Genomic DNA, 461373 nt, shown 5'->3' with positions numbered 1-461373 from the left:
TGCCGCCATCTTGCTGCGGATTTCAGCGCGCAATTCGTCGATCAGCTTCAGGCCCTTCTTGGTCTCGATGTGCCAGAAGGTCCAGCCGTTGCAGGCCTCCGAGCCTTGCGCGACGGCGCCGATGCGGTGGATCGAGCCGACCTTGTCGCCGAGCGCGATCGCACCATCGGCGCGCACCAGCGCACCATGGCGTTTCTTGGCATCGACGAGCTTCGTGCCCGGCAGGATCATGCCGCGGTCGATCAGCTCGGAGAACGCCACGCGCGGTGCGCCACGCGCGGTCATGAACGGCGCCAACGTATCCTCGGGCAATGGTTCCACGGCGGCGATGCGGGCTTCGGCTGCCTTGGCATAGGCGTGCTCGCGCTCGAAGCCGATGTAGTTGCGGCGCAGGCGCTTGGCGACGGCGCCGGTGGTGCCGGTGCCGTTGAATGGGTCGAGCACGACGTCGCCGGGCTTCGACGATGACAACAGCACGCGCGCGAGCAGGCCTTCTGGCTTCTGCGTCGGGTGAACCTTCTTGCCGTCGCTCCCCTTGAGGCGCTCCTCGCCGGTGCAGAGCGGGATCAGCCAGTCGGAACGCATCTGCACGTCCTCGTTGGCTGCCTTCAGCGCTTCGTAGTTGAACGTGTAGCCCTTCGCGTTCTCGTCGCGCGCAGCCCAGATCATGGTCTCGTGCGCGTTGGTGAAGCGGCGGCCACGGAAGTTCGGCATCGGATTCGACTTGCGCCAGACGATGTCGTTCAGGATCCAGAAGCCGAGATCCTGCATCATCGCGCCGACGCGGAAGATGTTGTGATAGGAGCCGATCACCCAGATCGTCGCTGACGGCTTCATGATGCGGCGGCAGGCGAGCAGCCATGCGCGCGTGAAGTCGTCATAGGCGGCGAACGATGAGAACTTGTCCCAATCGTCGTTGACCGCATCGACATGCGACTCGTCGGGGCGTTTCAGATCGCCCTTGAGCTGCAGGTTATACGGCGGATCGGCGAACACCAGATCGACCGATCCGGGTTGCATCCTCGCCATTTCGGCGACGCAATCGCCCACGATGATGTGCGATTGCAACTGAGATTCCAAAGAGAAGCGGGGCGTCTTAAGAGACGCCCCGCGACGCGACACACCCATGACTCAAACTCTGACTCAGGCGACGCAGCCGGCGACGCGGGACTAACTAAAACCGACTGGTGTGATCCTGACCGAGCTAGGTAAAAATCGACTTAATTGCGAGCGGTTTGGCGCTAGGCAATTTTTGCCGAGCGCGCTATGGATGGGTGAGAGGAATTTTCGCTGGTATCGTCGTGTGATAGCGCGGCGCCGAAGCGGGGTCGCAACGTGGAAATGAAGGAGAGCCGCCATGCGCTACGATGACTTTCGTCGCAGCGACAACATTGACGACCGGCGCGACGACAGCGGCGGGTTTGGCGGTGGCGGCGGCGGTTTCGGTATCCCGATTGGCGGTGGCGGCGGGCTCGGCATCGGCACGATCCTGGTGCTCGGCCTGATCGGCTGGGCGGTCGGCATCGATCCGCGCATCCTGATAGGCGGTGCCGAAATCTTGTCGGGTGGGGGTGGCGCGCCGTCCATTCAGATGGATCGTCCGTCGCAGACGAGCGCCAAGCGCGGCGTTCCGCAAGACGAGATGGGCAGCTTCATCTCCGGTGTGCTCGGCGAAATCGATGATCGCTGGACGGAGATCTTCCAGGCGGCCGGCCAGCAGTATACCGGCCCGCGCGTCGTGCTGTTCCGCAACGCGACCAACGGTGGCCGCTGCGGCATGGCGCAGAGCGCGATGGGGCCGTTCTATTGTCCTCCGGATCAGCAGATATTCCTCGACACCAATTTCTTCCGTGAGGTCGAGACGCGTTTCCGCGGCTGCTCGGGCAAGGCTTGCCAGTTCACCGCCGCCTACATCATCGCGCATGAGGCGGGACACCACGTTCAGAACAAGCTCGGCATCCTCTCGCGCGTGCAGCGCCTGCAGCAGCAGGCCGGCAGCCGGGCGGAGGCGAACGCGCTGCAGGTGCGTGTCGAACTGCAGGCGGATTGCCTGTCCGGTGTCTGGGTCAACAAGGAGAAGCAGAAGCGGCCGAACTTCCTCGAGGAAGGTGACATCGATGCTGCGCTGCAGACTGCGTCGGCGATCGGCGACGATACCTTGCAGCGCAAGGCGCAAGGACGCGTGGTGCCGGACTCGTTCACTCACGGTTCGGCGGAGCAGCGCCGCCGCTGGTTCATGATCGGCTATCAGCAGGGCTCGGTGCAGGCCTGCAACACCTTCGCGCCCGGCGTGAACCTATAGCGTGTTCTCCCGATCGGGGCGGCCGCGTCGGCGCCAAGCAAGGATGCGGAGTTCCGATCAAGATCATGCTCGATAACCACGTCAGTCCTTATTTGGCGGCCCAAATGATGTCAGCAGATCAGGCCCGTGCGTTCGTTCCGCTCAACATCGCGGTGTTGACCGTCTCCGACACCCGGGCATTGGACGATGACAAGTCGGGTAGCACGCTGGCGGAGCGGCTGACGGCAGCGGGGCATCGTCTCGCCACCCGCAACATCGTGCCGGACGACGTCGAACGCATCCGCAGCCAAGTCCAGATCTGGATCGCCGATCCGAACATCGACGTGGTGATTACCACCGGCGGCACTGGCTTCACCGGTCGCGATGTCACGCCGGAGGCCATCGAGCCTTTGTTCGAAAAGCGGATGGACGGCTTCTCCATAGCCTTCCACATGCTGAGCCACGCCAAGATCGGCACCTCGACGATTCAGAGCCGGGCAACCGCGGGCGTCGCGGGCTCGACCTACATCTTCTGTCTGCCGGGTTCGCCTGGTGCCTGCCGTGACGGCTGGGACGGCATTCTCGCCGCCCAACTCGATTACCGCACGCGGCCCTGCAACTTCGTCGAGATCATGCCGCGGCTGGACGAGCACCTGCGCCGCGACAAGGCGAAGGGTGCCACGCTCTAACGGCGGATTGATCGTCGCATCCCGCCGAGTCACGGCATGCGCCATACGCAAGCCGACTAGCGTCGAAGCCGACTGGGATGCGTCCCGGAGCGGTGGCGCTGGCGATCACCGAAGGAGCGCGCGGCGCGGGCAATCCACCGCCATAACCGCTGCCATGCGTCGCGATAGGCCGCGCAGCGCAGGCGGCGGGCATTGGCGCGATGGAAGGCAAGGAGCGCGGCGCTGATGCGCGGCGGCTCGCTGCCCGCGCCGCTCACAGCGCGAGCGTCCAGGTTTCGCCGACGAGATCGGCACCGAAACTATGGTGCGGCTTCGTCTCGACCAGGCGGAAGCCTGCGTCCTGGTAGATGCGGCGGGCGGGGATCAGGATGCTCTGGGTCCACAGCGTCACCGACTTGTAGCCTGCTTGCCTGGCGAAGCGCAGGCATTCGCCGACCAGCGCCTTGCCGACGCCGGTGCCGCGGGCACTCGGCTCCACCAGCAGCAGCCGCAGCTTGGCTGTGGTCTTGGTGCCTTTCACCAGCGTCACCGTGCCGGCGCGCTCGCCGTCGATCTCGGCGATCCAGCAGCGTTCCCGTTCCGGATCGTAGGTCTTGACGAACTGCGCGGCGATCTCGGCGACGAGCGCCTCGAAGTCGATGCTCCAGCCGAATTCCTCCGCGTAGAGCGCGCCATGCCGGGAGATGATCCAGCCGACGTCGCCGGCGCGATGGGTGCGCAGCACGATCGGAGATTTGAGCGCTTCGTTCGTCTTCAGCGCGCGCTCGATGTTGTCCATCGCCCGGACGACACGGCCTCGGCGTTCCGGCGCCAGCCCTTGCAGGAAGGTGGTGACGAATTCCTGTGTCCGCTTGTCGAGATCAGCGAACGTTGCGCGGCCCTTCGCGCTGAGCGCGATCTCGACCTGACGCCGGTCGAACGTGGAAGGCTTGCGTGAGAGCAACTGGCGCTGCTGCAGGCTTTGCAACATGCGCGAAAGCTGGCCGGGATCGATCCCGAGGTCGTCCGCCAGTGTCTTTGGCGACAGCGGCTGGCGATGCGCGAGTTCATACAAAATGCGCGCCTCAGGCAACGAGACGCTGGTGTGCAGGTGCTTCGGCTCGATCAAGCCGATCTGGCGTGTGTAGAAGCGGTTGAAACGGCGGACGGCGGCAACATCGGCCTGCAGTCCGTCTAAATCCTGCTCGCCGCGCGTCCTGGTTGCTTGCTGCTTCGCCATGTGGCACCTCGCTACTATTTGACTTTATCAACAAAATTGTGGAGTAAGTCAATTATAGAGGCGCGGCGGCTCCGCGCCGGGCGTCGCGACAAATGGACCGTCAGGTGCCGGCGACGATGCGGCTGCGCAGGATGATGCGGTGCTTGCGACTGAGCTTGGCGAGCAGCTTCTTCTCGGCGCGTTCGGAGCTTGTGTCGTGTCCGCCGAGGTGTTGATAGTGCTGCCGCGCGATCAAGAGGCCCTGGTCGGGCGAAGGGCCGAGCAGCCAGCGCCCGGCGCTCTTCAGCGCGTCGCGCATGCGCGCTTCCGCATAGGGCGACCGGGCGTGGCGGAAGATCGCGGCGCGGGTCTTGGCCGCCAGGCTCGCGTTTTCCATGAATTGGCCGAGCTCGTCGATCCAGTTTCCTTCGAGGATCGCGCCGGCCCGCAGAAACAACAGCCAGTTCGAGCGGGCGGTTTCGGCGCCCTTGCTGAGCCTCGCGCCTGCCGACCCTTGCTGGACCAGATAGTGGCAGCCGGCCACGTCGGCGACACGCTCCATTGCGGCGCTCGATTCCCGATCGACCAGCAGCACGTCCCGGATCAGGCCCGCTGCGGCGCCCGGCACGAGCGCTGCAAGCGTCATGACGACGCTGCGCTCGTCGCCGTCAGCCAATACGATGACACTTAACATGGGCGGTCCGTCACGTCATGGAACTGTCAAGGACCGCACTGTTATCACCTGTCGGAACCGAAATCTGCCTCGATTGCAGGCAGTCGGCGGTGCCGCGTCCGGACCGCGTCAGTCGCGGCTGATTCGGCGCGGGCCTGCCATCGCGTTGTTCGGATTCGAACGTTGCGCGACGCGCGGGTTCAGCACGCAGGATCCGCCGACGCCGCGCACGAAAGCCTGACATTGCTGGAGCGTCGCAAAGCTGCAACTGCCGTCGGTGCCCCATCCGCCGCTGGTGCAATAGGGATATTCGGTTTCGGCTGTCGCCGGGGTGCCGGCCAGAAGCGCGCCGGCTGTCAGGGCTGCTGCCAGTATGAATGAACGCATGACTTGTTCTCCTCGCAATGACGGAAGGCCGCAAAGCCGTCCGGATGTCGGCCTTGAGCTGGTCATTGCGCGGTTCCCCCGAAAGGCTCGCGGTTGCGCCCGCCATCACAAGGCTGCGAGCATTTCATCGATCCTCGCATGGGGCTCTGGCGCAATTGCTTATGTTCTTGTTATGTTCTCATTCTGTGATATGGTGAGTTCAGGCCCGGAGGCTGCCGGCAAAGTGGTGCAGGGCGCCTCGGAGGGCTGCTGGCCCTTATCAATGAGAGGGGCGCGGCTCGCGCCGCGGTCCTGGTCCCATGAGCAAGTCGGTATCATCGTTGCGGCGGAAGAAAGCGGCGGGAGCGGAAACGGTCGTTCCGCAGCATGAGGCTGCAGTCGAGAGCGAACGTCGGCGTGGCCGGGGCGCGCAGTCGAATGCGAGTGGCCGTTACGAGGCGGAGGCGCGGGTCGCTTTCGACGACGGCTGGCAGAGTATCGAGGATCTGCCGCCCTTCAAGACCACGGTCGGCGCCGACAGCGCGCGCAAGGTGATTACCCGCAACGACTCGCCGGACATTGGCTTCGATCGTTCGATCAATCCCTACCGCGGTTGCGAGCACGGCTGCGTCTATTGTTTCGCGCGGCCGACCCACGCTTATCTCGGTCTGTCACCGGGGCTCGACTTCGAATCCAAGCTGTTCGCCAAACATGACGCACCAGCGCTGTTGGAGAAGGAGCTCGCGCATCCTGACTACCAGCCGAAGATGATCGCGATCGGCACCAACACCGATCCCTATCAGCCGATCGAGCGCGACCTGAAGATCATGCGCGGCATCCTCGAGGTGCTGGATCGCGTATCGCATCCGGTCGGCATCGTCACGAAGTCGGCGCTGGTGGTGCGCGACCTCGATATCCTGGAGCGGATGGCCAAGCGCAATCTGGTGAAGGTCGGCCTCTCGGTGACGACGCTGGATTCCAAACTCGCGCGGGCGATGGAGCCGCGCGCCTCGACGCCGACGCGGCGGCTGGAAGCGCTGAAACGGCTGGCCGAGGCGGGCGTGCCGGCGAAGGTGATGGTGTCGCCGATCATTCCGGCGCTGAACGATGCGGAGATGGAACGCATCCTCGACTCGGCGGCGCATATCGGCGTCAAGGAGGCGAGCTATATCCTGCTGCGTCTGCCGTTGGAGGTGCGCGACCTGTTCCGCGAGTGGCTGCTCGCCAACTATCCCGACAAATACCGGCACGTCTTCACGATGATCCGCGATGTCCGTGGTGGCAAAGACTATGACTCGCAGTGGGGCGTGCGGATGAAGGGAACCGGTCCGATGGCCTGGATGATCGGCCGCCGCTTCGAGATCGCCTGCGGCAAGCTCGGGCTGAACAAGAAGCCGGCGCGGCTGACGACGGAGCACTTCGTTCGGCCGCAGAACGGCGGCGGTCAGCTCAGTCTGTTCTGAGGTTCCCGGCACTGTCTGGACCGGGAGAGACAGGCATCGCCGCCCCGGTGGCGAGAATTGCGGCGATAACCCCAGGTCCGGCCCAAGACACGGGTTGCGATTGACGGCAGGCCTCGCCACCATCGCCGCATGATTCGAGCAGCAGCAAAGTTGGCGGCGGACGCAGGCGAGGCGACGAGCCCCGCCGGCAAGGCGAGAATGCGCGCCGCCAAGAGGGCCGACGCCGAAGGCGCCGACGCCAAGAGCAAGGGCGTGAAAGGCCCTAGTGCGAAGCGGGCGCAGGCGCCGACCTTCCGCCGTGAACGCGCGCTACTGACCAAGGGGCTTCGCATCGTCGCCGGCTGCGATGAGGCGGGCCGCGGGCCGCTCGCGGGGCCGGTGGTGGCTGCTGCCGTTGTGCTTGATCCCGCCTGCGTGCCGAAGGGCCTCGACGATTCGAAGAAGCTGACGCGCGAACGCCGCGAAGAACTGTTCGAGGAGATTTGCCGCACCGCCGCTGTTTCGGTGACGGTTGCTTCGGTTGCTCGCATCGAACGCGACAACATTCTGCGAGCGTCGTTGTGGGCGCTGGCGCAGTCGGTGCAGGCGCTGCCCGAGAAGCCGGAGCATGTGTTCGTCGATGGCCGCGACACAATCGATGTAGCCTGCGCGTGTGAGGCGGTGATCGGCGGCGATGCGATCGTTGCTTCGATCGCCGCTGCGTCGATCGTCGCCAAGGTGACCCGCGATCGGCTGATGTGCCGTCTCGCCGTCGATCATCCGGGTTACGGTTTCGAAAGCCATATGGGCTACGGCGTGCCAGCGCATCTGGAAGCGTTGCGCCGCCTCGGACCCACCGCGCATCACCGCCGTCTATTTGCTCCGGTGGCCGCGCTGCTGCAGGGCGCGGACGACTTCGCCTCCGTTTGACGGTTCGGTGCGGTATCGGCCCGCCGGTCGTCCGGTGGATGTCGCTGGCCTGTTCTGTTGCTGCGACGCGCCTGCGCTTTACAGACAACATGGATGGGGCATGATCGAACCGGAACGGCCGCGTTGGTGCGACGTGGAAACCGGGCTTTCCGAAAGGATCGCGCTCAGGCAAACAGATAAGATCATGGGGCGACTCAACGGGCTCGTCCCATGAGCAGATCCCACCATTTCGGCCTGCCATGCGTTTCACCTCCCTGATCGTCGAACTGATCCGTGTGCGGCCCGTGCTGATGTTCTGGGTCGCGGTGCTGGCGCAGGCGATGCTGTGGCTGATCATCCCGTCCTTGCTTTACGCGAGTCCGCCCGGCGACCTGGCTATGAGTTTGGCCTATGGCCGGGAATACATGATGGGCGTCGGTAACGAGCCGCCGCTGGCCTATTGGCTCGCGGACATCGTCTTCCGTCTCGCCGGAAACCATGTGTTCGGTCTCTATCTCCTGTCGCAGGTCTGTTTCGCCGTCGCGTTCCTGGCGGTCTTCCGCCTCGGCAGCGCGATCGTCGGCCCGCAGCAGGCCGTGGTCGCGGTGCTGCTGACGGCCACGGTCCTGACCTTCTCCTTTCCGCAGGTCGAGTTCAGGCCGGAGATTTTGGCCCAGCCGTTATGGGGGCTGACGCTGCTGGGGGCCTGGCGGGTGCTGGAAGGCCTCAGGAGGGCATGGTTCTCGCTGTCGATCGCCGCGGGGTTGTTGTTGCTCACCACCAATGCGGCAGTTCCGCTGCTGGTGCTGTTGATCACTTTTGCGCTGGGGACCGCGCGTGGCCGGCGCGCGCTCGCCTCGGCCGATGCGGCGCTGGCGGCCGTGGTCGTGCTGGTACTGGTGCTGCCTTATGCGGTTTACGTGTGGCGCACGGGAACGAGTTCGCCGTTTGCGCTGTCCGATGTATCGGCGCCGGAAGGATGGCTCTGGCGCTGGGCGATGTTCGCGGGTTATCTGCTGCTGGCGCTCGCCGGCATTGCGCTGCTGGGGATCGTCAATGCGCGCCGATTCAATAGCGCCGAAACGCGTGCGCCGGTGATTTACCGTCCGCCGATCGATCCGTTGGCGCGGCCGTTCGTCTACGGTTTTGCGGTTGTGCCGGCGCTGCTGTTCAGCTTGGCGTCGGCGCTGCTCGGCTGGCCGCATCTGCTCGGCGGCGGCGGCACGCTGTTGCTGCTGTCGGGTCTCGCGGCGGTGGTCGCCGCCGGTGATCTGATCGCGTTCCGCCGGCAGCGCCTGTTGCGCACGCTCTGGCTCTGGATCGTTGCCGCGCCAGCGCTGTACCTTCTCGGGATGACGCTGGTGCAGCCACTGGTTGCCGCAACCGACATCAAGACGATGTTTCCCGCGCGCGCCATCGGTACGTTCTTCGGCGATAGCTTCCAGCGCCGCACCGGTCAGCCGCTGCGCGCGGTCGCGGGCGATCCGGAGCTTGCCGCACTAATCAGCGTGACCGCGCCGGGCCGGCCGCGTTTGCTGCTCGATGCGACGCCGGAAAAGACGCCGTGGCTCACGCTCGAGACTTTCCGGCAGAGCGGCGGCGTGGTGGTCTGGCGTGCGGCCGATACCGCGGGTACGCCGCCGGAGGATATCGCTCGTCGTTTTCCCGGCCTGGTGCCGGAAGTGCCGCGCACGTTCTCGCGTTATCTGAACGGCCGTCAGCCCATGTTGCGGATCGGTTGGGCAATCATCCGGCCGCAGCAGCAGGTCGGCGCAGCAAAATAGAGCCTCTCTCCAGTGGAAAACCGCCCACGTGGCTCGCGCCCGGTGGCAGCGGCTCTATGCTTCACAGCAGCGGCTGCGAGGGCAATATGGAACAGAAGACCGGTTTTCTCGAACGCCAGTTCGGGCTGAGCGCGCACGGCACGTCAGTTCGCACCGAATTCATCGCTGGTCTCACCACGTTCCTGACGATGGTCTACATCGTCTTCGTCAACCCGACGATCCTCGGTGCTGCGGGGTTGGACAAGGGCGCGGTTTTCGTCGCCACCTGCATCGCCGCCGCGGTGTCGACCCTGGTGATGGCATTCTACGCCAACTATCCGATCGGGTTGGCGCCCGGCATGGGGCTGAACGCGTTCTTCGCCTTCACGGTCGTCCTCGGCTATAAATATACCTGGCAGCAGGCGCTTGCAGCCGTCTTCCTCTCGGGTGTGCTGTTTTTCTTGCTCTCGATCTTTCGCGTCCGCGAGTATGTGATCAACGCGATCCCCCGCAACCTCAAGTTCGCGATTTCCGCGGGCGTCGGCTTATTCCTTGGCATCATCGCATTGGAGCAGGCCAAGATCGTCGTCGCCCATCCGGTGACGCTGGTGACGCTCGGACCGCTCACGGGCTTCGATCACCTGCCCGCGGTCCTCTCTCTGCTCGGTTTCGTGCTGATCGTCGCGTTGAATGCGCGCCATGTCGTCGGCGGTACGCTGCTCGGCATCCTGGCCGTGTCGCTGCTCGGCCTGCCGTTTGGGCTCGCGAGCTTTGGCGGCGTCGTGTCGCTGCCGCCGTCGCTGGCACCGACATTGCTGCAACTCGATTTCTCGCGTGCGTTCGAACTGACGTTCATCATCGTCGTGTTCTCGTTCCTGTTCATCGACGTGTTCGACAATGCCGGCACGTTGATCGGCGTGACCCATCGTGCCGGCCTGACAGATCAGGATGGCAATCTGCCGCGTATGAAGCAGGCGTTGATCGCCGACAGCTTCGCCGCGATGTTCGGTTCGCTGATCGGTACCTCGACCACGACGAGCTATATCGAGAGCGCATCCGGTGTCGCTGCCGGCGGCCGCACCGGTCTGACGGCGGTGTTCGTCGCGCTGTTCTTTCTCCTGGCCCTGTTCTTCGCGCCACTCGCAGGCATGGTGCCGGCCTATGCCTCGTCGGCGGCTCTGCTCTATGTCGCCTGCGTGATGGCGCGCGGACTCGCCGAGATGAACTGGGACGATGTTACCGAATACGCGCCGGCGGTGGTGGCTGCGATCGCGATGCCGTTGACCTATTCGATCGCCACTGGAATCGGCCTCGGCTTCATCACCTATGCGCTGGCGAAGCTCATCTCGGGCAAGATTGCGGAGGCGAAGCCTGCGGTGCTGGTGCTGGCGCTGCTGTTTGCGGGCAAGTTTGCGATCGGCTGATGTGGTTCAGTCGACCGAACGTGGATGCATGACGGCCGGGCTCTCTCATCGATCACCCCCGCCGATGCCTTGCTGTGCGCTCCGCAAAACGTTGATGCCCGGCACGAGGCCGGGCATCACGCAAGACGTCCTCTGTGATCCAGTAGTTACCGCCAGCGCAGCAGGCGATTTTCCAGCGAAGTCATCCCCCAGCTGATCGCCACGCCAATCAGCGACAACAGGAAGATGATGCCGAACACGCCATTAGTCTTGAAGCTCGCCGCCAGCACCGACAGCGTCTGGCCGAGGCCGTGCTCGGAGGCGAGGATCTCCGCGCCGATCACGCCGAGCAACGCGAACACGAGGCCGAGACGCAGCCCGTTGAAGATCACCGGCACCGCGCTCGGCAGCACGAACTTGCGGAAGATCTGCGACTCGCTTGCGCCGAGCGTGCGCGCCAGCGTGACATGATCCGGATTGACGCCCCGGCCTCCGGCCACCGTACTGGTCAGCACGATGAAGAAGGTGAGGCTAAATCCAACGGCGACTTTGGATCCGAGGCCGAGGCCGAACCAGATGATGAACAACGGCGCCAGCGCAATGCGTGGCATCGCGTTCAGTGCGGTCAGCATCGGGTTGAACACCGCCTCCGTCGAGGGCGAGGTGACGAACAGCATGCCGACCAGGATGCCGGCGACGCTGCCAAGCAGGAATGCCAGCACCGTGCCGCCCATCGACCAGTAGAAATCGCTCAGCAGGCTGCGGGTGACGAACAGCTCGTCCCAGAGATACTGCGCGATGCCGCTCGGCTTGCCGATCAGGATCGGGTCGATCAGTTTGGCATCGGCTACCCATTCCCACAGCGCGAAGAATGCCGCCAGGAAAACGATGCGCGCGACCCAGATCATCGGGCCGCTCAACCGCCGTTGATCGTTCATTGGCTCAATCCTTCTTCCAGCTTGCTCCAGACCTGCGAGTACAGCTCGTGGTAATGCGGATCCTTCTGCAGGGCTCGCACCGAGCGGGGCCGGCCGAGAGTGATCGGCACGTCGGCGATGATACGACCTGGCCGCGAACTCATGACGATCACGCGGTCGGACATTGATACGGCCTCGGAAAGGTCGTGGGTGATGAAGATCACCGTGCGGCGTTCGCGCTGCCATAGCGACAGCAGCACGTCCTCGAGTTGCAGCTTGGTCTGCGCATCGAGGGCGCCGAACGGCTCGTCCATCAAAAGGATCGGCGAATCGAGCGAGAAGGTGCGGGCGAGCGCAACACGCTGGCGCATGCCTTGCGACAGCGCCTTCGGGTAGGCATTCTCGAAGCCTTTCAGGCCAACCTTTTCCAAGAGGTCGAGCGCGCGGGCACGGCGTTGCTCGGCGGGCACGCCGCGGACCTCGGTGCCGAGCTCGGCGTTGCCGAGTGCGGTCCGCCAGGGCGCGAGCGCGTCCCGGGCCAGCATGTAGGCGAGGTCGTGGGTGCCGGTGACCGGAGGCTTGCCGTTGACCAGCAGCCGGCCACGGCCGGCGCCGGGCGGCAGCAGACCTGCCGCGTAGTTCAACAGCGTGGTCTTGCCGCAGCCGCTCGGGCCGACGATCGAGACGAACTCGCCCGGCGCGATGTCGAGCGAGAATTCCGAGACGGCGGTGAGGTTCGCCGCTTCGAACACCACCGACACCTTGTCGAAGATCACCGAGCCGGGTGCGGGATGGCTTGAGGGAACGGCGCCGCTTTGAGCCTGCGCCGGTTGCGTGGCCATGTTCATGATACGAGCTTTCGTGTTGTCCGGGATCAGGGTGTCTGAGGAGCCTTGTCCCAGAGAACCTTCTTCGCATCGACCTTCACGTCGATGATCTTGTTCTCGTAGCTGAAGTCCATGATCTCCTGCAGCGCGGAGACCTTGACCTTCAGGTCCTTGCTGTAGGCCGGGATCACGCTCTTGATCCAGGCCCGCCGCATATCGTCGGCCCCCGCCATGTCGCCGAACGAGATGATCGGCGTGTAGATCTTGACCAGCTCTTCGAAATTCTTCGGATCGTTGAACCAGTCCGCGGCGTCCTTCATGGCGGCATAGAAGGCCTCCATCAGCTTCGGGTTGCTCTCCGCCATTTCGCGGCGCGCGGCGAAGATGACGTTGGCGCCGATGGTCGCTGCCAGCGACTTCGGTCCTTCGCCGACCGTCATGTCGATCACGGTTTCGCAGGTCTTGTTGAACTGGCAGAGCTGCGTCAGCGGCTGATACATAATGATGGCGTCGATCTGCTTGCCGATCGCGAGTGCCGTATAGCCGGTGTTCGGAGCGCCGATCGCGACATAGGTGACGTCTTCGGGCTTGAGGCCGCCATCCTTCAGCATGGCGTTGAAGTACTTTTCGCTCGACGTGCCGCGTGCGGCGACGCCGATGCGCTTGCCTTTGAAGTCCTGCATGATCGCCGGATAGCCCTTCGGCCGGTTCGGCAGCGGCACGTCGTTGCGGACGCTGACCGAGAGCACATTGGCCGGCAGGCTGGTGCCGACGATCACCACGTCGGCGCCGGCGACGACCGCTGCGCCGACCAGGTCAGCCCCGCCTTGGGTGAAGTCGATGGTCTTGCCGACCAGCGCCTGCAGACCGAGCGAGGTCGAGTTGATGGTCTTGATCTCGCATTTGAAATTGTACTTCTCGCAGAAGCCTTTTTCCTTGGCGACGATCGCGTGCATGTTGCCGGTGGTGGAGGCGTAGTTCTGGATACCGACGGTTTCTCCGTTGGCGCGCGGCGTCTGCGCCATCGCGGGTGCGCTCATGCTCGTGATTGCCAGCGCCGCAGCGATCAAAGCGCTTTGGCGCAGGGTAGCATGGCGCAAGATAGCCGGTATCATCGGTCGTTCTCCCCTTGGACTGATATTCTTGTTTGGATTGAGATTCTTATGATTGATTGGGTGGAATACTGGACCCAGCCCTTTTGCAAGGCAACGGAAATCACGCGCCGCTGGCGTACCTCAACGTAACGTGTGCGGCCCGCGACACATGTCTGCATAGAGGCATGCACATTTCTATAGCGACGGCGTGTTGGGCCGGTCCGATCACATTTTCGAAATGCCGAGCTTTGCAGCTTGCCAAATGCAGGAAAGCCTTCTCGCCAGCGCATTTCAAATGCGAGTACCGGCCATCCGGCCGATCGCCTAGAATGTATTCCGCATTGCGAAAACGATACGTGCAAAACGACAAGAGAGGGACGAGACGCGCATGAACGAAGCCGTCAGAAACGCTGCGCCAGCGGCCGGGCCTGCCTTCAATCCGCTATCGCCGGATTTCATCCGTAACCCTTACCCGTTTTACGAGTATCTGCGGACCCACGCGCCGATGATGAAGACGCCAATCGGCGCCTATCTCGTCAGCCGGAATGCGGATGTCGCACAGGTTCTGCGCGATCGCCGCTTCGGCAAAGATTTCGCCGGCCGCACGGTTGCACGCTACGGCGAAGGCATCCTCGACGAGCCGGTGTTCCGATCGATGAGCCACTGGATGTTGACGCAGGATCCGCCGGACCACACCCGTCTGCGCGGGCTGGTGGTGAAGGCATTCACCGCGCGGCGGGTCGAAGACATGCGGCCGCGCATCCAGGCGATCGTTGACGATTCGATCGACCGGGTGGAAAGGGCCGGCCGCATGGACCTGATCGCCGATTTCGCCTTTCGCCTGCCGGTGATCGTCATCTGCGACATGCTTGGGATTCCGGAGGAAGACCGCGAATTGTTCTTTATGCGCGAGCGCACGGGCGGGCGGCTGCTCGATCCGGTTCCGCTGACGCGCGCGGAGATCGATGAAGCCAACCAGAACCATCAGAACTCGCTGGATTACTTCCTGAAGCTGTTCGAGCTGCGCCGTCGCCAGCCTGGTGACGACCTGACGACCCAGCTCGTGCAGGCGGAGGATGATGGCAACAAGCTCACCAACGAGGAGCTTTGCGGCAATATCATTCTCCTGTTCGGCGCCGGTCACGAAACCACCGTCAACCTGATCGGCAACGGCCTGTTGGCGCTGCATCGCAATCCGGACCAGCTTGAGCTGCTGAAGAGCCGGCCGGAGCTGACGCCCAATGCGATCGAGGAGTTCCTGCGTTACGATTCGTCGGTGCAGGTCACGGGACGCGTCGCGCTGGAGGACATGGGCGAGATCGGCGGGCAGGAGATCAAGAAGGGCGATTCCGTGATGTGCATGCTCGGCTCGGCCAATCGCGATCCGCAGGCCTATGCCGAGCCCGACAAGCTCGACGTGGCCCGAAAGAACATTCGCCCGCACTCGTTCGGCGGCGGCATCCATCACTGCCTCGGGGCGCAGCTTGCGCGCATCGAGGCCGAGGTTGCGATCGCGACGCTGCTGCGGCGGTTGCCCACCCTGAGAATCGATGACGTCGAGAACCCCGAGTGGCGGCCGACCTTCGTGCTGCGCGGGCTGAAGCGGTTGCCGGCGAGCTGGTGAGGAAAGCGCCATTGGCGAGGCATCTTAAGCTTGCGTGTGTCGCCGGCTTAGCTCGGAGTTTCTGGATCGGCGCTCTATCATGCCGCTGCGGCCACTACGCCGCCGTGGCGGCGCGGCGTTTCGCTATGGTACTGGCTGCAAGAAACAGAAGGGCGAGGGCGACCAGCGGCAGCACCACGATGTTGACCGCGTCCCAACCATAGCTCGACAGCAGCTGGCCACTCGACAGCGAGCCGAGCGCCATCATTCCGAACACCAGGAAGTCGTTGAAGGCTTGAGTCTTGTTGCGCTCCTCGGGCCGGTGCGTCTCGACCACCAGGGCGGTCGCCGCGACGAACGAGAAGTTCCAACCGAGCCCCAGCACGATCAGCACCGCCCAGAAATGCATCGCACTGATTCCGGACAGGCCGATGCAGGCGGCTGCGGCTTCCAGGAGGAGGCCAACCGCGACCATGGTCGTGGTGCCGAAGCGCGCGATCAGCATCCCGGTGAAGAAGCTCGGCCCGAACATCGAAACGATGTGCCACTGCAGGCCGAAATTGGAATCGCTGACGGTCAATCCGCACAGCTTCATCGCGAGCGGCGCCGAAGTCATCACCAGATTCATCATCGTATAGGAGACGACGCCGCAGACGGCGGCGGCGATGAAGCGGGGCTGGCGGATGATGTCGAGCAGCGGCCGGCCGGCGGCGAGTTCGGCCGGCGGCGGTGGCGGTGCATTCACGCCGGACAGCACGATCATCGCGATCAGGGCGACGATCGCCTGCGCCGCGAAGCTCGCCGCGAACAGGTATTGCGGCCAGTAGCCCATGGTCCATTCGACCAGCTGCGGGCCGAGCACGCCGGCGAAAACGCCACCCGCCATCACCCAGGAGATTGCCTTTGGCCGGTACGTGGCGCTCGCGCCGTCGGAGGCGGCGAAGCGATAGGAGTGGGCGACGGCGCCGTAAAGCCCGCCGAGGAACGCGGCCATGCAGAACAGCGCGAACGAACCCATGACGATGGCGGTGGCCGCGAGCAGGCCACACAGGGCACCGCAGCCAGAGCCGATGATGAAGGCGACGCGGCGACCGAAGCGTCGCGAGATGGCGCCGGTCGGCAGCGTACCCGCGGCAAGGCCGATGACGTAGGTCGAGATCGGCAGCGTCGCCAAAGCCATGCTGGGCGCAAGCGTCGCGCCGACGATCGAGCCGGTCGCGAAGATCACCGCCGCATTGGCGCCGGCCAGCGCCTGGGCGAGGGCGAGACGAAACACGTTGGCGCGGGCGTGGGCATCGCCTGCAGCGTCGTCAGCAGTTGTTGTGGTCATCGTCCCGGCACCCTCGTTTACGCTATGTTTCTTCGTTCTTGGCGCCTCGTCGCCCCTGCCCCACGTAAAACGCATCTGGAGCACGGTCCCCTGAGTCGGTATCCTCTTGAGACAAGAGCATACGCAAACTGCATCTGGACTGCTTTGTAGCATACAGTGCTAAGTTATGACATCAAGTCGGTATATTTATTCTCCTGGAACGGACAATGCCCATCATTGAGCGGATCACGAAGTATCAGGATGAACTCGTCGCCATCCGTCACGATATCCACGCCCATCCTGAACTCGGCTTCGAGGAGGTCCGCACCTCCGGCATCGTTGCGGCGCTGCTGGAGCAATGGGGGATCACGGTCCATCGCGGCCTCGGTGGCACCGGCGTCGTCGGTGAACTGAAGGGCAAGCACGATGGCAATCGTCGGATTGGCCTGCGCGCGGACATGGACGCGCTGCCGATCCAGGAGGCGACCGGCTTGCCGTACGCCTCGACGATCCCCGGCAAGATGCATGCCTGCGGACACGATGGTCATACGACGATGCTTCTCGGGGCCGCGCGCTACCTCGCCGAGACGCGTGATTTCGCGGGCACCGCGGTCTTCGTCTTTCAGCCCGCCGAGGAAGGGCTCGGCGGCGCAAGAGCGATGCTGAAGGACGGGCTGTTCGACAAGTTCCCCTGCGACGAAATCTACGGTCTGCACAATTCACCGAACCGCAAGCCGGGTCGAGTCTCGGTGTTTCCGGGCGCAGCGATGGCGGGGGCCGATTTCTTCGACTTCAAAATCAAGGGGCGAGGCAGCCACGGCGCACGGCCGCAGGAGTCGCGCGATCCGATCATGGCCGCCGTGGCAGTGGCGCAGGCGGTTCAGACCATCGTCAGTCGCAACAACCACCCGCGGACACCGTTGGTGGTGTCGGTGACGCAGATCCATGCGGGGGCCGCCTACAACGTCATTCCGGGTGAGGCGGTCGTCTCCGGCACCGTGCGCGCCTTCTCCGACGATGCGCGGGCGCTGGTGCGCAAGCGCATGCAGGAGATCGCCGTTGGCGTTGCTGCCACCTATGCGGTGGAGATCGACTTCGACTCGCGCGACATCTTCACGGTGCTGGAGAACCATCCCGAGCAGACGGAGGCTTATGCGGAGGTCGCGCGCGAGATTGTCGGCGCCGAAAACCTCTCCACCGCGGTCGAGCCGGTGATGGGCAGTGAGGATTTCGCCGACATGCTGCGCGCAAGGCCCGGTGCGTATTGCTGGGTCGGGCACTCCGGCGGCGTACCGGTGCACAATCCGCAGTACACGTTCGACGATGCGATCATTCCGGTCGGCGCCAGCCTGATGGCGCGTATCGTTGAACGTCGCTTGAGTCCGAACCGATAATCTGCGCAATTCAGAAGTAGCCGGCCTGCGATCGCAAGGCTGGAATCAACATGTGGGAGAAGACGATGGGACAGGTTGAGGGCAAGGTCGCGCTGGTCACCGGCGGCGCGTCCGGCATCGGTGCGGCATGCGCGATGACGCTGGCGCGGGAAGGCGCGAAGGTCGTCGTCACCGACATCGACGATCGCGGCGGCGACAGCGTGGTCAAGGCGATCGCGGGTGCCGGCGGCGAGGCGATCTACCTCCGCCAGGACGTCACCGACGAGGCCCGCTGGGCTGAAATCGTCGCCGAGATCGAGAAGCGCTTCAAGCGTCTCGACGTGCTCGTCTCAAACGCAGGCATTGGCATCGGCGCTCCAACCATTCTCGAGATGACGCTGGCGGACTGGCGGCGGCAAACCGCGATCAACCTCGACGGTGTATTCCTCTCGGTGAAATATTGCATCCCGGCGATGCGCCGCGCTGGCGGCGGCTCGATCGTGATGATGTCGTCGGTGGCGGGTCTGCGTGGTTCCCCGACGCTGGCAGGCTACTGTGCCACCAAGGGTGGCGTGCGGCTGTTCGCCAAGTCGATCGCGATGGAATGCGCCGGCGCCAATGACGGCATCCGCGTCAACTCGGTGCATCCGGGGATCATCGACACGCCGATCTGGGGCAAGATCCCGCGCGAGGCCGCCGGCATGGGTCACAATGCGCCGATGCGGGCGGAGGAGCTTGCCAAGGCCGGTGTGCCGCTTGGCTTCGCCGGCGAGGCGCAGGACATTGCCAATGGCGTCCTGTTCCTGGCCTCCGATGCCTCGCGTTACGTCACCGGCTCGGAGTTGGTGATCGACGGCGGCATCACCTCAGGCAGCGTGCGCCGCGCTCCGCCTCCGCAATAACCAGTGGCGATCATTGAGCGCAGGTGTCAGAGGCGGTCTCATATCAAGCAAACCAGGTCCGCCGGGCGCGAGCGCTACCGCCCGGCGGACCTGACATTTCGCGGGGTGCGCAGGCGTGCCCGCGACCAAGGGTCGCGAATGACGTGTCTGGGCGGTACGCGCACTTGCGCGAAGCGGCCTGAACGACTTTGATCCGCGCCGCATTAGCGAAGAACGGGCCAACCGTCACGCCTCAACGTAGGCATTTCAGTACAAACGGAAGGAAACAGAAGCATGTCTTTGGACGTGACCCGACGGCGTTTGCTTGTCACGGGCGCAGCAGCAGCGGCGTTGCCGATCATCGGTGGAGGGGCGAGAGCGCAGGCGGGCTGGCCGAACAAGCCGATCCGGATCGTCGTGCCGTATCCGGTCGGCGGGCAGACCGATATGATCGCCCGCGCATATGGCGAATACATTGGCCGCCAGCTCGGCCAGACGGTGATCGTCGAGAACAAGTCGGGAGCCGGCGGTATCGTTGGCGCGACGGAGGTCAAGCGCGCAGCGCCGGACGGCTATACGCTGATGCTGTCGATCGGCTCGCCGCTGATCAACAACCGCGTGTTGTTCAAGGAACTGCCCTATGATCCGGACAAGGACTTCATCCTGATTTCCGCGATCACCAGCCAGGGCGTTCCGCTCGTCGCCAGCGAGAAAACCAAAGCGACCAATCTCAAGGAATTCATCGACTACGCCAAGAAAAGCGACAAGATCAGCGTCGGAACTTATGGGGCCGGCACCACCGCGCATATGGCGATCGCCGAGCTCAACACGGAATACGGCACCAACATCGAGGCGGTGCATTATCGTGGTGAGGCGCCGATGTGGGCCGATGTCGCAAGCCAGTCGATCGAGGGTGGCATCGGCAGCTACGTCGCCGCGCTGCCGGTGCTGCAGGCCGGACGCGGCAAGGTGGTTGGCGCGATCGGACGGTCCATCAGCATGGCGCCGGACGTGAAAACGTTCAAGGAACAGGGGGCGACCTCGAAGCTCTTCACCTTGCGCGGGTTCAGCGGCGTGCTGTCGGCGCCGGCGGGGACGTCGATGGAGATCGTGAAGAAGCTCTCTGACTTGATGGTCGCGGCCGGAAAGGACGAGAAGACCCAGACGGCCCTCTCGAATTTCGCCATCGACAAGCCGGTCGGTTACGAGGAGACGCAGACTATCTACAAGGAAGAGGCGCCGCTGACGCTGAAGTTCCTGTCCGCCCTCAACCTGACCCCACAATGATGAATAGACAAGGGCGGATTAGCGATCGACGGCGGGCCGTGAGCCCGCCGTTTTCGTATCCTCTTCGTTTTGTAAGCTTGCGCAATCCTTCGGCCTGAACTCTGATCCTCCATCTTGAGCCGCAGGCGGCCCACGTTGCCCGGCAGGAGCAGTCAGGAAAGGGCGGATCAACCGCCATGTGCCTCAACGAAGGTGCTCAGAAAGGGAAGGGAACAGGACATGTCTTTCGATTGGACGCGCCGCGGTTTGCTCGGCGCGGGCGCCGCACTGGCTGCGGTGCCGCTTCTTGGCTCGCAGGCCAAGGCGCAAACGGGTTGGCCGAGCAAGCCGATCAAGATCATCGTGCCGTATCCGGTCGGCGGCCAGACCGACATGATCGCGCGTGCCTATGGCGAATATATCGGCAAGCAGCTCGGTCAGCCGGTGGTGGTCGAGAACAAGTCGGGTGCGGGCGGTATCGTTGGCGCGACCGAGGTGAAGCGCTCGGCGCCGGACGGCTACACCTTCATGCTGTCGATAGGCTCAGCGCTCATCAACAACCGTGTGTTGTTCAAGGATCTGCCATATGATCCGGATAAGGATTTCGTGCTGGTCGCCGGCATCATCTCCGAGGGCGTTCCGATCGTCGTGAGTGCGAAATGCGGCGCGACCAACCTCAAGGAATTCATCGACTACGCAAAGAAGAGCGACAAGGTCAGCATCGGTACGTTCGGCGCAGGGACGACCGGTCACACCGCCGCGGTCGAGCTCAACAAGCAGTTCGGCACCAACATCGAGCCGGTGCATTACCGCGGCGAAGCGCCGATGTGGGCGGATCTGGCGAGCCAGTCGATCGATGCGGCGGCCGGCAGCTACGTCGCCGCGCTGCCGGTGCTGCAGGCCGGGCGCGGCAAGATCATCGGCACGTCTGGTCTGCCGATCCGGGCGTTGCCGGATGTGAAGCCCTTGCAGGATCAGGGTGCGACCTCGCCGCTGTTCGGCCTGCGCGGCTTTGCCGGGCTGTTGTCGGCGCCGGCGGGGCTGCCCGACGAGATCGTGCGGAAGCTGTCGGCGCTGATGGTCGCCGCGGGTCAGGACGAGAAGACCCAGACGGCGCTGTCCAGTTTCGCGATCCACAAGCCCATCGGTTACGAGGAAACGCGGAAGATCTACACCGAGGAGTCGCCGCAGCTCCTGAAGATTCTGGCCAGCCTCAACTTGACGCCGCAGTAACGGCGGTCGAGGGACTATCGATCAGGCATCGGCGGGCGCAAGCTCGCCGTGCCATATCGCCTCTTCAATTTGCCGCTTGCCGGGCTCGTTTCGCTCAGGTGATCTATGGTGACGGCGTGCGATGGTCCTTCGCACGGCGACAATGAAAAAAGGGGAGGCGTTGTCATGAAGGTCGGATTTATCGGCGTCGGCGCGATGGGCGGACCGATGTCGCGGAACATCGTCGCCAAGTCGAACCACGAGGTTACGGTGTTCGATCTCGATGCGAAGGCGATCGAGGCCTGCATCAAGGCCGGGGCCAAGCGTGGCGCGAGCGTGGCCGACATCGCCTCCTCCAGCGAGGTGGTAATGATGTCGTTGCCGACACCGAAGCATGTGGAGGCGGTGGTGGCCGGTCCCGGTGGTATCGCCGAGCATGCAAAGGCGGGAACGACGGTGATCGACCTCTCCACCAACGCGCCCTCGGTGATCAAGCGCCTCGGCGAATTGTTGGCGGCGAAAGGCGTCACGTTGATCGAGGCGCCCGTGACCGGCGGCGTCATCAAGGCGACCGATGGCACGCTCACCATCATCTGCGGCGGCGATGAAGCGGCGGTGGATCGCCAGCGGCCGTTACTGTCGTCGATCGGCGCGCTGGTCGTACATACCGGACCGCACGGCTCGGCATCGGTCGCCAAGCTGATCAACAACATGCTGGCGCTGTGCAACTCGGCGGTCGCTGCCGAAGGCATGATGATGGCGAAGATGGCCGGTGCCGATCTCGGCAAGATCGTCGAGGTGATCTCGAACGGCTCCGGCAATTCCAGCGCCTTTCGCGGCGTGACGACACGGGCCATGCAGGGCAAGTTCGAGCCGAGCTTCGCGCTGGACCTCGCCTATAAGGATCTTGGTCTCGCGGTCGATCTCGCCACCGAACATGGCGTGCCGGGCATGGTGGCGCCGCAGGTGCTGAACCTGATGCGGCTCGCGCGCGGCATGGGATTCGGCCAGGACGACTCCACCTCCGTCATCAAGGTGTATGAGAACGCGCTCGGCAAGCAGGCGCGGCTGTAGCTCACGCGCCGTCCAGAACCTCGACGAGGCGGAACCGCTCGCACATGAGTATCATGGTTTCGCTGAAGCGTCCCTGGCGGCTGAAGTCATTGCGATGCCCGTCTCGCCAGGGGTCGAGGCTGCGGTCGCCTTCTTCGTAGGCGAACTGGCCATCGAGGTCGCAATCGCGGCGGTAGATGATCTCAATCGTTTCGATGATGCACCGCGGCCGCCCTCGACCGTCGAGGACGATCCACTGTTCCCCCGGCGCAGACGTGTTCGGTTCGTCCTCGGTGCTGCAGGTCGCAGTTTTGCGGCCGCGCAGGACCAGGTCGAGCAGTTCGTCGGCGAGATCCGGACTGTCGCCGAATGCGAAGGAGCGGAGGCCTTGGCAATGGGGAGGGATGGTCGTCATCGCCAGGCCGCGGCGTGATCGGGCTGTCAGGATGTGGCCGCCGCCAGTGCCTTTCTGATGGCCCGCAGGTCCTGCCAGGCCAGGCGCTTGTAGGCGGGCGAACGCAGCAGATAGGCCGGATGGAAGGTCGGCATCGCCTGGATCGTGCGGGTGCCGGTGTCATAGTCGCGCCAGCGGCCGCGTGTGCGCATGATGCCTTCGCGGGTGTTGAGGATACCCTGGCTCGATGGATTGCCGAGGCAGACCAGCACGTCCGGGTTCACCAGCTCGATCTGACGACGGATGAACGGCAGACAAATCTGCGTTTCCTGCGGCGTCGGCGTGCGGTTGCCGGGCGGACGCCAGGGAATGATGTTGGCGATGTAGACGCTGGTGCGGTCGAGGCCGATCGCCGCCAGCATCCGGTCGAGCAGCTTGCCGGACCGGCCGACGAACGGTAGGCCGGCGATATCCTCGTCGCGGCCCGGCGCTTCGCCGACCAGCATCAGCCGGGCCTGCGGATTGCCGTCGGCAAACACCAGCCGTGAGGCGGTGAACTTCAGCGCGCAGCCGTCGAAGGCATCAAGCAAGGCCCGCAACTCGTCGAGGGTGGCGGCGGTGCCGGCTGCCTCACGCGCAGCCATGATCGCGGCGTCAGGCGGTGTTGCCGCCGCCGCAGCCGCAGGGACGGTCCGTGCAGACGCAGGCACTGGCGGCAAGGTCCGCTCCGGCAGGCTCCGCTCGCTTGTCAACGTCGGTTGCGGCGGGGAGACCACCTCGTCGGCGAGGCGATTGACCGGTGTTTCTTCCAGCGCGCAATCGACCCCCGCCTCCACGTAGAAGGCCAGCAGTTCCTGCAGGGTGGGAAGGCGCTCGGGCATCATGACCCTCGTCTTATGAGACAGGCATGTGGCCGCAGCAAGGAGCGAGTCTGTGGACAGCGGGGCTGGATTACGTGTGCCGGCATGGCAGTCCTGCCGATGCGGGAATGGCGGGAAGGCTGTGCTCCAGTAGTGTTGCGGACAAGAAAATTCGTATCGGGCGGGGATGGGGTGGGGCTTTCCGGAAGATCATTGATCGTCGCCATGTGCATCGGCCAGATCGGCAACCTGCTGCCGCATGTGGTCGTGCCGGCCATTATGGCGCAGCATCTAATGCCGCTATGGAAGCTCTCCGGAAGTGAGGCCGGGCTGATGGCGAGCGGCTATGCGTTCGGCTATATGCTCGCTGTTCCCGTACTGACGACGCTGACCGACCGTATCGACGGACGGCTCGTCCTGTTGTGCGGGTCGCTTCTGAGTGCGCTGGCGACGATTGCCTTTGGCCTGTTCGCTGACGGGCTTGTCTCTGCAACTGCGCTGTGGGCGCTTGCCGGCATCGGCTTTGCCGGCGCCTACATGCCGGGGCTGAAGGCGCTCACCGACCGCCTGCCGCCGGGAGACAGTTCGCGCGCGGTGACCTTCTACACGTCGAGCTTCTCGTTCGGTGTCGGGCTCTCGTTTCTGGTCGCGCAACTGGTCGCGGACGGGCTCGGCTGGCGCGCCGCGTTCCTCGTCACCGGCCTCGGGCCGCTGGCAATGATCGTCACCTGCATCCTGATGGCGCCGCACCGGCCCGCGCTGGTGAACGCAAAACTGCTCGACTTCTCGCCGGTATTCCGCAATCGCACCGCGCTCGGTTACATCCTCGGCTACGGTTCGCATTGCTTTGAACTGTACGGCATCCGCACCTGGATCGTCGGCTTCTGGACTTTCGTCGCTGCACAGAATGCAGACAACGCGCTGCTGGGCCCGATCGCGGTCAGCGTATTGTTCACGGCGCTGGCGATGCCCGCCAGCATTCTCGGCAACGAGGCGGCGCTGCGATTTGGCCGGCATCGGGCGATCAGCGTGGCGATGCTGGCTTCAGCGCTAATCGCGGTGGCGATCGGACTTTTCGCGGGCGCGTCGCCGCTGCTGCTGCTGGTGCTGATCCTGCTCTATGCGATGACGGTTCCGGCGGATTCGGGCGCACTAACCGCCGGCATGACCGGCGCCGCCGATCCGGCCTTCCGCGGTGCGACCATGGCGCTGCACTCCACCGTCGGTTTCGGCCTGTCGGCGTTGGGCGCGTGGGGCGTCGGCGTCGCACTGGACGCAGCAGGCGGCCCGATGAGCGCATCGGGCTGGCTTGCGGCGTTCTGCGTGCTGGCCGTGGGTATCGCGGTGGGCCCGTTGGCACTGGCCTGGTCGCGCGCCCGCACAGCTTGAGCGGACTCGCGAAAATCGCGGAAGCAGGCCTACGTTTCGGTGGACGAAACAGCTCTGGCCGCCTTGCGGAATGCCCCTCCTGCATTTCCGAGGTTGTGATTGCTGCAAAAATCGTCAAAAACGGGGGGCAGGTTTTAGAACTGTTCGAGGAAACGATGAGCACGGAAGAGTTGCCGCCCCGGGAATCCATGGAGTTCGACGTGGTGATCGTCGGAGCGGGCCCGTCGGGTCTTTCCGCTGCGATCCGCCTCAAGCAGATCAACCCCGAGCTGTCGGTGGTGATCGTCGAAAAGGGTTCCGAAGTCGGCGCACATATCCTGTCGGGTGCGGTGATCGATCCCGTCTCGCTGGACAAGCTGATCCCGGATTGGCGGGAGGATCCCGACTGCCCGCTGAAGACCCAGGTCAAGGATGACCACTTCTACTGGATGATGAAGGGCAGCGCGATCCGTCTGCCGAATTTCATGATGCCGCCGCTGATGAACAATCATCACTGCTACATCGGCTCGCTCGGCATGGTCTGCCGCTGGCTCGGCGCGAAGGCCGAAGCGCTCGGCGTGGAAATCTATCCGGGCTTCGCTGCGGCTGAGGTCATCTACGGCGACAATGGCGAAGTGCGCGGCATCGCCACCGGCGACATGGGCATCGGCCGTGACGGCAAGCACAAGGATTCCTATACCCGCGGCATGGAGCTACTCGGCAAGTACACTCTGTTCGCCGAGGGCGCGCGCGGCAGTCTGACCAAGCAACTGATCAAGAAGTTCTCGCTCGACGCCAACAGCGAGCCTCCGAAGTTCGGCATCGGCCTCAAGGAGGTCTGGCAGATCGATCCAGCCAAGCACAAGAAGGGCCTGATCCAGCACTCGTTCGGCTGGCCGCTGAACATGTCCACCGGCGGTGGTTCGTTCCTCTACCACTACGACGACGATTTGATCGCGGTCGGTTTCGTCGTGCATCTAAACTACACCGATCCGTATCTGTCGCCATTCGAGGAATTCCAGCGCTTCAAGACCCACCCGTCGGTTGCGCCGATCTTCGAGGGCGCCGAGCGCCTGGCCTACGGCTCGCGCGCGATCACCGAAGGCGGCTACCAGTCGGTGCCGCGCCTGACCTTCAAGGGCGGCGCCCTGATCGGCTGCGCTGGCGGCTTCGTCAACGTCCCGCGCATCAAGGGTGTGCACAACGCCATGGGCACCGGCATGCAGGGCGCCGAGCATGTGGCGGCGGCGCTCGCGGCTGGTCGCGCCAATGACGAACTGGTCGAGTATGAGAACGGCTGGCGCGGTTCGGCGGTCGGCAAGGACCTGTTCAAGGTCCGCAACGTCAAGCCGCTTTGGTCGAAGTTCGGCACGATCCTCGGCGTCGGTCTCGGCGGTTTCGACATGTGGATGAACACGCTGTTCGGCTTCTCGCTGTTCGGTACGCTCGGTCACGGCAAGCTTGACCGCGACACGCTGGTCCCGGCCAAGGACTCGGCGCCGATCGCCCCGCCGAAGTTCGACGGCAAGACTACCTTCGACCGGCTCTCCTCGGTGTTCCTGTCGAACACCAACCATGAGGAGGATCAGCCGATCCACCTGCGCGTCGCCGATCTCGATCTGCAGAAGCGCTCCGAACTCAACGTATTCGCCGGCCCCTCGAATCGGTATTGCCCGGCGGGCGTCTATGAGTGGGTCGAGGAGGGGGCGGACAAGAAGTTCGTCATCAACGCCCAGAACTGCGTCCACTGCAAAACCTGCGACATCAAGGACCCGAACGGCAACATCACCTGGGTTCCGCCGGAAGGCGGTGGCGGACCTAACTATCAAGCGATGTAGCTTCGCACCGGGACGACACCGTGCCCACGCAAACGTGCGTGGGTGCGACGTTCCGGCCACGATGCCGCCACACTCGGTTGGCGCTAAGATGCTATAGGGTGCGTTTGAGAATTCTCTCGAGCGGCGCCCCGAACGCTTGCGGGGAGCGGTCGAAAAGCCCATTGTCGCGGCTCAACACGCGTCTTTTGGTTCATTTTTCGCCGATTTGACGCAACGCCGGACCACGCCTCTTTAGCACTGCAACTCTGGAGCCAGGGCGAATCGTGATGTCATCTTCCCCCCGCCGCGCTGCTGTCCTCGCCTCATTGGCCGCGCTGGTCCTCCCGGCCCAGGCGTTCGCCCAGCATCCGAAGGCTGCTCCCAAGACGGAAACCATCCGCTCCGGCGCCGTCGAATTCGCACCGATCGACCGCAACGAGAAGCCGACCACCGCCGGCAGCTACCTGGCCGCCCGGCATGCGAGCGTCGAGCGCGATGCAGGGGCTGCGGCGTCCTATTATCGGTCGGCGTTGCGCAGCGACCCGAAGAATACCGAGCTGCTCGACCGCGCCTTCATCTCCACGCTCGCCAATGGCGATATCGACGAGGCGGTGAAGCTTGCCGAACGCGTGCTGCAGACCGACAAGGCCAACCGCGTGGCGCGGCTGGTGGTCGGGGTGCGGGCTTTGAAGCAGAAGCAGTACACGCTCGCCCAGCAGAACATCAATCAATCGGTGCGCGGTCCGATCACGGATCTGGTCGCGGCGCTGCTGTCGGGCTGGGCCGCGACCGGTGCGGGCGACGTGCGGGGCGCCGCCGCCAGCGTCGACCGGCTTGCGGGGCCGGAATGGTATCCGATCTTCAAGGACCTGCATGTCGGGCTGATGTACGACGTGGCCAACCGCCCCAAGGAGGCCGGTGTCCGGCTCGAGCGCGCCTACAAGCTCGACGACTCCGCGCTGCGGGTGGTGGATGCCTACGGGCGCTGGCTGTCGCGCAACAAGTCCGGCGCGGCTGCCTCCGAGGTCTATGAGGCCTTCGACAAGAAGCTGTCGCGCCATCCGCTGGTGCTGGACGGCATTGCCGACGGCAAGGCTGGAAAGAAGATGCCGCCGATGGTCGATTCGCCGCAGGCCGGTGCCGCGGAGGTGCTGTACGGCATCGGCGCCTCGCTGACCCGCCGTGGTGCCGAGGACCTGGCGCTGGTCTACCTCCAACTCGCGTTGTACCTCGCGCCCAGCCACTCGCTTGCGCTGCTGTCGCTTGGTGATCTGTACGAAACCTTGAAGCGTCCGCAACTTGCGATCGGTGCTTATGAGCGGGTGCCGGCGAACTCGCTGTTGAAGCGCAATGCGCAGATTCAGCTCGCGACCAATCTCGACGCGGTCGAGCGGTCTGACGAGGCGATCAAGATCCTGAAAGGTCTGACGGACGAAAATCCCAAGGATATCGAGGCGATCATGGCGCTCGGCAATATCGAGCGCGGCAAGAAGAAGTTCGCCGAATGCGCCAACACCTATTCGCTCGGCATCGATGCTATGCCCGAAGCGAGTGACCAGAACTGGGTGTTCTATTATTTCCGCGGCATTTGCTACGAGCGCTCCAAGCAGTGGCCGAAGTCGGAGGCGGATCTGAAGAAGGCGCTCGAATTGAAGCCGGAGCAGCCGCATGTGCTGAATTATCTCGGCTACTCGTGGATCGATCAGGGCATCAACCTCGATGAGGGCATGAAGATGATCCGCCGCGCGGTCGATCAGCGCCCCGATGACGGCTACATCGTCGACTCGCTTGGCTGGGCCTATTACCGGATCGGCAACTACGAGGAAGCCACCAAACATCTGGAGCGAGCGATCGACCTCAAGCCCGAGGACCCGACCATCAACGATCACTTGGGCGATGCCTACTGGCGCGTCGGCCGCAAGCTCGAGGCCCGCTTCCAGTGGGCGCATGCGCGGGACTTGAAGCCGGAGCCGGAAGAGCTGCCGAAGATCGAGGCGAAGCTGCGCGACGGCCTGCCGGACGACAAGGAGCCGACCGCTGCCGCCAATGAGGTCAAGAAGGACGATCGCGGCGGCTGATCGGCCTCTGCCTTTCATCGGGGCTTTTCGGGGTAGCGGGGCGTCGCCGGATAGGCTGTGGAAGGGTTCCCCTGCGTGATATGTCAGGTGCTCTCTTGATCGTTTCGCCGCGATAGTGAAGAGAACATCTGATTACACACGAGGGCAGGTCGTCGTCCATGTCAGAGCTGAAGGATCGCGCGCGCGCCAAGGTCAACTTGACGCTGCATGTGCTTGGACGGCGTGCCGACGGCTACCATGATCTTGAAAGTTTGGTGGCGTTTGCCGACTGCGCGGATGGGCTGACGCTGCAGCCGGGATCGGCCTTCGCGCTGCAGGTGACTGGCCCGCGCGCCGACGCCTGCGGTGATCTGACGGACAATCTGGTCGCCAAGGCGGCCCGGGCGCTCACCGAGCGGGTGCCGCAGGCGAGGTCGGGTACTTTCCTGCTCGACAAGCATCTGCCCGCGGCCGCGGGCATTGGTGGCGGTTCGGCGGATGCGGCGGCGGCGCTGCGGCTGCTCGCACGGGCCAATGCGCTCGCTGCGGGCGATCCGCGCCTGGTCGCGGCGGCGCAGGCGGTGGGGGCCGATGTACCGGTGTGCCTCCTGTCGTCCGGCTGCATGATGCGCGGCGCGGGCGAGCGGGTGACGCCGATGCGGTTGCCGCGTTTTCCGTGTGTGCTGGTCAATCCGGGTGTGCCGGTGCCGACCAAGGATGTGTTCACGGCGATCGGCCTGAAGGCCGGTGAGAGCTACACCCCGCCAGGCAAGCCTGCGGATGTGGCGTGGCCTGTGGCGTCGGCGACTGCGGATACCTGGCTTGCTGCGATTGGCGCGGGCCGTAACGATCTCGAGCCGGTTGCGGTGAAGATCCAGCCGGTGATCGCGGATGTGCTGTCGCTGTTGCGACAATCGAACGGCTGCACGCTGGCGCGCATGTCAGGCTCGGGCGCCACCTGCTTCGGACTGTTTGCAGATGATGCGTCCGCAGCCGCAGCCGTTGCGGCGCTGCGGACGAAGCACCCGCATTGGTGGGTCGAGGCCAGCGCGCTGAGTTGACGCACAAGCGATGTCGTCTTGAGCTTTCTCTCGGCAATGCGATGAGCGGCGATAGGGGAAAAGAAAAACGCCGGAGCGGGGTGCGCTCCGGCGTTCGTTGCTAGCATCGGGACGGCATTACGCGGCGTTGAAACCTGCGATCGCCTTGGCCTCGAGATACTCCTCGAGGCCGAATTTACCCCATTCGCGGCCGTTGCCGGACTGCTTGTAGCCGCCGAAGGGGGCGGCGCGCTCGTTCGGAACGCCGTTGAGGTTGACGTTGCCCGCGCGGATCTGACGACCGACGCGCTTGGCGCTCTCCACGGTACCGGCCGAGACGTAACCCGCGAGACCGTATGGCGTGTCGTTGGCGATCTGCACCGCCTCCGCTTCGTCCTTGGCGCCAAGGATCGTGATCACCGGGCCGAAGATTTCTTCGCGGGCGATGGTCATGTCGTTGGTCACGTCGGCGAACACGGTCGGACGCACGTAGAAGCCCTTGTTCACGCCCTCAGGAAGACCCGGGCCACCGGCGACCAGCGTCGCGCCTTCGTCGATGCCCTTCTTGATCAGCGCCTGGATCTTGTCCCACTGGGTGCGGTTGACGACCGGGCCGATGGTGGTGCCTTCAGCGCGCGGATCGCCAGCCTTGGTCTTCTCGGCGACCGCCTTGGCGATGGCCGCCACTTCTTTCATCTTCGAGGCCGGCACGATCATCCGGGTCGGCGCGTTGCAGGACTGGCCCGAGTTGTTGAACACATGGGCCACGCCACCGGCGACGGCCTTGTTGAAGTCCGCATCCTCCAGGATGACGTTCGGCGACTTGCCGCCGAGCTCCTGGCTGACGCGCTTGACCGTGTTGGCCGCACGCTTGGCGACATCGATACCGGCGCGGGTCGAGCCCGTGAACGAGATCATGTCGATGCCCGGGTGCTCGCTCATGGCGACGCCGACATCGGGGCCGAGGCCGTTGACCAGGTTGAACACGCCCTTCGGCACGCCGGCTTCATGCATCACTTCCGCGAACAGCAGCGCGGAGGTCGGCGTGAATTCGGACGGCTTCAGGATCATGGTGCAGCCGGCGGCGATCGCGGGCGCGACCTTACAGGCGACCTGGTTCATCGGCCAGTTCCAGGGCGTGATCATGCCGACGACGCCAACCGGTTCGCGCACGACCACCGCCGAGCCGATCGTCTCCTCGAACTCGTAGCTCTTCAGCACGTCGAGCGTCGACATCAGGTGACCGAGGCCGGCGCCGGCCTGAGCGCGTTCGGACAGCGGCAGCGGCGCACCCATCTCGTCGGTAATCGACGAGGCGATGTCTTTCATCTTGGCCTTGTAGACTTCGATGATCTTGGTGAGCAGCGCGATGCGCTCCTCGCGGCTGGTGACGGAGAAGGTCTCGAAAGCCTTGCGGGCGGCGGCGACCGCCTTGTCCACGTCCGCCTTCGAGCCGGCCGCGATCTCGTACAGGGTTTCCTCGGTCGCCGGATTGACGACGGGAATTGTTTTCTTGACGACGGGATCGACCCACGCGCCGTCAATGTAGAATTGCAATCTGTTGACCATCACAAGACCTCTCGACTTGATAGCTTCCTCGGGCGGCACATGCAGAATTCCCGGCAATCGGTCCGGCTTTCCGCAGGTGATTGTTCAGGCTCGCGGCCACCATCCGCAGCGCGGACGGCATATGGGAAACGCCCCCTCGGGCGCGGCGGGATATTGGGTCTTTCCTCGGCGGAATGCAATCCAAACCGACAAGGGGCAGGATTGCGGCTCCAAGCGCTTGCGCTTTGCGCCATGCGGCCTGCAGGATCACTGATGGCGAGCGCGGCTGAATTGTCGCAGCGGCATGCTGGTTGTCATCGGGGGAAGGCGCCGCGGCGGGTGGGCACCCTTGACCTCGTCCCCCCGAAGAATACGTGCTCAGCACCGGACCGTTCCAGGGGCATTATTCGATGAGCAAACGTCAATTGAAACTTGGCGCCTTTATGCGCCCGATCAGCATCCACACCGGGGCCTGGCGTTATCCAGGAGCCTATCCCGATGCCAATTTCAACTTTTCGCATATCAAACGTTTCATTCAGAAGCTGGAATATGGAAAATTCGACGCCTTCTTCATGGCCGATCACCTGGCCGTGTTGAATATGCCGGTCAATGCGTTGAAGCGCAGCCATACGGTCACGTCGTTCGAACCCTTCACCTTGCTGTCGGCTTTGGCAGGGGCGACCGAGCGGATCGGCCTTATTGCAACGGCATCAACGACGTTTGATGAGCCCTATCACATCGCTCGCCGCTTCGCCTCGCTCGACCATATCAGCGGCGGCCGCGCCGGCTGGAACATCGTTACCACCTCCAACCCGGATGCCGCGCTGAACTTTGGCCTCGACGATCACATGAGCCACGACGAACGCTATGTGCGCGCGCGCGAGTTCTACGACGTGGTGACGGGGCTGTGGGACTCGTTCGCTGATGATGCATTCGTGCGGGACGTGGAGTCCGGACTCTACGTCGATCCTGAGCGCATCCATGTGCTCAATCACAAGGGCAAATACCTGTCGGTGCGCGGGCCGTTGAACATTGCGCGCCCCGTGCAGGGCTGGCCGGTGATCGTGCAGGCCGGCGCTTCCGAGCCGGGCAAGCAGCTCGCGGCGGAAACGGCCGAGATGGTATTCGCGGCGGGCGGCAACCTCCAGACAGCCAAGGCGTTTTATGCGGACGTGAAGGGCCGCCTCGACAAGCTGGGGCGCGACCGCGATCACCTGAAGATCCTGCCCGGCGCATTCGTCGTGGTCGGCGAGAGCGAAGACGAGGCGAAGGAGAAACTCGCGCTGCTCGATAGCCGCGTACATTACGACAGCGGTATCGCCTCATTGTCCATCGCGCTCGGGCACGACGCCTCCGGCTTCGATCCCGACGCGCCGTTGCCAGAGATTGCAGAGACCAATGCGAGCAAGAGCGCTCAGCAGCGTGTGCTGGAGGTTGCGCGTCGCGACAACCTGACGGTGCGCCAGCTTGCCCAGCGGCTCGGCGGCTATTCGGGGTTGAAGTTCGTGGGTACAGCAAAGACGATCGCTGAGCAGATGGAGCAATGGCTGGTGGAAGAGGGTTCTGACGGCTTCAACGTCATGTTCCCGTTCCTGCCTGCCGGTCTGGACGATTTCGTCGACAAGGTGGTGCCGGAGCTGCAGCGGCGCGGCATCTTCCGCAAAGAATACGAAGGACCGACATTGCGCGACAATCTCGGTCTGCCGCGGCCGGAAAACCGATTCTTCCCGAAGCAGCAGGCGGCCGCCGAATAACGCGAGGCAGCTATAAGATCGACGGTTGTTCCGGACTTGCGTGTCATGCATCGCACAAGCCTGGAACCGCTGGTATTCGTGGCCCGGATGATCAGACGTCCTGCGTCTTCCGCGACAGGAATGCGGTCGGTGTCTCGCCGGTCACGTCGCGGAAGGCATGGCTGAAGGCGGCGGTCGAGGAGAAGCCGAGCTTTGCGGCGATCTGCTTGATCGAGATGCCCGGTTGGCCGAGTTGCTCGATCGCGGCGATGATGCGGGCGCGCTGCTTCCAGGATTTCAGCGTCAGCTTGGTCTGCTCCGGAAACAGCCGCGTCAGCGTCCGTCCCGAAATGCCGACCGTTGCCGCCAGCGTCGGCAGATCGTGCGTGCCAGCCGGATCGCTCAGGATCAGGTTCGCCACCTGCCGCGCTTTCGGATCGAGCGGCATCGGCATGAAGGTCGAGGCATCGCCGGCGTCGCGCAGGTCCATGATGATGAGCCGCGCCAGCGTCAATTTGCGCGCAAGCGAGCCGTGCGGTTCGAACATCGCCAGGATCGCTTCGCGCATCAGGCTGCCGACGCGTACGACGAACTCGTCGGTGAGGCTCGCCTCGGCGGTCTGCTCCTGGAGCCAGTCCGGCTGAAAATAAAGCGTCCGCATCTCGATATCGGACAGCACGTCGATCGCGTGCTCGAGCAGCGGCGGCACCCACACGGCGCGTTCCGGCGGCACCAGCCAGACGCCGCGCGGTGTCTGCACCTGCATCACGCCCTTGGCGGCGAACACCAGTTGGGCTTCGCGATGCATATGCAGATCAAGCCGCGTGCCTCCGGTATAGGCGCGCGCAAGCGTTTCGACCCCATGCTTGAACGGGGCTGGATCAGGCGAAAGTCGGGCTGGCGCCTTTTCGATGCTCATTGGCAATACGTCGATGATCCGCCAATGTATAGTCGATTTTGCTGATTTTGGAAGCAGAATTGACCAGGACTAACCTTATGAACCGGCCACAGACCGTTATCACCTACATCAACGTCGCCCATTTCATCGATCACTACGCGATGCTGATCTTCGCTGCCGCCGTCATTTTGATGGGGCCGGCCTTCAACCTCGGCTATGCCGAGATGCTGCCCTACGCGACACCAGGCTTCATCGCCTTCGGCGCGGGCTCGCTCGCGACCGGCTGGCTCGGCGATCGCTGGAGCCGCCGCCACATGATGGTGATCTTCTTCATCGGCATCGGGCTCAGCATGGTCAGCGTCGGCTTCGTGCAGACGCCGCTGCAACTCGGCGTCGCGCTGTTCGCGGTCGGCCTGTTCGCCTCGATCTATCATCCGGTCGGCACGGCGATGATCGTCTCCTATGCCGAGCAACTTGGCCGCGAGGTCGGCATCAACGGGGTGTGGGGCAACCTCGGCGTGGCTCTGTCGGCGCTGGTGACAGGCATCCTCGCGCAATATCTCGGTTGGCGCTGGGCTTTCGTCTTGCCGGGTGTGCTGACGGTTGCGATCGGCATCGCCTTCATGCGTGCGGTCCATCACGAGGTGCGGACCGGGCACAAGACCGAGCAGCCGACTGCTCGCGTCGCCAAGAACGATATGTGGCGCGTGTTTGCTTCACTCCTGATCGCAGTGGTTGCGTCCTCGACCACCTTCAATGCGGTGACGGTAGCATTGCCGAAGCTGTTCGCCGAGCGGCTGACGGAGCTGACCACGAGCCCTGCGCTTCTGGGCGTGATGACCGCGGGCGTCTATATGTTCGGTGCGCTGACGCAGTTCAATGTCGGCAAGATGTTGGACAAGCATTCGCTCAAGCACATCTTCCTCGTGCTTGCGCTGCTGCCGGCGCCGCTGCTGTACGGTGCTGCGGTGCTCGACAACGTGCCGCTGCTGTTGGCTTCGATCGGCCTGGTGATGGGTATGTTCGGCATCGTCACCGTGAATGACGCGATGGTCGGCAAATATACGGCCGACGAGTGGCGAGCTCGCGCTTACGCGGTGCGCTACTTCATCGGCTTCACCGCCGCCGCCGCCGCCGTCGGCATGATCGCGTGGCTGCACGAACTGGGCGGGTTTGCGCTGACGCTGAAGGTGTTCGCCGCGCTGTGCGTGCTGATCGTCGTCTCGGCGTTGATGTTCCCGGCTGACCGGCGGGCAGCATCGCTGGCGGCGCAACCTGCCGAGTGAGGGAGACAGCCCTCCTTTTCATCACACGCACCGTAACATATGCCGGGGTGGCGAATTTATCCCGTCACCACCGGCAGCCCCTTGGCAGCCCCGAGACGGATCGGTTAGCGTTGCCGGATGATGGATCGATGGACTTCTGGTGTTCGCTCTCGCGCGTTGCTCGTTGCGGGAGTGTTTGTCCTGGCGGCGCTCAGCACTCCGGTTGCGGCGATCGACTTGCGGCCTGAAGTGGCCAAGCTTTACGAAAGCGTGTCGGTCTACCCGCCGAACGGTAATTCGATGACGGTGTGCTACGGTTTCGTCTGCCGTCGCCGCGAACTGTTCGACTTTACCGCCGCGGACAAGAAGACGCTGGCCGCGATCCTTGCCGCCGGCAAGGCCGGTCCCGCCGCGGAGCGGGCGGCAATTCAGAAGGCCGTGGTCTGGTTCGACAAGCGGCTTGGCCCGATCATCGGCACGACCAAGCGTATCGCGCGGGCGGACTTCCGTTATAACGCTGACAAGAGCAACTACGATTGCTGGGACACCACCCGCAACATTACCGGATTGCTGGTGCTGCTGCAGGATTGGGGATACCTGCGGCATCATACGGTGAGTGATCCGCGTTACAGAGGCAACGTGCTCGTTCTGCAGACACCGCACAATACGCCGGTGATTAAAGAGAAGGCAGCCGGCAGCGAGTGGGCGGTCGATATGTGGACCGTCGGCTATGCGCAGCCGCCCCAGGTGATCACAATCGCGCAATGGATGACCGAACAGTGATCGGCAGCCTGGATTCAACGTCGTTCTGACATCAAATCATCATACGGTTTTGCCAGGTGAGGTGTCTTCCTCCTCGCAATTGGGGAGGTACCGCTGACAGTTTGTTAAGAGAAGTCCGGCCACGTTTCCTCCCATGACGATCTTCCAGTTGAAAGAGCTCGCTTCGCGAACCCTGCACGGTGCGCCGCCCGGGGTTCGTTGGAATTACGACCGAACAGAGATCCTTGCGGACGGGGTGGTCCACGCGATCGGTGTCGGACTAGGCCTCATCGCTGCGGTCGTCCTCGTCGCAGTCGCCTGCTATTTCGCCGGGCCGGCCGACATCGTCGCAGTCTCGATCTATGCCGTTGGCCTGATCGCCATGCTCGGCTTTTCGGCGACCTACAATCTGTTTCCGATCTCGCGCTGGAAATGGATTCTGCGTCGCTTCGATCACTCGGCGATCTACATCCTGATCGCCGCAACCTATACGCCGTTTCTGGCGCAGATGCCGGTCAGCACCATTTCGGTCGCGCTGATGGTCGGCGTCTGGTCGGTGGCTGTCATCGGCGTGGTACTGAAGCTGTTCTTTCCGGGTCGGTTCGACCGGCTGTCGATCGGCCTCTATCTGGCGATGGGTTGGAGCGGCGTGGTGGCCTATGATGCCATTGTTCAGACCTTGCCGAACTTGACGCTCTGGCTGCTCGCGGCGGGTGGTCTGCTCTATACGGCCGGCGTGATCTTTCATGTCTGGGAGCGGCTGCGCTTCCAGAATGCGATCTGGCATGGTTTCGTGCTGCTCGCGGCTTCCTGTCACTATGCGGCGGTGCTCGATCTGGTGCTCGTCTAGAGTCTGATCTCGCGCCGTCGCATCGGACGTGGCGCAGGTGACGTGCCACACGCCCTGAGCGTGAATGCGACCTCGTCGGAGCCTGTTCTATCCTTCGCGCGCCGCGCCGGCATTGAGTTCTGCCCAATCGAGTTCTTCGACCAGCAGATTGTAGGCGTCGTCGCCGATCACATCGTCACTGCGGAGTTTGAAGGCGCGCTGGCGTGCCGCCGCGATTGCCTGCCGCCGTAAGGGGCCGCCCGGCAGTTCCGCGGTGGTGCCGTTCTGTTCGCCGCTTTCGTTCAGGGTGATGGCGGCGTCATACTCCTTGCGCAGGATGTGCCCGTGCAGCGTATCGTCGTGCTTGATGGAGTCGATCGCCGCGCGATAAACGTGGACGCGGGCATTTCTGAGTTCGCGTCCGACCGGATCATCGTCGGTCAGGCCGATCTTGCGGATCAGCGGCCTCAGCGTGAGGCCTTGAACGACCAGCGTGCCGAACACGACAGTAAACGCCGTCAGCAGGATGAGATCGCGATAGGGAAAGGGCGAGCCGTCGCGCAACGTCTCGGGGATCGCGAAGGCGGCGGCGAGCGTGACGATCCCACGCATGCCAGCCCAGGAGATGACGATGCCGCTGCCGACGGTCGGCCGCGTCATTGGCCGCGGCGGGTGAAAGCCATAACGCTCGATCCGCATGCGGGAGATCTTGTTGTAACTCATCACCCAGACGAAGCGCGCAACGATCGTCACGGCCAGCACCGTGAGCGCAGTCATCACATAGCTGAAACTGGTTCCCGCTGTCTCGAGGCGCACCCAGATTGGTCTGAGCTGCATGCCGATCAGCACGAAGGCGAAGGCATTGAGAATGAACACCGCCGTTTCCCACACGGCGAACACCGGAACGCGCATCCGCGCCGGCATCCGCATGCTGCCGCGCCGCGCCACCATCATCGCGTACGCGACGATCGTGAGAATGCCGGAGAGGTTCGCGCGCTCGGCGGCGATCCAGATGCCAAACGTGAGGGCGAACTGCAGGATCAGCGCAGTTGGAACGTCGCGAATCCGACCCATCAGAGGTTGCGTCACCAGCGCGAGGATGACGCCTGCCGCGAGGCTGCCGACGACCGTCAGCAACAGCACCGGAGCGAAGCTCGTGAATGAAAGACTGCCACCGACCGCCGCCATGATCGCGAGCCGGTAGATCAACAGCGCGCTGGCGTCGTTGAGCAGGCTTTCGCCCTCAAGAATTTTCAAGAGCCGGTGCGGTAGCTTCACCTGCCGCATTACTGTGGTTGCTGCCGCTGCATCCGGCGGGGATACGATCGCGCCGAGCGCGATTGCCACCGCCCATGGCATGTCCGGCACCAGTGCGCGTGCGGTCAACGTGACGGCCAGCGTGGTGGTGCCGACGGCGGCAAGGACGAGCCCGGTTACCGGTCCCCAGTTGTCACGCAGATCCCGCAACGATGTATCGTAGGCAGCATCGACCAGGATCGGCGCGACGAAGAGCGTCAGCGCAAGATGCGGATCGAGCGTCCATTGCGGGCTGTTTGGCACGAAGGCGATCAGAATGCCGCCCAACGCAAGAAAGGTCGGGTAGGGCGCTCCCAACCGCCGGGCCAGCGCCGCGAGAAGGGCGGCGCCGAGCAGCAGGATGATGATCCACTCGAAGATTTCCATAAGCCTGCTGTCGTTGTGGCTGTCATCTCTCTGTGGGCTCCGACCACCGGCAGGTCGGAAAGACACGTTGGCAACGTATAGCCTGCGGATGTTTCAGCAGATTTTTGTGGCCTCGGCCACCGGTTGAGGCAATTCGAGAGCATCCGGGGTAACTTCGTTGCGCCGGGCCGGATGCAGTAGATACCGCCTTTCATCCGGCGGCGGAGTTCGCGTAACCTTGCATGATGAAGCCGCGTGAAAGCTGGCTCGGTCGGCGCCTGGCGTGCCGTAAGGAGGAACGAGAGATGAAGTTGTATGATTCTGTGGGGCCAAATCCGCATGTCGTGCGGATGTTCATTGCCGAGAAGGGTCTGTCGATCCCGAAGGAAACAGTCGATCTCAGGACCGGCGACAATCGCAAGGAGCCGCACCTGTCGCGCAACCCGCACGGGCAGATGCCGACGCTCGGTCTCGACGACGGCACATATCTATCGGAAATCATTCCGATCTGCGAATATCTTGAAGAGAAGCATCCGTCACCGCCATTGATCGGAACGACGGCCGAGGAGCGCGGCGAATGCCGCATGTGGACGCGGCGCATCGACCTCAACATCTGCGAGCCCGGTGTGAACGGTTTCCGCTTCGCCGAAGGACTGAAGCTATTCGAGCCGCGCATCGTGACGGTGCCGGAAGCCGCGCCAGGGCTGAAGAAGATTTCCGCGAACCGCATTGCCTGGCTGAACGGCCAGATGGAAGGCAAGGAGTTCGTCTGCGGCAAGCGTTTCACGCTCGCGGACATTCTGCTGTTCTGTATGTTGAACTTCTTCAACAATGTCGGGCAGCCGCTCGATCCGGCCAATCAGGCGATCGCTGCGTGGTTCGCGCGCGTGAAGGCGCGCCCCTCTGCAGCCGCCTGATTGACGTTTCGTCAAAGCCTGATTGATGTTTGATCAACGCGTGAACGCGTCGCTGCTGTTGCGTCGCTTCCGCGTTGATTGTACGGATTGAGCGTGCACGCGGATCGGGGACAACGGGATCGCGAGAGGGAAACACCCAGCACAGCGCCGTGGAAGCGGTATGGTCGACAATCAAGAAGCGGTTCGCGCTCGGGGAGGAGCTGCCAGGCATGCATGTTAAGAGTTCCAAGGACTTTGCCGCGGGGCTGATGTTTCTCGCGATCGGCATCGGCGCCTACTACATCGGCGCAAGTTACAACATGGGCATTCCGCAGCGACCGGGGACCGGCGTACTGCCGCGCATCCTTGCCTGGTGCTTGATGGGGAGCGGCGTGCTGCTCTGCATTCAGGCGCTTCTTGCCGAAGGGCCGAAGCTCGATGCCTGGGCGTGGCGGCCGCTGATCATGATCACGCTCGCGACCATCGCCTTCGCGCTGCTTGTCGATCCCGCAGGCCTCGTCGTGGCGATGATCGTATCGATGACACTTGCTGCGCTCGGCACGCCGGACACCCGCTGGGGTGAGTTTGCGCTGTTCATGGTGCTGATGCTGGCGATCGGCGTCGGTCTCTTCATCTATGGCCTCGGTATGCCGATCAAGGTGCTGCCATGGATGTGAGCGGTCTGTTCAGCAATCTCGCGCTCGGCATCTCCGTCGCGGTTTCGCTCAAGAATCTCTTCTGGTGTCTGTGTGGTGCGATGATCGGCACCGCGATCGGCGTCCTCCCCGGCGTTGGTCCGGTCGCGACCCTCGCACTGCTGTTGCCGGTGACCTATCACCTGACGCCGGAAGGCGCGCTGATCATGCTCGCGGGCATTTACTACGGCGCTCAATACGGCGGATCGACGACCGCGGTGCTCGTCAACCTTCCCGGCGAGTCGAGTTCGGTGGTCACCTGCATCGACGGCTACCAGATGGCGCGGCAAGGACGGGCGGGGCCTGCGCTCGCGATCGCTGCGATCGGTTCGTTCTTCGCCGGCTGCGTGGCGACGATCGTCATCGCTCTTGCGGCGCCGCCGCTGACCAAGGTCGCGCAGCAGTTCGCGGCCGCCGATTATTTCTCGCTGATGGTTCTCGGCCTCGTGTTCGCCATCGTGCTGGCCCGCGGGTCAGTGATCAAAGCCGTGGGCATGATCTTCCTCGGCATGCTGCTCGGGCTTGTCGGCACCGACGTCAACACCGGCAACACACGGTTCACCTTCGAGATATCGTCGCTGTTCGACGGCATCGGTTTCGTGCCGCTGGCGATGGGTGTGTTCGGCATCGCCGAGATCATGCACAATCTGACCAACACCGAGCGGCGCGATCTCGTCAGCGCCAAGGTCTCCGGCCTCATGCCGACGCGTGAGGATCTCAAGCGTTCGGCGGGCCCGATCCTGCGTGGTACGATCCTCGGCAGCTTCCTCGGCCTGTTGCCGGGCGGCGGCGCGGTGCTGTCGTCGTTCTCGGCCTATACGCTGGAGAAGAAGCTCTCGCGCACGCCGGAGCGGTTCGGCAAGGGAGCGATCGAAGGTGTGGCGGCGCCCGAAAGCGCCAACAACGCCGCAGCGCAGACCTCGTTCATCCCGATGCTGACGCTCGGCATTCCCTCCAACCCGGTGATGGCGCTGATGATCGGCGGCATGATGATCCACGGCATCATCCCGGGGCCGCAGGTGATGGAGCAGCGGCCGGGCCTCGTCTGGGGCCTGATCGTGTCGATGTGGCTCGGCAACCTGATGTTGATTGTCCTCAACCTGCCGTTGATCAGCATCTGGGTTCGCATGCTGCTCGTGCCGTACCGCCTGTTGGCGATCGCAATTCTGTTCTTCTGCTGCATCGGCACCTATAGCCTCAACAATGCTGCGGAAGAGGTGCTGCTGATCGCCTTCTTCGGCTTCTTCGGCTATCTGTTCATGAAGCTCGAATGTGAGCCGGCGCCGCTGCTGCTCGGCTTCATCCTCGGGCCGCTGATGGAAGTCTACATGCGGCGGGCGATGTTGCTGTCGCGCGGCGACCCGATGGTCTTCGTCGACCGTCCGTTGTCGCTCACGTTCCTGATCATGGCGGCGATCCTGCTCTTGATCGTGATCGCGCCCAACGTGCGCAAGAAGCGCGAGGAGGCGTTTCAGGAATAGGCCTGCGCGTTCCGGCCCGGCAGGTGCAGGCTTTCCGGACCGGAGCAGATGGTCGTGCTCGGTCACTCGTGGCATCGAACGGGCGCTTGCCAGGGACTTGCAACTTTTTGCACTATCAGTTGCGACATTCCCGGCGCGCCATCATTTGCAGTGCTGCCGAGGTCGCAGGCGGGCCCAGATTGCGCGCAGGTCAAGGCGCTGTCCGGTTCGTGACGCGACTGATCGATGAATGAAGTCATGAAATGACGGTGCGGTTTGCTCCGCACCTTAAAACCAGGATACGCATCTCCCAAGGAGGACAACAAGAATGCGCCGTCGTGATTTTCTGACCTTTTCGGCAGGAGCCCTCGCGGGCGCCACCGTCAGCCGTAAGGCATCTGCGCAAGCCGCATCGTGGCCGAACCGGCCGGTGAAGCTGATCATTCCCTATGCGCCGGGAGGGGCCAGCGACATCATCGGCCGTCCGTGGGCGGATGCGCTCAGCCAGGCTTTCGGTCAGTCGTTCGTGATCGAGAACCGCGGCGGTGCCGCCGGTATGATCGGTTGCGAAGCGGCGGCGAAATCGGCGCCCGACGGCTACACCTTCCTGATGACGCCATCGGCGGCGCTCAGCATTCTGCCGCTGCTGCGGCAGACGCCCTATGATACCCAGAAGAGCTTCATGCCGGTCGCGCGCATCGGCGACAGCGTCGCCGGCTTCACGCTGCATCCGTCGGTCGGACCGAAGACGTTGCAGGAGACGGTGGCTTACGCGAAGAAGAATCCCGGCAAGCTCGCCTACGGCTCGGCCGGTCTCGGCAGCATCCAGCACATGCGCATCGAGATGCTGAAGTACCGCGCCGGCGTTGATATCCTGCATGTGCCGTATCGTGGCGCCGCTGACGCGCTGAACGATCTACTGCCGGGCAACATCCAGATGATGTGTGAGATCAATACGCTGCCGCACGCCAAGGCTGGGCGCCTGATCCAGCTCTGCTTCAACTCCGAGGACCGCTCGCCGGAGATGCCGGAGATTCCGACCCTCACCGAATGCGGTTATCCGAACTCGGATCTGCCCAGTTGGTATGCGATCTGGGCGCCTGCGGGAACGCCCAAGGAGATTGTCGAAAAGTTCCACGCCAAGGTCACCGAGATCACCGCCACCCCAGAGATGCAAACCAAGCTCCGTCAAGTCAGCGCAGCGCCGCGCAGCCAGACGATTGCGCAGATGACGGAGTTCCTGATCAACGATATGAAGAACAACGCCGAGCTCATCAAGGCAGCCAACATCAAACTGGAATGACCGCGTGGATTGCGCGGTCCAACGAGAGCAAACAATGAACGCCACCGTCTCGCATTCCCACGACTTTCGCCTCGTCAGCTACCCGGTCCGCGTTTACAGCGGCCAGGATGCGCTGGAGAACTTGCCAGCGGAGGTCGGGCGGCATCGGGCGAAGCGGGCGTTCATCATTTGCGGCCGGTCGGTTTCGCGTAAGACGAACCTCGTAACGCGTGTGCGCGAACTGCTCGGCGAGCAGTTCGCCGGCATGTACGACGAGATCGGCAAGGATACGCCCTACGAGGACGTGGTCGCAGCCCGCGACAAGGCGCGCGAGGTCAATGCCGATATTCTGATCGCCATCGGCGCCGGCAGTGTCATTCAGGGGGCGCGGGTGACGGCCATCCTGCTCGCCGAGAAGGAGCCGGTCGAGAAGCTGATTACCCAGTATCCGCCGGGGATGCCGGCGATCAGCCCGAAGCTGATGGCGCCGAAGCTGCCGATCATCAACATCGTGACGGTTGGCTCCTCGGCGCAGAACCGGGCTGGCTCGCCGGTGAAGGCGGATGCCGGCCGCCGCATGGAGTTCTTCGATCCGAAGACCCGGCCGGTGGCGCTGTTCTGGGACAACGATGCGCTCCTGACCGCGCCGGTGTCGATGGTCTGTGCCAGTGGCGGCGCGATCTATTGGCGTGCGATCATGAACATGGGCTACACGCGCGCCACCCCGCTTGCTGATTTCAACCGGCGGCAAGTGTTCGATATCGTCAGCAACGCGCTGCCGCGGTTGCAGGACCCGCGCGATGTCGCGGCCCGCAACGATCTCTGTGTCGCAACCTTCCTGCAGAACCGCGAGGTTGATGACGGCGGTGCGCCGGTCCGCCACTGGGTCAGCCGTGTTGTCTATGCCTATGCGGCCGCACTGTTCAATCTGCACGAGCATGTGTCGCAGGGGGCTGCGCATTGCGCGATGACGCCGGTGGTGATGCGCAGGCTCGGCCCGCGCGATCCGAAAGAAATGTGCGCGATCGCCAAGGCACTTGGTGTTTGGAAGGACGGTGATCCGGTTGCGGATGCGCCGTTCCGCGCCGCGGACCAGCTCGAAAAGGTGTTTGCCTCGGTGGGGATGCCGTCAAACCTGACCCAGCTCGACATCCCGCGCTCCAGCGCCGAGAAGATCCTCGAAGCATCGTTGAAGAACTTCAATGCAGACCCGAAGCAGGAGTTCGTCAAGGAGAGGGAGCTGCTGAGCGAGGTTCTGGACGCAACCTGGTAGTTCGCTCCGTCACGTGTTGCGAGAAGGATATGATCCGGCAGCGTGTGAACGTTGCCGGATCATTGCTTATGGCGCACGTAGAGTTGCTAGAGCACGATGATGCACGTCCGCCGCACGAACGTCGCATGGGTGGTTGCTTGGTTGCTTGCTTCAGAAACGCGCGGAAAATCACATCCGTTCTGAGCCGCGACACGTGATGCCATTGACACGCAACAGGGTTGGTGGTCGCATCGCTCACAACAACAAGGCGGATAATCGCCGCTGGTGAGTAGGGGAGGAATAAGGGATGAAGCGTCGCGCATTCTTGAAGCTTGCGGGGGCTACCGCGCTCGGCGGTCTGTCCGCCTCGCACGTCTCTGCGCAAACGGCCTGGCCCAATAAGCCGGTCAAACTGATCCTGCCCTATGCGCCGGGCGGCGCAACCGATCTGATCGGCCGGCCGTGGGCAGACAAGCTGAGCCAAGCGTTCGGCCAGACCTTCGTCATCGAAAACCGCGGCGGCGCCGGCGGGATGATCGGCACCGAGGCGGTCGCCAAGTCGGCGCCGGACGGCTACACCTTCCTGCTGACGCCGTCCGCACCGCTGAACATTCTGCCGATCCTGCGTCAGGTGCCGTATGATCCGATGACGAGCTTTACGCCGGTGGCGCGCGTCGGCGATCTGATCTCCGGTTTCGTGATCCACCCGTCGGTGGGCGTGAAGACATTCAACGAGATGCTGGACTACGCGCGAAAGAATCCCGGCAAGCTGTCGTATGGCTCAGCCGGGCTCGGCACCTCGACGCATATGCGTATCGAGATGCTGAAGTATCGCACCGGCCTCGACATCCTGCATGTGCCCTATCGTGGCAGTGCGGATTCACTCAACGATCTGCTTGCCGGCAGCGTGCACATGATGAACGAGATTAACCCGCTGCCTCATGTGAAGGCTGGCCGGCTGATCCTGCTCAACATCAATGCGCCGAAGCGTTCGCCGGAGTTTCCCGACGCGCCGACGCTGACCGAGCTCGGTTATCCGAACTCCGATGTGCCGAGCTGGTATTCGATTCAGGCGCCGGCCGGCACGCCGGCCGATATCGTGCAGAAGTTCAACGCCAAGGTCACTGAGATCGGCAAGACCGCCGACATGCAAACGACGATGGCGAAGCTCAGCGTCGATCTGCCTTCGCAGACACCGGCCGAGATGGCTGATTTTCTAAAGGCCGATATCAAGAACAACGTCGAGGTCATCAAGGCGGCGAACATCAAACTGGAATGACGCGAACGCGTCCAATGACAAGAGCGGATTAATCCGCCGGTCAGATCCAACATCAGGGGTGGAAACGATGAAGCGTCGTGAGTTTCTGACGATGGCGGGCGCTGCTGCAATGAGTGGCCTCGCGGCACCTTACGTATCCGCGCAGGAGGCCAGCTGGCCGAATAAACCGGTCAAGATCATCGTTCCCTATGCGCCGGGCGGCGCAAGTGACATGGTCGCGCGGCCATGGGCCGACAAGCTCAGCCAGGCGTTCGGCCAGCCATTTGTGATCGACAATCGCGGTGGTGCGGGCGGCATGATCGGCACTGAGGCGGTGGCGAAGTCGGCGCCGGACGGCTACACCTTCCTGATGACGCCGAACGGGCCGTTGACGATCATCCCGAGCCTGCGGCAGGCGCCCTATGATGCGACGAGCGATCTCATTCCCGTCGGCCGCCTCGGTGATCTCGTCTGCGGCTTCGTCATCCATCCCTCAGTCGGACCGAAGACGTTCGCCGAGATGATCGATCATGCGAAGAAGAATCCCGGCAAGCTGAACTATGGTTCGGCGGGGCTGGCGACCGGGACGCACATGCGTCTGGAGATGCTGAAGTACAAGACCGGCGTCGATATCATCCATGTGCCGTATCGCGGCAGTGCCGATGCGCTGAACGACCTGCTGCCTGGCAATATCCAGATGATGAACGAGATCAACGTGCTGCCGCATGTGAAGGCCGGCAAGTTGCTGCTGCTCAACATCAACTATCCAAAACGGTCGCCGGACTTTCCAGACGTGCCGACGTTGACGGAGCTGGGTGTCACGGGCGCGGACGAGCCGCTGTGGTACTGCACCTTCGCCCCGAAGGGGACGCCGGCGAGCATCATCAACAAGATGAACGCGAAGATGCTGGAGATCACCGCGACCGACGACATGAAGCAGCGGATGCGGGAGATCAGCGCCGACGTTCCGCCGCAGAGGCCGGAGGAGATCGCCGCCTTCATGAAGAACGACTTCGCGACCAATGCCGAGTTGATCAAGATCGCGAAAGTCAAACTGGAATGAGCAGACCGCCTCGTCAGAACGGCGGATGAACGAAAGGGAGAAGAAACGATGAAACGCCGCGAATTTCTGAAACTCTCGGGAGCCGCCGCCATGGGCGGCTTCTCCATAACCAAGGCCTCCGCGCAAGCCGTATCGTGGCCGAACAAGCCTGTCAGGATCATCGTTCCCTATGCGCCGGGCGGCGCGAGCGACCTGATCGCGCGCCCCTGGGCCGATGCGCTGTCGCAGGCGTTCGGTCAGCCATTCGTGATCGACAATCGCGGCGGTGCCGGCGGCATGATCGGCACTGAGGTCGTCGCGAAGTCGGCACCGGACGGCTACACGTTCCTGCTCACGCCGAATGGGCCGCTCACGGTGCTGCCGAGCCTGCGGCAGATGCCCTATAACGCCGAGAAGGACTTCATGCCGGTCGGCCGGGTCGGCGATCTCGTTTGCGGCTTCGTGATACATCCGAATGTCGGCGTGCGGACGTTCAAGGAAATGGTCGAGTATGCCAAGAAGAATCCCGGCAAGCTGAACTATGGTTCGGCGGGTCTCGGTAGCGGCGCGCATTTGCGTATCGAGATGCTGAAGTACAAGGCGGGCATCGACATCACCCATGTCCCGTACCGCGGCAGCGCCGATGCGTTGAACGATCTCCTGCCCGGCAACGTGCAGATGATGAACGAGATCAACGTGCTGCCGCATGTGAAGGCGGGCAAGCTGATCCTGCTGAACATCAACTATCCGACCCGTTCGCCGGATTTCCCCGACACGCCGACCTTGACCGAGCTCGGGCTCTCTGGTGCCGACGAGCCAATCTGGTACTGCGTGTGGGCGCCGGCCGGAACGTCGTCGGAGATTGTCGACAAGTTCAATGCCAAGATTCGGGAGATCGCCGCGACCGACGAGATGAAGAAGAAGATGCGGGAGATCAGCGTGGCAATGCCGATCCAGACGCCGGCGCAAATCGCGGAGTTCAAGAGAGCCGACATCGCGGCCAACGCCGAGGTGATCAAGGCGGCAAACGTCAAGCTCGAGTGACTTTATTCGCCACGGCATGATACATATGATCGATGCGCTGGCGGCGTTGGGCTGCCGGCGCCCGTGCGGCTCGTCGGAGCCCGCAAGCCCCCACGACGAGGAGCGACGATGGACACGGTTTACCGGCTGGACGGCTCGTGCGTCACCACCGGGCCGATGGCGGGCGGCCCATGGGACAAGACGATGCAGCACGGTTCAGCGCCCTCGGCCCTGATCGTCGCGATGGCCGAGGCGGTGCCGACGGCGGTGCCGATGCGGATCGCGCGCCTGACGGTCGATCTGATGCGTCCGGTACCGGTTGCCCCTTTGGAGGCGAAGACCGAAGTCCTGCGCGAGGGCCGCAAGATTCAGCTCTGCAACATCGATCTGATCGCGGATGGAAAGCTCGCCGTTCGTGGCACGGTGCTGAGGATCCGGAGGGCCGCGTATGATCTCGGTGACGCCCAGGCGCGCGAGTCGGTGACGCTGCCGGGCCCGGAGCAGGGGCACATCGCGCAAGGCAAGATCACGGACAACCCCTTCATGGCCTGCCTGAGCATGAGCGTCGTGAAGGGGGGCTTCAATAAGCCAGGGCCCGGTGCGGCGTGGTTTCGCGTCACGCGGCCGATCGTTGCCGGGCAGGACAACTCGGCGGCCATGCGGGCAGTGATCGCCGCCGATTTCTGCAACGGGCTATCGTCCGTGCTGGATTTCCGATCCTGGACGTTTCTCAACGGCGACCTGCAGGTGACGCTCGCGCGCGATCCGGTTGGCGATTGGGTGTTGCTCGATGCCGAAACCTGGCTTGGGCCCGACGGCAGCGGCATCGCTAGCGGTAAACTGGCCGATGCGGGTGGCTATTTCGGACGGGCGGCCCAGAGCATCCTGATCGAACCGCGTTCGCGCTAACGAGGGGTTCAGCGTTTGGCGAGGCTGCAGCTGCGGCTCGATGAACGCGAAATGTCCGATCCGCTGCACGCGATCCAACGAGATGCATGGTTTCGCGCCCGCTCCACGCAGGCCGCTATCTGCAAAAAAGCAGGCCTCGCCCCTTGAAAAATGCCGCTCCACGCGGCAAATCAGCGTCCGAAATTCCCCAACAGGTATCGGATTGCAATGGGCTTTAGAGACCCGAAGTTTGACGAGCGCCAGCGCGCTGCGCAGGACGCAAAGAAGGCGCTGCTGGAGAAATTCAAGGCAAAACCGGGTCCCGGCCATCCCGAATACGAAGCCCGCGAGCGGGAGCGGCAGGCGGTCATTGCCGCGCGCGCCGAGCGGCAGGCCAAGAAGGAAGCCGAGGAGCGGGAGCGGGAGCGGCTCGCCGAAATCGAGCGCCAGGAGGCTGCAAGGCGGCTTCAGGAGGAACTCGACCGCAAGGATCGCGAACGAATCGAGCGCGAGGAGCGGGAAAAGGAAGAAGAAGCCCAGAAGAAGGCCGAGCGCGATGCGCGCTATGCTGCCCGCAAGGCGCGCGCCAAGAAGCGCTGAGAGGCTCGCTTCAATCAGGACGTGTCTTCGATACGTCATCAAGGGCGTCCGGATGGGCGCCCTTTTGCTTTGTGATCCGACTGGTGCTCAAGGCCTCACGCGGTCGGGTCGGATTTCGCGGAATCGGTGGCTGTCGGGACTGAGAGTTCCAGTCTGAGCCGTGGCAGGAGGCGACCGGGAATGCTGCCGGACGCAACAGTGCCGTCGTCCACCGCACCCATTCGCCGATAGAATGCCGCGGCATCCGGGTCGGCCTCGATCCACAGCCGCTGTGCCCCCTGCCGGCGGGCCTCGCGGGCCGCCCAATCGAATAAGGTCCGTCCGGCCCCTGTGCGCAGCGCTGAAGGCTCCACGAACAGTTTGGCGAGATCGGCCTCGCGGCCATCGATCACCACCTGAGCGACGCCGACGAGATCGTTGCCTGCACATGCGACCTGCAGCGAGAAGCGTTCCAGATCATCCGGCGTGATGGTCAGTTCGGCGCGACACGCCGTCATGAAGGCCTCGTCGTAACCCCAGACGGCCTTGGAGCGCAGGCAGAGTTCTGTCAGTGCGGCAGTTTCGTCAGGGCGTGCGGAGCGAAGCCGGAGCATCGTCTGACTTTATCCGGCCTCGGCACGGAGTGAAACGGTCATGCTGCCGCAGCAGTTCATGCAGCGGATTTCCCTTGACGAAGTGCATGATGATCATCATGCTAAAAGAAAATCCCCAGAGGAGACGCCATGGCTGCCGATCGAGGAGCAACCGCCGCCATCATCGGGGCTGGCGACTACATCGGCGGCGCGATCGCCAAAAAGTTCGCCGCCGAAGGTTTCACCGTCTACGCAGGCCGTCGCCATGGCGAGAAGCTGGCACCGCTCGTGGCCGAGATCGAGGCTGCCGGCGGCAAGGCCGTCGGCCGTTCGCTCGATGGCCGCAAGGAGGAGGAGGTCGCCGCCTTCCTGAAGGATGCGGACGCGCACGCACCGCTTGAAGTCTGCATCTTCAATGTCGGTGCGAACGTGAATTTCCCTTTCACGGAAACCACCGAGCGTGTGTTCCGGAAGGTCTGGGAGATGGCTTGCTACGGTGGCTTTCTTGCCGGCCGGGAAGCCGCGCGACTGATGGTGCCGCGCGGCAGGGGCGCGATCTTCTTCACCGGCGCCACCGCCAGCCTGCGCGGCGGCGTCGGCTATGCCGCGTTCGCCAGCGCGAAGTTCGGTCTGCGCGCCCTGGCCCAGAGCGCTGCGCGGGAGCTTGGGCCGAAGAACATCCATGTCGCACATCTGATCATCGATTCCGGCGTCGACACGGCTTTCGTACGCGAGCGGATCAAGGCGCGGGAAGGCGAGGCGGCGTTGGACAACCTGCCGCCCGACCGCTTGATGCGGCCGGAGGCGATCGCTGGCGCGTATTGGCATCTCTACACGCAGCCCCGCGACGCCTGGAGCTTCGAGCACGAAATCCGTCCTTTCGCAGAGAAGTGGTGAACCCATGTCCAAGGTCGAGTTCCATTTCGATTTCGGCTCGCCGAATGCCTATCTCTCGCATCTCGTCATCCCGGAGATCGAAAAGCGGACGGGTGCGACGTTCGAATACGTCCCGGTGCTGCTCGGGGGCGTCTTCAAGGCCACCAACAACCGCTCTCCGGCCGAGAGCAACGCCGGCATCAAGAACAAGGGAGAATACGGCAAGATCGAGATGCAGCGTTTCATCAAGCGCCACAACATCACGGCGTTCAAGATGAACCCGCACTTTCCAGTCAACACGCTGATGATGATGCGCGGTGCGATCGCGGCTCAGCATCTCGGCATTTTCCCGCGGTATGTGGATCAGATGTATCGCTTCATGTGGGCGGAAGGGCGCAAGATGGACGATCCGGCCATTGTCGCCGCGTCCTGGAAGGAGAGCGGCTTCGATGTGGATAAGCTCGCAACGCTGATCCAGGATCAGGCCATCAAGGACAAACTGGTCGCCAACACCCAGGCATCGGTGGAGCGTGGCTGCTTCGGCTCGCCGACATTCTTCGTCGGCGACGAAATCTTCTTCGGTAAGGATCGTCTTCGCGATGTCGAGGAGATGATTATCGAGAGCAAGGCGGCGTAAGCGCAACGCTGCCTTCCCCGCCTGTGCTTGACACGCGCGAGCGGTGCCGGAACCATGGCCGCAGATGCATTCCGGCGAACGTTCCATTCCCTTCGCGAGCAGCGGCTCCTATCCCGTGCGGGCCGGCAACGCCGTGCGGCCGTTGATCGACGGCGAGCCTGCCTTTCGTCGAATTTGCGAGGCCGTGGAAGCGGCCCGCCACAGCGTCTGGGTCACGGTGGCGTGGATCTGGGAGGCATTTCGGATGCCGGATGGGCGTGGCTCGCTGTTCGACGTGCTGGATGCGGCGGCGGCCCGTGGCATCGACGTGCGGGTGATCTTCTATCGGCACACGGCCGAAGGACCGTTCCCGCGGCAGATCATCTTTTCCGGTACGGCGGAGCAGCGCCTCTGGCTCGAGAATCGCGGTTCGCGATTCTATGCGCGCTGGGATTCGACGCCGGTCTGGTCGTTCCATCACCAGAAGAGCTGGATCATCGATGCGGGCCACGAGACCGAAGTCGCCTTCGTCGGCGGCATGAATATGCGGCCTTCGACGGTCGCGCCGCGCGGGCATGTCAGCCTCGACGGCAAGTCGCAGGACCATGATGCCTACATCGAAATCGCGGGACCATCGGCGACCGATGTGCATCACAACTTCGTCCAGCGCTGGAACGAGGCGAGCGAGCGGCACCAGGATGACGGCGTCTTCGGCCATCTGCGCGACGACATGCTGCCGCTGCCGACGAGGCTTTCGCCGTCGCGCGGATCGGTGGTTGCGCAGATCCAGCGCACGATCCCGAATGGCCATTATGCCGAGGGGGCCTGGGCGCTGAGCGAGGTGGCCTACGATATCGCCGCTGGTGAATTCTCGGTCGCTGAGCAGTATGGCCACGCGATCGACGCCGCGCGACGGACGATCTACATCGAGAATCAAGCCTTCAGTTCCATTGCGATGCTTGAGCGTTTGAAGCGGGCCCTGGAGCGTGGTGTGCAGGTCGCGGCTGTTGTTCCGGTGCAGGGCGAGCACCACATGCGACGCTTTCGCGAGTTGTCCGAGCATCGGCCGTTGTTCGACCTGATCGCAGCGTGCGGTTCGCATGACAACTTTACACTTGCGGGATTGGCCGGGCCGATGCCGGATGGCTCGCGTGGAAATGTATACATCCACGGCAAGCTGATGCTGGTCGATGACGTCTTCGCGACGATCGGTTCGACCAATTTTGCCGATCGATCGTTCCTGAGCCAGACAGAGATGAACGTAAGCTTTCAGGATGCCGCCGAGGTCCGAGCGTTGCGTTGCGACCTGTTCGCTGAGCATACGGGCTATGATACGGCGGGCATGGGGGATGCGGAGGCGTTGCGGTTGTTCGCCGTCACCGCCCGCGCCAATGCCGCCCGCCGCGCTGCAGGCGAAACGAGCTGGCAAGGCATCGTTTTTGCGCTGGATCCGGCGACGTATGCAAGTTGAGGCTGCTCATCGCATTCGATGACATTGCACTGCGGCAAGACGGGTATTCCTGCGGCCATTCGTTGACGCGCAGCCGGTTCGCGCTCATCATCGCGAGCAATGTGCAGTGGCTGTAAGAGCAGAACCATGGCGATCGAATTCATCGGGTTCATCGGTAACAATGCCTCATCGGAGACGACGCCGCGCACCGGGCCGTTACTCGACGTCACCTACATCGAGACCTTGGCGAAGGCTCATGAGAACGCCGGGTTCGATCGCGCCTTGCTGGCGTTTCATTCGACCCTGCCGGATTGTCTGCAGGTCGGTCAGCACGTTGCCTCGGTCACGGGGCGCTTGAATGTCTTCATCGCACAGCGGCCGGGCTTTACGGCACCGACGCTGTTCGCACGGCAGTTTGCGACGTTGGACCATCTGACCAAGGGGCGGATTTCGCTCAACGTCATCACTGGCGGCGATTCCAGCGAGTTGGCGCAGGACGGCAACACGATCCATGACAAGGATGAGCGCTATGCCCGCACCAGCGAGTTCCTCGATATCGTCCGCGCCGAATGGACCAGCGCGAAACCGTTCGACTACGACGGCAAGTATTATCAGGTGAAGGGCGGGTTCTCGCAGCTCAAGCCTTATCAGCCCAATGGTATCCCGGTGTTCATCGCCGGCGCGTCCGATGCCGCGATCGAGGTGGCGGGCAAGCATGCGGATGTGTTCGCGTTGTGGGGCGAGACCTATGACGAGGTGCGCAACGTCATCGCGCGGGTGCGCGCGGCGTGCGCCAAGAACGGTCGCGCGGCCCCGCGCTTCAGCCTGTCGTTCCGTCCCATTCTGGCCGACACCGAGGAGGCAGCCTGGGCCAAAGCGGATGCGCTGTTGGAACGCGCCAAGGCCGTGCAGAACCAAACCGGATACATCCGCAAGCCCGCCGGACCACCCAATGAAGGCTCCAAACGTTTGCTCGCGCTGGCCGCGCAAGGCGAGCGGCTCGACCAACGGCTGTGGACCGGCATGGCTAATCTCACGGGTGCGCGGGGCAACTCCACCTCCCTGGTCGGCACGCCGCAGCAGGTGGCGGAATCGCTGCTCGGCTATTACGATTTGGGCGTCGAGATTTTCCTGATCCGCGGCTTTGATCCGTTGATCGACTGCATTGAATACGGCCGCGAATTGATCCCGCTCACCCGTAGATTGGTGGCCGAGCGTATCAAGGCGCGCGGGGTGGCTGCCGAATAGGCACAAAAACGCCCGGCACTTCGGCCGGGCTTCTGTCTCAGGTGTTTTGCGACCTCACCAGGACGCTTGTGCCTTCATGCAGGCGGCGCCGGCCGGGTTGGTGGTCCAGAGCTCGAAGCCATCGGCGGTCGGCTGGGCGTTGACGGCCATCGGCCCTGCGAACATCGGATTGACGCCGCGATGCACGAACCGCTTCGGCGCAACGCCGCCTTTCAGTTTGATCGCATATTCCAGCAGCAGCGCCGCCTGCAGCGGGCCATGCACGATCAGTCCGGGATAGCCCTCGACGCCCGTCACATAAGGCTGATCGTAGTGGATGCGGTGGCCGTTGAAGGTGACCGCCGAATAGCGGAACAGCAGTACCGGGTCGGCATTGATGCTTTCCGAATGCTGCGCCTTTGGCGCGGCGGGTGGCGGAGGCGGGGCTTTGCCGTCGGCCGGAGGCAGATCGCGATAGACGATGTTCTGGCGCTCCTTCAGCGCGACGCCGCGCGGGGTCGAGAAGGTGTGGTCGATGGTGAGAAAGCAGAGCGTGCCGGTGGAGCCCTGCTTTACCTCGACGTCTTTGATCTCGGACTGTTTGGTGACGACGTCGCCGACCCGGATCGGATCGACGAAATCGGTCTGGCCGCCGGCCCACATGCGGCGCGGCAGCGGCACCGGCGGCAAGAAGCCGCCCCGCGCCGGGTGACCGTCCGGGCCGATTTCAGGCGCTGCGACGATCGCCGGCGACAGGCACCAGTGGGTCGTCAGCGGTACGGCATCGCCGTTCTTGGGCTGGCCGATGTCGAGGAACAGGCAGGCGCGCAGCTCCTGTGCCATGCGGGCGGTGACGAGATCGGAGGTCTGGTCGACTTTGCCGATCCACTTGCGGAGATGGTCGAGATCGAGCGCGGGGGTTGTGCTCATGACGTGCTGGCTGCCTTCTTCATGATGGTTTCGGTATCCGAGCCCAGAGCGGGAACGGCACCATAGCTGCGGTTCTCGCCAAGGACGATCGCTGCCGGTGCTGGCACCGAGATGCGTCCGTTCGGGGTGTCGATAGCGATCCGCCGCAGATGCGGATGGCTTGCGAGATCGATGGCGGAGTTGACCTCGCCGTAGGCGATGTCGGCCTTGTCGAGGCGGGCGATCAACTGGTCGCGGGTGAGCGAAGCGAACACGTCCGCGACGGCCTTGTCGGTCTCGGCGCGGTTCGTCACGCGAGCGACCATGCTGGAAAACAGCGGGTTCTCCGGCAATTTCGGCTGCTCCATCACGATCGCGCAGAACACTTTCCACTCGCGCTCGCTCTGGATCGAGATCAGGATGTCCTTGCCGTCCTTCGAGGTGAATGCGCCATAGGGCGCGATCGAGGGATGCGACAGGCCCATGCGCGGCGGCGGCTTGCCGGCTTCGGAGTTGATCAGCGGTACCGCCATCCAGTCCGCCATCACGTCGAACATCGATACGCGGATGTCGGCACCCTGGCCGGTGCGGGTGCGGGCAAACAAGGCTTCGAGGATCGCCGCATGCGCGGTCGCGCCGGTGGAAATATCGACCACCGAGATGCCTACGCGGGAGGCGGCCTCAGCGCCGCCGGTGACCGAGCACAGTCCGCTCTCCGCCTGGATCAGCAGGTCGTACGCCTTGCGCTGGGCGTAGGGGCCGCTGTCGCCGTAGCCGCTGATGGAGCAGAGGATCAGCTTCGGATAATCCTTGCGCAACCGCTCACGCGCGAAGCCGAGCTTGTCGAGCGCGCCGGGTTTGAGGTTCTGTAGGAACACGTCCGCACTGGCGATCAGTGCCTCCAGCTCCTTGCGTCCTTCGTCGCTGGCGATGTCGATGATGACCGACTTCTTGCCGCGGTTGAGCCAGACGAAGTAGCTGCTCTGGCCTTTGATGTTGGCGTCGTAGGCGCGAGCGAAGTCGCCCTCAGGGCGCTCCACCTTGATGACGGTGGCGCCGGCGTCGGCGAGGCGGGTCGAGCAGAACGGCGCTGCGACCGCCTGCTCGACGGCGACGACGGTGATGCCTTCGAGGGGCAGCATCGGCTGGGCCTCAGTACGAACGCGGCATGCCGAGGACGTGCTCGGCAACGAACGACAGAACGAGGTTGGTCGAGATCGGCGCCACCTGATAGAGCCGCGTCTCGCGGAACTTGCGTTCCACATCGTACTCCTCGGCGAAGGCGAAGCCGCCATGGGTCTGCACGCAGGCATTGGCCGCCTCCCAGGCCGCGTCCGCCGCCAGCATCTTCGCCATGTTGGCCTCGGCGCCGCAGTCCAATCCCGCTTCATAAAGCCGCACGGCTTCCCGCACCATCAATTCGGCGGCACGCATCGCCGCATAGGCCTTGGCGATCGGGAATTGGATGCCTTGATTCTGGCCGATCGGCCGGCCGAACACCACCCGCTGGCTGGCGTAGTCGGTGGCCTTCTTGATGAACCACTTCGCGTCACCGATTGATTCCGACGCAATCAGGATGCGCTCGGCGTTCATGCCGGACAGGATGTAACGGAAGCCCTTGCCTTCATCGCCAATCAGGTTTTCGGCCGGCACCCGCATGTTGTCGAAGAACACCTCCGTCGTGGAGTGGTTCATCATGGTGCGGATCGGGCGGATGGTCAGCCCGTTGCCGAGCGCCGCCTTCATGTCGACGATGAACACTGAAAGACCATCGGTGCGTTTGGCAGCCTGGTCCTTCGGTGTCGTCCGTGCCAGCAGGATCATCAGGTCGGAATGTTCGGCACGGCTGGTCCAGATCTTCTGGCCGTTGACGACATAGTGGTCGCCCTCGCGTTTGGCCGTTGTCTTCAGCGACGAGGTATCGGTGCCGCTGGTCGGTTCGGTGACGCCGAATGCCTGCAGCCGCAATTCGCCGGTGGCGATGCGCGGCAGAAACTGCTTCTTCTGCGCGTCGTTGCCGTGCCGCAGCACGGTGCCCATGGTGTACATCTGCGCGTGGCAAGCGCCGGCATTGCAGCCCGCGCGATGAATTTCCTCAAGGATTGCCGCGCCTGCACCAAGCTTGAGGCCGGCGCCGCCATACTCTTCGGGGATCAGCACGGACAGGTAGCCGGAATCCGTCAGCGCTTTGACGAACTCGGTCGGATAAGCCATCTCGCGGTCGAGCTTGCGCCAGTATTCGCCGGGAAAGCTCTCGCAGAGCTTGGCGACGGCGTCGCGGATGTCCTGGTGACTGTCGTATCCGGTGGCTGCCTCGGCACTTACGGCAACGTTCATGGCGTATCCAACCCTTAAGCTATGTCTGAGAGCTATGTCTGAAACGTGCATAGCCCGGCCTTTGGGGCCGGGCTACAGCGAAAAAGCAGAGGTTGCCGAACGGCTCTAATGATTTGGTATAGCGATATTACGCCGCAATGCGCACCGGCATGTGCTCGTAGCCCTTGATGAAGCTGGAGTAGACGCGCTTCGGTTCCTCCACCAGTTCGATCCGGTCGAAGCGCTTGAGGATCTCTTCCCAGACGATCCTGAGCTGCAGTTCCGCCAGCCGCAGGCCGACGCAGCGATGGATGCCAAAACCGAACGACAGGTGCGTGCGCGGGCGCTTGCGGTCGATGATGAACGCGTCAGGATTCTCGATGACATCCTCGTCGCGATTGCCCGAGACATACCACATCACCACCTTGTCGCCTTTCTTGATCTGCTTGCCGGCAAGGTCGATGTCGGCGAGCGCGGTGCGGCGCATGTGTGCCAACGGGGTCTGCCAGCGCACCACTTCGGGGACGAAGCTTTCAACCAGCGCCGGATTATCCTTCAGCTTCTGATATTGGTCGGGAAACTTGTTCAGCGCATACACGGCTCCAGAGAGCGAATTGCGGGTGGTGTCGTTGCCGCCGATGATCAGCAGGATCAGATTGCCGAGGAAGTTGCGCTCGTCCATGTTCCGCGTGGCCTCGCTATGGGCCATCATCGACAGCAGATCATGCTTCGGCGGCTGGTTGATCCGTTCGTTCCAGAGTTTCTTGAAATACTCGCCACACTCTCCAAGGATGACCTGCTTCTCCTCGATCGTATCGATCATGCCCGCACCGGGGACGGCGGTGGCGATATCGGACCAGTAGGTCAGCTTGCGGCGTTCCTCCCATGGAAAATCGAACAAGGTCGCCAGCATCTGCGTGGTCAACTCGACCGATACCTTGTCGACCCAGTCGAACGTCTCGTTGCGCGGCAGGTTATCGAGGATCAGGCAAGCGCGCTCACGGATCGTGATCGCGAGGTTGTCGAGGTGCGTAGGGGTGAACATCGGCGCAACGGTCTTGCGCTGAGGCCCGTGCTTGGGCTGATCCATCGAGATGAAGCTCGGACGCCGGAGATCCGGCCGTGCGTCACGGATGGTGATGCCGCCGAGACTGGAATCGGACGAAAACACCTGGTGGTTGGTCTCGACCTCCATGATGTCGTTGTATTTGGTGACCGACCAATAAGGCCCGAACTCGCTGTCGCGGCAGTAGTGAACCGGGTCTTCCTTGCGCAGCCGTTCGAAATACGGCCAGTGGCTATCGGTGGCGTAAAGCTCCGGATCGCCGACGTGGAAGTCTTCGAGGGGGATCGAATAGGCCCGTTCTCGGGCGTCGCCGGGTTTGACCGTTCCGTGCATGGGGGTTCGTCCCTTATCGATCATCCGGCAGCGTGGCCCCGGATGATTGCGTTATCATTCGCGCAAAGGTGCCACGTCTCAGCGATTATGGGCGTGCTCCGGCGGTCAGGGCAAGCGCCGGTTGTGGCTGTCCCTCGGACTATTCCCGCATAATCGGCTGCGAATTGTCGAGTTTTTACAAGGTTTTTTCGCCAAAGGCAGCGCGATACCGTTCGCGTAAAAGTTGATTAAAATTTTCAGGGCACAACCGATGGGTTCACTGGAAGGACATACAGAATGTTCGGATCTTCTCGGGAATCGCAGGCCAAATTGGAAGCCTTGACCAAGTCGCAGGCCGTGATCGAATTTAACCTCGACGGCACGGTCATCACCGCCAACGATAATTTCCTGAACGCTGTCGGCTATCGGCTCGATGAGATTCAGGGCAAGCACCACAGCCTCTTCGTGGAGCCGGACTATCGTGACTCCCGGGAGTACCGCGAATTCTGGGAGCGCCTCGGCCGGGGCGAGTATCAGGCTGCCGAGTACAAGCGCCTGACCAAGAGCGGTCGGCCGATCTGGATTCAGGCCTCCTACAATCCGTTGTTCGGCCGGAACGGAAAGCCGTTCAAGGTGGTGAAGTTCGCAACCGACATCACGGCTGAGAAAACCCGCAGCGCGAACTATGAAGGCCAGATCAAGGCGATCCATAAATCACAGGCGGTGATCGAGTTCGATTTGGATGGCACGATCGTCAGCGCCAACGCAAATTTCTTGAGAGCCGTCGGCTACACGCTCGGAGAGATCGAGCGGAAACATCACAGCATGTTCGTGCCTCCGGTCCTGCGCGAGAGTGGCGAATACCGTCATTTCTGGGAGCAGCTTCGCCAGGGCGAGTATCAGGCGGGCGAATTCGAACGTGTCGGCAAGGGCGACAAGCGGATCTGGCTGCAAGCCTCCTACAATCCGATCGTGGATGCCGAGGGCAAGCTCTGCAAGGTGGTGAAGTTCGCAAGCGACATCACCGAGCAGGTCGAGCGCCGCCTGCAGCGGGCCGAGGCACAGAAGACCATCGATGCCGATCTCGGCAAGATCACCGATGCGGTTTCCTCGACCAACAGCCAGGCGACGTCTGCGGCTGCGGCGTCGACCCAGACCGCTACCAACATGCAGGCCGTCGCATCGGGCGCCGAAGAACTTGCCGCCTCGGTCGGCGAGATCAGCCGTCAGGCCGCAGATGCACTGACGATTTCGACTAAGGCGGTCGAGCAGGCGAACGAAACCAATGCGATCGTTTCGGGATTGGCTCAGGCGGCACAGAAGATCGGCGATGTGGTCAAGCTCATCAACAATATTGCCGATCAGACCAATCTCTTGGCCTTGAATGCGACGATCGAAGCTGCCCGGGCTGGCGAGGCCGGGCGCGGTTTTGCGGTGGTGGCCTCCGAGGTGAAGAGCCTGGCGACACAGACCTCGAAGGCGACCGATGAAATCAGCGGTCAGATCGCCGAGGTGCAGAACTCGACGACCAATGCGGTCAACGTTATCGAAGCGATCACCCAGACGATCTCGCGCATCAACGAAATATCGGCGGCGATCGCGGCCTCCGTCGAAGAGCAGTCGTCCGTGACGCAGAACATCTCGGAGAACATGCAGACGGCAGCGCGAGGCGTTGCCGACATCAACGCCAGCATGAACGAGATTGCCTCTGCGGCGCAGTCGGTCGACACCGCCACGCGCAAGGTCAAGGAAGCCTCGCGCGCGATCGTCTGACGGCGCAAATAGTCTAATATTCAGAACGGCGTGGAACGTGCAGCCGGCATTTGCCGGCCGCACTTCTTTCTCTTCTTGCGCCGTGCCATGGTGGGCCGGTTTCGCGCAGCGCATGGCGCGATCAGGGAGAGACGGACCGATGGATTTCAGGCTGACGGATCAACAGCAGCGCATGGTTTCGACCGTGCGTGACCTCGTCGAAGGCGAATTCAAGCCGAATGCGATGAAGTACATGGACGGCACATTTCCATGGCCGAACATGAAGAAGCTGGCGGACATCGGCGTTCTCGGCATGTCGGTCCCGGAGGAGTATGGCGGTCTTGGACTGTCGATCTTCGAAACAGCGTTGATTCTCGAGGAAATCGCCAAGGGGTGTTACGTCACCGCGATGGCGACGCTCGGTGAGGCCGGCGTGCAGACCCGGGTGATCTCCACCTACGCGCCGAACTCGATCAAGCGGCGCATCCTGCCGCAAGTGGTCAGCGGCGACTGCATCCTGGCCGTCTGCATGACGGAGCCGCATGCCGGCACGGACGTCGCCAATTACCGGACCAACGTCGATATCAAGGGGGACCGGATCATCCTCAACGGCGTGAAGACCCTGATCAGCCGTGCCGAGGAAGCCGGCATGTTCGTGGTCTTCACCCGGGTCGACCGCAAGCCCGGCCGTGATGGTATCGGTTGCGTGCTGCTCGAGCGTGGCACGCCGGGCTTCGAGGTGACCGGCACCTATCATACCATGGGCGGCGAGAACCTGCACGAGATCCAGTTCAACAACTGCGAGCTGCCGCTGGAGAACCTGGTCATCCGCGAGAACGGCTTCCGCAAGCTGCTCAGCGCCTTCAACACCCAGCGCTGCCTCAATCCATCCATCTCCCTGGGCCTCGCGGAAGGCGCCTTCGCTGAGGCGACGAAATACGCCAAGGATCGCGAGATTTTCGGCAAGCGGATCGGCGAATTCCAGGGCATCCGCTGGAAGCTCGCCGATATGTACAAGGACATCGAGACCGGCCGCAGTATCCTGTATCGGGCCTGCATGACCGCCAACCCGTTCCCGGACCCGTTCATGGCGGCGGTAGCCAAGGTGTTCTGCAACGAGATGGCGCTGCGCGTCACCAACGACGCGGTGCAGCTGCATGGCGGCTTCGGCTTCACCGACGAGTACGCGGTGTCTCGGCTTTATCGCGGCGCGCGCTACGGAACACTGGGGGGCGGCACGTCCGAGACCTTGCGCGATTTGATCGGCAAGCGGATCATGGCGGACGACGCAGAAGACCTCCTGGCCTATGACATGCTGACGGAGATCGATCTCGTCGCCTGAAGTCTGACGACGGAGACTTATATGATCGCCAACTCGTTGCGCGCGTTCAATTTCGATCTGGGTGAGACGGCGGATGCGATCCGCGAGACGGTCTGGAATTTCGCCTCGAACGAGATCGCTCCGCGCGCTGCGGAGATCGACAAGACCAATACCTTTCCGCGGGATCTCTGGCCCAGGATCGGTGCGCTTGGGCTGCACGGGATCACCGTCGAGGAGGAGTATGGCGGGGCAGGCCTCGGCTATCTCGAACACTGCGTGGCGATGGAGGAGATTTCGCGTGCCTCCGCCGCTGTCGGCTTGTCCTATGGCGCCCATTCCAACCTCTGCGTCAACCAGATCCGACGCAACGGCACCGAGGCCCAGAAGCGGAAATACCTGCCGAAGCTGATTTCAGGCGAACATGTCGGCGCGCTGGCGATGTCGGAGCCGGGGGCGGGCTCCGACGTGGTGTCGATGCGCACCCGAGCCGACAAGAAGGGCGACCGCTACGTTCTCAATGGCGGTAAGATGTGGATCACCAATGGCCCCGTGGCCGAGACGCTGGTGGTCTACGCCAAGACCGATCCCGATGCCGGCCCACGCGGCATCACCGCTTTCCTGATCGAGAAGGGAATGCAGGGCTTCTCCACGGCGCAGAAGCTCGACAAGCTCGGCATGCGTGGCTCCGACACTTGCGAGCTGGTGTTCCAGGATTGCGAGGTGCCGGAAGAGAACGTGCTCGGCGAGGTCGGCAAAGGCGTCAATGTGTTGATGTCCGGCCTCGACTACGAGCGCGCGGTGCTGGCGGCGGGGCCACTCGGCATTATGCAGGCCTGCATGGATGTAGTGATGCCCTACGTGCAGGAGCGCAAGCAGTTCGGCCAGCCGATCGGCACGTTCCAGCTGGTCCAGGGCAAGATCGCCGACATATATGTCACCATGAACGCCGCCCGGGCCTACGTTTATGCGGTGGCCAAGGCCTGCGATCGCGGCGAAACCACCCGCGAGGATGCGGCGGGCGCCATCCTCTACGCGGCGGAGCGGGCGACCCAGTGCGCGCTGGATGCGATCCAGCTTCTAGGCGGCAATGGTTACATCAACGATTACGCCACCGGTCGGCTGCTGCGCGATGCCAAGCTGTACGAGATCGGCGCGGGCACTAGCGAAATCCGCCGAATGCTGATCGGTCGCGAGCTTTTCGACAAATTAGGATAATCTGCCGTATCGAACCCGCGTCTGGGGTCTCGCGACTAAAGATCTAGTGATTCGATTCCGACATTTGCATCCCATTGCGGCGGCGACGCTTGCAAATGTTGGAATCAAAGAACCACTAGCAAACATAGTAGCTTGGTGAGCTTCGGGTTTGACATTCGCCTTCCGAGCCCGCAGCGCAGTGAAATGCGAATGTCAAATCCGCTCCACGAGAATGGGGACGCAAAACGATTGGGCAGTCTATGGACCAGATGACCACCGCGCCGCTTCCGCCGGAGCGCACACAGGCCCAGGCGGCATTCACGGGTGATCGCGGCAGCTTCCTCAGCCTGATCGCCCGCGGCGCGGGGCTGGAATTGATGACCGTCGGCTTTTACCGCTTCTGGCTGACAACCGATATCCGCCGCCATCTCTGGTCGCATACGGTCGTCGATGGCGACGGCGCCGAATACACCGGCCGCGGCAAGGAATTGTTGATCGGATTCCTGATCGCGATGGCGATCCTCGTGCCGGTCTACCTCGCCTATTTCATCGTGGGTTTGGAAGCGGAACGGCTGCAAGCCTTCGCCAGCGTGCCGCTGGTGATCTTCTTCTACGTCTTCACCCAGTTCGCGATCTATCGAGCGCGCCGCTACCGCATGACACGCACCGTCTGGCGCGGCGTCCGCTTCTGGATGACGGGTTCGGGCTGGAACTATGCCTTGCGTGCGTCGCTTTGGAGCTTGGCTGTGGTGCTGACGCTTGGCATCGCGCTGCCCTGGCGGGACGCGGCGCTCGAGCGCTACAAGATGCAGAACACCCATTATGGTGATCTGCAGGGCAGCTTCGCAGGCCGTGGCTGGGACTTCTTCAAACGCGGCTGGTGGCTCTGGCTGCTGACCCCGTTTGCGCTGTATGTCTTTGTCGCAACTCCGTTCGTCTATGCGGCGTTCAAGGCGGTGCAGATGCGCTGGTGGTTGAGCGGCCTGCGTCTCGGCGGCATCAGCCTCGAATCGAACCTGCGCAAGGGGCAGCTCATCGGACTGTACTGGAAGACGATCGGATGGGTGCTCTTGTTGCTGGCCGTGCTCGCCGTCTATCTCGCCGTCGCGGTGGTGATCGTGGCGACCATGACGGCGCAGCCGATCGACGATACGTTGTTCTCCAACATCGATCTGCTCACCAGCATTCCGTTCATTGCGCTGGCCGTGGTCGGCTATCTGGTCTGGGCGATGATGCTGAACGTGGTCATCCGTCTATATCTGGTCCGCGATCTTTGGCAGCGTGCGGTCTCATCCGTCACCGTGCACGGTATCGAGGCAGCCGCCAATGTTGCCGCAAAGGGAGAACTCGCCAACGCCATCGGCGAAGGATTTTCCGATGGCCTGGACGTTGGAGGACTGTGAGACTTGTCTGAGACGGAAGGCGATTCCGCTACGGACGGTGCCGCTGCCAAAACCGATATGGCCGCGCTCGCTCCAGTGACATGGCTCGACGGGACGTCCAATCGCCGACGAAACGTGACGTTGCATTTCGATGAGCAGTGCCGGATTCAGGAGGCCGGAGACACCGTCGCATCCTGGCGCTACGCCGATATTCGCCGCGCCGACGGTCCTGCGGGCGTGTTGCGGGTGATGTGTGTCTCGGCGCCGTCGTTATCGCGTCTCGAGATCCGTGATCCGGCGCTGGCTGCAGAGCTCGCCACTCGTTGCCCGTCGCTAGACGCGGACATGCCCGGCGCCCGAGGCGTCGCCGCGATCGTCGGCTGGTCGGCCGCAGCGCTCGCATCGATTGGGCTGATGGTTTTGTATGTGGTGCCGATCGCCGCAAACCGGCTGACGCCGCTCATTCCTTACTCGGTGGAGAAGCGGCTCGGCGATGTCGCCGACAAGCAGGTGAAGGTGATTTTCGACGGAAAGTCCTGTCAGAACCCGGCCGGACGCGCCGCATTTGACAAGCTGCTCCAGACATTGCGGATCGCCGGCGGGATCGATGCGACGGCGGACGCGGCTGTGATCGCCAATCCGATCGCCAATGCCATCGCCCTTCCGGGCGGCAAGATCTACGTGTTCGAAGGACTGTTGGACAAGGCTGAGAACGCCGATGAGCTTGCCGGCGTCTTGGCGCACGAGCTCGGCCATGTGAAGAATCGCGATGGTCTCCGCAACATGATCTATAATGGCGGCACCTCGTTTCTGATCGGTTTGCTGTTCGGGGATATCACTGGCTCCAGCGCGATTATTTTTGCCAGCCGTGAGCTTTTCCAGGCTTCACACTCGCGCGAATCCGAGCGCAGCGCCGACGCCTCGACCATCGAGATCATGCACAAGCTCGGCCGCTCCCCGAAGCCGATGGGCGAATTTCTGCTGCGCATCACCGGCAAGGAGAAGGGTAAGGGCCTGTCGCTGATGTCGAGTCATCCATTTTCGGAAGATCGCCTGGCGCGGATGACCGAGGAGGACCGCAAGCCGAGCGAGCCTCCGCTTCTCACGCCGGCCGAGTGGGCTGCGCTGAAAGCGATCTGCAAGACACCGAAGACGTGATCGGGTGCGGCAGGCTCAGTTGGCGAGCCCGTTGATCTTGCCGACCCAGGCCCGCACCTGCGGTAGAATTTGTGGCAGGAGAGCCTTGACCTCCTCCACCGACATGCCCGGCTTCACTGCCGGATGGTAGAGGATGTTGAGCAGGTACTGATCGTAGATGCCGAAGTGATCCATGCTGACGTCGTCGTTGAAGGTCGTCCAGGGCACGGCGTCGGTATCGTTGATCGGACCGAGCGCTTGCAGCAACTCCTCATAGGCACAATCGGCGAAGACGAAGCGGCCAGCATCGACCGCTAGGATCACATTCGAATGGATGATCGCAAAACTGTCGTCCTTGGTGAAACTCGAGAGGCATTGCGGGTTGATCGCCCTGCGGATCTCCTTGGCGCGATCGCTGCCGTAGAACGACGTGATGGTCTTGTGCAGGTCACGATCGCGGACCAGGGTGACGATGATGTCGGCTGTCTCACGAACGTCCGTCGCCGCGATGTCGAGATGTTCGATCCGATGCGCGATATCGGCGATGATATCGCGCAGTCGGCTGCGGCGGTCGGGGCTTGCTCGGTTGTCGATGAAGACGCGGACCGGCTTGTCGTACTTGCGGATGCGGTCCACACGGCCGGCGAGATGGAATTCGGCGCCGAATGCGACGCGGAAAAAGCCGTCGGCGATTTCGGCGTCGGTGAAGGTCTTCTTCTCTTGCTGTGAGGAGATGATCCGCTGCGCATGGGCAGCCCGTTCGAGGGATAATGCGGCGATGGCCGTCCCGACAGCAAGAGGGAAGACGATGCAGAATGCGGCACGGGTGAAGCAGCGGATCATCGTCCATCCCTGGTAGGCGGGGTCCGAAAGATCGAATATCTGTTTTTCACAAGAGGGCAGGCTCGGATCAAGTACCGAAACTAGGCGATCGTTGGGGCGCCGAGAATCATGCAAGAAACGCTCAAGAAAGGGGCCCGAGGGAATAGCTGAAAAGAACGGCCCAAGAAAAAAGCCGGCACGAGGCCGGCCTTTCTCATTCATGCAGCCGCAGGCTGCGATCAGTTCTTGACGATGACCGTCGCACCGACCTGCACGCGGTTATAGAGATCGATGACATCGGCATTGGTCATGCGGAAGCAGCCGGATGAGACCGCCTGGCCGATGGTTTCCGGTTCATTGGAGCCGTGGATGCGATACAGGGTCGAACCGAGATACATCGCGCGCGCGCCGAGCGGGTTGTCCTCGCCGCCCTTCATGTGCCGCGGCAGATCGGGACGACGGCGCAGCATCTGCGCCGGCGGTGTCCACGATGGCCATTCCTTTTTCGCGGTCACCCGATGCACCCCGCCCCAGCGGAAGCCATCGCGGCCGACGCCGATGCCGTAGCGGATTGCCTGGCCGTTGCCGAGCATGAAGTAGAGACGGCGTTCGGCGGTGTTCACCAGAATGCTGCCAGGCTTGTAGTTGCCGGCGACGTTGACCGTGGTGCGCTGCACCGGTCCCTGCGAGCTGCTGCCGCCGCCGAAGAACTGGTAACGCTTGCTGAGCGGGGAGCCGCCGGTCAGGAAGTCAGGATCGTCAACTTGCGCTTTGGCCGGTGCCAGGCCGAAAGCCATTGCGATCACCATGAAAGCCAGCAGCCGTCTCATTCCTGTCCTCATCTGCAATTCAAACGATGCATTCTACGAACATATGATTGTCGTCGCTATGACGGAGAAAGGCCACAATTCGCGAGATTCCGCAAGCTGCGCCAGGGTGCGTCGAGCCGGCGCTACGCTTGGCCGCGCGACATGCGGTCCCTCGCTTTCTTCGTCAGAAGGGCGGCAAATCAAGCGCTTGAGCCGCTCGGGTAAAGTGTTTGACGGGGCTGGCGAAGGATGATTTTTTCGTGATCGGAGCCATCCGATATAACAATGAAAGCAATGGTGCAGCCATGAATGGTGCAGAAAGCCTGGTGAGGACGCTGGTTGCGGGCAAAGTGGACGTCTGTTTCACCAATCCCGGGACATCCGAAATGCACTTCGTCTCGGCGCTCGACCGGGTCGATGGAATGCGGTGCGTGCTCGGCCTGTTCGAAGGCGTCGTGACCGGCGCAGCCGATGGATATTACCGGATGAAAGGCACGCCGGCTTCGACCCTGCTGCATCTCGGTCCTGGCCTCGGCAACGGTATCGCCAATCTCCATAACGCCAAGAAAGCGTCATCCGGCATCGTCAACATCGTCGGCCAGCACGCGACCTATCATATCGAACACAACGCACCGTTGACCTCCGATATCGAGGGTTTGGCGCGTCCGGTGTCGGCCTGGGTGCGAACCTCGCCGAATGCCAAGTCCGTGGCGCGGGATGGGGCTGCCGCGATCGCCGCCGCCAGTGCTGCGCCTGGTCAGATCGCCACGCTGATCCTGCCTGCGGATACGGCGTGGAACGAAGCCGATGGCTTCGCCGAAGTCGGCGAGATTTCCCAACGCGCCGCGCTCTCGGGCACGGCCGTCGACAACGCGGCGAAGATCCTGAAGAGTGGCGAGCCGACGCTGATCCTGATGTCGCACCGCGCCTTGCGTGAGGATGGGCTGGCGCTGGCCGCGCAGATCTCCGGCAAGACCGGAGCCAAGGTGATGGCGCAGGGCTCGAATCCTCGCATGGCCCGCGGTGCAGGCCGCTACTCGATCGATCGTGTACCGTACGTGGTTGATCTCGCTGTCAACACGCTGAAGGATTTCCGCCACATCATCCTGGTCGAAGCGGTGGAGCCGGTGGCGTTCTTTGCCTATCCGGACAAGCCGAGCCTGCTCAAGGCCGATGGCGCGAAGGTGCACTCGCTCTGCGAGATCGGGGGTGATTGTATCGGCAGCCTGCAAGCACTTGCAGATGCCGTCGGCGCCAAGCCGTCCGACGCCAAGCCACAGCAGCATGCGGAGATCGTCAAGCCGACCGGCGCGCTGACGCATGCATCGATCGCAGCAGCGATCGCTGCGGCGATCCCGGAGAATGCGATCGTCGTCGATGAGGCGGTCACCACCGGCCGTGCGTTCTTCGCGCCCACCGCCGGTGCGAAGCCGCATGACTGGCTACAGAACATGGGCGGTTCGATCGGCTACGGCACGCCGGTTGCGACGGGGGCTGCCGTTGCCTGTCCGGATCGCCGCGTGATCGCGCTCGAAGGTGACGGCAGCGCGATGTACACGCTGCAGTCGCTGTGGACCCAGGCGCGTGAGCAGCTGGACATCACGACGGTCATCTTCGCCAATCGCACCTACGAGATTCTGAAGGGCGAGTTCACCAACGTACAGGCCGGCTCGCCGGGCAAGAAAGCGGTGGACATGCTCAACCTCGACCGTCCGGCGCTCGACTGGGTTTCGCTAGCCAAGGGCATGGGCGTGCCGGGCGTTTCGGTCTCCAATGCCGAGGACTTCCACAAGGAGCTGGCCAACTCGGTGAAGACCCCGGGACCGCGACTGATCGAAGTCCTCATGTGACGCCGAGGGCGGCGACCGTCATCGGTTCGAAGGCCGCAGCTCCTGTGCTGCGGCCTTTTTGCATACCAACCGGGTTCTCGTGAAAAGCGGAGCTTTGCGCGTTCCAGCCATGCGGGCATTGAGTGGGCATCGGTTAAGGCGACAATTCCCCGAATTGTCCGCAGTGTTCGGGAGGCTTTCGGCGTCGGATTTGTCGTTTAGTGGGTCGGTGCGGGGAAAAGCCTTGAAAACAGAGGCTTTTGATGGTGGGCGCTATAGGGATTGAACCTATGACCTCTCCCGTGTGAAGGGAACGCTCTCCCGCTGAGCTAAGCGCCCGGTCTTGAGCGGCCGATTTACGAAGCGCAGGGGTAGGGTGTCAAGGGAAGACACCGGAAATCTCTGCGTCTCGCGATTGATCTGGAAGCCGGTGGCCTCCGCGCCGACTCTATTGTGCCTGCTGGGTCCGGGAGACCTGGTTCTGCAGGGCGCGAATGCGGTCAGCCAGTGTGCCGCCCTTCGTTCCAGCCTTGGCCGTCGGAGCATCAGGCGTAGAGGGCGCCGGAGCCGGCTTGTTGGCGTTGGCGGCATTCGGTACGCCCGCCGGCCTCTCGTCCGTCTGCTTGCCTTCGGCGTGGACCTGTTCGGGGCGCGCCTCCACCGCGAGGATCGCCTCGATCGGAGAATCCGGTCCCTCCAGCGTGATCGCAAGCTTGGCGACTTCCGCGGCGATGTCATTGATGCGTTCACGCAGAACGGCATTCTCCATCCGTTCGGTCGCCCACGCGGTCTCGGTCTGGGCCTTGATGCTGTTCAGTTCGCGCATCACGGCGCTGCGTTCGTCGCGTGCGGTCGCCAGTTCCTGCTCAAGCCGGGTCTTTTCGGCGCGAAGCGCCTCAAGTGCCGACGATTCGACTGTATCGCTCGCGCCGGGTGTGGCTGATGGAGATTGGCCTTCGAGCTGCTGGCGAAGCTGATGGTTCTCGATGCCGCGTTCGGCCAGCAGTTTGCCTTGGGTCGCGAGGCGATTCTCGAGATCGGCTGCGCGCGCGCCGAGCGCTTCGGCCTCCTTGGTCTGAGCGGTGAGTTGCGTTTCCAGCTCGCCGACTCGCGACGCGAGGCTCTCCAGCCGTCCGCGAGCGGCATCGAGGTCGCGTGAGGCGACGCTGGATTCGTCGCGTTGCTGAGCAAGTTTCTGCTGCGCCTCGGTGAACTCCCGCTCGGCGTCGTTGACGCGCTGCTGCAGGGCGATGACCTGGGTGCCGACGGTCGCCAGCTCCACCTGCCGCGCCTCTGCGGCCTGCGAGCGATCGGTCAACGCGACGCCGAGCTTCGCCAGCTCGGCTTGCTTTTCGGCCAAGGTCGCTTCTGCGGCATGCAGCGCGTTGGTCTTGGTGGCGAATTCCTGCTCGGTGGCCTGCAACTGCTCCTTGATGGCTTTCTCGCGCGCCTCGAGCTGGAAGATCGTTGCATTCTTCTCGCCGAGCTCGAACTTCATGCGGTTGATCGCATCGGACTTCTTGCCCAGTTCCGCGAGCTGACTGGTGGTCTTGGCCTTGAGCTGCTCGACGCTCATTTCAAGCCGTCGTGCGGACATTGCGAACTCGGCCCGGAGCTGATCCTTGTCCGCCTGGATTTCGGCCATCGAAATCGGCGTAGCCGCTTCCAGACGCTTCGTGGTCAACCGCACGGCGCGGTTATGAACCAGCGGCACGATCGCGAGCCCCAGAAGGGTCGAGACCAGAAAACCGATCGCGAAATAGATGATCGGTTCGACCATGGCGAACTCCGACAAATTAACGATTTGATTACCATGCCATGGACCGCCCGAACGACGCCAGCAGCACAGCGCGTTAACCTGAATCGGGCGGGTGCGATAGCCGGGTTGTGGACGGCTGGCCGTTTTCGATGCGCACCAGCTAGGCTCGACCGCGTCCTGCCCGGATGGCTTAGACCCCGGGGCAGGCGCGCTGCAGGACTCAGGAAGTTCGAGTGGCTGCCCCGATCAGAACGGGTTCCAGGTGGCGTTCGGCGTAAACTTCAGGTAGCCGACATTGGCTCCAAGCCTCAGGCCGACACCGGAGCGGATTGGCACGACGACGATGTTATTGGACGTCAGTGCCGTCATCCCGAAGCCGCCGACCAGATAGGCCGAGCCGTTGACGCCGGCGAAGCGCTGATAGATCGCGCCGGTCGCGGGTAGGTTGTAGACCAGCATCATGGTACGGGCGCCGTCGCCACCCCAGTCGAAGCCGACCGAGGGGCCCTGCCAATAGACCCGCAGGTCACCGGCATTCTTCGTGTAGAGCGTGCCTTCGCCATAGCGTAGGCCGGCAACGAAGGCGCCGCTGCCTTCTTCGCCAAGGATATAGCCGTTCGGTTGGCCCCAATTGCTGAATGCGCGTTCGATGACCGAAGCGAGACCGCGCGAGACATTACCGAAGAACCGATGACCGGCATTGACGATTTCGTCCGGTGAGAACGTATGTGGGCTCTGGTTGGCGCGCGGCCCGCCCTGGGCGCGTGCTGGCAGCGTCCCGGCGATCATTGCGACAAGCAACACCGCGGCAAGGCGCATAACAAGTTTCATTCTTGGGGTCCCTCGTTTACGAATCCAAGCAGGCCAGCCAACGCTTAACCGGATGCTGACGCAACCCATCTAGACTGCAGAAACGTCCCGAATCGAGCTTTTATCAGCGGCAACTATGACGTTACGGCGGCAGGAAAGGAAAGAGTCGGGGAATTGGGGCGTCTGGTGGACCGTTCTTTGGGCCGCTACGGTCTCTGCATCCGCAGTTCAAGCGCAAGCGACGACCGAGCGCATCGTGATCAACCGGCTGACCGGACTTGCGATCTCGGGCTTCGATCCGGTGGCCTATTTTACGGAAACCAAAGCCATGCCGGGCGATGGGCGATACGAAGCCGTGCAGGACGGGGCGATCTGGCGGTTTCGCAATGAAGGCAATCGGGCAGCCTTCGTCAGCCACCCACAAGTCTATGGCCCCCAGTTCGGCGGCTATGATCCGGTCGATGTGGCGCGGGGCAAGATCGTCGAGGGCCTGCCGCAGATCTGGATGATCCATGCGCAGCGGCTATTTCTGTTCTCAAGCGACATCAGCCGGACCGCCTTTGCTGCCGATCCGTCGGGTTTCCTGAAGGCGGCGCAACGCCAGTGGCCAAGCTTGCGCGAGAGCCTCTCGCGCTAGATTGCTGCTAGCGCGCTTGCGCGGCATCTCCCCAGGCGATGAATTCCGGTACGGCAAATTCGCCCTTGCGCTGGCCGAAACGGATCGGCTGTCCTCGGCTGTCGGTGACGACACCACCTGCCGCTTCCAGGATCGCATGGCCGGCGGCGATGTCCCATTCCGAGATCGCCGACAGGCGGGGATAGATATCGACGGCGCCTTCAGCGACCCGGCAGAACTTCAGCGCCGATCCGATCGGCACCCGGCCGGCGCCGCCACGGCTATCGATAAAGGCGTCGGTGCGCGGGTCGCCGTGTGATCGGCTGACGGCGGCCAGCCACGGCCCCCTGGGCCACGGTCGGGGCCGTATCGTCGCCAGGCTTGCTGCACGTTTCGCCGGATCGGCAGAGAGCTCCATCCGCTCGGCGCCGGAGCCGACGACGCCGCGCCACAATAGACCAAGTGCTGGCGCGCTGATCACCCCGAGCAGCGGTCGTCCGTTCGTGACCAGGGCGACATTGACCGTATAGTCATCATGTCCGGCAATGAACTCGCGGGTCCCGTCGAGCGGGTCGACAATGAAAAAGCTCGCCAGATAAGGGCCGGTCGAACGATCGACGCGCTCCTCGGAAACGACCGGCACCGCCGGCATCAACCGCGTCAGCCCGTCGACGATAATGCGGTCGGCTGCGAGATCGGCTTCCGTCACCGGTGAGCCGTCCTGTTTGCTCTCGGCGGAGACCTCGCGACGCGCCACCTCGAGAATTGCCGCCGATGCCGCCACCACCAGGTCGGTGAGCGGTTCGAGCAGCGAAGGCGCCATGGTCTGGTCGATGATTGGCTGCGTCGGAACGGGGGGGGTCATGAGATGAGGTCTTGCCGTGCGAGAGCCGCCTTGCCGGCGGTTGTGCTTGCCTGCTTGTCGCATGGCCGATGGCGCACGTCACGCGTCGTCAAGGCCGGTCGGAAGTGGTTGGAAAACCTCATCTATCTTGCACCGTTTCTGAGTGCCTGGCTGTCCTGCTATGTATCGGTCCAAGATGCCCTGATTCGCTGCGCCGGCTCCCCGTGACGCATTTGACAAGGACCGCCCTGCATGACCGCTTCGCCTTCGACCGCCGCCGTGGCCGCCGACACTGCCGCACCGCCCACTCCGGATGCGCTCGATCTGGCGGCGCTGCTGTGCTCGCGCGTTTGCCACGACCTGATCAGTCCGGTCGGCGCGATCGTCAACGGACTCGAGGTGCTCGATGACGCCAAGAATGCCGACGATCGCGATTTCGCTCTCGACCTGATCCGCAAGAGCGCGCGCAGTGCATCGGCGCGGCTGCAATTCTGCAGGCTGGCCTTCGGTGCTGCGGGCTCGGCCGGCGCGCAGATCGATACTGGCGACGCCGAGAACATGACTCGCGGCTTTCTCGAAGACGACAGGACCAAGGTCATCTGGAATCTGCCACGCGCGTTGCAGCCGAAGAATCGCGTCAAGCTTCTCCTGAACATGCTGGTGATCGCGCAACAGACCATTCCGCGCGGCGGCATGTTGACCGTCGATGCGCTTGGCGCCGGCGATACGGGTGGCTTTCGCGTTCGCGCGGCCGGCCTGAACGCGCGATTGCCGCAGAACATCGCCGATCAGCTGGCCGGCGTGCAGAAGGCTACGGTCGATGCGCATGCGGTGCAGCCGTACTACACACGGTTGCTCGCGCAGGCTTGCGGTCTCAACGCGCAGCTTGCGTTGGATGGCGATGCCGTGGCCGTGACAGCGACCTGATCACAGCCACGCGCAGAGGTTAACTTAAATCTTGATTAATCGGCTGGGACGCGCCGGTTTGTCGTTGCGTGTCGGCTTGATCGCGCGTCATTTTCGCGATTAAGGATCGATCAACTCAACCAAAAATAAAGGCTTTGCCCACACACTGGCCAACTGTTGAAGGCCGCGTTAGCGGCTGCGTTCGCGTTTCTGGGGCCAGTGTTTCATGGATGATCTTCTTCGTGAATTTCTCACCGAGACCACCGAAAGTCTCGATCTTGTTGACGTTCAACTGGTCAAATTCGAGCAAGACCCCAACAACGCGAAAATTCTCGATAACATCTTCCGCCTTGTTCACACCATCAAGGGGACCTGTGGCTTCCTCGGCCTGCCGCGCCTCGAAGCTTTGGCGCACGCCGCTGAAACGCTGATGGGGAAATTCCGGGACGGCAAGGCCGTGACCGGCGAGGCGGTGACCCTGATCCTGTCGACGATCGATCGGCTGAAGGACATCCTGGCGCAACTCGAGCAGACCGAAGCGGAGCCCGAGGGCGCCGACCGCGACCTGATCGACGAACTCGAGCGTATGGTGGAGCAGAGCGATGCGGCGCCCGCGCCGGCTGCGGTTGCGGCCGTGACCCAGGGCACGCTGGTCTCGCAGACACTGGAACGGCCGCTTCGGCCGGGCGAAGTCTCGCTCGACGAACTTGAGCGGGCCTTTCGCGAGACCGAAGCAGAAATTATTCCGCTTGCGCCGGTCGCCCCCCAAGCCGAAACGCCGCAAGCCGTTGCGAAGCCGGCCGCCAGGAAATCCGTCGTCGAGATGGATGCGCCGCAGAGCGATGCCGACAAAATCGCCAATCAATCAATTCGCGTCAACGTCGATACGCTCGAACATCTCATGACGATGGTGTCGGAGCTGGTGCTGACGCGTAACCAGCTGCTTGAAATCGTCCGTCGCCACGAGGATTCGGAGTTCAAGGTGCCGCTGCAGCGGCTGTCGAACGTCACCGCGGAGCTGCAGGAAGGCGTGATGAAGACGCGCATGCAGCCGATCGGCAATGCTTGGCAGAAGCTGCCGCGCATCGTGCGCGATCTCTCCACCGAGCTTGGCAAGCAGATCGAACTCGAAATGCATGGTGCCGACACCGAGCTCGACCGCCAGGTGCTCGATCTGATCAAGGATCCGCTGACGCACATGGTGCGCAACTCGGCCGATCACGGTCTCGAGATGCCGACGGCGCGCGCGAGCGCCGGCAAGCCGGAGCAGGGTACGATCCGTCTGTCGGCGTATCATGAAGGCGGCCACATCATCATCTGCATCGCCGACGATGGCCGCGGCTTGAATACCGATGCGATCAAGGCCAAGGCGCTCGCCAACGGCATCGTCACCGAAGCCGAACTGGAGAAGATGACCGAGGCGCAGATCCACAAGTTCATCTTTGCGCCGGGCTTCTCGACCGCGGCGAAGGTGACGAATGTCTCCGGCCGCGGCGTCGGCATGGACGTGGTGCGCACCAACATCGATCAGATCGGCGGCACCATCGAAGTGAAGTCGGTGCCGGGCGAGGGCTCGAGCTTCATCATCAAGATCCCGCTGACGCTCGCTATCGTCTCGGCGTTGATCGTCGAGGCAGCGGGCGACCGTTTCGCGATTCCGCAGCTTTCGGTGGTGGAGTTGGTGCGCGCGCGTGCGAATTCCGAGTATCGCATCGAGCGCATCAAGGATACGCCGGTTCTGCGCCTGCGTAACAAACTGCTGCCGCTCATCCATTTGAAGAGGCTGCTCAAGATCGACGACGGTGCTGAGATCGATCACGAGAACGGCTTCATCGTCGTGACCCAGGTTGGCGGGCAGACCTTTGGCATCGTGGTCGATGGCGTCTTCCATACGGAAGAAATCGTGGTCAAGCCGATGTCGAGCAAGCTGCGCCACATCACCATGTTCTCCGGCAATACCATTCTTGGCGACGGCTCGGTGATCATGATCATCGATCCGAACGGCATCGTGCAGTCGATCGGGACTTCGGTCGCAGCCGCAACGCGCGACATGGCGGAGGAGCAGGAGGCGGCGCGCGGCAGCGCGGGCGAGCAGATGACCTCACTGCTTGTATTCCGTGCCGGTTCGATGCAGCCGAAGGCTGTGCCGCTGGCGCTGATTACGCGTCTCGAGGAGATCGAGGTTGCCAAGATCGAGCTTTCGAACGGCCGCTACATGGTACAGTACCGCGATCAACTGATGCCGCTGGTCGAGATGGATGGCGTCAGCGTTCGCAAGGAAGGCGCGCAGCCGATTCTGGTGTTTGCGGATGACGGCCGCTCGATGGGGTTGGTGGTCGATGAGATCGTCGATATCGTCGAAGAGCGCCTCAATATCGAGGTCGCCAGTGGCCGGGACGGCATTCTGGGGTCCGCGGTCATCAAGGGGCAGGCGACCGAGGTGATCGACGTCGGCCATTTCCTGCCGATGGCGTTTGCCGATTGGTTCAGCCGCAAGGAGATGCGGGCGTCCGCGCATGGGCATTCCGTGCTGCTGGTCGACGATTCAGCCTTCTTCCGCAACATGCTGGCGCCGGTTCTGAAGGCGGCAGGCTATCGCGTTTCACTCGCGACCAACGGTCGGGAAGGCCTTGGCGTGCTGCGTGCAGGCCAGCCGTTCGACGCGGTGCTGACGGATATCGAGATGCCGGATATGAATGGCTACGAATTTGCCGAAGCGATCCGGGCCGACCAGCGTCTCGGGCAGATGCCGATCATCGCGCTGTCGTCGGTGATTTCGCCGGCGGCCATCGAGCGGGGCCGGCAGGCCGGATTCCACGATTACGTCGCGAAGTTCGACCGGCCGGGTCTGATCGCCGCGCTGAAAGAGCAGACCACAGAACTTCATCGCGCCGCATAAGGACTGAACGATGACTGCAAAAGATAACGCGGGCCCGGCTGCCATCACCGAATACGTGACCGCGATGATCGGTGGCCAGCTGTTTGGGCTGCCGATCGCGCGCGTCCAGGACGTGTTCATGCCGGAGCGCCTGACGCGTGTGCCGCTCGCATCGGCGGATGTGGCGGGGGTGCTCAATCTGCGCGGACGCATCGTCACGGCGATCGACATGCGGGCGCGGCTCGGTCTGCCCAAGCGCGACGATGGCGCATCGTCGATGGCGGTTGGCGTCGATATGCGCGGCGAATCCTACGGCCTGCTGATCGATACCATCGGCGAGGTGCTCAAGCTCGCGGATGGCGGTTGCGAGGTGAATCCCGTCAACATGGACCCGCGCATGGCCAAGATGAGCTCGGGCGTGCACCGGCTGGATGGTCACCTGATGGTGGTCCTGGACGTGGACAGAATTCTCGACATGCCGTCCGACGCGATGGCGGCATGACCGAAGCCGGGCGCGCAATGAGCTGAGCGCGAGTGCTCGGGCGGGGCCGGAGGGCGCTGGGAGAAGTGAGGCAGTGCGATGAAGACATGTCTGATTGTCGATGACTCGAGTGTGATCAGGAAGGTTGCCCGCCGGATTCTCGAAGGCTTGGATTTCCAGATCACCGAGGCTGAGAATGGCGAAAAGGCGCTCGACGTTTGCCGCCAAGCTCTGCCGGATGCCGTCCTGCTCGACTGGAATATGCCGGTGATGGACGGATACGATTTTCTGCGCAATCTGCGGCAGATGCCGGGCGGCGATAAGCCGAAGGTGGTGTTCTGCACGACCGAGAACGATGTCGCGCATATTGCACGGGCGCTCCATGCCGGGGCGAACGAATACATCATGAAGCCGTTCGACAAGGATATCGTGACGGCCAAGTTTCACGAAGTTGGATTGATCTAACGGCGGCCTTCTTGGGCCCCGTCGGCTCGGCGTGACGTCTGTAGAGTTGGGTGGTGATGAGTGCGACGTTTGTAACGCCGGGCAGTACCGTCGAAAGCCGAAGTCAGGCGCTTCGCGTGATGGTGGTCGACGATTCGGCCGTCATTCGCGGCTTGATCTCGCGTTGGATCGAAGCCGAGACGGATATGACGGTTGTGGCATCTTTGCGCACCGGGCGCGAGGCAGTCGATCATGTCGAGCGGTTCGATCCGCATGTCGCCGTACTCGATATCGAGATGCCGGATCTCGACGGCATTTCGGCGCTGCCATTGCTGCTTGCCAAGAAACGCGATCTGGTCGTCGTCATGGCCTCGACGCTGACCCGCCGCAACGCCGAGATCAGCTTCAGGGCGCTGTCGCTCGGCGCCGCCGATTACATTCCGAAGCCGGAGAGCGCCCGCGAAGTGGCCGCCGCCGAGACCTTCCGGCGCGACCTGATTCAAAAAATTCGCCATCTGGGTGCGCGACGCATTGGCATGCGGAGCCCGGTGCAGAGCCCGTCTCTGGTTCCGGCCCAGAGCCCGGTGCCGGCACCGGCGTCGAACGCGCTGCCGAAAGCCCTGCAGCATGCTGTCGCCGCGCCGTTGAGGCTGCGCCCGTTCACGGCGGCGGTGCCGAGGGTCTTGACGATCGGATCGTCCACGGGCGGGCCGCAGGCGCTGATGACGTTGGTCGCCGAGATTGGTCCGGTGATCGATCGCTTCCCGGTGTTGATCACCCAGCATATGCCGCCGACCTTTACGACGATCCTTGCGGAGCACCTGACGCGGGCCAGCAAACGTCCCGCACAGGAGGCAGTTGACGGCGAGGCGGTGAGGGCCGGTCGCATCTATGTGGCGCCTGGCGGCAAGCATATGCTGGTCGCGCGGCGCGGGACCGAGATCGTGATCGTGCTCGACGACGGACCGCAGGTGAATTTCTGCAAGCCCGCGGTTGATCCCTTGTTTCAGTCCGCCGTCGGCGTCTGGCAGAACGGCGTGATCGCCACCGTGCTGACCGGCATGGGGGCCGACGGCATGCGCGGCGGCAAGGATGTCGTGGCCGCCGGCGGCAACGTCATAGCGCAGGATGAGGCGACGAGCGTGGTGTGGGGGATGCCCGGGGCCGCTGCGCATGCGGGGATTTGCGCGGCGATCCTGCCCTTGGCTCAGATTGGTCCAAAGCTCGTGCGTTTGTTTGCAGGAGACCGGCGGTGATCGCGTCCGAATACGAGTACCTGCAGAAACTCCTGAAGGAACGGTCGGGGCTGGTTCTGTCCGCGGACAAGCAGTACCTGGTCGAGAGCCGCCTGATTCCGCTGGCGCGCCGTTGCAATCTGGGCGGCCTCAGCGAGCTTGTGCAGAAGATGCGGTTCGGCGACGAGGCGCTGATCGTTGCCGTCGTCGAAGCGATGACCACGAACGAGACGTTCTTCTTCCGCGATAAGGTGCCGTTCGATCATTTCCGCGACACCATCATGCCGACGTTGCTGAGCGCCCGGAAGAACCGCCGGAGCATTCGCATCTGGTGCGCTGCCAGTTCCACCGGGCAGGAGCCTTATTCGCTGGCAATGATGCTGAAGGAGATGGGCGCTTCATTGAACGGCTGGCGCGTCGAGATCGTCGCCACGGACCTGTCGCAGGAGGTGTTGGAGAAATCCAAGGCCGGCATCTTCAGCCAGTTCGAGGTGCAGCGCGGTCTGCCGATCCAGATGCTGGTCAAGCACTTCACCCAGGTCAACGAGATGTGGCAGATCTCGCCCGAAATCCGCGCGATGGTGCAGTTCAGGCAGCTCAACCTGCTGCATGATTTCTCCAAGCTCGGCGTCTTCGATGTGATCTTCTGCCGCAACGTCCTGATCTATTTCGATCAGGAGACTAAGGTGAATGTCTTCAATCGCCTCGCCAAGGTGATCGAGACGGATGGCTTCCTGTTGCTGGGCGCTGCTGAAACCGTGGTCGGATTGAACGCCGGGTTCAATCCGTATCCGGAACGGCGCGGTCTCTATCATCCGACGCCAGCGACCGCGTCGCCGTCGATCGTGCCTGCCTTAGGCGCGCGGACGATCCAGGCGGTCCGCTGAACGCGTTGCCGCTGCTTGTCAGAGGAGGAGCGCGCGTGTGACGATGCGGCGTCGAAGGCCGACGCTTCAAAACAAAANCCCCGCCGTTCGCGGCGGGGTTCCAATCTGGGAGAGTGTCCCAACAAAGCTGATCAGGCGGGAATGCGCTCTTCCTCGTCGTGCGGCTCGCGCAGCACGTAGCCGCGGCCCCAGACGGTCTCGATGAAGTTGCGGCCTTCGGAGGCATTCGCCAGCTTCTTGCGCAGCTTGCAGATAAACACGTCGATGATCTTGAGTTCGGGCTCGTCCATGCCGCCGTAGAGATGATTGAGGAACATCTCCTTGGTGAGGGTGGTTCCCTTGCGAAGCGAGAGCAGCTCCAGCATCTGATATTCCTTGCCGGTCAGGTGCACGCGCTGGCCGCCGACTTCCACCGTCTTGGTGTCGAGGTTGACGACGAGGTCGCCGGTCTGGATGACCGACTGGGCGTGTCCCTTGGAACGGCGCACGATCGCGTGGATGCGGGCGACCAGCTCGTCCTTGTGGAAGGGCTTGGTCATGTAGTCGTCGGCGCCGACGCCGAGGCCCTTGACCTTGTCCTCGATGCCGGCGAGGCCGGAGAGGATCAGAATGGGAGTCTTGATCTTGGAGACGCGCAGTTGCTTGAGCACGTCGTAACCGGACATGTCCGGCAGGTTCAGGTCGAGAAGGATGATGTCGTAATCGTACAGTTTCCCGAGATCGACGCCTTCTTCGCCCAGGTCCGTCGTGTAGACGTTGAAGCTTTCCGATTTGAGCATCAGCTCAATCGACTGCGCGGTCGCGCTATCATCTTCAATCAGCAAAACGCGCATGCCAGTCCCCTCTATCCGCCGCTCCGGGCGTCAGGTCGGCGCGCTAACGCAGCGCCGTGGAATAACGCCTTCAACAACTGATTCGGACCCTGACCCGAGATGGTTAACAAATCCTGATTCTGATCCGCAAGAGTCTTCAGTGTAATTTTTGTCGAATCGCACTAAGATATTGCGGTAAACCAGTTTTTCTTATCCGCTCGCGTTCAGACTCCACTTTAAGAGTCGATCTCAACCGACTCGTACGACTCGCACCTTTGTTCTGAAAGCGCAGGTCTTCAGTCATCAAAGACAGTGACGCAATGATTAACGATGCGGGTAAACACGAAGTTAAAGTTAAGGGGTTGGCCGCAATTCGCGGAGATTTAAGGTTTTCGCAATGAAGGCGCTCGCCGAGCAGATCGCTGACATCGACGCCGTGGACATCTATGGCCGCGTCGTTGGCGTGCGCGGCCTGATGGTCGAGGTCGCAGGGCCGATCCATGCGATGTCGGTCGGCGCGCGGGTGGTGATCGAAACCAGCCCCAGCCGTTCCATTCCCTGCGAAGTGATCGGGTTTGCCGGCGCCAACGCCGTGCTGATGCCCTTCGGCGGCCTGGACGGAGTACGGCGCGGCTGCCGCGCCGTCATTGCCAATGCTGCCGCTCTGGTCAGACCGTCAGCCGCCTGGCTCGGCCGGGTGGTCAACGCGATGGGGGAGCCGATTGACGGCAAGGGCCCGCTGCCGGCCGGGGCAAGTCCGGTTCCATGCCGCAATTCGCCGCCGCCCGCCCATGCCCGCAGGCGTGTGGGTGAACCGCTGGATCTCGGCGTCCGCACCATCAACACCTTCCTGACCTGCTGCCGCGGGCAGCGGCTCGGCATCTTCGCCGGTTCCGGCGTCGGCAAGTCGGTGCTGCTGTCGATGCTGGCGCGCAACGTCGATGCCGACGTATCGGTGATCGGCCTGGTCGGCGAGCGCGGTCGTGAGGTGCAGGAATTCCTGCAGGACGACCTTGGCGAAGAGGGCCTCGCGCGCTCGGTCGTGGTGGTGGCGACCTCGGACGAGCCGGCCTTGATGCGGCGGCAGGCCGCTTATCTGACGCTCGCGATCGCTGAATACTTTCGTGATGAAGGCAAGGATGTGCTGTGCCTGATGGATTCGGTGACGCGGTTTGCGATGGCGCAGCGTGAAATCGGCTTATCGGCCGGCGAGCCGCCGACTGCGAAAGGCTATACGCCTACGGTTTTCACCGAACTGCCGAAGCTGTTGGAGCGCGCTGGTCCCGGCGTGGACGAAGGGACGATTACGGGCATCTTCACCGTGCTGGTCGACGGCGATGATCATAACGAACCGGTGGCCGACGCCGTGCGCGGTATCCTCGACGGCCATATCGTCATGCAGCGGTCGATCGCGGAGCGCGGTCGTTACCCGGCGATCAATGTGTTGAAGTCGGTCTCGCGCACCATGCCGCGCTCGGCGCACCCGGATTACCTGCCGCTGATCACCCGAGCGCGACAGATCATGGCGACTTATGCCGACATGGAGGAGTTGATCCGGCTTGGCGCCTACCGGGCAGGCTCCAGCGCGGAGGTGGACGAAGCAATCAGCCTGCATAAGCCGCTGGAGGACTTCCTGCGTCAGGGCAAGGGCGAGGCATCGGGGTTAATGGAGGGTTATCAGCGGCTTGCTCAAATCCTCGGTGATTTGGAAACGGAACGCTAACTTTGTCGGGCCATCATCCTCCGCCATGGTTAAGTCGTGCTGGCGGGGCCTTGCTCGGGGCGCTGGCGCAGTCCCGTTCTTCGAGGGGACTTCGGGGGAGTAAGAGTCGATGAAGTCAAGAGAGACGTTGATCCGTCTGAAGAAGTTTCAGGTCGATGAGAAGCGTCGGCGGGTTGCCCAGATCGAAGGGATGATCGCCGATTTCCAGCGCATGACCGCCGAGCTCGAGCGCGAAATCCAGATCGAGCAGGAGCGCGCCGGCATCAGCGATCCCTCGCATTTCGCCTATCCGACTTATGCCAAGGCCGCGATCCAGCGTCGGGAAAACCTGTCGCGGTCGGCCGAGGAGCTGAAGGTCCAGTTGGAAGATGCCAAGGCACAACTCGGCGAAGCCTTCGAGGAATTGAAGAAGGTGGAGCTGCTGGACGAGCGCGATCAGGCGCGCGAGCGGGCCGAGGAGAGCGCCCGCGAGCAGGCAGAGATGGACAATATCGGTCTGATGCGGTCGCGGATGACGGCCCTGGCCTGATCTGCCGATTTCCACCGTTTCAAGTCGGACACAGCCCGGGCCAAAAAGCCCGGGCTCATTGTTTCTGGCGATGGACTCGGCGTGGTGGCGCGGTATGCTGCGGAAAATCCAAAGTTTTCGCGTGGATAGCCTTGAGGCGAAGCTCAAAACAGGGCTCAATTGGGGCCGGGTCTTCCAAGGCTCGAAATGGTACAGGGCTGGCGGTCAGGCGACCGTGGGCGAAGGGGTGGTAGTCTGGCAATGCTGACGTCGGCCGAATTGGTCTGGCTGATCGCCGCCGTGGCGAAGGGTGACGAGGTTGCATTCGAGCGTCTCTACGCCGCAACGCGAGCGAAACTTTACGGCGTGGTGCTGCGTATCTTGCGCAGACAGGATCTCGCCGAAGAAGTGATCCAGGAATGTTACATCAAGATTTGGAGCAATGCCGGGCAGTTCGATCCGAGCGTTTCGTCTCCAATCACCTGGATGGTGTCGATCGCGCGCAATCGGGCGATCGATCTGATGCGCAAGCGGAGCGAGGCCTCGCTCGAGGAGGAGCCGGAGGCCATGGAGGTGGCATCCGATACGCCGGATCCGCTGGCGCGCCGCGAAATGACCGACGAGTTGAAACGGTTGCTCGGCTGCGTGGGCAAGTTGGAGCCTGAGCGGCAGCGGTTGGTGCTGCTGGCCTATTACAACGGCTGGAGCCGCGAGCAGCTGGCAGAGAAGTTCGACACCCCCGTCAATACGGTGAAGACGTGGCTGCGGAGGAGCCTGTTGGAGATTCGCGAGTGTCTGGGGCTGACCTGATGAGCTACGACGAAGACCATATCGCAATGGCGGCCGAGTACGTCCTTGGCACGTTGGACGGCGAGGAGCGGTCTCAGGTCGAGACCATGATGGGCGTCGATCCTGAATTCAAGGCGCTGGTGGAGCAGTGGGAGCGGCGGCTCGGCGAGCTGCATGCGATGGTCGGTGTGGTGGAGCCCGCCGATGAGGTCTGGGTCCGCATCAGAACAGCGGTTGCAGCGATTGCACCGGCCGCAGCCATGCGCCTGCCGGAGATCACGACGCCGGCGGCTGCTCCTCCCGCGCCGGTGGTGCAAGACATCGCGCCGGACAACGCGACGCCAGCACCCGCCGCCGACAACGTTCGGGGCTGGCGGACGTTCGCTTACGCGGCCTCTGCGCTCGCGGCATGTCTGGCGGCGTTCATTGCCGTGCAAGCCTCTCGGCCGGACATCCTGCCCGCGGCGTTGCAGCCGAAGGGCAAGGTGGAGACCGTCCAGGCGCCTGCGCCGGCTCAATACGCGGCCGTGTTGCAGCGTGACGGCGGTTCGCCGGCCTTCGTCATGACCATCGATACGAACACGAAGGCGTTCACGGTGCGCAAGGCTGGTCCGGATGCACCGCCGGGCCGGAGCTACGAATTGTGGATGGTGTCGGACCGCTTCACGCAGCCCCGCTCGCTCGGCGTGATCGGCGCCACCGATTTCACGACGAAGTCCGACCTTGCATCGTTCGACAACAATACGATCCGCTCGGCCATCTACGCAGTGACGGTCGAGCAGGAGGGCGGCTCGCCGAGTGGCGCGCCGACTGTTGCGCCGATCTATGCGGGCAAGCCGCTCGAGATCGTGCCTGCCGCATCGGTTCCGGCGCCGGCGAAATCGCGTTAAACGCCGCGATAGCTGGGCTTGCGCTTCTCGACGAAGGCATTGAGCCCTTCCTGGCTGTCCTGCGTCGTGGTGATGAGGGCGAAGCTGTCGGCCGTGTGTTCGATGGCGCGGCGGTAGTCGGCATCCACCGCGCGCATGAAGGCGTCGCGTCCAATCTTCATGACAATCGGTGACTTCTCGGCAAAGCGCCGGGCGATGGCCCGCGCTTTCTCCAGTGCGCTGCCCTTTGGCACGACCTCGCTGACCAGGCCCATGCGAAACGCGGCGGCTGCATCGAAGGGATCGCCGAGGAACAGCGGACCGAATGCTTGATGCTTGCCGACCAGGCGCGTGAGCTGCACGAAGTGCAGCGCCGGAATGAGGCCGACATCGATCTCGGGATAACCAAAGGTCGAGGCGTCGCCGGCCACGATCATGTCGCAGGAGATCGCGATGGTCATGCCGCCCGCCCGCACAGGGCCATCGATCGCGGCGATGCTCGGCTTGCCGAGCCGATACTGCACATCGTTGAGCGCGAAATAGAGCCGTTCGAGAAACGCCTTGGCTTCAACGCCGCGCTTGCCCCGCGTGATGTCGAGATCGAGGCCGGCGCAAAAGACCTTGTGCGCGCTGGAAATGATCACGGCACGAACGGACGTGTCGTTCTTCGCCTGCTCCAGAGCGGCCAGCAGCTCGTCGATCAGCGGCATGTTCAGCGCATTGACCGGCGCGCGGTCGAGGGTCACTTCGGCGATGGCATCGGTGACGGTGTAACGAACGAATTCAGATGACATGAGCGCGTGAACTCCGATGACGTGCGAAACGGGCCGTCAGCGTGTCACGCGGCGGATGGGCGCTCAAGGCTCCGCACCGCATGCGGCCTGGGGAGCCCCGCGATGGATGCAACGCTCGACCGGCCGTTGCTTTGATTGCATCCGCGATCGCATGCCCACAAAAAGAAAACGCCCCTGGGGGCGGGGGCGTTTTCCGTAGAGTCACTTGGGGGTCGTCTACTTACTTTCTAGGCGTGGGGGCGCCTAACCACCCGAGGCAACTGTTGGGGGCGGATGCCTCGGGAATTCCTGAATTCGTATCTCCTCAATCAGCGAACAACTGACTGGTCTGTCTTTGTCACCATCACCGGCTTGCCGGCCTTGATGACCTGAATGCGGTCGGTCTGCGCGTAGGTGTCACCGCCGTTGATGCGCGCGGTAATCCCGACGCCTGCGATTGCGGTCGCGGCAACGAGAGCAACCACCACGATCTTCAGGTGGGTCGCCCGATCTGCGCTGTAGAACGAGTGGTTCATCCGAGCCTCCGCTGCTTGACGCTGCGTTGGTGTTTGGTCGGTGCAGCATCCAGCAGGTTCAACGCCTGTGTTAGCAGAACTTAGGAGCGGCTTTTCGGTTCCAAAGGGGAGCTCACAAGCTCGTGATCTTTCGTGAATTTGGCTGATCGTCATTTGCATGTGACTTTTTAGCAACGTTTTCGTCGGAAAAAGGCAAATGAATTGAACAGCTTAGCGTCTCGCCCAATAGAGCACGACGGCGAGAAGGACGAGGACGATTCCCATAACCAGACGCTGCTTGCGGCTCATTGATTAAACGCTCCCGACCGTCTTTAGACGCGCGCGTGGGTGGATTTCGGACTGTGACATCACGGATGTTTGAGCGCGGAACCGCTCCACGAGTGATCGGACAAACGGGCGGATCGCGGCTGAGGTCACCAGAACCGGCGCCTCGCCCTCCCGCGCCGCCTGCTCGAACCGGTCGCGCACGAGGGTGATGAACTCGGACAGTTTCGAGGGTTGCATCGCGAGGCTGCGCTCGTCGCCGGTGCCGATGATCGATTCAGCGAAAGCCTGTTCCCACTTGGCCGACAGGGCGATCAGCGGCAGGTAGCCGTTCATCGAGGTGTGCTGGGCGCAGATCTGCCGGGCAAGACGGGCGCGGACATGTTCGACGATCGTAGCCGGGTTCCGCGAGAAGGCCACGGCGTCGGCGATGCCTTCCAGGATGGTGGAGAGATCGCGGATCGAGATGCGCTCGGCGAGCAGCAGCTGCAGGACGCGCTGGATGCCCGAGACGGTGATCTGGGTCGGCACGATATCCTTGACGAGTTCGGCCTGCTCTTTCGGTAGCTCCTTGAGCAGCTTCTGCACCTCGCCGTAGGAGAGCAGGTCGGCGACGTTGTTCTTCAGAAGCTCGGTGAGATGCGTCGACAGCACGGTCGCGGCATCGACGACGGTGTAGCCCTTGAGCGAGGCCTCCTCCTTCAGCGCGGCGTCGACCCAAGTGGCGGGCAGGCCGAAGGTCGGCTCGGTGGTGTGGATGCCGGGGACGCTGACCTGACCACCGGCCGGATCCATCACCATATAGTTGGCGGGCCAAATGCGGCCTTGGCCAGCATCGACCTCCTTGATCTTGATGATGTACGTGTTCGCCTCGAGTTGGACGTTGTCGAGGATGCGCACCGATGGCATCACGAACCCCATCTCCATCGCGAGCGAGCGGCGCAGCGCCTTGATCTGCTCGGTCAGGCGATCGGTGCCGTCCGGAGCGTTGACGAGCGGCAGAAGCGCGTAACCGAGCTCGATCTTCAGATCGTCGATCTTCAGCGCTGCGGCGATCGGCTCTTCAGCCGCGGCCTGGGCGGCTGCCGCGGCTGCGGCCGGCGCTGCGGCGGCCGCTTTCGCTTCGGCCACGGCCTTGGCGGCGTTGCGCTTGTTCGAAGTCCAGGCGAGATAGCCGGCACCGCCGCCGAGCAGCAGGAACGGCAGCATCGGAATGCCGGGCAGGGCGGCGAGGATCAGCATTACGCCGGCCGACATGCCGAGCGCGCGCGGATAGCCCGAGAGCTGACCGATCAGCGCCTTGTCCGCGGCGCCGGTGATGCCGGCCTTGGAGACGAGCAGGCCCGCCGCGGTGGAGACGATCAGCGCGGGGATTTGCGTGACGAGGCCGTCGCCGACGGTCAGCAGCGTATACGTGCGCGCGGCATCGGCGAAGCTCATGTTCTGCTGGGCAATGCCAATGATCATGCCGCCGATGACGTTGATGAACACCACCAGCAGGCCGGCGATGGCGTCACCGCGCACGAACTTCGATGCACCGTCCATCGCGCCGAAGAAGCCGCTCTCGTCCTCCAGCTCCTTGCGGCGGGTCTTGGCGGTCTTCTCGTCGATCAGGCCCGCGGAGAGATCGGCATCGATCGCCATCTGCTTGCCGGGCATCGAGTCGAGATGGAAGCGGGCCGCGACTTCGGCGATACGCCCCGAACCCTTGGTGATGACCACGAAGTTGACGATTACCAGGATGATGAAGACGATCAGGCCGATGATGAAATTGCCGCCCATCACGAAATTGCCGAACGCCTCGATGACATGTCCGGCGGCGGCGGTGCCTTCGTGGCCGTGCGCCAGGATCAGCCGGGTGGACGCCAGGTTCAGCGCCAGCCGCAGCATGGTCGAGATCAGCAGCACGGTGGGAAAAGACGAGAATTCCAGCGGCGCCTGGATGAACAGCGACGTCATCAGGATCAGGATCGACAGAATGATCGAAACCGCCAGCAGCATGTCGAGAACGACGGGAGGCAGCGGCAGGATCAGCACCACCAGGATCGTCAGGATGCCGATCGCCAGCGCGATGTCGCCACGCCTGAGCAGGTCGCCAATATCCTTGATGCTGAGGCCGTTGCCCGTTGCGGTCGTGCCTTGTCCTGCCGTTAGATCGACCATCGTCGCCACGCCTTCCCGCGCCTGGCGCGCCCGCGCCCCAAAGATGTGTGCGGCGGCTTGCGGGCCGCCGGACCGAAGATGAGGCACCGCGCTGGCGTCCACGGGAGCTCCCCGTTTCAGTTGCCGACGACACTCGACTTCACTCGGCAAAATTTGCCCGGTGTATGGTTAGCAAAGGGTTAAGGAAGGTTCCCGTGGAGCCGCTTCAAACCAGCGCGGGTTGTTGAAGAGAATATTATTCTAAGGCTGCTTGACCCAGCTGGGATCCAGGCAGAAGGTTCGCTCCTTATGCCGATTAACGATTCTCTTCCATCTCAGACGTCCTTCGTGCCTGACTCGGCGGCCGCGTGGCGGCGGCTGGGCCTTGCGCTGCTGATCGGTACGCTCGGCAGCGTCGGCATGTGGTCGGTGGTGGTGGTGCTGCCGGTGGTGCAGGCGGAGTTCGGCGCTACTCGCGCCGATGCCTCGCTCGCGTTCACCATGGCGATGCTCGGCTTCGGCATCGGCGGGGTCGCCACCGGGCGGCTTGCCGACAGGCTCGGCATCCTGCCGGCGATTACCTTGGGCATCGGCGCGCTGCTGCTCGGCTATGTCGGAGCCGGGCTTTCGACCGTTCTTTGGCAGTTCACGATCGTCCATTTCGCGATCGGTCTTGGTGCCTCCGCCACCTTCGCGCCGCTGATGGCCGAGGCCTCGCACTGGTTCGTGCGCCGGCGTGGCATCGCGGTGACGATCGCGGCAAGCGGAAACTACCTGGCGGGGGCGATCTGGCCGCCGATCGTCGAGCGCGGAACGGCGTTCTATGGCTGGCGCGCGACGCATATCGCCATCGGCATCTTCTGTTCCGTGGTGATGGCCCTGCTGCTTGTGGTGCTGCGGGCGAGCATGCGCGGGACAGAACGCCAGTCGCAGGCCGCCGCGGCACCGAGTGTCGATCTCGGCATCGGCACCAATGCCCTTACAGCTATTCTTGGCCTTGCGGCCTTCTCCTGCTGTGTGGCGATGGCGATGCCACAGGTGCATATCGTCGCCTATTGCGGCGATCTTGGTTACGGCGTCGCCCGTGGCGCCGAGATGCTGGCCTTGATGCTTGCCTTTGGCATTATCAGCCGGATCGCCTCCGGTGTCTTCGCCGACCGCTTCGGCGGGCTCGCCACGTTGCTGTTGGGGTCGGTGGCGCAGGCCGTTGCGCTGATCCTCTATCTGTTCTTCGATGGTCTGACGTCGCTCTATATCGTCTCCGCCCTGTTCGGGTTGTTCCAGGGTGGTCTCGTGCCGAGCTACGCCTTGATCGTGCGGGAAACCATGCCGGCGAACGAGGCCGCAACCCGCGTCGGCATCGTGATCATGGTCTCGGTGCTCGGCATGTCGTTCGGCGGCTGGGTATCCGGCTTGATCTTCGATGCGACGGGCTCCTATCGCGCGGCGTTCCTCAACGGCATCGGTTGGAACGCTTTCAATCTCGGTATTGCGATCCTGCTGTTGTTGCGCGCACGAAGGCGGCCCGCATTCGCATAAGTCGTCGGGTCTGTCGGCTCCTGTGCGGGATAAACGCACAGGCCGCCGTGCCGGATTGCCCGAGGGCGATCAGCATTGTAAGGGAGGGACCTGGCCGCGAGGTGGCGCGGCAAACCCAGGTCCTAGAACCCTTGGGTCCGATAATCTCGGGTCCGATAATCCTAGTGGCTTTTAACCCTGGGGGCCTGTAGCTCAATGGTTAGAGCCGGCCGCTCATAACGGTCTGGTTGCAGGTTCGAGTCCTGCCGGGCCCACCAGCGATCCTGTGCGCGTCTGAACGACTTGGCCTGGGCGTGCATTGGATCGCGCAAGGCGCTCTCGGGAACGGGGATCGATACGAAGGACTTGATACGAAGAAGTCACTCGCTCAAGCGCAGGGATGGGGCTGGATGACCACGCGGTTCAAGGTCGGCGATCATGTGAGCTGGAATTCTGAGGCCGGACATGTGTCGGGAACGATCATCCGCATTCATACGGCGGATTTCATGTACAAGGGCCATCGCCATCGGGCGTCGGGCAGCGATCCCCAGTACGAGATCAAGAGCGACAAGACCGATCATATCGCCGCACATCGGGGAAACGTTCTCAAGCGGATACCCAAATAGACCGGTTGACACCAAGAGGACCGCCTTGATCCGTCTCTGGCGTTCAAACGCGCATGTTCGCAAGGGCTAAGGCGCTTGCCTCAACTGCAAGCGGATATCGGTGCTGGCGAGCGTGCGATGGGGCTGTAGGACGATGATATCGGTAAACGCCAATGAGTTGGGCCGATCGTAAACGTAGCGAAGATGCGAGGGGCCATTCAGATTGGGCGTGACGACAAAGTCGCCCGAGTACAGCGACATCGTGACCAGCTTCGACAAGAGCCGGTGATCGGTCGACAAGTTCAAGAGCGCATCGATGATGGTTGCCAGCGTCGCTCCTTCGGTGAGCATCACGCGAGCGATATCGTCGTTGTAAACGCGTCTCAGGGCATTGACGATTGCTGCCACGCCGTTTGAATCGTTGAGCCAACATGCCATGTGGCAATGCTGGCTCAGCTTCAACCCGTTGAGAACCCGGGAACTTCGGTTATCCACCTGCAGCGGGTGCAGCGTGTCCTTGCTGGGAGCTCCCGGTGAGGCGGGCGGCGCGGTCAATCGGCTTGCACGCCAGCCTTTTCCACCACCTTGCCCCAACGATCGTAGTCTGCGTGAATCGTTTGGGCGAAGGCTTCCGGCGTCGATGTCGTGACGGTCAGGCCCTGCGTGCCAAGGCGCTCCTGCACGTCGGGAAGCTTGCCGATGCGGACCACTTCCGTGTTCAGGCGCTCGATGATGGATTTGGGCGTCGCGGCGGGAACAACAAGGCCGAACCAGGAGTCGACCACGAAGTCCTGCAAGCCGGCTTCGGCGGCTGTTGGAACGTCGGGCGCTTGCGGCGATCGCTCGCGGCTCGTGACTGCGAGCCCCTTGATTTTGCCCTCGCGGACTTGCGGCGCGAGCACGGTCAAAGTGTCGAAGGCGAGGTTCACATGATCGCCGAGCAATGCGTTGACTGCGGGCGCGCTGCCCTTGAACGGCACATGGAGCAGGTCCGTCCCGGTCAGGCTTTTGAACAGCTCTCCGCTCAGGTGGCACAGCGTTCCGGGGCCGCACGATGAGAACGTAAGCTTGCCAGGCTGCTCCTTTGCGACAGAGATCAGCTCCTTGAGGCTCGACACCGGAGCCTTCGGGCTCGCGGCAACGATGTAGGGGACCGAAGCGAGCGGCGAGACCGGCGCGAAGCTCTTGAAGGGATCGTAACCGATGGACTTGTTGATGTGCGGTAGGATCGTGAGCTGTCCTGCCGGTGCAAGCGACAGCGTGTAGCCGTCGGGATCGGCCTTGGCGACGAATTCCGCTGCAATGGCGGTGCCTGCACCCGCCTTGTTCTCGACCACGATGGATTGTTTGAGAGCTTCGCCGAGTTTGTCGGCATAAATCCGCGCTACGGTATCAGCGGCGCCGCCGGCCGGAAACGGAACGATGAGTTTGATCGTTCTGCTCGGCCAAGTATCGGCATGTGACACGGTGTTGACGCAGACGAGCAAACCTGCTGCGGCAATTGCTGCAGATATGTAGCGGAAGGTTCGCAAAGAACGCATCGTAGACTTCCCTCGATTTCTTAGACGCTTGCCGCGTCCACGCGCGTCCGAGTTTTCCGGTTGACGTGTGTCGACCGGATCGGAGCGTCGGTGAATTGAGTGATCGTTTACCCGCTGTTTTTCAGCGTTGCCGGAGATGCCGAAAGCGGCCGCCAGCACTCCAATAGATGCCCCTGAACTGTCGGCACCGCAATGAAATGCTATTACGAAGCTCGGGTGGCTGGTGGTGCAATCGTCTCGTGCATCGTTCGGATTGAGAAAATCGTTCTTGTTGGTCTGAAAATGCGGCGCTGGCGCCGATATCCTGCGACGGCACGGAAAGAGATTTGCAAGCCGCCATCGCGTCAGCGTGCGTTAGTAGCGCAGGACCATTCCGGCAAAGATGCGATCGCCGTTGAGGCGAGGGTTGATCTCGACCTCCCGCCGGCTCCACTCCAAGAAGCCATAGGCCTCGGGCAGGAATTCGTTGAAGGCCGCGACGTTGAACCGCGCGCCGACGCCGTAGTTTTTGGCGACAAGCCGTCGGAACTCAAGAATGGTTGGGTTCTCAAGGGTGCGTTCGCCAAAGGCGCTGAAGATGTACGGCGTCACGACCAGTGCGTTGAAGGGCGCGAAAGCGCGTCCGAACTCGCCGCGAACCACCCAGGCACGGTCGCCTGGAAGCGCGCCCGAAGTGAAGCCCGACAGCGCTCTCGCGCCGGTGATGTCGAACTGCTCTGATGTCAGCATCGGCTTGTTGAAACCGGTCTGACCGGAGATCGCGAGCGACCAGAAGAAGTCTTCCGGCAAACTATGCAGCACTTCGGCGTGCCCATCGAGCTTGGTGAAAACGGCATCGGCACCAAACCGCGACAACGGCAGCAGCGCGTTCGCCCGGTCGGCGGTACGAGCGCCGAAAGCGTCGAGTCCCTGCGAGATGTTGCCGCCATAGGTGAACGTGAGGCCGGCTTCGCGCCAGCGCCACAAGCCTTCGAAGCCTCCGCGGAGGACGCGGGTACGGTCGAGGCTGATCGGCAGCGCCGGGTTCAATGCGAGCGTGTCGATACGCTCGTCCGTGGCATCAAATCGCGCGCTGAAGGCCAGCAAGGTATCACGGCGCTTCACCGCATCGAACGCCAGCTTTGCATAGGCTCTGTCCAGCAGACCTTGCGTAGCCAGGATCGGTTCGACATGCGGCGTGGTCCGCGCATTGGTGGCGCCGAGTTCGGCTTTCAATCCGTCGATGCCGATCGGAAAGGCGAGGGTGGTGCTGAGATAACGGCGTGTCGGATGCGCAGTGAAATAGTCTTCGTTCGGATATCCAGCCGCCGACACCGACACTTGCTCACCCTGGCCCAGCAGGTTGTTGAACGAGAAGGAGGTGACAGCCTGCCAGCTGCGAAAGCTCTGGGGCAGCGCGTTGTCTATATAGAGTGTCGCTGAGATGGGACGGTAGCGGCCGGTAAGGATCAGGAGCGAGCCGCCGATCTCCTTGCCCGCGCCGAAGGTCGCGTTCAGCACCAACCCAGGTGTATCGCCTGCAAGCAGCAATTGCCGTTCGAGGTCTTGCTGGGTCAGGTGCGGCTTACGCAGCAACGGTGCCAGCAGGGCCCGCACACGGTCGCGCGCTGTCGGCGGCAAGGCCTCGAGATCCATGCGCTCGACGAAACCATCGATCACCCTCAGTTTGACACGCGCTTGTTTGCCGATCTCCTGCGGCAGCGTCACAATCCGGGCGAGCGGATAACCGGCGTTGATGTAAGCCTGCTGTAGTTTTTCCGCGAATCCGAACAGGTCGGCCACACTGATGCGCTTGCCGATCAGCGCTGCGGCCAATTGCGTGCGTATGGTGACGAGCTCGGGAAACTCACCCTCAAGGTCGAAACCGTTGAGGGTGAAGAACAGCGTTTTCGCCTGGTGGGGTGTGGCGGCACCTGCCGGAACCTGCGGCAGCGAAATGCGCGGTGCGATCGCGGGAGCCGCGATCACCGGCGGCCCAACCTGGCTCGGCGCGGGCGCTGCCGATTGAGCGAGGGCATGCGTCATTGAGCAGCCCAGTGCTGCCGCCGCAATTCCCCAACGCATCGGTTTCACTGCTTACCCCCAACCGCCGTCGGTCCCCCGAACGTGATCGGTAACCAACCGGTAAGATCCATTATGACTCTTCTCGTTTTTCGTCAATATGTGTATTAAGAGAAGTATTATTGAATCGATTGTGCTGCAAAGCGGCATGAAAACGTGGATTTCGAGAGTTCCGGGAGTGCGGTCGATGGAGCCTTTATCCAGGCCAGCCGGTCTTTCAGTGTCGTCGGTCGTGATGATCCGTTCGCTGTTGCGGACGGCCAGCGTGGTGGCGATCGTCGCAAGTACGCCTTCGCAGGCACAAACGCTGCCAACTGGCGGTTCGGTCGCCGCGGGGACCGCGACGATCGCGACGCCGTCGCCTGGCACCTTGACTATCAACCAGACGACCAATCAGGCGATCGTCAATTGGCAGTCGTTCTCGGTCGGACAGGGCAACATCGTCAATTTCAATCAGCCGAGCGCGGTATCGGCCACGCTCAATCGCGTCACGGGTGCGACGTCGTCGAGGGTCGCAGGCACGATCAATGCGCCCGGCACGGTGCTGCTGGTCAATCCAAACGGCATCGCCATCACGCCGACCGGCGTCGTCAACACAGGGTCGTTCGCCGCATCCACGCTCGACATCAAGAACGAGGATTTCCTCGCCGGAAAATACAAATTCACCGGCAACGGTGCGTCTGCGGTCGTCACCAACGCCGGTCGTATCAATGTCTCTGACGGAGGCTTTGCGGCTTTGCTGGGCGGCCGCGTCGCCAATGACGGGATCATCAGCGCACGCCTCGGCAAGGTCGGTCTCGGCAGCGGCGAGATGATCACGCTCGACATGTCGGGCGATGGCTTCCTGTCGGTGGCGGTGCCGTCGAACCAACTCGGTAACCTGCGGGATGGCACGGGCCGGGCGCTGGTGTCCAATCGCGGCAAGGTCCACGCGGACGGCGGCGCCGTTTATTTGAGTGCGGCGACCGCGAGCAACATCTTACGGGACGCGGTGAATGTGCCGGGCTCTATCCGGGCGAATTCGGTCGGCACGCGCAACGGCCGCATCGTCATCGGTGGCGGCCTGGGCGGACGGGTGACGATCTCTGGTCGCCTTTCGGCTAGCGGCACACCGAGGCGGCATGCCGGCCGTCCGACCACGGGCAAGGGCGGGCAGATCGATATCAGCGGAGCCAATATCGCACTGACCGGCGCGCGCCTTACTGTGTCCGGCGCAACCGGCGGCGGCACCGTACGCATCGGCGGAGATGCGCTGGGCAAGGGCGCTTTCCAGCGCGCGCAGTCGGTCGCTATTGATCACACGACGACGATCCGCGCCGACGCGACGGAGAGCGGCAACGGCGGCAGCATCACGATCTGGTCCGATGGGCATACGGCGGCTACGGGCCAGCTCAGCGCGCGCGGCGGCGCGTTCGGCGGCAATGGCGGCATCGTCGAAACATCCGGGCATACGGTCGATTTCGCCGGCGTTCGTGTCGATGCATCGGCTCCGCATGGCAAATCTGGCGTGTGGCTGATCGATCCGGTCGATCTCACCGTCGATGCTGCGGCCGCAGCGACGATCGCCAGCAATCTCGCCACTGCAAACGTCACACTGCTGACGACGAGCACGACCGCCAGCGGTCCCGGCGTTCAGACCGCGGGCAACGGCGACATCTTCGTCAATTCGGCGATCAGCTGGACCAGCGCCAACGCGCTGACGTTGTCCTCCTATCGCGACATTCGCATCAACGCGAGCATCACTGGCGGAGCGGGATCGAGCGTCACGCTGCGGGCCGACAACACGGCGACCGGTGTCGGCGTTGTCGGGTTCGACAGTGCCGCAACCAAGATTACCGCGACCGGCGGTGTTTCCATCACCTACAATCCGGCGAATTACACGGCGGCGACAGACTTCGGTCCGAACGCAGGCGCTGGCACGACCATCAGCAGCTACTTCCTCGTCAACACGCTGGATCAACTGCAGTCGATCCCGTCGGCGGGAAATTATGTCCTCACCCGCGATATCGACGCGAGCGCGACGGCGAACTGGAATGGCGGGGCGGGCTTCGCTCCGATCGCCTTCTCCGGCTATTTCAATGGTCAGGGTCATACGATCTGGAATCCGACCATCAACCGTCCGACCTCGGGCAACATCGGTCTGTTCGCCAGCAACAGCGGCACGATCAGCAACATCAACCTGTCGGGCGGAACCATTCGTGGTGGCGGTCCGACCGGCGGTCTCGTCGGCTTGAACAACGGCACGATCACGGGATCGAGCACCAATCTCTCCGTGTTCGGCGGCAATGGCTATACGGGTGGTCTCGTCGGAACCAATCGCCGTATCATCGATGCGTCCTACGCCTCCGGTCCGGTCTCGGGCGGCACCACCGGCGGTCTCGTCGGCTACAACGACGGCTATTCGATCGGCAACGGAGCACTCGCGCAGATCACGCAATCGTACGCGACCGGATCGGTCTACGGTACGGGGTCTGTCGGCGGTCTTGTCGGCTATAACGACGCATCGGGGTCGCTCAACCGGATCGGCTACATTGCCGACAGTTTTGCGACCGGCACCGTCATCGGCATCAATACCAGTGTCGTCGGCGGGCTGGTCGGCTACAACTGGGGCAACATCTACAACAGTTTCGCTGCGGGCGGCGTCGGTGGCGGTCAGTTCAACGGCGGCGTCATCGGCCGCAACATCGGCACGCTCAACCCGAACTGCATGAGCAACAGCTGCTCGCTGCGCGCAGGCATCGTTTCCAATACGTACTGGAATACGGGCGCATTCGGTGGCGGCGGCATCGGCTGGTGGAGCAATCCGGCGAGCGGCATTCCCGGTGCGAACATCATCGTGCAGACGACGGGCCTGTCGCGCGGCCAATTGCAGGCGAGCCTGCCATCGGGGTTCTCGACCGGCATCTGGGCGATCCTGCCGAACGTGAGCTATCCTTACCAACGGGCGATCTTTCCCACCGCGCCGTTGATCGTTGCGGGCTATGCGGCCATCGACAACGGTCCGCAGCCGTATCGTTCGCAGAGCCTCGTGGTGAACGTCGATGGCTATTCGACCTGGGCTTCGTCAGGCTCCGATGGCTATTACTACACGCTGATCAACAAGCCACCCGCCGGGCAGCATCAGGTCATCGTCAACACGCTCGGTGACGCCGGCGGCGTGCGTTACGATCAGGCATGGACCGGCCAGATCACCGGATTCGACATCTGGGGCGGCTACGTTCGCGCCCGTACGTCGGACACGACGTTCTCGGCGATGGCCAACACGATTTCGACCGCGTTGACCAATGCAGGGGCCGTCAAGAACTCGATCGACGATTATCGCAGCCTCGAGATCACCAGCACCGCGACCAACTTCCTGCTCGATCGCTCGCTCAGCGTGAATGGTCTCGTCGTCGGCAGCGCCGGCATGGTTACGTCGCCGACGACGTATGGCCTCTCTGCGAATCAGTTCGCGATTAGCAGCGGAGCTTTCCTCCGCACCGCCGGTGGGACCGGCACCAGTTCCGATCCCTATCTCCTCACGGATATCTACGGTCTGCAGGGCGCCGGCAGTTCGCTTGCGCTGTTGAGCGCGAACTACAGGATCATCAACAACATCGACGCGAGCAGTACTGCGACCTGGAACAATGGCGCAGGCTTCGTGCCGATCGGTATGCTCGGCACCTTCACCGGCTCGCTGACCGGTTCATTCGACGCGTGGAGCAACGGCACCCCAACCACGATCTCGTTCCTGAATATTTACCGACCGTCCAACGACTATGTGGGGCTGTTCAGGCAAATCAATTCGGTCGGAGGCGTCTCGAATCTCGCCTTTCTGATGCCGACGATCTACGGGCACAATTATGTCGGAACGATCGCCGGGCAGAACCTTGCAAGTGTGAGCCAGGTGTCCGTCACCCAGGGCGTGGTCTCGGGAGCGAGCTACGTCGGCGGGCTTTCAGGCGTTTCGCAATTTTCGGGCTCGCCTCTGCCCTTGGCGATTGCTTCCTTCAGCGGCTCGGTCAGGGGGACGGGAGACTATGTCGGTGGTCTGGTCGGCTCCACCAATCAGGGCATCAACAAGTCGTGGAGTTCTGGCACCGTCCAGGGCAACAATTTCGTTGGTGGCCTCGTTGGTCTCGTCAACACCGGTACAAATTCAACGGGTAGTGTCAGGTCGCTGGTGAACAGCTATTCCACCAGCAATGTGACAGGGGCAGCTTACGTCGGCGGTCTGATCGGCTCGAATGGCCTGTACTCCGCGCACACGCTCGGTCTCAACGTCGCCTCGTCGTTCGCGACAGGCAACATCAATGCAACCAACTCACCGGCCGGTGGGCTGATTGGTTACAACGCCGGCACCGTCAGCCAGACTTTTGCCACCGGCAACGTGACCGTCTGGGACTCGCAAACTGGCGCCGGCGGTTTGATCGGCTACAATCTCAACAATGTCACGCAATCCTACGCGACCGGCAATGTGACAGCGACCAGCGGCGGCATGGCCGGCGGTCTCGTCGGCCAGCAGGGCGCGTCAGGTGCGGGCGACGTCGTCGGTGGAGCAAACGCCGGCATCACCTATTCCTATGCGACCGGCAACACGTACGGCAGCATGTCGGGCGGCCTGATCGGTATCCTGCAACTGCCGAACCCCAACGGCATCAACGACAACTGGTCGAGCGGACGTTCGACGCGCAGCGGCACCGGTGGCGGCGGCTTCCTCGGATTGAACGCGGGCTATACCAGTTCGTTGGCAACGAATTATTGGGATATGGAGAGCAGCGGTCTCACCGTCCCATGGGTGCAGAGCGTCGTTACGGTTACCGCGCCGGGCGGTTTGACGACGGCGCAGGCGCTGAACCCGGCGTCGTACGCGGGTTGGAATTTCGGTAGCACCTGGATGACGATCGGCACCTCGCGGCCGTTCCTGCAAACGGAGTTCTTCCGGCCGTTAGGCGCGACGGATGTCTTCCTGGTCGGCAGCTCGCATCAGCTCGCCTACATCGGCATGAACAACCAGACCCTCTGGGGTAACTACCGGATGGTCAGCGATATCCGTGCGAACGAGTTCACCAATGCCGGCATGTTCGGGTCTGCCGGCTGGCGCCCGATCGGCATTGCCGATCCGAACAACCGTTTCCTCGGTACATTCAATGGCGATGGTCACGTCATCGACGGCCTGCGCATCAATCTGCCTTACAGCGATAACGTCGGTCTGTTCGGTTTTGCAAACATCACCAGCACCATCACCAACCTCGGCATCACCAACGCGTCGGTGGTTGGACACATGAACGTCGGCATTCTCGCCGGCTCGAATGTCGGCGCCATCAGCGCGACCTATGCGGCCGGAACCGCCGCCGGCTACGACAACATCGGCGGTCTCGTCGGCTACAACGTCGGCAACGACACGCAGAACGGCGGCGGTTGGGGGACCATCCGGCAGTCCTATTCGAACGCAACTGTCTCGTTCAACAGCTGGGACGGTAATCCGAAGCCGTTCTTTTCATACGGTCTGCTGGTTGGACGAAACGGCGATAGTGGTGGTAACGATGCACTGATCGCCGACAGCTATACGCTCGGCGGCCTCACCACCAATGTCGGCATCAGCACGACCGGAGCGATTGCGGGGACGAACTACGGCCGGATCGAAACGAGCTACGCCACCGGCGGCAACGGCATGGGCAATTCCCACGGCCTCGTCGACAATCCGATGGCCGGCAGCTCGGTGTATGCGTCCTATTACAACGGCGAGAAGATTATCGCGTCCAGTTGGCACGAAGGTACGGCGCGCACGATCGCGCAGATGTATGATCTCGACAACATCGAGACCAACTACGCGGGCTTCGATTTCGCGACCATCTGGGCGCCGCCGAACCAGGTCGGGCAAGGCGGTGGTATTGCCACTGCACACCTTCCTGGACTCTACGCCCTCGATCACGTCCTCTTCGTCAATCTCGCCGGTGCGAGCATGACCTACGGCGATGCGCAGCCGGTCTTCAACAGCGGCGTATCGAGTTTGCGCGACAGGGATGCCGCTGCTCCGGTATCGCTTATTCGCGATCTCGGCTACGGGTGGAATGCGAATTCGACGACGCCCGCCGGCAGCGCGTTTTCGGTCTCGGCCTGCTGCGGCCGCGCGACCAGTCTCGATGGTTCGGACTATCGTTTCGTCTACGTGAATGCGACCGGTACGGTGGCGCAGCGTGCGATTACGGTTACGGCCAATAACCAGAGCAAGGTGTACGGCAACGCCGATCCGACGCTGACCTATCAGATCACCTCGGGCAATCTCGTCAACAACGACCAGATGTCCGGAGCGCTGGCTCGTACCGCCGGCAGCAACGTCGGTGCCTACGGCATCACCCAAGGATCGCTGGCCGCCAGCAGCAACTACATCCTCACCTATGCCGGCGGCACGCTCAACATCACCCCTGCAACGCTGACTTACACAGCGGATGCGACGAGCCGACCCTACGGTGACAGCAATTCGCCGTTCACCGGCGCCGTTACCGGTTTCGTCAATGGCGATACGCTAACGAGCGCAACCACCGGGGCACTTGCCTTCAACAGTCCGGCAACGGCGACGAGTTCGATCGGCCAGTATGGGATTAACGGCTCCGGCTTGAGTGCAAACTTCGGCAATTACATTTTCCAGCAGGCCACGAGCAATGCGACAGCGCTGACGATCAATCGCCGAGCCGTAACGGTGACGGCGGATGACAAGAGCCGCATCTATGGCGAGGCGAATCCGGCGTTGACCTACACCACATCCAATCTCGGGGCTGGCATTGCGATCGCGGGCGCGTTGACCGTCGGGGCCACCGCCGCGACTGGCGTCGGGGCGTATACGATCGGCCAGGGTACGATCACCAATGCTACCAACGCGAACTACGCTATCACTTATATCGACGACAACTTGACGATAAACCCGGCGGCGCTGGTGTTCACCGCGAGTGCGGTATCGCGAACATATGGTGCGGCAAATCCGGCGTTGGGCGGGCAGATTTCCGGTTTCCGGAACAACGAGACGGCCCAGACGTTCGGCGGCGACGTCTGGTCGACATCAGTCGATACCAGAACCGGCGTCGGCCGGTACGCGATCGCCGGCGGCTTTACCAATGCGTCGCCGAACTACACGATCACTCAGGATGCGGGCAATGCTACGGCTCTGACGATTAATCCTGCCAATGTGGTGGTGACGGCGAATGGTGGAACATCCGTCTATGGTTCATCGCCGACCAATCCGGGGCTTTCGGCGAGCGGTCTGCAGAACGGCGAGAGCATCGATGCGCTCACGGGGCTGTCCAATAGTTTCGGCATGACGGCGACCACCGGCGTTGCCGGCGGTCCCTATACGCTCAGCGTGCAGGGGGTGCTGAGCAACCCGAATTATCACGTTGCGTCGCTCAACACCGGCATCTGGACGATCACACCGGCGCCGGTGGCAGTGACGGCGAACGGAGGGACATCGGTTTACGGTACATCGCCGATCAATCCGGGTCTTTCGGCGAGCGGTCTGCAGAACGGCGAGGGCGTCGATGCGCTCACGGGGCTATTCAACAGCTTCGGCATCACCGCGACCACCGGTGTTGCCGGCGGGCCGTATACGTTGAGCGTACAGGGAGCGCTGAGCAACCCGAATTATCAGATCGCCTCGCTCAATACTGGCGCCTGGACGGTGACGCCGGCGCCGGTGGCGGTGACGGCGAACGGAGGGACATCGGTCTATGGCGCCTCGCCGGGCAATCCCGGCCTGTCGGCGAGCGGCCTGCAGAACGGCGAGGGCGTCAATGCGCTCACGGGGCTATTCAACAGCTTCGGCATCATCGCGACCACCGGCGTCGCCGGTGGGCCGTATACGCTGAGCGTTCAGGGGACGCTGAGCAATCCAAACTATCAGATCGCCTCGCTCAACACCGGCCTCTGGACAGTAACGCCGGCACCGGTGGCAGTGACGGCGAACGGCGGGACATCGGTCTATGGCGCCTCGCCGGGCAAATCCGGGCCTGTCGGCAAGCGGGCTGCAGAACGGCGAGGGCGTCAATGCGCTCACGGGGCTATTCAACAGCTTCGGCATCATCGCGACCACCGGCGTCGCCGGTGGGTCCTATACGCTGAGCGTTCAGGGGACGCTGAGCAATCCAAATTATCAGATCGCCTTGCTCAATACTGGCGCCTGGACGGTGACGCCGGCGCCGGTGGCGGTGACGGCGAACGGAGGGACATCGGTCTATGGCGCCTCGCCGGGTAATCCCGGCCTCTCGGCGAGCGGTCTGCAGAACGGCGAGGGCGTCGATGCGCTCACGGGGCTGTTCAACAGCTTCGGCGTCACCGCGACCACCGGCGTTGCCGGCGGTCCCTATACGCTCAGCGTGCAGGGGGTGCTGAGCAACCCGAATTATCACGTTGCGTCGCTCAACACCGGCCTCTGGACGGTGAAGCCGGCGCCGATCGCTGTTACGGCAGACACACAAAGCCGTCTGTTCAGCGAGATCGATCCCGCGTTCACCTACCGCATCACGTCGGGACAGCTCTTCAACGGAGATGCCTTCTCCGGCGCGCTGGCGCGGCAGCCCGGCAGCGCCATCGGCGTCTACGCGATCGGCCAAGGCACGCTTGCGCTGTCGCCGAATTACGCGTTGTCCTTCGTCGGCTCGTCTCTGGAGATCAAGGCGCTGCCGTCCGATCCGTCGAGCCAGTTCTCGCCACCTGCAACCGGTCGCGTCGGTCGACCCGACGCGGTGACGGGCGGCCAGACCTCTATCTCGTTCCAACTGAATCCCGCGCTGCCGGTGAGCATCGACACGAATGGCAGTGGCGAGCATTCGCACCGCCGCGAAGAGGCCACCGAGCCTGCCCCGACTGTGACTGCCAGCATCGATGCCGTTCCCCATGGGGACGCGCCCGTTGCCGGTGCGGCACATGGTCTGGTGTTCGCGCCGATCAGCCAATATGATCCGCGCGAATACGCGGCCGGTGTGCTTCCCGGTTTCGAAGCGAGGGCAGGACAGGCTGCTGTCCTGACGATGATCGCCCGAGCGGTTGCACGAGAGACGGACCGTGCGATCTTCATCGATACATTCTGGAACGCGTCCGAGGTCGATAAGGCTAGTCAGGTTGATGCCGCGCCGCTTGCAGGGCGCGTGATGTTCGCCGACGGCGCCGGCAAACCGGTTGACCCTGCAGTTGCCGATGCCCTGAACCCGACGGCGGCGGTCGCGGTCGGCGAACGTCTGCAAAGCGCCCCGGTCATGCTCGCTAGCGCGCCGGATCAGCATGGCACGCGGGCCTGGATGTTGGCGCTCAGGTTGTCAGACGATGGCAGAGGGATCGTCGCCAATGACCCGGCCACGGGTAAACAGGTGATGCTCGGCTATGATAGCGAAAGCGGGGCGATCGGTGGTGTCACCCGTGTTTTCAATCTGCGGACGCGTGCGTGGGTTGCTTTGACGGACGCCGAAGCCATGCGGGTGGTCGGACTTGATGATCTGACCGCCGGCGTTGTGACAATGCTCCAGGACTTCCGCCCGGCGGGCTATCTCACGGTCGTCATTCCGTAAGAGGTGCGGTGATGGTCTAGGTCGCTTGCCTGCGAGACGCATGCAGTGGGGCGCCACGAACGCCACGTGCCCCACCCGCCGCTGCTGGGATGTGTCGTCAGTGAGCTCGGAATGTCCGAAACAGCGCGGTGATGCATTCCGTGCCTTCAGTCATCAGATCGAAGGACTGGCCAAAGCGGAGCCAATCGGCCCATAGGCCGCGTATCATTGCGTCGAAGGTCTTTGCCGCAGTCGCTGCCGTCCAGCCTGCTGCGAGAGAGTTGTCCTTGTGCGCCATCGCGAACATGCGCAGTAGGTTCGCGCGCATCAGCTTGTCAGCATCGTGCTGACGTTTGAGCGCATCGGCCATTTCTCCCACATACTCGCAGCGGAAGAGCAGGATCGCGGAAATGCGCTGGCGGCGGATGTCGGTCGCCAGGATCTTCAGGCAGTCCAGCGAGATTTGTTCGATGAACCCCAGCGGATCGGGATGCCCGTCGACGGCGGCCTGCTCGACGATATCCTCCTGCGGCAAACGGGCGCGCTCGTGCAGCGCCTTGAAGAGATCCACCTTGTCCTTGAAGTGAAAATAGACGGCCCCGCGCGTAACCCCTGCGGCATCAGCCACTTGCTGCAGGGATGTCTGTGCGACGCCGTGCTCGAAGAACATCACTTCGGCCGCGTCCAGGATTGCAAGCCGCGTCTCTTCTGCCTCGGCCTTGGTCTTTCGCGCCATGGTCTTGCCATTAATTTAAGATACATACGTGAACGTATATATAGCAAAAGAGCTTCCGAATAGGAAGACCTTCCACCAGAAGGTGTGTGAAGTGACGAGAACGGCTCGAATTTTCTTCGCGGCTGCGATGATCGCTGTCGTAGCGGGTGTACTGGCAGGCTGCGGCGACCAGGCAAGCAAGGCATCGGCGCCACCGCCGCCGAGCGTCACGGTCGTTGCGGTTGAGGCCAAGCCGGTCCCCCTCCGTTATGATTATGCAGGCCGGATCGCCGCATTCAGGGAAGTCGAGATTCGCGCACGCGTCTCGGGCATCCTCATCGAAAAATCCTTCGTCGAGGGCTCGACGGTCAAGGCCGGCGATGTTCTTTTCCGGATCGATCCGGCTCCGTTCGAGGCGGAACTCGCGCGCGCACGCGCCCAACTGATGGAGGCGCAAGCGCAGGTCGCGCGCACAGAACGCGATGCTGCCCGCGCCACCACGCTTTTCGAACGCCAGACGGGGAGCGAGAAGGCGCGCGATGACGCGGTGGCGGCCCATGCGCTGGCGAAGGCGAGCCTCGCTGGCGCCGAAGCGCAGGTCCGTACTGCGGAGATCAATCTGGGCTATACGACGATCCGCGCACCGATTTCCGGTGTCACGTCCGTTCGCATGCTCCCGGAAGGGAGCCTCGTCGGGACGAGCGGTAGCGACAGCTTGCTGACCCGCATCAGCCAGCTCGATCCGGTCTACGTCAACTTTTCGTTCGCCGATTCCGAAGCCAACGAGATTCGCCGATTGCTCGAAAGCGGGCAGGGCAAGGGCCCTGCCAGCGGCAAGCTGCAGGCGCGGATCAGCTTCGGTGACGGGACGAAGTACGAGCGCATCGGATACGTCGATTTCACCGACAGTTCCATCGATCTGCAAACTGGCACGGTGCGCGCCCGCGCCATCGTTCCCAATCCCGAAACGCGGCTTCGTCCCGGTGAGTTCGTCCGCGTGTCGATCGAAGGTGTGATCCGTAACGAAACCGTTGTGGTGCCGCAGGCTGCCGTCATGCAGGGACCGCAGGGACAATTCGTCTATACCGTCGATGCAGAGAACAAGGCTTTGGTTCGCCCGGTGACGATCGGCCGGGAAGTGGATGACGGCTGGATTGTCGAGAAGGGGCTGAAGGGTGGCGATCGCATCGTCACCGTGGGCGTCATCAAGGTCCGGCCGGGCTCGCCTGTGTCGGTTGCGACGGCTGAGACCAAGGCTACTGGGACGGTCCGGCGATGATGAAGGCGAATCCGTTCATCGAGCGGCCCGTATTTGCCGCGGTCATCTCGATCGTCTTCCTCCTCGCCGGCCTTGTCGCCATGCGAGCACTGCCGATCGAGCAGTATCCGCAGATCGTCCCACCTCAGGTCGTCGTTCAGGCCACCTATCCAGGCGCGAGCGCGGAGACCGTCGCACAGACGGTGGCTGCTCCCTTGGAGCAGCAGATCAACGGCGTCGAGAACATGCTCTACATGCAATCGACCAATTCCAGCTCGGGCACGATGCGCCTGACGGTGACGTTCCAGATCGGCACCAACCCGGATCAGGCGACGATCAACGTCAACAACCGGGTTCAGCGCGCTGTCTCCACGTTGCCGGCGGAGGTCACTCGCCAGGGCCTGATCGTCAACAAGCAGTCGAGCTCGATTCTCGCTCTGGTGACGATGTCGTCGAGCGACCCGCGCTATGACGCGATCTATCTCAGCAACTACGCGCTGTTGAACGTGATCGACGAATTGAAGCGCATTCCGGGCGTCGGCGACGCGTCGCTATTCGGTGCCAAGAACTACTCAATGCGCGTCTGGCTGCGGCCAGACAAACTTGCGCAATACAATCTAACCCCTAGCGATGTGGCGACAGCCATTCGCGAGCAGAATGCGCAGTTCGCTGCAGGCCGCTTCGGCGAAGAGCCGACCAAGAACGATCTGGCATTCACCTATTCGGTGAATACGGAGGGGCGGCTGCCGGACGCCAAGGCCTTCGAGGACATCATCATTCGCGCTGACGTTAATGCCGCGGCACTGCGCCTGCGCGACGTGGCGAGGATCGAGCTCGGGGCGCAGAACTATGCCTTCATCGCCAGTCATAACGACACGCCGACCGTACCGATCGGCATCTATCTGCAGCCGGGGGCCAATGCGCTTGGAACGCTCGATGCGGTCCGCGCGCGTATGGATGAGATGAAGCTCAACTTCCCGCAAGGAATCTCGCACAGCATCCCGTTCGACACCACAAAGTTCGTCCAGGTGTCGATCCATGAGGTGATCAAGACCTTCGCGGAAGCGATGGTGCTCGTGATTATCGTGGTGTTTATCTTCCTGCAGAATTGGCGGGCCACTCTGATTCCGGTCCTCGCGGTGCCCGTGTCGATTATCGGCACATTCGCAGGCATGTACGCGCTCGGGTTCTCGATCAACCTGCTCACATTGTTCGGTCTGGTGCTGGCCATCGGCATCGTCGTCGACGATGCGATCGTCGTGCTCGAAAACGTGGAGCGTATCATGACGACCGAGCATCTGTCGCCGCGCGAGGCTGCCACCAAGGCCATGCAGGAGGTCTCCGGTCCGGTGATTGCGATCGTGCTGGTGCTTTGTGCGGTGTTCGTACCGGTCGCTTTCATGGGCGGCCTTGCCGGTGAGATGTACCGGCAGTTCGCCGTTACGATCGCGGTATCGGTGACGATTTCGGGCATCGTGGCGCTGACGCTAAGCCCTGCGCTGTGCGCACTGATCCTCAAGCCAGGCCACAGCGAGCCGTGGGCGCCGTTCCGCTGGTTCAACCGCATGTTCGACCGGGCGACATCGGGCTACACAACCGGTGTGCGATTTCTGCTGCGCCGCGCGGCCTTGGGAATGATGTTGTTCGCCGTGATGATCGCGGTCACGGGATACCTGTTCATGCGAATTCCCGGCTCGCTCGTTCCGGAGGAGGATCAGGGCAGTGTATTCGTAGCAGCGATGCTGCCGCCGGCCGCATCGCTGACACGCACGCAGGAGGTCATGGCAGCCGTCAACCGGGACATCCTGAGCCGACCGCAGGTCGCGGACGTCATCAGCTTTTCGGGATTCGATCTCCTGGCCAGCGCGCAAAAGCCGAGCGCGGGCGCTTCCTTCGTCCAGCTCAAGGATTGGAGCGAGCGGACCGCCGCAGGCGAGAGTGCTGCCGATATCGCACGCTCGATCATGATCTCGAACTCGTCGATTCAGGAGGCAATAGTGCTTGCCTTCACGCCGCCGCCGATCATGGGCATGAGCAACACCGGCGGCTTTGAGGGGTTTGTGCAGGATCGGTCCGGCGCGGGCATTCAGAAGCTGATGGAGGCGACCGATGCGCTGGTGGCGGCCGCCGCCAAGCGACCCGAACTCGAAGGAGTTCGCACCACGATGGTCGGCAACGTGCCGCAATACAAGGTTCGGATCGACCGCGACAAGGTCAAGGCGCTCAATGTCCCGATCTCGGCGATCTTCGAAACGATGCAGAGCACATTCGGAAGCCTTTACGTCAACGATTTCACCCTGTTCGGCCGGAATTTCCAGGTCAACCTGTCGGCGGAAGCGAATTTCCGCGAACGGCCGGACGATCTGAAGCAGGTCTTCGTGAAGTCGGCTGGAGGCGCGATGATTCCCATCGACGCGCTTCTGACGGTGGAGCGTATTGTCGGGCCGGATCAGATCGATCGCTTCAATGCGTTTGCTGCGGCGAAGGTGATGGGCAATCCGGCGCCGGGCTATTCGTCGGGGCAAGCGATTGAAGCCATGCGCGCGGCCGCACGCGAAGCTCTCCCCGAAGGCTATCAGATCGCCTGGTCCGGTCAGGCATTCCAGGAAATCGCCACCGGTGGCGCCGGAAACCAGGCGATCCTGTTCGGCTTGATCATGGTGTTTCTTATCCTGGCCGCGCAATACGAGCGCTGGTCGCTGCCGATTGCCGTGGTCATGGCCGTGCCATTCGCGTTGTTCGGTGCGCTCATTGCAATCTGGCTGCGCGGCCTCAGCAACGACGTGTATTTCCAGATCGGTCTCGTCACGCTGATCGGCCTTGCGTCGAAGAACGCGATTCTGATCGTCGAGTTCGCGGCGATGAAGCGGCGCGAGGGGCTGAATGTCGTGGACGCAGCCATCGAGGCCGCAAAGCTGCGCTTTCGCCCGATCGTCATGACGTCGTTGGCCTTTATTCTTGGTTGCGTGCCGTTGGCGATCTCCTCGGGCGCAGGTGCCGCCAGCCGCCACTCGATTGGTACAGGCGTTATCGGTGGCATGCTGGCGGCTACATTTCTCGCGGTGTTCTTCATCCCGTTGTTCTATCGGTTGGTCTCGGGACGGCGTGCCGAGGCGGAGAGCATTCAGGCGGACACCGGTCGAGCGAACACGGCCGATGCGCAACCGCATCCGTAAAGAGGGCAGGCGAACAAGGGCTGGGACGCGAGACGAGCCCGAGGACTGGCGACGGGCTGCGTGGGCGGCTTACGTCGTCTCTCAAGCTCGACACGGGGCCGAGCCGCAGGCGCGCTCCCAGCGCTATTCTCGCATTGGTGACAATCGGTTGCGGCTCCGGAACCAAACGGCAAGGCTCTGCATTATCCCCGCCGGACCTATGCGTCCGGTCTACTGAGGAAGATGAAGATTACCCCAGCATGCCTAAATTGCGTGTAGCCGTTGCTGCCGTGGCTTCGGCGATATTGATTTCCGGAGTCCGTGCCGACGAAGTGCAACTGGTCCGTCTGTCGGACGACGTGGTCAGCCACCTGACGACTTTTCAGGGAGCTCGCGGCGCTTCGATTGGTCGCAAGGTCAATCTGAGCGGATGGCTCGTCCTGAACGGTGCTACATTCCTTCGCGAGGAGTTTCCGGCCCTCGCTCGCCATCTGGATTTCGATAGTTATCGTCAAGGGCTTGAGATCGATCCCAATTCGGAGTTCGTGACGCTGCCCGATTATCCCTACGAGATGGTCGATGGCCAGATCGTGGAGGGGATGGCGATTTGCCCCGTATCCGAGTGTCGGGTCGGCAAACAACTTCCATTCCGCATCGAGATTGAGAGCACCGATCCCGAGTAGGCTCGCCCGACTCGCGGGCCTCGGTCGATCCGACCTGAGGGCTCATTTGGTTAAGTCGGGCGGGCCGCCTGATCGGAAACGGGCTCGATATAGGTGCAATGGAGAATCGATTTCGTAACGTTACCGTCGAGCAGGACATAGTATCCGGCGCCCCGGGTCTTGCCGACGATTACGCCCGTCTTGCTGATCGTCTTTTTGCTCCGCTCCTCGCCGAGGGAGCTCAATCTCACACGCGTTCCGTTCGGTAACCGCTCGGTCATCGCTTTTTCCTGTCCGCGGTGGCAAACCGCGCGTCACCTCAACTACGCGGCTGCGGTGCGATCGCGCATCACCTGAACAGGTGATTTCGTGAGCGGAGACGCGAGACCCCGCTTCCAGTTGACGCAGGCAGGGCGGCCGCGCAATTTGGCTGGCAGCAGAGGAGAGGCAATGGCAGGCAAGGGGCGAAGCCAGACCGCGCCGGCGCGGACACGAAAGGCACGGGGACTCGGATACGAACGGCCGGATGAAATCCTTGCAGCCGCGAAGGATATGTTCCTGCACGAGGGCTATCATGCCGTTACGACGCGTCGCTTGGCGGAGCGTGTCGGCCTGTCTCAGGCCGGTCTCTACGTTTATTTCAAGAGCAAGGACGAGATCTTGGATGCACTTTGCCAGAAGACGTATGAGGCAACGCTGCAGCGCTATCGCGAGATCGACGAGACGTATGACGATGACTTGGATCGGTTGCGCGCGATCATCCGATCCGACATCGAGGCGGGCCTCGATCATCCCGACGAGTACCAGATCATCTATATGACCCGCCGATCCTTGTTGCACGGCAAGGATATCCAGCGGCCGTTCGAGCAGCAGAGCCGCGGCGTGCAGGTGGTGATGTGGCAATCACGTCTGGTCGAGCGGCTGATCAAGAGAGGCGTGTTTAGGCGGATGTCGTTGAAGGTCGCCTCGCAGATCGTCCTTGCGATGCCGCATGGCTTGACCGCGAAGCTGATCGCATGGCCTGACTTTCCATGGGCGGACCGGAAGACGCTGATCGCGGCAACGACCGAGACGCTGATCGCGGGATTATTGGCTCCGGGGGCCAGTGGCAAGACGATTCGGAAAGCCGGGTAGCCGCCCTTCCGAAAGGGATCAACTCACGAGCTAAGGCAAGATCGGGACTTCTTCGAATTTCATCGCGGCTAGCTGCTATGCGGGTCGCAATTACCACGATCCGATCGTTAGACGGTCAGCACGGCTTTCCCAGCGAAGCCACGTTGCATTAGTCTTTCAGCGACATCGGCGACCTCGCTCAGGCGACCTGTCACAGAAATATGCGGGTGCAGTTTTCCTGTGGCCACGAGCGCGACAAGCTCCGTAAGCCCAATTCCGGGTGGCTCGCGCTGGAATTCATAGCCCATGACGAGCCCGTAGAGCGACGTCCCGCCGACACGAAACTTGGCCGCGTCAAAACTCGTCTGCGAGCCCGCCGATGCGCCAAGGAGAACGCAGATCCCGCCGGGAGCCAGCATGCCGAGAGCGGACGCCAGCGAGGGACCGCCGACCGACTCGAGGATGAGATCGTAGGGGGCGTAGGGCTGGGCTCCGGCGAGATCGTCGCCGACCCCTACTTCGTCAGCGCCGAGCTGATGCGCCAGCTCCGCGTGAGCGTTGGTGCGAAGCGCGGCAACGACCTGAGCTTCTTGTAAACGCGCTAACTGCAGGGCGAAGGTGCCGACACCACCAGATGCGCCGCTGACAAGAACCTTCGTTCCCTGGAGTGGGGTACCCAACTGCAATCCCCGCCGTGCGGTCAGGCCCGCGACCGGCAGCGCAGCCGCCTGCTCGAACGATACGGCGTCCGGAATCAGCGCCGCCGCGGCCGGCGCAATCGCGACGTACTCCGCCCAACCAGCTGATCCGCTCGAACAGACCACCCGTGATCCGACCGGCGGTCCAGACGTGGCGGCTGCTGCTCTCTCGACGATCCCGGCAACATCCCATCCAGGCCGCCATCCATCGGTGGCTTGCTCGAGCGCGGTGCGGATTTCACCGCGGTTGAGCGAAACGGCATGGACCTTAACCAGCATTTCCGTCGGTTTCGGCTCCGGTCGTGGCACTTCCTTGATGACCAGGCGTTGCCGCGTGCGCGTATCGACGACCACAGCCTGCATCGTGGATCGTGTCGCCGCCGGTGCGCTCATGACCGTATCCTCCCTCCCACTTCCTAAGTGATCACCGATCACTGATCAATAATCATTTATCCGAAGTGAACGTTCATGACAAGGCGGGCCAAACGCTGGGGCAGGTTGGACGAGGCGTGCAGGCAGTTACGTCAGGGCATGCTTTCATTGGGCAGCCTCGTGGCATGGGATGCTGCAAGAGTAACGCTGTCTGGTATTTTTCTTCCGCATTTCCGTGTGCTCACTTGGAGTTGACACGCTTTCGATGCGGGGTCACTTGTGCGTCTTCTCCTCGATCCTAGATCGCATCGCTACGGAAGGTTCACACGCGCCGCGCCGCGCCGCTCGAAATTCATCCCAAAACAAAACTGAAATCGAAAGGATGCTCGTTGATGCCCACCTTGTTTGATCCCGTCAGAATCGGCGCGTTGGAATTACCGAATCGGATCGTCATGGCGCCGCTGACGCGCATGCGAGCCTTCGAAGAGCGCGCACCCGGGCCGCTCAATCTCGAGCATTACGTTCAGCGCGCCAGCGCTGGACTCATCCTGACCGAAGCGACCTCGGTGACGCCGCATGGGGTCGGCTATCCCAATACGCCGGGACTATGGTCGGAGCTGCAGGTGCAGCGGTGGACGCAGATTACCGCCGCCGTGCATCGCGCAGGAGGTCGGATCGTGTCACAGCTCTGGCACGTGGGTCGCATTTCCGATCCGATCTATCTCGATGGCCAGCTTCCGGTCGCTCCAAGCGCGATCGCGCCCGAGGGCCATGTGAGCGTGATCCGTCCGAAGAAGTCGTACGAAGTGCCGCGTGCTTTGGAGACGGAAGAAATCCCGACGATCGTCGCAGCGTTCCGCAAGGCCGCTGAGAATGCCAAGCGCGCCGGCTTCGATGGCGTCGAGCTTCATGCCGCCAACGGCTATTTGTTCGATCAATTCCTGCACGATGGATCGAACAAGAGGACCGATCGTTACGGCGGACCGATCGCCAATCGTGCGCGTTTCCTGCTTGAGGCGGTCGAAGCGCTGCTGACCGTCTGGCCGGCGGACCGCATCGGCATACATTTGAATCTGATGTCCAGCTCGCATTCGATGCAGGATTCCGATCCGACAGCCTTGTTCGGTTATGTGGCCGAGCAGTTGAACGAACGCCAGCTCGCGTTCATTTTCGGCCGCGAAGCGCTCGAGGGTGATCGGCCGCGGCTGGCTCCCTTGGTTCGTGAGAAGTTCAAAGGCGCGTTCATTGCCAACGAGGGCCTGACCAAGGAAACCGCCGAGCGGCTGATCGAAAGCGGTCAGGCTGATGCTGCATCGTTCGGCCGGCTGTACATCGCCAACCCCGATCTGGTCGAGCGTTTCCGCCGCAATGCTCCGCTCAACCCATTGAACAGCGAGACGATCTATACCAGCGATGCAACCGGGTATAACGACTATCCGGCGCTCGAAGCACAAGGTTGAGATTTACGAGAATTCGAGATGTCTCGGGAGAACGGGTCGGCTAGGATGGCGCTGTTCTCCCGACGTGAGTGCAACAGATTGTGCTTGGGCGGAAAGAGGCCGCTTGCGATAGTGTTCCCGCAGGGCGCGACAATTTAATGTTTGCCCACGCGTGGAAATGCGCGGAAACTACGGTCGGCCTCAAATTTTGGCCGAGGTCGCTCCAACCGGGAAAGTGGAGCATAACCATGACAGACGATCCACGCGCCTACATCGCCGAGCTGGAAACGAAGGCAGCAGAGATCAAGATCGTTGCCGAATTGGCCACCGATCCTGCGGTCAGATTGCAAAACAAGAGACTTGCGCTCGAAATGGAGCGACTGGCCGATCGCGAGCGTCAGAAACTCAAGTCGTGTGATGCCGCATAACGCGCCAAAGACGCCCAAGGATATCGCCGCGCGGATGGCGCGGGGCGCGGACGGCTACCTGCGTCAGACATTCACATTGAAGCGTGCGGATGCGCGCAAGCAAGCCGAGGCTATGCTGAAGCGCTATCCGAAGGCAGCCTATGGAACGGTGGTGGAAGCCTGGCGCGAGCTGCCGGGCGACCGGATCGAATTCACCATGAGGCGACTGCCGAGCGCCGATTAATCGGCGGGATTGTTTGTGCTCCGCAATGGATGTGTCTCAGTGCGTTGCCCCATGCACGGCGGATTTGGCGATCATACAGTGGACGCCTTTAGATCCATTGACGGTCTGGGTGATGCGCAAATCGGCAGCCAAGCTGCATAGCGTATAGGCGTCGTCCCGCGCCAGATTGCCCTTTTCGCCCAGCAGGACGATCATGTCACGAAGGGCTTTGACCACGCACTGATCGAGATCCGGGTCCATGCCCATTGTCATGTAATGGGTCGGGGTCTCTGCGCGCGGATAGGTGAAACGAAGATCCTTCCGCAGCCGGAAGACGAAGCTCCCTTGCAAGGCAGTTTCGATCGCGGTGATGCAGACCTCGCCGTCGCCTTGAACGGCATGCCCATCGCCGCAGGAGAACAGGCCTCCGGCGACGAAAACCGGCAGATAGAGTTTGGCCCCTGGCACCAATTCCTTGTTGTCGAGATTACCGCCCATCGCTCGTGGCACGATCGAGCTGATGCGGCCCCAGGCCGGTGGCGGCGCCGTTCCCATGACACCGAAGAACGGAGCGAGCGGTAGCTTTAGCCCCCAAGGCAGCGTGGCGATCATCCGGGTCTTGTCCAACGGAATGTTGATCAGCCGCGGTTCGGGAAAGTCCTCTGGCAGCGTGCCCATCAGCGGCTTGATCAGGTTGTAGCCCCAATCTTGACGCAGGCTGATGTCCAGGATCTCGACTTCGAGGATGTCACCCGGCTCCGCCCCTTCGACTGCAATCGGCCCGGTCAGGATATGTCCTGGCACCATGCGCTCGTTCTTCGCATGGACGTGTTTCAGCTCGGGCGGCACATGAAAGGCCGAAGCCGGGGGCAGGACCTCCGGTGTTCCGCTGATCGTATCGATCGTCACCTGATCGCCGCTGGCTATCACGAGGGCTGGCTTCAACGCGGCGTCGAAGAAGCCCCAGTGGCAAGTTTCCGGACTCGCATGCAGATGATGGCAGGCCATGGCTTCCTTCTGTGGGTTGTACCGGCGCGACCGGCTGAGTGCGCGTGATCACCACGCGCATCGGCTCTGTCGATGACCCGGTTGGTCGGGCTGTTTATGTCTCAGGCGGCTTGAGCGACGGTGGATGCTGGCCGCCGCAGGTTGAGTGCCGTCGCTGCCTCGAAGGCCGCGCCAATGCCCAGAACCGTCGGTTCGTCAAACGCGCGGCCGACGATCTGCATCGAGAGCGGTAGGCCACTGCTGGAGAAGCCGGTCGGGATCGACATCGCCGGATTGCCGGTGACATCGAACGGCATCGTTTGGATCGGGAAATTCGGGGGGCCGTGCGGGTCGACCTCAGCGAATGGGACCGCTGGCGTCAGGGTTGAGGCTGTGATGAGCGCGTCGTACTGCTTGAGCTTGGCGTTGACGGCGAGCGAGAGCTCGCGGCGCAGGCGCATCGCCTGGGTCAGATCCGCTGCGGTCACGAATGCGCCCATCGTCATCCGCAGATAGGTGTGTTCGCCATAGTCAAACGGCCGCGTCTGATAGTCCTTCTCGTGAATGGCAAAGGCTTCGGACAGCATGATGATGCGGCCGCATGCATTATAGAGCTCATAATCCGGCAGCTCGATTTCCTCGACCGTGGCGCCAAGCTTGGCAAGGGTCTGTGCCGCATCGTCGATGGCGCGAACGGTTTCGGCCGAAACGCCATCGGCTTGTGCGAACCAGTGACGCGGGAGACCAAGGCGCAGGCCCGCGACCCCCTTGTCGAGCTTGCCCCGGAAATCCGGCACAGGAACGTCAGCGCTGCAAGGGTCGAGGGGATCGAAGCCGGCGATGACTTCCATCGCGATCGCGCTGTCCTCCACGGTCCACGACAGCGGACCGCAATGGTCCAGTGTGTAGGACAGCGGAAAGACGCCGCGTCGCGAAACCAGTCCATAGGTCGGCTTCAGCCCGATCGTTCCGCAGTATCCCGCGGGTCCCCGGATCGATCCGCCGGTGTCGGAGCCCATCGCCATCCGCACCAGGCCGGCTGCCACCGCCGCGCCCGAGCCGGACGATGATCCGCCAGGAATGTGGTCAGGATTCCAGGGATTGCGTGCCGGCGGGAACGGCAGATCGAACGATGGTCCGCCGATCGCAAACTCGTGCGTCGCCAGCTTGCCGAGCAGAACGGCTCCCTGAGCCTTGAACTTTGCGGCAACGACGGAGTCCTCGGTCGGCACATTGTCGAGAAGCAATTTCGAATGACAGGTCGTACGGATGCCAGCGGTGCCGTAGATGTCTTTCAGGGCGTGAGGGATCCCCTGCATGGGCCCTTTGTCGATGCCTTTGGCGAAGGCATCGTCGGCAGCCGCGGCCTCGGTGAGTGCACTTTCCGCCGTGACGGTGATGAAGCTGTTGATCGTCGGGTCGATAGCCTTGATGCGCTCGAGCGCATGTTTCGTCAGCGCCGTCGATGTCAGCGTTCCGTTGCGCAGCAATGCTCCTGCTTCCGCAATCGAATAGTCGTGCAGGGCCTTCGTCATATCACAGGCTCCTCGTGATGCTGAGCAGGCTATAGCTGCCGGCAGGCTCGTTGGCGGCCGTGCGCGGTTGCCGCATCAGCGCGGTCATGCGCTTGAGATCCTTGAAGCTCTGAAGCATGGCCGCTCGCCGGCTGTCTGGAACGGCGAGACCGGCGCGCGCTGCAAGTGCGTCGAACTCCGTCTCGAGGGCGTCTTCGGCTGGAATCTCAGGCATCGATCTGCACTCCTCAATCGCGGCGAGCGGATGAATTGTATCCAAATATCGAGATCGAGCAATCAATGCGTCCTCACAAATAATAGGCAGAGGAGTCCGCGAACGTCCTGCCGTATCGCGACTTTCGACGCTCCATGGATGAAAAGAATGTTCTCTAGGAGGAGGTTGGATTGGATGCATCTTCGGGATGCAGCCAACAGACCAGTTTGCACAAATTTCCTCCAAGGCTTCGATCCGCGAGCGCTCAAGTCTCGCAGGCATCGCCGCCGCTTCTGCCGCAAAGCAGTCCGCGTTCGGCTTTATGGATTATTTCGCAGCGAAACGAGATCGCCGCGCGTTGCTGAGGTTGCCTGGCATGCCGGATGCATTGTGTTTGCCCGCAACAGGAGCAACGCATATGCGCTGTATTATCACCGCGACGGCAGTTGAACTGACCGTGTGATGCTGGATCGACCGGCCAGACAGGGGAGCGGCCTCACCGAGTCTGGAATGGCAGGCGAGCCTGGAGCGAAGGCTCGAAATCCGTATCGCGGCCTGCTGCTGATGTTCCTCGGACTGGCTCTGTTCTCGGTTCTGAATGGAGTAGTAAAGGCGCAGGCTGAGACATTTCCGATCAATCAGATCGTCTTCTTCCGGAATGCCGGCGGCGCGCTGCCGCTGCTGCTTATTCTGTTCTGCTCTGGAGAGTTCCGCGGGATGACGCGGTGTTCACTGCCGCTACAGCTCTTGCAAAGCGCGGTCATGACCAGCGGAATTCTGCTGACCTTCACCGCATTTCATCGCATGCCCCTGGCCGACGTCATGGCGATCGGTTTCACACAGCCGATCGTCATCGCGCTGGCATCAACCGTTTTCCTCGGCGAGCGGATCGGCCGCGCGGGCTGGGTTGCGGTGCTTTTGGGTCTGGTCGGGGTGCAGATCATGATCGGACCGGCCGGCATCGGCATGAGCGTTAGCGTGCTGATTGCGGCTTGTGGCATGATCTGCAGTGCGACATCGATGATGCTGCAGCGGCGGTTGACGATGCATGATACGCCGCTCGTGATCACCACCACGTTCATGGTGCTGTCTTCGCTCGCGTTGTTTCCAAGTCTGTTCGTTTTCTGGGCGACGCCATCGCTCCTCCAGTTCGCAGGGCTGCTTGCGATGGGATTGGCATCAGGCCTGCTGCAGCTGGTGATGGTGCAGGCGCTGTACCACGCATCGGCGGCGACAGTCGCGCCTGTCAGCTACACCAATATGCTATGGGCGGTGCTGATCGGCTATGTCTGGTTCGGCGACGTGCCGACAGTCGCCGTTCTGGCGGGAGCATGCGTGGTGATCGTCGCCACTGGCATCTTGGTGCGATCAGCGCGTGCCCGCTCCAATTCTGCCTAGAAAATGAACAGAAGCGGCAGGGATTGATGCGTTGACATTATGTATCGCGGACCGACACAGTCGCCGCAAAACTGGGATTTGAGGCCGAGAAGAGGCGAGATCAATCGCCCGACTTGAAGAAGCGCCACCGGAGGCGAAAGGGAGCGGGTGATGGCTACGCGCGCGATCGAGATAGCAACAAAGATTCGCGAGGGTGTTCTGAACGGGGACTACCCCGGCGGGATGCGGATGAACGAGGTTGATCTTGCAACCGCATTGGGCGTTTCGCGCACGCCGGTCCGCAATGCGCTATCGACGCTCGGCGCGGAAGGGCTGCTCGATTACACGCCCAATAGCGGCTATGTGGTTCGGACCTATTCCTCTAGGGATATCTCCGACATCTATGACGTGCGCGCGGTGCTGGATGGCTTGGCTGCGAAAACCCTTGCCGAGCAGGGCTTGTCCGACGCGTGTCGCGGCGTCTTGCATAAGCTCATTACCGACGGCGCCGATCTGGTTGCGCGGAGACGTTGGTCGGATCAGGTTTGCAGCCGCTGGATCGCGATCAATGAAGCATTTCATGCAACATTGATCGATGCTACGGACAACGCACATCTGCGGGCGATGTTTCGCAAGGCGAAGGATATTCCGTTGGTCAATGAGCTGCGGTTTCGCTGGTTCGATGGCAACGATATGAGCCAATCGCAGAGTGAACATAGCGAAATCTTTCATGCCATCGTCAACAAACAGGCCGTCAGGGCCGAGGCGTTGACGCGGGAGCACACTTATCGGTCGGGACGACGGATCGTCGAGCATTGGCGGGAGCTGGAGATCAAGCGTCGCGATATCCACCGCGATGTGGCCTGACGCCGTGCGGCATCAGGCCGGATCCGTTGCCGTCAGTTGCCGATGCTGATCGTCGTGAAGTCCTGATACCAGCTCTGAGCGGGTCGGAAGCCCTTGACCTTCTTCGACATCGCGCGCGGATTGAGGTCGTGCACGACGAACAGCCACGGCGCCTCGTCAACGACGATCGCGTGCGCCTTGGAAAGAAGCTCAACCTGCTTTTCCGGGTCGAATTCCACCTGGGCCGCAGTCATCAGCCTGTCGGCTTCCTCGTTTTTCCAGTGGCCCCAATTCCAGTTGGCGGGCGTATAGGATTCCGAATGGTAGTAGCGATAGAGCGTGGAGGGGTCGGTGAAACTCAGGCTGATGTTGACGGCATCGACCCCGAGTGACGCTTGCGCGTTGGGCGCGCTGCGGGCAGCCACCAGCATCGTGCCCCATTCGACGACCTCGAAATCGAGGTCGAAGCCGAGCGGCTTCAGCATCTGCTGCATGAGCTCGTTCATGGGAAGCGGCAGCATCTGTCCGGAGCCCGCTGTTGATACCATCACCTTGACCTTGACCGGGTTCTTGGGGCCATAACCGGCTTCCGCCAGGAGGGCCTTGGCCTTCTCGGGATCATACGTGTATCGGTTCTGCGGATTGCCGAAGAAGGCGCTGTCGGGCGGGTAGAGACCCGCCGCGGGCTTGGCGGTTCCGTTCAGCAGCTTGACCAGTGCGTCCCGGTCGACGGCATAGTTCAACGCTTGGCGCACGCGCTTGTCGCGAAACGGCGACTTCTCGCTTTCGGTGTTGAGTTCATACGGCCATGTGTGCGGATAGGGCTTGAGACTGATCTCGAAACCCGCCTGTTTGAGGCTTGGAATGGCATCCGGGGGCGGCACTTCGATCCAGTCGACCTGTCCGGATCGCAGCGCCGCAAGCCGCGTGGTGGGCTCCGGCATTGGCATGACGATCATCTTGTCGAGCTTTGGAATTCGCTCTTTGTCCCAATAGTCGGCATTGCGGATCAGTTCGGCAGAGACAGACGGCGTTACCTTGGCGATCTTGAACGGTCCGGTCCCGGAAGGCTGTTTGGCAAACTCGATCCAGTTGCGGCCCGCCTTTTCCCATTGTGCCGGACTGACGATGAACATGCGGGTTAGAACATAGGGGAAGAAAGCAAAAGGCGTCTTGGTGTAGATGGCGAACGTTTCGTCGTCGATCTTCTCCCAGCGATCCAGCATCGAGAGCTGCGAACGGACGATCGGTGAGGCGGGGGCATCGAACTGTGGCGACTTCTCATCGAAGATGCGCCCGAGATTGAATATGATCGCCTCGACCGTGAGCGGACTGCCGTCGTGGAATTTCACACCCTGCCGTAGTTTGAAAATCCATTTGGTCTTGTCGGTCTCGTCGATCGTCCATTTCGTTGCCAGGCCGGGCCGGATATTGGCGATTCCGTCGAGGTCTTTCGCCAGCTCCCAGTTCACCAGCGCATCGTACGCGGTGAAGCCGAGAAAGCGCGCGCCTTCGCCGCCGTTGTTGGGAATGCCGCCGGTGGTTGGCACGTCGACTGACGTCATGGCGACTCTCAAGGTTCCTTGTGCCTGTGCGACGCTCATTCCGGCCGTCACGGTGAGCAGTGCGGCGGAAAGGGCCATCAGTCGATTGAGCATGATCTGTATCCTCGTTGATCCCGGCTTGGCGGTGCGAGCCGACACGAGAACGACGATGCAGGGTCCATGCCAATGGATACAAAATGAGCAATCGCGACTTATTTCCGCGATTTATGCGAGGGCTCCATAGCTGCCAATCGCTGAATGGATACATCGTGGTCCCTTGCTTGCATTGTGTGTTCCGGCGCGCCGCAGCGTCATCACGCAATGAAGCAAGGGCCTTCACCATGAGCGAAGCGATTCCATCCGACGTCTTTCGAACTCTCATCGAGACGACGGGATTGACGTTAACCCCCGAGCAATTCGACGAATTGCGGTCTGCCTATCCGAAGATGAAAGCCATGATGGCGCGCCTGCAAGGCCCGCGCGACGTGTCGGTCGAGCCTGCGCTCGTGTTCTCGGCGAGGGCATAGGCTGATGACTTCTGATCCTACGCTTTTGACCATTGCCGAGGCATCTGCTCTCTTTGAATCCAAGGCGTTATCGCCGGTGGAGCTGGCCAAGGCCTGCATCGCCAAGACGGAAGCGATCGACGGCACGCTGTCGAGTTATATCACTTTTACGCCGGAGGCTGCGCTGGACGCGGCCAAACGCGCTGAAGCTGCGATCATGAGCGGCAAACGCCTATCGCCGCTACAGGGGATTCCGATCGGCCTGAAGGACATCTACGATACGGCCGGCGTCGCGACCACCGGTCACTCGCGTCTGATGCAATCGCGTGTGCCTGCCGACGATGCAACGACTGTCACCAAGCTGAAGGAGGCGGGAGCTGCCATCACCGGCAAGCTCGGAACCTGGGAGTTCGCCATCGGCGGTCCGTCGTTCGATCTCTTTCATCCGATCGCGCGCAATCCCTGGAATCCCGAACATCAAACCGGCGGGTCGTCTTCCGGATCGGCTGCTGCCGTTGCCGCAGGCCTCGTGCTTGGCGCAATGGGAACCGACACGGGCGGATCGATCCGCAGCCCATCGGCACTTTGCGGCATCTCCGGCATCAAGCCGACCTACGGCCTTGTGTCACGCAAGGGCGTGCTGCCGCTGTCGCAGTCACTTGACCATGCGGGCCCGATGGCCTGGACGGCGCGCGACTGCGCGATGATGCTGCAGGTGCTGGCGGGTCACGATCCTGCCGATCCAGCATCGGCGCGAGAAGCGATCCCTGATTACACAGCCATGCTGGGGCAGCCGGTGAAAGGACTGAAGATCGGCGTGGTGCGCCATTTTTACGAGAAGGATCATGTGGCCACTGAGTCCGTGCGCGGAGCGGTCGAGGACGCGGTCGCCGTCTTCCGCGATCTTGGTTGCAGCATCCACGATGTGGTCCTGCCGCCGTTGATCGAGTTTGCCGCGGTCAATCTGACCATCATGTCGGCTGAGGCCTACTCGATCCATCAGCAGCACTTGATCAAAACACCGGAGCTGTATGGCGAAATCTGTCGTGACCGGGTGATGCTGGGAAGCCTCGTCAGCGGAGCGGATTATCTGAATGCGCAACGGCGTCGGCGCGAGCTTTGCGAAGAGGTTGCTCGTGCCATGGCCGACGTCGACGTGCTGCTGACGGCGGCCTCGCCGTTCCCCGCACAGAAACTTGGCGAGGTGCCGAAGTGGCTGATGTACGAAAAGCCCAGCATCACCGCGCCGTTCAATGTCACGGGATTACCGGCGATGGCCACATGTGCGGGGTTCGATGCGGCCGGACTGCCGCTTTCGATTCAGATCATCGGCAAGCCGTTTACGGAAGCGGTGGTGCTGGCGCTTGCTGATGCGCATGAGACGGCGACGGCGTGGCGTTCGCGCAGGCCCGCAATTGCCACCGATTGGCAATCGAAGGCTGCGGCCTGACAACTATTGCTTAAGAAAGCAGCGGATCGATGATCCGCTGTTACTCAGTCGAGAGGAGGTATCACTCCGCAGCTTGGGTGACGTTCTTCTGGTCGAGCAGGCCGACGACCTCTGCCGCAGTGCGGACGTCGGCGAAGATCGATCGCATGTTGCCCAGTGTACCGTTGTGTTCGGCATCGGTATGCGTAGCGCAGCCGTCGGCAACGAAGATGACCTTGTAATTCATCATCATCGCGTCTCGCGCGGTTGACTCGCAGCACACGTTGGTTGCGGTTCCGGTGATGATCAACGTGTCGATCCCGCGTTCCTGAAGGATCGCATGCAGGTTCGACGATCCCTCGACAAATGCACCGAAGCGGGACTTCTTCACCTTGAGGTCGGCATCAGTCACCTCAAGCCCTGGCCAAAGCTGATGTCCGAAGCTGCCTTCCGCGAATGCATCGTCCATGCGCTGCCGTCGCTCGGCATTCGAGAAGTAGTCAAACCAGATTGGCCACGTTTGATGCGCCGTTGCATCGATCGTGTGCTGAAGGAACACATTGAGGGCACCGTTTGCCCGACACGCAGCACTGATGCTGTTGACGTTGGGAACGATCTCGCGTGCGGTGACGATCTCGGAAGGCTGGCCGGGGGCCATGAAGCCGTTCTGCAGATCGACAATGATATGAGCGGTGCGACTTGGATCGATACTGTCGAAGATCTTGATGCGTCCACGCCGCTGCAGGCTTCGTTCGTCCACGTAAGTCGGAATGTTGATTTTGTGCATGGTTGTCTCCGTTACGGTTGGTAACGCAGGCAGTCCTTGCAATTCGTGCGCCATCGAAAATGCAAATGCTGAAGGATCGGCGCGTTGGATACAATTTATGCATCCATGAGATCGTGCCACGCGTTTGACGGGCCGTTTCTGCTGGCACAGCGCTTGCAAGTATCCAATCGTAACAATGCCGGAGTTGGATGCTGATGTTTCTGTTTGCAGTCCGTCGCCTGTTTCAAGCTGTGCCGATCCTGCTCGGCGTCTCGCTTGTCGTGTTCGGCCTCGTCCATCTCGTGCCGGGGCATCCGATCGATCTGCTGCTGCCGCCGGAAGCATCACCGGAGGTGATCGCCCGGATGAAGCAGGAACTCGGCTTCGATAAGCCGCTCTATATTCAGTATGCCGTCTGGCTCTTGCGTGCGCTCGGCGGCGATCTCGGTGTTTCGATCTTTTCCGGTCAGCCTGTGGCGAGCGAGATCGTGCGGGCGCTCTCGAACACAATGTTGCTTGCGATGCCCGCCGCCGTGCTCGGGTTCTCGGCGGGAATCTTGCTGGGCCTGCTTGCCGCCTTCAACAGCGCAACGTGGCTCGATAAACTCTTTTCGGCGATGGCGATCGCCGGCGTCAGCCTTCCACATTATTGGTTCGGGATCATTCTCGTGGTGATCTTCTCGGTGACGCTCAACGCGCTACCAGCGCAGGGCATGGGGGACGGCGGCTTCGATCTTCTTGTCCATCTGCTTCTCCCGGTCGTAACTCTATCGTTGATACCGATGGGCGTCGTCGCCCGTCTCGTTCGCGCGACGGTGCTCGATATCCGCAGCCAGGAGTTCGTCGGTGCGCTTGAAGCCAAGGGACTGAGACCGCGCCGCATTCTGCTGCATATCATCAAGAATGCAGCGCCTCCCGTTCTCGCCGTGATGGGATTGCAGTTCGGCTATCTGCTCGGCGGGTCGATCCTGATCGAGACGGTGTTCAACTGGCCCGGTTCGGGCAACCTGCTCAACCTTGCGATCTTCCGGCGCGACATCCCCGTTCTGCAGGGGACGATTCTGGTGCTGGCATTCTTCTTCGTCGTTCTCAACCTGCTGGTCGATATCGCGCAGGCGATCATCGATCCGCGTATTCGTCGATAAATTGGGGGGCGATGTGACTGACGTGCCGGCCGTTTCATCCAGCAATACCGAAGTCGTAATCGCGCCGCCGCTCAATTCCAATGCCGGCTACTGGCGGAATGTCTGGGGGCGCCTCAAACGTGACAAGGTCACGATGACGGTGACGATTATCCTTCTGATGATCGTTGCGATCTCGGTTTTCGCGCCGTTCGTGACCAGTCACGATCCCTATGCAGGCAGCATCCTGCGTCGTCTCAAGCCGATCGGCACCCCGAATCATTGGCTCGGAACCGACGAGACGGGGCGCGACGTGTGGAGCCGCATCGCTTACGGTGGTCGGCTGTCGTTGCTGTCCGGCGTGCTGCCCGTCGGCATCGCGCTGCTGATCGGCGGTTTGCTCGGCGTGATCGCGGGATATGCCGGCGGCTGGGTCAACACAATGATCATGCGGACAATGGATGTCTTTTACGCCTTTCCGTCGATCCTGCTGGCGATCGCCATCTGTGGCATTCTCGGTAGCGGTTTCACCAATGCCATCCTGGCGTTGTCGATCGTCTTCATTCCGCCCCTGGTGCGCATCTCGGAGAGTGTGACCGCCCAGGTCCGTTCGCTGGACTTCGTCGATGCTGCCAAGGCGAGCGGCACGACCACTACCCAGATCATCCGTCACCACATTCTCGCGAACGTGCTCGGCACGATTCTGGTTTACGCGACGAGCCTGATCAGCGTTTCGATCGTGCTGTCGGCGGGACTTTCCTTCCTCGGCCTCGGTGCGAAGCCGCCGGAAGCCGAATGGGGATTGATGCTGAATGCGTTGCGCCAGGCGATCTACGTCCAGCCGCTCGTGGCGGCCATACCAGGCGTCATGATCTTCATCACGTCGATGTGCTTCAACCTCATGAGCGATGGCTTCCGTACCGCCATGGATATTCGTCACGAGCAGTAAGGAATTCCGTATGTCGTCGTTCCAGGCTTACTTTCCGCCAGCACCCGAGGAAGTCCGCGGCGGTGCCGCACAGCCGCTGCTGATCGTGCAGAATCTCAAGAAGTATTTTCCGGTGCGCGGCGGAATTCTGAATCGTGTCACCGCCCAGGTGAAAGCGGTCGATGATGTTTCGTTCGAGATCAAGAAAGGGGAGGTGCTCGGCGTCGTCGGCGAGTCCGGCTGCGGGAAATCCACCACCGCGCGCTTGATCATGCAGTTGATCGTTCCCGATTCCGGAACGCTCATCTACGATGGCGATCCGGTCGGGCATGTGCGCGGCATCAGTGTCGCGGCCCTGCGTCGTCAGGTCCAGATGGTGTTTCAGGAGAGCTTCGCCTCCCTCAATCCTCGGCTGACGATTGCCGATTCGATCTCGTATGCACCGAAAATGCATGGCCTGCCGCCGGCGGAGGCCGACGCGCGAACAGAGCGGCTGCTGCGCGAGGTGGGCCTGAATCCGTCACAGTACATGCGGCGCTATCCGCATGAGCTGTCGGGTGGTCAGCGTCAGCGCGTCAATATCGCGCGCGCCTTGGCTTTGCAGCCGAAGCTGTTGATTTTGGACGAGTCGGTGTCGGCACTCGACAAGTCCGTCGAGGCTCAGGTGCTGAACCTGCTGGTCGAATTGAAGGAGAAGTTCGACCTCACCTACATGTTCATCAGTCACGACTTGAATGTCGTCGAGTTCATCAGCGATCATGTGATGGTGATGTATCTCGGCAAGGTGGTGGAGACCGGGCCGGTCGATGAAATCTACAGCAATGCGCGTCATCCCTATACGCGGGCCTTGCTAAAGTCGAAGCCCAGTTTCGATCCGAACTGTCGCACGCGTGAGATGCCGTTGACGGGCGATCCGCCGAGCCCGCTCAACCCGCCGTCGGGGTGCCGCTTCCGCACACGCTGTAAGTTCGCAGAGGATATCTGCGCGTCGAGGGAGCCATCGCTTGTAGCGACGCCGGATTCGCCGCCGCGCCACCAGGTAGCATGTCACATATTTAGTCCGGCTTCCGGGCACAGTCAGGCCATCGCTGGAGCATGACATGTTGAAAACAGAGCTTTCCTCCGCCGCAGCTATGCCGGTGTCCCAGTCTCCGGCGGTTCAGTTGGAGAATCTCACGGTCGAGTTCGTGCGGCGTGAGCGGACGGTCAAAGCGGTCAACGGCGTCAGTCTGACGCTTGCGCGCGGCGAAATCCTGACGATCCTCGGGGAGTCCGGGTCCGGTAAGAGCGTGACGTTGCGCGCGCTGATGGGCTTGATGCCGGATTATGCGCGCCTGAGCGGCAAGGTTTCGGTGATGGGACGCGATGTTGCCGCGATGAGCAAGGCCGAGCGTTCGGCAATTCGCGGACCGGTGATCTCGATGATTTTCCAAGAGCCAATGACGGCGCTCGATCCGGTGTTCACCATCGGCGACCAGATTGCGGAGATTCTCATCACTCAGGAGGGCATTGATAAGCGCAGCGCCACGAAACGAGCTCTCGAACTGCTCGATCTGGTCTGTATTCCGTCCGCAGCTCGCCGATTGAAGAATTATCCGCACGAGATGTCCGGCGGCATGCGCCAGCGGGCGATGATCGCGATGGCGTTGGCGTGCAAGCCCTCCGTATTGCTGGCCGACGAGCCGACGACGGCGCTCGACGTGACCGTGCAGATCCAGATTCTGCTTTTGTTGCGGCAATTGCAGGCCGAACTCGGAATGGCCGTCGTGTTCGTCACCCATGACGTCGGGGTCGCCGCGGAAATTTCCGACAAGGTGGGGGTGATGTATGCCGGGCGCCTGGTGGAAACCGGCTCGGTCTCCGATGTGCTCGGCGCACGAAAGCATCCTTATACGGAGGGGCTGCTCGCATCGACGGTTCATGGCGGTATGCGCGGCAAGCCGCTCGAAATGATCCGCGGACAACCGCCGAATCTTGCGACGCTGCCGCCGGGCTGCGCATTCGCGCCGCGTTGCAATTACGCGCTTGACCGCTGCCACAAGGAGGATGCGCAGGACATCGTGCTGGGAGAGGGGCGGGTGGTTCGCTGTATCCGCGCCGAACCTGACGCCTCCGCGGTCCGTAACTGACGTCTCATCGTCAAGTCTGCCCGCCTACGGGCCAACAACACGAAGGATAACGAAAACATGTCCAGGTCCAGAGTCGTCGGCGCGCTCGCGGGTGCCGTCATCCTTGTAAGCTTTGCGACAGCGATAGCGCAGGCGCAGACGTTGCGGATCGCGATGACCGCGTCCGATGTGCCGACCGTGGGCGGCATTCCCGACAACGGCAGCGAGGGCTATCGCTTCGCGGGTTATCCGATTTACGACGCGCTGGTGAATTGGGATTTCAGCAAGCCGGAGGAATTGGCGGATTTAACGCCGGGGCTGGCCACCGCGTGGGAAGCCAATAAGGATGATCCGCGTCGCTGGGTGTTCACTTTGCGCAAGGGCGTCAAGTTCCATGACGGCACTGATTTCAACGCCGATGCCGCAATCTGGAACTTTGATCGGATCTTTAACGAAAAGGCACCGCATTACGACGGCGCGCAGGCCGCGATCGTCAAAGTCTCACTGCCGATGCTCGACAAGTACGAGAAGATCGATGACGATCGTATCGTGATTACAACCAAGATGCCGTTCAGCCCGTTTCCATACCTGATAACCCGCATCTTGTTTGTTTCTCCGACACAGTTTGCCAAGGCCGGCAGCAACTGGGCCGCCTTCGGTAAACAGCCGGCGGGGACAGGCCCCTTCCGGGTGACGAAGGTAACGCCGAGCGTCTCGATCGAACTCGCCCGTAATGAGGGCTATTGGGACAAAGAGCGCGTGCCGCGGGTGGAGAAGCTGGTTCTGCTGCCGATGCCCGAGGCAACGACCAGGTTGGCCGCGCTGCGTTCGGGCCAGGTCGATTGGATCGAGGTGCCGCCGCCGGACGCGATCCCATCGCTGAAATCCGCCGGCTTTCAGATCAGCCTGAAGCCCTATCCGCATCTCTGGCCGTGGGTGTTGAGCGCCACGGGTGACTCACCTTTCAAGGACAAACGTGTGCGGATGGCGATCAATTACGCGATCGATCGCGAGGGGTTGGTGCAACTGTTGAACGGAACGGCGAGGCCCGCGACGGGATTTTACGATCCTGCGCATCCGGCGTTCGGCAAGTCCGAACTCCGCTACACCTATGATCCCGCCAAGGCGAAAGCTCTGCTCAAGGAAGCGGGCTTTGGACCCGGGAAGCCGGTGAAAGCAAAGGTGATGATCTCCACATCGGGCTCCGGTCAGATGATGCCGATTCCGATGAACGAGTTCCTGCAGCAGAATCTCAAAGAGGTCGGCTTCGACATCGAGTTCGACGTGGTGGATTGGGGCTCGATGCTGGTTGCGTTTCGCAATCCGCCGACGTCGGCGCTCTCGCGCGGCGATCATGCCATCAATATCAGTCTGCCGTTCGGTGATCCGACGCTGGTGTATCGGTTCTTTCACTCAAGCGCGATGCCGCCAAACGGGTCGAATTGGGGCAACTATAGCAATCCGAAGGTGGACCAGGCGCTCGACCAGGCCTTCCAGACGTTTGACCCGGCTGAGAGGGACAAGCTGATTGGCGAAGCCCATGCCGAACTCGTCGATGATGCGGCCTGGCTTTACATCGTCCACGATCTCAATCCGCGCGCGATGTCGAAGAAGGTTAAGGGATTCGTCCCGGCGCAGAGCTGGTTTCAGGATCTGACGCACGTCACCGTCGAGAAATGACGCATGTTCGCGCTTCGTGCCGGACGTGAACCTCCGACGGAAGCCATCGTCCGTCTCATGCGAAGTGGACGGGTGGAGGCAGCATGCTTCTACCGCCGAAGCTGATCGTTGACGTTCAATGATAGCCGGTTTGATGCATGGATCGCCGTCCCGATCCATGCATCGCCGTCAATTCTCCATCGCGCTGGCGTCCGGATGATGGAACAAACCATGCTGGACGCGCGTCTCTGACAGAGCGAAGATGATGGCAGGGCCACTAAGGCACAGGCGGCGAACCGCCATCATTCGGATCGAGGAGGGACGATGTCTCGTACTGACGATTCCGCGTGGACCAAAAATTCCTGTCTCTCCGCCAAGAAAACCAAACAATCCAAGGGCATAACACGTCGTAGTCTGTTGGCGAGCGCCGCGGTCTTGATGACGACCGCAAATGCCGGGGCGCGCGTTGTGACCAAGGTGTTGCCATGGCAGCCGAACGAGGCCTATCCAGTCGCGCCGGTGACGGGCGATGGCTACCTGTTCTTCTCTCCCACCGAGGCGGCCATGGTGGACGCCATCGTCGAGCGCCTGATTCCGGCCGACGAGCTCGGCCCCAGTGCCAAGGAAGCAGGCGTAACGATCTTCATCGATCGGCAACTGACCGGTCCCTATGGCGGGCATGACTGGCTCTACATGCAGGGCCCGTTTTCATCGACGCCCTTGCCATCCCAAGGACTGCAGTCGCCGCTGACACCGCGCGAGCAGTACCGCCTGGGCCTTGCGGCTCTCGCGTCTTACTGCACGGCGACGTTCGCAGGTCGTGGATTTGCCGATCTTTCGCCAGAGGAGCGGGATAAGCTGCTGACGCAAATGGAGCGCGGCGAAGTGAAGTTTCCGGGCTTCGACGCCAAGGCCTTATTCTCCGCCATCCTCGGCAACACCATGGAGGGCTTCTTCTCCGATCCCATCTACGGCGGCAACCGCAACATGGTGGGCTGGAAGCTCGTTGGGTTTCCAGGAGTCCGTTACGACTTCCGCGACGTGATGGACAAGCCGAACCAGGAATACACGCTTCCGCCGGTGGCTTTGCGCGGGCGTGCTGCATGGGGAGAGCGCTGATGGCTCGCCGTCGTCCACGCAAGGATGTCGTCGTCATCGGTCTCGGTTGGACCGGATCGATCGTTTCCTATGAACTGGCTCACCAAGGGCTTGAGGTCGTTGCGATCGAACGCGGCCCGTGGCGCGACACGGCGACCGATTTCAATATCGGCACAGCTCCGGACGAACTGCGCTACGCGGTGCGTCACGATATTTTCCTGCGGCCGAAGCAGGAAACGCTGACCATGCGCAACAACGTCTCGCAGACGGCGCTGCCGATCCGCAAGTGGGGAAGTTTTCTGCCCGGCAACGGGGTTGGCGGCGCAGGCGTGCATTGGAATGGCCAGACGTGGCGCTTTCTGCCGGACGATTTCCGCATTCGCAGCCATATGACTGAACGGTATGGCGAAAGCATCCTGCCGGCCGACAATCATATCCAGGACTGGCCCGTCAGCTACGACGAGCTCGAGCCGTACTACGACAAGTTCGAGTATCTCGCCGGCATCTCCGGCAAGGCCGGCAACATCAAGGGGCAGATTCAGCCCGGCGGCAACCCCTTCGAAGGAGCGCGCGCACGCGACTATCCGACGCCACCGATGAAGCAGGGCTATGCCCAAGACCTGTTTACCAAGGCGGCGTCGAACCTGGGCTTGCATCCATTCCCGCGCCCCTCCGCTAACATTTCCGTCGCCTATACCAACACCTACGGCTGCCGGATGGCACCCTGCACCTATTGCGGCTTCTGCGAACGCTTTGGTTGCTCAAACTACTCGAAGGCAAGCCCGCAAACCTGCGTTCTTCCCGCACTGGTGCGTGAACCGACGTTCGAGGCGCGAACCGATTGCGAGGTGACGAAGGTCAACCTGTCCAAAGACGGCAAGACTGCGACCGGCGTCACCTATGTCGATCTCAGCGGGGAGGAGTGGGAACAGCCGGCAGACCTCGTGCTGGTCTGTGCCTACAGCCTCTTCAACGTGCGATTGTTGCTGCTTTCGGGCATCGGCAAGCCTTACGACCCGCAGCGCAATGAGGGCGTGGTTGGGCGCAACTATGCGTATCAGACGGGCTCGGGGGCGACAGCCTTCTTCGAGGATGCGAAGTTCAATCCGTTCGCGGCCGCCGGTTCACTCGGAGCTGCGGCCGACGATTACAACAGCGACAACTTCGATCATGCTCCGCACGGCTTTGTCGGCGGCGCATCGATCACCTGCGCTTATACCAACGGCCGGCCTATTCTCTATCGGCCGACGCCGCGCGGCACGCCGACATGGGGAAGCGCCTGGAAGAAGGCGGTGCGTGATACCTATCAGCGTGTCGCCAGTGTCGGTGCCCAAGGCAGCGTGATGAGCTATCGCGGCAATTATCTCGATCTCGATCCGACCTACAAGGATCCGCTGGGCAGGCCGTTGATGCGAATGACGTTCGACTATCAGGACAACGAGCGGAAGATGGCCAATTGGATGGCCGAGCGGTGCGATGAGATCGCCAAGGCCATGGGCGCGAAGCAGACCCAGGTGAACCGCCTCACCGGTCCATGGTCGGTCGTGCCGTATCAGACGACCCACAACACCGGGGGCGCGGTGTTCGGAAACGATCCCAAGACAAGTGTTCTCAATCGCTATCTTCAGTCATGGGATGTCCCGAATGTGTTCGTGATGGGCGCATCGGCGTTTCCGCAGAACGCCGGCTACAATCCGACCGGAACCGTCGGCGCGCTGACCTACTGGGCGATCGATGGAATTCGGAAGTATCTGCAGTCTCCTGGTCCTCTGGTGCAGCTATGATGCGGATCGGTCAGCTCCGTTCGAAACGGGTGAGCTCGAGGGCCTGGCTGCGGTGGGCCCTGATCCTCGCGTGCTCTCTCATGTCTCCTCAGGCGTTCGCGGATTCCGACAACTACGTGGACGTAACGCGAGGCCGGGCCTTGACGACGGCGGGAGATTGCGTGGCCTGTCACACCGCTCCCGGTGGCCAACCGTTTGCCGGAGGGCTTGCGCTGCAGACCCCCTTCGGCCCGATCATGACGCCGAACATCACCCCTGATGAGGCGACCGGCATCGGCAACTGGACCAGCGATGACTTTGCGCGGGCGATGCATGCGGGACGGCGGCCGGATGGTTCATACCTCTATCCAGCATTTCCATATCCCTATTACACGAAAGTCTCCCGCGAGGATGTCGATGCGATCTACGCTTACCTGAAGACGCTCTCACCCGTCTCCAACAGCGTGAACCGCAGGACATTGCCGTTTCCGTTCAACATTCGCATGGCGATGATCGGATGGAACGCGTTGTTCTTCACACCGGGACGTTTCGTGCCGGACCCAAAGCGCACGGATGAATTCAATTGGGGCGCCTATCTGGTCGAAGGTCTCGGGCATTGCGGCGCCTGCCATACGCCCATGAATGCCTTTGGCGCGAACAAGGCTAGCCAATATCTCCAAGGCAATCAGATCACCGGTTGGACGGCCCCGAATATAACCAACGATGCCCGGCTGGGTCTTGGCAACTGGTCCGTCGAAGACATCGTGCAGTATCTCAAGACCGGCCAGACCCGCACAAGCTATGCCAGCGGACCGATGAAGGAGGTCGTGGAGAATTCGACCTCGAAGATGTCCGACGCTGATCTCAAGGCGATGGCCGTCTATTTGAAGGAGCGTGGCGAGGCTGGTGCGGCGGCGCCCGCGCCGGTGGCGGCGTCCGATCCGCGAATGCAGGTCGGCGAGGCCATTTTCATCGACACCTGCGCTGCATGTCACACCCGATCCGGTGATGGCATCGGTCATATGTTTCCCAAGCTTGCAGGCAATGCGGTGGTGAACCAGGACGATCCGACGACGCTGGTGCGTATCATCCTTGCCGGAACGCAAGGGGCGGCGACCGACGAGAATCCGACCGCACCGGCGATGCCATCCTTCGGCTTTCGTCTGACCGATGATCAGGCTGCTGCCGTCGTCACCTACATTCGCAATAGCTGGGGAAATGCCGCTTCGGCAGTTGGTGCGGATACGATCAAGAACATCCGCAGCCAAGCGTCTGTTCCTGTGCAGCAGGCTGGCGCGCGATGAGCTGCGCATCGCCGGTTACGGCCCGCCTCTAATTGGCAGGAATGCACGAAGGGTTTCGTCCGAGAGCGGACGAATTTTGCCCGTATTTTCCGATCGCTTCATCTTCTGAGCGCTTCGCTGTGGAAATTGTCGCGACGATGGAACCATTCGCGCGCCCAAACGTTCAAGCCATGTTTTAGCCCTATTCCGGCAGGGAACCAACCGCAAACTCCTGCAAGAATCCGCGTCGGATCAAGCGCGGCTGTCCGTATGCATGCGGCGGGCGACGTATAAACTTCGGAAGGTGCAACGATGCCGAGCAGTGCTGTCTCCGAACGTTCGGCTGAAGGCGGCTTGACCGAGAAGGTTGATAGTTCATTCCTGCCTGAACTTCTGAACGCGCTGCAGGCGATGAAGAGCGGGGACTTCTCTGCCCGCATGAGCGGCGGGGGCGTCGGGCTCGAAGGCAAGATTGCCGATGTCTTCAACGAGATCATCGCCGCGAACCAGCAGATGGCCAATCAGCTCGATCGGGTGGGGCAATCTGTCGGCCGCGAAGGCAAGACCAAGCAAAGGCTCAAGCTCGGGCTATCGGGTGGTGCCTGGGGCGACATGGAGACCTCCGTCAACGGACTGATGGATGATTTGCTGTGGCCGACCACCGAGGTTACGCGCGCAATTGCAGCGGTGGCGCGCGGTGATCTGTTGCAATCGGTTCCGCTCGATGTCGATGGCCGCCCACTGAAGGGCGAGTTCCTGCGTTCGGCGACCATCGTCAACACCATGATCAAGCAATTGAACGTGTTCACGTCGGAAGTGACACGTGTTGCGCGCGAAGTCGGAACGGAAGGAAAGCTTGGCGGCCAGGCGCAAGTCTCGGAAGTGACGGGCGTCTGGCGCGATCTGACCGACAGCGTCAACTCGATGGCGAACAATCTGACCGGACAGGTTCGCAACATCGCCGAAGTGACCATAGCGGTCGCGAACGGAGACCTGTCCAAGAAGATCACGGTGGACGTGCGCGGCGAGATCCTCCAGCTCAAGGAAGCCATCAACACGATGGTCGATCAGCTTCGATCGTTCGCATCGGAGGTGACGCGTGTCGCACGGGAAGTCGGAACCGATGGCAAGCTCGGTGGCCAGGCGATCGTTCCAGGCGTCGCCGGGACCTGGAAGGATCTAACTGACAGCGTCAACGCCATGTGCGGAAACCTGACGGCCCAGGTGCGTAACATCGCGCAGGTGACGACAGCGGTCGCGCGCGGTGACCTGTCGCGCAAGATCACCGTCGATGTCCGCGGCGAAATTTATGAGCTCAAGGACACCATCAATACGATGGTCGACCAGCTCAATGCGTTTGCCGGCGAAGTGACGCGCGTCGCGCGCGAGGTGGGAACCGAAGGCAAGCTCGGCGGCCAGGCGCAAGTGCCGGGCGTGGCTGGAACATGGAAGGATCTGACCGACAACGTCAACTTCATGGCCGGCAATCTCACGGCCCAGGTGCGAAACATCGCCGAAGTCGCGACTGCGATCGCCAATGGCGATCTGTCGAAGAAGATTACGGTCAATGTCAGCGGCGAAATTCTTCAGCTCAAGGAAACCATCAACACGATGGTCGATCAGCTCAATGCATTCGCGGGCGAGGTGACGCGCGTCGCCCGCGAGGTGGGAACGGAAGGGCGGCTCGGCGGTCAAGCGAACGTTCTCGGCGTTGCCGGTACATGGAAGGATTTGACCGACAGCGTCAACTCGATGGCGAGCAACCTCACGGCGCAGGTGCGAAACATCGCGGGCGTCGCGACGGCGATTGCCGGCGGTGACCTGTCGCGGAAGATCACGGTGGATGTTCGCGGCGAGATGCTCGAGCTCAAGGACACCGTCAATACGATGGTGGATCAGCTCAATCGATTCGCCGGCGAAGTGACGCGCGTTGCGCGCGAGGTGGGTACCGAAGGGAGACTGGGCGGTCAGGCCAACGTGCCCGGCGTCGCGGGAACATGGAAGGATCTGACCGATAACGTCAACTCGATGGCATCGAACCTGACCGGGCAGGTGCGTAACATCGCCGAGGTGACGACGGCGGTCGCGCAGGGAGATCTGTCCAGAAAGATCACCGTCGACGTGAAGGGCGAAATCCTCGAACTAAAGAACACCATCAATACGATGGTGGATCAGCTCAACGCATTTGCCGGCGAGGTGACACGCGTTGCCCGTGAGGTCGGTACCGAAGGCAAGTTGGGCGGACAGGCGGAGGTGCCTGGCGTCGCCGGCACCTGGAAGGATCTGACCGTCAACGTCAACTTCATGGCGTCCAACCTCACCGCGCAAGTGCGAAACATCGCCGAGGTCGCGACGGCGATCGCCAACGGCGATCTGTCGAAGAAGATCACGGTGGACGTCCGCGGCGAGATTCTGCTGCTGAAGGAAACCCTCAATACGATGGTGGAGCAGTTGCGCTCCTTCGCTGGTGAGGTGACGCGCGTTGCGCGCGAGGTTGGAACCGACGGGCGGCTCGGCGGCCAGGCGGTGGTGCCGGGTGTGGCCGGTACGTGGAAGGATTTGACCGACAACGTCAATCAGCTTGCGGGCAATCTGACGACGCAGGTCCGTAACATCGCCGAAGTGACGACGGCTGTCGCCCGCGGCGACCTGTCCCGTAAGATCACCGTCGACGTGAAGGGCGAAATCCTCGAACTGAAGAACACCATCAATACGATGGTGGATCAGCTCAACGCATTCGCTTCCGAAGTGACGCGTGTTGCCCGTGAAGTCGGCACAGAGGGAAAACTGGGCGGTCAGGCCCAGGTCTCGGGCGTTGCCGGAACATGGAAGGATCTCACCGACACTGTGAACGTCATGGCTGCGAACCTCACCGAGCAGGTTCGCGGCATCGTCAAGGTGGTGACCGCGGTTGCAAACGGCGATCTGAAGCAGAACCTGACCGTCAAGTCGAAGGGGGAGGTCGGCGCGCTGGCCGACACCATCAACGATATGATCGGCACGCTCGCGCTGTTCGCTGATCAGGTGACGACGGTTGCGCGCGAAGTCGGCGTCGAAGGCCGTCTCGGCGGACAGGCGATGGTTCCTGGCGCTGCCGGCACATGGAAAGACCTGATCGGAAACGTCAATTTGCTTGCGGCGAACCTGACGACGCAGGTGCGCGCCATCGCGGAGGTCGCAACCGCCGTGACGAAGGGTGACCTCACGCGATCGATTCAAGTCAATGCGCGCGGCGAGGTGGCCGAGCTCAAAGACAACATCAATACGATGATCGACAATCTCCGATTGACGACGGACCGCAACACCGAGCAGGATTGGCTGAAGACCAACCTCGCGCGCTTCACCAACATGCTGCAGGGTCAGCGCGATCTCGCTACCGTCGGACGGCTTCTGCTGTCGGAGATGACCAAGCTGGTAGAGGCGCAGCTCGGCGTCATCTACCAGATGACCGGTGATAACGCGCAGACGCTCAGGCTTCTATCCTCCTACGCAGGCGACGGCAGTTTTGGACATCCCGATGTGATCCGGCTCGGCGAAGGTCTGGTCGGGCAGTGCGCTCTGGAGAAGCGGCGCGTTTTGATCGAGCAGTTGCCGGCGCATGCGGTTCCGATAGGGTCGTCCCTCTTCAAGGTCGTTCCCCAGAACGTGGTGGTTCTGCCGATCGTTTTCGAAAATCAGGTCAAAGCCGTGATCGAGCTCGCATCGGTCAAAGCCTTCACCGCATCGCAGATCACCTTCCTTGAGCAACTTACCGAAAGCATCGGGATCGTTCTCAACTCGATCGAAGTCACCATGCAGACAGAGGCGCTGCTGAAGCAATCGCAGACGCTTGCCGGTGAATTGCAATCGCAGAAACGAGAGCTGCAGGATACCAACGACCAGCTCGAACAGAAGGCGCAGCAGCTTGCCGAGCGCAACGTCGATGTGGAGCGGAAGAATCAGGAAATCGAGCAGGCGCGCCGGGCGCTTGAAGAGAAGGCGAGCGAGCTCGCGCTGACGTCGAAATACAAATCCGAATTCCTTGCGAACATGTCGCACGAGCTGCGGACGCCGCTCAACAGCATTCTGATCCTCGGGCAGCAGTTGACGGAGAACCCGGAAGGCAACTTGAGCCCGAGACAGGTCGAATTCGCGCGGACGATCCATGGCGCGGGCACGGATCTTCTGAACTTGATCAGCGATATTCTCGACCTGTCCAAGATCGAATCCGGTACGGTAACCGTCGAAGCCGAGGAAATCGTCCTGAAAGCGTTGCTTGATGCGATCGCGCGGCCGTTCAAGCATGAGGCGGAAAGCCGCAAACTTTCGTTCGATGTCGAGCTCAGCCCCGCGCTCGCTCGCACCATCACGACGGACTCCAAACGATTGCAGCAAGTTCTCAAGAACCTGCTGTCGAATGCTTGCAAGTTCACGGCGCAAGGCGGTGTGCGGTTGAAGGTCTCGCCGGTTTCCGGTGGATGGAGCCCGCATCATCCGGTGTTGGGGGAGGCTCCGGAGGTGCTCGCGTTCGAGGTCGAGGATACCGGCATTGGCATCCCGCTCGACAAGCAAAGGATCATCTTCGAGGCGTTTCAGCAGGCGGACGCGAGCACGAGCCGCAAGTATGGCGGCACCGGACTGGGGCTGGCAATCAGCCGCGAGCTTGCCGCGTTGTTGGGCGGAGAGATACAACTTCGCAGTATGCCGGGGCGGGGAAGCTGCTTCACGCTCTATCTCCCAACGCGATATGCCGGAGCATCGACATCTTACCCGGCCGATCAGCGGCCACCGGCCGTGATGCAGACGAAGCCGAGTGGCGAAACGCAAAATCGACCCGTCGAGCGCTTGGTCGACGATCGGAGCGAAATCGAAGCGGGCGATTCGATTTTCCTTATCATTGAGGACGATCTGCATTATGCGAAGATCATCGCCGATCTCGCCCACGAGAAAGGCTTCAAGGTTCTCGCCGCCGCGAGAGGCGTCGATGCACTGGAACTGGCCAAACAGTTCCAGCCGACCGCGATCTCGCTGGACATCTTCCTGCCGGATATGCTCGGCTGGACCGTTCTCAGTCAGCTGAAGCAGAATCCATTAACGCGACATATTCCTGTGCAAGTGGTGACGCTGGATGAAGACAGGCAACACGCATTGTCACGCGGGGCCTTCGCGTTCCTGACCAAGCCGGCCACGAGCGATGGAGTGGAGAATGCGATCGTCAGGATCAAATCGTACGCGGGGCAGAAGCGAAAGCGGCTTCTCGTCGTTGAGGACGACCCGTCCGAACGAATGAGTATTGCGGCCTTGTTGGGACACGACGACATCGAGATTGCGACCGCCGGAACCGGCGCGCAAGCATTGGAGGCACTGCGGAAAACGTCCGTCGATTGTCTCGTGCTGGATCTCAAGCTGCCTGATATGTCCGGCTTCGACGTACTCGAGGCGATGCGGGCCGACGCCGTGCTATCGGAGATTCCGGTCGTGGTCTTCACCGGTCGCGAACTGTCGGATCAGGAGGACGCCAGCTTGCATAAGATGGCGCGGAGCATCGTCGTTAAGGGCGTCGAGTCGCCCGAACGTCTGCTGGACGAGACCTCGCTGTTCCTGCACCGCGTGGTGACAGATCTGCCGGCCGAGAAGCAGCAGATGCTGGAGAGGTTGAACGGTACCGACGAGGATTTGGTCGGGCGCACGGTGCTGCTCGTCGATGACGATGCGCGCAACATCTTCGCGTTGAGCAGCGTACTCGAGCGGCGTGGCATGCATGTCCTGACGGCGACGACCGGCCGGGAGGCGATCGATATCCTCGGCTCGACAGACGACGTCGCGATCGTGCTGATGGATATCATGATGCCGGAGATGGATGGTTACGAGACCATTGCTGCCATCAGGCGCAATTCCGCCTTCCGCCGTTTGCCCATCGTAGCGCTGACTGCGAAGGCGATGAAGGGCGATCGAGAGAAGTGTCTTGATGCGGGCGCATCGGACTATCTGGCCAAGCCCGTGGATACCGAGCAATTGCTCGCCGCTCTTCGGCTATGGTTGCACCGGTGAGGCAGGCGATGGGCCCGACTGACAAGGTCAACATCCTTCTGGTCGACGACCAGCCCGGAAAGCTTCTGAGCTATGAGGCGATTCTCGGTCCATTGGGCGAGAACCTGTTGACCGCGCGTTCCGGTCGCGAAGCGTTGCAATGCCTGCTGCGCTCCGAGATTGCGGTGATCCTCGTCGATGTCTGCATGCCGGAACTCGATGGCTTCGAATTGGCCGCGATGATCCGTGAGCATCCGCGCTATCAGAAGATTGCAATGATTTTCATTTCAGCGATCCATCTGTCCGATCTCGATCGGCTGCGCGGATATGAGATGGGCGCCGTAGACTATGTGCCTGTGCCGGTGGTGCCGGAAGTGCTGCGCGCGAAGGTCAAGATCTTCGCCGAGCTCTACCGGAAGACCAGGCAGCTCGAACACCTGAATTCAGAGTTGGAGCGGCGGGTTCAGGAGCGCACGGCGGAATTGGAGGCATCGACCGCGCAGTTGATGGAGAGCGAGCGCAGGCGCAGCCTCGCCTTGGCCGCCGCACAAATGGGCTCATGGCAGTGGGATAGCGTGTCGGGCGCCTATCACTGGGATGCGGGGCTTTGCCGGATCTTCGGTGTCGATCCCGAGACGTTCACGCCGACCTCGGCGAATATCCGCGCCATGATCGTTCCCGATGATTGGTTGAAGCTCGACGCCATCATGAGCGATCTGCAGAACGGCGGCGAGGCGCATCATATCGAATTTCGTATCCGTACGGCGACCGGCGCGACGCGCTGGTGCATCGGCAGTGCCGCGGCAACACGGAACGCTGCCACGGGCGCGGTCCAGATCAGCGGCGTGATCATCGACATCTCGGAGCGGAAGGCGGCGGAGGAGCGTCAGGAGCTGCTTGCGCGCGAAGTCGATCACCGCGCGAAGAATACCCTGGCCTTGGTGCAAGCGCTGGTGCGTCTCACACGGGCGACGACGATGAAGGAGTTCGTCTCGGCAGTCGAGGGGCGGATCCAGTCGCTCTCCCGAGTCCACTCGATTCTCTCGCAGTCGCGATGGGAAGGGGCGAGCCTTTCGGGCCTGATCCATGAGGAACTCGATCCCTTTACGCAGGGAAACCCCTCGCGAATTGGCATGGATGGGCCTGACATCTTCCTGAAAGCAGGCACGGCGCAGACGCTGGCATTGGTGCTGCACGAGTTGGCGACCAACACGGCGAAGTATGGGGCCTTGTCGACACCGGAAGGCCATGTGCAACTCGACTGGCGTATTGACGATCGAGTGTTGCGAATGGAGTGGCGTGAGCGCGGCGGCCCGCCGGTTTCTGAACCGAAGCGGAGAGGGTTTGGAAGTGCGGCGATCGTTGCCGGCGTCAAGCAACAGCAGGGTGGGAACGTAGTGTTCGATTGGCAGCGCGAAGGGCTCCGCTGTTCTCTCGAGGTGCCGCTGCAGGATGCTGTCGCCGGCAGATCGGTGAAGTCGTTGGGCCGGAAGAGGGACGTGCCGAGTGGGCGGGCGGCGTCTTCGAAACCGTCGATCATGATCGTCGAAGACGAAATGCTGGTCGCGCTATCTCTGCAGGAATCGCTCACCTCGCTCGGGTATCGAACCGTCGGCCCCTACGTCCGGCTCGGGGAAGCGCTTGCCGCCGTGGACGTCCAGCCCGTCGACTTCGCAGTTCTCGACGTCAATCTCGCCGGTGAGCTCGTCTACCAGCTCGCCGATGTTCTGAAGCGAAAGAATATTCCGTTCGTGTTCACGACAGGGTACGAGTCCATCATGATCGAACCGCGGTTTCGTGGGCACCCGGTGTTGCAGAAGCCGGTGGTCAAGGTTGTGCTGGAGAATGTGCTGGCTGAGCATTTCCGGCGCGCGGATGCTGTCAGCGCCAGTGTCGCCAATTGACGATTGACGTCATCGTGGGAGACCAGGTGGATCTGGAGGTGCCCGGCTGCGAGTTACGGCGCGAGGCACCACCGAGCCCGGGCGATTTCATCCAGACGCAGTTCAAGGCGCCATGCCAAGTGGTAATGCGTAAAGTCAAAATGGTAAGACCCGGCCAGGACGGGCCGGGTCTCTTGTTCGGCGTGGATGGCTCTGCGTAGTTTCGTGTTCCGATTGCCGCCCGTATGGACCAGATGATTTCGGAATGTCGAACTCAGCCCTTGGCGGGGGCTCCGTAGGTTTTGTCGCGGAGCCGCCGCATCCCGGAAAGCCACCGGTCCATGCCTGAGGCCTTGCGTTGCATGTAGGTGTGCACGGTCGGGTGGGAGAGGATCAGGAAGCGCTCCTCTTCCATCGCTTCGAGGACGATCTTGGCGACCTCATCCGGCAACATGACGCCGTCGACGCGAGCAGCGCTTGGACCTGGCGTGGTCATGCCGGTCTGGACCGATTGTGGGCAGAGGACGGACACGCGAATACCGCGGTCGCCGTATTGAATGGCCAGATGTTCGGCCAGCGCGACCGCGGCATGCTTCGTCACGCCATACGGCATCGAGTTCAGCGAGGCGAGCAGCCCCGCGGCGGAGGCCGTGTTCAACAGGTATCCGGAGCCCCGTGCCAGCATGCCGGGCACCAGCGCGCGTGCGGCAAAGACGTGGCTCATGACATGGACGCGCCAGCTCACGTCCCAGTCGGCGTCGGAAGCGCTTTCCTGTCCTTTGCGGGAAAGTCCGGCATTGGAGTAGAAAACATCTACGGGGCCGAACTTGGCTTCGGCGGCCGCGATCAGGGCCTTGATCTCGGCCTCGTTCGCGACGTCCGTCGGCACGGCCAGGCCGCCGATGTCGTTCGCGACCTGGGTGAGCCGGTCACCAGAGGATTTGAGGTCGGCGACGACCACGCCGCGCGCGCCTGCTTTTGCATAGGCTCGAGCGACGGCTTCGCCGATGCCGCTGGCGCCACCTGTTACGACGCAGACCTTGCCTTTGGGATGCATAGCTTCCGACCCTCTCGTTTTTGTTTGGTGTGGAACGCAGTTATCCCGGGTTCGAGACGCCGAGCAATCACATTTTGGCATGACGACCTGACGCCAGCGCCGCCGTTGGCTGTGTGATGCTGGAGGGAGAGTGCCGATGATCGGTCGCCGGAATCACCGATCTGAGAGGCCCATGATCTTGCGGCAGGATGTAGCGCCACCGGAAGAGAGCTGGACCAATTGCCCGATGCTCGTTCCGCGGGCTTGTTCGGCCCGGTTCATGAAACGCAAGGTGGCACGCGGAAAGCGCTGACAGAACTCGGAAAGGGTTGCGGCTGTGGCGGAGACGCTGTCGCGCTTGGCGATCGCGCCGATGCCGCCGTCTCTCAGGACGAAGGCGTCCTTGACGTTGGAAAGGGCTGCGGCGGCGATGCAGATCGTGAACAGCTGCTTGTACGAGTCCGGGGCTTGGGACAGTTCGCCCGCAAGCCCGCCGAGCAGATATTCCCTGCTGCGCGCGCAATTATCAGCGGCGGCCTCCGCCGAGCCTATAGCGACGAACACGCTGGCGGCCAGCAGGCATTGAGCGCGTTTTACATATGGAAATTGACGGCGGCCCATGGCGCGATCGGCCCGTTAGTTGAACGGCAATGTGTAGGTACGGGCGGCGCATTGCCGCCAGGACAGCCGCCGTGCATGATCGAGGGCCGCTGTCGCGAACTGCTGCCGCAGTTGTGGCGTCGTGACCATCGCCCGGATCGCATTGGCCACAGCCTGAACGGAAGGTTCGACCAGCAGGCCTGTGCGATCGGCAAGCACCGCATCAGGGACGCCGCCGATGCGGGTCGCGACGCTGGGGAGATTCGCAGCCGCGGCCTCCAGATAGACGAGGCCAAATCCCTCGACGCGGCCGGAGGAATCGGGAATGCCGGTTAGACAGAAGAAGTCGGATGCGCCGTAGAGATCGCGAATATCGGCATCGCTCTGTCGTCCGAGCAGCCGGATGTCGCAAGCCATACGCCCGAGCTGTTGCCGCAGCTCCTCCACATAATCGGCTTCTCCCTCCGGGCCGACGATCAGCCAAGTTACCGGGTGGGGCAGCTGACCTTCCAGACTCGCCAGCGCGGCAGCCGTCAGGCTATGTCCCTTGCGCCGGGTCAACCGAGCCACCGTCGTCATGACGATGTTCTCCGGCGGAATCTCCAGACGCTGTCGAGTCTCGGTGCGTGAGGCCCGGTCACCGAACCAGAACTCCGACACGCCGAGCGGAATTGCATTCACCCGCTGCGGTTCGACGGAAAAATGCTTCTGAAACAGCTCGCGCGTGAAATTGCTGTTCGCCGCGATTTCGGTGTTGCCGCCGAATACATTACAGGCGCTGATGGCCAGGCGCTTGAGGAAGGTCTGCGTTTCGTTCACTTCGGTCCCATGCAGCGTCAGAATGGTACGCGCGTTGGTTTGGCCGCGTGCGAGCGCGAGTGGAATGAAAAATGGCCAGTCCGCAGCGTGAAGAATGTCGAAATCGTCGATGCGGATCGTCTGGCGGGTCAGCATGATCTTGGCCGGCAGATCGCGCATCGAATGCAGGCCGCCGGAAAACCGGCGGGTGCGGAAAGCGAATGACTGATCGTCCGGCGTCGCTTGGGCATAATCCGGCGCAAGCACTGTCACATTCGCACCAAGTTCGCTGGCGGCGGTTGCGATTTCGCGGGCGTAGGTGCCGATCCCCCCCGTTGCCGGGGTGAATTCGCTTGTGAGCAGCAGGATGTTCATGCGTGCCGTTCTTGCGGAAGATGCCCGCGATCTATCCCCCTCGCGTTCTGAATGTCGTGATGCAGCCGGAAGACCCGTGCGAGCTGCGTGCGAGGAGTGAACTCGGCAATATGCAAGGCAATATCGGCCGGATCCATGCGGCCAGACTGGATCAGATCATGGGTGTTGATGAATTTCCGCGCGAGATTATCCGCGTCTTCCTCCGTCGAGGAGCTGCGTTGGACGAGATAGCCGCTCTGTCCGTCGCGAATGACGGCTTCGAGTTGCGGCAGATGCATCGCCACCACCGGCCGCCCGGTGGCGAGCGTCTCAAGGACAAACCGGGGCATGCCTTCGAATTCAGACGTCAAGATCCCGGCATGAACGTCGCCGATGGTTGCAGCCATTCCTGCGGCATCCTTGAAGCCGTGGCATACCGTGACATCCTCGATCGCAGCGAATTCGGGAAAGCGGTGGGGATTGCTAGTGCCGATATAATGGAATTCGACTTGGCCAGGAAGGCGGCCCTTCAATCGCTCGATGGTCTTGAACATCAGCGAGGGAACCTTGAACTCGTCGAGACGACCGCCGAACACGATGCGAAAGGGAGACGTTCGTTCCGGGAAGGGACGAGCCGTGAAGATGTCGGTGTTCACCCAGGTCCAGAGCGTATCGATCTTGTCGCGACGGGTCGGATAAGTGGCTTTGAGCCGCTCTGTGATGTGCGGGTTGACGCAGAGGAAGCGTTCGCTGCGCGCGACTGCGAAACGTTCGCCAGCGTTATGAACGAAGGCATATTTCCGGAGCAGCGAATCCATCCGTAGTTTCGGGACGCCTTCCCCGTGCAGCATCTGTACGAAGGGAAGGCGGAGCAGGACCGGAAGCCACGAGAATTCGACGCGGCGAAGATCGATCGAGCACCGGCGGCGGCGGACTTCCGCTGCGATCGTTCCGAGATTGCGCAGAAGGGCTGTGAAGAACTGGCCGGTGAGGGATTTGCGAACCGAACTCGCGGCCTCGCGTGCCTCCTCATCCGAATAGCGCAGGATCGGCAGGAAATCGAACTGGCGGCCACGAAACGTCAGACGGTGCAACGCGCCAAGCGCAAGATCGCCGATCGAGTCGACGCCGATGAAAAGGATATCCGTATCCGCCGGATGGAAGGTAATGAAATCGCGGATATAGGTTTCCAGCCCGCCCACTTTCTGTCCGCGCGGGTCGAACGGGTGAATGAGACATATCTGGTAGCGCCCTGATGCGCTTGGAGTAGTCTCTGTCGTGGTCACGAGCGCCATCGTGCTTTCCCCATATGAGCGTCGAAGATCTGCGGCACCGACTTGGCGAACAGGCCAGGCAAGATCGCCATGCACTTTGCGTAGCGGGGTGCGAGTCGGCGAGGATTGCGAGACGCGCGCCAGAACCATTCGAGACCGGACTTCTGCGCGAAGCGTGGCGCTCGGGTCTGAGTTCCCGCGATGAAATCGAGGGCCGCGCCGATACACAGAAAGCCGACGCCGGGCAGGAGATCGAGGCAGCGGGCCGAAAATATTTCCTGGCGAGGCGCGCCGAGCGCGACAAAGCAGAGCCGGGCGCCTGAGCTGCGAATGCGCTCGATCGCTTGGTCTGCTTCGGCCGAGTAGGGGTCGAATTGCGGCCCCGGAGAGAACGTGCCTGTGACGGAAAGGCCCGGAAATCGCTCGGTGAGATGGTCCTTCGCCTTGCTCAGCGTCGCATCGTTCGATCCGAACAGGAAGATGGAAAGGTCGCGTTGACTTGCCTGTTGGCAGATCGGAAGCACGAGATCGGCGCCGGTCGTCCGTTGCAGTGGTGTCTTGGCGAGCCAGCCGAGGACGACAATGGGAAATCCATCGGCCGTGACAAAGCGCGCGCGTTGATAGGCTTGTCGGAAGTCGCGCCGTGCCTTCAGCTGCACGACGTGATCGAGGTTGAGCGTGCAGACGGAGAAACTCTGGCCCTGCTCCGCGGCTGAGATGATCGACGACACGGCATCGTCCATCGTCGGCGTGTTGATCGTGATGCCATCGACGCGGAAGCCGAGCGTCCGTTCGGCTTCCGTCATGCATCTCTCCCGATGATTGTGTTCAATTCGAATCGAAGAAACATCATCATCGGTTTTCATCCTCGATGTGGAAGACGTTCGATGCTCGAGTGAGCGAGGTCATGAAAACGAACTAATGCGACGCAACAATGGCGATGCGTTTGCGAACCAAAGAAACATGCGAAGGAGTTGCGCGATGACCACGATGATCTCTCGCAGAGGAACTTTGGCTGCACTGGCCGGTTCCGCAGTCGGTGCTGCGATCCCGTCCTTCGCTCAAGCTGAAATGTCTTCGCTTGGTGCAATCGCTGCACAAAATGGTTTCGTCTTCGGTGCAGCAGCCGGTCCGGTGATCGAAAAGGATGCACCGTATCGCCAGCTCTATGTCGATCATGCAAAGATTATCACCACTGACGTTGCTCTGAAGATGAGCCGCGTTGCTCCGTCCCCCGGCGAAAAGCGTTATGAAGAAGCCGACCGGTTGTTGAAATTCTGCAACGATCACAAAATTCCGATGCGCGGTCATTGCTTGATCTGGAACGAGTGGGTTCCCGCTTGGATCAAGAGCCTGAGTTCGTCCGAACGGGAAAAATTCTTTGATAGTTATATCGATGACGTCGTCGGTCGTTATCGCGGTCAGCTCCATTCATGGGATGTCGTGAACGAACCGTTCTGGCCGGGCCATAAGGCGCCGGGCGGTTATCGCGTCGGTCCCTGGTACGACATGTTCGGCCCATCTTATGTCCAGCGTGCTTTCAAGCGCGCCGGTTCCGTCGATCAGCGCACAACGTTTGTGCTGAATGAGGCGCATACGGAACGCGACGACGATACGGGCCGGCTTATTCGCGAGGGTCTTCTGCGGCTGGTCGATGAACTCAAGCAGGCCGGGGTTCGGCTGCAAGCTGTGGGGCTGCAAGGCCATCTCCAGCCGCGGTATCCGCACGACCCGGCCCGCTTCATGGATTTCGTGCATGCGCTCGCCGAGCGTGGTGTCGACATCTATATCACCGAGTTCGACGTCCGGGACGATACGTTCCCAGACGATGTCAAGGCGCGCGATGCGATGGTGGCGGAAACCGGCAAAAAATTTCTGTCGCAAATGTTGGCAGTTCCAGCGGTCAAGATGGTGATCGCCTGGCAGTTGGCCGACAACTACTCCTTCTATCGCGATGTCGAGCGGCAGAGAAATCCGTCCTCCCAGCGCACGCCGCGCCCCTTGCCTTTTGACGAGAACATGCAGCGCAAACCGTTATGGTATGCGATGGCGGATGCGTTCCGCCAAGCGAAGCGCGTCTAGTCCGGTTACTCCGCGGGCGTCAGGTCCGATCGCGTGGTGAACTTTCGGACCAGCCACGGCGCGTAGCAAAGAGCCAGGACTGAGGCATAGATGCAGCCGCCCAGCGCGATGTGAAGAATGAGAGACAAGAGGTCACGCGCCGGCGTAATGACCGTGAGCGCTGCCGCCATCACCATTGCCGCGATCGAAATCCGTATCAGGTGCACAAACGGAACGATCAAGCGAAAGCGCACAAAGCCGATGCTGAAGCTGAGGATCGCGGCCACGAGCGTCGCTGCGACGCTCGCGACGGCGGCGCCCAGGATGCCCCATAGCAGGGTTCCCGCGATTCCGATGATGACCGCAGCCGCAGCTTCGGTTGCTGAGATGAGTGCCGACAGCCGTGTTCGGCTGTGAAGCAGAAAGACTTGATCGCAGAAATGTGCGCGTATGCTGCGGATGCCGCCGGCGGCCACGGAGAGCGGCAGGATGGCCAATGTGGTCGCGCGGAACGATTCGGCGATCATGATCATCACGATATCGTGCCGGAGCACGAAGACACCCACTGAGGTCGGTATCATGACAGCGAGCAACAGGGCGCCGTTATCGGCAAGTTGCTGCATGGCGGCCGTGCTGCCTTTCTCCTCCATGCTCTTCACCGCGATAGGATAGGCGGCAGCCGTGACCAGCATCGCAGCAACCGCAGCTGCTCGTTGTCCGAGGCCGTAACCGACTGCAAACAGGCCGGCGGCCGCGACCCCGATCAGATCATTGACGATGAAGCGGGGAGCGTTCAGCCCGAGCCAGCCGAGTGAACCGCCGATGAGCAACGGAACGCCATACTGCAAAGCTTGCTTGAAGATATCGCGATCGATAGGGCGGAAGCTGCGCCCATATTGGAGCGCGGGCAGGACCACGACGACGGCCAGCAATTGCGCGGCGGCGTACCCAGCCAGGACCCATTCCGGGGCGGCGTCGACGAGCTTGATCAGCGCCCAGCCGATGACGAACCCGGCGGCAGGCCCGATGATCTGCTGCGCGGAATAGATGCCGATCTGGTGCGAGATACGCGCGCGTTCGCTGATGTAGAGCGATACCGCGCGCGTCATGACATAGGCGACCGTCGCGACAATAAGCGTCTTGTTGGCATCGGGAGCGACCACGCCGACCAGGATGATCGTTGCGACGACGCTTTGTACCAGTACCGAGAGCGTAAGGATGACGTTTTCGGTCCGATGGAAACGATCTTTGTCTTCGGCGCCTTGGAACCTGCCGTAGAAGCGCAGTGCGTACTGCGACCACCAGGCCAGGCAGCCGATCTGCAGAAGCTCGTGGATCGCGATCACCAATGTAATGATGCCGAGCGAGTGTTCATTGACGAGATGGGTCCACACCACCATCGCCACGAGCTGCATGAACGGGCCGACGATCTGCGCCGGAAGATAGAGCAGTGAATGCCGGATCATCATCGCCTATGCTCCCAGCCAGCGTACCACGCGTGGCGGTAGGCCAAAGCGGATCGCAACGAGCGCGGTCAGGGTGAGGCCGGTAGCGGCGACGTAAGTGATGGCCGAGTCAATCACGGGATTGATCCGCGCGGCGTGATCACGGATCATCATGACGATGAAGATGTGCCAGAGATAGATGAAATAGCTCCCGGAACCAATAAAGGCGAGCCACTGGCTAGAACTGATCGTGGCGAGAAGGAGCAGGCAAAGCGCCATGGCATAGGCCAGAAAGGCTACCGAGTCGTAGGCTGCGGCATCGCCGAGGTTGCCGACACGGATCGCCGCGTAGATTGCGAGGCCGATGATTGCTGACGGCAGCAGAAGAAGCACGAATTTGCCGAGCGTCTCGTCGATCCGCGTGAGCGCGACGAGTGTCCCGGCTGCCATGAACGCGAACCAGAACGGAATATCGCGCAGTCGAGCTTCCTCGATCAGGTCGTGCGAAAAGCCAAGCCGCGCCAGCAGCGGATCGAGATAAGCGCCGCTGACGATCCCAAACAGGATCATCAGCGACAGAGCGACGGCCAGTCCGGCGTCGCGGACATCATCCGAGGCGCGATCGCGCAGGCGGAAGACCAGGCCGAGCAGCAGCGTGCAGCCGATGTAGATCGGCACATAGTAATAGACAAGAACGTAGCCGAGCAGGTAGCGGGTCGCCCCCACCCATGCGCGATGATCCATGACGGGATTGTGCGCGGCCATGTACACATAAGCTGCACAGAAGGCGATCGTGTAAGGGATCAAGGCAGCCTTGATCCGCTTGAGAACAGGCACGCGCATGCTGCGGCCGCTGAGGTAGCCCGACACGAACAGAAACAGCGGGACAGCAGGGCGAAGCGCAGCATCGATCACCTTGCCCCAGCCGGAGTCGAGAGGCTGCGATAGGGCATGGATGCCGATCACCATGAGGATCGCCAGTCCACGGATGTTGTCGATAGCGAGATCTCGCTTCCGACTGTCTGCGGCGTCACTGGAATATCCGATGGGAATACCTGAGCTGTTGACGGACAGGGTCATCGGGGGCCGCCTCCCGGAGCGGTCGCGCGCAAGGAGATGCCACTGCCATGACGTTGATCATAGAGATCGGTGAGCGCGCGGCGGATTGGTGTTTCGAAATAGCGCAGGGAGAGATGGCTCAGTACGATAAGGACGACGATCGCCAGCGGAATGAGGACAAGCCGAGCGTCCGCCACGAACGGGGACACGTAGCGACCAAGAATACTTAGCACGAGGGTCGCGATCGGAATGTGCAGCATGTAGACCGGATAGGTCAGGTCGGACCAGCGTTCGAAGCGCATCCGCGCAAATGCTGTCGATTGCTCCGTCAGGTCGGCGCGAGCGCCGAGAATGGCGATGGCATAGACGAAAACGAGGCCAAGCGACGACGGCAGAAATCCGCCGGCGACAATAAAGACGAGCGTCAGCAGCGTGAACGGTGCGGCTGCCATCGGCCGGGCAATTTCCGTGCGGAATAGACAGAGCGACACGCCGAGCGCGAAGCTCGGCAGAGCACGGAATGCGCCGCCGTGATTGATCCAGTCGGTCCACGGTCCGGCGTCAGTCGTCAGAGACACCGCGCTGTTCGCGCAGAGCGCCAGAACGGCAATCAGCGGTGCCAGCACGCGTCGTGTGGCTGCTGCTGCAGCAAGCAAGGGAAACAGCAGATAGCAAATCATTTCCGCGGACAGCGACCAGCTTGGAAAATTGAATGTCAGCCGTTCGCCGATGACCGCGTGCAACATCAAGAGTTGCGCAGGGATATCAGACAGCGGATAGCGGGCCGGATTGTCACCGTGCGCAATGCCGAGTTGGAGAGCCATTGCAATCGCCAGATAGAAAGCCAGCGTCAACAGGTGCAGCGGGTAGATTCGCGCAACGCGCCGCCAGAGGAAGCGCGCGATCCCGCGGGAATTGCCGACCTTGTCGAGATACTGCTTGGCGATCACGAAACCTGAGATCACGAAGAATAGATCAACGAACAGGTTGAAGTGCTGGACGTGATCGAACACGGCTTTCGCCGCCGGATGGCTCTTTGCATACTCGCAGTAGTGCAAAATGACGACGGCTGCGGCCGCGACGATACGAAGGCCGTCAAGGTGCCGGGTATCGTTGGTGGCGCGTTGCAGCGGTGACGACATCGCGAGTTCGGCCTAATGGATGTTGTTGCCGGATGCGGGTGTACGGATCCGGGACGCGCGCGCGGCGCTTGCGGGAAGCGATGAGATCATCTGACTCACGGCCGCTCGATCGGCGTCAGCCAGGGCATTCCAGCGTGTGAGATTATGCATGCTGCGTTCTTTGAAGCGGGCGCGCCATCCGTCCGCCGTCAATGCGGCTGCGATCGTGCGGGCTGCGGCGACCGGATCTTGCCGATCGATGAAGATGCCGGAGGTGCCGAGAACCTCCCGAAACACCGCGTCGTCAGGAGCGATGACGGGCAGGCCGGCGTATTGCGCTTCAAGCAATGGCAGTCCGAGCCCTTCCTCGTGGGAGGTGCACAGCAGCGCATCGGCCTGCTGCAATAGTGATCTCACTTGTTCGTTTGAGCAGTAGCCTCGCAGCGAGATGCCATTCTCGCGCTCCAGCGCTTGCCAATGGTCACCCCAACCGTTGCGGCCGGCGATCTCCAACGTCGCGTCGGCAAAGCCGGACTGTCGGAGGGCCTGGAGAATACGTGCGCCATACAAGTAGTTCTTGCGCGGCTCCACGGTGCCGATACTCACCAATCGCAGCGACGTTCCGCTCGCGCGAGGCTCATCCCGGCTGGCTGCGTCGACGCCGAAGACGTTGCGGACCTTCGGCCGGTAGGTGATGATTTCGGCATCGCTGCGACAGAATTCGGACAGTTTCCTCGCCGTATCCGCTGAGTTGACGAGAAATCGCGGGTAGCGTTTGACCGCAAGCTTGAACGGCTTCGCCATGTAGAGCTTGGCTCTGGCGTTGAGGTCGTCAGGTCGCGTCATCAGAAACAGGTCGTGAATGTAGGGAATGACCCGTTCGGCGAACGGCCATAACAGCGGGCTTGGCGGGAAGCCGGGGCACAGCAGGATCGCCGACGGATCAGATAACCGCAGCGGCAAGGCGAATGATTGTTTCATGACCATGGCGCCGACACCATCCGCGGTGATGGGTGTCAGCTGCAGCGGAGCAAGCGACGACGGTGAGAACAGCTCGATTGTGATCCGTTCGATGCCGGTGACGCGCCGGCCGAGATGAGTGTGATCAACATAGACAGTCATGACGCGCTCCCGGCGGCCGTCTGGCGGATCGGCATGCGGCGATCGATGGAATGTTGGGGTTGCATGGCTCGCCGGGGCTGTCGTGCCTGTCTGGGCAGAAGCGTGGTGATCAGGATGATAAACTGGGCGAGTTGAATGTTCTTTGAGGAAAAACTCACCGAACTCGCAGCGATCACGGCGATCAGGACCATCTGCGCAATTACCGCTCTGTCCGAGACGAGATAGATCTTGGTGAAGAAAGCAACCAAAGCCGTTGTCATCAGCGCCGTCAGGATCAGGCCGAATTGAACGATTGACGATACCCAGAAATTCTCGATGCCATAGTCGAGCCCCATCTGGCTTTGCAAGGCATTGGCGCGTGCGACGCTCGGACCGAAAATGATTTCGTTCCAATCGAAATGGGAGAGGAGGTTGAGCGTGGCGACGCGTGCGAGCGCGCTTCCCTTGTCCGATGAAAATCGCAGCAGCATCTTATCGAACAGGCCGAGATCAAGCAGGGCAAAGATGGCAGCTAGGCTCGCGAAGATGACGGCGATGGCGAAGATCAAGCCGGCCAGCGGGAAACGTTCGCCGCGAAGCATGCGCAGCAGGGTGAACGCAGCCGACAGCGCAAAAACGATGAGAGTTGTGACGAGAGCGGTGCGGCCGCCGAACACCATGAGTGAGCCGAGACAGAACGCGATCAAGGCCAATCGCAGCATCGGCTGCGGGCAGAGCGACGGCTTGAGCAGCAGTGCGAGGACGTAACCTGCGATCAGGCCCGAGGCCGTGAGAGGGTGGCCGAGTAGCGCCGCCGAGCGCCATTCTCCCACCACCAGGATATTGCCGAGAGTGAGCGGGATGATCCGGCTTCCGGCAAAGAACTCATAGTAGCCGATGAGTACGTTGAGCAGAATGAGCCCGTGCACCAGCCACACCAGCAATCGTCTGATCGACGGATTGGTCCGCCAAATCACGATGGTCAGTAGGAGCGGCAGCAGAAAGGTGTCGACGACCGTAGTGAACGGCCGCTGCAGGAGAACCGTCTGGACAAGCAGGAGGACCCAGCAGATCAGGTAGAACAGGATCGTGACGGAGCCTGCGAAAATTTGTACCAGTTCACGCACCGGATTGCCCGAGCGCAGCAGAATGAGCCCGAGTGCCAGCACGGTGAAGTAAGTTGCCGGATGCAGCTTCTCATAGAAGTTGCCACCTGCAGTTACATACTGGATTTTCCAATGCGTCAGCAGCGCGGACGAGATGGTCAGCGTTGCCAGGATCGCCAGGGCTGTGCAGCCGGCGATGCCGAGTTCCAGCAGGGTTGCTTCCGGCCGGACTGTACGACGGCGTTGCCACTGACCCTGCGGGGAGACAGCGTGGGTGCCGGTCCCAGGTGAGGGCAGGCGCGAAGCGCTCCTCACGTGGTTGCCCCCCGCGTCAAGCCGCGATCGACGTACGGCTTAATGTAAGCTGAGCTGCTGTAGTAGTCGTAGAAACGCAGGCGATGCAGATCGACCCGGGTCAACACCGTTCCAAGGATTCGATCGCGCACCGGCTCCAGCAGATCGAGGGCATGGATCGCCGCGTCGAGCGGTGTCTTGTCCCAGGCGAGAGCCAACAGGATTTGATCGGCATGTTCGGCGAGCGCGCGGCCGTCGACCAATGGAACCAGCGGCGGCGAATCGAGGATGATCAGCTCGTAGTGCTGTCGCAGGTGCTGGAAAACGTCGCCGATCTTGTCGGAGAACATGAACTCGGTGGTGAGATGGCTGTATCCGCTCGGCGGTGCGGGTAGGACCGAAAGACCTGTGCTGCGATCAATCAAGATGGCGCGCTCGATGGGCTCGTTGTCGAGGGCGACCTGCAGCAGGCCGCTCCCGGCCCGTGGACAAAGCGAGCGGGTGGTTTCCGGATTCCGGAGATCGCAGTCCACCAGCAGCGTACGGATGCCGAGGGACGCCAACGAGAGGGCCAGGTTGACGGCAACCGTGGTTTTCCCCTCGTTGTCGATCGCCGACGTCACCAGGATCACCTGCACCGGCTTGACACGCAGGGCCCGCTGAATCGACAGCCTGATGGCGCGCACGGATTCGGCGAAGAACGACGAGGGCTCTTCGGTCGAATAGCGCATCAAGGGCGGTTGCAGGGGCGGAGGCAGCAATCCGGTCGCGCTTGGATCATGGCGCTGAAGGGATTCGCGCCCGCGCTTTGCGAGCCGGGCGAGATCGCGAGCATCGACGAGCGGCACGGCGGCCAGCGCCGGCAAGCCGAGTAAGTCCTCGGCCTGGTCGAGGGTCTTGACGCGTCGGTCGAGATAGTCGGCGAGGAAGGCTCCGGCGCAACCCACGCCGAATCCAAGAGCAAGAGCGATGCCGATGATCAGCGTCGATTTCGGAAACGAGGGAGCAAGCGGAATGCTTGCGCGCGTGACCACCCGCGAGTCGGGCATTTCGAGGCTTTCCTGCGCGCTCGCTTCCTTGTAGCGGGCAAGATAGGATTCATAGAGGGTGCGGTTGGCCTCCGCCTCACGGCGCAGCTCGTGCAGCTGGACCTGCGCCTGATTGGATACGGTTGAAACGCCCTGCAGCTCGGAGAGGCTGGCTTGCAGAGATTCTTCACGGGATTTCGCAACGTCATAATCGTGGCGGGTGGCTTCCAGGATCCGCTTCACCTCCTCGGTGATGAGGCGTTGGGTGTCCTGAAGCTGGGCGCGGACATTGGCCACCAAGGGATGCCGCGCGCCATACTTGGTCGAGAGGTCCGCCTCACTCTTGGTGATATCCGCGTATTGCGTGCGCAGCTTGGTAATGATGTCGGAAGAGATGGCCGCATTGATGGCGCCGGGATCGCCTCCGCTCTTTGCCATCTTTTGGGTCTGATCGAACTTCGCGCGCGCTTCGGCGGTCTGCACCCGCGCCTCGATCAGCTTGTTGTTGAGGTCGGTGATCTGCTGGTCGTTGACGGTTACGCCTTGCGAGACGGTGAGATTGTTGGCGGAGCGGAAATCCTCGACCGCTTTCTCCGAAGCGGTGACCCGCTTGCGGAGCGTCTCGATCTGGGTGTTCAGCCAGGTCGAGGCGATGCGGGTCGCTTCGTACTTCGAACGCACCTGTTCGCCGAAATAGGCGTCGGCGATGCTGTTGGCGATCGCCGCGGCTTTCCTCGGACTTTCGGACTTGACGTTGATGTCGACCAGGAACGTCGTGCCCTGGCGAACCACCTTCAACCGCGGCTGAAGCGAATCGACGGCGCGTGACGTTGCGATCTCTTGCGGATCGACATCGCTGGATGATGCGCTTCGGAACAAACCCTTGATCGTGCCCATCAAGGTGGGCGGCGGGACGAATTCTGCGTCCTCGAAGAGCTTCATCTTGATGACGGCCTGGCGCAGAATGGCGACTGACTGAATCAGCAGTGCCTGACTCTCGATCGTGGCGTCGTCGGTTCCGAAGTTGGAGAGCACTGTCTGGGTCGTATCGACGATGTTCGCCCGCCGAGGATCGACCAGAACCGTCGCCGTCGCGGTGTATTGTGGGGTCGCCGTCAAGACGAAGATGAGAGCCGCAGCGGCAAGGGCCGCAGGGATCGCGAGGACGATGCGCCAGCGTCGTCGCAAAATCTTGACGATCTCCCGCAGATCGACCGGCCGCAGGCCGTCGTCGCGCGGGGCCGGCTCGAACTCCTGGACCGGCAGATAATCAGAATTGTGCCGTAGCATTTAATCCAACCAGATGCTTGTCGTAGCTGAAGCCGGGCGTGTTGCTGTCGCGCTGCGAGTAACGATGAAACAGCGAGATCATTCCAAATCGGCTCGGCAGGTATTTGATCCGCGAGTCGATGGTGGTGACCTTGTCGTTGCGTAATTGTCCGTGGAACCGGTCGTCTTCATAAGCGCCCGCAACGGACACGACGACATTGCGCAGCAGTTCGTAATCGATGCCGAGCTGAAATGCGTTGGCTTTTACGCCGGTCGCGCTGGTGTCCGATGTCTGGGTAACGATCTGCTCGGCCTTGAATGTCACATCCAGTAGCCGCGTCGGCCGCCACGTCAGAACAGCCCGATAGGCGGGGCCCTCGATCGTGCCGATCGCGAGGTCTTCGAAGCGCTGCTGTGCATAGCCCACACCGAATTCTCCGGTGATGAGATGGGTCAATGCAATATTGAGACCAGTGAGCGCTCGGTATCCGCGCGAGTTCAGACTCTGGGCCTCGGTTCCGCGCAACTCACGTTGATTGTATTCGGCTGACGCGAACCAGCCGAGGTTCGCGGAAAACGCATACTCTGTGCGGCCATGCAGGGAATAGATCTGTCCATCGCGCGCGTCCTGCGAGATGATGGTGCCGTCCATCGCGCGCGTTGATCCGTAATTGTACGAATCGACGCCAACGCCCATCGAGGCCGACCAGCGATTGAACTGCTTGCGAACTGTGACGTCGCCGGAAAGCAGGTCGTACGGCGTTGGTTGGATAGCATTCACCGGAGAACTGAGCGTTCCGACTCCCTCGTTGAGATGCGATGCCTGGAAACTGGTCAGAATGGCGAGGTCGCGGGTCACGTCGATCCAGCCGCTGCCGCGAATGCCGTAGTTCGTCTGATTGAGGCTCGTGTTGCTATTATAGAGAGTGGACTGCATGCCGACCTTCAGATCGATGCCGTGCCGCTCCCAAAGTGTGTGTGCCCGCAGCGTTGGTTCCACGACGGCTGCGATGTCGCTTCGCTGCATTGTCGAAGATGAGAATACGTTGCTGTCGTAGAATGTTCCCGCGGTCAGCGACGGATTGAACATCCAGGATCCCGAGCGGATGCCGACGGGTTCGTAACCGGGATGTTGACGGGTCTTAACGGGAGTGTCCTCCGGCTCGGGCCGTTCCACGGTCTCCGGATCGTCGAGCTGTGGCAGCGTGGTTCTTTCGAACACGCGCTGAGCGCTCCAAGGTGAAGACAACAGCTCACTGAACAAGGGGATCACCTGCGCATCCGCTCTAGACGTGAGGCCGATGAAGATGACCACGGTCAAAGACTGCCAGATGAAGATCAATCTGGTGTGACTCGATGGTCCCGTTACGCCAGCCACCATTAACTGCTTCCTGCGCAAGAACGCTGAACACGAACGCAAGAATCGACGTGCTTTGTTACAACTAGATTAGATTGTTAAGAGGATCGGCCGGAGCTCGTTAGCTCCGTGCGATGGCGACGCACGATGTCGTCGTTGCACATTCTTTGACGAAGAATGCTGACAAAAGTTGCAGGCAACCACTTTCTCATCGAACGCTCCCCTGACTCAATGATCGAGATGGCCGATGCGATGACGCATCCGAGAAGAACTTGCTCTCGCTTCGCAACGTGAATGTTGCTTTGCAAAGAGACCACAGTATGGCGGACGGATGAGTGAGCGTGCACAGTCCTCGTGCATGTTCACTTGCAGTGCGCGAAAGAAGTTCCGCGCGATCAGAAGTAGCGTTCGGGGATGCGGATGTTATCGCCGGGATACACAAGCACTGGAACATCGAGCGGATAGATATCTTCTACTGCGGAACCGGCACGCCGTATCGCGACTTTGCTCTCGTTGGCGCGATAGGTGTATCCGCCGGCGCTGGCGACCGCATCGAGCACCGTTAAGCCGGACTTATAAGGATATTCGCCGGCGCGTTTGACTTCGCCCAAGATATAGAATGGGCGATAGGCTGCGACCTCGACATTGACGCGGGGATCGCGAAGCATGCCTTTCGCAAGTGCTGAAGCAATGGCGCGTTCCAACTGACGCGTCGTGAGACCTGCAGCTCGAACGCGTCCAGCAAGCGGAACAGAGACGTAACCGCTGCCATCGACTTCGTAATCGCCGCTGACGTCTTGTTCGCCGTAAACCTTCAGGCGGATGCGATCGTTCGGCCCCAGCCGATAGGAGAGGGAACTGTGATCCGGTTGTGATGTTGCGGCGCGCGTCCGAGTGTTCGGGGGCAGCCCTGTTTCGGCTGCAAATCCACTGGTGGCAGCGGCGATAGGCGTGGCGGCGAGAAGAAGACCGAAGCAGGACGGCAGCATCAATCGGCGGATCATCTTCATACTCACTGCTACTGACGGTTCTGAACACAGGAACCACTCTTAGAAGAACGGCGGCATTAACAGCGGCAATGTAGGCAAAAGAATGTAACGGCTGCTCAGCAACAGATGCTTTGCATCGACTGACTAGAGAAACTGGATAGATGTGTCTTCCAGGACAACACATGTGAGCGTGCCTGAATAGAAGGCACCCGTATCGATGTTGATCCGGTTCTTATGGATTTCGGGATGCATGACGGGCGTGTGACCGTGCACGACGACATACCCGTGATTGACCGTCGATGTCAGGAACTCGTCGCGAATCCAAGTGAGATCCTCTTGTGTTTGTGCGGCGAGCGGCACTCCGGGCCTGATCCCTGCGTGGACAAAGAGATAGTTACCGCAGCGATACATATTCTTGAGGCAGCGAAGGAACAGCGTGTGCGTGCGCGGAAATGCGGAACAGAATTCTCCATGCAGCGTGTCGAGGGATGATTGATCCGCATCGAATGCGACGCCGTAGGAGTTGAGCGTCTCAAGTCCGCCGAGCCGGGCCCAGTCGTACACCATGGTCGGATCGATGATGAAACGTTCAAGCAGTGCTTCATGGTTCCCGCGCAGGCATATGGCGTTTCGTCGCACGAGGCGTCGGCAAAGAATGTCGATCACATCCTTCGAAGCAACACCACGATCGATATAGTCGCCGAGATAGACTTCAATGGCGTGCTGAACCGGTCGCCGGAAGCAATCGTCGTCGATTCGTTCGGTCATTTCTGCGAGCAGGTCTGCGCGCCCGTGAACATCGCCGACAGCATAGATGCGTGTGTTCCGAGGTGTCGATGCCGCCCAGGCGCTGAGATCGATGGACGAGCCTGCTTGCGAGTTTGTCATTCGATCTGGCGCAAAATGCAGCGGCCCTGCCTGCGGAACCAGCGCTCGGTTGCGCGAATCTCAGCCAGCCTCAGAACAACAGCCATCTAACGAGGACGATGATGGCGATCCAGACGGCTGCATTGATCAACAGAATCCGGTTTCGCAGGCGGCGATCTGGATTTGCCGCTGACGACGTCGCGATCTCGTTGGTGTTGCCGGCTGTCATTCCGGAGTTAACCGATGAAACATCGTCAGCGCGCCCATTTTGCGGCGTGCTGCTGTCGAGTTTCTGAAACTGAGTGCTCATCGTGAGATCGCAATGTCTTTTATTGAAGCAGTTCCAAATGAACCGATGTGTCTTTCGATTTCCAGTGACGATGATTCATTATGACGAATTGCATGTCTGATTCAACTGACATGCAGCTCAGCCAATGGGCATTCTCTCCTAAGTCATTTGCGGCACGATTCATTTTTCAACGACGACATACACGTGACGACATTAGGTGCAGTGCAATTGCTGCGCTCGCGAAATTTTTCGCTTTTCCGCCAAACTTCGTTCAAGAAGATTAGAGAACGTGTTCGCGTGCGAACGTTCACTGCATCGGGACAGGTAGAGGAACGTTTGCGAATTCGATCCTGCCTTCGGTCTGTGCCTCTCTTCTTGCTCTTGGATGGAACCGAGCGATGACCTCTCTCGTATCACCGCCCGTCGATCAGGATAATGTTTCCCGTCTGTGGAAGCTCTATCGTCCGCGGATCGCTTATTCTTCTGACTATGCTAGGCGCGCCCGTCAGGCGCGTTACGCGCCGCGTGTATCGGGAGTCGAACCGGCCTCATCGCTAGGCAAGCGGATGGTGGATGTCACCGGTGCTGCGTTGGGACTTCTCTTCCTGTTGCCTATCTTTGTGGCTGTGGCGATCGCGATCCGGGCAACATCGCGCGGCCCGATCTTCTTTCGTCAGTACCGCTACGGCTATCGCAACCGTCTGTTTCGCATCTACAAGTTCCGGACCATGTACGTCGAGCTTGGCGATTCGTCGGGACGGCAGCAAACTGCGGTCGGCGACGTCCGGGTGACACGCGTGGGCCGTATTCTCCGCAACACGAGCCTCGACGAAATCCCACAGCTGATTAACGTGCTGAAGGGGGAGATGTCGTTGGTCGGGCCGCGCCCGCATGTCCCGGGAATGCTTGCCGCCGGAGTTCTGTACGAGGATCTCGTGCCTTATTATTTCCAGCGCCATGCCGTGAAGCCGGGGATCACGGGCCTCGCGCAAGTCAGCGGCTATCGCGGCAGCACGGCGACCGCCCAGGCTGCGATCGCCCGCGTGGACCATGATCTCGATTATATCGCGCACCGCTCGTTGCGGCTTGATGCGACCATTATCCTCCGCACGATCCGCAGGGAGTTTCTTGCGGGAAGCGGGATGTAGATTTGCCATGTGCTTGAGACCAAATTGGGCGCGTCCAGAGGAGAGGGGAACTCATGACATCCAAGACCTCCGTTATTCCCGTGCTGCTGTCCGGCGGAACGGGAACCCGCCTCTGGCCGTTGTCGCGCGAGAATCATCCGAAACAATTGCTGTCGATTCTCGAGGACAAGACGCTTTTGCAACAGACGATGCTGCGCGTCGATGATCCCGCCCTGTTCGGCGCGCCGATCATCGTGACGAATGTCGAGCATCGCTTCCTGGTCGCCGAGCAGCTGCGGGCGATCAGGAAGGAGGCGGCCATGGTGCTGGAACCGTTCGGACGCAGCACCGCGCCGGCGATTGCCGTTGCTGCGCTGATCGCACTGAAGAACGATCCGGAGGCGATCATTCTGGCGATGCCGGTGGACCACATCGTCCGCGATGTGGCCGCCTTCCGCCAGGCGGTGGTCACTGGTTTGCCGGCGGCGCGGGACGGGCGTTTCGTTCTGTTCGGCATCCGGCCGGACGCGCCGGCGACCGGGCTTGGCTATATTCATATGGGTGAGGCGCTCAGCGCGTCGCCGGGCATTCACCAGGTCGGCGGCTTTGTTGAGAAGCCCGATCTGCAGAAAGCCGAAACGTTGCTCGCAAGCGGTCAGCACCTTTGGAACAGCGGTATTTTTCTGCTGCCGGCGCAGGCGTATATCGACGAGTTGGAGCGGCTCGCGCCGGAGGTGCTTGCTGCCTGCCGCGCCGCGCTCTCTGACGCAGTCGGCGACCTGGATTTCCTACGGATCGGCGAGCAGGCGTTTGCCGCATCGCCATCGATCTCAATCGACTATGCAGTGATCGAGAAAACGGACAAGTCGGTCGTCGTGCCGGTCGATATCGGCTGGAACGACGTCGGCAGCTGGCTGGCGCTCTGGAAGATGGGCGTGAAGGACGATGCCGACAACGTCAAGGTCGGCGAGGTCGTCTCCGAGGACGTCAAGGGATGTTATTTGCGCAGCGAAGGCCCGCTGATCGCCGCGCTTGGCGTCGAGGATCTGATCGTCATGGCTGCCGAGGACGTTGTTCTCGTTGCGAAGCGGGACCGCGACCAGGACGTCAATAAGTTGGTCGCGCGGGTACGCGCCAACGGCCATCGGTCGGCAGTCGAAACCCCCGCGGTGCATCGGCCTTGGGGATATTATCGGTCCGTTCACACCGGCGACCGCTTCCAGGTCAAGCGCATCACCGTCAATCCGGGTGCGAAACTGTCGTTGCAGATGCACTATCACCGCGCCGAGCATTGGATCGTGGTCAACGGCACGGCGCTCGTCACACGGAATGACGAAACCGTTCTGCTTCGCGAGAACGAATCGATCTTCGTGCCGCTTGGCTGCACGCACCGGTTGGAGAATCCCGGCAAGGTTCCGCTCAATCTGATCGAGGTGCAGTCCGGTCCTTACCTGGGCGAAGACGATATCGTCCGGATCGAGGATGTTTATCAGCGTGTTTGAGGTGCCAATGCCCTCAGCTTCAGAAGGGGACCGACACGCCGGGCAGGGGCAGCGATCATGGGCGCGTTGAAGGCTACCAAGAGTACCCTCAAACAGGCATTCCCGTCTGCGTGGCTGCGATGGCACTTTTTCCGCCGTCCACGATCGGCTGAAGTGGAGCTGCATTTCCTCAAGAAGATCATCCCCAAACATGCGGTGACCGTCGATGTCGGGGCCAACTATGGTCTTTATACCCGCGAGTTGGCACGCCGGTCGCGACAGGTTCATGCCTTCGAGCCGGCGCAGGCGATGGTCGATCTGCTCCGCCGCACGGCGGCGGATAACGTGAGCATCCATCACGTCGCGCTGTCGGATCGCGAAGGCGTGGCCACGCTGTGTGTGCCGGTGAACTCAGACGAACCGGTGCACAGCCTCGCCTCGATCGAGGCCGGCGTGGGGACAGATGCGGGCACCTGCCTGAATGAGGTCGTCAGAACGGTGCGGCTTGACCAGGCTGTTCAGGATGATGTCGCCTTCGTCAAGGTGGATGTCGAAGGCCATGAGCTCAGCGTTCTCAACGGCGCGACCGGTTTGCTTCAGCGCAGCCAGCCGGTTTTCCTGGTCGAGGCCGAGGAGCGCCACCGCGCCTCGACAACGGCTGCTGTCTTCGCGTTCTTCGCGCGTTATGGCTATCGCGGCTATTTCCTTCGCCAGGGAGACGTCCGCCCAGTGACCGAATTCGATCCGGGGACGATGCAGGACGCGAGCGCCTTGCTTGCCAACGGTGGGCGTAAGGAGGGGCGCGACTACATCAACAACTTCTTCTTCTTTCCCGCGCACCTTGACGGTCGCGCCATTCTGCTCGGTTAACGGCGGCTGCGTACGCACGCGCTCGCTCGTTCGGTTTTCCCTCGCTACAGCCAGTATCAGTAGGAGCACGCATGCGGATTTCGATGATTGGTGCAGGATATGTCGGATTGGTTTCGGGCGCGTGCCTGGCGGATTTCGGGCACGAGGTCGTTTGCGTCGACAACGACCAGGAGAAGGTGGCGCTGTTGAATCGCGGCGAGACGCCGATCTACGAGCCGCAGCTCGGCCAGATCATCGCTGCCAACGTAACCGAGGAACGGCTGCGTTTTACGACCGCGCTCGGCGAATCCGTGGCTGACGCCGACGCGGTGTTCATCGCCGTCGGCACGCCTTCGCGGCGCGGGGACGGGCACGCGGATCTTTCATACGTCTATTCGGCGGCGCGCGAGGTTGCCGCTGCCCTGTCGGATTCGACCGTCGTCGTCACCAAATCGACCGTTCCGGTCGGGACCGGAGACGAGGTCGAACGGATCATCCGCTCCGAGCGCAAGAATATCGAAGCGCCGGTGGTCTCGAATCCGGAGTTCCTGCGCGAAGGGGCTGCTGTGCATGATTTCAAGCATCCGGATCGGATCGTCATCGGCACCGACGATGAGCGGGCGCGTGATGTGATGCGCGAGATTTATCGTCCGCTCCATCTCAATGCGTCGCCGCTCATGTTCACCGATCGTCGGAGCGCCGAGCTGATCAAGTACGCGTCGAATGCCTTTTTGGCGACCAAGATCACCTTCATTAACGAGATCGCAGACCTGTCGGAGAAGATCGGAGCGAACGTGCAGGACGTCGCGCGCGGCATGGGGTTGGACAAGCGGATCGGCCCCAAATTCCTGCATCCTGGGCCAGGTTTTGGCGGTTCGTGTTTCCCGAAGGATTCGACGGCGCTGGCGAAGACCGCGCGGGATTACGAAGCCCCGCTGCGCCTCGTTGAAACGGTCATCGATGTCAACGACCATCGCAAGCGGGCCATGGCGAAGAAGGTCGCCACCGCTCTCGGCGGCAACCTGCGCGACAAGACGATTGCCGTGCTGGGGCTGACGTTCAAGCCGAACACGGACGACATCCGCGAATCGCCGTCGATGCCGCTGATCACGGCGTTGCAGGATTTCGGCGCGACGGTGCGTGCCTATGACCCGGCGGGAATGGAGCGCTTCCGGCAGACGGCGGATCACGTCGAATTTTGCGCAAATGCCTACGAATGCGCCGCCGATGCGCATGCGATCGTCATCGTCACCGAATGGGATCAGTTTCGCGCGCTCGATTTCAAACGGCTTGCCTCGGTCATGGCCTGTCCGGTCATCGTCGATCTCAGGAACGTCTATGAGCCGGATGAGGTGACCCGCAGCGGATTTCTTTATAGCTGCGTCGGCCGTCCGCTTTCGCTATCCTACTGACGCTCGCTATCGGGAGCCCTTTCCCGCAAGCGGCCAAGCAGGGATCGCTTCAGATGCTGGTGGGCTTCTTCAAATCGCGCACGTTCCGCACCCGCTCCGATGAGCGGGATCGGCAGACCGATGCCGCCCGCGTGGCGAAAGTCGCGGAAGCGCTTGAGGAGGCGCTGAACAATTCCCGGGCCGAGCAGGCAGGCCTCGATCGACGATTGAGCGATGTGACGACCCGCGCGGCGATCTCGGTCGGAAACGATGCCGACGAGTACTTGACCCGGGACGAGGCGGCGACCGATAGCCTCAATGCGCTCGATACCGAAATCAAGGCCGCGCAGCGCCGGCTTCAGCAACTGCAGCAGGTGATCGCTCAGTTCGAGGCCGTGCGGGAGGAGCTGTGGTCGCGCTTTCCCGAGGCGAGGGAGACCACCAGATCGCCGGCTATTTCGCGTGAGCCATGAAGTCGCGCTTGATCTTCTTCGCCAGCGACCACTTGTGGACTTCGGTCGGGCCGTCATAGATGCGGAAGGCGCGGACTTCCCGGAAGACCTGTTCGACGATGGTGTCCTGGGTGACCCCGGTGCCGCCCATCACCTGAACGCAGCGATCGGCGACGCGGAACAGGGCGTCGGAGACGGCAACCTTGGCCATGGAGCTCTCGGCCGTGCCGAGGGAGCCGGCGTCCAGCACATCGGCGCACCAATCGATCATCAGTTCGGCTTGCTTCAGATCGATCAGGTTATCGGCGAGCTGGAAGCCGACGCCTTCGTGATCGATCAGCAGCTTGCCGAATGCCTGCCGTCCGCAGACATAAGCGGTCGCGATCTCATGGGCCCTGGTGGCTGCTCCGTGCCAACGCATGCAATGCGATAGCCGCGCCGGGCTCAGTCGGACCTGGGCATATTTGAAGCCTTCGCCGCTGGCGCCGAGCATCTGGTCGGCAGGGACGCGCAGGTTGTCGATGGTGATGACGGCATGGCCACCGGGCATTGATGAGTCGATGGTATCGAGCACGCGCTCGATGCGGATCGCCGGATTGGGCAGATCGACCAGGAACATGCAGGCGCCTTCCTCCGACTGGGCCATCACGATGCCAACCTTGGCGCCATCGGCGCCTGTGATGAAGGCTTTACGGCCGTTGACCACCCAGTGATTGCCGCTCCGATGCGCCGTCGTCTGCATCATCGAAGGATCGGAACCGGCGCCGCCCTCGCTGGCCGGTTCGGTCATGAAGAAGGCCGAGCGTGCGTGCCCTTCGACGAGCTGTTTCAGGAAATGGTGCTTTTGCTCGGGGGTGCCGACCTTGCCGAGCAGGTACATGTTGCCTTCGTCCGGAGCCGCGGTGTTGCAGGCAAGCGGTCCGAGCGGCGACAAACCGGTCTTCTTCAGCACATGCGCGGTCTCGCGCTGGGTCAGATGATCGCCGTCAGGCAGGATGTGCGGTGTCAGCACGCCGGCGGCGCGGGCTTTGGCACGCATTTCCATCACGAGCGCATCGGTCGGCCCATGGCTGGAGCGGCGCGGATCCTTCTCATAAGGAATGATGGTTTCGCGCACGAAGGCTTCGACCCGCGAAGCGATCTCTGCCGCGCGCTGGGAAACAGAGGCTGATGGATGTGACATGGCGTCTCCGATCGGTCGGTTGCGCGGTGACCGCGGAGGTCACGGGCGGAATGGGATTCAGATGCGGGTTGCGAGGGAGCGTTTCAGGAAGGCGACCATTTCCCTGGTGATGCTCGCATGGTCGACTGCGGTGGGATTCAGCGTCCATTGCACATTGATGCCGCGCAGCGCGGCGAGGAGCAAAGCGGCCTCCACCTGCGGCGTGATATCGGCGCGGATTTCCTTCTTGTCGATGCCGATCTGGATTTCCTTGGCAATCCGCGCGATCGTCACACGATTGTAGTTCTGGAAAACCGGGCGCAGTTCGGAGTCCGGTAGCAGCGCTTCCTTCTGCATCAAATTCAGGGTCTTGGCCATTTCAAGATTCGACTGCGCGAACACCTCGACGGCTTTGATCAGCGCGTCCAGCCCGCGCTCCGCAGGCCGTCCAGTTCTCAGCCGTTCGGCGAAGCCTTCATAGATGTAATCGACGACCGATTTCAGCAGGCTGGTCTTGTTCTTGTAGTAGTGGGCGGGTAGGCCCTTGCTGTAGCCGGCGGCCTCGCCGATGCTGGCGACGGTCGTGCCGCGGATGCCCTTGGTGGCAATGAGGTGGACGGCCGCCTGCAGCAGCGCCTGTTCGGCAGCTTCCCGCCGGTCGGCTTGCCGTCGGCGTGTGCGGGGTGAAGGGGGCGAGTTCGCTTTCAAAGTTGCCGTCTGTCAGGATATAAGATTGAACGCATGAATATGGCTTTGCCAAAAGGCCCGCAAGAGCACTGGCCGCCGGGCTCTTCGGGCCAGTCCCGGCCAAATCCCCTGGCCGCGGCCTGACGTGTTGGTGGCAGGCAGGCCAGTGTGCTAGGTCTCGACCAAGAATAGGGTGCTGGCCGCTGGCGCCTCCTGGTATGGCGATGGACGAAGAAGTTCCCAAATCGGCGGCTGCGGCCGAGCCGGAAAAGCAGGCCCGCTCCCACGCGGTGCGCCGCGACGAGGCCGAAGGGCGGCTGCTCAAAGCGGCCGCGCGGCTGGTGGCCGAGCGTGGGCTGGACGGCTTGACGCTGGCTGAAGTGGGTGAGGCCGCGGGCTATAGTCGCGGGCTGCCGCGGCATTACTTCGGCAAGAAGAATGATCTCATCGCTGCGCTTGCCGGATTCATCGTCGATTCCTTCGCGCAGAATCTTGCCAAGGCCTCGCCGCGCGAGCCGGGAATGGAGTCGTTGTTGTTTGCGGCCGAATCCTACTTCGACGGAGCCGGGCAGGGATCGCGGGCGTTGCTCGTTGCGATTATCGAGTCGCTGCGCGAACCGGCGCTGCAACCGGCCATGTCGGCGGTGACGGATCGTTCGGTCAGGCGGATCGCATCCAACATCCGGCAGGGAATCAAGCTCGGCAACATCCGGTCCGATATCGACGTTCAGGCCCAGGCGCAGCTCGTTCTGGCGACGCTGCGCATGGCGGTGATGCAATGGCTGATCGATCCCGATTCGATGGAGATCGGGGCTCTGCGCGATGCGTTCACCGCCAATCTGCGCCGGGCGCTGGCACCGCCGGCATAAACTCCACGGTAGCGGACCGGCGCGACGGAGCCGGTCCATCCGATGATCGTGGATCCGCTTAGCGTCCCAGCACGCGCCGGGCGATCGTCTGGCGATGCACCTCACTCGGTCCCTCATACATGCGCATCAGCCGCGCGCGTTGCCAATGCGCGTTCAGCGGCAGTTCGACGGTCATGCCCAGTGCGCCGAGGGTCTGCATGGCTTGGTCGCAGGCCTCGTAAGCCATTTCGGTGGCGAACACTTTGATCATCGAGGCTTCATGGCGAACGTCCTCGCCGCGATCGGTCTTCTGTGCGGCGTCGTGCACCATCAGCCGGCAGGCATGCAGTTTGATGGATGTATTGGCAATCCACCATTGGATGGCTTGGCGGTCGGCGAGCTTGACGCCGAACGTTTCCCGTTGCTTCGCGTGCTCGCACATCATCTCGACGGCGCGGCGAGTCATGCCGATGGCGGTGGCGCCCATCTCGAGGCGGCGTGTGAGCAGCCGGAGTTGCATCGGCGCGTAGCCGAGGCCGATCTGGCCAAGGACCGAATCCTCGGGAATGCGGCAGTTTTCGAACAGGACCTCATAGGTCTTGACGCCGCCGAGCATCGGAATTTCACGCTCGATGATGAACCCGGGTGTGCCGCGTTCGACGATGAAGGAGGTGATGCCGCCGCGGCGCTGGCCGTCGCCGACACGCGCCATGACGATGACGAAGTCGGCCGTCTTTGCGGAAGAAATCCAGATCTTGCGGCCATTGATAACCCACTGGTTGCCCTCCAGCACGGCGCGGGTGGTCATCCCGGCCGGGTCGCCGCCAGCGCCCGGCTCGGAGATCGCGATCGCCGATGTCATGCGGCCTTCGATGTAAGGCTTCAGGTAGCGCTGCTTCTGCGCGGGCGTACCGACCGCTTGCAGCATGCGCAGGTTCGGGGAGTCCGGTGGCAGCGTGAAGTTGATGCAGGTCCGGCCCATCTCCTCGTTGACGGCGGCGAGAGTCACCGCCGGCAGGTCGTGGCCGCCCAATTCCACCGGGGCGTCGAGGCCCCACAGTCCGAGCTTGTGCGACACCTGACGTAGATGCTGTACTTGGGCCTCCGTCAGCCCGGCGCGATCGCCGCCCGTGCCTGTCACTTTCAGGGCCTGGGGTTCGAGCGGGATCAGTTCACGGTCGACAAACTTGGCGACCGTCTCCTGAATCATCCGGGTATCGTCGTCTAACAACATTGTTTCTTGTCCTTTTTGGCTCTCGACATTCTTTTTACTTGCTGGTTGAATAGCAAGTAAAATCCATAACAGCGAAGTCCGTCTGGAGGACGAATATCAGATGCGTGAATTCTCCGAAAACCTGCTCTCCGGCAAGCGTGTCTTGATTACGGGCGGCGGGACCGGCCTCGGCAAGAGCATGGGCCGACGGTTTCTGTCTCTGGGAAGCGAACTCGCCATCTGCGGACGCCGCAAGGATGTTCTGGATGCGACCGCCGCGGAATTCCAGCAGGCATTCGGCCGGACGGTACAGACCGTGGCGTGCGATATCCGCGATCCCGAAAGCGTCGAAGCGATGCTGGATGCGGCGTGGGCGGCGGCGCCGATCGATGTGCTGGTGAATAATGCGGCGGGCAACTTCATCGCCCAGACGCACAGGCTCTCCGCACGCGCGCTCGATTCCGTGCTCGGCATTTGCCTGCACGGTACCGCGTACTGCACCACCGGCATGGGACGCCGCTGGATCGAGCGTGGCCGGCCAGGAACAGTGCTCAGCGTGCTGACGCTGTCGGCGCTGTCCGGTGCGCCATTCACCGTTCCCTCAGCGATGGCGAAGGCCGGCATCGATGCGATGACGAAGAGCCTCGCGGTCGAGTGGGGGCCGAAGGGCATCCGTCTGGTCGCGGTCGTGCCGGGAAGCTTTCCAACCGATGGTGCGACATCGCGACTGAATCCGACGGTGGGTGCAAACGGGACGGATGCGCCGGGGGTGCCGCTGCAGCGGCACGGTGACCATGTCGAGCTCGCGAATCTCTGCGCGTTCCTGGTGTCTGATCTCGCCGCCTACATCACCGGCGAGAGCGTCGTGATCGACGGCGGTCGCCGATACCTCGGCGGGGCGCGCGGCGGCGTCGCTGAAATGCTGGCCTGGTCCGACGAGGACTGGGCTCGCCGGCGGGCACAGATGCCGGCGCGTGGCGCGAAGGCGTCGTAGCGGCTCCGCCGGAGCCGGTCTTCCCATCCTTTTCCATCCCACTCGCGCGTCGGCGGAGCGTTGTGTCCGGCGGCCACGGATCAACGACAGGATTACGATCTCCATGGTTTCGAAATTCACCTTGAGTGCGTCTGCCCTCGCTGTCTTTGCAATGGTGCTGCTGCCTCACGCAAAGGTTCAGGCGCAGCCCTATCCGAGCCGACCCGTGACATGGGTGGTGCCGTCGCCTGCGGGCGGCGTGACTGACCTGTCGGCCCGTGTCATCGCCAAGACGCTGTCGGCGAAGATCGGTCAGCCTGTGATCGTTGATCCGCGGCCGGGCGCCGGCGGTATCGTCGCCACCGAATTCGTCGCCGGCGCGAAGCCGGACGGCTATACGCTGCTCTATGCCACCTCGGGTACGATCGCGACCAATCCGTGGATCTACAAGAAGCTGTCCTACGATTCGTTCAAGTCATTCGCGCCGATCCATACGCTGCATGAAGCCTCGCCCATTCTGGTCGTGCCAGCGTCAAGTCCGTTTAAGACCGTGGACGATCTCGTGAGCTATGCCCGCGCTCATCCAGAGAAGATCAATTTCGCATCGGCCGGCGCCGGGACGGGGCAGCACTTCGCTTTCGAGCTGTTCCGCAGTGCCGCAAACTTCCAGGCGACCCATGTGCCTTACCGAGGTTCGACGCCAGCGCTTACGGATCTGACAGGGGGCGTTGTCGATGTGGCTTTCGAGTACTACAGCCCGCTCAAGACGCTTCTGGAGGCGGGTAAGCTGCGGGCGCTCGCGGTGACCGGATCGCGCCGCTCGCCGGTGATGAAGGACACGCCGACCCTGGTCGAGCTTGGCTATCCTTCTGCAGTGTGGAGCGGCTGGTCCACCGTTGTCGCTCCCGCGGGCACGCCAGCGAACGTGATCGATGATCTTGTCAAGGCATTCGCCGAGGTGATGCAGGCTCCGGAGGTTGTGGCCTATATCGAATCGACTGGCAGTCAGCCGCTTCCGTTTCAGGCGAAGGAGGGCGTCGAGGCCTTCCACCGCGCCGAGAGCGAGAAGGTGCGGCGGCTCGTGGAAGCAGCTGGCATCACCGTCGAGTAGAGGGTCGATGAGCGAGCGGTTAGCTTCGCGCGCTCATCCTTGCTCGGGTTTTCCATACGGCATCCGCCATGCGTAGCGACTGCCGCCTTGAGGCACGCGCAGCCGATAATCCGGTTGTCACAATTCTGTACTAAGCCGCCAGTCGCGTGGGTGTTCCCGGCGGACGACGTCCCTTGCCCGGTTGGTTTCCGAGCGGAAATGGGGCAAGCAGTGAAATTGTGAGCAGGATGAGTCGGGGCCATGAAGGGGACGTTCACTGCTGCGGGGGCGATCACCGCCTTGCTGACGACCGCCTACCCCGGGCTTGCCGCCGACCAGCCTGTCCGTCCCTTCCTCAAAAGCCCGCCTGCCACCAGTCATGATTGGACCGGCACCTATTTCGGCGGTCAGGTCGGCTACGGTTTCGGCGCCCTCGGGTCGGGTACCCACCCGCTGCCGCTCCAGGCCGTGTTTCTGCCGCACAGTCTATTGGGGCTAACCGGCGGTTTTCAGGCCGGCTATAATCGCCAGCTTTCCAACCGGTTCGTGCTCGGCGCCGAGATGGACGTCGCCTTTCCAGGGCCGCTGGATCAGGCACAGCATCGACTGACACCCTTCAATACCAGCCTTGACTATCTCGCGACCGCGCGGGGGCGCATCGGCTACGCTTTCGGTGCGCTGATGCCATACGTCACCGGCGGTGCCGCCTGGGGCCAGACTCACGTGGTGATCAACGATGCGGCCGGCAATGCACTCGGCAAGAAAACCGGTACGCAGCTTGGTTGGATTGCCGGCATCGGTGCCGAATACGCGTTCGACCGCAATTGGAGCGGCAAGGTCGAGTACAACTACGTGGATCTCGGCAAGCGCACCTACAGCCTGGCGGATGTGGGATTGCCCGACGTGACGGCGGCGCCGAGGCTGCACCTGTTGAAGGCCGGCCTGAACTACAAGCTATGGGACACGCTGCCTCTTGGCGGATCAGGCGAGCCGGTGTTCAAGGCGCCGGAAATGCCGCAATCATCGAACTGGAACGTGCACGGCCAGACGACGCTGATCACGCAGGGCTACCCGTCGTTCCGGGCGCCGTATCAAGGTGCCAACAGCTTGCCGGGCCGCAGCCAAATTCGCGAGACGTGGACCACCAGCGCATTCATCGGGCTGCGGTTGTGGGAGGGCGGCGAAGTCTATTTCAACCCGGAGATCGCGCAAGGTTTTGGGCTCGCCAGCACGCTCGGACTTGGCGGGTTCTCGAACGGCGAGGCGCAGAAGGGCGGGACCGATTATCCGCGCTTCCGTCTGCAGCGCTATATCTTCCGCCAGACCTTCGGCCTCGGTGGCGGGCAGGAGGAAGTCGCCGACGGGCCTTTCCAGTTGGCCGGCAAGCGCGACATCGATCGCATCACCGTGACGGTCGGCCGGTTTGCGGTCGGGGACTTCTTCGATGCCAACGCCTATGCGAAAGACCCGCGCACCGACTTCATGAACTGGGCGATGTGGGCATCTGCCGCCTACGATTTCCCGGCCGACCTGCCTGGCATGACGCGCGGCGCCGTGGTCGAGCTCAATCGCAAGGATTGGGCGGTGCGCGCCGGCGTCTTCCAGGTGCCGAGCAAGCCGAACAGCGACGTTCTCACGTCGAAAACTGGCGGCGCCGCGGTCGAGTTTGAAGAGCGCCACACGGTCTTCGTGCAGCCCGGCAAGGTCCGCATTGGCGTTTTCGCCAACAAGGGGATCACCGGCAGCTATCGGGACGCGTTGGCTGCGGTGGTGGCCGATCCGGCCCTCGATATCAACGATTTCACCGCGGTCAACCGTCGCCAGCGGTCGAAATACGGCTTCTACGTCAACCTGGAGCAGCAGGTGATGACCGACATCGGCATTTTCGCCCGCGCGAGCTGGAATGACGGGCGTAACGAAATCTTGTCCTTCACCGACATCGACCGCAGCCTGTCGGGGGGTGTTTCGGTCAAGGGCAGTTACTGGGGCCGGCCGGCCGACACCTTCGGCCTCGGTGGCGCGGTGAATGGCCTGTCGGCTGCGCACCGCGACTATCTGGCGGCTGGCGGCATCGGGTTATTGATCGGCGACGGGCGGCTGAACTACGGCACCGAACGTATCCTGGAGACCTACTACGCCTTCGCGTTGAGCAAGGCGATTACTCTGACTGCCGACTATCAGTTCATCGCCAGCCCGGCCTACAACAAGGACCGCGGTCCGGTCTCGATCATCTCGGGCCGTCTGCACGGCGAATTCTAGCCTTCCATATCCGCAGTTCGCTCGCGCCCTGCACCGCGCCGGCGGCAGCTGTGCCATCCGGCTTCGCCATTGATCCTGCGGCGAACGCCGGGCATGATCCGCGGAGTTCGGGCTGCTTGGGGCTGGCCCGGACGGACGGGAGATCAGACGACCGATGGCCGCAGCTTGCGAACGGCCCGCCGCAGAAGTGGGCGCGCACCATGAGTAAACCGATCGTCGGTGTGATCGGCAACGCGCAGATCGTCGAAAAGCGCTTTTCCGTTCAGGCGGTCGGCGAGCGTAACCTGCGCGCGGTGGCTGAGGTCGCAGGGGCGATGCCGTTGATGTTTGCCAGCGTTCCGGACGTCACCGACATCGGTGCACTGCTGGATGCGGTCGATGGCATTTTGCTGACCGGAGCGCGAGCGAACGTGCATCCGACCCGTTTCGGTGTCGAGCCGGATCCGAAGCACGAGCCCTACGACAGCGCCCGCGATGACGTGGCGCTCGCGTTGGCGGAGGCGTGTGTCGCGCGCGGTATCCCGATCTTCGGCATCTGCCGTGGTCTGCAGGAGCTGAACGTTGCATTCGGCGGCTCGCTGCATCCGGAAATCCGCGAACTGCCGGGCCGCATGAACCATCGCATGCCGCGGCTCGAGACGGGCGAGGTCCATCCCGATCCGGCGGTCGTTTTCGCTGATCGCCACGATGTCGCGTTGGTGCCTGGTGGAGTGTTCGCCAAGCTGTTCGGATGCGAAACGATCCGCGTCAACTCGCTGCACGGGCAGGGCATCCTCAAGCCCGGCGAGCGCGTCGTCGTCGAGGGTGTGGCCGAGGACAGCACGATCGAAGCCATCCGCATCGCCGATGCTCCCGGATTTGCGTTGGGCGTGCAATGGCATGCGGAGTACGACCCGCAGCGCAATCCCATCAACCGGGCGCTGTTCCAGGCATTTGGTGAAGCGCTGGCGGCACGGAGACCGGGATAGAGCCCTTTCCGGCCGAGTGTTCGGTTCTCTTTCGGGTCAAAATCGCAAGCGTTCCGCCGCTCGGCGGGCCACGTCAGTCCGCGGCGATCGCGTGGCTCGCGTCGTTCGAAGGCGTCGCCTTCTTCAGCAGGAAGACCAGCGGCATCGCTGCCAAGGCGAGGATCATCATCAGCTTGAAATCGTTGATGTAGGCGATGATCGACGCTTGTCCGTTGACGAACTGGTCGAGCACGGCACGTCCGCTCGCAGTCCATGGGCTCATCAGGTTCAGTACCGTCGGATTGTCGAACGCGCGATTGTAGGGATTGACGTGCTCACCGAGGATCGCGTGATTGACCTGCACGTTGCGCGACAGCAGGTATGTGACGATCGAAATGCCGACCGCCGAACCGGTATTGCGCGACAGGTTGTACATGCCGGTTGCTTCGCCACGATGTTGCGGCGCCAGGGTCGCGAAGGTCACCGTCGTCAGCGGCACGAACAGGAAGCCGAGGCCGGCGCCCTGTATGAAGCCGACCGAGGCGATCGTCCACTGGGAGACATCGGGCGTCCAGCCGGTCATGTCGTACATCGACCATGCCGTCAGGCCGAAACCGATCAGCAGCAGGATGCGGGTGTCCACCTTGTTGATCATGCGGCCGACCACGAACATGCAGACCATGGTGCCGAGCCCGCGCGGTCCCATGACGATACCGGCGGTGACGATCGGATAGCCCATCAGCGTCTGCAGGTAAGGCGTCATCAGCGCCATCGAGGCGAGATAGGTGATGCCGATCATGAAAATGAAGACGATGCCGATCGCATAATTGCGGTCGAGGAACAGCCGCGGATTGATGAACGGCGTCTTCGACGTGAAGACATGCACCATGAAGATGTACAGGGCCGAGACCGCGATCACGGCCTCGATGATAATTTCCAGCGAGGAGAACCAGTCAAGCTGACTGCCGCGGTCGAGGAACACCTGCAGCGCGGCGATGAAGACGCTGAGGCTGCCGAAGCCGAGCCAGTCGAACTTGCTCGGCGCCTTGCTGCGGGTCTCATACATGAAATAGGAGATGCCTGCGAAGGCCAGCGCGCCGAGCGGCAGGTTGATGTAGAAGATCCAGCGCCAGTTGAGCTGATCGGTGAGCCAGCCGCCGATCACCGGGCCAAGCACCGGCCCGACCATCACCGCGACGCCGAATACGCCCATAGCGGTGCCGCGCTCCTTCAAGGAAAAGATGTCGAGCATGACCGCTTGCGCGATTGGCACCAAGGCCGCGCCGAAACATCCCTGCAACAGGCGGAAGATGACGATCTGCTCGAGCGTTTGCGCCGCGCCGCAGAGCATCGAGGTAATAATGAAGCCCGCAACCGAGATCAGCAGCACCCGCTTGCGGCCGAACCGGCTGGTCAGGTAGCCGGACGGCGGGGTCATGATCGCTGCCGCCACGATGTAAGAGGTCAGCACCCAGTTGATCTGTTCGCTGCTGGCGGCGACGCTGCCCTGCATATGCGGCAGCGCCACGTTGGCGATGGTGGTATCCAGCGCCTGCATGATGACCGCCAGGATGATGCAGCCGGTGATCGCGATGCGATTGATGCCGGCTGGAACGACGCCTTCGTCATATACGGCGCCGGCCATGATTTAAGCTCCCGCGTGTCTGAACAGCCGCGCGATCGGCTCGGGCACGCCACGCGCGTGACCGGTATCGACGCCGAGCTCCACGCTCATGCCGACGCGAAGTTGCGGCTTGTTGGGATCCGTTTCGACCCGCACCCGCATCGGGATGCGCTGCACCACCTTCACCCAGTTGCCGCTCGAGTTCTCGGCCGGCAGCAGCGAGAAGCTCGACGCCGACGCCGGGCTGATGCTTTCGACCGTTCCATTCCACTGGACGCCCGGATAGGTGTCCACCTCGATCGTCGCCTTCTGGCCCGGCTTCACATAGGTCAGCTCGGTCTCCTTCGGGTTGGCTTGCACCCAGACGTGATCGGTGGCGACCACGGCCAACGCGCTGGTGGAGGCGGCAAGATATTGTCCCGGTTGCAGCGAAGCGACCTTGGTGGCGACGCCGGCGATCGGCGCGCGAACCACCGTATGGCTGAGCTGGCGCGCGGCTTCATCGCGCACGGCCAGTTGTTCCTTATACTGTGAATAGCTTTCGACCGCCGCATTCGGATCGTTGTTCAGGCTGGCAGCAAGCCCGGCGAGCTGGTGATTCAGCGAGGCCAGCTTCTGCTGCGCGACCTGAAGATTGCGGCGGGCATCATCGAAGGTGGCGCGTGGCGTGAAGTTGTTGGCGGCCAGCTCCTGTTGGCGCTTGAAGGTGACGCTGGCGAAATCGACGTCGGCCTTGGCCTGTTCGATCTGCGCCTGCATGTTGCGGTAGTTCGCCTGCGAGGCGATCAGGTTGTTGCGGGTGATGCTGAGCTGTGCGTCGGCGCGATCGAGCGCGAGACGGAACGCCTTGTCATCCAGCTTGAACAGCACATCGCCCACGGCGACCTTCTGATTCTCCTTAACGTCGACTTCACTAACAATGCCGGCAATATCGTTGGCGACGCCGACCATGTCGGCCTGCACATAGGCATTGTCGGTGGTCATCGTTCGCCCGCCGGTGATGTAGACGTAGCAGAAGACGACGAGCGCGATCGGCAGCAGCGCGAACAGGACCTTGCGGGTCGAGAGTCGCCTGCCACCCTCGCCCGGAGGGGGGGCATCGCCCGGAGCGAGAGTGGCGGCGCTCTCCTGCTCGCTGGCGGGAGATTCGGGGTGTTCGGCGGGCCGGCGTTCGGCAGGAGTTTCGACGCGGGCGGTCTCGGCCTTCGTCCGCGTCAGGTGATGCACGTTTTCGGCATCATCCTGCGCCTTTGCCGTGTTGGCGGTTTCGTTCTTAGCCATTGTTCGCTCGTTTCAGTGATGGTTGGGAGGCAATGGCGTTTGTCAAATTCACTTTCAGGGTCGTCAGCGTCTTCAACAGATGCTCGCGATCCTTTTCCGAGATATCGGCAAGCGCCTCGCTGCGGGTGAGGTCGCCCAGTGCCTTGAGCTTGGTCAGTTTGGGGCGTGCCTTCGGAGTCAGCCACAGCAGCCAGATGCGGCGGTCGGTCGGATGCGGCCGCCGCTCGACCAAAGAAAGCTCCTGAAGTTTGTCGACCATGCGGCCGAGTGTAATCGGTTCGATCTCCAGCAGCTCGGCCAAGCCGCTTTGATGGATGCCTTCGTTGCGTTCGAGATATGCGAGCACCTGCCACTGCGAGCGGGTCAGCCCTGAGCCACGCGCATGCTGCTCGAAGCGGCGGCGGAGCAGGCGCGCGACATCGTGCAGAACGAAGCCAAGTGTCGAATGATTGGAGTTCATGGAGCGGGGTCCAAAGATCGTAAGCATGCTTATAATAAGGGAACTTAGAGCAATCAAGGTCGATGCGCGCGCGAACGGGTTACAAATTGTTGAGATACGTGCTTCAAGCTGAATGGCTGCCATGCGCCGTCGATGCAGACTGCCTGGGCAGTCTCGCAAATGTGATCGGGGTGGCAGTCTTGGCGAGCGAGCTCGCAGAGTCTATCAGAGGCGATCCCGGCCCAGGGCTCTGACCGCTATGGTTGCGGCGGCCGTGCGGTTCTCGACGCCGAGCTTGGCGTAGATCTGCTCGAGATGCTTGTCGATGGTGCGCGGGCTGAGCCCCAGAATCTGCGCGATATCGCGATTGGTTTTGCCGTTGCTAAGCCAAGATAACACCTCAGCCTCGCGGCTAGTAAGGCCAAGCTCCTTGCGCAATTCGCTTTGCGGGCGCGCAGCCTCCGGCGTCAGGCGGAGCAGGTGTTCCCCTGCCGCTGGCCGGCCAAGATAATGGAGGACGAAACGGCTCCCGCGCATCTCCCATCCGCTGCCGGGCTGTTCGTGCTCGGCGTTGCGGGCCCGTTCGAGCCAGTTCAGTTGCGCGGCTGGCAGAACTGCCGTGCCGGTCCGGCCATCGTCCTGGAGCAGTTTGTGCGTCTGTGGCGTCGCCCAGATCAGCCGGGCCTGATCATCGACGGCGAGCAGGAAGTGTCCCGCCGCGTCGAGCGCGGTGCGAGCGCTGGTCGCGAGCCGGGCGTTGGTCAGATGCACGCGAATGCGTGCCAGCATTTCCTCGATCTTCACCGGCTTCGTCACATAGTCCACGCCGCCTGCTTCCAGCCCGCGGACGATATGTTCGGTCTCCGAAAGCCCGGTCATGAACACGACCGGCACGTCACTCAGCCGGCTCTCGCGCTTCAGCCGGCGACAGGTCTCGAAGCCGTCGAGACCCGGCATCACCGCGTCGAGAAGAATGATGTCCGGCGTGATCTGCTCGGCCACCTTCATGGCTGCCGAACCATCGAGGGCGACCATCACCGTCATGCCCGCCTGATCGAGCGCGTCGGTCAGCATCCGCAGGGTCTCGGGCGAGTCGTCGACGACCAGGACGACATCGCTCTGCTTTCTGTCATTCATGGTGTTGCAACAGTCTCAGACGCGCGAGGAACTCGGGAAAATTGAAATGATCGATCAGGACGCGGACCTGTTCGACGAAACCACGGCATTCGGGTTGGTTGCGATCAATCGCGTCGAGATGGGACTGGATGGCCCTGATGTGTCCCATCTCGCCGAGTCGAATGAGCTCAATGATCTGCGCCGCCGATGGATGAACCAAGTGGGTCGGTTGCTGTTCAGCGCTTTCCTGTTTGTCCCCGCCATTGGTCCAATCGATCGCCAGCAGCTTGCCGATCTCGCCGAGCAGCCGCGGAATGTCGATCGGTTTCATCAGATAGCCGTCGTGCAGCCGCTGCGCGAGCGAACTGCCATGCGCCTCCAGCGCACTTGCCGACAGCATCAGCACCTTGGCGTTGCGATGATCGGAAGTCTTCAGCGCTTCGGCCACCGCCCATCCGTCCATCTGCGGCATCGAGATATCGAGTATGAACAGATCCGGCTGGCAGTGCTGGGCGAGGCTGAGGCAGGCCGCCCCGTTGGGTGCGCTCAGCAGGATAAAGCCGAGTGGCGCCAGCACCTCGCCAAGCATATCGCGCTGCGCCGGATCGTCGTCGGTGATCAGGATGGTCTTGCGTGGGCCGAGATAGCCGGACACTTTGGCATCGACGGGCGGTGCAATCTGGCCCGGTGACGTGACTTCCGAAAGCAGCATCTTGAGGCGGAAGGTGCTGCCAGCGCCGACGGTGCTGGTGACGCTGATGTCACCACCCATCACGCCGGCGAGCAGTTTGCTGATCGTCAGGCCGAGACCGGTGCCGGTCTGCGGCTGCGATGTGCCGAGCGCGCCGCGCTCGAACGGCTCGAAAATGCGCTCGATATCGTCTGGCTGGATGCCGGGTCCGGTATCGCGAATTTCGAACTCCACCACCGGGTCGCGGTAGCGGACGATGAAATGCACGCTGCCGCGGGCGGTGAACTTGATGGCGTTCGACAAGAGATTGATGAGGACCTGCCGCAATCGCTTTTCGTCGGTGTAAACGGCGTGCGGCAGATAGTTCGGACGCTCGAAGATGAAGTCGATCTGTTTGGCGTTCGCCTGCAGGCGAAACATGCCGACGAGTTGATCCAGGAAATCGCCCAGCAGCACTTCGTCGCGGGCGAGGTAGAGCCGGCCGGCTTCGATCTTGGAAATGTCCAGAATGCCGTCGATCAGGCCGGACAGATGGTCGGCGCTGCGCTTGATGACGCGGATTTGGCCGCGCGGCTTCGCTTGCAAGCCGTCGTCCTGATCGAGCAGCTGCGCATAGCCGGAGATCGCGTTGAGCGGCGAACGCAGTTCGTGACTCAGTCCGACGACGTAGCGGCTCTTGGCGAGGTTGGCTGATTCGGCGACCTCCTTGGCACGCTGCAACTCGGCATCGGTGCGCTCGTGCGCTTCGATCTCCTGCATCAGCAACGTGGTCTGCCTGCGGGTCTCGGATTCGGCGGCTTCTCGATTCTGCCGCGCCAGCACGAACAACCACGCCACCACACCAATGACGATCGCAAGCGCGAAGAATACCTTCCAGAGCGCGTCGGCAATGGCGGTGGCGCTGCCGTCTGCTCCGGGCTCCGAGGAGACCTGCACGTAGATCAGACCGAGAGTCAGGCCCACCAGTCCGGCGGACATCAGGAATACGAACAGGTAATGCACGAGCTGCGATGCGACCTGTGCATCGACCGGTGAGGGGATCGCCTTGGCGAACGTGTTGGTCAGCTGCGTCGAGATACGTGCATGCGGCTTGCAGAGATCTTCGCAGCGGGCGTCAAGCGAACAGCACAGCGAGCAGATCGGTCCCGAATAGGCCGGGCACGAGGCCATGTCCTCGGGTTCGAAGGCGTGTTCGCAGATACAGCACTGGATCGACTCCAGCCCCTCCCAGCTCTTCATCGGCTTGCGTGCGATGTAGTAGCGGCCGCGGGTGACGAGCGCGATCAGCGGCGCGGTGACGAAGGCGGTGCCCAATGCGACGAACGGCGCCAGCGCCTTGGTGGTCGGCCCGAAGACGCCATAGAGAGCCGCGGCCGAAGTCGCGGTCGCCACTGCCATCGTGCCGACGCCCACCGGATTGATGTCGTACAGGTGCGCGCGCTTGAACTCCATCTGCGCCGGTCGCAATCCCAATGGCTTGTTCACGGTCAGGTCGGCAACCAATGCACCGACCCAGGCGATGGCGACGATGGAATAAAGCGCGAGCGTCTGCTCGAGCGCCTTGTAGACGCCGATCTCCATCAGCAGCACGGCGACGATCACGTTGAACACCAGCCACACCACGCGGCCCGGATGCCGGTGCGTCAGGCGCGAGAAGAAGTTCGACCATGCGATCGACCCGGCATAGGCGTTAGTGACGTTGATCTTCAGCTGCGACAGGATCACGAAGGTCCCGGCCAGCGCCAGGGCGAGATCCGGCTGCGACAGCACGTAACGGAAGACGGCGTAGTACATCTCCGTCGGCTCGGCCGCGTGCTCGGCGCTGATGCCGTGGCTCAGTGCGAAGAAAGCCAGAAAAGAGCCGGCCAGCAGCTTGAGCGCACCGAGCACGATCCAACCGGGACCGGCGCTCAACAGCGCCAGCCACCAGGCCGTCTTCGACGTCCGGCGATCACGCGGCAGGAAGCGCAGGAAGTCGACCTGTTCGCCGATTTGCGCCACCAGCGAGAACACGACAGCCGCAGCCGTGCCGAACAGCAGAATATCGAATGCTCCTGATGGATTGCCATGCTCGCCGGTGAAGCGGGTCCATTCGGTGAACGACTCGCGATGGTTCAAGGCGATCGCGGCGAAGGGGAGGATGTGCAAGACGATCCAGAGCGGCTGTGTCCAGAGCTGGAAGCGGCTGATCCGGTTGATGCCGTGCGTCACCAACGGGATGATGGCTATCGCACTGATGAGATAGCCGATCGGCCGGGGAATGCCGAAGCACAGCTCCAGGGCCATCGCGAGGATCACCGCCTCGATGGCAAAGAAGATGAAGGTGAAGGTCGCATAGATCAGCGAGGTGATGGTCGAGCCGATGTAGCCGAACCCTGCGCCGCGGGTAAGCAGGTCGATGTCGACGCCGCATTTGGCGGCATAATAGGCAATCGGCAGACCGCAGCAGAAGATGATGACGCTGACCACGAGGATCGCCGCCGTCGCGTTGGTGAAGCCATAGTTGAGCGTGATGGTGCCGCCGATCGCCTCCAGCGCCAGAAACGAGATCGAGCCGATCGCGGTGTTGGCGACGCGGGCGGCCGACCAGCGTCGTGCGCTCTTGGCCGTGAAACGCAGAGCGTAGTCTTCCAGCGTCTGGTTGGCTACCCACTGGTTGTACTGGCGCCTGACGCGGTCGATGCGCTGCGGCCCGGTCACACTCTTTGAACTCCCCCGAGGTCCATACGTAGAACCTAGCTCGCGATTTTGCGGTGCAGTATACGCGATCTTGCGTATCTGTGCAGTGCACAAATTGCGCCAACGTCTGCCCATTCGGATTGCAGTGTGTCCTCCGCAACGAAGGGGTGGGTCATGTCGGACGAGAACAACAACGAGGTCATTACCAGCGGCTTGCGGTCGCCGCTGCGCAGAAAGCTCTTGATGGGGATGGCAGCGCTGCCGGCGGTTTCGCTGCTGGGCGGCCGGCCGTCATTCGGCGCCGGGCCGGCGACGTCGGTGGTCAACACCACGGGTCTTGCGGTTTCCGATACGGAAGTGACCGTCGGCATCCTGCACTCGGTCACGGGTACCATGGCGATCAGCGAGACCGGCTCAGTGCAGGCGGAGAAACTCGCCATCGAGCAGATCAATGCCGCAGGCGGCGTGCTCGGCCGCAAGATCAAGTTCATCCAGGAGGATGGCGCCAGCGATTGGCCGACCTTCGCCGAGAAGGCGAAGAAGCTGCTCGTCAACGACAAGTGCGCGTCGGTGATGGGCTGCTGGACCTCGGCCTCGCGCAAGGCGGTGCTGCCGGTGTTCGAACAGTACAACGGCATGCTCTACTATCCGACGTTCTATGAAGGCCTCGAGCAATCGAAGAACGTGATCTACACGGGCCAGGAGGCGACGCAGCAGATCATCGCCGGGCTCGACTGGGTGACGAAGGAGAAGGGCGCCAAGAGCTTCTATCTGCTCGGCTCCGACTACATCTGGCCGCGCACGTCGAATAAGATCGCCCGCAAGCACATCGAGAACCATCTGAAGACCAAGGTGGTCGGCGAAGAATACTTCCCGCTCGGTCATACCCAGTTCAACTCGGTGATCAACAAGATCAAGCTCACCAAGCCGGACGTGATCTACGCGATCATCGTCGGCGGTTCGAACGTCGCCTTCTACAAGCAGCTCAAGGCCGCGGGCATCGATCTCTCCAAGCAGACGCTGCTGACGATCTCGGTGACCGAAGACGAGATCGACGGCATCGGCGGCGAGAATATCGCCGGCGCTTATGCCTGCATGAAGTATTTCCAGTCCCTCGACAATCCGAACAACAAGGAGTTCGTGGCGGCCTTCAAAAAGATGTGGGGTGACAAGACGGTGATCGGCGACGTCACCCAGGCGGCCTATCTCGGCCCGTGGCTGTGGAAAGCGACGGTGGAGAAGGCGGGCTCCTTCGATATCGACAAGGTCGCGGCTGCTTCGCCCGGCGTGGAATTCAAGGGCGCGCCGGAAGGTTACGTCCGCATCCACGAGAACCATCATCTCTGGTCGAAGACGCGGGTCGGCCGCGCCAAGGCCGACGGGCAGTACGAGTTGATCTACGAGACCGCCGAACTGGTCGAGCCGGATCCGTTCCCGAAAGGCTACCAGTAAGCCTCCCTCGACCGGTAAGGCAATCGTCGCATCGCGCTGGGGCGCAAGACTTGGCGCGTCAGACTGGCGCGTAAGAGTTGGCGCGATGCGGCCTTCCTTTCACACGGAGCTATCGATGTTCGGCGACTATTCGATTGGCGATTTGTCCTCAATCTTCGTCATGCAAGGTTTCGCCGGACTGATCCTGTTCTCGGTGTTCGTTCTGATGGCGCTCGGGCTCGCGATCATCTTCGGCCAGATGGGCGTCATCAACATGGCGCATGGCGAGTTCATGATCCTCGGCGCCTACGTGACCTGGCTGACCTCGAACCTGTTTCAGGAGCATTTGCCGGGCCTGTTCAACGGCTATTTCTTCGTGGCGATGGCCTTCGCCTTCGTCGCCGCCGGCGCGCTCGGCATGTTGGTGGAATGGGCGCTGATACGTCATCTCTATAAGCGGCCGCTCGACACGCTGCTGGCGACTTGGGGGCTGAGTTTGATCCTGCAGCAAACCTATCGTTCGGTGTTCGGCGCGCGTGAGGTCGGCGTCGAGCTGCCGCAGTGGATGATGGGCTCAAAGCAGCTCACCGACACGGTTGAGATTCCCATCAACGGCATGTTCGTGATGAGTCTGACCGTCGTCATCACGCTCGTCGTCGCCTACGTGCTGTTCTGGTCGCGCTGGGGCAAGCAGGTTCGCGCCGTAGTACAGAATCGCGTGATGGCTGGCGCCGTCGGCATCAACACCGAGAGAGTCGATCGCTACACCTTCGGTCTCGGCTGCGGTATCGCCGGCATCGCCGGCTCCGCTTTCACGATGATCGGCTCGACCGGGCCGACCTCCGGCCAACTCTATATCGTCGATACCTTCCTCGTTGTCGTGTTCGGCGGCGCCGCCAGCCTGCTCGGCACCATCGCTTCTGCCTTCACCATTTCCCAGGCGCAATCGACCATGGAGTTCTTCATGTCCGGATCGATGGCCAAGGTGCTGACGCTATTGGCGATCGTTGGAATTCTGATGCTGCGGCCGCAGGGTCTGTTCGCTCTCAAGGTTCGCAAGTGAGGATCGTGTCATGATGGACAGCACACGCTTCCTCAAGCGCGCGGACTGGATCGGCATCGCTGTGCTCGCGTTGCTGCTGGTGGTGATCCTGCCGCTGACGCTCGATATCTTCCGCCTCAATCTCGTCGGCAAGTATCTCACCTACGCCTTCGTGGCGATGGGGCTGGTGCTGTGCTGGGGCTTCGGCGGCATTCTGAGCCTCGGGCAGGGCGTGTTCTTCGGCCTCGGCGGCTATTGCATGGCGATGTATCTCAAGCTGGAAGCCTCTAGCATCGAGAACACCAAGATCCAGTCCACGCCCGGCATCCCGGACTTCATGGACTGGAATCAGCTCACCCAGCTGCCGTTATTCTGGCAGCCGTTCCACAGTCTGACGTTCACGGTCCTTGCCATCGTTCTGGTGCCCGCGTTCTTCGCCTTTGTCATCGGCGCGGCAATGTTCAAGCGGCGGGTCGGCGGCGTGTACTTCGCGATCATCACCCAGGCGATCGCCGCAATCCTGACAATCCTGATCGTCGGCCAGCAGGGCTACACCGGAGGTATCAACGGCATTACGGATTTGCGCACGCTGAAAGGCTGGGACATCCGTACCGACAGCGCCAAGCTGATCCTCTACTTCGTCTGCGTCGCTTGCCTGTTCGGGTGCATCGTCGCGGCGCAGTTCATCCGTCATGCGAAGCTCGGCCGGATTCTCGTCGCCATGCGCGACAAGGAGGACCGTGTCCGCTTCTCCGGCTACAGCGTCGCCAACTTCAAGATCTTCGTGTTTTGCCTCGCGGCGGTGTTCGCGGCGATCGGCGGGGCGATGTTCACGCTTCAAGTCGGCTTCATGTCGCCGTCCTTCGTCGGCATCGTGCCATCGATCGAGATGGTGATCTACACCGCCGTCGGCGGTCGGCTATCGATCTTCGGTGCGGTGTACGGCGCCTTGCTGGTGAATTTCGCCAAGACCAGCCTGTCGGAATCCTTCCCGCAGCTCTGGCTGTTCGGTCTCGGCGCGCTGTTCATCGCCGTGGTGCTGGTGTTTCCGAACGGTCTCGCGGGGATCTGGCGCGATTATGCGCAGCCATATCTCGATCGCCTGCTGCAGAAGCGGAAGACTTTGCCCGCGCGCTGGAATGACAGCTCCGTCACCGACGGCGCCCCTGCGGAATAGGAGAGGCCATGATCATCGGATATCAGCCGCCGGACTTTTTGCTCGCTGTCGAGGGCCTTACGGTTTCATTCGATGGGTTCAAGGCGGTCAACGATCTCTCCTTCTATGTCGAAGAGAACGAGATTCGCGTCATCATCGGTCCGAACGGCGCCGGCAAGACCACGGTGCTGGATCTGATCTGCGGCAAGACCAAAGCCACCTCCGGCTCGATCCGCTTTCGCGGCCAGGAGCTGACGACGTTGAAGGAGAACGACATCGTCCAGGCGGGAGTCGGGCGCAAGTTCCAGACGCCGTCGATCTATGACGACCTGACGGTGTTCGAGAATCTGGAGATATCCTATCCGCGCGGCCGCACGGTGTTCGGCGCGCTGGCGTTTAAGCGCGATGCGGCGGTGCGCGAGCGGGTGGAGGAGGTCGCCGAGATGATCTTCCTGAAGGACCGTCTCGACACGAGCGCTGATCTTTTGAGCCACGGGCAAAAGCAGTGGCTGGAGATCGGCATGCTGCTGATCCAGGATCCGGAGCTGTTGATGCTCGACGAGCCGGTCGCAGGCATGAGCGTGAGCGAGCGGGTCAAGACCGCCGAACTGCTGCAGCGGATCATCAAGAACCGCTCCGTGCTCGTCATCGAGCACGACATGAAGTTCGTCGAGGATATCGCCCACAAGGTGACGGTTCTGCATCAGGGCAAGATCCTGTCGGAAGGCTCGATGGAGCACGTCAAGACCGACCCGAAAGTCATCGAAGTCTATCTCGGACATTAAAGCATGATCAGGAAACGTGGGAGCCGGTTTTCCGGAAAGATCATGCTCAAGCGAAGAGAAGCGTGATGCTCGATATCACCGATTATCATGTCGCCTACGGTCAAAGCGAAGTGCTGCATGGCCTGAACGTCAGCGTCGCGCCGAACGAAATCGTCGCCATCATGGGGCGCAACGGCATGGGCAAGACCACGCTGATGAAGGCGCTGATGGGAATCATTCCCGCCAAGAGCGGCACGGTGCGGATGAACGGCGCCGAGGTCGGCGGGTTGAAGAGCTACGAGCGGGTTGCCAAAGGGCTCGCCTATGTGCCGCAAGGCCGGATGATCTTCTCGACCATGACCGTGAAGGAGAACATCGAGACGGGCCTCGTCGCGTCCGGTGGATCGAAGGTGCCGGACGACATCTACGAATTGTTTCCGGTGCTGCTGGAGATGAAGAACCGCCGCGGCGGGAATCTCTCGGGCGGCCAGCAGCAGCAGCTTGCGATCGCGCGCGCGCTGGCGACCAAGCCGAAGGTGCTGCTGCTGGACGAGCCGACCGAGGGCATCCAGCCGTCGATTATCCAGGAGATGGCGCGCACGCTGAAGCGCATTCGCGACGAGCGAGGGTTGTCGATCGTCGTCTCCGAGCAGGTCTTGAGTTTCGCGCTCGATATCGCCGACCGCGTGCTGGTGATCGAGAACGGCGAGATCGTCCGCGACGAGCTGCGCGCCAGTGTCGATGCCGAGCAGGTCGCGAAATTTCTCTCAGTCTGAATCGTCGGTAACCCAATCAACGGTAATCCAAGGGGAGCTTGCTATGCCTGACACACTGATCAAGGTCGACCTTACCAAGTCGGCTTACGAGAACGACATGGTCCACAACCGCTGGCACCCCGACATTCCGATGGTGGCGTGGGTCAATCCCGGCGACGACTTCATCGTCGAGACCTATGATTGGACCGGCGGTTTCATCAAGAACAACGACTCGGCGGACGACGTGCGCGACATCGACCTGTCGATCGTGCATTTCCTGTCGGGCCCCATCGGCGTGAAGGGTGCGGAGCCGGGTGACCTGCTGGTGGTCGATCTGCTCGATGTCGGGCCGTTGAAGGAGAGCCTGTGGGGCTTCAACGGCTTCTTCTCCAAGAACAACGGCGGCGGCTTCCTCACGGATCACTTCCCGCAGGCGCAGAAGTCGATCTGGGATTTCAAGGGACTGTACACCTCGTCGCGGCATATTCCGGGTGTCAACTTCGCCGGCCTGATTCATCCAGGCCTGATCGGCTGCCTGCCTGATCCGAAACTCCTGAAGACGTGGAACGACCGCGAGGTCGGCTTCATCGCCACCAACCCGACCCGCGTGCCGCCGCTCGCCAATCCGCCGTTTGCGGCGACCGCGCATGCGGGCAAGGCGACCGGAGACGCCAAGGCGAAGATCGGCGCGGAGGGGGCGCGCACGGTGCCGCCGCGCGAGCATGGCGGCAACTGCGACATCAAGGATCTGTCGCGCGGCTCGAAGATCTTCTTCCCCGTTTATGTACCGGGCGGCGGTCTGTCCATGGGGGACCTGCACTTCAGCCAGGGCGACGGCGAGATCACCTTCTGCGGCGCCATCGAAATGGCGGGTTGGCTACATATCAAGGTGGACATCATCAAGGACGGCGTTTCCAAGTACGGCATCAAGAATCCGATCTTCAAACCGTCGCCGGTGACGCCGAACTATAAGGACTTCCTGATTTTCGAAGGCATCTCCGTCGATGAGGCTGGCAAACAGCATTACCTCGATGTGCATATCGCCTATCGGCAGGCCTGCTTGAACGCGATCGAGTACCTGAAGAAGTTCGGTTACTCCGGCGCGCAGGCCTACTCGATCCTGGGGACCGCCCCGTGCCAAGGCCATATCTCGGGCGTTGTCGATATTCCGAACGCCTGCGCGACGCTGTGGCTGCCGACGGAAATCTTCGATTTCGACATCATGCCTTCGGCGGCAGGACCGATCAAACATATCAAAGGTGGCATCGATCTGCCGCTATCGCCGGACAAGTAACGGCTCCCTGCGCGACGGATGCGGGACGGTTGTCCTTGCCGCCCCGCATCCACCTTTCAATGATCCAAGCGAGGAGAGCTGCGATGCCGGTCTATGAATATCTGTGCGAGACGTGCGGCCCGTTCACGGAGATGCGGCCGATGGCGGAGTTCGACCGGCCGCAGCCATGCGAGACATGCGGGCAAAGCGCGCCGCGGGTGATTCTCACTGCGCCAAGCTTTGCGTGCATGCCCGCAGACAAGCGCGTCGCCCACGCCACCAACGAGCGCAGCCGCAACGCGCCGAAGACGCTTGGCGAGTACAAGGCCTCGCATGGCGCCAACTGCGGTTGCTGTTCATCCAAAAAGCCGGCGCGGTTGATGACGAAGACCCGGAGCGGCGCGAAAGGGTTCCCGACTGCGCGGCCCTGGATGATCAGCCATTGAGCCGTTCGAGGTTTGCTGCGGATGACCGATTGTTAATCGTCTCAAGGAAAGTTGACTTCGTTTTCAGGCGTTTAGCCATATTGATCGAAGTCCCTGCGCGCTAAGGTCGCAGGGGCGCGGGCGTGTCGCTGACCTGGTGGTCAGGCAGGCGCACCGGGTGCATCCTCAGTCGGGGCACAAGGACATCGGTCAATGCGATACGGTCGGGCTCTGCTGCTTGCCCTGTTTGCAGTTGCGTGTGTCGGCGGATATGCCGCCTACGATCGGACCACGCGGGCGAAGCAGCCAGCGGCAAAGGCCGAACAGGCGATTCCGGTTTCGATCGACACGGCCAATCAGGCAAATTTTCCGGTGCTGCTGACCGGTCTCGGGACCGTCACTCCGTTTAACACGGTGACCGTCCGCAGTCGTGTCGATGGCGAGATCGTCAAGATCGCCTTCCAGGAAGGGCAGACCGTGCAGCAGGGCGATCTGCTCGCGCAGATCGACCCGCGTCCTTATCAGGCGGCGGTCGATCAGGCCCGGGCCAAGAAGGCCCAGGATGAAGCGACGCTAAAGAACGCGAAGCTCGATCTCGATCGTTACTCCACGCTTGCCAAGCAGGATTTCGCGTCGCGCCAACAGCTTGATACCCAGACCGCGGCCGTGGCGCAGGGCACGTCGCTGGTACAGGCTGATCAGGCGGCGCTCGATAACGCCGAGACTCAGCTCAGCTACACGTCGATCAAGGCGCCGATCACCGGCCGGGTCGGGTTCAGGCTGGTCGATCAGGGCAATATCGTCAATGCATCGGCCCAGAACGGCATTGTCAGCATCGCCCAGGTGCAACCGATCTCGATCGTCTTCTCCCTGCCGGAAAATCAGATCGACCGCATCAACAAGGCGATGAGTCGAGGAAAGGTGCCGGTGAGCGCCTATACCAGTGACGGCAGCCGCAAGCTGGCCGAGGGGGCGCTTGCGGTCATCAACAACCAGGTCGATACGACGACCGGCGTGATCCAGCTCAAGGCGACGTTCGAGAACACCGACAATGCGCTCTGGCCGGGCCAGGCAGTCTCGGCCAGAGTCCTGGTGGATACGCTCGACAACGTGGTGGTGATACCGCAGACCGCGGTTCAGCACGGTCAACAGGGTCTCTGGACCTACGTCATCACCGCCGACCAGCGCGCCGAGGCGCGGCCGTTGCAGATCGGCGAATCCACCAATGACAGTGCGGTGGTGCTGAAAGGGGTTTCTGCCGGCGATCGTGTGGTGACGGGCGGCCAGTACCGCCTGCAGAACGGCTCGCTGGTCGCAACGGGACAGCCGACAACCGCCAGCAACGATGTGGGGAGCGGTCGATGATGACGGGCGGCATCTCGACGCCGTTCATCCATCGTCCGATCGCGACGTCGCTGATGATGGCGGGCATCCTGTTCGTCGGCATCATCGCCTATCCGGCGTTGCCGGTCGCACCGCTGCCGCAGATCGATTTCCCGACCATCCAGGTCAGCGCCTCGCTGCCGGGTGCGAGCCCGGATACGATGGCCTCGTCTGTGGCGCAGCCATTGGAGACTCAGTTCACGCAGATCGCCGGCGTCAGCGAAATGACGTCCACGAGTTCGCTGGGCTCGACGTCGATTACGATCCAGTTCAATCTGGACCGCAACATCGATGCAGCGGCCAACGATGTGCAGGCCGCGATCAACGCGGCGTCTGGCCAATTGCCGAAGAGCCTGCCGGGGCCGCCGACCTATCGCAAGGTCAATCCCGCCGACTCGCCGATCCTTTTGCTGTCCGCCACCTCCGACACCATGCCGCTCACGGAGATGGACGACAACGTCGAGACCAAGATCGCCCAGCAGATCAGTCAGCTTCCCGGCGTCGGTCTGGTCAATATCGGCGGCCAGCAGAAGCCGGCCATCCGGATCCAGGTCGATCCCGCCAAGCTGGCGACCAAAGGTCTGTCGCTGGAGGACGTGCGGGCGCAGATTGCGGTGGCCACCGTCAACAGTCCAAAGGGAACGCTGGACGGAGCGCAGCGCAGCTTCACCATCTACGCGAACGATCAGATCCTCGCGGCGAAGGATTGGAACGATGTCATTATCGCCTACCGCAATGGTGGCGCGTTGCGCGTCCGCGACATCGGACAAGCCGTCGCCGGGCCTGAGGATGCGCGGCAGGCGGCGTGGGCCAATGGCAAGCGCGGCATCTTCCTTGCGGTCTTCAAGCAACCGGGCGCCAACGTCATCGACACGGTCGACCGCATCAAGGCCGCGTTACCGAGATTGGAACTGGCGCTGCCCCCGGCGATCAAGATCGAGGTGATGAGCGATCGGACCCAGACCATCCGCGCATCGGTGCGCGACGTCCAGTTCACGCTGGCGATCACCATCCTTCTGGTTGTGCTGGTCATCTTCGCGTTCCTGCGCAGCACATGGGCGACGATCATCCCCGCGGTCACGGTGCCCTTGGCCCTGTTGGGAGCCTGCGCGCTGATGTGGATGGCCGGCTACAGCCTCGACAACCTGTCGCTGATGGCGCTGACCATTTCGGTCGGCTTCGTCGTCGACGACGCCATCGTGATGCTGGAGAACATCACCCGGCATATCGAGGAGGGAAAATCCCCGTTCCAGGCGGCGCTGCAGGGAGCGAGCGAAATCGGCTTCACGATTTTTTCGATTAGCCTGTCGCTGGTGGCCGTATTGATTCCGCTGCTGTTGATGAGCGGCATCATCGGCCGTCTGTTCCGGGAATTCTCGGTCGTCTTAGCGATGACGATCCTGGTTTCGGCGTTCGTTTCGCTGACGTTGACGCCGATGATGGCGTCGCGGTTCCTCAAGGCCGCGCACGAGGTCCGGCACGGGCGTCTGTTCCAGGCCAGCGAGCGGATGTTCGACAGGTTGCTCGCCGGTTACGAGAAGGGGCTCGATCTGGCGCTACGCCATCAGTTCGCCACGCTCTGCCTCTTCCTGGCCACGACGGCGGCGACCGTCTATCTGTTCACGGTGATCCCGAAGGGCTTCTTTCCGCAGCAGGATACGGGGTTGATCAGCGGCCAATCGGAAGCCGCGCAGGATATCTCCTTCGCTAACATGGCCCGCCATACGGAAGAGCTCGGCCGGGTGGTCATGGCCGATCCAGACGTGGCGAGCGTCGCCATGAGCATCGGCGGTTCTTCCGGCGGCAACGCCATGAACACCGGCCGCTTCTTCATCACGCTGAAACCGCGTGACGACCGTTCGGCGTCCGCCGACCAGATCATCGCGCGGCTGCGGCCGCAACTCGACAAGGTCGAGGGCGCGCGGCTTTATCTGCAGGCGGCGCAGGATGTGCGGGTGGGCGGTCGCCTGGCGCGTACGCAATACCAATTGACGCTGCAATCGGCCAACTTCGAGGAGCTGAGCGCCTGGGCGCCGAAGATCCTCGACAAGCTGAAAGGGTTACCGCAGTTGCGCGATGTGGCGACGGATCAGCAAACCCAGGGCACGACGCTGACGCTGACCATTGATCGCGACAAGGCATCGCGCCTTGGCATTCAGCCGCAGTTGATCGACGACACGCTCTACGACGCATTCGGCCAGCGTCAGGTGACACAGTACTTCACCCAGACCAACACCTATCGCGTCATCATGGAGATCACCCCCGAGCTGCAGGGGGACGTGGATGTCCTGAACACGATCTATATGAGATCGCCGGTCACGGGCTCCAACGTGCCGCTGTCCTCGGTTGTCCGCTGGACCACCGAGCCGGTGCGGCCGCTGTCGATCAATCATGAAGGGCAGTTTCCGGCAGTGACCATCAGCTTCAACCTGGCGCAGGGAATGTCGCTCGGGCAGGCGACTGCAGCGATCGATCAGGCCCAGAAGGAATTGAATGCGCCGGGCTCGCTGTCGTTCACGTACCAGGGAACGGCGCAAGCTTTCCAGCAATCGCTCAGTACGGTGCCGCTGCTCATCCTCTCGGCGCTGGTGGTCGTCTACCTGATCCTCGGCATTCTCTATGAAAGCTACATCCATCCGCTGACGATCCTGTCGACGCTCCCGTCGGCGGCGTTGGGAGCGATCTGTGCGCTGATGGTCGCTGGTTACGACTTCAGCCTGATCGCGCTGATCGGCGTCATTCTGCTGATCGGCATCGTCAAGAAGAACGGCATCATGATGGTGGACTTCGCGATCAGCGGCGAGCGCGGTCAGAATCTTTCGGCCGAGGAGGCGATCCGGCAGGCTGCCGTTTTGCGCTTCCGTCCCATCATGATGACGACAATGGCCGCCTTGCTCGGTGCCCTGCCGCTGATGCTCGGCCAGGGCACGGGATCGGAGCTTCGCCAGCCGCTTGGCTGGGCCATGGTCGGCGGGTTGATCGTCAGTCAGGCGATGACGCTGTTCACGACACCAGTGGTCTACATTTATCTCGATCGCTTCTCGCAGTGGCTCAAGCAAAAGCGCGCGAAGCCGGAGACTCCTGTGGCCGAGCCGGAGGAGCGGCATACACCGATGGATCGCTCCGTCGCGTCCCGCAATTGACGAGATGTCCTGCGCGGGCGCATGGCCTCGTGGTCCGGGTTAAGGCGTCGGCCGGTCGAGGCATTTTGCCGCCTGTGCCGGGACAGATTTCGATACGGAAATTGCCGGAGGCCGGTTTCATTTGCGGTGATGCGCGCTAGGGTGCGCGGCATTTGCAAGCATCCGCAACGGAGCCGATCGATGCCCCTGCTGTTCGAGCCCATCAAACTGCGCGACCTGACGCTGCCGAATCGGATCATCATCGCGCCGATGTGCGAATTCAGCGCCGTGGATGGCTGCGCGACCGATTGGCACATCATCCATCTCGGCCATCTGGCGTTGTCCGGCGCAGGCCTTCTCATCATCGAGGCGACCGGCGTCGAGCCGCGTGGTCGGATCAGCCGCGAATGCCTTGGCCTTTACTCGGATGAAAACGAGGCCGCGCTAGCGCGCGTGCTGGCAGTGGTCCGGAAATATTCGGCGATGCCGATCGGCATCCAGCTCGCCCATGCCGGGCGCAAGGCCTCGACGGTGAAGCCCGCGGACGGGCGCGGGCCGGCGCCCGAGGATCAAGGCGGGTGGCCGATCGTTGCGCCGTCGGCGGTCGCATTCGGCAACGGCTGGAAGGCGCCGTCCAAGCTCGATGCGCATGGCATGGCCGCCATCATCGGGAGCTTCGTTGCCGCGACGCTGCGGGCGGAGCGGCTCGGGATCGACCTGATCGAGTTGCATTCGGCGCACGGCTATCTCATGAGCTCGTTCCTGTCGCCGATCGCCAATCAGCGCGACGATGCCTATGGCGGCAGCCTGCAAAACCGCATGCGCTTTCCGCTGGAGGTGTTCGAGGCCGTGCGCAAGGCATGGCCGTCGGGAAAGCCGCTGGGCGTCCGCTTCAACGGCACCGATTGGATGGATGGCGGCATCACGCCCGACGAAGCGGTGGCCTATGCGCGCGAGCTTGCCGAGCGCGGTTGCGATTATGTCGACGTCTCGTCCGGCGGCAACGGCTATGCGGAGATTCCGCTGTCGCCCGGCTATCAGGTGCCGTTTGCCGAGCGCATCAAGAAGGAGGTCGGCATCGCCACCATGGCCGTCGGTTTGATTCGCGATCCACACCATGCGGAGAGTATTCTGCGCGAGGACAGGGCGGACATGATCGCGATCGGCCGGGGCATGTTGAACGATCCCCGCTGGCCTTGGCACGCAGCGGAAGATCTCGGCGCCACAGTCGATTTTCCGGAGCAGTATGCGCGTGCGGTGACTCGCTCCGGCGTGCCGGCGCATGACGCTATTCCGAAGGCGGTCGCCGGCTGAGGGCATCTATGTTGCGGATTGCTCGGCTGGGCCGGTCGTCTCCGCGAGGGAGGCTGTTTCTCCCCAGCCCGTACTGGTTCCAACGCCGGACCCTCGAAGGGCCTTGCCTCTCTCGCCCACGCGGGCGATACTTCCCGTATCGTCAACAACGAAAGGAGGTGATCCAGTGTCTTATCTCAAGCGCTGTCACCTCGCTGGGGTCGCCTGACAAGCCGTGTTGATCTGCAACATGTGAGCCTGTGAACGGCGCCCTCCGCGCCAGGACCAGCGAGATCAGGGGAGGCGTGCCGGACTACTTCGGCGCGCCTCCTTTTGCTTCCAGCCTTGGATTTTGGGGACCTTGGATTTTGGGGACCTTTGGCGCGCAAGCGGCCGAGCTCATGCCCTTTCGCAGGGCTGGCATTCGCGTTAACCTCTCTTCGTACGATTCGTAAGGTTGCGGCGACAGCGGCCGGCAGAGTGCGTCTGTCGGCGGGCATCCGGCGATATCGGAGCCATTTGCGCAAGCAGTGATACGCAAGCAGTGATGAGAGTGTTGGCGACATCTTGACGACACGCAATCGACGCCGCCGGAACGGCACCCCGTCGCGCTGGTGATCGAGCATGGCGGGGAAAACAGCAAAGCCCAGTAATGATCTGATGCTGCGGGTGCGCCGTGCGTTCTTCGATCACGGCTACAGCAACCTGTCGATGATCGGTCTGGCCAAGGTGTGCGGTTTCACACGCCGTTCGCTGTATCACTACTTCAGCAGCAAGGAAGATGCTTTCCAAAGCTTGACTGACTTCGACAACCGCATCTCGATCGAGGCGGGCTTTGCGGCGGCACGCGAGGTGAAGGAGAGCGGCGGTACCGCGCTCGATATTCTCAGCAAGATGATGGACGTCCGTTATGGCGACCTGCGCCGCGAAGTCTACGTCTCGCCGCACGCGGTCGAGCTGAATGCCGAGGTGTTCCGGCGCTCCTGGCAGATCATGGTGGGATACGCGATCAAATTCCATGCGCAGCTTGCCGATTTCCTGGTCGAACTTGAACGCGATGGGCTGCTGAAGCTGAAGGATGGAGCCTCGCCGCAGCATGTGGCGAAGCTGCTGGCCAATGGCGCGCGCGGCATCAACCAGAGCTTGCCGCCTTATCCTCCGGACGAACTGGCCCCACGCTATCGGGAAATGTGCGAAGCGATCCTGTATGGCTGTACTCAGGGGCCGAAGCCTGACTGACGCCGTGTCGCTGCTGGACAGGTCATGCCACCGCCGCGAGCCAAAGCCGGTGAGATGTGGATCGGCCGTTGGACGCTTAGACGGCTGTTAGCTCGGCCTGCTTGACGATGACAAACCGGTTGCTGCCCTCTTGCCGTAGCAAGGTCAGGCTGCCGATCGCCAGGTTATCCAGTGCGAGTGCCGCGAACTGCGCCCGCAGAAAAGTCAGCGCCGGGCCGCGTGCCGCGTCGTCCAGAGCGCCTGTCAACGTCATGTGGAAGCGGAATTCCTCGAACACATAGGGATAACCCCAGCGGTCGAGCAGCGCGATCTGGTTCGCGGTGAGCGGGCTTTTGAGTCGGCGATTGCGATCGTGCTCGGTCAGCGGCGCGCGCAGGTGATCGAAAGCGCGGACGCAATCTGCGGCGAGGCTGTTCAGTTCCGCAACAGAGGTATCAGGGACGATTGCGATGAAGCGTCCGATCGCGCGCACCACCGGTGCGATTTGCGGAATCGCCCGAGGCGTCTGCGCGAATGCGCCGAATGCGGCCAGCACATCCGCCTCGCTTGCGCCATCCGCCAAGGCGAATGGCGCCTTCAGCGTGGCATGGAAGCCGTATATCCGCGGCTCCTTGGTCATGCTGCTCCAATCGGGGAACGATTGCAGCGGCGCCTCGGGAAACGGCAGATCGCATGCCGCGTAGGCGTCGTAGCCGATCATGCTGGCGCCGAAGCGATAGAGAGCGCTGGCGGCGGAGGGGACATAATACAGTGCGTAGCGGACAGTCTCGGGCATCGGCTGATTTCAGGCGGCGGCCACTTTACGTGCAATGGCTGTCGAATGGGAGATGCGGTCCGCATCGGTCAGGTGCACGATTTTGCCGGCCGCAATCACGGCGACCACGCGCGGCCGTAAGCTTTGGGCGGCATCGACCAGCAGAATGTCGGCGCGTTTGCCCGCTCCGATCTCGCCGCGATCCGATAATCCCGCGGCCTTTGCCGGATTGCGCGAAATCAGCGCCCAGGCCTGCGGCAGCGGCAGCGCACCTTCGGCGACGAGGCGAAAGGCCGCGAGCGGCATCGCCGGATAGTAATAATCCGATGCGAGGATCGAGCAGAGACCTTTGCGAACCATCTCTGTCGCGCTGGTCCAGCCGGTGTGGCTGCCGCCGCGCACCACGTTTGGCGCGCCGAACACCGTGAATTCGCCGGCGTCCGCGGCCTCGCGGGCGGTGGCTTCGTTGACCGGAAACTCGGCGATGCGGATGCCGAGTTGGCGAAACCCGCGCCGCTTTTCCGCGGTGTCATCGTCGTGCGACAGCGTGGACAACCCATGCGCACGGCTCGCGGCGGCAAGCCGCGCGATGGAAGCCGGCACCTCGTCGGCGCGGCTGGCGACGCGTTCGACCAACCGGTCGAAATCGCCGGCGGAAAGTCCGGCTCGCTCTGCCATCCGGGCGCGCTTCTGCGGCTTGGACGCGTCGGCGGTCATGGCCATGTGGTCGTTGAAAGCGAGCAGATCCACGCGCCGCGCGGCGATCCATCCGAGGATGGTCTGTTCGGCCTCCAGGTTGAACGTCTCGTGCCGAAGATGGATCCGCGTATCGGCGGCAAGGCGCGGCCGCGATGCTTCGATGGCGTCCACCAGCGCGTGCGCGTTTTCGGTGCCGCGCAGGCCAGGCTCCCACGACCAGGTGATGGCGTGAAAGACGGTGGTGATGCCGTTGGCGATCACCTGACGATCGGTGTCGGCAAGTGCGACATCGACCGGGAAGTCCACGCCCGGCCGTGGCATCATCTGCCGTTCGAAGGCGTCGCCGTGCACGTCGACGATGCCGGGCAGCACGAGTAGGCCGCGTGCATCGATCCTGACCGGTGCCGGGCGCACGCTGCCGATATCGGTGATGGCGCCGTCGGTGAGATGGAGCGAGGTTTCAATCAGGCCGTCGCCGATCAGCGATTGGCCCCCTTCGATGATGATGTCGGTCATGGGTCGGTTGCGTGTTGGCGTTTCAGGCGGGAACGGTGCTTGATTCGTATTTGTCGAGGAAGGCCTCGATGGTCAGCTTGCGAAAATCCGGCAGCGCCGCGCGCAGCGCGTCATGGCTCCAATTCCACCAGCCGAGGGCTGCCAAACGTTCGGAGACGTCTTCCGGAAAACGCCGGCGGATGACTCGCGCCGGGTTTCCGCCGACGATCGTGTAGGCGGGGACGTCCTTGGTGATGATCGCCCCGGCTGCAATCACCGCGCCGAGGCCGATGTTGCGGCCGGGCAAAACCACCGCCCCGTGACCGATCCAGACGTCATGTCCGATGTGGACGCGGTGCGATCGGCGCCAATCGAAGAACTCCGCTTCGTCCGGCTCGCCGGGGAAATAGGCGCTGGCGCGATAGGTGAAATGCGCCTGCGTCGCACGTTCCATCGGATGGTTGCCGGGATTGATGCGCGTCATCGCCGCGATCGAGCAGAATTTACCGATTTCAGTGTACATGATCTGGCTGTCATTTACGACATACGAATAGTCATCCATGCTGACTTCCGCCAGCAGCGTGCGCGCGCCGACCTCGCAATAGGCGCCGAGATGGCTGTCCTGCACCAGTGCGGACGGATGGATCAGGGGCGTCGTTGACAGCGCTTTTCCGGCCATGATGTCACTCTCTCGGAGACCCGATGCTCTTGCTCACTCATTCAGGGGAAGTCTGACATCTGCATGACGTTCGTGTGACATCGCCACCTTGATCGCCGCTTTCGCTTGCAGTGTGGATGCCCGCAACGGCTGTCACATCACTGTAGAACTCCCGCGCTAGCCGTTAACCCCGATCATTGGAGACGGGTGACGGAATGCTGGTTATCGATGGACTGACCTGCCGGTTCGGCAGCAAGACTGCTGTAGACAAGGCCTCGTTCTCAATCGAGAAGGGAAGCTTCATCGGCGTGATCGGTCGTTCGGGTGCGGGCAAGTCGACCCTGCTGCGGATGATCAATCGCCTGGCTGAGCCGAGCGACGGACGCATTCTGTTCGAAGGCGTCGATGTCACCGCGTTGCGTGGTAAGGATCTGCGCCAGTGGCGCGCACGTTCGGCGATGATCTTCCAGCAATTCAATCTGGTCGGCCGGCTCGATGTGCTGACCAACGTTCTGATGGGGCGGCTCGCCACCATGCCGAGCTGGCGCTCACTCGCGCAGCTCTGGCCCGAGGGTGACAAGGCGATCGCGATGTCGGCTTTGGACCAGCTCGATATCGCGTCGATCGCCGCCCAGCGCGCCGATCAGCTTTCGGGCGGTCAGCAGCAGCGCGTCGCCATTGCCCGCGCGCTGGTGCAGGAGCCCGATATCATTCTCGCCGACGAGCCGATCGCGTCGCTCGATCCGCGCAACACCCGCATCGTGATGGACGCCTTGCTGCGTATCAACAAGCACTTCGGCATCACCGTACTCTGCAACCTGCATTCGCTGGACCTGGCGCGCACCTATGCCGATCGGCTGATCGGCATGTCGGCGGGACGCATCGTATTCGACGGCGCACCGGCAATGCTGACCGATCACATTGCGCGCGAGCTCTACGACCTCGAGGCCGGCGAAGTGATGGGTGAACTCCCGGATGCTGCATCAATTCCGGCCGCGGTTCCGGCTCTGGGCAATGTCGCTGCCGCCTGAGCGGCTGCATCGCGTCACGCGTACTCTGGTCGCGAAATTCAAACAATCGAGTCACCTGAAGAGAGGATGTCATGATCACCCGTCGCACCATTTTGACCGGCGCAGCTGCGCTCGCCGTTTCTGTCTCGTTGGCAGCCTCGACTGCCTCCGCGCAGGATTGGAAAAGCAAGTACCCGGAGCTGACGTTCGCAATCGTTCCGGCCGAGAATGCCTCGGGCGTGACCGAGCGCTGGACGCCGTTCATGGCCTATCTGTCGAAGGAGCTTAGCGTAAAGGTCAACCTTCGTATCGCCAATGATTATGCTGCGGTGATCGAAGGACAGCGCTCCGGCAACATTCACATCGCGAGCTATGGTTCGGCGTCGTTCGCACGCGCGCGTCTGACCGGTGTTCACACCGACGCCTTCGCCAATGACATCAACATCGACGGATCGACCGGCTACTACTCGGTTTTCTTCGTCAAGGCGAACGGCCCATACAAGTCGATCGACGACGTAAAGGGAAAGAACCTGGGTCTCGTTGATCCGAATTCGACCTCGGGCAACAACGTTCCGCGTTTCGAGCTGAACAAGATGGGCATTCCCGACGCTGAGGGCTATTTCGGCAAGGTGGTGTTTACCGGCAGCCACGAGAACGCCATGCTCGCGCTGTCGCAGGGCACGGTGGACGTTGCGGCCAATCAATGGACCAACGATAACGACTCGACGCTGCAGCAGATGCTCACCAAAGGCATGCTGAAGAACGCGGACGGCTCGGCGATGAAGAAGGACGACTTCCGTATCATTCACAAGTCCGCACCGATCATCAACGGTCCCTATGCCTACAACTCGGATCTGCCGGCTGAACTGAAGGCGGCGATCGCCAAGGCGTTCATGGATGCCCCGACCAAGGACAAGGCCGCGTTCGACAAGCTGTCGGATGGCCAGAAGAAGGGCTTCAATCCCGCCACGACCAAGGACTGGGATGGCACGATCGAGTTGATCAAGTTCGTCGACAGCCTGCGTAAGAAGAAGGCTTCCTGATTTCGCCATCGCAAGGAGCCGGATTCGTACGGGTCCGGCTCTTCGTTTCTCCTTTCCGATCGTTCGACCATCGTGACCGTCGCCGTCTCCGTTCTTCCTCAGGAGCAGCTTGCTGCCTTGCAGGAAACCTATCGCAAAGCCGTCGCGCGCAAGCGGTGGCGCATGATGCTGTCGGTTGCCGCGTTTGCTGCCGCCCTGATGGCCGCGGCCATCGGTGCAGAAGTCGAACCGGGCGTGCTGGTCGCCAAGATCGGCAATTTCTTCAGCTATTTCGATCGCATTTTTGTCCTCGATAACGGGGCGCGGGTCTGGACCGACGTATCCGAATGGTTCTGGGGCTGGCGCAAATGGCTCGCGCTGCTTGGTGAGACCTTGCTCATCAGCTATGTCGGCACGCTGACCGGCTTCGTGCTTGCCTTCGGCCTCAACTTTCTCGTCGCCGCCAACACGTCGCCTGCGTCCTGGGTTCGCTTTGCGGTCAAGCGCGTGCTGGAATTCAGCCGCACCGTTCCCGCCATCGTCTTCGCGCTGGTCTTCGTCATCGCCTTCGGGCTTGGCCCGATGGCCGGTGTCATCGCCATTGCGATTCACTCCACCGGCGCGCTCGGCAAGCTGTTTGCGGAGATCGTCGAGAATATTGACATGAAGCCGGTCGAGGGGATCCGCGCCACCGGCGCCAACTGGCTCTCCTGCATGCGTTTTGCAGTGGTGCCGCAAGTCATGCCGGGCTTTGCGAGCTATTCGCTGCTGCGATTCGAAATCAACGTGCGCGAGGCTTCGGTGATGGGCTTCGTCGGTGCAGGCGGCATCGGCCAAGAGCTGATCGTCGCGATCCGCAAGTTCTATTACTCCGATGTCAGTGCGTTGCTGATCATGATTATCGTCACCGTATTCGTCATCGATATCACCACCGGGTGGCTGCGTGGCCGTCTGTTTGGCGAGGAGGCGCGCGCATGAGCGTCAGGATGCCGTCGGACCCGCGGCAGGCTGCGCGGTATGCCGGGCTTGCGGTGCGGCCGGCATCGTCGCGATTTGTCGTTCCGACCGTGATGCTGGCTGCGTTCGCGTTGTTCGTGTTCGGCCTGAATGAACTGGACTTCTCGTTCCAGCGCATTCTTGCGGGCGTGCATCAGCTTGGCTGGATCACCTTGATGATGATGCCGCCGGATCCGGGCTCGTCGCTGCCGACCTATCTCGCGGCACTCGGCGAGACGTTATCGATCGCGCTGCTGGGCACGACGACAGCCGCGTTGCTCGCGCTCCCTGTCAGCCTACTCGCTGCGCGAAACATCATTCCATCTTGGATGATTCGTTTTCCGGTGCGCCGCTCGTTCGACACCATTCGCGGTATCGATACGCTGATCTGGGCATTGGTCTGGATCAATGTGGTGGGCCTTGGTCCGTTCGCCGGCGTGCTGGCGATCGCGGTGTCCGACTTCGGTGCTTTTGGCAAGCTGTTCTCGGAAGCTATCGAGGCTGCCGACAAGAAGCAGGTCGAGGGTATTCGCGCCTCCGGCGGCAGCGCGCTGCATGAAATCCGTTTCGGCGTGCTGCCACAGGTGATCCCGGTGATCGCCGGGCAAGTGCTCTATTTCATCGAATCGAATACGCGTTCAGCGACCATCATCGGCATCGTCGGCGCGGGCGGGATCGGTCTACAGCTTGCCGAGCAGATCCGCGTGCTCGAGTGGCAGAAGGTGTCGTTCATCATTCTGATGATTCTGCTGGCCGTGGCCGCGATCGATTGGATTTCATCGAAACTGCGCTTCGCCATCATCGGCCGCGCGGCGGCAATTCACTGACGCCTCCAAGTTAACGCCGCCAACTCAACTATCGACAACGAACTCGATCCGTTCGGCAGCGAAGCGCGAGTTCGTCGTCAGGAGCGGCTTGCCATCGGTATCCACATCGACGCTTTCCACCAGCAGCACGGGCCTGCCGAGTGCCAAGTCCAGCCGGGCGGCATCGGTGGCATTGACGATGGCCGCGGTCAGCCGCGTTGTCGCTCGCCGATAATCCTGAATGCCGAAATGTGACAGCGTCCGCGTCATCGAACGTGTGCGCTGATAGACGGTAGCGGCGTCGGGAAAGCGGTCGGCGGGCAACCAGCTTGTCGCGGTGCTGATCGGTGTACGATCGGCGGAGCGGAGGGTTTCCAGCCGCACCAGCGGAGTTCCGACCTTGACCGCCAAGCGCTTGGCGAGTGCGCGATCGGCCTCGTCCATTGTGTGTGCAATGAGCTGGGCGCGGGCTTCGCGACCGCCGGCGTGGATGTTCTCGGAAAACCGTGTCCGGCTTTTCAGCGGGTAGGCGAGGCGGGGTGCTTCGACATATGTGCCGCTGCCGCGTTCGGCTCGCACGAGGCCACGCTCGGCGAGCGTCGCCAGCGCGCGGCGCACGGTGTGGCGGTTGACTCGGTAGCTCTCGGCAATCTCCATCTCGCCGGGCAGCTTTTCGCCCGACATATAGAGACCTTCGGCGATGCCGCGTTCGATCTGGTCGGCAACCCGCCGCCACAGCGCGACGCCGGAACGCGTATCCTGCGTGTCGCTCATCGCGGCTCCGTCGGCGCGGCGTGGCCCTCTGCAAAAATCATGGTGGCGTCACGAATTCGTCATGGCCTTTGTCTATGAAGTTGTCTAGTAGCATAGACAACTTCACAACGGCAAGGTCGGCGTCGTTCATGTCCATTCAGCAGCAGGTCAAGGCAGAGCCGGCGCGCCGCGAGGCGATGGCGGTGCTGGCGAATTCTCCCACCGAAACGCTGGCGGCGCTGGTCGCGTCGCTGCCGCCGCCCGCCTACGAAACAATCCGCACCGCAGAGCAGGGGCTCGTCATGGTGCGCGGCCGGGTTGGCGGCGACGGCGCGCCGTTCAATCTCGGCGAGGCCACGGTCTCGCGTGCGGCGGTCCGGCTCGCCGGTGGCGAAGTCGGCTTCGGCTATGTGCTTGGCCGCGATGGCGAGAAGGCAAACCTGATCGCGCTCTGTGACGCGATGATCCAGGCGTCGGCGTACCGTGGTGATGTCGAGGCCAAGGTGCTGGCGCCGCTGCGCGAGCAGCTTGCTGCGCGGCGGGAAGAGCGCGCAGCGCAAGTCGCGGCAACGCGGGTCAATTTCTACACGATGGTGCGGGGCGAGGGCTGATCATGGCGATGGTCGAAGAATTAGGCGCGGGTTTCGCCGACAAGGTGATGTCGGCACAGACGACATTCCGCACCGTGATGAATGCGATGGCATGTCCCGGAACCGTGCATCGGATCGATGCGGTTCTCGACGCGCCCGCTCCGATGCTGGCCGGAACGGCAGCGATTGCGTTGACCCTGTTCGATCACGACACGACGCTGTGGCTGGATGCGCCGTTCACAGCCTCAACCGCGGTGGCCAAGTGGCTCAAGTTCCATACCGGCGCGCCGCTGGTGACCAGCCCCTCCTATTGTAGCTTCGCGCTGATCGCGCAGCCGAAGCGGCTTCCGGATTTCGAACAGTTCTGCCTCGGCAGCGATGCCTACCCGGATCGTTCGACGACATTGATCCTGCAGATCGAGCAGCTCTCGGTCGGTCAGACATTCGAATTGAGCGGTCCGGGCATCGACGGCGGCGCGACGCTGCGTGCCGCTGGCCTACCGGATGACCTGGTCGATCGGTTGGCCCTCAATCGCGAGCTGTTCCCACGCGGGGTCGATCTCGTGCTGGTCGCCGGAAACCAGGTGGCGGCACTGCCGCGCACCACTCGCGTCGTTCGCAGGGAGGCTTGAAGCATGTATGTGGCGGTGAAGGGCGGCGAACGTGCCATCGAGAACGCGCATCGGCTGCTGGCGCATGAGCGCCGCGGTGATCCGAATGTGCCGGAGCTATCGCTGGCGCAGATTTCCGAACAGCTCAGCCTGGGCGTTGACCGGGTGATGACGGAGGGATCGCTTTACGATCGCGAGCTTGCGGCGCTGGCGATCAAGCAGGCGCGGGGCGATCTGATCGAGGCGATCTTCCTGCTGCGTGCGTTCCGCGCCACGCTGCCACGCTTCGGCGCCACCGAGCCGGTCGAGACTGGGGCAATGCGGGTGGCGCGGCGGATCTCATCCACCTTCAAGGATGTCCCGGGCGGCCAGGTGCTGGGGCCGACCTTCGATTACACGCACCGTCTGCTCGATCCGGCATTGACCGGCGAAACCGCGCGGCAAGCGCCTGCGGTGGCCGAGGCCGATATCGGTGCAATGCCGCGCGTCACCGATATCCTCGGCCGTGACGGCTTGATCGAACCGTCGCCTGCGGGCGACCCTGAAAGGCCAGTCGGTGATCTGACCCGTGAGCCGTTGGATTTCCCGGCCGAGCGCGACCTGCGTCTGCAGAATCTTGCTCGCGGCGACGAAGGCTTCCTGCTCGCGCTTGGCTACTCGACGCAGCGCGGTTACGGCCGCACCCATCCGTTCGCGGGCGAAATTCGTTTCGGCGAAGTGGAGGTCGAGTTCTTTGCGGAGGATGCAGGCTTTGCCGTGCCGCTCGGTTCAATCGAGCTGACCGAATGTCAGATGGTCAACCAGTTCAAGGGCTCGGCCACGGAGCCACCGTGCTTCACCCGTGGGTACGGTCTCGCTTTCGGTCAAGCCGAACGCAAGACGATGTCGATGGCGCTGGTGGATCGCGCGTTGCGTGCTCGCGAACTGGGCGAGGATGTCACCGCGCCCGCGCAGGACGAGGAGTTCGTGCTGTCGCATTCGGACAACGTGCAGGCCACCGGTTTCGTCGAGCATCTGAAGTTGCCGCATTACGTCGATTTCCAGTCCGAACTCGGCCTGCTGCGCAAGCTGCGCGTCGATTTCGTCAAAGCGGCAGAATCTGCCGCCGTGCAGGAGGCCGCGGAATGAACGCGCCAGCTTATAACTTCGCCTATCTCGACGAACAGACCAAACGGATGATCCGCCGGGCGATCCTGAAGGCGATCGCAATTCCCGGCTATCAGGTGCCGTTCGCGAGCCGCGAGATGCCGATGCCATATGGCTGGGGCACGGGTGGTGTACAGGTGACGGCGTCGATCTTGGGTCATGATGACGTATTGAAGGTGATCGATCAGGGTTCCGACGACACCACCAACGCGATCTCGATCCGCAAGTTCTTCGAGAAGACCGCTGGCGTCGCCACCACCACCAGCACGACGGACGCGACGGTGATCCAGACCCGGCATCGGATTCCGGAAGCGGCGCTGCATGCAGGGCAGGTGCTGGTCTATCAGGTGCCGATCCCGGAGCCCTTGCGCTTCCTCGAGCCGCGCGAGACGGAGACGCGGCGGATGCACGCGCTCGCCGAATACGGGCTGATGCATGTGAAGTTGTACGAGGACATCGCCCGTCACGGCCATATCGCCACGAGCTATGCCTATCCAGTGAAGGTCAATGCCCGCTATGTGATGGACCCGTCGCCGACGCCGAAGTTTGACAATCCGAAGATGAACGATTGTCCGGCGTTGCAGCTGTTCGGCGCAGGTCGCGAGAAGCGGATCTATGCGGTGCCGCCCTATACGACCGTGGTCTCGCTCGATTTCGAGGACCATCCGTTCGAGCGCTACCGGCACAATGCGCCATGTACGTTGTGCGGCGCCGATGATTCCTATCTCGATGAGGTGGTGATCGACGACAGGGGCGGACGGATGTTCGTCTGCTCCGATACTGATCACTGCGAAACACGTCGTGCCACAGGCTGTCGCGGCGTCCAACCGGAGGCAGCAGAATGAGTGCCGTCGATCAACCGCTGCTGATTGCTGATAGCCTCGGAAAGACCTACGGCCGGCATCTGGCGTGTCGTGACGTATCGTTTACGCTTCATGAGGGCGAGGTGCTGGCCATCGTCGGCGAATCCGGCTCCGGAAAGTCGACGTTGCTGCAGATGCTCTCGACGCAGATGGAGCCCACCACCGGTCGCGTCTGCTACCGCATGCGCGATGGCGCGACGCGGGATCTGACGAGCCTCGGCGAGGCCGAGCGCCGTTTTCTGTTCCGCACCGATTGGGGCTACGTCCATCAGGATCCGGCGATGGGCCTGCGCATGAAGGTGTCCGCCGGCGCCAATGTCGGCGAGCGGCTGATGGCTGTCGGCTGGCAGCACTACGGCAAGATCCGCAACACGGCCGAATCGTGGTTGCGCCGGGTGGAGATCGAGGTCGGCCGCATCGACGATTCGCCGCGCACCTATTCGGGGGGCATGCGCCAGCGGCTGCAGATCGCCCGCAATCTCGTTACCCAGCCGCGGCTGATCTTCATGGACGAGCCGACCGGCGGCCTCGACGTCTCGGTGCAGGCGCGCCTGCTCGACCTGTTGCGCGGCCTCGTTGCCGAGCTGGGCCTTGCGGTGATCATCGTCACCCACGACCTGGCTGTCGCCCGGCTGCTGTCGCACCGGATCATGGTGATGAAGGAGGGACGCGTGATCGAGGCCGGCCTCACCGATCAGGTGTTGGACGATCCGCGCAAGCCCTATACCCAACTGCTCGTCTCGTCGATTCTGCCCGCGTGAGGATGAAATGACCGCAATGATCCAGGTTTCGAATGCGGCAAAGGCCTTCACAATGCATTTGCAGGGCGGCGTGCGCCTGCCTGTCGTGGCCAACGTGTCGTTCCATGTCGATGCCGGCGAGTGTGTGGTGCTTGGGGGACCCTCCGGCGCGGGCAAGTCGTCGATTCTGAAGATGATCTTTGGCAACTACCGGTGCGATGCAGGGCAGATCGGTATTCGCCATCACGGTCGGTCCATCGACATCGCGCATGCCGAGCCGCGCCAGGTGCTGGAGCTGCGTCGTGACACGATTGGCTATGTCAGCCAGTTCTTGCGCGCGGTGCCGCGCGTGCCGGCGCTGGATGTGGTGGCCGAGCCGCTGATCGCCGCCGGCGTTGCCCGCGAGGAGGCGCACGAACGCGCGGGAGCCTTGCTGACGCGTCTCAACATTGCCGAGCGGCTCTGGAGCTTGCCGCCGGCGACTTTCTCCGGCGGCGAGCAGCAGCGGGTCAACATCGCGCGTGGCTTCGTTTCCGAACGGCCGATCCTGCTGCTCGATGAGCCGACCGCCTCGCTCGACGCCATCAACCGCGCGATCGTCGTCGAACTGATCGGCGAGCGCAAACGGACCGGCACCGCGATGCTGGCAATCGTGCACGATGACGATGTACGTGCGCGGATCGCCGATCGGCTGATCGATGTTGCCGGGTTCGCGGCCGCGGCTTGAGGAGCATGAGCGACATGTTCGAAATGACGGCCAAGCAAGCAGACCAGCAGACCGACACAGTTCTGGGCAATGCCCGCCTTGTGCTGAGCGACGGGATGATCGAGCGCGGCTGGCTGGCTTTTGCCAATGGGCGGATAGCCGAGTTCGGCGAGGGCGATGCGCCGGGCGCAAGCCTCGACGTGGCGGGCGACATGCTGATGCCGGGCCTCGTCGAGTTGCACACCGACCACATCGAGGCGCATTACGTGCCCCGGCCCAAGGTCTATTGGGATCCGGTGGCTGCGGTCGTCTCCTATGATGGCCAGCTTGCGACGAGCGGGATTACCACCGTGCTCGACTCGCTGCGGGTCTGGCGTGAGGAGGGTGCGGAGGAGGTCGATGGTCAGTCGGCCGTGCTGGCGGATGCGATCGCCAGGGCGCGTGCGGCCAACTTGCTGCGCGCCGATCACTTCTTGCACCTGCGCTGCGAGATTCCGATGCCGAGTGTCGTGGCGGATGCGACCTTGCTGGCCGGGCGCCCCGACGTGCGATTGATGTCGCTGATGGATCATACGCCCGGGCAGCGCCAGTTCCGCGACGAGGAGAAACTGCGGACCTACTATCGTGGCAAGAAAGGCGGCATGAGCGATGCCGAGCTCGACGTGCTGTTTGCCAAACGGTTCGAATACCAGAAGACGTATGCGGCCGCCAACATGCGCGAGATCGTTGCGTTGGCGCAGCGGTTGAACGTGCCGTTGGCGAGCCATGACGACACCACCGAGCAGAACGTCGCCGATGCGATCCGCGACCGTGTGGTGGTCGCCGAGTTTCCGACCACCTTCGAGGCGGCGGCCGGTCTGCATGCCGCCGGCATCAGCATCCTGATGGGCGCGCCGAACGTGGTGCGCGGTGGGTCGCATTCCGGTAACATTGCTGCGGTCGACCTCGCGCGCGAAGGATTCCTGGACATCTTGTCGTCGGACTACATCCCGTCCAGCCTGTTGATGGGCGCCTTGCAGTTGCCGGAGCGCGCACCGGCGATCGACCTGCCGCAGGCGGTGCGGACTGTCACCAAGACGCCGGCTGAGGCGGTTGGCCTGAACGATCGCGGCGAGATTGCGGTCGGAAAACGCGCCGACATCATCCGCGTGCATGTGGCGGGCAATCTGCCGGTGGTGCGCAGCGTCTGGCGCGAGGGGCATCGGGTCGCGTGAGCATGGCCGAAACCATCGCTGACCGTGCTGAGGAAGGGATTGGCCCCGGACGGCTCGTACTGGTGGTGGGCCCGAGCGGTGCCGGCAAGGATACGTTGATCGGACTGGCGCGCGAGGCCTGCCGAGAGCGTCCGGAGCTCGTGTTTCCGCGCCGGACCGTGACACGCGCCGCGTCGGCCCACGAGCGGAACGAGTTCATGTCCGAGCCTGCATTCGATCGGGCGCAAGCGGATGGTGCGTTTGCATTGTGGTGGCAGGCGCACGGGTTGAAGTATGGACTGCGCGCAGCCATCGACGCGGACATTCGTGCGGGCAGGGTCGTCGTGGTCAACGTCTCGCGCATGATCGTCGCAGAGGCCCGCAAGCGCTATGCGAACGTCTGCGTGGTGATGGTCACCGCACCGCCGGATGTGCTGGCGGAACGGCTGGCCACGCGCGGCCGTGCCAGCGACGGCAAGCTGGCGGATCGGTTGAACCGGGCGGTGGGTGGGTCCGAGGTGATTGCCGATGTCGAGATCGTCAATGTCGGTCCACCAGCCGCGCGCGCGCGTGAATTCCTCACTGCGATCGCTGCGGCATAACCGTTGCCGGCGGTGCGGACTTTCCCATGGCCGCGGTCATCGCGGAGTTACTGGGCGGTCGCGGCGTCGGCCTGCGCCGCTTGGGCGCGCGCTTGCGTCTTCTCGAGCGCAGCGTTGAAAGCCTCAACGCGCGGATCGACCTCGATCCGGTTCCACCAGCCGCCGCCGAGCGCCTGAAACAAGGCGACGGTATCGGCCAGGCGTCCGGCCTGCGCCTGCACTCGCGCCAAGGATGCCTGCAGGAAGGCCTGCTGGGCGGTGATCAGCACCGAGATGGCGACTTGACCGCGCTCGATCTGCGCGCGGGCCAGCGTGATGCTCTGCTCGGCCGAGCGCTCAGCGGCAATGGCGGCATTCAAGGTCCGCTCGTCGGCTTCCAGCGCGCGCAGAACGTCGGCGACGTTCTGGCAAGCCGCAAGCACGGCGCTTCGGTACTGCGCGAGCGCCTGGTCGGTGGCTGCTTCCGCCGCGCGCTGCTTCTGTTCGCGGATTCCGGCATCGAAGACAGTCTGGGCCACGCTGCCGGCGGCCATCCAGAACGCCGTGTGCGGTGAAAACAAGCTGGCGATCGTCGAGGCGCTGCTGCCGGCATTGGCGGTCAGCGCGATCTGCGGCAGGCGGGCTGCGATGGCGACGCCGATCTGCGCGTTCACGGCATGCAGGTTCGATTCGGCGGCGCGCACGTCGGGTCGTTGCCGGATCAAGTCGGCGGGCAGGGTTCGCGGCAACGGGCGGGGCAGGCGGAACGACGACAACTGGAATGTCGCCGGCAGCGGATCGCTCGGCAGCCGTCCGGTCAGATAGGCGAGCAGATGCCGCTGCTGATTCAGTTGTTTCTCCAGCCCCGGCAGCAGCAGGCGGGCCTGCGCCACTGCAGTCTCCTGGGCGACCACATCGGGCATGGCGATCTGGCCGCGCTCGTTCTGGATCTTGAGCAGGTTGAGCGACTGGACCTGCAGATCGATCAGCCGCTGTGTCGCGGCGATCTGGCCGCGCAGCGAAGCTTCCTGAATGGCCGCGAGTGCGATGTTCGCGGACAACGTCAGGAACACGCCCTCACGCTGGAAGGCCTGCATCTCCACCTGCGCGTCGGAGGATTCGATCTGCCGTCGCGTGCCGCCGAAGACGTCCGGCACGAAGGACACGCTCACCTGTGCGGTGTGCACGCTGTAGAGGCTGGCCCCGGACGCGGCGTTGGTCGTCACCGCTTCGGTTGGCGTAAGCTGGCGATTGCTGTTGAAGCCCGCGGTGATCTCCGGGAACAGCGCGCCGCGTTGCGCCAGAGCATTGGCCTGGGCGACACGCAATGCCGCTTCCGCCGCATGCAGGTCGGTGTTGTTGGCAAGGCCGTCGTAGATCAGCTCGTTGAGCGGGCGCGAGCGGAAGCGCTCCCACCAGCGGCCCGGAACATCGGTGGAGCTCGCGAGCTTCTCGCCAGGCCGATAACCTTGGGAGGCCGGCGGCTCCGGTGATTTGAAGTCAGGACCGACGGTGCAGGCCGTCAGCAGCATCACCGGCGACAGCGCGCAACCGATCAGGCGCCAGCGCGAACGCGGCAAGCGGCGCGTTGGCGTGGGACCCGCGGCAGAATTCCGAACGAGACACTTCGACATAGGCTCAGGACAACGTTGAAAGCCGGACAATGGTTGGCCGGAAGCCGATTTCAGCGCCGCCTCACCCTAGCGCCACCATCAGCAACAGGCGTGCCATGGCCGCGCCGCTGCGTCAAATTTTCCCAAATCTTTTCAGCGTGTTATAACGAACTATCTGTGGATTGTCAGGGGCTCGGCGGGTTTCCGCCAACTGCCGTACCATCGGGTGCGGTTTTTTGCTCATCGCTATCGGTGTAGCGGCGCCGGTCCAGTCCGTACTTGGTCATTTTGTCTGTCAGCGTACGGCGGGGAATGCCGAGCTTTTCCATGACGATGTTGATGCGTCCGCCGGCCTCGATCAGGCTCTGTTCGATCGTGGCTCGTTCGAAAGCGTCCACCTGATCGGCAAGGGTGAGCGCAGTCTCGGTCTCTACCGGAGCCTGCGTGCGATTGAGGCCGAGTGCATAACGTTCGGCGGTGTTGCGCAACTCGCGGACGTTTCCAGGCCAGTCGTGCCGCAGCAGCTTGTCCGACATCGCGACGCTGAGGGGGCGGAACGGCCGCCGGTGCGCGTCGGCGTAGCCTTGCGCGAAATACTCGAACAGCAGCAGGATATCGTCGCGCCGCTGCCGCAGCGGCGGCACGGTGATTTCGGCCACGCAAAGCCTGTAATAGAGGTCGGAGCGAAAGCGGTTGTCGCTTTGCGCGGCCTTCAGGTCGATCTTGCTTGCGGCGATCGGGCGGAAATCGACGGCGATGCTCCGGTTCGAGCCGAGCCGCTCGATCTGCCGTTCCTGCAGCACGCGCAGCAGCTTGCCCTGCACCGCCAGCGGCATGCTGTCGATCTCGTCGAGGAATAGCGTGCCGCCCTGGGCGTGTTCGATCTTGCCGGGACGCATTTTCACCGCCCCGGTGAAGGCCCCGGCGTCATGACCGAAGAACTCGCTTTCCGCCATCGTTTCGGGAATCGCCGCGCAATTGATGGCGACGTAGTTGTGCTTACTGCGCCGGCCGAAGTCGTGCAGGCAGCGCGCGATCAGGTCCTTGCCGGCGCCGGTCTCGCCATAGATCACCACGCTGACATCGGCGGCCGCGAGTTCGGCGACCTGCGCACGCAGCGATTCGGCTGCACGCGAGGCGCCGATGATGCGCGAGGCGAGTTGCGGCTCGGCGACGGCCTTGCGCAGGCGGCGGTTGTCGAGCACGAGGCGGCGCTTCTCGCTGGCGCGACGCACGATGTCGAGGAAGCGCTCCGGTTCGAAAGGCTTTTCCACGAAGTCGTAGGCGCCAAGGCGCATCGCCTCCACGGCAATCTGGATGTCACCATGGCCGGTGATCATCACCACGGGCAGGTCCGGATCGGCCTCCTGAGCATGCCGCAGCAGCGCCATGCCGTCGGTCCCTTCCATCTTCAGGTCGGTGACCACGATGCCTTCATAATCGGCATTGACGCGATCGATCGCTGCCGAAGCGCGGCTGTGCGCCTCGACCTCGAAGCCGCCAAGGTCGAGCCATTGGCCGATCGCCTGCAGCATTGGCGCCTCGTCATCGACGAGCAGAACCCGGTTCCGGTCAGGCATGCAACATTGCGCTTTCTGGATGGTATCTTGGCAACTCGATGATCATCTCCGCGCCGCCTTCGGCCCGGTTGACGGCGCGAATCTCACCATTGAAGTCGCGGACAATGCCATAGGATATCGACAGGCCCAGGCCCAGCCCTTTGCCGATCGCCTTGGTGGTGAAGAATGGGTCGAAGATCTGGTCGAGGTGTTCCTTCGGAATTCCCGATCCGTTGTCGGTCACTGTGATGCAGACGGTGGTGTCGCTCGCCGTGACGTCGAGCCGGATCGCGGGCTTCTCCGCATGGGCCACCGCGTGCATTGCATTCTGCAGCAGGTTGACGATCACCTGCTCGAGCTGCACCGCATACCCCCTGACGAAGACATGGTGCGGGATGCTGGTTTCGATCGTCACGCCCGCGAGGCGAATCTGGCTCTCGATCAGCAGCATCGCGCCCTGTACCGCGCGTTCGACATCGACGGCCTCGGTCTTGCCGGGATCACTCTTGCGCGCGAACGTCTTGAGATGGGAGGTGATGTTGGCCATGCGCTCGGCGAGGCTGTTGATCAGGTCGAGATTAGCCGCCACTTTGCCGGCGTCGCCGCGCGACGAATAGATCTTCGTGCTGGCGACGAATGTGCGGATGGCCGCAAGCGGCTGGTTGATCTCATGCGCGATCGCCGCCGACATCTGCCCCAGGGCGGCAAGCTTGCCGGCTTGCACGAGCGAGTTCTGGGTATCGCGCAGCTGCGCTTCCGTGCGCCGCCGCTCCTCGACCTCCAGATGCAGCGCTTCGTTGGTCGCTCGCAATTCGCGGGTGCGGTTCGCCACCTCGTTGGACAGTTCGACCCCGGCCTTGCGTGCCGCCACCAGCGCCTGTTGCCGCTGGCGCAGGTAGAACAGGCCGGAGATCGCCAGGATTGACAGCGTCGCGCCGATGATCGCGCCGTCGCGGCGATCGGTCTCGATGGTGGAGAGGTCCGACAGGCGATGCACGGTCCAGCCGAATTCCGGCAGGGCGGCGCTCTGATACAGGAACGACCGTTCGCCTTCGCCGGTTTCGACCCGGATGATCTGACCGTCGCCGCGTTGTTCGAGGACGACGAAGTTGATCGGATCCTTGTGATGCTCGGGATACTGGCCGGTGACCGCGTTGCGCTGGCTTGGCGGCGGTTGGCGTGCGGTGTTGAGCGGGCGGTATTTGAACGAGGCGTCGCTGGCAAGAAAGACGGTGCCGCGCTGGTCCGTCACCAGAACGTCCTCGCCGGCCCGTTCCCAGTCGGCTTCGATGGTATCGAATTCGATGCGGACAACGGCGACGCCGAGCAGCGGCCTGTCGCCGATCGCGTGCGCCACGTAATAGCGCACCCGATCGCTGGCAGGTTCGACACCGAGGAAGGCGCTTCGTCCGGCTTCGACGGCCGTGCGGAAGTAGGGGCGTCTGCTCAGGTTGCGGCCAAGCTGGGGGTCCGGCTTGTCGGCATCGTTGGTGGCGAAGACCTGTCCCGACGGGTTGACGATATAGAGCGAGCGGGTATCAGCCTCATGGCTGATCAGCCGCAGCTTGTCGTTCAACTTCTCGCGCAGCGCGGCGTCGTCCGGGTGAGCGAGTGCCTGTTGCACGTCGGGATCGGAGGAGAGCACCACCGGCAGATGATCCTGCCGGTTGATCTCGGCGCGGACCGCATTGGCGACGAGCTGAACGCGCGGTTCGTTCAGCGCTTGCAATGAGCGCAGGCCGTTCTCTCGCCAGAGTCGTTGCGCGAGAAACGTCACCGCGCAAACGACCGTGAGCGATGCCAAAACGAGAAGAATGGACTGAGCGCGTTTTCCCATCGGTCGTTCAGATGGGCCCGGAACGGGCCAAACAATACTAACGGATCGATCCCCGCATTTGTATCCCATTGCGGCGACGGCGAATGCCAAATCGGTTCCGTTAGTTCTGTAATATCGGATGTTCCAGGCCGGCAAGGCGGGATTCCGGCCCGTTGCGGGCAGGACGGACACGATGGCGTGTACGGCCCGGGCTGGGAAAGGCGCATGCCGATATGAGGTGGGGCGTGTTGTTTCGGCCAGAGAGCGCGGCTACACCAGAGCCGCAGCGGCCGCGGATGGACCCGGCCCCGCCCGCCGGCAGCGGCGTGCTGATACCAACGACAACAACAAGGACCGCCCATGACCGAAACCGTCATCGACACCGGCACCACCGACCTCCTGTGCACCGTCGCCAATGGCGTCGCCACCATCACGCTCAACCGTCCGCAGGCGAAGAATGCCCTGTCGGCGCCGATGTCGGCTGCCCTTCAGACCCAGCTCAAGGAACGCAACGCCGATCCGGCGGTGCGTTGCATCGTCATCACCGGGGCAGGCAATGCATTCTGTGCCGGCGGCGACGTCAAGAACATGGGCGACCGCCGCCCAGCCGACATGACGCCGGAATCGCGGGCGGCTGAACTCAAGGTCCGCCATCGCGCGGTCGGCGGCGGCATCGCCAATTCGGTCAAGCCGACCATCGCCGCGCTGCCTGGAGCTGCCGTCGGCGCCGGTATGGCGATCGCGCTGGCTTGCGATATCCGCATCGCGTCGCAATCGGCCTTCCTCTCGGGCGGCTACTCCAAGATCGGCCTGTCCGGCGACTACGGCATCGCCTGGCTGCTGACACGCATGGTCGGCACGGCGCGCGCACGCGAGATGATGTTCACCTCCGACCGGATCGATGCGACCCGCGCCGAGGCCATCGGGCTGGTCAATCGCGTCGTGCCGGATGCTGAGTTTGCGACCGCCGTTCGCGCGCTCGCGCAGCAGATCGCCGATGGTCCTGCGGATGCGCTGGCTTTCATCAAGCAGAATCTCAACGAGGCGCAGTCGATCGACTATCTCACCGCGATCGACCGCGAAGCGGAGCGCATCGGCAAGCTCTCGTTCACCGACAATCACAAGGAGGCGGTGCGCGCCTTCGTCGAGAAGCGCAAGCCCGTGTTCAACAAGGGCTGAGCGCGTTTTTTAAACATCACCAGCACCTCATGTGTCATGGCCGGGCTCGTCCCGGCCATTGTCGTTTAAGGTGCGCGCGCCGCGCTCGCTCGTAGACTGCGCGTGTTATGCCTGCAGCCTTACATTGATGGCAATGATGCTGCGGCTGCGTGCAGCGGCAGGTCCATCGCGCATCGGTGGCGACTTTCGAATTAGACCTATTTCAATTCGAGCCGGAACAGCTTGAACCTCTCTAATGTGATGCCGAAGGCGTGCACATGCGCGGTCGGACGCTTGATCGTCGAGCACGCTTAGCCCAGAGAGCCATGCGACACATGTATGATCTGGGGACATTGATGACGGATGAGAGTGTGCTGCGCCAGGCGATGTTGGTGCCGCCGGACCGTGTGCTCGCCCGGCTGCCGGCGATGGGCAAGGTGATGGTTGTCGTGCAAGATGGCGGCGTCACGCATGAGCGGATCGGCGTGGTCGAGCGGATCGCGATGGCTGACGGTTGCGTTGCTGTCACAGGTGCTGCTCACGACTGCGTGCTGGACCCGGCCAGGATCGCCTCGGTGGTCGCCGACCGTTCGGGACGCATGAAGGACAAGGTGCTGCCGAAGCTCGAATTCCTCGATGCCGAGGACAACCTCGTTTTCAGCGTGGTCGGCCTCGACGGCATCGCTGGTTTCGATGAGGCGCTCGGCCATTTCCCCGCCGAGCCACGGAACGCACGAGCGAAGCCTGCGGGTCAGCAGGCCGTGCTTGCCGCCGACGATCCCGGCTCACAGCCGTTCGCAGCGGCGCGTGGCGCTGAAACCGAGATCGCGGTCGCTATGAGCAAAGCCGGCCTGATTCAACGCTGGCGCGGGTTCGTGCCGGCCATCAATCCGGCGATGGGCTTCATCAATATCATCGCGCCGGATTTCCATCTCCATATCCGCGGCGGAACAGTGGCGAGCTGGGAGCGGGCCGCTGCCGATGCGGTCGGCGAGGTTCGTCTGGCGGCGCTTGATGGCGAGGGCCGGCCGGTCGGGCTGACGCTGCAGGGGCCGCGTGGAGCGTTTGAACCGGCATGACGGCACACCCGAAGGCAAAGTTTGTCCACGGCCGCGGCGCCTGGCTCGATCCCGTCAGTGGCCGCGAGATCGCTCCGGATGCGCTGTTCCAGGATCTTGCCAACGGCCGGGTGATCCTGCTCGGCGAGCAGCACACGGTCTATGAGATTCATCGTTGGCAATTGCACGTCGCCACCGTGCTGCACTTCCTGCAGCCGAATCTGGCGGTGGGCTTCGAGATGTTTCCACGCCGCGTGCAGCCGATCCTCGACGCATGGGTGGCCGGGGAGCTGAACACGGCGCAGTTCCTCGACAAGGTCGAGTGGACCACCGTGTGGGGTTACGACGCCGATCTCTATCTGCCGCTGTTTCACTTCTGCCGCCAGCAGCGGGTGCGGATGCTGGCTCTGAACTGCCATCGGCCGCTGGTGACGCGGGTCGGCAAGGAGGGGTGGGCCGCGATTCCTGAAGACGAGCGCGATGGATTGACGCCCGCAGCCGATGCAACGCCTGCCTATCGGCAGCACCTGTTCGAGATCACCGGCGGCGGGCGGGCGCCGATGGGCGCCAGAGCTGCGGACGATCCGGCGATGGATCGGTTCGTCCGGGCGCAGCAGACCTGGGATCGCGCTTTCGCCTGCAACATCGCCCGCGTGCTGGCCGAGCCCGATCCGCCGCTCGTCGTCGGCATCATTGGCCAGGGGCACCTGCAATACGGACACGGCACACCTTATCAGTTGCGCGACCTGGGCGTGGCGGATGTGTCGGTGCTGCTGCCGACAAGCGCGGCCGAGCACGATCCGCGCAAGGTGGCGGGGATCGCCGATGCGTTGTTCAGGCTCGACGAGGTCGAGCCGCAGGCGCCTCTGCCGCCACGGATGCAGCAAGCCGTCGATGCGCGCGGCAGCTAGTGGGGCGGGCTCGACGCTCGCCTCCTCGCTGGCCATCAGCGCACAAGGCGAATGCCGAACCCGAGGGCGGCAGCGGATTGTTATGCGTTCGCGCGTGCGCGCATCCTATCCGCAATTCCACGTTCGCTTATGCTTTCGATTCCGGACTGCTTTGCCCGAGGCGCGGCTCTGTCCAAGTCAGGAGCCGGCGAATGTTGGCGCGATGGCGGGCGATGACGTAAATGCCGCCTGCAACCACCAGCAACCGATACGGCAACGGTTGCTCCAGACTGAAGATGAGGATGATCGCCGCTAACGCGGCGGTCATCGAACCGAGGGAAACAATCCGAGAAATCGCCAGCGCGACGCCGAAGGCCGTCAAAGCGCCTAAAGCGACTGGCCAGGATATCGCCAGCAACACACCCAATCCGGCCGCGATCGATTTGCCACCCGCAAAATTCAACCAAATCGGGCGGCTATGTCCCAACAACACGGCAAGCCCGGCCAGGCAAGCGGCCCATGGTGCCCAGGTTTGCTGATCAAGCATTGCCGGTGGCGTCACGGACGGCAATGTATAGAGCCAGCGGACAAAGACGATCGCCGCCGCACCCTTCAGGACGTCAACCAGCAGTACCGCCAGCGCTGGCCACTTCCCCAGGGTTCGCAATACATTCGTTGCTCCGATGGAGTGGGAGCCATGCTCTCGGATATCGATGCCCTTGAGCAATTTCCCTGCGAGATAGCCTGTCGGCACGGAGCCGAACAGATAGGCGGCCGTCAGTCCAAGCGCATTCGCGATCCAGAAAACCATGCGATGTCATCTCTCGACGTTCTGCTTTCAAGCAATCAGCAAACTCTCATCTGGTTGCAGTCCGGATCGAACCACGCGCGGCGCTTTGCGGCGACGTCGCATCAAACGCGTGGAGCGATATTTGCGTCCAGTGGGTCACGCGCCGCAAGGCCGACATCCAATCCAAAAGCTCTATTCAGTTGTTATGGCGCTGGTGACGCTTTTCGATCTGCAGCACCCACTCGGCGGCCTTGAGCAGTTCCTCACGCGCCTTCCAGTCGGCCTTTGCCCACCACCGGGTCAGAAGCTGTTGTGCCTTGTGGGTTGATTCAGAGGCGCCTGCGCCGTCGCGCAGGTCCTGCATCTGGGCGATCAGCCGTTCGCGCTGCCGCATGATCCGATCCGCCCGTTGACGCGCAACCGATCGTGGCGACGGAGTGGATGATGCCTGGCTTGTTCTCTGCACGGCTGAGCTTTTCTTTTATGGTTGTGCCTTGCGAACCGGTTTTGTCTTGCGGACGTGCATGGGCAAATCCGTGGGCAAGTCCATGTGCAAGTCGTTGCCGCACGGTCAGTGTTCCACGCCGCCGAAAGCGCGATGCTGCGACGGTTCGCTGTGCGCCGCCAAAGCCTAAAAAGACTCGGCGACGGCCTCCCTTTCGTCACAGCATAATTCAGAAGAACGCATTTCGCATCAGTTGTTTATTCGGGCAGCCTCCACCTTTCGCCTAATACGATTGACGAAAAGACAAAGCGCCCCCGCCCGCTTTAGGTCGAACTGGGGTTCATGCGCCCCAAATCAGAAATCAATTTGGGGGAGGCTAATGACGGTTACCGGCGCAACTATGGATACGTCCCGTAAGGGACAGGGGATGACGAAGGACGAACGTTTCGTCATCGTCGCATCGTCCCTCGGCACGGTCTTCGAGTGGTACGACTTTTATCTCTATGGATCGCTGGCGGCGATCATCGGCGCGCAGTTCTTCTCCGCCTATCCGCCGGCAACGCGCGACATCTTCGCACTCCTGGCGTTCGCTGCGGGCTTCCTGGTCCGTCCGTTCGGGGCGATCGTGTTCGGCCGCGTTGGCGATCTGGTCGGCCGCAAATACACGTTCCTCGTCACTATCGTCATCATGGGCCTGTCGACATTCCTCGTCGGTCTGTTGCCCAATGCCGCAACCATCGGCATCGCCGCGCCGATCATCCTGATCACGCTGCGGCTGCTGCAGGGTCTGGCGCTCGGCGGCGAGTATGGCGGGGCCGCGACCTACGTCGCCGAACACGCGCCGCCAGGCAGGCGCGGCTACTACACCTCGTTCATTCAGACGACGGCAACGCTTGGCCTGTTCCTGTCGCTGATCGTCATCCTCTTCACCCGCACCATCGTCGGTGAGCAGGACTTCGCGGCGTGGGGTTGGCGCATCCCGTTCCTGGTATCGATCCTGCTGCTCGCGATCTCGGTGGTCATCCGGCTGAAGCTGAATGAATCGCCGATCTTCCAGAAGATGAAGGAGGAGGGCAAGGGCTCGAAGGCGCCGCTGACCGAATCGTTCGGCAACTGGAGCAATGCCAAGATCGTGCTGCTGGCGCTGCTCGGAGGTGTGATGGGGCAGGGCGTGGTCTGGTACACGGGCCAGTTCTATGCGCTGTTCTTCCTGCAATCGATCCTGAAGGTTGACGGCTACACCTCGAACCTGCTGATCGCCTGGTCGCTCTTGCTCGGCACCGGCTTCTTCATCGTGTTCGGCGTGCTTTCCGACAAGATCGGCCGCAAGCCGATCATCATGGCAGGCTGTTTGATCGCGGCGCTGACCTTCTTTCCGATCTTCCGCATGATCTCGTCCAACGCCAATCCGGCGCTGGAAAAGGCCATCGAAACGGTGAAGGTACAGGTCGTTGCCGATCCGAAGGGCTGCGGCGATCTGTTCAATCCGGTCGGTACGCGCGTGTTCACGGCGCCTTGCGATACGGCGCGGGCGTTCCTTGCGTCGTCGTCGGTGAAGTACGAGACCGTCGCCGGTCCTGCGGGCTCGCCGGTGAAGATCTCGATCAACGGCAAGGAAGTCCCCTACACCAACGCAGCGACGTCGAACGCGCCGACGCTCGCGGCCTTGCAGGAAGCGGGATATCCGAAGGCGGCGGATGCGGGCATCGTCAAGATGACCCATCCGTTCGATATCTTCCGTCCGCAGGTGGCGGCGATCATCGGCCTGTTGTTCGTGCTGGTGATCTTCGTGACGATGGTCTACGGGCCGATCGCCGCGATGTTGGTCGAATTGTTCCCGACCCGAATCCGCTACACCTCGATGTCGCTGCCATATCATATCGGCAACGGCTGGTTCGGCGGCTTGCTGCCGGCGACTGCGTTTGCGATCGTGGCTTCGACCGGCGATATCTATGCCGGCCTGTGGTATCCGATCATCTTCGCGGTGGCGACCTTCATCATCGGCATGATCTGGCTGCCTGAAACCAAGGACGTCGACATCACCAAGTGATGTCGGCCGGCTGGGGCCTCCCGCCGGCGTCCCGATCGTATGTTCACCGGCCCGGAGCGATCCGGGCCGGTGAATCGGGTGGCATGGACGCCACCGCTTCTTCTCAGACCCGCGTGAGGCCGATTTGGATAAGCTCCGTTACGTGTCTCTCCACACCGCCGGCGCGGCCGTTTTCATCTTCGTGCTGAACTTTCTCGTGCTTGGCACCAGCCTGCAGACCGCGCTGATCTGGGCGATCGGCTTCGGCGCGATGGCTTTCGTGCTGGCGCGTCAGCACACGCGCGGCTGACACGGTCACGGGCGGGTTTTCGGCCGCTTCTCGTCATCCATTGCTCGTCAATGCGTTGCGTGTCGGCTCGTCCGCGTGCCGGCGGCGCGCGTTTACTCCGCGTCGGCGCCTTCGATTTCAGTTTGGAATTGAAGTAATAATAAATACAGAGTCGGACTATCGATAAGTTCTATTGTGATAAGCTTCGATATTGCCTCAGTATTGAGGCGTTTTAATTGACGATCTTTTTGCGGCCGCAGAAAAGTTCCCGCCGTCTATTGGGCATACGGGGACTGAGATGTTTCGAAACAACAAGAACGACACCAGCGCGCACGGCGCGCGCGGGGCATGTGTCGCATTCGCCTTGCCGCTGCTGTGGAGCGCTGCGGCCGACGCGCAAGCGGCGTCCGAGCGACATCAGCAGCAGCGGCAACCACCGCGACAGGAGCAGCAGGCATCGCAAAGCGAGCACGACGCGGCCGCCGCGCGCGTTGCGGCAAGCTACGGCGTGATGCTCGACACCATCAGCGTCTATGCCGACCGCAATGCGCGGCAACTGCTCGACCTGCCGCAGAGCGTCACCGTCATCGGCCGTCAGGAACTCGACGAGCGCATGGTCCGCGACGTGCAGGATCTGGTGCGTTACGAGCCCGGCATTTCCGTCTCGAAGACGACGTCGTCGGTCGATCCGTTCGGAAATCTTGCAGGCTTCACCATTCGTGGCGTCTCCAACAACCGCGTGCAGATGCTGGTGGATGGCACCCGTGTCATCGAAAGCATTGTCGATGGCAACCGCGACTTCGTGAACATGGCGAATTTGAAGGCGGTGGAGATCATCCGCGGACCGGCCGGCGTGATGTGGGGGGCGGATGCGCTCGGCGGCGTCGTCGCTTTCGTCACCAAGGACCCGGAGGACTATCTGAAGGGCCGCAACTTCGGCGGCCAGCTCGACACCAGCTTCGACTCCTACGACAAGAGCTTCTTCAAGACCGGCGCTAGCGCGTTCCGTTTCGGCGATTTCTCAGCGATGATCAGCGCCTCGCATCGCTCCTACAACGAGGGTAAACTCAGCAATGCCCGCGCCGATGGCGGAAGCTGGGGTTGTCCGCGCAATCCGGAAGCCATCCGCTGCAACGAGCTCAACCCGCTCGATGGCAGCGACTATGATCTGCTCGGCAAGCTGGTCTGGTCGCCGAGCAAGGAGCACGAGGTCAAATTCACGGCCGAGTACCTGAAGAAGGACGCGACCGTCGATCAACGCTTCGATCTCGGGGCAGCTGCGGGGGGAATCACCAACCTCAGCTACATTCGCAACCAGATCCAGACGCGCGAGCGCTACACCCTCAATCACCGCTACACGCCGGGGCTCGGCTGGCTCGATCAGGTGAAGTGGCAGGTATCGCATTCGCCGCAGGAGCGGCAGTTCACCGGCGACCGCCGCCGCCGTCTCGCCAACGGCCAGCAGGACCGGTTGGATTATTTGTTGAACTACAAGGAGCAGTTCACCGAGGGTGACATCCAGCTCAACTCGTCGTTCAACACCTATCTCGCCACCCACAAGCTCACTTACGGTGCTTATGCCAGCGTTGCCGAGACCGATTATCGCCGCCGCGACATCCTTACCAACCTGACGACCGGCTCCACGACCATCACCAATGCAGGCGGCTTCAATTTCGCCAATGCGACGACCAAGCGGATCGACGGCTTCATCCAGGACGAGATCGGCTTCTTCAACAACCGCTGGGTGCTCTCGCCCGGCGTCCGATACGCCACCTACGAGCTGAACCCGCGGCCGGACCAGTATTACGTCGCGCGTCCGGGCAAGGAGCCGCGCGATATCTCCAGCGAGAAGCTCGTCAAGCAGCTCGGTTCGGTGTTCAAGCTCGACGAGCACATCTCGTTCGTCGCGCGCTATGCGGAGGGCTTCAAGATGCCGACCGCGCAGCAGCTGTTTACCTCGCTGCCAGGCGGCGGTGGCGGCAACAGCGACCTGATTCCCAATCCGGACCTGAAGCCGGAGCAGGTGAAGAGCTACGAGATCGGCGTGCGTGGCCAGTTCGCGAACGGCTTCTTCTCAGTGACGGCGTTCAAGGCGGATTACACCGACTTCATCCAGAACTTCGTGCAGGTTCCGAGCACCACCAATCCCGGGCTCTTCGACTACACCTACCGCAATCTGGCGAGCGTCAATCTCTGGGGTGTGGAGATCGCCGCCGAGCGCCGTCTTTCGGCGAACTGGATCGTATCCGGTTCGATCGCCTACATCGACGGCACCCAGGTCGCGACCGCCGGAGCGCGGACCACGCCGTTCGACAACACGACGCCGCTCTCGGGCACGTTCGCCGTACGTTATGTCGACCCGGAGATCGGCCTCGACGCACAGCTCGTCTCGACCTGGTCGAGCAAAGTGCTCGAGCGGTCGAGCGCAACGCTGTACCGGCCCGACGGCTATATCGTGTTCGACGCGATCGTCGGCTGGTCGCCGCAGGTCGTGAAGGGGCTGACGCTGCGCGCTTCGGTGCTGAACATCGCCGACACCCGCTACTTCCGCTCGCTCAACGGCGCGACGACGTATTCGATCGTTCCCGCGTCAACGGCAGTGGCGATTCAGAACCCGCTCGAGCTTCAGACGGCGCCCGGCCGCACCTTCAAGGTCGGCGCGAACTATCAGTTCTGAGCCGCCGCGAGCGACCATGGATGGATCGGATGCAACGCATCCGGTCCGAACTATTCCGGCAAACGAGGCTGTAGCCGATGCGTGACATCATCAAGCAGATCTGGCGTTTCCTGCGCATCGCCCATGCCGGCCCTGGCAAGTGGCTCAGCCTGTTGCTGCTGGCGATCGTCATAGCCTGTCAGTTCGCGAGCATCCGGATCAACGTGCGTCTGATCCAGTGGAATGCGGACTTCTTCAATGCGCTGCAGAAGCTCGACGTATCCGCCGCCGTCACCCAGATCGGCGTGTTTTTCGCGCTGGCAGGCGCTCTTTCCGGGCTTTACCTCTCCGGGCGCTACATCCGCAAGGTGTTGCAGTTGCGCTGGCGGCGGCAGCTGACCGAGACGCTCGTGGATCGCTGGACCGCACGGAAGGCATTCTGGCTGCTCAGCCCGGCGCTCGTTCGTGACAAGGTCATCGACAATCCGGATCAGCGCATCGCCGAAGACTGCAATCTCTTCACCGAGTTCATTCTCGGCAGGGACGAGGGCATGCGCTCCGGCATCCTCGACTTCGTCATGAGCCTGGTTGCGCTCTATTCCTACGCGACCGTGCTTTGGCAACTGGCGACGTTCACGTTGTCGTTCTCGCTGTTCGATCTCGCGATCGATATCCCGCGTTACATGTTCTGGATTGCGCCGGTCTACGTGGCGGTCGCCGTGCTGATGACCCATGCGCTTGGCCGGCCGCTGGCAGGTTTGCTCGCGGAGGAGCAGAAGCGCGAGGCCGACTTCCGTTCGATCCTGATGCATGTCCGGGAAAATGCCGGAGCGATCGCCTTGTCGAACGGCGAGGCGGCCGAGCGCCGGCTGGTCGCGCAACGCTTCGAGGAGGTCGGGACGATCTGGCATCGGGTGATCCGGCGCGAATTCATCTTCGGCCTGTTCTCGCGGCCGTACTTCCAGACCGTGCTGCGGATTCCGACCTTCCTGGCGCTGCCGGCGTTTCTCGCCGGAAAGATCACGCTTGGCGGCCTGATGCAGCTTGCCAACGCGTTTTCGCAGGTGGTGACGACGCTGTCGTGGTTCGTCTTCAACTACAAGTTCCTGTCCGACCTGGTGGCGACCACGCGCCGGCTGCAGCGTTTCCTCGATGCGATCATGGGCGTGCCGTCCGAGCTGCCGCGTCCGCAACGGACAGTGCAGGGCGATGTGTTGCGCATGGCGGGCGTCACGATCCGCGCGCCCGATGGTCGCTCGCTCCTGCAGACCGGAGATATCACCGTTCGCCGCGGCGAGCGGGTCTGGCTCAGCGGCGCCTCGGGCCTTGGCAAGAGCACGCTGTTCAAAACCCTTGCGGGCCTCTGGCCCCACGCGGAAGGTGACATCACCTTCCCGCACGGGCGCGTCTGCATCCTGCCGCAGCAGGTCTATCAGCCGCTCGACAGCCTTGCCGCCTCGGCGGTCTATCCCGCCTTGCCCGGTTCGCTGTCGCAGGCCGAGGTTGAGAGCCTGTTGCGCAAGGTCGGCCTCGGTCATCGCCTCGCGGCGGAGGAGGGGATTGTCAGCGGCCTTTCGGTCGGCGAACAGCAGCGGTTGGCATTGGCGCGGGTGATCGCATCGAAGCCGGATTGGGTATTCCTCGACGAGGCGACCAGCGCGCTCGACACCGACTCCGAGCGCATGCTGATGGAGTTGTTGTGCACGACGCTGCCGCAGGCGGCCCTCGTCATCATCGCCCATCGGCCGCCGCAAGGGATTGCTCATCTGCGCTGCCTTCAGCTCGGGCCAGCGCCGGATGACGAGGCGCGTGTCGGTGCCGAAGTGATCTGCGCATTCAGATGAACAAAGGATCCAGCACCTTCGACAGTTCGGCAAAGGTTCGTTGCGCCAGCAGTCCGGGCTGGTGGATCGTGGTGTCGATCTGCTGGCGGATCATATCGGGGGTTGCGATGCAGGTTTCGACGATTTGCAGCATCTCGTCGGCGGACTTGGCGGCAAGCTGCGGCATGAACAGCTCCGAGGTGGCATAGGGCAGGGCGCGGCTGACGATCGGCACGAGCCCGGCCGACAGGTAGTCCACCAGCTTCACGTCCGATTTCGCATCGAAATACTGCTGCGCTTTTGCCGGCAACTGCATCGGCAGCGGCGCGATGGCAATGCCGCCGGCGCGGCTGCGCAGGTAGTTGCGGAACGACAGGAAGTCGAGGTGGCTGATGTGGTGCGCTTGCGCGAATGCGCTGCGGATTTCCACGTCGAACCGGCCGATCAGGACGGCCTCGTAGCCGCTGCGATTGAGCAGCTCCGCGAGCCGTCGCACGAAGTCTGGGTGCTCGCGCAAAAAGAACGGCACGTCGCTGGACGTCCAGACCAGTTGCCGGTTCTCGCCGTTGTGCTGTGGCGGTCCTGCGTCGGCGCAGCCATTCTTCAGCACGGCGATCTTGCCTTCAGTCGCTGCCACCTGCTGCCGCAGATGCGCCCGCAGCGCCTCGCTTGCGACGGTGACGCAGGTTGCGTTCTGCAGACACCAGATGATTCGGTTATGGGTGGCGCGCTTCGAGGAGGCGACGAAATCGGGAATCTGTGTCAGCAGGTCGTCGAGGTCGTAAACGATCGGCACATGACGGTGCGCCTTCAGGAACGAGAATTGGGCCGACGAGATGTTCCGCTGACACCAGATATGCGTAAACGCGTACGGACCGGGACCGGTCAGCGTCATCGCGCGGTCGGCGATGCGGTAGTCGGCGATCACGCCGCGGCCGAGCAGGGCGTTCAGATAGGGTTTGATGCGGATGTCGCCGATAAAGCCGTCGGAGAACAGGGCGAGGATTCTGGCGGGTTTGCGCTCGCCGGCATGCACATAAGGCTTCTTCGTGAAGATCATCCGCTGAAAGGGCCTGCGCCTTGATCGGTGTGGAACTGGCAAGGATCAAAGGCCGAAAATCCCAGCATCGTCAATCGATTCGCCGGCATTTATATTGGCCCGATTCACGGTAATTGTTTGCGGAAGACGTCGGCTGCACTCTTGTTCATTTGCGAACATGGCTTAAATGTCTCTCGCCCTGCCGGGCGGGCCTTCTCACCTTTGGGCTCTGGCTTCCCCCAGCCGGACTCTGACGAACCAGCGCTGACTTCCCATGCAATCGATCATTTCGGTCTCGGGTCTGTCGAAGACCTATGGTTCAGGCTTTCAAGCGCTGAAGACCATCAACCTCGACATCCATCGCGGCGAGATTTTCGCGCTGCTCGGGCCGAATGGCGCCGGCAAGACGACGCTGATCGGCATCGTCTGCGGCATCGTCAATCCGAGTGGCGGCGTGGTCACCGTCGGCGGTCACGATATCATCGCCGATTATCGGGCGGCGCGTTCGCTGATCGGCCTGGTGCCGCAGGAACTCGCAACCGATTCGTTCGAGACGGTGTGGGCGACGGTCAGCTTCAGCCGCGGCCTGTTCGGCAAGCCGGCCAATCCTGCCCACATCGAGAAGGTGCTGAAGGACCTGTCGCTCTGGGACAAGAAAGACAACAAGATCATCACCCTGTCCGGCGGTATGAAGCGGCGTGTGATGATCGCCAAGGCGCTTGCGCATGAGCCGAGCGTCCTGTTTCTCGATGAGCCGACCGCCGGTGTTGACGTCGAATTGCGCAAGGACATGTGGGAAATGGTGCGTGCGCTGCGCGCCTCCGGCGTCACTATCGTCCTGACCACGCATTACATCGAGGAAGCCGAGGAGATGGCCGACCGGATCGGCGTCATCAACAAGGGTGAAATCGTACTGGTCGAGGAGAAGAGCGAGCTGATGCGCAAGCTCGGCAAGAAGCAGCTGACGCTGCACCTGCAGAAGCGGTTGGATGCGGTGCCGACGGCGCTCGCAGGGCATGATCTGACGCTCGCCGATCAGGGCAACGAGCTGGTCTACACCTACGACACCCAGGGCGAGCGCACCGGCATCACCGCGTTGCTGGATGACCTCAGCGCCGCGGGCATAGGCTTCAAGGATCTGCATACGACGCAGAGTTCGCTCGAGGATATCTTCGTTGATCTAGTGAGGCAGCGGGCATGAACTGGCGGGCGGCTCTCGCAATCTACAAGTTCGAGATGGCGCGCACCGGGCGTACGCTGCTGCAAAGCATCGTCTCGCCGGTGATCTCGACCTCGCTCTATTTCGTGGTGTTTGGCGCTGCGATCGGCTCGCGCATCACCGAGATCGAGGGCGTTGCCTATGGCTCGTTCATCGTGCCCGGTCTGATCATGCTGACGCTGCTGACGCAAAGCGTGTCGAATGCTTCGTTCGGAATCTATTTCCCGAAATTCGTCGGCACCATCTACGAAATCCTGTCGGCGCCGATTTCGCCGATCGAGATCGTGGTCGGCTATGTCGGCGCCGCCGCCAGCAAGTCGATCATTCTGGGGTTGATCATCCTGGCCACCGCGGGTTTCTTCGTGCCGTTGCAGATCGCTCATCCGCTCTGGATGATCGCGTTTCTGGTGCTGACGGCCGTCACGTTCAGCATGCTCGGTTTCATCATCGGCATCTGGGCGGATGGCTTCGAGCAGCTGCAGTTCATCCCGCTGCTGATCATCACGCCGCTGACCTTTCTCGGCGGCACGTTCTACTCGATCAATGTGCTGCCGCCGTTGTGGCAGACGGTGGCGCTGTTCAATCCGATCGTCTATCTCGTCTCCGGTTTCCGCTGGAGCTTCTACAACATCGCCGACGTCGGCGTCGGCGTCAGCCTGGGGATGACGCTGGTGTTCCTGTGTCTGTGCCTTGGCATCGTGTGGTGGATCTTCAGCACGGGCTATCGGCTGAAGCGCTGAGGCCGATTAAGACCATGATCTTCGATCTGGACCCTCATGGTGATGAGGTCTGCGAGACCGTCTCGAACTATGAGGCCAAGCCGGTGCCAACAGTCATCCTTCCGAGACGCGCGGTTCGCGCTGCTCAGCATCAGGCAGAGACGTAAAACGGTTTCTCGCGCCTCTGCATAATTGCCCTGCAACGCCCATGTTCCCGATGACAGAGGCGGCGTTAACCCGTAAGTTTCGCTGCGTTTTCGGGTGTGCCCGGCTGGCCGGGCCGTATCCCAATAGCTAACCGATGCGGGTGGAATGGATGACGGACGTTGCGGACGAGGTTCTTGGTGGCACCCATAGCTCCCATTGGGGCGCCTTCAGCGGCAAGTGGGAGGGCGATACCCTGGTCGTCACCCCGCATCCGAGCGACCCCGATCCCAATCCGATCATCCAGAATTTTCCGTCCGCGCTGCGGCACAAGGTGCGAATCGACCGGCCCTACGTCCGGCGCGGTTGGCTGGAGCGAGGCCCCGGCAAGGACGACCGTCGCGGCCGCGATGAATTCGTGCCGATGGAATGGGGCGAGGTGCTCGATCTGCTGGCCAAGGAACTCGGCCGCGTGCGCGATACGCACGGCGTCGGCGCCATTTTCGGCGGCTCCTACGGGTGGTCCAGCGCTGGCCGCTTCCACCACGCCCAAAGCCAGATTCACCGTTTCCTGAACACCGCGCTCGGCGGTTACGTCCGCTCGGTCAACAGCTACAGCGCCGGCGCCTCAAACGTGATTCTGCCGCATGTGCTCGGCGGCTACGATGACGTCACCCGCCGGAACGTCGCCTGGAGCGACATCGTCAAGTACACCGACATCGTGCTCGCTTTTGGCGGCATGGCGTCGAAGAACTCCCGCGTGGCCTCCGGCGGAATAACCCAGCATACCGAACGGGTGGACATGGCCAAGGCGCGGGCGCGCGGCACGGAATTCATCGTCGTCAGCCCGCAGCGCTCCGATCTGCCGGCGGATGCGCAGGCCGAGTGGCTGGCGCCGATTCCGGGGACCGACACGGCGTTGATGCTGGGCATGGCCTACACGCTGGTTGCCGAAGGCCTGCACGACCGCGCTTTTCTCGACAGCCATTGCGTCGGCTGGGACGTGTTCGAGGCCTACCTGATGGGCCGCAGCGACGGCGTGCCGAAGACGCCTGCCTGGGCAGCATCGATCTGTGACATTCCCGCGGCCAAGATCGAGACGCTGACGCGCCGCCTGGTCAACAAGCGCGTGCTGATCGTCGCCTCGCATTCGATGCAGCGCTCGGAGCACGGTGAGCAGCCGGTGTGGATGTGCGCGGTGCTGGCGGCAATGCTGGGGCAGATTGGCCTGCCGGGCGGCGGCTACAACTATGCGCTCGGTGCCGTGGCGAATTACGGCAAGAAGTCGAACGCGGTGCCGGTCGCCGCCTTGCCGCAGGGCCGCAATGGCGTCAGCGACTTCATTCCGGTCGCGCGCATCTCCGACATGTTGCTGAACCCCGGTCAGCCTTTCGACTACAATGGCCAGAAACTCACCTATCCGGACATTCGCCTGGTGTATTGGGCCGGCGGCAATCCGTTCCACCACCATCAGGATCTGAACCGCCTGCGCCGCGCCTTCTTCGGGCTTGAGACGCTGGTGGTGCATGAGATCGCCTGGACCGCGACCGCGCGTCATGCCGATATCGTGCTGCCGTGCACGATGACGCTGGAGCGCGAGGATATCGGCGCGACGCCGACCGACCAATTGATGATCGCGATGCAGCGGCTGGCAAAGCCGTTTGCGCACGCGCGCGACGACTACGACATCTTCACCGATCTTGCCGAACGGCTCGGCAAGCGGGAGGCGTTCACCGAAGGCCGCACGACCAAGGACTGGCTGCGACACATCTATGCGACCACGCAGAAGGCGCTCGCGGCCAAGAACCTGCCGGCACCGGATTTCGACAGCTTCTGGCGCGACGGTGAGCTTGAACTGCCCGCGGCGCCTGAGGATGGTGGCATCCTGCGCGCGTTCCGTGATGATCCGGAAGGAAAGCCGCTGCCGACGCCGAGCGGCAAGATCGAGATCTTTTCGAAGACGATCGCGAGCTTCGGCTACGCTGACTGCCCTGGCCATCCGACCTGGCTGCCGCCGACCGATGTGCCGGACGCGGAAGCGCCGTTGCATCTCGTGGCCAATCAGCCCGCATCGCGGCTGCACAGCCAGTTCGACTTCGGCGGTCACAGCGATGCGGAGAAGCGGCGCGGCCGCGAGGTGATGAGCATCCATCCCGATGACGCCAAGGCGCGCAGCATCAAGGATGGCGACATCGTCAAGCTGTTCAACGCGCGCGGCGCCTGCCTCGCCACCGCGCATGTGACGGACGATATCCGTCCTGGTGTCGTGCGGTTGCCGACTGGAGCATGGTACGATCCAGAAGACGCGAACGAGGACAATCCGCTGTGCGTGCATGGCAATCCGAACGTGCTGACGCGCGACATCGGCACCTCGTCGCTGGCGCAGGGCTGCTGTGGTCAGCTCACCACCGTTCAGGTCGAGCGCTTCACCGGCAACCTGCCGCCGATCAAGACGTTTGATCCACCGGCAACGAGCAGCTTGCGCGTCGTTGCATCGCGCGGATGATCGTAAACGGTCTCTTGTCGCGATCGTAGACGGGCGCTGCGGCGTGGGCGGCGCTCATTTTTGGCAAGGTCGCGACCGGCCTCACGGTCAGTTGATCGACGTTCTGATCGTATTTCTACGGATATGAGGATAGGCCCGAGTTTAGTTAATCGGATTCAGAATTGATTCAAAAGTGGCCCGTAAATCCTCGCAAATGATCAGACGAATTCGAGATTTCTTGGCAATGAAACGGATGTCTGCGTTCGACGTCCTCTTGATCGTTGCCGCTGTCGTGGTCGCGCTGGCATCGATCATCAGCGGATATTCCCAGCTTTCCGGCGGCTGAAAGGCCTTTTCCCGCCGTTCCTGCATATTTTCACGAGAATGCAGCCGCCGCGTTAGGCTTAACGCGATAGCGCCGTGTGGTCGATTGCGCTAGGTTCCACGAACAACAACGAGGAAACTTCCATGACCTATGACTGGCCAGCGCTGGTTGACGAATTGTCGTCGCTGCTCAAGCTTCGCACCATTCCCTTCGGCATGAAGATGTTTGAGCGCCGCGAGGATATGGAAGCGATCCCGAAGATTCGCCGGCCGCAATCGATTCACACCCTCGACCAGATCGTCGGTCAGGCCTCACGGCTCGGCTGGACGGTGGGCATCACGTCGGACGATCTCGTCGGTGCGCAATGCCGCGCGGTGGTTGGTCTCGGCAACGCGAAGACCGAGGCCTGGCAATCCGGCCAGCACATGAAGGGCGTATGGTTTTCCACGCTCGAGGACGCGACCGCGCACCAGTCGGCGATGCATTGCGTGCCGGACGGCAAATACGATGCGCTCGCGGTGGCGCCGCTGTCGAAGGCGCAGCTCGATCCGCCGGACATCGCGCTGTTCTATGCCACGCCGGGAGCCATGATCTATTTCATCAATGGCCTGCAGTGGGCGGGCTACAAGCGATTCGATTGGAGCGTGGTCGGTGAATCGGCGTGTGCCGATTCATGGGGACGGGCGCTGACGCTGCGGCAACCGAGCCTGTCGATTCCCTGCTTCGCCGAGCGCCGCTATGGCGGGGTGCTGGACGAGGAGATGCTGATGGCAACGCCGCCGGAATACCTCGTCAGCGCGATCACTGGCATGAAGGCGCTGTCGAAGAACGGCTTCCGCTACCCGTTCCCGCAATATGGCGTGCAGCAGGACGTGCGTGCCGGCATGGCGGTGAGCTATCCGGGGCGGAAGTAAGTCTCTCCGCGCGTGCGGGTCTCCGCAAGAGTGGGGACCTCGTCATCCAAGCCGTGGGAGATTGAGCCGGGGAGACACGGCGGGCGCCGTACTCCACTGGAGCTTGTCGCCGGTCTCGCCGAAAGCGAGACCGCACATAGCGAGATCCTATAACGGGACGGTGTGGGACGGCGGCGCTGACCGCCGCCGCTTGCTTCACGGTGCTTGCTTGCCGTTATGCCGATTCGCGTACGCGAATGGCGTTACTCACCAGCGTCTTACCGAGTGACCAGGCCGCGCCCGGTACGCGGTGCGCGCTTTCGATCACCGCATCGAACGAACGCTCGATCCAGGCGCAATCGTCTTCAGTGATCGTCAGCGGCGGCAGGATCTTGATGGTGTGGCTGGCGTGGCCGGAGACCTGCGTCAGCACCTGGTGATCCTTGAACAGCGGAATGGTGATGAGCTGGCAGAACAGGCCGGCACTGGCGGTCTCCAGCATGTTCCACGAGGCGCGCAGTGCAAAGGATTTCGGCGGCCCGAACTCGATGCCGATCATCAACCCCTTGCCGCGCGACGTCTTCACCAGTTCGTAACGCTCGACCATGCTGGCGAACGCGCGCTGGATGCGCTCGCCGCGCACGGCTGCGTTCTCGATCAGCTTCTCCTGTTTGATCACATCGAGCGTAGCGATGCCTGCGGCCATCGCCAAGTCGTTCTTGGAGAAGGTGGAGCCGTGCACCACGGCACGATCCATTCGATCGAAAATCTTGTCGAAGATCGCCTTGCGGGTCAAAAGCGCGCCGACCGGCACATGGCCGCCGGACAGCGATTTCGACAGCAGCACCATGTCGGGCTCGACGTTCCAGTGTTCGACCGCGAGGAATTTGCCGGTGCGCCCGAGCCCGGTCTGAATCTCGTCGGCGACGAACAGCGTGCCGTATCGGCGGCATAAAGCCGCAGCTTCCGGCAGGAAGTGATCGTCGGGGATATTCACGCCCTTGCCCTGGATCGGCTCGAAGATGAAGGCTGCGATCTGCTTGCTCGCGAGCGCCTTCTCCAGGGCGGCCAGATCGTTGAACGGCACCACGGTACAGCCCGGCAGCAGCGGCTCGAAGCCGGTGCGGAAGTTCTTGTCGTCGGTCAGCGACAGCGAGCCATAGGAGAGGCCGTGATAGGCGTGGCCCATGTAGAGAATGCCGGGACGGCCCGTCGCGCCGCGGGCAAACTTGATCGCGGCCTCGACGCATTCGGTTCCCGAGTTGGCGAAGAACGCCTTGTCGAGGTAGGGCGTATAGGCCAGCAGCCGTTCGGCCAGAATGCCGGCCAGCGTCGACACGTCCATCTGCACGAGGTTCGGCAGGTCACTGTCGAGAATGCTCTTCAGCGTGTCCCGCAGCACCGGGTGGTTGCGGCCGATGGCGAAGACGCCGAACCCGCTCAGCAGGTCGAGGTAGCGCCGCTCCTTGCGGTCATAGAGGTATTGCCCCTGGCCGCGTTTGAAACCAACGTCGAATCCGATCGTTTTCAGAACGCGGACCAACTGCTCGTTCAAATGACGCGCGTGTAGTGCTCCGCGTTCGGTCTCCCGCTCCTCGATCATCCGGGGCAGGTCCGGCTGTCCACCCGTCATTGCTCACACTTTTGCTTTGTTGTGGTCCCACAAGGTGTAATTAGCATCTAGTCAGATAATGTCGAAAGCAGGTATCTTTCCAGCGCTTTCGAACGATTATTGAGAAATCGGCTCAAGTAAATAGGGCACTTGCGATCATGCGCACGTTGGTCTTGTCAGGTACGATTTTGCTTGCCGCCACCGCCACAGCTGTCGCCGCCGATCCGGTCGGTGAATGGCTTGTGAAGGATGGCAGCGCGAGAATCAAGATCGTGAGCTGTCCGCCTGCCCTCTGGGGCATCATTTCGGCGGAAAAAAGTCCGGGTCGTGACGTCAACAATCGCGACCCGTCCATGAAGGGACGTCCGATGCTCGGGATTCCGATCCTGATCAACATGCGTCAGACGGAACCGAATCTCTGGACCGGGAAGATCTACGACCCGCAGGGAACGGCGCTGATATCCGGCGGCGGCATCTATGATGCGAAGATGAGCCTCAACAAGCGGGACATGCTCGAGGTGCGCGGCTGCTTCAGCGGCGTGATCTGCGACGGCGAGGACTGGAAGCGGATCACCGACCCGAACACGCCGCCGCTGCCGCCGGCCGCGAGTGCTGCTCCTGCTGCCGGTCAGGCGAAGGGCGGCACGCCGCCCAGCCAGCAGACCAAGGGTGTTGCGATGTCGAAGAGCGCGCCGGGTGCCGGCGCTGCTGCTGCGGCGCCGCTCGATCCGGTCTGCTCAAATATCTCCAGCCTCGTCCCCCGGCACTGACGGCTCACGCGGCTTGCCCATCAGGGCAGGCTGGAACAGCACGGCGGCGCAGAGCGTCGTCAGCAGCGAGAGCGCCAGCAGCTTGCCCATGCTGGCGGTTCCTGGATGGCTCGAGAACCACAGGCTGCCGAATGCGGTCGCCGTCGTCAGGGCGCTGTAGAAGATCGCCCGCGTCAGGCTCGACTGCAGCAGGTTGGAGCTGCCCGCACGCCATGCCACCACGTAGTAGATTTTGAACGCGACGCCGACGCCGAGCAGCAGCGGCAGCGCGACGATGTTGGCGAAGTTCATCGGGATGCCGATCAGCACGCAGATTTCCAGCGTGAGCGCGCCGGCGAGAATCAGCGGCACCAGCGTCAGCAGCACGTCGCCGACCCGGCGTAGCACGACCCACAGCAGGATCGAAATCGAAACCAGCGCCCATAGCCCGGCGTGGATGAATGCCATCGAGATCGTGTTGCCGGCTTCCAGGATCGAGATGGGGCCGCCGATCGCGGTCGGCTCCACGGCCAGCACGGCGGAGGCGAATTTGCGCAGCGTTTCGTTGTCGTTCGGATCACCCTTCGGTGACGCCTGAACGCGAATACGGCCATCCTCCGTCATCCAGTCGGACACCAGATCCTTCGGCAGATTGTCGAACGTCACCGGCTTGGCCTGCAACGAATTGGACACTTCGTCGAGCACGACGCGGAGCGGCGTGACGAACACCGACTGCGTCTCCTCGCGCTGGGCCTCGCTGCTTTGGGCGAGCTTCTCGAGGTTGCCTGCCAGCCGCTTCAGCGCGTCGGCGCCCTGACCGCTCTTGCCAGTCGCCGCCTGATTGAGGCTCTTGGCCGCGTCGTTCAGGGCCTCGATGTTTTCGGCGTCGGTCGGTCGGTCGAGCTTGGCTTCCTTGAACGTCGGCTCGAGCACCGTGGCCGCCTGCTTGATGGCGGCGAGCTTCGTCGGCTGATCCTGCGGCACGAAGAAATCGAGCGACATCACGCGATCGACTTCGGGCACCTTGCGGAGCCGGTCCTCGGCTTGCGCCGCGGCCTGTCGCGACGGTGTGATCACATCGATCGCGCTGGTGTCGGTCTGCGGATCGCGGCGGATGTCGAGATAGGTAGCAACCGATTCGACCTTCGCGCTGCGCAGGTTCATCGGGTTGAAGTCGAACTGCAGGAAGTAGAGCAGGGGCAGGCCGACGATCGCGGTGCCAAGCGTGAGCGCGACGATGGCGATGCGATGCCGCTCCATGAAGGCATCGACCGGGGCCATGATCGCATAGCCGAGTTCGGCCTTCTCGCCTGGCGGGTTGAACAGCGCGAGCAACGCGGGCAGCACGGTGATGCTGCCGATGAAGGCGATCAGCATGCCGGCGCCGGCGATCTTGCCAAGTTCGGATACACCTTGATAGGCGGTCGGCAGGAACGACAGAAAGCCGAGCGAGGTTGCCACCGCTGCCAGCGACAGCGGCACTGCGCTGTTTTCCGCGGCCTTCGCCAACGCCTTGTAGAGGTCGTCGATCTCGTAGCGTTCGGTCCGATAGCGAATGCTGAACTGGATGCCGAAGTCGACGCCCAGTCCGACAAACAGCACTGCGAAGGCCACCGAGATCGGGTTGAACGAGCCGACAAGCCATAGGCCGACGGCCGTCGTGATCGCCAAGCCGATCGTCAGCGCGATGGCAACGGCAGCGATGATCTTCGGCGAGTGCAGTGCGAGCCACAGGATGAACAGCACGATGATGCAGGTGATGATCGAGTTCATCACGATGCCTTCCTGCGTGCTGCCGAATTCGTCGTTGGCGATCGCCACAGGTCCGGTCAGGCGAACGCGGGCCTGGTACTTCTCGGCGAGCTTGAGGTCGGCGACCTCGGCGCGGATCGTATTCTCGGCGGCGCGGCCGGGTTCGAGTGCCTGGAAGTCGAGCACCGGGCGGATTTGCAGGAAGGCGCGGGTGTCGGAGACCGGCAGCGGTCCGCCGTTCATCAGGGCGCGCCAGGAGAAGGTCGCGGTGCCTTCCTTCAGCACCTTTTCGATCGCCTCGGAGAACGCGTTGAGCGGCTTGGTGAGGTCGTCGATCTTGAGCTCACCGCGTCGGAGGCCGGCGAGCACGGTGGTCAGGGCTTCGGTCAGGCCACGCAGGCTGGGATCGGTGGCAAGGCTGCCGATCAGCGGTTCGGACTGGGCGAGCTGACCCGTGAGCTGCTTGACCTCCTCGGTAGGCAGGAACAGCAGGCCGTTCTGTTGGAAGAACGGACTGCCGGCGACGTTGCGGACCGATTTGAACTCGGCCTCGCGGCCGGTGAGTCGTTGTTCGAGTTCGGTGACCGCAAGTTTGGTCAGTTCGGGAGTCGGTGCCTCGACGACGGCGACGATCGAATCCTGGGTACCGGGGAAGGCTTTCTCGAACGCGATCTCGCGCTTGCGCCAATCGAGATCAGGAGAGATCAGCTTGGAGATGTCGGTGTTGATCGCGAAGTTTTCCGACGTGTACCAGACCGAAAGGGCGGTCAGCGCCAGCGAAAGCAGGACGACTGTCTTCGCAAACCGCGTACATGTCGTAACCGTCTGAACAACAAAGTTTTTTAGCACGTCTTCTACCTTGCTCCGGTCCTCGGCGGAACGGATGATGGCGCGTTTGATATCGAGCTCGGATCACACTGCTGGTTTCAAAGAGCCTTGGAGTCGTGAGCGTCCCAAGGAGTCGTGAGCGTCCCAAGGGTCTGGCATAAAACTCGCCCGTACCGGTCCGGTGCCGTAGTTGCTTGCGATTGTGTGCAAAATCAAGTTCCCGAGGTTCACAGTGGCGTGGATCGCAACCGATCTTGCAACGACGATGCTTTCCCAGCCGACGCCGGTTTTTATGAGGTACTCGGCCGCAAATTGTGACCGAATTGCGGTTGGGGGCATCAGAGGCGGCCGACGTTCGCTGCCGGGGCAGCCGCTGTCTATCGTGGGCGGCATGTGACTTCCAGACGCTTGCCGGGTTCATAACGTCGCGGTTCGTGATCGACCCCTCAGACCAAGCCATTGCAACTATAAATTGATATGATCTTCTATGTGCAACCAGGTGCTGTATTCCTGAGGGAAAGGCCTATCGCGGGATGATGCCGCCGCGCGTGAGCGAGGACCCTCAGGGAGAGAGGCGTGGCCTATGGATGACACCTTGAAATCATTGCAGCTTTGCAGCGCAAATTTACCAACATTCTAGGCCCGGAACCGACGGATATCTGCTATGCGACACAAAATCGCCAGTCTGCGGTAAGAAACCTCCGCCGCTCGTGGACGTCTTCTTGGTCTTGGAACGCCGCTGTTCCAGACCGGCCGGCTTCGCGAAGAGGTTCAGAGGTCGGTGTCACGAGTGATCTCACCGCAGCTTGGCAGCGAATTGAACCCAAGTGGGGTTGAAGGCGCTAACGTTGCGGGGTTGCCAAGGGCGCATCCGCGTCTGAGGTTCTCGTCGAGAAGTGATCGAGGTTTTGAAACGAATTGGTCCGGTAGACGTCGCGGTCATGCCGGGCCAGCAAGAACATGTTGAGTTTCGGCAGCCCGTCGAACTCACGCGAGCATGATTACCGGTCGTGCTCACAAACAGTTAGGTTCGCCCGTTCAACGGACGTCCGGAAAGATATGCAGTAATGGCCATACCGTTTTTCAAAGAGATCAAGATCGGCGGCTACATGCTCAAGCAGAAGCTGCGGGGCAACAAGCGCTATCCGCTGGTGCTGATGCTTGAGCCCTTGTTCCGCTGTAACCTCGCTTGCGCGGGCTGCGGCAAGATCGATTATCCCGATGCGATCCTGAACCGCCGGATGACGGCGCAGGAGTGCTGGGATGCGGCCGACGAGTGCGGCGCACCGATGGTTGCCATTCCCGGTGGCGAGCCGCTGATCCACAAGGAGATCGGCGAAATCGTGCGCGGCTTGGTGGAGCGCAAGAAGTTCGTCTCGCTCTGCACCAACGCGCTGCTGCTCGAGAAGAAGCTGCACCTGTTCGAGCCGTCGCCATACCTGTTCTTCTCCGTTCACCTGGACGGCCTGAAGGACCATCACGACAAGTCGGTCTGTCAGACTGGCGTGTTCGATCGCGCCGTGTCGGCGATCAAGGCGGCGAAGGCCAAGGGCTTTGCCGTCAACGTCAACGCGACCATCTTCGACAATCATCCGGCCGAGGAGATCGCCAAGTTCCTCGACTTTACGCAGGAACTCGGCGTCGGCGTGTCGATGTCGCCGGGCTACGCCTATGAGCGCGCGCCGGATCAGGAGCACTTCCTCAATCGCCAGAAGACCAAGAAGCTGTTCCGAGACGTGTTCGCGCTCGGCAAGGGCAAGAAGTGGAACTTCATGCACTCCGGCGTGTTCCTGGACTTCCTCGCCGGCAACCAGGAGTTCGAGTGCACGCCGTGGGGCATGCCGGCCCGCAACATCTTCGGCTGGCAGAAGCCGTGCTACCTGCTCGGCGAAGGCTACGCCAAGACCTTCAAGGAGCTGATGGAGACCACCGACTGGGATTCCTACGGCACCGGCAAGTACGAGAAGTGCGCTGACTGTATGGCCCACTGCGGCTACGAGCCGTCGGCAGCCAATGCGGCGTTCGCCAATCCGCTCAAGGCGCTCAAGGTGGCGATGTTCGGCATCAAGACCGAAGGGCCGATGGCGCCGGAAATCGACATGTCGAAGCAGCGCCCGGCTCAGTACATCTTCTCTGAGCAGGTGCAGAAGAAGCTGTCAGAGATTCGCCGGGACGAGGCCGCTGCCGCTCTCCAGAAGAAGGCTTCGACAGCGGCGTAAGCTCGCGATCGCCTGGTTGAAATCCCGGGCGGTTCGCATCAGCTGCGGAAGGACCGAAGGCTTGCGCGCGATGCCGCGCAAGACCTTCCACGTATCGACGTCGCCATTCGGCTTCAGTGCATTCAATGCGAGCTCTGGCAACGCGCGCGAAGCGGGATCGCTGATCACGCGCAGAGCGGCGAACGGCAGGCCGATCGCAGCCGCATAGGCGGCCGCGATATGGCTCTCCATATCGACCGCGGTGGCGCCGGTGCTGTCGCGCAGGGCCGCCTTGTCGTGCGGGTGAAGCACGACATCCTCGGCACCGGCGATGATGCCCTGCGTGATCTTGCGGCCGCCGAGATCGAACTGCGCGACCAGTGTCTCGCTCAGCATCGAGGCGGTAGCCCAGCGCGCGGTGGCTTTTCCTTCGGCGGCAATGGCGATTTCGGTCGCGACCACCACGTCGCCTGAGCGCAGCGCCGGATCGAGGCCGCCGGCAACACCGAACGAGACGATGCCGCGCACGCGTGCGGGATCGAGACGGCCGAGTTGCAGGCGCAACTGCTCTGGATTGCTCGCGGCGCAGATGACCGCCATGCCGGGGCCGGCGGCGATACGCGCCTCGCGCGGCAGTCCGGTCACCACCAGCAGGGAGCGTTCCCCCGCGGTCTCAGCCCCCGTCATCACATTCCCACTCCGACCGTACGACTGTTGGTGCTTTGCAGGTTTCGGTAGCGCGCCAACGCCCATAGCGGGAAGAACTTACGATAGCCGTGGTAGCGCAGATAGAACACCCGCGGGAACCCGGTCGCGGTGTAGCGCGCCTCATCCCATTCCCCGGCGTTATTCTGGGTTTTCATCAGATACGCAACCCCCTTGGCGACGGCGGGGTCGTCCGCCTGGCCTGCTGCCATCAGCGCCAGCAAGCACCATGCCGTCTGCGAGGCGGTGGAGGGGGCCGGCTCGTAGCCCTTGTAGTCGAGCTTGTAGCTCTCGCCATCCTCGCCCCAGCCGCCATCGGGGTTCTGGATCTGCTTCAGCCAGCTGGCGGCCTTGACGATGGCCGGGTCCTTGTGGCTGACGCCGGCCGCGTTCAGCGCGCACAGCACCGACCAGGTTCCATAAATGTAGTTCAGGCCCCAGCGGCCGAACCAGGAGCCCTCGGCGAGCTGGGTCTTGCGCAGATACGCGACCGCCCGTGCCATGGCCGGGCTGGTCTCCACCGTCTTGCCGAGTTGGGCCAGCATCGAGACGCAGCGCGCGGTGACGTCCTCGGTCGGCGGATCGAGCAGCGCGGCGTGGTCGGAGAACGGGATATTGTTGAGGTAGTGTTCGAGGTTGTCGGCGTCGAACGCGGCGAAGCCACCGTCCTTGCTCTGCAGGCCCTCGATCCACTCCACCGCGCGATCGATCGAGCCGTCGAAGCCCTTGTAGCCGTCGGCGCGGCGCGCGCGATCCATCGCCATCACCACGACCGCGGTGTCGTCGAGATCGGGATAATGCGCGTTGGCATATTGGAACGCCCAGCCGCCGGGCCGCACGTCCGGACGCTTCTCCGCCCAGTCGCCCTTCACGTCGAGCACCTGCCGCGGCTTCAGCCAGTCGAGGCCGCGCTGCGCCTTGCGCACCGACTCTTCGTCGCCGGCCTCCATCAGAGCATGACAGGTCAGCGCGGTGTCCCACACCGGCGAGACGCAGGGCTGGCAATAAGCTTCGTCGCCGTTGAACACCAAGAGCTTGTCGATGCCACGGCGCGTCGTCGCGCGCGGCGGATAAGTCTCGTCGTGACCGAGCGCGTCATACATCATCACCGCGTTGACCATCGGCGGAAAGATTGCGCCCATGCCGTCTTCGCCGTTCAGGCGCTCGGCGATGAACGCGAGCGCGCGGTCGATGGCGCGCTGGCGGATCGTCTTCGGGAAGTACGGCTCGACCACCCGCAGCACGGCGTCGATGCCGTTGAACAGCGCGAACCAGGCTTTGCTCTGGTGCGGCGCGCGGGCGGGCGTGCCGATCGTCTTCGGGTCTTCGTGGAACAATTCGTCGATCCGCACGCCTTTCGGATTGCGCGCGAGTGGCTTCAGCGCCGCCAGCACCATCAGCGGCACCATCGTCGTACGGGCCCAGTACGAGACCTTGGTGAGGTGGAACGGAAACCAGCGCGGCAGCAGCATGATCTCGATCGGCAGCACCGGGACGCTCTTCCAGGTGAGCTGGCCGAAGAAGGTCAGCAGGAAGCGGGTGAACACGTTCGACTTGATGGCGCCGCCATTGGCGAGAATGGCCTCGCGCGCGCGCTTCATGTGCGGCGCATCGATGTCGTGGCCGATCATCTTCAGTGCGAAGTAAGCCTTGACGCTGGCGCTCATGTCGAAGGCGCCGTCCTGGAATAGCGGCCAGCCGCCATGCGCGCCCTGGATGCGCATCAGATAGTTGGCGATCTTGCGCTCCAGTTCGGCGTCCACCGGTTCGGCAAGGTAGTGACGGAACAGCACATACTCCGCCGGAATGGTCGCGTCGGCTTCGAGCTCGAACACCCAGTGCCCGTCGCTCTGCTGATGCGCATGCAGTGCGCGTGTCGCGCTGGCAATGCTCGCCTGCAGCGCGGCACGATCAGGGGTGGTTTGCGTGAGCGTGTCCATCGTCGCTTGTATCAGCCTCTCGTCTTGTTACGTCACTTCGTGGTCCTGGTGATTGCGGTTCGCAAGCTGTCCCGCGTGTCAGGATCACGCGTTGATGATGTGCTCGGCGGCCTTGTCGCCGGACTGGATCGAACCCTCGATGGTCGAGGGCAGCCCGGTGTCCGTCCAGTCGCCGGCGAGTACGAGGTTGCGCCATTCTGTGGCGGTGCCGGGGCGCAGCGCATTCTGCTCCGGAGTCGCGGCGAACGTCGCGCGGCGTTCCCGCACGATCTGCCAGCGTGGCAGGTCGCCGGTGACGCCAGTGGTCTTCTTCAGGTCGTCCCAGATGTCCTGGGCGAGCTGTTCGCGCGGCGCGTTCATCAGCCGGTCGGCGGCGCTGATGGTGATCGACAGCCGCTGCTTGAACGGGAACACCCATTCCACCAGACCGTTGACGACGCCGAGGATCGGCGGCGTGTCCTTTGGCGGATCGCAGCGGAAGTGGCCGTTCAGGATCGAGACGAACTGCGTCGGTGCGCTCAGGCTCGGCAGCAGCGTCGTCGCCTGCCGTGCGGGCACCGCGAGCACAACCTTGTCGTTCGCGCCGAGCGTGACCGTTTCGTTGCCGAAGGAGAGCGCGGTGACGCGATCGCCGTTGAGTGTAATGCGGTGCAGCTCGTTATCGAACTGCACGGTGGCGCCGCGCTCGCGCAGCTGCTTCACCGCGGGCTCCACCAGCACGTTGCTCAAGCCCTCGCGGGCGATCAGCGGCCGGCAGGCCTGGCCGCCTGCCAGCAGCGTGCCGCGCATGATGGCAGCGGCAAGCCCGGCGGAGCCGAGCGGCGGATCGATATTGAGGGCCGCGAGCAGAAGCGGCTGCACCAGCCGTTCGTAAAGCGGGCCTTCGCACTTGATCTTGTCGCCGACGAGATCGTTGTTGCCGGCCCACAGCAGCGGCGCCATCGCCATGTAGTCGCCCGGCGTGGTGTCGGGCACGCGCTTGCCGTCCTGGAAGATCCAGAGCGGAATGCGGCCATCGTTCATCTGCAACAGCCAGCGCTTGTTGCTCTTCAAGTCCATGAAGGCGAACTGGGCGTGCTCGGGACCTTCGAGGCCGCCCTCGGCGCCGATCGAACGGGCGTAGTTGAGGACGCTCTGGTTGCCCGACAGCACCAGGTGATTGCCGTTATCGATCACGAGATCGGTGGCCGCGTCATAGAATGAGCGGCAACGGCCGCCGGCTTGCGGCGTTGCCTCATGCACATGCACGCCGAAGCCGGCGTTGGAAAGCCGAACGGCGGCTGCGAGGCCGGACACGCCGGCGCCGATGATGTGGACTGTGGGTTTCATCAGATAAATGCGTAACGTAACAGAATGGCGATGCGGGTGAGCTTGTTGACGCGGACCGGTTCGCGAGGCGAAGCGAATCCGCGGGCAACGAGCAGGTCGAGAATGCTCCCGTAATACTTGCCCATGATGCGTGGCGCCTTCACGGTGCGGCGCGGATTGCGGTCCATGATCGCATGCGCCTGCTTGTAATGTTCGCGGGCGCGGATCACGAGCGACTCGCAGACCTTCGGAATCGATGGGCTTGCCGTCACGACGGCCGGATCGAACGAGGTGATGCCGACGTGGTACAGCGCCTCGCGCGGCAGGTAGAGGCGGCCGATCCCCGCATCCTCGTCGATGTCGCGCAGGATATTGGTCAGCTGCAGCGCCCGGCCGAGGTGATAGGCAAGCGCCACGCCGTCGGTGCGGGGCATACCGAACACGTTGACGGACAGGCGGCCGACGGCGCTGGCGACGCGGTCGCAGTAGAGGTCGAGGGTGGCGAAGTCCGGCGCGCGGATGTCTTCCTTCGCGTCCATCTCCATACCGTCGATGACGGCGAGGAAGTCCTCGCGCTGCAGGTCGAACTGCTTGATCGTCTTCGGGTAGTCGGCGAGGTGCGCAGGCGGCTGGCCGGCGTAGACGGCTTCGATGTCCTTGCGCCACTGCGCGAGCTCGCGCTGGCGCTGCTCGTGCGGCCGGTCGGAGTCGGCGACGTCGTCAACCTGGCGGCAGAAGCTGTAGATCAGGAACATGGCGTCGCGTTGCGCCGCGGGCAGGATGCGCATCGCCGCATAGAACGACGACGGCGAGGCGGAGGCCTGATGGGCCTCGGCCTGGCTCTGAGCCTGATCGGTGTCGTGCAGGGCGGTCATGGCGTTCAGGCGGCTCGCGAGGTCTGACCCGGCGTGGCAGCGCGCCCGGCGCGGCGCAAAAGTCCGCCCGCCAGGCTGGTCACGCTGGCGCCGAGCAGCTCCCACTTGTTCAGATGCACGCGCTCGCGGAGCGGATCGCGCACCTTGAGCATATCGACGATCTTCTGGGCGTAGGTTTGGATCACGCCGATCTCGAGCGCCAGGCGGGTGTTCTGGACCTGCGGCGCCAGCACGAGGCTGTCGTGCAGCAGCCGTTCGGCGCCGAGCGCGAGATCGTGTAGGCATTTGCGCAGCGCGGGGGAGGCCTGGTCTTCTCCAATCGCTTCGACGCTGACGCCGGCGGCATCCATCACATCCTGCGGAAGATAGACGCGGTTGAGGGCGCGATAGTCCTTGCCGCAGTCCTGCAGGTGGTTGTTGATCTGCAGCGCCGCGCACAGCGCGTCGGAGGCGACCCAGGTGGCTTTGCTTTCGCCATGCACGTCGAGCACGAAGCGGCCGACCGGCATCGCCGAGTAATTGCAGTAATGGATCAGCTCGTCCCAATCCTTGTAGCGCAGTTTGGTCACGTCCATGCGGAATGCGGTCAGCACGTCGCACGGATGCTGCGACGACATCCCGCGCTCGGCCAGCGCATGACGCAGCCGCACGGCCTCGGCCTGCCCTTCGCCCGTGCCCTTCAGCTCGGCTTCCAGCCGGTCGAGCTGGGCGAGCTTTTCCGCAGGCGTCAGCGAGGCATGGTCGGCGATGTCGTCGGCGATCCGGACGAACTCGTAGAACGCCAGGATCAGCCCGCGGTGGCGGGCTTCGATGACAAAGGAGGCGACGGGAAAGTTTTCGTCCTTGTGTCCCTTGCCTGATCTGAGTTCGCGCGCGGCCTTCATGAAACGTTGCTGGTCTGACTGAGTTGATGGATTGGACAGCCGGCTGCCCCGAAAGCGCCGGGTTTTAACGGTTTGTCGGCTGAGAAGCGAGTGACGTATGTCACAGTTCGGCCCGGAAATAAACCATGGCTAACGCCGCGCCCAAGGGCCCGGAACCGCTTCGATAGCGCATTTTTGAGGAAAGACGATGACTTTTGCTCGCATATTGCTCGCTTTGTCGTTCATTTCCGCGCTGGCCGTGAGCGCTGGCGGTCCGTCCAACCAAGCTTTCGCGCGCGATCGGGCCAAGGATGAAAGCGCCTGCGGCCGCGACGCGAGCCGCGTCTGCCGTAAAGTCATCAATGATGGCGATATGGCCATTCTTGATTGCCTGAAGCAGAACCGGGCCAAGCTGCGGCCGGTGTGCGTGAAGCATCTGCAGGACAACGGCCAGCTTTAACCGGGCCGCGCGCCGATCAGGAGCGAGGAGATGTGGTCAGGGCGGTGGTGATCAAGGATCGCCCCTGGCGCGGAGGACGGCGGCTTCCGGCAGCCATGCGGCCGAGCGCGAGAGCGACCCAGCCGCAGCGTGAGAACAATCTAATTGGCCAGACATACGAGCCAGATATACGAGAGCGGCCCGCCGGATCGCTCCGACGGGCCGCTTTGTAGACCTCAAGTTGCCCCCAACTTGGGCCCCAAGCCGATGTCAGGCCGCCTGCCTGTGCATGGCGCCATTGGCCGAAGCGGTACCGCGAATGGCCTTCACGGACCGTTCGATTGCGGCCCAGAGCCGGCCGATCTCGCTGGCGGCGCGGCTGTCCGGATCGTACTCGCGGGCGCCTTCGCCATGGCTGAGTGCGAGCACGTAATTGGCGCGGTTGGTGACCTGGCCGCCCCAGACCGGGGCGCGCATCTTGGCGAGGCTTTCGCGGGCGATCGTCACCAGCGGACTCTCGACGTCATCGCGGCGTGCAGGCGCGCCGTTCATCACCACCGCGTAAGGCTTGCGCGCCGAGCGGCAGGTCGAAATGGTTTCCACCACGGCGTCGATATCGAACACGCCAGGCCGCGCCGGGATCACCACCAGCGTCGCGTGGCGGATCGCGTCGTCAACGACGGCGGCGATGGTCGGCGGCGTGTCGATGAACACCCATTCGTAGCCGTCGCGCTTTGCGGCTGCGACGATCTCGCCGACCGAGCGCACAGCGGTCTTGATCGGCGGTTCGCCGGTGCCGCGTAACCGCTGCCAGAGGCTCAGTGAGCCTTGCGGGTCCGCGTCCACAAGCAAACAGGACTTCAGAGTTTTGTGCGCATGTGCAGCAAGATGAGCGGCGAGGGTGCTTTTCCCAGAGCCGCCTTTGCGCGACGCAAAGACGATAACATTCACGGGCGAGCCTCCATTTGTGTGCGGAGGCGACGCTGAATCAAAATATTGATTCGCGAAAGCAAAAATATTCAATCAGGCCGTGCAAGTTACGGGACTCGTTGCAATTCTGCCGCACGCGCGCAGGAGATCGATCGGACCCGTGAGGCGGTTGCGGAGGCGCGATCAAGCGCCGCTTGACGCCCGGCGGTATCGATTTCTACCGTCTTTTGAATCGCTTGCCGCACCTGCACGGTGACTTCCGACAATTCGAGGAATGATGCGAACGAAGCCTTTGCATGGGGCCTGCACACTCGCTGCATCGTCCTGGCGATGGAGATCAGGGATGACTTTTCTCGCAGGAGTTGTCTTCGCAGTCGCGGCGTTTGCGGCTTGGGCCGGAAATAACGTCCATCGCTCCGCGGTGGCCGATCGCGTGTGCAGCAGTGCGGGCCTGCTCTGCGACAATCCGACGTGGCTGTTCGTGGCGGCGCTTCTGCTCGGCCTGGTCGCGATCTACCGCGCGTCCGTGCGGCCGTGATGATGCGCAAGATGCGGGGTGGAATGGCTCAGCCGCGGCGGCTTTGCCACTTGCGCTCGATCCACTGGAAGATGCGCACCAGTGGCGGCTGCAGGAATGGCAGATCCTCGGCGATGATCATCAGCCCAAGCGGCAGCATCCAGATGCCAAGGACCGGCAGGAATGAGAGCAAGCCGCCGATGATCAGCAGCAGCGAGACGACGATGCGCACCGGCAGCACCGCCGGCTGGCGCAACCAGCGCAGGAAGCGGGCGAGCCTGTCGGGGAGTTGCTGTTCGATCCAGATGAAATAGCGGTCGAGTTCGGCTTTGGTCGCGGCGTCGCTCAAGCTGGTTCCTGCACGTCATGGGCCTGCGCCGCAACGGCGCCAGAGCCCTCATATGGGGTCGGCATTGGGGCTTTCCAATGGAGGTGGCCGGAATGCTGTTCCCGATTGGGTGGCGAGTTCGTCGCGGTCGTGCAAGGGCGGTATAGGTTCCACCGTGAAGGGCCGTGGTCATGAATGATCATGGTCATGCCCGGCATGCGGATGAGCCTGTTCGCGGCGCTCGCGGCGGTAACGGCCCATCCAGCCGCGCAGTTCGACGGGCGATAGCCCGGACGTCGCGCCGAAGTCCTTGTAGAGCGTGTTGACGTTGACGATGATCCGCTCCGGATCGAGCCAGCCATCGAACGGCGACAGATCGATATCGTAGGCCGCGTCGGAGACGCTCAGACCGGCGTCGTAGCGTTTGCGCGCTTCGCGCGTCAGATACTCGAAATAGGCTTTGAAATCGCGCAGCGCGCTCTTCTGGACGATCGGCCCATGGCCGGGGACGATGGTCTCCACGTCCCAGCTCATGATCAGATCGCACGCCTTGATCCAGTTGGAGATCGGGCCGGCCCAGGCGGGCGGGTGACCGTTGGAGAAGACGATATCGCCGGTGAACACGGTCTTGTCCTGCGGGACGTGAACCAGGATATCGCCGCGCGTGTGCGCTGGTCCGACTTCCACGAGCTTCAGCGCCTTGTCGCCGACCTTGAGGTCGAGTTCGCGCTCGAACGTCTGCGTCGGCATCGTCAGCACGATGCCCTCGAAGTCGAAGTTGCCTGCGAGGTTCTCGTGCTGGAACAGGCCTGCGTCGCCGAGTGCTTGCCAGTTCTTCAGCTCCTGCCGCCGCGCCTCGACGTCGATGTCCTTCATCTCGTCGTAGCACTTCTGCGAGGCGATGATCTGTGCGCCTGCGACAAGCTGGTTGCCGAAGGTGTGATCTGCGTTGGAATGGGTGTTGACGAGGGTGCCGATGGTGGCGGCCGCCGGGACCGAGGCGCGCATGGTGTCGAGCATCGCGCGGGTCAGCTTCAGGTCATAGAGGGTATCGACCAGCAGCGTCTGGCCGCTGTCGGAGATCAGCCCCGCGTTGCTCCAGCCCCAGCTTCCGTCCGGCTGCAGATAGGCGAAGCAGCCGTTGCCGAGATCGTGCAGGCCCTTGCTGTAGGTCCATCCCGCCATCGCGTTTCTCCCGCCTGGTTTTGCGGCATCATTCCATTGCTTGGCAGCTGCAGCAAGGTAATGCGCCGCGCGAAGGCGCCGTCAGGCTTGCGCCGGCGGAATGGGTTCATCGCTCGCGCGTCGCTTGTGTCGATGCGCGCGCTGTCCCACCTTGCGCGCCCAATCATGAACGCAGTCACATCGCAGGAGGAGAGTTCGATGAAGGCCTTGCGCAGCCACAATCCCGGCGGACCGGAAACACTGGTGTTTGAGACGGTTCCCGATCCCGTTCCTGCCGCGAACGAGGTGCTGGTGGCGATCAAGGCCTGCGGCGTGAACTATCCCGACGTGCTGACGATCCAGGACCTTTATCAGACGAAGCCGCCGCGTCCGTTTGCACCGGGCGGCGAGATCGCCGGCGTGGTCGAGCAGGTCGGTGCGGGCGTCACCGCGTTCAAGGCCGGCGATCGTGTGTTCGGCTCGATCGGCCATGGCGGCATGGCCGAGAAGATCGCGACGCCGGCGGACCGGCTGTCGCCGATCCCGGAAGGGATGTCGTTCGAAGACGCGTCCGCATTCTCCTCCATGTACAACACGTCATACATGGCGCTGAAGGATCGCGCCGACATCAAGCCCGGCGAGCGGCTGTTGGTGCTCGGCGCGGCCGGCGGCGTTGGCATCGCTGCGGTCGAACTCGGCAAGGCGTTCGGCGCGTATGTGATCGCGGCCGCCTCCTCGCAGGAGAAGGTGGATGCGGCAAAGAAGGCCGGCGCCGACGAGGGTATCGTCTATCCGCGCGGCCCGTTCGATCGTGCCGGACAAAAGGCGCTCGCCGATCTGTTCAAGTCGGTTGCGGGTGAGAAGGGCTTCGACGTCGTCTACGACCCGGTCGGCGGCGACTACGCCGAGGCGGCGCTGCGCTCGATGGCCTGGGGCGGGCGTTTTCTGGTGGTCGGCTTTCCGGCGGGCATCCCGAAGATCGCGCTCAACCTGCCGCTGTTGAAGACCTGTCAGATCGTCGGCGTCTATTCCGGCGGCTTCAAGAAGGAGCATCCACAGAAGAGCCGCGAGAACACGCAAGCGATCATCGCGCTCTATCAGCAGGGCAAGATCAAGCCGCTGGTCTCGAAAGCCTACCTGCTGGAGAAGGGCGGTGACGCGATCGCAAGCCTCGCCGCGCGCGAGGCGCTCGGCAAGGTGGTGGTGAAGGTGGGGTAAGCCCAGCTCTCGCCCTGCCTGTGCGGGGATGACAAGTTGCACGACAGGTTGGATGCGCCGGGACGCATCCACCCTCCGCCATCATTCCGTGGCGCGAGTACATCCACACCCTCAGCCGTCATTCCGGGGCGATGCGAAGCATCGAACCCGGAATCCATAACCCCTGCGCGGATGGGGCATGCGGCCGTCATTCAACAATGCGCTTCCTTCACCCTCCCCGCACGGGGGGAGGGACGAAGAGGCGCCGGGGAAGGGAGGGATTTCACTGGCGCGGCGCCTCTTGACAATATTCCTAATAGCTCTATATTCCTAGCTATCCCGCCCCGGTGCGAGGGGCGTTCGCGATCGTCACGGCCGCGGGGCGGGATGCGGTGGCCCCGCGCGGTGTTCGATCCGCCGGTTGCCGACTGTGGCAGGTCCACAGGCGGCGGCAGGCGGTGACGACCACGCCGCGTCGGAGGACGGCCCAAGTCGCATGATCCTGGCGCGGCGGCCCGCGCCTTCGACTGACGGTGGTGCCAGCACCGGACACCGGGGGTCATGCGAAGCAAGCCGTAAAACCATCGCGTGCGGAACGCCGGACGCATCCGGCGTGACCGTGGTGNCTAACTCGTGTGCTTGTTTTCATTGCACGCGAGGCTGCGGGCGCGCTTGCGCGTCCGGCGTTCCGCGCGCCCTCGTCATCGGGGGCGGAACGTTGCCATGCCGGGAGCCGGGTAAACCGGAGCTCGGTGCCCCAAACCTCGGGCGCAACGCGCCGCGAGATTGCGAACGTGCATCTGTTATCGGGAGAGGCGATCAGTGCGAGCGCGCAAGGCAGAATGCGACCACTTCCTCCAGCGCCGACTTCATCGGCGAGGGCGGAAACAGCGCCAGCGCATCGACCGCCATCGCGCCGTAATGGTGCGCGCGGGTGATCGTATCGTCCAGCGAGCGGTGCTTGGTCATCAGCCCGAGCGCGTGGTCGAGATCGTTATCGCCGATCTCGCCCTTCTCCAGCGTCTTGATCCAGAATGTGCGCTCGGCGTCGTTGCCGCGGCGGAACGCCAGCACCACCGGCAGCGTGATCTTGCCCTCGCGGAAATCGTCGCCGATGTTCTTGCCGAGCTTGGCGGCCTTGCCGCCGTAGTCGAGCGCGTCGTCGACGAGCTGGAAGGCGATGCCGAGATTCATGCCGACGGAGCGACAAGCGGCCTGCTCGGCCTTGGGCCGGTTGGCGAGCACCGGACCGACCTCGCAGGCGGCTGCGAACAGCTCCGCGGTCTTGCCGCGGATCACCGCGAGATATTCGTCCTCGGTGGTGGCGGTGTTCTTTGCCGCGGCAAGCTGCATCACCTCGCCCTCGGCGATGGTGGCGGCTGCTGCCGAGAGAATGTCGAGCGCGCGCAGCGAGCCGACCTCGACCATCATGCGGAACGCCTGGCCGAGCAGGAAGTCGCCGACCAGCACGCTCGCTTCATTGCCCCACAGCATCCGTGCCGAGAGCTTGCCGCGCCGCATTTCGCTCTCGTCCACGACGTCGTCGTGCAGCAGCGTTGCTGTGTGCATGAACTCGACCGAGGCGGCGAGCTTGATGTGGCCGTCGCCCGTGTAGCCGGCGAGATGAGCCATCGCCAGCGTCAGCATCGGCCGCAGCCGCTTGCCGCCGGAGGAGATCAGGTGGTTGGCGACCTCGGGGATCATCGTCACCTCGGAGCCGGTGCGCGACAGAATGGTCGCGTTCACGCGCTCCATATCGCCGGCAACCAGAGCGACGAGCTGGTCGATGGTTGCATTGGCGGGACTCTCAAAAGGAACGATTACGGCCACGCAGGGTCTCCGTGCATTCAGTTGCGCAAGCATAGAAATTGCGGAGCCATGCGGCAAGGCGGAAAGCCTTTCTCGCCTTTTGGACGCCGCTGGAACGCCGTTCCGGAACGCGATATCTGTGCAGCGGAAGGCTCTTTATTATCCGGGCAGGTTCGAAACAATAACCGAATAGCCAGGGGAGTTAGAATTTGCGTGAATTGATCCGGGTCAACGATCCTGTGCTGGTGTCGGCGGTGAGCGCATTGCTCGACGGCGCGGGCATTCACTATTTGGTGCTCGATCAGAACATGAGCGTGATCGAAGGATCGCTCGGCATTCTGCCGCGCCGGATCATGGTCGAGGACGGCGATGTCGCGGCGGCCCGGCGCGTGATCGCCGATGCCGGCCTCGGCCACGAATTGCGGCCGGAATGAACGAGGCCCGCGACGATCTGACCGACGATGCCTTTCTTGGCGGCCGGCTGCGGCTGTTGCAGCCGCGCAAGGGTCATCGCGCCGGCCATGATGCGATGCTGCTTGCGGCCGCCGCCGACGTGCAAGGCGGCGAGCGGGTGGTCGAGTTCGGCGCCGGCGTCGGTGCCGCCGCGCTGGCGTTGGCGCGGCGAACGGGCGCGATCGATCTCACGCTGGTCGAGATGGACGAGCGGCTGGCTACGCTCGCGCGCGAAAACGTGGCACGCAACGGTCTCACAGCCCGTGTGCTGGTGCTCGACGTGGAGGCAAAGGCCGACGCGTTCGTCGCGGCTGGTCTTGCTCCGGACAGTGTCGATCATGTGCTGATGAACCCGCCTTTCAATGATGCGGACCGGCATCAGCCGTCGCCGGACGTCCAGCGCCGGAGCGCCCATCACGCGGCGGCGTTCACGATCGAGACGTGGAGCCGCGCGGCGTTGCGGATCCTCAAGCCCGGCGGCAGGTTGACGCTGATCTGGCGGGCGGACGGGCTTGCGGCGATCCTCGCGGCATTGAGCCGCGGCTTCGGCAGCGTTGCTGTCCTGCCGGTGCATCCGAAACCGGAGATGGCGGCCATTCGTGTGCTGGTCGTTGCGACGAAAGGATCGCGGGCGCCGCTGACGATCCTGCCGGAGCTTTTGCTCGCTGATGCGGCCGGGGCGGCCACGCCGCAGGCACAGGCGATCTCGCGCGGTGAAGCCGTCGTGCAGCTGTCAAAACGCTGACGGCAGATCGCGGCCTGTCGGTGGGGCAGGCCTGCTGTCAGATTGCCTTACTGTTGTGCAGGCTTCTGCCGGCCATCCGCCGGGGTGGTGAAATGGATGGTGGCCAGGAGCACGCCGATCAGCAGCATCAGAAGATAGGCTTTCATCGCAGCACCAGGTTCGGGATCGCCGTTGCATCTCAGAATGATGGAATGCAAAGTCCGTTCCAGATAGTCAAGAAATGGTTACCACGATGTTGACACCCGGATTTCAACGATGAGCGTCAGCGAACCGACGAGCGAAACGCGCGGCTTTGCCGCCACGGTCCAGGGGCTGAGGCGGTTGTTGCCGCCGCGTCTGCGCGGCGATGCACCGGTCGTGCCGGTGGTCCGGCTGTCCGGTGTGATCGGCGCCGTCACGCCGCTGCGACCGGGGATGTCGCTGGCGGGCGTGGCCCGGATTCTCGATCGGGCGTTCGGCATGCGCGGCGCCAAGGCGGTGGCGATCATTATCAACTCGCCGGGCGGCTCGCCGGTGCAGTCGCACCAGATTCACCAGCGCATCCGCCAGCTCGCGTCGGAGAAGAAGCTGCCGGTGTTCATGTTCGTGGAGGATGTCGCGGCGTCGGGCGGCTACATGATCGCCTGCGCAGGCGACGAGATTTTTTGCGATCCGTCTTCGATCGTCGGTTCGATCGGCGTGGTCGGCGGCTCGTTCGGCTTTCAGGGGCTGATCGAGAAGATCGGCATCGAGCGCAGGCTTTATACCTCGGGCAAGAACAAGGCGATGCTCGATCCGTTTCTGCCCGAGAATCCTGACGATGTGGCGCGGCTGAAATCGTTGCAGTACGAGATCCACACGATGTTTATCGATCTCGTCAAGCGCTGCCGGGGCGCCAAACTGCGCGGCGACGAGGACGAGCTGTTCTCGGGTGCCTACTGGACCGGCCAGCGATCGATCGACCTGGGCTTGAGCGACGCGATCGGCGATTTGCGCAGCGTGCTGCGGGCGCGGTTCGGCGACAAGGTGAAGATGCCGGTGGTCGCTCAGCCACGCGGGCTGTTGTCGGGTCTGCTCGGCCGGCGTGGCGCCGGCATGACGCTCGCGGGGCTTGGCGACGCGGCCTCGACGGCACCGGAGGAGCTGATGTCGGCGCTGGAGGCGCGGGCGATCTGGGCGCGCTTCGGTTTCTGAGATCTGTTGTGAATGGAGCAGGCGCGCCTGCGAAGGGATCACGAAAATGTGGGTGCACGCCGCTTCGAAGGCAGGGAAGTCCTTGTTTTACGCAGTTCCAAGACGTTCGGTCGCAGGAAACGGGAGCAGTTTCGCCACATTTGAGCCGCACCCTGACATGGTGGAGAGACCGGCATGAAGCCGGAGCGATGAGGATGCGACGATGCCGCCGCTGATTGCGTGGGGAGTGGGACTGATTGGAGGCGCAGCGCTGGCGCGCTGGGTGGTCAAGGAAGTCCGCCGAATCAATCACGAACTGGAGGAGGCGCGTTTCGGCCGCATGGCTGAGACGATGCGCGCCGAGCGTATTCCCACCCTCCGTCGCGATCCCGCCACAGGGGCTTACCGGCCGGAGTAGGTCCGGAAACCAAAATCCGTCGCGGGCGATGTCACCGCTCGCTGGATGGCTCGCCGTCGTGCCAGGGATGCAACCGCGGCCACCAGCGGTTCACATGCGCGCAGAAGCGCTCGTAGTCCGCGCCGAACGTCCTGTGCAAGGTCGGCTCTTCATAGCCGCGCACGAACAGGTGGACGGCGAGCGCGAAGCAAGCACCGTAGATCAGCAGCGTGACATTGCCGAGGTAAAGCGCCTGGCCGACGATCGTCGCGCCAACGGCGAGATACATCGGATTGCGCACGTAGCGATAGAGCCCGGTGACGACGAGGTGCTTGGTCGGGGCGATCGGCGCCGGTGTGCCGATCCCCTGCAGCGCGAAGCGGGCGAACGAGTCGAGCAGCACGGCGATCCCCGCAACGATCAACAGCAGGCCGAGGCGGGTGGGCGGCAGGCCGAGCAGCGCCGGCTGTTGCTCCCAGCCGGACAGCCAGAACGGGATGACGCCCGCAACCACGCCGGGCGCCGCGACGAGAAACAGCGCCGTGCCGAGGATGGCCGATGCTTTACCCGTAGCCGTGCCCATGGCGATGGCTCCATCTCGCAATGCTTGCGCCGATCCGGCGCCAGGATCGCCGATTTCGCAAGCCGGATTTCGTAAGCCCAGTTTCACAGGCCGATTTCGTGAGCGATGGGCTGCACTTGCCTTGACCCCCCAAGGGGGGGCCGATAGTTTCCGCGCGCTCAAACTCACCCGGTAACCGCGCAAAATCCATGGACTCTCTGCCGCTTCACATGCGCCCGGACAAATCGTTCCAGGGCTTCATTCTCGCCTTGCAGCGGTTCTGGGCCGATCAGGGTTGCGTCATCCTGCAGCCCTACGACATGGAGATGGGCGCCGGCACCTTCCATCCGGCGACGACGCTGCGTGCCCTCGGCCCGAAGCCGTGGAACGCCGCCTATGTGCAGCCCTCGCGCCGGCCGAAGGATGGCCGCTACGGCGAGAACCCGAACCGGCTGCAGCATTATTACCAGTTCCAGGTGATCCTGAAGCCGTCGCCGCCGAACCTGCAGGAGCTGTATCTCGGCTCGCTGGCCGCGATCGGTATCGATTCCAAGCTGCATGACATCCGTTTCGTCGAGGACGACTGGGAGAGCCCGACGCTGGGCGCCTGGGGCCTCGGCTGGGAATGCTGGTGCGACGGCATGGAGGTTTCGCAGTTCACCTACTTCCAGCAGGTCGCGGGCGTCGAATGCGCGCCGGTGGCAGGCGAGCTCACCTACGGCCTGGAGCGGCTCGCCATGTATGTGCAGGGCGTCGACCGCGTCTACGACTTGAACTTCAACGGCCGCGAAGGCGCCGAGAAGGTGACATATGGCGACGTCTTCCTGCAGGCCGAACAGGAATATTCGCGGCACAATTTCGAGGCCGCCGACACCACGATGCTGTTCGAGCAGTTCAAGATGGCCGAGACTGCCTGCAAGCGATATCTCGAAGCCGGCTGGCGCGACAGCGGTAATGGCAAGCAGCACCTGCTGGCGTTGCCGGCCTATGACCAGTGCATCAAGGCGAGCCATGTCTTCAACCTGCTCGATGCGCGCGGCGTGATCTCGGTGACCGAGCGTCAGAGCTACATCCTGCGCGTGCGTGAGCTGGCAAAGGCCTGCGGCGAGGCCTGGGTCCATACCGAAGCCGGACGGGCGGAGTAGCCACGATGCCTGATCTGCTGCTCGAACTGTTTTCCGAGGAAATCCCGGCGCGCATGCAGGCGAAGGCGGCGGACGATCTGCGCCGTCTCGTCACCGAGAAGCTCGTGGCCGAAGGGCTCGTCTACGAGGGTGCGAAAGCGTTCGTGACGCCGCGCCGGCTGGCGCTCACCGTGCACGGCATCCCCGTGCGCCAGCCCGATCTGAAAGAGGAGCGCAAGGGCCCGCGCGTCGGCGCGCCGGACGCTGCGATCCAGGGCTTCCTGAAAGGCGCGGGCTTGTCCTCGCTGAGCGAAGCGAAGATCGAGAAGGACCCGAAGAAGGGCGAATTCTATGTGGCGCTGATCGAGAAGCCGGGCCGTCCGGCGCTCGACGTGATCGCCGAAGTCCTGCCCGTGATCATTCGCACGTTCCCGTGGCCGAAGGCGATGCGGTGGGGCGCGCGCTCGGTAAAGCCCGGCTCGCTGACCTGGGTGCGGCCGCTGCATTCGATTGTCGCCACCTTCGGGCCGGAGACCGAGGACCCGGATGTCGTCAGCTTCACGATCGACGGCATCGAGACCGGTCAGACCACCCGCGGCCATCGATTCATGGCCCCGGACGCCTTCCGTGTGCGTCGTTTCGACGACTACGTGACCAAGCTCGAAGCCGCCAAGGTGGTGCTCGATCCGCAGCGGCGCAAGGACATCATCCTCAATGACGCGAAGTCGCTCGCGTTCGCGCAGGGCTTCGAGCTGGTTGAGGATCAGGCGCTGCTCGATGAGGTCGCGGGCCTGGTCGAGTGGCCAGTGGTGCTGATGGGCTCGTTCGACGCGAGCTTCCTGTCGATTCCGGGGGAGGTGATCCGCGCCACCATCCGCAACAACCAGAAGTGCTTCGTCGTCCGCGATCCGAAGACCGGCAAGCTCGCCAACAAGTTCATCCTCGTCGCCAACATCGAGGCGGCCGATGGCGGTGCGACCATCATCGGCGGCAACGAGCGCGTGATCCGCGCGCGCTTGAGCGATGCCAAATTCTTCTATGAGACCGATCTGAAAACGAAGCTGGACGAGCGGCTGCCGAAATTCGCGCAGATCGTGTTCCACGAGAAGCTCGGCACCCAGGCCGAGCGCATCGCCCGCATCGAGCGACTGGCCGCCGAGATCGCGCCTATGGTCGGCGCGGACGCGGCGAAGGTGCGGCGTGCGGCAAAGCTTGCGAAGGCGGACCTGCTGACGGAAGTGGTCGGTGAGTTCCCCGAAGTGCAGGGCCTGATGGGCAAGTACTACGCGTTGGCGCAGGGCGAAGATGCCTCCGTCGCCACCGCGATCGAGGATCACTACAAGCCGCAGGGTCCAAATGATCGCGTGCCGACCGACCCAGTGGCGATTGCGGTCGCGCTCGCCGACAAGATCGATACGCTGGCGGGCTTCTGGGCGATCGATGAGAAGCCGACCGGCAGCAAGGACCCCTATGCATTGCGGCGTGCGGCGCTGGGCGTGATCCGATTGATTGTCGAGAACGGTCTGCGGCTGCGGTTGTCCGCACTGGCAACGTCAGGACTCAACGGACTTTCGCGGAAAGCCGATAGCCACACGATCACGCCTGATCTGCTGGCGTTCTTCGCCGACCGGCTGAAGGTGCAACTGCGCGAACAGGGCGCACGGCATGATCTTGTTGACGCCGTGTTCGCGCTCGAAGGCCAGGATGATCTCTTGATGGTCGTGCGCCGTGTCGAGGCGCTGGGCAAGTTCCTCGACACTGACGATGGCAAGAATCTGCTCGCCGGCTTCAAGCGTGCGGCAAACATCCTGCGCATCGAGGAGAAGAAGGACAACACGGCCTATGCCGGTACGGTTGATGGGGCGCTGCTGAAGCTCGACGAAGAGAAGGCCCTGGCATCCGCGATCGCCAGCGCCAAGGGCGATGCTGCGGACGCCGTCGCGCGGGAAGACTTCGCTGCGGCGATGGCGGCGATGGCGAAGCTTCGGCCTGCCGTCGATGCGTTCTTCGACAAGGTGAAGGTCAACGATGACGACAAGGCCGTGCGCGCAAATCGTCTCAAGCTGTTGAACGAGATTCGCGCGGCCACCCGCACGGTCGCCGACTTCTCCAAGATCCAAGATTAGAGTTCTCGAAAACAGGACACTCCGGACCTGAGAGCGCGACGCGATCTGAACGGATCGTCGTCGCCCTCTGGTTCTGTAGACCTTCGCCATCGACCTCACGATGTTCCGTCACGCGCGCGCATTCGCCGCGAGCCGGAGGCACAGGGGCAGCCGGAGTAAAAGGGACGCGTCCCGGACAGGGGAAGCCCCGCGCAGCGGGGGCCGACGCGGGGCTCCATCGCTGGGGACCGCGGGGAGGGGAAACCCGCTATCGCGCCAGACGATGTTTCTGCATTCGCATCATCGCGTGAACGTCATCAGTCGATCACCTGCATCACCCGTCGCGAGCGGGGATCGACCAGCACGGTGCGATCGTTCACCACCGTATAGCGGTAGGTGGTCGCGCCGTACTGCTGCGGAACGTCGTAATAGACGACGCCTGTGTCAGGCAGTGTGGTGCCGACCACGACCCGTTCCGGGACGGTGTAGGACGGAATGCGTTCCTCGACGACATAGCGGCGGAAGGTCGGAATCTGTTCGTTCTCGATGACACCGACCACGGGGCCGCTCACGCCTACTGTCCCGCCGTACTGGGCGAGTGCAGGAAGCGGAGCTGCTGCCGCCGTTCCGGCAATCAGGGCTGCGGCAAAAATGTGATTGCGCATGGTGATCTCCTTCGCAAGCAACGCCCCGCAAGGCGAACGTTAGCCCAACCTTGCATCCCAAGAGCTTCTATCCCGAGACCCAGCATCCGAGACCTTGCATCCCAAGCCTCGCATGACGGGGTTCGCGGTTAATGCATCGTCGGTGGCATCGTTCCGGAGGAAGCCGATGTTCCAATGCGGAAATTTTCAGCGCATGCGGAACAAAGCGGTGAAGGAAAGTGTCTGCTTGTGCGGTTCCGAAGCGCGTCTCTTGTTTGTGACAGAGCTCATGAACGATCTTTGTTCCTGCGATCGTCCGATCGTTGCGGAAAGCTGCGTTTCTGATGTCCCGCATCGTCTGTGGCCGCGATAAGCTGCCACCGCGATTCGTGCTCTCATCGCCGTGTCATGAATGGAGACAATCCGTGACCATCAGCATTGCCAATCTGCAGCCCGTCGTCGCGCTCGTTGCCGGCGTTCTCATTCTCATCATGCCGCGGCTGCTGAACTACATTGTTGCGCTGTATCTTATCCTGGTCGGCATTCTGGGTCTCGGCATCCTGAAATAGGGCTGGCCGAGGCGGGTTCGGTTTATGTTCGGTCCCGGATGGCTGTGAAAGATATCTCGCCGCTTGCACTGCAGCAGAAAAGGGTGTTGTAAGCGACTGCCTGTTCCCGAAAACGCTCAATCGTCACGGACGCCATGGCCAAAGCCTCGAAATCTGCTTCCCGCTCCAAAGCTGCCGTTTCCAAGGTTTCTCCGAAGAAAGCCCCTGCTGCTGTCAGGCCAGTGCCGAAAACCGCCGTCAAAACGGCGACGAAGGCGCGGGCGCCCGTTTCTTCCAAGAGTGTTTCCACCAAGACTGCTCCGGTCAAGAATGCTTCCGCCAAGAAACAATCTGCCGGGCCAGCCGCAGCCAGCAACAAATGGGTCTACACCTTCGGCGACGGCCGGGCCGAGGGCAAAAGCGCGATGCGCGAATTGCTTGGCGGCAAGGGCGCGAATCTCGCCGAGATGGCCAATCTCGGCCTGCCGGTGCCACCGGGCTTCACCATCCCGACCTCGGTGTGCAACTACTTCTATGACCACGCGAAGTCCTATCCGAAAGATCTGAAGGCGCAGGTTGAGAAGGCGCTGGCGTATGTCGGCAAGCTGACCGGCAAGACCTTCGGCGATCCGAACAACCCGCTGTTGGTTTCGGTGCGCTCGGGTGCGCGGGCCTCGATGCCCGGCATGATGGATACCGTGCTCAATCTCGGCCTCAACGACGAGACTGTGGAAGCGCTGGCCGCATTGTCCGGCGACAAGCGCTTCGCCTATGACAGCTATCGCCGCTTCATCACGATGTATTCGGATGTGGTGATCGGCTTCGAGCATCACCACTTCGAGGAAATTCTCGACACCTACAAGGATTCGAAAGGTCACGTGCTCGACACCGACCTCACGGCCGAAGACTGGGTCGAGATCGTCGATCAATATAAGGATGCGGTGCGCAAGGAGACCGGCGAGGATTTCCCGCAGGACCCGCACGCGCAGCTTTGGGGCGCGATCGGCGCGGTATTCGGTTCGTGGATGAACGCGCGCGCGGTGACCTATCGCCAGCTGCATGCGATTCCGGAATCGTGGGGCACCGCCGTCAACGTGCAGGCGATGGTGTTCGGCAATATGGGCGAGACATCGGCGACCGGCGTTGCCTTCACGCGTAATCCGTCGACCGGTGCCAAGCAGCTTTACGGCGAATTCCTGATCAACGCCCAGGGCGAGGACGTGGTCGCCGGCATCCGCACGCCGCAGGAGATCACCGAGGCGGCGCGCAAGGATTCCGGCTCCGACAAGCCCTCGATGGAAGCGGCAATGCCGGACGCGTTCAAGGAATTGACGCGCATCTATACGCTGCTCGAGAAGCACTATCGCGACATGCAGGATCTTGAGTTCACGGTCGAGCAGGGCAAGCTGTGGATGCTGCAGACCCGCTCCGGCAAGCGGACGGCCAAGGCGGCGCTCCGGATCGCGGTCGATCTCGCCAACGAAGGCTTGATCTCGCGCAAGGACGCGGTCCTGCGCGTCGATCCGGCATCGCTCGACCAGTTGCTGCATCCGACCATCGATCCGGCCGCCAAGCGCGACGTGATCGCGACCGGCCTGCCGGCGTCGCCGGGCGCAGCCTCAGGCGAGATCGTGTTCTCCTCCGACGAGGCGGCGAAGCTGCAGGCCGATGGCCGCAAGGTCATCCTCGTGCGCGTCGAGACCAGTCCTGAGGACATCCACGGCATGCACGCGGCCGAGGGCATCCTCACCACCCGCGGCGGCATGACCTCGCACGCGGCGGTGGTCGCGCGCGGCATGGGCAAGCCCTGCGTCTCCGGTGCCGGCACCATTCGCGTCGATTACGGCCGCGGGCTGATGACGGCAGGTGGGCGATCGTTCAAGGCCGGCGACGTCATCACTATCGACGGCGGTGTCGGCCAGGTGCTCGCCGGGCGTATGCCGATGCTCGAGCCGGAACTGGCCGACGAGTTCGGCACGCTGATGGGCTGGGCCGACGAGGTGCGCAAGCTGAAGGTGCGCGCCAATGCCGACACGCCGGAGGATGCGCGCGTCGCCATCAAGTTCGGCGGCGAGGGGATCGGCCTCTGCCGCACCGAGCATATGTTCTTCGAGGAGACACGCATCCGCACGGTGCGCGAGATGATCCTCGCCGACGACGAGCAGAAGCGGCGTGCGGCACTGGCGAAGCTGTTGCCGATGCAGCGCGCGGATTTCGTCGAACTGTTCGAGATCATGCAGGGGCTGCCGGTGACGATCCGTCTGCTCGATCCGCCGCTGCACGAATTCCTGCCGCACACGCAGGCGGAAATCGAGGAAGTGGCCCGGGCGATGGAGACGGACCCGCGCAAGCTGGCCGACCGAGCGCGCGACCTGTCGGAGTTCAATCCGATGCTCGGCTTCCGAGGCTGCCGCCTCGCGATCGTCTATCCCGAAATCGCCGAGATGCAGGCGCGCGCGATCTTCGAGGCGGCGATCGTCGTCAACAAGCGCACCGGCAAGGCCGTCGTTCCCGAGGTGATGGTGCCGCTGGTCGCAACCAAAGCCGAGTTCGACATGATCAAGGCGCGCATCGATGCCACGGCGCAATCGGTGATGCGCGACCAGGGTGCGCAGATCAAGTACGAGGTCGGCACGATGATCGAGCTGCCGCGTGCAGCCTTGATGGCCGGCGAGATCGCCAAGACCGCGGAGTTCTTCTCGTTCGGCACCAACGACCTGACCCAGACCACCTACGGCATCAGCCGCGACGATGCCGGCAGCTTCCTTGGCGCGTATGTTTCGCGCGGCATCCTCGAGATCGATCCCTTCATCTCGCTCGATCGCGACGGCGTGGGCGAACTCGTCAAGATCGGCGTCGAGCGTGGCCGCAAGACGCGCTCCGGATTGAAGGTCGGCATCTGCGGCGAGCATGGCGGTGATCCGGCCTCGGTGACGTTCTGTCACGAGATCGGACTGAATTACGTGTCGTGTTCGCCTTATCGGGTTCCGATCGCGCGGCTCGCAGCGGCGCAAGCGGCGCTCGGTAAGAAGGCCGAGGGTCAGGCGTAGAGTTCCACGACGATCGCAAGCAATTCTTCGCAGACGCGCAGCGTTCGAACGACAAAAATCAACGCGCCGCATGAGAAACATGCGGCGCGTTTTTGTTGACCGGATGTTTACCAAGTTATTTTCCGCCCGATTCACCAGCACTTTCGATGTGATGGCGTGGCGTTCCGACTCTGCTTGCGTGTGGTTCGCATGCATCGGCGATTAACCGCCTCGCAACTCTAATGGGTTACTAACGCATTCGATCGAATTGCACGCAAGGGCGCGGTTCGATGTGTGCGAGTAGCGTAAGCGTTGCGTAGGCGTATCGATGTCTGTTTTGCAGAACGGGCCGAAGGGCGCATGGGCGTCCTTCGGCTTTGCACTCACAGTCTTTGGCCTGCTTCCGACGGAAGTCGGATATCAGGACATTGCCTCGCTGTTGGCGCGGCAGCCCGGCGTTACCGAGCGCTGGCAGAAGCACGTGATCGCTTCGCCATTCGGCACCATCCACGCGGCGACCTTTAGTTTCCCGCGTCCGATAGGCTCCTGGATTCCGCATGCGCCGAGCATGCAGCTGGCAAGCCTTGCCGCAAATCCGGACGTAACCGGTTCGATCGCCCGCAACCCGCTGGGAGACGTGATCCGTCCGCCGCAGGCTTCCGATTTTCCGGTTGTCGACCGCAGCGCCAAGGGCGATCGGCTCTCGTCGAAGGGAGACCGGTTGTCGCCGGCCTCGAACGATCCGACCGCCGGACAGGCGGAACCGGCAGCGAACGAGATGAATGCGGCACCTGCTGCGCCTGCCAATGAACCGGTCCCCTCGCCGGACGCGAAAGCGTCAGTGGCCGATACATCGACGCCGCTCGACCCTGAACTCGAGGCCGCGCTGCAATCCGCGCCGCTGCCGCAGTACCACAGCACGAAGGCGTCCGCCGTCGATCCGGTGCTGAAGGACGATGCCGTTCGCGAGGTGGTGCAGCCGAAGGATGGTTTCTCGGTGCAGACCGTGCATCTGTACTTCGGTCACGAGTCGCTTGGGTTCTCCGGCGGCACGCTCGAGCGCTGGCAGCCGGGCGAGGAGCCGCAGCTTATCATTCCAAACCCGGTCGATACCGACCTCAAGCAGTCGGCGACGAAGCCAGGTGCGCCGGCTGCCGGCAGCGATGAGGGCGCCACCGTCGCGCCGAAGGGCGAGGTCGCCGCAGCCCCGCAGCGGCCGAAGAGCCCGGCGGAGCGGCTCGGCCTCGATACCAAGGCTTATAACAAAGCTGCGAAGTGTCTGGCGGAAGCCGTCTACTTCGAAGCGCGCAGCGAGCCCATCCGCGGTCAGATCGCCGTCGCGCAGGTGGTCGTGAACCGCGTGTTCTCCGGCTACTATCCGACCAACGTCTGCGGCGTGGTCTATCAGAACAAGCATCGCTATCTCGCCTGCCAGTTCACCTTCGCCTGCGACGGCATCCGCGATGTCGTCACCGAGCCGGAGCATTGGGTGCGGGCGAAGAAGATCGCCAAGGAAATGCTCGATGGCCGCCTGTGGCTGCCGGAGGTCAATCGCTCGACCCATTATCACGCGACCTATGTCCGGCCGTACTGGATCCGCGAGATGAAGAAGAACTACAAGACCGGCCTGCACATCTTCTATCGCCCGCGCCAATGGGGCGACGGCAGCGAGGTGCCGAGCTGGGGCAGCGCCGCCGAGACCGCGGCGATCGCAGCGAAGCTCTAATGCCTTGAGGGTGCGGATAGCTCAAGCGTGATGGCTAGGTTTGCCCAGCCATGACAATCAGAGCGCGATGTCGAGCGCCACGTCGAGGGTTGGTGCCGAATGCGTCAGCGCGCCGGAGGAAGCGTAGTCCACGCCGGTCTTGGCGATGTCGGCGATCGAGCTCTCGGTGACGCCGCCAGACACTTCCAGCACGGCGCGGCCTGCGGTCATCTCCACCGCCCGCTTCAGCGTCGGGATATCCATGTTGTCGAGCAGCACCACATCGGCGAGGCCGGTGTCCAGCACCTCGCGCAATTGGTCGAGCGTATCGACCTCGATCTCGACCTTGACGAGGTGACCGGCGTGCTTGCGCGCCTGTTCGAGCACGGGCCGGACGCCGCCGGCGACCGCGATGTGGTTGTCCTTGATCAGGATGGCATCGTCGAGACCGAAGCGATGGTTGAAGCCGCCGCCGCAGCGCACGGCATATTTCTCCAGCGCGCGCAGGCCGGGAGTTGTCTTGCGTGTGCAGCAGATGCGCATTGTGCTGCCCGCCGTCTGGCGGACATAGGCGTTCGTCAATGTTGCGACGCCGGAGAGGCGGCCGACGAAGTTCAGCGCGGTGCGTTCGCCGGCGAGCACGGCGCGGGCAGGGCCGGTGATGGTCAGGACGTGCAGCCCCTTGGCCACCGTGGCGCCGTCGCGCACCTGCGCGGAGATGGCGATATCCGGCCACAGGCGGCGGAAGGTCTCCACCGCAAGCGGCAGGCCCGCGATCACGCCCGCCTGCCGCGCCACCAGCGTCGCGCGGGTTTGGGCGGTCTCAGGGATGGTCGCGATCGAGGTGACGTCGCCGGCGCGGCCGAGGTCTTCCTCGAGGGCAAGGCGAACGGCACTTTCGATCGCCAACGGCGAGAGGAAAGCCTCAGGATGCAGCACGGAAGCGGGTGTCGTCATGGGAATACTCAAGCCATCGCGTGCAGACGCGGTGCGATGCCCGCGGCAACGTCCGCAGCGATGGCGCGGGCGTCGTTCAGTGTCATGCGCGTGCGGACTGCAAGCGCAGGGTTTTCGGAAGGATAGTCGGAGCGATAGTGGCCGCCGCGGCTTTCGCGCCGCGACCACGCCGCGGTCGCGACGATCAGTGCGGTGGTCGCCATGTTGCGCAACGCGATGTTGCCGACCGATTGCTCCATCATTGCGAAGGTACGGATTGCGTCGGCGAGATCGTCGCCGTCGCGAATGACGCCGACATGCGACGACATCAGCGCGCGCAGGCTGGCCTCGGCGGATGGTGGCATCGCACAATTGCGCGGATTCTCCGGCGCCGGAGCGGGCTGCGCGGCGAAGCTGCGGCCGTCGATGTCTTCGGCGATGCGGGCGGCGAACACCACGGCTTCCAGCAACGAGTTCGAGGCCAGACGGTTGCCGCCATGCGCGCCGGTGCAGGAAACTTCGCCGCCGGCCCACAGTCCATCGATCGAGGTGCGGCCGCGCGCGTCCACCGCGATGCCGCCCATGTGGTAATGCGCGGCGGGTGCGATCGGGATCGGCTGCTTGGCCGGATCGATGCCGCCTGCGATGCAGCTTGCATAGACGGTCGGAAAGTGGTCGGCGAAGTGATCGCCGAGCGCCTTGGTGGCGTCGAGGAACGCGCCGCGGCCAGCGGCGATCTCGGCAAACACACCGCGGGCGACGATGTCGCGGGGGGCAAGTTCGGCGAGCGGATGCAGCGCCTGCATGAAGCGCACACCCTTGGCATTGATCAGCGTCGCGCCTTCGCCGCGCAGCGCCTCGGTGGCGAGCGGAGCGGGATCGCGGCCGACCATGATCGCGGTCGGATGGAACTGGACGAATTCGGGGTCGGCGATCACGGCACCGGCGCGGGCGGCGATGGCAAGCCCGAGCCCGCTGGCCTCGCGTGGATTGGTGGTGGCTGCATAGAGATGGCCAATGCCGCCGGTGGCGAGCACGACGGCCCTCGCGGCGACGGTGACCGGCGGCAGTGCCGGATCATGCGCATTGCGCAGCTGCAGGCCGTTGACCGCGTTATCGTGGGTCAGCAGCGCTTCGGCGGCGTAACCTTCGATCACGCGGATCGTCGGCGTGTTGCGGACCGCGTCGACGAGGGCGGCGATGATCGCCTTGCCGGCCATGTCACCGCGCACATGCACGATACGGCGCGCCGAGTGGGCCGCTTCCTGCGCCACTGCCAACTTGCCTTCGAGGTCGCGATCGAACGGCACGCCGTAGCGCAGCAGATCGTGGATGCGCGCCCCGGCTTCGCGGGCGAGGCCGAGCGCGATCTCCTCATCGACCAGGCCAGCGCCGACTGCGATGGTGTCGGCGGCATGCGCCTCGGGCGTATCGCCTTCGCCGACTGCGGCGGCGATGCCACCCTGGGCCCAGGCGCTCGAGGCGCCTTCGCCGAGCGGCGCAGCGGAGATGACGGTGACGGGACGCGGCGCAAGCTTCAGCGCGCAGAACAAGCCGGCGAGACCGCCGCCGACGATGACGACGTCATCGACAGGCATTGAGAGAGGAGCATCGGCACGTTGGCTCATGGCGCGTCCTGCTGGCTGCTGGTCGTGTCCTGCCGGGTGGCATCCGCGTCTGCGCGGGAGGGCATGGATGGCCGGGGCGAACCCCGGCCATGACGGCATCGTGCCTTTGCGTCTCAGCTCTTCAGGTGGATCATCCGCTCGACCGAGCGCCGCGCTTTCTCGGCGATCATCGGATCGATCACGATCTCCTCGCGCATATTGACGAGGCTATCGAGGATCTTCGGCAGCGTGATCCGCTTCATGTGTGGGCAGAGGTTGCACGGACGAACGAATTCGACCTCCGGCAGCTCGGCCTGCACGTTGTCGGCCATCGAGCATTCGGTGACCATGACCACGCGCTTCGGCCGCTTGTCGCGGACCCAGTTGATCATGTGCGCGGTCGAGCCGGTGAAGTCGGCTTCCGCGATCACGTCCGGCGGGCACTCCGGGTGCGCGATGATCTGCACCGACGGGTCGGCGTCGCGATACATGCGCAACTCGTCGCCGGTGAAGCGCTCGTGCACCTCGCAGGCACCCTTCCAGGCGATGATCTTCACCTTGGTCTGCGATGCGACGTACTTCGCCAGATACTGGTCGGGCACGAAGATCGCCGTGTCGACGCCGAGGCTCTCCACCACATGCACCGCATTGGAGGAGGTGCAGCAGATATCGACCTCGGCCTTCACGTCGGCAGACGTGTTGACGTAGGCGACCACCGGTACGCCCGGGAATTTCTCGCGCAGCAGCCGCACGTCCTCACCGGTGATCGACGAGGCGAGCGAGCAGCCCGCGCGCGAATCCGGGATCAGCACGGTTTTGTCCGGCGACAGGATCTTCGAGGTTTCGGCCATGAAGTGCACGCCGCATTGGACGATCACGTCGGCATCGACCTTGGTCGCCTCGCGCGCGAGCTGGAGCGAGTCGCCGACAATGTCGGCAACGCAGTTGAAGATCTCCGGCGTCTGATAGTTGTGCGCGAGCACGACAGCGTTGCGTTCCTTCTTCAGGTCGTTGATGGCCTTGACGTAGGGCGCCATCGTCGGCCATTCGACCGGCGGAATCACGCTCTTGACGCGCTCGTACAGATGCGCGGTCTCGCGCTCGACGGCGGGCGTCCATTCGACAGGCGGCATCGGCAGCACGCGGGATGGACCGCGCGCAACCGGGGAGGTCCGCGGAAAGACGGTGGGCTTCAGGTCTTCCGGACCGAAAATTCCAGCGATCGGCATGACGCATACCCTTCCTTGACTGCTGCCTTCTATAATGCTCAATGTGAGCATATCTTGAGCCTGATAAATCCGGCCAACGGGCCGGCATTCCCAACTCTCGACGTGCGTTAATTCCCCGGACTTCGCGAACGACGACGACCCTGCCGACGTTCGCTCGACACGCTTATTCTCATGTCGAGCAAAACGAATATAACACGTCCATGACGTGTCCGCCAGAGGGCGGCTCAGGGAAAAGGCGGAGGCTGCCTTTCCGATTTGCATTGCTGCGTTGCGGTCGCTGTTTTGCAACAAAGGGATGATTGGGATTTCGCGGCAGGTAAACTAGGTTGTGTACCTTCCTTCTGACGCAGCTTCACGAGGTCCGCCATGTCAGCCGCCGATCATTCCCCGGTCGTCCCGCGCGCGAATTGGCGAACTCCGCTGGTGGTCGTCATTTGCGGCTGCATCATCGCGATGCTGACCTTCGGCCCGCGTTCGACCTTCGGCTTTTTCATGCAGCCGATGAGCAAGGAGTTTGCCTGGGGCCGCGACGTGTTCGCGTTCGCCTTTGCCTTCCAGAACCTGCTCTGGGGCATCGGTCAGCCGTTCGCCGGTGCGATGGCCGATCGGTTCGGCACCGTGCGGGTGATCGCGATAGGCGGTCTGCTTTACGCGGCCGGTCTCGCGCTGATGCGCTACTCCGATACGCCGCTGGCGCTCAACGCGACCGCTGGCGTGCTCATCGGTTTCGGCCTGTCGGGCTGTTCGTTCAATCTGGTGGTGTCGGCGTTTGCCAAGGTGGTCCCGGAGCGGTGGCGGGCGATTGCGCTCGGCGCCGGCACGGCGTCGGGCTCGTTCGGCCAGTTCCTGTTCGCACCGTTCGGCGTTGCGCTGATCGATAACTTCGGTTGGCAGATTGCGCTGATGGTGTTCGCCGCGCTGATGCTGCTGGTGGTGCCGTTGGCGCTCGCGCTGGCGACGCCTAAGGCGACAGATGCGGGACAAGCGGGCGGCACGCCGGCGGAGCAGCAGTCGTTCAAGCAGGCGCTGTCGGAGGCATTCGGTCACCGCTCCTATGTGTTGCTGGTGCTCGGCTTCTTCACCTGCGGCTTTCAGCTTGCTTTCATCACCGCGCATCTGCCTGCGTACCTGATCGATCGCGGTCTCGACGCCCATGTCGGCGGCTGGGTGTTGGCGACCATCGGCCTGTTCAACATTGCAGGCTCGCTCAGCGTCGGTTGGCTCGCATTGTACATGCCGAAGCGCTTCATCCTCTCGGCGATCTATGCGACGCGGGCTCTGTCCACGATCTTGTTCATTTCGCTGCCGATCACGGCGACGTCGGCCCTGATCTTCGGCGTCGTCACCGGGCTCACCTGGCTTTCCACGGTGCCGCCGACCTCGGCGCTGGTCGCGTTGATGTTCGGCACGCGCTGGTTTGCCACGCTTTATGGTGTCGCGTTTTTCAGCCACCAGGTGGGCGGCTTTCTCGGAGTCTATCTCGGCGGCGTGGTGTTTGAGGCGAGCGGTTCCTACACGCCGATCTGGTGGCTTTCGATCGGGTTCGGCGTTGCCTCGGCGCTGATCAACTTGCCGATCGTCGAGAAGCCGGTGGAACGTGCAGCGGCGCAGCCTGCGTAACGCGCATGATTGTCGGCCGTTCGGGCTGGTTTTCCAGCGCGGCCGTGCTCGTGTAAAACCACACAACGATTGCCGGGCCGGTTCAACGACGGCCCGAACGACATGAAGGGAGCGAGGCGTGGCGACATTCAAGGCGCTGAGGATCGACAAGGCCGAGAAGGGAACAACCGCACAGATCGCGCAGTTCGACGAGGCCGACCTGATGGACGGCGACGTCACCGTGCGCGTCGAGTGGTCGACCCTGAACTACAAGGACGGCCTCGCGCTCACCGGCAAGGCGCCGGTCGTGCGCCGCTTCCCGATGATCGCCGGCATCGACTTCGCGGGCACCGTCGAGCAGTCGTCGCATCCCGATTGGAAGGCGGGCGATAAGGTCGTCTGTAACGGCTGGGGCATGGGCGAAACGCATCTCGGTGCTTACGCCGAAAAGGCGCGGGTCAAAGGCGATTGGCTGGTGCGGCTGCCGGACGGCATGACCGCGCGCGAGGCGATGGCGATCGGCACGGCGGGTTACACGGCGATGCTGTCGGTGATGGCACTGGAGACGCATGGTCTCACGCCCAAGTCCGGGCCGGTGGTGGTGACGGGCGCTGCGGGCGGGGTCGGTTCGGTCGCAACCGCCGTTCTCGGCAAGCTCGGCTATCATGTCATTGCCTCGACAGGCCGGGCCGCCGAGGCCGACTATCTGAAACATCTCGGCGCGGCCGAGATCATCGAGCGCGCGGAATTGTCCGGGGCGGCCAAGCCGCTCGGCAAGGAGCGCTGGGCAGGCGGCGTTGACAGCGTCGGGTCGAACACGCTGGCGAATCTCCTGTCCATGACCAAGTATGGCGGCGCCATCGCTGCCTGCGGTCTCGCGGCGGGAATGGATTTGCCGTCTTCGGTGGCACCCTTCATTTTGCGCGGGGTGTGCCTTTTGGGCATCGATTCTGTCATGTGCCCGATCGAGAAGCGCCGGGCCGCCTGGAGCCGCCTGGCGCGCGATCTCGACAAATCGAAACTCACTGAAATCACTAGCGAAATCAGCCTCGATCAAGTTGCCGGCGCTGGTGCGAAAATCCTCGCCGGCCAGGTCCGCGGCAGAATCGTGGTAAAAATTCCCTGAGGATGTTCAGACTTTATCGACGAAGCTGCGCCAATGTTGCCTTGGTTCGTATGGTAAGCATCGGGTTAAGCGGGCCCGGGCGGTGGGTTGTTGGTCGGAGTAGCAGCATGGTTTCGCGTTTTGTGTTGGGGGCGCTGGTCGCTGGTGTGGTCGCGGGTCCGGCCGCCGCTGAGAACTTGAGCCCGGAACAGGCTCGCCAGTTCGTTGCCGGGAAGTTGTTCGCTTTCACCTGTTTTGATGGCACGCGCGGGTCCGGCCGCATTCAGCACGACGGCTCGGTCGCAGGCACGATCCAGTTCGGCGGCTCCGGCCCGGTGCGTTACGCACGGTTGCCGGTGAACACGATCCGGGTCGGTTCGACCGCGGTTTGCGCCTCGTTGAAGGGCCTGCCGTTCGAGCCATGTTTCAACCTCGACAAGACCAGCGAGGCGAGCTTCCGCGGCTCGGTGTCGGGCATGAGCTTCGCCTACTGCGAATTCCGCAAGCACGGTAATTCGGTGATCATGGCGCGGGCGCAGGCGCGGCCGCGCGCGCGCCGTCCGGCGGCCGTCCGCTCTGCCGACGCCTCGAAGATCGAGGTGGTCTCCAAGGTCGAGACGCCGAAGGTCGAGTCGGAGCCGCTTGATTTGCGCCGCTCGACGGATTGACCGGATCGGCGTCCAAATCCCTGGTGCAAAGCAAACGTGTCGGAAAGTCCGGCACGTTTTTTGTGAGTCGACCATGAAGCGAGTGTTCGCAGCAATTCTGACGGCGGTGCTTGCCTCCGCGGCCCATGCAGCCGTCCCGGAGGAGGGCTACCTGGCCGCCCGCGACAGCTATATCGCCAAGTTCAATCCTGCCGGCGATGCGGGAACGGTCAGTGACGCGGTGGTGAAGGACGAGGAGCGGGCGCGCGCCGATCTGGCCGCGAGGCTCCGCGCGACGATCGGCCCGCTCAACATCAAGGGCTATGCGGGCGAAGGCTCGCTGACGATTGAAAGCCTGTTCAAGGGTGACCTCGGTTTCGGTGCTCTCGACGGCTTGGCATTCACCGCGCAGCCGGATGCCAATCTGGTGGTGACGACGCGGGGGCTGTTCGAGCGCTGGGTGCGCGATCACAAGGACTGGTGGGGATCGGCGCTCGGCAACATCCCGCAGGACCCGGTCGCTGCCGTCAAGACGGAGGCGTTCTACACCCAGGCGATCAGCGCCGATGCCGCGGTCTCGAGCTTCGGCGAACTGCCGGTGACGAAGCCTGCCGATACGGTGGCCTTTGCGATGCTGGCGATCCGCCGTCAGGACATCGGGCCGGCGGCGCCGGAGGAAATGATGGTCAGTGTGGTCGATGGTTCACGGCTCTATGTGGTGAGCGCGCCGATCGCAGCGACCGTGCCGCTGATGCCGGCTTGCGAAGCTCTCTGGAACGAAGCGCAGAGCAAGGCGAGCAAAGTGCTCGATGCGTATGCGGACTCCGGCCGCAAGGACGAGAAGCTGTTCGATGAGTACAACCGGGTCCAGGAGCAGGGCGACGCGGCGATGCGCCAGTGCTTCGCCGAGCGGGTGCGCTCGGACGCGGCTTACGGCAAGCTGGTCAAGCAGGCGCAGGACATCGTCGATCAACTGACGGCGAAATAAACGTCCGTCGGCCCCATACTGTCGCCAATCCTCAGAGGAGCGCGGAACGCGCGTCTCGAACCATGAGGCCGCGGCATCACCTCATCCTTCAGGATGCGGCGGGAGCCGCTCATCAGGATGAGGAGTGCGATCAGCTCGAAACCGATGGTGCTGTAGGCTGCGGCCTGAACAGAATGCGCTGGTAGAGCCAGCCGATCGCCACCAGCACCAGTCCGAGCCCCATGAAGGACAGCGCGCGCCAGACGCCGGTCAGGTTCGACATGTCGAACAGGAACGCCTTCAGCACCGTCAGCCCGATCACGATCGCCGAGGCGAGCCGTGCGCGTTGCGAGGCGAAGACGAGCCCCGCCACCAAGAGCGCGACGCCGAACGCCAGCCACGCAAGCGAATAGGCATATTGCTCCGCGTCCGAGGTGTCGCCATAGGCGAGCACCGGCCCCTGGAAGAAGCGGCGGATCTGCAGCGTCACGTAGACCAGCGCCAGCACCAGCGCGAAGCCTGCCAGGGTGTTGGCGTAGCCTGCCGCGCGGCGGCCCGCGACGGCATAGGATAAGCCGAGCATCAGCAGCGCCGGCAATGCGTAGGCAAGCAGCAGCAGATTGATGAGCGAGCCGCCGATCGGATTGGGCCAGAACAGCGGCATCTCGAGCAGGAACAGGCCGAACACGGTGAACAGGCAGGCGATCACCGTCAGCACCACCGCGCCGACATTGTGCACGATGCTGCCGGTGCGGATGCGCAGGCGCTCGAGCCCGATCGCCATCGCCAGCATGGTGCAGACCTGCAACGCGACCTCGGTGAGGCCAGCGCCGATCCGATACACGTCGCCATGGTTGACGAGGTGGCGGATCTCCATGAAGGCCAGCAGCACGGTGAGCAGGATCGCGGCGGATTCCACCATCCGCAATGGCGCGTCGTCGCCGCGGCGGCGCAGGTACGAACTGCCGAGCCAGAACGCGAGTGCAGGCACGCCGTAACCATAGAGCAGCCAGTTGAAGATCGGCGTCGTGCCGACGCTGTCACCGGCGATACGCGGCTCGTAGCCGATGCGCGTAACGACGATGGCCGCGAGGATCGCCGCGAGCCAGCGCAGGAACGGCACCGGGCGCTGCAACGAAACCCATGCGGTCGCGAGCGACATCAGCGCCAGCGCGATGGTGAGCCAGCCCTTGTCGAAGGCGAACGTCAAGGCGAGTGACAGCGCGGCCAGCGTGCCGGTTGCGAACAATGCCGCTGCGATGAGCTGGCCGGGGCGAGCGTCGCGCTTGCTCAGGATCTCGGTCGCGTAAGCGAACAGCGCCGCGAGCACGACGGCGGCGATCGCGAACGGAATCGAGCGGTCGAGGTGCGCGATCTGCGCGTAGGTCGCGATCAGCAGCGCAATCGGTGTGGCGACGCCCCCCGCTGCCCAGATCACCGGCACTGTTGCGTTCGGCGATCGGCCCTGGGCCAGAAATCCGCTGAGGCCGAAGCCTGCGGCGAACAGCAATGCGGTTGTCAGATGTGTGCTGACCGAACCGTCGATCGCATCCGGGCCGATGCCGGGCATCGCACCGCCCGGCACCACCAGCCAATCCGGGTTGCTGCGCACGACCCAGGACAGGAAGACGAGCCCGACGAACACGGCGGCTGCGGGCAGGGCGCCCGCGACCGCATCGGATCGCCAGGCGGCGGCGACGGTTGCGGCGATCAACAGCGCGAACACGACGATGCTCGCATCCGCATGGCGGTAGGCGACGACCAGGATCGTTGCGGTCAGAAGATAGGCGCCGAGCGCGACCGAGGAGATCGGCTCGACCTTGCCGGGTTGTGTTGTCGGCCCGAACAGGAGGCCCGCGACGACCAGGGCCGCGGCGAGGATGAAGCCTGCGACCACGCTGAAGGCATGTGGTGCGAGCAGGCCGGGAACGCCCATCGCAACGAGCGTCCACAGCACGCCGAGCACGATCGTCGCGATCGCGAGCCAGCGCCATAGGCGGATGCGCGCCAGCGCGAACGAGGCCGCGGTGACCACGGCAATGTAGATGTAGAGCGCCCAGAAGTCGGGACGATCCGAGGAGACCAGCAGCGGTGTGACGAAGGCGCCGACGACGCCGAGACCCGCGAGCGTGGGGCCGTGCAGCAAGGCGGCGGCGAGCGTTGCGAGCGCGACCAGGCCGAGCAGGATGAATGCACTCGCAGGCGCGAGAAAGTCATAGAGCGCATAGCTCGCATACACGGTGCCGAAGGCGACCGAGGTGCCTGCGGCGGTAAGGATCGCCGGGATGTTGGCGATTGGCAGCGCTGCGAGCGGGGCAATCTGCTCCTTGCGCCGGGTCCATTCGCCGGCGAGCAGCAGTGCGAGCGCAAACAGGCCGCCGAAGAACACGCGCATGCCCGGACCGAGCAGGCCCGCCTCGATCGAGTAACGCACGAGAAACAGGCCGCCGAGCGCGAGCGTCAGGCCGCCGACCCACACCACCCAGCGGGTGCCGAGCCGCTCTTCCAGGCCGGGCTTTGCCTGCCGCGCATCCGTCGCTGTGGTGGAAGCCGAGGCTGTTGCGGCGGCGGCAGGAGCCGGCGCCGCCGTCGACGTCTCGGTCCGACTTCGCGCGGGCTGCGCGGATCGTTCAGCCGGCGGGGCCTGCTCCGCCGTGGCCGGTCGCGTCACAGGCTGTTCCGCCGCCGGTGTTTCAGGCGCGATCGGTGGCGCGGTTTGTGTCGGCAGCGATGACGATGCGGCGGGCGCCGGCGCCGTGCGGGCGAGCGGGGCGGCGGCCTCGAGGGCTGCGATACGGGCTTCCGCAGCCTGCAACCGGGTCAGCGCTTTGCGCGAGAAGATCAGGGCCGCGATGGCCAGGCCGCCCATCAAGATTTCGAACATCAATCCTCCAACCAGCGGTCCCGCCACGGCGTTTGCGTGCGGCGGGGCCAATCCTTCATCGGCCGCGCACGCGAAGTCCGGGGGCGGGCCGCTCCTGCAGCACGCTCCGGCGGAAACGGAACAGGGCCGCAGGCCGCCCGCCGGTTTGTGTCGACATCTCGCCGGTTGGTTCGACCAGGGCGCCGGCCTCGACCAGCCGGCGGAAGTTCTGCTTGTGCAGATGGCGTCCGGAAATCGCCTCGACGGTCCGCTGCAGGTCCGTCAGCGTGAATTCGCCCGGCAGCAGTTCGAATACCACCGGCCGGTATTTCAGTTTGGCGCGCAGCCGTGCGATCGCGGTGGCGAGGATGCGGCGGTGATCGAAGCGCATCGGCTCGCCGAGTGGCGGCAGTGTCTTGCGTGCGAGCGCCGCCGGACGGCCGTCGCGCCGGGCTTCCTCGATCAGACCGGCTTCGTAGAGGATCTCGTAGCGGTCGAGCACCCGTTCTTCATCCCACGGGCTGCCCTCGTCGCCGAAATAGAGTCGCACTCTGTCGCGGCGCGCCAACGCGCGCGAAATGCTCGGCGGCTCCGAATGCTTGGCCCACTCGCCGAGCGCTGGCAGGATCTCGGCGTCGAGGATCGCGGGGCGCTCCTTGCGCCAGTCCTCCCACGGAAAGTAGCGATACCACGGCTCGAACGCGGCCCCCGCTGTCTGCGGCTCGTCCGCATCGTCGGTGGTGCGGGTCAGGGCGAGGTAGCCGACTGAGACGACGTGCGGCCCCGTATCGCCCGGGTGAGCGTGGCGGCCGCGATCGCCGAACGAATAGAGCTGTTCGATGTAACCGAGCGATAGACCAGTTTGCTCCTCGACCCATTCGCGCAGGCCGATTTCCAGCGTGCGATGCGCGACTGGATCGAACGGGCCGAACGGCAGGCCTGCTCGCGGCTCGTTGCCGGTGCCGCCGGCCGCTACCAGAATGCGCGGCTCATTCGCCTCGATGGCGACGACGGCGGCGGTCAGGCCGATTTCGATGGGTGTCAGCGGTTTGTCGTTCATCGCGCAGAAACCGCGCGATCAATCGAGGTCGATGCAGAAGGGCCGGCCTTCGATGGTCATGTTGCCGGGGCCGATTTCGTCGAGAGCGCGGATCATGCGTCCGTTGCGGCCGAGCAGCTTGTCGGCATGGGTGACGATCAGCCGGTTGGGATAGGCGCTGGGAGACGCATCGCGGATGCAGCGGGCGATCTGCGATTCCGAGCGGCCGGGATTCAGCGCGCAGGCAATGGCGAAAGCGCTGGCGGTGGAGCGGCTGATGCCGGCGTAGCAGTGGATGACCATCGGCGCGGCGCGGTTCCAACTGCGGCCGAAATCCAGCACGCGTTCGACATGGTCCAGCGCGGGGGCAGTGAATCCTTCCGCCTCGGCGATGATGTCGTCCATCGAAATCACCAGATGGTTGGCCTCCTGAATCGACGGTGGCCGCTGCACCTTGCCGACATCGGCCATCACAGTGATCACATGGCTCGCGCCGGTCGTCTGCACCGTACCGGGCAGATGGGCGAGCGAGCAGACGTGAAGCATGGCGTTTCCTTCTGATGCGCGACGCGAGTTCCGGCCCATGTGGCCGGAACAGAATCCAGGACCGCGAATTATAGGTCGCCCGGTTGCGCGGCGGAAGCCGTCAAACCGGCTTCAACGCTTCGAAACGGGCAAGGAATCGCTTTTCAGCCTTGCCCGCGGCCCAAGGCGTCAGAAAATCCGCCTCCGCCGTTTCGCTCAAATGCGGTGGTTTGCCGAAGAACTTGCGCGCCTCCGCGTCCTTGAAACCGGCGAGACGGGTGGCTTCGAGGTAGGCCGCGCCCGCATCGGCCGCCTTGATCCAGGCGGTGAACTCCGCCGGCAGCACCGGCGGCAGGCCGAATCGCACATGGATTGCCGACAGCAGGCGCTTCTCGACCGCCTTGTAGGAACCGCCGATCACCGCCTTGAACGGCGAGATCATGTCGCCGATGACGTATTCGGGAGCGTCGTGCAGCAGCACAGCGAGACGGATGCGGTCGTCGGCGCGCGGTAACTGCGTGCGCAGGACGGCTTCCACCAGCAGTGTGTGCTGGGCGACCGAGAAGATGTGGGCGCCGATGGTCTGTCCGTTCCAGCGCGCGACGCGGGCAAGACCGTGGGCGATATCGCCGATCTCGATATCCAGCGGCGAGGGATCGAGCAGGTTCAATCGCCGGCCTGACAGCATGCGCTGCCAGGCGCGTTTCTCGGCCCCACGAACGGGTGCAACAGGCGTCGCCGGTTTCGGCGTCATGTCGCGCGTGGGCGCGACTTGCGCTTGGGTTTGCCGCAGGTCGCGTAGCAATGGCAGGTGACGAGATGGTCGTTGACCATTCCGGTCGCCTGCATGAAAGCGTAGACGATCGTCGGCCCGACGAACTTGAAGCCGCGTGACGACAGCTCCTTCGAGATCGCGATCGAGATCGGCGTGGAGGCAGGCACGCTCGCCGTAGTCTTGAATGCATTCACCTTCGGCTTGCCACCGACGTAGCTCCACAGCAGCTTGGAGAAGCCGGGACCTTCGTCCATGATCTTCAGATAGGCTTTCGCGCTTGCCACCGTGCCTTCGATCTTGGCGCGGTTGCGGACGATGCCTGCGTCGTTCATCAGCGCCTCGATCTTCTTCGCGTCATACTTGGCGATCGCCTTCGGCTCGAAGTTGTCGAAGGCTTTGCGGAAGTTCTCGCGCTTGCGCAGGATCGTGATCCAGGAGAGGCCGGCCTGGAATCCGTCGAGGATCAGCTTTTCGAACAGCGCCCGGTCGTCATATTCGGGCACGCCCCATTCGTCGTCGTGATAGGCCATGTAAAACGGATCGTCGCCGGGCCAGGGGCAGCGGTGCAGGCCGTCGGCATGCAGGCGGGCGGTTCTCATCGGCGTGTGATCTTCAAAGCGCGGTCTGTTCTAAAGCGCGGTGTGTTTCTCAGGCAGCCGGATATCGGCCGGATCGACCGGAGATACCGTGATTCCACCCGCCGACAAGGATGCCCCTTTTGCGATCGCGTCGGCAACCTTGTCGAGGCGCAGCAGGGCGAGGCCGCGGCCCGCGGCCGACGATCCCATCGTGCCGACCGTCTTGCCGTCGGCAACGATCTCGCTGCCGGTTGGCGGCAGACCGTCCACCGCAAGACGGATGGTGCGCGTGCGCGCGGTGCCGCGATGTTGCATGCGCGAGACCACTTCCTGGCCGATATAGCAGCCCTTGTCGAAGTTCACGCCGTGGAGGCGGTCCATGTTGGTCTCGTGCGGGAAGGCGTCGCCATAGGCGAAATCGAGGCCGCCCGCCGGCACGCCGCAGGCGATCCGGTGCGCCTCGTAGGCCGCTGCGTCGGCGAGGTCGGCGCCCAGCACGCCCGCGAGCTTGGAGGCCAGCTCCTGCGGCACCAGCACGCGGTAGCCCAGCTCGCTGTTGCGCGGATCGGCGAAGGCGAGATCGGGCATCATCGACGGCCTGCCGTCCCAGGCTGCCAGCACGCCGAGCTGGTCAGTGAGGTTGTCCACCGTCACCTTGGCGCGCAGCTTGTAGAAGCCGAGCTTGGTGGCGAGGGCTGCCGCAAGCGGTTTCGGGCAGTCGAGCAGGAAGCCGCCGCCATGGCCCGCGGGCGCCTCTGTAACCAGAAAGTCCGCGACGATCTTGCCCTGCGGTGTGAGCAGGGCAGCAAACCGCGCGGTTCCGGGCTGCACATCGGCGAGCTCGGAGGTCACCAGATTGTTGAGGAAATGCCGCGCGTCGTCGCCGCTGACCTTGACGACACCGCGATCGGGAAGAAACGCTGCTTTCATCTTGCGATTGCTCTTGCTACTGCGGTGGAACGTAAGGCGCGGAGGCAGAGCAGACAAGGGCCGCTTCGCCGGCGCGAACAGTCGGGACCGGAGAACCTATGAGTGCACGTTACGATGTGATTCTGAAGTCGGGCACCGTCGTCAACCAGGATGGCGAAATCCAGTGCGATCTTGCCATCAAGGATGGCCGGATCGCGGCGATCGGCGGACTGTCCGGCGCCTCGGCGGCCGAGGTGATCGAGTGCAAGGGCCTGCACATCCTGCCCGGTGTGATCGATACGCAGGTTCACTTCCGCGAACCCGGCCTCATGCACAAGGAAGACCTCGAAACCGGCTCGCGGGCCGCAGTCATGGGCGGCGTCACCGGTGTCTTCGAGATGCCGAACACCGATCCGCTGACGATCACCGAGGAGACCTTTTCCGACAAGATCCGCCGCGCGTCCCATCGCATGCATTGCGATTTCGCCTTCTACATCGGCGGCACCCGCGAGAACTACGAGCAGCTTCCCGTGCTGGAGCGGGCGGTCGGCTGCGCGGGGGTCAAGGTTTTCATCGGCTCATCCACCGGCAGCCTGCTGGTGGAGGACGACGACGGCTTGCGCAAGATCCTCAGCGTGATCCGCCGTCGTGCCGCATTTCATGCGGAGGACGAGTACCGACTGAACGAGCGCAAGGGACTGCGCGTCGAAGGCGATCCGCGGTCGCATCCGGTGTGGCGTGACGAGATCGCGGCGCTGACGGCGACGCAGCGGCTGGTGACAATCGCGCGCGAGTACGGCAAGCGCATCCATGTGCTGCACATCTCCACCAAGGAGGAGATGGAGTTCCTGAAAGACCATCGCGATGTCGCCTCCGTCGAGGTGACGCCGCATCACCTGACGCTGACCGCGCCCGAGTGCTACGAGCGGCTCGGCACCCGTGCACAGATGAACCCGCCGGTGCGCGACGCGGAGCACCGGGCCGGCATCTGGAAGGGCGTGGAGCAGGGCGTCGTCGATGTGCTCGGCTCCGACCACGCGCCGCATACGCTGGAAGAGAAGGCGAAGACCTATCCCGCGTCGCCGTCGGGCATGACCGGCGTGCAGACGCTGGTGCCGATCATGCTCGACCATGTGAATGCAGGTCGTCTGTCGCTCGCCCGTTTCGTCGATCTCACCAGTGCCGGGCCGCAGCGTCTGTTCAACATCGCCTGCAAGGGCCGGATCATGGCCGGCTACGATGCCGATCTGACCATCGTCGATCTGAAGCGCGAGGAGACCATCACCAACCAGTGGATGGCTTCGCGTGCCGGCTGGACGCCCTACGATGGCGTCAAGGTGAAGGGTTGGCCGGTCGGCACCTTCGTTCGCGGCAAACGGGTGATGTGGCAGGGCGAATTGCTGACGCCGTCATGCGGCGAGCCGATTCGTTTCATGGAGACGCTGAAGGCCTAACCCTCGCTGCCTTATTTGGCATCTGGATTGGTGCGCCCGAGGTGGGGCGTGCTGTCCGGCTGACGAGGCAAACTGGTTTACTGGCGCGCGGTGGTGATCGAGAACTCGCCGTTCTTCACTCGCGTCGACAGGCCCTCGACGAATTTCGCCACGGCGTCCTCGCCATAGGTGGTGACGAGTTCGGCAAAGGCGGTGAACAGGCTCGCCTGTGCCAGGCAGTCGCCGTCGATTCCCTCGAGGCGGGCCTCGGCCCAGGCTTCGTTCAGATAAAATAGCGCGGCCCGCTTTTGTGCGTCGTCGGCGAGCAGATCGTCGGTGGCGGAAACGGACATGGGCCTCACAGAAGCAGCTGGAAGCGCGGGTTTGCGAGCGATTCCAAAGCGGATGTGAATCCTGTCTAGCATGGGTTGCGGCGACGCCTAGCCCACATCTTTAGGAAAGGTTAATTGGCTTTCGCGGCAATCGGTTAAGAGGTCGAAAAGCGTTTGCCGTCGCTCCCGGGCAACACCTGCAAGACGCGCGAAGATGCGTTCGGGTGCGCGCGAATCACGCACGTCGTTGCCTTGATTCGACCGTGATTCCTAACAGTTCGCGCTCTGTGCGCGCGATGCGGAGACCAGTTCAGGTGACGCAGGAAATTCGGCTTTTATAATTCGCTCGGCGAGCCTAGTTGGCGTAGCGCGCGGTGAGGTCGCGGGAGATCTTCGAGCCTTCCGCCAGGTAGCGCTTGATCGCCAGGGTCGCAGCCGGTGTGCAGGTGCGATAGGTCTGCTGGAAGCCATAATAGCCGCGGTTGAAACTCGCGATCAACCGCGCGCGGCGTTCGCCGGACGGCGTTTCGGCATCCACCAGCGCCTGCATCTCGTCGCGCCACTTCTGGCCTTCGTTGGCGCCACAGATCTCGCGCAGGTAGTGCAGCGAACCGAGGATCTCGGCGAAGCGCTGCAGGTCGCCGTCGAACGGCGCGGCCGCATCCTGCGCCTGCGCGAGGCGCGGGGAGACGAGGCCTGCGCCGACGAGGCAGGCTGCGAGAACGAGAACGAAAGCCGTCTGTCGCATGGTTGGGCGCGGTCCGCAGAGTTGCCGGTCATATGACCGGTCGTCGCAGGCGAGGCAAGCCGCTGCGGCGTCTGATGAGCCTGTTCCGCCGATTTCCGGGCGAAATCAGGGCGCAGCCAACAGCCGCTCGGCCTGCCTGAGGATATCGATCAGCCCGTCGGTGGTGGGAAGGGTTGCGACGTCGCCGACCGGCATCCAGCGGGCGTCCTTGAGTTCGTCGTTGAGCGCGACGTCGCCCGCGCGCCAGCGGGCGGCGAAGGGCAGGATGACGAAATGGCGTCCGCGCTCACCCACCGCCTGCGGCAGGATAATCTCGCGATAGCCGGCGAGATCGATCACGTCGATCGTCAGCGCGGTTTCCTCGAGCACCTCGCGTTTGAGCGCCTCCAGCAGCGTCTCGCCGACTTCCACCCGCCCGCCCGGCAGCGTCCAAAGTCCCTTCGCCGGCGCGCTGGCGCGTTGAACGATCAGCACGTTTGTCTGCCGAAAGATCGCGGCGCTGACCGCCAGTTCGGGTGCGGGGCGGGACATCGTCATAACCTCGCCGACATGATCCGGTCAGCGTCACTCTGCGGCTCGACCCGTGGCGCCACCGCGGCGGCAGCGCCATTGATGACCCCGCCCATCTGGACGACCAGCGGCTTGAGCCAGTCGCTTGCCTGGGCCGCCAGCCGCAGCCGCGTTGCGTCGCGGGTGGTCTCGGTCATGGCGTTGCGGATGGCGACGAGGATTCCGGTCAATGTCTCGCAGAGCCCATCGAACCGCGCTCGGATCTCGGGATCGGCCGCATCGTAGGCGGCGATGGCCAGTTCGCGGCCCGTGAAGTTCGACTGCCGGAAATGTTCGCGATAACTGAGCGGCTGCCAGCTCAGAAAATCCTCGGCGCATTCGGGCATGGCCGGGATCATGTCCAGCAGCATGATCGCTTCGTTGAAATGATTGAGGTAATCGGTCGCAAGCCGCGTATGGGGATTGATGTGGGCGGCTGCCAGCGCCTGCGCGCTCAACGCGTCCGGCCCCAGGGCAGGGGAACACATATCAACAGGGGCTGATCTCATCTGCCGCATTGTTGGGCTTTGTGGTTAATTCCCGCTGAAATCCGAGACTCCTCTCGGCCAGTTTGGAAAATTTGTTCGATGTGTGGGCGGTTCGTCATCGTGTCGTCACCGGAAGCCATCCGGCAGATGTTCGGCTATCCACATGGTCCGAACTTTCCGCCGCGCTTCAACATCGCGCCGACCCAACCCGTTCCTGTCGTCCTGCAGGAAAGCGGCGGGCGGCAGTTTCGCTTGATGCGCTGGGCCTTTCTGCCGGCCTGGGCGAAGGAGCCGGCGAAGTTCGGACTGGTCATCAATGCGCGCGCCGAAACCATCGTCGAGAAGCCGGCGTTCCGCAACGCGATCCGCCACCGCCGCTGCCTCATTCCTGCTGACGGCTATTTCGAATGGCAGGACATGGGCACGCGCAAGCGGCCGCTCTACATCCATCCCACAGCGGGCGGGCCGATCGCCTTTGCCGCCGTCTATGAGACCTGGGCCGGGCCGAATGGCGAGGAGGTCGACACCGTCGCCATCGTCACGACGGCGGCGAGCCCCGATCTGAGCTCCTTGCATCATCGCATGCCGGTCACGATCGCGCCGGAGGCGTTCCCGCGCTGGCTCGATTGCATCGACAGTCCGCTCGACGAGGCGATGGCGTTGCTCGCCGCGCCGCCGGTCGGTACGTTCGCCTGGCATGAGGTTTCGACTGCGGTCAATCGCGTGGTCAATGACGATGCGGGACTGATTGCGCCGATCTCCGCCGAGGAGGTCGCGCGAGAGGCGGCCGAGGCGAAGGCGGAAGCAGAGGCGAAACGCGCGCGCGCTCGGGTTTCGCGCAAACCGGTGTCGAGTGATCAGGGATCGTTGTTCTAAAGCGTGATCCGGAAAAGTGTGAAGCGGCTCTCCGAAAAAGATCATGCTTGAACAATGAGCTAAAGCGCGAGGATGATTCATCTCAATCTCGTCGCGCGATAGCGCATCGACCCGAAAAGTGTGTGCGGTTTTCGGACAAGCCGATGCACAAAAACGAGAGCTGGGACGCCGGACGATCTCGTAGTATCGGGCCGCGCTTTGGTGATGCGGCCATTCGCACCGATGCTGTGGCCGGTCAGATCACCTTGCCCGGATTGAGGATGCCGTTCGGATCCAGCGTGGCCTTCAACGTCCGCATCAGTTCGAGCGCCACCGGGTCCTTCACATGCGTCAGCTCTTCGCGCTTCATGAAGCCGATGCCATGCTCGGCCGAGATCGACCCGCCATAAGCAAGGACGATGCCATGCACCACCTCGTTCATGTCGTGCCAGCGATCGAGGAACGCATCCTTGTCCGCACCAGCAGGCTGACTGACATTGAAGTGGATGTTGCCGTCGCCGAGATGTCCGAACGGGCAGGGACGGCAGCCGGGGATCAGCGCGACCACCGCCGCGCTCGCCTTCGCCAGGAATTCCGGAACGCTGGCGACCGGCACCGAGACATCGTGCTTGATCGAGCCGCCTTCCGGCTTCTGCGCGTGTGGGATGAAGTCGCGAATGGTCCAGAACGCGCGGCGCTGATCGAGGCTCGCGGCGATCGCCGCGTCGTCGACGATGCCCTCCTCCATGCCGCGCGACAGGATTGTTTCCATCGTCTCGCTCAAGGATGCGCCCGGCGAGGTGAGCTCCATCAGGACGTACCAGGAGTGACGCTCCTGCAAGGGCGCGCGGATGCCTTCGCCATGGCGGACGCAGAAATCGATGGCGATGTCCGGCAGCAGCTCGAAGCTCGTCACGCTGTTGCTCGCCTCGGACCGGGCGATGCCGAGTAGCGCAAGCGCATCCTGCGGTGACTTCAGCCCGACAAACGCGGTTTCCACCGCGCGCGGCTTCGGGAACAGCTTCAGCACGGCGGCGGTGATGATGCCGAGCGTGCCCTCCGCACCGACGAACAGGTTGTGCAGATTGTAGCCGGTGTTGTCCTTCTTCAGCTTCGACAGCGCGTTGAGGATGCGGCCGTCGGCCAGCACCACTTCGAGACCGATCACGAGGTCACGGGCGACGCCGAAGGCGAGCGCGGTGTTGCCGCCGGCATTGGTGGAGAGATTGCCGCCGATGGTGCAGCTTCCCTCCGCGCCGAGCGAGAGCGGGAAGAAGCGGTCGGCCTCGCTGGCACGCTCCTGGATCGTCTGCAACACGACACCGCTCTCGCAGGTGACGGTGTTGGACTGGGTGTCGAGATCGCGGATGCGGTCGAGCCGGCGCAGCGACACCACGACTTCGCCGTTGTGCGGGGTCTGGCCACCGACGAGGCCGGTGTTGCCGCCCTGCGGCACGATCGCGGTGCGGGTCTGGTTGGCGAGTTTGCAGATCGCGGCGACTTCGGCCGTCGTGCCCGGACGCAGCACCAGCGATGAGCGGCCCTGATAGAGCATGCGCTCTTCCGTCAGGTAGGGCGCGATCTCGTTCGGATCGGTGACCGCGTATTTGTCGCCGACGATGGCGGCGAAGCGCTGGAGCAGCTCAGGCGACAGGTCCGGCAGCACCGGCTCGATCTTGTTCATGGCGTCTTCCACATCGTCTTCGGTTGGTCTGAGCTTAAATGGCCGCGCGGCGCAACCGGTCGTTGATCGCCTCGCCGAGGCCTTCGTCCGGGATCGGCATCACGGCAATCGTCTGGGCGCCGTTGCCGTCCAGCTCGCGCAAAGCACGGAACAGGGTGGCGGCGGCCTCGACCAGGTTGCCGCGCGCAGACAGATTGATCACGGCCGAAGCTTTGTCCATCCCCGGAATCGCCGCCGGGCCGAACGCCAGCAGGGCTTCGCCGGGGCCGACCGCCGTCGCATTCAGGCGAACGGCTGCGCGCGGCGCGTAATGCGACGCGAGCATACCGGGAGCAAGCGGCTGTTCGCCGCCGTGGTGTTGCGGCAGTTCGGCGAGCGGCCGATCGAGAACGGCCTCGATGTCCCCGCGCGGGACTCCGCCGGGGCGAAGCAGCAGCGGCCGCTCGAAGCAGCCGACGATGGTGGATTCGAGGCCGACGGGAGTCGCGCCGCCATCGACGATCAGGTCGATCCTGCCCGCAAGATCCGCCTGAACGTGCGGGGCGGTGGTTGGCGAGACGTGACCCGACACGTTGGCAGATGGCGCAACAACGGGCTTGCCGAAGGCGGCAAGGATGGCGCGCGCCACCGGATGCGCCGGAATGCGGATGGCGACGGTGTCGAGGCCGGCGGTGGCGAGGTCGGCGACGTCGCATCCCGCCGCGCGGGACACCACCAGCGTCAGCGGGCCCGGCCAGAATGCGTTGGCAAGCGCCTCCGCCGTCGCGTCGAACCGGCCGATTCGCCGTGCGGCATCCAGATCGGCGACATGGGCGATCAGCGGATTGAAGGAGGGGCGGCCCTTGGCCAGGTAGATTCGTGCGACCGCCTCGGCCTGGGTCGCGTCCGCGCCGAGCCCGTAGACGGTTTCTGTGGGAAACGCGACCAGACCGCCAGCAGCAAGGCAGCGCGCGGCTGCGCCGGTGGCATCAGCGCCAGCAATCACCATGCGGGTTTCGGTCCGGACCGTCATGTCACAGGGTTTCCATAGAAGTTGCGACTGGTTGTGCCGGATGCCTTGCAGTGGGGCAAGACGGACGCTATAAGCCGCCCACTAAATCGGAGTGTGGCTCAGTCTGGTAGAGCACCTCGTTCGGGACGAGGGGGTCGCAGGTTCAAATCCTGCCACTCCGACCATGTTATCAAGGGCTTAGGCCAGGCCGCCCTTAATTCCCGCCCAGGTTGTCTGAATCTCTGAAAATAAGTGGCTGGTTCAAAGCCGAGCGCGTGCCTGTGCTGACGCGTTAGCGCTTGGCCTCGGCAGGCCCTCGGCAGGCTTATGCCCTGTTCGGGTGTTGGCCCATGGCGCACGGGAACCTAGCGTCATGCCACAGGAAAGAGCCGATCGGCTGGTTCTGCGGCCGATCCCGTCACCGGAACTGGGCGCGGCAGGCCGGACTGAGCTTCTTGATGTTCTGCTCCATGCAGGCGGTGATCTTCGGCACGTTAGGGACGAATTGGCGGCAGAAACGCATCGCATCGGCGCGGCAGGCCCGCCGTTGCTCGAGCGTCCCGGCAGCGTGAGCCAAGGATGATCCGGCCAGGACACAGGCGAGCGCGAGGATCGGCGTGGTGAAGGGCCTCATGACAGAACTCCCTTTAGATGCATGTCTATCGGTGCCGCGTCCTGCGGAGCCCGTCCATCATAGCGAGGGGCCATGGCTCGCCAAGGGCTCCCGAAGGTCCACAGCATTCGGTTGACAGCCGGCCTTAATATCTGTTTGTTTGCAAACAAACATATTGCTCGTTCGGTTCCCATTCGTTTTGATCCGAGGTGCTGCATGACGATTGAACGGTTTGACGTGGTGATCATCGGTGCCGGCCTCTCGGGCATCGGCGCGGCCCGCTATCTGAAGACGCGCCTGCCGGGCAAGTCGTTCGTGGTTCTCGAGAGCAAGCCGCGCATGGGTGGTACCTGGGACCTGTTCCGCTATCCCGGCATCCGCTCCGACAGCGACATGCACACCATGGGTTACGCGTTCAAACCCTGGAAGCATCCGAAGGCGATCAGCGATGGACCCTCGATCATCTCCTACATCAAGGAGACCGCAGCCGAGAACGACATCGATCGCCACATCCGCTATGAGCAGAAGGTGATCAGCGCCTCGTGGGTGTCGGAGACCTCGACGTGGACGCTGGAGCTTGAACAGGCCGACGGCAGCCGCAGCCAGATCGCCTGCGCCTTCATCTTCTCCTGCGCCGGTTATTACAATCACCATGAGGGCTACCTGCCCGAATGGCCCGGCTATCACGATTACAAGGGCACGCTCGTTCATCCGCAGTTCTGGCCGGAGGACCTCGACTACGCTGGCAAGCGTGTGGTCATCATCGGCTCGGGCGCGACCGCGGTGACGCTGTCGCCCGCGCTGGCGGAAAAGGCGGCGGAAGTGATCCAGTTGCAGCGGTCGCCGACCTACGTGGTCAGCCGTCCCTCGGAAGATGCGTTCAACACCTTTCTCAAGCGCTTCCTGCCCGATCAACTCGCCTATCAGGCGACCCGCTGGCGTACCATCATTGCCGGCCGGCTGCGCGCGAAGCGTTTCGCCAAGGACCCGCAGGGCATGAAGAAGATGCTGGTGGACCTCGCGGTGGCGGAAGTCGGGCCGGACTGTGATCCGAAGCACTTCACGCCGGACTACTGGCCGGGCCAGCAGCGCATCTGCCGCGTGCCCGACAGCGATATGTTCAAGGCAATCCGCTCGGGCAAGGTGAAGATGGTCACCGACAAGATCGAGCGTTTCGACGCTACCGGCATCCAGCTCGCCAGCGGCCAGCATCTCGACGCCGATATCATCGTCACCGCGACGGGGCTCGTGCTGCAGGCGCTGGGCGGGGTCAAATACGCGGTGGACGGGCAGCGGATCGAGCCGGGTAAGCTCTTGATGTTCAAAGGCTTCATGTACTCGAACATGCCGAACCTGATCTACTTCACCGGCTACTTCAACGCGTCATGGACGCTGAAGGTCGATCTGGTCGCCGACTACGCCTGCCGGCTGCTGAAGCATATGGACGAGACCGGCGCGAAGCAGGTCACGCCGCGCGCCGACAATGCGGTGTTCGCAAAACCGGGGATCCCGAACCGCTTCATCTCCGGCTATATCCGCCGCGCGGCGGGGCGTGTGCCCAAGATGGGCGCCGAGTTTCCATGGTTCACCGAGCAGAATTATTTCTGGGACCGCAAGACGCTGCTGCGCGGCAAGGTCGATGACGGCACGCTCGACTTCTCGGGACCGAAGCCGGTCGTCCTGCCGGACCTGCAGCGGGCCGAGCCGGTGCTGCAGCAGGCTGCGGAATAGGTGAGCCGGCCTGAGGCCGCTTTCATGTGGTGCATGAGGCTCGCTACGGGCGAACAGGTGCAAATGGATGGCGATGGCTGTCGCTCAACGCAAAACTGAGGTGGGCCGCACCCATGCGGAGCGGCGGCGCGAGGCGGAAACGCGGATCGTGCAGGCGGCGTTCGATATCGTCGCCAAGCGCGGCGTCGATCAATTGACGCTGGCCGAGGCCGGCGAGGAGGCCGGTTACAGCCGCGCGCTCCCGGCGCACTATTTCGGCAACCGTGACGTGCTGCTCGCCGCCGTCGCCGAGCATGCCGTGAATCAATACCGCCGGCGCGTGGTCGAAAAGAATCTGCCGACGGCTGCGGGCCTTGAGCCGATCCTGACGGGCATTGCGTTCTATCTGGACGACAGCCGCAGCTGGCCGAAGCGGCTGAAGGCATTTCACGAGGTGACGAACGCGGCGCTGCGCTGGCCATTGATTGCCGAGGTGACCGCCAAGCTGAATCGGGAGCAGGTGGAGCGTTTCGCGCAGCAAATCCGTGCGGCGCAGGCGCTCGGCGAGATCAGGGCCGATATCGATCCGGTGGCCGAGGCGATCACCGTCAGCGGCACGATCCGGGGCATCATGGCCCAATGGCTGGTGGCGCCGGACAGCATCGATCTCGATGCCGTCCGTGACGGCTTTATCGCAGGCCTGCGACGCAACTGGGCCGCGTAGCGGCGGAACCGGCCCTCGACGCCGGACGAGCCGCCGCTCATAAGCCTGCGCGCGCGACGAATCACCCTTTCACCGACGCCTTGTATCGCCTAAGGGAGCCGCAATCTTCGTGAAGTGCGTGTCCCATGATTCGTCTCGACAACATCAGCAAGCAGAACGGCCATCAGATTCTCTTCATCGAGGCGTCCGCCGCGCTCCAAAAGGGCGAGAAGGTCGGCCTCGTCGGTCCCAACGGCGCAGGCAAGACCACGCTGTTCCGGATGATCACGGGCCAGGAGCAGCCCGACGAAGGGCAGGTCTCGGTCGATCGCGGCGTGACCATCGGTTACTTCAGCCAGGACGTGGGCGAGATGTCCGGCCGCAGCGCCATCGCCGAGGTGATGGACGGTGCGGGGCCGGTCAGCGCGGTTGCTGCCGAGCTGCGGGAGCTCGAAACCGCGATGGGCGACCCTGCGCGCGCGGACGAGATGGAAACGATCATCGAGCGCTACGGCGAGGTGCAGGCCCGCTTCGAGGAGCTCGACGGCTACGCGCTCGACGCGCGGGCGCGCGAGGTGCTGGCCGGGCTCGGGTTCAGTCAGGAGATGATGGAGGGCGATGTCGGCAAGCTGTCCGGCGGCTGGAAGATGCGCGTGGCGCTTGCCCGCATCCTGCTGATGCGTCCGGATGCGATGCTGCTCGACGAGCCGAGCAACCATCTCGACCTGGAAAGCCTGATCTGGCTGGAGCAGTTCCTGAAGAACTATGAGGGCGTGCTGTTCATGACCTCGCACGACCGCGAGTTCATGAATCGCATCGTCGACAAGATCGTCGAGATCGATGCCGGCTCGCTGACGAGTTATTCCGGCAACTACGCTTTCTACGAACAGCAGCGCGCGTTGAGCGACAAGCAGCAGCAGGCGCAGTTCGAGCGGCAGCAGGCGATGCTCGCCAAGGAGATCAAGTTCATCGAGCGCTTCAAGGCGCGCGCCTCGCATGCGGCCCAGGTGCAGAGCCGCGTCAAGAAACTGGAGAAGATCGAACGGGTCGAGCCGCCGCGGCAGCGTCAGACCGTGGTGTTCGAATTCATGCCGGCGCCGCGCTCCGGCGAGGACGTCGTCAGCCTGAAGAACGTGCACAAGAGCTATGGCACCCGCAGCATCTATCAGGGACTGGATTTCCATGTCCGCCGTAAGGAGCGCTGGTGCGTGATGGGCGTCAACGGCGCGGGGAAGTCCACGCTGTTGAAGCTCGTTGCCGGTGCGGCCGAACCGGATGCCGGCACGGTGGCAGTGGGCGGCAGCGTCAAAATGGGATACTTCGCCCAGCACGCGATGGATCTGCTGGACGGCGAACGCACCGTCTTTCAGTCGCTGGAAGACTCGTTCCCGCAAGCAGGCCAAGGCTCGCTCCGGGCACTCGCGGGATGTTTCGGCTTCTCCGGCGACGATGTGGAGAAGCGGTGCCGGGTGCTGTCGGGCGGCGAGAAGGCGCGGCTCGTCATGGCGAAGATGCTGTACGATCCGCCGAACTTCCTGGTGCTGGACGAGCCGACCAACCATCTCGACATGGCGACGAAGGAAATGCTGATCGCCGCCTTGGCGGAGTTCGAGGGCACCATGTTGTTCGTCTCGCACGACCGGCACTTTCTCGCAGCCCTGTCGAACCGCGTGCTGGAGCTGACGCCGGATGGCGTGCAGCAGTATGGCGGCGGCTACACCGAATATGTCGCGCGCACGGGTCAGGAGGCGCCGGGACTGCGTCCGCTGTAGGCCATTCCGCGCAGGCCATTGCGAGGCGCATCGCGCATCGCTACGCTCCCCGCGCAACAGGGAGGCACAAGGCATGCAGATCACGTTCAAGGGCAAGCGGGTGGTCGTTTGCGGCGGCAGCAGGGGCATCGGTCGGTCGATTGCGCTCGGCTTTGCCGAGGCGGGCGCCGCGGNTTCGATCTGCGCGCGTGGTCGCGGCGCGCTCAATGCGACCGCCAAGGAGATCGAGGCGTTCGGCGTACCGGTCCATGCCGGCGAATGCGATCTCGCGAACAAGGAGGCCATTGCTGCCTATATCGATTCGGCCGCGAAAGCGTTGGGCGGCATCGATGTTCTCGTCAACAACGCCTCCGGCTTCGGTTCGACCGACGACGAGGCAGGCTGGGCGCGCAGCATGGAGATCGACGTGATGGCGACGGTGCGCGCCTCGCATGCCGCCATTCCGCACCTGGACCGTAGTGGCGGCGGTGCGATCCTCAACATCTCGTCGATCTCCGGTCTCGGCGCCAGCGCCCGCTCCGCGCCTTATGCGGCGGTGAAAGCCGCAGTGATCAACTACACCATGTCGCAGGCGGCGATGCTCGCGCCGAAGAAGATTCGCGTGAACGCGATCGCGCCGGGCTCGATCGAGTTTCCCGGCGGCATGTGGGAGCAGCGCAAGACCAGCGACCCGAAGCTCTACAATGGCGTGCTGCATTCAATCCCGTGGGGCCGGCTCGGACGGCCGGAGGAAATCGCCAACGCCGCGGTGTTTCTTTGCAGCGCCCAGGCAGGCTGGATCACCGGACAGACGCTGACGGTGGACGGCGGGCAGATGCTCTGACCGCACCAGAACAGCCCCTCTTGCGGAGGGACTGTTCTTCTGGAGCGTCGCGATCAGGACGTATGGCCGGGGTCGATATGGTTTGGCGTTTTCTTGCGCCGCTGCGGTGTCATCCGTGCCGGATCGGGTTTACCGGGCTCGCCGCGCGGGCCCAGCTCGGCGCGCTGCATGTCGTCTTCGGACAGGCGCGGCTGGCCATCTTCAAGCTGACCGCCGCCATCCATGAACTGTTGCTCGAAATTGCGTTCGCGTTGCATCTGCGTCCTTTTCTCTCTGGTCGTTCCTCAATGTGTCGTTTCTCCACGAGGCCGGCCGATCGAGGCGCCGTTGGTCCAGCAAGCCTGGATGTCATCCGGCAATGCGCGCTTGACCTTTTCGATCTGTCCGGGAGAGACGTAGTGGCTCAGCGTGCCGAACACGGCGTCGATTGCGTCCGGCGCGGCGACCGGTCTGATATCCGATAGCCAGCGCTGCACTTCGGCGACGAACTCGTCCCTGTTCCATTTCGCCGGCTGCTTCGCAGGCTCGTACTGATCGTAGTAGACGCCGCGGATCAGCAGCGGCAGCTCGGCGCCAAGGTGAGCCGCGAGATCGACGGGAAGGCGGTCACGCAGCTTGTGCAGGACGACGGACAGTACCTTCCACGCGACCTGCCGGTCCGGGCCGACCTTCGTCTCGATTTCCTTGAGCCAGATATGCGTGGTTTGAAGCGTCTTGTCGAAGACATCCAGGCCAGACGCGCTCATGCTGCTCTCCAAGTCTCGTATTAAGGTCTCGCACTTCCTCGTGTCCGGTTCGAACGCCGCGCGCATGCGGTCGTTCCAGAGCATGTCGATGTTCCGATATGGTGCGATTTCGCAATGCAGCGTACATGCGACCGGTGATTGGTCTGACGCCGTGATCAACGGGCCAGCATGCGTCGAACGTCGGTGGAGGGCATGCCACGATCGCGGAAACCGGCAATGCAAATCCGCGCCTCCATTCGGAACGGACGGAATGCTAAGCGACGGTTGGTCGCAGCCACATCCGCACGATGTGAGCGGCGGCCGTCACCTCATTGCGCGTGTCCGCGTCAACGTTTTCAGCGAAGGTTTCCATGGACTTTACAATTCCCGAGGAGTGGGTCGCCTTCGGCGATGCCCTGATCCGCTTTATCGATCGCGAGGTTGTGCCGCTCGAGCAGAAGCACCGCGCGCTGCTCGCCAGCGACCGCACAGTGTTCGGCGAGGACGGCCGTTATGTGCCGGAGGTGCTGGCGCTGCGCCGCAAGGTGCGGATGATGTCGGCGGAAAACGGCTTCTACACTGCGCTCAGCGCCGAGCAGCTCGGCGGCGGCGGGCTGCCGGCGCAGGCTGCGGTCTACATCCAGGACCGGCTGAACGCGCATATCGGTCCGACCCGGCATCTGGTGCATACGGTGGTGCTGCCGTCGCCGTTCACCAACGGCCTGTCGCCGGTGCTGCGGCATCTCGATCCGAAGGTGCTGAAGCGGTACCAGGACGGCATCGCCAGCGGCGACAAGACGCTATGCTTTGGCCTCAGCGAGCCCGATGCGGGCTCCGACGTGTTCGGGATGAAGACGCGCGCGGTGCGCGACGGCGACGACTGGGTGATCACCGGCACCAAGCAGTGGATCACCAACGCGCCCTACGCTGACTATGCGATGGTGTTCGCCGTGACGGAGGAGAGCAAGGCGAAGGAGGGGCGCGGCGGCATCACCGGTTTCTTCCTGCCGACCACGACGCCCGGCTTTTCGGTGCCGAGCGTGATCCCGACCATGGGCCATCTCGGCGCGGAGATCGGCATCGTCACCCTCGACAAGGTGCGGGTGCCGGACAGCCATCGCTTGGGTCCAGTGGATCGCGGCTTGTCGGTGGCGCTCGACGGCGTCAATGCCGGCCGCCTCAGCATGGCGGCGTCCTGCACGGGCCTGGCGCGCTGGGCGCTCGATCAGGCGCTGGCCTATTCGAAAACCCGCAAGACCTTCGGCAAGCCGATCGCCGAGCATCAGGCCGTGCAGATCATGCTGGCCGAATGCGCGATGGATATCTACGCGTGCAAGTCGATGATCCGGCACTGCGCCTGGCTCGTGGATGAGAAGCAGCCGGCGACGAAGGAGGTTTCGATCGTCAAGGCGTCGGCGACGGAAATGCTCTGCCGCGTCATGGATCGCTGCATCCAGATCCATGGCGGCATGGGCCTCACCAACGAGCTGCGGTTGGAGGAGGGCTACCGCTTCGCGCGCACCATGCGCATCCCCGACGGTACCTCGGAAATCCAGCGCCGCACCATCGCGCGGCGCCTGCTCGATGGCGACACCGCCCTCTGATCGCGCGTTGGCAGCAGCACGGCAGCGGCGACGGCTCTTACCTCCGGGTGAGAGCCGCAACGTGTGGCGAGGCGGAAGAATCTCGCTACACTGCGGCCATGTCCCGCATCGCCGCATCCCCGCTTCCCTTGACCCAGACCCAAGCCAGGCACATCTGGCTGCACGCGCAGCGGCTGACCAGCCGCGCGCCGTTCGGTGAGGGGCCGGAGGCGGTTGCGGCCGCCGTCGCCCATCTCGGCTATGTTCAGATCGACACCATCAATGTCATCGAGCGGTGTCATCACCACATTCTCTGGAGCCGCATCCCGTCCTATCGGCGCGAGCACCTGCATCGGGCGCAGAGCGTCGACAAGAGCGTGTTCGAGTACTGGACGCATGCTCTGTCTTACGTGCCGACGCAGGACTTGCGTTTCTTCGTCGCGGCGATGAAGCGGCGCAAGCGTGAAGCGGGCACGCGTTTCAAGACGGTGACGCCCACGGACCTGCGCAAGGTTCTGTCGCGTATCCGCAAGGATGGCGCGCTGACGATTCGCGATATCGACGACGACGTGCTGGTGGAGAAGGATCATCCCTGGGCCAGCCGCAAGCCTTCGAAACGTGCCTTGCAACTCGCGTTTTACAGCGGTGTGCTGACCATCAGCGCGCGCGAGGGCATGCTCAAGACCTACGAACTGCTGCCGCGTCATTTCGGCTGGACGAAGCTGCCGAGAGCGGCCTCGGCGAAGGAGACCGCAGATTACATGCTCGACCGCGCCTTGCGCGCGCAAGGGGTCGTCAGCCTGGATTCGATCTGCCACCTCGATGCCAAGAGCAAGCCTGCGGTCCGGCGATCGATCGAAGCGAGGCTCCGCCGCAAGGAGCTGGTTGCGGTCGCGCTGGAAGGCGCGGAGAAGCAAGAGCACTGGGCCAGCGCGGAGCTCGTCGAGGTCATGGATGCTCCGCTGCCCGAGTTGGTGCACATCCTGTCGCCGTTCGATCCACTGATCATCCAGCGCAAGCGAACGAAGCTCGTGTTCGATTACGACCATCGCTTCGAGGCTTATCTGCCGAAGGAGAAGCGCCAGTTCGGCTACTTCGCCCTGCCGGTGCTGGTCGGCGACACCATCGTCGCGGCGCTCGATCTCAAGGCGGACCGTGTGAAGGGCAAGCTTCTGCTGCAGAAGTGGAACTGGGTCGGCAAGGGCGAGCGCAAGGTGTTGCGGCGGCAGATCGAGGACGAGCTGCATCGGTTCGAGCGGTTTCAGCTGCCTGACTGAGCGTTCCGGCCGGCGCCCCGGCAACAGGGCGGCGGGGTCCGAGCGCTAAAGCGCGATGAGATTTGGATAAATCATCCCCGCGCTTCAGCTCATTATCCAACCATGATCTTTTCGGAAAACCGCTTCGCACTTTTCCGGATCATGCTTTAGGTCGCATCGACCCAAATCAAAGCGTCCGATTCTTCCGAGAACCGGACGCTGATCTGCGCTGGTCGTCAGCTGCTGGGGTGCTCAGGTCGCCGCGAGGCCCGCCGGTTTCTTCGCCAGCGCCATTTCGCGGCGGACCAGCGAGAACGCGCCCAGCGTCACCAGGACCACCAGGAGCTGAATGCCGAGCGCCTCGACGGTCGGGTTGAGGCCGAGGGCTTCGAGCCAGGAGGCATGCTCGACCGGCGTGAAGGTGATGATGTTCTGCTCCTGGAATTCCTGAATCGCGTCGCCGATGAACTTCACACCCATCACGAACAGGAACAGCGAGGTGATGATGAACAGCGGGCGCAGCGGAATGCGGCGGGCGATCCCGTTGATGACATAGAACAGCGCGGCAAGCAGGACGACAGCGATGGCGAGGCCGGCGAACAGGCCGACGCTCCATCCGCCCTCGGCGCCTGCCAGCGCGGTGATGAACAGCACCGTTTCCGCGCCCTCACGGAACACGGAGAGGAAGGCGAGCACGCCGACCGCCCAGGCGGTGTCCTGCGCCAACGCCTGGTCCGCCTTGGTGGAGACGAAATCCTTCCAGGCCTGCGGGTCTTGTTTGATCATCAGCCAGCCGGCGACATACAGCATGATGACGGACGCGGCGATGATGACGAAGGCTTCGAGCAGATCGTTGTGATTGCCGGAATTGAAGACGGCGAACGCCCAGGCGGTCACGATGCTGGCAGCGACGGCGGCGAGGGCGCCGAGATAGAGCGCCTTGACGCGGTGCGCTGAATCGACTTTGCGCAGATAACCCGCCAGAGCGGCGATCACGAGCATGGCCTCTAAGCCTTCACGCAACAGGATGACGGCGGCCTGGACGAGAACACTGGACATAGCGCTTCTTCAATGACTACGAGGGATCAGGAGGCGTCTTGATATACCGGAGATGCGATGGAGAATACCTGCCGGCGATCAGGAATGCGGGATTGAACTTAGAATCTGTCTATGCTTCCGAGCCTATGCTCCGGCGGCTGCATGCGCAGGGGCCGGGCGTTGCGCATCTGAGAATCCAAGGCGCATGGCGTGCGCCGTAACCTCGTGGCGATAATCGCGCAGCATCAGCTCGAAGGCGGCGAACGCCTCGATGCGGAACTCGCTCAGCACCTTGTGCGCCGGCAGCCGCCGATCGCCGATCGCGCGCTTGAGATGGTCGAGCCGTTCCGATTGCTCGGCCCAGAGCTGATCGATCAGCGCCAGCATGATCCGCCGCAGCACTTCGCCGATTGCTTGCCGGCCGATTGCAGCCACCTTGCCGTCCATCCACTGCCTCGCGGTCGCGCTGATCTCCGCCCGCAGCGCCGCGCGGTCCGGATCGGCGGGAACAGGGATCGCCAAGGTGAGGATCGCGCGGATCGAGGCATCGAGGCCGGCCGCGTCGCAGGTGCTGCCGGGCCGGGCAAACGTCGCCATCAGGTCATCGATGGTGTCCTCGCGGAGCCGGTCGACCAGCGCGAGCGGGTCGCCATCGTCCCGAACCGATAGTCTTCGATCGTAGATCACGCGCCGTTGCAAATCGATCACCTGATCGAAGCGCGCAAGCGATAGGCGCTGCTCGAGACTGGCCGCAGCATGCCGCGCCTGTGCCGTGGCGATGCGCTCGGCGAGCGGCGGGGTTCTGGTGTTTGGTCGCTCGTTGGTTGTTTGCAGCACGGCGTCGTCGGGAGCGGCGTGGATGATCGAGCGGCCCGGATCGCCTTGTCGTCCGGCGCGGCCGCGCAGTTGTGCGTCGAGACGGGCATGATCGTGGGGCTCGGTGCCGAGCACCAGCAGTCCGCCCGCCGCGAGAGCGCGTTGCTGCAGCGTCGGGTCGCCGGCGCCGAGCCGGATATCGGTGCCGCGCCCGGCCATCGCGGTGGCGATGGTAACGGCGCCGGGCAGACCGGCGAGGGCGATGATCTCGGCCTCGCGCGCATGATAGCGCGCGTTGAGGACCGTGAAGGTCCTGCCCGCGACCGCGCCATCCGGATCGCGCGGGAGCGGCGTATCGAAGTCGTGCTGGCGCCAGCCATGCCTCGTCAACACAGCGGCGAAAGCCTCCGACCGCTCGATCGACGGCGTGCCGATCAGCACCGGCTGCTGGCGTTGTTTGGCTTCCTCAATCAAACCCAGAATTGCATCGATCTTGGCGACTTGGCTGGCGTGGTGTTCGGTTTCATCGATGCGGATCACCGGCCGGTGCGGGGGAACCGCCAAGGTGTCGAGGTCGTAGATCGTGCGGTATTCACGGGCATCCTGGATGGCGGTGCCGGTCATGCCCGCGAGTTTGTCGTACGCGCGCAGGAACGTCTGGAAGGTGATCGACGCCAGGATGCGGCTTTCCTCGCCGATCGGCTGATTTTCCTTGGCTTCGAGTGCCTGATGCAGCCCATCGTCATAGCGGCGCCCCGGCATCAGGCGTCCGGTCAAGCCATCGACGATGATGATCGCGCCGTCATGCACGACATAGTCGCGGTCGCGCTTGAGCAGGACGCGCGCGCGCAGCGCCTGGGTGACGTGGTGCAGCACCGCCACCGATCCGACATCGAACAAGCCCGCATGCGGCTTCAAGAGGCCCGCCCGCCGCAGGGCGGCCTCCACGGTCTCGGCACCGGTCGTCGAGAGCGAGACGCGCCGCTTGTCCGGCTCGCAGTCATAATCCCGAGAACCGAGCGTTGCGACGATCCGGTCGACGCTGGTGTAGAGCGTCGAATGGTCGCCGAGCGGGCCGAACAACGACAGCGGTACGCGGGCTTCGTCGATCATCACGGCGTCGGCTTCGTCCACGAGCGCGAAGGCGAGGCCGCGCTGAACGGTGTCGGCCGCATCGAATTTCATATTGTCGCGCAGATAGTCGAAACCGAACTCGCTGGCGGTTCCGTAAGTGATGTCGGCGCGGTACGCGGTGCGGCGCGCCTCATCGTCGAGAGCGCTGGTGATTGTACCGACGCTGACACCGAGGGCGGCGTAGACCGGCCGCATCCAGGCCGCGTCGCGTTCGGCGAGGTGATCATTGGGAACGGCGATATGGACGCCGTGCCCGCCGAGCGCGTTGAGGAAGGCGGCGAGCGTTGCCGCCAGCGTCTTGCCTTCGCCGGTCTTCATCTCGACCAGCAGGCCGTCGTGCAGCGCCAATCCGCAAACGAGCTGCGCTGCGACAGGATCTTCGCCGAGGGCGCGCCGCGCGGCCTCCCGCGCCATCGCAAACGCCGGCATCGTCAGATCGGACAGCAAAGTTCCGGACCGCACGCGTGCGCGCAGTTGCTGCGCTTCGTCTGCGAGCGCCGCCTCCGACAGCGCGCGGTAGCGCGGGGCGAGGCGGATGATCGCTTCGGCGGTACGGGTGTAGCGGGCGAGCCGGCGGGTGCGACCTGCGCTGAACGCGCGCTTCGCCAGCGACAGGATCATTTCAGATCGAAACGGACCGGCACCGAGAACGCGAATTGTGTGCCGGGAACGTCGGCCGGCGGCGTCGGTAGCGGCTGCGCCCGTTGCAACAGGTCCAGCGTCTCGCGATCGAGCGCCGCCGATCCGCTGCTCTTCACGACGTTGGAGGAAATGACGTGCCCGGTGCGATCGACCACGAACGAGACCTTGGCGATGCCATGCTCGCGTCGGGCTTGAGCCGCGGCGGGATAACGCTTGTTGCGCTGCAGGTGCATCGCCAGCTTGCGCTTCCAGCTCAGCACCGAACCGGTTCGCACCGCGGCGGCGGTCGGCGCGGTGGTGGTCGATGCGGAGACGAGCGGCGGCGCCGCATTCGGCGTCTTCTCGGCCTCGTCCTTCTTGTCGTCCTCGGTCTTCTTTTCCGTCGGTGCGGCGGTCGCGAGGGCGACGTCCGGGTTCTCGACGGCAGGCAAAGGCGGCGTCGGCACAGGCTCATCCTGCTTCGGCTGCTCGTCCTTGACCGGCTCCGTCTCGGCCTCGCTCTTCAACTCGGCCTTTTCCATCGGCGGCGGCGCGACGTCTGTCTGCATCTGCTCCTCGCCCGGAGCGATGTCGCGCGCTTGCGCGTCCTTGAACGATTCGGTGGTGAAATCCACTTCGACCGCGCTGACTGTATCGAGCACGTCGCCTTCGGTCTGGGTCGTCAGCAGCGCAGCGGCGATGCCGCCATGCAATGCCAGCATGGTCGCGAAGCAGACGCTCCAGCGCAGCAGCTCCTGCTTGGTGAAATGGCCATAGGAGAACGGCACGCTCATTGCGCCGCTCCGCTTTCCAGGCCCACCAGCGCGATCTTGAGGAAGCCGGCGCTGCGCAATTCGTTCATCAGCGCCATGACATCGCCATAGGGGATGGTCTTGTCGGCGCGCACGAAGATGCGCTTGTTGTGATCGCCGGTCACGGCCCGATGCAGCGAGGCGGCGAGAGTGGTGCGCGAGACCGGCGTCTCGCCGACGGCGAGTGAATGATCGGCCTTCAGCGTGACGAACACCGGTTTGTCGGGGCGTGGCTGGCGCTTCACCGTCGAGGCCGGCAGGTCGACCGGAACGTCGACGGTGGCGAGCGGCGCGGCGATCATGAAGATGATCAGCAGCACGAGGATCACGTCGATGAACGGCGTGACGTTGATCTCGTGGACCTGTTGCAGGTCGTCGCCGGTTGATTGCTGAAGTTGAACGCCCACGACGCGCCCTTCGTTGTTCGGTTATTCGGCGGCGCTGCGGCGCGGCATGAATTCGAGCCGGTCGAGATCGCGGCTGACCATCCGCATCAGTTCGGCCGACGCGTCGCTGAGCAGGCTGCGATAGCCGGTGATCGAGCGGGCAAACATGTTGTAGATGACGACGGCAGGAATGGCGGCGACGAGTCCCAGCGCAGTAGCGAGCAGCGCTTCGGCGATGCCGGGGGCGACCACGGCGAGGTTCGTCGTCTGCGATTTCGAGATGCCGATGAAGCTGTTCATGATGCCCCAGACTGTGCCGAACAGGCCGACGAATGGGCCGGTCGAACCGATGGTGGCGAGAATGCTGGTGCCGCGGGTCATGCGTTGGGCGGCGCCGGCTTCGATGCGGCTGAACAGCGAGGCGACGCGTTCCTTGATGCCTTCGTGGTTCATCGCATTGCGCGAACGCTGCAACTCGTGCGCTGCCGCTTCGACGAGCTGGCCGACATCGCTGGTGCTGCCGCGGAACATCTCTCTGGCTTCGGCGAGCGAGTCGGCGTCGCGCAGCGTGCGGATGTCGCGCGTCACCTTGCGCCGCGCGTTCAGCATTTCCAGCGCTTTGGCCAGCCACACCGACCAGGTCACGACCGAGGCGAAGGCAAGGCCGATCATCACCGCTTTGACGATCCAGTCCGCCGCCTTGAACATGCCGATCGGCGACAGGTCGTGCGGCAGCACAGGCTCCGCCTCCAGCGGCACCGGCTGGCTCGCCGCCGGATCGGCGGGCTGGGGCGCGGCGGTAACAGGAGCATCTGTTGCGGGAGCGGTCGGCGGATCGGCACTGACTTGCGCGAGCGATACGCCCGGAGCCGCAAGAAGGCTGATTGCGAATAATCCCGCGAGGCACAGGCGCGACAGTCGCCGGGTGCTCGATCGTCCTGAAACTGTTGCCATTACGTCAAGTTCGCTCGGAGTGGTCACATTGCAGCGACGGCGATGAGCTGGGGCTCGGTCGCGTTCGTCCGTCGCGGACCACGTGGTCCTAACGCGCTCATGCCGCGAAGCAAACAAGCAAGCGCGGGCTGGCTTTAGAATCCCTTTAAGAGGGTGCGATTCAGAGCGTGCCGTTTAGAATGAGTTTAAACTAAGGGTTCCAGGCCGATCGCCAAGCGGATCGTGATGTCCAAAATTTGTTCGCATGCGAGGCTGAAAATAGAAGCTCTATAAACGGAGGTGAGTCCGGGTCCGGTTTGGTTGCGACGGAAAATTGAAGCGTCTATCAGCGTCAATGTGCCGCTACGGTGAATAAGAAATGTCGCGGCGTTCAGTGACTGGGGACGTGGGCTATGACGATCAAGGCAATCCGCTACGCGGCTGATGGATCAGGCGCGCCTTCTTCGGCGATTTCGAAGCTGGCCTGGAGCAAGGCGACCATCGGCATCGCATCGGTGATGCTGATGCCGGACTCCGCCGACGCCCAGCCGGTCAGCAGCGGCGATGATCTGCCCCAGGTGCGGGTGACGGCGCCGAAACGGCAGCAGGCCAAGCGCCAGCCCGTCCGCCGGGCGCCGGTCGCGCGCGGGCCGGCCGTTGCGGCACCGGTTGCCCAAGCTGTCCCCGTCAATCCGGTCGTCGGTGATGGTGCAGGCGTTGCCGGTTACCAGACGCCGGCGCAAAGCGGACTGTCGCGGTTTCCGACGCCGCTCGCGAGCACGCCGCAGACCGTCAACGTGGTCTCGCAACAGCTGATGCAGGATCAGCGGACCACCTCGGTCCAGGAAGCGCTGCGCAACGTGCCGGGCATCACCTTCACTGCCGGTGAGGGCGGCATTCAGGGCGACAACGTCACCATCCGCGGCTACTCCGCGCGCAACGACTTCTATCGCGACGGCATTCGCGATCCGGGTTGGTACGCGCGCGATGCCTTCAGCTTCGATCGCGTCGAGGTCTACAAGGGGCCGTCCTCGTTCCTGTTCGGCCGCGGTTCGACCGGCGGCGTGATCAACATCGTCGGCAAGCTGCCGCAGAACCGCGACTTCACGGTGCTCGAAGGCACCGGCAGCTCGGCGATCGGCGGGCGTATGATGGTCGACTTCAACAAGACCTTCGGCCAGTTCGCCACGCGTATCGCTGCGGTCGGCTATGAGACCGATATCGCCGGACGTGACTTCGCCCACATCAAGCGGTTCGGTTTCGCGCCGTCGATCTCCTATCAGTTCACCCCGCAGACCAAGAACACGCTGAGTTACGTCTACCAGAACGACGACAACATCGCCGACCGCGGCATTGTCATGCTGCCGGGTTCGTATTTCGGCACGGCTTACCGGCAGCCGGCACCGGTGCCGCGCAACACCTGGTATGGTGTTGCCACGCCCGGGCAGAACGATGTCGAGAAGACCGAGGCGCACAACCTGGTGAACAAGTTCGAGCATGAGTTCATGCCGGGCCTGAAGTTCACCAACACCACCGGCGTCTCCTATGTCGAGCGGTTCAATCGCACGCGGCCGGTGCAGCTCTCGAACCTGAATACGGCGACGTCGAATCTCTTTACCGATCCGACCTGGGTAGCGGTTACGAACCCGCCAGCCAACGATCCCAATCGAATTGCAACGCCGGGGCGTCCGCTCACGCCGGGAACGGCGCTGAGCAGTCTCTGGGTGCAGAACACCAATCACTTCCAGAACCAGACCAACAACTTCCTGGTCAGCAACGTCAGCGACATCAATGCGAAGTTCGCGACCGGCTTCCTCGAGCACAATGTGCTGGCTGGCCTCGAACTCAGCCATGAGACGCGCGACAACTATCGCACCACGTTCAGCGATTCTTATCGCGTCAACATCGCCAATCCAAATCCGTGGGTGAGCGGAACGCTCGGCCCGAACACGGCGGCGACCGAGTCGCGCGCCAATGCAGTCGGCGTCTACATTCAGGATCAGTTGAAGGTCACCAACTGGCTGGAACTGCTCGGCGGCGTCCGCTTCGACAATTTCACCGCCAAGAGCAACACCTTCACGATCACGCGGGCGACCGGTGCGGAAAGCGGTCTCGTCAGCCTGAACACGGACAACAACTTCGTCACCTATCGCGCCGGTGTGGTCGTGCATCCGACCGAATGGTCGTCGATCTATTACATGCACGGAACCTCGGCGAATCCGCCGGCAGAGTTCACCACCATCACCAACGGCCTCCAGGCGCTGAAACCGGTGACCTCGGAGATCGATGAAGTCGGCGCCAAGGCCGATATCCTCGACAAGCGGCTCAGCCTCAATGCGGCGCTGTTCCGTATCAAGAAGCAGAACGACTACGAGAATCGCGGCACGTCGGCTGCACCGGACTACGTGCCGGTCGGCACGACCCAGGTGCAGGGCTTCGAGATCGGCGCCACCGGCCGCATCACGCCGCAGTGGAGCGTCTTCGGCGGCTACGCCTATCTCGAATCGAAGGTTCTCGATTCGCTGACCGTCGCCAACATCGGCCACGAGCTTGCGGTCACGCCGAAGAACACCTTCTCGATCTTCACCACTTACGACCTGACGCCGGAATGGACGGTCGGCGGTGGCGCGTTCTTCGTCGACTCGCGCTGGTCGAGCGTGGCCAACGACGCCCGGATTCCGAGCTATTGGCGGCTGGACGCGATGGCGGCCTACAAGGTCAATCGCAACTTCACGGTCCAGCTCAACGTCTACAATCTGACCGACGAATACTACTTCGACACCGTTGCGGGAGCGGGATTCGCGGTGCCGGGGCCGGGGCGCTACGTGTCGCTGTCTGGACGGGCTCAGTTCTGACCAGCGTACAGATGTAGCGATCGGAAGCCGGTGCATGCCCGCACCGGCTTCCTCATTTTCGAGCTGTGGAGTGGCCATGCTGGTGCATATCCCCGAGGTTCTGACCGCCGATCAGGTGCAGCGTTGCCGCGAGGTGATGGCGCGAACGGATTGGATCGATGGCCGCGGCACGGCGGGGCATCAATCGGCGAAGGTGAAGCGCAACCTGCAACTGCCGGAGGATTCGCCGGAGGCACGCGAGCTTGGGCAGATCGTGCTGTCCGCCTTGAATCGCAGCGCGCTGTTCACCTCGGCGGTGCTGCCGAAAACGATCTTTCCGCCGCTGTTCAATCGTTACGACGCGGACGGGCAGATGAATTTCGGCTCGCATGTCGATAATGCGATCCGCACCTCGCAGGTGTTCGGCGTGCGGATTCGCACCGACGTCTCCTCAACGCTGTTCCTGTCGTCACCCGACGAATACGATGGCGGCGAGCTGGTGGTGGAGGACACCTATGGTGCCCATTCGGTGAAGCTGCCGGCCGGCGACATGATCGTTTATCCGGCGACCAGCGTGCATCATGTCACGCCGGTCACGCGCGGCTCGCGGATCGCCTCGTTCTTCTGGACGCAGAGCATGATCGCCGACGTGACGCGGCGGGCGATGCTGTTCGATCTCGACATGTCGATCATCCGCCTCAGCGCCGATCATCCGGAGCATCCGTCGGTGGTGTCGCTGACCGCGCTGTATCATAACTTGCTGCGGCAATGGGCCGAGGTTTAGTCGTCCAGCATGGCCTGCATCGACGTGCTGAGCGCTTCCGCGATCGCGTCATGTGACGCTGGCCGGTAGCGGATCACGGCGGCGAGCTGCTTTTCCTCGGCGAACGCCAGCGCGCGCTCCGGCCCCATCACCATCAGCGCCGTCGCATAGGCATCAGCCTGCATGCACGAGTCGTGCAGGACCGTGGCGGTCACCATGCCGTTGTCGATGGGCATGCCGGTACGGGGATCGAGGGTATGCGAGTAGATCGCTCCCGCATGCTGGAAATGTCGTTCGCAGCCGGAGGTGGCGATCGCGAGACCATGTAGGGCAACGACAATGGGTGGGAGGTTTGCCCCGGCAGGAGTGTCGATGGCGACCCACCAGGGCGTGCCGTCCGGCTTGACGCCATGGCCGGTCAGCTCGCCGCCGATCTCCACCAGCGCGTCGACGATGCCGTACTGGCGCAATGTCCGCGCCACCAGATCGACGGCGTATCCCTTGGCGATGCCGCACAGATCGAGATGCGCCGGTTTGCTCCGCATCAATCGGCGGCTTGATGGATCGAAGGCGAGGTTGCGCCATCCGGACTGGCCCAGCGCCGCGTTGATGTCTGCGCTGGATGGGCGCTCTGGCGGAGCCGGCTGCGGGCCAAAACCCCAGAGGTTGATCAACGTGCCGAGCGCGGGATCGCAGCAGCCGTCGCTCTCTTCGGCAATGCACAGCGCGCACGCCATCACCTCGCAGAAGTCATGGGGCAGGGAGACCCACGCGCCGACGCGGCCCGCGTTGAAGCGGCTGATATCCGACTGCGGCTCCCACGGGCTCATCTGCGCGACGACGCGGGCGAGCCTTCGTTCGATCGCTGCCCGCACCGTGTCGGCGGCGTCGGCTAGGCCAACCCATGTCACGTTCCAGGATGTGCCCATCGTCGTCCCGCGCAGCGACTGCAGCGGGCCATCGGGACGCCGCAAGGCCGAGAGCGACAGCTCGCGCGGGATCGCGACGCGCCGCGCCGCGCTTGGCGGCAATGCCGATGTCGCCGTGGCGGCCGTCACGGCTTACGGAGGCAGGACTTCGAGCGTGCTGCTGTAGTTCGCGCGCCGCGTCGCGTTCTTGATCTTGCTCTTGTCGTCCTGGGTGCTGGCGTGGATCCAGTACATGCCTGGCGCCGGCCACGTCACGGTGAAGGTGCCGGACTCGTCGGTGGTGGTCTTGGTGTCGTTGAGCTTGTCGCGATAGCGGATGCCGCCGGGCACGACTTCAACGGCGACGCCTGCCGCGGGCTGGCCGTCGAGCGTCAGGCGGAACGTAGCCTTTTCACCGGCCACGAGATTATTCGGATGCGTGACCGGGACGAGTTCCAGTCCCGCGCCGGTGGTCTTCAGCACCGTATCGGTCGGCTTTCCCGATGTGACGAACACCTCGATCCGGCCCTGGATTTCGGAAATCTTCACATCGGTCGCGTTCGGCGGAATCTGGCTTTCGATGCTGTCGGCCTTGCCGCGCATGCGCTTCTGTTGGCCGTCCAGCTTGTAGCTGGCGAAGGCGCCCTGGTTCGCCACTGCGATCTTGTAGGTGCCGGGCTGGGTCAGCTTGACGTCGAATGTGTTGCGATAGCGTCCCTTGGCGATGTTCTCAGGTGCAGCAGCCGTGCCGTCCGGCGCGGTGACGGACAGGTTGTCGATCTGCAGCGGCTGGTGCTCGAAATAGAACAGATCGTTGGAGACGGCGGCATCCACCGTCACCCAGTTGTCCTTGCCGGACAGGACGGTGGCAGAGGGCAACAGCCAGGTGCGGTGGGCATAGGCCGAGACCGACAGCGCCGAGGACGCTGCGAGCACGAGAGCGGCGAGTTTCAGATGCTTTTGCATGGGCCGGGTCCTTCTGGCGACGATGCGTCCGACGGTGCGATCAAGGGGTCAGGGTAAAGGAGAGCGCGCCGATCTCGTGCTCGCCCTTGGCTTCGAGTTTCTGCGGCGCCTTCGGCGGCCATTGGAACGGGATGCGCAGCAGCTCGCGGCCGCCGACCTCGCGCGCGGCCTCGACGATCAGGTGATAGTCGCCGGCGGGCAGTTCGGCGAGCTGCTTGGCCTTGGTGTCGAAGGTGAGCTGATGAGTGCCCGGCGCCCGCGTCGGGCTCGACAGCCCGTCGGTCGGCATCGTCAGCTCGCGGCCGGTCCGGCGCCACCACTGGCGCATGTCCTTCAGCCACTTCACGCCCTCGTTGTCCTTCTGCTTCACGTCGTACCAGACCGCGAGGTTGGCGATCTTGTTGCCGTCGGCACTTTCGATCCAGAACGCGACATAAGGGCGGTGATACTCGGCAACCGTCAGGCGCGGAATGTCGATGCTGATGGTCGCATCGTTTGCCGCCGCGGGCAGGGTCAGGAGGCCGGTCAGAGCAGTGGAGATGGTCAGGCGCATGAGGTCTCTCAGTGATGAACCAGGAGCACGAGGAGAACGACGGGAATGACGAGGCCCATGCCGACGACCGGCCAGGTCGCCGGACGCTTGCCGGCATGGAGCTGCAACAGCAACAGTCCGGTCGCGCAGAAGACGAAACAGGCGACCGCGAAGATATCGATGAACCAGCTCCAGGCCGTGCCGGTATGGCGGCCCTTGTGCAGGTCGTTGAGGTAGGCGATCCAGCCGCGGCTGGTGCTCTCATAGGCCACCGCGCCATCGGCCCGGTCGATGCTGAGCCAGGCGTCGCCGCCGGGTCGCGGCAGCGAAACATACACGTCCTTGGCCGACCACTCGGTATCGCGGCCGGCGATATCGACGCCAAGCTGCGCCGAAATCCAGCGCTGGATCTCCCGTGGGAGCGGTTCCTTCGGACCTGCGGGGGGCGATGCCAGGCGGGACACGAGGTCCGCGGGCAACTGGGCATCCTTGGCAACCGTCACGGGATGCGCCTCAATCTGTCCGGCGTGGTTGAGGGTGAGGCCGGTCAGCGCGAACAGGAGCATTCCGATCAGGCAGATGCCGGAACTGATCCAGTGCCACTGATAGACCTGACGGAGCCATGCCGCGCGCCGCTTCTTCTGATCGCTGGTCCTGATTGCGTCCGTCATCGCTGCCGCCCGAGCTGGGTCGCACGCGACGCCGGGTCCCTTTTGCCGGCCTTATTAGAGGAGTGAATCCAGCTTTGCCATAAGCCTAGCTTAGGTTCGTTCTAAACAGGAGGCGCCCGGTTTCTCAGGTTTCCGTAACCCGGGCCGAGCCGCTCGATCACAAGGATGCGATGCCGCCCCTGTCCTTGGCGGATTGGCGTATTATCTCAAGTGCTGGAATCAGGCGTACACGTTCCCAAGCGTCTTTCGTCAAGGAGAGCCCCATGACGACCGCTGATATGACGACCGCCGATTGGACGACTGCAGCAGCACAGATCGAAGCCGCCGCGATGCGGGCCCTGCGCGAGACGCAGGGATAGGACGTCGATCATCAGGCCGACGCCATCGAGCACGCGATGGCGGAAGAACTCGGCAAGGTCGCCGTCAAGTCCGTGATCTACACCTCAGGCGAGATCGATCCCACCCAGTCGCAGTTGCCGCAGACCAAGCCCGGCGAGGTGCTGTTGATGGAGGAAGACCCGCGGCTGCAGAAGATGCCGGAGAAGCCGACGCTGGTCGATTTCTTCCGCCTTCGCTTCAGCCCGGCGAAGCAGCATCTGTTGCAGAGCGCGGCGCTGGCGCGGGAGAAGGGATGCGACGAGAAGGTGGTGATGGCCTGCCTGCTGCACGACATCTCGGTGGTCGGGTTCATCCAGGCCGACCATGGCTACTGGGGCGCGCAACTGGTCGAGCCCTATGTGGACGAGGAGGTCGCCTGGGCGATCCGCTATCATCAGGCGCTGCGGTTCTTTCCCGACGAGTCGGTCGGCTACGGCTATCCGGACGCCTACATCCGTTACTTCGGCAAGGATTTCAAACCGTCGAAGGTGATGTGCGAGGCCTATGACTACGCCCGCAACCACAAATGGTACATGACCGCGCGGCTGGTGACGCTGAACGACCTCTACGCGTTCGATCCGAACAAGCCCATCGAGATCGAGGCATTCACCGACATCATCGGCCGCAACTTCCGCCAGCCTGCGGAAGGCCTCGGCTACGACCACTCGCCGTCGGCGCATATGTGGCGCACGATCATCGCGCCGACCCGGTTCTTGTGAGGCCGTTCCCGCGGCCGTCACGCTTAGCCGCCGCGTCTCCCGCTATCGCGGGAGACGTGACGTGAGCGCCTTTAGCCCTTCACCGCAGCCGTAACCACGACTTCGATCTTCACGCCCGGGCCGAGATCATTGATGCCGATGGTGGCCCGCGCCGGCAGAGCATGGCTCGGCAGCCATTTGGTCCAGACCGGGTTCATCGCCGCCTTCTCGGCAATGTCGGTGACGTAGATCGTTGCGGCGAGGATGTGCTCCTTGTCGGAGCCGTGCTTGTTGAGCAACTCGTCGATCTCGGCGAACACCTGGGCGGCCTGGCCCGCCATGTCCTGCGACAGGTCTTCGGCGACGACGCCAGCCAGATAGAGCGTGTTTCCATGCCGGACAACGCCATGGAGAATTGATGACGGTTCGTGTCGTGTGATCACTGCCATGCCTTTCGTGGGTGAGTGTCAGCCGTTGAGGATGTGACACTTAGCGACACGCTTTCCCGTCAGCAAGCTGTCGACCCGCTCATGCTGTTGATCGTGGCCCGGCTGGGAGCGATGCTTGTCGATCGAGGCTTGGTCGCGCCAGCGCTCGGTCAGGAACACCACACGTCCGTCGCCGCCGATTGGCTGCGAGACCTCCATGCGCAGGCAGCCGTCGTCCTTCAGCGTCGCCTCGCAGTTTTCCAGCAGCCGCTCCATGAACAGCGTCCGGTTTTGCTCCGGCACGTCGTATTCGATGATGATCGCGATATGAGGGGCTTCAGCCATGGTCTGTCCTTGTCCGTGCGCGCCGGTCGTCTGTTGCTGTCTCCGGCTTGTAAGCAAGCGTACGGCCGCGCGGGCCGAAGTAAAATTTATTATCGAAAATGATTGATTGGTGTAATTTATCAATAGCTCCAGGATGAGGTGACGGGACGATGGACATTCCGCTTGCCGTCAACATGCGGCATATCCGGGCATTCCTCGCGATTGCCCAGCACGGCAGCTTCACGCGGGCGGCAGATCACCTCGGTCTGTCGCAACCGGCGCTGACCATCTGCATCCGCCAGCTCGAAGAGTGTCTGGGCCTCGCGGTATTCAACCGCACCACGCGCAAGGTGCTCCTGACGTTTGCCGGTCGCGAGTTCCTGCCGACGGCGCGGCGGCTGTTGTCGGAATTCGAGGCGGCGCTCACCAACATGCAGGCCCATGCCGACAGCCAGCGTGGTCGGGTCGCGGTGGCGTCGCTTCCGTCAGTGGCTGCCGAATGGCTGCCGCGGACGGTGTCGCATTTCGCGCGGACGTATCCACTGGTCAGCGTCGAGATCACCGTAGAGGACTCTCCGGGCGTGTACCGCCGTGTGCGCGAGAACGAAGCCAATTTCGGCTTTGCCGGCCAGTTGAAGCCTGCTCCCGACCTCGCGGTTCGCAAGCTGCAAGCCGAGGGGATCGGGCTCGTCTGCCGTCGCGACCATCCGTTGGCGATGCGGCGGGGCCGGCTGAGCTGGCCGGACCTTGCGGGCTATAACGTGCTCGATTCCGGCAACGATGACTGCATCCGCACGGTGCTCGCCCAGCATCCGCATCTGACCCCGACGCTGACGAGTTCGCAATATCGGACGAACAAGGCCGCGATCCTGGTGGCGATGGTGGAGGAGGGGATCGGCGTGACGGTGATGCCGCTGATGGCGGTGCCACGCGAATACCGCTCCATCCTTGCGTTCCGGCCGCTCCACGATCCGACCGTCGATCGCACCGTCTATCTGGTGCAGCGCCGCAGCCATATGCTCTCCGCAGCCGAGCAGCGCTTCATCGAGACGGCGCTGGCTCCGGTCGTCGGCGCGGCGGCGGACCAGGCCCGGCCGGCGACAAAACCGGTTTCCGTGCGTCGCGTGCGTGCAAAGCCTGGCGCGGCAAGACGGCAGCGGACGTAAACGTCCGGGCTAGACTAGGAACGTCCGGTCTAGGGAGCGGCCTGCGCCGGCGGCGGATCGAGCCGCTTCACCCGCTCGACCAGCATGTGCAGCGAGGTGATGTTGTCGAGCGACGCTTCCGCTGCCTGTGTTTCGTCGTTCGGCGAGCCCAGCGAGATCATCAGCAGCCGAGCCGTCTCGGCGGTTCGTGCCAGGCGCCGCGCTGTGTAGCGCATCAGCGATGGATTGAACGGCGAGAGGTGGCAGACGCAGACCACATCGGCGTCGCTGAGATCCGTGAGCTCCGGCGTGATGTTTTCCGAAGGACGGACGACCAGCCCTTGCCGCCGCAGAACATCGGCGACGATTGCGACGGCTGCGGCATCGAGCTTGCTCCGCCCGGGCAGGATGACCGCGACGCCGGCTGCATCGCGATCAGGCAATCGCACGACCTTCGACGATCGTGCGTTGCGGGCGGGCATGTCCGGCATGGGTTCTGGATCGTCGCGGCCGGCGAGATCGTCGACCACTTCCCTCACGCAATCGAGGATGTTCTCGAGCCGCTTGCTGTCGAGGCGTCCGCGCGCCATGTCGCTCTCGGCAAGTCGCAAAGCGCCGACAAGCACGTCATCATAGTAGCGCAGCAGCGGCATCTTCTTCAGCGTCCGTGTCGCCAGCTCGGAGGCCTCCACCGGATCGTCCGCCAGCATGCGCTGATAGATCATCTGCTGCGGCGTCAGCGGCGGCTCGTCGCCTAGCATGATGTCGATGAACTTCAGCCGTTCGACATGGCGCGAGAGCACCACGAGGCAGATCGTCAAGGGTGTCGAGACGAGCAAGCCGAGCGGACCCCAGAGCCAGGTCCAGAACGCCGCCGAAACGACGACAGCCACCGGCGACAGACCCGAGCTCTGTCCGTAGACGAGCGGTTCGATGATCTGGCCGATGATCGGCTCGACGACCAAAAACAGCAGCAGCGTCGCCAGCACCATCGACCACGAGCCGACCGCTGCCGCCAGCGCCAAGGGCAAGAGGGCTGAGAGCAGCGCGCCGATATACGGCACAAACCGCAGGATCATCGCGAGCAGGCCCCAGAGCGGCGCATTCGGCACGCCAATCAAGGCAAGGCCCGTGCCGATGATGATGCCGAATCCGGCGTTCAGTGCGAGCTGGGTGGCAAACAGCCGCTGCAGCCGGCTGCCGGCATCGTTCAGAGCGACTGTGGTTCGATCGATATCGTGGGCGCCTGCGACGCGGACGAAGCGGTTACGCAGATCCTCGCGTTGAAACAGGAAGAAGATGGTGAACAGGAGCACGACACCGGTGGTGGCCAGCGGCGACACCAGCGGGCTGACGACGGTCACAAGCCGCTGATAGACGCCGGGAACGGGTTGATGGATTTCGACCGGAATCGGTGTCGCACTGGGCGCGAGCTCCCGCACGTCTGCCGGCCGGTCGGGTTTATCCAGTTCATGGCCGAGGTCGTTCAGCAGCACGGTGGCGTTCTGCAGGATGCCCGGTCCGCCGATCATCTCCCGCAGCTTCTGCGCCTTCTCCCGCAACGTCGCTTGATACTGCGGCAACTCGCCGGCGAGCTGATTGACCTGGGTCGCGACCATGCCGCCCAGGCTGAGGATCACCGCGAGCGCGAACGTGACCGCGAAGAGGATGGCGACCGTTCTCGGACAGCGCCAGCGCTGCAGCAGCGTGACGAGCGGGCTGAGGACGAAGGTGAGCAGGACCGCAAGAACGATCGGGATCAGAATTTCCCGCGCCAGATACAGCGAGGCGACGACGACGGCTCCGACAAGAAGATTGGTGAAAGCAAAGCCCGCAGGAACGACCACAGCGTGTTTCCCGGTAAACGGCGGGTTTCCCCGCGGGATTGTCAAAGTCACCAACAGCCATTTCGGTTCCATGCGTCGCCGATGGGCGGACCTTTATCGAACAAGCACCGGAACATTGTGATGTCGGGACATTTAATCCGGCGGAGGACGGGAGATTGTCATGTATGCGTGGTCGGCTTTTCAGTATCTGAACGAGCAGGCGGCAGAAGAGGCCTTCGACATCGCATGGAGCTTTGTGCGTGCGACCTACACGATCGAGGATGAAATGATCGCGCAAGCGTTGCTCGCGACCGAGATCATGCGGTTGCTCGATCGCGGAGAGCGCCACAAGATCCGTCTGGCGAATCTCGCGATCTCGGCCTACGACAGAGCGCAGGCTGATGAAGGCAAGTCCGACTTTCCGGTCATCAGGATCGACTGACGGACCGAAGCGGTGTGATGCGGGGTGGGGGAGCTGTGGGAAAGCTCTTCGTCTTTCTGATCGTGGCAGGCGTCGCGGTGATTGCCGCGGCTCTGACGTTTGCTGTGCTCGCGGTCTAGCGCGTTGGCGTTTACTATTCTTCGTTGTCGCACCCTCTTTTTTCGGCGACGCCGCTCCCTACTTAACCATATGACAACGACGCGGGTGGAACATCCGCGTGCGTTGCGTGTTGCTTGAGCACTGGCGCGTCGCACGATGGTTTTGCGATCACGGCGGCGCGATCAGGTGTGTGAGTATCCGATGCCGCTGGTCCAGTACTTCTCATATGTCGGGGCGATCCTCCTCGCGGTGATGCTGGCTGTCGGTCACTATCTACCACCGCGCCCTGCCGGTTCGGAATCGATCCGTTACGATATCCGCGTCAAAGCTGATCACGGCGGTCAGAAGACGGCGGGTCCCACCACGTTCGCGGATTTCTCGGGAACGCTGCAGCAGCGGCCAGCATCGACCGACGCCGTGTCGCCGACGGTGAGGGACGCAATGGCGAAGGCGCCGGAAGCCTCGCACCAGACCGTCCGCGTCGTCCGCAACACCAGCCGCATTGCGAGGACAACGTCTTCGCGACCGGCCTCCTTGAGGACGGCCGCGGCGCCTCCTCCTCATCCGGTGCAAAGTCCGCGCCGAATGGCGGCTGTCCCGGTCGCGATCGATACCGAGATGGGAGCCGGCTGGCGCTAGCAGCGCGACGATCGGATTCGACCCGCGCGACGGTGCGAACCATTCTGCGGCGCACAATTCGCCGCACGTCTTGGCTTCAAATCCTTGCTATGGTCGAGTAGAGGCCACGAGTTCACGCCAGCACCATAATTGTGTCTGGCGCGGCGGAACACGCGTGCCGATCAATCGTTACGCCAACCGAGCCGGATTGGTTGGTATGTTGGGCAATGATGACTCTCATGAAGCGATTTGTAGCCTCGTCGCGCTTGCAGGACGAGGGATACTCTCGGCTGTTGCTTGAAAACATTGCCGGTTACGCGATTTGCATGCTCGACCCCGAGGGGCGGGTAGTCAGTTGGAACGCAGGCGCCCAGCGCAGCAAATTGTACTCCGCGCCGGAGATCATCGGCCAGCACGTCTCCGTCTTTTATACCCAGCAGGACCAGCAAAGCGGGTTGCCCGCACGCGCCCTCGACATGGCCCGCCGCCGTGGCAGGTTCGAGAACGACGGTTGGCAGGTTCGCAAGGACGGCACCTGCTTCTGGGCCAACACCGTCATCGAGCCGGTCTATGAGACGGATGGTGTGCTCGCCGGTTACGCCAAGGTCTCGCGGGATCTCACGGAACGCAAGCGGACCGAGGAGGCGCTGCGCACCAGCGAGCAGCAGTTCCGCCTGCTGGTGCAGGGTGTCACCGACTATGCGATCTTCATGCTGGACAAGGATGGATACGTCTCCAACTGGAATGTCGGCGCTCAGCGCATCAAGGGTTATGAACCGGACGAGATCGTCGGCCAGCACTTCTCGCAGTTCTATACGGAGGCCGATCGCGCCAACGGCGTGCCGGACAACGCCTTGCGGATGGCGCGGGAGGATGGACGGTATCGCGGCGAGGGATGGCGCGTCCGCAAGGACGGCACGCAGTTCTGGGCCAGTGTCGTCATTGATCCGATCTGGGCGGATGACGGGTCGCTGCTCGGCTTCGCCAAGGTCTCGCGAGATATCACCGAGCGACGGGATGCGGAGCGTGCGCTCGAGCAGGCCCGTGAGGCGCTGTTCCAATCGCAGAAGATGGAGGCGATCGGCCAGCTCACCGGCGGCGTCGCGCATGATTTCAACAACCTGCTTGCGGCGGTCATGGGCAGTCTGGAACGCGCCCTGAAGCGGCTGCCAAGCGATGACACCCGGATCAGGCCCTTGCTCGTGAATGCGCTCGAAGGCGCCAAGCGTGTTCGGCGCTGACACAGCGCATGCTGGCGTTTGCGCGGCGTCAGAACCTGAAGCCGGAGCCGATCGCGGTCCGGTCGCTGATCGATAACATGACCCCCTTGCTGCAACCCTCCCTCGGTCCGCGCGTCTATTTCGAGAACCGGGTGTCGGATCAGCTTCCGTGCGTGATCGCCGATACCAACCAGATCGAGATGGCGTTGATGAATCTCGCCATGAATGCGCGCGATGCAATGCCGGAGGGCGGCGAGCTTGTCATCGATGGATGTGAGGTGGTCGTTGGCAAGGATGACGGAGTGCTGAAGCCCGGCACCTATGTCTGCCTGTCGGTCATCGACCAAGGCGAAGGGATGGATGAGGTCACGCTCCGAAAGGCAATGGAGCCGTTCTTTACCACCAAAGGGATCGGCAAGGGGACCGGCCTCGGGTTGCCGATGGTCAAGGGCTTGGCGGAGCAGTCCGGCGGCCAACTCCGATTGCATAGCGAGAAGGGCAAGGGGACGCGTGCGGAGCTATGGCTTCCGGCAGCGACCGACGCGAGCGTGTCCGTGCAGCGAAGCGTTGACCGGCACACCGAGGGACAGCGGCCCTCGCTTCGCGTGCTTGCAGTCGACGACGACATGCTGGTGCTGATGAATACGGTTGCCGTGCTGCAGGAGCTCGGCCACGAGGTTTTGGAGGCGAGTTCGGCCGTCAAGGCGCTGGATATCCTGCGTTCCGGCAAAACGGTGGACGTGGTCGTGACGGATCAGGCGATGCCGCACATGACCGGACTTGAGCTCGCGGCGGCGATCCAGCAGGAATGGCCGCAGGTGCGGATCGTGCTTGCGACCGGTTATGGCGAGCTTCCGACTCAGTCGCAGCTTCGGTTTGCCAAGCTCTCCAAGCCGTTCATGGAGAAGGATCTCGTTCAGGCGATCGACCAAGCCTTGAGCGTCGGCGCCGATCCGGAACGGGCCAGCGCCTGAGCGGAACGGCGCTGGCGCGCCGCTTGTTGAAACCGTTCCGCTGCTCGCGCGTTGAGCTTCGTTCTTCCTCTGAACCGCCTTGGGGCGCGCGACTTGCAGCCAATCGCGACGAATGCCGCCGTTCACCTGTGCTTGGACATGCAGGCGATGTTCGGCCCCGACGGGCCGTGGCCGACGCCGTGGATGGAGCGCGTGCTTCCGAACGTGGTGCGGATCAGCGAGGCGCTGGCCGAGCGGACGGTCTTTACCCGCTTCATTCCCCCGGCCCATGCCGACGACATGCCCGGCCGCTGGCGGGACTTCTACCGCAAATGGCAGGTGGTCACGCGCGAGCGGATCGACCCGTCCTGCCTCCGTCTCGTTCCCGAGCTGGAACGGTTCATCCCGCCGGCGAAGCTGTTCGACAAAACCGTCTATTCGGCGTTCGCAGATGGCCGGCTGGCGCTGCGGCTGGCGGACCGGCGCGTCAACACCCTGATCGTGACCGGCGCCGAAACGGATGTCTGTGTCTTGTCGACGGTCATGAGTGCCGTCGACTACGGCTTTCGCACGGTTCTGATCACCGATGCGGTTTGCTCGTCGTCGGATGAAGGTCACGATGCGTTGATGCAGATGTATTCGCGGCGGCTGGACATCCAGATCGAGCTCGCCGGGACCCGGGAGGCAATCGAGGCGCTGGCGGGCTGAGGCTTATGGTCGCCTGTCATCTCCGGTTCCGGCATCTATCCCGGAAAGCCGTGAGGAACGAAATCTGCGCTGACGTGTCTTTGCCTCGTGGCGAGACAAGAGAGGAACTTGCCGCGCATCGTCGGGTTCACCTCGCTACGGGAAGCAAGGGAGAGAAGTCATGCGTGTCAGCGAACTGATGTCGACCGACGTCTGCACCGTCGATCCACAACAATCCCTGCAGATGGCGGCGCAGTGCATGTCGGAATTGGATATCGGCATCCTGCCGGTGGGCGAGAATGATCGGCTGGTCGGAATGATCTCCGATCGCGACATCGCGGTCCGCGGCATTGCCGCAGGCAAGGGGCCGAGCATTCCGGTGCGGGATGTGATGAGCAAGGATGTAAAATACTGCTTCGAGGATCAGGAGATCGAGGACGTCACCCGCAATATGGCGGACCAGCAGATTCGCAGGTTGCCGGTTCTCAACCGTGACAAACGGCTGGTCGGCATTCTTTCGCTGGGAGACGTGGCGCTGGCCGAGGCGGGATCGCGAAAGATGCAGCATGTCGGCAATGCATTGGCCGGCATATCCCAGCCGGGGGGCGAGCATTCCCAGTCGGACGGCCGGCTGTAACAACCGGCGCGCGGATTGGACGGCGGCAGACGTGACGTGCCGCCGTCCTTCGCGGACCCGCGGCTCAAACATCAGAGGAGACAGGTGATGGGACAGGCGCTTTACCGGGTCCTGCCCGTTCGCAAGGGCGAATGGGGCATCGACCACGACGGCAAGGTCACCGGATCGTATGCGACCCGCGAGGCCGCCTTCGAGGCTGCGGTCGCTTCGGCCAGTCTCGCCATCCATGAGGGACATCGGGTCGAGGTGATCGTCGACGGACAGGGCGACATGATCTCCGGCAGCACCGCCACCGGGCCGAGTGGATACGACCAGTGAGGATGGCTGCCGGTGGCCAGTTAGGCGCGATGGAATGCCACGCGCAGTTCGTGCTTTGCGGCTTCCAGTTTCTTGCGCCGGGTGGCGGAAAGGTTCTTGCCGGCGCGATTGATGTAGAAGGTGAGCATCGACATCGCCGAGCGGAATGGCGACGATTTGCGGCGGTGGTTGTGCTCGGCCGATCGTTTCAGCGAGGCGGCGATCTGCTTGGGCGATTGCTTGAAGATTTGCTGCTTGAGATCGAGCGCATCGCTCGTGCGCGTGACCTCCGCCGACCAGCGTCTCTTGGATGACTTTTTCGACGATCGGGGCATAGCCAATCTCCCTATCGGTCTAGCGTCGCCGCTTCTTGGATGCCTTCGCTTTCGACGTCTTCTTGGATGAGCGCTTCTTGGATGATCTTTTCTTGGAGGATCGTTTCTTGCTGTTGCTGGTGCGCTTCTTCGGGACTTTCTTGCCTTCCCGACGTGCCTCGGAAAGACCGATTGCGATCGCCTGCTTGCGGCTCTTGACCTTGCGGCCGCTGCGTCCGCTTCGAAGCTTGCCCGACTTGCGCTTTCTCATCGCGCGCTCGACCTTTCGTCCGGCGCCTTTGGAGTAACGCCTTTTCGCTGCTTTCTTCGCCATGCCGGCTCCGTCTGGTTTCGCTCCCGTTCGGTCAATCTCTCCGGCGTCACATCGTTCCCCGAAAGCGCGGGTGCTGTGGAACCATCCTGCGCCACGCTTCGTGATTGAAGAAATTCCTCGGCCAAGGAACAACATTTTCGCCGCGCGAGTTAGCGGCACGGAGGCCGACATGTGCGCCGAACGATCTAAGCGTGCTGTGAGTGTCCTGTATCCTCTGCCAAGGAGCCTGCGCGTGCGGCAATGGGCCATCATCCCGCAATGCGAGGATCCGGAACTGGAGGAGTGGATGATCTCGAGCACACCGGATGCCGGGGCCCGCGTGGATAGCCAATCGGTTGCGGTGCGCGCGTGAGCCGTTCGGCGGCGTCAGACAACCGTGACGACCACGAGCGGAAGGAAAGGGTGCAGGGCATGGGAGCGACTTTTTTCGGCAACGAGACCGCGCCGTCGCCTGACGAGATCGTCGATCGCAGAAAGCCTCCGATCTGTCCGCGTTGCCACATCCAGATGTGGCTGACCGAATTTACGCGAAAGGAATCGGATCAGGGCAGCAAGGAGATCCGCGGCTATCAATGCAAGCAGTGCGGCTTCGACGCATCGACGGAGGTGCTGGTGCCGCTCCGGCCGCAGCGTGAAGCCTTGCTGCGGTGATCGCAGAAGGTGGAGCGGGATACCTTAAAGCGCGGCTGAGCGGACTTATTCACAGCGATCCACAGCAAAGCATCCCGGTGCCGTATTTTTACGCGCGTGCAGGGGAACGAAACACCGCTGCTGGTCTTGGTCTCTTCATGGAGGAACCCATCTTGATGCAGCACTATGTATTCGAGATTACCGACCTCACCTCGTTCGAGGAGACGGCGGGCGAGCTATGGCTTGAGGACGACGCCGTCGCCGAGGAGGGGCGGTTGCTCGCCGCGGCGATGCTGCGTGAGCAACCCTACTTGATGAACCAAGGTCTTTGCATCGTCGCCTTCGATGCAAACGGCTGTGCGGCATTCCTGGAGCCGCTGGATACGGTGCACTGAGCGCGCGTATGAACCACTCAACGGGTGAGCAAGGTCCGCAGTGAGCTTGCTGCCTGATCATAGCCGTCCCACGCCTTGCTCTTGCCGAGCAGCGCCGGAACCGTCCGCACGGTGAAGCGTGTCGGCTCGAGACCCGCCTTCACCTGCGTCCATGTCAGCGGCATCGATACCGTCGCGCCCGCGCGTGCCCGCGGCGAGAGCGGCGCGACAGCGGTCGATTTCTGGTCGTTGCGCAGATAGTCCAGGAAGATCTTTCCCTTGCGCAGGCTCTTGGTCATCTTGATCAGATAGCGTGCGGGGCTGTCGCTTGCCATCTGCGCGCAGACGGCTTGCGCAAAGGCCTTGGCCTGCTTCCAGGTGACGGTGTCGTTCTTGCCATGAGCCAGCGGCGTCACCACATGCAAACCCTTGCCGCCGGTCGTCTTGCAGAAGCTCTCAAGACCCAGGGCCGAGAGCCGCTCGCGCATTTCCTTCGCGGCGTCGATCACGGCATCGAATGCGACATCGGGAGCCGGGTCGAGATCGAACACCAGCCGACCGGGCACATCGGGACGGCCGGGAGCGCCGTTCCATGGATGCAGCTCGATCCCGCCCGACTGTGCGACGGCGATCAAACCCTCCAGACTGTCCACCTGCAGGTAGGGCTTGCGATCGCCGGAGACTTTGACCTCGGTGACGAATTCCGATTGGCCGGGCATCGCATGGCGCTGGAAGAACGTTTCCTTGCCGATGCCGTCGGGCGCCCGCAGGATCGAGCACGGCCGGCCCTTGATGTGGGGCAGCATCCAATCCGCGACTGCCTCGAAGTATTCCGCGAGATCCTGCTTGGTGATCGGCTTGCCGTCGGCGTCCGCGGGCCATAGCGGCTTATCCGGTTTGCTGATGACGATGCCCGACACGGTTGCATTCTTGGTGGACCGTTTTGCCGGCGCGCTCAGTCGCGCGCGCCGGGCAGCAGCCCGTTCGGATTTCGCCTGGTCGGCGAGCGGGTCGGGTTTCGGCGTCGTGCGATGGGCGATCTCGGCGCGCACTTCGCTCGCGGGCTTGTCGAAGCGCAATCCTTTGAAAGCCGCCTGCCGCACCATGCCATCGTCGGTCCATCCGGCGAATTCGATCTCGGCGACGAGCTCGGGCTTCAGCCAGTGGATCGTCTTGCCACCGGATGGAGCGCCCTTGCCGCTGAATGGGCTCTTCGATGCCGCGGCGGCTTCGAGCGCCGGCATGATGCGCCTGACGGTGTCGGCGCTGTAGCCGGTCCCGACGATTCCCGTATAGACGAGACGCCCGTCCTTGTTGACGCCGACCATTAGCGAGCGGAATTTGCCGTTCGTGGTTTTCCAGCCACCGATCACCACCTCATGGCCTGGGCGCGACTTGGTCTTGATCCAACTGCCGCCACGGCCAGACCGGTACGGCGCATCGATTTCCTTCGACACTGCGCCCTCCAGCCCCTCCTTCTGCACATTGGCCATGAAGGCGTCGCCGTCGGCGGCGAAGTGTTCGACGTAACGGATCGGCGCTGCGCGGCCGCGAAAATGCTTCCGCAGCAGGGCGTGCAGCTTCGCCTTGCGTTCGCCCAGCGGCAGCTCGCGCAGATCTTCGCCGCTTGCGAACAGAAGGTCGAAGGCGAAGAAGACGAGATCGTCGGTGTTGCCGTCGTCCGACAGCGCCGCCTGCATGGCGGAAAAGTCCGGATGACCCTGATCGTTCTGGGCGATGATTTCACCGTCGATGATGACATCGGGAAGCTGGGCTGCGGCTTTGGCGATCGTTGCGAAACGATCGGTCCAGTCCAGGGCCTTGCGCGTCTTCAGCGAGACCTCGCCATCTTTGACGCGCATCTGGATGCGGTAGCCGTCGAACTTGATCTCATGCACCCAGCGGTCTCCGTTGGGCGGGCGTTGCGCGGCATTGCAGAGCTGCGGCGGCACGAAGTCCGGAAGATCGTCGGTTTTGATCGCCTTCGCGCGTTTGGCAGCGCCCGACGCTGGGCGGGGGCTTTTGGTGCGAGATGTCTTCGAGGCAGCCTTGAAACCAACCTTGGAACCAGCCTCGGAGGTCGCCTTCGCCGCGGCGCGCGGCGTTGGCGCAGGGCGAGGGCGGCTGGCCCGCGCCTCCGCCGCGGCGCCCTGATTGGAATTCCAGACGGCCGCAGCTCCCGCCGTCTGCCGGCTCATCATGAACGGCTTCGGTGCGCGGCCCTTGCCTTCGGCGATCTGTTTCAACGTGCGCCCGGAGGCGACCGAGCGGTCATCGTCGAGCACCCGCGCCCCGTCGCCGTCCATCGCATACTCGTCGCGGTGCTTGATCAGCAGCCAGTTGGTGCGCTTGCCGCCGGTGCGATCATGCTTCATGCGCACCAGCACCCATTCGCCTTCGAGTTTCTGCCCCATCAGCGCGAATTTGAGGTCGCCTTTGGCGAGACCTTTATGCGGATCGTCGGCATGCCAGTATCCGCGATCCCAGATTTCGACGGTGCCGCCGCCGTACTGTCCCTTGGGAATGGTGCCTTCGAAGTCGCCGTAGTCGAGCGGATGGTCCTCGACCTCGACCGCGAGGCGCTTGTCCTTTGGATCGAGCGAGGGCCCGCGTGTCACCGCCCATGACTTGAACACGCCGTCGAGCTCCAGGCGGAAATCGTAGTGCAGGCGGGTGGCGTCGTGCATCTGGATGACGAACCGCGGCAGTTTCGAACGGGCGACGCGCGCCTTGCCGCTCGGTTCGGAGGTCTTCGAGAAGTCGCGCTTCTTGCGATAGGTCGAGAGCTTTGCAGTGGCCACGGCAGGTCTCGCGCGATGATGATCACACCGACAACGCCCGAAGGGGTCAGGAGTGCCGGCGCAGCTTGGCTTTTTCCGCGGGACTGCGGGCGCTCTTGCGCAAGGCGTCCTTCAGGTCGATCGGCACGCCGTGCTTCTTGAGCAGATCGGCGAAGGCCTCGTCGGCAAGATCCTGGATCGTCGCCATCCGGTCTCGGCCGAGCTGGGCAAGCGCGCTCATCGTCTCGTCATCGAAGGCGATAAGCTTGCGCGGCATGGTCAGCCGGTCCGCTTCTGCCGCGTTGTCGTGCGCGCGGGACGTTTGCCGGCTTCGCGGGCGGGTGCGCTCTTGGCGGCCTTCTGACCTTTGCCCTCGATCGGAAACAGCATTTCACGCTGGCCTTCGACTCGCTTCTTGGCTCGGCCGCGCTTCTTCGGCGCAGCTTCCGTCTCCGCGGCAGCTTTGCCGCCCTTCAGGCTTTGCCGCAGCGCGTCCATCAAGTTGATGACGTTGCCTTCGGTCTTCACCTTGGCCTTGGTGATCGGGCGGCCAGCCTGCTTCTGGTTGATCAGCTCGATCAGGGCCGCCTCGTAATGGTCTTCGAATGCCTCCGGCTCGAAGTGGCCGGACTTCTGATCGACGATATGCTTGGCGAGATCGAGCATATCCTTCGTGATCTTCACATCCTGGATGTCGTCGAAGTAGTCGGCGGACTGGCGGACCTCATAAGGATAGCGCAACAGCAGTCCGACCAGCCCTTTGTCGCGCGCCTCCAGCGCGATGATGTGCTCGCGATTGGTCAGCACGACGCGCGCGAGAGCGACCTTGCCGGTCGCCCTGATGGTGTCGCGGATGACCGCATAGGCATCGTGGCCGACCTTGCCGTCGGGGACGAGATAGTAGGGGCGGACGATGTAGAGATCGTCGATCTCGTCGCGTGGCACGAACTGATCGATCTCGATGGTATGGGTCGATTCCAGCGCGATGTTGTCGAGCTCGTCTTTGCTGACCTCGATGTAGGTATCGGTATCGACCTTGTAGCCCTTGACGATGTCTTCGCTGTCGACATCCTCGCCGGTTTCCGCATCGATCCGCTGATACTTGATGCGGTGGCCGGTCTTGCGATTGATCTGGTTGAACGAAATCTTCTCGGTTTCCGATGTGGCCGGAAACAGCGCGACCGGGCAGGTCACGAGAGAGAGACGCAAGAAGCCCTTCCAATTCGCACGCGGAGCCATTGGTTACTCCAAACTCGGGTTACTCCAAACTCGGCTGCTTCAAACGGGTTGCCGGATCGGGCGAGATGACGAGGCAGTATGACGCGCTTAACGAGGCAATTGTTCAATATCACGATGCTCTTAAGGTTCCGAATCCGATCGTGGTAAACGCCGCGATATATAGCCCATCGTTCCTGTTGTGTTCTGGAACAATGATGTCCGGCAGCGTTTGATCGCAGGAGAACTTCTGTCATTTGCAGCGGACGGATCGATGTCGGAGCAGGATCCGAAGAGCCTTGCCGAACTCAACCGGGCCATCGCCGAGGCGCCGCCTTACGTGAAAGGCAGCGACCACGCAGTCCTCGGCGAGGGGCCCGCGGATGCGGCCATCGTCTTCGTCGGTGAGCAGCCCGGCGATCAGGAGGATGTGCAGGGGCGGCCGTTCGTCGGTCCCGCCGGACAGTTGCTGCGGCGGGCGATCGCAGAAGCCGGCATCGATGGCGACGACGTCTACTTCACCAACGCCGTGAAGCATTTCAAATTCGAACGGCGCGGCAAGCGGCGGATTCATCAATCGCCGACGACCGGAGAGATCAAGCATTATCGCTGGTGGCTCGAGAAGGAGCTGGAACTCATCAAGCCGAAGCTGACGGTGGCGCTGGGCGCGAGCGCTGCCCGTGCGCTCGCGGGCAAGTCCGTGTCGGTGATGCGCGAGCGGGGACAGACGCGCTTCGCCGGCCGCCCGGGTTACGTCACCGTGCATCCGTCCTATCTGTTGCGTATGCCGGACGATACGGCGCGGCGTCAGGGCTATAAGGATTTCGTCGCCGACATGCGCCGTATCCGGAAGATTGCAGCGTAACGACACCGACCCGCGACGCTCTCGCGTGTGGGTGGCTCGCCCCATGGCGGGGAACCGCATCCTATCCGCGCGCGTTTTAGACGCGAATGGAGCGGGTAAGCATGGTCGAACCAGGATCGAACGATGAGTGCGTCGCGTAACTGGTTCTCGGTTCTCGCAAGCGGCGCCTCGCGCGCCGCAGGACGCGCCCCGGTGTTCGCGTTGGCCGTATCGGTTGTCGTGGTCTGGGGATTGTCCGGGCCGCTGTTCGATTTCTCCGACACCTGGCAGCTCGTGATCAACACCGGCACGACCATCGTCACCTTCCTGATGGTCTTCCTGATTCAGAACTCGCAGAATCGCGACAGCGCTGCGATCCAGGTCAAACTCGACGAGCTGATCAGGACCGGTCATGTCCGCAATGCTTTCATCGGCATCGAACACCTCAACGATGATGAGCTCGATGAACTGAAGCGGAAGATCGAGGCGCGCGCCGCGCGGCATGGGCACAGCGACCAGCACGGGCATCGTGAGACCGGAGCGACCGGCGGCAGTGTCGCCCAGACATCCGCCCCGGTCGCCGAGAAGGCCACCCGGTGAGCCGTCGGTGGCCGCCTGGGATGTCCTCCGTCGAAGGATATTTCTATCGACTGATCGTTTGTTGGTGGAATGACCTTCTCCGCTGAATGACTTCCTTGGCAACTTAAACTCAATTTTCGGCGCGTCTGGACCCGCCACCGGGCACCCTTTAGATCACTGCCGACAGACGTTGGCTTCGTCGCCTGAACCAGGACGTTGTGCCGTGCCCGACCTTTCAGCCCTTGCCGGATTTGCCATTGGTCTCGCCTTCGGCGGGCTGGGATTGCTCACGGGCTTCTGCCTGTTGAGCGGACTGCGCGACTGGTGGAACGACAACGATGGCCGCAAGCTGCGCAGCTTCGCGCTGGCGCTCGCCGTGGCCATTGCCGGCACCCAAGCGCTCGCCGTCACCGGCACCGTCGAGATCGGCAAGTCGCTCTATCTGCAGCCGACCTTCTCGGCGCCGCTGATCTTCGTCGGCGGGCTTCTGTTCGGTCTCGGTATGGTGCTTTCGAATGGTTGCGCGGCGCGGGCGCTGGTGCTGCTCGGCAAGGGCAATCTGCGTTCGCTCGTCGTGATTGCGCTGATCGGCATCACCGCGCAGATGACTCTGAAGGGGCTGCTCGGTCCCGCGCGCCTGGCATTCATGCAGTGGACGCAAGTGTCGCCGGACGCGGTGTCCGTTCCCGCCTTGCTGTCGATGCTCGGTCTGTCCGATCTTGCCGCGCGCGTGCTGGCGACGGGTGCGATCAGCGGCGGACTGGCGATCTTCGCCTTCTCGGACGCGACTTTCCGCCGTTCGCTCTCGGCGGTAATCGCGGGCCTTGGCGTCGGCGCGCTGGTGGTGGCCGGCTGGGCCGCAACCGGCTGGTTCGCCGTCGATGAGTTCAACCCGATCCCGGTGACCTCGCTGACCTTCGTCGCGCCGTTGTCGGATTCGCTGCAATATGTGATGCTGTCCACCGGCCTGTCGCTGAGCTTCGGTGTGGCCGTCGTGTTCGGCGTGCTCGCGGGCAGCTTCACGATCGCGCTGCTGACCGGCCGCTTCCAGCTTGAGGGCTATACCTCCGCGCCGCACATGCTGCGCTCGGTCTCGGGCGCGATGCTGATGGGCATCGGCGGCGCAATGGCCTATGGCTGCTCGGTCGGCCAGGGCCTCACCGGGCTGTCGACGCTGGCACTGCCGTCGTTCGTCGCCGCGGCCGGTATCCTGAGCGGTGCCGCGATCGGCCTGCGCGGCCGGGCTGTCGTGCCGGCGCTTGCCGCGCGCTGAGCGGCCTGAATTCAAGTGTCCTGAATGAGTGAGGCGAGCGCCATGGCAGCGTGCTTGTTTGCGCGCGCGAGGCCTATAACATGACGCATCCTTTGCGAACGCGGAGAACGGCGATGCGAACCCTGTACAGTGCGATCGTGGCGGTGATGCTGCTGGCCTTGGCGCCCTTGCCGGGGTTGGCCGCGGAGAGGGAGCATCGCATTGCGATCCAGGTCGATCAGGACGATCCACAGGTGATGAATCTCGCGCTCAACAACGCCGCCAACATCATGGAATATTACAAGTCCAGGAACGAGACGGCGCAGATCGAGCTCGTCACCTTCGGTCCCGGCTTGCACATGCTGCGCAGTGATAGCTCGCCGGTGCGGGACAGGATCAAGCAGATCGTCGATGCGAGCTTCCCGTCGACCATCAAGTTTCTCGCCTGCGAGAACACCAAGCAGGGCATGGAGAAGCGCGAGGGCAAGCCGGTCGGCATGATCTCGCAGGCCGAACTCGTCCCCTCCGGCGCGGTACGGCTGATCGAGCTGCAGGAGCAGGGCTGGAGCTATCTACGGCCCTGAGGGCTCAGCGGCATAGGCCGCCGCCCGAAGCGCCGTCACGCGAGTTCGATCAATCGATCCGCCGGCCCCGGCCGATCAGGCCGCCGAATTTGCGCTGCAGCAGATCCCGCGTCGAGCCTTCGACCAACAGCGCGATGCCGAGCCGGGCGCCGATCACCATGCCGCCGACCGCGAATGGCCATGACAGCGCCAGCATCGATCCGGCGGTGAGCCCCTGGCCGATGGTGCAGCCGCCGGCGAGAATGCCGCCGCTTCCCATCAGCACAGCGCCGAGGAGATGGCGGCGCATCTCGCGATCGTCATCGAAGGCTTCCCAGCGCAGCTCGCCCGCGTGCCAGGCGGCGAGCATGGCACCGATCGCCACGCCGAACACGCTGCCGACGCCGAAGTCCGCGAAAGCTGCCGGATTGAACAGCCCGGCGAAGATCGCTTTGCCGACCGTCGAGACGAAGGTCAGGCTTTGCGGATGCGACGGGCCGGCGAACTCGTCGCGCAGCCAGGTGGTGACCGCCCAGCCGAGCACGACCAGCGCGCCGAGCACGATGCCTGCGCTGAGCAGGCGCGGCGCGCGCCACAGCCGGCGATCACCGAGCGCAAGCCAACAGAGGCTTACGCCGAGGATGGCGGCAAGCGGGATCCGCACGTCGAAGCCGAGCGCGCGGCCGGAGAGCGAGGCCATGTCGGAGCGGATGCCGTCCGGCATCGGCAGCGCCAAGTGCTCCAGCACGCCGACCCGGAAACCGGCGAACGCGCCGCGCAGCGTCGCATAGGCGCAGGCGCCGAACACGAGGATGACGATCAGGCTGCGGAGATCGCCGCCGCCGAGCCGGACCAGCGAGCCGAAGCTGCATGTGCCGACCATCGCCATGCCGATGCCGAACATGGTGCTGCCGAGCAGGATCGAGACCAGCGGCAAGGCGGGTGGGATGTAATTGGTCAGTTCGGGATTCAGCAGCCCGGTGGCGATCAGTCCTTGCGTGCCGAGAACCGCAATGCCGAGCGCCAGCCCGAGAACCCTCAGCCGGCGACTGTCGCCGCCGACGAGGGCATCCTCGATCGCGCCGAATGTGCAGAGCCTTGCCCGGCGCGCGGCGAATCCGGCCGCAACGCCGATCAAAAGGCCGCACAAGGCGAGGATCCAGGCAGATTGCGTCTGCATGGCGTTCACTCCCTGACAGCACGATCCGGACCACATGTCCGATGCGACCGTGCTCGATACGGTATGGCGCGAAGCTTATCCCGGCCGGTGCCGGAAATGCTTCATTCTCCGCTGCTGTCGACGCGGTCTGTCAGTCCTTCGTCTTGGCCGGCGGGGCACAGAAGATGTCGTAGACCACGGAAATCACCCGCCGCACGTCGTCGTTGGCGAGACGGTAATAGATGGTCTTGCCGTCGCGGCGCGTGTCCACCATGCCGTCGTAGCGCAACCGCGCAAGCTGTTGCGAGACCGCCGACTGGCGCAGCGACAGGATGTTCTCCAGTTCGCTCACCGAACGTTCGCGCTCGGCCAGCAGGCAGAGCAGCAGCAGACGGCTTTCATGCGAGAGCGCCTTGAGGAAATTGCTCGCCTTGCGCGCCTTGGTCATGAGCTGGTCGAGCTCGGGCGAATACTCCGCGCCGTCGCGCAATTCGTTCTCAAGTTCAGGGGAGAGGATCGATGCCATGGTGTATGCCGATCGCTATGACGGGGTGAGCTTCGCGCCCGCCGGTCGCGTTGCCCGCAGCTTCGCAACGAGCTGGTCGAGCAGACCCCAGAAGGCGTCGTCGTTGATGTATCCGGTGATGCGACCGACCTCGCGTCCGCCATCCACCACGACGAAGGTCGGTGTGAACAGTACGGGTGTTGCCAAAATCATGCCTTGCGGCGCACGGGCGTCGATGTTGACACGGCGCAGCGGCAGCAGCTTCGCGGTTTCGGTCTTGGGATAGAGCGCGCCGACCTCGTGGTCCCAGCGTTCGCACCATGGACAGCCCGTGCGCGCGAACATCACGAGCTCTGCGGCCTGCGCCAGCGCCGGCCAAGCGACCGCTGCTGCAAGCATGGCTGCTGCGAGCAGAGCTGTTTTTGGGCGCAAGCGTGGCAACATGTGTTACATATACACGAATTCGCATATTTCTTCCAGAGTGCGGGTCTTAGAAAAGCTCGCGTCTGATCAACGCGATAGGGTGGAGACGGCCGTGATTCCGAGCGTTTCTCTCGCAGGCGCGATGACCGCGGGGTTGCTGTCGTTCCTGTCGCCTTGCGTGCTGCCGCTGGTGCCGCCCTATCTGTGCTTCCTTGCAGGCGTCAGCCTCAAGGATCTGACGGATCAGAAGACGGCTGCGCATGGGCCGAACTGGCGGGTGGTGACGCTCGCGCTGGCATTCGTGCTCGGCTTCGCCACGGTGTTCGTCGCGCTTGGCGCATCCGCGTCATTGATCGGCCAGACGGTCACCGCGCATTTCGCCACGTTGAGCATCATCGCCGGCGTCGTCATCATCGTGCTCGGGCTGCACTTCCTCGGCGTGTTCAGGATCGGACTGTTGTTTCGCGAGGCGCGCTTTCAAGCCTCGACCAATCCAGCGGGTCTGCTGGGAGCGTATGTGGTTGGGCTCGCATTCGCGTTCGGCTGGACGCCATGTGTCGGCCCGGTACTGGCGACGATCCTGATGGTGGCCGGCATCGACGGATCGGCCACGCGCGGCGCGTTGTTGCTTTTCGCCTATGCGCTCGGCATCGGCATTCCGTTCCTGCTGGCGGCGCTGTTCATCGGTCCGTTCCTGCGGCTGATGGCGCGGCTGCGCGCGCATATGGCGGCTGTCGAGAAGGTGATCGGCGCCGGCCTTGTGCTGACCGGCCTTCTGCTCTTGACTGGCACGATGCCTGTGATTGCGGGCTGGCTGCTGGAGACGTTCCCCGTTCTTGGATCGATCGGCTGATCGGAGGCAGGCATATGACCCGTGGCAAACATGGCCGGCATGGATTGACGCGACGGCAGGCGATCGCTGCGGTGGGCGCAAGCATGGCCGGCCTCGCCGTCGTGCCCGCGCGCGCTGCGAAGCCGACACTCGGTGATGACGGGCTCTATCAGATGGACTGGTATCTGGAGAGCTTCCTCGATGTTGCCGACGACCTCACCCAGGCGACCGAGAAGGGCAAGCGCTTTGCGATCCTGTGGGGTTTGAAGGGGTGTCCCGCCTGCAAGCGGATGCACGAGGTCCACATGCTCGATCCGACAATCGAGCGTTACATCCGCGACAATTTCGAGATCCTGCATCTCAACCACATCGGCGCGCGCATCGTCACCGATTTCGACGGCCGCAAGCTCGGCGAAAAGGCGTTCGGCGAAAGCTACGGCGTCCGCTTCACGCCGACGATCCAGTTCTTTCCGGAGACGACGGCAGGGCTCGCCGCGAAGAAAGGCCAGGCCCGCGAGGTGGCGCGGATGCCGGGCTTGCTGGAGCCGCCGGAATTCCTGGCGATGTTCCGCTACGTGCGCGAGAAGGGCTATGAGTCTGCGCCGTTTCCCGACTGGCTGAAGAAGCAGGCGTAGCAGTTAGCGCTGTTGTCCAAAACAAAAGTCCCCGCCGAGGCGGGGACTTTGTCGTTTGAGGATGGTCCTACTGAGAATGGCCCTATTTGTTCACCGGCGATTGCGGGTCGAACAGGAACGCCACCAGATCGATGATCTGCTTTTCGGTGAGCACTTTGTTGGCACCGAAACGCGGCATGTTTGAACAGGCCACCACGGCTTGCGAGTCGTAGATCTTGGTGAAGGCCTGCTTGACCTCGTCCGGGTCGTATTTGCGGTCCTTGCCATAGTTGGTGAGGCTCGGGCCGAGCGTGCCGAAGCTCAATTCTGCGGCTTCCATCTGGTGGCAGGCGTAGCAGTTGCCGCCGCTGACGGTCTTCTCGTCGTCGGAGAACTGTCCGCCGCGGCCGTTGTTGGCGATCTTCGCACCTTCCTTCCAGTCGCCGATCAGCTTGCCGTCGGCGGGAAACACCACCTTCGCCAGCTCGCGCTTGACGATCTTGTCGGCCTCGGCCGATGGCGGTTCGTTGCGATACTGGTTGCAGACCTTCAGCGTCTCATCCGGCTCGATGCGCGCCTGCCATTCCGGCGGCGCCTTGCCGAAGGTGGCCTTGACGTATTTCTCCACCAGCGCCGGATCGGGTTTGACCGCAGGCTGCGCGGTTTGCGCGACGGCGGACGAGGCGAGGGTGAGGGCAGCAGCGCCCGCGAGCAGCAGCGCGGCGATGGTCGATGTCTGTTTCATGGTCTGTCCCCTCAGCGCTTGATCGACGGCACGTTGATCTCGCCGCCCATGGCCTGCTTGTTCAGAAAGACGGTCAGCGCGGTGATGGCGTCGGAGCCGTATTCGGGAACGGGCCAGCGCTGTTGCCGGAAGCAGTCCCAGAGCCGGTGCTGCATGGTGCGTAGCGCGCCCTGCGATACGCGGTAGGTCGGCCACGAGCCCATCGTCTCCTGCGGCTGCTTGCCGGGCTTGGAGAAGTTCGGCAGTCCCTGCAGGCGGATGCGCTTGCCTTCGTCGGCATGGCAGGTGGCGCAGGAGAAATCCATCACGCCGCCGCGCCGGTAGAACAGCGCTTCGCCCACGGCCGCCATCTCCAGCTCCTTCGGATGTTTGAGCGGCAGGTCGATCTTCATGCCGCTGGACTTGTTGGCGATGAAGGCGACGAGGTCTTCCATGTCGGATGCGCGGCCGGGACCGGAGAACCGCCGCGCGACCACGTCCTTGGTGTCGAAGCCCTGGACGTTCTGCATGCACCATAACAGGCGCTGCTCCAGGTCCATCACCCGGTCGGCATCGACGAAGTAGCGGGGCAGTTGCGCATAGGCGCCTTCGAGCTTGCCCGCGCCGAGGCCGAGGTCGCAGGTCTCCAGCGAGACGTTCTTGGTGCCGCGCTTCTCGCTCCACAGCGCTTCACCGCGATCCACCGCAAGGAAACCGGGATTCGACATCGGATCGGAGATCATCGCGCGATAGCGCTCGATCTCCTTCTCGGCGGCGTCCTGGGCTCTGACAATGCCGATCGTCAGTGCCACGGAGGCGCAGATTGCGGCGGCACCCAACGCCCAGCCCAGCGCGGTTCGTTTCATCTCGGTTCCTCCCTGCGCGCGATCCGTCTTAAGCGGCTCCCGCGTTCTTCCTCAGCCGATTGGATAGCTTTACATTCAAAAAAAACAATATAATGATATTTGAGGATCATGATAGGACTGACTTGGCAACGTCAAGCGCTACTATCGAAGAACGATGAAGAACTTCCTGTGGAGGACGTCATGGGATTGAAGGCGGTTGAAGCGACCCGCCGCGAAGCGCTCGCACTGGCCGGGCTCGCGGGCTTTGTTGCGGTTCTTGCGCCGCGGATGGCGATGGCCGACGAGCAGGCGGTCACGGCCGAGATTAAGAAGCTCTACGGCGACAAGGCGATGGGCAGCGGCAAGATCAAGCTCGACGTGCCGGAGATCGCCGAGAACGGCCTCGTGGTGCCGATCAATGTCGAAGTCGAAAGCCCGATGACCGACGCGGACTATGTGAAGGCGGTGCATGTTTATGCCGACGGCAATCCGCTGCCCGGCGTCGTCAGCTACAAGTTCACGCCGGCCTGCGGCAAGGCCTCCGCTTCGACCCGCATGCGCCTCGCGCAGACCCAGAACATCGTCTGCATCGCCGAGATGTCGAACGGCAGCCTGCATATGGCGAAGGCCAACGTGAAGGTCACCATCGGCGGCTGCGGCGGCTGACAACACATTTCAGGCGAGGATCGTCCCATGTCCACCAAGCCCACCCCGCGCATTCGTCTCCCCGCCCAGGCCAAGCCGGGCGAACTGATCGAGATCAAGACGCTGATTTCGCATGAGATGGAATCCGGCCAGCGCCGTGATTCCGCCGGCAAGATCGTGCCGCGCAAGATCATCAACAAGTTCACCGCCGAGTTCAACGGCAAGCTGGTGTTCGAAGCGGATTGGAATCCGGCGATTTCAGCCAACCCGTATCAGTCGTTCTTCTACAAGGCGGCGGAGTCGGGCGAGTTCACCTTCACCTGGAAGGATGACGACGGTTCGGAATACGTCTCCAAGAACAAGCTGACGGTCGCCTGAGGCGCCGCATGTCACGGGCTCTCGCCGCAAGGGTGAGAGCTCTTTTGTCCGCAAGCAATTCCCTTCGGCCTGATCACGCAAGGGATCGAGGGTAGCCGATGATTTCGCGACGCGAGTTTCTGCAGGCAACGGCAGCGGCATCGGCGATGCTGGCCGGCAGCGGCGCGGGTCCGCTCGGGCGTCTCGCCGCGCAGCAGCGCCTGAGGCAGGCTGACATCCTGCGTTTCGATCCGCTCGGCACCGTGACGATTCTCTATATCGCCGACACCCACGCGCAGCTGATGCCGCTGCATTTCCGTGAGCCGTCGGTCAACCTCGGTGTCGGCGAGGCGAAGGGACAGCCGCCGCACCTCACCGATGCGGAGTTCCGGAAATACTTCAACATCGCTGCGGGCTCCGCGGACGCGTTCGCGCTGACCGCGGATGATTTCGTTGCGCTCGCGCGCAACTACGGCCGCATGGGCGGCATGGACCGTATCGCCACGCTGGTCGGTGCGGTGCGCGCCGAGCGCGGCGCGGACAAGGTGCTGCTGCTCGACGGCGGCGATGCCTGGCAGGGAAGCTGGACCTCGCTGCAGACCAAGGCGCAGGACATGGTGGACGTGCTGTCCGCGTTGAAGGTCGATGCCATGGTCGGGCATTGGGAGTTCACCTATGGCGCCGACCGGGTGAAGGAGATCGCCGATAAAGCCCCGTTCGCCTTCCTCGCGCAGAACGTACGCGACAACGAATGGCAGGAGCCGGTGTTCGAAGGCCGCAAGCTGTTCGAGCGTGGCGGCGTCAAGGTCGCGGTGATCGGTCAGGCCTTGCCGCGCACGGCGGTCGCCAATCCGCGCTGGATGTTCCCGAAGTGGGAGTTCGGCATCCGCGAGGACGACCTGCAGAAGCAGGTGGATGAATCGCGCGCCGCGGGCGCCGAGATCGTCGTGCTGCTGTCGCACAACGGTTTCGATGTGGACCACAAGCTCGCGGGCAGGGTGAAGGGCCTCGACGTCATTCTCACCGCGCACACCCATGATGCGATGCCGGGGCTGATCAAGGTCGGCGATACGGTGCTGGTCGCGACCGGTTCGCACGGCAAGTTCGTCTCGCGTTTGGATATCGCGGTGAAGGACAAGAAAGTCGCAGACGTTCGTTTCAAGCTGATGCCGGTGTTCGCCGATGCGATCTCGCCGGATCCGGCGATGGCGAAGCTGGTCGAGCAGTTGCGTGCGCCGTTCGCGCAGCAGCTCGCCGCCACCATCGGCAAGACCGATTCGCTGCTTTATCGCCGCGGCAACTTCAACGGCACCTTCGACGATCTGATCTGCAACGCCATGCTGAGCGAACGCGACGTCGAAATCGCGCTGTCGCCGGGCTTCCGCTGGGGCGGCACGCTGCTGCCGGGCGATCCGATCACCTTCGAGCAGATCAGCAACGCCACCGCGATCACCTATCCGAACTGCTACCGCAATCAGATGACCGGCGCCCAGCTCAAGGAAGTGCTGGAAGATGTCGCCGACAACATCTTCCATCCCGATCCCTACTTCCAGGGCGGCGGCGACATGGTGCGCGTCGGCGGCATGGGCTACGCGATCGATGTGTCGAAGCCGGTCGGCTCGCGCATCTCGGACATGACCCATCTGAAGTCCGGCAAGCCGATCGAGGCGTCGAAGACCTACGCCGTCGCTGGCTGGGCCAGCATCAACGAAAACACGCAGGGGCCGGCGATCTGGGACGTGGTCGCCGCCCATGTGCGCAAGCAGGGCACGGTGACGATCGCGCCGAACGCTGCGGTCAAAGTCAGCGGAGCCTGATGGAGAGGTCATTCATGCGCACATGTCCGGCAAACATATTCACATATTGGGATAAATAAGAAGAAAGGATGTGGCATGAGTGACGAGGCCGCTGCTCACCCCATCAACCGTCGCGGATTTCTGCGCGCTGCTGGGCTCGCCGGGGCCGCGCTGCCGGGCCTCGCCACCATGGCGGCGGCCGAGGCGCAAAAGCCCGATCCGCTGATCACCGAGGTTCAGGACTGGCAGCGCTATCTCGGCGACGGCGTCGACAAGCGCCCTTACGGGGTGCCGTCGAAATTCGAGAAGCATGTGGTGCGGCGCGACGTGCCCTGGCTGACAGCCTCGCCGGAGTCCTCGGTCAATTTCACACCGCTGCATGAACTCGAAGGCATCATCACCCCGTCGGGCCTCTGCTTCGAGCGCCATCACAGTGGCGTCGCCGAGATCAACCCTGCCGATCACCGGCTGATGATCAACGGTCTGGTCGAGCAGCCGCTGGTCTTCACCATGAACGACATCAAGCGCATGCCGCGCGTCAACCGCATTTGCTTCCTTGAGTGCGCGGCGAATTCCGGCATGGAGTGGCGCGGTGCGCAGCTCAACGGCTGCCAGTTCACCCACGGCATGGTCCACAACGTCATGTACACTGGCGTTGCGCTGAAGACGCTGCTGGACGAGGCCGGGCTGAAGCCGAAGGCGAGGTGGCTGATGCTGGAGGGCGCGGATGCCGCGGGCATGAACCGCTCGCTGCCGATCGAGAAGGCGCTGAACGATGTGATCCTGGCCTTCGCCATGAACGGCGAGGCGCTGCGCCCGGAGCAAGGCTATCCGCTGCGCGCGGTCATTCCCGGCTGGGAGGGCAATCTCTGGGTGAAGTGGCTGCGGCGGATCGAGGCTGGCGATCAGCCGTGGCAGACCCGCGAGGAGACCTCGAAATACACCGACCTGCTCGCCGACGGCCGCTCGCGCCGCTACACCTTCATCATGGATGCGAAGTCGGTGGTGACCAATCCGTCGCCGCAGGCGCCGTTGAAGGTCAAGGGCCGCAACGTGCTGAGCGGTCTCGCCTGGTCCGGCCGCGGCACCATCAAGCGCGTCGATGTGTCGATCGACGGCGGCCAGAACTGGCAGACCGCGCGTATCGACGGGCCGGTGCTCGACAAGTCGCTGACCCGCTTCTACGTCGATTTCGACTGGAACGGGCAGGAGATGATGATCCAGTCGCGGGCGATGGATTCCTCCGGCTACGTGCAGCCGACCAAGGAGGAGCTGCGCAAGGTGCGCGGCGTCAACTCGATCTATCACAACAACGGCATCCAGACCTGGCTGGTGCGCTCCAACGGGGAGACCGAGAATGTCGAGATTGGCTAAGCTCCAGGTCGCCGCCGGGCTCGCGGCCGTTGCGATCATCGCTGGTCTGAGCCTGGCGCCGGCGCAGCAAAATGCCGCACATGATGCGGCCAAGCTGTCATCGACGAAGACATCGCCTAAGCTTGGCCTCGGCCGGCCCGCGCTGCCGGAGGAGATCAACGCCTGGGACATCGACGTGCGTGCCGATGGTCAGGGGCTGCCGGTCGGCAAAGGCACGGTGAAGCAGGGGGACGAGATTTTTCAGGCGCAGTGCGCGGCCTGTCACGGCGAGTTCGGCCAGGGCAACGGCCGCTGGCCGGCGCTCGCGGGCGGCATCGGCACGCTGAAGGCGGACCGGCCGGACAAGACGGTCGGCTCGTTCTGGCCGGATGCCTCGACGGTGTTCGACTATATTCGCCGCGCGATGCCGTATGGCAATGCGCAGTCGCTGTCGGCGGACGAGGTTTACGCGCTGACCGCCTATCTTCTCAGTATGAACGATGTCATCAAAGACGAGAATTTCGAGCTGAACGAGAAGAATTTCACCTCACTCAAATTGCCGAATGCGGATGCATTTTACGATGACGATCGCGAGACGGCGGAAAAGAAATTCTGGGTCAAGGAGCCGTGCATGAAGAACTGCCGCAGCGCGCCGAAGGTGATCGGCCGGGCGATCTCCATCGACGTCACGCCGGACAGCAAGTCCGGCCCGAAGGTGGATTGAGGGTGACAATGACGCGGTGGCTTGCCGGTGCGGTGACGATGGGGATCGCGTTCGCGGCCTTCGCTCATGGCAATGCTTTCGCGGGCGATGTGGAACTTGGAAAATATCTCTCGGAGGAGTGTGTTACATGCCACCAGGCCTCGGGCAGCGCGAGCGGCGGCGTGCCGCCGATCGCTGGCTTGCCGGAGGATCAGTTTGTCGCGCTGATGAATGCCTACAAGCAGAAGCAGCGCGACAATCCGGTGATGCAGACCGTTGCTGGCCATCTCAGCGCCGATGATATCGCGGCGCTGGCGAGCTACTTCGGCGGGCTGCCGCGCGCGCAATGATTATCGGGTGGTGGCCGGCCGGATGAGGCCGGTCCGGTGTACTTTTGAAAATTCCAGGGGGAGGGTGGCATGGGTCTCAATCGTCGGCAGCTTTTGCGCGGAGGCGCGGCATTTGGCGGCGCGATGATGTTCGGCGTTCCGGCGGTGCTCGGCCAGGCGAAGCCGAGGGTCGTGGTGATCGGCGGCGGCGCGGGCGGTGCGACGGCAGCGAAGTACATCGCCAAGGACAGCGCGGGCGCGATCGCCGTCACCCTGATCGAGCCGAATGAAAAGTATCAGACCTGCTTCCACTCCAATCTCTATCTCGGCGGCTACCGCGACTACGCGTCGATCGTCCACGATTATGCAGCGCTGGCGAAGAACCATGGCATCGACGTCAAGCGCGACCGCGCCACCGCCATCGACCGCGACAAGAAGGAGGTCGTACTCGCAGGCGGCGCGCGGCTACCTTACGACCGTCTCGTCGTCTCGCCCGGCATTGACCTGAAATACGATTCGGTGCCCGGCTGGTCGCAGGCAGCCGAGGAGAAAATGCCGCATGCCTGGAAGCCCGGCGCGCAGACGCTGCTGCTGCGCAAGCGGCTGGAGGAGGTGCCGAACGGCGGCGTCATCGTCATGGTCGCCCCGCCCAATCCCTATCGCTGCCCGCCGGGACCCTACGAGCGCGTGTCGATGATGGCGCATGTGCTGAAGGCTGCGGGCAAGGACCGCTGCAAGATCTTCGTGATCGATCCGAAGGAGAGCTTCTCCAAGCAGGCTCTGTTCCAGGAGGGCTGGGAGAAACACTACGGCACGATGGTCGAGTGGCTCGGCCCGAAGGTGCATGACGGGCTGAAGTCGGTCGATCCGGCGACCAACACGGTGACGACCGGTTTCGAGACCTACAAGAACGCGGCACTGGTCAACGTCATCCCGGCGCAGATGGCGGGCGCGATCGCCCGCGACGCCGGTCTCGCCAATGCCAGTGGCTACTGCCCGATCGATCCGGCCACCATGAAGGCGGCCTCCGATCCGAGCATTCATGTGCTGGGCGATGCCTGCATCGCCGGCGACATGCCGAAGTCGGCGTTCTCGGCGAACAGTCAGGCGAAGGTCGCGGCGATGATCATCCGTGGCGAACTCGTCGCCTCGCGCACTTTCCCGGCGCGCTACAGCAACACCTGCTGGAGTCTGATCGAGACCGACGACTGCGTGAAGGTCGGCGGCGCCTACGAGCCGAAGGACGGCAAGATCGCCGCGTCGTCGACCTTCGTGTCGCAGACCGGCGAGACGGCGGAGGTCCGCAAGCAGGCGCAGGCCGAGAACATGAGCTGGTACGCGGCGATTTCGGCGGACATGTTCAGCTAGGCATCGGCGCGAAGAGGGGCGGTTTTCGGGCAGGTCGAGAGGCAGATACAACAGGACACAGCGCGCCGGCCACTTCTATAAGGACCAAGCGCTCTCGGATGATCGGCCTCGTGCACGGCCTGTCTTCTGACAAGATCGTGCACGAAACTTGAGCGTGGGATCATGGTCCGGTTCGGCGAATTGGGGCATGATCGATCGACACTTCCTGGAGACTGACGTGATGCTTGTTCGTTCTGCCCTTACCCTGCTCAGCGTGTTGGCCATCACCGGAGCCGCCCAGGCTCAGGATGTCGCCGCTGGCGAAAAGTCGTTCAACAAGTGTCGCGCCTGTCATCAAGTGGGTGAGACCGCGCGGAATGGCGTCGGTCCGGTATTGAACGGATTGTTCGGCCGCAAGGCGGGAACGATCGAAGGCTTCACCTACACGGATGCGAACAAGAACTCCGGGATCACCTGGGACGAGGCGACGTTCGCCGACTACATCAAGGATCCACGCTCGAAGATCCCCGGCACCAAGATGGTGTTCGCCGGCATCAAGAACGAGCAGGAGATCAAGGATCTCACCGCCTTCCTGAAGCAGTTCAAGGCCGACGGCAAGAAGTAACGCGGTCGGGCTGTCGGCGGCGCGATCACCTTTGATTTCCTGTTGCCTTGCCCGCGTTCGCGCCCGTGCGGACGCGGGCTTGCTTTTGCGTGGGCTTTCGGGGGTAGGGCTTGCATCGGCGCGCGGCAGTCAACATGGTGTCCGCGCCCGCCGGTGCAGCTTGCGAGCCGGACGGGCCGACACAACAAAATCACACAAGAACAAGCCAAAGGAATATCAATGACTGCTTCAGTACAGGCCGGCGTATCGGGCGTCGCGATCGTTTCGGGCGGCGCGCGCGGCATGGGCGCGGCCGAGGCCCGTTTGCTGGTCAAGAGCGGCGCCACCGTGATTGTCGGCGATATCCTGGAGAATGAAGGCCGTGCATTGCAGGCGGAGCTCGGCGAGGCCTGCGTCTTCACGCGCCTCGACGTGACGGTGGAAGCCGACTGGAAGCGCGCGGTCGAGCTTGCCGTCTCGCGCGGCAAGCTGACCGGACTGATCAACAATGCCGGCGTGTTTCAGTCACGCACGCTGCTGGAGACGGACCTCGCCACGTTCGAGAACGTCGTCCGCATCAACCAGATCGGCACCTTCCTCGGCATGCAGGCCGTGGTGCCGGCGATGGCGGCCAATGGCGGCGGCTCGATCGTCAACGTGTCCTCGACCGCGGGTCTGCGCGGCCTGCCGGGGGCGATGGCCTACACCGCAAGCAAGTGGGCGGTGCGCGGCATGAGCAAGGCTGCGGCGCGCGAGCTTGGCCGCCATAACATCCGCGTCAACTCGATCCATCCGGGGCCGATCGAAACCGATATGCTGAGCACGCGCACCCCGGAGGAGGCCGAGAAGCGCCTGCGCCAGGTGCCGCTGCGCCGCATGGGCCAGCCGGACGAGGTGGCCAATCTCGCCGTGTTCCTGCTGTCGAGCCAGAGCGCCTACATGACCGGTGCGGAGCTTGCGATCGACGGCGGCGCGTCAATTTAAGGCTTCGTTTCCGCCCGGCGCCCGCGCTACGATATAGAAAATAGTGTGGGGGGAGCGCGTGCCAGTCAGAACCGATGTCGCGGGCCATGTCGGTCCGTTCGCTGGACTTGATGTGCCATGGCTGTTGCGGCTGCGGGCCGCGACGCGGCGTGATCATCGGTTTCTGATCTGGGCGCCGTTCGACGCGCCCTCGCGGCCGTGGACCTATGGCGAATTCCACGACCGCGTCGGTGCGCTGGCTGCGGGCCTTGCGCGACGCGGCGTCAAGCCGAGTGAGTGCGTTCTGATCCATCTCGACAATTGCATCGAGATGCTGCTCGCTTGGTTCGCCTGCGTCGAGCTCGGTGCCATCGCCGTCACCACCAACACCCGCTCGGCGCCGGCGGAGATGGAGTACTTCGCCGGCCATTGCAGCGCGGTCGCCGCCATCACCCAGCCAGCTTACGCGGAAACCATCGCCACCCATTGCCGCGGTCTACGTTGGCTCGCGGTGATCGCGCATGATGCAGGCTCCGCGCCTGCGCAAGGGTATCAGCCGCCGAAGAGCGAGGCGTTCGAAGCGCTGTTCGCCGACAGCGCCGACCGGCCGCGCCGTCCCGCCGATCCGTATGCCTCGTGCAGCGTGCAATACACCTCCGGCACCACCTCGCGGCCGAAGGCGGTGCTGTGGACTCACGCCAATGCACTGTGGGGCGCGAAGATCAATGCGGTGCATCAGGATCTGCGTCCCGACGACGTTCACCACATCCAGCTGCCGTTGTTTCATACCAATGCGCTGGCGTATTCGATGCTGGCGACGCTGTGGGCCGGCGCGACCGCCGTGGTGCAGCCGCGCTTCTCCGCCAGCCGCTTCTGGAGCGCGGCCCTGGAGCATCGCTGCACCTGGGCCTCGATCGTGCAGTTCTGCGTCAAGGCGCTGATGGAGCGCGAGATCCCGAAGACCCATCATTTCCGTCTCTGGGGCAACGCGATCTGCGAGCCGCCGACCGATGCGCTGTTCGGCGTCAAGACCATCGGCTGGTGGGGCATGACCGAGACCATCACCCACGGCATCATCGGCGAGGTGCATCAGCCGAACACGCCGCTCGCCATCGGTCGCGCCGCGCCTGAATACCGAATCCGCGTCGTCGATGATGACGGCAGGCCGACGCCGGTCGGCGAGACCGGCAACCTGCGCATCCTCGGCACGCCCGGCCTGTCGTTGTTCAAGGCGTATCTGCATAACGAGGCGGCGACGGCGGAGAGCTACGACGAGCACGGCTATTTCATCACCGGCGATCGCGTCCGACTGCTGGAAGGCGGCTTCTTCCGCTTCGGCGATCGCGCCAAGGATATGCTGAAGGTCGGCGGCGAGAACGTCGCCGCGTCCGAGATCGAGCAGGTGGTGATCACGGTGGCGGGGGTGCGGGAGGCTGCGGTGGTGGCGAAGAAGCACCCGATGCTAGACGAGGTGCCGGTGGTGTTCGTCATCCCGCAGGTGGGTGTCGCCAAAGCGCCGCCGACGTTGCCGGATGACATTCTCGCAGCCTGCCGGTCCGGGCTCGCCGACTTCAAGGTGCCGCGCGAGGTGCGGCTGGTGGACGAACTGCCGCGTTCGACGCTGGAAAAGGTGGCAAAGGCCGAGCTGCGCAGAATGCTCGGATAGCTACACCGGCAGCGCGATCGAATACTTCACTTGGGCAAGCGCGAAGCTCGACTCGATCGAGGCGATGCCGTCGAGCCGCGTCAGCTTGCTCTTGAGGAATTTTTCGTAAGCGGCGAGATCGGCGGCGACGACGCGCAGCAGGTAGTCGCGATTGCCGGTCATCAGGTAACACTCCAGCACTTCGTCCCAGCCGGAAATCGCCTTCTCGAACCGCTTCAGGTCTTCCTCCTTCTGTCGCGCCAGCTTGATCGAAATGAAGACGCTGACATGCAGGCCGAGCGCCTTCTGATCGACCATCGCCGCATAGCGGTTGATGATGCCGCGCTGCTCCATCAATCGCACGCGGCGATGGCATGGCGAAAGCGACAGGCCAACCCGCTCCGCCAGCTCCTGCATGGTGGTGCGGCCGTCCTTCTGGAGAATCGCGAGGATTTTCCGGTCGATGGGATCGAGGTCGGCGGCCATTAACGATTTTTCCTAAGAATATTGCTCTCTCTCGGATTATCTTTCAACATCATCCGAATTTGAAGAAGAATTTGAGAAATCGTCGGGCGCGCGGGCGCGTAGCATGGCGGGCATCGGTCGCAGAAAAGCCGCGCGCATGAAAACGGTGCGGCGCAAAGGGGATTGCGATGCCCGCTCCATCGTCGAACAACGAGATATCGCCGAACACCGCGATCCTGTCCGCGCTGGCGCGCAAGGTGCTCTGGCTGTCGTCCTGGACGATCCATCATGCCAACCATGTGCGGCCGAATGTCGATGGGTTGAAGGTCGGCGGCCACCAGGCTTCGTCCGCATCGCTCGCGACCATCATGAGCGCGCTGTACTTCTCGGTGCTGAGGCCGGAGGACCGCGTGGCGGTGAAGCCGCATGCGAGCCCGGTGTTCCACGCGATCCAATATCTGCTGGGCCAGCAGACGCGCGAGAAGCTGGAGAACTTTCGCGGCCTGGGCGGCGCGCAGTCCTATCCTTCGCGCACCAAGGACACCGACGATGTGGATTTCTCCACCGGCTCGGTCGGGCTCGGCGTGGCGCAGACGCTGTTCTCCTCGCTGGTGCAGGATTACGTGAAGGCGCATGGCTGGCTCGGCGGCCGCCGCGAAGGCCGCATGATCGCGCTGGTTGGCGATGCGGAAATGGACGAGGGCAACATCTTCGAGGCGCTGCTGGAGGGCTGGAAGCAGGGCCTGCGCAACACCTGGTGGGTGGTGGACTACAATCGCCAGAGCCTCGACGCCGTGGTGCGCGAAGGTTTGTGGGAAAAATTCGAAGCGATGTTCCGCAACTTCGGCTGGGATGTGGTCATCGTCAAATACGGCAAGTTGATGCAGGCGGCGTTCGCCGAGCCCGGCGGCGAAGCGCTGCGGCGCTGGATCGATTCCTGCCCCAACCAGCTCTATGCGGCACTGTGTTTCCAAGGCGGCGCAGCGTTCCGCAAGCGCCTGCACGACGAGATTGGCGATCAGGGCGTTGTCACAAGCTTGATCGACCGGCGCAGCGACGCGGAGCTGCTGGCGTTGATGTCCAATCTCGGCGGCCACGACATGGCGAGCATGGTCGAGGCGTTCAACGCCATTGATCACGATCGCCCCGTCTGCTTCATCGCCTACACCATCAAGGGTGTCGGCCTGCCGTTCCAGGGCCACAAGGACAACCACGCCGGCCTGATGACGGTGGCGCAGATGGAGACCTGGCGCGCTGCGCAGAACATCCGTCCGGGCCATGAGTGGGACAGGTTCGAGGGCATGGCGATCGATGCGGAAGTCTTGCAGCGCTTCCTCGATCAGGTGCCGTTCGCGCAAGGCCGCAGCCGGCGTCTGTCCGACGAGCCTATCGCCGTGCCGGAGCGGCTGAGCTTCGCCGCCGCGCCGCGCATGTCCACCCAGCAAGGTTTTGGCCTGATCCTGAACGACCTCGCCCGCGGCGACAGTGCGCTTGCCGACCGCATCGTCACCACCTCGCCGGACGTGACCGTCTCCACCAATCTCGGCGCCTGGGTCAACCGGCGGCATCTGTTCGCCACCGCCGAGAAGGCGGACCTGTTTCGCAAGGAGAAGATCCCGTCGACCTTCGCCTGGGATTTCTCGCCTGCGGGTCAGCATATCGAGCTTGGCATCGCCGAGATGAACCTGTTCATCCTGCTGTCGGCCTTGGGGTTGTCGCATGCGATTAATGGCGTGCGGCTGCTGCCAGTCGGCACGCTGTACGATCCGTTCATCCAGCGCGGCCTCGATGCGCTGAACTATGCCTGCTACCAGGACGCCCGCTTCATGGTGGCGGCGACGCCATCCGGCATCACGCTGGCGCCCGAGGGTGGAGCGCATCAGTCGATCGCCACGCCCTTGATCGGCATGGCGCAGCCGGGGCTGGCCTCGTTCGAGCCCGCCTTTGTCGATGAGCTGGCGGCGATCATGCGCTGGGGCTTCGATTACATGCAGCGGGACGCCAAGGACACCAAGGATGGCGAGGAGGACGGCGGTTCGGTCTATCTGCGCATGTCCACGCGCATGATCGATCAGCCGCAGCGGATCATGACGCCGGAGCTGGCCCGCGACATCGTCGCCGGCGCCTACTGGCTGCGCAAGCCGGGGCCGAATTGCGAACTGGTGATCGCCTATAGCGGCGCGCTCGCGCCGGAAGCGATCGAGGCGACCGGCCTGCTCGGCGAGGACATGCGCGACATCGGCCTGCTGGCGGTGACGTCGGCGGACCGGCTGCACGGCGGCTGGCAGGTGGCGCGGCGGCAGCGACGTCGCGAGCGCACGCCAAGGATGAGCCACGCCGAACGACTGCTGTCGGTGTTGCCGCGCAGCTGCAACATCATCACCGTCGTCGATGGCCATGCGGCCGCGCTCGGCTGGCTCGGCAGCGTGCATGGCCATCGCGTGGAGGCACTGGGCGTCGATCGCTTCGGCCAGACCGGCGCCATCGACGATCTCTATGCGGTGTACGATCTCGACGCCAACGCGATCATCGAGGCCGCCGAGCAGCTCAATCCGGGTCGCCGCACGCGCCATCGCAAGGTGGCGGTCTGACGTTGCGTGCGACTTTGTAACCACGACGAACCGCTTGTGTTCGGCTGGACCGTCCGACTACGCTCCACCCCATAAGGCCACAAGGCCAAGCCCGACATCGAAGCGGGCGATACGACGACGCCGGCCGGACGTTTCGCGCCGAGCGCCGCATCAGCGATCAAATGGGGAGGAATGAATGGTCGGTTCGATCATCAAGCGTGCGTCGATTGCGTTGGCCGGAACGGCGATCATGACATCCGCGGCTGTCGCGCAGGTCAAATTGCCGGCGACGTTGACCATGACGGCCTATGACACCGGTACGTCCGGTTTCAACATCACCGTCGCCATCGGCAAGATGGTCAAGGACAAGTACGGCACCGACATGCGCGTGCTGCCCGCGGGCAACGACGTGGCGCGTCTGCAGCCGATCCGCACCGGCCGCGCGGCGATGGCCGGCATGGGTGCGGGCGTCTACTTCGCGCAGGAAGGCGTGTTCGAGTTCGCGACCAAGGAGTGGGGCCCGCAGGCGGTGCAGATCACGCTGTCTACGGTCGATTGCAACGGCCTGTCGCTGGCGGTAGCCGGCGATGCCGGCGTCAAGACGGTCGCCGATCTGAGGGGCAAGCGCGTCGGCTTCGTGGTCGGCTCGCCGGCGTTGAACCAGAATGCGATGGCGGTCCTCGCCTTCGCCGATCTAAGCCCGAAGGATGTCAAGATCGTCGAGTTCGCCAGCAACAACGCCATGTGGAAGGGCATCATCAACAACGACGTCGATGCGGTTTTCGGCTCCACCATCACCGGCGCGGGCAAGGAGCTGGAGACGTCGCCGCGTGGCATCACCTGGCCGCCGCTGCCCCACGGCGACAAGGCCGGCTGGGACCGGGTGAAGCGGGTGGGGCCGTTCTTCACCCAGCACACGGCGACCTGCGGGGCGGGTATCAGCAAGGACAAGACCGTGCAGATGGGCGCCTACCCGTATCCGATCTACACCGTCTATGCGCATCAGCCGGAAGCCGACGTCTATATGATCACCAAGGCGATGATCGACGGCTATGACGGCTACAAGGACAACGCTCCGGGAGCGCTCGGCATGGCTGTGAAGCTGCAGACCAAGAACTGGTCGGTGCCGCTGCACAAGGGCGCGGTGAAGGCGCTCAAGGAGGCTGGCGCCTGGAGCGACGATCAGGAGAAGCACAACAACGAGCTCTATAAGCGGCAGCAGGTGCTGCAGACCGCCTGGGCGGATTTCATCAAGACTGAAACGCCGTCCGATCCGACCAAGTTCACCGACGAATGGATGAAGGCGCGCAAGGCGGCGCTGTCGAAGGCGAGCTTGCTCGACACGTTCTGACGGGTTGAAGCCGAACGGATCGCAAGCTGTCGTGGCCATGCCGTCGCATCGCGGCGGCACGGTTTCGCGGCGTTGCGCTCAGCGCGTGAGGATCATCAGGCGGAAGGCGCGCAGCAGTTCGCCTTCCAGCGCTTCGTCTTCGAGCTGCAGCGGCCCCGGCGCGATCAGCACCGCGTTGTTCAGCGTCCCGTAGAGCATCTGGAAAGCGAAGCGCACCCGGCGCTCCAGGTGCGGATCGCCGGGGGCGGTGTGCGCGAGCCGCGCGACCAGGCGGTTGGCGATCTCCTGGCCGCGCTTTCGTGAGGGCTCCCAGAGCGCCGGTTCGGTCATGCTGCGGCGAATCGTGGCGCGGATCAGCCCGCGGCGCTTGCGATAGCTGGCGAGCGTGGCGGCCACGACCTCGGCCAGGATGTCGTCGATCGGCTGCTTCGGGTCGGCAGGAGGAGGGGGCGTTGCGGTCTTGTCGCGCTCGGCGGCATCGCCGACAAGGGCGCGGAAAAATCCGTCCTTGTCGGTGAAGCGGCTGTAGAACGAGCCGACCGAACAGCCCGCGGCAGCGGCGATCTCGGCCACCGAGAGTTCATCGAAATCCTTGATCTCGCATAGTTTTTTTCCCGCGCGCACTAAGGCATCGCGGGTCGCCCGGCTGCGCGCCTGCTTGGCCGGCAGAACGTCGGAAAGATCAGCTTCGGCGTGCTTCACGGCCTTGACTCAAATTCGAATGCGAGTTCATATTCATATATCGGCGATGGCGACACCGCCAGCCCTGATTGAACTGACCAGCAAGGCAAAAGAGCAGAAGCAGAAGGAGAGGAGCGGTCCATGGCGTATGAAACGATCACTGTTCGCAAACTCACCGGCGGTTGCGGGGCCGAGGTGCAGGGCCTCAATCTGGCGAAGGATCTCAGCAATCGGCAGTGGGATGAGCTTCGCCAAGTGTTCTTCGACCATGGCGTGATCTTCTTTCGCGATCAAGAACTGACGCCGGAACAGCACATCGCATTCGCCCGCCGTTGGGGGCCGATCGACGTCAACAAGTTTTTCGTGCCGGTGCCGGGCTATCCGGAGATCGCCGAGGTGCGCAAGGAGAAGGAGCAGAAGACCAATATCGGCGGCGGCTGGCATACCGATCACAGCTACGATGCCGAACCGGCGATGGGCTCGATCCTGCTGGCGCGCGAGGTGCCGGACGAAGGCGGCGACACGCTGTTCTCCAACATGTATCTCGCCTACGAGACGCTGTCCGACGGCCTGAAGCAGACCTTGTTCGGCCTGCGCGCAATCCATTCCGCCGAGCATGTGTTCGGCGCCAATGCGATACGCCGCAACGCCGAGCGGCCGAAGCGCAATGAACATCTTGCCGTCGGCGAGGTGTCGCATCCGGTGGTGATCACCCATCCAGAGAGCGGCAAGAAGGCGCTGTACGTCAATTCCGGCTTCACCACCCGGTTCGAGGGGTGGACGGTCGAGGAAAGCAAGCCGCTGCTCGACTATCTCTATCGTCACGCGATCCGGCCGGAGTTCACCTGCCGTTTCCGCTGGCAGTCCGGCTCGATCGCGTTCTGGGACAACCGCTGCACCTGGCACTATGCGGCGAACGACTATCACGGTCACGACCGGCTAATGCATCGCATCACGGTCGCGGGCAGCAAGCTGTCCTGATCTCTCCGGCCGCGATCGGCGGTCCTTCACCTGCGCCTGCATGCTCGAGCGGCATGCAGGCGGTTTTTGCTTCAGTCCTCACCTCTCCAACTTTGGCTTACACCCATGACCAAGACCCTTTCCGACCTGTTTGCCCCGAAAGCCGCCCAGCCCGCCGTCCTGGCGCGAAACGCCAAGCTGCTCGATACGCTGCCATTCAAGGACCGGCAGGATTTCGAGGATGCGGAGCGCGGCTTCATCGCCACCTTGCCTGATGCCGAGATCAAGGCGAACGACGGCCGCGTGGTGTGGAGCTTGAAGGACTATGCGTTCCTGAACAGCGACAAGGCCGCGGACACGGTCAATCCCAGCTTGTGGCGGCAGGCGCAGCTCAATATGCGGCACGGCCTCTATGAGGTGGTGCCGGGCGTCTGTCAGATCCGCGGCTTCGATCTTTCCAACATGACGATCATCGAGGGCGACACCGGGCTCATCATCGTCGATCCGCTGGTGACGATGCAGGTCGCGCGCGCCGGGCTCGAGCTTTACTTCAAGCATCGCTCGAAGCGGCCGGTGCTCGGCGTGATCTACACCCATTCGCACACCGACCACTGGGGCGGCGTGAAGGGCGTCATCAGCCAGGAGGAGGTCGATGCCGGCAAGGCGACGGTGATCGCGCCGGAAGGCTTCCTGGAAGCGATTGCCGATGAGAACATCCTTGCTGGGCCTGCGATGTCGCGCCGGGCCTACTACCAGTTCGGCCGCTCGCTGCCGAAGGGCGAGCGCGGGCAGGTGGATGCCGGGCTCGGCAAGACCTCCTCGACCGGTGCGATCACACTGATCCCGCCGACCGACTACATCAGCCGCGATATGGAAACACGGGTGATCGACGGCGTCGAGATCGTCTTCCTGATGGCGCCGGACAGCGAGGCGCCGGCCGAATTCCACATGTACTATCCGAAGTTCCGCGTGCTCAACATGGCAGAGAACACGGTGCATAACTTCCACAACCTGCTGCCGTTCCGCGGCTCGGTGGTGCGCGACTCGCGGGCGTGGTCGCACTATATCGACGTGGCGCTGGAGAAATTCGGCGCGCAGTCGGATGCGCTGATCGGCCAGCATCACTGGCCGGTGTGGGATGCGCCGCGCATCATCGATTACCTGAAGATCCAGCGCGACCTCTACAAGTTCGTGCATGACCAGACGCTGCGGCTCGCCAATCTCGGCTATACGCCGGCGGAAATCGCCGAAACCATCGCGCTGCCGCAGAGCATCTGCTGTTCGTGGCACGCCCGCGGCTACTACGGCACGCTGCGGCACAATGCGAAGGCGGTCTATCAGCGCTATCTCGGCTGGTACGATGCGATCCCGGCCAATCTCGATCCGCTGCCGCCGGTCGATGCGGCGAAGAACTACGTCGCCTATATGGGCGGCGCGGACGCGGCGATGGCCAAGGCGCGCGAGGATTTCAAGCAGGGCAACTATCGCTGGGTCGCGGAGGTGATGAAGCATGTCGTGTTCGCCGACCCGACCAATCAGGAGGCGCGGGCATTTGCGGCGGATGTCTACGAACAGCTCGCCTACGAGGCGGAAGCGGCGACCTGGCGCAACGCTTATCTCTGCGGCGCGCAGGAGCTGCGTCAGGGCGCGCCGAAGTCGCTGTCCCGCAGTTCGGTCGCGCCGGAAGCGCTGCGGGCGATGCCACTGGATTCCTATTTCGACTTCTGGGGCGTGCGTCTGAACGGCCCGAAGGCGGAGGGCAAGCACATCGTGCTGAACTGGCGCTTCACCGACGTCAAGCAGGACTATGTGCTGAACCTGGAGAACGCGGCGCTCACCCATCGTTCCGGCCAGCAGTCGGATCAGGCGCAGGCGACGATCACGCTGACGCGCAAGGTGCTGGATTCGATCACGCTGATGGAGACCACCTTCAATCAGCAGATCGCCGACGGTGCGATCAAGGTCGCGGGCGATGCGGCGAAGCTGAAAGAATTGCTGGCGCTGCTCGATACGTTCGAAGTTGCGTTTGCGATCGTCGAGCCATAGCCGCAGGCGGGAGCAAGCAAGGCTTCATTCAAGGCCCCGTGCGACACCCGCGCGGGGTCTTGATTGTTCCCCGCCGGACAAGGCGCATCACCGCTTGTCATTCGCGAACCGAGACGAGTCTGCTACCGTCGGTCTGCAAGGTGGAGGCTGGCAATGGCGTGGAAAGCGGTTGTCCGTGCGGACGGCGAGGGCGAGCAGATCCTGTTCAAGGTCGGGCTGATGACGTTCAAGGCAACGTCGGCTGAAACCGACGGCCATTTCGCCTTCATCGAAACCGTGCTGCCTCCCGCGGCCAGCGTCGAGCCGCATCAGCATCCGGAGGCCGAGGTCTTCTACATCGTCGAAGGCGAGTTCACGTTCTGGATCGGTGACCCGGCGGAGGCAACGGTCTGCGGCAAGGGCGCGTTCCTCAGCGTGCCGCCGCATGTCCGTCACGCCTACAGCAATCATTCGAACCGGCCGGGCAAGATTTTGGGCATGCTGGCGCCTGGCGGCGATGGCGGCCTCGAGACCTTCTTCCGTCAGGTCGGCGTGCCCCTGCAGGCTGGAGATCCGACGCCTGATCTGACGCGGCCGGTCACGCATCTGCATGAGGACATCGCGCGTCGGCGCAAGGCGACACCTTCGGACGAAGCTTAGCGGAGGGATTGCCGGCGACGCATGCAAGGAGGAGCTGCCGTTACGCCGCTCCTCCTGACCTGCAACACTTGCCGTCAGGCATGATTGGGCGCGCGCGACGTTGCCACGTCGAGCACGGTCAGTTCGTGCGCGCGACCATCGCGAGCCGTCCAGGTGATCGACTGTCCCGGCGACAATCCAATCAGCGCCGTGCCGATCGGGGTCATGATCGAGACCCTGCCCTTGTCGATGTCGGCGTCGGCGGGGAACACCAGTGTCACGTGCCGCTCCTGGTTGCCGTCGGCGCGGAACGTCACCGTCGATCCCATCCGCACCACGTTCGCGGGCACGGCATCGGCGGCGACGACATCCGCACGCTCCATCTCCGTCAGCAACTCCTCGGCGACTTCGGGCAAACGCTCTTGCGCCGCCGTCGCGAGACTGACGAGGCGGGTGTGGTCGCTGTCGCTAACGACGATCTTGGGCTTGGGCCCGTACTGCAGATTGCTCATGGTGACGCTTGTGACCTCCTCGAACAACGAAATCCGCGGAGCGACTGTGTCACTCTCGCGCAGGTGGCTTCAGGCAAGGCCCTCGGCCGATGGCGTGCGGGTCTTCAAGCGAAGAACCCAACGAAGAACTTTGGTGATGCCGGTTTGAAAGCGCCTTGGTGAGCAGCCGCGGCGGATCGCCGCTATGGATGCGTCCCCTGAGCTCGGGGCGCAAAAGGCCGAGCTCGGGGCTACGATTCCGCGATCGGGTGAAGCCGGAAAAAGAAGGCGTGCGTGTTGCTCATGGACTTAAAGATGGATTGTTTTCCCGCTTTGTCAAGCAGCCGGACGGAACAGGAACGTGCGGCTAGCGTGAAACAAAAGGCCGCAGCCGGATCAGGTCAGTTCGCCACGGCCGAGTTCCTTCAATGCCTGCGCGGCGGACGCAAGCAGCCGTTTGCGAATCTTCGGCCGTTCGAGCTTGTCCATGCCGCGCAGCGGTTTCAGACCGCGCAGCTTGGCCACCGCGCGATGCTCACAAGCGTCGTTGAGCTTGCCGAGCGTTTCCTGAACCGTCTTGGCGTCGGCCAGCAGCGCCTTGCGCGCACGCGCCTGCGCGGGTGTTGCCCATGTCAGTGACCATTCGAGCGCATAGCGGAAGCGTTTGCCGCGGATCCGGAGCTTGTGGCGCTGCTTGGGTCCGAGCCTGTTCAGTTTGCGACCCTTGCGCCGCAACGTGGTCTGCCATTGGCGCAGGCGGTCGGTGGAAAAGCCGCTGACGGTGTCGGCGGTGTTGGTGCTCTTGGCGGTGTCCATTGATGCAGCGAGCATATCCAGGAAGCGGCGGTAACGCTTGCCTCGCAACGTCCGCTGCACCTGCAGATAGCGGCGCTGGCGTTCGGCGACCCAGCGTCTCACTCGTTCGGAGCCAGCCTGCTTGGGCTGCTGCTCCCGTCGCAAGGCGACGTCGAGATCGCGCGCGGCACCCAGTTTGCCGTTCAGCCAGCTGGCTTCGCGTTTGAGCTGCCGGATCGCGGGGGTCTCGATCACGGGCGCGACGAATCGGATCGCCGTGCGCAGGCGCGTCAGCGCGACCCGCATCTCGTGCAGCGCGTCCGCATCGCCACGGCTGGCGGCCGCCTGTTGCCGTTTGATGGCGGTGAGGCATTGGCGCGCCATGGCGTGCAGCGCATCGGCGCAGCTGAGGCGTGCGGGCGCCTGTTCAGCGCGATCGGTTCTGGACGCGCGCGGCGCACGGCCGGCCGCGGTGCGTTTCTGCGTGCGACGGACTGCTTCTGCGCCGGCCATATCTGACTGCCGTCCAGTGTGGTGCTGGCCTCAAGCGAAAGCACAGACGCGACAGCCGTGTCGAGGCACTTTCTCGTGGTCCGGCCATGTGCCGTCATGTGTCCCGACGGTGGATGCGATGAGCGTCCCCGCGCGCGCGGAACACTTACGCCAACCTGACTGCCACCTTGACGCGCTGGTCGGTTCGGCCAGCGTTGCTGCGGTCGCATGCGGCAATGTGGCAGTCCCTGGGAGGGGAGCTGCCAGACATCGATACCGCTGGGATCGGCAACGCCGCTGCGGAGCGTGCGACCGCTTACTCGGGCTCGATCCCTGCGCGCGTGACGATCTCCTTCATCTTCACGCGCTCGGAGCTGAGAAAGTCGGCGAGCTTGTCCTTGGTGAACGGGATCAGCGTGGCCCCCTGATCGTCGAAATACTTGATCACGTCCGGGTCCTGCATCGCCTGGCCGAACGCGAGGCTCAGCTTGTCAACGATCGGCTGCGGCGTGCCGGCGGGTAAGGCCATCACCGCCCAGGTGCCGAAGTTGACGCCTGGATAGCCGAGTTCGGCGAAGGTCGGCACGTCCGGCACGTTGCTCAGCCGCTTCGCGCCGGGAACGGCGAGCAGCCGCAGCTTGCCGGCCTCGATCTGCGGCTGCACCGTCACGGGAAAGTCGAAGATCACGTCGACGACACCGGCGAGCAGGTCGGTCAGCGCTGGGCCTGCGCCCTTGTAGGGCACATGGGTCATCCTGATGCCGGCTTCGCTCATGAACAGTTCGGCGACGAGATGCGGCGCCGAGTTCTGCCCGGGTGAGGCGATGTTCACCTTGCCCGGATTCTGTTTTGCATAGGGCAGCGTCCTGAACGGCGCATCCGCCCGCGCCACCAGGGTCGGCGGCAGGATCAGCAGACCATGAAACGGCAGCAGCGCCTTCTGCGGATCGTACGACCGCTTCTTGAACAGGTAATCGTAGTTCACGAGATTGGTGTTGGAGCCGTAGAGAAACGTATAGCCGTCGGGCTTCGCGTTCACGGCGGCCTCTGCGCCGACGATGCTGCCCGCGCCCGGCCTGTTCTCGACGATGACCGGCTGGCCGAGCTTGTCCTTCAGCGCCCGCGCCATGATGCGCGCATTGTTGTCGGTCGAGCCGCCGGCCGCGAACGGTACGATCCATGTGATCGGCCGCGTGGGATAGTCCTGGGCGCTCGCCCCGCCGTTCAAGACGAGTGGTAGCAGACAGATTAAGGCTGCTGCGGTTCGCTTCATCGCCCCTTCTCCCGTGGCCATTTCTTGTTGGGTCGGGACTTTATGCTGCGCTGGCGCAAAACGCTGCGACCGCCGCGGAGATTTCCGATAAGAAATAATGACATCGGGCAGGACTGCTGACGCTGTCCAGCTACACTCGGCAACCAAAGCAGGGGGAAATCCATGACCGTTCTCGTCACCGGTGGTACCAAGGGCATCGGGCTTGCCATCGCCGAGCGACTTGCGCAGCCCGGCCGCAATCTGGTGTTGGCCTTCCAGAGCGATGAGCAGGCTGCGGCCGAAGCCAAGGCGCGCTGTGAAGCCAAGGGCGCGACGGTTGTGACGATCCGCACCGATGTCGGCAGCATCGAAGGCTGTGCCGATCTGATGCGCCGGATCGGCGCATTGGGCATCGGCCTGCAACATATCGTGCATAGTGCGGCGATGGTCTATCCGACCGGCATGCTGGATGCCGACCTGGAGAAGTTCACGCGGGCGATGCAGACCAACGGCCTGTCGCTGCTATATCTGGTGCAGAAGGCGATGCCGCTGATCGGCCGCGGCAGCAGCATCGTTTTCATTTCGTCTGCCGGTGCGCGCACGGCGCGTCCCAACTACGCCGCGCTCGGCAACGGCAAGGCGCTGGCCGAAAGCATCATCCGCTATCTCGTGCCGGAGCTCGCGCCGCTCGGCATCCGCATCAATGCGGTGGCGCCGGGTCTCGTGCACACGACGTCGGTCGCGAAGATGAGCGGCAGCGAGGAGACGGCACGCAAGCGCGTCGAGCAGGCCGCGCAGGCCAATCCGTCAGGCCGCGCCAGTCGCGACAGCGACTATGCCTCGGTGGTGGAGTTCCTGTTGCAGGACGATGCGGCGTTCGTGCAGGGCCAGGTCATTCACGCCAACGGCGGCGTTTACGTCGGCGTGTGAAGGTCTGCCCGCTATACAGCCGCCGCAATCACGTCCGCCATCGTCTGCAGCAGCCGGTCGCGATTCTGCTTGATGCGCTCCTTGCGGCCGCCGACCGAGACGGCGATCCGTTGGCCGGAGCGGGTCGGCGGCAGCAGCATCGACAGCATCGCTCCCTCGATGTGCGGTACGCCGTACAACGACGAGAAGCCCTGCCGCTTGACGCTGGCGATGGTCTTCGAAAACTGGTCGGGGTCGATCCGTTCGGTCTTGTTGCGGTACTTGATGTTGATCTGGCGGCAGATGCGATCGACCGCCTGCATCGGCATCGCGCCGAGCAGGACGAGGCCGGGGCTGGTCCGCACCACCAGCCGCATGCTGCCGTCGCGGGTGCCGTAACGTGCATCGTCGATGCCGTGCAGCACCTTGACGTGCTGCACATGCAGCCCGCTGTGCACCGACAGCACCACATGTTCGGTGGTCTGTTCGCACAGGCGCTCGGCGATCTCCATCGCGTGGCTATCTTCGAAGAATGCCGGCTCGACCCAATTGCCGAGCGATGCGAGGTGGGGGGAGGGGAAGTAGGTGCGTTCCTTGGTCGAGAAGATCAAATAGCCCATGCCGACCAGCGTCTTCAGCAGGGCCACCGTGCTCGGGATCGGCCAATCAAGATCGCTGGCGATGGTGTTCAGCCGTAACGGCTGACGAACCGCCCGGAACAGCTCCAGGATCTGGATCACTCGCTCGGCCGATTTGACGGGATAAACTGGCATGACCTCCCTCAGGCTTCGTTCGCCCTTCGTGTTCCGATGAGTCTAGCATCGCGGAAAAACGATCGTAAAGTCCATTTCGCAGAATGAAATCGCTTCCATCGTGCGGCTGCCGGCGAACGATCGGACGAGTCCGCTTGCGCGCCATGCGGCCAAGGTCGCGTTGCAGTGATGCCGCCGGCGCATCTATCCTGTTGTCTGGCATAAATTTTTCCATGCGCCCTATCGTTGAGGCGTAAAATCGTTTAGCAGGTCGGCTTTTCGCGCCCGGCGTTTGAAACCGTCGGTGCGAGGCGGGAGTGGCGGAGGGCCATGCGTACCATCGAGCGAGCGATGTCGGTGCTGGAGGCGTTCACGCAGACCGAACCCAGCATGCCGCTGCATCTGATCGCCACCCGTATTCGGCTGTCGAAGCCGACGACGTACCGGCTGATCAATTGCCTGGTCGATCTGGGCTACCTCGTGCGCCTCAGCAACCAGGACTATTGCCTGTCGCTGAAGGTGCTGCATCTGGCAGGCCAGGTGCGCGGCACGCTCAGCATCCGCGAGGTGGCGCACGAAACGATGCAGAAGCTCGCGCGCCAGACCGACGAGACCATCGCGCTGAACATGGTCGACGGCTTCGATCGCGTCTGCATCGATGCGGTGGATTCGTCCTCCCGCCTGGTCAGCGTCATGCGGCCCGGCGATCGGGCACCGCTCGGCGTCGGCGCCAGTACCAAGGTGCTGCTGGCCTATCTGCCGCGTGCCGAGATCGCCAAGGCGCTGGACAATCTCAGCCGCAAGCGCAAGATCAACAAGACCAAGCTGCGCGCCGAGCTGCAGCAGATCCGCGACCGCGGTTATGCCATCACCCATGGCGAGGTGACGCTCGGCAATGTCGCGGTGGCGGCGCCGATCTCCGATCCCGACGGCCGTGTGCGCTATTCGATCAGTCTGTCCTGTCCCGCTTTCCGCTACGAGCCGCGCAAGCAGGAGTTTCTGCAGCTCGTGGTCAAGGGCGCAGCCGAGATTTCCCGTCGCAACGGCTGCATCGCGTCCTCGCAACGCAAATCCCGCTGACGACCGGCAACTGACGACCGCCATCCACGGCGCACGCGGCATCCGATTTGCGCATGAGAGGGCGTGTTGACCGCGTTCGTTGCGATGCATAGGGTCGGCTGTTGTCACATGACAAGACCAAGGCGAGCCGCAGCAAGGCTCACATGACAAACAGAGGACACGCATGAGTTTGCAGGGCAGGACAGCGCTCGTCACCGGTTCGACCGGCGGCATCGGCCGCGCCATCGCGCGGGCGCTGGCGCGGGAAAAGGCGCAGATCGTCATCCATGGACTAGGCGATCCGGTGAAGACCGAGCGCTTTCGCGCATCGCTGGAAGCGGAAGCTGGCGTGCGGGTGGTTCATATCGATGCCAACCTGGAGCGGGCGGACGAGGCCGTGCATCTGATCGAGGCGGCGACGGCCGCGCTCGGTGGCATCGACATCCTGATCAACAACGCGGGAACGATCCACGGTGCACCGATCGAGAGCCATCCGCCGGAGCGATGGGATGCGGTGCTGGCCGTCAACCTGTCGGCCGCGTTCCACACCATCCGCACGGTGCTGCCGCAGATGCGGGCCCGCAACTGGGGTCGGATCGTCAACATCTCTTCGGCCTACGGGCTGGTGGGCGGTGTCGATCGCTCGTCCTACATCGCCTCGAAATTCGGTTTGGTCGGGCTGACCAAGGCGGTGGCAATGGAGACCGCGAACTCGGCGATCACCTGCAACGCCGTCTGTCCCGGGTTCGTCGCCTCGCCGCATATCAAGAAGGCGATCCAGGAGACGTCCGCAAGGGAAGGGATTTCGCTTGAGGCTGCGGAAGCCAAGCATGTGTCGTATGTGATGCCCGCCGGCAAGGCGCTACAGCCGGAGCAGGTGGCGGAGGTGGTGGCGTTTCTGTGCAGCAGCAGTGCCTCGGAAATCCGTGGCGCGGCGTGGTCGGTCGATGGTGGCTGGACGGCGCGGTAGCGGCGCCTGTGAACGTGTTGTTGCCGCTACGGTGTCGCTCAGGTGGAGTGCCGGCCTGCGTGAGAGGGCGCACCGCGATACTGCGCGTCAAATCCGCTCAAGATCTTAAATCTAAATGGTGACATGAAACGCCACAGCCATTCGGCCTCTCGCTTCAGAGGCCGAATGGCTGCGGGCTTGATCGATGCCGCTTCTATGCTGTGCCTCTGATCGCGCGCGTTGCGCCAATCAGAATGCACGCGCCGACGAATCCCGCCACCAGATAGCCGAGCCAGCCGCCGAAGCTGACGCCAAGGAGTCCGAACAGGAAGCTTGCGACCGCGGCTCCGACGATGCCGAGGATGACGTTCATCAGCACGCCCGTATTGCTCTCCATGAACATGCTAGCGAACCAGCCGGCGAAACCGCCGATGATGATCGCCGCGATCCAACCGATCTGTGCGTCTTCCATGCTTGCGCCTCCCGTCAATGATGGCGGGATAACGGCGATCCGCGGCAACGGTTCCAGTCTCTGGGTTTATTCCAGATTGAAGTTATGCCGGCGGGCGATGTCGCCATAGGCCTTGAGATAGTCGGCGATGATTGTGCGGAAGCCCTCCGGCGTGGTGGATTCCGGCACGGCGCCGTTCTGCCGGATGCGCTCCTGCAGGTCGGGCATCGCCAGCGCCTTCACCATCGCCGCGTTCAGCTTGTCGATGATCGGCTTCGGCGTTTTCGCCGGCGCCATCACGCCGTAATAGGAATAGAGCACGACATCGGGATATCCGAGCTCGACAAAGGTCGGCACTTCGGGCGCCGCCGCCAGCCGCTCCTCACTCGAGATCGCCACCACCTTCATCTTCTTGTCCTGATAGTATGGCAGCGAGTTGATGACGCCGTCGGCATAGACCTGGATGTTTCCGGCGAACAGATCGGTCAGGGCGGTGCCCGATCCCTTGTAGACGACGTCCTGCATCTGCACGCCGAGCGAGTCCTCCACCAGCTTGGTGAAGATGTGCGTCGAGCCGCCGAGGCCGACCGTGCCGTAGTTGAGCTGGCCGGGGCGCGCCTTCGCGTAGGCGACGAACTCCTTGAGATCGTTGATCGGCACGGTGTGGCTGACTCCGAAGGTGTAGGCCATTTTGCCGATCAGCGAGATCGGCGCGAAATCTTCAGGCTTGTAGGGCAGCTTCCGGTAGGTCGCGGGATTGACCGACAGCGTCGTCGTTGCGGTCATCAGCAGCGTGTAGCCGTCGGCCGGTGCGTTGGCGGCGGCTTCCGCGGCGATGATGGTGCCTGCACCGGGTTTGTTCTCGATCACGATCGGCTGGCCGAGAATCTCGCTCATCTTCTGCGCGGTCACGCGCGCCATCGTGTCGGTGGTGCCGCCCGCGGCGTAGGACACGATCATCTTGATGGGCCGGTTCGGATAGATGTCCTGGGCGCTCGCCGCTCCGGCGATAATCGCCGATAGGATCGCTGCCAAAGCCAGTTGCGATTTCACCTGTCTGATCATCGCTTGCTCCCCTCGCTGGTGTTCGGCCGCTCTTGTCGATCGTTGTCGTTTCGTGCGGCGGCACGGGCGGCTGTGAAGGCCGGTTGTGTATTCTCAAATACAAAACCGGTCGTGGCGAGCGGCCATCCCGCACTTTTCTGGTTGTACCTGTGCCTGGCGGCAGCGAACCGCTAGAGTCGGGCATCGATGCACTCATCAGGCGTTGCGTTGACGGCTGCGCGGGTGCCATGGGGAAAAACGTTGAGGGAGGATTTGATGCGGCCGATGCGAAGCGTTCTCGGTATCTGTGCGGTGCTGCTCGTGGGCGCGCTGGCTACGCATCCCGCCCATGCGCAGACTTATCCCGACAAGCCGGTGCGGCTGATCGTGCCGTTCCCGCCGGGCGGTGCCACCGACGTCACGGGGCGCGTCTTGGCGGAGGAACTGACAGCGTACTTCAAGCAGACATTCGTGGTGGAGAACCGTGCCGGTGCTGCCGGCGCGATCGGCATCGATCAGGTCGCCAAGGCGAAGCCGGATGGTTACACGCTCGGCGTCAGCGGCGTCGGGCCGACGGCGATCTTCCCGATCCTCGATCCGAAGCTCTCCTACAATCCGGCTCGCGACCTCGACGTGATTGCGGGGTTGAGTGCCGTCGATCTGATCTTCGCGGCCCGCAACAATCTGCCCGCCAACACGATGAAGGACGTGATCGCCTACGCGCGCGCCAATCCCGGCAAGCTCACCTATGGCACCGCGGGCGTGGCTGGTCCGGCGCAATTGCAGGCGGAGAACCTGGCGCTGCACGAAAACATCAAGATGTTGCATGTGCCGTTCCCCGGCGACTCGCCGGCGCTCGCCGCGGTGTTGTCCGGCGATGTGGACATGTGCTTCGTCGGAGCGGCGTCGGCGATGCCCTTCGTCACGTCGGGCAAGTTGAAGGCGCTGGGTATCGGCTCGCCGGAGCGATTGAAGTCGCTGCCGGAGGTTGCCACGGTGATCGAGCAGACCGGCTTCAAGGACTTCACCGGCTTCACCTGGAACGTGCTCGTCGCGCCGAAGGGCACGCCGGCTGCGATCGCCAATGCGCTGAACAAGGCCATCAACGAGATTTCCGCGAAGCCGGAGATCATCGAGCGATTTGCCGGCGTCGGTTTGCGGACCATGCCGGGCGACGCCAAGGCCGCCGCTGACTTCGTTGCCGGCGAAGCGGCGCGCTACCAGCGCATCCTCGAGGCAACCGGCATCAAGCGGGAGTAGGCGCGGGCTGCTGATGCGCCGCTGATCGCGAGGTTCATGCGTTAACTTTGACGATAGCGCGCGTTGACCTTGCAAAAACGAGAGGCCGCATCGCGGACCAAAGGTTCGACGTGTGATCCCGCCTGCGCGTGTCATGCATCGCGGCCGTGTCCATCTGGTCGCTATGCACTTGTCCGCCCTCATCCTCACAGGCATGCTTGTCCGCAAGCAAGGATTTGGGAGGCTGCCGGAGGATGTCAGCGTTCGATGCTGAGGAACGTGCCGCACTTGTCGATCAGGTGCAGCGTCTGTTGCGCGACAGGAGCGCCGAGGCCGATGTCCGCCGCACGATGGAGACGCCGAGCGGCTACGATCCGCAGGTGTGGCGGCAACTCGCGGACATGGGGCTGCTGGGCCTCATCGTCGATCAGAACCATGGTGGCAGCGGCGGCGGACCGGTCGAGCTCGAACTCGTGATGGAGGCGATCGGCGCGGCGCTGCTGTGCTCGCCGTTCCTGTCGAGTGCGGTGCTCGCGACCGCCCTGTTGAGCGCCTCCGGCGATGAAGCCGCGAAGAAGCGCCTGCTGCCGCCGATGGTGGCGGGCACGACCGTCGCCACCGTGGCCATCACCGGCGAGGGTGGTCTCTGGACAGCGGAGGGTGTCGGCGTCACCGCGACGCAGGCCGGCGATCGCTGGACGCTCGATGGCGTGGCGAGCTACGTGACGCACGGACAGATCGCGGATGTCGTGCTGGTGGTCGCCGCCGTGGGGGACGGCATCGGCGTGTTCGAGGTGGAGGCGAAGGCTGCGGGCCTGCAGATCGCGCCGCTGCCGACCTTCGATCTGACGCTCCGCTTGGCGAAGCTGACGTTTGCCTCCGTCGCCGCGCATCGGATCGGCAATGTGGGCTGGGAGGCGGTGAAGGCCGCGCTGGATGTCACGCTGGTGGCGCTGGCTGGCGAGCAGGCGGGCGGTGCGCGCCGCTCCCTCGACATGACCGTGGAGTACGGCAAGAACCGCATTCAGTTCGGCCGGCCGATCGCGGGTTTCCAGGCGCTGAAGCACATGGCGGCCGACATGCTGCTGGAAGCGGAATCCGCCACCTCGGCCGCGCGCAACGCGGCAAGACGGCTCGCGGATGCCAGCAGCGACGCGGATGCAGCGATCAGCCTTGCGGCGTTTGCCTGCGCCGATGCGTTCACCGCCGTCACCGCGGCGTCGATCCAGATGCATGGCGGCATCGCCTTTACCTGGGATTATCCCGCCCACCTTTATTTCCGCCGCGCCCGCGCCGATGCGCAGCTGTTCGGCAATCCGGCGTTCCATCGCGAGCGCTACCTGACCCATCTTGGAGGCTGACGATGGCTGATGCGCTGAAGCCTGTGAGCGACGATGACCTGCGGCAGGAGGTGCGCGCCTGGCTCGCAGCCAACTGGCACATGAAGGTCGCGGACCTGAACGAGTTCAGGACCACGCCGGCCTATCGCGAGTGGCTCAACAAGGTCGTGGATGCGCGCTGGGCTGCGCCGCGCTGGCCGGTCGAATGGTTTGGCCGCGCCATGTCCGACGAGCAGGGCTACATCATCGAACAGGAATTCAATCGCGTCGGCGCGCCGGGCTCGGGCATGGACCGCACCCAGCTTTATGCCAACACCGCGCTGGCCTACGGCACGCCTGAATTGAAGCAGGCCGTGATTCCCGGCATCCTGCGCGGCGAGATCGCCATGTGCCTGCTCTATAGCGAGCCCGGCGCCGGCTCCGACCTTGCGGCGGTGCGGACCCGGGCCGAAGACAATGGCGCGGGGTGGACCGTCAACGGCCAGAAGATCTGGACCTCCAGTGCGGCGACCGCCGACTACGGCATGCTGGTGGCGCGCACCGATTGGGACAAGCCGAAGCATCAGGGCCTCAGCTTCTTCTTCCTGCCGATGAAGCAGAAGGGCGTCGAGGTTCGGCCGTTGCGCCAGATCACCAATGAGTCGCACTTCAACGAGGTGTTCTTCACCAATGCGAAGGTGCCGCGCGAGAATCTGCTCGGCAAGCTGGGCGAAGGCTGGAAGGTGCTGCAGACCGCATTGGCTTACGAGCGTTCGGCGATGGGCGAGCGCGCGCGGGGGCCGCGCCGTGCCGGCGCCGATGCCGCCGACAGCGACCTGATCGCGCTCGCGCGCAGGAGCGGCAAGCTCAACGATCCGGCGTTCCGGCAGGAGCTCGCGCGCACCATCGCCTATCGTCAGCTCAACGAATTGAACACCGCGCGCGCCAAGGCTGGGCTCGAGCAATCGAGCTCGTCGTCGATCATGTCGCTCGGCAAGCTTGCGATGTCGCGCATTCTGCACGAGGAGGCGCGGTTGCGCACGGCGATGCTCGGCGCGGAAAGCATGCTGCAGGGCGCCGAGCATCCGTTGGCCGACGATGCGAACTTCCTGTCGTTGAACGCCTACTTCACCTCGATCGGCGGCGGCACCGATCAGATCCAGCGCAACATCATCTCCGAGCGGGTGCTCGGCATGCCGAAGGAGCAGGAGGTCGATCGCAACATCCCGTTCCGCTCGGTGCGGACCGAGAAGGCCACCTAAGCGGCGGCTGGCAAAGCGTCAGCGCGGGTGATCGCGGCTGACGTTGGGTTCGCCTGGACGCACCCTGTCGCCGGGCGTTACCGGTTGCGCCGGACCATCACGATCGGGCCCGTTGCTGTCAGGAGTGTCGCTGTCAGGAGTGTCACTGTCAGGAGTGTCACTGTCAGGAGTGTCGCTGTCATTGTCAGCCATGAACGGCTTCAGGGCGCGGCCTCGCTGTTCGGCCATGGATCGCAGTTCGGGTTGTATTCTCCCGCGAGAAATCCAGACAACGGACATGCAAAGACCTTCAAGAAATGTCTTGTCGGAGCAATAATGATTTGGGCTGTTGGCAGTTTCAGCGAAGCAGCACTTATGACCTCACAGACGCGTCATTGGCAGTGAGAGACGAAAACCTTTCCACAGCTTTGTCTCCGCACCATGCATGGTTATTTGCAATTCAGGATGATGAAATTGATGCAGGTTGGCTGGCTGCTTTGACAACTTTCTCACGGAACGGTGGGCGCTTCCCGGTTCGGTGCAAAGCGAGAAGGATGAGCAGACAGACGCGTCATTCAGCGGTCATCGGCGCGGCATCGTCTTGGCCAACGCGACCAGGTTGCCCAGAGCAGGCGTCAGGCCGTGCGCGGGATAGGCGATGCCGAGGCTGGCGTATAATGGCGTGCCGGACAGCGGGATATAACGCACCGCGTCGGAGCGGCTGTTGCTCATCGAGGCGGGCACGATCGAGATGCCCATCGATCCGGCGACGAGGTTGATCGTCGCCGAGATTTGCGGGGCGATCTGCACCACGTTTGGATTGAACCCGGCCTCGACGCAGGCGGTCACCACCGCGTCCGACAGGCCAAGCCGCTGCGACCGCGGATAGAGGATGAACGGCTCGTTCTTCAGGTCCTGCAGGCGCACGCGTCGCCGGGCCGCAAGCCGATGGTCGAGCGGCAGCGCCGCCACCATCGGCTCCCTCAACAGCACGTCGACGGCAAAGCTCGACCGCAGCGTGACCGGCGGCCGCAGGAAGGCGACGTCGATGCGCCCGCGCTCCAGCGCCGCGACCAGGTGGGTCGAGCGCGCTTCCTCCAGCGTGACCTGCACGGCGGGATAGTCGGCGCGGAATTTGCGTAGCGTCGCCGTGACGAGACCGTTGAAGGAGGCCGATTCCGTCAGGCCGACGGCGATATGCCCGACCGAACCGTCGGCTGCGAGGCGAGCGCGGGCGATGGCGCGCCGCGCGCCGTCGAGCACGCCGAGCGCTTCCTGGTGGAAGACGCGCCCGGCCTCGGTCAGCTGCACGCCGCGGCTGGTGCGGTTGAACAGCGCCGTGCCGATCTCGGCTTCCAGCAGCTTCAATTGCTGTGTCAGCGCGGGCTGGGCGATGCGCAGCCGTTCGGCGGCGTGGGTGACATTGAGGGCCTCCGCCGTCGCGACGAAGTATCGAAGATGCCGGAGCTCCATGCCATAAGTTTAAGCTATCGCAGGATGCCCCGCAATCTATTGGCCAGCGGCGCGATTCCGACCTAAGTCTGATCCGCTCGGCCTTGCCGGCATTCCCAGCTGACTCCCGCATGAAAGGAACCATCCATGAGCGATCAACGTTCGCTGCTGGAGCATGCCACGCGCGATCTCGCCGGGTTCGCCAGCCGTCTGCAATTTACCGACATCCCGCCGGACGTGATCGCGCACGCCAAACTTTGCATTCTCGATGGGCTCGGCGCCTCGTTGTATGGCGCGCGCTTGCCGTGGACCGAGCATGTGCGTGATGTGATGCTCGCGGAGGGAGCGTTGCCGAAGGCGTCGCTATGGGGTGCGGGCTGCAAGGCGTCGGTGGCGCAGGCGGCGCTGGTCAACAGCACGGCGGGGCATGGCTTCGAGATGGACGACATCCATAAGGAATCGATCGTGCACCCGAATTCGCTGGCGGTGCCGGCGGTGTTTGCGCTGGCGCAGGGCGGGCAGGCCCCCTCCAGCGGCCGCGACGTTCTCACGGCCATCGTCGCCGGTTGCGAGGTGGGGCTGCGGGTGGGCAACGCCGCGACCATGGCACTGTTCCTGCGCGGCTTCCATCCGCAGGGCACCAGCGGCGTCTTCGTCAGTGCGGCAGCGGCTGGACGGCTCGCAGGCTTGCCGCAGGACCTGCTGCATCAGGCGCTCGGCATTGCCGGTTCGATGGCGGCAGGGCTGATGGCGGCGCAGGAGGGCGCGATGGTCAAGCGCCTGCATGCAGGCCGCGCAGCACAGGCGGGCGTACTCGCGGTGCAGCTCGCGCAGCGCGGCTTCACCGGCATCTCCGACGTGCTCGAAGCGGGCTATGGCGGATTCCTCAGCGCATTGTCCGGCGAGCCGAACCCGCCGAAGTTGCTCGCCGGCCTGAAGCAGCTGTGGGAGACCGCGAACATCGGCTTCAAGATGTATCCGAACGTCACCAGCATCCACACCGCGCTCGACGCGTTGCGCGACATCATGCAGGCGCACCGCGTCACGGGCGAGGCGATCGAGCGGATCGAGGTGCAGTGTCCGCACATGACCTACGTTCACACGGCCTGGCCCTACAAGCCCGCAGGCGTCACGGCTGCGCAGATGAGCATGGTGTTCGGGCTGGCGGCGATGGCGCGGGATGGCGCGGTTACCGCGGGCAGCTACAGCGCGGAGGCGGTGGCCGATCCGCAACTGCTGGCCTTCATGCCGCGCATCGCCGTCAGCGAGAGCGCGGAGCTAGAAGCCAAAGGTGCGGCCTTCCGTCATGCCTGCCGCATGCGCGTGGTGACGAAAACCGGGGATGCCTTCGCCCGGGAGATTTTGAACCGGCGCGGCAGCCCGGAAAATCCAGTGGCGCATGCGGATGTGGTGGAGAAATTCCGCGGCAACGTCGCCCATCTGCCGCGGGAACGATCCGAGCGGATCATCGCTCTCGTCGAGGGCCTCGATCGGCTGGAGGTACTCGACGAGCTGTTCGCATTGCTGGAGGCGGTTTAAAGCCTAGTCCCGAAAGGAGTGTAGTGGTTTCCGACAAAAGCTTGCCCTCGGACGCGGACGAGGATCATGCCTGAACAGAAGATCATGCTTGAGCAGTCAACAGCAAGCTTGTGCGAGGATGAACGTCCGCGTTCTCGCGACATCGGCCCATCCGGCTCCAACCGATAATACGGCTCTAGCCGATATTGGCTCTGAGCTTCGCCCAGGTCTGCCGAACGTCTTCCTTGACGTCATGCCACTTCGCCGACGCCACGTCCCAGTTCACGATCGGCCGGCTCTGGACCACCGCCTCGTTGCTCGTCACGGTCGACGTGGCGGACACGTCATGCACGTAAACGAGGCCGATCGTCATGAGACAGCCCAGGATCATTCCCAGAAACATGCGCATCTCGAACTCCCCTCGCGAGTGCCCGCGCGTGCGGGCCAGCAAATAACGCGCAGAGCATCCGGCAGGTTCCGGCAGGCACCGGACTGGTTCCGTGCTTGGAACGCATCCGGCGGCCTTGGACGCAGCACCTTCAAATCGCAAGACGCTGCGCCTCGATGATGCGATCAGTCGTCGATGATCGCCACCGCACGGCACCAGCCGGCGGAGGCGCGCTCGATCTTCACCGGGAAGCACGACACCGTGAAGCCGGTGGCGGGCAGCTGTTCGAGGTTGTGCAGCTTCTCGATATGCGAATAGCCGGTGTGGCGTCCGGCCTTGTGGCCTTCCCAGATGATGCTGGCGTCGTGGGTCTCGGCATATTTCTTCGCGGTGTAGACGAACGGCGCATCCCAGCTCCAGCCGTCGATGCCGGTCACGCGCACGCCACGCTCTAACAGGTACATGGTTGCTTCATAGCCCATGCCACAGCCGGAATTGACGTAATCCTGGCGGCCGTATTTGGCGCCCGCGGAGGTGTTGACGACGACGATGTTGAGCGGCTTCAGCTCGTGGTCGATGCGCTTCAGTTCCTTCTCAACGTCGGCGGCGGTGACGACATAGCCGTCCGGGAAATGGCGGAAATCGAGCTTCACCCCCGGCTGATAACACCACTCCAGCGGCACCTCGTCGATGGTCCACGACTTCTCGCCGCGGTTCATGGTCGGGTGATAGTGCCACGGCGCGTCGATATGCGTGCCGTTATGAGTGGAAAGCGTCACCCGCTCCACCGCCCAGGCCTGGCCGTCCGGCAGCTCCTCCGGCTTCAGGCCGGGGAAGTGGCGCAGCATCGCCTGCATGCCCTGCTGGTGATCGATGTACTCGATGGTGGGGTGGCCGCCCGGCGGGTCCGCGGGCACGTCGTTCTGCAGCGGCACCGAGATGTCGATCAGCTTGCGGGCCATGGGTGTCTCCTCGCTTGTTTGTTGTTTGATGGTGGAGCGCCGATCAGCTCTGCCGCTCGACCCGGTTCTTCAGGATGCCGATCTTCTCGACCTCGAGTTCGATCGTATCACCATGTTCGAGAAAGAGTCCGATCTCGACGCCGCAGCCGCCGCCGACTGTGCCTGAGCCGATGAATTCGCCGGGCATCAGCGTCTCGTCCTTGGTGATGTGCTCGATGATCTGTTCAAACGAGAACAGCATGCCCTCGCTGATGCTGCTGCAGCGCACTTCGCCGTTCACGCGCGCTTCCATCTTCAGCTTGTAGGGATCGCCGATCTCGTCCGGCGTGACGATCCAGGGGCCCAGCACATTGCCGCCGTCGAAGCTCTTGCCCTTGGCCGGGCCGAGCCGTCCCTCCATCTCGATGCGCTGGGCGTCGCGGGCGGAGAAGTCGTTGAAGATGGTGTAACCGAAGATGTGGTCCTTCGCCTTCGATGCCGGAATGTTGGCGCCGCGGTTCTTGGTGACGATGCCGAATTCCAGCTCGTAGTCCATGACCTGGCTGTAGCGCGGCCATTTCACCGTGGTATTGGTGCCGCGCACGCTGTAGCGGTTGGTGATGTAGTAGATCGGCACCTTGCGGTAGACCTCCGGCAGCTCGCCGAGCGGCATCGCGTCGATCCGCTTCAATTCCTCCATGTCGCCCTTGGCGCGCGCCGCCAGCTTCAGCTGTCCGCGCGGCGCCTGCAGGATATGCAGCGGAAACGACATGCCGTCGCGCATCTGCCGCGGCTCCGGGATTGGCGCGAGGATCTCGGTGGCGGCGACGTCGGTGGACAGGTCCGCTTCCGCGCTGCACTTGGCGAAGATGTCGCGTGCCGCATCGAGCGCCGTCTCGCCGGCATCGATCAGCGCCAGCATCGAGGCGAAGGCGGGATTGGCCGCGCCCGCGCGATCTGCCGCACGTGCGAGATCGAAAACCTTGCTATCGTTGGCATGAACGATGCCCACGCGCTCGCCGTTGCCGTTCTTGAAGGTGGCCAGTTTCATCGATGGTCTCCGGGGGACTGCGGCGGGTTCTGCTTGCGCCGGATGAAAATATATGATCAACAAAAATATCGATATTTGAAAAGCGGTGTCAAGCGCGCCGCCTGCGACGTGCACAGCCGCAGGTCCTGCGGTGCGCGCATGCCCCAAACAGAACACCAGCGCCGCGCATGCAGGCGGCCGCGACGACGGAGGAGGGACGACGATGAGGCTGAAGACGATTGCGGCGGCGATGATGACGCTGCTCGCTGCCGGCGCTGCGCACGGGCAGCAGAAGATTCAGATCGGTTGCACGGCGACCACCGATTGTTCGGCGGCCATGGTCGCGGTCGATGAGGGCATCTTCAAGCGGCTCGGGCTCGATGCCGAGATGGTGCTGATCGGCATCAACTCGAACATTCCGGCGGCGCTGCTGTCGAATTCGATCCAGATCGGCGGGCCGACCTCGTCGGTGTTCCTGCAGGCGGTCGATGGCGGGCTCGATCTCGTCGCGGTCTCCGGCGCTTCGGTGATGAACCAGCGCACCGCCAATCTCACCACGGCATTCGCGCGCAACGGCGTCACAATCAAGGAGCCGAAGGATTTCGTCGGCAAGAAGGTCGGTGCGCCGGGCCTTGGCGCCTTCCTGCATGTGCTGTTCGTCAAGTGGCTGCAGGAGAAGGGCGTCGATCCGAAGGGCGTCAACTTCGTCGAAGTCTCGTTTCCGACCATGAACGACATCCTGAAGTCCGGCGCGGTCGACGCGGTGCTGACCAGCGAGCCGTTCGTGACGCGGATGACCAACGCGGGCACCGGCTATGTGGCGGCGCGTTACGTGGCGGACCTCAATCGGACCGAGCCGATCATCTTCTACGCCGCGTCACGGGACTGGGCGGAGAAAAATCCGGAGATCGTGAAGAAATTCCGCGAGGCCGTTGCCGAGGGGGCCAAGATCGTCAACGCCGACCGCGACAAGGCGTCGGCCTCGATCGCGAAGTTCACCAAGCAGCCTTTGGATATCGTCAAACTCAATCCGCCGAGCTATCAGGAGCCGGCCATGAAGGCGAGCGATCTCGCCTGGTGGGTGGAGGTGATGAAGCAGCAGAAGCTGCTCCAGGGCAACATCGACCTCGCCAAGGTCGTGTTGAAATGAGGTGAACTGACGATGCCGCAGTCCGGCCGAGCCAAAAGTCTGGAGCCATCCGCCGACACGCTGAGCGAGCGGGCGGCGGCCCTGATCCAGCGCGATATCCTGAGCGGGCGGTTGGCGCCGGGCTCGCGGCTCGGCATCGTCGGCCTGGCGCAGGGTTATGGCCTCGGCGCGACGCCGGTGCGGGAGGGCTTGTCGCGGCTGGTGTCGCGGCAGCTCGTGGTCGCGCTCGGCCAGCGCGGTTTCCGTGTCGCCCCGGTCAGCGAGGCGGATCTGCGCGACATCACCCGGATGCGCATCGTGGTGGAGCAGGAGGCGCTCTCGCTGGCGATGAAGCTCGGCAAGGACGAGTGGGAAGCCGGCATCGTCTCCGCGCTGCACCGCATGCAGCGCTTCATCGACCGGACTGGCTCGCGCTTCACCGAGGGGACCGAGGAGTTCGACGTGCTGCACAAGGGCTTCCACACCGCGCTGTTGGAGGCGTGCGGCTCGCCGCGGCTGCTGGCGGCCCATTCCGATCTCTACGACCAAGCCTATCGCTACCGGCGCATCATGATGCGCAAGTTCGACAACGGGAAAACCTTCATGCAATCGCACCGCGATCTCGCCGACTACGTGCTGGCCCGCGATCAGCGCCGCGCGCCGGCGATGCTGGCCACGCATCTGCAAAGCACCATCGGCTATGTCTATCCTGATACCAAGGGTCGTAGGTCGTGAGTGTGGTCCGCCCCGTGTCAGCCGCCGCCGTCGCGTCGCAGCCTCCGGTGATGGCGTTCGCAGGCGTCACGCTGCAGCTCGGCGGCAAGACCATCGTCGAGAACATCGACTTCACGGTCCGCCAGGGCGAGTTCGTCTGCATCATCGGCGCGTCGGGATGCGGCAAGACCACCGCGCTCCGCCTTGCGGCGGGCCTCTACCAGCCCTCTGCTGGCGCCGTGACGTTCGAAGGCAAGCCGATGCTCGCGCCGCGGCGCGACATTGCGATCATTTTTCAGGATTATGGCAAGGCGCTGCTGCCGTGGCGCACCGCCGCCGGCAACGTGTCGCTCGCGCTGGAGGCGGCAAGTGTCCCGGCGGCCAAGCGTGGTCCGCGCATCGCCGAATTGCTGGCCAAGGTCGGGCTGCCCGGCCACGCCAACAAGTATCCGGCGGAGATGTCCGGCGGCATGCAGCAGCGGCTGCAGATCGCCCGCTGTCTCGCGCAGGATCCGGTCGCGCTGTTGATGGACGAGCCGTTCGGAGCGCTCGACGCGATGACGCGGCAGGGGCTGCAGGACGAGGTGCTGTCGCTGGTGGCGGCGTCCGGCGCCACCGTGCTGTTCGTGACCCACGACCTGGAGGAGGCGATCTATCTCGGCGATCGCGTCATCGGTCTGCTGCCGCATCCCGGCCGGATCGGCATTGAAGTCACGGTCGATCTGCCGCGCCCGCGCGACCAGCTCGCCACCCGCGAGCATCCGGAATTCCTGCGGCTGCGGCGCGAGCTGTTCGACTTCATCAAGGCTTCGGAGGGGTGAGCATGGTCTGCGTGCCGGCGTCTTTCAACGCTGTCATTCCCGCGCATCGCCAACGGGTCGGCGCGAGGCGCCGCCCGATGACAGGCTCCACGATGAGCCCGGAATCCATAACCATCGCGGGGCGTATCGATTCCGGGTCTGCGCCATCCAAGTCGGCTGTATCTAAGTCGGCTGCTACCAACTTGGGCACCATACAATGCCGAACTCGGGTAAACCCAAGTTCGGTTGACGCATCCCGGAATGACGAGCTTGGGAAGCATGGGTTGCCGAGAATCGAGCCTCAACGCTTGTGGGATTGCGCCCGATCATGATCTCGTCCTCGACCCTGAAGGGGCTTGCGCTGCCGGTGGTGCTGATCGTCGCTGCCGAGATTGCCGGACGGATGGTCGATCTCAGCCACAGCGATTCGCTCGCGCCGCCGAGCGCGATCGCGCGCGCGTTCGTTGAAGCCGTGGCGGACGGCTCGATGATCGCCGCCACCCGTGACACACTGGCGAGTGCGTTCGCGGGTCTCGCGATCGGCGCTAGCATCGGCCTGCTGATCGGGATTATCCTCGGCGTGCTGCCACTTGCCGACCGGTTGATGGAGGTGACGATCGAGTCGATCCGGCCGATCCCCTCCATCGCGGTGTTGCCGATCGCCCTGATCGCGCTCGGCTTCGGCTATCGGCTGGAGATCGCCATCGTCGCCTTCGCCTGCCTGTGGTCGCCGCTGATCCTGGCGCGCGCGGCGGTGCGCGGCGTCGAGCCGCGGCTGATCGAGGTGTCGCGCGCGTTGCGGCTGACGCCGGCTGCGCGCATCGCCAAGATCGTCATCCCGGCGGCGCTGCCGCGCATCTTCGTCGCCTTTCGTCTCGCCGTCGGCATCGCGCTGATCGTCGCCGTCACCGTCGAGATCGCCATCAATCCTCTCGGCCTCGGCCACGGCATCATGACCGCACAGCAGGCGCTGCGGCCGGACCTGATGCTGGCTTATCTCGTCTGGCTCGGCATCCTGGGCTTCGGGCTGAACGCGCTGATGGTTTTGGCGCAGCAGCGGCTGTTCGGCCGCGCCGCGATCGTGGAGGAGCCGCGATGAGCGTTCCGGCATCGATGCGTTCGGCGATCGGCTGGCGCGTCGTCAGCTTCGGTGTCGCGGCGAGTTTCGTCGCGCTGTGGCAATGGATCGCCAATGCCCGTCTGGTGTCGCCGGTGTTTCTGCCGGGGCCGGATCGCGCCTGGGCCTCACTGGTGCGTGGTTTCACCGACGGCGACCTGATGGCGAAGGTCGCGGGTACGTTGCAGCACATGGCCGTCGGCTGGTTGGTCGCCTCGCTGGTCGGCATCGCGCTCGGCGCGCTGATCGGCTCGTCGCCGCGCATCCGCCCCTACGTCACGCCGACGCTGGAGTTTCTGCGGCCGTTGCCGGTGTCGGCGATCATCCCGGTGGCGATCGCGTTCTTCGGCCTGTCGCAGGCGATGACACTGTTCGTGATCGCCTTCGGCGCGGTCTGGCCGATGCTGCTGTCCACTGTGCATGGCTTTGCCGCGGTCGAGCCGCGCCTCTATGAGGTTGCGCGGGCGCTGCACCTGTCGCGGATGGCGGTGATCTTCAAGATCGGCCTGCCGTCGGCCAGTCCGGATATTCTCGCCGGCATGCGCATCAGCGTCACCGTCGCGCTGATCCTGTCGGTCGTGTGCGAGATGCTGGCGGGCCTCGATGGCCTCGGCCACTGGATTCTGCTGGCGGCGCGCTCGTTCCGCTCCGCCGATCTGTTCGCGGGCGTGATCCTGCTCGGCGTGATCGGTTATGTCACAGCCTTGCTGGTGGCGCAGGTGGAACGCCGGTTGCTGGTCTGGCGGACCTCCGGGCACTGAGGCCGGGCCGCGACGGCGGGAACCGATTTTCCCGCCGTCATCGCCTGAACGCGTGCTCAGCGCGCGTAGCNCCCACCCGCCGCACTCGCCGTCCACATGCACCGTGCGCAGGGCCTGCCGGCGCTTCCCTAACGGCGCTTGCTTTGTCAGACTGTGATCCTGCGGCCGCATACGGGGGACACTGTCATGGATGAGAGCTGGCGTTTGTCTGCGGTCGAGGTCGCAGCGCTCGTGCGATCGAAGCAACTGTCCGCGCGCGAAGTCACGGCAGCCGCGCTGCAGCGGTTGGAGCAGGTCAATCCTTTCATCAACGCGGTGGTCGAATACAAGCCGGAGTATTCGCTGGCGCAGGCGGATGCGGTGGATGCGGCGATCGCGCGCGGCGAGGATGTCGGGCCGCTCGCCGGCGTGCCGGTGACGACCAAGGTCAACGTCGATCAATCGGGCTTCGCCACCACCAACGGCCTGCGCCTGCAGAAGGACCTGATCGCAAAGAGCAATTCGCCGGTGATCGACAACATGATCAAGGCCGGCGCCGTCGTCATCGGCCGCACCAACACCCCGGCCTATTCCTATCGCTGGTTCACCAACAACCTGGTGCATGGCCTGACCAAGAACCCGCGCAACAACGCGATCACGCCGGGCGGCTCATCCGGCGGTGCGTCGGCGGCGGTGGCCTCGGGCATCGGCCACATCGGCCAGGGCAACGATATCGCCGGCTCGGTGCGCTATCCGGCCTATGCCTGCGGCATCCACGGCCTGCGCGTCAGCCTCGGCCGCGTGCCGGCCTACAATGCGTCGTCGCCGGAGCGATCGATCGGCGGACAACTGATGGCCATCAACGGCCCGCTGGCGCGGACGATCGGCGACCTGCGCCTTGCGCTCGCGGCGATGGCACAGCCCGATCCGCGCGATCCCTGGTACGTTCCGGTGCCGCTCGAAGGTCCGCCGGTGCAGCCGCGCGCGGCGCTGTGCATTGCGCCCGACGGGCTGGAGGTGGTGCCGGAGGTGAGGGCGGCGCTGGTGAATGCGGCCAAGCGGCTGGAGCGCGCCGGCTGGGTAGTGGAGGAGATCGAGACCACGCCGCCCTTGCGCGAAGCGGCGCAGTTGCAGGTCAACCTCTGGATGGGCGACGGCTACGCGGCGCAGCTTGCAGCGATGGAGAAGGAGGGCGATCCCGGTGCGCTCGCAGCCCTGCGCGGCCAGGCCAAGGTCGGTCAGGCGTTCAATGCGGCGACGATGTCGGAGACCTTGATGCGGCGCGCGACGCTGGTGCGCGAGTGGTCGCTGTTCTTCCAGCGTTTCCCGGTGCTGCTGTTGCCGGTGTCGGGTGAGCTGCCGTTCGAGGATCAGCTCGACGTGCGCGACGAGGAGTCCTATGCGCGGGTGTGGCGCGCGCAGATGCCGCAGATCGGCATCCCGTTCATGGCGCTGCCGGGACTGACGGTTTCCACCGGCATGGTCGGCAACATCCCGGTCGGCGTGCAGGTGGTCGCCAACCGCTATCGCGAGGACCTGTGCCTTGCCGCAGGCGAAGCGATCGAGGCCGGCGGCGTGCCGCCTGCGCCGATCGATCCGGTTGGCTACCGTTAGCATTCGTCGCGCATAGCTGCGCGGCAGATGCGCGCGGCGCATGCGATTGACAGATGGCGGGCGCAGTCCATCATGGTGTCAATTCAAGCATGCTCCGGAAAAGCCGGAACCGGTTCTCCGAAGAGATCATGCGCAGAACATCATGGGGAGAGAACGTCATGGCCGATGGTCCGGATCTCGTCATTCGTGGTGGTACCATCGCCGATGGCCGTGGTGGCGCGCTGTATGAGGCTGATGTTGCGATCGCGAACGGCCGCATAGCCGAGGTCGGCAAGGTTTCGGCCAAGGGCAAGGACGAGATCGACGCCAAGGGCAAGCTGGTCACCCCGGGCTTCGTCGACGTGCACACGCATTACGACGGGCAGGTGACCTGGAGCCATGACATCTCGCCGTCGTCGCAGAACGGCGTCACCACTGCGATCATGGGCAACTGCGGCGTCGGCTTCGCGCCATGCCGCCCGTCCGACCACCGCCGCCTGATCGAGCTGATGGAAGGCGTCGAGGATATCCCGGAGCCGGTGTTGTCGGCAGGCATCCCGTGGGAGTGGGAGAGCTTTCCCGACTATATGAATTGGCTGTCGAAGCGGCCGTTCAACCTCGATATCGGCGCGCAGCTTCCGCACGCGGCGTTGCGCGTTTATGTGATGGGCGAGCGCGGTGCGCGGCGCGATCCGGCGACGGCGGAGGACAACGCGGCGATGGCCGGGCTTGCGGCCGATGCCGTCAAGGCCGGCGCGCTCGGCTTCTCCACCTCGCGCACGCTCAACCACCGCACCTCCACCGGCGACTTCACCCCGACGCTGAAGGCCGGCGAGGACGAGCTGACGGCGATCGCGGATGCGATGCACAAGACCGGCCGCAGCGTGCTGCAATTCGTGCTCGACCAGAGCACCTTCAAGGAAGACCTGCCGATGATGCTGCGGGTCGCCGATCGCACCAAGTGTCCGATCTCGTTCTCGGTGGCGCAGGGCGATCGCAGCCCACGCGGTTGGCGGCAGACACTCGACAGCCTCGCCGAGGCCTCCGCCCGCGGTCTGTCGGTGACGGCGCAGATCGCGGCGCGTCCGGTCGGGCTGCTGCTCGGGCTCGAACTGTCGCGCAACCCGTTCCAGACTCATCCGAGCTACAAGGCGATCGCCAAGCTGCCGCTCGATGAGCGGGTGAAGCGGATGCGCGATCCGGCGGTGCGCGCGGCGATCTTGAGCGAGAGCGCGACCACCGTGGACGATCCGCTGTTCTTCCGCCCGAACTACGACAAGATGTATCTGCTCGGCAATCCGCCGGATTACGAGCAGCCGCCCGAGCGCACCCTCGGCGCGCGCGCCAAGCGCGAAGGCCGCAAGCCGGAGGAGCTGGCTTACGATGCGATGCTGGAGGAAGACGGCCGCGGCATGCTGTACGTGCCGTTCCTGAACTATGCGGACGGCAACCTCGATGCGGTCCACGAGATGCTACGGGATCCGCATTCGATCCCCGGCCTCAGCGACGGCGGCGCCCATTGCGGCATCATCTGCGACGCGAGCTTCCCGACTTATCTGCTGACGCACTGGACCCGCGACCGCACCCGCGGCGACAAGCTGTCGATCCCGTTCGTGGTGGCGGCGCAGGCGCGGCGGACGGCGGAGTCGGTCGGGCTGATGGATCGCGGCGTGCTCGCGCGTGGCTACAAGGCCGATGTCAACGTCATCGATTACGACAAGCTGCACATGCATCCGCCGAAGGTGCATTACGATCTGCCGATGGGCGGCCGCCGCCTGTTGCAGCAGATCGACGGCTACGATGCGACCATCGTCTCCGGTGTCGTCACCCAGCGGCATGGGGCGGCCACCGGCGCGCGGCCGGGCCGGCTGGTGCAGGGCGTGCGGGCGGCGCCGGCGGCTTAGATTGATACAGGGTCGCTAACACGCTCGTCATTCCGGGCGCCGCGCATCTTGCGGCGATCCGGAATCTCGCTCGAGATTCCGGGTTCGATGCTTGCGCATCGCCCCGGAATGACCGCGTTTAGATCGAGTCCGCTCAGCCGTTCGCCACCAGCTTGTCGATGGTGACGCCCTTGCCGACGCCTTGCCGCGTCATGTGCGGTGTCACGTCGATCTCTTCCAGCTCGATCTCGCGATTCAGCACCTTCTGCTTCCAGGCCTGATGCTCCGGCTCCTTGGCGTGGAATTCCGGCATCACCTCCTTGGCGAACAGTTCGAGCGACTCGCAGATGTGCTCGTGGGTGTTCTTGCCGGCCTGGTTGAGCAGGATGATGCTGTCGACCCGCGAGGTCTCGAACTTCTTCAGCTTGTTGCGGATCGTCTCGGGCGAGCCGATCAGGCCGCCGCGCAGGGCGCGCTGGTGGGCTTCCGGATTCTCCTTCTTCCACTTGTTGTACTCGTCCCACATCGAGACCGTGCCCGGCGCCGCGCGTTCGCGGTTGCGCGAGCCGGAGTAGTAGGCGAGAGCGAACTGGAAGAAGGTGACCCCGTCGGCGCGGCGGCGTGCTTCCTCGTCGGTCTCCGCGCACATGAAGTAGGAGACCATCGCGATGTTCGGGTTGGTCTGATAGTCCGCGAGCTTCTCCTGCCGTTTGGTGAACGCGTTGTAGTAGGCGTGGACCCACGCATGCGCCATTTCCGAGGTGAGGAACTGGAAGCCCAGCGCGCCGATGCCGCGCCGTCCCGCCATTTCGATGGTCTCGAGCTGCGAGCAGGCGACCCACAGCGGCGGGTGCGGCTTCTGGACCGGCTTCGGTGTTACGTTGCGCAGGGGAAACTTGAAGTACGGGCCGTCATACTGCCAGCCTTCCTTGGTGAACATCGGGATGATGCACTTCACGGCGTCTTCCCAGATCTCGCGCTTCTGCGCCATGTCGATGCCGAACGGCGCGAGCTCCTGCACGCTGCCGGATTCGCCCATGCCGAACTCCACGCGGCCGTTGGAGACGAGGTCGAGGCAGGCGACCTTCTCGGCGACGCGGGCGGGATGGTTGGTGGTGAGCTGGATGATGCCGTGGCCCATGCGGATGCGCTTGGTGCGCTGGCTGGCGGCGGCGAGGAAGACCTCCGGCTGCGGCGAGTGCGAATACTCGTCGAGGAAGTGATGCTCGACCTCCCAGGCATAGTCGTAGCCGAGCTTGTCGGCGAGCTCGACCTGGTTCAGCGCGTTCTGATACAGGTTGAGTTCGTCATTCGGCCCCCACGGCTTGGGGAGTTGCAATTCGTAGAATATCCCGAATTTCATCGCGTTCCCTCGTCATGTTTTGATTGTTGGCGTCAGAGTCATCTTAGCCGACGCCGCGTCGTCGTCCATGCGGGAGCGAGAACGTTTCCATGCATATCGGCCGTGGGCTTGCGCGAATTACGAATTGGCGCATTGCACAAGCAGACCCGGAACGAGTTCTTGGAGGGCGCTGGCGTCAGCGCCGGCTCAGGCGGATATCCAGCCAGCCCTGGCGATTGACGCTGACCTCGTCGCCGTCTCCGGCGATCACCGTGGTCGTTTCGGCTTCGAGGATAGCGGGGCCGGTCAATGTCGTGCCGGGCGTCAGGCTGGCGATGTCGTAGACGGCCGCATCCCGCCAGCCGCCGAACCAGGCCGGTCGCGTGGTCTTCGGTTGCGCGGCCATGTTCGGCTGCGGAAGCGTGTTGTCGGTGCGGCGCGGTGCGGGTTCGGATGCCTGCACGCTGCCGACCGCTGCCGCGCGGGCGTTGACGAACACCACCTCCTGGTCGCGCGAGGCGTAGGTATAAAGCTCCTCATGGCGCCGGTGGAATTCCTCATGGATGCGGCCGATCAGGTTCGGCGCCTCCCAATCGAGTGTAGTCAGCGGCACGTCGATCTCGAAAATCTGCTCGCCATAGCGCATTTCGGCAGAGCGCTCGATGCGCGCCGGCCCGTCGAACCAGGTGCGCAGCCGGGCCATCGCCCGCGTTTCCAGTTCGCCGAATACGGCGCGCATGGCCGCGTCATCGACGATGGCGCCGTCGCCGATATGCGTGCGGCTGAGCTCGTAGCGCAGGTCGGTGGCGAGCATGCCCCACGCCGACAGCACTGAGGCCACCGTCGGCACGATCACCCGCGGAATCTCCAGCTCGCGCGCGACCTCCACCGCGTGTAGGCCGGCGGCGCCGCCGAAGCTCAGCAGCGCGAACCGCCGGGGATCGACGCCGCGCCGCAGCGTCATCAGGCGGATGCCGTCCGCCATCTTCAGGTTGATCAGCCGGTAGATGCCGGCTGCGGTCTCCTCGCGCGAGAGCTTCAGCGTCGCGGCAACGCGGTCGGCGGCGGCTTCCGCGGCTGCCCTGTCGAGTTTGCGGGTGCCGCCGAGAAAGCTGTCGGCATCGAGATAGCCGAGCAGCAGGTTGGCGTCGGTGACGGTGGCGAAGCGGCCACTATTGCCGTAGCAGGCGGGGCCAGGCACCGCGCCCGCGCTCTCGGGGCCGACCTCGAATGTGCCGGACGCGTCGGCGCGGGCGATCGAGCCGCCACCGGCGCCGATGCTGGCGATGTCGAGGCTGCGCAGCGCGATCCGTTCGCCGGCGAGCCCGCGTTCGGCGGAGAGCGAGGCCTCGCCGCCGGCGATCAGCGAGATGTCGGTCGAGGTGCCGCCCATGTCGAACGGGATCAGGTCCGGCACGCCGAGCAGCGTCGCACAGCGGCGTGCGCCCGCGACGCCGCCTGCCGGGCCGGACAGCACGGTCGCCGCCGCAAGCCGGGCGGCTTCCTCCAGCGGCGCCATGCCGCCATGCGAGAGGATCACGAACAGGCTGCCGCGAAGGCCTGCCTCGCCCAGCCGTGTGCTGAGGCTCGTGAGGTAGCGATGCACGGCCGGTCCGACATAGGCGTTGACCACGGTGGTCGAGACCCGCTCGAACTCCTTGATCTGCGGCAGCACATCGCTGGAGCGGGTAATGAAAACGTTCGGCAGCGCCCGCCGCAGCCGTTCTTCGGTGGCGATCTCATGCGCCGGGTTGCGATACGCGTGCAGGTAGCAGATCGCCACGGCGGCCGCGCCGGACTGCCGGGCGGTTTCGATCGCCTGCGCAAGTGAGGCGTCATCCAGCGGCGTCTGCACCGTGCCGTCCGCTCGCAGCCGCTCGCGCACGCCGAGGCGAAGCTGCCGTGGCACCAGCGGCTCCGGCGGCGGCGTGCGCAGATCGTAGCGGTTGCCCTTCAAGCCCTCGCGCATTTCCAGCACGTCGCGATGGCCTTCGGTGGTGAGCAGCGCCACTCTTGCGCCCTTGCGCTCCAGCAGGGCGTTGGTGGCGACGGTGGCGCCATGCACGATGCGCGCGGTCTGCGCCAGCATGTCCTTGCGGGCAACGCCGAGCCGTCGCGCCAGCTCGTCGAGGCCGTTCAGCACGCCAACCGACTGGTCCTGCGGCGTCGAGGGCGATTTCGCGAACACGGTGTTGCCCGTCTCGTCAATGGCGACGAGATCGGTGAAGGTGCCGCCGACGTCGATCCCGATCACGAACGGCATCAGCGCGCTCCGCTGTTCGGCGCGGTCTGCGTCGGCATCGTGACGAGCCCTTGTTCGAGATCGCGGGCATGCGCCTGCGCGCTGCGTTTCGCCGGATCGCCCCAGCCGCCACCGCCGCCGGAGCGGACCTGCAGCACGTCGCCTGGTGCGATGACGATGCCGACCTCTTTGGTCTTGAGCACGCGTTCCGGCTTGCCTGCCGAGATCAGACGATAGTCATGCGGCTGGCCGTCCTCGCCGCCGAGCATGCCGCAGGCACCATGGCGTGCGCCGTCGCCCGCGGTGTTGGCCCGCGCCTCCGTTTCCGTCTCGACCACGAGATCGAGGTTGCAGCCAAGCCCGCCACGATGTTCGCCGCGCCCGCCGGAGTCGGGGCGGAATTCGTGTCGCCGGAAGTGCAGCGGAAAGCGGACCTCGGCGATCTCGACGCTGCCGAACTTGATGCCGCCGGCGGTGTGCCATTCGCCGATCGACGACCAGCCGTCGCCGTCGGCGCTGGCGCCGCCGCCGGGGCGTGCGTGAAACATGTGCCAGATGAAGCCGCGTCCACTGCGCGGGTTCTCGCCCTGGATGGCGATGCGGAAGCGGCGGCCCCAGCCGCCCATCACGCGCGCGGGGCAGGCAGCGGCCATCGCCTTGACGATCGCCTCGACGATCTCGTTCGACGGATGGCTGGTGCAGAGCGTCACCGGCCGGCCGGGATCGGCCCAGACGATGGTGCCTTGCTTGGCCACCACCTTGAGCGGCCGCAGCGCGCCGGAGTTCTTCGGAATGTCGGGATCGATCAGGTAGGCGAACGCCATCGCCACCGCCGCCTGCATGTTGGCGTGCGAGGAGTTGACGAAGCTCGTCGTCTGCGGATCGGAGGCGGTGAGATCGACCTCGATGTCGCTGCCGCGCTTCGTCACCTGGGCTTTGATACCGATGTCGTCATGGCCGCGGCCGTCGTCGTCCAGCACCGCCTCGCCATGGAAGACGCCGTCCTTCCAGCTCGCGACGATGGCGCGGGTCCGCTGCTCGGATGTATCGAGGATGTCTTCGATCGCCTGCTGGACGGTGGCCGCGTCGAATTCGCCGAACAGCTTCGTCAGCCGCCGTTCGCCGAGATGCGCCGCCCCCACCATGGCCGCGAGATCGCCGCGGAAATCGCGCGGGTTGCGGATGTTCAGCGCGATCATGTCGAGCAGGTCTTCGCGCAAGCGTCCCCGCTCGTAGAGCTTGATCGGCGGGATGCGTAGGCCTTCCTGGTAGATTTCCGTCGCGGTCGGATTATAGCCGCCGTGGGTCGCGCCGCCGATGTCGCTTTGATGCGCGCGCACGATGGTCCAGAACAGCCGCGCGTCGCCATTGAACACCGGCACGAACGCGGTGACGTCCGGCAGGTGGCTGCCGCCATGGTAGGGATCGTTCATCAGGATGACGTCGCCCGGCTGCACGCCGCGCACGCTTTCCTCGACCGCGCGCGTCGCCCATGGCAGCGCGCCGACATGCACCGGGATGTGATCGGCCTGGGCGATCAGCCGGCTGCGGGTGTCGCAGATCGCGAGCGAGAAGTCGCGGCTGGAGTTGAGGATCTGCGAATAGGATGTGCGCAGCATCGCTTCGCCCATCTCGGCGACGATGGCGCCGAGGCGATGCTGGATGACGGCGCGGGTGATCGGATCGACGCTGCTAGACATGGTTGACAGATCGTTGCCCTGAGGTGTCTCCGGTTCCCAAAATGACAGCAATCTTGACGAAAGCCAATCGGGCGTTGCGCTTGCGGTCGAACGCGATGTTCGTCCGCGGACACGGCGAACGCGACGTCTCATCGGGGTTGACGTTCGCGAAACAGGCAAAAGTTCCTCGCCTGTCATGATGTCGCTTTCGTGTTTGCGAACCGGAACGCGATCAATCGTTGCGCGTTCATCGCATACAACATCTCGTGGAGGACAACACATGCTCGCGAAGCAATTGGCGACCGGCCTGGTCGCAACCGCACTTCTTTCCGGAACGGCTCTGGCGCAGGCGCCGGCTCCATCACAGTCGTCATCGACTCCGCGCGCGGAAACAACGGCGACCCCGGTGCAGGAGCAGACTGCGAATGAGTGGCGTGCGTCCAAGGTGATCGGCCTCTATGTTTACAATGACGCCGATGAGCGTCTCGGCGCGATCAACGATCTGTTGACCGACTCGAACGGCAAGATCGAGAAGGCGGTGATCGGTGTCGGCGGCTTCCTGGGGCTCGGCGAGAGCAACATTGCCGTCAACTTCGATCAGCTGAAGTTCGTAAAGGAGCCGATGCGGACCAGCTCGACCAGTTCGAACACGTCGCCGCCGGCTTCGGGCAATTCCGGCACGGTCGGCTCGACATCGACGGCGCCGGGCGGCACGACCACTGCGTCGAAGCCGAGCGTCAATCCTGACCATGCCAAGCTGAGCATGACCAAGGATCAGCTGAAGGCGATGCCGCAGTTCAAGTACGCGAACTAGTGTCCTCCGAAGTTCGCGATGCAGCACGCTCGAAGCGAACTCCGGATTTGATGAAGGACACTGGCCAGGCGGATTGTTAGATGGGCTGAGGCTCCGGCGGCGGGAACTTTTGTTCCTGCCGCCGGTTTGTTTCGGGAGGAGGCACTGTTCGGAACGCCGGTGAGTCGGGTTTCGCGAACAGCAAGCAGGAGAGGGAGACTTGTCATGGTGACGGAGACGATGACACGCAAGAAACACAGCCTGATCGCCAGCGATCGGGTCGAGGGGACGGCCGTGAGACGGCCGAAGGGCGAGAAGATCGGTTCGATCGAGCGGCTGATGATCGACAAGGTATCCGGCAAGGTGGCCTATGCGGTTCTCAGCTTTGGCGGATTCCTCGGCATCGGCCACAAGCATCTGCCGATCCCCTGGTCGCTGCTGAACTACAACGTCGAGCTCGACGCCTACGAGCTGGACATCGGCGACGAGGTGCTGCGCAAGGCACCGGCCTCCGACGAGAACTCGGAGTTCGACTTCGGCGATCGCACCGATGAGGCGCGGCTATACGGCTATTACAACGTTCCGCCGTATTGGGGCTTCTGATCCGACGGCCGCGGCTGGTCGCTCATCGAGGCACGCGTCGATCGACGCGCTGCGTCAAGGCGAGAGCAAGGCAGATACGGGAGATGATGCGGTCTTAGCTCGCCGCATCATCAAGCGTTAGGTGTTTCCCAGCGTTTGGCGCGCTCGTACATGCGACGCAGCGTTGCTTCCGCCTCGCTGGCTTTTTCTTCCGGCAGCGTCTGATGCAGCGCCGCGACCGTGCGCTCGAGCTGCACCGCGTCGAGCCGCGTCTTCAAATGATTGAACTCCACCTGCTGCAGCCGTGGCTTCAGCTTGTCGAACGTCTCCCGATCCTGCTCCGACGCCATCTCGCTCAAATTCTCAGATCCAAGGTGGTGGCGTTCTGACAAATACCGCGCTGTGACGGAAGTGTGGCGCTGCATTCAAGCAATGCGCGGATATCGATGCTGCGATGGCGCAAGCTGCGGTTCCATTCGCGACGTCGCCGGCAATGAACTTCCGGTGATGCGGGAACCCGGCTGATCGACCTTCGGTTGTGGGCTTCGGCGGCTGGACGACGGGAGAAACACCCATGACGATCAAAACGATTGTACTAGCCGCAATGGTTGCGGCGATTCCTGCGGTCGCGAGCGCTCAGGCGACGATGCGAAACGGCACTGCGCCGGCGCCGATCATGGACAATCCGGTCGATGAGACCGGGCACACGATCGGCTCGGCGGTCACGCCGACGCCTGCGCAGGCGACGATCCCCGATGCGGTGCTCAATCAGGTGCGTGGCTCGCACGTGCGCTCGATCAGCGTCAACCAGCAGATCGCGCCGGGCGAACGACTGCCGAAAGCGGTTCATCTGCATGCGGTCCATGACTATCCGAAGTATCGCTTTGCGGTCGTCAACGATCAGCGGATGATCGTCGATCCGCATTCGCGCAAGATCATGCAGATCGTTCAATGAGAGGCACGTCGGCGCGGCGGCTGAGCGCGCCGACGGAGCAAAGAGCCAGACGCGATCGGGGAAGCCCCGACGCCAGTGCAATGATTCCCGCTGCGATGATCATGCGCGACGCGTCCACGCGGCGAGGCGATCATCGTCGCCACGTGTTTCAAGGTTCCGCTGCCGCGAAGATGCCGCCGTCATCACGATGAAACCGCAATTGGCGGCGGAACGGGCGCCGTCCCTCTTTGGTTGTCTGGTCTGATTGTGTTCATGCTGGAGAATGACGATGAAGATCAGACTGCTCATGCTTGCGACCGCGGTTGCCACGCTTCCGACGATGGCGAGCGCGCAGACGACGATTGAGCGTGGTGTCAATGATGGTGCGGCGGCTGGCGGTCAGGTGCTCGGTCCGGCCGGCGCGATCGTCGGCGGCACGGTTGGCGCGGCGGTCGGGACGGCTGCGGCCATTCCTGAGGCGGTGATCATGTCGGTGCGCGGCGCGCCGGCGCATCCGGTCACCGTGCGCGAGGAGATCGTCGTCGGCGAGCGCCTGCCGGCGTCGGTGCGGCTGTACTCGGTCCGTGATTATCCGAACTACCGCTACGCGGTCGTCAATGACCAGCGGGTGATCGTCGAGCCGCGCTCGCGCAAGATCGTCCATGTCATTGAAGAGTAAGCCCATCGCATAGGCGGCCGGAAACCCCAAGGCGACGCAGAGAACGGGATCGGTGCGGGCGACCGCGCCGGTCCCGTTGGCTTGAGATGTGCCTTATTGCGACAGTGCGGGTTGTGGATAAGCTCGCTTCGTTAAGGATCTGAACGGGTTGGGAACGAACCGCGTCCGAATCGCTGATCGGCGATTCGCGGGCGCTGTCGGTATCCAGATATTGTGTTTGCGGAACCCAAGCGAACCAGATCAAGGAACGCTCGAACCAGCTTATTGCGACAATTGAAGCGATCGCGTTAACGCTTTCGAAGCGCTGGTTAATTCATTCTTAAGAATTCGGATAGCAATCTCCCCATCGCGCTGACGGGAGAACGCCAATGCTTTCCAGCCGAGAAGCTTTCGCCAAAGATGCCTGTCCTGTGGAAGATGAGCTGCTGGGCAGCCTTTACCGCGCCAGCCCGCAAGGTCTGCCCGAGCTCGTGAAGTCGGTGCCGGCGGAAACGCGGGCGATGCTGGCGCTGTTCTGCTATCGCCGGACTCACCTGCAGGGACTTGCGCTTGCCATCGCCTCGAGCTGCGAGCTGCGCGATCTCGTCGAGTGGGGCGGGGCGCTGGGCTCGGTAATCTATGAGGCGGCGATGCGCGGGTCGAACAAGCCGGCCGTCGTCGAGACGTCGAGCCGCCGCAAGGTGACGCTCTCCACCGCGCCGCTCTCGACCTTCGCCAAGCTCGAAGACGACGACGATTTCGATCTTGATGACGCCGAGCCCGTTACGGCCTGACCGCGTCGTCTGCCATGTGCGCTTGCCGCGCGCGAGCTCTCGCGCGCAGACCGCACCAGCCATTACCAGCCACGATAGTCACAGCCACCATCGCCGCCGCGCTTCTTGTTCAGACGCGCGGCGTTTTGCGGTGAAGGCTTTCGAGCGAAGCCTGTCGCGGACGTGATCAGGGATGGAGACCGGTTCGCCTGACGAAAACGCCTCCAACAAACGCTCGCGTTCAAGCGCACCTTACAAGCTGCTTTCCTGCGCCATCGCCGAGGCGACCGAGGCGCGCCGCCGCGCCAGGTAGCCCGCGAGCATGATCGCAATCGCGATCACCCACACGGTGATGGCGATCGGGCTCTCGACGAACGCCCACAGGTCTCCCTGACTGAGGAACAGCGTCTCGCGGAAGTGCTTCTCGATGTTCGGGCCGAGGATCAGCCCGACCACAAGCGGTGCGAGCTGGAAGCGCAGCTTGTTGAAGATATAGCCGAGCACGCCCGCGCCGAGCAGCACCCAGACGTCGAAGATGCTGTTGCGGACGCTGTAGGCGCCGATCACCGACAGCACCAACAGGATCGGCAGGAACAGGTAGTGCGGGATGCGCAACAGGCTCACCCAGACGCCGATCATCGGGATGTTCAGCGCCAGCAGCATGATGTTGCCGACATAGACCGAGGCGATCAGGCCCCAGAAGATCTCCGGCTTCTGCGTCATCAGCAGTGGTCCGGGCTGCACGCCCTGCACCAGCATCGCCGAGATCATCAGCGCCGCGATCGGCGTGAACGGAATGCCGAGCGCGAGCAGCGGCACGAGCGAGGCGGTCGCTGCCGAGTTGTTGGCGGCCTCGGGCCCCGCGACGCCCTCGATCGCGCCGCTGCCGATCTCGTCGCGATGCTTGGAGACCGCCTTCTCCAGGCGATAGGAGGCGAACGAGGCGATGGTCGCGGCAGGGCCGGGGATCAGGCCGAACAGGAAGCCGAGGCCAGTGCCGCGCAGCCAGGACGGCACCGAGCGTTTCCACTCGGTCCTGGTCGGCATAAGCTCGCGCATCGTCACGCTCGCCGGCCGCGCCGCAGCGTGGGCCTTGTCCTCGATCAGCAGCATCAGCTCGGCGAGGCCGTAGAGGCCGACGACGATCGGCACCAGCGAGACGCCTTCCGCCAGATGCAGTACGCCGAAGGTGTAGCGCGTTTCGCCGGTGACGGCCTCCTGGCCGATGGTGCCGAGCGCGAGCCCGATCGCCATCGGCAGCAGCGAGGAGGCGACGGTGCCGCCGGAAATACGCGCCATCACCAGCATGCCGCCGGCGGTGAGTGCGAAGAAGTCCGCCGGGCCGAACAGGATCGCCACCTTCGCCAGCGCCGCCGAGAACAGCATCACGCCGATCACCGCCAGTGTGCCGCCGACGAACGAGCCGACCGCGACGATGGTCAGCGTCGCCCCGGCGCGGCCCTTGCGCGAGAGCTGGTAGCCGTCGATGGCGGTGACGACCGAGGCGGACTCGCCCGGAATGTTCAGCAGGATCGCGGTGGTGGAGCCGCCATACATCGAGCCGTAGAAGATGCCGGCCATCATGATCAGGCCCGCGGTCGGGTCGAGCGAGAACGTCAGCGGCAGGATCAGCGCGACGCCCGCGACCGGGCCCAGGCCCGGCAGCACGCCGATCGCCGTGCCGGCGAATGCGCCGGCGAACGCCGCCAGCAGATTGGCCGGCGTCATCGCGATGCCGAGCCCGTAAATCAATCCTTCAAGCGAATTCATCGTGCAACCTGAAGTCTAGAACAGCCGGACCAGCCCATACGGCATCTGCACCTGCAGCAGGCGCACGAAGAACACCTCGAACGCCACGGCGATGATCGCCGCGTAGATCGCGAGCCGTATGCGCGATTTATCGGACAGCAGCGCCATCGCCACGAACAGGAACAGTCCCGACGCGATCATGTGGCCGACGTAATCCATGCCGACGAAGTAGGCCGCGAACGCCACCAGAACGAACACGAGCTTGCGCAAGCCTTCGCCGCTCGGCAGCGTGAAGCTCTCGCCATACACGGCCTTCGACGTTTCGGATTTCTCGAGCAGGACGCCGAGCGAGGCGATTGCCAACAGGATGCCGACGGCGATCGGGAAGATCGCAGCGCCCGGCCGGTGCCAGCGCCCGAAGCCGAGTTCGCTCCAGGCGTAGGCGGTGTAGGCGATGCTGAGCAGAAGCCCGACGGCGCCGGCGATGCGCCGGCCGCCGGGCAGCGAAAAGCTGCGGCTGTCGCTCATTTACTTCGTCTGCTCCAGGAAGTCGTTCACCTCCTTGAACTGCCGCTCGTAGTCCATCAGCTCCTTCTTCATCGCGTCGCCGAACTTGACGTCGACGGTATAGCCGTTGGCGGTGGCGAACGCCTTGAAGTCGTCGCTCTCGACCACCTTCTTCGATGCCGCGTTGAGCTTGTCGAGGATCGGCTGCGGCACGCCCTTCGGCGCGATCACGTAGTAGGCCGTGCGCAGGTAGGACTTCCACGGCGTCTCGCTGGTCGGCTTGGCGTCGGGGAAGAGATAATACTTGCCGTCGTTGAAGGCGCCGATCACGCGCAGCTTGCCGGCGTCCACCTGACCCTTCATGCCGGCGGCATAGCCGACCACGCCATCGACGCGGCCGCCGAGCGCGGCGAGGATCGCTTCGCCGCCGCCGCCGGTGAACGGCACGGTGGTGATGCGCAGGCCCGAAAGCTTGTTGAAGTGCTGCACGGCGATATCGTTGGCGGTGCGCAGGCCGGAGACCGAGACCTTCAGCTTGCCCGGGGTCTTCTTCGCCTCGTCGAGGAAGTCGTCGAGCATCTTGAAGCGCGAGTCGGCGGGCACCGCCAGCACCGCCGGCAGATCGACGAGCTTGACCACCGACTGGTAGCCGTCGGTGTCCTTCCAGGGCAGGCCCTTCATCTCCAGCGGCTGGAAGGCGAGCGAGGAGTTGGAGCCGAGGCCGATGGTGTAGCCGTCTGGGGTGGCGCGCACCACCGCGCCGGTGCCGATCGTCGCCGAGGCGCCGGGCTTGTTTTCCACAATCAGTTTGACCTTCAGTTCCTTTTCCAACAGCTCGCAGTACTTGCGGCTGATCGGATCGGTCGAGCCGCCGGGCGCGTAGGGCACGATGAAGGTGATGTCGCGCGCGGGCCATTCCTGCGCGTAGGCCGGCGTGCCGGCGACGAGCGTCGCGGTAGCCAAAGCTGCAGTGGCCAAAGTTGCGGTGGCGAGCGTTGTCGCAGCGAGGCTTGCGCGCAGGGCTGCGCGGCGGGTGAGCGGTCGGGCCATGTTTCTTTTCCCCCAGAGGCTTGTTCAGGAAATCGGCTTCTTGTTCAGCCGGACCATGGCGATGGATCGCCGCCCGCGTCAACCCGCTCGCGGCGAGCCCTACCGCAGGGCGGAACGGTTATCATATCTATCGGAATAGCCGTTCTGCTCTGCGCAATGGTGCTGGCGTCGTGGGGCTGGATTGTCTAAAGGAACCAGCCCCCTTTCCTTGGTTGAGACGATCATGGCCCATCCGATTCCCGAAGTTTTGAAGGCGTTTGCCGAAGGCGAAATGGTCGTCGTGACCGACGACGAGGACCGCGAGGGCGAGGGCGACCTGATCGCCGCCGCGTCGCTCTGCACGGCGGACAAGATGGCCTTCATCATCCGCCATACCTCCGGCATCGTCTGCGCGCCGATCACCTCGGAGGATGCGCGCCGGCTGCGCCTCGATCCGATGGTCGCCCACAACGACAGCGCCCACACCACCGCCTTCACCATCTCGATCGACTACAAGCCGGGCGGCACCACCGGCATCTCCGCCGAAGAGCGCACCGCCTGCTGCCGCGCGCTGGCGAATCCGAATGTCGGCGCCAATGACTTCGCCCGCCCGGGCCACATCTTCCCGCTGATCGCCCGCGACGGCGGCGTGTTGCTCCGCTCCGGCCATACCGAAGCGGCGGTGGATCTCTGCAAGCTCGCCGGCCTGCCGCCGGTCGGCGTCATCTCCGAACTGATGAACGACGACGGCACGGTGATGAAGGGCGCGCAGGTCTCCGCCTTCGCCGAGAAGCACAAGCTCAAGCTCGTCACCATCGCCGACCTGATCGCCTATCGCCAGGCGCGCGAGAAGCTGATCGAGCGAGTCTCGACCTTCACGGTGGAAAGCCCGATCGGGCCGTTGCAGGGCTACGCCTACTGCTCGCCGTTCGATCCGATCTATCACATCGCCTACGTCTACAAGGGCATCGGCGACGGCAGGAACGTGCTGACGCGCTTTCACAAGCCGAATCTGGTGCGCGACGTGTTTTCCGGCACGACGCGCGTGCTCGCAGCACTCGACTACTTCAAGCAGAACGGCTCGGGCGTGCTGGTCTACCTGCGCGATGGTGCCGCAGGCGTTCCGGTCGCGCCGCTCGACGAGCCGTCCTCGGCGGAGGCTGCGCGCAACCAGCAATGGCGCGAAGTCGGTGTGGGTGCGCAGATCCTGCGTGACCTCGGCGTCACCTCGATCCGGCACCTGACCTCCAGCGCCGTCGACTTCAAGGGCCTGGCCGGTTTCGGCATCGAGATCGCCTCCACCGAACCGTTCAAGGTGGACGGGAACTGAGCTTTCGTAACGCGGCTTTGGCTTTGCAAGGCAGGGCCAAAGCTCTAACCTGCCTGACCAAGGCTTCCATCTGCCCAGCAACGCCCGTCCGGGCGGTGTTCCGTTTTCTGAAGAGGATCGTCGATGAGTGCGTCAGTGAAGAAGTCCCATGCGGTGAAGGATGCCGAGGCGAAGTTCAAATGGGATGACGCCCTGCTGCTGGACGACCAGCTCACCGAAGACGAGCGCATGATCCGCGACACCGCACGCGCTTATGCCCAGGACAAGCTGCTGCCGCGCGTGATCGATGCCTATCTGAACGAGAAGACCGATCGCGAGATCTTCAACGAGATGGGCGCGCTCGGGCTGATCGGCGTGACGCTGCCGGAGGAATATGGCTGCGCCAATGCGAGCTACGTCGCCTACGGTCTGATCGCGCGCGAGATCGAGCGTGTCGATTCCGGCTACCGTTCGATGAACTCGGTGCAGTCGTCGCTGGTGATGTATCCGATTTACGCCTATGGCAGCGAGGAGCAGCGCAAGAAGTACCTGCCGAAGCTCGCCACCGGCGAGTGGGTCGGCTGCTTCGGCCTCACCGAGCCGGATGCCGGCTCCGATCCGGGCGGCATGAAGACCCGCGCCGAGAAGGTGGCGGACGGCTATCGCCTGACCGGCTCGAAGATGTGGATTTCCAATGCGCCGATCGCCGACGTGTTCGTCGTCTGGGCGAAGTCGGCCGCGCATGACAACCAGATCCGCGGCTTCATCCTCGAGAAGGGCATGAAGGGTCTGACCGCGCCGAAGGTCGGCGGCAAGCTCAGCCTGCGCGCCTCGATCACCGGCGAGATCGTGCTGGATGGCGTGGTCGTGCCGGAGAGCGCGATGCTGCCGAACGTCTCGGGCCTGCGCGGCCCGTTCGGCTGCCTCAACCGCGCCCGCTACGGCATCGCCTGGGGCGTGATGGGTGCGGCGGAGGACTGCATGCACCGTGCGCGCCAGTACACGCTCGACCGCAAGCAGTTCAACCGGCCGCTGGCGGCGACGCAATTGGTGCAGAAGAAGCTCGCCGACATGGAGACCGAGATCACCCTCGGCCTGCAGGGCGTGCTGCGGCTCGGCCGGCTGTTCGACGAGGGCAAGATGGCGCCGGAGATGATCTCGATCCTGAAGCGCAACAACTGCGGCAAGGCGCTCGACATCGCCCGCATGGCGCGCGACATGCACGGCGGCAACGGCATCCAGATCGAGTATCATGTGATGCGTCACGCGGCGAACCTGGAAACCGTCAACACCTACGAGGGAACGCATGACGTGCATGCGTTGATCCTCGGCCGCGCCATCACCGGCATTCAGGCGTTTACGTAAGGGGACCGAGTAGAGCAATGCCTCTATTCCCGTCATTCCGGGGCGCGAGCGAACAGCGAGCGAGCCCGGAATCCATAACCACCACCGGGAGTATGGATTCCGGGCCTGCGCGATAGATCGCGCATCCCGGAATGACACCGTTGATGTTAAGTCTGCTCAATCCGAAGAGACCGTAAAGGGGGACATGCCGTGAGCGACGAAGATATCGGCTTCAACAAGGATTTCCCGCTGCAGGCCGGCGTGGTGGAAGAGGTGATGCCCGGCCTGCGCCGGGTGCTGTGCGGCAATCCGAGCCCGTTCACCTTCACCGGCACGGTCAGCTACATCGTCGGCAAGGGCAAGGTCGCGCTGATCGATCCGGGACCGGACGATCCGGCGCACGCGCAAGCGCTGCTCGATGCGGTGCGCGGCGAGACCGTGACCCATGTGCTCGTCACCCACACCCACATGGATCACTCGCCGAACACGCCGCGGATCACGGCGGCGACCGGCGCCAAGGTCTATGCCGATGGCAACCCGCTGGTCTCGCGCTTCGTCGTCGAGGGCGACAAGAAGTCGAGCGAGGCGGGCGGCGATCTCACCTTCAAGCCCGACGTCAAGCTCGCCGACGGCGATGTCGTCGAGGGCGACGGCTGGGCGCTGCAGGCGGTTGCAACGCCGGGGCATGCGTCCAACCACATGGCGTTCGCCTGGCGCGGAACCAACGTGCTGTTCTCCGGCGACCATGTGATGGGCTGGTCCACCTCGATCGTGTCGCCGCCGGACGGTTCGATGCCGGATTACATGGCCTCGCTCGACAAGCTCCTGAAGCGCGACGAGGACCTGTACTTCTGCGGCCACGGGCCGGAGGTGCCGGACGCGCGGCGTTACGTCCGCTTCCTGCAGCGGCATCGCAAGGCGCGCGAGGATTCGATCCTGCACCGCCTCGCCAAGGGGCCGTGCGACATCCCGACCATCGTGCGCGCAAGCTATATCGGCATCGATCCACGGCTGGTGCCTGCGGCGGCGCGTTCGGTGTTCGCGCATCTGGAGGATTTGGTTCAGCGCAAGGTGGTGGCCACGGATGGCGAGCCGTCGATCGACGGCACCTATCGCTTGACCGGATCCTTGACCTGAGTGCCCTTCGCGGGCGTCGTCGGCTGCTTCTTCTTCTCGGGACGGATGTTGTCGGTGGCATCGTTGATGTCATCGATCAGCTTGGTGATGCGCGCGGCGTTGCTGCCGAGATCGTGCTCGAAGTAGCGTGACGACGAGCGCAGATCGACGCGCGAGCCGGGCCCATCGGGCAGGATGCGCACGGCGATGTCCTCGCGAAAGCCCATGATCGGCGTGCGAGCGATCGCCTCGATCTTGCCTTCGCGGCGCGGGGGCATCGGCGGGCGTGAATCGACCACCAGCCACTTGCGCTTGTGGATCAGCGCCAGCGTCGTGTCGTAGGCCTGCTGCGGCGAGACGTCGAGGCTGGCGGGCTCGATATCGGGATAGGCGAGGCGCTGCTGCTCGGCCGAGTACAGGCCGGCATAGGCGGCAGGGTTGGTGCCTTCGCCCGCGCGCAGCTGTGCCAGCGTCTCGAACTTGGGCGGGTCGATCGGGTCGGTGGTGATGTCGTAGAGCGGCGGCAATCGCCGGTACTGGTAGGCAAGGTAGGCCGGGTAGGCGAGGATCGCGGCATCGAGCAGCAAGGCCACCAGAACCCGCCCCATGCCGCGGCTGCCGTTCTGCCAGATCGCCGCAAAGGCTGCGATCGCCACCAGGATCGACAGGCCGGCGATCGCCAGCGCCCCGAAGAACGTCGCCAGTGCCGGTTTGAACTCGAGGAACCCGAAGCGAATGATGACGATCGAGACGATCGCCGCGACGGCCGAGAAGACCGCCAGCCGCCGGGCCCAAGTCGCCAGCGCGGAGAACGGTTCGTCCTGATATGCGGCGGAGAATCTGCGCGCCATGGCGCCTCATGATGTGGGTCGATCCGGCCCGTTGAAACCATGAGCGCGGCAGGAATACAAGGCGAAGATGGAGGGCGAGGCACAACGATGGAGCCGGCTTGATGACGGCGGTTGCCAGATATTGCTTTGACGGTGCGGACGCTCCTAACCACTCCCGCTAGCGGGGAGTGGTCGGATTGCGTTGGCATGATCCCGAAAAAGCGCAAAGCGGTTTTCGGATCAGATCATGCTCATCAAGCAATCCGGGTGAGGGGCGAGGGGCATGCGCGGACCAAGACGCAAGGTGACCAGTCTGTCCCGCCGACTCCGGATCAACCAGACCGACGCGGAACGAAAACTCTGGCAAAGTCTTCGTAACTGGCAGGTCGGTGGTTGCAAGTTCGTTCGGCAAGAAGCACTGGGAGCTTACATCTGCGATTTCGTGTGCAGGGAACGGAAACTTGTTATCGAGGTCGATGGCGGGCAGCACCTCGACTCGCGGGCAGATGGGATACGAGACAGGTACATGACGCGTGAGGGCTATCGAGTCCGGCGATTTTGGAACAACGACGTCCTGTCGAATCTCGAAGGCGTACTGACGATCATCGAAGTCGCACTGAAAGAGTAAGCCCCTCACCCGGACCCTCTCCCCGCAGGCGGGGAGAGGGAGCAGGTTGCCTCGTTTAGGAAAATTGCCGGGAAATCTGGGAAGGATTGCCGCAGCATCTGTCACCTTTCCCCGTTTGACGGGGAGAGGTCGGATCGCATTGGCATGATCCCGAACGTGCGAAGCGGTTTTCGGACCAGATCATCCCATAAAGCGATCCGGCTGAGGGGCGCAGTTGCGTGGCACTGTCACGCGGGATTGGCGGAGATCAGCCCCTCATCCCGACCTTCTCCCCGCGAGCGGGGGAGAAGGGGAAGACTGAGAGTCCTCACGCCGCCGCGGTCGGCAGCGTGTGGTCCTTGAACTTGGTGCGCAGGTCGGTCTTCTTGATCTTGCCGGTCGCGGTGTGCGGGATCTCGTCGACGAAGGCGACGTCGTCCGGCATCCACCACTTGGCGATCTTGCCTTCCATGAACTTCAGGATCTCTTCGCGGGTCGCGCTCTGACCCGGCTTGAGCTGCACGATCAGGAGCGGCCGCTCGTCCCATTTCGGATGATGCACACCAATCACCGCGGCTTCGGCGACCTTCGGGTGACCGACCGCGAGGTTCTCCAGGTCGATCGAGGAGATCCACTCGCCGCCGGACTTGATCACGTCCTTGGAGCGGTCGGTGATGCGCAGGTAGCCGTACTTGTCGATGGTGGCGACGTCGCCGGTGTCGAAGTAGCCGGCCTCGTCGAGCACGTTGCCGTCGATGCGGAAGTAGCCGGCGGTCACCGCCGGTCCGCTGACCTTCAGCCGGCCGAACGTGGTGCCGTCCCACGGCAGCTCCTTGCCGTCGTCGTCGGTGATCTTCATCTGCACGCCGAACGGCGGGAAGCCCTGCAGCGCCAGCACGTCCACCTTGGCGTCGCCCTTCAGCTCGGCGAATTGCGACTGCAGCGCGCCGACCGTGCCGATCGGGCTCATCTCGGTCATGCCCCAGGCATGGCGGACGTCGATGCCCATGTCGTCGAACGCCTTGATCATCGAGCGCGGCATCGCCGAGCCGCCGCAGACCACGACCTTGAGATCGGGCAGGGTCAGCTTGTTCGCTTCCATGTATTGCAGCAGCATCAGCCACACGGTCGGCACGCCGGCGGTGTGGGTGACCTTCTCGGTCGAGAGCAGTTCATAGACCGAAGCGCCGTCGAGCTTGGCGCCGGGCAGCACCAGCTTGGTGCCCATCGACGGCGCGGAGAAGGCGATGCCCCACGAGTTCGCATGGAACAGCGGTACCACCGGCAGCATCGTATCCTTCGCGCGCGTGCCGATCGCGTCGCCGTTGTTGGCCATCAGCGCGTGCAGCACGTTGGAGCGGTGCGAGTAGACCACGCCCTTCGGGTCGCCGGTGGTGCCGGAGGTGTAGCACATCGCCGCCGCGGTGTTCTCGTCGAAGCTCTTCCAGGCGAAGTCGCCATCGACCGCGCCGATCCACTCCTCATAGGCGATCGCGTTCTTCAGCTTGGTCTCCGGCATGTGCGCCTTGTCGGTGTAGATGACGTAGCGCTCGACGCTCGGCAGCTTGTCGGCCAGCGCCTCCAGCAGCGGCACGAATGTCAGATCGATCATCACGACGCGATCCTGGGCGTGATTGATGATCCAGCCGATCTGGTCCGGGAACAGGCGCGGGTTCACGGTGTGGCAGACGGCGCCGATGCCCATGATGCCGTACCAGGATTCCAGGTGGCGCCAGGTGTTCCAGCCAAGGGTGGCGACGCGGTCGCCGAGCTTGATGCCGTCCTTCTCCAGCCGCTGCGCGACCTTCAGCGCGCGGGCGCGGACCTGCGCATAGTTGGTGCGGTGGATCGGCCCCTCGACCGAACGCGTGACGACTTCACGCTCGCCATGGACGGCAGCCGCATGATCGATCATTCGCATGCACAGCAGCGGCCAATCCTGCATCAAACCACGCATCGTTCCCTCTCCTTAACAACGTGTCTTAACAACGTGTCTTCCGGCTGATGACGGCGTGCCGGTTCCCGATCGCCTTCTTAGCGCGGCGCGAAAACGGCGCAAACCGCTTTCCGGTTCACCCTTCTGAATTTTGGAATAAAGGGCACCCATGCGATGGATGCAATCACCGTTGGGCAGGTTGGTGCGTTGGTGCGATAACTGGCCGCAAGCGGGGGCATCGGGGGCTGATGAAAAGTCGTGCAACGTTGTGGGTGGCGTGTTGCGTCGCAATGACGGGCTTGGGCGTTGCGGGCGCGGCTTGGGCGCCGGCAGCTTGGGCGTCGCCGGTGCCGCTGCCGAAGCCGAGGCCGGCGATCGACGCGCCGCCGCAGCTTCCGCCCAGTGCGGGCAGCACGGGGGCAGAGAAGAATATTCTCGAGAGCCAGCCGAATGCCGTGCCGCCGCAGCCATCCGCCTGCCGGCTGGCGCTGACCGAAGAGATCGCGATCGCGCCCTCGCAGCCGCCGATCACCGGGCCCGGTGCCTGCGGTGGTGACGACATCGTGCGGCTGGAGGCGGTGGTGCTGGCCGACAAGAGCCGGGTGCCGCTGAAGCCCGCGGCGGTGCTTCGCTGCAGCATGGCGACGGCGGTGGCGGAGTGGGTGCGAAGCGATCTCGCGGCGATCGCCGTCGAGGCCGGCAGCCGGATCAGCGAACTCGACAACTTCGATTCCTTCAGCTGTCGCGGCCGCAACCGCGTCGCCGGCGCAAAGCTGTCCGAGCATGGCCGCGCCAATGCTATCGACCTGCGCGGAGTAAAGTTTGCAAACGGACAGTTCGTGGCGTTGACCGACCGCGGCACCGCGCGCGAGCTGCGCGAGAAGATCCTGCGCTCGGTGTGTGCGCGCTTTACCACCGTGCTCGGACCGGGCTCCGACGGCTATCACGAGGATCACATCCATCTCGATCTGGCCGAGCGGCGCAACGGCTACCGCATCTGCCAGTGGGAGGTGTGGGACGGGCTGCCGAAGGTCGCGCCGTTGCTTCCGGCGCAGCGCCCGGACGAGGCGCCGCCGCGCGCGGTTGCCGAGGAGGCGAGGCCGGACCAGCGCGCCCCGCCGGCTGCGCCCGTGCAAAACCGTCCGCGCAGCCGCAGCAGCCCGCCGCACCGGAGAGCGCCCCCGTGGCGGGGGGCTTGCGGCCCTCCTTCAGCGAACACGAGGCGCCAGCGGCGCGCGCGCAATCCCCCGAGGCGCAATCGTCTGCGGCGCCGTCCTCGCGCGCCAAACGATCCGCCAAATCATCAGCCAAGCCGTCTGCTCAACCCGAGTCCCAGCCGGAGGCGAGGCCGGCTCCGGAAGTCGGCCAGAAGAACGCCGCACCGCCGCGGCCGAAGAAGAAGCGCAGCGTCCGCCGCGCTCAGCCGCAGCCGTGGTGGGACATCCTCAACCCGCAAAGCATGAAGCCGCAAAGCAAGAAAGGCACCGGGTTCTCCGGTGCCTTTCGCTGAGCTCTCGTTGAGCGCGTCTGCGTTGGTTTCGCTTGCGCGATCAGAACGTCGAGCCGCCCGGCGTGCCGGAGAGCGCCACCCGCGGATTGACCGGGGAGTCGCCGGCCTTGCGGTCGAGCACGACGACGATGGTGCCGACATTGACGCGGTTGTAGAGGTCGATCACGTCCTCGTTGGTCATGCGGATGCAGCCCGAGGAGATCGACTCGCCGATGTATTCCGGCTGGTTGGTGCCGTGGATGCGGAACAGCGTGTCCTTGCCACCCTGATAGAGATAGAGGCCACGCGCGCCGAGCGGATTGTCCGGACCGCCATCGACCTGCTTCGGCAGGCCGGGAATGCGCTTGTGGATATCCGCGGTCGGAATCCAGCGCGGCCATTCCTGCTTGGCGCCGATCTTGGCGATGCCGGAGAAGGCGAGCGCTTCCTCGCCGACGGTGACGCCGTAGCGCAGCGCCTTGCCGTTGTCCTGCACCAGGTAGAGGTAATGGTTGTCGGAATCGATGACGATCGTGCCCGGCGTTTCCTTGCGGTGGTAGCTGACGATTGCGCGGCGGAACGGCTGCGGGATCTGCGCCTTCGGATACTTGGCCTTCGCCAGCAGCGCCTTGTCGCGTGGCGTCATGCTGGCATCCGAGGCCGCTTCGTAGGTGGTGGTTTGGCAGGCTGCCAGCATCAACGCAGCCGCGACCACCGCCAGCCGGGCGACGAGTGAAGAACGTGAGGACGACATTTTCGCTTTACCCCTCGACTGTCCTTCTGGTGTCCCACGCCAAAAGGCCGGCAGGCTGTGCTGCCCGATTCCGATCGGCCGTAATTATCTCAGACCAATGCCGTTTTTCCAGCGTTCCCATGCCCGTACCGCTTCGCAGCATGGTGGCTGTGGCATTTATGTTTCACAAACTCAGCCTAGAGCAGAAATTCTAAGACGCGGTTAGCCGGAGCCCTCACGGCCGCGTGAAGGCTGGGGCGGTCTGGTGGCTGAGAGGTGGCGGAAATGTGGCCCCGATGCTTGCGCCGGTGCCACGGACGGGCTGGCTTTGGGATCGGCGTCCGGGGATGGACGCCAGGATCGCCGTCCGGGCCCCCGTATGGACCTGCGACAAAAATCGCCAGGGCGGCTTGCTCGAATCCCAGGAACAAGGCACGGCTTCTGCGCCGCAGTGGTCTGCCGGCTTGGTTTGCGTCTACGCCAGCCCGTCCCGACAGCCCGTCGTTCGTTCCGTGTCCCCAGCTGCTCAAGCGCAAGCGGAGGTTCCGCCCATGCTCTCGGTCTTCGTTCCCGCCAACAACGCCCTGAAAACCGTCGACGCCGGCATCGGCGAGACGCTGCCGCAGGAGGCGGTGTGGATCGATCTGGTCAACCCGACCCCGCCCGAGGACAAGCTGGTGGAGAAGCTGCTCGGCGTCGAAATCCCGACGCGGGAGGAGATGCAGGAGATCGAGATTTCGTCGCGCCTCTATGTGGAGCGCAGCGCGCGCTACATGACCGCGACCTTGATGTGTGCCGCCGACAGCGAGGCTCCGCGCACGACGCCGGTCACGTTCATCCTCGCCGGCCATCGCCTCGTCACCGTGCGTTACGATCATCCGCGGCCGTTCGCGCTGGTGGAGCATAAGCTCGCGCGCTACTGCACGCCGGGCGTCACCGGCGAGATGGTGCTGATGGAGCTGCTCGATGCGGTGATCGACCGCTGTGCCGATATCCTGGAGCGCGCCGGGGCCGATGTGGATGCGGTCAGCCGCGAGATCTTCGAGCCGGAGGGGACGCGCACCGGCCACGCCAAGCAGTATTCGAACATTCTCATCACCATCGGCCGCAAGGGCGACCTCACCTCCAAGGTGCGCGAGAGCCTGGTCTCGATCGGTCGCCTCGTCACCTTCGTCGCAGCCGAGATCGACGGCGTGAAGTGGTCGAAGGAGATTCGCGAGCAGCTCAAGACCATGCAGCGCGACGTGCAGTCGCTCACCGACCACGCCTCCTATCTGTCGAACAAGACGACCTTCGTGCTGGATGCGATGCTGGGCGTGGTCAACCTCGAGCAGAACAACATCATCAAGCTGTTCTCGGTGATGGCGGTGGTGTTGATGCCGCCGACGCTGATCGCGTCGGTCTACGGCATGAACTTCAAGGCGATGCCGGAGCTCGAGTGGCACCTCGGCTATCCAATGGCGCTGGCGCTGATGGTGCTCGCGGCCGTGCTGCCCTACCTCTTCTTCAAATGGAAGAAGTGGCTCTGAGAAGCCATCGGCGGTCATATTTGGGCTTGGCTCGTGCGCCGAACTGGCCGACATGACCGCCCCGCGCACAACGCCTGATCCTTATGGTAACGCCCGATCACCGTGGTGAGGAGGCGATACGCATCATTCCGAAAGGCGCGAAGCGGTTTTCGGATGGGATGATGCGCAAATCGGCGCCTCGAACCATGCGGCCACAGATGGCGATGGGCTCTACGGGCTCTTCACGGCTTCTTCTTCACGCGTTGCATTTCCAATGCGAGCGACACCCGCAAGTTCAAAAACAACAGCAGAAAGTTGGGTGGGCGCAGCTGGGTGGGCGCATCAATGCATTTGGCGTCATTCCGGGGCGCGAGCACAGCTCGCGAGCCCGGAATCCATAGACCCTGTGCTGATGAGTTTGCCGTTACGCCCATGATCTTGGATCACATCAAACGAGCGCGTGCGATGGGCGCTGCTTGCAAGGGCACCGGCACTGCGCGCCATCACGCACACCGGGCATATGGGTTCCGGGCTCATCGCTTCGCGATGCCCCGGAACGACGGCAGAGAATGGAGCGGCGCTGTTCTTTGACCTCTCACCGTTTGCGGGAAGAGAAGCGCAGGCATCAACTCCGCCGTCATTCCGGGGCGATGCGCAGCATCGAGCCCGGAATCTATAACCCCTGTGCTGATGAGTCTGCCGTTACGGCCATGATCTTGGATCATATGAAACAGCGCGCCCGATGGGCGCTGCTTGCAAGGGCACCAGCACTGCGCGCCATCACGCATACCGGGCATATGGGTTCCGGGCCCGCGCCAAGAGGCGCGTCCCGGAACGACGGCAGAGAGTGGAGCGGCGCTGTTCTTTGACCTCTCACCGTTTGCGGGAAGAGAAGCGCAGGCATCAACTCCGCCGTCATCCGGGGCGATGCGCAGCATCGAGCCCGGAATCCATAGCCCCTGTGCTGATGAGTTTGCCGTTACGCCCATGATCTTGGATCACATCAAACGGCGCGTGCGATGTTTTCACTTACAAGGGCACTGGCGCCGTGCGCCATCACGCACACCGGGCGTATGGGTTCCGGGCCCGCGCGACCAATCGCGCGTCCCGGAACGACGGCTGGAGTGCGGAGCGAGCGCAACGCATACTCAGCCGTTCTGGAAGCCCCCTGCTGTCATTCCGGGCTCCTCGCGGAGCCTGCCGGCGGCGCTTGCGCTGGCCCTTCGCGATGCCCCGGAACGACGGCCGCGAATGGAGCGGCGCATAGCCCCCTCCACGGTCATTCCGAAAGACCCTCCGCCGTCATTCCGGGGCGCGCCAAATGCGAGTTGCAATTGCCGCGCGGCGGCCGAAGACTGCGCCACAGGGAAACTGCCGCCGCCGGCTTCAAGCGGCGCACAACAGCCTACTGGGACAAGCGGCGCACAACAGCCCACCGGAGCGGGCTTCGTAGCAGGCCTCCGAGGAAGCGAAAGCAGGCGGGTCATGGATAGCCAGTCGGACGCGTCGCATTTTGACGTGGTGATCGTGGGCGCGGGCCTGTCGGGCATCGGCGCCGCCTATCATCTGCAGCGCAACTGTCCGGCCAAGCGCTATGCGATCCTCGAAGGTCGTGCCGAGATCGGCGGCACCTGGGATCTGTTCCGCTATCCCGGCATCCGCTCGGACAGCGACATGTTCACCCTCGGCTATTCCTTCAAGCCATGGACCGAGGAGAAGGCGATCGCCGCCGGGTCGACGATCCTGAATTACGTCCGGCAGACCGCGCAGGACAACGGCATCGATCAGCACATCCGCTTCAACCATCGTGTGACGCGCGCGTCGTGGTCGTCACAGGACGCGCGCTGGATGGTCGAGGCGCAGCAGGGGGCGGAGCAGACGCCCGTGCGCTTCACCTGCAATTTCCTCTTCATGTGCAGCGGCTACTACAGCTACGAGGCCGGCTACACGCCGGACTTCGCAGGCGTTGCCGATTTCAAGGGCCGCATCGTCCATCCGCAAAAATGGACCGAGGATATCGATTACGCCGGCAAGCGCGTGGTGGTGATCGGCTCGGGGGCGACTGCGGTGACGCTGGTGCCGGAGCTCGCAAGGACGGCGCAGCATGTGACGATGCTGCAGCGCTCGCCGACCTACGTCGTCTCGCGGCCAGCGTCGGACGCGATGGCGAACACGTTGCGGGCGAAGCTGCCGCCGCGCGTTGCCTATCACCTGATCCGCTGGCGCAACGTGCTGTTCGGCATGTACTTCTATCAGCTCTGCCGCCGCAAGCCGGAGCAGGCCAAGCAATTGATCCTCGGTGGCGTGCGCGCACAGCTCGGTCCGGACTACGACGTCGATACGCACTTCACGCCGCGCTACAATCCCTGGCAGCAGCGGCTGTGCCTCGTGCCGGACGGCGATATGTTCCGCGCGATCCGTGAGGGGCGTGCGTCGGTCGTCACCAGCCACATCGATCGGTTCACTGCGAGCGGACTGCGCCTGAAGGATGGTTCTGAGTTGCAGGCCGATTTGATCGTGACGGCGACGGGCCTCAGTCTCGTGCCGCTCGGCGGGCTGGAGCTCAGCGTCGACGGACGCCCGGTCAGTATCCCCGAGACCATGAGCTATAAGGGGATGATGTTCTCGGACGTGCCGAACTTCGCCTCCGCCTCCGGCTACACCAACGCGTCGTGGACGCTGAAGTGCGACCTCACCTGCGAGTATGTCTGCCGGTTGTTGAACTACATGGACAAGCACGGCTATCGCCAGTGCGTGCCGCGCAACACCGATCCATCGGTGACGACCGTGCCGTGGCTCGACTTCACCTCGGGCTATGTGCAGCGGGCGCTACCGAAATTTCCGAAGCAGGGCTCAAAGCGGCCCTGGAAGCTCTACCAGAACTACGCGCTCGACATCGTCACCCTGCGCTTCGGTCGGGTGAACGACGGGGTGATGCAATATTCCTGAACGTTTCTTCATCGTGACGCGCGCAGCGCTTACGCAGCGCAGCCAGATCGGCGAGGTGAGCCGTCACAGCGTCGTCGTCGACTCAGAGCAGCGTGATTCGCATCACATCCTCGTGCTGTGACTTGAACCATCTTGGTTCGCGTGAAGCCCCACCCATATCGATTGGTATGAGACTGAGGAGCCGTTCGATGACCCCGTTTGAAAGAGCGTTGCGTTATCGTCGCCTGGCGGCGCGCGAGACCAACAAGTCGACCATCAGCCTGCTGCACCGTCTGGCCGACGATGTCGAGCGTCGTGCGCGTGCACGGGCCGAGGCGCCGCGCGGACCGGCGGAGGTCGTGTCGCTGGCGGCAAGGCTTACGGCGCGATCGATGCTGCGCGGTTCGGCAGAGGCGGCGTAAGCGCCTCAGTGCAGAGGCGGCGTCCAGTCCACCCAGAACACGTAGATGCCGATGAAGCCGGTCGCGGCGCTCGCGCCGACGGCGGCCCAGAAGGTCGGGTAACGCGCCGCGCGCGTCAGGGCAAAAAACATCCCCAGCCATATCGTGGCCAGTATCAGCAGGTCTCGCATCGCGCGCTCTCCATCCGCCGCTCAGGATGACGAGCCTGTGAAGGCGCGACTGTGAGATAGATCACATACATCGCCGCGGCTGCGAATTTGACCATTGTGTGCGGACGATTGCTGGGGATGGCGCCGTTCGGGTGCGCTACCCAAGCATGCAGGGCGGCCTCGCGCTGCGGGCCATTGCCTCGCCGGATCGAACTTGCGATCCTGCGGCCATGAGCACAGCCCGCGAACGACTACAACAAGCCTTAGCCCGCGCGACTGACCCGAAGGGTGAGGGCGCGCGATCCTGCCTCACCGTTTATCCGGAGACGGCGCGCATCGAGGCCGACGCCGCCGATGCGCGCGCCAAGGCGGGGCAGAGCCTGGGACCGCTCGATGGCGCGGTCATCACCATCAAGGATTTGTTCGATGTCGCCGGCGAAGTCACCCGCGCGGGCTCGGCGGTGCTGGCCAAGCGCGGCAGGAAGGCTGCGGCCGACGCGCCGGCCATCGCCCGGCTGCGGGCTGCCGGCGCCGTGATCGCGGCGAAGACCAACATGACGGAGTTCGCGTTTTCCGGCGTCGGCGCCAATCCGCATTTCGGCACTCCCGGCAATCCGGCAGATCGCAAGCGCATTCCCGGTGGCTCGTCGTCGGGCGGGGCGGTGGCCTGCGCCGACGGGATCGGCGAGATCACGATCGGTACCGATACCGGCGGTTCGACCCGTATTCCTGCCGCGCTCTGCGGCATCGTCGGCTACAAGCCGACCCAGAAGCGGATTCCACGCGAGGGCGTCTATCCGCTGTCGTTCGCGCTCGATTCGATCGGACCGATGGCGCGCAGCGTTGCCGACTGCTTCCGCACCGACGCCGTGCTCGCGGGCGAAAAGCCGTCCGCGCTCGAAGCTGCGACGCTTGGCGATATCCGCATCGGTTTGGTGCAGGGCATGGTGCTCGATCATCTGGACGGTATCGTCGGTCCGGCATTTCAGCAGGCGTTGGCGAAGCTCGCCTCGGCGAAACGGTCCGACATCACCCTCGATGCGCTGGACATCATGCACGGTGTCAACGAGCGCGGCGGCATCGCTCCGGCGGAGGCCTACACGATCAATCGCACGCTGCTGGCGGAGGACGGGGACGGCGTTGATCCGTTCGTGCGGGCACGCATGATGCGTGCCGCGCCGATGATCGCGGCCGACTATATTCGCAACATGCGCGAGCGGTTGCAGGGCATCGCCAGAATGGATGTTTTGTTCGACCGCGTCGATGTGCTGGCGATGCCGACCACGCCGATCGTCGCGCCGACGATGGAGGAGGTGTCGACGCCGGACGGCTTCGCCTCGCGCAATGCGCTTCTGCTGCGGAACACGGCGATCGCCAATTTCTTCGATCTCTGCGCGATCACGCTGCCGCTGAATTTTGGCAACGCGCTGCCGTGCGGGCTGATGCTGTTCGCGCGTCACGGCAACGACGCGCGGCTGTTCCAGATCGCTGCCGCGATCGAGAAGGCGCTAAAGGCGTGATGGCGGTTAGCTGATCGTCACCTTCACGGTGCCGACGCCGTCGATATTGCACTCGAGCGTATCGCCCTTATTGATGGCGGCGACGCCGGCCGGGGTGCCGGTCATGATCAGGTCGCCCGCGCCGACCGAGACCTGCTGCGACAGCTTCGCAATGATCTCGGCGACGTTCCAGATCATCTGATCGATGTTGCCGTCCTGCCGGATGGTGCCGTTGACGCTGAGCCAGATCCGCGCCTTCGACGGATGGCCGATCTCCGAGGCCGGCTTGATCGTGCCGCAAGGCGCCGACTGGTCGAACGACTTGCCGATCTCCCAGGGCTGCTCCTTCTTGCGCGAGGCCATCTGCAGGTCGCGCCGGGTCAGGTCGATGCCGGCGGCATAGCCGTAGACGTGGTCCAAGGCCGTCGCCGGATCGAGGTTGCTGCCGCCGCTCTTCAGCGCGACGACGAGTTCGGCCTCGTGATGGAGATCCTTCGTCAGCGGCGGATAGGGGATAGTGGCGCCGTCCTGGGCGATCATGTCCGCATGCTTGGCGAAGAAGAACGGCGGCTGGCGTTCATCATTGCCGAGTTCTCGGATGTGTTCGAGGTAGTTGCGGCCGACGCACCAGATGCGGCGCACCGGAAACGTCTGCGATGTGCCAGCGACAGGAAGCTGCGGCTGCGCGAGAGGGGCGATGACGAAGGAAGATTGTGCGGTCATGCGGTATCTCACAGGACGTGGGAGGGAATCTCAGCCGCCAGGATCGCTTATCCGTTGCCGGAGGCCAGTGCCAGCGGGCGGCTGTCGCGGTACTGCAGGCGGAAGAACGAGGCGTAGCGGCCGTTGCGGCGGAGCAGGTCGTCGTGATTGCCGGTCTCCACCACGCGGCCGTTCTCGATCACATGGATCGTATCGGCGTGCATGATGGTGTTGAGGCGATGGGCAATCACCAGCGTCGTGCGTCCGTGGCAGAGATGCTCGATCGCCTCCTGCACCTGGCGCTCGGATTCGGAGTCCAGTGCGGCGGTCGCTTCGTCGAGCAGGATGATCGGCGCGTTCTTCACCAGCGCGCGGGCAATGGCGATGCGCTGGCGTTGGCCACCGGAGAGCTGCGCGCCATGCTCGCCGACCGGCGTATCGTAACCTTGCGGGAAACCCATGATGAAGTCATGTGCGCAGGCGGCCGTGGCAGCGGCGATGATGTCGGCCTGGCTCGCACCCGGACGTCCGAAGGCGATGTTCTCGCGGATGGTGTCGCGGAACAGGAACACGTCCTGGCCCACATAGGCGGTCTGCAGTCGCAGCGATTGGCGCGAGACGTCGGCGATCGTTTGCCCGTCCACCAGGATCGCGCCTTCGGCGACTTCGTACAGCCGCAGCATCAGGTTGAGCACGGTGGATTTGCCGCCGCCGGAAGGACCGACCAGTGCCGTCACCTTGCCGGGCTCTGCGACCAGATTCATGTGGTCGAGCACCGTCTCGCCCGGCCGATAGGCGAACGTCACATCGCAGAATTCGACACGGGCATCGCGAAGACGCAGCGCGGGCTTGTCGCCGTCATCTGGTTCGCTCGACGGGCTGTCGACGATTTCGAGCAGCTTGCGGGCGCCGATCAGCGCGGCGTTGAGATCGAGGTTGAGCTTGGCCAAGCGCTTGGCCGGCTCGTAGGCCAGCAGGAACGCTGCCAGGAACGAGAGGAACTGGCCGGGCGTGGCACCGGTTTCGACGATACGATAGCCGCTGTAGACCAAGGTGAGGCAGATCGCGAGGCCGCCAAGCGTCTCCATCAGCGGGCTGGAGCGATGCGAGACCCGCGCCATCTTGTTGGCGCTGGCCTGAACCGCGTCGATGTTCGCGTCGATCCGCTGCTGCATCGCGCCTTCAAGCGTGAACGCCTTGACCGTGCGGATGCCCTGCAGTGCCTCCAGCATCGTCTCCTGGATGTTGGCCTGCCCCGTGAACTGATTGCCGGCGAGACCGCGGATGCGGCGGATCAGCTTGCGCAGCACCAGCAGTGCCGGCGGCGCGACCAGAAGTCCGATCAGCGCCATCACCGGATCCTGCACGATCATGACCACCAGAAGGCCGATCAGTGTCAGCAGGTCACGGCCGACCGAGGTGATCAGCATGTTGAGAAGCTGGGCGATCGCGCTTGCGCCGATCGTCATCCGCGCCAGGAACTCGGACGAGTGACGGTCCGAATAGAAACCGACGTTCTCGCGCATCAGTTTGGCGAACAGCCGGCGCTGGTTATCGGCGAGGATGGCGTTGGCGATCTTCGACAGGATCACCGATTGGCCGTAGGTCGCAGCACCGCGGACAATGAAGATCGCAGCGATCCCGAGCGACAGAGTGAGGATCAGGTTGAAATTGCGCTCCTGATAGGCGGCGTTGACGACGTCCTTCAGCAGATAGGTGGAGAGCGCGGTGGCGGCTGCCGCGACCGACATCAAGATGAAGGCGAGGGCGTAACGACGCCAGTAGGCGACGCCTTGCTCCTTGATCAGGCGGCGGATCAGCAGGGCGGTCCCGTGCGGGTCCTGCTCGAGCGGCTTGTCGGTGACGCGGGTGTCGGAAATCGGATGCCGTCCAGGTTCATCGCCCTGCAGCCGAAGCCGGCGCAGCGGCGGGGTTAGAGGCGTGCGGCCTCATTGCCTGCTTGGACGCGGATTTTCAAGTCAAAACAATCGCTTTGCGAGACTTGACGGCCTCACAACCGGGTTGGATCAGGCCGGAATCGCCAGCGGGACGTGGACCGCGCGCTCATTCAGCAGCTTTTCCTCCCAGGCGAGGGCGTGGGCGGCGATGGTGTCGAGATCGTTGAACTGCGGAACCCAGTCGAGCCGTTCGCGGATGCGGCGGGTATCGGCCACCATGGCCATGATATCACCCGGCCGGCGGGAGGCATGATTGACGGCGAAGTTGCGCCCCGAGACGCGGCGCACGGCTTCAATCACCTCCAGCACCGAATGGCCATGACCGTAGCCGCAGTTGAAGGTGTCGGAGGCGCCGCCCAGCCGCAGATAGGCCAGCGCCGCCCGGTGCGCCTGCGCGAGATCGCTGACGTGAATGAAATCGCGAATGCAGGTGCCGTCGGGTGTCGGATAGTCGGTGCCATACACGTCGATCTTCGGCCGCTGTGCGGTGGCGGCTTCCACAGCGACCTTCAGCAGATGGGTTGCCTCGGGCACGGCAATGCCACAGCGGAGCGCAGGGTCTGCGCCCGCGACATTGAAGTAACGCAGCACGACAAACTGCAGCGTATGCGCGGCGGCCACGTCGTGCAGCATGATCTCGGTCATCAGTTTCGACGCGCCGTAGGGTGATAGCGGCCGCGTCGGAGCATCTTCGGTCACCGGCACGCCTGCGGGATTGCCGTACACTGCTGCCGTCGAGGAAAAGATGAATCGCCTGACGCCGCATTTGACGGCCGTTGCCAACAAGTTGCGAGTCGTCATGGTGTTGTTGCGATAATAGCCGAGCGGGTCGCGCAGCGACTCCGGTACGATGATCGAGCCCGCGAAATGCACGATCGCATCGATCCGGTGCGAACCGATCACGCCCTCGACGAGGTTCTCGTCGCCGGCATCGCCGATGTAGAGCGGAACGCCCTCAGGCACGAAATGGGAAGAGCCTGTGGATAGATTATCGACGACGATCACGCTTTCGCCGGAATCGACCAGCGCATGAACCATGTGGCTGCCGATGTACCCTGCGCCGCCGGTGACGAGCACTGTCATGGATTGCCGCTTCCCTTGCCGTTCTCCTGCAAGTTTTCTGGAGAAATATGGAGCAGGAGTTATGGATAGTGGGAGATCGGGCTTTCTCGGGGACTTTTGCATGCGGTATGGTTGCTGAAACCTGAACTTCGGTGCGTTTCAACTTCGGTTCCCAGTGGCCATAGACAACATTCTCTTCATCAAGACCTCGTCGCTCGGCGACGTCGTGCACCACATGCCGGCGGTGACCGATGCACGGAAGCACTTTCCTGATGCGCAGATCGCCTGGGTGGTGGAGGAGGCGTTCGCGCCGCTGGTGGGAATGCATCCAGCCGTCGATGCGGTGATCCCGGTGGCGACGCGGCGCTGGCGTAAGCACCTGTTGAAGCGTGAGACCTGGGCGGAGATCGCAACGTTCCGCAAGTTACTGCGTCCCACTGTGTTCGATCGCGTGATCGATGCGCAAGGGTTGATCCGCTCAGCGATCATCGCGCGCGGTGCGCTCGGCGAGCGGCACGGCTACGACGCATCGAGCATCAAAGAGGCGTTCGCGTCGCGCTTCTATGATGTCCGGCACAAAGTATCGCGCACCTTGCATGCGGTTGAGCGCAACCGGCAGCTGACCGGGCGCTCGCTGGGCTACATGCCGGCCACTGCAATCGACTACGGCCTCCAGGTCGAAACTCTGTCTGGCGATCGCTACGCATTGCTGCTGCATGGCACCTCGCGGGTCTCGAAAGAGTGGCCTGAGGACTGCTGGATCGAACTCGGCCGCTGGCTGCACGGCAAGGGATTCGAATGCGTGCTGCCGTGGGGAACGGGCCTCGAGAAGCTACGGGCCGAGCGGATCGTTGCGGCCGTCCCCGGCAGTCGCGTGCTCGAGCGTCAGCCGCTGGATGCAACAGCGAAGGTGATCGCGGGTGCCTCACTCGTAGTCGGTGTGGATACCGGACTGCTGCATCTGGCTGCGGCATACGGCGTGCCGCTGCTCGGCATTTACGTTGCATCCGATCCCGGACTCACCGGGCCGGTGGGGGCGGGCGAGATCGTGGTTGCCAGCGGCATCGAGCGCGCGCCGGTCGCGAGTGAGGCAATCGCTGCCGTCGAGCGGTTGCTTTAATCATTCTGCCTAGCCTGGTCACGCAGGCACCGCGCGACAAAGCCGTCGAGGTCTTCGCCGGAGAACAGATAGCCGCGTATGCCGGCCGCACGCGCAGCCTCCATGTCGCTTGCGCTATCGCCGATCATGAAGCTGGCATCGGTTTCGACCGGCCAGTGTTGCATCAGATCGAGCAGCATGCCGGGTTTCGGCTTGCGCCAGTCGCTGTCGCGTCGGTACGCGGCAACCTTGGCGTCCGCAAGATAAGGGCAGTAGCGAATGTCGTCGACGCGGGCGCCCTGGGCGGCCAGTTCGGCGATCATCCAACGATGCAGCGTCCGCACGTCGTCCTCGGTGAAGTATCCGCGCGCGACGCCTGACTGGTTCGAGACGACGAACACATGATAGTTCGCAGCGTTGAGCCGACGAATGGCTGTTGTTACGCCTGCCATCCAGCGGAAGCGTTCGCGTGTGCCGATATAGCCGTCGTCGTTATAGTTGATGACACCGTCGCGATCGAGGAAGACGGCCGGCTTGCGTTCGGGTGCGCTCACAGGCCGCGCCCTGCGGTTTGCATGGTGACGACACCCGCATCGTTCAGCACGCGTGTGGCGACGTCGATCACCTCGCCGGTCGTGATGTCGCGCATGCAGGCATGATGCTGCATGCGGCAGACCGGCTTGTGGCAGGGGCGGCACGGCACCTCGGTCGTGCTCTGGATGACGGCGGCGATCGGGTTCAGCGGCTTCCAGTGATATGGGCTGGTAGGGCCGAAGATGCCGATGGTCGGCGAGCCGATCGCGGCTGATACGTGCAGCAGGCCGGAATCGTTGGAAATCACCAGGGGCGCGGCCGCCAGTGCCAGGATGCCGTTCCGCAGGTCGGTGCCGGTGAGATCGCGTGCCTTCGCTCCGCCGGCGCGGACGATCTCGCCCGCCGCCTCCTTCTCGCCGGGGCCGCCGACGACCCATACGTCGAAGCCCTGGGCGGTGAGGGCGCGTGCGGCATCCGCGTAGTAGGTCCATCGCTTCGACGGGCCGACCGCGCCGGGAGCCAGCGCGATCGCCGGCGTGTCGCCCAGATTGTTGGCCTTGCGCCATGCGGTGATGTCGTCGGCGCTGACGACGAGCTGCGGCACCGGCCATTCGTCCGGCAGCGCCGCATTGGCGGGCAGGGCCAGCGCGGCGCAGCGATCCACCATGCGCGGCAACGCCTTCTCGCCGCGCCGCCAATCGTTCAACAGGCCGAAACGGGCCTCGCCGATGAACCCGGTGCGTTGGGGGATGCCTGCCAGGGTCGGCGCCAGCGCCGCCTTCCAGGTGCGCGGCATGATCAGCGCCTGGCCGTAGCCCTCCTTCCGGAAGAGTGCGGCGAGAGCCAGTTGCTGCTTCAGGGCGATTGCGCCGCGCGGCAGGTTCCAGACGATGCCCTTGCGGACGCCAGGCATGTAATCGACCAGTGGCGCGCAGAGCGACGTGCTCAGCACATCCACAGGCCGGTCGGGCCAGCGCTGCTTGAGCACCCGGACCACCGTATGGCACCGCACGAAATCGCCGATCCACATGTAAGGGATAATGAGGATCGGGCTGTTGTCCGCCCGGCTGGCGGTGCCTCCGGCGATATTGAATGAACTCTGATTCATTGCTGTTGATCGCCGCCGCAGCTCCTGCCATACCGTCCAAAAGATAAGGACCTTGAGCGGGTTAGCCTCTCCGTGATCCGGCGTCCAGAGGTCAGTGGCGGTTGGCCACCATCTTCCTGGGCGCGGGGATATCCGGCAACGGAGGTTGCCCGCTCGCGGGCTCTGGGGCAATGGTTGCCCGCACATTCATGGAAGTCAGGTGTCATGCTGCTGGTCACCGGCGGGGCCGGATTTATCGGGTCGAACATGGTCGCGGCCCTCAACGATGCAGGGCGCAACGATGTGGCCGTCTGCGACTATTTCGGGACCGACGGCAAGTGGCGCAACCTCGCCAAGCGCCAGCTCGCGGACGTCGTCCCGCCGGCGGATTTGTTGAAGTGGCTTGAAGGCCGCAAGCTGGAGGCGATCGTCCATCTCGGCGCGATCTCCGAAACCACCGCCACCGACGCCGATCGGGTTCTGCAAGCCAATTTCATCCTGCCGAAGGCGTTGCTCGACTGGTGTACGGCGACCGGAACCAGCTTCATCTATGCCTCGTCGGCGGCCACGTATGGCGATGGCGAAGGCGGTTTCGACGACGACTGGTCGGTGCCGGCCTTGAAGGCGCTGCGGCCGATGAATCTGTACGGCTGGAGCAAAAATCTCTTCGACCTTTTGGTGTCGGAGCGGGTGGCGAGAAAGGAAAAGCTGCCGCCGCACTGGGCCGGGCTGAAGTTTTTCAACGTGTTCGGGCCGAACGAGTACCACAAGGGCGCAATGATGAACGTGCTCGCCAAGCGCTTCGCCGATGTGAAGGCCGGCCGCACGGTGCAACTGTTCAAGTCGCATCGCGAGGGCATCGCCGACGGCGATCAGCGGCGCGACTTCATCTATGTGGACGACGTGGTGCGGGTAATGCAGTGGTTGCTTGCGGCGCCGGCTGTGAACGGCATTTTCAACGTCGGCACGGGCTCCGCGCGCAGCTTCCGTGATCTGATGCTGGCGGGCTATGCGGCGCTCGGTAGCAAGCCGAACATCGAATACATCGACATGCCGGACAACCTGCGCGGCAGCTATCAGTATTTTACGCAAGCGAACATGGCCCGATTGCTCGGCGCGGGCTACAATGGCGGCTTCACGACGCTGGAGGATGCGGTCAGGCAGTATGTCACCAGCTTCCTCGACAAGGCCGATCCCTATCGCTAGAGCATGATCCCGAAAGCGGGCACCGGTTTTCGGACAAGATCGTGCTCAGAAACCGAGTCAGGACCACGATCCCTGCATGTTCAACTTCGAAACCTTCGCCTTCGACATCCGCCGCCAGACGGTGCTCTGCGTCGGCGATCTGATGCTCGACGAATTCGTCTATGGCGATGTCTCGCGCGTGTCGCCGGAGGCGCCGGCGCCGGTGATCGCCGTCCAGCGTAGCGAGATCAATGTCGGCGGCTCGGGGAACGTCGCGCGCAATGTCGCCTCGCTCGGTGCGCGCTGCATCTTCGTCGGCGTGGTCGGCGAGGACGTCTACGGTCAGGTGCTGAAGGACGAGCTTGCGCGCGAAGGGCGGATCGAGGCGCATCTGATCGCAGATAGCAGCCGGCCGACCTCGCGCAAGGTGCGCTTCGTCTCCGATCATTTCTCCACCCATCTGCTGCGCGCGGATTGGGAGCTTGCGAGGCCGGTCGCGGCCGAGATCGAGCAGAAGGTGATCGATGCGGCCTTGGCCGCCCTGCCGCGCGCGGACATCGTGCTCTTGTCCGACTATGCCAAGGGCGCGCTGACCACGCGCGTCATTCGCAATGTGATCGATGCCGCGCGCAAGGCCGGCAAGCGCGTGGTGGTCGATCCGAAGAGCCTGAATTTCGCCGTCTACCGCGGCGCGACGCTGCTGACGCCGAACCGTAAGGAGTTCGCCGAGGCGACCCGCAGCCGCGCCGGGAGCGAGGCCGAGTTGGAGGAGGCGTCACGCGAACTGATCCGCAGCACCGATACCGAGGCGATCCTCGTCACCCGCAGCGAGCATGGCATGAGCCTGCTGCGACGCGACGGCGATGCGATCCATATCCCGGCGCATCCGGCGCGGGTACGCGACGTATCCGGTGCCGGCGATACCGTGGTCGCGACGATCGCGGCATCGCTCGCGGCGGGCTGCGACTGGGATACGGCGCTGCGGCTCGCCAATGCCGCGGCCGCGGTGGCGGTGAGCAAGCGCGGCACGGCCGCAGTCGATCTCGCCGAATTGCGGCATGAGGTGCTGCCGCGCGCCTCGCTCGCTGCGGAAGAGAAGATCGCGATGAACGCGAACGATCTCGAGGAGCAGATCGCCGCCTGGCGCAAGCAGGGTCTGCGCATCGGCTTCACCAATGGCTGCTTCGATATCCTGCATCCCGGCCACGTCAAGGTGGTGACCGATGCGCGTGCGGCCTGCGACCGGCTGGTCGTCGGCCTCAATTCGGATGCGTCGGTGCGCCGCCTGAAGGGAGCGGAGCGGCCGCTGCAGAACGAGCGCGCCCGCGCCGAGGTGCTGGCGGCGCTGGAAGCGGTCGATCTGGTCGTGGTCTTCGAGGACGACACGCCACTGCGGCTGATCCAGACGATCAAGCCGAATGTGCTGGTGAAGGGCGGCGACTACACCCGCGAGCAGGTGGTCGGCCATGAGGTGATGGACGCGATCGGCGGCGAGGTGCTGCTGGTCGATATCGTACCGGGCTTCTCGACCACATCGCTGGTGAACCGCGCACGCGAAGGCGGCGGATCGTAGGCAGCAATTCCGTTTCCGCGCGCGAAATGCGGGTTCCCGCAGCGCGGCGAACGGCGGCATCTCCATGGGATTGCCGCATTCCTTGATTGCGATGGGCGGATTGGCTTATCGCGTCCGTGGGGGCTTGTGTGACCGGGCGCGCGGGTCGTCGTCACGCGGCGTGTTAGCAAGCCCCATGCAAGCACTCTTCGACTATTGTTTCGCGGTGCTGAAAACCTATGCCGTCGGTGGCGTGGTGATGATTTGCGTGACGCTGATCGCCAAGGCCGGCGGCGGGCTGATCGCCAGCTATTTTGGCACCGGCGACATTGCGCCCACGGCGATCATCTTCTTCTGCATGCTGGCCGCAGCCGGCTGGGCGCTGGGCCGCTTCTGGCCCGATACGGTGTCGCAGGATGGGCGCTGATGGCGCGTCTCAGCGCGGCGTCTCGAGAGGCTCGTCCAGCGCGCTCTCGTCGATCTCCATCGTGTCCGCGCCTTTTTGCGCCTTCTCCGAGCTGAGTAGCCAAACGAGGCCGCCGATCGCGCCGAGCAGGAACATGATCGCTCCGCTCAGGATCGAGATGGTGACGCCGTCGGCGGTAGCGAGGCCCGCATAGCGGAACGCCGCCTGCATCGCCTGTTCGCGCACGCCCCATCCGGCAATGGAAATAGGGATCAGCGTGATCAGACCGATCGGCGGGATCAGCATCGCCATCTGGAAGAAGGACACCGGTGCGGCGATGGCGATCGCCACGCATGACGATATGACGATGGTCAAGAGATGATTGACCAGCGACAGCAGCAGGACCATCCAGCCGCTCCGACGGTCGAACAGAACCCGATTGGCGACGACCGCGCAGCCATGCAAGTGTCGTGTCGGCCAGAAGCTCTGCAGCCAGGGCCACGACAGGTAACCGAACAGCAGGAAGACCACACAGCCCGCCATCGCCGCCAGATCGAGCGCCAGCAGGCCCATGCGTGCATGTTCGTTGGCGATCAGCGCGAGCGACCAGGGCAGGCTGACCACCACGATCAGGGCCAGCACGATCAGCCCGATGGCGCGGTCCACCAGGACGGAATAGGTCGCGGCCTGCCAGCTCGCGCCGCTGCGGCGGAGCAGCCACAGGCGTACGCCGTCACCGCCAATGGTCGAGGGCAGGGTCTGGTTGAAGAACGCGCCGACAAGCATGAAGCGCAGCGCCGTTGCCACCGGAAGCGTCGTGCCGCAGCGGAGCGCGATCGCGCGCCAGCGCAACCCGGAGACGGCGAGTTGCACGAACGCGGCGAGCAGCGCCATCGCGATCCAGAACGGATCGATCTGGCTCAGCCGGGCCTGGATCGCTGTGAAATCGACTCCACGCAGCGCCAGATACAGCAGCCCGGCGGAGATGCCGATCTTCAGGAGAAGGAGGACGGTCTGGCGCATGCCGGTTGCAGACTTTCGCGGCGGCGACGGTGGAACCCGACGGTCTCGGCGCCGGACAGCCAATAGCCGGGGACGTGCGGCTTGACAACATCAAGCGGTGTTGCAGCGGCTTGGCCGAGCGCGTAAGGGTTGTCCATCGCAACGGAGGTAATGTGATGGCCCCCCGTCTGGACGCCCTGAAGGTCAAGCTGTTCACTGATGGCGCCGACAAGGCGCAGATCGTCGCCATGGCGCGCAATGCCTGGATTTCCGGCTTCACCACAAATCCGTCGCTTTTGAAGAAGGCGGGCGTTACCGACTACGTCTCTTACGCGCGGGAACTCGTCGTCGCAGTTCCGGACCGGCATATCTCGTTCGAGGTCATCTCCGACGACATTCCGGAGATGATCGCTCAGGCGCGGCTGATCTCGTCTTGGGGGAAGAACGTCTACGCCAAGATCCCGGTGATGACGACCAAGGGCGAGCTGATGTTCGATGCGGTGCGCACGCTTTCGCGCGACGGCATCAAGATCAACATGACCGCGATCTTCACCGCCGATCAGGTGGCGAAGGCGGTAACGGCGCTCGATGGCGGCGCGCCGGCGTGCGTTTCGGTGTTCGCCGGGCGGCTCGGCGATCTCGGCATCGACTACCGTCCGCTGGTGCAGGATGCGGTCAAGCGCGCGCGGGCGACCGCGAATGTGGAGATCATCTGGGCCTCGACGCGCGAGGTGTTCAACGTGATCGAGGCGCATGACATGGGCTGCCACATCATCACCGCGCCCGCTGACGTGCTGAACAAGCTGCCCGCGATCGGCACCCAGACTGGCGATGATCTTGCGCTCGGCGCGGTCAAGGCCTTCCGCGACGATGCGTTGGCGGCGGGCATCACTCTGCCGCTGCCGGACACGCTGCGCGCGGCGGAATAGGCAAAGCCGCTCGACACCTTTGGCCCTCCGGAAGGTGTAATGCTTTGAATCAAAACGTGTTTGTCGATAAACGCAACCGTGGTTAGCCGCAGGCAGACCGGCGTGATAGACCCTTAGTCGAATCGGCCGGAGGGTGGTCCTCAGTCCCGGCCAGCGCGTCCTCCGCGACGGCGTCTGCCGTTTTTTCGGCCGGATGCCGCGCAACAACGACCCGCAAGAACACACCGTTGGATTGAGTACAGGAACGACGAATGGCGCCGGCGAAAACAGCTTCGATCGCGAACAAAGACCTGCGCATCGGTGTCATCGGCGCAGGCGTGATGGGCAGCAACCATGCCCGCGTGTTCGGCGGTCTCTCCGACGTCACGCTGGTCGGCATCGCCGATCCGCTGGAAGCGCACCGCCAGCGTGCGACCGAACTGATCGGCTGTCGCACCTTCGAAACGGTGGACGACCTTTTGCAGGAGGGCGTCGATGCGGTGACGATCGCAGCGCCCACCCATCTGCATCATGAAATCTCGCTTCACTGCATCGAGCGCAAGATCCACCTTTTGGTCGAGAAGCCGATCGCATCGACGGTGGCAGAGGGGCGCGAGATCGTCGCCGCCGCGCGCCGCGCCGGCGTGACGCTGATGGTCGGCCATGTCGAGCGCTTCAACCCGGCGGTGGAAACCATTAAGCAGGCGATCAAGGGCGAGGAAATCCTCTCCATCGCCATCACCCGTGTCGGCCCGTTCCCGCCGCGTATGTCGAATGTCGGTGTAGTGATCGATCTTGCCGTGCATGATATCGACCTGATCCGCTGGTTCACCGAATCCGAGATTACCGAGGTGCAGCCGCAACTCTCCAGCGCCGTCGCCGAGCGCGAGGACATCGCGCTGCTGCAGTTCCGCACCCAGTCCGGCGTGCTGGCGCACATCAACACCAACTGGTTGACGCCGTTCAAGGCGCGCAACGTCACGGTCGCGACCCGTGGCAAGTACGTGATGGGCGACCTGCTGACGCGGCAGGTGACGGAATGCTTCGGCTTCCAGCCTGACGGCAGCTACTCGATGCGGCATCTCTCGGTGGGTTATGAGGAGCCATTGCGGAGCGAACTCGGGGCTTTCGTCCGGGCCGTCCGCTCCGGTGAAGCGCCGGCGGTAACCGGCGACGAGGGCGTCGCCAGCCTCGAGATCGCGATCCAGTGTCTCGATTCCTCGTCGCATCGGGAGCAGGCGATGCTGCGGCGCGTCGCGGGGTGAGGCACGCGCATCGTCACGTCTGCTTGATCATGCTGTGTGCATCGGATCGCAGGCCGATGTTGTGCATTTTGCACAGCCTGCGCTTGCTGTAAAAGCGGCTGATGTTCCGGGGAATCTTCACTTACGGCGGATTCACCTTGCTGTCGCGGATCGCCGGATTCGCGCGCGATATCGTTATGGCCGCGATCCTCGGCGCTGGGCCGCTCGCGGATGCGTTCGTCGTGGCGCAGCGCCTGCCGAACCATTTCCGCACCATCTTCGCCGAAGGCGCCTTCAATGCCGCGTTCATTCCGGCCTACGCGCATTTGCGTGGCAGCGCCGGCGAAATGGCGGCACGACGCTTCGCCGATCGCATCTTCACCATGCTGCTGATGGTGCAGGGGCTGTTGCTGCTGCTCGCCCTCGTCTTCATGCCGCAGATCATTACCTTGCTGGCGCCGGGCTTTGCCGAGGATCCGGAGCGCCGTTCGCTCGCGATCGAACTGACCCGCATCACCTTTCCGTACCTGCTGCTGATCACCGTGGTCACGCTCTACGGCGCGATCCTCAATGTGATGAACCGCTATGCGAGCGCGGCGGCAGCGCCGATCCTGTTGAACCTGTCGGTCATCGTCGCGCTGATGCTGGCGGTGTTCTTTCCGAGCGCGGGCCACGCGGCAGCCTGGGGAGTGCTGATCGCAGGCGTGCTGGAGGTGCTGCTGCTGGCTACTGATGCCGGGCGGCAGGGTGTGCTGCCGCGGCTGACTTGGCCGCAGTTCGATTCCGATGTGCGCGGTTTCTTCAGGGCTCTGGGGCCTGCGACGCTGGGTTCGATGGGGCCGCAGATCGCCGTCCTTGCCGATACGATCATCGGCTCGTTCCTCGCCACCGGGGCGCTCGCCGCGCTTTACTACGCCGACCGCTTGAACCAGCTGCCGATCGGGGTGATCGGCGTCGCGGCCGGCACGGTGCTACTGCCGGAGATGTCGCGGCGACTTGCGGTGGGCGATGCGGCGGGGGCGATCAATGCGCAGCGGCGCGTGTTCGATCTGACGCTATTGCTCTCGGTCCCGTTCCTTGTCGCCTTCGTGGTCGTGCCGGACATTATCATGCGGGCGATGTTTGCGCGCGGCGCGTTCTCGCAAGCGGACGCGGCCAACGCGGCGCGGACGCTCGCAGCTTATGCCGTGGGACTGCTGCCGTTCGTGCTGATCCGCAGCGTGGTCGCCTCGTTCCAGGCGCGCAAGGATACGGCGACGCCGGCGAAGGCGGCGCTGATCGGCGTCGGCTTCAATCTCGCAGCCAAGCTGGCGCTGGTCGGCAGTCTGGCGCAGGCGGGGCTTGCGCTCGGCACCGCGCTCGGTGCCTGGGTGAATCTGCTTGTCGTGTTTGTGCTGGCGGTGCGCGCGAAATACATTGCCTTCGACCGGCCGCTGCAGGGCGCGCTGTTGCGGTTTGCCGGCGCCGGCGTCGTTCTGGCGCTGGCGTTGTGGATGACGGCGCATGTCGCTGCGCCCTGGTTGTTGGCTGGCTGGCATGCAGGGCGCGACGAGCTGACGCTTGGACTTCTGATCGTGATCGGCGCGATCGCCTATCCAGCGGCCATTTTGCTGCTGTTCGGTCGCCGCTGGCTGGCCGCCTTTGTCCGCCGCTAGTGGTTCGATTCCAGCATTTGATCCCATTGCGGTGACGATATTGCCGGTGCATCGGCCGGTTTCGCCCAACGGAGCGGTTGCTAGGGGCCGAAATCCTCTTACATTAGACAACGTCTAAGATTGCCAAGCGGATATCCCATGACAGTGAAATTCGGCGTCGGACAAAGCGTTGTCCGCAAAGAGGACGACAGCCTTATTCGGGGCAGGGGCCGGTATACGGGCGATCACGCGCCGGCCGGCCTTTTGCATGCCGTGATCGTGCGCTCGCCGCACGCGCATGCGCGCTTCACGATCGACGCGACAGCCGCGCGCAAGATGCCGGGCGTCGCCGCGGTTCTGACCGGCGAGGATGTCGCAGAGCTCGGCCTGATGCCTTGCCTGTTCAATTTCCCGGACGATCCGTTCAAGGTGCCGGACTATCCGATCCTGCCGAAGGACGAGGTCCGCCATGTCGGCGATGCGGTGGCGTTCGTGGTCGCCGACAGCGTCGAGCAGGCGCGCGATGCTGCCGAAGCGCTGCGCATCGACTGGCAGACGCTGCCGTCGGTGACCGGTGTCGTGGCCGCCGTCAAGCCGGATGCGCCGCAGGTCTGGAAGGATCACGCTGGTAACATTCTTTACGACAAGCCGATCGGCGACAAGGCGAAAGCCGACGCGGTGTTCGCCAAGGCGCATGCGGTTGCCGAGGTCAGGATCGTCAACCAGCGTCTCGTCACCAACTACATGGAAACGCGCGGTGTCGTGGTCGAATACGACGCCAAGCGCGACCACATCACCGTTACGCTCGGCAGCCAGGGCAGTCACCGGCAGAAGGAGATTCTCTGTAAGATCCTCAACCTGCCGCCGGAGAAGGTGCGGGTCATCACGCCGGATGTCGGCGGCGGTTTCGGCACCAAGATCTTCCCGTACCGTGAATACTATCTGGCCGCGTTCGCCGCGCGCAAGCTGAAGAAGACCGTGAAGTGGGTTGCCGATCGCGCCGATCACTTCCTTGGCGACAGCCATGGCCGCGACAACATCACCCATGCGCGCATGGCGCTCGATGCGGATGGCAAATTCCTGGCGATGGACGTCGATACGCTTGCCGACATGGGCGCGTATCTGTCGATGTTCGGGCCCTACATTCCGTTCGGCGGCTCGGGCATGCTGCCGGGCGTCTATGATATTCCGGTGTTTCATTGCCGCGTGCGCGCGGTGTTCACCAACAGCGTGCCGGTCGATGCCTATCGCGGCGCCGGCCGTCCCGAAGCCGCCTATGTGATCGAACGCCTCGTCGATGCCTGCGCGCGCAAGCTGGATATGACGCCGGATGCGATCCGCAAGAAGAACTTCATCAGGCCGTCGGCGATGCCGTACACCACGGCGACCGGCAAGGTGTACGACACCGGCGAATTCGCGGCGCATCTGAAGCTGGCGCAGGACAACATCGACTGGAAAGGATTCGCCAAACGCGCCAAGGAGGCGAAGAGGAAGGGCTTCATCCGCGGCATCGGCATGGCCTCCTATGTGGAGATCTGCGGGGCGGTCGGGCCTGAGACCGCCGTGGTCAAGCTCGGCGACGACGGCAAGGTCACCGTGCTGATCGGCTCGCAATCGACTGGGCAGGGGCACCAGACAGCCTATGCGCAACTCGTCGCGCAGCAATTCGGCGTCGCACCCGATCAGGTCAACGTCATCCAGGGGGATACCGACCTGATCGCGACCGGCGCCGGTACTGGAGGCTCCAGCTCCATTCCTGTCGGTGGCGTTTCGGTGGAGCGGGCAACGATCAAGCTCGGCGAAAACCTGAAGGAGCTTGCCGCTACGGCGCTGGAGGCCAGCGCCGCCGATATCGAGATCAACGAGGGTACGCTGCGCATCGCCGGCACCGACCGGACGATCTCGTTCGCCGACCTCGCGCGGCGCTCGAACGGCGACGTCGAGAAGCTGACCGCCAGCGATCGTTTCGGTGCGCAGGCAGGCACCTATCCGAACGGCACCCATATCGCTGAGGTCGAGATCGATCCGGCGCTGGGCGCTACGCGCATCGTCAACTATGTGATCGTTGACGACTTCGGCGTCACGCTCAATCCGCTGTTGCTGGCCGGCCAAATCCATGGCGGCGCGGTGCAAGGCATCGGCCAGGCGCTGATGGAGCAGGCAGTCTACGATCCGAATGACGGGCAGCTCGTCACGGGCACGCTGATGGACTACGCGTTGCCGCGTGCGGAGGATGTTCCTTCGTTCTCGTTCGAAACTCATAACGTGCCCTGCGCCACCAACCCGCTGGGTGTGAAGGGGGCGGGCGAAGCCGGCACGATCGGCGCGGCGCCGGCGGTGATGAACGCGGTGGCCGATGCGTTGTGGCGGGAATATCGAATTGATCAGATCGATATGCCTGCGACACCGGAGCGCATCTGGTCGGCGATCAGCGAGCACGAGCGGCGGCATCGCCTCTGAACGCGTCCAGCGTAGGGTGCGATGACCGCTCCTACGCTGGTTTTCTAGTCCTATCTCCTTCCGCGACATGTCCTCTTCGCGGCTGCGTCCTGCAATCGGACAGGCCGAGGCCGGATTCGCGCGGCGCGTGTTCGCGATATTGCCAGGATCGTGAGTTTAGAAATGGAATAAGACCAGATATCCGGTGTTGGCGAGAGGCTGGCATCGGACAGGGACATACGGTGTGCCGAGGTCCCGTCGGTGGTCTGGTTGACTCGGCGGATGCCGAAACGGAGGGAAAGCTTGATGATTCGTGTCCTGGTTGCTGTTGCCGCGCTGGTGGTGGGGGGGTCGACAGTGGTTGCCCAGCAGGATGTCATTGCCGCCCGCAAAGCGTTGATGAAGACCACCGGCGGGCAGACTGGTATCGGCGCCAAGATGGTGAAGGGCGATGAGCCGTTCGATCTGGCGAAGGCCAAGGCGATCTTCACCGCCTATCAGGATGCAGCGGCCAAGGGGCCGGCGCTGTTCACGCCCGACTCGAAGGATGGCGACACCGCCGCATTGCCGAAGATCTGGGAGAACAAAGCAGATTTCGATGCGAAGTTCGCCAAGTTCGGTGCCGACGCCAAAGCAGCCGAAGCCAAGGTCACTGATCTCGACAGCTTCAAGACCGCGTTCGGCGACGTGACGAAGAACTGCGGCGGCTGCCACGCCGATTATCGCGCCAAGAAATAACGGCCACATGATGAGCTGCGGAGGGCGGGGCCGCCTGCGGCCTCGCCCTCCCGCGGCATGTGTACTGAAGCGCTTGTGTTCGATGCGCCGATATTTCAGGCTTGGTCTCGCAGGCTGCCGTCGATGTTTGAGGGCGAACGATGCTGAAGAAACTGCTCGCTCTGATCGTGATCCTGGCCATCGCCGGTTTCGGCGTTTACTGGTGGCTGACGACACCGGCCCTCGTGTCCGCCAGCGCGCTGCCGGCCTACACGCCGAATGTCGCGAACGGCAAAGCAATGTTCGACGCGGGCGGCTGCGTATCCTGCCACGCCAGCGACAAGGATACGCGGGAGCTTTTGGGCGGTGGCATGGCGCTGCCGTCGCCGTTCGGCACCTTCTACGTCCCGAACATTTCGCAGAACCCGGCGGATGGCATCGGTCGCTGGTCCGAGGCTGAGTTCGTCACGGCAATGACGAAGGGCACCTCGCCCGCGGGCAAGCACTACTTCCCAGCCTTCCCTTACGTTTCCTACGCGGCGATGAAGCTGGAGGACGTGCGCGACCTGTTCGCCTACATGAAGACCCTGCCGCAGGCCGCGGGCAGGGTGCGCGAGCATGACCTGCCGTTCCCGTTCAATATCCGACGTAACGTCGGTGTCTGGAAGCTGCTGTTCTTCGAGGGCAAGCCATTCGTCGCGGATGCGACGCAATCGGCGCAGTGGAACAGGGGCGCTTATTTGGTGAACGGTCCGGGCCACTGTGCAGAATGCCACAGCCCGCGCAATGCGCTCGGCGGCATTGTTGCGGCGCAGCGCTTCGCTGGCGGGCCCAATCCGGAAGGTGAGGGCTGGGTGCCGAACATCACCCAAAAGGGACTGGCCGACTGGTCCGACAAGGACATCGCCTATTTTCTTGAATCTGGCATGACGCCGGAAGGCGATTCTGCCGGCGGCTCGATGACGCGGGTGATCGCCAACATGGCCCAGCTTAGCGCCGACGATCGCATGGCGATCGCGATCTATCTGAAGTCGCTGCCGCCGGTGGACGGACCGAAGCGCCCCGGCAAGTCCTGATTTGACCGCACTTCCACACGCGCGCGGCTGCGTCGCCGTGCTGCATGCGGGCATGCAATATGCGCGCTTTTCGCACCCGCCGCTGCATGGTTGTTAGGTGCGGACGGTTCGCGCCACGCTGGAAAAACCTGGTCCTCCCGGCGTTCGCTCCGTTTCGCCGCTCTCCCTCAATCCTGGGCATTTTCCGGATTCAACCCGCCTCGCTTTTTGACATCATGCCCTGATTGCGATGACAGAGTATTCTCAGCGGGATTTCATCACCGCGGCCCTCATGAAGCTCGGTGCGGCCTTCCTGTTCGCCACGATGGCCGTGCAGGTGCGCTATCTCGGCGACAAGTTTCCCGTCGGTCAGGTGATCTTCTTTCGCGCGATCTTTGCCTTCGTACCAATTCTGATCTTTTACGCTGTGTTGGGAGAGCTCGCGAAATCCTGGCAAACGGAGCGCTTCTTTTCCCACGTCCAGCGCGGCACGCTGAGCATCGCTTCTTCCTTCTGCTATTTCGGCGCGCTGGCGCGGCTGCCGATCGTGGACGTCACGGCGATTTCGTTCGTGACTCCGCTGATCGTGGTTGTGCTCGCGGCGGTGTTTTTGAAGGAAGTGGTGCACATGTATCGCTGGACGGCGGTGATCATCGGCTTCTCCGGCGTGATCGTGATGCTGGTTCCCTACATGGACATATCCAAGCACGCGGCGATGTCGGCTGCCTTGGGAGCGGGCCTGACGCTGGCAATCTGCAACGCGGTGTTCTCGGCGATTGCGGTGATCCAGGTACGCCGGCTGACCCGCACCGAGACGACATCCTCGATCGTCATCTATTTCTCGATGTTCATCGCGCTTGGCGGCCTCGTCACGCTGCCGCTTGGTTGGATTTGGCCGACCTTTAGCTGGGTCAGCCCGACGCCGTTCGAGCTCGCCGCCCTGATCGGCGCTGGCATCGCCGGCGGGGCCGCACACATCATCACCACCAGCAGCCATCACTATGCCCCAGCGTCATTTCTGGTCTCGTTCGACTATTCGTCGATGATCTGGGGCTTCCTGCTCGGCTACCTGTTCTTTGGCGAAATTCCCGCTGCGCTGGTGGCGGTCGGTGCCGTGATCGTCGCCGGAGCCGGCCTGTTCGTCGTCTGGCGTGAACGCCAGCTCGGTCTCAAGCGGCCGGAGTCGGAACAGGAGATCGCTGCGCCACGCGGCTAGATCCCAACGATGGCCTCGTCCAAGGGGGCTGTGAAGCGGCGACCTCGAGGATGAGGTGCAAGGTCTGGGAGATCGTGAGCAGGTTCAGAACGCCTTGAAGGTGATGATCGTGTAGGTGTCGCGGATGCCGGGGATCACCTGCACCTTCTCATTGATGAAGTGGCCGATGTCGGTGCCGCGCTCGACATAGAACTTCACCAGCAGGTCGTAGTTGCCGGCGGTCGAATAGATTTCCGAGGCGATCTCCGCTTCTGAAAGCGCATTCGCCACCTCGTAGGCGCGGCCAAGCTCGCACTTGATCTGGACAAAGAACGCTATCATAGCGGGCCTCCTGAAACGCGCTCGGGTAAGGAGCGCGCTCAACCGAAACAAGGAATCGTGCCGATTCCGGCTGGCGATCTGATGCTGCAATCCAGCAAAAACCGCCTGCCGTGGCAAGCCGCCTTGCTGGGTGCAGGCGGACGGGTTAAACCATTGGCTTGTCTCATTGGGGTGCCCAGATCGCAGTCCGGCAGCTTGCGGGAATGCGCTTACGGGCTGAGAGGCGAAAGCCAACCCATCGAACCTGATCCGGGTCATTCCGGCGGAGGGAGCTTGAGATGTCGGAAACGCTGTCTGACGTTGTCCCCACGGTTGTGGAAGCTGCCAAGAGCCTAGTCGCGCGCATCCGTGCGCACAATCCGCGCGTTCACTGCATCACCAATACCGTCGCTCAGGCCTTCACCGCCAATGTGCTGCTCGCGGCTGGCGCCACGCCGTCGGTGACGACGTCGCCAGAGGAGATCGCAGGCTTCGTCGCCACGGCCGGGAGCCTGCTGGTGAACCTCGGCACGCTGGACAATGAGCGCCGCACCGCGATCGGCCTTGCGCTCGATGCGGCTGCCGCCCAGTCGCGGCCGGTGGTGCTGGACCCGGTGTTCGTCGATCGCTCGCCGGCGCGGCTTGCGTTTGCACGCACGCTGATCGAGCGCCGTCCTGCCGTGATCCGCCTCAACGCCGCAGAGCTTGCCGCGCTCGCGGGCGAAGCGGCATCGGCCAAGTGCGCGATGCGGTTCGCGCAAGCCAACGAGACGATCGTCGCATTGAGCGGGGAGGCGGATATCGTCACTGATGGTGAGCGGCTAGTGGTGCTGCATAATGGCGACGAACTGATGAGCCAGGTCACGGCGATGGGGTGCGCAGGTTCGGCGTTCGTCGCCAGCGCGCTTGCGGTCGAGAGCGACCGCTGGCTTGCCACTGCGGCGGCGATGATGACGTTTGGCATCGCCGGCGAGTTCGCCGCCGACATCGCCAACGGACCCGGCAGTCTCGGCTTTGCGATCCTCGACGCATTGCACGGGATGACGCCGGACATGATCCTTCAACACGCTTGGGCCGACGCATGAGCAAGACCATTCCGATCGCGCTGACCATTGCCGGCTCCGATTCCGGCGGTGGCGCCGGCATTCAGGCCGACCTGAAGACGTTCTCCGCGCTCGGCGTCTATGGAGCGTCCGTGATCACGGCCTTGACCGCGCAGAACACGCTCGGCGTCACCGGCATCCACGATACGCCGCCGGACTTCATCACCGCGCAGCTCGATGCAGTGTTCAGCGATCTCGACATTCGAGCCGTGAAGATCGGCATGGTGTCGAGACCCGCCGCGATCCTGTCGATCGTTCAGGCGTTGACGCGCTATCATCCGTCGCATGTCGTGCTCGATCCGGTGATGGTGGCGACCTCCGGCGATCGCCTGCTCGCGCCCGAGGCGATCGAGCTGTTGCGCACGCGGCTCATTCCCAGCGCCAGTGTCATTACGCCGAACCTGCCGGAGGCCGCGGTGCTGCTCGATACGGTGCCGGCGAGGTCAGAGGCCGAGATCGAAGCTCAGGGCAAAGCGCTGCTGGCGCTCGGCTGTCCCGCCGTGCTGATCAAGGGCGGGCACGGCGAGGGGCCGGAGAGCGTCGATTTCTTGATAACGCAGCAGGCAGCGTTGCGGCTGCCGGCGCCGCGCGACAAGACCAAGAACACCCACGGCACCGGCTGCTCGCTGTCCTCGGCGATTGCAGCAGGTCTCGCGAAGGGGGCGCCGCTGGAGACCGCAGTGCGTGACGCGAAGGCCTGGGTGAGCGCCGCGATTGCGGCTGCCGACGACTTGCAGGTCGGCAAGGGTCATGGCCCGATCCATCACTTCCACGCGCTCTATCGAGGCGCATGATTCTCGAAAGAGGCCGGTGAGGTCCCGTCGCTTGCGGTGAAGCTGATTGGCGGCGAGGTCTAGCGGTCTCGTTCTTCTGGCGGGCAAGCAGCCCGCAGCGGCTTTTCTCTGCATTGTTTCATTCTGCCTGATGCCGGCGGGCCCATGGACTGAAGTATTCCAGATCGATGGGCTGGACCTGTCGTCGAACTGTCATGCCTCGTTGATAATTGCGCCGCTGGATGCAACGACCAGCGGAGCACCTTGCATGAGCATCGACCTTGATCGTCACGTCGTCGAAACTGCCTACGCCCGCTGGGCGCCGATTTACGATGCGGTCTGCGGTCCGGTGATGGTGAAAGGGCGGAAAGCCGCCGCCCAGGCCGCGCGCGCCGTCGGCGGCAACATCCTGGAGGTCGGTGTCGGCACCGGTCTGTCATTCGACGACTACGACAACTCCACGGCCGTCACCGGCATCGATCTGTCGGAGCCGATGCTGAAGAAGGCGCGCGAGAAGATCGCGAGCGGCCGCTATCCTTTCGTCAAGGACGTGATGGTGATGGATGCGCACGAGATGAGCTTCCCGGATGCGACCTTCGACTGCGTGGTCGCGCAGTTCGTCATCACGCTGGTTGCGAATCCGGAACGCGTGCTGTCCGAGTGCCATCGCGTGGTGAAGCCGGGCGGGCGAATCATCCTCGTCAACCACCTGTATTCGGAGAAGGGCGTTGCCGCCGCGGTCGAGCGGTGGGCCGCCAAGAAGACCCGCAAGCTCGGCCTGCGTCCGGAATTTCCGTTCGCACGCTTGCAGGCTTGGGCCGCGGCAAACGCCGAGGCGGCGCTGGTGGAGCGCCGCAAGATCAAGCCTTTCGGTATTTATACACTGGTCAGCTTCGAGCGGACGGGACCGGCGCAAGTTGCGGTTTAACGTCACAGGGGCGTCACCCGATGCTGGTATCTGCTCCGCATGCAAGCCTTTCGGAGACTGACGGAATGACCGAAAGCGAGCCAGAACGGCGCTTTCGCACGCTTTTCATCTCGGACGTTCATCTTGGAACGCGCGGCTGCCAGGCAGACCGCCTGCTCGACTTCCTCAAACACCACGATGCTGACACGATCTATCTGGTCGGCGATATCGTCGACGGCTGGGCGCTGAAGGCGAACTGGTATTGGCCGCAAGCCCACAACGACGTGGTGCAGAAGTTGCTGCGCAAAGGGCGCAAGGGCAGCCGCATGATCTACATCCCCGGCAACCACGACGAGTTCCTGCGTTCATACTACGGCACCCACTTCGGCGGCATCGAGGTGATCGAACAGACGATCCACGAGGGCGCCGACGGCAAGCGCTACCTGATCATCCACGGCGATATCTTCGACCTCGTGGTGCAGAACGCGCGCTGGCTCGCTCATCTCGGCGACCGCGCCTATGACTTCGCGATCCAGATGAATCGCTTCGTCAACATGTTTCGCCGCCTGTTCGGCCGGCCATATTGGTCGCTGTCGCAGTGGGCGAAGCTGAAGGTGAAGAACGCGGTCAATTACATCGGCGCGTTCGAGAAGACGCTCGCCGCTGAAGCCCGCCGCTGCGAGGCCGACGGAGTGATCTGCGGGCATATCCACTTCGCCGCGATTCGCGACGAGCATGGCGTTCGCTATCTCAACTGCGGTGACTGGGTTGAGAGCTGCACCGCGATCGTCGAGCACGAGGATGGCCAGTTCGAGATCATCAACTGGGCCAACGCCCAGCCGCCTGTGCGCCTTCCGGCGCCGCTCGCGGTGCAAGCCGCGTGACGAAAGCTGCCGCATGAAAGTCCTGGTTGCGACCGACGCCTGGCATCCGCAGGTCAACGGCGTGGTGCAAACGCTGACGATGATGTCGCAGGCGACGCAGGCACTCGGTGTGGAGATGGTGTTCCTCACGCCGGAATCGTTCCGCACGGTGGCCATGCCCGGCTACACCGACATCCGGCTGGCGCTGCCGACGCCTGCGAAGGTCGCGCGGCTGATCGAGGACGCGAAGGCGGATGCGATTCATATCGCCACCGAGGGGCCGATTGGTCTGCTGGTGCGGCAATACTGCGCCTCGCGCGGGCTTGCGGTCAGTTCGAGCTTCCACACGCGTTTTCCCGAGTATGTCTCGGCACGGCTGCCCATTCCAGAATCCTGGGTGTGGGCGGTATTGCGCTGGTTTCACTCGCTCAGCGGTTCGGTGATGGCGGCAACGCCACCGCTGGCGCAGGAATTGACCTCGCGCGGCTTCGCCAATGTGCGGATCTGGCCGCGTGGTGTCGATGCGAACCTGTTCCGGCCGCGCGACGTCGATCTCGGCCTGCCAAGGCCGGTGTTTCTATCGGTCGGGAGAGTGGCGGTCGAAAAGAATCTCGAAGCGTTTCTCGATCTCGATCTGCCGGGCACCAAGGTCGTTGTCGGCGATGGCCCGCAGCGGATGAGCCTGGAGCGGCGCTACAAGGATGCGATGTTCCTGGGCGAGCGGTTCGGTGAGAAGCTGGCGGAGACCTATGCGGCGGCGGATGTGTTCGTCTTCCCGAGCAAGACCGATACGTTCGGCCTCGTGCTCTTGGAGGCGTTGGCGAGCGGCGTTCCGGTCGCGGCATTTCCCGTCACGGGTCCGAAGGATGTGATCGGCACAGTGCCAGTCGGTGCGCTGAATGACGATCTGCGAGCCGCCTGTCTCGCGGCGCTGGACCTTTCGCGGGAAGACTGCCGCGCATTCGCACTGGAGCGGAGCTGGGATGCGTCTGCCCAGGCGTTCCTGAGGAACATCCTTGTCGCCAGCCGCGGCCGAACCGGTACTGGCCAGTCGCAGGCCGTGGCGACGCCGACGCGCCTGTCGGCCTGAGCGTTCCCGCGTCTTGCGCGGTTTGCAAATGTGACTTTCCCTTCGCTGGATCATGGCCTAACCATCGGATATGGCCAGCATCACCAAGCCTTCCGACCTTGACGCATTGCCGGTAACGCCCGCGGACATCGCGCGCGCAGCCGAGACCATCAAACCCTACGCGGTGAGGACGCCGCTATTGTCATCGCCGGCGCTCGATGCGCTGACCGGAGCGCGCATCTTCCTGAAAGCCGAGCCGTTGCAGCGAACCGGTTCGTTCAAGTTTCGCGGCGCCTTCAATAAGATCTCGTCGATCCCGCCGGAAGCGCGGCCGGCTGGCGTCGTCGCGTTCTCGTCGGGCAACCACGCGCAGGGCGTCGCAGCGGCCGCGCAACTGTTTGGCATGCCCGCGGTCATCGTCATGCCGTCGGATTCGCCTGTTACCAAGCGTGAGCGCACCAAGGGCTACGGCGCGGAGGTGGTCCTCTATGATCGCGATCGCGAGGACCGCGAGGCGATCGCGCGGGATATCTGCAGCCAACGCGGCGCGACCCTGGTACCGCCGTTCGACGATCCGAAGGTCATCGCAGGGCAGGGCACGATCGGCCGCGAGGTCGCCGCCGATCTGACTGCCCTTGGCGTCGTGCCGGACGTCGTGGCGGTGCCCGCATCGGGCGGCGGCCTGATGGCGGGNGTCGCGATCGGCATTAGAACCGCGTTCGCTGACTGCCGGATGATCACGGTTGAGCCGGAGGGATTCGATGATCACGCGCACTCGTTTGCCAGCGGGCATCGCCAGCATGGCGTCGCGAAGGGGCGGACGATCTGTGATGCGCTGATGGCGCCCAATCCTGGCGAACTGACCTTTTCGATCAACCGCCAGCTCGTTGCGGCTGGAACGGTGGCGTCCGACCGGGAGGTTGGTGAGGCGATGGCGTTTGCATTCCGTGAACTGAAGCTCGTGGTCGAGCCGGGCGGGGCCGTCGGTCTCGCCGCGCTCCTGGCCGGGCGGCTGGACGCCAAGGGCAAAACCGCCGTCATCGTGCTGTCGGGCGGCAATGTCGATGCAGAGCTGTTCGCGAAGCTGATCGTCGCGAGCGCCTAAAGCGCGATGGGTTTTGGATCATCCTCGCGGTTTAAGCTTATTGTCTAAGCATGACCTTTTCGGAAAACCGCTTCACACTTTTCCGGATCATGCTTTAGCTGTGAGCCTCGACGCTTTAGGTGAAGAACGCCACCCGCTCCGCCTGACTCATGCGGCGGAACGGCGCCAGCGGATCGCTGCGGCTGGTTTCCGAGCCGCCCCGAACCAGGCCGCTGGCGAGCAGCGCTGCACCCAGCGATGTGCGGGCGGGAGCCGGTTCTGCTGGCGCCGGTGCGGCAACGTGAGCCTCCGCAATGGGAATGACAGGGGCAGGTTTGGGGGGCGCGACATCGCGTGGGCGTTCGAAGCTCGGCGGTGCTTCTGTGGTTCGGCGCGGTGGAGCCGCGGGGCGGCTATCGGCAACGTCGACGATCTCGATGTCGTCCGCAGGAGACACGTCCGGAACCTGGCGCCGCAGCAGAGTCGAAGTGGCCGGAGCGGGGTGTTGGGTCTCGGCCTTCGGCTCAGGCATAGCCGGCCGGCTGAGCGTGGACTCCGGTTGTGGTGCAGGCGCGGGCGGAGGCGGCGCCTCTGCTAGCGGTTCGGACGATGAGGTCACTACGGTCTCAGCGGCGACCGGCGCATCGTCTGCATAATCATAGATGTCGTGGAACGCCGCATCCTCGTCGAGCGGAGCAGGTGGCGGGGGCGTCTCCGGCTCGGCATCGGCAAATGCGCCGCCGAAGTCATCGTCCTCGCCCATCGCATCGGCGACCGCATCGACCATGACGTCGAGAGTTTCGGTCTCTCCACCACCAGTCAGCGTCTCGACTCGCTCGGCGAGAGCGTCGAAGGCCGCCAGCACGTCGGTCTGCGCGCTGCTTTCGAGCGAGCGACCCGCAAGCAGGGCAGTGTAGCCATCGGTAATCGCGCTCACCTGGGTATCGAACACGTCGCAGATGCGAACGTCCCAGCCGCGCTCGCGCAAGGCTTTCGAGACCTTGCGGATCATTTCGGCCCCGGAGCGGATTGAATCGAACGCCGCCGTGTCGCCGCCATCGGTCAGAAGCCGCTGGGCAATCTCAATACGCGTCTTCGTGAAAGCCTTCATCAGTTCTGGCCACAGATCGGCCGGCGGCTCCGGCTCGGACTGCGCCTGCCTTTGGTTCGCCAGAGCCGCCTCGATCCGTTCGACCGCGTCCAGAACGAGGCGCGTATCCGCGTTGCGGTTGCGCTTGGCATATTCGGACAGGAACCAGCGGCCGCGCGACGTCTCCATGAAGGCGTTGCAGATCGCCTCGTAGTCCGCATCCGTCGGCAGCGACGCGCGGGCATTGATCGGAGACAGGGCGAAAGCTTCGTCAGCCATTGGACTCTCAGAGCGCGGGACTCTCATGGCGCGAGAATCGCGCCGTCACGACCACCGTAGGTCGAATCGCACAGAATGACACGGACTCTAAACGAGCCGCGCGATTTCCGAAAACCGTCGTTGTTGCTGTGCAAAGGGACAAGCCTGGAACGTTCGTGCTTTAAGCGATTGTTCCCTGCGAATCGAAACCGCTTTGATGTCTGAGACGCCTGCAGTGCCGGTCGGCGGCCGCCAGTTCGCGGTGCGGCTGTCTATCTTCTACGCCGCGATCTTCGCGTTGAACGGTGCTTACATGCCGTTCTTTCCGGTCTGGCTGCAGGCGTCGGGGCTTGCGCCTGCGCTGATCGGTCTCGTGATGGCGGCGCCTACGGCAGCCCGACTGATGGCGGTTCCGTTGGTGACGGCGGCGGCAGGACGCTACGATGCGCTGCGGGGCAGTCTGGTGGTCGTGGCGGTCCTCACCTTTGCCGGCTTTCTGCTGCTCGGCAGCATGCGGACTGCGCCGTCGATCGCGGCTGTGCTGTGGCTCACCGCCTGGGCCTGGACTCCGCTCTTTCCGCTCACCGACGCGTATGCCTTGCGCGGGGTCACGCATTATCGGCTCGACTACGGCCCGATCCGGCTGTGGGGATCGGCGGCCTATATGGTTGGCGCGCTGGTCGCGGGCTACCTGGAGGGCGCCTTTGGGACGCTTCATCTCGGATGGACCTTCGCGGGCTTTGCCGGGATCATCGCGCTGGCGAGCCTTGGCCTGCCGTCCGCCGGACACGTCTCGTCCGCAGTCTCGAGCGTGTCGCGCCCGACCGCGCTGCTGACCATGCCGGCCTTCGCCGCAGTGCTGGTCGCGGCGGCGCTGATCCAGGGCAGTCACTCCGCCTATTACACCTTCTCGGCCATCTCCTGGCAGGCTGCGGGTTTTTCGAGTGCAACGGTCGCGGTGCTATGGACCTTATGCGTCGCGGTCGAGATCGTGCTGTTCGCGCTCTCGCCGCGTTTAAAGGTCTCACCGGCGACCTTGATCGCCATCGGCGGGGCGGGGGCCGTGCTGCGCTGGCTCGTCACTGCGCAGGAGCCGCCATTGGCGCTGCTGGTATTCGCACAGGCCCTGCACGCGCTCTCGTTCGGCGCCACGCATCTCGGCACCATGGGCGTGCTGGTGCGTATCGTATCGGGGCGCCATATGCCGAATGCGCAGGGCTATGTGGTGACGGCGAGCGGGATTGTCATGGCCTCCACCGGAATTGTCTGCGGCTGGCTGTTCGCCAACGTCGGCCAGGCGATCTATTACGGCATGGCGGCGATGGCACTGGCGGGCACGGCCGTCATTCTGAGCGGCCGGGCGGCGATCCGGCGGGCCTGTGCGTGACCCTGACGGCCGCTCAACCCCAGAGTGCTGATGATGGCGGATGCACGATGCTGCCGTCGTAGCGCAATCCATCCTCCCGATCCTTCGTCAGCAGCAGCGGCCCGTCGAGATCCACTACGCGCGCCTGCTGTGCGACGATCAGCGCCGGCGCCATCGCCAACGATGTCGCGACCATGCAGCCGACCATGATGTCGAAGCCGAGCGCGCGTGCATCGTCGGCGAGCGCCATTGCTTCGGTCAGGCCGCCGGTCTTGTCGAGCTTGATGTTGATCGCGTCGTAACGCTCGCGCAGCGACGCAAGCGACGCCCGATCATGCACGCTCTCGTCGGCGCAGACGGCGATCGGCCGCTTGATCCTGGCAAGCGTACCATCCTTGCCCGCGGGCAGCGGCTGCTCGACCAGCGTCACGCCCGCGGTGGCACAAGCATCGAGGTTGGCCGCGATGTTCGCATCGGTCCAGGCTTCGTTGGCATCGACGATCAGTTCGCTGTTCGGCGCCGCGCGGCGCACAGCGGCGATGCGCTGCGCGTCACCATCGCCGCCGAGCTTGATCTTCAGCAGCGGACGGTGCGCGGCCTTGGCGGTCGCCTCGGCCATTGCTTCGGGTGTGCCGAGCGAAATGGTGTAGGCAGTGGTCAACGGTTTCGGTTCGGCGCGCTGCAGCACTTGCCAGACGCGTTTGCCCTGGGCTTTCGCAGCCAGATCCCATAACGCGCAGTCCAGGGCGTTGCGGGCGGCTCCCGGCGGCATCGCCGCCTGGAGCGCTCGTGCATCGATGCCCTGGCGGATGCGTTCGTCCATCGCCAACACCGCCTGCAGCGTGGTCTCCGGCGTCTCGCCGTAGCGTGGATAGGGCGTGCATTCGCCTCGGCCAGTATGAACCCCATCGCTGATGTCTGTGACTACAGTCACAGCCTCGGTCTTCGCGCCGCGGCTGATAGTGAAGGAGCCGGCGATCGGCCAGTGTTCGATTCGAGCCGATAGGGTGAGAGATGTTGCTGAAGTCATTGGGATATTTTAAGCCCTGCAGTGGCGGAGGGTTGCGAGATTGCGGCAAGTATGGCTGTTAGGGGGAGCGCTGCAAGCCGCCCGCATCACGCAGGGCGTTCGGAAGAGGGGTCCGGACCGAGGCCAGCGCAGAGGTATAAGCGCGGCATGAGCGGCGGGCCTACACTGGAGCAGGTCACCTATCCTGACGGTATTGCGCTGCGGGCGGGCGGAGCCTGGACCGCACATCACGCAACCGACCTCGAGCAGATGGTTGATAAGGCCGAGCGGCTTGCTGCCGGTCGGCGTGGCGTGCTGATCGACGTGTCGCGGGTGTCTCAGCTCGATACCTTCGGAGCTTGGTTCATCGAGCGGCTGCGCCGCGCATTCTTGCAGGCCGGCGTGGAATCGCAGGTGATGGGGCTGTCGCCGGCCCATTCGCCGCTGGTCGCCGAGGTGAGCCGGGTGGCAAGCCCCGAGCTTGCCGAACGGACCCCGATGACGCTTGTGCTGCTGCTGGAACGGATCGGCCGGGCCGTGGTTGGGGTTGGCGGCACGCTGACCGGGCTCGCGGCGATGACCGGCACGATCGTCTACGCGGCGGGGCAGGTGATCCGGCACCCGACCCATTTCCGCCTTACCTCCACGGTGCACCACCTGGAACAGGTCTGCTGGCGGGCGGTGCCGATCATTGTGCTGATCACCTTCCTGATCGGCTGTATCATCTCCCAGCAGGGCATCTTCCACTTCAGCAAGTTCGGCGCCGGCGTGTTCGTCGTCGATATGCTGGGCGTGCTGGTCCTGCGCGAACTTGGCGTGCTCGTTGTCGCGATCATGATTGCCGGCCGTTCCGGCAGCTCCTATACGGCCGAGCTCGGTTCGATGAAGATGCGCGAGGAGATCGATGCCTTGCGCACCATGGGTTTCGATCCGGCCGAGGTGCTGATCGTGCCGCGGCTGCTGGCGCTGGTGATCGCGCTGCCGGTACTGACGTTCCTGGGCGTGATCGCTGCGCTTTACGGTGGGGGGCTGATCGCTTGGCTCTATGGCGGGCTGCAGCCCGAGGCCTTCCTGGCGCGGCTGCGCGACGTCATCACCATCGACCACTTCATCGTCGGCATGGTCAAGGCGCCCTTCATGGCGTTCCTGATCGGCACCATCGCCTGTGTCGAAGGGCTCGCTGTGGAGGGCTCGGCGGAATCGCTCGGCCAGCACACCACCGCATCGGTGGTGAAGGCGATCTTCTTCGTCATCGTCGCGGACGGGGCGTTCGCGATCTTCTTCGCCTCGATCGGGATGTGACGATGGCAGACGTTGCGCGCGATCACATCATCCGTGTGTCCGATCTGACCGTCGGTTTCGGCGAGCGGCTGATCCTCGACAAGCTGTCTCTTGACGTCCGCAAGGGGGAAATCCTCGGCTTCGTCGGCCCATCCGGCGCCGGCAAGTCGGTGCTGATGCGCACCATCATCGGTCTGATGCCGAAGCGCTCGGGCCATATCGAAGTGATGGGCATCGATCTGGGCAGCGCGGATGCCGACATGCGGCGCGGCATCGAGCGGCGTTGGGGTATCCTGTTCCAGCAGGGAGCCTTGTTTTCGTCGCTGACGGTTCGCCAGAATATCCAATTCCCGATCCGCGAGTACCTCGACGTCTCGCAACGGTTGCTGGACGAGATCACCTTCGCAAAACTGTCGATGGTCGGACTGAAGCCGGAGGCGATCGACCTCTATCCGTCCGAGCTCTCCGGCGGCATGATCAAGCGGGTGGGCTTGGCGCGCGCGCTGGCGCTGGATCCGGAGATCGTGTTTCTCGATGAGCCGACGGCCGGTCTCGACCCGATTGGTGCGGCCAATTTCGACGATCTCGTCCGCACCCTGCAGCGGACTTTGGGGCTGACGGTTTTCATGGTAACCCACGATCTGGACAGCCTGTACACGGCATGCGACCGGATTGCGGTCCTGGGGGACGGCAAAGTGATCGCCGTCGGCACGATCAACGACATGCGTGCGTCCCAGCATCCTTGGCTGAAATCCTATTTCCATGGCAAACGCGGCCGCGCGGCCGCAGGATAGTTCGGAGTCGATCGATGGAAACGCGGGCGAATTACGTCCTGATCGGTGCCTTCACATTGGCGGTCCTGGTGGCGGCTTTCGGCTTCGTTTTCTGGTTCCAGAACATGGGCACCGCGAAGACGCGCATCGCCTATCGCATCGTGTTCGAGGGGCCGGTATCGGGCCTGCGCACCGGAGCCAACGTCAATTTCAACGGCATCCGCATCGGCGAAGTCGCCTCGGTAAAGATCGACGATCCGCACAACGTGGTGGCGATGGTCAAGGTCGAGCGCAAGGCACCGGTGCGGAAGGATACGCAGATCACGCTCGAGTTTCAGGGACTGACCGGTATCGCTGCGGTCTCGATGAAAGGCGGCGCGGTCGATGCGCCGGAGGTCGAGCCCGATGACGAGGGTATCCTGACGCTCTATGCCGATCTCAGCGCCGGCCAGGATTTCACCGAGTCCGCGCGCGTGGTGCTGTCGAACGTCAACCGGTTGATCAGCGAGAACCAGCAGTCGATCAAGAACGCCGTGAAGAACGTCGAGACGTTCTCGGCCGCGCTGTCGGAAAACTCCAAGCGTCTCGACAGCATCATGGCCGGGCTCGAGCTGATGGTGAACAAGGACGGCAAGGGCGAATTCCAGGCTGCGATCGGGTCGTTCAAGGATCTCAGCGAGAACCTCGACAAGCGCACCGCCGATATCACCGCCGGCGTCAATAAGTTCACCGCCAACGGCACGCGCGAAATCTCGGTGCTGATCAGCGATGCGCGCAAGACCCTGGCGGATATCAGCCGTGCCTTCACCAATCTCGACAAGAACCCGTCGCGGCTCCTGTTCGGTGGAGCGCCGCCGGATGATACGCGCGCGCAACAGCAGCGGCGTTGACCGGCCAGAACATCCGGCGCGCGGCAGTCACATGTCGATCGGATTGCGACCTAGGCTTCTCTGCCGATGGTGATCAACCGCGGCTCGATCTAGAGGACGAAGTTGCTGCCAGGTTTTTTGATGCGAGCGGCAGCCTACGCCGCTCTTGAAATGCTGAAGAAAAAAGCCGGATGATCGTGCGATCATCCGGTTTTTTGGTGTGCGGAGACTTCGGCTCTAAAGCATGATCCGGAAAAGTGTGAAGCGGTTTTCCGAAAAGATCATGCTTAAACAACGAGCTAAAGCGCGAGGGTGATTCATCCAAATCTCATCGCGCTTTAGCCGATCCGTCCCGACGCGTGGGCGAGCAGGGTATAGACCAGCCCCGTCTCGGACGCGAGGTAGTTCGCCAGTGCTGTCGGGCCACGCGGATCGCGTGCGACGTCATCGAGCAGCCGCTCGAACTCGGCGATGTAGCGATCGACCGTCTGCTTAAAGGTGCGGTCGGCGCGGTACTTGCGCGTCAGCTCGTCGAAGGTCTTCTGACCGGCGGCCGTATACAGCCGCTTGGAGAAAGCCTTGCGTTCGCCGCGCTGGTAGCGTTCCCACATGTCGGCGGCGATGTCGCGGTCGAGCAGCCGGCCGATGTCGAGCGACAGCGATTCCAGCGGGTTGCCTGCGGCCTGCCGCGGCGCAGGGGCTGCGTTGCGCGGGCGGGGCGCTTCCTCATCGGTGTCCGCGCGGTTCAGCAGGTCCGACAGCCAGGCGTCGCGATCGTTGCTCGATGCGGCGGGACTGACCGAAGGCGCCTCGGTGCGGCGCGGGGGCGGGCTGCCGAGATCCGGCGGCGGCAGGTTCGACGCGCTGCTGCCGGTGTCGCGGCCGCGCGAGACCGTGCCGACGCTGGCAAGCATCGGTTCCTCCTCGCGCTGGGATGCACGCGCGCTCGGAGCCACGTCGAGGCCGCGGCCATGGCGGGCGACGATGCGGTTGAGCTCAGCCAGAGCCTCGATCTGATCGACGATGACCTTGCGCATCTGCGCCGTGCTTTCGGCCGCCTCCTGCGGCATCTCCAGGACGCCGCGGCGCAGTTCGACGCGGGTTGCCTCGAGTTCGACCTGCATTTGCCGGCGTGCCGTGCCGAGTTCGTTCTGCATCTCGGACGCCATCTGACGCATATCCTGAACGATCGTCGTGAAGCGCTCGGCGGCCTGGCCGAACATCTGATCGGCCTCCTGCATGCCCTGCTGATAAATCTGCTGCATGGCATCCGAGGTAATCTTGCGCTCCTCCTCGGCGATGTTGCGCACGGCTTCGAACTGTTCGCTGAGGGCCGTGGAGCCGGTCGAGGCAGTCTCCGCCACCACGCGCGCAATCTCGCGGGCGCGGGCCTCAGCGGCCTGCATCGATTCTTCGAGCAGGCTGTTGAAGCGCGTCAGCCGCTGGTCGAGGTCGCTGGTCCGTTGCTCCAGCGTATCGGCCAGTGTTTCCAGCATGGCCTTGCGCGCCTCGACCGTCTCGTTGGTGCGGCCGTTGCTGGCCTCGATCGCCTTGGCGGCGTCGGCGAGCGTCTTGCCATGCAGTTCGAACTGTCCGGCCACCGCCTGCAGCCCTTCCAGCGCGCCGGAGGTCTTGGCGTTGAAGCCCTTGATCTGCTCGTCGAGCGCGCGGGTCGTCGTGCCGGTCCGCTGCGTCACGTCGTTCATAGTGGAGACGAACTCCGCCACGCGTGACACCAGCGTCTGTTCCAGCGAGTTGAGGTTGGCGTGGGCGCCGGTCAGCACCTCCTGCAGCAGGATGTTGCCCTCGCGCAGCCGCTCGAACAGAGCGACCGTGTCGGTGCGCAGCATCTTGCTGGTTTCCTGCATCTCGGTGACGGCCGCAACCGACACCTGCCGCGACTGGTCGATCGCGTTGCGGGTGGTCAGCTCGACCTCCTTCAGCGACTTGTTGATCGCGGTCGATGCCACCTCGCTCGCGGTGTTGATCATGCGGGCGATGTCGGCGGAGTTGTTGGTCATCGACTGGGTGAAGATGAAGCCCTTGCCCTCGATCGCCTTCAGGGCCTCGTCGGTGGTGCGGCCGATATCGGTCGCAACCTGGCTGCCGCGGGTGCCGATCGCTTCGACCAGCAGGCCGCGCTTGTCGTCGATCAGTTGCGACAGCTTCTCGGTCTCGCCCTGGACCGCATTGACGATCTCCTCGGCCTTGCCGGAGAGTGCCGTCCCCAGCGCCTGGGCGGATGCCGACACGCTGCGCTCGGCCTCGGTCGTGACCGCCTTGATCTGGGCGGTGACGTCGTCGGACGTCGCGACCAGCGCGGACTGCGAGGAGCGGGCGCCGGACTGTAGCGCTTCGACGGCTGTCGCGGCCATCAGCGTCAGTGCGCTTTCCAGCTCGGCTGCGGTGGTCTTGAGCTGGCTGCTGGCGTTCGCCGAGTGCGCCAGCATCGCGTTGCTCGCATCGGCGATGCTGCCGCGGAGCTGTTCGGAGGCGTTGATCGCGAGCGTCGAGAGCACCTGCTGGACGTCGCCCGAGGCCGTCTTCATCTGCGCGGCCGCGTGATCCGTCGAGCTGGTGAGCGCAACCTGCGCGTCGGTAGCGCTGGCGCGGATCGAATCCGACGTTGTGACCGCGACCGTGGCGATCACCCGTTCGGCGTCGGTTGCGACCGAACGAATCTGCGCGGAGATGCTGTCGGTCGAGGAAACCAGGCCAGTCTTGGCATCTTCGGCGCTGCTGCGGATCGCATCCGCGGTCGTCACAGCGACGCTGGCGAGCATGCGCTCGGCCTCAGTCGTGACCGACTTGATCTGCGCGGTGACATTATCGGATGCCTTGAACAGCGAGACCTGCGCGTCGTTGGCGCTTTCCTTCATCTGCTCGCTGGTGCTGGTGCCGACCGTGCCGATCGCATGCTGCAGATCGTAAGCGGCAGACTTGAGCTGTGCGACCACGCCGTCGGAGGTGGTGACCATCGCCGTTTGCGTATCGCGGGCGCTGCTCTTGATCGCTTCGCTGGTGTTGGCAGCAAGCGACAGCAGCAACTGCTCGGCTTCGGTCGAAGCGGTCTTGAGCTGGCTGGCGACGGTATCGGACGCAAGAACCAGCGACGTCTGCGCGTCCTTGGTCTTGCTCTGCAGCGTCTCGGCGGTGTTGGCCGCGAGCACCACCAGGGCGCGCTCGACTTCGCCGGCCGTGAGCTTCAGGCTCTGGTTGACGCCTTCCGATGTACCGAGCAGCGATTGCTGCGCCTCGCGGGCGTTGCTCAGGATGGCTTCGCCGGTCGTGGCCGCGAGCGTGGTGAGCGAGCGCTCGATATCGGCGGAGGTCGCCTTGAGCTGGGCACCGACATCGCTGGAGACCGAGGTCAGCGTCTGGTGCGCGCTGCGGGCGCCGGTCTGCAGCATCTCCGTGGTGCTGGAGACCAGCGACGTCAGCATGCGCTCGGCGTCTTCGGTGCGCGCCTTGATCGCCTGCGTCAGCTCGTCCGAACGCGACATCAGCACATCGCTGGCGTGGCGGCCGGAGGTCTCGATACGGTTGGTCATGATCTCGACGCGGGTGCCGAGCAGCTCCTCGAGTTGGCCGACCCGGGTCTCGATATCCTTGGCGACGGCGCCTGCGCGCGTCTCGATACCCTCGTGGATGTTGTGGAAGCGGGCAGCGACAGTCTCGGCGAGATAGTTGCTGCGGCCGTCCAGCGTCTCGGTGACGTGGGCGAGGCGGTTGTCGATCGTCTCGGCGACGCCGGCGATGCGGGTGTCGAGCGCGGTGATGACCTCCGCGCTGTTCTGATTCAGCGAGGCGGTGAAGCTCGACAGACGCGTGATGATGCTGTCGTTGATCGACTGGGCACGGCTGTCGAACGCGTTCTGGAAATGGCTGAGGTGCGCGTTGACGGAATCGTCCATCGACTTGATGCGGGTGTCGAGTGCGGCATCCAGCGTTGCGACACGCGAATCCACCTCCGACTTGAACAGGGTGAGCTGCTGGTCGAATGCGGCGTTGAAGTCGGTGGTGTGGCTGGACAGCGCGCTGACCTTGGAAGCCAGCGAGTCGTTCAGGTCGACGACGCGGCTGTCGAATTCCGACTTGAACTGGTTGAGGTGGCGGTCGACCGCGGCGGTCAACTGCGCAGCGTTCGCGGTGACGCGGGTGTCGAACGTATCGACGCTGTTCTTCAGCGCGTCGGTGACGTCCTGCGTGCGCTGACCCAGGCGATCGACGATCTCGCCGCCGAAGGTCTTCACCGTGCGATCGAACTCGGCGATGTGGCGGGTGATCAGAGCGCCGAGGGTGCCGCTGTCGCGCGCGAACTTCTCCGCCAGTTCCGAGCCGTGGTTGCGCATCAGGTCGTCGAAGGCGCTGATGCGGGAGGCGAGGGTGTCGTGGGCATTTTCGGCCTCGTTGACAACCTTCGACACCAGCGCGTTGACTGTCACGTCGAGCGCTTCGCTGACCTTGTCGCCGCTGGTGAGCATCTGCTCGGCGAGGCGGCTGCTGGCGTCGTCGATGCGGGTGGAGATGTCGGTGCCGCGCAGGTCGAGTTCGAGCAGCAGTGATTCGCCGGTGGACTTCAGCGCGTCATGCACCTGCTCGGTACGCAGGGCGATGCCGTCGACGATCTGGTCGGCTTTCTTCTGGAACTCGGCGGTGATGCGCTCGAGCCGCTCGTCCATCATGTCGTGGATGCGATCGGTCAGATCGACGAAGTCGTCGTGCACATGGCCGGTCTTGAAGTTGAGGCTCGCAGTCAGGCGTTCGCTCGCTTCCAGCACCGCGCGGGTGGTATCGGCGGAGGCTTCCTCGAGGCGGTCGAGCAGGTCACCGCCACGCTCGCCCAGGGCCAGGATCATGCTGTCGCCGGCGTTGCCGAGCGCGCGGGTGATGTGCTCGCCGCGTTCCTGCAGGCCGGTGGTGATGCTGCGGGCGACCTCATCGACCCGCGAGGCGATCGCATCGGAGATCACGGCGATGTCCTGACGCAGATCGATCTGCACGCCGGAAATCGCATTGCGCACCTGTTCGGCCTGGCCAACCAGGTTGTCGCGCTGATGGGCGATGTCCTGCAGCAGGGCGCGAATGCGCACTTCGTTGTCGCTATAGGCCCGCTCCAGCGCGGCCACTTCGTTGGAGACGAGCGACTCCAGTTCGCCCGCGCGCGCGATCGCGCGCTCGACGCCGTCGCCCATCGCGGCGACCTCGCGGCGGATCGCCTGGCCGACCGTGACCATGGATTCGCGCGCCGAGCCTTCCGGTTCCGAATAGCGTATGGCCATCTGCGCCATCGATTGCGCGATCAGCCCGAGTTCCTGGCCACGCCAAGCAAGGCTTGCAAGGAAGTAGAACAGCAGGATCGGCGCGAGCAGCAACGCGGCGAGGCCCGCGATCACCAATGCGCCGCCGCCTTGGGTGGCGATCGATTGCAGCGGCGGCAGGAAACCGATGATCAGCGCACCGATACCGACCAGCCAGAGGCCGGAGAAGATCGTGGCGAGGGTATAGGCGTTGCGGCGCGGACGGCTCTTCTGCAGCGTCTGCAAAATCTGGCCGATGGTTTCGCGGTCGTCGTTGGCGGGACGGCGCGGCGCCGGTTCGGGCGAACCGAGATCGAGCTGGTCGGGTGCGTTCGTCTCTTCGAAAGCGATCGGCGAGGGGATGCGGTCGGTCGCAGCCGGCGCGATTGTCTCAGGATAGGACGCTGCACGCTCGCCACGATCCTTTTGGTTGACGCGGTCGAGATCGACAGGCGCCGGCGGCGCATCGGCGATGTTGAGCGCTTCTTGTATGGCAGATAGCGCGACTTCTGTGGGGTCTTTGACCTTTTTTGGATTGTTCGCCATCTCGACTAACGCCCTCGTTTACTGTGGGGAAGGCAATTGCGACGTCGGACCGTCACATTGCTCTCAAGTTCAAGTTTGCCTGAAGCGACCCGCTGCCGGTCCGCTCTCCCGGTGCGAGACTTGTCCCCTTTTTCCGCAAACATCCTATTGGCTTGGCGGTGCGAATGAAACCATCACTATTAAGAACATTTTAATCATCGTTAACACGTCCACTGGTTTTCCACGGGGTGAACGGTGGATCAGTTGTCCCATAATAGGAATTTGAGCCGTTTGGCCGATAATCAGGCGAAAGCTGGCAAAAATTACGGCAATTTGGCGGCGTCGATCGTTAACTGGTGCAACGTCACGTTAACTAAGGCCATGGTTGTCTTACCGCTCGCCGGCCGTGGTCTGTTGCGGCTGCGCAGACGTTCATTCTCTCAAGAGCATCCGTCGATGAGCGGACCTGTAAAGCCCGAAGCGAAATCCCCTGGCTGGGTGGCTTCGCCGTCGCTCGTGCCTGAAGGGCCGGCGATTGATTTCAACCATCTCGAACGCATGACGCTCGGCGAACGCGGGATCGAGCAGGAAGTATTGGCCCTGTTCCGTACGCAACTGGTGGATCTGCTCGGCCGGCTGGAGAAGCTGCCGCGCGAGGGCATGTCGCTGGCGCATACGCTGAAAGGTTCCGCGCGCGGGGTGGGGGCCTTTGCGGTAGGTGACGCGGCTGATCAATTGGAGCGTAACCTGCGCGCCGGTGTCACGGTGGATGCGGACGTCGCGACTTTGCGCGAGCGGGTCAGCGACGCGCTGCAAGCGATCGACGAGCGGCTTCGCGCGCGCTGACCGGTCTGATCGCGCGGCGTCGGTTCCGAGGCCGCCTGGCTTGATGTCAGCGTGGGCCAGTCATTCGTTGCGGTGCAATGACGTCCGACCGCTTCGTTGAAGACCTGATAGGACAGCAAAGGAGCCTCCGGAGGGCCGCTTGTCGCTGCGATCTTCGTGTCGCGAGCCCGCGGCTTTGTGGGATGCTCCTGCCAAATCCGCTCACTAGCGCGCCCAGTCTGGAACGGTTATAGACGACGTTCCTTTCCATCCGGGCGCGCGGGAATCATGGTCAAAATCAACTTCATCGATCACAAGGGGGAAACCCACACCGTCGACGCGGAACCAGGCTCCACCGTGATGGAAGCTGCGATCCGCAATGCCGTTCCAGGTATTCTCGCCGAGTGCGGCGGCGCCTGCGCCTGTGCGACCTGCCATGTCTGGGTCGCGGATGAGTGGAAGGAGAAGACGGGTGATCCTTCGCCGATGGAAGAGGATATGCTCGACTTCGCGTTCGACGTGCGTCCGGCTTCGCGTCTGTCCTGCCAGATCAAGGTCTCGCCGGAGCTCGAAGGTCTGACTGTTACAGTCCCCGAGCGCCAAGCTTAAGCTTGGCGGTATAAGTTTCAATACCACAGGAAGCTATCGTCAATTCGCGAGCCTGCGCGCCAATCAGCGCGCAGAGGATGGATCTCGTGATAGCGCTCGCGTGCCGGGCCGGTTCAGCCCTTCGGTAGCATCCAGCGCTGATAGTTGGTGCGGATCTCGTCGGTGATCGGCACCGGCCGACGCGTGGTGGTATCGACCAGGACGTTGATCGCTTTCGCGGTGGCGGTGCAACGTCCTTCGAAGAACAGCGCCTGTTCGAACACGGCGGAGGTGCGCCCGAGGCTTGCGAGACCGATGCCGATCTCGACCTTGCCGGGCCAGTGCATCTCGCCGAGGTAGTCGATGGTGATCTGCGCCAGGGTCCAGATCAGCCCCTCCGGCATCAACGCGCGCTTCGGATCGCGAAACAGGGTGACGCGGCCGGCCTCGAAAAAGGTGGAGAACACCGCGTTGTTGACATGGTTGTTGCTGTCGAGATCGCCGAAGCGGACGTTCTCCGTGGTGCGGTGCGGAAAGTGTTCCAGCGGGCGCAGAACGCGTCGTGCGGGCTTGTCGGTCAAAGGTGCATTCACGGTTATTGCCTCCAGGGCTTTGGGCTTACAGGCAAATTTGCCTTGCTTACAAGGTGCTCACCGCCTCGGGCCGCCAATTTAGCCCTTTCCCCCTGCAGCCGGCTTGGCTACACAAAATTGCCGTTCGGGCAATTCCGCCCGCCGTTTCTCGAGGCAGTGCAAGAGCGACAATGAGTGAGCCGATCAAAACTGACGCGCTGATCATCGGCGCTGGGCCGTGCGGATTATTTGCCGTGTTCGAACTCGGCCTGTTGGACATCAAGGTCCACCTCGTCGACATCCTCGACAAGATCGGCGGGCAATGCGCGGAGCTTTATCCGGAGAAGCCGATCTACGATATTCCCGGCATTCCGATGGTCACCGGCCAGGGACTGACCGACCAGCTCATGGAGCAGATCAAGCCGTTCAACCCGACCTTCCATCTGAACGAGATGGTCGAGAGCGTGGAGAAGATCGGCGATCCGCTGTTCCGCGTCACCACCGATGGCGGCAAGGTGTTCGAGACCAAAGTAGTGATCATTTCGGCCGGCGGCGGTTCGTTCCAGCCGAAGCGGCCGCCCGTGCCCGGTATCGAGGCCTATGAAGGGACGTCGGTGCACTACGCCGTGCGTAAGATGGAGACCTTCCGCGACAAGGACATCCTGATCGTCGGCGGCGGCGATAGCGCGCTCGACTGGACGCTCAACCTGCATCCGATCGCCAAGAGCATGACGCTGCTGCATCGGCGCGACGACTTCCGCGCCGCGCCGCATAGCGTCGAGCAGATGCGTGCCCTGGTGCAGGAAGGCAAGATGAAGCTCGCGCTCGGTCAGGTGACCGCGCTCGAAGGCGAAAACGGCCATCTGTCTGGGGCAGTGGTGAAGGGGAACGACGGTTCGACCTTCAAGGTGAACTGCAACACCATGCTGCCGTTCTTCGGTCTCACCATGAAGCTCGGTCCGATCGCCAACTGGGGCGTGAATCTCGAGAACAACCTGGTGCCGGTGGAGACCTCGGCTTTCGAGACCAATGTGCCGGGCATTTTCGCGATCGGCGATATCAACACCTATCCCGGCAAGCTGAAGCTGATCCTCTCTGGCTTCCACGAGGGCGCGCTGATGTCGCAAAAGGCCCACCGCTACATTTATCCTGAGAAGCGGCTGGTGTTCCAGTACACGACCTCGTCGTCGAGCCTGCAGAAGAAGCTCGGCGTCGGCTAAACAGTCTCGTGACCCAAGAGCGCCGTGAACGCCGCATGTTCTGTGCAGCGTTCACGAGCAGGCGCGCCATCATGCGCCGTGAGCGGCTCCCCCCGGACGACACTGTGTGGCCGCCAGAGCTCATTTCACAAAACTTGCTATTTTGTGCAATTTGATCGTTGCGACGGTTCCCTTGACCCGCTAGCCTCGATTCCTGCTCAGGGGAAACGCCGCGTCCACCGGTTTTCAAGGACGCGGCGGAAATTGGCAGTTTGGATAGTTGGGGGCATCGTGATCATGAAACCGTTGATGCGGCAGACAGCAGTTGCCGTGGTTCGGCCGGTGTTCGCGGCAAGCCTGATGGCAAGCGCCAGCATTCTCGCATTGCCAGCGCAAGCGCAGGAGCGGACCTGGGATGGCACTGGCATGCCTGGTCGCTGGGGGGACGACGATAACTGGACGCCGAGCGGTCAGCCGGGCGCCGGCGATACCGCCATCTTCGCGGGCGCGACACCCACCAACATCGACATCGACAACGTCTCGCCGACGATCGCGGCGATGCAATTCAATGCCGGCGCGCCGCTCTATACATTCTCTATCGCGATCAACAATGCGCTCACTCTGACGGGACCTGGCATCGTCAACAACTCGAGCCAACAGCCAACCTTCACCAATTTCGGCGACATCGTCTTCCAGAACGGCGCAAGCGCCGGCAACGCGATCATCAACATCCAGAATACCGGAGTCGTGTCGTTCACCGATAGCGCGACTGCGGCGGCTGCGATGATCAACAACACCGACGGCCTGCTGGAGTTTGCTGGCAGTGCAACAGCCGCTAATGCGACGATCAGCAACAAGAGCTTTTTTTCGGCGATCGCTTTCGTGCAAACGAGCAGCGCAGGCCGTGCGACGATCGATAACGATCAAGGAACGATCTATTTCTCGGACGCGAGCCAGGCAGGGAGCGCTTCCATCGTCAACCGCAACGGCGGCAGTTTGTTCTTCATCGGGACTAGCAACGCCGGCCATGCACAGATCACCAACCATCAGGCCGCGACCCTGTTCGGGGTCACGCCGACGGACACCGCGAGCGCAGGCCACGCCATCATCGATAACAACGATGGTGGAACGATTTTCGCGGCCATGACGACTGCAGGGAATGCGCAGATCACCAACCGTAATGGCGGCGGCGCGATCTTCGGAGAGTTTGCCACCGCAGGATCCGCGACCATCACCACCGGCGACGACAGCGCCACGGTCTTCAACGGCAACAGCACCGGCGGCAACGCACAGTTCATCACCAACGGCACCGGCTTTGTCGATTTCGGCAGTAGCGTCGGCCCCAACGGAGACGGGCGCATCGGCGCCGGTTCGATCGCGGGCTCCGGCATCTATTATATCGGCGGCGGTAATACGCTTGTCGTCGGCAGCAATAATTTGACCAGCGAAGTAACCGGCCGTATCGCCGATTTCGACCCGTGCGGCTGTGGAAGCACCGGACGGGGCTCGCTCGAGAAGGTCGGTACCGGGACACTCATCCTGTCCGGCGTGATGGAATACTCCGGTACGACCACGGTGAACGGCGGCAAACTCGTCGTGAACACGTCGCTGAGCTCATCGTCGGAATTGACCGTCAATGCCGGCGGCACGATCGGTGGTTCAGGTACGCTGCCGAATACGACGATCAATGGCGGCACGCTGTCGCCGGGCAATTCGATCGGCGCCATCACCGTTGCAGGCAATCTCGCGCTGACCGCCGCTTCGACCTATCTGGTCGAGGTGTCGCCGACCAACGCGGACCGCACCAACGTCACCGGCACGGCGACGCTCGGCGGCGCGACGGTTTCGGCGATGTATGAGCCGGGCAGCTATATCGAACGGCGGTATACGATTCTCAATGCTGCGGGCGGGCGAAGCGGCACGTTCGGCAGCCTGGTCAATACCAATCTGCCGCAAGCCTTCACGGCATCGCTCGATTACGACGCCAACAACGTCTACCTCAATTTGGCGATGGCGGTGCCGAACTTCGGTCCGGGTCTCACCGTCAATCAGACCAATGTCGCGAACGCGCTCGTCAACTCCTTCAATGCTGCGGGCGGTATCCCACGGGTCTACGGCGCGTTGACGCCGAATGGTCTGACGCAGGCGTCCGGTGAGAGTGGGACGCAGGCCTCGACGGCGGCGTTCCAGCAGAGCGATTATTTCCTTAACCTGATGCTCGATCCGTTCGTTACCAGCCGGGGTCCTGCCACGGGAGGCGCGCCGTTGGCGAGCGGATACGCGGGCGGGGAGGCGGATGCTTATGCCGCGACAGCCAAGCGCTCGCGCAGCGAGCAGGACGCCTATGCGGCGATGGCGCGCAAGGCGCCGCTGCGGGCGAGCGTGTTCGATCCGCGCTGGAGCGTGTGGGGTGCGGCTTATGGCGGCGAGCTGAAGGGCGACGGCCGTGCTGGGATCGGCTCGCATGATGCGACCGCACGCGCCTATGGGTTTGCGGTGGGTGCAGACTATCGGCTGTCACCGGACACGTTGGTCGGTTTTGCGGTCAGCGGTGGTGAGAGCCGCTTCTCGCTGAGCCAGAATCTCGGCAGCGGTCGCGCCGATGTCTTCCAGGCGGGTGCGTTCGCGCAGCAGACGATCGGCGCGGGTTACATCAAGGGTGCGATGGCCTACGGCTGGCATGACGTGAGCACCGATCGCTTCGTGACCGCAGCAGGTATCGACAAGCTGACGGCGGCATATGCCGCCCATTCGCTCGCTGGCCGGATCGAGGGCGGTTACCGCTTCGCGACGCCATGGATGGGCATCACGCCGTATGCGGCCGGGCAGGCGGCGGTGTACTGGCTGCCAGGCTACAACGAGCAGGTGGCGTTGGGGGCGAATACGTTTGCGTTGAGCTATGCGTCGAAAGACGTTTCGACCTCGCGGACCGAACTTGGCATGCGTGCCGACAAGGCGTTCGCGGTCGGCGGTGCCTTGCTGACATTGCGTGGCCGCGCAGCGTGGGCGCACTACTACGAGACCGACCGGGCGCTGTTCGCCTCGTTCCAGGTGCTGCCGGCGTCAGGCTTCACGGTGTTTGGCGCCCCGCAGGCGCGCAACGTCGCGCTCGTGTCAGCGTCGGCAGAAACGCGGTGGCGCAACGGCTTCTCGATCGCCGGCGTGTTCGAGGGCGAGTTCTCGGACCGCACCACAGGTTACGCCGGCAAGGGTGTCCTGCGCTACCAATGGTAAGCGCGAGGCGTTCGAACGAGGGGGAAGTCGTGCAGCAGGCACGGCCCTGCTGAACCGCTTTTACTCCTGCAGAGGCTGCTGTTGCAGAGGCTGCTGCTGCAGCGGTTGTTGCACGAAGCCGCCGATCGGTGAGGCTGCTGCAAGGCCCAGCACATTGATCGCGGCTGGCAGTGCAGCGTCTGCCATCACCGCATGACCTTCGGCCGTCGGGTGCACAGCGCCGCCATAGACCGCCGACAGAATGCCCCAAAGCGCGTCGTGAACGTCGGAGGGTTGCATCGTCGCCGACAAGCCTTGCGGATAGGTCATCGCGGCGAAGTAGCTGTCATTGGCGGTGCGGATCCAGCGCGCGCGCGGCGAGTAGGCGCGGAATTCGTTGGCGCTCTGGCCACAGACCAGCGGATTGGACGCGCCGTTGACCGGATCGTCGTGGAAGCTCTTGCCGTCAGGCGAGAAGCATTGGCGATCGAACACGGGATCGTTCGGCGAGCGCGCGCAGAGGCCGTGATTGGCGAAAGCCGGCTGATGCCGCTCTACGAACGTCATGCGGTCGCGCGGCCCACGGCAGATCACGCCGCCCTCGCACAAGGCGAGATTCCTGAGTTGCGGCAGGAACTGGTCCTGAACGAAGCTGAGGGTCTTGGCGAGCCGCCCGGCATCCAGATTGAATGCGGGCTGGATGTCGAAGCCGTCGCGGCCGCTGGTGCATGGCGCGTCGTTGGCGAGCGCCGGATTCGCGTAGGAGACAAACACGACGCGCGAGAGGTCGCCATCGACGAGCGGTTTCAGGGCTTCGCGAAGCTTGCTGAAATCCTGTGGCAGCGAGCGCGTCAGCGCGGCGCGCGAATTCTCGACCGAGCCGAGTGCGCCGGAGCGGCTGAACAGCGTGCGTTCGGTCGCGCCTTGGACGATCGCGTCGGCGACGAGACCGGAGAAGTCGATGTCGTTGGCGCCGACCGACAGGAAGATCAGATCGATACGGCGGTCCGGCTGACGGCGCTTGGCGGCGCCGATGGCCTCGCGCAACTCACTGACCTGAGCATTGACGTTGCCCTGGCAGGTGACGCCGTTGCGGGTGACGAGGCACTCGCGCGCCCGCTGCGAGCCGAGCAAGCCGCTTTCGATGGTGGCGCCGGTGCAGGCGAGCGGCAGGAACGTGACTGCGATGCGTGGGTGACGGGCCGCCAGCGCCAGCGCTGCGCGGGTCTGATAGCTGTAGAGCGAGCGATGGCACGCGGCGTTCGACCACTGGGCGTTGAAACGCTGCCAGGTGGAGAGGCTGGCGCTCGTGCCGCAGGTCTTGTCGCCCTGAAAGCCGGCGCGGCCTGGCCGGTAATACTCGCCGCCGCCGAGATAGGAACGGAAGCAGAAGCCTTCGGTCGACAGGGACACCGGCCGGTCGGGATTGCCTTCGCCGGCGGCGATCGAATCGCCGAGACCTGCGATCAGGATGTCACGAACCTGGATCTCCTCGCTGATCCGCTCAGGCACCTCCGGTCCGGCGTTCACGTCGACGGCCGCGACGGTCGGACGGCCATAACGGACACGCAGGTCGATCGGTTCGCGGCAGTCGGCGGACATCTCGCGCGCATCGCCTTCGCCATCGTTGAACGACCAGGCGCAGAGGGCGCCAGCCGGCACCTGGCCCGTCAGGCGCACGGTGATGTGATGATCGGCCGGTGTCAGGTAATTTTCGGCGACATTGTCGCGGGTGCAGGGCTGGGCCACACGGCCGGCTTGATCGATGCAAAGCCGCGACAGGGTGTTGCGGGCCCAGCCACGGCCGTCGCTCTGGATCGCGAGGGCTTGTTCCGATTCCAGGATGCTGCGGTTTTGCAGCGTCTCGACGTGCAGGAGGAAGTCACGCTCTTCCTTGAACAGGCGGAAACGGTTGCGAACCTCCCAGGAAATCCGCATCGCGCTCGGCGCGGCAACTTGCGCGTTTGCGGATTGAATGGCCGTCAGCCCTGCGACCAGTGTTGCAAGGGCAAGCGTGAGAAGAATTCTCGTCATGGAAGTCCGGTGTCCGGTGGAGCGCCGCCTTCCGTTATGCGGCCGGATAAGGCGGAAATATGGGAGACGCGCCTTTGAGGCCAGCCTGGACGGGTCGGGAACCTATTCGCCGGGCGTCACCGCGCATTGCAGCCCATTTGCCTTGCGCCGGTTGCGCCATGGCAGGATCACGTTCTGCCAAAGTTCGCGGGTGGTCAGAATGGTGATCGAGATGAAGAACGGGATCACGAAGTAGAGCAGGCGAAAGACCAGCAGCGACGCGAGCAGATGCTCCTTACTGAACTGCGGCAGCGCCACCAGCATCGCCGCATCGAAGACGCCGAGGCTGCCGGGCGCATGGCTGGCGAAGCCGAGCAGGGTGGACAGGATGAAAACCACTGCCAGCGACATGAAGTCGATGTTTGGCTGCGATGGCATCAGGATATACATCGCCAGCGCGCAGAAGCCGAGATCGACGACGCCGATGAAAATCTGCAACAGCGTCAGCGGGGTCGATGGCAGCCGCACCTTCCAGCCGTTCTGGCCGAGTTCGCGCTGGCCGACCGACAACCAGACGAGATAGGCGGCAATGCCCGCGAGACAGCCGATGCCGATCAGGCGATTGATGCTCTCGGGCAGCAGGTTCATCGGCGAGGCTGCAGCCGGATGCCAGATCATGCCGATGCCGAGCACGAACAGGTTGCCGAGCCAGAACGTCAGCCCGGAGATGAAGCAGATCTTCGCGACATCGATCGCCGTCAGGCCCCAGTCCGAATAGATCCGGAAGCGAATCGCGCCGCCGGTGAACACCGTGGCGCCGAGATTATGGCCGATGGTGTAGCTCGTGAAGCTCGACAACGCGGCGGTGCGATAGGGAATATCCTTGCGGCCGATCGTCCGCAACGCGAACAGGTCGTAGAACGTCAGGGTGAAGAACGCACAAGCGACGCAGAGCGCGGCGAGAGCGATCTGCATCGGCGAAGTGTCGCGCAACGCGAGCAGAATGACGTTGATGTCGACGCCCTTGAGTGTCCGTACCAGGGTCGTGATGGCGAGGCCGATAATGAGAAGGCTCGCTGCAATGCCAAGGCGCTTCCACCCGATCCAGTCGTGGAAGCCGCGCTGCAACGCGGTCAGAAGCCGATACATTCGCCCTCCCGGCGGGACGGAAACACTGGAACAGCCGATTGAGGCAAATGGTGGCAAGCGGCTCGTGATGCAATCATAAGCGAAACCATCGCCGTGTTGCAGGGGCGCATTGAGCACAAATCCTCAACGGGCATCAACAAGGTAAATACTGCTCGGACATTGAGCGGAATGAGGCGTTTCCGATCGTTATCGGGCGGAGCAGCAGCTTGCAGTGTCTCTTCATGCCTGTCGCGGTCTCGCTTAAAGGACGGTTCGAACCGAAAATCACACGAGAATCATGAGTTTCCTGTGGCCTTCGGCAAACGCGCGGTACGCAAAAACGTTGCGACTTGACAAGACGAATCTCGATGCTTCAGCGCAATGGTCCCTTATCACCGCAAGGTGCCACCGTTTATGACATGGATGACGGGAGCAGCTAGCCGCGCTATTTGGCCGCAACTGGAGTGGCTTGCGGGAACGGCAGACGGCTGCGGTTGCACGGCTTATGCACGGCGGGTTGCGAAATGGGCGCCGCAAAACGCCATCCCTGCACCGAGCAAGAGTGCGACGATACCGGCGAGCACCCGTGCGGATGTGGGGCCGGTTGCGGGTGCCGATGCGCCGAGGCCGGCTCCGGCCAACAGCAGCACCCCGACCACGGCGAGCAGTTGCCACATCGTGCGTGACAAGCCGGCAACGCCGCCATTCATCAGCCGCGCCGTTGCATAGCCGCCGACAAATCCCGTCGTTGCGATCAGCCACCAGGCGATTGCCGCACTGACCGGCACCACGACAGCGAGGTCGGTGCGCCAGAGGCCGCCGAGTTCGATGCCGAAGCCTTGTCCGGTCATGTAGACCGCAAGCGCAAGCAACACGCCGCAGCCGATGGCGCCGGCGAGAACAATGTGGCGCGGATATTCCTGATCAGCCATGATGCCTAACCGTTCTGATGCGCCATGATGCGACATGCGCGGCATTGGCGCAACGCGCCGCTTCAGGGGAGCAGATTGACATTCGCATCCAGCGGAGCCGTGGCATTATGCGAATGTCAAATCTAGAACTCCACTGAGTTATGATGTTTGCCCGTGGTTCTTTTGATTCCAACATATGCAGGCAACTTTGCCGCACCGGGATGCACATGTTGAAATCGAACCACTAGGATAGAGACAGAGGCGAGGGCAAGCAGCGAAGGCTGCGGCCAGTGCCGCTTGCATCTGGGGCAGGGATGAGCGACGACAATCAATCGCAGTCGATCCGTTATTCTTACAAGCCGTCGCTGGCGGGTGCGCCGCATGCATTCACGCTGACCGAGCAGGGGCTGTCGTTCCAGGCGGGTTTCCGTTCAGGCGTCTGGCGCTACGACGAGATCGCTCGCTTTCGTCTCAGCTATCGGCCGGTGTCGATGCTGGCGCATCGTTTCCGCGCCGACGTCACCAACAAGCAGGGCAAGTCCCTGACCATCATCTCGGCGACCTGGGCGGGCTTGATCTCGCTGAAGCCGCAGGACGACAGCTATCGCGCCTTCGTTGACGAGCTGCATCGCCGCGTCGCTGGTCACAATGCCGAGGTGATTTGTCTCGCCGGCTTGGGACCGATCGCGTTCGCGATCGGTCTCGTGCTGTTCGGCGTCGTCATGGTGGCGCTGGCGGGGCTGTTGATCCGCGCACTGGCGACGGAGGCTTATATCGCCGCCTTGTTCATGCTCGGCTTTGCCGCATGGTTCGGCTGGCATACCGGCGGTTGGCTGATCCGCAACAAGCCGCGGCGGTATAACGTAGCTGACGTGCCACGCGCGCTGCTGCCGTAAGGCCGGATCAAATTCAATCTGGCCTCTCGGCATCGGGTTGTGCGGCTATTGCCGCACCACCAGCACCGAGCACTTTGCATAGCGCACCACATGCCCGGCGTTCGAGCCGAGAAAGTAGGTGCGCATTGCCGGACGATGCGACGTCATCACGATCAGGTCGGCTTTGATCGCTTCCGCCTCCTCCAGGATCTCATGATAGATGCCACCCTGGCGGATCACCGCGCTGACGCGGCTTGGCGCGATGCCGGATTCGTTGGCGACGATCGCCATGGCCTCTTCGGCGGATTGTCGCTGCTGCGTATCGAAATCGGCGGGCACATATTCGGCCAGCATCACCGGCGTCATCGGCAGGACATTCAACAGTTTGACCGTGCCATTCGACGCCCCTGCGAGCGCCGCGGCGTTGGCGATGGCAGGCTTGGCGTAGTTTGCATCTGCAAGATCGATCGGGACGAGTATGTTCTTGAACATGAGCGCCTCCGTTCTTGACCGCATTGTCCCGCGCCTATGCTGTCACAACTTTGCCTCCTTGGCCAAGCGCTGCGGCCTGCGCCGTTCAGTCGCCTTCCCGCAAAAGGCGCGGGCTGACGAATCGGTCGAGCGTCCCGCGCTGCGGCGCGATGTCGTTCCAGTCTTCGATAGCGAAGTCGAGCACGGCGAGGCCGCTGGTCGGCAGGTTGTCCTCCAGCGCCTTGCGCTCCCGCCGTCCGGCCTTGGCGATCAATTCGAGGGCGAATTCCTGCAGCCCGGGGTTGTGCGCGACCACCATCAGGCAGCGCAGGTCCGCGTCATCGGAGCGTCCCTGAGCGGCCCGGACGATCGCCAGCAACTCCAACGCGTCCGCGCCGTAGAGATCGGGAACGATCTCGTGCGCCGGCGCAGGCTTCAGGACGCCAGCCATCAAGTCCCAGGTCTCGCGGGTGCGCACGGCAGGCGATACAAGCGTCAAATCGGGGATCAGCTGATGAGCCGCCAGATAGTGCGCCATGGTTGGCGCATCGTCGCGGCCGCGTGTGTCGAGGCGACGGTCCCGGTCCTGGCCGCTCAGGCTGTCCCGTTCGGTCTTGGCATGGCGCAGCAACATCAAACGGCGCATGGAATGATAACCTCCGGCGCAGACGTGCTGCGAATCTGGCGACGCATTCTCCGATGATGCGATGTCATCGGCGGCCTGTTTTTTCCGGCCGAATCGCTATCATGCCTCATCCCTTTGTTTATGCACGATCTTTCACAAGACCATGGCGATACAGGATCGATCGGTAGCGGGGCAACGTGACAACCGTTCGCATGATCCATAAGAAGGCTGCAGAAACGAACGATGACTGCCGCCGCGATGACCGAAAAGATCAGCGAAGGACCGGGATGGTACCGTGAGTCCGCGGTGCCGGCCGAGACGCGGCCGCAACTGACATTCGATCTTGATGTCGACGTGTGCGTGGTCGGCGGCGGTTTGGCCGGGCTCTCGGTTGCGTACGAGGCCGTAAGGCGCGGCGCTTCGGTTGCGGTTCTCGAGGCCCGGGAGATCGGCTGGAACGCATCGGGTAACAATCTCGGCACCGTGATGCCCGGCTTCGGCGGTGAGATCGTGGACCTGATCGCCCGCATCGGCCTTCACGATACGCGCGAGCTGTGGCGGCTGACCCAGATGGGGGCGGACCGTATTCGGCAGATGGTGGCAACCACGGCGATGCCTGGCGTCGCGTTGACCGACGGGGTACTCGAGGTGTCGCACACCGACGTCGGCGATCAGCTGGTCGGCCGTCTGCAACTGCTAGGCGAGACCTTCGGCGCCGATATCGAAGGCTGGCCGGTCGACCGCGTGCGTGCCACGCTGAGGTCGGGGCGTTACTTCCATGCGATCCACTATCCGACGGCGTTCCACCTGCATGCTTTGAATTATCTGCGTGGGCTTGCTGTGGCGGCAGAGCGGGCTGGCGTGCAGATCTTCGAACAGACACCGGTCACGGAGATCGATCCGGCCGGCGTGCGCAAGCGGATCGTAACGCCACGTGCACGGTTGCGTGCCGGGGCGATCGTGCTCGCAGGCAACGTTCATCTGGGGGCGGCGTTCCCGCGTCTGTCGCGCACGCTGCTACCGGTCTGGCGCACGGTGGCGGTCACCGGACGGCTCGGCGACAAACTTGCCGAGGCGATCGCCTATCGCGGCACTGTCCACGACAGCGCGGGTGTCGATCATTACCAGGTCGTGGATGGCGACCGGCTGATGTGGTCGGGTCCGGTGACGACCTGGGCGACTGACCCGCGTCGTTTCGCTCGCCGCGTTTCGCGACGGATCCAGGCGGTGTACCCGCAACTGAAGCGGGTGCGCATCATCGACATGTGGGGCGGGACCACAGGCGAAACCGTACATGGCATGCCGCAGATCGGTCAGCTCGGCCGCGGGCTTTGGATCGCCAGCGGGTTCGGCGCACAGGGCCTTGCGACGACGGCGATGGCCGGCGATCTGCTCGCGAGCGGAATGCTTGAGCGCGACGATCGCTGGCGGCTGTTCTCGCCGTTTGAGCTGGTCTGGACCGGCGGGCTTGCAGGGCGCGTGGCCGGGCAGGCGGTCTATTCGTGGCAGCGCGGGCAGGCGACTGTGGCAGGTATGCTGGCCCGCTACCGGGAGCAGGCGAATGCCCGGAGACAACAGCGGGAAGCAAGCCGCGCGGTTGCCAATCAGGCTGTCCGGAGAATGCGGGTCGAGCCGCACGGCGCGCATCCGCGGGCCCCGTCAGACGCGGCTGACTGAGCGACCTTTGCGCAGGCGGGCGGATCTCGCGGACTTGTGAGCGAGACACGCCTCAGCCCATGCCTGCTCCAGCCCATGTCTGCTCATGTGTTAGACTGACTAGGAATTGCAGTAAAAACAGCGCGTTGCGCCACGTTCTGAATCCGGCCTGCGAATCCCGGCCGTGGCGCCAGGCCGAGCCGTGGCATCGCCTCGCGTGCTGGTGAGGGGAAAGCCCGTAACGTTGGGCTTGCCTTTGCGTATCTTGTCCGAGCATCGCCATTATCGTGGTTCGAAGGAGCGCTGAAGATGCCTGACCGCCGTACCCTGTTCCTCTCCGCTGCCGGTCTCGGCAGCCTGTTCGCGTTCCGCTGGCTGGGTGGTAAACCGGCGCAGGCGACCCCGGCGGCCCAGCCGAAGTTCGAGGTCGAGATGAGTGAAGCCGAATGGCGCAGCAAGCTCTCACCGGCCCAATTCGACGTGCTGCGCAAGCATGGCACCGAACGGCCGTTCACCAGTCCCCTCAACCACGAGAAGCGCAAGGGAACATTTGCTTGCGTCGGCTGCGAGCTGCCGCTGTTTGCATCAGCGACGAAGTTCGACAGCGGCACCGGCTGGCCGAGTTTCTATCAGCCCCTGCCTGATGCCGTCGCGACCACGGAAGACCGCTCGTTCATGATGGTGCGAACCGAAGTCCATTGCCGGCGCTGCGGCGGCCACCAGGGGCATGTGTTCGACGATGGGCCAAAGCCAACCGGGCTACGCTATTGCATCAACGGCGTGGCCCTGCGCTTCGTGCCGGCAACGGCCTCGGCGTCTTAGCGGTTCGACCCATTTGCATGGTTTGGGCGACGGTGCTTGCTTGCATTGCAAGCAAGCGACATGAGACCGGCTCCGTGAGCGCCGCCCGGCAAATCTTGCCAGCTAGGCAAATTGGCGCCGGCCAGTGGAGCTGGCGCTTTCATCGAAGGCATTGATCTGTCTGAATAAATTCCCTTGGCACATCGCTTGCTCCAATCATTCCGATCGCGGCCGCGCATGGACCCTCCGGAGGCCGCCCGGATGAAGCTTGGAGACGATGTATGGGTATCTTCGGGGCGCTCACCACTTCCGTTGCAGGGATGCGGGCGCAGTCGTTCGCGCTGGAGAACATCTCCGGCAACATCGCCAACTCGCAGACGACTGCTTTCAAGCGAATCGACTCCAGCTTCCTCGACCTGATCCCCAACACCGGCGTCAACCGTCAGCTCGCCGGCAGCGTCACCTCCCAGTCGCGCTCCACCAACAATGTGCAGGGTGACGTCCAGGCGGCTTCGATCTCGACCTTCATGGCGATCAACGGCGACGGCTTCTTCTCGGTGCAGAAGCCGGGCGGCTATGCCGACGATAAGCCGGTGTTCGACGGCGTCGATCGCTACACCCGCCGCGGCGACTTCCAGCTCGACCGGCAGGGCTACCTGGTGAACGGCGCCGGCTATTACCTGATGGGCATTCCAGTCGACCCGACCACTGGCAACCTGGTCGGCTCCACCGCGCAGGTGCTGAAGTTCCAGAACGACTTCCTGCCCGCGCAGCAGAGCTCGCGCATCGATTACCGTGCCAACCTTGCCAACTATCCGTTGACCAAGGTCGCCGACAAGTCGATCCCGGGCTCGGAGCTGATCCAGCCGGGCAGCTACACCGCTGGCTATAACCCGCTGTCGGTTGGTACACCCGCGCAGCCCTATGCCGACGCTACCAAGCTTGGCATCGCCCGCAACAACAAGGCGTCGCCGGCCGTGCCGATCACCGGCGCGACGGCGTTGTCCGGCGCGGCCGGCACCGACTCGCTCGCGGCCGATTTCGCAGTCGGCGATACGATCGTCGTCAACGGCGTCACGCTGTCCTTCGTCGATACCGGCACCACCGGCAACTCGATCGATATCACCGACAACCTGCAAACCCTGCTCGATAAGATCGGCGCGATCACCGGCGCAGCGCCGACCATCAGTGGTGGCGCGATTACACTGCATACCGGCACCGGCGCGGATCTGTCGATCACCTCGTCCAACACCGCCGCCTTCACCGCGCTAGGCTTTACCTCGCCGCTGAACGTTGCCCGTGCTGGCGGCGGCTCGGCCGGGACCGGGCAGGTGATCGGCACCGACCTCCAGACCTTCCTCAACCAGTCGATCGCCGGCGGGGCGACGACCTGCTTCGATGTCTCGGGCTCGCCGGTCAACGTTCAGCTCCGCTGGGCCAAGGTGGACAGCGCGACGCTCGGCGCGGGCCACACCGATACCTGGAATCTGTTCTATCAGGTGGACCCTAACGCGACCGGCACCGACGTCGTCTGGCAGAACGTCAACATCAACTTCACCTTCGGCGCGAACGGCCAGATGAATCCGCCAGTGACGTCGGCGACATTGAATGCGCCGGTCATCAACGGCGTCCAGCTCGGTAATATCCAGCTCAATTTTGGCGCCGGCGGCCTGACCCAGTTCGCTGACGCGAACGGCAATGTCCAGGTCAACCAGGTCCAGCAGGACGGTTATCCGGCGGGCCAGCTGCAGTCGGTCTCGATCAACGATCGCGGCCGGGTGGTCGGAAACTATTCGAACGGCCGCAACCTCGATCTCGCGGAAATCCGCCTGGCGAGCTTCAATGCACCGAATGCGCTGCGGCGGGTCGACGGCGGCGCGTTCGAGGTAACGGATCAGTCGGGGCCGGCTCTGAGCAACGCGGCGGGCCGGATCGTCGGCTCGTCGCTCGAAGGCTCGAATACCGACATCGCCGACGAGTTCACGCGATTGATCGTCACCCAGCAGGCCTATTCGGCGAACACGCGCGTCATCACCACCGCCAACCAGATGGTGCAGGATCTGCTGAACATGCTGCGCTAGCGCGCGTTTCGCGCGGCATTCTACGTTCCCTTGAGATGGACAGCGTGTCATGAGTCTGAGCCAAGCTCTCACAACTGCAATGTCGGGCTTGCGGGCGACCCAGATCGGTCTCGGTCTGGTGTCGTCGAACGTCGCCAACGTCGAGACACCCGGCTACGTCCGCAAAGTCGCCGATCAGATCGCGATCACGGCCGGCGATTATGGATCGACGGTCCGGGTTGCCGGCGTCAACCGCGAACTCGATCAGTATCTGCAACGACAGATCAGGACCGAGCTTTCCGGTGCAGGCTATGCCAGTTTGCGTTCGCAGATGCTGCAGCAGTTGCAGTCGGTCTACGGCACGCCGGGCGCGACCGGAACGCTCGAGAGCACGTTCAGCAAGCTGACCAGCGCGGTGCAGGCGCTGTCGACCAGCTCAGATTCGCAGTCCGCGCGCATCGCCGTGCTCAATGCGGCGCAGGCGATGGCGCAGCAGCTCAACAGCATGACGCAGGGCGTGCAGTCGTTGCGTGCCAGCGCCGAGGTCCAGCTCAGCGATGCCGTCAACGTCGCCAACAATGCGATGGCGCAGATCGCCAACATCAACGCGCAGCTTCAGCGCGGCGGTCAGAACGACGGCGCGGCAGCGCAACTGTTGGATCAGCGCGACCGTTACATCAATCAGCTGTCCGAGCTGATGGACATCCGCGTCGTCACCGGCGATCAGAACCAGGTCAACGTCTTCACCAGCTCCGGCGTGCAGCTCGTCGGCAACGAAGCCGCACAGTTTTCGTTCAACGCACAGGGCACGGTCAACGCCGATACGCGATGGGATCCGGATCCGGCGAAGAGCAATCTCGGTTCGATCTCGGTGAATTTCCCGCAAGGCGGCAGCATGGATCTGCTCGCCACCGGCGCATTCCGCTCGGGCAAGATCGCCGCGTTGGTCGATATGCGCGACAACACGCTGGTACAGGCGCAGGCGCAGCTCGACCAGTTTGCAGCTGGGCTTGCGAGTCTCTTGTCGGACAAGACCGTCACCGGTTCGCCGACCACGTCGGGGGCGCAGTCCGGTTTCAATCTTGATCTGTCCGGTCTGCAGAACGGCAACGTTATCAACGTCACATACACGGATGCGGCGACCAACACGCAGCACAAGCTGTCGATCATCCGGGTCGATGATCCGTCGGTGCTGCCGCTCGCCAACAGTGCGACCAACGATCCGAATGATCGGGTCATCGGCGTTGATTTCTCCGGCGGAATGGGCTCCGTAGTTGCCCAGCTCAATGCCGCGCTCGGTGCAAGCGGTGTCTCGTTCGCTAATCCATCCGGCACGACGTTGAGCGTGCTCGACGACGGTGCGATGGGGCAGGTGAAGATCGATGCCGCGTCGATGACCAATACCGTTGGTGGTCTCGCCAACGGCGATCCACAACTCGCGCTGTTTACCGACGGGAGCAATCTCTACACCGGCGCCTTCTCATCGTCCGGCGCGCAGGTGACGGGGTTCGCCGGCCGCATCACGGTGAACGCGGCGCTCGCCAGCGACCCGTCGAAGCTCGTGCAGTACAATGCGTCCACGCCGTCGGGAGACACAACGCGGCCGGATTTCATCTACAAGCAGCTCATCTCGGGTACGCAGATGTACTCGCCGGACTCCGGTCTCGGCACCAGCTCGTCGCCGTTCAAGTCAACGCTCCTGGGGTTCCTGCAACAGTTTACGGGCTTGCAGGGCGAGGCGGCGAGTGCCGCGAAGCAACTCGCCGAGGGGCAGGATGTGGTGCTCAGCACCTTGCAGCAGAAGTTCAACGACACCTCGGGCGTCAACATGGACAACGAGATGGCACATCTTTTGGCGTTGCAGAATGCCTATGCCGCGAATGCGCGCGTGATGAGCGTGATCAGGGAAATGTATCAGACACTGATGCAGGTGGTGTGAGGATATCATGGCGATCGATGGTCTCGGCTTGCGGTCCACCTACATCAGCACGTCGCTGCTGAACATGCGCAGCCAGTTCGATGATCTGCAGCGGCAGCTTTCGACCGGGCAGAAGTCCGATACCTATGCGGGGCTCGGCGTCGGCCGCAGCTTCTCGGTGGGCTTGCGCGCGCAACTCAGCAATCTGTCGAGCTATGCCGATACGATTGCCAACTTGAATACGCGGATCAACATCGGCAACACGGTGTTGCAGCGGACGATCGACATCGGCAACAGCATCAAGACGGCGGCGGCGGGTGCCTCGACGCAAATCGAGAACAACGGTCAGACGATGGCGCAGGTGCAGGCGACCAACTCGCTGGCCGAAATGCTGCAATTGCTGAACACGCAGTCGGGCGACCGCTATCTGTTTTCCGGTCGCGCCACCGACACGCCGGCGGTCGCCTCGGTTGGCGACATCATGGATGGCAGCGGCGCGAAGGCGGGCCTCAAGCAAATCATTGCCGAGCGCAAGCAGGCCGATCTCGGTGCGGCTGGATTGGGCCGGCTTGCGATTGGCGCGCCGACCACCACTTCGGTCCAGATTGCCGAGGAGACGGCTGGCTCACCGTTCGGGATGAAGCTCGATGCGGTCACCTCGTCGCTGACCGGGGCGACTGTCACAGGCCCGGCAGGTTCGCCGCCGGCGATTTCCGTCGATCTTGCGGCCAATCCCAATCCTGGCGACAAGATCAAGTTCTCGTTCAAATTGCCCGACGGCAGTTCGGAGGTGATCGAACTGACCGCATCCACCAACGATCCGCTCGGACCCGGCGAGTTTGCGATCGGTGCGACAAGCGATGCGACTGCCGCCAATCTGCAGTCGGCGTTGACCACGTCGGTCGGCAAGCTTGCCAATACGTCGCTGGTTGCTGCGTCGGCGCTGGCGGCTTCAGACAACTTCTTCAGCGCGTCGCCGCCGCTGCGTGTGGACGGTCCACCGTTCGATACCGCGACGTCGCTGATCAACGGCACGCCGAATAATACGGTACAGTGGTATACCGGCGAAGACGGGGCGGATCCGGCGCGTGGCACGGCGGTTGCCCGCATCGACCAGTCGATCACCGTGCAGTACGGCGCACGGGCGAATGAAGAGGGGCTGCGCTGGCAGTTGCAGACGATCGCGGCCTATGCCGCGGTCACCACGTCGGCGAGCGATCCGAGCGCGAAAGAGCAGATGCTGGCGCTCAGCAGCCGAGTCGCGGCCAATCTCGCACCCCAGCAGGGTAAGCAGTCGATTCAGAACATTCAGTCGGAATTCGCCGGCACGCAGGACGCCATGAAAGCCGCGACCGATCGTCAAACGCTCACCAAGTCGATGGCGCAGTCAATGCTCGACGGCATCGAGGGCATTTCGAACGAAGAAGTCATTGCTAAGCTGCTCGCGTTGCAGACGAACCTGCAGGCGTCGTATCAGACGACGTCGATGATGTATCAGCTGAGCCTGGTGAAATACATCTAACGTGGAAATAGTCCGCCGCTCGCACATCCGCGCGGTTGATGCTGATCTCCGGTCGGACCGGGATGCGTGCGGTGATATTCGCTCCGGCGCGGCTACGCCCGGTCAGGCTGATTTCCGCTCGGTCTCTTGCTGCTCCGCGAGCGCAAGCAGCTCTTCTTCGTGAGCGATCAGCTTTTTCGATTCCTTGAGCGCCTTATAGAAGTCGCCGTTGAGGATGTGATTGTTGATGCCCTCGATCACCGGCCAGGCGCTTGGCGCGGCCGACAGCATGTCCCGGATCAGGTTGAAATAGGTGAGGTGGTGCGCCTGCGGGTCCGGCGACAGATACATCAGCTGGACCGCCAGGTAGATCAGCTTCGCCGGTGTGTTCGCCGTCGCAGGTGTCAAAATGTCCTTCTCGCGCAGAACCGGAATCCGGTCGCCCTCGATCAGCAAGCGGGCGCGCTGATCGACATTGGTGATGACGCAGGAGCCAATGATGATGCGTTCGTTCGGTTTGAGTTCGACTTTCAGGGCCATAGCGTTTCCTTCTCAAACCAAAGGAGGCCGACCGCGAGCCAGCCTCCGTCATTCACGCCCCCGGTGCGATCCTTCGGCAACGTGATTAAGATTTCGTAAACGCAGCCCGTGCTTGCTCCGCCGTGCGCGCTATCCGTTTGTTTTCGCGGCGCTTCCTCGGCAATCGCATGAACTCTCTGCTCGCGAGTACCCGGCTCCGCGCCGAGATCGAATCATATTCGCAGGCGTCACTTCATCCTTTCTTTAAGGCTTGCGCGCACTCTTCCACGGTCCCGACGGAAAAGTCGGCCGACGATGCGTTACGCTACGCTCACACCAGAAAGGTATGACAATGTCCGGTATTGTTCTTTCGGCATCGGTTCGCCAGAACCTGCTGTCACTTCAGTCCACCGCTGAACTGCTCTCGACCACCCAGAACCGTCTTTCGACCGGAAAGAAGGTCAACTCCGCCCTCGACAA

403 protein-coding genes, 3 tRNA genes, 3 pseudogenes and 1 riboswitch (1 of these 410 only partly in view) are annotated in these 461373 nt (G+C 63.4%); of the genes and pseudogenes, 244 read left to right on the top strand and 165 right to left on the bottom strand.

All coding sequences use genetic code 11. The features are described 5' to 3' along the window. Positions 1–1128: the 5' portion of a site-specific DNA-methyltransferase gene (locus X566_RS03500; RefSeq protein ID WP_034463504.1), read on the bottom strand. 6 nt of this gene lie to the left of the window's left edge; 1128 of the gene's 1134 nt are visible here — the first part of the coding sequence; it begins with the start codon at positions 1126–1128; its stop codon lies off the left edge, out of view. Between the two features lie 229 nt (positions 1129–1357). On the opposite strand from X566_RS03500, the gene X566_RS03495 reads away from it, so the two are divergent. Together X566_RS03495 and moaB are read left to right on the top strand one after the other, a co-directional pair. Next, on the top strand, positions 1358–2302 hold the full coding sequence (locus X566_RS03495) for a neutral zinc metallopeptidase (protein WP_034463500.1): 945 nt from the start codon (positions 1358–1360) through the stop codon (positions 2300–2302). Positions 2303–2409: 107 nt separating this feature from the next. Then, on the top strand, positions 2410–2970 hold the full coding sequence (gene moaB, locus X566_RS03490) for a molybdenum cofactor biosynthesis protein B (protein ID WP_409337823.1): 561 nt from the start codon (positions 2410–2412) through the stop codon (positions 2968–2970). A gap of 253 nt (positions 2971–3223) precedes the next feature. Here moaB and X566_RS03480 read toward each other — a convergent pair whose 3' ends face one another. The 3 genes from X566_RS03480 to X566_RS23825 all read right to left on the bottom strand — a co-directional run bounded on the left by X566_RS03480 (position 3224) and on the right by X566_RS23825 (position 5228). Beyond that, positions 3224–4189: a helix-turn-helix domain-containing GNAT family N-acetyltransferase gene (locus X566_RS03480; protein ID WP_051443844.1), complete on the bottom strand. Its 966-nt coding sequence runs from the start codon at positions 4187–4189 to the stop codon at positions 3224–3226. Between the two features lie 100 nt (positions 4190–4289). Then, entirely contained in the window at positions 4290–4862 is a 573-nt protein-coding gene (locus X566_RS03475; protein WP_034463494.1) for a glycosyl transferase, read from the bottom strand. Positions 4863–4970: 108 nt separating this feature from the next. After that, positions 4971–5228 (bottom strand): DUF3551 domain-containing protein, encoded by a 258-nt coding sequence (locus tag X566_RS23825; protein WP_244434668.1) that lies wholly within the window; start codon positions 5226–5228, stop codon positions 4971–4973. A gap of 299 nt (positions 5229–5527) precedes the next feature. On the opposite strand from X566_RS23825, the gene X566_RS03465 reads away from it, so the two are divergent. The 4 genes from X566_RS03465 to X566_RS03450 all read left to right on the top strand — a co-directional run bounded on the left by X566_RS03465 (position 5528) and on the right by X566_RS03450 (position 10745). Then, complete coding sequence (locus X566_RS03465) at positions 5528–6670, top strand: PA0069 family radical SAM protein (protein WP_034463491.1); 1143 nt, start codon at positions 5528–5530, stop codon at positions 6668–6670. A 198-nt stretch (positions 6671–6868) separates the two neighbouring features. Beyond that, entirely contained in the window at positions 6869–7579 is a 711-nt protein-coding gene (locus X566_RS03460; RefSeq protein WP_343213033.1) for a ribonuclease HII, read from the top strand. Between the two features lie 239 nt (positions 7580–7818). Next, positions 7819–9342 (top strand): glycosyltransferase family 39 protein, encoded by a 1524-nt coding sequence (locus X566_RS03455; RefSeq protein WP_034463489.1) that lies wholly within the window; start codon positions 7819–7821, stop codon positions 9340–9342. A gap of 86 nt (positions 9343–9428) precedes the next feature. Further along, a complete protein-coding gene (locus X566_RS03450) occupies positions 9429–10745 on the top strand; it encodes an NCS2 family permease (protein ID WP_034463487.1) in 1317 nt (438 codons plus the stop codon). Positions 10746–10891: 146 nt separating this feature from the next. Here the strand turns inward: X566_RS03450 and X566_RS03445 are convergent, their stop codons facing one another. Genes X566_RS03445 through X566_RS03435 form a run of 3 tightly spaced genes read right to left on the bottom strand, consistent with a single transcriptional unit; the run spans position 10892 to position 13508 of the window. Beyond that, positions 10892–11662 carry an ABC transporter permease gene (locus X566_RS03445; protein WP_081740036.1) on the bottom strand — a complete coding sequence of 257 codons (771 nt, stop codon included), beginning with the start codon at positions 11660–11662 and terminating at the stop codon, positions 10892–10894. Further along, the gene (locus X566_RS03440; protein WP_034463486.1) at positions 11659–12489 is read right to left on the bottom strand and encodes an ABC transporter ATP-binding protein; all 831 of its coding nucleotides are present in this window, start codon (positions 12487–12489) and stop codon (positions 11659–11661) included. Before X566_RS03440 ends, X566_RS03445 begins: the two co-directional genes overlap by 4 nt. Positions 12490–12515: 26 nt before the next feature. Next, positions 12516–13508 (bottom strand): ABC transporter substrate-binding protein, encoded by a 993-nt coding sequence (locus tag X566_RS03435; protein WP_206538681.1) that lies wholly within the window; start codon positions 13506–13508, stop codon positions 12516–12518. 442 nt (positions 13509–13950) lie between these two features. Between X566_RS03435 and X566_RS03430 the strand changes: the two genes are divergently transcribed. Continuing rightward, entirely contained in the window at positions 13951–15186 is a 1236-nt protein-coding gene (locus tag X566_RS03430) for a cytochrome P450 (RefSeq protein ID WP_034463483.1), read from the top strand. Between the two features lie 94 nt (positions 15187–15280). On the opposite strand, the gene X566_RS03425 is transcribed toward X566_RS03430, so the two are convergent. Further along, entirely contained in the window at positions 15281–16495 is a 1215-nt protein-coding gene (locus X566_RS03425; RefSeq protein WP_034463480.1) for an MFS transporter, read from the bottom strand. A 206-nt stretch (positions 16496–16701) separates the two neighbouring features. Here X566_RS03425 and X566_RS03420 point away from each other — a divergent pair, with 206 nt between their 5' ends. The 5 genes from X566_RS03420 (at position 16702) to X566_RS03400 (ending at position 22280) form a co-directional block, all read left to right on the top strand. Further along, a complete protein-coding gene (locus X566_RS03420) occupies positions 16702–17868 on the top strand; it encodes a M20 aminoacylase family protein (RefSeq protein ID WP_034463478.1) in 1167 nt (388 codons plus the stop codon). A gap of 65 nt (positions 17869–17933) precedes the next feature. Beyond that, a complete protein-coding gene (locus X566_RS03415; RefSeq protein WP_034467723.1) occupies positions 17934–18749 on the top strand; it encodes an SDR family NAD(P)-dependent oxidoreductase in 816 nt (271 codons plus the stop codon). A 273-nt stretch (positions 18750–19022) separates the two neighbouring features. Further along, positions 19023–20015, top strand: a complete 993-nt coding sequence (locus X566_RS03410) for a tripartite tricarboxylate transporter substrate binding protein (RefSeq protein WP_034463476.1) — start codon at positions 19023–19025, stop codon at positions 20013–20015. A 219-nt stretch (positions 20016–20234) separates the two neighbouring features. Further along, positions 20235–21227 (top strand): tripartite tricarboxylate transporter substrate binding protein, encoded by a 993-nt coding sequence (locus tag X566_RS03405; protein ID WP_034463474.1) that lies wholly within the window; start codon positions 20235–20237, stop codon positions 21225–21227. 165 nt (positions 21228–21392) lie between these two features. Beyond that, a complete protein-coding gene (locus tag X566_RS03400) occupies positions 21393–22280 on the top strand; it encodes an NAD(P)-dependent oxidoreductase (RefSeq protein WP_034463471.1) in 888 nt (295 codons plus the stop codon). 1 nt (position 22281) lies between these two features. On the opposite strand, the gene X566_RS03395 is transcribed toward X566_RS03400, so the two are convergent. After that, the gene (locus tag X566_RS03395) at positions 22282–22674 is read right to left on the bottom strand and encodes an ASCH domain-containing protein (RefSeq protein ID WP_034463467.1); all 393 of its coding nucleotides are present in this window, start codon (positions 22672–22674) and stop codon (positions 22282–22284) included. Positions 22675–22700: 26 nt separating this feature from the next. Next, positions 22701–23537 (bottom strand): uracil-DNA glycosylase, encoded by an 837-nt coding sequence (locus X566_RS03390; RefSeq protein WP_034463464.1) that lies wholly within the window; start codon positions 23535–23537, stop codon positions 22701–22703. A gap of 201 nt (positions 23538–23738) precedes the next feature. Between X566_RS03390 and X566_RS03385 the strand changes: the two genes are divergently transcribed. The 4 genes from X566_RS03385 (at position 23739) to X566_RS03370 (ending at position 29816) form a co-directional block, all read left to right on the top strand. Beyond that, complete coding sequence (locus X566_RS03385) at positions 23739–24902, top strand: MFS transporter (RefSeq protein ID WP_081740206.1); 1164 nt, start codon at positions 23739–23741, stop codon at positions 24900–24902. Positions 24903–25057: 155 nt separating this feature from the next. After that, positions 25058–26719 carry an electron transfer flavoprotein-ubiquinone oxidoreductase gene (locus X566_RS03380; protein ID WP_034463462.1) on the top strand — a complete coding sequence of 554 codons (1662 nt, stop codon included), beginning with the start codon at positions 25058–25060 and terminating at the stop codon, positions 26717–26719. A 266-nt stretch (positions 26720–26985) separates the two neighbouring features. Then, positions 26986–28776 carry a tetratricopeptide repeat protein gene (locus X566_RS03375; protein ID WP_081740033.1) on the top strand — a complete coding sequence of 597 codons (1791 nt, stop codon included), beginning with the start codon at positions 26986–26988 and terminating at the stop codon, positions 28774–28776. 158 nt (positions 28777–28934) lie between these two features. After that, positions 28935–29816 (top strand): 4-(cytidine 5'-diphospho)-2-C-methyl-D-erythritol kinase, encoded by an 882-nt coding sequence (locus X566_RS03370; RefSeq protein ID WP_034463458.1) that lies wholly within the window; start codon positions 28935–28937, stop codon positions 29814–29816. 117 nt (positions 29817–29933) lie between these two features. Here X566_RS03370 and X566_RS03365 read toward each other — a convergent pair whose 3' ends face one another. After that, positions 29934–31364, bottom strand: a complete 1431-nt coding sequence (locus X566_RS03365) for an aldehyde dehydrogenase family protein (RefSeq protein ID WP_034463457.1) — start codon at positions 31362–31364, stop codon at positions 29934–29936. A 389-nt stretch (positions 31365–31753) separates the two neighbouring features. Here X566_RS03365 and X566_RS03360 point away from each other — a divergent pair, with 389 nt between their 5' ends. Next, positions 31754–33097: an LLM class flavin-dependent oxidoreductase gene (locus tag X566_RS03360; protein WP_034463456.1), complete on the top strand. Its 1344-nt coding sequence runs from the start codon at positions 31754–31756 to the stop codon at positions 33095–33097. 91 nt (positions 33098–33188) lie between these two features. On the opposite strand, the gene X566_RS03355 is transcribed toward X566_RS03360, so the two are convergent. Beyond that, positions 33189–33995, bottom strand: coding sequence for a helix-turn-helix domain-containing protein (locus tag X566_RS03355; protein ID WP_034463455.1), 807 nt, complete (start codon positions 33993–33995; stop codon positions 33189–33191). 77 nt (positions 33996–34072) lie between these two features. On the opposite strand from X566_RS03355, the gene X566_RS03350 reads away from it, so the two are divergent. The 3 genes from X566_RS03350 to trhA all read left to right on the top strand — a co-directional run bounded on the left by X566_RS03350 (position 34073) and on the right by trhA (position 36851). Next, the gene (locus X566_RS03350; protein ID WP_034463454.1) at positions 34073–35260 is read left to right on the top strand and encodes an MFS transporter; all 1188 of its coding nucleotides are present in this window, start codon (positions 34073–34075) and stop codon (positions 35258–35260) included. A 171-nt stretch (positions 35261–35431) separates the two neighbouring features. Beyond that, positions 35432–36022 (top strand): hypothetical protein, encoded by a 591-nt coding sequence (locus X566_RS03345; RefSeq protein WP_343213032.1) that lies wholly within the window; start codon positions 35432–35434, stop codon positions 36020–36022. Between the two features lie 133 nt (positions 36023–36155). Further along, on the top strand, positions 36156–36851 hold the full coding sequence (gene trhA / locus X566_RS03340; protein ID WP_034463453.1) for a PAQR family membrane homeostasis protein TrhA: 696 nt from the start codon (positions 36156–36158) through the stop codon (positions 36849–36851). An 87-nt stretch (positions 36852–36938) separates the two neighbouring features. Here trhA and X566_RS03335 read toward each other — a convergent pair whose 3' ends face one another. Further along, positions 36939–38513 carry a sodium:proton antiporter gene (locus X566_RS03335; protein ID WP_034463452.1) on the bottom strand — a complete coding sequence of 525 codons (1575 nt, stop codon included), beginning with the start codon at positions 38511–38513 and terminating at the stop codon, positions 36939–36941. A 284-nt stretch (positions 38514–38797) separates the two neighbouring features. Here X566_RS03335 and X566_RS03330 point away from each other — a divergent pair, with 284 nt between their 5' ends. From X566_RS03330 to X566_RS03285, 10 genes are all read left to right on the top strand, one after another. Next, a complete protein-coding gene (locus tag X566_RS03330) occupies positions 38798–39409 on the top strand; it encodes a glutathione S-transferase family protein (RefSeq protein WP_034467719.1) in 612 nt (203 codons plus the stop codon). 209 nt (positions 39410–39618) lie between these two features. Further along, complete coding sequence (locus X566_RS03325; protein WP_152539785.1) at positions 39619–40065, top strand: tripartite tricarboxylate transporter TctB family protein; 447 nt, start codon at positions 39619–39621, stop codon at positions 40063–40065. Further along, positions 40056–41564: a tripartite tricarboxylate transporter permease gene (locus tag X566_RS03320; RefSeq protein ID WP_034463447.1), complete on the top strand. Its 1509-nt coding sequence runs from the start codon at positions 40056–40058 to the stop codon at positions 41562–41564. The genes X566_RS03325 and X566_RS03320 overlap by 10 nt, the downstream gene beginning before the upstream one ends. A 307-nt stretch (positions 41565–41871) precedes the next feature. Next, the gene (locus X566_RS03315) at positions 41872–42846 is read left to right on the top strand and encodes a tripartite tricarboxylate transporter substrate binding protein (RefSeq protein ID WP_034463445.1); all 975 of its coding nucleotides are present in this window, start codon (positions 41872–41874) and stop codon (positions 42844–42846) included. Positions 42847–42880: 34 nt separating this feature from the next. After that, entirely contained in the window at positions 42881–44098 is a 1218-nt protein-coding gene (locus tag X566_RS23820) for an iron-containing alcohol dehydrogenase family protein (protein ID WP_051443841.1), read from the top strand. A 286-nt stretch (positions 44099–44384) separates the two neighbouring features. Beyond that, positions 44385–45356 (top strand): tripartite tricarboxylate transporter substrate binding protein, encoded by a 972-nt coding sequence (locus X566_RS03305; RefSeq protein ID WP_034463444.1) that lies wholly within the window; start codon positions 44385–44387, stop codon positions 45354–45356. A 67-nt stretch (positions 45357–45423) separates the two neighbouring features. Beyond that, positions 45424–46398 carry a tripartite tricarboxylate transporter substrate binding protein gene (locus X566_RS03300; RefSeq protein WP_034463442.1) on the top strand — a complete coding sequence of 325 codons (975 nt, stop codon included), beginning with the start codon at positions 45424–45426 and terminating at the stop codon, positions 46396–46398. Between the two features lie 48 nt (positions 46399–46446). Then, positions 46447–47421, top strand: coding sequence for a tripartite tricarboxylate transporter substrate binding protein (locus tag X566_RS03295; protein ID WP_034463440.1), 975 nt, complete (start codon positions 46447–46449; stop codon positions 47419–47421). Between the two features lie 108 nt (positions 47422–47529). Further along, positions 47530–48309 (top strand): thioesterase family protein, encoded by a 780-nt coding sequence (locus X566_RS03290; protein ID WP_034463437.1) that lies wholly within the window; start codon positions 47530–47532, stop codon positions 48307–48309. A 207-nt stretch (positions 48310–48516) separates the two neighbouring features. Further along, positions 48517–48888, top strand: a complete 372-nt coding sequence (locus X566_RS03285; RefSeq protein WP_034463434.1) for a DUF6481 family protein — start codon at positions 48517–48519, stop codon at positions 48886–48888. Between the two features lie 95 nt (positions 48889–48983). Here X566_RS03285 and X566_RS03280 read toward each other — a convergent pair whose 3' ends face one another. Then, the gene (locus X566_RS03280) at positions 48984–49481 is read right to left on the bottom strand and encodes a GNAT family N-acetyltransferase (protein ID WP_034463430.1); all 498 of its coding nucleotides are present in this window, start codon (positions 49479–49481) and stop codon (positions 48984–48986) included. A gap of 129 nt (positions 49482–49610) precedes the next feature. On the opposite strand from X566_RS03280, the gene X566_RS03275 reads away from it, so the two are divergent. The 4 genes from X566_RS03275 (at position 49611) to X566_RS03260 (ending at position 53650) form a co-directional block, all read left to right on the top strand. Beyond that, entirely contained in the window at positions 49611–50357 is a 747-nt protein-coding gene (locus X566_RS03275; protein ID WP_034463428.1) for an SDR family NAD(P)-dependent oxidoreductase, read from the top strand. Positions 50358–50361: 4 nt separating this feature from the next. Further along, positions 50362–50973, top strand: coding sequence for a 2-hydroxychromene-2-carboxylate isomerase (locus X566_RS03270; protein WP_034463426.1), 612 nt, complete (start codon positions 50362–50364; stop codon positions 50971–50973). Positions 50974–51037: 64 nt separating this feature from the next. Further along, positions 51038–52423: a phosphatidylserine/phosphatidylglycerophosphate/cardiolipin synthase family protein gene (locus X566_RS03265; RefSeq protein WP_034463424.1), complete on the top strand. Its 1386-nt coding sequence runs from the start codon at positions 51038–51040 to the stop codon at positions 52421–52423. A gap of 126 nt (positions 52424–52549) precedes the next feature. Then, on the top strand, positions 52550–53650 hold the full coding sequence (locus tag X566_RS03260) for an LLM class flavin-dependent oxidoreductase (RefSeq protein ID WP_034463423.1): 1101 nt from the start codon (positions 52550–52552) through the stop codon (positions 53648–53650). A 54-nt stretch (positions 53651–53704) separates the two neighbouring features. Here X566_RS03260 and X566_RS03255 read toward each other — a convergent pair whose 3' ends face one another. From X566_RS03255 to X566_RS03240, 4 genes are all read right to left on the bottom strand, one after another. Then, positions 53705–54559, bottom strand: a complete 855-nt coding sequence (locus tag X566_RS03255) for a MaoC family dehydratase N-terminal domain-containing protein (RefSeq protein ID WP_034463416.1) — start codon at positions 54557–54559, stop codon at positions 53705–53707. Continuing rightward, complete coding sequence (locus tag X566_RS03250) at positions 54556–55680, bottom strand: CaiB/BaiF CoA-transferase family protein (RefSeq protein WP_034463414.1); 1125 nt, start codon at positions 55678–55680, stop codon at positions 54556–54558. Before X566_RS03250 ends, X566_RS03255 begins: the two co-directional genes overlap by 4 nt. Positions 55681–55690: 10 nt before the next feature. Beyond that, a complete protein-coding gene (locus X566_RS03245; RefSeq protein WP_034463413.1) occupies positions 55691–56875 on the bottom strand; it encodes an acyl-CoA dehydrogenase family protein in 1185 nt (394 codons plus the stop codon). A gap of 127 nt (positions 56876–57002) precedes the next feature. Continuing rightward, a complete protein-coding gene (locus tag X566_RS03240) occupies positions 57003–58253 on the bottom strand; it encodes a cytochrome P450 (protein ID WP_034463412.1) in 1251 nt (416 codons plus the stop codon). 276 nt (positions 58254–58529) lie between these two features. Here X566_RS03240 and X566_RS03235 point away from each other — a divergent pair, with 276 nt between their 5' ends. The 5 genes from X566_RS03235 to X566_RS03215 all read left to right on the top strand — a co-directional run bounded on the left by X566_RS03235 (position 58530) and on the right by X566_RS03215 (position 65039). Continuing rightward, the gene (locus tag X566_RS03235) at positions 58530–60005 is read left to right on the top strand and encodes a PAS domain-containing methyl-accepting chemotaxis protein (RefSeq protein WP_034463411.1); all 1476 of its coding nucleotides are present in this window, start codon (positions 58530–58532) and stop codon (positions 60003–60005) included. 139 nt (positions 60006–60144) lie between these two features. Further along, positions 60145–61326, top strand: a complete 1182-nt coding sequence (locus X566_RS03230) for an acyl-CoA dehydrogenase family protein (RefSeq protein WP_051443840.1) — start codon at positions 60145–60147, stop codon at positions 61324–61326. Between the two features lie 21 nt (positions 61327–61347). Next, entirely contained in the window at positions 61348–62520 is a 1173-nt protein-coding gene (locus tag X566_RS03225) for an isovaleryl-CoA dehydrogenase (protein WP_034463410.1), read from the top strand. Positions 62521–62768: 248 nt separating this feature from the next. Continuing rightward, positions 62769–63902 carry a DUF898 family protein gene (locus tag X566_RS03220; protein ID WP_152539890.1) on the top strand — a complete coding sequence of 378 codons (1134 nt, stop codon included), beginning with the start codon at positions 62769–62771 and terminating at the stop codon, positions 63900–63902. A gap of 57 nt (positions 63903–63959) precedes the next feature. Next, positions 63960–65039, top strand: coding sequence for a M48 family metallopeptidase (locus X566_RS03215; RefSeq protein WP_034463408.1), 1080 nt, complete (start codon positions 63960–63962; stop codon positions 65037–65039). A gap of 15 nt (positions 65040–65054) precedes the next feature. Here the strand turns inward: X566_RS03215 and X566_RS03210 are convergent, their stop codons facing one another. Next, positions 65055–65861 carry a DUF2927 domain-containing protein gene (locus X566_RS03210; protein ID WP_034463406.1) on the bottom strand — a complete coding sequence of 269 codons (807 nt, stop codon included), beginning with the start codon at positions 65859–65861 and terminating at the stop codon, positions 65055–65057. A 218-nt stretch (positions 65862–66079) separates the two neighbouring features. Further along, complete coding sequence (locus X566_RS03205) at positions 66080–66670, bottom strand: L,D-transpeptidase (RefSeq protein WP_034463404.1); 591 nt, start codon at positions 66668–66670, stop codon at positions 66080–66082. Between the two features lie 284 nt (positions 66671–66954). Here X566_RS03205 and X566_RS03200 point away from each other — a divergent pair, with 284 nt between their 5' ends. After that, positions 66955–68499, top strand: a complete 1545-nt coding sequence (locus tag X566_RS03200) for an acetolactate synthase large subunit (RefSeq protein ID WP_034467715.1) — start codon at positions 66955–66957, stop codon at positions 68497–68499. A gap of 243 nt (positions 68500–68742) precedes the next feature. Here the strand turns inward: X566_RS03200 and X566_RS03195 are convergent. From X566_RS03195 to X566_RS03185, 3 genes are all read right to left on the bottom strand, one after another. Next, positions 68743–68817: transfer RNA gene (locus tag X566_RS03195), tRNA-Val, on the bottom strand. A gap of 109 nt (positions 68818–68926) precedes the next feature. After that, entirely contained in the window at positions 68927–70258 is a 1332-nt protein-coding gene (locus X566_RS03190; protein ID WP_034463402.1) for a hypothetical protein, read from the bottom strand. Positions 70259–70483: 225 nt separating this feature from the next. Further along, positions 70484–71068, bottom strand: coding sequence for a DUF1134 domain-containing protein (locus X566_RS03185; protein WP_034463399.1), 585 nt, complete (start codon positions 71066–71068; stop codon positions 70484–70486). A gap of 235 nt (positions 71069–71303) precedes the next feature. On the opposite strand from X566_RS03185, the gene X566_RS03180 reads away from it, so the two are divergent. Further along, complete coding sequence (locus tag X566_RS03180) at positions 71304–71684, top strand: YHS domain-containing (seleno)protein (protein WP_275451012.1); 381 nt, start codon at positions 71304–71306, stop codon at positions 71682–71684. Positions 71685–71691: 7 nt separating this feature from the next. Here the strand turns inward: X566_RS03180 and cysQ are convergent, their stop codons facing one another. Further along, the gene (gene cysQ, locus X566_RS03175) at positions 71692–72528 is read right to left on the bottom strand and encodes a 3'(2'),5'-bisphosphate nucleotidase CysQ (RefSeq protein WP_051443839.1); all 837 of its coding nucleotides are present in this window, start codon (positions 72526–72528) and stop codon (positions 71692–71694) included. Positions 72529–72759: 231 nt separating this feature from the next. Here cysQ and chpT point away from each other — a divergent pair, with 231 nt between their 5' ends. The 6 genes from chpT (at position 72760) to X566_RS03145 (ending at position 79338) form a co-directional block, all read left to right on the top strand. After that, positions 72760–73434 (top strand): histidine phosphotransferase ChpT, encoded by a 675-nt coding sequence (gene chpT, locus X566_RS03170; protein WP_034463397.1) that lies wholly within the window; start codon positions 72760–72762, stop codon positions 73432–73434. 205 nt (positions 73435–73639) lie between these two features. Then, on the top strand, positions 73640–76312 hold the full coding sequence (locus X566_RS03165) for a hybrid sensor histidine kinase/response regulator (RefSeq protein ID WP_034463395.1): 2673 nt from the start codon (positions 73640–73642) through the stop codon (positions 76310–76312). Between the two features lie 10 nt (positions 76313–76322). Beyond that, entirely contained in the window at positions 76323–76793 is a 471-nt protein-coding gene (locus X566_RS03160; protein ID WP_034463393.1) for a chemotaxis protein CheW, read from the top strand. A 78-nt stretch (positions 76794–76871) separates the two neighbouring features. Next, positions 76872–77237 carry a PleD family two-component system response regulator gene (locus X566_RS03155; protein ID WP_034463388.1) on the top strand — a complete coding sequence of 122 codons (366 nt, stop codon included), beginning with the start codon at positions 76872–76874 and terminating at the stop codon, positions 77235–77237. A gap of 56 nt (positions 77238–77293) precedes the next feature. Then, on the top strand, positions 77294–78472 hold the full coding sequence (locus tag X566_RS03150) for a chemotaxis response regulator protein-glutamate methylesterase (RefSeq protein ID WP_034463380.1): 1179 nt from the start codon (positions 77294–77296) through the stop codon (positions 78470–78472). Next, complete coding sequence (locus X566_RS03145; protein ID WP_034463371.1) at positions 78469–79338, top strand: protein-glutamate O-methyltransferase CheR; 870 nt, start codon at positions 78469–78471, stop codon at positions 79336–79338. Before X566_RS03150 ends, X566_RS03145 begins: the two co-directional genes overlap by 4 nt. Positions 79339–79469: 131 nt before the next feature. Here the strand turns inward: X566_RS03145 and ctrA are convergent, their stop codons facing one another. Beyond that, complete coding sequence (gene ctrA / locus X566_RS03140; RefSeq protein ID WP_034463369.1) at positions 79470–80171, bottom strand: response regulator transcription factor CtrA; 702 nt, start codon at positions 80169–80171, stop codon at positions 79470–79472. Between the two features lie 376 nt (positions 80172–80547). Between ctrA and fliI the strand changes: the two genes are divergently transcribed. From fliI to X566_RS03120, 4 genes are all read left to right on the top strand, one after another. Next, positions 80548–81873: a flagellar protein export ATPase FliI gene (gene fliI / locus X566_RS03135; protein ID WP_034463366.1), complete on the top strand. Its 1326-nt coding sequence runs from the start codon at positions 80548–80550 to the stop codon at positions 81871–81873. 109 nt (positions 81874–81982) lie between these two features. Then, the gene (fliJ, locus tag X566_RS03130; RefSeq protein WP_034463363.1) at positions 81983–82402 is read left to right on the top strand and encodes a flagellar export protein FliJ; all 420 of its coding nucleotides are present in this window, start codon (positions 81983–81985) and stop codon (positions 82400–82402) included. 240 nt (positions 82403–82642) lie between these two features. Next, complete coding sequence (locus X566_RS03125; RefSeq protein WP_034463359.1) at positions 82643–83191, top strand: sigma-70 family RNA polymerase sigma factor; 549 nt, start codon at positions 82643–82645, stop codon at positions 83189–83191. Further along, a complete protein-coding gene (locus tag X566_RS03120; protein WP_343213031.1) occupies positions 83173–84060 on the top strand; it encodes an anti-sigma factor domain-containing protein in 888 nt (295 codons plus the stop codon). The genes X566_RS03125 and X566_RS03120 overlap by 19 nt, the downstream gene beginning before the upstream one ends. Here X566_RS03120 and X566_RS03115 read toward each other — a convergent pair. The 3 genes from X566_RS03115 to flhA form a co-directional block, all read right to left on the bottom strand. Beyond that, positions 84057–84833 carry an enoyl-CoA hydratase/isomerase family protein gene (locus X566_RS03115; RefSeq protein ID WP_034463353.1) on the bottom strand — a complete coding sequence of 259 codons (777 nt, stop codon included), beginning with the start codon at positions 84831–84833 and terminating at the stop codon, positions 84057–84059. The genes X566_RS03120 and X566_RS03115 overlap by 4 nt on opposite strands. Positions 84834–85141: 308 nt before the next feature. Beyond that, positions 85142–85348: a hypothetical protein gene (locus tag X566_RS03110; protein ID WP_034463352.1), complete on the bottom strand. Its 207-nt coding sequence runs from the start codon at positions 85346–85348 to the stop codon at positions 85142–85144. A gap of 291 nt (positions 85349–85639) precedes the next feature. Continuing rightward, positions 85640–87877: a flagellar biosynthesis protein FlhA gene (flhA, locus tag X566_RS03105; RefSeq protein ID WP_152539784.1), complete on the bottom strand. Its 2238-nt coding sequence runs from the start codon at positions 87875–87877 to the stop codon at positions 85640–85642. 186 nt (positions 87878–88063) lie between these two features. Between flhA and X566_RS03100 the strand changes: the two genes are divergently transcribed. From X566_RS03100 to X566_RS03090, 3 genes are all read left to right on the top strand, one after another. After that, entirely contained in the window at positions 88064–89293 is a 1230-nt protein-coding gene (locus tag X566_RS03100) for an MFS transporter (protein ID WP_034463349.1), read from the top strand. A gap of 181 nt (positions 89294–89474) precedes the next feature. Further along, positions 89475–89550, top strand: a tRNA-Ile gene (locus X566_RS03095). Between the two features lie 132 nt (positions 89551–89682). Further along, on the top strand, positions 89683–89898 hold the full coding sequence (locus X566_RS03090) for a DUF2945 domain-containing protein (protein WP_034463347.1): 216 nt from the start codon (positions 89683–89685) through the stop codon (positions 89896–89898). A 66-nt stretch (positions 89899–89964) separates the two neighbouring features. On the opposite strand, the gene X566_RS03085 is transcribed toward X566_RS03090, so the two are convergent. The 3 genes from X566_RS03085 to X566_RS03075 form a co-directional block, all read right to left on the bottom strand. Next, positions 89965–90432 carry a hypothetical protein gene (locus tag X566_RS03085; protein WP_152539783.1) on the bottom strand — a complete coding sequence of 156 codons (468 nt, stop codon included), beginning with the start codon at positions 90430–90432 and terminating at the stop codon, positions 89965–89967. After that, on the bottom strand, positions 90429–91577 hold the full coding sequence (locus tag X566_RS03080; RefSeq protein WP_244434667.1) for a tripartite tricarboxylate transporter substrate binding protein: 1149 nt from the start codon (positions 91575–91577) through the stop codon (positions 90429–90431). The genes X566_RS03085 and X566_RS03080 overlap by 4 nt, the downstream gene beginning before the upstream one ends. A gap of 195 nt (positions 91578–91772) precedes the next feature. Beyond that, positions 91773–93482 (bottom strand): ShlB/FhaC/HecB family hemolysin secretion/activation protein, encoded by a 1710-nt coding sequence (locus X566_RS03075; RefSeq protein ID WP_152539782.1) that lies wholly within the window; start codon positions 93480–93482, stop codon positions 91773–91775. Between the two features lie 184 nt (positions 93483–93666). Here X566_RS03075 and X566_RS03070 point away from each other — a divergent pair, with 184 nt between their 5' ends. After that, complete coding sequence (locus X566_RS03070; protein WP_160170435.1) at positions 93667–101706, top strand: S-layer family protein; 8040 nt, start codon at positions 93667–93669, stop codon at positions 101704–101706. Then, positions 101615–103015, top strand: coding sequence for an MBG domain-containing protein (locus tag X566_RS24945; protein WP_160170434.1), 1401 nt, complete (start codon positions 101615–101617; stop codon positions 103013–103015). The genes X566_RS03070 and X566_RS24945 overlap by 92 nt, the downstream gene beginning before the upstream one ends. Before the next feature lie 97 nt (positions 103016–103112). Here the strand turns inward: X566_RS24945 and X566_RS03060 are convergent, their stop codons facing one another. Continuing rightward, on the bottom strand, positions 103113–103730 hold the full coding sequence (locus X566_RS03060) for a TetR family transcriptional regulator (RefSeq protein WP_034463325.1): 618 nt from the start codon (positions 103728–103730) through the stop codon (positions 103113–103115). A gap of 91 nt (positions 103731–103821) precedes the next feature. Between X566_RS03060 and X566_RS03055 the strand changes: the two genes are divergently transcribed. The 3 genes from X566_RS03055 to X566_RS03045 all read left to right on the top strand — a co-directional run bounded on the left by X566_RS03055 (position 103822) and on the right by X566_RS03045 (position 108805). Then, positions 103822–104988, top strand: a complete 1167-nt coding sequence (locus tag X566_RS03055) for an efflux RND transporter periplasmic adaptor subunit (protein WP_244434666.1) — start codon at positions 103822–103824, stop codon at positions 104986–104988. Beyond that, positions 104988–108143, top strand: a complete 3156-nt coding sequence (locus X566_RS03050) for an efflux RND transporter permease subunit (RefSeq protein WP_152539888.1) — start codon at positions 104988–104990, stop codon at positions 108141–108143. The genes X566_RS03055 and X566_RS03050 overlap by 1 nt, the downstream gene beginning before the upstream one ends. Before the next feature lie 239 nt (positions 108144–108382). Next, entirely contained in the window at positions 108383–108805 is a 423-nt protein-coding gene (locus X566_RS03045; protein ID WP_152539781.1) for a hypothetical protein, read from the top strand. A 50-nt stretch (positions 108806–108855) separates the two neighbouring features. Here X566_RS03045 and X566_RS24585 read toward each other — a convergent pair whose 3' ends face one another. Continuing rightward, a complete protein-coding gene (locus X566_RS24585) occupies positions 108856–109035 on the bottom strand; it encodes a hypothetical protein (protein ID WP_152539780.1) in 180 nt (59 codons plus the stop codon). Positions 109036–109234: 199 nt separating this feature from the next. Here X566_RS24585 and X566_RS25420 point away from each other — a divergent pair, with 199 nt between their 5' ends. Further along, positions 109235–109918: a TetR/AcrR family transcriptional regulator gene (locus X566_RS25420; RefSeq protein WP_034463322.1), complete on the top strand. Its 684-nt coding sequence runs from the start codon at positions 109235–109237 to the stop codon at positions 109916–109918. A gap of 107 nt (positions 109919–110025) precedes the next feature. On the opposite strand, the gene X566_RS03035 is transcribed toward X566_RS25420, so the two are convergent. After that, complete coding sequence (locus tag X566_RS03035; protein WP_034463320.1) at positions 110026–110988, bottom strand: zinc-binding dehydrogenase; 963 nt, start codon at positions 110986–110988, stop codon at positions 110026–110028. A 371-nt stretch (positions 110989–111359) separates the two neighbouring features. On the opposite strand from X566_RS03035, the gene X566_RS03030 reads away from it, so the two are divergent. The 3 genes from X566_RS03030 to X566_RS03020 all read left to right on the top strand — a co-directional run bounded on the left by X566_RS03030 (position 111360) and on the right by X566_RS03020 (position 113057). Further along, on the top strand, positions 111360–112427 hold the full coding sequence (locus X566_RS03030; protein ID WP_034463318.1) for an alkene reductase: 1068 nt from the start codon (positions 111360–111362) through the stop codon (positions 112425–112427). 227 nt (positions 112428–112654) lie between these two features. Continuing rightward, positions 112655–112834: a hypothetical protein gene (locus X566_RS03025; protein WP_034463315.1), complete on the top strand. Its 180-nt coding sequence runs from the start codon at positions 112655–112657 to the stop codon at positions 112832–112834. Between the two features lie 34 nt (positions 112835–112868). Then, the gene (locus X566_RS03020) at positions 112869–113057 is read left to right on the top strand and encodes a hypothetical protein (RefSeq protein ID WP_409337804.1); all 189 of its coding nucleotides are present in this window, start codon (positions 112869–112871) and stop codon (positions 113055–113057) included. A gap of 36 nt (positions 113058–113093) precedes the next feature. Here X566_RS03020 and X566_RS03015 read toward each other — a convergent pair whose 3' ends face one another. The 3 genes from X566_RS03015 to X566_RS03005 form a co-directional block, all read right to left on the bottom strand. Continuing rightward, positions 113094–114044 carry an acetamidase/formamidase family protein gene (locus tag X566_RS03015; RefSeq protein ID WP_034463311.1) on the bottom strand — a complete coding sequence of 317 codons (951 nt, stop codon included), beginning with the start codon at positions 114042–114044 and terminating at the stop codon, positions 113094–113096. 101 nt (positions 114045–114145) lie between these two features. Next, positions 114146–115558, bottom strand: a complete 1413-nt coding sequence (locus X566_RS03010; RefSeq protein ID WP_051443836.1) for an amidase — start codon at positions 115556–115558, stop codon at positions 114146–114148. Position 115559: 1 nt separating this feature from the next. After that, positions 115560–115772 carry a hypothetical protein gene (locus tag X566_RS03005; protein WP_034463306.1) on the bottom strand — a complete coding sequence of 71 codons (213 nt, stop codon included), beginning with the start codon at positions 115770–115772 and terminating at the stop codon, positions 115560–115562. Between the two features lie 187 nt (positions 115773–115959). On the opposite strand from X566_RS03005, the gene X566_RS24240 reads away from it, so the two are divergent. The 3 genes from X566_RS24240 (at position 115960) to X566_RS02995 (ending at position 117995) form a co-directional block, all read left to right on the top strand. Beyond that, entirely contained in the window at positions 115960–116214 is a 255-nt protein-coding gene (locus X566_RS24240) for a hypothetical protein (RefSeq protein ID WP_081740030.1), read from the top strand. Positions 116215–116261: 47 nt separating this feature from the next. Then, positions 116262–117149: a DMT family transporter gene (locus tag X566_RS03000; RefSeq protein ID WP_034463303.1), complete on the top strand. Its 888-nt coding sequence runs from the start codon at positions 116262–116264 to the stop codon at positions 117147–117149. Between the two features lie 150 nt (positions 117150–117299). After that, a complete protein-coding gene (locus tag X566_RS02995; RefSeq protein ID WP_081740028.1) occupies positions 117300–117995 on the top strand; it encodes a GntR family transcriptional regulator in 696 nt (231 codons plus the stop codon). A 32-nt stretch (positions 117996–118027) separates the two neighbouring features. On the opposite strand, the gene X566_RS02990 is transcribed toward X566_RS02995, so the two are convergent. Next, on the bottom strand, positions 118028–119632 hold the full coding sequence (locus X566_RS02990) for an ABC transporter substrate-binding protein (RefSeq protein ID WP_034463300.1): 1605 nt from the start codon (positions 119630–119632) through the stop codon (positions 118028–118030). A 227-nt stretch (positions 119633–119859) separates the two neighbouring features. Between X566_RS02990 and X566_RS02985 the strand changes: the two genes are divergently transcribed. After that, positions 119860–120045: a hypothetical protein gene (locus tag X566_RS02985; RefSeq protein WP_034463299.1), complete on the top strand. Its 186-nt coding sequence runs from the start codon at positions 119860–119862 to the stop codon at positions 120043–120045. Positions 120046–120049: 4 nt separating this feature from the next. Beyond that, positions 120050–121474: an amidase gene (locus X566_RS02980; RefSeq protein WP_034463298.1), complete on the top strand. Its 1425-nt coding sequence runs from the start codon at positions 120050–120052 to the stop codon at positions 121472–121474. A 61-nt stretch (positions 121475–121535) separates the two neighbouring features. Here X566_RS02980 and X566_RS02975 read toward each other — a convergent pair whose 3' ends face one another. Beyond that, complete coding sequence (locus tag X566_RS02975; RefSeq protein ID WP_034463297.1) at positions 121536–122240, bottom strand: cysteine hydrolase family protein; 705 nt, start codon at positions 122238–122240, stop codon at positions 121536–121538. Between the two features lie 194 nt (positions 122241–122434). Here X566_RS02975 and X566_RS02970 point away from each other — a divergent pair, with 194 nt between their 5' ends. The 10 genes from X566_RS02970 (at position 122435) to X566_RS02925 (ending at position 140092) form a co-directional block, all read left to right on the top strand. Further along, complete coding sequence (locus tag X566_RS02970) at positions 122435–123364, top strand: ABC transporter permease (RefSeq protein WP_034467700.1); 930 nt, start codon at positions 122435–122437, stop codon at positions 123362–123364. A gap of 22 nt (positions 123365–123386) precedes the next feature. Next, a complete protein-coding gene (locus X566_RS02965) occupies positions 123387–124289 on the top strand; it encodes an ABC transporter permease (protein WP_034467698.1) in 903 nt (300 codons plus the stop codon). Between the two features lie 10 nt (positions 124290–124299). Then, positions 124300–125367, top strand: a complete 1068-nt coding sequence (locus X566_RS02960) for an ABC transporter ATP-binding protein (protein ID WP_034463296.1) — start codon at positions 124300–124302, stop codon at positions 125365–125367. Between the two features lies 1 nt (position 125368). Further along, positions 125369–126397: an ABC transporter ATP-binding protein gene (locus X566_RS02955; RefSeq protein ID WP_244434665.1), complete on the top strand. Its 1029-nt coding sequence runs from the start codon at positions 125369–125371 to the stop codon at positions 126395–126397. Positions 126398–126454: 57 nt separating this feature from the next. After that, the gene (locus tag X566_RS02950; RefSeq protein WP_034463295.1) at positions 126455–128056 is read left to right on the top strand and encodes an ABC transporter substrate-binding protein; all 1602 of its coding nucleotides are present in this window, start codon (positions 126455–126457) and stop codon (positions 128054–128056) included. 417 nt (positions 128057–128473) lie between these two features. Continuing rightward, entirely contained in the window at positions 128474–129154 is a 681-nt protein-coding gene (locus X566_RS02945; RefSeq protein WP_244434664.1) for a gluconate 2-dehydrogenase subunit 3 family protein, read from the top strand. Then, positions 129154–130917: a GMC family oxidoreductase gene (locus tag X566_RS02940; protein ID WP_034463294.1), complete on the top strand. Its 1764-nt coding sequence runs from the start codon at positions 129154–129156 to the stop codon at positions 130915–130917. Before X566_RS02945 ends, X566_RS02940 begins: the two co-directional genes overlap by 1 nt. Beyond that, the gene (locus tag X566_RS02935; protein WP_034463293.1) at positions 130914–132200 is read left to right on the top strand and encodes a cytochrome c; all 1287 of its coding nucleotides are present in this window, start codon (positions 130914–130916) and stop codon (positions 132198–132200) included. The genes X566_RS02940 and X566_RS02935 overlap by 4 nt, the downstream gene beginning before the upstream one ends. Positions 132201–132590: 390 nt before the next feature. Beyond that, positions 132591–138209, top strand: a complete 5619-nt coding sequence (locus X566_RS02930) for a HAMP domain-containing protein (protein ID WP_081740205.1) — start codon at positions 132591–132593, stop codon at positions 138207–138209. Between the two features lie 8 nt (positions 138210–138217). After that, positions 138218–140092, top strand: a complete 1875-nt coding sequence (locus X566_RS02925) for an HWE histidine kinase domain-containing protein (RefSeq protein ID WP_152539779.1) — start codon at positions 138218–138220, stop codon at positions 140090–140092. 253 nt (positions 140093–140345) lie between these two features. On the opposite strand, the gene X566_RS02915 is transcribed toward X566_RS02925, so the two are convergent. The 4 genes from X566_RS02915 to X566_RS25270 all read right to left on the bottom strand — a co-directional run bounded on the left by X566_RS02915 (position 140346) and on the right by X566_RS25270 (position 143677). After that, a complete protein-coding gene (locus X566_RS02915) occupies positions 140346–141128 on the bottom strand; it encodes an SDR family oxidoreductase (RefSeq protein WP_034463287.1) in 783 nt (260 codons plus the stop codon). A 153-nt stretch (positions 141129–141281) separates the two neighbouring features. Continuing rightward, positions 141282–141728, bottom strand: a complete 447-nt coding sequence (locus tag X566_RS02910; RefSeq protein WP_244434662.1) for a hypothetical protein — start codon at positions 141726–141728, stop codon at positions 141282–141284. 15 nt (positions 141729–141743) lie between these two features. Further along, the gene (locus X566_RS02905; protein WP_051443832.1) at positions 141744–142880 is read right to left on the bottom strand and encodes a glycosyltransferase family 4 protein; all 1137 of its coding nucleotides are present in this window, start codon (positions 142878–142880) and stop codon (positions 141744–141746) included. Continuing rightward, a complete protein-coding gene (locus X566_RS25270; RefSeq protein WP_244434661.1) occupies positions 142877–143677 on the bottom strand; it encodes a glycosyltransferase in 801 nt (266 codons plus the stop codon). The genes X566_RS02905 and X566_RS25270 overlap by 4 nt, the downstream gene beginning before the upstream one ends. Positions 143678–143701: 24 nt before the next feature. On the opposite strand from X566_RS25270, the gene X566_RS25265 reads away from it, so the two are divergent. Further along, positions 143702–144115 carry a hypothetical protein gene (locus X566_RS25265; RefSeq protein WP_244434660.1) on the top strand — a complete coding sequence of 138 codons (414 nt, stop codon included), beginning with the start codon at positions 143702–143704 and terminating at the stop codon, positions 144113–144115. A gap of 26 nt (positions 144116–144141) precedes the next feature. Here X566_RS25265 and X566_RS02895 read toward each other — a convergent pair whose 3' ends face one another. Continuing rightward, positions 144142–144939, bottom strand: a complete 798-nt coding sequence (locus X566_RS02895) for a WecB/TagA/CpsF family glycosyltransferase (RefSeq protein WP_034463285.1) — start codon at positions 144937–144939, stop codon at positions 144142–144144. Between the two features lie 175 nt (positions 144940–145114). Here X566_RS02895 and X566_RS02890 point away from each other — a divergent pair, with 175 nt between their 5' ends. Continuing rightward, positions 145115–146215 (top strand): endo-1,4-beta-xylanase, encoded by a 1101-nt coding sequence (locus tag X566_RS02890; RefSeq protein ID WP_244434659.1) that lies wholly within the window; start codon positions 145115–145117, stop codon positions 146213–146215. A gap of 5 nt (positions 146216–146220) precedes the next feature. Here the strand turns inward: X566_RS02890 and X566_RS02885 are convergent, their stop codons facing one another. The 9 genes from X566_RS02885 to X566_RS02845 form a co-directional block, all read right to left on the bottom strand. Beyond that, a complete protein-coding gene (locus X566_RS02885; protein ID WP_343213079.1) occupies positions 146221–147660 on the bottom strand; it encodes a lipopolysaccharide biosynthesis protein in 1440 nt (479 codons plus the stop codon). 6 nt (positions 147661–147666) lie between these two features. After that, a complete protein-coding gene (locus X566_RS02880; RefSeq protein WP_034463284.1) occupies positions 147667–148719 on the bottom strand; it encodes an acyltransferase in 1053 nt (350 codons plus the stop codon). After that, positions 148716–149840 (bottom strand): acyltransferase, encoded by a 1125-nt coding sequence (locus tag X566_RS02875; protein ID WP_034463282.1) that lies wholly within the window; start codon positions 149838–149840, stop codon positions 148716–148718. The genes X566_RS02880 and X566_RS02875 overlap by 4 nt, the downstream gene beginning before the upstream one ends. Positions 149841–149852: 12 nt before the next feature. Then, positions 149853–150941 (bottom strand): glycosyltransferase, encoded by a 1089-nt coding sequence (locus tag X566_RS02870; RefSeq protein WP_034463280.1) that lies wholly within the window; start codon positions 150939–150941, stop codon positions 149853–149855. Continuing rightward, positions 150938–152341 (bottom strand): VpsF family polysaccharide biosynthesis protein, encoded by a 1404-nt coding sequence (locus X566_RS02865; RefSeq protein WP_051443829.1) that lies wholly within the window; start codon positions 152339–152341, stop codon positions 150938–150940. Before X566_RS02865 ends, X566_RS02870 begins: the two co-directional genes overlap by 4 nt. Then, complete coding sequence (locus tag X566_RS02860; protein WP_034463279.1) at positions 152338–154638, bottom strand: Wzz/FepE/Etk N-terminal domain-containing protein; 2301 nt, start codon at positions 154636–154638, stop codon at positions 152338–152340. Before X566_RS02860 ends, X566_RS02865 begins: the two co-directional genes overlap by 4 nt. Continuing rightward, positions 154619–156016, bottom strand: a complete 1398-nt coding sequence (locus tag X566_RS02855; protein ID WP_244434657.1) for an outer membrane beta-barrel protein — start codon at positions 156014–156016, stop codon at positions 154619–154621. The genes X566_RS02860 and X566_RS02855 overlap by 20 nt, the downstream gene beginning before the upstream one ends. Before the next feature lie 353 nt (positions 156017–156369). Continuing rightward, positions 156370–156984, bottom strand: coding sequence for a polysaccharide biosynthesis/export family protein (locus tag X566_RS02850; RefSeq protein ID WP_244434656.1), 615 nt, complete (start codon positions 156982–156984; stop codon positions 156370–156372). A gap of 123 nt (positions 156985–157107) precedes the next feature. After that, positions 157108–157851 carry a metallophosphoesterase gene (locus X566_RS02845; RefSeq protein WP_051443827.1) on the bottom strand — a complete coding sequence of 248 codons (744 nt, stop codon included), beginning with the start codon at positions 157849–157851 and terminating at the stop codon, positions 157108–157110. Positions 157852–157949: 98 nt separating this feature from the next. Between X566_RS02845 and X566_RS24940 the strand changes: the two genes are divergently transcribed. The 6 genes from X566_RS24940 (at position 157950) to X566_RS02820 (ending at position 163440) form a co-directional block, all read left to right on the top strand. Continuing rightward, positions 157950–158126: a hypothetical protein gene (locus X566_RS24940; RefSeq protein ID WP_206538680.1), complete on the top strand. Its 177-nt coding sequence runs from the start codon at positions 157950–157952 to the stop codon at positions 158124–158126. A gap of 559 nt (positions 158127–158685) precedes the next feature. After that, positions 158686–159267 (top strand): sugar transferase, encoded by a 582-nt coding sequence (locus X566_RS02840; RefSeq protein WP_244434655.1) that lies wholly within the window; start codon positions 158686–158688, stop codon positions 159265–159267. A 53-nt stretch (positions 159268–159320) separates the two neighbouring features. Continuing rightward, on the top strand, positions 159321–160748 hold the full coding sequence (locus tag X566_RS02835; RefSeq protein WP_034463275.1) for a mannose-1-phosphate guanylyltransferase/mannose-6-phosphate isomerase: 1428 nt from the start codon (positions 159321–159323) through the stop codon (positions 160746–160748). Positions 160749–160805: 57 nt separating this feature from the next. Continuing rightward, complete coding sequence (locus X566_RS02830) at positions 160806–161597, top strand: FkbM family methyltransferase (RefSeq protein ID WP_034463273.1); 792 nt, start codon at positions 160806–160808, stop codon at positions 161595–161597. Positions 161598–161668: 71 nt separating this feature from the next. Beyond that, positions 161669–162988, top strand: coding sequence for a UDP-glucose/GDP-mannose dehydrogenase family protein (locus X566_RS02825; protein WP_034463272.1), 1320 nt, complete (start codon positions 161669–161671; stop codon positions 162986–162988). Between the two features lie 53 nt (positions 162989–163041). Then, positions 163042–163440 carry a hypothetical protein gene (locus X566_RS02820; protein WP_051443826.1) on the top strand — a complete coding sequence of 133 codons (399 nt, stop codon included), beginning with the start codon at positions 163042–163044 and terminating at the stop codon, positions 163438–163440. Here the strand turns inward: X566_RS02820 and X566_RS02815 are convergent. Continuing rightward, positions 163421–164602 carry an acyl-CoA dehydrogenase family protein gene (locus X566_RS02815; protein WP_034463270.1) on the bottom strand — a complete coding sequence of 394 codons (1182 nt, stop codon included), beginning with the start codon at positions 164600–164602 and terminating at the stop codon, positions 163421–163423. The genes X566_RS02820 and X566_RS02815 overlap by 20 nt on opposite strands. Positions 164603–164659: 57 nt before the next feature. After that, the gene (locus X566_RS02810) at positions 164660–165289 is read right to left on the bottom strand and encodes a TetR/AcrR family transcriptional regulator (RefSeq protein ID WP_034463268.1); all 630 of its coding nucleotides are present in this window, start codon (positions 165287–165289) and stop codon (positions 164660–164662) included. Positions 165290–165492: 203 nt separating this feature from the next. Between X566_RS02810 and X566_RS02805 the strand changes: the two genes are divergently transcribed. Beyond that, positions 165493–166137 (top strand): TetR/AcrR family transcriptional regulator, encoded by a 645-nt coding sequence (locus X566_RS02805; RefSeq protein ID WP_160170431.1) that lies wholly within the window; start codon positions 165493–165495, stop codon positions 166135–166137. A 58-nt stretch (positions 166138–166195) separates the two neighbouring features. Here X566_RS02805 and X566_RS02800 read toward each other — a convergent pair whose 3' ends face one another. After that, positions 166196–167350 carry an acyl-CoA dehydrogenase family protein gene (locus X566_RS02800; RefSeq protein WP_034463265.1) on the bottom strand — a complete coding sequence of 385 codons (1155 nt, stop codon included), beginning with the start codon at positions 167348–167350 and terminating at the stop codon, positions 166196–166198. Positions 167351–167450: 100 nt separating this feature from the next. Between X566_RS02800 and X566_RS02795 the strand changes: the two genes are divergently transcribed. The 4 genes from X566_RS02795 to X566_RS02780 all read left to right on the top strand — a co-directional run bounded on the left by X566_RS02795 (position 167451) and on the right by X566_RS02780 (position 172619). Then, the gene (locus X566_RS02795) at positions 167451–168323 is read left to right on the top strand and encodes an SDR family oxidoreductase (protein WP_034463263.1); all 873 of its coding nucleotides are present in this window, start codon (positions 167451–167453) and stop codon (positions 168321–168323) included. A 103-nt stretch (positions 168324–168426) separates the two neighbouring features. Beyond that, positions 168427–169413, top strand: a complete 987-nt coding sequence (locus X566_RS02790; RefSeq protein WP_034463262.1) for a tripartite tricarboxylate transporter substrate binding protein — start codon at positions 168427–168429, stop codon at positions 169411–169413. A 240-nt stretch (positions 169414–169653) separates the two neighbouring features. Then, positions 169654–171651: a carbohydrate porin gene (locus X566_RS02785; RefSeq protein WP_034463261.1), complete on the top strand. Its 1998-nt coding sequence runs from the start codon at positions 169654–169656 to the stop codon at positions 171649–171651. Positions 171652–171851: 200 nt separating this feature from the next. Continuing rightward, a complete protein-coding gene (locus X566_RS02780) occupies positions 171852–172619 on the top strand; it encodes a gamma-glutamyl-gamma-aminobutyrate hydrolase family protein (RefSeq protein ID WP_034463260.1) in 768 nt (255 codons plus the stop codon). Positions 172620–172692: 73 nt separating this feature from the next. Here X566_RS02780 and X566_RS02775 read toward each other — a convergent pair whose 3' ends face one another. The 5 genes from X566_RS02775 to X566_RS02755 all read right to left on the bottom strand — a co-directional run bounded on the left by X566_RS02775 (position 172693) and on the right by X566_RS02755 (position 180449). Beyond that, positions 172693–174243 carry a DHA2 family efflux MFS transporter permease subunit gene (locus X566_RS02775; protein ID WP_034463259.1) on the bottom strand — a complete coding sequence of 517 codons (1551 nt, stop codon included), beginning with the start codon at positions 174241–174243 and terminating at the stop codon, positions 172693–172695. 3 nt (positions 174244–174246) lie between these two features. Further along, a complete protein-coding gene (locus X566_RS02770; protein WP_081740026.1) occupies positions 174247–175503 on the bottom strand; it encodes an HlyD family secretion protein in 1257 nt (418 codons plus the stop codon). Beyond that, positions 175496–175963 (bottom strand): MarR family winged helix-turn-helix transcriptional regulator, encoded by a 468-nt coding sequence (locus X566_RS02765; protein WP_034463258.1) that lies wholly within the window; start codon positions 175961–175963, stop codon positions 175496–175498. Before X566_RS02765 ends, X566_RS02770 begins: the two co-directional genes overlap by 8 nt. A 204-nt stretch (positions 175964–176167) precedes the next feature. Continuing rightward, positions 176168–177079: a response regulator transcription factor gene (locus X566_RS02760; protein ID WP_034463257.1), complete on the bottom strand. Its 912-nt coding sequence runs from the start codon at positions 177077–177079 to the stop codon at positions 176168–176170. Then, positions 177072–180449: an ATP-binding protein gene (locus X566_RS02755; protein ID WP_034463256.1), complete on the bottom strand. Its 3378-nt coding sequence runs from the start codon at positions 180447–180449 to the stop codon at positions 177072–177074. Before X566_RS02755 ends, X566_RS02760 begins: the two co-directional genes overlap by 8 nt. A 153-nt stretch (positions 180450–180602) precedes the next feature. Between X566_RS02755 and urtA the strand changes: the two genes are divergently transcribed. From urtA to X566_RS02700, 11 genes are all read left to right on the top strand, one after another. After that, positions 180603–181880 carry an urea ABC transporter substrate-binding protein gene (urtA, locus tag X566_RS02750; protein WP_034463255.1) on the top strand — a complete coding sequence of 426 codons (1278 nt, stop codon included), beginning with the start codon at positions 180603–180605 and terminating at the stop codon, positions 181878–181880. 115 nt (positions 181881–181995) lie between these two features. Beyond that, positions 181996–182922 carry an urea ABC transporter permease subunit UrtB gene (gene urtB, locus X566_RS02745; protein ID WP_034463254.1) on the top strand — a complete coding sequence of 309 codons (927 nt, stop codon included), beginning with the start codon at positions 181996–181998 and terminating at the stop codon, positions 182920–182922. A 13-nt stretch (positions 182923–182935) separates the two neighbouring features. After that, on the top strand, positions 182936–184078 hold the full coding sequence (gene urtC / locus X566_RS02740; RefSeq protein ID WP_034467664.1) for an urea ABC transporter permease subunit UrtC: 1143 nt from the start codon (positions 182936–182938) through the stop codon (positions 184076–184078). Between the two features lie 8 nt (positions 184079–184086). Next, positions 184087–184842, top strand: a complete 756-nt coding sequence (gene urtD, locus X566_RS02735) for an urea ABC transporter ATP-binding protein UrtD (RefSeq protein WP_034463253.1) — start codon at positions 184087–184089, stop codon at positions 184840–184842. Between the two features lie 65 nt (positions 184843–184907). Continuing rightward, positions 184908–185597 carry an urea ABC transporter ATP-binding subunit UrtE gene (gene urtE, locus X566_RS02730; RefSeq protein WP_034463252.1) on the top strand — a complete coding sequence of 230 codons (690 nt, stop codon included), beginning with the start codon at positions 184908–184910 and terminating at the stop codon, positions 185595–185597. Between the two features lie 43 nt (positions 185598–185640). Continuing rightward, positions 185641–186870, top strand: a complete 1230-nt coding sequence (gene fmdA, locus X566_RS02725; protein WP_034463251.1) for a formamidase — start codon at positions 185641–185643, stop codon at positions 186868–186870. Positions 186871–186953: 83 nt separating this feature from the next. After that, on the top strand, positions 186954–187295 hold the full coding sequence (locus X566_RS02720; RefSeq protein WP_034463249.1) for a zinc ribbon domain-containing protein: 342 nt from the start codon (positions 186954–186956) through the stop codon (positions 187293–187295). Positions 187296–187487: 192 nt separating this feature from the next. Beyond that, positions 187488–188639: an efflux RND transporter periplasmic adaptor subunit gene (locus X566_RS02715; RefSeq protein WP_034463247.1), complete on the top strand. Its 1152-nt coding sequence runs from the start codon at positions 187488–187490 to the stop codon at positions 188637–188639. Continuing rightward, the gene (locus X566_RS02710; RefSeq protein ID WP_081740025.1) at positions 188636–191800 is read left to right on the top strand and encodes a multidrug efflux RND transporter permease subunit; all 3165 of its coding nucleotides are present in this window, start codon (positions 188636–188638) and stop codon (positions 191798–191800) included. Before X566_RS02715 ends, X566_RS02710 begins: the two co-directional genes overlap by 4 nt. A gap of 180 nt (positions 191801–191980) precedes the next feature. Continuing rightward, entirely contained in the window at positions 191981–193093 is a 1113-nt protein-coding gene (locus X566_RS02705; protein WP_051443824.1) for an NADH:flavin oxidoreductase/NADH oxidase, read from the top strand. A 603-nt stretch (positions 193094–193696) separates the two neighbouring features. Then, positions 193697–194311, top strand: coding sequence for a TetR/AcrR family transcriptional regulator (locus X566_RS02700; RefSeq protein WP_081740024.1), 615 nt, complete (start codon positions 193697–193699; stop codon positions 194309–194311). 76 nt (positions 194312–194387) lie between these two features. Here the strand turns inward: X566_RS02700 and X566_RS02695 are convergent, their stop codons facing one another. From X566_RS02695 to X566_RS02685, 3 genes and pseudogenes are all read right to left on the bottom strand, one after another. Further along, positions 194388–195086 carry a DUF1045 domain-containing protein gene (locus X566_RS02695; RefSeq protein ID WP_034463243.1) on the bottom strand — a complete coding sequence of 233 codons (699 nt, stop codon included), beginning with the start codon at positions 195084–195086 and terminating at the stop codon, positions 194388–194390. Positions 195087–195095: 9 nt separating this feature from the next. Next, positions 195096–196283: pseudogene (gene phnM, locus X566_RS02690) on the bottom strand (phosphonate metabolism protein PhnM); the annotation flags it as partial. Between the two features lie 19 nt (positions 196284–196302). Beyond that, the gene (locus X566_RS02685; RefSeq protein ID WP_034463238.1) at positions 196303–196938 is read right to left on the bottom strand and encodes a chloramphenicol acetyltransferase; all 636 of its coding nucleotides are present in this window, start codon (positions 196936–196938) and stop codon (positions 196303–196305) included. 194 nt (positions 196939–197132) lie between these two features. On the opposite strand from X566_RS02685, the gene phnC reads away from it, so the two are divergent. The 4 genes from phnC (at position 197133) to phnE (X566_RS02665) (ending at position 200772) form a co-directional block, all read left to right on the top strand. Then, positions 197133–197948, top strand: coding sequence for a phosphonate ABC transporter ATP-binding protein (gene phnC, locus X566_RS02680; RefSeq protein ID WP_034463237.1), 816 nt, complete (start codon positions 197133–197135; stop codon positions 197946–197948). Between the two features lie 71 nt (positions 197949–198019). Further along, on the top strand, positions 198020–198970 hold the full coding sequence (gene phnD / locus X566_RS02675; protein ID WP_034463235.1) for a phosphonate ABC transporter substrate-binding protein: 951 nt from the start codon (positions 198020–198022) through the stop codon (positions 198968–198970). Between the two features lie 72 nt (positions 198971–199042). Continuing rightward, positions 199043–199927 (top strand): phosphonate ABC transporter, permease protein PhnE, encoded by an 885-nt coding sequence (gene phnE / locus X566_RS02670; RefSeq protein ID WP_034463233.1) that lies wholly within the window; start codon positions 199043–199045, stop codon positions 199925–199927. Continuing rightward, positions 199924–200772 (top strand): phosphonate ABC transporter, permease protein PhnE, encoded by an 849-nt coding sequence (phnE, locus tag X566_RS02665; protein WP_034463231.1) that lies wholly within the window; start codon positions 199924–199926, stop codon positions 200770–200772. The genes phnE (X566_RS02670) and phnE (X566_RS02665) overlap by 4 nt, the downstream gene beginning before the upstream one ends. A 24-nt stretch (positions 200773–200796) precedes the next feature. Here the strand turns inward: phnE (X566_RS02665) and phnF are convergent, their stop codons facing one another. Continuing rightward, a complete protein-coding gene (gene phnF, locus X566_RS02660) occupies positions 200797–201525 on the bottom strand; it encodes a phosphonate metabolism transcriptional regulator PhnF (protein WP_034463230.1) in 729 nt (242 codons plus the stop codon). A 128-nt stretch (positions 201526–201653) separates the two neighbouring features. Between phnF and phnG the strand changes: the two genes are divergently transcribed. The 8 genes from phnG to phnN are packed head-to-tail and all read left to right on the top strand — an operon-like array spanning position 201654 to position 207955. Then, positions 201654–202115, top strand: a complete 462-nt coding sequence (gene phnG, locus X566_RS02655; protein WP_051443823.1) for a phosphonate C-P lyase system protein PhnG — start codon at positions 201654–201656, stop codon at positions 202113–202115. A 2-nt stretch (positions 202116–202117) separates the two neighbouring features. After that, complete coding sequence (gene phnH, locus X566_RS02650; protein WP_034463223.1) at positions 202118–202726, top strand: phosphonate C-P lyase system protein PhnH; 609 nt, start codon at positions 202118–202120, stop codon at positions 202724–202726. A 3-nt stretch (positions 202727–202729) separates the two neighbouring features. Continuing rightward, positions 202730–203833, top strand: coding sequence for a carbon-phosphorus lyase complex subunit PhnI (locus X566_RS02645; protein ID WP_034463222.1), 1104 nt, complete (start codon positions 202730–202732; stop codon positions 203831–203833). After that, on the top strand, positions 203830–204696 hold the full coding sequence (locus X566_RS02640; protein ID WP_034463220.1) for an alpha-D-ribose 1-methylphosphonate 5-phosphate C-P-lyase PhnJ: 867 nt from the start codon (positions 203830–203832) through the stop codon (positions 204694–204696). The genes X566_RS02645 and X566_RS02640 overlap by 4 nt, the downstream gene beginning before the upstream one ends. Next, positions 204693–205475, top strand: coding sequence for a phosphonate C-P lyase system protein PhnK (gene phnK, locus X566_RS02635; protein ID WP_034463219.1), 783 nt, complete (start codon positions 204693–204695; stop codon positions 205473–205475). Before X566_RS02640 ends, phnK begins: the two co-directional genes overlap by 4 nt. A 7-nt stretch (positions 205476–205482) precedes the next feature. Beyond that, entirely contained in the window at positions 205483–206181 is a 699-nt protein-coding gene (gene phnL, locus X566_RS02630) for a phosphonate C-P lyase system protein PhnL (protein WP_034463218.1), read from the top strand. Positions 206182–206195: 14 nt separating this feature from the next. Continuing rightward, complete coding sequence (locus tag X566_RS02625; protein ID WP_244434654.1) at positions 206196–207374, top strand: alpha-D-ribose 1-methylphosphonate 5-triphosphate diphosphatase; 1179 nt, start codon at positions 206196–206198, stop codon at positions 207372–207374. Between the two features lie 2 nt (positions 207375–207376). Further along, on the top strand, positions 207377–207955 hold the full coding sequence (phnN, locus tag X566_RS02620) for a phosphonate metabolism protein/1,5-bisphosphokinase (PRPP-forming) PhnN (RefSeq protein WP_034463217.1): 579 nt from the start codon (positions 207377–207379) through the stop codon (positions 207953–207955). Positions 207956–208002: 47 nt separating this feature from the next. Here phnN and X566_RS02615 read toward each other — a convergent pair whose 3' ends face one another. The 3 genes from X566_RS02615 to X566_RS02605 all read right to left on the bottom strand — a co-directional run bounded on the left by X566_RS02615 (position 208003) and on the right by X566_RS02605 (position 212943). Continuing rightward, positions 208003–209514: an efflux transporter outer membrane subunit gene (locus X566_RS02615; RefSeq protein WP_051443822.1), complete on the bottom strand. Its 1512-nt coding sequence runs from the start codon at positions 209512–209514 to the stop codon at positions 208003–208005. A gap of 218 nt (positions 209515–209732) precedes the next feature. Then, the gene (locus tag X566_RS02610; protein WP_051443821.1) at positions 209733–211127 is read right to left on the bottom strand and encodes a sigma-54 dependent transcriptional regulator; all 1395 of its coding nucleotides are present in this window, start codon (positions 211125–211127) and stop codon (positions 209733–209735) included. After that, complete coding sequence (locus X566_RS02605; protein WP_160170430.1) at positions 211120–212943, bottom strand: ATP-binding protein; 1824 nt, start codon at positions 212941–212943, stop codon at positions 211120–211122. The genes X566_RS02610 and X566_RS02605 overlap by 8 nt, the downstream gene beginning before the upstream one ends. A 339-nt stretch (positions 212944–213282) precedes the next feature. Between X566_RS02605 and X566_RS02600 the strand changes: the two genes are divergently transcribed. From X566_RS02600 to X566_RS02590, 3 genes are all read left to right on the top strand, one after another. After that, positions 213283–214101 carry an enoyl-CoA hydratase gene (locus X566_RS02600; RefSeq protein WP_034463215.1) on the top strand — a complete coding sequence of 273 codons (819 nt, stop codon included), beginning with the start codon at positions 213283–213285 and terminating at the stop codon, positions 214099–214101. 335 nt (positions 214102–214436) lie between these two features. Further along, positions 214437–215159, top strand: coding sequence for a ChuX/HutX family heme-like substrate-binding protein (locus tag X566_RS02595; RefSeq protein WP_034463214.1), 723 nt, complete (start codon positions 214437–214439; stop codon positions 215157–215159). Continuing rightward, entirely contained in the window at positions 215156–216049 is an 894-nt protein-coding gene (locus X566_RS02590; RefSeq protein WP_034463212.1) for a ChaN family lipoprotein, read from the top strand. Before X566_RS02595 ends, X566_RS02590 begins: the two co-directional genes overlap by 4 nt. A 127-nt stretch (positions 216050–216176) precedes the next feature. On the opposite strand, the gene plsY is transcribed toward X566_RS02590, so the two are convergent. Both plsY and X566_RS02580 read right to left on the bottom strand, forming a co-directional pair. Next, positions 216177–216839 (bottom strand): glycerol-3-phosphate 1-O-acyltransferase PlsY, encoded by a 663-nt coding sequence (gene plsY, locus X566_RS02585; protein ID WP_034463210.1) that lies wholly within the window; start codon positions 216837–216839, stop codon positions 216177–216179. A gap of 175 nt (positions 216840–217014) precedes the next feature. Beyond that, the gene (locus tag X566_RS02580; protein ID WP_034463209.1) at positions 217015–217212 is read right to left on the bottom strand and encodes a hypothetical protein; all 198 of its coding nucleotides are present in this window, start codon (positions 217210–217212) and stop codon (positions 217015–217017) included. Positions 217213–217690: 478 nt separating this feature from the next. Between X566_RS02580 and X566_RS02575 the strand changes: the two genes are divergently transcribed. The 4 genes from X566_RS02575 to X566_RS02565 all read left to right on the top strand — a co-directional run bounded on the left by X566_RS02575 (position 217691) and on the right by X566_RS02565 (position 224081). Beyond that, on the top strand, positions 217691–219313 hold the full coding sequence (locus X566_RS02575; RefSeq protein ID WP_051443820.1) for an MFS transporter: 1623 nt from the start codon (positions 217691–217693) through the stop codon (positions 219311–219313). A gap of 124 nt (positions 219314–219437) precedes the next feature. After that, positions 219438–219602: a hypothetical protein gene (locus tag X566_RS25130; RefSeq protein WP_173402561.1), complete on the top strand. Its 165-nt coding sequence runs from the start codon at positions 219438–219440 to the stop codon at positions 219600–219602. Between the two features lie 277 nt (positions 219603–219879). Further along, positions 219880–222258 carry a TonB-dependent hemoglobin/transferrin/lactoferrin family receptor gene (locus X566_RS02570; protein ID WP_051443819.1) on the top strand — a complete coding sequence of 793 codons (2379 nt, stop codon included), beginning with the start codon at positions 219880–219882 and terminating at the stop codon, positions 222256–222258. Between the two features lie 77 nt (positions 222259–222335). Further along, on the top strand, positions 222336–224081 hold the full coding sequence (locus X566_RS02565; RefSeq protein ID WP_034463205.1) for an ABC transporter ATP-binding protein/permease: 1746 nt from the start codon (positions 222336–222338) through the stop codon (positions 224079–224081). Here the strand turns inward: X566_RS02565 and X566_RS02560 are convergent. Further along, a complete protein-coding gene (locus tag X566_RS02560) occupies positions 224074–225120 on the bottom strand; it encodes a hypothetical protein (RefSeq protein WP_051443818.1) in 1047 nt (348 codons plus the stop codon). The genes X566_RS02565 and X566_RS02560 overlap by 8 nt on opposite strands. A gap of 253 nt (positions 225121–225373) precedes the next feature. On the opposite strand from X566_RS02560, the gene X566_RS02555 reads away from it, so the two are divergent. From X566_RS02555 to X566_RS02540, 4 genes are all read left to right on the top strand, one after another. Next, positions 225374–226300 (top strand): ABC transporter ATP-binding protein, encoded by a 927-nt coding sequence (locus X566_RS02555; RefSeq protein ID WP_034463203.1) that lies wholly within the window; start codon positions 225374–225376, stop codon positions 226298–226300. Then, positions 226297–227058 carry an ABC transporter permease gene (locus X566_RS02550; RefSeq protein WP_034463201.1) on the top strand — a complete coding sequence of 254 codons (762 nt, stop codon included), beginning with the start codon at positions 226297–226299 and terminating at the stop codon, positions 227056–227058. Before X566_RS02555 ends, X566_RS02550 begins: the two co-directional genes overlap by 4 nt. Before the next feature lie 295 nt (positions 227059–227353). Then, positions 227354–229687, top strand: coding sequence for a molybdopterin guanine dinucleotide-containing S/N-oxide reductase (locus X566_RS02545; protein WP_081740019.1), 2334 nt, complete (start codon positions 227354–227356; stop codon positions 229685–229687). A gap of 447 nt (positions 229688–230134) precedes the next feature. Further along, positions 230135–230905, top strand: coding sequence for a DUF169 domain-containing protein (locus tag X566_RS02540; RefSeq protein ID WP_034463199.1), 771 nt, complete (start codon positions 230135–230137; stop codon positions 230903–230905). 214 nt (positions 230906–231119) lie between these two features. Here the strand turns inward: X566_RS02540 and X566_RS02535 are convergent, their stop codons facing one another. After that, complete coding sequence (locus X566_RS02535; protein WP_152539886.1) at positions 231120–232487, bottom strand: aspartate aminotransferase family protein; 1368 nt, start codon at positions 232485–232487, stop codon at positions 231120–231122. Positions 232488–232654: 167 nt separating this feature from the next. On the opposite strand from X566_RS02535, the gene X566_RS02530 reads away from it, so the two are divergent. Further along, positions 232655–233266, top strand: a complete 612-nt coding sequence (locus tag X566_RS02530; RefSeq protein ID WP_034463194.1) for a DUF2147 domain-containing protein — start codon at positions 232655–232657, stop codon at positions 233264–233266. On the opposite strand, the gene X566_RS02525 is transcribed toward X566_RS02530, so the two are convergent. Continuing rightward, entirely contained in the window at positions 233234–235846 is a 2613-nt protein-coding gene (locus tag X566_RS02525) for an MMPL family transporter (protein ID WP_034463192.1), read from the bottom strand. The two genes, X566_RS02530 and X566_RS02525, sit on opposite strands and share 33 nt — an antisense overlap. 1046 nt (positions 235847–236892) lie before the next feature. Between X566_RS02525 and hpnH the strand changes: the two genes are divergently transcribed. Further along, positions 236893–238044 (top strand): adenosyl-hopene transferase HpnH, encoded by a 1152-nt coding sequence (gene hpnH, locus X566_RS02520; RefSeq protein ID WP_034463190.1) that lies wholly within the window; start codon positions 236893–236895, stop codon positions 238042–238044. On the opposite strand, the gene X566_RS02515 is transcribed toward hpnH, so the two are convergent. The 5 genes from X566_RS02515 to hpnC all read right to left on the bottom strand — a co-directional run bounded on the left by X566_RS02515 (position 237982) and on the right by hpnC (position 243735). Next, the gene (locus X566_RS02515) at positions 237982–238710 is read right to left on the bottom strand and encodes a phosphorylase (RefSeq protein WP_034463189.1); all 729 of its coding nucleotides are present in this window, start codon (positions 238708–238710) and stop codon (positions 237982–237984) included. The genes hpnH and X566_RS02515 overlap by 63 nt on opposite strands. Continuing rightward, positions 238710–240668, bottom strand: coding sequence for a squalene--hopene cyclase (gene shc, locus X566_RS02510; RefSeq protein ID WP_034463188.1), 1959 nt, complete (start codon positions 240666–240668; stop codon positions 238710–238712). Before shc ends, X566_RS02515 begins: the two co-directional genes overlap by 1 nt. Positions 240669–240752: 84 nt before the next feature. Further along, positions 240753–241997, bottom strand: coding sequence for a hydroxysqualene dehydroxylase HpnE (gene hpnE, locus X566_RS02505; RefSeq protein ID WP_034463187.1), 1245 nt, complete (start codon positions 241995–241997; stop codon positions 240753–240755). Then, positions 241997–242851, bottom strand: a complete 855-nt coding sequence (gene hpnD, locus X566_RS02500) for a presqualene diphosphate synthase HpnD (protein ID WP_034463186.1) — start codon at positions 242849–242851, stop codon at positions 241997–241999. The genes hpnE and hpnD overlap by 1 nt, the downstream gene beginning before the upstream one ends. A gap of 5 nt (positions 242852–242856) precedes the next feature. Beyond that, positions 242857–243735: a squalene synthase HpnC gene (hpnC, locus tag X566_RS02495; protein WP_034463185.1), complete on the bottom strand. Its 879-nt coding sequence runs from the start codon at positions 243733–243735 to the stop codon at positions 242857–242859. A gap of 187 nt (positions 243736–243922) precedes the next feature. Here hpnC and X566_RS02490 point away from each other — a divergent pair, with 187 nt between their 5' ends. Further along, the gene (locus X566_RS02490; protein ID WP_244434653.1) at positions 243923–244174 is read left to right on the top strand and encodes a hypothetical protein; all 252 of its coding nucleotides are present in this window, start codon (positions 243923–243925) and stop codon (positions 244172–244174) included. A gap of 249 nt (positions 244175–244423) precedes the next feature. On the opposite strand, the gene X566_RS02485 is transcribed toward X566_RS02490, so the two are convergent. After that, positions 244424–245104, bottom strand: coding sequence for a ParA family protein (locus X566_RS02485; RefSeq protein ID WP_034463184.1), 681 nt, complete (start codon positions 245102–245104; stop codon positions 244424–244426). A gap of 322 nt (positions 245105–245426) precedes the next feature. Between X566_RS02485 and X566_RS02480 the strand changes: the two genes are divergently transcribed. Then, the gene (locus X566_RS02480; RefSeq protein WP_034463183.1) at positions 245427–245621 is read left to right on the top strand and encodes a hypothetical protein; all 195 of its coding nucleotides are present in this window, start codon (positions 245427–245429) and stop codon (positions 245619–245621) included. Positions 245622–245649: 28 nt separating this feature from the next. On the opposite strand, the gene X566_RS02475 is transcribed toward X566_RS02480, so the two are convergent. Together X566_RS02475 and X566_RS02470 are read right to left on the bottom strand one after the other, a co-directional pair. Next, positions 245650–245949 carry a hypothetical protein gene (locus X566_RS02475; RefSeq protein ID WP_034463182.1) on the bottom strand — a complete coding sequence of 100 codons (300 nt, stop codon included), beginning with the start codon at positions 245947–245949 and terminating at the stop codon, positions 245650–245652. A 168-nt stretch (positions 245950–246117) separates the two neighbouring features. Then, positions 246118–247113 (bottom strand): MBL fold metallo-hydrolase, encoded by a 996-nt coding sequence (locus X566_RS02470; protein ID WP_034463180.1) that lies wholly within the window; start codon positions 247111–247113, stop codon positions 246118–246120. A gap of 198 nt (positions 247114–247311) precedes the next feature. Between X566_RS02470 and X566_RS02465 the strand changes: the two genes are divergently transcribed. Next, positions 247312–248310 (top strand): NADPH:quinone oxidoreductase family protein, encoded by a 999-nt coding sequence (locus X566_RS02465; RefSeq protein ID WP_034467637.1) that lies wholly within the window; start codon positions 247312–247314, stop codon positions 248308–248310. Positions 248311–249108: 798 nt separating this feature from the next. Here X566_RS02465 and X566_RS02460 read toward each other — a convergent pair. Then, positions 249109–250119 (bottom strand): polyprenyl synthetase family protein, encoded by a 1011-nt coding sequence (locus tag X566_RS02460; RefSeq protein ID WP_034467636.1) that lies wholly within the window; start codon positions 250117–250119, stop codon positions 249109–249111. A 188-nt stretch (positions 250120–250307) separates the two neighbouring features. On the opposite strand from X566_RS02460, the gene X566_RS02455 reads away from it, so the two are divergent. The 4 genes from X566_RS02455 (at position 250308) to X566_RS02440 (ending at position 252866) form a co-directional block, all read left to right on the top strand. Next, positions 250308–250532, top strand: coding sequence for a DUF2007 domain-containing protein (locus tag X566_RS02455; RefSeq protein ID WP_034463178.1), 225 nt, complete (start codon positions 250308–250310; stop codon positions 250530–250532). Then, a complete protein-coding gene (locus tag X566_RS02450) occupies positions 250529–251296 on the top strand; it encodes a tRNA1(Val) (adenine(37)-N6)-methyltransferase (RefSeq protein WP_034463176.1) in 768 nt (255 codons plus the stop codon). Before X566_RS02455 ends, X566_RS02450 begins: the two co-directional genes overlap by 4 nt. Positions 251297–251551: 255 nt before the next feature. Beyond that, positions 251552–252469, top strand: coding sequence for a S49 family peptidase (locus tag X566_RS02445; RefSeq protein WP_034463174.1), 918 nt, complete (start codon positions 251552–251554; stop codon positions 252467–252469). Between the two features lie 202 nt (positions 252470–252671). After that, positions 252672–252866, top strand: coding sequence for a hypothetical protein (locus tag X566_RS02440; protein ID WP_034463172.1), 195 nt, complete (start codon positions 252672–252674; stop codon positions 252864–252866). A 31-nt stretch (positions 252867–252897) separates the two neighbouring features. Here X566_RS02440 and X566_RS02435 read toward each other — a convergent pair whose 3' ends face one another. Next, positions 252898–253428, bottom strand: coding sequence for an isoprenylcysteine carboxylmethyltransferase family protein (locus X566_RS02435; RefSeq protein ID WP_034463167.1), 531 nt, complete (start codon positions 253426–253428; stop codon positions 252898–252900). A gap of 188 nt (positions 253429–253616) precedes the next feature. Between X566_RS02435 and X566_RS02430 the strand changes: the two genes are divergently transcribed. Next, a complete protein-coding gene (locus X566_RS02430; protein WP_034463165.1) occupies positions 253617–254552 on the top strand; it encodes a glycine--tRNA ligase subunit alpha in 936 nt (311 codons plus the stop codon). A gap of 5 nt (positions 254553–254557) precedes the next feature. Further along, positions 254558–256657: a glycine--tRNA ligase subunit beta gene (gene glyS, locus X566_RS02425; protein WP_034463163.1), complete on the top strand. Its 2100-nt coding sequence runs from the start codon at positions 254558–254560 to the stop codon at positions 256655–256657. A 296-nt stretch (positions 256658–256953) separates the two neighbouring features. Here glyS and X566_RS02420 read toward each other — a convergent pair whose 3' ends face one another. Further along, on the bottom strand, positions 256954–257301 hold the full coding sequence (locus X566_RS02420) for a DUF1236 domain-containing protein (RefSeq protein WP_034467633.1): 348 nt from the start codon (positions 257299–257301) through the stop codon (positions 256954–256956). 404 nt (positions 257302–257705) lie between these two features. Here X566_RS02420 and X566_RS24235 point away from each other — a divergent pair, with 404 nt between their 5' ends. Continuing rightward, entirely contained in the window at positions 257706–257849 is a 144-nt protein-coding gene (locus X566_RS24235; RefSeq protein ID WP_081740204.1) for a DUF3096 domain-containing protein, read from the top strand. A 22-nt stretch (positions 257850–257871) separates the two neighbouring features. Here the strand turns inward: X566_RS24235 and X566_RS25260 are convergent, their stop codons facing one another. Continuing rightward, on the bottom strand, positions 257872–258156 hold the full coding sequence (locus X566_RS25260; RefSeq protein ID WP_244434652.1) for a hypothetical protein: 285 nt from the start codon (positions 258154–258156) through the stop codon (positions 257872–257874). A gap of 97 nt (positions 258157–258253) precedes the next feature. Here X566_RS25260 and ppdK point away from each other — a divergent pair, with 97 nt between their 5' ends. Further along, on the top strand, positions 258254–260878 hold the full coding sequence (gene ppdK, locus X566_RS02410) for a pyruvate, phosphate dikinase (RefSeq protein WP_244434651.1): 2625 nt from the start codon (positions 258254–258256) through the stop codon (positions 260876–260878). 307 nt (positions 260879–261185) lie between these two features. Next, on the top strand, positions 261186–262583 hold the full coding sequence (locus X566_RS02405; protein WP_034467630.1) for a cell wall hydrolase: 1398 nt from the start codon (positions 261186–261188) through the stop codon (positions 262581–262583). Between the two features lie 57 nt (positions 262584–262640). Here the strand turns inward: X566_RS02405 and nadC are convergent, their stop codons facing one another. From nadC to nadA, 3 genes are all read right to left on the bottom strand, one after another. Next, complete coding sequence (gene nadC, locus X566_RS02400) at positions 262641–263519, bottom strand: carboxylating nicotinate-nucleotide diphosphorylase (RefSeq protein WP_034463160.1); 879 nt, start codon at positions 263517–263519, stop codon at positions 262641–262643. A gap of 8 nt (positions 263520–263527) precedes the next feature. Next, the gene (locus tag X566_RS02395) at positions 263528–265126 is read right to left on the bottom strand and encodes an L-aspartate oxidase (RefSeq protein ID WP_034463159.1); all 1599 of its coding nucleotides are present in this window, start codon (positions 265124–265126) and stop codon (positions 263528–263530) included. Positions 265127–265239: 113 nt separating this feature from the next. Then, positions 265240–266334, bottom strand: a complete 1095-nt coding sequence (gene nadA / locus X566_RS02390) for a quinolinate synthase NadA (protein ID WP_034463157.1) — start codon at positions 266332–266334, stop codon at positions 265240–265242. Between the two features lie 366 nt (positions 266335–266700). On the opposite strand from nadA, the gene X566_RS02385 reads away from it, so the two are divergent. The 4 genes from X566_RS02385 (at position 266701) to X566_RS02370 (ending at position 270673) form a co-directional block, all read left to right on the top strand. Then, positions 266701–267954: an MFS transporter gene (locus X566_RS02385; protein ID WP_034463155.1), complete on the top strand. Its 1254-nt coding sequence runs from the start codon at positions 266701–266703 to the stop codon at positions 267952–267954. A gap of 118 nt (positions 267955–268072) precedes the next feature. Further along, positions 268073–269059 carry an MDR family oxidoreductase gene (locus tag X566_RS02380; RefSeq protein ID WP_034463153.1) on the top strand — a complete coding sequence of 329 codons (987 nt, stop codon included), beginning with the start codon at positions 268073–268075 and terminating at the stop codon, positions 269057–269059. A 107-nt stretch (positions 269060–269166) separates the two neighbouring features. After that, complete coding sequence (locus X566_RS02375; protein ID WP_034463151.1) at positions 269167–269706, top strand: hypothetical protein; 540 nt, start codon at positions 269167–269169, stop codon at positions 269704–269706. A gap of 73 nt (positions 269707–269779) precedes the next feature. Then, a complete protein-coding gene (locus X566_RS02370) occupies positions 269780–270673 on the top strand; it encodes a hypothetical protein (RefSeq protein WP_034463149.1) in 894 nt (297 codons plus the stop codon). A gap of 130 nt (positions 270674–270803) precedes the next feature. Here the strand turns inward: X566_RS02370 and X566_RS02365 are convergent, their stop codons facing one another. The 6 genes from X566_RS02365 to X566_RS02340 all read right to left on the bottom strand — a co-directional run bounded on the left by X566_RS02365 (position 270804) and on the right by X566_RS02340 (position 277362). Next, positions 270804–273536, bottom strand: a complete 2733-nt coding sequence (locus tag X566_RS02365) for a DUF2339 domain-containing protein (RefSeq protein ID WP_034463146.1) — start codon at positions 273534–273536, stop codon at positions 270804–270806. A gap of 55 nt (positions 273537–273591) precedes the next feature. After that, on the bottom strand, positions 273592–274575 hold the full coding sequence (locus X566_RS02360; RefSeq protein WP_034463144.1) for an NrtR DNA-binding winged helix domain-containing protein: 984 nt from the start codon (positions 274573–274575) through the stop codon (positions 273592–273594). A gap of 18 nt (positions 274576–274593) precedes the next feature. Next, positions 274594–275100: a tyrosine phosphatase family protein gene (locus X566_RS02355; protein WP_034463143.1), complete on the bottom strand. Its 507-nt coding sequence runs from the start codon at positions 275098–275100 to the stop codon at positions 274594–274596. Positions 275101–275200: 100 nt separating this feature from the next. Beyond that, positions 275201–275833 carry an HD family hydrolase gene (locus tag X566_RS02350; protein WP_034463142.1) on the bottom strand — a complete coding sequence of 211 codons (633 nt, stop codon included), beginning with the start codon at positions 275831–275833 and terminating at the stop codon, positions 275201–275203. Next, positions 275830–276453 (bottom strand): DNA-3-methyladenine glycosylase I, encoded by a 624-nt coding sequence (locus X566_RS02345; protein ID WP_034463140.1) that lies wholly within the window; start codon positions 276451–276453, stop codon positions 275830–275832. Before X566_RS02345 ends, X566_RS02350 begins: the two co-directional genes overlap by 4 nt. Before the next feature lie 30 nt (positions 276454–276483). Then, a complete protein-coding gene (locus tag X566_RS02340) occupies positions 276484–277362 on the bottom strand; it encodes a folate-binding protein YgfZ (RefSeq protein WP_034463139.1) in 879 nt (292 codons plus the stop codon). 98 nt (positions 277363–277460) lie between these two features. Between X566_RS02340 and X566_RS02335 the strand changes: the two genes are divergently transcribed. After that, a complete protein-coding gene (locus tag X566_RS02335) occupies positions 277461–278795 on the top strand; it encodes a dihydroorotase (protein WP_034463138.1) in 1335 nt (444 codons plus the stop codon). A gap of 77 nt (positions 278796–278872) precedes the next feature. On the opposite strand, the gene X566_RS02330 is transcribed toward X566_RS02335, so the two are convergent. From X566_RS02330 to X566_RS02315, 4 genes are all read right to left on the bottom strand, one after another. Further along, entirely contained in the window at positions 278873–279127 is a 255-nt protein-coding gene (locus X566_RS02330) for a hypothetical protein (RefSeq protein ID WP_034463137.1), read from the bottom strand. A 334-nt stretch (positions 279128–279461) separates the two neighbouring features. Further along, positions 279462–279854 (bottom strand): TIGR02301 family protein, encoded by a 393-nt coding sequence (locus X566_RS02325; RefSeq protein WP_034463136.1) that lies wholly within the window; start codon positions 279852–279854, stop codon positions 279462–279464. A 105-nt stretch (positions 279855–279959) separates the two neighbouring features. After that, positions 279960–280385, bottom strand: a complete 426-nt coding sequence (locus X566_RS02320; RefSeq protein ID WP_409337803.1) for an NUDIX hydrolase — start codon at positions 280383–280385, stop codon at positions 279960–279962. Between the two features lie 2 nt (positions 280386–280387). Next, positions 280388–280891 carry a hypothetical protein gene (locus tag X566_RS02315; protein WP_034463132.1) on the bottom strand — a complete coding sequence of 168 codons (504 nt, stop codon included), beginning with the start codon at positions 280889–280891 and terminating at the stop codon, positions 280388–280390. A 99-nt stretch (positions 280892–280990) separates the two neighbouring features. Between X566_RS02315 and X566_RS02310 the strand changes: the two genes are divergently transcribed. Beyond that, entirely contained in the window at positions 280991–281767 is a 777-nt protein-coding gene (locus tag X566_RS02310; protein ID WP_034463130.1) for an SOS response-associated peptidase, read from the top strand. Between the two features lie 235 nt (positions 281768–282002). Here X566_RS02310 and X566_RS02305 read toward each other — a convergent pair whose 3' ends face one another. Next, on the bottom strand, positions 282003–283430 hold the full coding sequence (locus X566_RS02305; protein WP_034463127.1) for an FAD-binding oxidoreductase: 1428 nt from the start codon (positions 283428–283430) through the stop codon (positions 282003–282005). Between the two features lie 34 nt (positions 283431–283464). Continuing rightward, entirely contained in the window at positions 283465–284442 is a 978-nt protein-coding gene (locus X566_RS02300; protein WP_034463125.1) for an L-threonylcarbamoyladenylate synthase, read from the bottom strand. An 87-nt stretch (positions 284443–284529) separates the two neighbouring features. Here X566_RS02300 and X566_RS02295 point away from each other — a divergent pair. Beyond that, positions 284530–284606 (top strand) — tRNA-Pro (locus tag X566_RS02295). 233 nt (positions 284607–284839) lie between these two features. Here X566_RS02295 and X566_RS02290 read toward each other — a convergent pair. Then, complete coding sequence (locus X566_RS02290; protein WP_034463124.1) at positions 284840–285055, bottom strand: hypothetical protein; 216 nt, start codon at positions 285053–285055, stop codon at positions 284840–284842. A 195-nt stretch (positions 285056–285250) separates the two neighbouring features. Here X566_RS02290 and X566_RS02285 point away from each other — a divergent pair, with 195 nt between their 5' ends. From X566_RS02285 to X566_RS02270, 4 genes are all read left to right on the top strand, one after another. Beyond that, positions 285251–286765, top strand: coding sequence for an NAD(P)/FAD-dependent oxidoreductase (locus X566_RS02285; protein WP_051443816.1), 1515 nt, complete (start codon positions 285251–285253; stop codon positions 286763–286765). 73 nt (positions 286766–286838) lie between these two features. Continuing rightward, on the top strand, positions 286839–287468 hold the full coding sequence (locus X566_RS02280) for a TetR/AcrR family transcriptional regulator (RefSeq protein WP_160170429.1): 630 nt from the start codon (positions 286839–286841) through the stop codon (positions 287466–287468). 125 nt (positions 287469–287593) lie between these two features. Further along, positions 287594–289219 (top strand): ABC-F family ATP-binding cassette domain-containing protein, encoded by a 1626-nt coding sequence (locus X566_RS02275; protein WP_034463118.1) that lies wholly within the window; start codon positions 287594–287596, stop codon positions 289217–289219. Positions 289220–289292: 73 nt separating this feature from the next. After that, the gene (locus X566_RS02270) at positions 289293–290042 is read left to right on the top strand and encodes an SDR family NAD(P)-dependent oxidoreductase (RefSeq protein WP_034463117.1); all 750 of its coding nucleotides are present in this window, start codon (positions 289293–289295) and stop codon (positions 290040–290042) included. A gap of 53 nt (positions 290043–290095) precedes the next feature. On the opposite strand, the gene X566_RS02265 is transcribed toward X566_RS02270, so the two are convergent. Next, positions 290096–290299, bottom strand: coding sequence for a hypothetical protein (locus X566_RS02265; RefSeq protein ID WP_034463116.1), 204 nt, complete (start codon positions 290297–290299; stop codon positions 290096–290098). Positions 290300–290326: 27 nt separating this feature from the next. Then, positions 290327–290788, bottom strand: coding sequence for a DUF2267 domain-containing protein (locus tag X566_RS02260; RefSeq protein ID WP_034467623.1), 462 nt, complete (start codon positions 290786–290788; stop codon positions 290327–290329). 350 nt (positions 290789–291138) lie between these two features. On the opposite strand from X566_RS02260, the gene X566_RS02255 reads away from it, so the two are divergent. Continuing rightward, positions 291139–292371 carry an acyl-CoA dehydrogenase family protein gene (locus tag X566_RS02255; RefSeq protein WP_034463115.1) on the top strand — a complete coding sequence of 411 codons (1233 nt, stop codon included), beginning with the start codon at positions 291139–291141 and terminating at the stop codon, positions 292369–292371. Positions 292372–292469: 98 nt separating this feature from the next. Further along, positions 292470–293627, top strand: a complete 1158-nt coding sequence (locus tag X566_RS02250) for a winged helix-turn-helix domain-containing protein (protein WP_034463114.1) — start codon at positions 292470–292472, stop codon at positions 293625–293627. A 231-nt stretch (positions 293628–293858) separates the two neighbouring features. Here the strand turns inward: X566_RS02250 and X566_RS02245 are convergent, their stop codons facing one another. From X566_RS02245 to exbB, 5 genes are all read right to left on the bottom strand, one after another. Then, a complete protein-coding gene (locus X566_RS02245; protein ID WP_034463112.1) occupies positions 293859–294665 on the bottom strand; it encodes an FTR1 family protein in 807 nt (268 codons plus the stop codon). A gap of 123 nt (positions 294666–294788) precedes the next feature. Then, positions 294789–297215 carry a DEAD/DEAH box helicase gene (locus X566_RS02240; protein ID WP_051443814.1) on the bottom strand — a complete coding sequence of 809 codons (2427 nt, stop codon included), beginning with the start codon at positions 297213–297215 and terminating at the stop codon, positions 294789–294791. Beyond that, on the bottom strand, positions 297212–298009 hold the full coding sequence (locus X566_RS02235) for an energy transducer TonB (RefSeq protein ID WP_034463111.1): 798 nt from the start codon (positions 298007–298009) through the stop codon (positions 297212–297214). Before X566_RS02235 ends, X566_RS02240 begins: the two co-directional genes overlap by 4 nt. Further along, positions 298006–298434, bottom strand: coding sequence for a TonB system transport protein ExbD (gene exbD, locus X566_RS02230; protein ID WP_034463110.1), 429 nt, complete (start codon positions 298432–298434; stop codon positions 298006–298008). The genes X566_RS02235 and exbD overlap by 4 nt, the downstream gene beginning before the upstream one ends. 21 nt (positions 298435–298455) lie before the next feature. Then, entirely contained in the window at positions 298456–299367 is a 912-nt protein-coding gene (exbB, locus tag X566_RS02225) for a tonB-system energizer ExbB (protein ID WP_034463109.1), read from the bottom strand. A 392-nt stretch (positions 299368–299759) separates the two neighbouring features. Here exbB and X566_RS02220 point away from each other — a divergent pair, with 392 nt between their 5' ends. Together X566_RS02220 and X566_RS02215 are read left to right on the top strand one after the other, a co-directional pair. Next, entirely contained in the window at positions 299760–302201 is a 2442-nt protein-coding gene (locus X566_RS02220; RefSeq protein ID WP_081740018.1) for a TonB-dependent siderophore receptor, read from the top strand. A 76-nt stretch (positions 302202–302277) separates the two neighbouring features. Next, on the top strand, positions 302278–302964 hold the full coding sequence (locus X566_RS02215; RefSeq protein WP_034463108.1) for a Fe2+-dependent dioxygenase: 687 nt from the start codon (positions 302278–302280) through the stop codon (positions 302962–302964). Here the strand turns inward: X566_RS02215 and X566_RS02210 are convergent. The 4 genes from X566_RS02210 to X566_RS02195 are packed head-to-tail and all read right to left on the bottom strand — an operon-like array spanning position 302961 to position 306020. Then, the gene (locus X566_RS02210; RefSeq protein WP_244434650.1) at positions 302961–304001 is read right to left on the bottom strand and encodes an FAD:protein FMN transferase; all 1041 of its coding nucleotides are present in this window, start codon (positions 303999–304001) and stop codon (positions 302961–302963) included. The two genes, X566_RS02215 and X566_RS02210, sit on opposite strands and share 4 nt — an antisense overlap. A 3-nt stretch (positions 304002–304004) precedes the next feature. Then, the gene (locus X566_RS02205; RefSeq protein WP_034463105.1) at positions 304005–304817 is read right to left on the bottom strand and encodes a DUF4198 domain-containing protein; all 813 of its coding nucleotides are present in this window, start codon (positions 304815–304817) and stop codon (positions 304005–304007) included. A gap of 40 nt (positions 304818–304857) precedes the next feature. Then, on the bottom strand, positions 304858–305370 hold the full coding sequence (locus X566_RS02200) for a DUF2271 domain-containing protein (protein WP_034463103.1): 513 nt from the start codon (positions 305368–305370) through the stop codon (positions 304858–304860). An 8-nt stretch (positions 305371–305378) separates the two neighbouring features. Beyond that, positions 305379–306020 carry a PepSY-associated TM helix domain-containing protein gene (locus X566_RS02195; RefSeq protein WP_034463101.1) on the bottom strand — a complete coding sequence of 214 codons (642 nt, stop codon included), beginning with the start codon at positions 306018–306020 and terminating at the stop codon, positions 305379–305381. A 395-nt stretch (positions 306021–306415) separates the two neighbouring features. On the opposite strand from X566_RS02195, the gene X566_RS02190 reads away from it, so the two are divergent. Further along, positions 306416–307117 carry an HD domain-containing protein gene (locus X566_RS02190; RefSeq protein WP_051443813.1) on the top strand — a complete coding sequence of 234 codons (702 nt, stop codon included), beginning with the start codon at positions 306416–306418 and terminating at the stop codon, positions 307115–307117. A 71-nt stretch (positions 307118–307188) separates the two neighbouring features. On the opposite strand, the gene X566_RS02185 is transcribed toward X566_RS02190, so the two are convergent. Next, on the bottom strand, positions 307189–307545 hold the full coding sequence (locus X566_RS02185) for a RidA family protein (protein ID WP_034463099.1): 357 nt from the start codon (positions 307543–307545) through the stop codon (positions 307189–307191). A gap of 18 nt (positions 307546–307563) precedes the next feature. Further along, positions 307564–307869, bottom strand: a complete 306-nt coding sequence (locus tag X566_RS02180; protein WP_034463097.1) for a putative quinol monooxygenase — start codon at positions 307867–307869, stop codon at positions 307564–307566. Positions 307870–308018: 149 nt separating this feature from the next. Between X566_RS02180 and X566_RS02175 the strand changes: the two genes are divergently transcribed. After that, positions 308019–309014 carry a LysR family transcriptional regulator gene (locus tag X566_RS02175; RefSeq protein WP_034463095.1) on the top strand — a complete coding sequence of 332 codons (996 nt, stop codon included), beginning with the start codon at positions 308019–308021 and terminating at the stop codon, positions 309012–309014. A 29-nt stretch (positions 309015–309043) separates the two neighbouring features. Here the strand turns inward: X566_RS02175 and X566_RS02170 are convergent, their stop codons facing one another. After that, positions 309044–310840 (bottom strand): AI-2E family transporter, encoded by a 1797-nt coding sequence (locus X566_RS02170; protein WP_051443812.1) that lies wholly within the window; start codon positions 310838–310840, stop codon positions 309044–309046. A gap of 160 nt (positions 310841–311000) precedes the next feature. Between X566_RS02170 and X566_RS02165 the strand changes: the two genes are divergently transcribed. From X566_RS02165 to X566_RS02140, 6 genes and pseudogenes are all read left to right on the top strand, one after another. After that, a complete protein-coding gene (locus tag X566_RS02165) occupies positions 311001–311261 on the top strand; it encodes a hypothetical protein (protein ID WP_051443811.1) in 261 nt (86 codons plus the stop codon). 300 nt (positions 311262–311561) lie between these two features. Beyond that, positions 311562–311999, top strand: coding sequence for a hypothetical protein (locus tag X566_RS02160; protein WP_034463093.1), 438 nt, complete (start codon positions 311562–311564; stop codon positions 311997–311999). Between the two features lie 209 nt (positions 312000–312208). Continuing rightward, positions 312209–314172, top strand: a pseudogene (locus tag X566_RS02155) (PAS domain S-box protein). A 51-nt stretch (positions 314173–314223) separates the two neighbouring features. Continuing rightward, positions 314224–314859, top strand: coding sequence for an isochorismatase family cysteine hydrolase (locus X566_RS02150; protein WP_343213029.1), 636 nt, complete (start codon positions 314224–314226; stop codon positions 314857–314859). 160 nt (positions 314860–315019) lie between these two features. After that, positions 315020–315475 (top strand): CBS domain-containing protein, encoded by a 456-nt coding sequence (locus tag X566_RS02145; protein WP_034463091.1) that lies wholly within the window; start codon positions 315020–315022, stop codon positions 315473–315475. 87 nt (positions 315476–315562) lie between these two features. Beyond that, the gene (locus X566_RS02140) at positions 315563–315793 is read left to right on the top strand and encodes a hypothetical protein (protein WP_034463088.1); all 231 of its coding nucleotides are present in this window, start codon (positions 315563–315565) and stop codon (positions 315791–315793) included. A 20-nt stretch (positions 315794–315813) separates the two neighbouring features. Here X566_RS02140 and X566_RS02135 read toward each other — a convergent pair whose 3' ends face one another. Together X566_RS02135 and X566_RS25565 are read right to left on the bottom strand one after the other, a co-directional pair. Continuing rightward, positions 315814–316107 carry a DUF3175 domain-containing protein gene (locus tag X566_RS02135; RefSeq protein ID WP_034463087.1) on the bottom strand — a complete coding sequence of 98 codons (294 nt, stop codon included), beginning with the start codon at positions 316105–316107 and terminating at the stop codon, positions 315814–315816. A 19-nt stretch (positions 316108–316126) separates the two neighbouring features. Beyond that, entirely contained in the window at positions 316127–316420 is a 294-nt protein-coding gene (locus X566_RS25565; protein WP_034463085.1) for a DUF6496 domain-containing protein, read from the bottom strand. Between the two features lie 411 nt (positions 316421–316831). On the opposite strand from X566_RS25565, the gene X566_RS02120 reads away from it, so the two are divergent. After that, a complete protein-coding gene (locus X566_RS02120) occupies positions 316832–317071 on the top strand; it encodes a hypothetical protein (RefSeq protein WP_152539775.1) in 240 nt (79 codons plus the stop codon). Between the two features lie 155 nt (positions 317072–317226). After that, positions 317227–317445, top strand: coding sequence for a hypothetical protein (locus X566_RS02115; protein WP_152539774.1), 219 nt, complete (start codon positions 317227–317229; stop codon positions 317443–317445). A gap of 17 nt (positions 317446–317462) precedes the next feature. Here X566_RS02115 and ligD read toward each other — a convergent pair whose 3' ends face one another. The 3 genes from ligD to X566_RS02100 are packed head-to-tail and all read right to left on the bottom strand — an operon-like array spanning position 317463 to position 321443. Further along, complete coding sequence (gene ligD / locus X566_RS02110; protein WP_034463079.1) at positions 317463–320225, bottom strand: DNA ligase D; 2763 nt, start codon at positions 320223–320225, stop codon at positions 317463–317465. A 46-nt stretch (positions 320226–320271) separates the two neighbouring features. Continuing rightward, on the bottom strand, positions 320272–320481 hold the full coding sequence (locus X566_RS02105; protein ID WP_034463078.1) for a hypothetical protein: 210 nt from the start codon (positions 320479–320481) through the stop codon (positions 320272–320274). A gap of 2 nt (positions 320482–320483) precedes the next feature. Beyond that, positions 320484–321443, bottom strand: a complete 960-nt coding sequence (locus X566_RS02100) for a Ku protein (protein ID WP_034463077.1) — start codon at positions 321441–321443, stop codon at positions 320484–320486. A gap of 238 nt (positions 321444–321681) precedes the next feature. Here X566_RS02100 and X566_RS02095 point away from each other — a divergent pair. From X566_RS02095 to X566_RS02080, 4 genes and pseudogenes are all read left to right on the top strand, one after another. Beyond that, positions 321682–322284 (top strand): annotated as a pseudogene (locus X566_RS02095) (UdgX family uracil-DNA binding protein); the annotation flags it as partial. Between the two features lie 123 nt (positions 322285–322407). Further along, a complete protein-coding gene (locus tag X566_RS02090; protein WP_081740016.1) occupies positions 322408–322863 on the top strand; it encodes a low affinity iron permease family protein in 456 nt (151 codons plus the stop codon). 202 nt (positions 322864–323065) lie between these two features. Then, complete coding sequence (locus X566_RS02085; RefSeq protein WP_034463076.1) at positions 323066–324115, top strand: YeeE/YedE family protein; 1050 nt, start codon at positions 323066–323068, stop codon at positions 324113–324115. A 113-nt stretch (positions 324116–324228) separates the two neighbouring features. Continuing rightward, positions 324229–324678, top strand: coding sequence for a DsrE family protein (locus X566_RS02080; RefSeq protein WP_034463075.1), 450 nt, complete (start codon positions 324229–324231; stop codon positions 324676–324678). A gap of 49 nt (positions 324679–324727) precedes the next feature. Here the strand turns inward: X566_RS02080 and X566_RS02075 are convergent, their stop codons facing one another. From X566_RS02075 to X566_RS02065, 3 genes are all read right to left on the bottom strand, one after another. Further along, positions 324728–325837 carry a YeeE/YedE family protein gene (locus X566_RS02075; protein WP_034463073.1) on the bottom strand — a complete coding sequence of 370 codons (1110 nt, stop codon included), beginning with the start codon at positions 325835–325837 and terminating at the stop codon, positions 324728–324730. Positions 325838–325967: 130 nt separating this feature from the next. Then, positions 325968–326342, bottom strand: coding sequence for a metalloregulator ArsR/SmtB family transcription factor (locus X566_RS02070; RefSeq protein WP_034463072.1), 375 nt, complete (start codon positions 326340–326342; stop codon positions 325968–325970). Positions 326343–326357: 15 nt separating this feature from the next. Beyond that, the gene (locus X566_RS02065; RefSeq protein ID WP_051443808.1) at positions 326358–326720 is read right to left on the bottom strand and encodes a hypothetical protein; all 363 of its coding nucleotides are present in this window, start codon (positions 326718–326720) and stop codon (positions 326358–326360) included. Between the two features lie 166 nt (positions 326721–326886). Here X566_RS02065 and X566_RS02060 point away from each other — a divergent pair, with 166 nt between their 5' ends. Then, complete coding sequence (locus X566_RS02060) at positions 326887–327597, top strand: cytochrome c biogenesis CcdA family protein (RefSeq protein ID WP_409337822.1); 711 nt, start codon at positions 326887–326889, stop codon at positions 327595–327597. A gap of 14 nt (positions 327598–327611) precedes the next feature. Then, positions 327612–328211 (top strand): thioredoxin family protein, encoded by a 600-nt coding sequence (locus X566_RS02055; RefSeq protein ID WP_034463071.1) that lies wholly within the window; start codon positions 327612–327614, stop codon positions 328209–328211. Between the two features lie 82 nt (positions 328212–328293). Here the strand turns inward: X566_RS02055 and soxX are convergent, their stop codons facing one another. Together soxX and soxA are read right to left on the bottom strand one after the other, a co-directional pair. Continuing rightward, a complete protein-coding gene (gene soxX, locus X566_RS02050; protein ID WP_034463070.1) occupies positions 328294–328935 on the bottom strand; it encodes a sulfur oxidation c-type cytochrome SoxX in 642 nt (213 codons plus the stop codon). An 11-nt stretch (positions 328936–328946) separates the two neighbouring features. Beyond that, a complete protein-coding gene (gene soxA / locus X566_RS02045) occupies positions 328947–329780 on the bottom strand; it encodes a sulfur oxidation c-type cytochrome SoxA (RefSeq protein ID WP_034463069.1) in 834 nt (277 codons plus the stop codon). 180 nt (positions 329781–329960) lie between these two features. Between soxA and soxY the strand changes: the two genes are divergently transcribed. The 10 genes from soxY to X566_RS01995 all read left to right on the top strand — a co-directional run bounded on the left by soxY (position 329961) and on the right by X566_RS01995 (position 339522). After that, positions 329961–330425: a thiosulfate oxidation carrier protein SoxY gene (gene soxY / locus X566_RS02040; protein WP_034463068.1), complete on the top strand. Its 465-nt coding sequence runs from the start codon at positions 329961–329963 to the stop codon at positions 330423–330425. Positions 330426–330452: 27 nt separating this feature from the next. Beyond that, positions 330453–330782 (top strand): thiosulfate oxidation carrier complex protein SoxZ, encoded by a 330-nt coding sequence (soxZ, locus tag X566_RS02035; RefSeq protein ID WP_034463067.1) that lies wholly within the window; start codon positions 330453–330455, stop codon positions 330780–330782. 98 nt (positions 330783–330880) lie between these two features. After that, positions 330881–332578: a thiosulfohydrolase SoxB gene (soxB, locus tag X566_RS02030; protein WP_034463065.1), complete on the top strand. Its 1698-nt coding sequence runs from the start codon at positions 330881–330883 to the stop codon at positions 332576–332578. A 75-nt stretch (positions 332579–332653) separates the two neighbouring features. Next, positions 332654–333931: a sulfite dehydrogenase gene (gene soxC, locus X566_RS02025; protein WP_034463063.1), complete on the top strand. Its 1278-nt coding sequence runs from the start codon at positions 332654–332656 to the stop codon at positions 333929–333931. Then, positions 333915–334634, top strand: coding sequence for a c-type cytochrome (locus X566_RS02020; protein WP_051443807.1), 720 nt, complete (start codon positions 333915–333917; stop codon positions 334632–334634). Before soxC ends, X566_RS02020 begins: the two co-directional genes overlap by 17 nt. An 8-nt stretch (positions 334635–334642) precedes the next feature. Beyond that, positions 334643–334963: a c-type cytochrome gene (locus X566_RS02015; RefSeq protein ID WP_034463059.1), complete on the top strand. Its 321-nt coding sequence runs from the start codon at positions 334643–334645 to the stop codon at positions 334961–334963. A 69-nt stretch (positions 334964–335032) separates the two neighbouring features. Continuing rightward, positions 335033–336310, top strand: coding sequence for an NAD(P)/FAD-dependent oxidoreductase (locus tag X566_RS02010; protein WP_034463057.1), 1278 nt, complete (start codon positions 335033–335035; stop codon positions 336308–336310). A 220-nt stretch (positions 336311–336530) separates the two neighbouring features. Then, a complete protein-coding gene (locus tag X566_RS02005; protein ID WP_034467597.1) occupies positions 336531–336914 on the top strand; it encodes a cytochrome c family protein in 384 nt (127 codons plus the stop codon). A gap of 219 nt (positions 336915–337133) precedes the next feature. Then, positions 337134–337877 (top strand): SDR family NAD(P)-dependent oxidoreductase, encoded by a 744-nt coding sequence (locus tag X566_RS02000; protein ID WP_034463055.1) that lies wholly within the window; start codon positions 337134–337136, stop codon positions 337875–337877. 58 nt (positions 337878–337935) lie between these two features. Continuing rightward, the gene (locus X566_RS01995) at positions 337936–339522 is read left to right on the top strand and encodes an AMP-binding protein (protein ID WP_034463053.1); all 1587 of its coding nucleotides are present in this window, start codon (positions 337936–337938) and stop codon (positions 339520–339522) included. On the opposite strand, the gene X566_RS01990 is transcribed toward X566_RS01995, so the two are convergent. Beyond that, the gene (locus tag X566_RS01990; RefSeq protein WP_034463051.1) at positions 339523–339987 is read right to left on the bottom strand and encodes an Lrp/AsnC family transcriptional regulator; all 465 of its coding nucleotides are present in this window, start codon (positions 339985–339987) and stop codon (positions 339523–339525) included. Positions 339988–340154: 167 nt separating this feature from the next. Between X566_RS01990 and X566_RS01985 the strand changes: the two genes are divergently transcribed. Beyond that, a complete protein-coding gene (locus X566_RS01985; RefSeq protein ID WP_051443806.1) occupies positions 340155–342557 on the top strand; it encodes a transketolase in 2403 nt (800 codons plus the stop codon). A 175-nt stretch (positions 342558–342732) separates the two neighbouring features. Next, a complete protein-coding gene (locus X566_RS01980) occupies positions 342733–343887 on the top strand; it encodes a TAXI family TRAP transporter solute-binding subunit (protein ID WP_034463049.1) in 1155 nt (384 codons plus the stop codon). Between the two features lie 78 nt (positions 343888–343965). Here X566_RS01980 and X566_RS01975 read toward each other — a convergent pair whose 3' ends face one another. Then, complete coding sequence (locus X566_RS01975) at positions 343966–344511, bottom strand: TetR/AcrR family transcriptional regulator (protein WP_275451022.1); 546 nt, start codon at positions 344509–344511, stop codon at positions 343966–343968. 198 nt (positions 344512–344709) lie between these two features. Between X566_RS01975 and X566_RS01970 the strand changes: the two genes are divergently transcribed. The 3 genes from X566_RS01970 (at position 344710) to X566_RS01960 (ending at position 348213) form a co-directional block, all read left to right on the top strand. Continuing rightward, positions 344710–345549 (top strand): TauD/TfdA family dioxygenase, encoded by an 840-nt coding sequence (locus tag X566_RS01970; RefSeq protein WP_051443805.1) that lies wholly within the window; start codon positions 344710–344712, stop codon positions 345547–345549. A gap of 105 nt (positions 345550–345654) precedes the next feature. After that, on the top strand, positions 345655–347574 hold the full coding sequence (locus X566_RS01965) for an alkyl/aryl-sulfatase (RefSeq protein ID WP_034463045.1): 1920 nt from the start codon (positions 345655–345657) through the stop codon (positions 347572–347574). 153 nt (positions 347575–347727) lie between these two features. Further along, positions 347728–348213 carry a cupin domain-containing protein gene (locus X566_RS01960; RefSeq protein WP_051443804.1) on the top strand — a complete coding sequence of 162 codons (486 nt, stop codon included), beginning with the start codon at positions 347728–347730 and terminating at the stop codon, positions 348211–348213. Between the two features lie 74 nt (positions 348214–348287). Here the strand turns inward: X566_RS01960 and rnk are convergent, their stop codons facing one another. The 3 genes from rnk to X566_RS01945 form a co-directional block, all read right to left on the bottom strand. Continuing rightward, positions 348288–348704, bottom strand: coding sequence for a nucleoside diphosphate kinase regulator (gene rnk, locus X566_RS01955; RefSeq protein WP_034467587.1), 417 nt, complete (start codon positions 348702–348704; stop codon positions 348288–348290). A 375-nt stretch (positions 348705–349079) separates the two neighbouring features. Next, positions 349080–349991, bottom strand: coding sequence for a CHAD domain-containing protein (locus tag X566_RS01950; RefSeq protein ID WP_034463044.1), 912 nt, complete (start codon positions 349989–349991; stop codon positions 349080–349082). 295 nt (positions 349992–350286) lie between these two features. Then, positions 350287–351243, bottom strand: coding sequence for a tripartite tricarboxylate transporter substrate binding protein (locus X566_RS01945; RefSeq protein ID WP_034463043.1), 957 nt, complete (start codon positions 351241–351243; stop codon positions 350287–350289). Between the two features lie 162 nt (positions 351244–351405). Here X566_RS01945 and X566_RS01940 point away from each other — a divergent pair, with 162 nt between their 5' ends. Further along, a complete protein-coding gene (locus X566_RS01940; RefSeq protein WP_034463042.1) occupies positions 351406–352152 on the top strand; it encodes an SDR family NAD(P)-dependent oxidoreductase in 747 nt (248 codons plus the stop codon). A gap of 11 nt (positions 352153–352163) precedes the next feature. On the opposite strand, the gene X566_RS01935 is transcribed toward X566_RS01940, so the two are convergent. Then, on the bottom strand, positions 352164–352904 hold the full coding sequence (locus X566_RS01935; protein WP_034463040.1) for an IclR family transcriptional regulator: 741 nt from the start codon (positions 352902–352904) through the stop codon (positions 352164–352166). A gap of 309 nt (positions 352905–353213) precedes the next feature. On the opposite strand from X566_RS01935, the gene X566_RS01930 reads away from it, so the two are divergent. Together X566_RS01930 and X566_RS01925 are read left to right on the top strand one after the other, a co-directional pair. After that, positions 353214–353963: an IclR family transcriptional regulator gene (locus X566_RS01930; protein WP_034463039.1), complete on the top strand. Its 750-nt coding sequence runs from the start codon at positions 353214–353216 to the stop codon at positions 353961–353963. A 163-nt stretch (positions 353964–354126) separates the two neighbouring features. Next, entirely contained in the window at positions 354127–354912 is a 786-nt protein-coding gene (locus X566_RS01925; protein ID WP_034463038.1) for a 3-hydroxybutyrate dehydrogenase, read from the top strand. 193 nt (positions 354913–355105) lie between these two features. On the opposite strand, the gene X566_RS01920 is transcribed toward X566_RS01925, so the two are convergent. Next, positions 355106–355363 (bottom strand): GlsB/YeaQ/YmgE family stress response membrane protein, encoded by a 258-nt coding sequence (locus X566_RS01920; RefSeq protein WP_034463036.1) that lies wholly within the window; start codon positions 355361–355363, stop codon positions 355106–355108. 66 nt (positions 355364–355429) lie between these two features. Further along, the gene (locus X566_RS01915; RefSeq protein ID WP_034463034.1) at positions 355430–356407 is read right to left on the bottom strand and encodes a tripartite tricarboxylate transporter substrate binding protein; all 978 of its coding nucleotides are present in this window, start codon (positions 356405–356407) and stop codon (positions 355430–355432) included. Between the two features lie 264 nt (positions 356408–356671). Between X566_RS01915 and X566_RS01910 the strand changes: the two genes are divergently transcribed. From X566_RS01910 to X566_RS01900, 3 genes are all read left to right on the top strand, one after another. After that, positions 356672–357646: a tripartite tricarboxylate transporter substrate binding protein gene (locus tag X566_RS01910; protein ID WP_160170428.1), complete on the top strand. Its 975-nt coding sequence runs from the start codon at positions 356672–356674 to the stop codon at positions 357644–357646. 233 nt (positions 357647–357879) lie between these two features. Then, complete coding sequence (locus tag X566_RS01905) at positions 357880–358986, top strand: acyl-CoA dehydrogenase family protein (RefSeq protein WP_034463032.1); 1107 nt, start codon at positions 357880–357882, stop codon at positions 358984–358986. A gap of 2 nt (positions 358987–358988) precedes the next feature. Further along, on the top strand, positions 358989–360206 hold the full coding sequence (locus X566_RS01900; protein ID WP_034463030.1) for an acyl-CoA dehydrogenase family protein: 1218 nt from the start codon (positions 358989–358991) through the stop codon (positions 360204–360206). Between the two features lie 561 nt (positions 360207–360767). On the opposite strand, the gene X566_RS01895 is transcribed toward X566_RS01900, so the two are convergent. Further along, the gene (locus X566_RS01895; RefSeq protein ID WP_034463028.1) at positions 360768–361658 is read right to left on the bottom strand and encodes a LysR family transcriptional regulator; all 891 of its coding nucleotides are present in this window, start codon (positions 361656–361658) and stop codon (positions 360768–360770) included. Positions 361659–361784: 126 nt separating this feature from the next. Between X566_RS01895 and X566_RS23815 the strand changes: the two genes are divergently transcribed. Continuing rightward, positions 361785–363176 carry an MmgE/PrpD family protein gene (locus tag X566_RS23815; protein WP_051443800.1) on the top strand — a complete coding sequence of 464 codons (1392 nt, stop codon included), beginning with the start codon at positions 361785–361787 and terminating at the stop codon, positions 363174–363176. Positions 363177–363351: 175 nt separating this feature from the next. On the opposite strand, the gene X566_RS01885 is transcribed toward X566_RS23815, so the two are convergent. The 3 genes from X566_RS01885 to X566_RS01875 form a co-directional block, all read right to left on the bottom strand. Then, complete coding sequence (locus X566_RS01885) at positions 363352–363564, bottom strand: hypothetical protein (RefSeq protein WP_034463026.1); 213 nt, start codon at positions 363562–363564, stop codon at positions 363352–363354. A 164-nt stretch (positions 363565–363728) separates the two neighbouring features. Continuing rightward, positions 363729–364505 carry a cyclase family protein gene (locus X566_RS01880; RefSeq protein WP_034463024.1) on the bottom strand — a complete coding sequence of 259 codons (777 nt, stop codon included), beginning with the start codon at positions 364503–364505 and terminating at the stop codon, positions 363729–363731. A 43-nt stretch (positions 364506–364548) separates the two neighbouring features. Beyond that, entirely contained in the window at positions 364549–365535 is a 987-nt protein-coding gene (locus X566_RS01875; RefSeq protein WP_034463023.1) for a fumarylacetoacetate hydrolase family protein, read from the bottom strand. A gap of 202 nt (positions 365536–365737) precedes the next feature. On the opposite strand from X566_RS01875, the gene X566_RS01870 reads away from it, so the two are divergent. From X566_RS01870 to X566_RS01835, 7 genes are all read left to right on the top strand, one after another. Further along, positions 365738–366664, top strand: a complete 927-nt coding sequence (locus tag X566_RS01870) for an ABC transporter substrate-binding protein (protein WP_034463021.1) — start codon at positions 365738–365740, stop codon at positions 366662–366664. Positions 366665–366676: 12 nt separating this feature from the next. Further along, complete coding sequence (locus X566_RS01865) at positions 366677–367378, top strand: GntR family transcriptional regulator (RefSeq protein WP_034463020.1); 702 nt, start codon at positions 366677–366679, stop codon at positions 367376–367378. Positions 367379–367428: 50 nt separating this feature from the next. Then, positions 367429–368178 (top strand): ABC transporter ATP-binding protein, encoded by a 750-nt coding sequence (locus X566_RS01860; RefSeq protein WP_034467578.1) that lies wholly within the window; start codon positions 367429–367431, stop codon positions 368176–368178. A gap of 307 nt (positions 368179–368485) precedes the next feature. Then, a complete protein-coding gene (locus X566_RS01850; protein WP_034463015.1) occupies positions 368486–369256 on the top strand; it encodes an ABC transporter permease in 771 nt (256 codons plus the stop codon). Continuing rightward, positions 369253–370035, top strand: a complete 783-nt coding sequence (locus tag X566_RS01845; protein WP_244434646.1) for an ABC transporter permease — start codon at positions 369253–369255, stop codon at positions 370033–370035. Before X566_RS01850 ends, X566_RS01845 begins: the two co-directional genes overlap by 4 nt. Positions 370036–370221: 186 nt before the next feature. Further along, positions 370222–371628 (top strand): amidase family protein, encoded by a 1407-nt coding sequence (locus X566_RS01840; protein WP_034463014.1) that lies wholly within the window; start codon positions 370222–370224, stop codon positions 371626–371628. A 158-nt stretch (positions 371629–371786) separates the two neighbouring features. Beyond that, entirely contained in the window at positions 371787–373511 is a 1725-nt protein-coding gene (locus X566_RS01835) for an amidohydrolase family protein (protein WP_034463013.1), read from the top strand. Between the two features lie 133 nt (positions 373512–373644). Here X566_RS01835 and X566_RS01830 read toward each other — a convergent pair whose 3' ends face one another. The 3 genes from X566_RS01830 to X566_RS01820 all read right to left on the bottom strand — a co-directional run bounded on the left by X566_RS01830 (position 373645) and on the right by X566_RS01820 (position 378774). After that, positions 373645–374853 (bottom strand): LLM class flavin-dependent oxidoreductase, encoded by a 1209-nt coding sequence (locus X566_RS01830; protein WP_081740013.1) that lies wholly within the window; start codon positions 374851–374853, stop codon positions 373645–373647. Between the two features lie 175 nt (positions 374854–375028). Further along, positions 375029–377095 (bottom strand): hydantoinase/oxoprolinase family protein, encoded by a 2067-nt coding sequence (locus X566_RS01825; protein WP_034463012.1) that lies wholly within the window; start codon positions 377093–377095, stop codon positions 375029–375031. Beyond that, complete coding sequence (locus tag X566_RS01820; protein ID WP_051443799.1) at positions 377095–378774, bottom strand: hydantoinase B/oxoprolinase family protein; 1680 nt, start codon at positions 378772–378774, stop codon at positions 377095–377097. The genes X566_RS01825 and X566_RS01820 overlap by 1 nt, the downstream gene beginning before the upstream one ends. 259 nt (positions 378775–379033) lie before the next feature. Between X566_RS01820 and X566_RS01815 the strand changes: the two genes are divergently transcribed. Then, positions 379034–379567, top strand: a complete 534-nt coding sequence (locus tag X566_RS01815; protein WP_034463011.1) for a PRC-barrel domain-containing protein — start codon at positions 379034–379036, stop codon at positions 379565–379567. A 204-nt stretch (positions 379568–379771) separates the two neighbouring features. After that, on the top strand, positions 379772–380149 hold the full coding sequence (locus X566_RS01810; protein ID WP_034463010.1) for a PRC-barrel domain-containing protein: 378 nt from the start codon (positions 379772–379774) through the stop codon (positions 380147–380149). A gap of 110 nt (positions 380150–380259) precedes the next feature. Here the strand turns inward: X566_RS01810 and X566_RS01805 are convergent, their stop codons facing one another. After that, positions 380260–380487: a hypothetical protein gene (locus X566_RS01805; RefSeq protein WP_152539773.1), complete on the bottom strand. Its 228-nt coding sequence runs from the start codon at positions 380485–380487 to the stop codon at positions 380260–380262. Between the two features lie 215 nt (positions 380488–380702). Between X566_RS01805 and X566_RS01800 the strand changes: the two genes are divergently transcribed. The 3 genes from X566_RS01800 to X566_RS01790 all read left to right on the top strand — a co-directional run bounded on the left by X566_RS01800 (position 380703) and on the right by X566_RS01790 (position 382514). Next, entirely contained in the window at positions 380703–381083 is a 381-nt protein-coding gene (locus X566_RS01800; protein WP_034463008.1) for a DUF1236 domain-containing protein, read from the top strand. 268 nt (positions 381084–381351) lie between these two features. Beyond that, positions 381352–381741, top strand: a complete 390-nt coding sequence (locus X566_RS01795) for a DUF1236 domain-containing protein (protein WP_034467568.1) — start codon at positions 381352–381354, stop codon at positions 381739–381741. Between the two features lie 368 nt (positions 381742–382109). Further along, positions 382110–382514 carry a hypothetical protein gene (locus X566_RS01790; protein WP_034463007.1) on the top strand — a complete coding sequence of 135 codons (405 nt, stop codon included), beginning with the start codon at positions 382110–382112 and terminating at the stop codon, positions 382512–382514. A 231-nt stretch (positions 382515–382745) separates the two neighbouring features. Here X566_RS01790 and X566_RS01785 read toward each other — a convergent pair whose 3' ends face one another. Genes X566_RS01785 through X566_RS01775 form a run of 3 tightly spaced genes read right to left on the bottom strand, consistent with a single transcriptional unit; the run spans position 382746 to position 385799 of the window. Further along, a complete protein-coding gene (locus X566_RS01785; protein ID WP_034463006.1) occupies positions 382746–384263 on the bottom strand; it encodes a tripartite tricarboxylate transporter permease in 1518 nt (505 codons plus the stop codon). Between the two features lie 15 nt (positions 384264–384278). Then, positions 384279–384770 (bottom strand): tripartite tricarboxylate transporter TctB family protein, encoded by a 492-nt coding sequence (locus tag X566_RS01780; RefSeq protein WP_034463004.1) that lies wholly within the window; start codon positions 384768–384770, stop codon positions 384279–384281. Then, positions 384771–385799, bottom strand: coding sequence for a tripartite tricarboxylate transporter substrate binding protein (locus tag X566_RS01775; protein ID WP_034463002.1), 1029 nt, complete (start codon positions 385797–385799; stop codon positions 384771–384773). Positions 385800–386022: 223 nt separating this feature from the next. Here X566_RS01775 and ribB point away from each other — a divergent pair, with 223 nt between their 5' ends. The 3 genes from ribB to X566_RS01760 all read left to right on the top strand — a co-directional run bounded on the left by ribB (position 386023) and on the right by X566_RS01760 (position 389568). Further along, the gene (ribB, locus tag X566_RS01770) at positions 386023–387108 is read left to right on the top strand and encodes a 3,4-dihydroxy-2-butanone-4-phosphate synthase (protein ID WP_034463000.1); all 1086 of its coding nucleotides are present in this window, start codon (positions 386023–386025) and stop codon (positions 387106–387108) included. Between the two features lie 123 nt (positions 387109–387231). Continuing rightward, a complete protein-coding gene (locus X566_RS01765; protein WP_034462999.1) occupies positions 387232–388452 on the top strand; it encodes an acyl-CoA dehydrogenase in 1221 nt (406 codons plus the stop codon). A 189-nt stretch (positions 388453–388641) separates the two neighbouring features. Further along, positions 388642–389568, top strand: a complete 927-nt coding sequence (locus X566_RS01760) for an MBL fold metallo-hydrolase (RefSeq protein ID WP_034462997.1) — start codon at positions 388642–388644, stop codon at positions 389566–389568. On the opposite strand, the gene X566_RS01755 is transcribed toward X566_RS01760, so the two are convergent. Continuing rightward, positions 389541–390398 (bottom strand): DUF1499 domain-containing protein, encoded by an 858-nt coding sequence (locus X566_RS01755; protein WP_034462995.1) that lies wholly within the window; start codon positions 390396–390398, stop codon positions 389541–389543. The genes X566_RS01760 and X566_RS01755 overlap by 28 nt on opposite strands. 283 nt (positions 390399–390681) lie before the next feature. On the opposite strand from X566_RS01755, the gene X566_RS01750 reads away from it, so the two are divergent. Further along, on the top strand, positions 390682–391005 hold the full coding sequence (locus tag X566_RS01750) for an endonuclease domain-containing protein (protein ID WP_343213027.1): 324 nt from the start codon (positions 390682–390684) through the stop codon (positions 391003–391005). A gap of 307 nt (positions 391006–391312) precedes the next feature. On the opposite strand, the gene X566_RS01745 is transcribed toward X566_RS01750, so the two are convergent. After that, the gene (locus tag X566_RS01745; RefSeq protein WP_034462990.1) at positions 391313–392941 is read right to left on the bottom strand and encodes a fatty-acid--CoA ligase; all 1629 of its coding nucleotides are present in this window, start codon (positions 392939–392941) and stop codon (positions 391313–391315) included. A gap of 326 nt (positions 392942–393267) precedes the next feature. Here X566_RS01745 and X566_RS01740 point away from each other — a divergent pair, with 326 nt between their 5' ends. Then, on the top strand, positions 393268–394383 hold the full coding sequence (locus X566_RS01740; protein WP_409337802.1) for an extensin family protein: 1116 nt from the start codon (positions 393268–393270) through the stop codon (positions 394381–394383). 87 nt (positions 394384–394470) lie between these two features. On the opposite strand, the gene X566_RS01735 is transcribed toward X566_RS01740, so the two are convergent. After that, positions 394471–395163: a L,D-transpeptidase gene (locus X566_RS01735; RefSeq protein ID WP_034462988.1), complete on the bottom strand. Its 693-nt coding sequence runs from the start codon at positions 395161–395163 to the stop codon at positions 394471–394473. A gap of 530 nt (positions 395164–395693) precedes the next feature. On the opposite strand from X566_RS01735, the gene X566_RS01730 reads away from it, so the two are divergent. From X566_RS01730 to X566_RS01720, 3 genes are all read left to right on the top strand, one after another. Next, a complete protein-coding gene (locus tag X566_RS01730; RefSeq protein WP_034462987.1) occupies positions 395694–396671 on the top strand; it encodes a magnesium transporter CorA family protein in 978 nt (325 codons plus the stop codon). Positions 396672–398135: 1464 nt separating this feature from the next. Then, on the top strand, positions 398136–399599 hold the full coding sequence (locus X566_RS01725) for an NAD(P)/FAD-dependent oxidoreductase (protein WP_034462985.1): 1464 nt from the start codon (positions 398136–398138) through the stop codon (positions 399597–399599). Between the two features lie 188 nt (positions 399600–399787). Beyond that, positions 399788–400000 (top strand): hypothetical protein, encoded by a 213-nt coding sequence (locus tag X566_RS01720; RefSeq protein ID WP_034462982.1) that lies wholly within the window; start codon positions 399788–399790, stop codon positions 399998–400000. A gap of 5 nt (positions 400001–400005) precedes the next feature. Here the strand turns inward: X566_RS01720 and X566_RS24935 are convergent, their stop codons facing one another. Next, positions 400006–400170: a hypothetical protein gene (locus tag X566_RS24935; RefSeq protein WP_160170427.1), complete on the bottom strand. Its 165-nt coding sequence runs from the start codon at positions 400168–400170 to the stop codon at positions 400006–400008. Between the two features lie 209 nt (positions 400171–400379). Between X566_RS24935 and X566_RS01715 the strand changes: the two genes are divergently transcribed. Beyond that, complete coding sequence (locus X566_RS01715) at positions 400380–401669, top strand: amidase (protein ID WP_034467564.1); 1290 nt, start codon at positions 400380–400382, stop codon at positions 401667–401669. Between the two features lie 6 nt (positions 401670–401675). Here the strand turns inward: X566_RS01715 and X566_RS01710 are convergent, their stop codons facing one another. From X566_RS01710 to galE, 3 genes are all read right to left on the bottom strand, one after another. Then, complete coding sequence (locus tag X566_RS01710) at positions 401676–402371, bottom strand: fumarylacetoacetate hydrolase family protein (protein WP_034462981.1); 696 nt, start codon at positions 402369–402371, stop codon at positions 401676–401678. Between the two features lie 47 nt (positions 402372–402418). Continuing rightward, positions 402419–404230 (bottom strand): ABC transporter ATP-binding protein, encoded by a 1812-nt coding sequence (locus X566_RS01705; protein WP_034462980.1) that lies wholly within the window; start codon positions 404228–404230, stop codon positions 402419–402421. 147 nt (positions 404231–404377) lie between these two features. Continuing rightward, positions 404378–405391 (bottom strand): UDP-glucose 4-epimerase GalE, encoded by a 1014-nt coding sequence (galE, locus tag X566_RS01700; protein ID WP_034462978.1) that lies wholly within the window; start codon positions 405389–405391, stop codon positions 404378–404380. 160 nt (positions 405392–405551) lie between these two features. Here galE and waaC point away from each other — a divergent pair, with 160 nt between their 5' ends. Continuing rightward, positions 405552–406490, top strand: coding sequence for a lipopolysaccharide heptosyltransferase I (gene waaC, locus X566_RS01695; RefSeq protein WP_034467563.1), 939 nt, complete (start codon positions 405552–405554; stop codon positions 406488–406490). On the opposite strand, the gene X566_RS01690 is transcribed toward waaC, so the two are convergent. Further along, on the bottom strand, positions 406487–407023 hold the full coding sequence (locus tag X566_RS01690; protein WP_034462977.1) for an HAD-IIIA family hydrolase: 537 nt from the start codon (positions 407021–407023) through the stop codon (positions 406487–406489). The two genes, waaC and X566_RS01690, sit on opposite strands and share 4 nt — an antisense overlap. Next, positions 407020–408111, bottom strand: a complete 1092-nt coding sequence (gene waaF, locus X566_RS01685; protein WP_034462975.1) for a lipopolysaccharide heptosyltransferase II — start codon at positions 408109–408111, stop codon at positions 407020–407022. The genes X566_RS01690 and waaF overlap by 4 nt, the downstream gene beginning before the upstream one ends. Before the next feature lie 204 nt (positions 408112–408315). On the opposite strand from waaF, the gene rfaD reads away from it, so the two are divergent. From rfaD to X566_RS01670, 3 genes are all read left to right on the top strand, one after another. Next, the gene (rfaD, locus tag X566_RS01680) at positions 408316–409296 is read left to right on the top strand and encodes an ADP-glyceromanno-heptose 6-epimerase (RefSeq protein WP_034462974.1); all 981 of its coding nucleotides are present in this window, start codon (positions 408316–408318) and stop codon (positions 409294–409296) included. Between the two features lie 76 nt (positions 409297–409372). Beyond that, a complete protein-coding gene (rfaE1, locus tag X566_RS01675) occupies positions 409373–410848 on the top strand; it encodes a D-glycero-beta-D-manno-heptose-7-phosphate kinase (protein ID WP_034462973.1) in 1476 nt (491 codons plus the stop codon). Positions 410849–411023: 175 nt separating this feature from the next. Next, complete coding sequence (locus X566_RS01670) at positions 411024–411254, top strand: hypothetical protein (RefSeq protein ID WP_034462971.1); 231 nt, start codon at positions 411024–411026, stop codon at positions 411252–411254. A gap of 9 nt (positions 411255–411263) precedes the next feature. Here X566_RS01670 and X566_RS01665 read toward each other — a convergent pair whose 3' ends face one another. Then, positions 411264–412256: a lysylphosphatidylglycerol synthase transmembrane domain-containing protein gene (locus X566_RS01665; RefSeq protein WP_034462970.1), complete on the bottom strand. Its 993-nt coding sequence runs from the start codon at positions 412254–412256 to the stop codon at positions 411264–411266. A gap of 155 nt (positions 412257–412411) precedes the next feature. Here X566_RS01665 and X566_RS01660 point away from each other — a divergent pair, with 155 nt between their 5' ends. From X566_RS01660 to X566_RS01630, 7 genes are all read left to right on the top strand, one after another. Continuing rightward, the gene (locus X566_RS01660; RefSeq protein ID WP_034462969.1) at positions 412412–413164 is read left to right on the top strand and encodes a transaldolase family protein; all 753 of its coding nucleotides are present in this window, start codon (positions 412412–412414) and stop codon (positions 413162–413164) included. A gap of 251 nt (positions 413165–413415) precedes the next feature. Next, positions 413416–414408 (top strand): Gfo/Idh/MocA family protein, encoded by a 993-nt coding sequence (locus X566_RS01655; protein WP_034462968.1) that lies wholly within the window; start codon positions 413416–413418, stop codon positions 414406–414408. A gap of 101 nt (positions 414409–414509) precedes the next feature. Further along, positions 414510–416042 carry a murein biosynthesis integral membrane protein MurJ gene (gene murJ / locus X566_RS01650; protein ID WP_034462967.1) on the top strand — a complete coding sequence of 511 codons (1533 nt, stop codon included), beginning with the start codon at positions 414510–414512 and terminating at the stop codon, positions 416040–416042. A gap of 138 nt (positions 416043–416180) precedes the next feature. After that, positions 416181–418481, top strand: a complete 2301-nt coding sequence (locus X566_RS01645) for a xanthine dehydrogenase family protein molybdopterin-binding subunit (protein ID WP_034462965.1) — start codon at positions 416181–416183, stop codon at positions 418479–418481. Positions 418482–418766: 285 nt separating this feature from the next. Continuing rightward, positions 418767–419198: a cytochrome c gene (locus X566_RS01640; protein ID WP_034462964.1), complete on the top strand. Its 432-nt coding sequence runs from the start codon at positions 418767–418769 to the stop codon at positions 419196–419198. 140 nt (positions 419199–419338) lie between these two features. Next, the gene (locus X566_RS01635; RefSeq protein ID WP_034462962.1) at positions 419339–420253 is read left to right on the top strand and encodes a cytochrome c; all 915 of its coding nucleotides are present in this window, start codon (positions 419339–419341) and stop codon (positions 420251–420253) included. Between the two features lie 229 nt (positions 420254–420482). Beyond that, a complete protein-coding gene (locus tag X566_RS01630) occupies positions 420483–421448 on the top strand; it encodes a DMT family transporter (RefSeq protein WP_152539772.1) in 966 nt (321 codons plus the stop codon). An 84-nt stretch (positions 421449–421532) separates the two neighbouring features. Here the strand turns inward: X566_RS01630 and X566_RS01625 are convergent, their stop codons facing one another. Next, complete coding sequence (locus X566_RS01625) at positions 421533–421769, bottom strand: Lrp/AsnC ligand binding domain-containing protein (protein ID WP_034462959.1); 237 nt, start codon at positions 421767–421769, stop codon at positions 421533–421535. 157 nt (positions 421770–421926) lie between these two features. Next, positions 421927–422057, top strand: a riboswitch (TPP riboswitch). On the opposite strand from X566_RS01625, the gene thiM reads away from it, so the two are divergent. From thiM to X566_RS01595, 6 genes are all read left to right on the top strand, one after another. Further along, positions 422048–422833: a hydroxyethylthiazole kinase gene (gene thiM, locus X566_RS01620; protein WP_051443796.1), complete on the top strand. Its 786-nt coding sequence runs from the start codon at positions 422048–422050 to the stop codon at positions 422831–422833. (Overlaps the previous riboswitch by 10 nt.) After that, positions 422830–423645, top strand: a complete 816-nt coding sequence (thiD, locus tag X566_RS01615) for a bifunctional hydroxymethylpyrimidine kinase/phosphomethylpyrimidine kinase (protein ID WP_034462957.1) — start codon at positions 422830–422832, stop codon at positions 423643–423645. The genes thiM and thiD overlap by 4 nt, the downstream gene beginning before the upstream one ends. A 247-nt stretch (positions 423646–423892) precedes the next feature. Continuing rightward, positions 423893–424552: a class I SAM-dependent methyltransferase gene (locus tag X566_RS01610; RefSeq protein ID WP_034462955.1), complete on the top strand. Its 660-nt coding sequence runs from the start codon at positions 423893–423895 to the stop codon at positions 424550–424552. A gap of 65 nt (positions 424553–424617) precedes the next feature. Next, complete coding sequence (locus tag X566_RS01605; RefSeq protein ID WP_034462953.1) at positions 424618–425415, top strand: UDP-2,3-diacylglucosamine diphosphatase; 798 nt, start codon at positions 424618–424620, stop codon at positions 425413–425415. Between the two features lie 13 nt (positions 425416–425428). Continuing rightward, complete coding sequence (locus X566_RS01600) at positions 425429–426484, top strand: glycosyltransferase family 1 protein (RefSeq protein ID WP_034462951.1); 1056 nt, start codon at positions 425429–425431, stop codon at positions 426482–426484. 70 nt (positions 426485–426554) lie between these two features. After that, complete coding sequence (locus X566_RS01595) at positions 426555–427568, top strand: threonine/serine dehydratase (protein WP_034462949.1); 1014 nt, start codon at positions 426555–426557, stop codon at positions 427566–427568. A gap of 115 nt (positions 427569–427683) precedes the next feature. Here X566_RS01595 and X566_RS01590 read toward each other — a convergent pair whose 3' ends face one another. Beyond that, positions 427684–428916 (bottom strand): hypothetical protein, encoded by a 1233-nt coding sequence (locus X566_RS01590; protein WP_034462947.1) that lies wholly within the window; start codon positions 428914–428916, stop codon positions 427684–427686. 196 nt (positions 428917–429112) lie between these two features. Between X566_RS01590 and X566_RS01585 the strand changes: the two genes are divergently transcribed. Then, on the top strand, positions 429113–430282 hold the full coding sequence (locus X566_RS01585; RefSeq protein ID WP_034462945.1) for an MFS transporter: 1170 nt from the start codon (positions 429113–429115) through the stop codon (positions 430280–430282). A gap of 13 nt (positions 430283–430295) precedes the next feature. Here the strand turns inward: X566_RS01585 and dgcA are convergent, their stop codons facing one another. Beyond that, positions 430296–431291, bottom strand: a complete 996-nt coding sequence (dgcA, locus tag X566_RS01580; protein ID WP_034462942.1) for an N-acetyl-D-Glu racemase DgcA — start codon at positions 431289–431291, stop codon at positions 430296–430298. Positions 431292–431438: 147 nt separating this feature from the next. Here dgcA and X566_RS01575 point away from each other — a divergent pair, with 147 nt between their 5' ends. The 3 genes from X566_RS01575 to X566_RS01565 are packed head-to-tail and all read left to right on the top strand — an operon-like array spanning position 431439 to position 434214. Beyond that, on the top strand, positions 431439–432572 hold the full coding sequence (locus X566_RS01575) for an MlaE family lipid ABC transporter permease subunit (RefSeq protein ID WP_034462940.1): 1134 nt from the start codon (positions 431439–431441) through the stop codon (positions 432570–432572). Positions 432573–432574: 2 nt separating this feature from the next. Further along, positions 432575–433345 carry an ABC transporter ATP-binding protein gene (locus X566_RS01570; RefSeq protein ID WP_034462938.1) on the top strand — a complete coding sequence of 257 codons (771 nt, stop codon included), beginning with the start codon at positions 432575–432577 and terminating at the stop codon, positions 433343–433345. A gap of 14 nt (positions 433346–433359) precedes the next feature. After that, positions 433360–434214, top strand: a complete 855-nt coding sequence (locus tag X566_RS01565; protein WP_034462936.1) for an MlaD family protein — start codon at positions 433360–433362, stop codon at positions 434212–434214. A gap of 317 nt (positions 434215–434531) precedes the next feature. Here X566_RS01565 and X566_RS01560 read toward each other — a convergent pair whose 3' ends face one another. Then, positions 434532–440039, bottom strand: coding sequence for a hypothetical protein (locus X566_RS01560; RefSeq protein ID WP_034462934.1), 5508 nt, complete (start codon positions 440037–440039; stop codon positions 434532–434534). Between the two features lie 270 nt (positions 440040–440309). Here X566_RS01560 and X566_RS01555 point away from each other — a divergent pair, with 270 nt between their 5' ends. Both X566_RS01555 and X566_RS01550 read left to right on the top strand, forming a co-directional pair. Next, positions 440310–440864, top strand: a complete 555-nt coding sequence (locus X566_RS01555) for an Hpt domain-containing protein (RefSeq protein ID WP_244434644.1) — start codon at positions 440310–440312, stop codon at positions 440862–440864. 267 nt (positions 440865–441131) lie between these two features. Then, on the top strand, positions 441132–441452 hold the full coding sequence (locus X566_RS01550) for a 2Fe-2S iron-sulfur cluster-binding protein (RefSeq protein WP_034462930.1): 321 nt from the start codon (positions 441132–441134) through the stop codon (positions 441450–441452). Between the two features lie 113 nt (positions 441453–441565). Here X566_RS01550 and X566_RS01545 read toward each other — a convergent pair whose 3' ends face one another. After that, complete coding sequence (locus X566_RS01545; RefSeq protein WP_034462929.1) at positions 441566–442024, bottom strand: thioesterase family protein; 459 nt, start codon at positions 442022–442024, stop codon at positions 441566–441568. A gap of 170 nt (positions 442025–442194) precedes the next feature. On the opposite strand from X566_RS01545, the gene X566_RS01540 reads away from it, so the two are divergent. Together X566_RS01540 and X566_RS01535 are read left to right on the top strand one after the other, a co-directional pair. Then, on the top strand, positions 442195–443223 hold the full coding sequence (locus tag X566_RS01540) for an NAD(P)/FAD-dependent oxidoreductase (protein ID WP_034462928.1): 1029 nt from the start codon (positions 442195–442197) through the stop codon (positions 443221–443223). Positions 443224–443511: 288 nt separating this feature from the next. Next, positions 443512–446436, top strand: coding sequence for an autotransporter domain-containing protein (locus X566_RS01535; protein ID WP_160170426.1), 2925 nt, complete (start codon positions 443512–443514; stop codon positions 446434–446436). A gap of 60 nt (positions 446437–446496) precedes the next feature. Here X566_RS01535 and X566_RS01530 read toward each other — a convergent pair whose 3' ends face one another. The 3 genes from X566_RS01530 to X566_RS01520 form a co-directional block, all read right to left on the bottom strand. Beyond that, positions 446497–448449: a hypothetical protein gene (locus X566_RS01530; protein WP_034462927.1), complete on the bottom strand. Its 1953-nt coding sequence runs from the start codon at positions 448447–448449 to the stop codon at positions 446497–446499. Between the two features lie 102 nt (positions 448450–448551). Beyond that, the gene (locus X566_RS01525; protein ID WP_034462926.1) at positions 448552–449577 is read right to left on the bottom strand and encodes a YbhN family protein; all 1026 of its coding nucleotides are present in this window, start codon (positions 449575–449577) and stop codon (positions 448552–448554) included. 482 nt (positions 449578–450059) lie between these two features. Next, complete coding sequence (locus X566_RS01520) at positions 450060–450488, bottom strand: hypothetical protein (RefSeq protein WP_034462925.1); 429 nt, start codon at positions 450486–450488, stop codon at positions 450060–450062. Positions 450489–450781: 293 nt separating this feature from the next. On the opposite strand from X566_RS01520, the gene X566_RS01515 reads away from it, so the two are divergent. Further along, positions 450782–451363, top strand: coding sequence for a hypothetical protein (locus X566_RS01515; protein WP_034462924.1), 582 nt, complete (start codon positions 450782–450784; stop codon positions 451361–451363). 45 nt (positions 451364–451408) lie between these two features. On the opposite strand, the gene X566_RS01510 is transcribed toward X566_RS01515, so the two are convergent. Both X566_RS01510 and X566_RS01505 read right to left on the bottom strand, forming a co-directional pair. Next, the gene (locus X566_RS01510) at positions 451409–451834 is read right to left on the bottom strand and encodes a universal stress protein (protein WP_034462923.1); all 426 of its coding nucleotides are present in this window, start codon (positions 451832–451834) and stop codon (positions 451409–451411) included. An 85-nt stretch (positions 451835–451919) separates the two neighbouring features. Continuing rightward, the gene (locus X566_RS01505) at positions 451920–452459 is read right to left on the bottom strand and encodes a histidine phosphatase family protein (RefSeq protein ID WP_034462922.1); all 540 of its coding nucleotides are present in this window, start codon (positions 452457–452459) and stop codon (positions 451920–451922) included. Positions 452460–452681: 222 nt separating this feature from the next. On the opposite strand from X566_RS01505, the gene X566_RS01500 reads away from it, so the two are divergent. The 5 genes from X566_RS01500 to X566_RS01480 all read left to right on the top strand — a co-directional run bounded on the left by X566_RS01500 (position 452682) and on the right by X566_RS01480 (position 460395). Beyond that, on the top strand, positions 452682–454115 hold the full coding sequence (locus X566_RS01500) for an FAD-binding oxidoreductase (protein WP_244434643.1): 1434 nt from the start codon (positions 452682–452684) through the stop codon (positions 454113–454115). 288 nt (positions 454116–454403) lie between these two features. Further along, entirely contained in the window at positions 454404–454916 is a 513-nt protein-coding gene (msrB, locus tag X566_RS01495; protein WP_034462921.1) for a peptide-methionine (R)-S-oxide reductase MsrB, read from the top strand. Between the two features lie 260 nt (positions 454917–455176). Next, a complete protein-coding gene (locus X566_RS01490) occupies positions 455177–456976 on the top strand; it encodes a flagellar hook protein FlgE (RefSeq protein ID WP_034462920.1) in 1800 nt (599 codons plus the stop codon). A gap of 49 nt (positions 456977–457025) precedes the next feature. Further along, positions 457026–458894 (top strand): flagellar hook-associated protein FlgK, encoded by a 1869-nt coding sequence (flgK, locus tag X566_RS01485; protein ID WP_034462919.1) that lies wholly within the window; start codon positions 457026–457028, stop codon positions 458892–458894. A gap of 7 nt (positions 458895–458901) precedes the next feature. Continuing rightward, complete coding sequence (locus X566_RS01480) at positions 458902–460395, top strand: flagellar hook protein FlgL (RefSeq protein WP_034462918.1); 1494 nt, start codon at positions 458902–458904, stop codon at positions 460393–460395. A gap of 102 nt (positions 460396–460497) precedes the next feature. Here X566_RS01480 and flbT read toward each other — a convergent pair whose 3' ends face one another. Next, positions 460498–460914 carry a flagellar biosynthesis repressor FlbT gene (gene flbT, locus X566_RS01475; RefSeq protein ID WP_034462917.1) on the bottom strand — a complete coding sequence of 139 codons (417 nt, stop codon included), beginning with the start codon at positions 460912–460914 and terminating at the stop codon, positions 460498–460500. Positions 460915–461373: the final 459 nt, after the last annotated feature.

This window comes from Afipia sp. P52-10 (assembly GCF_000516555.1).
Classification (GTDB): domain Bacteria; phylum Pseudomonadota; class Alphaproteobacteria; order Rhizobiales; family Xanthobacteraceae; genus P52-10.
This window is presented reverse-complemented; position numbering and strand designations above follow the sequence as displayed.

Coding starts and splice junctions, on each gene's coding strand:
- X566_RS02385 (WP_034463155.1), top strand. CDS start 266,701: ATGTCAGCCGCCGATCATTCCCCGGTCGTCCCGCGCGCGAATTGGCGA.
- X566_RS02590 (WP_034463212.1), top strand. CDS start 215,156: ATGACGGCACACCCGAAGGCAAAGTTTGTCCACGGCCGCGGCGCCTGG.
- X566_RS02775 (WP_034463259.1), bottom strand. CDS start 174,243: ATGGCCGGCGCCGTATATGACGAAGGCGTCGTTCCAGCCGGCATCAAT.
- X566_RS02970 (WP_034467700.1), top strand. CDS start 122,435: ATGTTTCTGTTTGCAGTCCGTCGCCTGTTTCAAGCTGTGCCGATCCTG.
- X566_RS02840 (WP_244434655.1), top strand. CDS start 158,686: ATGGTGGATGTCACCGGTGCTGCGTTGGGACTTCTCTTCCTGTTGCCT.
- X566_RS03420 (WP_034463478.1), top strand. CDS start 16,702: ATGCCCATCATTGAGCGGATCACGAAGTATCAGGATGAACTCGTCGCC.
- X566_RS02960 (WP_034463296.1), top strand. CDS start 124,300: ATGTCGTCGTTCCAGGCTTACTTTCCGCCAGCACCCGAGGAAGTCCGC.
- X566_RS02435 (WP_034463167.1), bottom strand. CDS start 253,428: ATGGGCACGGCTACGGGTAAAGCATCGGCCATCCTCGGCACGGCGCTG.
- X566_RS02925 (WP_152539779.1), top strand. CDS start 138,218: ATGGGCCCGACTGACAAGGTCAACATCCTTCTGGTCGACGACCAGCCC.
- X566_RS03315 (WP_034463445.1), top strand. CDS start 41,872: ATGCGCCGTCGTGATTTTCTGACCTTTTCGGCAGGAGCCCTCGCGGGC.
- X566_RS03375 (WP_081740033.1), top strand. CDS start 26,986: ATGTCATCTTCCCCCCGCCGCGCTGCTGTCCTCGCCTCATTGGCCGCG.
- X566_RS03245 (WP_034463413.1), bottom strand. CDS start 56,875: ATGAACGTTGCCGTAAGTGCCGAGGCAGCCACCGGATACGACAGTCAC.
- X566_RS01895 (WP_034463028.1), bottom strand. CDS start 361,658: ATGGAGCTCCGGCATCTTCGATACTTCGTCGCGACGGCGGAGGCCCTC.
- X566_RS01800 (WP_034463008.1), top strand. CDS start 380,703: ATGACGATCAAAACGATTGTACTAGCCGCAATGGTTGCGGCGATTCCT.
- X566_RS02215 (WP_034463108.1), top strand. CDS start 302,278: ATGCTGGTGCATATCCCCGAGGTTCTGACCGCCGATCAGGTGCAGCGT.
- X566_RS02185 (WP_034463099.1), bottom strand. CDS start 307,545: ATGGCAGTGATCACACGACACGAACCGTCATCAATTCTCCATGGCGTT.
- X566_RS02135 (WP_034463087.1), bottom strand. CDS start 316,107: ATGCCCCGATCGTCGAAAAAGTCATCCAAGAGACGCTGGTCGGCGGAG.
- X566_RS03410 (WP_034463476.1), top strand. CDS start 19,023: ATGTCTTTGGACGTGACCCGACGGCGTTTGCTTGTCACGGGCGCAGCA.
- X566_RS02120 (WP_152539775.1), top strand. CDS start 316,832: ATGGGAGCGACTTTTTTCGGCAACGAGACCGCGCCGTCGCCTGACGAG.
- X566_RS03380 (WP_034463462.1), top strand. CDS start 25,058: ATGAGCACGGAAGAGTTGCCGCCCCGGGAATCCATGGAGTTCGACGTG.
- X566_RS01710 (WP_034462981.1), bottom strand. CDS start 402,371: ATGACCGCACAATCTTCCTTCGTCATCGCCCCTCTCGCGCAGCCGCAG.
- X566_RS02930 (WP_081740205.1), top strand. CDS start 132,591: ATGAAGAGCGGGGACTTCTCTGCCCGCATGAGCGGCGGGGGCGTCGGG.
- X566_RS03165 (WP_034463395.1), top strand. CDS start 73,640: ATGGATGATCTTCTTCGTGAATTTCTCACCGAGACCACCGAAAGTCTC.
- X566_RS01530 (WP_034462927.1), bottom strand. CDS start 448,449: ATGACGAGAATTCTTCTCACGCTTGCCCTTGCAACACTGGTCGCAGGG.
- X566_RS03300 (WP_034463442.1), top strand. CDS start 45,424: ATGAAGCGTCGTGAGTTTCTGACGATGGCGGGCGCTGCTGCAATGAGT.
- X566_RS01815 (WP_034463011.1), top strand. CDS start 379,034: ATGCTCGCGAAGCAATTGGCGACCGGCCTGGTCGCAACCGCACTTCTT.
- X566_RS24940 (WP_206538680.1), top strand. CDS start 157,950: ATGATGGCGATCCAGACGGCTGCATTGATCAACAGAATCCGGTTTCGC.
- phnF (WP_034463230.1), bottom strand. CDS start 201,525: ATGAGCGACACGCAGGATACGCGTTCCGGCGTCGCGCTGTGGCGGCGG.
- X566_RS02700 (WP_081740024.1), top strand. CDS start 193,697: ATGGCGGGGAAAACAGCAAAGCCCAGTAATGATCTGATGCTGCGGGTG.
- X566_RS01655 (WP_034462968.1), top strand. CDS start 413,416: ATGGCGCCGGCGAAAACAGCTTCGATCGCGAACAAAGACCTGCGCATC.
- X566_RS03320 (WP_034463447.1), top strand. CDS start 40,056: ATGGATGTGAGCGGTCTGTTCAGCAATCTCGCGCTCGGCATCTCCGTC.
- X566_RS02340 (WP_034463139.1), bottom strand. CDS start 277,362: ATGAAAGCAGCGTTTCTTCCCGATCGCGGTGTCGTCAAGGTCAGCGGC.
- ribB (WP_034463000.1), top strand. CDS start 386,023: ATGGCCCATCCGATTCCCGAAGTTTTGAAGGCGTTTGCCGAAGGCGAA.
- X566_RS02490 (WP_244434653.1), top strand. CDS start 243,923: ATGACTTTTGCTCGCATATTGCTCGCTTTGTCGTTCATTTCCGCGCTG.
- hpnD (WP_034463186.1), bottom strand. CDS start 242,851: ATGACCGCCCTGCACGACACCGATCAGGCTCAGAGCCAGGCCGAGGCC.
- thiM (WP_051443796.1), top strand. CDS start 422,048: ATGTCGGAAACGCTGTCTGACGTTGTCCCCACGGTTGTGGAAGCTGCC.
- urtA (WP_034463255.1), top strand. CDS start 180,603: ATGTCGGACGAGAACAACAACGAGGTCATTACCAGCGGCTTGCGGTCG.
- X566_RS03050 (WP_152539888.1), top strand. CDS start 104,988: ATGAAGGCGAATCCGTTCATCGAGCGGCCCGTATTTGCCGCGGTCATC.
- X566_RS02980 (WP_034463298.1), top strand. CDS start 120,050: ATGACTTCTGATCCTACGCTTTTGACCATTGCCGAGGCATCTGCTCTC.
- X566_RS01900 (WP_034463030.1), top strand. CDS start 358,989: ATGGCTGATGCGCTGAAGCCTGTGAGCGACGATGACCTGCGGCAGGAG.
- X566_RS01965 (WP_034463045.1), top strand. CDS start 345,655: ATGACCAAGACCCTTTCCGACCTGTTTGCCCCGAAAGCCGCCCAGCCC.
- X566_RS01565 (WP_034462936.1), top strand. CDS start 433,360: ATGGAAACGCGGGCGAATTACGTCCTGATCGGTGCCTTCACATTGGCG.
- glyS (WP_034463163.1), top strand. CDS start 254,558: ATGCCTGATCTGCTGCTCGAACTGTTTTCCGAGGAAATCCCGGCGCGC.
- X566_RS02480 (WP_034463183.1), top strand. CDS start 245,427: ATGACTTTTCTCGCAGGAGTTGTCTTCGCAGTCGCGGCGTTTGCGGCT.
- X566_RS02845 (WP_051443827.1), bottom strand. CDS start 157,851: ATGACAAACTCGCAAGCAGGCTCGTCCATCGATCTCAGCGCCTGGGCG.
- X566_RS01880 (WP_034463024.1), bottom strand. CDS start 364,505: ATGGCCCGCAAGCTGATCGACATCTCGGTGCCGCTGCAGAACGACGTG.
- X566_RS02205 (WP_034463105.1), bottom strand. CDS start 304,817: ATGCAAAAGCATCTGAAACTCGCCGCTCTCGTGCTCGCAGCGTCCTCG.
- X566_RS03475 (WP_034463494.1), bottom strand. CDS start 4,862: ATGTTAAGTGTCATCGTATTGGCTGACGGCGACGAGCGCAGCGTCGTC.
- X566_RS03305 (WP_034463444.1), top strand. CDS start 44,385: ATGAAGCGTCGCGCATTCTTGAAGCTTGCGGGGGCTACCGCGCTCGGC.
- X566_RS01715 (WP_034467564.1), top strand. CDS start 400,380: ATGAGCACAGCCCGCGAACGACTACAACAAGCCTTAGCCCGCGCGACT.
- X566_RS02805 (WP_160170431.1), top strand. CDS start 165,493: ATGGACGAAGAAGTTCCCAAATCGGCGGCTGCGGCCGAGCCGGAAAAG.
- trhA (WP_034463453.1), top strand. CDS start 36,156: ATGACGATCTTCCAGTTGAAAGAGCTCGCTTCGCGAACCCTGCACGGT.
- galE (WP_034462978.1), bottom strand. CDS start 405,391: ATGACAGTGCTCGTCACCGGCGGCGCAGGGTACATCGGCAGCCACATG.
- rfaD (WP_034462974.1), top strand. CDS start 408,316: ATGCTGCTGGTCACCGGCGGGGCCGGATTTATCGGGTCGAACATGGTC.
- ppdK (WP_244434651.1), top strand. CDS start 258,254: ATGCGCGAATTGCTTGGCGGCAAGGGCGCGAATCTCGCCGAGATGGCC.
- X566_RS02360 (WP_034463144.1), bottom strand. CDS start 274,575: ATGAACGACAAACCGCTGACACCCATCGAAATCGGCCTGACCGCCGCC.
- X566_RS02005 (WP_034467597.1), top strand. CDS start 336,531: ATGCTTGTTCGTTCTGCCCTTACCCTGCTCAGCGTGTTGGCCATCACC.
- phnE (WP_034463231.1), top strand. CDS start 199,924: ATGAGCGTCAGGATGCCGTCGGACCCGCGGCAGGCTGCGCGGTATGCC.
- X566_RS03225 (WP_034463410.1), top strand. CDS start 61,348: ATGATCGCCAACTCGTTGCGCGCGTTCAATTTCGATCTGGGTGAGACG.
- X566_RS01720 (WP_034462982.1), top strand. CDS start 399,788: ATGACCCCGTTTGAAAGAGCGTTGCGTTATCGTCGCCTGGCGGCGCGC.
- X566_RS02935 (WP_034463293.1), top strand. CDS start 130,914: ATGATGCGGATCGGTCAGCTCCGTTCGAAACGGGTGAGCTCGAGGGCC.
- X566_RS01915 (WP_034463034.1), bottom strand. CDS start 356,407: ATGATCAGACAGGTGAAATCGCAACTGGCTTTGGCAGCGATCCTATCG.
- ctrA (WP_034463369.1), bottom strand. CDS start 80,171: ATGCGCGTTTTGCTGATTGAAGATGATAGCGCGACCGCGCAGTCGATT.
- X566_RS01820 (WP_051443799.1), bottom strand. CDS start 378,774: ATGTCTAGCAGCGTCGATCCGATCACCCGCGCCGTCATCCAGCATCGC.
- X566_RS01860 (WP_034467578.1), top strand. CDS start 367,429: ATGGCGTTCGCAGGCGTCACGCTGCAGCTCGGCGGCAAGACCATCGTC.
- hpnE (WP_034463187.1), bottom strand. CDS start 241,997: ATGAAACCCACAGTCCACATCATCGGCGCCGGCGTGTCCGGCCTCGCA.
- X566_RS02440 (WP_034463172.1), top strand. CDS start 252,672: ATGCCGCCGCTGATTGCGTGGGGAGTGGGACTGATTGGAGGCGCAGCG.
- X566_RS01540 (WP_034462928.1), top strand. CDS start 442,195: ATGAGTGAGCCGATCAAAACTGACGCGCTGATCATCGGCGCTGGGCCG.
- X566_RS03295 (WP_034463440.1), top strand. CDS start 46,447: ATGAAACGCCGCGAATTTCTGAAACTCTCGGGAGCCGCCGCCATGGGC.
- X566_RS02530 (WP_034463194.1), top strand. CDS start 232,655: ATGCGCACGTTGGTCTTGTCAGGTACGATTTTGCTTGCCGCCACCGCC.
- X566_RS01930 (WP_034463039.1), top strand. CDS start 353,214: ATGCGTACCATCGAGCGAGCGATGTCGGTGCTGGAGGCGTTCACGCAG.
- X566_RS02320 (WP_409337803.1), bottom strand. CDS start 280,385: ATGTCCCGCCCCGCACCCGAACTGGCGGTCAGCGCCGCGATCTTTCGG.
- X566_RS01635 (WP_034462962.1), top strand. CDS start 419,339: ATGCTGAAGAAACTGCTCGCTCTGATCGTGATCCTGGCCATCGCCGGT.
- flbT (WP_034462917.1), bottom strand. CDS start 460,914: ATGGCCCTGAAAGTCGAACTCAAACCGAACGAACGCATCATCATTGGC.
- X566_RS02285 (WP_051443816.1), top strand. CDS start 285,251: ATGACGATTGAACGGTTTGACGTGGTGATCATCGGTGCCGGCCTCTCG.
- X566_RS02550 (WP_034463201.1), top strand. CDS start 226,297: ATGAACTGGCGGGCGGCTCTCGCAATCTACAAGTTCGAGATGGCGCGC.
- X566_RS02800 (WP_034463265.1), bottom strand. CDS start 167,350: ATGTTGTTAGACGACGATACCCGGATGATTCAGGAGACGGTCGCCAAG.
- X566_RS03265 (WP_034463424.1), top strand. CDS start 51,038: ATGCATTCCGGCGAACGTTCCATTCCCTTCGCGAGCAGCGGCTCCTAT.
- X566_RS24240 (WP_081740030.1), top strand. CDS start 115,960: ATGCAGCCAACAGACCAGTTTGCACAAATTTCCTCCAAGGCTTCGATC.
- X566_RS02370 (WP_034463149.1), top strand. CDS start 269,780: ATGAAGCGAGTGTTCGCAGCAATTCTGACGGCGGTGCTTGCCTCCGCG.
- X566_RS03355 (WP_034463455.1), bottom strand. CDS start 33,995: ATGAGCATCGAAAAGGCGCCAGCCCGACTTTCGCCTGATCCAGCCCCG.
- X566_RS02330 (WP_034463137.1), bottom strand. CDS start 279,127: ATGTCCGTTTCCGCCACCGACGATCTGCTCGCCGACGACGCACAAAAG.
- X566_RS02985 (WP_034463299.1), top strand. CDS start 119,860: ATGAGCGAAGCGATTCCATCCGACGTCTTTCGAACTCTCATCGAGACG.
- X566_RS02465 (WP_034467637.1), top strand. CDS start 247,312: ATGAAGGCCTTGCGCAGCCACAATCCCGGCGGACCGGAAACACTGGTG.
- thiD (WP_034462957.1), top strand. CDS start 422,830: ATGAGCAAGACCATTCCGATCGCGCTGACCATTGCCGGCTCCGATTCC.
- X566_RS02975 (WP_034463297.1), bottom strand. CDS start 122,240: ATGCACAAAATCAACATTCCGACTTACGTGGACGAACGAAGCCTGCAG.
- X566_RS02255 (WP_034463115.1), top strand. CDS start 291,139: ATGGACTTTACAATTCCCGAGGAGTGGGTCGCCTTCGGCGATGCCCTG.
- X566_RS01510 (WP_034462923.1), bottom strand. CDS start 451,834: ATGTTCAAGAACATACTCGTCCCGATCGATCTTGCAGATGCAAACTAC.
- X566_RS03020 (WP_409337804.1), top strand. CDS start 112,869: ATGGCGCGGGGCGCGGACGGCTACCTGCGTCAGACATTCACATTGAAG.
- X566_RS02075 (WP_034463073.1), bottom strand. CDS start 325,837: ATGCAGACGCAATCTGCCTGGATCCTCGCCTTGTGCGGCCTTTTGATC.
- X566_RS02820 (WP_051443826.1), top strand. CDS start 163,042: ATGCTGGTGGGCTTCTTCAAATCGCGCACGTTCCGCACCCGCTCCGAT.
- X566_RS02195 (WP_034463101.1), bottom strand. CDS start 306,020: ATGACGGACGCAATCAGGACCAGCGATCAGAAGAAGCGGCGCGCGGCA.
- X566_RS01755 (WP_034462995.1), bottom strand. CDS start 390,398: ATGGCGCGCAGATTCTCCGCCGCATATCAGGACGAACCGTTCTCCGCG.
- X566_RS01590 (WP_034462947.1), bottom strand. CDS start 428,916: ATGGCTGACGAAGCTTTCGCCCTGTCTCCGATCAATGCCCGCGCGTCG.
- X566_RS02705 (WP_051443824.1), top strand. CDS start 191,981: ATGCCCCTGCTGTTCGAGCCCATCAAACTGCGCGACCTGACGCTGCCG.
- X566_RS02305 (WP_034463127.1), bottom strand. CDS start 283,430: ATGAACAAGATCGAGCCGGTGCTGCCGGACCTGTCGCCTGAGCTGCTC.
- X566_RS01505 (WP_034462922.1), bottom strand. CDS start 452,459: ATGCGCCGTTTGATGTTGCTGCGCCATGCCAAGACCGAACGGGACAGC.
- X566_RS02955 (WP_244434665.1), top strand. CDS start 125,369: ATGTTGAAAACAGAGCTTTCCTCCGCCGCAGCTATGCCGGTGTCCCAG.
- X566_RS03075 (WP_152539782.1), bottom strand. CDS start 93,482: ATGCGTTGGGGAATTGCGGCGGCAGCACTGGGCTGCTCAATGACGCAT.
- X566_RS03240 (WP_034463412.1), bottom strand. CDS start 58,253: ATGCACGGAACGGTCAAACCCGGCGACGCCCGAGAACGGGCCTATTCG.
- X566_RS02535 (WP_152539886.1), bottom strand. CDS start 232,487: ATGATCGAGGAGCGGGAGACCGAACGCGGAGCACTACACGCGCGTCAT.
- X566_RS01785 (WP_034463006.1), bottom strand. CDS start 384,263: ATGAATTCGCTTGAAGGATTGATTTACGGGCTCGGCATCGCGATGACG.
- X566_RS01910 (WP_160170428.1), top strand. CDS start 356,672: ATGCGAAGCGTTCTCGGTATCTGTGCGGTGCTGCTCGTGGGCGCGCTG.
- X566_RS02545 (WP_081740019.1), top strand. CDS start 227,354: ATGACGGACGTTGCGGACGAGGTTCTTGGTGGCACCCATAGCTCCCAT.
- X566_RS01625 (WP_034462959.1), bottom strand. CDS start 421,769: ATGATAGCGTTCTTTGTCCAGATCAAGTGCGAGCTTGGCCGCGCCTAC.
- X566_RS02940 (WP_034463294.1), top strand. CDS start 129,154: ATGGCTCGCCGTCGTCCACGCAAGGATGTCGTCGTCATCGGTCTCGGT.
- X566_RS02160 (WP_034463093.1), top strand. CDS start 311,562: ATGCCGCTGGTCCAGTACTTCTCATATGTCGGGGCGATCCTCCTCGCG.
- X566_RS24935 (WP_160170427.1), bottom strand. CDS start 400,170: ATGCGAGACCTGCTGATACTGGCCACGATATGGCTGGGGATGTTTTTT.
- X566_RS03365 (WP_034463457.1), bottom strand. CDS start 31,364: ATGGTCAACAGATTGCAATTCTACATTGACGGCGCGTGGGTCGATCCC.
- X566_RS01610 (WP_034462955.1), top strand. CDS start 423,893: ATGAGCATCGACCTTGATCGTCACGTCGTCGAAACTGCCTACGCCCGC.
- X566_RS01775 (WP_034463002.1), bottom strand. CDS start 385,799: ATGGCCCGACCGCTCACCCGCCGCGCAGCCCTGCGCGCAAGCCTCGCT.
- X566_RS02345 (WP_034463140.1), bottom strand. CDS start 276,453: ATGAGAACCGCCCGCCTGCATGCCGACGGCCTGCACCGCTGCCCCTGG.
- X566_RS02355 (WP_034463143.1), bottom strand. CDS start 275,100: ATGCTTCACGTCTGCTCGCTCGCCCATCTGCCCGGTACGGTGCAGACG.
- X566_RS01725 (WP_034462985.1), top strand. CDS start 398,136: ATGGATAGCCAGTCGGACGCGTCGCATTTTGACGTGGTGATCGTGGGC.
- X566_RS02780 (WP_034463260.1), top strand. CDS start 171,852: ATGAGTAAACCGATCGTCGGTGTGATCGGCAACGCGCAGATCGTCGAA.
- urtC (WP_034467664.1), top strand. CDS start 182,936: ATGGACAGCACACGCTTCCTCAAGCGCGCGGACTGGATCGGCATCGCT.
- X566_RS03150 (WP_034463380.1), top strand. CDS start 77,294: ATGAGTGCGACGTTTGTAACGCCGGGCAGTACCGTCGAAAGCCGAAGT.
- X566_RS01840 (WP_034463014.1), top strand. CDS start 370,222: ATGGATGAGAGCTGGCGTTTGTCTGCGGTCGAGGTCGCAGCGCTCGTG.
- soxZ (WP_034463067.1), top strand. CDS start 330,453: ATGTCCACCAAGCCCACCCCGCGCATTCGTCTCCCCGCCCAGGCCAAG.
- fliI (WP_034463366.1), top strand. CDS start 80,548: ATGAAGGCGCTCGCCGAGCAGATCGCTGACATCGACGCCGTGGACATC.
- X566_RS03000 (WP_034463303.1), top strand. CDS start 116,262: ATGGCAGGCGAGCCTGGAGCGAAGGCTCGAAATCCGTATCGCGGCCTG.
- X566_RS25420 (WP_034463322.1), top strand. CDS start 109,235: ATGGCAGGCAAGGGGCGAAGCCAGACCGCGCCGGCGCGGACACGAAAG.
- urtE (WP_034463252.1), top strand. CDS start 184,908: ATGCTCGATATCACCGATTATCATGTCGCCTACGGTCAAAGCGAAGTG.
- X566_RS02280 (WP_160170429.1), top strand. CDS start 286,839: ATGGCTGTCGCTCAACGCAAAACTGAGGTGGGCCGCACCCATGCGGAG.
- X566_RS02310 (WP_034463130.1), top strand. CDS start 280,991: ATGTGTGGGCGGTTCGTCATCGTGTCGTCACCGGAAGCCATCCGGCAG.
- soxA (WP_034463069.1), bottom strand. CDS start 329,780: ATGAAACGAACCGCGCTGGGCTGGGCGTTGGGTGCCGCCGCAATCTGC.
- X566_RS01940 (WP_034463042.1), top strand. CDS start 351,406: ATGACCGTTCTCGTCACCGGTGGTACCAAGGGCATCGGGCTTGCCATC.
- X566_RS03070 (WP_160170435.1), top strand. CDS start 93,667: ATGGAGCCTTTATCCAGGCCAGCCGGTCTTTCAGTGTCGTCGGTCGTG.
- X566_RS02640 (WP_034463220.1), top strand. CDS start 203,830: ATGAACGCGCCAGCTTATAACTTCGCCTATCTCGACGAACAGACCAAA.
- exbB (WP_034463109.1), bottom strand. CDS start 299,367: ATGGCAACAGTTTCAGGACGATCGAGCACCCGGCGACTGTCGCGCCTG.
- X566_RS03440 (WP_034463486.1), bottom strand. CDS start 12,489: ATGAACATGGCCACGCAACCGGCGCAGGCTCAAAGCGGCGCCGTTCCC.
- X566_RS01780 (WP_034463004.1), bottom strand. CDS start 384,770: ATGAGCGACAGCCGCAGCTTTTCGCTGCCCGGCGGCCGGCGCATCGCC.
- X566_RS01865 (WP_034463020.1), top strand. CDS start 366,677: ATGCCGCAGTCCGGCCGAGCCAAAAGTCTGGAGCCATCCGCCGACACG.
- soxB (WP_034463065.1), top strand. CDS start 330,881: ATGATTTCGCGACGCGAGTTTCTGCAGGCAACGGCAGCGGCATCGGCG.
- X566_RS01870 (WP_034463021.1), top strand. CDS start 365,738: ATGAGGCTGAAGACGATTGCGGCGGCGATGATGACGCTGCTCGCTGCC.
- X566_RS03015 (WP_034463311.1), bottom strand. CDS start 114,044: ATGGCCTGCCATCATCTGCATGCGAGTCCGGAAACTTGCCACTGGGGC.
- X566_RS02575 (WP_051443820.1), top strand. CDS start 217,691: ATGACGAAGGACGAACGTTTCGTCATCGTCGCATCGTCCCTCGGCACG.
- X566_RS01630 (WP_152539772.1), top strand. CDS start 420,483: ATGACAGAGTATTCTCAGCGGGATTTCATCACCGCGGCCCTCATGAAG.
- X566_RS02000 (WP_034463055.1), top strand. CDS start 337,134: ATGACTGCTTCAGTACAGGCCGGCGTATCGGGCGTCGCGATCGTTTCG.
- X566_RS03205 (WP_034463404.1), bottom strand. CDS start 66,670: ATGAGACGGCTGCTGGCTTTCATGGTGATCGCAATGGCTTTCGGCCTG.
- X566_RS02450 (WP_034463176.1), top strand. CDS start 250,529: ATGAACGAGGCCCGCGACGATCTGACCGACGATGCCTTTCTTGGCGGC.
- X566_RS02065 (WP_051443808.1), bottom strand. CDS start 326,720: ATGCTTGCAGCAGCGGTCGCTTGGCCGGCGCTGGCGCAGGCCGCAGAG.
- X566_RS01990 (WP_034463051.1), bottom strand. CDS start 339,987: ATGGCCGCCGACCTCGATCCCATCGACCGGAAAATCCTCGCGATTCTC.
- X566_RS02015 (WP_034463059.1), top strand. CDS start 334,643: ATGACGCGGTGGCTTGCCGGTGCGGTGACGATGGGGATCGCGTTCGCG.
- X566_RS03260 (WP_034463423.1), top strand. CDS start 52,550: ATGGCGATCGAATTCATCGGGTTCATCGGTAACAATGCCTCATCGGAG.
- X566_RS02165 (WP_051443811.1), top strand. CDS start 311,001: ATGTATGCGTGGTCGGCTTTTCAGTATCTGAACGAGCAGGCGGCAGAA.
- soxY (WP_034463068.1), top strand. CDS start 329,961: ATGGGATTGAAGGCGGTTGAAGCGACCCGCCGCGAAGCGCTCGCACTG.
- X566_RS02055 (WP_034463071.1), top strand. CDS start 327,612: ATGACCCGTGGCAAACATGGCCGGCATGGATTGACGCGACGGCAGGCG.
- X566_RS01660 (WP_034462969.1), top strand. CDS start 412,412: ATGGCCCCCCGTCTGGACGCCCTGAAGGTCAAGCTGTTCACTGATGGC.
- X566_RS03480 (WP_051443844.1), bottom strand. CDS start 4,189: ATGGCGAAGCAGCAAGCAACCAGGACGCGCGGCGAGCAGGATTTAGAC.
- X566_RS02720 (WP_034463249.1), top strand. CDS start 186,954: ATGCCGGTCTATGAATATCTGTGCGAGACGTGCGGCCCGTTCACGGAG.
- X566_RS01665 (WP_034462970.1), bottom strand. CDS start 412,256: ATGCGCCAGACCGTCCTCCTTCTCCTGAAGATCGGCATCTCCGCCGGG.
- X566_RS02265 (WP_034463116.1), bottom strand. CDS start 290,299: ATGCAACGCGAACGCAATTTCGAGCAACAGTTCATGGATGGCGGCGGT.
- X566_RS02430 (WP_034463165.1), top strand. CDS start 253,617: ATGGACTCTCTGCCGCTTCACATGCGCCCGGACAAATCGTTCCAGGGC.
- X566_RS03495 (WP_034463500.1), top strand. CDS start 1,358: ATGCGCTACGATGACTTTCGTCGCAGCGACAACATTGACGACCGGCGC.
- X566_RS03110 (WP_034463352.1), bottom strand. CDS start 85,348: ATGAACCACTCGTTCTACAGCGCAGATCGGGCGACCCACCTGAAGATC.
- X566_RS03185 (WP_034463399.1), bottom strand. CDS start 71,068: ATGAAACTTGTTATGCGCCTTGCCGCGGTGTTGCTTGTCGCAATGATC.
- phnK (WP_034463219.1), top strand. CDS start 204,693: ATGAGTGCCGTCGATCAACCGCTGCTGATTGCTGATAGCCTCGGAAAG.
- urtD (WP_034463253.1), top strand. CDS start 184,087: ATGATCATCGGATATCAGCCGCCGGACTTTTTGCTCGCTGTCGAGGGC.
- cysQ (WP_051443839.1), bottom strand. CDS start 72,528: ATGACCCCCCCCGTTCCGACGCAGCCAATCATCGACCAGACCATGGCG.
- X566_RS03460 (WP_343213033.1), top strand. CDS start 6,869: ATGCGCGCCGCCAAGAGGGCCGACGCCGAAGGCGCCGACGCCAAGAGC.
- X566_RS02555 (WP_034463203.1), top strand. CDS start 225,374: ATGCAATCGATCATTTCGGTCTCGGGTCTGTCGAAGACCTATGGTTCA.
- X566_RS01790 (WP_034463007.1), top strand. CDS start 382,110: ATGCTTTCCAGCCGAGAAGCTTTCGCCAAAGATGCCTGTCCTGTGGAA.
- X566_RS02915 (WP_034463287.1), bottom strand. CDS start 141,128: ATGCATCCCAAAGGCAAGGTCTGCGTCGTAACAGGTGGCGCCAGCGGC.
- X566_RS02140 (WP_034463088.1), top strand. CDS start 315,563: ATGGGACAGGCGCTTTACCGGGTCCTGCCCGTTCGCAAGGGCGAATGG.
- X566_RS02870 (WP_034463280.1), bottom strand. CDS start 150,941: ATGACTGTCTATGTTGATCACACTCATCTCGGCCGGCGCGTCACCGGC.
- X566_RS03010 (WP_051443836.1), bottom strand. CDS start 115,558: ATGACGAAGGCCCTGCACGACTATTCGATTGCGGAAGCAGGAGCATTG.
- X566_RS03220 (WP_152539890.1), top strand. CDS start 62,769: ATGACCACCGCGCCGCTTCCGCCGGAGCGCACACAGGCCCAGGCGGCA.
- X566_RS03390 (WP_034463464.1), bottom strand. CDS start 23,537: ATGATGCCCGAGCGCCTTCCCACCCTGCAGGAACTGCTGGCCTTCTAC.
- X566_RS02830 (WP_034463273.1), top strand. CDS start 160,806: ATGGGCGCGTTGAAGGCTACCAAGAGTACCCTCAAACAGGCATTCCCG.
- X566_RS02600 (WP_034463215.1), top strand. CDS start 213,283: ATGACCGAAACCGTCATCGACACCGGCACCACCGACCTCCTGTGCACC.
- fliJ (WP_034463363.1), top strand. CDS start 81,983: ATGAAGTCAAGAGAGACGTTGATCCGTCTGAAGAAGTTTCAGGTCGAT.
- X566_RS02795 (WP_034463263.1), top strand. CDS start 167,451: ATGCGTGAATTCTCCGAAAACCTGCTCTCCGGCAAGCGTGTCTTGATT.
- X566_RS03370 (WP_034463458.1), top strand. CDS start 28,935: ATGTCAGAGCTGAAGGATCGCGCGCGCGCCAAGGTCAACTTGACGCTG.
- X566_RS03400 (WP_034463471.1), top strand. CDS start 21,393: ATGAAGGTCGGATTTATCGGCGTCGGCGCGATGGGCGGACCGATGTCG.
- soxX (WP_034463070.1), bottom strand. CDS start 328,935: ATGAAACAGACATCGACCATCGCCGCGCTGCTGCTCGCGGGCGCTGCT.
- X566_RS03160 (WP_034463393.1), top strand. CDS start 76,323: ATGACTGCAAAAGATAACGCGGGCCCGGCTGCCATCACCGAATACGTG.
- X566_RS03445 (WP_081740036.1), bottom strand. CDS start 11,662: ATGAACGATCAACGGCGGTTGAGCGGCCCGATGATCTGGGTCGCGCGC.
- X566_RS01875 (WP_034463023.1), bottom strand. CDS start 365,535: ATGAAACTGGCCACCTTCAAGAACGGCAACGGCGAGCGCGTGGGCATC.
- X566_RS02245 (WP_034463112.1), bottom strand. CDS start 294,665: ATGTCCAGTGTTCTCGTCCAGGCCGCCGTCATCCTGTTGCGTGAAGGC.
- phnC (WP_034463237.1), top strand. CDS start 197,133: ATGCTGGTTATCGATGGACTGACCTGCCGGTTCGGCAGCAAGACTGCT.
- murJ (WP_034462967.1), top strand. CDS start 414,510: ATGTTCCGGGGAATCTTCACTTACGGCGGATTCACCTTGCTGTCGCGG.
- X566_RS01830 (WP_081740013.1), bottom strand. CDS start 374,853: ATGAAATTCGGGATATTCTACGAATTGCAACTCCCCAAGCCGTGGGGG.
- X566_RS03250 (WP_034463414.1), bottom strand. CDS start 55,680: ATGCTGCCCCTCGAAGGCATCACCGTCGTCGCCGTCGAGCAGGCGGTC.
- X566_RS02090 (WP_081740016.1), top strand. CDS start 322,408: ATGAGTGCGTCGCGTAACTGGTTCTCGGTTCTCGCAAGCGGCGCCTCG.
- X566_RS01925 (WP_034463038.1), top strand. CDS start 354,127: ATGAGTTTGCAGGGCAGGACAGCGCTCGTCACCGGTTCGACCGGCGGC.
- X566_RS25270 (WP_244434661.1), bottom strand. CDS start 143,677: ATGGATTCGCTGCTCCGGAAATATGCCTTCGTTCATAACGCTGGCGAA.
- X566_RS01560 (WP_034462934.1), bottom strand. CDS start 440,039: ATGGCGAACAATCCAAAAAAGGTCAAAGACCCCACAGAAGTCGCGCTA.
- X566_RS02220 (WP_081740018.1), top strand. CDS start 299,760: ATGACGATCAAGGCAATCCGCTACGCGGCTGATGGATCAGGCGCGCCT.
- X566_RS01825 (WP_034463012.1), bottom strand. CDS start 377,095: ATGCCGTTCGTGATCGGGATCGACGTCGGCGGCACCTTCACCGATCTC.
- shc (WP_034463188.1), bottom strand. CDS start 240,668: ATGGACACGCTCACGCAAACCACCCCTGATCGTGCCGCGCTGCAGGCG.
- hpnH (WP_034463190.1), top strand. CDS start 236,893: ATGGCCATACCGTTTTTCAAAGAGATCAAGATCGGCGGCTACATGCTC.
- X566_RS02905 (WP_051443832.1), bottom strand. CDS start 142,880: ATGAACATCCTGCTGCTCACAAGCGAATTCACCCCGGCAACGGGGGGG.
- X566_RS02275 (WP_034463118.1), top strand. CDS start 287,594: ATGATTCGTCTCGACAACATCAGCAAGCAGAACGGCCATCAGATTCTC.
- X566_RS01980 (WP_034463049.1), top strand. CDS start 342,733: ATGGTCGGTTCGATCATCAAGCGTGCGTCGATTGCGTTGGCCGGAACG.
- X566_RS02580 (WP_034463209.1), bottom strand. CDS start 217,212: ATGCGGCAGCGCGAACGGCTGATCGCCCAGATGCAGGACCTGCGCGAC.
- X566_RS02420 (WP_034467633.1), bottom strand. CDS start 257,301: ATGCGCAATCACATTTTTGCCGCAGCCCTGATTGCCGGAACGGCGGCA.
- X566_RS03285 (WP_034463434.1), top strand. CDS start 48,517: ATGGGCTTTAGAGACCCGAAGTTTGACGAGCGCCAGCGCGCTGCGCAG.
- X566_RS03045 (WP_152539781.1), top strand. CDS start 108,383: ATGCCTAAATTGCGTGTAGCCGTTGCTGCCGTGGCTTCGGCGATATTG.
- X566_RS03035 (WP_034463320.1), bottom strand. CDS start 110,988: ATGAGCGCACCGGCGGCGACACGATCCACGATGCAGGCTGTGGTCGTC.
- X566_RS02945 (WP_244434664.1), top strand. CDS start 128,474: ATGACGACCGCAAATGCCGGGGCGCGCGTTGTGACCAAGGTGTTGCCA.
- X566_RS02610 (WP_051443821.1), bottom strand. CDS start 211,127: ATGCCTGACCGGAACCGGGTTCTGCTCGTCGATGACGAGGCGCCAATG.
- phnL (WP_034463218.1), top strand. CDS start 205,483: ATGACCGCAATGATCCAGGTTTCGAATGCGGCAAAGGCCTTCACAATG.
- X566_RS03435 (WP_206538681.1), bottom strand. CDS start 13,508: ATGAGCGCACCCGCGATGGCGCAGACGCCGCGCGCCAACGGAGAAACC.
- X566_RS02405 (WP_034467630.1), top strand. CDS start 261,186: ATGTCTGTTTTGCAGAACGGGCCGAAGGGCGCATGGGCGTCCTTCGGC.
- X566_RS02445 (WP_034463174.1), top strand. CDS start 251,552: ATGAGCGTCAGCGAACCGACGAGCGAAACGCGCGGCTTTGCCGCCACG.
- X566_RS03465 (WP_034463491.1), top strand. CDS start 5,528: ATGAGCAAGTCGGTATCATCGTTGCGGCGGAAGAAAGCGGCGGGAGCG.
- soxC (WP_034463063.1), top strand. CDS start 332,654: ATGAGTGACGAGGCCGCTGCTCACCCCATCAACCGTCGCGGATTTCTG.
- X566_RS01985 (WP_051443806.1), top strand. CDS start 340,155: ATGCCCGCTCCATCGTCGAACAACGAGATATCGCCGAACACCGCGATC.
- X566_RS02785 (WP_034463261.1), top strand. CDS start 169,654: ATGAAGGGGACGTTCACTGCTGCGGGGGCGATCACCGCCTTGCTGACG.
- X566_RS02470 (WP_034463180.1), bottom strand. CDS start 247,113: ATGGCGGGATGGACCTACAGCAAGGGCCTGCACGATCTCGGCAACGGC.
- X566_RS02180 (WP_034463097.1), bottom strand. CDS start 307,869: ATGGCTGAAGCCCCTCATATCGCGATCATCATCGAATACGACGTGCCG.
- dgcA (WP_034462942.1), bottom strand. CDS start 431,291: ATGACTTCAGCAACATCTCTCACCCTATCGGCTCGAATCGAACACTGG.
- hpnC (WP_034463185.1), bottom strand. CDS start 243,735: ATGAAGGCCGCGCGCGAACTCAGATCAGGCAAGGGACACAAGGACGAA.
- phnD (WP_034463235.1), top strand. CDS start 198,020: ATGATCACCCGTCGCACCATTTTGACCGGCGCAGCTGCGCTCGCCGTT.
- X566_RS02540 (WP_034463199.1), top strand. CDS start 230,135: ATGACCTATGACTGGCCAGCGCTGGTTGACGAATTGTCGTCGCTGCTC.
- X566_RS02990 (WP_034463300.1), bottom strand. CDS start 119,632: ATGCTCAATCGACTGATGGCCCTTTCCGCCGCACTGCTCACCGTGACG.
- X566_RS01515 (WP_034462924.1), top strand. CDS start 450,782: ATGAGCGACGACAATCAATCGCAGTCGATCCGTTATTCTTACAAGCCG.
- X566_RS02910 (WP_244434662.1), bottom strand. CDS start 141,728: ATGGGCCGCCGTCAATTTCCATATGTAAAACGCGCTCAATGCCTGCTG.
- X566_RS01935 (WP_034463040.1), bottom strand. CDS start 352,904: ATGCCAGTTTATCCCGTCAAATCGGCCGAGCGAGTGATCCAGATCCTG.
- X566_RS02175 (WP_034463095.1), top strand. CDS start 308,019: ATGGACATTCCGCTTGCCGTCAACATGCGGCATATCCGGGCATTCCTC.
- X566_RS01575 (WP_034462940.1), top strand. CDS start 431,439: ATGAGCGGCGGGCCTACACTGGAGCAGGTCACCTATCCTGACGGTATT.
- X566_RS01885 (WP_034463026.1), bottom strand. CDS start 363,564: ATGCGCATGTTTCTGGGAATGATCCTGGGCTGTCTCATGACGATCGGC.
- X566_RS01970 (WP_051443805.1), top strand. CDS start 344,710: ATGGCGTATGAAACGATCACTGTTCGCAAACTCACCGGCGGTTGCGGG.
- X566_RS02235 (WP_034463111.1), bottom strand. CDS start 298,009: ATGAGCGTGCCGTTCTCCTATGGCCATTTCACCAAGCAGGAGCTGCTG.
- X566_RS02760 (WP_034463257.1), bottom strand. CDS start 177,079: ATGAATGACAGAAAGCAGAGCGATGTCGTCCTGGTCGTCGACGACTCG.
- X566_RS02715 (WP_034463247.1), top strand. CDS start 187,488: ATGCGATACGGTCGGGCTCTGCTGCTTGCCCTGTTTGCAGTTGCGTGT.
- X566_RS01735 (WP_034462988.1), bottom strand. CDS start 395,163: ATGTCGTCCTCACGTTCTTCACTCGTCGCCCGGCTGGCGGTGGTCGCG.
- X566_RS01490 (WP_034462920.1), top strand. CDS start 455,177: ATGGGTATCTTCGGGGCGCTCACCACTTCCGTTGCAGGGATGCGGGCG.
- X566_RS01645 (WP_034462965.1), top strand. CDS start 416,181: ATGACAGTGAAATTCGGCGTCGGACAAAGCGTTGTCCGCAAAGAGGAC.
- X566_RS01765 (WP_034462999.1), top strand. CDS start 387,232: ATGAGTGCGTCAGTGAAGAAGTCCCATGCGGTGAAGGATGCCGAGGCG.
- X566_RS03190 (WP_034463402.1), bottom strand. CDS start 70,258: ATGGTCGAACCGATCATCTATTTCGCGATCGGTTTTCTGGTCTCGACC.
- X566_RS03270 (WP_034463426.1), top strand. CDS start 50,362: ATGTCCAAGGTCGAGTTCCATTTCGATTTCGGCTCGCCGAATGCCTAT.
- X566_RS02885 (WP_343213079.1), bottom strand. CDS start 147,660: ATGATCCGGCATTCACTGCTCTATCTTCCGGCGCAGATCGTCGGCCCG.
- X566_RS01845 (WP_244434646.1), top strand. CDS start 369,253: ATGAGCGTTCCGGCATCGATGCGTTCGGCGATCGGCTGGCGCGTCGTC.
- X566_RS01550 (WP_034462930.1), top strand. CDS start 441,132: ATGGTCAAAATCAACTTCATCGATCACAAGGGGGAAACCCACACCGTC.
- X566_RS01570 (WP_034462938.1), top strand. CDS start 432,575: ATGGCAGACGTTGCGCGCGATCACATCATCCGTGTGTCCGATCTGACC.
- rnk (WP_034467587.1), bottom strand. CDS start 348,704: ATGAGCAATCTGCAGTACGGGCCCAAGCCCAAGATCGTCGTTAGCGAC.
- X566_RS02895 (WP_034463285.1), bottom strand. CDS start 144,939: ATGACGGAAGCCGAACGGACGCTCGGCTTCCGCGTCGATGGCATCACG.
- rfaE1 (WP_034462973.1), top strand. CDS start 409,373: ATGTTCAACTTCGAAACCTTCGCCTTCGACATCCGCCGCCAGACGGTG.
- plsY (WP_034463210.1), bottom strand. CDS start 216,839: ATGGTTTTCTGGATCGCGAATGCGCTTGGACTGACGGCCGCCTATCTG.
- X566_RS02375 (WP_034463151.1), top strand. CDS start 269,167: ATGGTTTCGCGTTTTGTGTTGGGGGCGCTGGTCGCTGGTGTGGTCGCG.
- X566_RS02645 (WP_034463222.1), top strand. CDS start 202,730: ATGTATGTGGCGGTGAAGGGCGGCGAACGTGCCATCGAGAACGCGCAT.
- X566_RS01600 (WP_034462951.1), top strand. CDS start 425,429: ATGAAAGTCCTGGTTGCGACCGACGCCTGGCATCCGCAGGTCAACGGC.
- X566_RS03025 (WP_034463315.1), top strand. CDS start 112,655: ATGACAGACGATCCACGCGCCTACATCGCCGAGCTGGAAACGAAGGCA.
- X566_RS02240 (WP_051443814.1), bottom strand. CDS start 297,215: ATGATCCTGTCGCTGGCGAAGCGCGCGTTCAGCGCAGGTCGCACCCGC.
- X566_RS02190 (WP_051443813.1), top strand. CDS start 306,416: ATGGCGGAAGAACTCGGCAAGGTCGCCGTCAAGTCCGTGATCTACACC.
- X566_RS02080 (WP_034463075.1), top strand. CDS start 324,229: ATGCGAACCCTGTACAGTGCGATCGTGGCGGTGATGCTGCTGGCCTTG.
- X566_RS02060 (WP_409337822.1), top strand. CDS start 326,887: ATGACCGCGGGGTTGCTGTCGTTCCTGTCGCCTTGCGTGCTGCCGCTG.
- X566_RS03235 (WP_034463411.1), top strand. CDS start 58,530: ATGTTCGGATCTTCTCGGGAATCGCAGGCCAAATTGGAAGCCTTGACC.
- X566_RS02105 (WP_034463078.1), bottom strand. CDS start 320,481: ATGCCGCGCAAGCTTATCGCCTTCGATGACGAGACGATGAGCGCGCTT.
- X566_RS01850 (WP_034463015.1), top strand. CDS start 368,486: ATGATCTCGTCCTCGACCCTGAAGGGGCTTGCGCTGCCGGTGGTGCTG.
- X566_RS03405 (WP_034463474.1), top strand. CDS start 20,235: ATGTCTTTCGATTGGACGCGCCGCGGTTTGCTCGGCGCGGGCGCCGCA.
- X566_RS02010 (WP_034463057.1), top strand. CDS start 335,033: ATGGGTCTCAATCGTCGGCAGCTTTTGCGCGGAGGCGCGGCATTTGGC.
- X566_RS02100 (WP_034463077.1), bottom strand. CDS start 321,443: ATGGCTCCGCGTGCGAATTGGAAGGGCTTCTTGCGTCTCTCTCTCGTG.
- X566_RS03385 (WP_081740206.1), top strand. CDS start 23,739: ATGTGCATCGGCCAGATCGGCAACCTGCTGCCGCATGTGGTCGTGCCG.
- X566_RS03115 (WP_034463353.1), bottom strand. CDS start 84,833: ATGTCATCTGAATTCGTTCGTTACACCGTCACCGATGCCATCGCCGAA.
- X566_RS03430 (WP_034463483.1), top strand. CDS start 13,951: ATGAACGAAGCCGTCAGAAACGCTGCGCCAGCGGCCGGGCCTGCCTTC.
- X566_RS02765 (WP_034463258.1), bottom strand. CDS start 175,963: ATGAACTCCAATCATTCGACACTTGGCTTCGTTCTGCACGATGTCGCG.
- X566_RS02825 (WP_034463272.1), top strand. CDS start 161,669: ATGCGGATTTCGATGATTGGTGCAGGATATGTCGGATTGGTTTCGGGC.
- X566_RS03290 (WP_034463437.1), top strand. CDS start 47,530: ATGGACACGGTTTACCGGCTGGACGGCTCGTGCGTCACCACCGGGCCG.
- X566_RS02890 (WP_244434659.1), top strand. CDS start 145,115: ATGACCACGATGATCTCTCGCAGAGGAACTTTGGCTGCACTGGCCGGT.
- X566_RS02115 (WP_152539774.1), top strand. CDS start 317,227: ATGCAGCACTATGTATTCGAGATTACCGACCTCACCTCGTTCGAGGAG.
- X566_RS03335 (WP_034463452.1), bottom strand. CDS start 38,513: ATGGAAATCTTCGAGTGGATCATCATCCTGCTGCTCGGCGCCGCCCTT.
- X566_RS03060 (WP_034463325.1), bottom strand. CDS start 103,730: ATGGCGCGAAAGACCAAGGCCGAGGCAGAAGAGACGCGGCTTGCAATC.
- X566_RS01585 (WP_034462945.1), top strand. CDS start 429,113: ATGTCTGAGACGCCTGCAGTGCCGGTCGGCGGCCGCCAGTTCGCGGTG.
- X566_RS01525 (WP_034462926.1), bottom strand. CDS start 449,577: ATGTATCGGCTTCTGACCGCGTTGCAGCGCGGCTTCCACGACTGGATC.
- nadC (WP_034463160.1), bottom strand. CDS start 263,519: ATGACGACACCCGCTTCCGTGCTGCATCCTGAGGCTTTCCTCTCGCCG.
- X566_RS01835 (WP_034463013.1), top strand. CDS start 371,787: ATGGCCGATGGTCCGGATCTCGTCATTCGTGGTGGTACCATCGCCGAT.
- X566_RS03215 (WP_034463408.1), top strand. CDS start 63,960: ATGGCCGCGCTCGCTCCAGTGACATGGCTCGACGGGACGTCCAATCGC.
- X566_RS01905 (WP_034463032.1), top strand. CDS start 357,880: ATGTCAGCGTTCGATGCTGAGGAACGTGCCGCACTTGTCGATCAGGTG.
- X566_RS02695 (WP_034463243.1), bottom strand. CDS start 195,086: ATGCCCGAGACTGTCCGCTACGCACTGTATTATGTCCCCTCCGCCGCC.
- X566_RS02595 (WP_034463214.1), top strand. CDS start 214,437: ATGACGGATGAGAGTGTGCTGCGCCAGGCGATGTTGGTGCCGCCGGAC.
- X566_RS02790 (WP_034463262.1), top strand. CDS start 168,427: ATGGTTTCGAAATTCACCTTGAGTGCGTCTGCCCTCGCTGTCTTTGCA.
- X566_RS02290 (WP_034463124.1), bottom strand. CDS start 285,055: ATGAGGCCCTTCACCACGCCGATCCTCGCGCTCGCCTGTGTCCTGGCC.
- X566_RS02250 (WP_034463114.1), top strand. CDS start 292,470: ATGTCCCGCATCGCCGCATCCCCGCTTCCCTTGACCCAGACCCAAGCC.
- X566_RS02335 (WP_034463138.1), top strand. CDS start 277,461: ATGAGTGCACGTTACGATGTGATTCTGAAGTCGGGCACCGTCGTCAAC.
- X566_RS23820 (WP_051443841.1), top strand. CDS start 42,881: ATGAACGCCACCGTCTCGCATTCCCACGACTTTCGCCTCGTCAGCTAC.
- X566_RS02395 (WP_034463159.1), bottom strand. CDS start 265,126: ATGAGCCAACGTGCCGATGCTCCTCTCTCAATGCCTGTCGATGACGTC.
- X566_RS03360 (WP_034463456.1), top strand. CDS start 31,754: ATGAGCAAACGTCAATTGAAACTTGGCGCCTTTATGCGCCCGATCAGC.
- X566_RS03090 (WP_034463347.1), top strand. CDS start 89,683: ATGACCACGCGGTTCAAGGTCGGCGATCATGTGAGCTGGAATTCTGAG.
- X566_RS02815 (WP_034463270.1), bottom strand. CDS start 164,602: ATGTCACATCCATCAGCCTCTGTTTCCCAGCGCGCGGCAGAGATCGCT.
- X566_RS23825 (WP_244434668.1), bottom strand. CDS start 5,228: ATGCGTTCATTCATACTGGCAGCAGCCCTGACAGCCGGCGCGCTTCTG.
- X566_RS03210 (WP_034463406.1), bottom strand. CDS start 65,861: ATGATCCGCTGCTTCACCCGTGCCGCATTCTGCATCGTCTTCCCTCTT.
- X566_RS02605 (WP_160170430.1), bottom strand. CDS start 212,943: ATGGGAAAACGCGCTCAGTCCATTCTTCTCGTTTTGGCATCGCTCACG.
- X566_RS03415 (WP_034467723.1), top strand. CDS start 17,934: ATGGGACAGGTTGAGGGCAAGGTCGCGCTGGTCACCGGCGGCGCGTCC.
- X566_RS01605 (WP_034462953.1), top strand. CDS start 424,618: ATGACCGAAAGCGAGCCAGAACGGCGCTTTCGCACGCTTTTCATCTCG.
- X566_RS02300 (WP_034463125.1), bottom strand. CDS start 284,442: ATGACGGTCCGGACCGAAACCCGCATGGTGATTGCTGGCGCTGATGCC.
- X566_RS01920 (WP_034463036.1), bottom strand. CDS start 355,363: ATGGAAGACGCACAGATCGGTTGGATCGCGGCGATCATCATCGGCGGT.
- X566_RS03030 (WP_034463318.1), top strand. CDS start 111,360: ATGCCCACCTTGTTTGATCCCGTCAGAATCGGCGCGTTGGAATTACCG.
- X566_RS02685 (WP_034463238.1), bottom strand. CDS start 196,938: ATGGCCGGAAAAGCGCTGTCAACGACGCCCCTGATCCATCCGTCCGCA.
- X566_RS03100 (WP_034463349.1), top strand. CDS start 88,064: ATGCCGATTAACGATTCTCTTCCATCTCAGACGTCCTTCGTGCCTGAC.
- X566_RS02710 (WP_081740025.1), top strand. CDS start 188,636: ATGATGACGGGCGGCATCTCGACGCCGTTCATCCATCGTCCGATCGCG.
- X566_RS02875 (WP_034463282.1), bottom strand. CDS start 149,840: ATGTCGTCACCGCTGCAACGCGCCACCAACGATACCCGGCACCTTGAC.
- X566_RS02995 (WP_081740028.1), top strand. CDS start 117,300: ATGGCTACGCGCGCGATCGAGATAGCAACAAAGATTCGCGAGGGTGTT.
- moaB (WP_409337823.1), top strand. CDS start 2,410: ATGTCAGCAGATCAGGCCCGTGCGTTCGTTCCGCTCAACATCGCGGTG.
- X566_RS03155 (WP_034463388.1), top strand. CDS start 76,872: ATGAAGACATGTCTGATTGTCGATGACTCGAGTGTGATCAGGAAGGTT.
- X566_RS01535 (WP_160170426.1), top strand. CDS start 443,512: ATGCGGCAGACAGCAGTTGCCGTGGTTCGGCCGGTGTTCGCGGCAAGC.
- X566_RS02365 (WP_034463146.1), bottom strand. CDS start 273,536: ATGTTCGAAATCTTGATGGGCGGCCTGGCCATCGCGGCCCTGATCTTC.
- X566_RS03425 (WP_034463480.1), bottom strand. CDS start 16,495: ATGACCACAACAACTGCTGACGACGCTGCAGGCGATGCCCACGCCCGC.
- X566_RS02260 (WP_034467623.1), bottom strand. CDS start 290,788: ATGAGCGCGTCTGGCCTGGATGTCTTCGACAAGACGCTTCAAACCACG.
- X566_RS01810 (WP_034463010.1), top strand. CDS start 379,772: ATGGTGACGGAGACGATGACACGCAAGAAACACAGCCTGATCGCCAGC.
- X566_RS02880 (WP_034463284.1), bottom strand. CDS start 148,719: ATGACCCTGTCCGTCAACAGCTCAGGTATTCCCATCGGATATTCCAGT.
- X566_RS02835 (WP_034463275.1), top strand. CDS start 159,321: ATGACATCCAAGACCTCCGTTATTCCCGTGCTGCTGTCCGGCGGAACG.
- X566_RS02625 (WP_244434654.1), top strand. CDS start 206,196: ATGTTCGAAATGACGGCCAAGCAAGCAGACCAGCAGACCGACACAGTT.
- X566_RS03350 (WP_034463454.1), top strand. CDS start 34,073: ATGAACCGGCCACAGACCGTTATCACCTACATCAACGTCGCCCATTTC.
- X566_RS03395 (WP_034463467.1), bottom strand. CDS start 22,674: ATGACGACCATCCCTCCCCATTGCCAAGGCCTCCGCTCCTTCGCATTC.
- X566_RS02200 (WP_034463103.1), bottom strand. CDS start 305,370: ATGCGCCTGACCATCTCCACTGCTCTGACCGGCCTCCTGACCCTGCCC.
- X566_RS02020 (WP_051443807.1), top strand. CDS start 333,915: ATGTCGAGATTGGCTAAGCTCCAGGTCGCCGCCGGGCTCGCGGCCGTT.
- X566_RS23815 (WP_051443800.1), top strand. CDS start 361,785: ATGAGCGATCAACGTTCGCTGCTGGAGCATGCCACGCGCGATCTCGCC.
- X566_RS02350 (WP_034463142.1), bottom strand. CDS start 275,833: ATGACGCCGAAACCGGCGACGCCTGTTGCACCCGTTCGTGGGGCCGAG.
- X566_RS01500 (WP_244434643.1), top strand. CDS start 452,682: ATGACTGCCGCCGCGATGACCGAAAAGATCAGCGAAGGACCGGGATGG.
- X566_RS01960 (WP_051443804.1), top strand. CDS start 347,728: ATGGCGTGGAAAGCGGTTGTCCGTGCGGACGGCGAGGGCGAGCAGATC.
- X566_RS02325 (WP_034463136.1), bottom strand. CDS start 279,854: ATGCGACAGACGGCTTTCGTTCTCGTTCTCGCAGCCTGCCTCGTCGGC.
- msrB (WP_034462921.1), top strand. CDS start 454,404: ATGCCTGACCGCCGTACCCTGTTCCTCTCCGCTGCCGGTCTCGGCAGC.
- X566_RS03280 (WP_034463430.1), bottom strand. CDS start 49,481: ATGCTCCGGCTTCGCTCCGCACGCCCTGACGAAACTGCCGCACTGACA.
- X566_RS03230 (WP_051443840.1), top strand. CDS start 60,145: ATGGATTTCAGGCTGACGGATCAACAGCAGCGCATGGTTTCGACCGTG.
- X566_RS03455 (WP_034463489.1), top strand. CDS start 7,819: ATGCGTTTCACCTCCCTGATCGTCGAACTGATCCGTGTGCGGCCCGTG.
- X566_RS03005 (WP_034463306.1), bottom strand. CDS start 115,772: ATGCCTGAGATTCCAGCCGAAGACGCCCTCGAGACGGAGTTCGACGCA.
- X566_RS02565 (WP_034463205.1), top strand. CDS start 222,336: ATGCGTGACATCATCAAGCAGATCTGGCGTTTCCTGCGCATCGCCCAT.
- X566_RS01795 (WP_034467568.1), top strand. CDS start 381,352: ATGAAGATCAGACTGCTCATGCTTGCGACCGCGGTTGCCACGCTTCCG.
- phnH (WP_034463223.1), top strand. CDS start 202,118: ATGGCGATGGTCGAAGAATTAGGCGCGGGTTTCGCCGACAAGGTGATG.
- X566_RS03450 (WP_034463487.1), top strand. CDS start 9,429: ATGGAACAGAAGACCGGTTTTCTCGAACGCCAGTTCGGGCTGAGCGCG.
- X566_RS02145 (WP_034463091.1), top strand. CDS start 315,020: ATGCGTGTCAGCGAACTGATGTCGACCGACGTCTGCACCGTCGATCCA.
- X566_RS02850 (WP_244434656.1), bottom strand. CDS start 156,984: ATGAAGATGATCCGCCGATTGATGCTGCCGTCCTGCTTCGGTCTTCTT.
- X566_RS03325 (WP_152539785.1), top strand. CDS start 39,619: ATGCATGTTAAGAGTTCCAAGGACTTTGCCGCGGGGCTGATGTTTCTC.
- X566_RS02515 (WP_034463189.1), bottom strand. CDS start 238,710: ATGACGGGGGCTGAGACCGCGGGGGAACGCTCCCTGCTGGTGGTGACC.
- X566_RS01480 (WP_034462918.1), top strand. CDS start 458,902: ATGGCGATCGATGGTCTCGGCTTGCGGTCCACCTACATCAGCACGTCG.
- X566_RS02950 (WP_034463295.1), top strand. CDS start 126,455: ATGTCCAGGTCCAGAGTCGTCGGCGCGCTCGCGGGTGCCGTCATCCTT.
- phnN (WP_034463217.1), top strand. CDS start 207,377: ATGGCCGAAACCATCGCTGACCGTGCTGAGGAAGGGATTGGCCCCGGA.
- X566_RS03330 (WP_034467719.1), top strand. CDS start 38,798: ATGAAGTTGTATGATTCTGTGGGGCCAAATCCGCATGTCGTGCGGATG.
- X566_RS02315 (WP_034463132.1), bottom strand. CDS start 280,891: ATGTGTTCCCCTGCCCTGGGGCCGGACGCGTTGAGCGCGCAGGCGCTG.
- X566_RS03275 (WP_034463428.1), top strand. CDS start 49,611: ATGGCTGCCGATCGAGGAGCAACCGCCGCCATCATCGGGGCTGGCGAC.
- phnG (WP_051443823.1), top strand. CDS start 201,654: ATGTCCATTCAGCAGCAGGTCAAGGCAGAGCCGGCGCGCCGCGAGGCG.
- nadA (WP_034463157.1), bottom strand. CDS start 266,334: ATGCCGATCGCTGGAATTTTCGGTCCGGAAGACCTGAAGCCCACCGTC.
- X566_RS02560 (WP_051443818.1), bottom strand. CDS start 225,120: ATGATCTTCACGAAGAAGCCTTATGTGCATGCCGGCGAGCGCAAACCC.
- X566_RS01520 (WP_034462925.1), bottom strand. CDS start 450,488: ATGGCTGATCAGGAATATCCGCGCCACATTGTTCTCGCCGGCGCCATC.
- flgK (WP_034462919.1), top strand. CDS start 457,026: ATGAGTCTGAGCCAAGCTCTCACAACTGCAATGTCGGGCTTGCGGGCG.
- urtB (WP_034463254.1), top strand. CDS start 181,996: ATGTTCGGCGACTATTCGATTGGCGATTTGTCCTCAATCTTCGTCATG.
- X566_RS01640 (WP_034462964.1), top strand. CDS start 418,767: ATGATTCGTGTCCTGGTTGCTGTTGCCGCGCTGGTGGTGGGGGGGTCG.
- X566_RS01950 (WP_034463044.1), bottom strand. CDS start 349,991: ATGGCCGGCGCAGAAGCAGTCCGTCGCACGCAGAAACGCACCGCGGCC.
- X566_RS02770 (WP_081740026.1), bottom strand. CDS start 175,503: ATGGCTAAGAACGAAACCGCCAACACGGCAAAGGCGCAGGATGATGCC.
- X566_RS02570 (WP_051443819.1), top strand. CDS start 219,880: ATGTTTCGAAACAACAAGAACGACACCAGCGCGCACGGCGCGCGCGGG.
- X566_RS25565 (WP_034463085.1), bottom strand. CDS start 316,420: ATGGCGAAGAAAGCAGCGAAAAGGCGTTACTCCAAAGGCGCCGGACGA.
- X566_RS03255 (WP_034463416.1), bottom strand. CDS start 54,559: ATGAGCACAACCCCCGCGCTCGATCTCGACCATCTCCGCAAGTGGATC.
- chpT (WP_034463397.1), top strand. CDS start 72,760: ATGACCGCTTCGCCTTCGACCGCCGCCGTGGCCGCCGACACTGCCGCA.
- X566_RS01745 (WP_034462990.1), bottom strand. CDS start 392,941: ATGCGTGGTTTGATGCAGGATTGGCCGCTGCTGTGCATGCGAATGATC.
- X566_RS01670 (WP_034462971.1), top strand. CDS start 411,024: ATGCAAGCACTCTTCGACTATTGTTTCGCGGTGCTGAAAACCTATGCC.
- X566_RS01730 (WP_034462987.1), top strand. CDS start 395,694: ATGCTCTCGGTCTTCGTTCCCGCCAACAACGCCCTGAAAACCGTCGAC.
- X566_RS02070 (WP_034463072.1), bottom strand. CDS start 326,342: ATGGCATCGATCCTCTCCCCTGAACTTGAGAACGAATTGCGCGACGGC.
- X566_RS01945 (WP_034463043.1), bottom strand. CDS start 351,243: ATGAAGCGAACCGCAGCAGCCTTAATCTGTCTGCTACCACTCGTCTTG.
- waaF (WP_034462975.1), bottom strand. CDS start 408,111: ATGAATCAGAGTTCATTCAATATCGCCGGAGGCACCGCCAGCCGGGCG.
- X566_RS03125 (WP_034463359.1), top strand. CDS start 82,643: ATGCTGACGTCGGCCGAATTGGTCTGGCTGATCGCCGCCGTGGCGAAG.
- X566_RS02860 (WP_034463279.1), bottom strand. CDS start 154,638: ATGCTACGGCACAATTCTGATTATCTGCCGGTCCAGGAGTTCGAGCCG.
- X566_RS03200 (WP_034467715.1), top strand. CDS start 66,955: ATGAATGGTGCAGAAAGCCTGGTGAGGACGCTGGTTGCGGGCAAAGTG.
- fmdA (WP_034463251.1), top strand. CDS start 185,641: ATGCCTGACACACTGATCAAGGTCGACCTTACCAAGTCGGCTTACGAG.